Annotated in this window: 368 protein-coding genes, 9 tRNA genes, 1 rRNA gene, 1 other RNA gene and 1 pseudogene; 146 read left to right on the forward strand and 234 right to left on the reverse strand. The window is 68.1% G+C overall.

Annotated features, from left to right (window positions below):
* Window positions 1-362: 362 nt before the first annotated feature.
* The 3 genes from ACLD0U_RS09995 to ACLD0U_RS10005 form a co-directional block, all read right to left on the reverse strand.
* Window positions 363-435: transfer RNA gene (locus ACLD0U_RS09995), tRNA-Ala, on the reverse strand.
* Window positions 436-461: 26 nt separating this feature from the next.
* Window positions 462-1,322 carry a hypothetical protein gene (locus ACLD0U_RS10000; protein WP_410340549.1) on the reverse strand — a complete coding sequence of 287 codons (861 nt, stop codon included), beginning with the start codon at window positions 1,320-1,322 and terminating at the stop codon, window positions 462-464.
* Between the two features lie 66 nt (window positions 1,323-1,388).
* On the reverse strand, window positions 1,389-2,030 hold the full coding sequence (locus tag ACLD0U_RS10005; RefSeq protein WP_410340550.1) for a GNAT family N-acetyltransferase: 642 nt from the start codon (window positions 2,028-2,030) through the stop codon (window positions 1,389-1,391).
* A gap of 143 nt (window positions 2,031-2,173) precedes the next feature.
* Between ACLD0U_RS10005 and ACLD0U_RS10010 the strand changes: the two genes are divergently transcribed.
* Genes ACLD0U_RS10010 through mscL form a run of 3 tightly spaced genes read left to right on the forward strand, consistent with a single transcriptional unit; the run spans window position 2,174 to window position 3,500 of the window.
* Window positions 2,174-2,770, forward strand: a complete 597-nt coding sequence (locus ACLD0U_RS10010; RefSeq protein ID WP_179411795.1) for a 5-formyltetrahydrofolate cyclo-ligase — start codon at window positions 2,174-2,176, stop codon at window positions 2,768-2,770.
* 11 nt (window positions 2,771-2,781) lie between these two features.
* Window positions 2,782-3,048, forward strand: coding sequence for an FmdB family zinc ribbon protein (locus ACLD0U_RS10015; protein ID WP_179410232.1), 267 nt, complete (start codon window positions 2,782-2,784; stop codon window positions 3,046-3,048).
* Window positions 3,049-3,089: 41 nt separating this feature from the next.
* The gene (gene mscL / locus ACLD0U_RS10020; RefSeq protein ID WP_410340551.1) at window positions 3,090-3,500 is read left to right on the forward strand and encodes a large conductance mechanosensitive channel protein MscL; all 411 of its coding nucleotides are present in this window, start codon (window positions 3,090-3,092) and stop codon (window positions 3,498-3,500) included.
* Window positions 3,501-3,597: 97 nt separating this feature from the next.
* Here mscL and ACLD0U_RS10025 read toward each other — a convergent pair whose 3' ends face one another.
* Window positions 3,598-3,777: a hypothetical protein gene (locus tag ACLD0U_RS10025; protein WP_179410230.1), complete on the reverse strand. Its 180-nt coding sequence runs from the start codon at window positions 3,775-3,777 to the stop codon at window positions 3,598-3,600.
* Window positions 3,770-7,477 (reverse strand): AAA family ATPase, encoded by a 3,708-nt coding sequence (locus ACLD0U_RS10030; protein ID WP_410340552.1) that lies wholly within the window; start codon window positions 7,475-7,477, stop codon window positions 3,770-3,772. The genes ACLD0U_RS10025 and ACLD0U_RS10030 overlap by 8 nt, the downstream gene beginning before the upstream one ends.
* Window positions 7,478-7,645: 168 nt before the next feature.
* Between ACLD0U_RS10030 and ACLD0U_RS10035 the strand changes: the two genes are divergently transcribed.
* Window positions 7,646-8,173, forward strand: a complete 528-nt coding sequence (locus ACLD0U_RS10035; RefSeq protein ID WP_410340553.1) for a methylated-DNA--[protein]-cysteine S-methyltransferase — start codon at window positions 7,646-7,648, stop codon at window positions 8,171-8,173.
* A gap of 74 nt (window positions 8,174-8,247) precedes the next feature.
* Here ACLD0U_RS10035 and ACLD0U_RS10040 read toward each other — a convergent pair whose 3' ends face one another.
* Window positions 8,248-9,867 carry a cation acetate symporter gene (locus tag ACLD0U_RS10040; protein ID WP_410340554.1) on the reverse strand — a complete coding sequence of 540 codons (1,620 nt, stop codon included), beginning with the start codon at window positions 9,865-9,867 and terminating at the stop codon, window positions 8,248-8,250.
* Entirely contained in the window at window positions 9,864-10,211 is a 348-nt protein-coding gene (locus tag ACLD0U_RS10045; protein ID WP_179410227.1) for a DUF485 domain-containing protein, read from the reverse strand. The genes ACLD0U_RS10040 and ACLD0U_RS10045 overlap by 4 nt, the downstream gene beginning before the upstream one ends.
* 110 nt (window positions 10,212-10,321) lie before the next feature.
* On the opposite strand from ACLD0U_RS10045, the gene ACLD0U_RS10050 reads away from it, so the two are divergent.
* The 3 genes from ACLD0U_RS10050 (at window position 10,322) to ACLD0U_RS10060 (ending at window position 11,788) form a co-directional block, all read left to right on the forward strand.
* On the forward strand, window positions 10,322-11,176 hold the full coding sequence (locus tag ACLD0U_RS10050) for a LuxR C-terminal-related transcriptional regulator (RefSeq protein ID WP_206551608.1): 855 nt from the start codon (window positions 10,322-10,324) through the stop codon (window positions 11,174-11,176).
* A gap of 112 nt (window positions 11,177-11,288) precedes the next feature.
* The gene (locus ACLD0U_RS10055; RefSeq protein ID WP_179410225.1) at window positions 11,289-11,630 is read left to right on the forward strand and encodes a histone-like nucleoid-structuring protein Lsr2; all 342 of its coding nucleotides are present in this window, start codon (window positions 11,289-11,291) and stop codon (window positions 11,628-11,630) included.
* A gap of 81 nt (window positions 11,631-11,711) precedes the next feature.
* Window positions 11,712-11,788 (forward strand) — tRNA-Arg (locus tag ACLD0U_RS10060).
* 20 nt (window positions 11,789-11,808) lie between these two features.
* On the opposite strand, the gene ACLD0U_RS10065 is transcribed toward ACLD0U_RS10060, so the two are convergent.
* The 3 genes from ACLD0U_RS10065 to ACLD0U_RS10075 form a co-directional block, all read right to left on the reverse strand.
* Window positions 11,809-12,306, reverse strand: coding sequence for an HNH endonuclease (locus tag ACLD0U_RS10065; protein ID WP_179410224.1), 498 nt, complete (start codon window positions 12,304-12,306; stop codon window positions 11,809-11,811).
* A 304-nt stretch (window positions 12,307-12,610) separates the two neighbouring features.
* Window positions 12,611-13,429, reverse strand: a complete 819-nt coding sequence (locus ACLD0U_RS10070; protein ID WP_224818779.1) for a M23 family metallopeptidase — start codon at window positions 13,427-13,429, stop codon at window positions 12,611-12,613.
* Between the two features lie 248 nt (window positions 13,430-13,677).
* Window positions 13,678-14,379, reverse strand: a complete 702-nt coding sequence (locus ACLD0U_RS10075; RefSeq protein ID WP_179410223.1) for a metal-dependent transcriptional regulator — start codon at window positions 14,377-14,379, stop codon at window positions 13,678-13,680.
* Window positions 14,380-14,481: 102 nt separating this feature from the next.
* Here ACLD0U_RS10075 and serC point away from each other — a divergent pair, with 102 nt between their 5' ends.
* Complete coding sequence (serC, locus tag ACLD0U_RS10080) at window positions 14,482-15,591, forward strand: phosphoserine transaminase (protein WP_410340555.1); 1,110 nt, start codon at window positions 14,482-14,484, stop codon at window positions 15,589-15,591.
* 153 nt (window positions 15,592-15,744) lie between these two features.
* On the opposite strand, the gene ACLD0U_RS10085 is transcribed toward serC, so the two are convergent.
* A complete protein-coding gene (locus ACLD0U_RS10085) occupies window positions 15,745-16,263 on the reverse strand; it encodes a DUF3027 domain-containing protein (RefSeq protein ID WP_410340556.1) in 519 nt (172 codons plus the stop codon).
* Window positions 16,247-16,627: a cold-shock protein gene (locus ACLD0U_RS10090; protein ID WP_179410220.1), complete on the reverse strand. Its 381-nt coding sequence runs from the start codon at window positions 16,625-16,627 to the stop codon at window positions 16,247-16,249. The genes ACLD0U_RS10085 and ACLD0U_RS10090 overlap by 17 nt, the downstream gene beginning before the upstream one ends.
* Before the next feature lie 98 nt (window positions 16,628-16,725).
* Here ACLD0U_RS10090 and ACLD0U_RS10095 point away from each other — a divergent pair, with 98 nt between their 5' ends.
* The 6 genes from ACLD0U_RS10095 (at window position 16,726) to ACLD0U_RS10120 (ending at window position 23,302) form a co-directional block, all read left to right on the forward strand.
* Window positions 16,726-17,001, forward strand: a complete 276-nt coding sequence (locus tag ACLD0U_RS10095; protein WP_179410219.1) for a multidrug ABC transporter ATPase — start codon at window positions 16,726-16,728, stop codon at window positions 16,999-17,001.
* Between the two features lie 15 nt (window positions 17,002-17,016).
* A complete protein-coding gene (locus ACLD0U_RS10100) occupies window positions 17,017-18,702 on the forward strand; it encodes a helicase-associated domain-containing protein (RefSeq protein ID WP_410340557.1) in 1,686 nt (561 codons plus the stop codon).
* Between the two features lie 30 nt (window positions 18,703-18,732).
* Window positions 18,733-20,376: a DNA repair helicase XPB gene (locus ACLD0U_RS10105; protein WP_179410217.1), complete on the forward strand. Its 1,644-nt coding sequence runs from the start codon at window positions 18,733-18,735 to the stop codon at window positions 20,374-20,376.
* 96 nt (window positions 20,377-20,472) lie between these two features.
* Complete coding sequence (locus tag ACLD0U_RS10110; RefSeq protein ID WP_179410216.1) at window positions 20,473-21,165, forward strand: response regulator transcription factor; 693 nt, start codon at window positions 20,473-20,475, stop codon at window positions 21,163-21,165.
* A gap of 19 nt (window positions 21,166-21,184) precedes the next feature.
* Window positions 21,185-22,900, forward strand: coding sequence for an ATP-binding protein (locus ACLD0U_RS10115; RefSeq protein ID WP_410340558.1), 1,716 nt, complete (start codon window positions 21,185-21,187; stop codon window positions 22,898-22,900).
* A gap of 114 nt (window positions 22,901-23,014) precedes the next feature.
* Window positions 23,015-23,302, forward strand: a complete 288-nt coding sequence (locus ACLD0U_RS10120; RefSeq protein WP_179410214.1) for a WXG100 family type VII secretion target — start codon at window positions 23,015-23,017, stop codon at window positions 23,300-23,302.
* Window positions 23,303-23,410: 108 nt separating this feature from the next.
* Here ACLD0U_RS10120 and groL read toward each other — a convergent pair whose 3' ends face one another.
* The 4 genes from groL to ACLD0U_RS10140 all read right to left on the reverse strand — a co-directional run bounded on the left by groL (window position 23,411) and on the right by ACLD0U_RS10140 (window position 27,069).
* The gene (gene groL / locus ACLD0U_RS10125) at window positions 23,411-25,027 is read right to left on the reverse strand and encodes a chaperonin GroEL (protein WP_206821985.1); all 1,617 of its coding nucleotides are present in this window, start codon (window positions 25,025-25,027) and stop codon (window positions 23,411-23,413) included.
* Between the two features lie 127 nt (window positions 25,028-25,154).
* Window positions 25,155-25,748: a LytR C-terminal domain-containing protein gene (locus tag ACLD0U_RS10130; protein ID WP_410340559.1), complete on the reverse strand. Its 594-nt coding sequence runs from the start codon at window positions 25,746-25,748 to the stop codon at window positions 25,155-25,157.
* Window positions 25,749-25,809: 61 nt separating this feature from the next.
* Window positions 25,810-26,067 carry a DUF3263 domain-containing protein gene (locus ACLD0U_RS10135; protein WP_179410212.1) on the reverse strand — a complete coding sequence of 86 codons (258 nt, stop codon included), beginning with the start codon at window positions 26,065-26,067 and terminating at the stop codon, window positions 25,810-25,812.
* Window positions 26,068-26,076: 9 nt separating this feature from the next.
* Entirely contained in the window at window positions 26,077-27,069 is a 993-nt protein-coding gene (locus ACLD0U_RS10140) for a DUF2332 family protein (protein ID WP_410340560.1), read from the reverse strand.
* Between the two features lie 84 nt (window positions 27,070-27,153).
* Here ACLD0U_RS10140 and msrB point away from each other — a divergent pair, with 84 nt between their 5' ends.
* Both msrB and ACLD0U_RS10150 read left to right on the forward strand, forming a co-directional pair.
* Complete coding sequence (msrB, locus tag ACLD0U_RS10145; protein WP_206551598.1) at window positions 27,154-27,555, forward strand: peptide-methionine (R)-S-oxide reductase MsrB; 402 nt, start codon at window positions 27,154-27,156, stop codon at window positions 27,553-27,555.
* Complete coding sequence (locus ACLD0U_RS10150; protein ID WP_410340561.1) at window positions 27,552-28,184, forward strand: nitroreductase family protein; 633 nt, start codon at window positions 27,552-27,554, stop codon at window positions 28,182-28,184. The genes msrB and ACLD0U_RS10150 overlap by 4 nt, the downstream gene beginning before the upstream one ends.
* A gap of 9 nt (window positions 28,185-28,193) precedes the next feature.
* On the opposite strand, the gene ACLD0U_RS10155 is transcribed toward ACLD0U_RS10150, so the two are convergent.
* A complete protein-coding gene (locus ACLD0U_RS10155; RefSeq protein WP_410340562.1) occupies window positions 28,194-29,129 on the reverse strand; it encodes a DMT family transporter in 936 nt (311 codons plus the stop codon).
* 61 nt (window positions 29,130-29,190) lie between these two features.
* Here ACLD0U_RS10155 and ACLD0U_RS10160 point away from each other — a divergent pair, with 61 nt between their 5' ends.
* Window positions 29,191-29,817 carry an SOS response-associated peptidase family protein gene (locus ACLD0U_RS10160; RefSeq protein ID WP_410340563.1) on the forward strand — a complete coding sequence of 209 codons (627 nt, stop codon included), beginning with the start codon at window positions 29,191-29,193 and terminating at the stop codon, window positions 29,815-29,817.
* A gap of 58 nt (window positions 29,818-29,875) precedes the next feature.
* Entirely contained in the window at window positions 29,876-31,018 is a 1,143-nt protein-coding gene (locus ACLD0U_RS10165; protein WP_410340564.1) for a M14 family zinc carboxypeptidase, read from the forward strand.
* A gap of 721 nt (window positions 31,019-31,739) precedes the next feature.
* Here ACLD0U_RS10165 and ACLD0U_RS10170 read toward each other — a convergent pair.
* From ACLD0U_RS10170 to ACLD0U_RS10180, 3 genes are all read right to left on the reverse strand, one after another.
* The gene (locus ACLD0U_RS10170; RefSeq protein ID WP_410340565.1) at window positions 31,740-32,375 is read right to left on the reverse strand and encodes a hypothetical protein; all 636 of its coding nucleotides are present in this window, start codon (window positions 32,373-32,375) and stop codon (window positions 31,740-31,742) included.
* Between the two features lie 1,091 nt (window positions 32,376-33,466).
* Window positions 33,467-33,539: transfer RNA gene (locus tag ACLD0U_RS10175), tRNA-Thr, on the reverse strand.
* A 55-nt stretch (window positions 33,540-33,594) separates the two neighbouring features.
* The gene (locus ACLD0U_RS10180; protein WP_410340566.1) at window positions 33,595-34,554 is read right to left on the reverse strand and encodes a DsbA family protein; all 960 of its coding nucleotides are present in this window, start codon (window positions 34,552-34,554) and stop codon (window positions 33,595-33,597) included.
* Window positions 34,555-34,770: 216 nt separating this feature from the next.
* Between ACLD0U_RS10180 and ACLD0U_RS10185 the strand changes: the two genes are divergently transcribed.
* Together ACLD0U_RS10185 and ACLD0U_RS10190 are read left to right on the forward strand one after the other, a co-directional pair.
* The gene (locus tag ACLD0U_RS10185; protein WP_206551592.1) at window positions 34,771-35,874 is read left to right on the forward strand and encodes an ABC transporter ATP-binding protein; all 1,104 of its coding nucleotides are present in this window, start codon (window positions 34,771-34,773) and stop codon (window positions 35,872-35,874) included.
* Window positions 35,875-35,966: 92 nt separating this feature from the next.
* Entirely contained in the window at window positions 35,967-37,277 is a 1,311-nt protein-coding gene (locus ACLD0U_RS10190; RefSeq protein ID WP_179410203.1) for a DUF4032 domain-containing protein, read from the forward strand.
* A 12-nt stretch (window positions 37,278-37,289) separates the two neighbouring features.
* Here ACLD0U_RS10190 and ACLD0U_RS10195 read toward each other — a convergent pair whose 3' ends face one another.
* From ACLD0U_RS10195 to ACLD0U_RS10215, 5 genes are all read right to left on the reverse strand, one after another.
* Window positions 37,290-37,931: an NAD(P)-dependent oxidoreductase gene (locus tag ACLD0U_RS10195; RefSeq protein WP_410340567.1), complete on the reverse strand. Its 642-nt coding sequence runs from the start codon at window positions 37,929-37,931 to the stop codon at window positions 37,290-37,292.
* A 79-nt stretch (window positions 37,932-38,010) separates the two neighbouring features.
* Complete coding sequence (gene rlmB, locus ACLD0U_RS10200; RefSeq protein ID WP_410340568.1) at window positions 38,011-39,009, reverse strand: 23S rRNA (guanosine(2251)-2'-O)-methyltransferase RlmB; 999 nt, start codon at window positions 39,007-39,009, stop codon at window positions 38,011-38,013.
* Window positions 39,002-40,438, reverse strand: coding sequence for a cysteine--tRNA ligase (gene cysS, locus ACLD0U_RS10205; protein ID WP_410340569.1), 1,437 nt, complete (start codon window positions 40,436-40,438; stop codon window positions 39,002-39,004). The genes rlmB and cysS overlap by 8 nt, the downstream gene beginning before the upstream one ends.
* 117 nt (window positions 40,439-40,555) lie before the next feature.
* Entirely contained in the window at window positions 40,556-41,740 is a 1,185-nt protein-coding gene (ispD, locus tag ACLD0U_RS10210) for a 2-C-methyl-D-erythritol 4-phosphate cytidylyltransferase (RefSeq protein WP_410340570.1), read from the reverse strand.
* Window positions 41,741-41,834: 94 nt separating this feature from the next.
* Window positions 41,835-42,317: a CarD family transcriptional regulator gene (locus ACLD0U_RS10215; protein WP_179410198.1), complete on the reverse strand. Its 483-nt coding sequence runs from the start codon at window positions 42,315-42,317 to the stop codon at window positions 41,835-41,837.
* Between the two features lie 156 nt (window positions 42,318-42,473).
* Between ACLD0U_RS10215 and ACLD0U_RS10220 the strand changes: the two genes are divergently transcribed.
* Window positions 42,474-42,971: a DNA modification methylase gene (locus ACLD0U_RS10220; protein ID WP_410340571.1), complete on the forward strand. Its 498-nt coding sequence runs from the start codon at window positions 42,474-42,476 to the stop codon at window positions 42,969-42,971.
* Window positions 42,972-43,052: 81 nt separating this feature from the next.
* Here the strand turns inward: ACLD0U_RS10220 and ACLD0U_RS10225 are convergent, their stop codons facing one another.
* Window positions 43,053-43,745 (reverse strand): response regulator transcription factor, encoded by a 693-nt coding sequence (locus tag ACLD0U_RS10225; protein ID WP_206551586.1) that lies wholly within the window; start codon window positions 43,743-43,745, stop codon window positions 43,053-43,055.
* Entirely contained in the window at window positions 43,742-44,959 is a 1,218-nt protein-coding gene (locus tag ACLD0U_RS10230; protein ID WP_206551585.1) for a sensor histidine kinase, read from the reverse strand. The genes ACLD0U_RS10225 and ACLD0U_RS10230 overlap by 4 nt, the downstream gene beginning before the upstream one ends.
* 200 nt (window positions 44,960-45,159) lie before the next feature.
* On the opposite strand from ACLD0U_RS10230, the gene phoU reads away from it, so the two are divergent.
* Window positions 45,160-45,873, forward strand: a complete 714-nt coding sequence (gene phoU, locus ACLD0U_RS10235; RefSeq protein ID WP_410340572.1) for a phosphate signaling complex protein PhoU — start codon at window positions 45,160-45,162, stop codon at window positions 45,871-45,873.
* A gap of 78 nt (window positions 45,874-45,951) precedes the next feature.
* On the opposite strand, the gene ACLD0U_RS10240 is transcribed toward phoU, so the two are convergent.
* The 4 genes from ACLD0U_RS10240 to ACLD0U_RS10255 form a co-directional block, all read right to left on the reverse strand.
* Complete coding sequence (locus ACLD0U_RS10240; RefSeq protein WP_179410194.1) at window positions 45,952-46,695, reverse strand: phosphoglyceromutase; 744 nt, start codon at window positions 46,693-46,695, stop codon at window positions 45,952-45,954.
* A 31-nt stretch (window positions 46,696-46,726) separates the two neighbouring features.
* Window positions 46,727-47,815, reverse strand: a complete 1,089-nt coding sequence (locus ACLD0U_RS10245; RefSeq protein ID WP_206821965.1) for a folate-binding protein YgfZ — start codon at window positions 47,813-47,815, stop codon at window positions 46,727-46,729.
* Window positions 47,816-47,822: 7 nt separating this feature from the next.
* Window positions 47,823-48,425, reverse strand: coding sequence for an FABP family protein (locus tag ACLD0U_RS10250; RefSeq protein WP_410340573.1), 603 nt, complete (start codon window positions 48,423-48,425; stop codon window positions 47,823-47,825).
* Window positions 48,426-48,591: 166 nt separating this feature from the next.
* Window positions 48,592-48,885 (reverse strand): hypothetical protein, encoded by a 294-nt coding sequence (locus tag ACLD0U_RS10255; protein WP_179410191.1) that lies wholly within the window; start codon window positions 48,883-48,885, stop codon window positions 48,592-48,594.
* A gap of 81 nt (window positions 48,886-48,966) precedes the next feature.
* On the opposite strand from ACLD0U_RS10255, the gene ACLD0U_RS10260 reads away from it, so the two are divergent.
* The 8 genes from ACLD0U_RS10260 (at window position 48,967) to ACLD0U_RS10295 (ending at window position 58,111) form a co-directional block, all read left to right on the forward strand.
* Window positions 48,967-49,644: a response regulator transcription factor gene (locus ACLD0U_RS10260; protein WP_224818761.1), complete on the forward strand. Its 678-nt coding sequence runs from the start codon at window positions 48,967-48,969 to the stop codon at window positions 49,642-49,644.
* Between the two features lie 40 nt (window positions 49,645-49,684).
* On the forward strand, window positions 49,685-51,850 hold the full coding sequence (locus tag ACLD0U_RS10265) for an RNA degradosome polyphosphate kinase (RefSeq protein ID WP_206551580.1): 2,166 nt from the start codon (window positions 49,685-49,687) through the stop codon (window positions 51,848-51,850).
* Window positions 51,847-52,785 carry an NUDIX hydrolase gene (locus ACLD0U_RS10270; protein ID WP_410340574.1) on the forward strand — a complete coding sequence of 313 codons (939 nt, stop codon included), beginning with the start codon at window positions 51,847-51,849 and terminating at the stop codon, window positions 52,783-52,785. The genes ACLD0U_RS10265 and ACLD0U_RS10270 overlap by 4 nt, the downstream gene beginning before the upstream one ends.
* A gap of 121 nt (window positions 52,786-52,906) precedes the next feature.
* Entirely contained in the window at window positions 52,907-54,010 is a 1,104-nt protein-coding gene (locus ACLD0U_RS10275) for a phosphate ABC transporter substrate-binding protein PstS (protein WP_206551578.1), read from the forward strand.
* Between the two features lie 119 nt (window positions 54,011-54,129).
* A complete protein-coding gene (gene pstC / locus ACLD0U_RS10280) occupies window positions 54,130-55,089 on the forward strand; it encodes a phosphate ABC transporter permease subunit PstC (RefSeq protein ID WP_179410187.1) in 960 nt (319 codons plus the stop codon).
* 1 nt (window position 55,090) lies between these two features.
* Window positions 55,091-56,167, forward strand: a complete 1,077-nt coding sequence (pstA, locus tag ACLD0U_RS10285; protein ID WP_410340575.1) for a phosphate ABC transporter permease PstA — start codon at window positions 55,091-55,093, stop codon at window positions 56,165-56,167.
* Window positions 56,168-56,202: 35 nt separating this feature from the next.
* On the forward strand, window positions 56,203-56,982 hold the full coding sequence (gene pstB / locus ACLD0U_RS10290) for a phosphate ABC transporter ATP-binding protein PstB (RefSeq protein ID WP_179410185.1): 780 nt from the start codon (window positions 56,203-56,205) through the stop codon (window positions 56,980-56,982).
* A 202-nt stretch (window positions 56,983-57,184) separates the two neighbouring features.
* Window positions 57,185-58,111: a type IV toxin-antitoxin system AbiEi family antitoxin domain-containing protein gene (locus ACLD0U_RS10295; protein ID WP_410340576.1), complete on the forward strand. Its 927-nt coding sequence runs from the start codon at window positions 57,185-57,187 to the stop codon at window positions 58,109-58,111.
* Window positions 58,112-58,161: 50 nt separating this feature from the next.
* On the opposite strand, the gene ACLD0U_RS10300 is transcribed toward ACLD0U_RS10295, so the two are convergent.
* The 5 genes from ACLD0U_RS10300 to ACLD0U_RS10320 form a co-directional block, all read right to left on the reverse strand.
* Window positions 58,162-59,043 (reverse strand): aminodeoxychorismate lyase, encoded by an 882-nt coding sequence (locus ACLD0U_RS10300; RefSeq protein WP_410340577.1) that lies wholly within the window; start codon window positions 59,041-59,043, stop codon window positions 58,162-58,164.
* Between the two features lie 227 nt (window positions 59,044-59,270).
* Complete coding sequence (locus ACLD0U_RS10305; RefSeq protein ID WP_179410182.1) at window positions 59,271-59,900, reverse strand: DNA-directed RNA polymerase subunit beta; 630 nt, start codon at window positions 59,898-59,900, stop codon at window positions 59,271-59,273.
* Between the two features lie 89 nt (window positions 59,901-59,989).
* Window positions 59,990-60,733, reverse strand: a complete 744-nt coding sequence (locus tag ACLD0U_RS10310) for an anti-sigma factor domain-containing protein (protein ID WP_410340578.1) — start codon at window positions 60,731-60,733, stop codon at window positions 59,990-59,992.
* A complete protein-coding gene (gene sigK, locus ACLD0U_RS10315) occupies window positions 60,730-61,329 on the reverse strand; it encodes an ECF RNA polymerase sigma factor SigK (RefSeq protein ID WP_410340579.1) in 600 nt (199 codons plus the stop codon). The genes ACLD0U_RS10310 and sigK overlap by 4 nt, the downstream gene beginning before the upstream one ends.
* A 37-nt stretch (window positions 61,330-61,366) precedes the next feature.
* Entirely contained in the window at window positions 61,367-63,067 is a 1,701-nt protein-coding gene (locus ACLD0U_RS10320) for a cytochrome c biogenesis protein DipZ (protein ID WP_410340580.1), read from the reverse strand.
* Window positions 63,068-63,239: 172 nt separating this feature from the next.
* Between ACLD0U_RS10320 and ACLD0U_RS10325 the strand changes: the two genes are divergently transcribed.
* The 9 genes from ACLD0U_RS10325 (at window position 63,240) to ACLD0U_RS10365 (ending at window position 71,447) form a co-directional block, all read left to right on the forward strand.
* Window positions 63,240-63,896 (forward strand): fasciclin domain-containing protein, encoded by a 657-nt coding sequence (locus tag ACLD0U_RS10325; RefSeq protein ID WP_274367448.1) that lies wholly within the window; start codon window positions 63,240-63,242, stop codon window positions 63,894-63,896.
* A 147-nt stretch (window positions 63,897-64,043) separates the two neighbouring features.
* A tRNA-Lys gene (locus ACLD0U_RS10330) sits at window positions 64,044-64,116 on the forward strand.
* Window positions 64,117-64,294: 178 nt separating this feature from the next.
* Window positions 64,295-65,212, forward strand: coding sequence for a MurR/RpiR family transcriptional regulator (locus ACLD0U_RS10335; protein WP_179410177.1), 918 nt, complete (start codon window positions 64,295-64,297; stop codon window positions 65,210-65,212).
* Window positions 65,213-65,314: 102 nt separating this feature from the next.
* On the forward strand, window positions 65,315-66,448 hold the full coding sequence (locus ACLD0U_RS10340) for an ABC transporter ATP-binding protein (RefSeq protein ID WP_410340581.1): 1,134 nt from the start codon (window positions 65,315-65,317) through the stop codon (window positions 66,446-66,448).
* A gap of 52 nt (window positions 66,449-66,500) precedes the next feature.
* Window positions 66,501-67,850: an extracellular solute-binding protein gene (locus ACLD0U_RS10345; RefSeq protein ID WP_410340582.1), complete on the forward strand. Its 1,350-nt coding sequence runs from the start codon at window positions 66,501-66,503 to the stop codon at window positions 67,848-67,850.
* Window positions 67,847-68,635, forward strand: coding sequence for a tyrosine-protein phosphatase (locus ACLD0U_RS10350; RefSeq protein ID WP_206824572.1), 789 nt, complete (start codon window positions 67,847-67,849; stop codon window positions 68,633-68,635). Before ACLD0U_RS10345 ends, ACLD0U_RS10350 begins: the two co-directional genes overlap by 4 nt.
* Window positions 68,636-68,659: 24 nt before the next feature.
* On the forward strand, window positions 68,660-69,565 hold the full coding sequence (locus tag ACLD0U_RS10355; RefSeq protein WP_410340583.1) for a phosphodiesterase: 906 nt from the start codon (window positions 68,660-68,662) through the stop codon (window positions 69,563-69,565).
* A 6-nt stretch (window positions 69,566-69,571) separates the two neighbouring features.
* Window positions 69,572-70,537, forward strand: coding sequence for a carbohydrate ABC transporter permease (locus ACLD0U_RS10360; RefSeq protein WP_410340584.1), 966 nt, complete (start codon window positions 69,572-69,574; stop codon window positions 70,535-70,537).
* A 7-nt stretch (window positions 70,538-70,544) separates the two neighbouring features.
* Window positions 70,545-71,447, forward strand: a complete 903-nt coding sequence (locus ACLD0U_RS10365) for a carbohydrate ABC transporter permease (protein WP_410340585.1) — start codon at window positions 70,545-70,547, stop codon at window positions 71,445-71,447.
* A gap of 58 nt (window positions 71,448-71,505) precedes the next feature.
* Here ACLD0U_RS10365 and ACLD0U_RS10370 read toward each other — a convergent pair whose 3' ends face one another.
* Window positions 71,506-72,123: a TetR/AcrR family transcriptional regulator gene (locus ACLD0U_RS10370; protein ID WP_410340586.1), complete on the reverse strand. Its 618-nt coding sequence runs from the start codon at window positions 72,121-72,123 to the stop codon at window positions 71,506-71,508.
* Between the two features lie 69 nt (window positions 72,124-72,192).
* Between ACLD0U_RS10370 and ACLD0U_RS10375 the strand changes: the two genes are divergently transcribed.
* Genes ACLD0U_RS10375 through ACLD0U_RS10390 form a run of 4 tightly spaced genes read left to right on the forward strand, consistent with a single transcriptional unit; the run spans window position 72,193 to window position 76,099 of the window.
* Window positions 72,193-72,969, forward strand: coding sequence for an ATP-binding cassette domain-containing protein (locus ACLD0U_RS10375; RefSeq protein ID WP_206821938.1), 777 nt, complete (start codon window positions 72,193-72,195; stop codon window positions 72,967-72,969).
* 9 nt (window positions 72,970-72,978) lie between these two features.
* The gene (locus ACLD0U_RS10380; RefSeq protein WP_410340587.1) at window positions 72,979-74,112 is read left to right on the forward strand and encodes an ABC transporter permease; all 1,134 of its coding nucleotides are present in this window, start codon (window positions 72,979-72,981) and stop codon (window positions 74,110-74,112) included.
* A gap of 1 nt (window position 74,113) precedes the next feature.
* Window positions 74,114-75,217, forward strand: coding sequence for an ABC transporter permease (locus tag ACLD0U_RS10385; RefSeq protein WP_410340588.1), 1,104 nt, complete (start codon window positions 74,114-74,116; stop codon window positions 75,215-75,217).
* A 54-nt stretch (window positions 75,218-75,271) separates the two neighbouring features.
* A complete protein-coding gene (locus tag ACLD0U_RS10390) occupies window positions 75,272-76,099 on the forward strand; it encodes a serine hydrolase domain-containing protein (RefSeq protein WP_410340589.1) in 828 nt (275 codons plus the stop codon).
* Window positions 76,100-76,109: 10 nt separating this feature from the next.
* Here ACLD0U_RS10390 and ACLD0U_RS10395 read toward each other — a convergent pair whose 3' ends face one another.
* The 3 genes from ACLD0U_RS10395 to ACLD0U_RS10405 are packed head-to-tail and all read right to left on the reverse strand — an operon-like array spanning window position 76,110 to window position 77,901.
* Window positions 76,110-76,760 carry a YigZ family protein gene (locus tag ACLD0U_RS10395; RefSeq protein WP_206824561.1) on the reverse strand — a complete coding sequence of 217 codons (651 nt, stop codon included), beginning with the start codon at window positions 76,758-76,760 and terminating at the stop codon, window positions 76,110-76,112.
* A complete protein-coding gene (locus ACLD0U_RS10400; RefSeq protein ID WP_410340590.1) occupies window positions 76,757-77,317 on the reverse strand; it encodes a DUF1697 domain-containing protein in 561 nt (186 codons plus the stop codon). Before ACLD0U_RS10400 ends, ACLD0U_RS10395 begins: the two co-directional genes overlap by 4 nt.
* A 2-nt stretch (window positions 77,318-77,319) precedes the next feature.
* A complete protein-coding gene (locus ACLD0U_RS10405) occupies window positions 77,320-77,901 on the reverse strand; it encodes an isochorismatase family protein (RefSeq protein ID WP_410340591.1) in 582 nt (193 codons plus the stop codon).
* Between the two features lie 489 nt (window positions 77,902-78,390).
* On the opposite strand from ACLD0U_RS10405, the gene ACLD0U_RS10410 reads away from it, so the two are divergent.
* Both ACLD0U_RS10410 and ACLD0U_RS10415 read left to right on the forward strand, forming a co-directional pair.
* Window positions 78,391-80,058 (forward strand): sodium:solute symporter family protein, encoded by a 1,668-nt coding sequence (locus tag ACLD0U_RS10410; protein WP_410340592.1) that lies wholly within the window; start codon window positions 78,391-78,393, stop codon window positions 80,056-80,058.
* Window position 80,059: 1 nt separating this feature from the next.
* Window positions 80,060-80,197: a putative transporter small subunit gene (locus ACLD0U_RS10415; protein WP_179410162.1), complete on the forward strand. Its 138-nt coding sequence runs from the start codon at window positions 80,060-80,062 to the stop codon at window positions 80,195-80,197.
* A 53-nt stretch (window positions 80,198-80,250) separates the two neighbouring features.
* Here the strand turns inward: ACLD0U_RS10415 and ACLD0U_RS10420 are convergent.
* From ACLD0U_RS10420 to ACLD0U_RS10490, 15 genes are all read right to left on the reverse strand, one after another.
* A tRNA-Thr gene (locus tag ACLD0U_RS10420) sits at window positions 80,251-80,322 on the reverse strand.
* A gap of 84 nt (window positions 80,323-80,406) precedes the next feature.
* Entirely contained in the window at window positions 80,407-82,026 is a 1,620-nt protein-coding gene (locus tag ACLD0U_RS10425; protein ID WP_410340593.1) for an acyl-CoA dehydrogenase family protein, read from the reverse strand.
* On the reverse strand, window positions 82,023-82,670 hold the full coding sequence (locus tag ACLD0U_RS10430; protein WP_410340594.1) for a TetR/AcrR family transcriptional regulator: 648 nt from the start codon (window positions 82,668-82,670) through the stop codon (window positions 82,023-82,025). Before ACLD0U_RS10430 ends, ACLD0U_RS10425 begins: the two co-directional genes overlap by 4 nt.
* Before the next feature lie 52 nt (window positions 82,671-82,722).
* Window positions 82,723-84,249, reverse strand: a complete 1,527-nt coding sequence (locus ACLD0U_RS10435; RefSeq protein WP_410340595.1) for an alpha/beta hydrolase — start codon at window positions 84,247-84,249, stop codon at window positions 82,723-82,725.
* A 38-nt stretch (window positions 84,250-84,287) separates the two neighbouring features.
* Window positions 84,288-85,445, reverse strand: coding sequence for a DNA polymerase III subunit delta' (locus tag ACLD0U_RS10440; protein ID WP_206821917.1), 1,158 nt, complete (start codon window positions 85,443-85,445; stop codon window positions 84,288-84,290).
* Between the two features lie 47 nt (window positions 85,446-85,492).
* Window positions 85,493-86,116, reverse strand: a complete 624-nt coding sequence (gene tmk, locus ACLD0U_RS10445; protein WP_179410158.1) for a dTMP kinase — start codon at window positions 86,114-86,116, stop codon at window positions 85,493-85,495.
* Window positions 86,113-88,941: a type I DNA topoisomerase gene (gene topA / locus ACLD0U_RS10450; protein WP_410340596.1), complete on the reverse strand. Its 2,829-nt coding sequence runs from the start codon at window positions 88,939-88,941 to the stop codon at window positions 86,113-86,115. Before topA ends, tmk begins: the two co-directional genes overlap by 4 nt.
* A 247-nt stretch (window positions 88,942-89,188) precedes the next feature.
* Complete coding sequence (locus tag ACLD0U_RS10455; RefSeq protein ID WP_179410156.1) at window positions 89,189-90,202, reverse strand: CNNM domain-containing protein; 1,014 nt, start codon at window positions 90,200-90,202, stop codon at window positions 89,189-89,191.
* Window positions 90,199-91,614: a hemolysin family protein gene (locus tag ACLD0U_RS10460; RefSeq protein ID WP_179410155.1), complete on the reverse strand. Its 1,416-nt coding sequence runs from the start codon at window positions 91,612-91,614 to the stop codon at window positions 90,199-90,201. Before ACLD0U_RS10460 ends, ACLD0U_RS10455 begins: the two co-directional genes overlap by 4 nt.
* A 180-nt stretch (window positions 91,615-91,794) precedes the next feature.
* Entirely contained in the window at window positions 91,795-92,649 is an 855-nt protein-coding gene (locus ACLD0U_RS10465; RefSeq protein WP_410340597.1) for a siderophore-interacting protein, read from the reverse strand.
* The gene (locus tag ACLD0U_RS10470; protein ID WP_410340598.1) at window positions 92,646-93,485 is read right to left on the reverse strand and encodes an ABC transporter ATP-binding protein; all 840 of its coding nucleotides are present in this window, start codon (window positions 93,483-93,485) and stop codon (window positions 92,646-92,648) included. Before ACLD0U_RS10470 ends, ACLD0U_RS10465 begins: the two co-directional genes overlap by 4 nt.
* Complete coding sequence (locus tag ACLD0U_RS10475) at window positions 93,478-94,530, reverse strand: FecCD family ABC transporter permease (RefSeq protein ID WP_410340599.1); 1,053 nt, start codon at window positions 94,528-94,530, stop codon at window positions 93,478-93,480. The genes ACLD0U_RS10470 and ACLD0U_RS10475 overlap by 8 nt, the downstream gene beginning before the upstream one ends.
* Window positions 94,527-95,570: a FecCD family ABC transporter permease gene (locus tag ACLD0U_RS10480; RefSeq protein ID WP_410340600.1), complete on the reverse strand. Its 1,044-nt coding sequence runs from the start codon at window positions 95,568-95,570 to the stop codon at window positions 94,527-94,529. The genes ACLD0U_RS10475 and ACLD0U_RS10480 overlap by 4 nt, the downstream gene beginning before the upstream one ends.
* Window positions 95,567-96,502, reverse strand: a complete 936-nt coding sequence (locus tag ACLD0U_RS10485) for an ABC transporter substrate-binding protein (protein WP_410340601.1) — start codon at window positions 96,500-96,502, stop codon at window positions 95,567-95,569. Before ACLD0U_RS10485 ends, ACLD0U_RS10480 begins: the two co-directional genes overlap by 4 nt.
* Before the next feature lie 200 nt (window positions 96,503-96,702).
* On the reverse strand, window positions 96,703-97,461 hold the full coding sequence (locus tag ACLD0U_RS10490) for a GntR family transcriptional regulator (protein WP_410340602.1): 759 nt from the start codon (window positions 97,459-97,461) through the stop codon (window positions 96,703-96,705).
* Between the two features lie 153 nt (window positions 97,462-97,614).
* Between ACLD0U_RS10490 and ACLD0U_RS10495 the strand changes: the two genes are divergently transcribed.
* From ACLD0U_RS10495 to phnE, 4 genes are all read left to right on the forward strand, one after another.
* The gene (locus ACLD0U_RS10495) at window positions 97,615-98,352 is read left to right on the forward strand and encodes an HAD-IA family hydrolase (protein WP_206821903.1); all 738 of its coding nucleotides are present in this window, start codon (window positions 97,615-97,617) and stop codon (window positions 98,350-98,352) included.
* 54 nt (window positions 98,353-98,406) lie between these two features.
* Window positions 98,407-99,336, forward strand: a complete 930-nt coding sequence (locus ACLD0U_RS10500) for a phosphate/phosphite/phosphonate ABC transporter substrate-binding protein (protein WP_206551546.1) — start codon at window positions 98,407-98,409, stop codon at window positions 99,334-99,336.
* 111 nt (window positions 99,337-99,447) lie between these two features.
* The gene (phnC, locus tag ACLD0U_RS10505; protein WP_206551545.1) at window positions 99,448-100,302 is read left to right on the forward strand and encodes a phosphonate ABC transporter ATP-binding protein; all 855 of its coding nucleotides are present in this window, start codon (window positions 99,448-99,450) and stop codon (window positions 100,300-100,302) included.
* A 50-nt stretch (window positions 100,303-100,352) separates the two neighbouring features.
* Entirely contained in the window at window positions 100,353-102,062 is a 1,710-nt protein-coding gene (phnE, locus tag ACLD0U_RS10510) for a phosphonate ABC transporter, permease protein PhnE (protein WP_206821901.1), read from the forward strand.
* Between the two features lie 315 nt (window positions 102,063-102,377).
* Here the strand turns inward: phnE and ACLD0U_RS10515 are convergent, their stop codons facing one another.
* Complete coding sequence (locus tag ACLD0U_RS10515) at window positions 102,378-104,840, reverse strand: DUF4073 domain-containing protein (RefSeq protein WP_410340603.1); 2,463 nt, start codon at window positions 104,838-104,840, stop codon at window positions 102,378-102,380.
* Between the two features lie 277 nt (window positions 104,841-105,117).
* Here ACLD0U_RS10515 and ACLD0U_RS10520 point away from each other — a divergent pair, with 277 nt between their 5' ends.
* Together ACLD0U_RS10520 and ACLD0U_RS10525 are read left to right on the forward strand one after the other, a co-directional pair.
* Window positions 105,118-105,387, forward strand: coding sequence for a hypothetical protein (locus ACLD0U_RS10520; protein ID WP_224818730.1), 270 nt, complete (start codon window positions 105,118-105,120; stop codon window positions 105,385-105,387).
* Window positions 105,388-105,528: 141 nt separating this feature from the next.
* Window positions 105,529-105,885 carry a hypothetical protein gene (locus tag ACLD0U_RS10525; protein WP_410340604.1) on the forward strand — a complete coding sequence of 119 codons (357 nt, stop codon included), beginning with the start codon at window positions 105,529-105,531 and terminating at the stop codon, window positions 105,883-105,885.
* A gap of 81 nt (window positions 105,886-105,966) precedes the next feature.
* Here the strand turns inward: ACLD0U_RS10525 and ACLD0U_RS10530 are convergent, their stop codons facing one another.
* From ACLD0U_RS10530 to ACLD0U_RS10560, 7 genes are all read right to left on the reverse strand, one after another.
* The gene (locus ACLD0U_RS10530; protein ID WP_206551540.1) at window positions 105,967-106,644 is read right to left on the reverse strand and encodes a TIGR00266 family protein; all 678 of its coding nucleotides are present in this window, start codon (window positions 106,642-106,644) and stop codon (window positions 105,967-105,969) included.
* A 94-nt stretch (window positions 106,645-106,738) separates the two neighbouring features.
* A complete protein-coding gene (locus ACLD0U_RS10535) occupies window positions 106,739-107,494 on the reverse strand; it encodes a CPBP family intramembrane glutamic endopeptidase (protein ID WP_410340605.1) in 756 nt (251 codons plus the stop codon).
* A 73-nt stretch (window positions 107,495-107,567) separates the two neighbouring features.
* Window positions 107,568-107,897 (reverse strand): Rv3654c family TadE-like protein, encoded by a 330-nt coding sequence (locus tag ACLD0U_RS10540; protein ID WP_179410142.1) that lies wholly within the window; start codon window positions 107,895-107,897, stop codon window positions 107,568-107,570.
* Between the two features lie 28 nt (window positions 107,898-107,925).
* Window positions 107,926-108,297, reverse strand: coding sequence for a TadE family type IV pilus minor pilin (locus ACLD0U_RS10545; RefSeq protein WP_347401275.1), 372 nt, complete (start codon window positions 108,295-108,297; stop codon window positions 107,926-107,928).
* Complete coding sequence (locus ACLD0U_RS10550; protein ID WP_179410141.1) at window positions 108,294-108,497, reverse strand: DUF4244 domain-containing protein; 204 nt, start codon at window positions 108,495-108,497, stop codon at window positions 108,294-108,296. The genes ACLD0U_RS10545 and ACLD0U_RS10550 overlap by 4 nt, the downstream gene beginning before the upstream one ends.
* A 55-nt stretch (window positions 108,498-108,552) precedes the next feature.
* On the reverse strand, window positions 108,553-109,482 hold the full coding sequence (locus ACLD0U_RS10555) for a type II secretion system F family protein (protein ID WP_410340606.1): 930 nt from the start codon (window positions 109,480-109,482) through the stop codon (window positions 108,553-108,555).
* On the reverse strand, window positions 109,476-110,489 hold the full coding sequence (locus tag ACLD0U_RS10560; RefSeq protein ID WP_179410140.1) for a TadA family conjugal transfer-associated ATPase: 1,014 nt from the start codon (window positions 110,487-110,489) through the stop codon (window positions 109,476-109,478). Before ACLD0U_RS10560 ends, ACLD0U_RS10555 begins: the two co-directional genes overlap by 7 nt.
* 365 nt (window positions 110,490-110,854) lie before the next feature.
* Here ACLD0U_RS10560 and acs point away from each other — a divergent pair, with 365 nt between their 5' ends.
* Complete coding sequence (gene acs, locus ACLD0U_RS10565) at window positions 110,855-112,822, forward strand: acetate--CoA ligase (RefSeq protein ID WP_206551524.1); 1,968 nt, start codon at window positions 110,855-110,857, stop codon at window positions 112,820-112,822.
* 108 nt (window positions 112,823-112,930) lie between these two features.
* On the opposite strand, the gene ACLD0U_RS10570 is transcribed toward acs, so the two are convergent.
* Together ACLD0U_RS10570 and ACLD0U_RS10575 are read right to left on the reverse strand one after the other, a co-directional pair.
* On the reverse strand, window positions 112,931-113,389 hold the full coding sequence (locus ACLD0U_RS10570; RefSeq protein ID WP_206821890.1) for a RidA family protein: 459 nt from the start codon (window positions 113,387-113,389) through the stop codon (window positions 112,931-112,933).
* Complete coding sequence (locus ACLD0U_RS10575; protein ID WP_179410137.1) at window positions 113,386-113,610, reverse strand: DUF4177 domain-containing protein; 225 nt, start codon at window positions 113,608-113,610, stop codon at window positions 113,386-113,388. Before ACLD0U_RS10575 ends, ACLD0U_RS10570 begins: the two co-directional genes overlap by 4 nt.
* 83 nt (window positions 113,611-113,693) lie before the next feature.
* Between ACLD0U_RS10575 and ACLD0U_RS10580 the strand changes: the two genes are divergently transcribed.
* The 4 genes from ACLD0U_RS10580 to ACLD0U_RS10595 all read left to right on the forward strand — a co-directional run bounded on the left by ACLD0U_RS10580 (window position 113,694) and on the right by ACLD0U_RS10595 (window position 118,327).
* A complete protein-coding gene (locus tag ACLD0U_RS10580; RefSeq protein WP_410340607.1) occupies window positions 113,694-116,360 on the forward strand; it encodes a transglycosylase domain-containing protein in 2,667 nt (888 codons plus the stop codon).
* The gene (locus tag ACLD0U_RS10585) at window positions 116,357-117,295 is read left to right on the forward strand and encodes a metallophosphoesterase (protein ID WP_224818722.1); all 939 of its coding nucleotides are present in this window, start codon (window positions 116,357-116,359) and stop codon (window positions 117,293-117,295) included. The genes ACLD0U_RS10580 and ACLD0U_RS10585 overlap by 4 nt, the downstream gene beginning before the upstream one ends.
* A 75-nt stretch (window positions 117,296-117,370) precedes the next feature.
* Window positions 117,371-117,444, forward strand: a tRNA-Pro gene (locus ACLD0U_RS10590).
* Window positions 117,445-117,553: 109 nt separating this feature from the next.
* On the forward strand, window positions 117,554-118,327 hold the full coding sequence (locus tag ACLD0U_RS10595; RefSeq protein ID WP_410340608.1) for an HAD-IIB family hydrolase: 774 nt from the start codon (window positions 117,554-117,556) through the stop codon (window positions 118,325-118,327).
* Window positions 118,328-118,502: 175 nt separating this feature from the next.
* Here ACLD0U_RS10595 and ACLD0U_RS10600 read toward each other — a convergent pair whose 3' ends face one another.
* The 15 genes from ACLD0U_RS10600 to ACLD0U_RS10670 all read right to left on the reverse strand — a co-directional run bounded on the left by ACLD0U_RS10600 (window position 118,503) and on the right by ACLD0U_RS10670 (window position 138,390).
* Window positions 118,503-119,762: an alpha-hydroxy acid oxidase gene (locus tag ACLD0U_RS10600; RefSeq protein ID WP_179410133.1), complete on the reverse strand. Its 1,260-nt coding sequence runs from the start codon at window positions 119,760-119,762 to the stop codon at window positions 118,503-118,505.
* A 25-nt stretch (window positions 119,763-119,787) separates the two neighbouring features.
* Window positions 119,788-120,528: a FadR/GntR family transcriptional regulator gene (locus ACLD0U_RS10605; RefSeq protein WP_410340609.1), complete on the reverse strand. Its 741-nt coding sequence runs from the start codon at window positions 120,526-120,528 to the stop codon at window positions 119,788-119,790.
* A gap of 306 nt (window positions 120,529-120,834) precedes the next feature.
* Window positions 120,835-121,464 (reverse strand): thymidine kinase, encoded by a 630-nt coding sequence (locus tag ACLD0U_RS10610; RefSeq protein ID WP_179410131.1) that lies wholly within the window; start codon window positions 121,462-121,464, stop codon window positions 120,835-120,837.
* 10 nt (window positions 121,465-121,474) lie between these two features.
* A complete protein-coding gene (gene mqo / locus ACLD0U_RS10615; RefSeq protein WP_241263883.1) occupies window positions 121,475-122,905 on the reverse strand; it encodes a malate dehydrogenase (quinone) in 1,431 nt (476 codons plus the stop codon).
* A gap of 169 nt (window positions 122,906-123,074) precedes the next feature.
* Window positions 123,075-124,148, reverse strand: coding sequence for an aspartate-semialdehyde dehydrogenase (locus ACLD0U_RS10620; RefSeq protein ID WP_179410129.1), 1,074 nt, complete (start codon window positions 124,146-124,148; stop codon window positions 123,075-123,077).
* 308 nt (window positions 124,149-124,456) lie between these two features.
* A complete protein-coding gene (locus tag ACLD0U_RS10625; RefSeq protein WP_179411785.1) occupies window positions 124,457-125,743 on the reverse strand; it encodes an aspartate kinase in 1,287 nt (428 codons plus the stop codon).
* 89 nt (window positions 125,744-125,832) lie between these two features.
* Entirely contained in the window at window positions 125,833-126,741 is a 909-nt protein-coding gene (locus tag ACLD0U_RS10630) for a DMT family transporter (protein ID WP_224818718.1), read from the reverse strand.
* Window positions 126,738-127,331: a recombination mediator RecR gene (recR, locus tag ACLD0U_RS10635; RefSeq protein WP_179410128.1), complete on the reverse strand. Its 594-nt coding sequence runs from the start codon at window positions 127,329-127,331 to the stop codon at window positions 126,738-126,740. Before recR ends, ACLD0U_RS10630 begins: the two co-directional genes overlap by 4 nt.
* Window positions 127,331-130,144, reverse strand: coding sequence for a DNA polymerase III subunit gamma and tau (locus tag ACLD0U_RS10640; RefSeq protein ID WP_410340610.1), 2,814 nt, complete (start codon window positions 130,142-130,144; stop codon window positions 127,331-127,333). The genes recR and ACLD0U_RS10640 overlap by 1 nt, the downstream gene beginning before the upstream one ends.
* Before the next feature lie 222 nt (window positions 130,145-130,366).
* On the reverse strand, window positions 130,367-132,856 hold the full coding sequence (locus tag ACLD0U_RS10645) for a glycoside hydrolase family 65 protein (protein WP_410340611.1): 2,490 nt from the start codon (window positions 132,854-132,856) through the stop codon (window positions 130,367-130,369).
* Window positions 132,849-133,616: an HAD family hydrolase gene (locus ACLD0U_RS10650; RefSeq protein ID WP_410340612.1), complete on the reverse strand. Its 768-nt coding sequence runs from the start codon at window positions 133,614-133,616 to the stop codon at window positions 132,849-132,851. The genes ACLD0U_RS10645 and ACLD0U_RS10650 overlap by 8 nt, the downstream gene beginning before the upstream one ends.
* A 211-nt stretch (window positions 133,617-133,827) precedes the next feature.
* Window positions 133,828-135,051: an acetate/propionate family kinase gene (locus ACLD0U_RS10655; RefSeq protein WP_206551512.1), complete on the reverse strand. Its 1,224-nt coding sequence runs from the start codon at window positions 135,049-135,051 to the stop codon at window positions 133,828-133,830.
* The gene (gene pta / locus ACLD0U_RS10660; RefSeq protein WP_410340613.1) at window positions 135,048-137,153 is read right to left on the reverse strand and encodes a phosphate acetyltransferase; all 2,106 of its coding nucleotides are present in this window, start codon (window positions 137,151-137,153) and stop codon (window positions 135,048-135,050) included. Before pta ends, ACLD0U_RS10655 begins: the two co-directional genes overlap by 4 nt.
* Before the next feature lie 9 nt (window positions 137,154-137,162).
* Window positions 137,163-137,729, reverse strand: coding sequence for a hypothetical protein (locus tag ACLD0U_RS10665; RefSeq protein ID WP_224818713.1), 567 nt, complete (start codon window positions 137,727-137,729; stop codon window positions 137,163-137,165).
* A 61-nt stretch (window positions 137,730-137,790) separates the two neighbouring features.
* Window positions 137,791-138,390 carry a rhomboid family intramembrane serine protease gene (locus ACLD0U_RS10670; RefSeq protein WP_274367548.1) on the reverse strand — a complete coding sequence of 200 codons (600 nt, stop codon included), beginning with the start codon at window positions 138,388-138,390 and terminating at the stop codon, window positions 137,791-137,793.
* A 107-nt stretch (window positions 138,391-138,497) separates the two neighbouring features.
* Between ACLD0U_RS10670 and ACLD0U_RS10675 the strand changes: the two genes are divergently transcribed.
* From ACLD0U_RS10675 to ACLD0U_RS10685, 3 genes are read left to right on the forward strand one after another with little or no spacing between them, the layout of a single operon-like run.
* Window positions 138,498-139,037, forward strand: a complete 540-nt coding sequence (locus ACLD0U_RS10675) for an RNA polymerase sigma factor (protein WP_206551510.1) — start codon at window positions 138,498-138,500, stop codon at window positions 139,035-139,037.
* Window positions 139,021-140,007 carry a hypothetical protein gene (locus ACLD0U_RS10680; protein WP_410340614.1) on the forward strand — a complete coding sequence of 329 codons (987 nt, stop codon included), beginning with the start codon at window positions 139,021-139,023 and terminating at the stop codon, window positions 140,005-140,007. Before ACLD0U_RS10675 ends, ACLD0U_RS10680 begins: the two co-directional genes overlap by 17 nt.
* Before the next feature lie 2 nt (window positions 140,008-140,009).
* On the forward strand, window positions 140,010-140,519 hold the full coding sequence (locus ACLD0U_RS10685; RefSeq protein ID WP_410340615.1) for a peptidase inhibitor family I36 protein: 510 nt from the start codon (window positions 140,010-140,012) through the stop codon (window positions 140,517-140,519).
* 13 nt (window positions 140,520-140,532) lie between these two features.
* Here the strand turns inward: ACLD0U_RS10685 and ffs are convergent.
* An RNA gene (ffs, locus tag ACLD0U_RS10690) (signal recognition particle sRNA small type) lies at window positions 140,533-140,629 on the reverse strand.
* A 112-nt stretch (window positions 140,630-140,741) separates the two neighbouring features.
* Between ffs and ACLD0U_RS10695 the strand changes: the two genes are divergently transcribed.
* Genes ACLD0U_RS10695 through ACLD0U_RS10705 form a run of 3 tightly spaced genes read left to right on the forward strand, consistent with a single transcriptional unit; the run spans window position 140,742 to window position 145,192 of the window.
* Window positions 140,742-141,722 (forward strand): AAA family ATPase, encoded by a 981-nt coding sequence (locus tag ACLD0U_RS10695; protein WP_179410119.1) that lies wholly within the window; start codon window positions 140,742-140,744, stop codon window positions 141,720-141,722.
* 46 nt (window positions 141,723-141,768) lie between these two features.
* On the forward strand, window positions 141,769-142,938 hold the full coding sequence (locus ACLD0U_RS10700) for a DUF58 domain-containing protein (protein WP_410340616.1): 1,170 nt from the start codon (window positions 141,769-141,771) through the stop codon (window positions 142,936-142,938).
* Complete coding sequence (locus tag ACLD0U_RS10705) at window positions 142,931-145,192, forward strand: DUF3488 and DUF4129 domain-containing transglutaminase family protein (RefSeq protein WP_410340617.1); 2,262 nt, start codon at window positions 142,931-142,933, stop codon at window positions 145,190-145,192. The genes ACLD0U_RS10700 and ACLD0U_RS10705 overlap by 8 nt, the downstream gene beginning before the upstream one ends.
* On the opposite strand, the gene ACLD0U_RS10710 is transcribed toward ACLD0U_RS10705, so the two are convergent.
* Together ACLD0U_RS10710 and ACLD0U_RS10715 are read right to left on the reverse strand one after the other, a co-directional pair.
* Window positions 145,180-146,079, reverse strand: coding sequence for a rhodanese-related sulfurtransferase (locus tag ACLD0U_RS10710; protein ID WP_410340618.1), 900 nt, complete (start codon window positions 146,077-146,079; stop codon window positions 145,180-145,182). The genes ACLD0U_RS10705 and ACLD0U_RS10710 overlap by 13 nt on opposite strands.
* Before the next feature lie 267 nt (window positions 146,080-146,346).
* Entirely contained in the window at window positions 146,347-147,132 is a 786-nt protein-coding gene (locus ACLD0U_RS10715) for a hypothetical protein (protein WP_410340619.1), read from the reverse strand.
* Window positions 147,133-147,425: 293 nt separating this feature from the next.
* On the opposite strand from ACLD0U_RS10715, the gene ACLD0U_RS10720 reads away from it, so the two are divergent.
* Window positions 147,426-147,926 carry a Fic family protein gene (locus ACLD0U_RS10720; protein ID WP_410340738.1) on the forward strand — a complete coding sequence of 167 codons (501 nt, stop codon included), beginning with the start codon at window positions 147,426-147,428 and terminating at the stop codon, window positions 147,924-147,926.
* Window positions 147,927-148,036: 110 nt separating this feature from the next.
* On the opposite strand, the gene ACLD0U_RS10725 is transcribed toward ACLD0U_RS10720, so the two are convergent.
* The 3 genes from ACLD0U_RS10725 to ACLD0U_RS10735 form a co-directional block, all read right to left on the reverse strand.
* Window positions 148,037-148,124 (reverse strand) — tRNA-Ser (locus ACLD0U_RS10725).
* A 54-nt stretch (window positions 148,125-148,178) separates the two neighbouring features.
* On the reverse strand, window positions 148,179-148,784 hold the full coding sequence (locus ACLD0U_RS10730) for a GNAT family N-acetyltransferase (protein ID WP_224818704.1): 606 nt from the start codon (window positions 148,782-148,784) through the stop codon (window positions 148,179-148,181).
* The gene (locus tag ACLD0U_RS10735; RefSeq protein ID WP_410340620.1) at window positions 148,759-149,424 is read right to left on the reverse strand and encodes a phosphatase PAP2 family protein; all 666 of its coding nucleotides are present in this window, start codon (window positions 149,422-149,424) and stop codon (window positions 148,759-148,761) included. Before ACLD0U_RS10735 ends, ACLD0U_RS10730 begins: the two co-directional genes overlap by 26 nt.
* Window positions 149,425-149,480: 56 nt before the next feature.
* Between ACLD0U_RS10735 and ACLD0U_RS10740 the strand changes: the two genes are divergently transcribed.
* Window positions 149,481-149,813, forward strand: coding sequence for a cupin domain-containing protein (locus tag ACLD0U_RS10740; RefSeq protein ID WP_224818702.1), 333 nt, complete (start codon window positions 149,481-149,483; stop codon window positions 149,811-149,813).
* On the opposite strand, the gene ACLD0U_RS10745 is transcribed toward ACLD0U_RS10740, so the two are convergent.
* The 3 genes from ACLD0U_RS10745 to ACLD0U_RS10755 form a co-directional block, all read right to left on the reverse strand.
* The gene (locus ACLD0U_RS10745; RefSeq protein ID WP_410340621.1) at window positions 149,814-150,788 is read right to left on the reverse strand and encodes a carbohydrate ABC transporter permease; all 975 of its coding nucleotides are present in this window, start codon (window positions 150,786-150,788) and stop codon (window positions 149,814-149,816) included.
* Between the two features lie 8 nt (window positions 150,789-150,796).
* Window positions 150,797-151,936, reverse strand: coding sequence for a carbohydrate ABC transporter permease (locus tag ACLD0U_RS10750; protein WP_224818701.1), 1,140 nt, complete (start codon window positions 151,934-151,936; stop codon window positions 150,797-150,799).
* 97 nt (window positions 151,937-152,033) lie between these two features.
* Window positions 152,034-153,359: an ABC transporter substrate-binding protein gene (locus tag ACLD0U_RS10755; protein ID WP_179410112.1), complete on the reverse strand. Its 1,326-nt coding sequence runs from the start codon at window positions 153,357-153,359 to the stop codon at window positions 152,034-152,036.
* A gap of 242 nt (window positions 153,360-153,601) precedes the next feature.
* Between ACLD0U_RS10755 and ACLD0U_RS10760 the strand changes: the two genes are divergently transcribed.
* Window positions 153,602-154,606, forward strand: a complete 1,005-nt coding sequence (locus ACLD0U_RS10760) for a LacI family DNA-binding transcriptional regulator (protein WP_224818700.1) — start codon at window positions 153,602-153,604, stop codon at window positions 154,604-154,606.
* Between the two features lie 57 nt (window positions 154,607-154,663).
* On the opposite strand, the gene rplL is transcribed toward ACLD0U_RS10760, so the two are convergent.
* Entirely contained in the window at window positions 154,664-155,047 is a 384-nt protein-coding gene (rplL, locus tag ACLD0U_RS10765; RefSeq protein ID WP_179410110.1) for a 50S ribosomal protein L7/L12, read from the reverse strand.
* A gap of 48 nt (window positions 155,048-155,095) precedes the next feature.
* Window positions 155,096-155,584: a 50S ribosomal protein L10 gene (gene rplJ, locus ACLD0U_RS10770; protein ID WP_179410109.1), complete on the reverse strand. Its 489-nt coding sequence runs from the start codon at window positions 155,582-155,584 to the stop codon at window positions 155,096-155,098.
* Window positions 155,585-155,864: 280 nt separating this feature from the next.
* Between rplJ and ACLD0U_RS10775 the strand changes: the two genes are divergently transcribed.
* Window positions 155,865-156,542: a YqaJ viral recombinase family protein gene (locus tag ACLD0U_RS10775; RefSeq protein ID WP_410340622.1), complete on the forward strand. Its 678-nt coding sequence runs from the start codon at window positions 155,865-155,867 to the stop codon at window positions 156,540-156,542.
* Between the two features lie 2 nt (window positions 156,543-156,544).
* Here the strand turns inward: ACLD0U_RS10775 and ACLD0U_RS10780 are convergent, their stop codons facing one another.
* A complete protein-coding gene (locus ACLD0U_RS10780; protein WP_224818699.1) occupies window positions 156,545-157,447 on the reverse strand; it encodes a LysR family transcriptional regulator ArgP in 903 nt (300 codons plus the stop codon).
* Between the two features lie 71 nt (window positions 157,448-157,518).
* On the opposite strand from ACLD0U_RS10780, the gene ACLD0U_RS10785 reads away from it, so the two are divergent.
* Window positions 157,519-158,184 carry a LysE/ArgO family amino acid transporter gene (locus tag ACLD0U_RS10785; protein ID WP_224818698.1) on the forward strand — a complete coding sequence of 222 codons (666 nt, stop codon included), beginning with the start codon at window positions 157,519-157,521 and terminating at the stop codon, window positions 158,182-158,184.
* 62 nt (window positions 158,185-158,246) lie between these two features.
* Here ACLD0U_RS10785 and rplA read toward each other — a convergent pair whose 3' ends face one another.
* From rplA to gabT, 14 genes are all read right to left on the reverse strand, one after another.
* Complete coding sequence (gene rplA, locus ACLD0U_RS10790) at window positions 158,247-158,933, reverse strand: 50S ribosomal protein L1 (RefSeq protein ID WP_206551497.1); 687 nt, start codon at window positions 158,931-158,933, stop codon at window positions 158,247-158,249.
* 12 nt (window positions 158,934-158,945) lie between these two features.
* Window positions 158,946-159,377, reverse strand: coding sequence for a 50S ribosomal protein L11 (gene rplK / locus ACLD0U_RS10795; RefSeq protein ID WP_179410104.1), 432 nt, complete (start codon window positions 159,375-159,377; stop codon window positions 158,946-158,948).
* 176 nt (window positions 159,378-159,553) lie between these two features.
* Window positions 159,554-160,570, reverse strand: coding sequence for a transcription termination/antitermination protein NusG (gene nusG, locus ACLD0U_RS10800; protein ID WP_206551496.1), 1,017 nt, complete (start codon window positions 160,568-160,570; stop codon window positions 159,554-159,556).
* Window positions 160,571-160,629: 59 nt separating this feature from the next.
* Complete coding sequence (gene secE / locus ACLD0U_RS10805) at window positions 160,630-160,899, reverse strand: preprotein translocase subunit SecE (RefSeq protein ID WP_179410102.1); 270 nt, start codon at window positions 160,897-160,899, stop codon at window positions 160,630-160,632.
* Between the two features lie 41 nt (window positions 160,900-160,940).
* Window positions 160,941-161,013, reverse strand: a tRNA-Trp gene (locus ACLD0U_RS10810).
* 150 nt (window positions 161,014-161,163) lie between these two features.
* Window positions 161,164-161,601 (reverse strand): pyridoxamine 5'-phosphate oxidase family protein, encoded by a 438-nt coding sequence (locus ACLD0U_RS10815; RefSeq protein WP_224818697.1) that lies wholly within the window; start codon window positions 161,599-161,601, stop codon window positions 161,164-161,166.
* Complete coding sequence (locus tag ACLD0U_RS10820) at window positions 161,598-162,110, reverse strand: DUF2165 family protein (protein WP_179410100.1); 513 nt, start codon at window positions 162,108-162,110, stop codon at window positions 161,598-161,600. The genes ACLD0U_RS10815 and ACLD0U_RS10820 overlap by 4 nt, the downstream gene beginning before the upstream one ends.
* Complete coding sequence (locus ACLD0U_RS10825; protein ID WP_179410099.1) at window positions 162,107-162,304, reverse strand: DUF4177 domain-containing protein; 198 nt, start codon at window positions 162,302-162,304, stop codon at window positions 162,107-162,109. The genes ACLD0U_RS10820 and ACLD0U_RS10825 overlap by 4 nt, the downstream gene beginning before the upstream one ends.
* A 119-nt stretch (window positions 162,305-162,423) precedes the next feature.
* The gene (locus ACLD0U_RS10830) at window positions 162,424-163,785 is read right to left on the reverse strand and encodes an aldehyde dehydrogenase family protein (protein WP_206551494.1); all 1,362 of its coding nucleotides are present in this window, start codon (window positions 163,783-163,785) and stop codon (window positions 162,424-162,426) included.
* Between the two features lie 28 nt (window positions 163,786-163,813).
* Window positions 163,814-165,286 (reverse strand): NAD-dependent succinate-semialdehyde dehydrogenase, encoded by a 1,473-nt coding sequence (locus tag ACLD0U_RS10835; RefSeq protein ID WP_410340623.1) that lies wholly within the window; start codon window positions 165,284-165,286, stop codon window positions 163,814-163,816.
* Window positions 165,287-165,319: 33 nt separating this feature from the next.
* Window positions 165,320-166,861 (reverse strand): APC family permease, encoded by a 1,542-nt coding sequence (locus ACLD0U_RS10840; RefSeq protein ID WP_179410096.1) that lies wholly within the window; start codon window positions 166,859-166,861, stop codon window positions 165,320-165,322.
* Window positions 166,862-166,870: 9 nt separating this feature from the next.
* Window positions 166,871-167,761, reverse strand: coding sequence for a universal stress protein (locus tag ACLD0U_RS10845; RefSeq protein ID WP_224818694.1), 891 nt, complete (start codon window positions 167,759-167,761; stop codon window positions 166,871-166,873).
* Window positions 167,758-169,116: a flavin monoamine oxidase family protein gene (locus tag ACLD0U_RS10850; protein WP_410340624.1), complete on the reverse strand. Its 1,359-nt coding sequence runs from the start codon at window positions 169,114-169,116 to the stop codon at window positions 167,758-167,760. The genes ACLD0U_RS10845 and ACLD0U_RS10850 overlap by 4 nt, the downstream gene beginning before the upstream one ends.
* A 97-nt stretch (window positions 169,117-169,213) precedes the next feature.
* The gene (gene gabT, locus ACLD0U_RS10855; protein ID WP_410340625.1) at window positions 169,214-170,575 is read right to left on the reverse strand and encodes a 4-aminobutyrate--2-oxoglutarate transaminase; all 1,362 of its coding nucleotides are present in this window, start codon (window positions 170,573-170,575) and stop codon (window positions 169,214-169,216) included.
* 99 nt (window positions 170,576-170,674) lie between these two features.
* Here gabT and ACLD0U_RS10860 point away from each other — a divergent pair, with 99 nt between their 5' ends.
* The gene (locus ACLD0U_RS10860; RefSeq protein WP_410340626.1) at window positions 170,675-172,180 is read left to right on the forward strand and encodes a PucR family transcriptional regulator ligand-binding domain-containing protein; all 1,506 of its coding nucleotides are present in this window, start codon (window positions 170,675-170,677) and stop codon (window positions 172,178-172,180) included.
* A 39-nt stretch (window positions 172,181-172,219) separates the two neighbouring features.
* On the opposite strand, the gene ACLD0U_RS10865 is transcribed toward ACLD0U_RS10860, so the two are convergent.
* A complete protein-coding gene (locus tag ACLD0U_RS10865) occupies window positions 172,220-173,671 on the reverse strand; it encodes an XRE family transcriptional regulator (RefSeq protein ID WP_206551489.1) in 1,452 nt (483 codons plus the stop codon).
* 144 nt (window positions 173,672-173,815) lie between these two features.
* Between ACLD0U_RS10865 and aceB the strand changes: the two genes are divergently transcribed.
* The 3 genes from aceB (at window position 173,816) to rraA (ending at window position 177,680) form a co-directional block, all read left to right on the forward strand.
* Window positions 173,816-175,480: a malate synthase A gene (gene aceB, locus ACLD0U_RS10870; RefSeq protein WP_179410090.1), complete on the forward strand. Its 1,665-nt coding sequence runs from the start codon at window positions 173,816-173,818 to the stop codon at window positions 175,478-175,480.
* 49 nt (window positions 175,481-175,529) lie between these two features.
* Entirely contained in the window at window positions 175,530-177,125 is a 1,596-nt protein-coding gene (locus ACLD0U_RS10875) for an isocitrate lyase (protein ID WP_179410089.1), read from the forward strand.
* A 90-nt stretch (window positions 177,126-177,215) separates the two neighbouring features.
* Window positions 177,216-177,680 (forward strand): ribonuclease E activity regulator RraA, encoded by a 465-nt coding sequence (gene rraA / locus ACLD0U_RS10880; protein ID WP_179410088.1) that lies wholly within the window; start codon window positions 177,216-177,218, stop codon window positions 177,678-177,680.
* Between the two features lie 25 nt (window positions 177,681-177,705).
* On the opposite strand, the gene ACLD0U_RS10885 is transcribed toward rraA, so the two are convergent.
* Window positions 177,706-180,114, reverse strand: a complete 2,409-nt coding sequence (locus tag ACLD0U_RS10885; RefSeq protein WP_179410087.1) for a polysaccharide lyase 8 family protein — start codon at window positions 180,112-180,114, stop codon at window positions 177,706-177,708.
* A gap of 103 nt (window positions 180,115-180,217) precedes the next feature.
* Between ACLD0U_RS10885 and ACLD0U_RS10890 the strand changes: the two genes are divergently transcribed.
* A complete protein-coding gene (locus ACLD0U_RS10890; RefSeq protein ID WP_410340627.1) occupies window positions 180,218-181,420 on the forward strand; it encodes a pyridoxal phosphate-dependent aminotransferase in 1,203 nt (400 codons plus the stop codon).
* A gap of 102 nt (window positions 181,421-181,522) precedes the next feature.
* Here ACLD0U_RS10890 and ACLD0U_RS10895 read toward each other — a convergent pair.
* Window positions 181,523-181,618, reverse strand: a pseudogene (locus ACLD0U_RS10895) (VOC family protein); the annotation flags it as partial.
* A gap of 229 nt (window positions 181,619-181,847) precedes the next feature.
* On the opposite strand from ACLD0U_RS10895, the gene ACLD0U_RS10900 reads away from it, so the two are divergent.
* On the forward strand, window positions 181,848-182,837 hold the full coding sequence (locus ACLD0U_RS10900; RefSeq protein WP_410340628.1) for a LacI family DNA-binding transcriptional regulator: 990 nt from the start codon (window positions 181,848-181,850) through the stop codon (window positions 182,835-182,837).
* A 2-nt stretch (window positions 182,838-182,839) separates the two neighbouring features.
* Here ACLD0U_RS10900 and ACLD0U_RS10905 read toward each other — a convergent pair whose 3' ends face one another.
* Both ACLD0U_RS10905 and ACLD0U_RS10910 read right to left on the reverse strand, forming a co-directional pair.
* Window positions 182,840-184,237 carry a hypothetical protein gene (locus ACLD0U_RS10905; RefSeq protein ID WP_410340629.1) on the reverse strand — a complete coding sequence of 466 codons (1,398 nt, stop codon included), beginning with the start codon at window positions 184,235-184,237 and terminating at the stop codon, window positions 182,840-182,842.
* A complete protein-coding gene (locus ACLD0U_RS10910; protein ID WP_410340630.1) occupies window positions 184,237-186,366 on the reverse strand; it encodes an alpha-galactosidase in 2,130 nt (709 codons plus the stop codon). The genes ACLD0U_RS10905 and ACLD0U_RS10910 overlap by 1 nt, the downstream gene beginning before the upstream one ends.
* Window positions 186,367-186,478: 112 nt before the next feature.
* On the opposite strand from ACLD0U_RS10910, the gene ACLD0U_RS10915 reads away from it, so the two are divergent.
* The 4 genes from ACLD0U_RS10915 (at window position 186,479) to ACLD0U_RS10930 (ending at window position 191,349) form a co-directional block, all read left to right on the forward strand.
* Window positions 186,479-187,816: an ABC transporter substrate-binding protein gene (locus tag ACLD0U_RS10915; protein WP_410340631.1), complete on the forward strand. Its 1,338-nt coding sequence runs from the start codon at window positions 186,479-186,481 to the stop codon at window positions 187,814-187,816.
* A gap of 61 nt (window positions 187,817-187,877) precedes the next feature.
* Window positions 187,878-188,771 carry a carbohydrate ABC transporter permease gene (locus tag ACLD0U_RS10920; RefSeq protein WP_410340632.1) on the forward strand — a complete coding sequence of 298 codons (894 nt, stop codon included), beginning with the start codon at window positions 187,878-187,880 and terminating at the stop codon, window positions 188,769-188,771.
* Window positions 188,768-189,616 carry a carbohydrate ABC transporter permease gene (locus ACLD0U_RS10925; RefSeq protein ID WP_410340633.1) on the forward strand — a complete coding sequence of 283 codons (849 nt, stop codon included), beginning with the start codon at window positions 188,768-188,770 and terminating at the stop codon, window positions 189,614-189,616. The genes ACLD0U_RS10920 and ACLD0U_RS10925 overlap by 4 nt, the downstream gene beginning before the upstream one ends.
* 8 nt (window positions 189,617-189,624) lie before the next feature.
* On the forward strand, window positions 189,625-191,349 hold the full coding sequence (locus tag ACLD0U_RS10930) for a glycoside hydrolase family 36 protein (protein ID WP_410340634.1): 1,725 nt from the start codon (window positions 189,625-189,627) through the stop codon (window positions 191,347-191,349).
* 93 nt (window positions 191,350-191,442) lie between these two features.
* Here the strand turns inward: ACLD0U_RS10930 and ACLD0U_RS10935 are convergent, their stop codons facing one another.
* From ACLD0U_RS10935 to ACLD0U_RS10950, 4 genes are all read right to left on the reverse strand, one after another.
* The gene (locus ACLD0U_RS10935) at window positions 191,443-192,579 is read right to left on the reverse strand and encodes a UDP-N-acetylmuramate dehydrogenase (protein WP_206551486.1); all 1,137 of its coding nucleotides are present in this window, start codon (window positions 192,577-192,579) and stop codon (window positions 191,443-191,445) included.
* A gap of 16 nt (window positions 192,580-192,595) precedes the next feature.
* The gene (locus ACLD0U_RS10940; protein ID WP_410340635.1) at window positions 192,596-192,997 is read right to left on the reverse strand and encodes a MaoC/PaaZ C-terminal domain-containing protein; all 402 of its coding nucleotides are present in this window, start codon (window positions 192,995-192,997) and stop codon (window positions 192,596-192,598) included.
* Window positions 192,997-193,461 carry a MaoC family dehydratase N-terminal domain-containing protein gene (locus tag ACLD0U_RS10945; protein ID WP_410340636.1) on the reverse strand — a complete coding sequence of 155 codons (465 nt, stop codon included), beginning with the start codon at window positions 193,459-193,461 and terminating at the stop codon, window positions 192,997-192,999. Before ACLD0U_RS10945 ends, ACLD0U_RS10940 begins: the two co-directional genes overlap by 1 nt.
* 73 nt (window positions 193,462-193,534) lie before the next feature.
* The gene (locus ACLD0U_RS10950) at window positions 193,535-194,332 is read right to left on the reverse strand and encodes a sulfite exporter TauE/SafE family protein (RefSeq protein ID WP_274367563.1); all 798 of its coding nucleotides are present in this window, start codon (window positions 194,330-194,332) and stop codon (window positions 193,535-193,537) included.
* Between the two features lie 127 nt (window positions 194,333-194,459).
* On the opposite strand from ACLD0U_RS10950, the gene ACLD0U_RS10955 reads away from it, so the two are divergent.
* The gene (locus tag ACLD0U_RS10955; RefSeq protein WP_224818685.1) at window positions 194,460-196,031 is read left to right on the forward strand and encodes an AMP-binding protein; all 1,572 of its coding nucleotides are present in this window, start codon (window positions 194,460-194,462) and stop codon (window positions 196,029-196,031) included.
* Window positions 196,032-196,108: 77 nt separating this feature from the next.
* On the opposite strand, the gene rplQ is transcribed toward ACLD0U_RS10955, so the two are convergent.
* The 44 genes from rplQ to ACLD0U_RS11175 all read right to left on the reverse strand — a co-directional run bounded on the left by rplQ (window position 196,109) and on the right by ACLD0U_RS11175 (window position 228,034).
* Window positions 196,109-196,603 carry a 50S ribosomal protein L17 gene (rplQ, locus tag ACLD0U_RS10960; RefSeq protein ID WP_410340637.1) on the reverse strand — a complete coding sequence of 165 codons (495 nt, stop codon included), beginning with the start codon at window positions 196,601-196,603 and terminating at the stop codon, window positions 196,109-196,111.
* Between the two features lie 35 nt (window positions 196,604-196,638).
* Window positions 196,639-197,628, reverse strand: a complete 990-nt coding sequence (locus ACLD0U_RS10965) for a DNA-directed RNA polymerase subunit alpha (RefSeq protein WP_206551481.1) — start codon at window positions 197,626-197,628, stop codon at window positions 196,639-196,641.
* Between the two features lie 110 nt (window positions 197,629-197,738).
* Window positions 197,739-198,137, reverse strand: coding sequence for a 30S ribosomal protein S11 (gene rpsK / locus ACLD0U_RS10970; protein WP_071644012.1), 399 nt, complete (start codon window positions 198,135-198,137; stop codon window positions 197,739-197,741).
* Between the two features lie 27 nt (window positions 198,138-198,164).
* On the reverse strand, window positions 198,165-198,539 hold the full coding sequence (gene rpsM, locus ACLD0U_RS10975) for a 30S ribosomal protein S13 (RefSeq protein WP_179410079.1): 375 nt from the start codon (window positions 198,537-198,539) through the stop codon (window positions 198,165-198,167).
* A gap of 165 nt (window positions 198,540-198,704) precedes the next feature.
* The gene (gene rpmJ, locus ACLD0U_RS10980; RefSeq protein WP_071644008.1) at window positions 198,705-198,821 is read right to left on the reverse strand and encodes a 50S ribosomal protein L36; all 117 of its coding nucleotides are present in this window, start codon (window positions 198,819-198,821) and stop codon (window positions 198,705-198,707) included.
* Window positions 198,822-198,909: 88 nt separating this feature from the next.
* Window positions 198,910-199,131 (reverse strand): translation initiation factor IF-1, encoded by a 222-nt coding sequence (gene infA / locus ACLD0U_RS10985; RefSeq protein ID WP_017201569.1) that lies wholly within the window; start codon window positions 199,129-199,131, stop codon window positions 198,910-198,912.
* A 165-nt stretch (window positions 199,132-199,296) separates the two neighbouring features.
* Window positions 199,297-200,988 (reverse strand): choice-of-anchor A family protein, encoded by a 1,692-nt coding sequence (locus ACLD0U_RS10990; protein ID WP_410340638.1) that lies wholly within the window; start codon window positions 200,986-200,988, stop codon window positions 199,297-199,299.
* A gap of 127 nt (window positions 200,989-201,115) precedes the next feature.
* Window positions 201,116-201,775, reverse strand: coding sequence for a DsbA family protein (locus tag ACLD0U_RS10995; protein ID WP_410340639.1), 660 nt, complete (start codon window positions 201,773-201,775; stop codon window positions 201,116-201,118).
* Window positions 201,776-201,869: 94 nt separating this feature from the next.
* Window positions 201,870-202,718: a type I methionyl aminopeptidase gene (gene map / locus ACLD0U_RS11000; RefSeq protein ID WP_410340640.1), complete on the reverse strand. Its 849-nt coding sequence runs from the start codon at window positions 202,716-202,718 to the stop codon at window positions 201,870-201,872.
* Between the two features lie 9 nt (window positions 202,719-202,727).
* The gene (locus ACLD0U_RS11005) at window positions 202,728-203,324 is read right to left on the reverse strand and encodes an adenylate kinase (protein WP_179410075.1); all 597 of its coding nucleotides are present in this window, start codon (window positions 203,322-203,324) and stop codon (window positions 202,728-202,730) included.
* Window positions 203,321-204,643 carry a preprotein translocase subunit SecY gene (secY, locus tag ACLD0U_RS11010; protein ID WP_179410074.1) on the reverse strand — a complete coding sequence of 441 codons (1,323 nt, stop codon included), beginning with the start codon at window positions 204,641-204,643 and terminating at the stop codon, window positions 203,321-203,323. Before secY ends, ACLD0U_RS11005 begins: the two co-directional genes overlap by 4 nt.
* Window positions 204,644-204,756: 113 nt before the next feature.
* Window positions 204,757-205,305, reverse strand: coding sequence for a 50S ribosomal protein L15 (gene rplO, locus ACLD0U_RS11015; protein ID WP_218847916.1), 549 nt, complete (start codon window positions 205,303-205,305; stop codon window positions 204,757-204,759).
* Window positions 205,305-205,490, reverse strand: coding sequence for a 50S ribosomal protein L30 (rpmD, locus tag ACLD0U_RS11020; protein WP_018171461.1), 186 nt, complete (start codon window positions 205,488-205,490; stop codon window positions 205,305-205,307). Before rpmD ends, rplO begins: the two co-directional genes overlap by 1 nt.
* The gene (rpsE, locus tag ACLD0U_RS11025; protein ID WP_179410073.1) at window positions 205,490-206,173 is read right to left on the reverse strand and encodes a 30S ribosomal protein S5; all 684 of its coding nucleotides are present in this window, start codon (window positions 206,171-206,173) and stop codon (window positions 205,490-205,492) included. The genes rpmD and rpsE overlap by 1 nt, the downstream gene beginning before the upstream one ends.
* Window positions 206,170-206,529, reverse strand: coding sequence for a 50S ribosomal protein L18 (gene rplR, locus ACLD0U_RS11030; protein ID WP_206551478.1), 360 nt, complete (start codon window positions 206,527-206,529; stop codon window positions 206,170-206,172). The genes rpsE and rplR overlap by 4 nt, the downstream gene beginning before the upstream one ends.
* A 2-nt stretch (window positions 206,530-206,531) precedes the next feature.
* Window positions 206,532-207,068 carry a 50S ribosomal protein L6 gene (rplF, locus tag ACLD0U_RS11035; protein WP_206551477.1) on the reverse strand — a complete coding sequence of 179 codons (537 nt, stop codon included), beginning with the start codon at window positions 207,066-207,068 and terminating at the stop codon, window positions 206,532-206,534.
* Between the two features lie 6 nt (window positions 207,069-207,074).
* Window positions 207,075-207,473: a 30S ribosomal protein S8 gene (rpsH, locus tag ACLD0U_RS11040; protein ID WP_179410070.1), complete on the reverse strand. Its 399-nt coding sequence runs from the start codon at window positions 207,471-207,473 to the stop codon at window positions 207,075-207,077.
* A 145-nt stretch (window positions 207,474-207,618) separates the two neighbouring features.
* On the reverse strand, window positions 207,619-208,185 hold the full coding sequence (gene rplE / locus ACLD0U_RS11045) for a 50S ribosomal protein L5 (RefSeq protein ID WP_179410069.1): 567 nt from the start codon (window positions 208,183-208,185) through the stop codon (window positions 207,619-207,621).
* Window positions 208,185-208,544 (reverse strand): 50S ribosomal protein L24, encoded by a 360-nt coding sequence (rplX, locus tag ACLD0U_RS11050; protein ID WP_179410068.1) that lies wholly within the window; start codon window positions 208,542-208,544, stop codon window positions 208,185-208,187. The genes rplE and rplX overlap by 1 nt, the downstream gene beginning before the upstream one ends.
* Before the next feature lie 2 nt (window positions 208,545-208,546).
* Entirely contained in the window at window positions 208,547-208,915 is a 369-nt protein-coding gene (gene rplN / locus ACLD0U_RS11055) for a 50S ribosomal protein L14 (protein WP_206551475.1), read from the reverse strand.
* Complete coding sequence (gene rpsQ, locus ACLD0U_RS11060) at window positions 208,912-209,217, reverse strand: 30S ribosomal protein S17 (RefSeq protein ID WP_179410066.1); 306 nt, start codon at window positions 209,215-209,217, stop codon at window positions 208,912-208,914. The genes rplN and rpsQ overlap by 4 nt, the downstream gene beginning before the upstream one ends.
* A complete protein-coding gene (gene rpmC, locus ACLD0U_RS11065) occupies window positions 209,217-209,534 on the reverse strand; it encodes a 50S ribosomal protein L29 (RefSeq protein ID WP_179410065.1) in 318 nt (105 codons plus the stop codon). The genes rpsQ and rpmC overlap by 1 nt, the downstream gene beginning before the upstream one ends.
* Window positions 209,534-209,953 (reverse strand): 50S ribosomal protein L16, encoded by a 420-nt coding sequence (gene rplP / locus ACLD0U_RS11070; RefSeq protein WP_179410064.1) that lies wholly within the window; start codon window positions 209,951-209,953, stop codon window positions 209,534-209,536. The genes rpmC and rplP overlap by 1 nt, the downstream gene beginning before the upstream one ends.
* Window positions 209,953-210,699: a 30S ribosomal protein S3 gene (rpsC, locus tag ACLD0U_RS11075; RefSeq protein WP_179410063.1), complete on the reverse strand. Its 747-nt coding sequence runs from the start codon at window positions 210,697-210,699 to the stop codon at window positions 209,953-209,955. Before rpsC ends, rplP begins: the two co-directional genes overlap by 1 nt.
* A complete protein-coding gene (gene rplV / locus ACLD0U_RS11080) occupies window positions 210,699-211,100 on the reverse strand; it encodes a 50S ribosomal protein L22 (RefSeq protein WP_179410062.1) in 402 nt (133 codons plus the stop codon). Before rplV ends, rpsC begins: the two co-directional genes overlap by 1 nt.
* A gap of 25 nt (window positions 211,101-211,125) precedes the next feature.
* A complete protein-coding gene (rpsS, locus tag ACLD0U_RS11085; protein WP_179410061.1) occupies window positions 211,126-211,407 on the reverse strand; it encodes a 30S ribosomal protein S19 in 282 nt (93 codons plus the stop codon).
* A 12-nt stretch (window positions 211,408-211,419) separates the two neighbouring features.
* Complete coding sequence (rplB, locus tag ACLD0U_RS11090) at window positions 211,420-212,259, reverse strand: 50S ribosomal protein L2 (RefSeq protein ID WP_179410060.1); 840 nt, start codon at window positions 212,257-212,259, stop codon at window positions 211,420-211,422.
* 20 nt (window positions 212,260-212,279) lie between these two features.
* Complete coding sequence (gene rplW, locus ACLD0U_RS11095; protein WP_179410059.1) at window positions 212,280-212,600, reverse strand: 50S ribosomal protein L23; 321 nt, start codon at window positions 212,598-212,600, stop codon at window positions 212,280-212,282.
* Complete coding sequence (gene rplD, locus ACLD0U_RS11100; RefSeq protein ID WP_179410058.1) at window positions 212,597-213,259, reverse strand: 50S ribosomal protein L4; 663 nt, start codon at window positions 213,257-213,259, stop codon at window positions 212,597-212,599. Before rplD ends, rplW begins: the two co-directional genes overlap by 4 nt.
* A 4-nt stretch (window positions 213,260-213,263) precedes the next feature.
* Window positions 213,264-213,923: a 50S ribosomal protein L3 gene (rplC, locus tag ACLD0U_RS11105; RefSeq protein ID WP_179410057.1), complete on the reverse strand. Its 660-nt coding sequence runs from the start codon at window positions 213,921-213,923 to the stop codon at window positions 213,264-213,266.
* 8 nt (window positions 213,924-213,931) lie between these two features.
* Window positions 213,932-214,240 (reverse strand): 30S ribosomal protein S10, encoded by a 309-nt coding sequence (rpsJ, locus tag ACLD0U_RS11110; protein ID WP_017201594.1) that lies wholly within the window; start codon window positions 214,238-214,240, stop codon window positions 213,932-213,934.
* A gap of 379 nt (window positions 214,241-214,619) precedes the next feature.
* Window positions 214,620-214,832: a hypothetical protein gene (locus ACLD0U_RS11115; protein WP_206551473.1), complete on the reverse strand. Its 213-nt coding sequence runs from the start codon at window positions 214,830-214,832 to the stop codon at window positions 214,620-214,622.
* A 109-nt stretch (window positions 214,833-214,941) separates the two neighbouring features.
* Entirely contained in the window at window positions 214,942-216,135 is a 1,194-nt protein-coding gene (tuf, locus tag ACLD0U_RS11120) for an elongation factor Tu (RefSeq protein WP_206551472.1), read from the reverse strand.
* A gap of 167 nt (window positions 216,136-216,302) precedes the next feature.
* On the reverse strand, window positions 216,303-218,417 hold the full coding sequence (fusA, locus tag ACLD0U_RS11125; RefSeq protein WP_206551471.1) for an elongation factor G: 2,115 nt from the start codon (window positions 218,415-218,417) through the stop codon (window positions 216,303-216,305).
* Between the two features lie 77 nt (window positions 218,418-218,494).
* Window positions 218,495-218,965: a 30S ribosomal protein S7 gene (gene rpsG / locus ACLD0U_RS11130; RefSeq protein WP_179410053.1), complete on the reverse strand. Its 471-nt coding sequence runs from the start codon at window positions 218,963-218,965 to the stop codon at window positions 218,495-218,497.
* 5 nt (window positions 218,966-218,970) lie between these two features.
* Entirely contained in the window at window positions 218,971-219,339 is a 369-nt protein-coding gene (rpsL, locus tag ACLD0U_RS11135; protein WP_179410052.1) for a 30S ribosomal protein S12, read from the reverse strand.
* 214 nt (window positions 219,340-219,553) lie between these two features.
* Window positions 219,554-220,201 carry a spermidine/putrescine ABC transporter substrate-binding protein gene (locus tag ACLD0U_RS11140; protein ID WP_206551470.1) on the reverse strand — a complete coding sequence of 216 codons (648 nt, stop codon included), beginning with the start codon at window positions 220,199-220,201 and terminating at the stop codon, window positions 219,554-219,556.
* A 70-nt stretch (window positions 220,202-220,271) separates the two neighbouring features.
* Window positions 220,272-220,763: a hypothetical protein gene (locus tag ACLD0U_RS11145; protein WP_410340641.1), complete on the reverse strand. Its 492-nt coding sequence runs from the start codon at window positions 220,761-220,763 to the stop codon at window positions 220,272-220,274.
* 34 nt (window positions 220,764-220,797) lie between these two features.
* Window positions 220,798-221,799, reverse strand: coding sequence for an ABC transporter (locus ACLD0U_RS11150; RefSeq protein WP_410340642.1), 1,002 nt, complete (start codon window positions 221,797-221,799; stop codon window positions 220,798-220,800).
* A 94-nt stretch (window positions 221,800-221,893) separates the two neighbouring features.
* Complete coding sequence (locus ACLD0U_RS11155) at window positions 221,894-222,067, reverse strand: hypothetical protein (protein WP_410340643.1); 174 nt, start codon at window positions 222,065-222,067, stop codon at window positions 221,894-221,896.
* Between the two features lie 162 nt (window positions 222,068-222,229).
* Entirely contained in the window at window positions 222,230-224,122 is a 1,893-nt protein-coding gene (locus ACLD0U_RS11160; RefSeq protein ID WP_410340739.1) for a glycoside hydrolase family 13 protein, read from the reverse strand.
* A gap of 5 nt (window positions 224,123-224,127) precedes the next feature.
* Window positions 224,128-225,066: a sugar ABC transporter permease gene (locus tag ACLD0U_RS11165; protein ID WP_179410047.1), complete on the reverse strand. Its 939-nt coding sequence runs from the start codon at window positions 225,064-225,066 to the stop codon at window positions 224,128-224,130.
* Window position 225,067: 1 nt separating this feature from the next.
* Window positions 225,068-226,675 carry an ABC transporter permease subunit gene (locus ACLD0U_RS11170; protein ID WP_410340644.1) on the reverse strand — a complete coding sequence of 536 codons (1,608 nt, stop codon included), beginning with the start codon at window positions 226,673-226,675 and terminating at the stop codon, window positions 225,068-225,070.
* A gap of 105 nt (window positions 226,676-226,780) precedes the next feature.
* Window positions 226,781-228,034 carry a maltose ABC transporter substrate-binding protein gene (locus tag ACLD0U_RS11175; RefSeq protein ID WP_224818675.1) on the reverse strand — a complete coding sequence of 418 codons (1,254 nt, stop codon included), beginning with the start codon at window positions 228,032-228,034 and terminating at the stop codon, window positions 226,781-226,783.
* Window positions 228,035-228,208: 174 nt separating this feature from the next.
* Here ACLD0U_RS11175 and ACLD0U_RS11180 point away from each other — a divergent pair, with 174 nt between their 5' ends.
* Complete coding sequence (locus tag ACLD0U_RS11180; protein WP_179410044.1) at window positions 228,209-228,697, forward strand: YajQ family cyclic di-GMP-binding protein; 489 nt, start codon at window positions 228,209-228,211, stop codon at window positions 228,695-228,697.
* A 73-nt stretch (window positions 228,698-228,770) separates the two neighbouring features.
* Here ACLD0U_RS11180 and ACLD0U_RS11185 read toward each other — a convergent pair whose 3' ends face one another.
* On the reverse strand, window positions 228,771-229,820 hold the full coding sequence (locus tag ACLD0U_RS11185; RefSeq protein WP_206824467.1) for a 2,3-butanediol dehydrogenase: 1,050 nt from the start codon (window positions 229,818-229,820) through the stop codon (window positions 228,771-228,773).
* Window positions 229,817-230,383 (reverse strand): TetR/AcrR family transcriptional regulator, encoded by a 567-nt coding sequence (locus ACLD0U_RS11190; protein WP_410340645.1) that lies wholly within the window; start codon window positions 230,381-230,383, stop codon window positions 229,817-229,819. Before ACLD0U_RS11190 ends, ACLD0U_RS11185 begins: the two co-directional genes overlap by 4 nt.
* Before the next feature lie 178 nt (window positions 230,384-230,561).
* Between ACLD0U_RS11190 and ACLD0U_RS11195 the strand changes: the two genes are divergently transcribed.
* Window positions 230,562-231,203 (forward strand): GntR family transcriptional regulator, encoded by a 642-nt coding sequence (locus ACLD0U_RS11195; protein ID WP_206551453.1) that lies wholly within the window; start codon window positions 230,562-230,564, stop codon window positions 231,201-231,203.
* Here the strand turns inward: ACLD0U_RS11195 and ACLD0U_RS11200 are convergent.
* From ACLD0U_RS11200 to ACLD0U_RS11220, 5 genes are read right to left on the reverse strand one after another with little or no spacing between them, the layout of a single operon-like run.
* Window positions 231,191-232,192, reverse strand: a complete 1,002-nt coding sequence (locus tag ACLD0U_RS11200; protein WP_206551452.1) for an alpha/beta hydrolase — start codon at window positions 232,190-232,192, stop codon at window positions 231,191-231,193. The genes ACLD0U_RS11195 and ACLD0U_RS11200 overlap by 13 nt on opposite strands.
* Before the next feature lie 59 nt (window positions 232,193-232,251).
* Window positions 232,252-233,625 carry an FAD-dependent oxidoreductase gene (locus ACLD0U_RS11205; RefSeq protein WP_206824460.1) on the reverse strand — a complete coding sequence of 458 codons (1,374 nt, stop codon included), beginning with the start codon at window positions 233,623-233,625 and terminating at the stop codon, window positions 232,252-232,254.
* A gap of 14 nt (window positions 233,626-233,639) precedes the next feature.
* A complete protein-coding gene (locus ACLD0U_RS11210) occupies window positions 233,640-234,701 on the reverse strand; it encodes a polyprenyl synthetase family protein (RefSeq protein ID WP_410340646.1) in 1,062 nt (353 codons plus the stop codon).
* Window positions 234,702-234,761: 60 nt separating this feature from the next.
* On the reverse strand, window positions 234,762-236,027 hold the full coding sequence (locus ACLD0U_RS11215; RefSeq protein ID WP_410340647.1) for an isochorismate synthase MenF: 1,266 nt from the start codon (window positions 236,025-236,027) through the stop codon (window positions 234,762-234,764).
* 35 nt (window positions 236,028-236,062) lie between these two features.
* Window positions 236,063-236,629 (reverse strand): DUF402 domain-containing protein, encoded by a 567-nt coding sequence (locus ACLD0U_RS11220; RefSeq protein ID WP_410340648.1) that lies wholly within the window; start codon window positions 236,627-236,629, stop codon window positions 236,063-236,065.
* Between the two features lie 60 nt (window positions 236,630-236,689).
* Here ACLD0U_RS11220 and ubiE point away from each other — a divergent pair, with 60 nt between their 5' ends.
* Window positions 236,690-237,403 carry a bifunctional demethylmenaquinone methyltransferase/2-methoxy-6-polyprenyl-1,4-benzoquinol methylase UbiE gene (gene ubiE / locus ACLD0U_RS11225; protein ID WP_179410036.1) on the forward strand — a complete coding sequence of 238 codons (714 nt, stop codon included), beginning with the start codon at window positions 236,690-236,692 and terminating at the stop codon, window positions 237,401-237,403.
* Between the two features lie 27 nt (window positions 237,404-237,430).
* Here the strand turns inward: ubiE and ACLD0U_RS11230 are convergent, their stop codons facing one another.
* Entirely contained in the window at window positions 237,431-238,279 is an 849-nt protein-coding gene (locus tag ACLD0U_RS11230) for a polyphosphate kinase 2 family protein (protein WP_410340649.1), read from the reverse strand.
* A gap of 79 nt (window positions 238,280-238,358) precedes the next feature.
* Between ACLD0U_RS11230 and rmuC the strand changes: the two genes are divergently transcribed.
* The gene (rmuC, locus tag ACLD0U_RS11235; protein ID WP_410340650.1) at window positions 238,359-239,858 is read left to right on the forward strand and encodes a DNA recombination protein RmuC; all 1,500 of its coding nucleotides are present in this window, start codon (window positions 238,359-238,361) and stop codon (window positions 239,856-239,858) included.
* Window positions 239,859-239,868: 10 nt separating this feature from the next.
* Here rmuC and ACLD0U_RS11240 read toward each other — a convergent pair whose 3' ends face one another.
* Both ACLD0U_RS11240 and ACLD0U_RS11245 read right to left on the reverse strand, forming a co-directional pair.
* Window positions 239,869-241,656: a thiamine pyrophosphate-binding protein gene (locus ACLD0U_RS11240; RefSeq protein ID WP_410340651.1), complete on the reverse strand. Its 1,788-nt coding sequence runs from the start codon at window positions 241,654-241,656 to the stop codon at window positions 239,869-239,871.
* Complete coding sequence (locus ACLD0U_RS11245; RefSeq protein WP_179410032.1) at window positions 241,653-242,021, reverse strand: PLDc N-terminal domain-containing protein; 369 nt, start codon at window positions 242,019-242,021, stop codon at window positions 241,653-241,655. Before ACLD0U_RS11245 ends, ACLD0U_RS11240 begins: the two co-directional genes overlap by 4 nt.
* An 87-nt stretch (window positions 242,022-242,108) precedes the next feature.
* Between ACLD0U_RS11245 and ACLD0U_RS11250 the strand changes: the two genes are divergently transcribed.
* Window positions 242,109-242,363 carry a DUF4229 domain-containing protein gene (locus tag ACLD0U_RS11250; protein WP_179410031.1) on the forward strand — a complete coding sequence of 85 codons (255 nt, stop codon included), beginning with the start codon at window positions 242,109-242,111 and terminating at the stop codon, window positions 242,361-242,363.
* Window positions 242,364-242,380: 17 nt separating this feature from the next.
* On the opposite strand, the gene ACLD0U_RS11255 is transcribed toward ACLD0U_RS11250, so the two are convergent.
* From ACLD0U_RS11255 to ACLD0U_RS11265, 3 genes are read right to left on the reverse strand one after another with little or no spacing between them, the layout of a single operon-like run.
* Window positions 242,381-243,178 carry a protein phosphatase 2C domain-containing protein gene (locus ACLD0U_RS11255; RefSeq protein ID WP_410340652.1) on the reverse strand — a complete coding sequence of 266 codons (798 nt, stop codon included), beginning with the start codon at window positions 243,176-243,178 and terminating at the stop codon, window positions 242,381-242,383.
* A gap of 5 nt (window positions 243,179-243,183) precedes the next feature.
* Window positions 243,184-244,161, reverse strand: a complete 978-nt coding sequence (locus tag ACLD0U_RS11260) for a 1,4-dihydroxy-2-naphthoate polyprenyltransferase (protein ID WP_410340653.1) — start codon at window positions 244,159-244,161, stop codon at window positions 243,184-243,186.
* A gap of 36 nt (window positions 244,162-244,197) precedes the next feature.
* A complete protein-coding gene (locus tag ACLD0U_RS11265) occupies window positions 244,198-244,650 on the reverse strand; it encodes an Lrp/AsnC family transcriptional regulator (protein WP_179410028.1) in 453 nt (150 codons plus the stop codon).
* Between the two features lie 71 nt (window positions 244,651-244,721).
* Between ACLD0U_RS11265 and ACLD0U_RS11270 the strand changes: the two genes are divergently transcribed.
* Entirely contained in the window at window positions 244,722-246,125 is a 1,404-nt protein-coding gene (locus ACLD0U_RS11270) for a DUF6421 family protein (RefSeq protein WP_410340654.1), read from the forward strand.
* A gap of 23 nt (window positions 246,126-246,148) precedes the next feature.
* Window positions 246,149-246,793, forward strand: a complete 645-nt coding sequence (locus ACLD0U_RS11275; protein WP_410340655.1) for an SDR family oxidoreductase — start codon at window positions 246,149-246,151, stop codon at window positions 246,791-246,793.
* Window positions 246,794-246,830: 37 nt separating this feature from the next.
* On the opposite strand, the gene ACLD0U_RS11280 is transcribed toward ACLD0U_RS11275, so the two are convergent.
* The gene (locus ACLD0U_RS11280; RefSeq protein WP_410340656.1) at window positions 246,831-248,318 is read right to left on the reverse strand and encodes an MFS transporter; all 1,488 of its coding nucleotides are present in this window, start codon (window positions 248,316-248,318) and stop codon (window positions 246,831-246,833) included.
* 63 nt (window positions 248,319-248,381) lie between these two features.
* Between ACLD0U_RS11280 and ACLD0U_RS11285 the strand changes: the two genes are divergently transcribed.
* A complete protein-coding gene (locus ACLD0U_RS11285) occupies window positions 248,382-249,464 on the forward strand; it encodes a threonine aldolase family protein (protein WP_410340657.1) in 1,083 nt (360 codons plus the stop codon).
* A 153-nt stretch (window positions 249,465-249,617) separates the two neighbouring features.
* On the opposite strand, the gene ACLD0U_RS11290 is transcribed toward ACLD0U_RS11285, so the two are convergent.
* A complete protein-coding gene (locus tag ACLD0U_RS11290; protein WP_179410024.1) occupies window positions 249,618-250,205 on the reverse strand; it encodes an NUDIX hydrolase family protein in 588 nt (195 codons plus the stop codon).
* Between the two features lie 44 nt (window positions 250,206-250,249).
* Between ACLD0U_RS11290 and ACLD0U_RS11295 the strand changes: the two genes are divergently transcribed.
* Window positions 250,250-250,900 (forward strand): alpha/beta hydrolase, encoded by a 651-nt coding sequence (locus ACLD0U_RS11295; protein ID WP_410340658.1) that lies wholly within the window; start codon window positions 250,250-250,252, stop codon window positions 250,898-250,900.
* A gap of 41 nt (window positions 250,901-250,941) precedes the next feature.
* Here ACLD0U_RS11295 and ACLD0U_RS11300 read toward each other — a convergent pair whose 3' ends face one another.
* Entirely contained in the window at window positions 250,942-251,238 is a 297-nt protein-coding gene (locus ACLD0U_RS11300; RefSeq protein ID WP_410340659.1) for a hypothetical protein, read from the reverse strand.
* A 293-nt stretch (window positions 251,239-251,531) separates the two neighbouring features.
* Between ACLD0U_RS11300 and ACLD0U_RS11305 the strand changes: the two genes are divergently transcribed.
* The gene (locus ACLD0U_RS11305; RefSeq protein WP_410340660.1) at window positions 251,532-253,202 is read left to right on the forward strand and encodes an ABC-F family ATP-binding cassette domain-containing protein; all 1,671 of its coding nucleotides are present in this window, start codon (window positions 251,532-251,534) and stop codon (window positions 253,200-253,202) included.
* A 40-nt stretch (window positions 253,203-253,242) separates the two neighbouring features.
* On the opposite strand, the gene ACLD0U_RS11310 is transcribed toward ACLD0U_RS11305, so the two are convergent.
* Window positions 253,243-254,967: a SulP family inorganic anion transporter gene (locus ACLD0U_RS11310; protein ID WP_179410021.1), complete on the reverse strand. Its 1,725-nt coding sequence runs from the start codon at window positions 254,965-254,967 to the stop codon at window positions 253,243-253,245.
* Between the two features lie 12 nt (window positions 254,968-254,979).
* Window positions 254,980-256,065 (reverse strand): ATP-binding protein, encoded by a 1,086-nt coding sequence (locus ACLD0U_RS11315; protein WP_206551438.1) that lies wholly within the window; start codon window positions 256,063-256,065, stop codon window positions 254,980-254,982.
* A 129-nt stretch (window positions 256,066-256,194) separates the two neighbouring features.
* Here ACLD0U_RS11315 and ACLD0U_RS11320 point away from each other — a divergent pair, with 129 nt between their 5' ends.
* A complete protein-coding gene (locus ACLD0U_RS11320; protein ID WP_410340661.1) occupies window positions 256,195-256,869 on the forward strand; it encodes a GAP family protein in 675 nt (224 codons plus the stop codon).
* A 5-nt stretch (window positions 256,870-256,874) separates the two neighbouring features.
* Here the strand turns inward: ACLD0U_RS11320 and ACLD0U_RS11325 are convergent, their stop codons facing one another.
* Genes ACLD0U_RS11325 through ACLD0U_RS11340 form a run of 4 tightly spaced genes read right to left on the reverse strand, consistent with a single transcriptional unit; the run spans window position 256,875 to window position 261,563 of the window.
* Window positions 256,875-257,405, reverse strand: a complete 531-nt coding sequence (locus tag ACLD0U_RS11325; RefSeq protein ID WP_206821841.1) for an AAA family ATPase — start codon at window positions 257,403-257,405, stop codon at window positions 256,875-256,877.
* A 15-nt stretch (window positions 257,406-257,420) separates the two neighbouring features.
* Window positions 257,421-259,040, reverse strand: a complete 1,620-nt coding sequence (locus ACLD0U_RS11330; protein ID WP_410340662.1) for a serine hydrolase domain-containing protein — start codon at window positions 259,038-259,040, stop codon at window positions 257,421-257,423.
* A gap of 41 nt (window positions 259,041-259,081) precedes the next feature.
* Window positions 259,082-259,795, reverse strand: a complete 714-nt coding sequence (locus tag ACLD0U_RS11335) for a response regulator transcription factor (protein ID WP_410340740.1) — start codon at window positions 259,793-259,795, stop codon at window positions 259,082-259,084.
* A gap of 7 nt (window positions 259,796-259,802) precedes the next feature.
* Entirely contained in the window at window positions 259,803-261,563 is a 1,761-nt protein-coding gene (locus ACLD0U_RS11340; RefSeq protein ID WP_410340663.1) for a sensor histidine kinase, read from the reverse strand.
* A gap of 74 nt (window positions 261,564-261,637) precedes the next feature.
* On the opposite strand from ACLD0U_RS11340, the gene ACLD0U_RS11345 reads away from it, so the two are divergent.
* From ACLD0U_RS11345 to ACLD0U_RS11380, 8 genes are all read left to right on the forward strand, one after another.
* The gene (locus ACLD0U_RS11345) at window positions 261,638-266,347 is read left to right on the forward strand and encodes an ATP-dependent helicase (protein WP_410340664.1); all 4,710 of its coding nucleotides are present in this window, start codon (window positions 261,638-261,640) and stop codon (window positions 266,345-266,347) included.
* A gap of 105 nt (window positions 266,348-266,452) precedes the next feature.
* Entirely contained in the window at window positions 266,453-267,214 is a 762-nt protein-coding gene (locus tag ACLD0U_RS11350; RefSeq protein ID WP_410340665.1) for an EI24 domain-containing protein, read from the forward strand.
* Window positions 267,207-267,989, forward strand: a complete 783-nt coding sequence (locus ACLD0U_RS11355; protein ID WP_410340666.1) for a DNA-formamidopyrimidine glycosylase family protein — start codon at window positions 267,207-267,209, stop codon at window positions 267,987-267,989. Before ACLD0U_RS11350 ends, ACLD0U_RS11355 begins: the two co-directional genes overlap by 8 nt.
* A gap of 104 nt (window positions 267,990-268,093) precedes the next feature.
* Window positions 268,094-268,501 carry a transferase gene (locus tag ACLD0U_RS11360; protein WP_179410013.1) on the forward strand — a complete coding sequence of 136 codons (408 nt, stop codon included), beginning with the start codon at window positions 268,094-268,096 and terminating at the stop codon, window positions 268,499-268,501.
* A gap of 259 nt (window positions 268,502-268,760) precedes the next feature.
* Window positions 268,761-269,507: a LysR family substrate-binding domain-containing protein gene (locus ACLD0U_RS11365; protein ID WP_410340667.1), complete on the forward strand. Its 747-nt coding sequence runs from the start codon at window positions 268,761-268,763 to the stop codon at window positions 269,505-269,507.
* 161 nt (window positions 269,508-269,668) lie between these two features.
* Window positions 269,669-270,127 (forward strand): GyrI-like domain-containing protein, encoded by a 459-nt coding sequence (locus ACLD0U_RS11370; protein ID WP_410340668.1) that lies wholly within the window; start codon window positions 269,669-269,671, stop codon window positions 270,125-270,127.
* A gap of 185 nt (window positions 270,128-270,312) precedes the next feature.
* Window positions 270,313-271,089, forward strand: a complete 777-nt coding sequence (locus tag ACLD0U_RS11375; protein WP_224818908.1) for a GyrI-like domain-containing protein — start codon at window positions 270,313-270,315, stop codon at window positions 271,087-271,089.
* A gap of 178 nt (window positions 271,090-271,267) precedes the next feature.
* Window positions 271,268-271,984: a glutamine amidotransferase-related protein gene (locus ACLD0U_RS11380; RefSeq protein ID WP_410340669.1), complete on the forward strand. Its 717-nt coding sequence runs from the start codon at window positions 271,268-271,270 to the stop codon at window positions 271,982-271,984.
* A gap of 37 nt (window positions 271,985-272,021) precedes the next feature.
* On the opposite strand, the gene ACLD0U_RS11385 is transcribed toward ACLD0U_RS11380, so the two are convergent.
* The 3 genes from ACLD0U_RS11385 to ACLD0U_RS11395 are packed head-to-tail and all read right to left on the reverse strand — an operon-like array spanning window position 272,022 to window position 273,872.
* Complete coding sequence (locus tag ACLD0U_RS11385) at window positions 272,022-272,480, reverse strand: glutaminase (protein WP_206821834.1); 459 nt, start codon at window positions 272,478-272,480, stop codon at window positions 272,022-272,024.
* The gene (locus tag ACLD0U_RS11390; protein ID WP_410340670.1) at window positions 272,477-273,685 is read right to left on the reverse strand and encodes a cation:proton antiporter; all 1,209 of its coding nucleotides are present in this window, start codon (window positions 273,683-273,685) and stop codon (window positions 272,477-272,479) included. The genes ACLD0U_RS11385 and ACLD0U_RS11390 overlap by 4 nt, the downstream gene beginning before the upstream one ends.
* A 19-nt stretch (window positions 273,686-273,704) precedes the next feature.
* Window positions 273,705-273,872 carry a hypothetical protein gene (locus ACLD0U_RS11395; protein WP_206551426.1) on the reverse strand — a complete coding sequence of 56 codons (168 nt, stop codon included), beginning with the start codon at window positions 273,870-273,872 and terminating at the stop codon, window positions 273,705-273,707.
* A gap of 207 nt (window positions 273,873-274,079) precedes the next feature.
* Between ACLD0U_RS11395 and purU the strand changes: the two genes are divergently transcribed.
* Window positions 274,080-274,943, forward strand: a complete 864-nt coding sequence (purU, locus tag ACLD0U_RS11400; RefSeq protein WP_179410005.1) for a formyltetrahydrofolate deformylase — start codon at window positions 274,080-274,082, stop codon at window positions 274,941-274,943.
* 65 nt (window positions 274,944-275,008) lie between these two features.
* Here purU and ACLD0U_RS11405 read toward each other — a convergent pair whose 3' ends face one another.
* Entirely contained in the window at window positions 275,009-276,049 is a 1,041-nt protein-coding gene (locus ACLD0U_RS11405; protein ID WP_410340671.1) for an NAD(P)H-dependent flavin oxidoreductase, read from the reverse strand.
* 36 nt (window positions 276,050-276,085) lie between these two features.
* Window positions 276,086-276,409, reverse strand: coding sequence for an ATP-dependent DNA ligase (locus ACLD0U_RS11410; protein ID WP_179410003.1), 324 nt, complete (start codon window positions 276,407-276,409; stop codon window positions 276,086-276,088).
* A 90-nt stretch (window positions 276,410-276,499) separates the two neighbouring features.
* On the opposite strand from ACLD0U_RS11410, the gene ACLD0U_RS11415 reads away from it, so the two are divergent.
* The 5 genes from ACLD0U_RS11415 to ACLD0U_RS11435 all read left to right on the forward strand — a co-directional run bounded on the left by ACLD0U_RS11415 (window position 276,500) and on the right by ACLD0U_RS11435 (window position 279,021).
* Entirely contained in the window at window positions 276,500-276,808 is a 309-nt protein-coding gene (locus tag ACLD0U_RS11415) for a hypothetical protein (RefSeq protein ID WP_206551423.1), read from the forward strand.
* A 134-nt stretch (window positions 276,809-276,942) separates the two neighbouring features.
* Window positions 276,943-277,356, forward strand: coding sequence for a CBS domain-containing protein (locus ACLD0U_RS11420; protein WP_179410001.1), 414 nt, complete (start codon window positions 276,943-276,945; stop codon window positions 277,354-277,356).
* A 17-nt stretch (window positions 277,357-277,373) separates the two neighbouring features.
* Complete coding sequence (locus tag ACLD0U_RS11425; protein ID WP_179410000.1) at window positions 277,374-277,856, forward strand: FHA domain-containing protein; 483 nt, start codon at window positions 277,374-277,376, stop codon at window positions 277,854-277,856.
* Between the two features lie 70 nt (window positions 277,857-277,926).
* A complete protein-coding gene (locus ACLD0U_RS11430) occupies window positions 277,927-278,187 on the forward strand; it encodes a DUF6412 domain-containing protein (protein ID WP_410340672.1) in 261 nt (86 codons plus the stop codon).
* 93 nt (window positions 278,188-278,280) lie between these two features.
* Complete coding sequence (locus ACLD0U_RS11435) at window positions 278,281-279,021, forward strand: YidC/Oxa1 family membrane protein insertase (protein ID WP_410340673.1); 741 nt, start codon at window positions 278,281-278,283, stop codon at window positions 279,019-279,021.
* A gap of 21 nt (window positions 279,022-279,042) precedes the next feature.
* On the opposite strand, the gene ACLD0U_RS11440 is transcribed toward ACLD0U_RS11435, so the two are convergent.
* From ACLD0U_RS11440 to ACLD0U_RS11465, 6 genes are read right to left on the reverse strand one after another with little or no spacing between them, the layout of a single operon-like run.
* Window positions 279,043-280,167 carry an alcohol dehydrogenase catalytic domain-containing protein gene (locus ACLD0U_RS11440; RefSeq protein ID WP_410340674.1) on the reverse strand — a complete coding sequence of 375 codons (1,125 nt, stop codon included), beginning with the start codon at window positions 280,165-280,167 and terminating at the stop codon, window positions 279,043-279,045.
* A gap of 1 nt (window position 280,168) precedes the next feature.
* The gene (locus ACLD0U_RS11445) at window positions 280,169-280,897 is read right to left on the reverse strand and encodes a phosphonatase-like hydrolase (protein WP_410340675.1); all 729 of its coding nucleotides are present in this window, start codon (window positions 280,895-280,897) and stop codon (window positions 280,169-280,171) included.
* Window positions 280,894-282,012, reverse strand: a complete 1,119-nt coding sequence (locus tag ACLD0U_RS11450) for a TIGR03364 family FAD-dependent oxidoreductase (protein WP_410340676.1) — start codon at window positions 282,010-282,012, stop codon at window positions 280,894-280,896. The genes ACLD0U_RS11445 and ACLD0U_RS11450 overlap by 4 nt, the downstream gene beginning before the upstream one ends.
* Window positions 282,009-283,733: a PhnE/PtxC family ABC transporter permease gene (locus tag ACLD0U_RS11455; RefSeq protein ID WP_410340677.1), complete on the reverse strand. Its 1,725-nt coding sequence runs from the start codon at window positions 283,731-283,733 to the stop codon at window positions 282,009-282,011. The genes ACLD0U_RS11450 and ACLD0U_RS11455 overlap by 4 nt, the downstream gene beginning before the upstream one ends.
* A complete protein-coding gene (phnC, locus tag ACLD0U_RS11460; RefSeq protein WP_410340678.1) occupies window positions 283,730-284,548 on the reverse strand; it encodes a phosphonate ABC transporter ATP-binding protein in 819 nt (272 codons plus the stop codon). The genes ACLD0U_RS11455 and phnC (ACLD0U_RS11460) overlap by 4 nt, the downstream gene beginning before the upstream one ends.
* A 36-nt stretch (window positions 284,549-284,584) precedes the next feature.
* Window positions 284,585-285,505 carry a phosphate/phosphite/phosphonate ABC transporter substrate-binding protein gene (locus ACLD0U_RS11465; protein ID WP_179409993.1) on the reverse strand — a complete coding sequence of 307 codons (921 nt, stop codon included), beginning with the start codon at window positions 285,503-285,505 and terminating at the stop codon, window positions 284,585-284,587.
* Window positions 285,506-285,678: 173 nt separating this feature from the next.
* On the opposite strand from ACLD0U_RS11465, the gene ACLD0U_RS11470 reads away from it, so the two are divergent.
* Window positions 285,679-286,425 (forward strand): GntR family transcriptional regulator, encoded by a 747-nt coding sequence (locus ACLD0U_RS11470; RefSeq protein ID WP_206821827.1) that lies wholly within the window; start codon window positions 285,679-285,681, stop codon window positions 286,423-286,425.
* Window positions 286,426-286,457: 32 nt separating this feature from the next.
* On the opposite strand, the gene ACLD0U_RS11475 is transcribed toward ACLD0U_RS11470, so the two are convergent.
* Complete coding sequence (locus tag ACLD0U_RS11475; RefSeq protein ID WP_206821826.1) at window positions 286,458-287,321, reverse strand: EamA family transporter; 864 nt, start codon at window positions 287,319-287,321, stop codon at window positions 286,458-286,460.
* A gap of 115 nt (window positions 287,322-287,436) precedes the next feature.
* On the opposite strand from ACLD0U_RS11475, the gene ACLD0U_RS11480 reads away from it, so the two are divergent.
* The 8 genes from ACLD0U_RS11480 to ACLD0U_RS11515 all read left to right on the forward strand — a co-directional run bounded on the left by ACLD0U_RS11480 (window position 287,437) and on the right by ACLD0U_RS11515 (window position 296,106).
* A complete protein-coding gene (locus ACLD0U_RS11480) occupies window positions 287,437-288,726 on the forward strand; it encodes a M18 family aminopeptidase (RefSeq protein ID WP_410340679.1) in 1,290 nt (429 codons plus the stop codon).
* Between the two features lie 58 nt (window positions 288,727-288,784).
* Window positions 288,785-290,254, forward strand: coding sequence for a purine-cytosine permease family protein (locus tag ACLD0U_RS11485; protein ID WP_410340680.1), 1,470 nt, complete (start codon window positions 288,785-288,787; stop codon window positions 290,252-290,254).
* 118 nt (window positions 290,255-290,372) lie between these two features.
* Window positions 290,373-290,657, forward strand: coding sequence for a hypothetical protein (locus ACLD0U_RS11490; protein ID WP_206551415.1), 285 nt, complete (start codon window positions 290,373-290,375; stop codon window positions 290,655-290,657).
* A gap of 53 nt (window positions 290,658-290,710) precedes the next feature.
* A complete protein-coding gene (gene kynA, locus ACLD0U_RS11495) occupies window positions 290,711-291,559 on the forward strand; it encodes a tryptophan 2,3-dioxygenase (RefSeq protein ID WP_206821823.1) in 849 nt (282 codons plus the stop codon).
* Window positions 291,556-292,602, forward strand: coding sequence for a hydrolase (locus tag ACLD0U_RS11500; protein ID WP_410340681.1), 1,047 nt, complete (start codon window positions 291,556-291,558; stop codon window positions 292,600-292,602). Before kynA ends, ACLD0U_RS11500 begins: the two co-directional genes overlap by 4 nt.
* 1 nt (window position 292,603) lies before the next feature.
* Window positions 292,604-293,863 (forward strand): kynureninase, encoded by a 1,260-nt coding sequence (locus ACLD0U_RS11505; RefSeq protein ID WP_410340682.1) that lies wholly within the window; start codon window positions 292,604-292,606, stop codon window positions 293,861-293,863.
* The gene (locus tag ACLD0U_RS11510; RefSeq protein ID WP_410340683.1) at window positions 293,860-294,705 is read left to right on the forward strand and encodes a PaaX family transcriptional regulator C-terminal domain-containing protein; all 846 of its coding nucleotides are present in this window, start codon (window positions 293,860-293,862) and stop codon (window positions 294,703-294,705) included. The genes ACLD0U_RS11505 and ACLD0U_RS11510 overlap by 4 nt, the downstream gene beginning before the upstream one ends.
* Before the next feature lie 9 nt (window positions 294,706-294,714).
* Window positions 294,715-296,106 (forward strand): MFS transporter, encoded by a 1,392-nt coding sequence (locus tag ACLD0U_RS11515; RefSeq protein ID WP_410340684.1) that lies wholly within the window; start codon window positions 294,715-294,717, stop codon window positions 296,104-296,106.
* Between the two features lie 7 nt (window positions 296,107-296,113).
* Here ACLD0U_RS11515 and ACLD0U_RS11520 read toward each other — a convergent pair whose 3' ends face one another.
* Window positions 296,114-297,193, reverse strand: coding sequence for a 3-deoxy-7-phosphoheptulonate synthase (locus ACLD0U_RS11520; protein ID WP_179409983.1), 1,080 nt, complete (start codon window positions 297,191-297,193; stop codon window positions 296,114-296,116).
* Window positions 297,194-297,564: 371 nt separating this feature from the next.
* On the opposite strand from ACLD0U_RS11520, the gene ACLD0U_RS11525 reads away from it, so the two are divergent.
* From ACLD0U_RS11525 to ACLD0U_RS11565, 9 genes are all read left to right on the forward strand, one after another.
* The gene (locus ACLD0U_RS11525) at window positions 297,565-298,365 is read left to right on the forward strand and encodes an SDR family oxidoreductase (RefSeq protein WP_206551409.1); all 801 of its coding nucleotides are present in this window, start codon (window positions 297,565-297,567) and stop codon (window positions 298,363-298,365) included.
* Window positions 298,366-298,536: 171 nt separating this feature from the next.
* Window positions 298,537-300,303: an ABC transporter substrate-binding protein gene (locus ACLD0U_RS11530; protein WP_179409981.1), complete on the forward strand. Its 1,767-nt coding sequence runs from the start codon at window positions 298,537-298,539 to the stop codon at window positions 300,301-300,303.
* A gap of 69 nt (window positions 300,304-300,372) precedes the next feature.
* A complete protein-coding gene (locus tag ACLD0U_RS11535) occupies window positions 300,373-302,025 on the forward strand; it encodes an ABC transporter ATP-binding protein (protein WP_410340685.1) in 1,653 nt (550 codons plus the stop codon).
* A complete protein-coding gene (locus ACLD0U_RS11540; protein WP_410340686.1) occupies window positions 302,022-302,981 on the forward strand; it encodes an ABC transporter permease in 960 nt (319 codons plus the stop codon). The genes ACLD0U_RS11535 and ACLD0U_RS11540 overlap by 4 nt, the downstream gene beginning before the upstream one ends.
* The gene (locus ACLD0U_RS11545) at window positions 302,978-303,943 is read left to right on the forward strand and encodes an ABC transporter permease (protein WP_179409978.1); all 966 of its coding nucleotides are present in this window, start codon (window positions 302,978-302,980) and stop codon (window positions 303,941-303,943) included. Before ACLD0U_RS11540 ends, ACLD0U_RS11545 begins: the two co-directional genes overlap by 4 nt.
* Window positions 303,933-305,252, forward strand: a complete 1,320-nt coding sequence (locus tag ACLD0U_RS11550) for an alpha/beta fold hydrolase (RefSeq protein WP_410340687.1) — start codon at window positions 303,933-303,935, stop codon at window positions 305,250-305,252. Before ACLD0U_RS11545 ends, ACLD0U_RS11550 begins: the two co-directional genes overlap by 11 nt.
* A 1-nt stretch (window position 305,253) precedes the next feature.
* Window positions 305,254-306,741, forward strand: coding sequence for an aminopeptidase P family protein (locus tag ACLD0U_RS11555; RefSeq protein ID WP_410340688.1), 1,488 nt, complete (start codon window positions 305,254-305,256; stop codon window positions 306,739-306,741).
* Window positions 306,742-306,795: 54 nt separating this feature from the next.
* Window positions 306,796-307,701 carry a dihydrodipicolinate synthase family protein gene (locus tag ACLD0U_RS11560; RefSeq protein ID WP_179409976.1) on the forward strand — a complete coding sequence of 302 codons (906 nt, stop codon included), beginning with the start codon at window positions 306,796-306,798 and terminating at the stop codon, window positions 307,699-307,701.
* Between the two features lie 69 nt (window positions 307,702-307,770).
* Window positions 307,771-308,448, forward strand: a complete 678-nt coding sequence (locus tag ACLD0U_RS11565; protein WP_274367636.1) for a GntR family transcriptional regulator — start codon at window positions 307,771-307,773, stop codon at window positions 308,446-308,448.
* On the opposite strand, the gene ACLD0U_RS11570 is transcribed toward ACLD0U_RS11565, so the two are convergent.
* The 5 genes from ACLD0U_RS11570 to ACLD0U_RS11590 all read right to left on the reverse strand — a co-directional run bounded on the left by ACLD0U_RS11570 (window position 308,408) and on the right by ACLD0U_RS11590 (window position 314,084).
* Entirely contained in the window at window positions 308,408-309,325 is a 918-nt protein-coding gene (locus ACLD0U_RS11570; RefSeq protein WP_410340689.1) for a phosphotransferase, read from the reverse strand. The two genes, ACLD0U_RS11565 and ACLD0U_RS11570, sit on opposite strands and share 41 nt — an antisense overlap.
* Complete coding sequence (locus ACLD0U_RS11575) at window positions 309,322-310,599, reverse strand: cation:proton antiporter (RefSeq protein ID WP_410340690.1); 1,278 nt, start codon at window positions 310,597-310,599, stop codon at window positions 309,322-309,324. Before ACLD0U_RS11575 ends, ACLD0U_RS11570 begins: the two co-directional genes overlap by 4 nt.
* 10 nt (window positions 310,600-310,609) lie before the next feature.
* Window positions 310,610-311,998, reverse strand: coding sequence for an FAD-dependent oxidoreductase (locus ACLD0U_RS11580; RefSeq protein WP_410340691.1), 1,389 nt, complete (start codon window positions 311,996-311,998; stop codon window positions 310,610-310,612).
* Window positions 311,999-312,096: 98 nt separating this feature from the next.
* Window positions 312,097-313,395, reverse strand: a complete 1,299-nt coding sequence (locus ACLD0U_RS11585) for an ABC transporter permease (RefSeq protein ID WP_410340692.1) — start codon at window positions 313,393-313,395, stop codon at window positions 312,097-312,099.
* Complete coding sequence (locus tag ACLD0U_RS11590) at window positions 313,392-314,084, reverse strand: ABC transporter ATP-binding protein (protein WP_410340693.1); 693 nt, start codon at window positions 314,082-314,084, stop codon at window positions 313,392-313,394. The genes ACLD0U_RS11585 and ACLD0U_RS11590 overlap by 4 nt, the downstream gene beginning before the upstream one ends.
* A 175-nt stretch (window positions 314,085-314,259) precedes the next feature.
* On the opposite strand from ACLD0U_RS11590, the gene ACLD0U_RS11595 reads away from it, so the two are divergent.
* Together ACLD0U_RS11595 and ACLD0U_RS11600 are read left to right on the forward strand one after the other, a co-directional pair.
* A complete protein-coding gene (locus tag ACLD0U_RS11595) occupies window positions 314,260-315,390 on the forward strand; it encodes a sensor histidine kinase (protein ID WP_410340694.1) in 1,131 nt (376 codons plus the stop codon).
* Window positions 315,387-316,058 (forward strand): response regulator, encoded by a 672-nt coding sequence (locus ACLD0U_RS11600; protein ID WP_410340695.1) that lies wholly within the window; start codon window positions 315,387-315,389, stop codon window positions 316,056-316,058. The genes ACLD0U_RS11595 and ACLD0U_RS11600 overlap by 4 nt, the downstream gene beginning before the upstream one ends.
* 36 nt (window positions 316,059-316,094) lie before the next feature.
* Here the strand turns inward: ACLD0U_RS11600 and ykgO are convergent, their stop codons facing one another.
* Window positions 316,095-316,217 carry a type B 50S ribosomal protein L36 gene (gene ykgO / locus ACLD0U_RS11605; RefSeq protein WP_410340696.1) on the reverse strand — a complete coding sequence of 41 codons (123 nt, stop codon included), beginning with the start codon at window positions 316,215-316,217 and terminating at the stop codon, window positions 316,095-316,097.
* Window positions 316,218-316,290: 73 nt separating this feature from the next.
* Here ykgO and ACLD0U_RS11610 point away from each other — a divergent pair, with 73 nt between their 5' ends.
* Entirely contained in the window at window positions 316,291-317,295 is a 1,005-nt protein-coding gene (locus tag ACLD0U_RS11610) for a GTP-binding protein (RefSeq protein WP_410340697.1), read from the forward strand.
* On the opposite strand, the gene ACLD0U_RS11615 is transcribed toward ACLD0U_RS11610, so the two are convergent.
* Genes ACLD0U_RS11615 through ACLD0U_RS11635 form a run of 5 tightly spaced genes read right to left on the reverse strand, consistent with a single transcriptional unit; the run spans window position 317,292 to window position 324,423 of the window.
* Window positions 317,292-318,356, reverse strand: coding sequence for a peptidase C39 family protein (locus ACLD0U_RS11615; RefSeq protein WP_410340698.1), 1,065 nt, complete (start codon window positions 318,354-318,356; stop codon window positions 317,292-317,294). The genes ACLD0U_RS11610 and ACLD0U_RS11615 overlap by 4 nt on opposite strands.
* Window position 318,357: 1 nt before the next feature.
* Window positions 318,358-319,929, reverse strand: coding sequence for an ATP-binding cassette domain-containing protein (locus tag ACLD0U_RS11620; protein WP_410340699.1), 1,572 nt, complete (start codon window positions 319,927-319,929; stop codon window positions 318,358-318,360).
* Window positions 319,926-320,786: an ABC transporter permease gene (locus tag ACLD0U_RS11625; RefSeq protein WP_206824377.1), complete on the reverse strand. Its 861-nt coding sequence runs from the start codon at window positions 320,784-320,786 to the stop codon at window positions 319,926-319,928. The genes ACLD0U_RS11620 and ACLD0U_RS11625 overlap by 4 nt, the downstream gene beginning before the upstream one ends.
* Complete coding sequence (locus ACLD0U_RS11630; RefSeq protein ID WP_410340700.1) at window positions 320,783-321,808, reverse strand: ABC transporter permease; 1,026 nt, start codon at window positions 321,806-321,808, stop codon at window positions 320,783-320,785. The genes ACLD0U_RS11625 and ACLD0U_RS11630 overlap by 4 nt, the downstream gene beginning before the upstream one ends.
* Window positions 321,775-324,423 (reverse strand): ABC transporter substrate-binding protein, encoded by a 2,649-nt coding sequence (locus tag ACLD0U_RS11635; protein WP_410340701.1) that lies wholly within the window; start codon window positions 324,421-324,423, stop codon window positions 321,775-321,777. The genes ACLD0U_RS11630 and ACLD0U_RS11635 overlap by 34 nt, the downstream gene beginning before the upstream one ends.
* Window positions 324,424-324,513: 90 nt before the next feature.
* Here ACLD0U_RS11635 and ACLD0U_RS11640 point away from each other — a divergent pair, with 90 nt between their 5' ends.
* Window positions 324,514-325,221, forward strand: a complete 708-nt coding sequence (locus ACLD0U_RS11640; RefSeq protein ID WP_410340702.1) for a DUF1684 domain-containing protein — start codon at window positions 324,514-324,516, stop codon at window positions 325,219-325,221.
* An 88-nt stretch (window positions 325,222-325,309) separates the two neighbouring features.
* Complete coding sequence (locus ACLD0U_RS11645; RefSeq protein ID WP_179409955.1) at window positions 325,310-326,947, forward strand: response regulator transcription factor; 1,638 nt, start codon at window positions 325,310-325,312, stop codon at window positions 326,945-326,947.
* A 42-nt stretch (window positions 326,948-326,989) separates the two neighbouring features.
* On the opposite strand, the gene ACLD0U_RS11650 is transcribed toward ACLD0U_RS11645, so the two are convergent.
* Entirely contained in the window at window positions 326,990-328,240 is a 1,251-nt protein-coding gene (locus ACLD0U_RS11650; protein WP_410340703.1) for an MFS transporter, read from the reverse strand.
* A gap of 236 nt (window positions 328,241-328,476) precedes the next feature.
* Here ACLD0U_RS11650 and ACLD0U_RS11655 point away from each other — a divergent pair, with 236 nt between their 5' ends.
* Complete coding sequence (locus ACLD0U_RS11655) at window positions 328,477-328,971, forward strand: cupin domain-containing protein (protein WP_410340704.1); 495 nt, start codon at window positions 328,477-328,479, stop codon at window positions 328,969-328,971.
* A 28-nt stretch (window positions 328,972-328,999) separates the two neighbouring features.
* Window positions 329,000-329,368 carry a cupin domain-containing protein gene (locus tag ACLD0U_RS11660; RefSeq protein ID WP_410340705.1) on the forward strand — a complete coding sequence of 123 codons (369 nt, stop codon included), beginning with the start codon at window positions 329,000-329,002 and terminating at the stop codon, window positions 329,366-329,368.
* A 116-nt stretch (window positions 329,369-329,484) separates the two neighbouring features.
* Here ACLD0U_RS11660 and ACLD0U_RS11665 read toward each other — a convergent pair whose 3' ends face one another.
* The 4 genes from ACLD0U_RS11665 to ACLD0U_RS11680 form a co-directional block, all read right to left on the reverse strand.
* Window positions 329,485-330,885, reverse strand: a complete 1,401-nt coding sequence (locus tag ACLD0U_RS11665; RefSeq protein WP_410340706.1) for a nucleobase:cation symporter-2 family protein — start codon at window positions 330,883-330,885, stop codon at window positions 329,485-329,487.
* A gap of 91 nt (window positions 330,886-330,976) precedes the next feature.
* Complete coding sequence (locus ACLD0U_RS11670) at window positions 330,977-331,396, reverse strand: cupin domain-containing protein (protein WP_410340707.1); 420 nt, start codon at window positions 331,394-331,396, stop codon at window positions 330,977-330,979.
* A 32-nt stretch (window positions 331,397-331,428) separates the two neighbouring features.
* On the reverse strand, window positions 331,429-332,256 hold the full coding sequence (locus ACLD0U_RS11675; RefSeq protein ID WP_410340708.1) for a phosphoenolpyruvate hydrolase family protein: 828 nt from the start codon (window positions 332,254-332,256) through the stop codon (window positions 331,429-331,431).
* A 31-nt stretch (window positions 332,257-332,287) separates the two neighbouring features.
* Window positions 332,288-333,523 carry a Tm-1-like ATP-binding domain-containing protein gene (locus ACLD0U_RS11680; RefSeq protein WP_410340709.1) on the reverse strand — a complete coding sequence of 412 codons (1,236 nt, stop codon included), beginning with the start codon at window positions 333,521-333,523 and terminating at the stop codon, window positions 332,288-332,290.
* Window positions 333,524-333,649: 126 nt separating this feature from the next.
* Between ACLD0U_RS11680 and ACLD0U_RS11685 the strand changes: the two genes are divergently transcribed.
* Window positions 333,650-335,062, forward strand: a complete 1,413-nt coding sequence (locus ACLD0U_RS11685) for a PLP-dependent aminotransferase family protein (protein WP_410340710.1) — start codon at window positions 333,650-333,652, stop codon at window positions 335,060-335,062.
* A gap of 124 nt (window positions 335,063-335,186) precedes the next feature.
* On the opposite strand, the gene ACLD0U_RS11690 is transcribed toward ACLD0U_RS11685, so the two are convergent.
* Together ACLD0U_RS11690 and ACLD0U_RS11695 are read right to left on the reverse strand one after the other, a co-directional pair.
* Window positions 335,187-335,275: transfer RNA gene (locus ACLD0U_RS11690), tRNA-Ser, on the reverse strand.
* A 45-nt stretch (window positions 335,276-335,320) separates the two neighbouring features.
* Complete coding sequence (locus ACLD0U_RS11695) at window positions 335,321-336,511, reverse strand: FAD-binding domain (RefSeq protein WP_410340711.1); 1,191 nt, start codon at window positions 336,509-336,511, stop codon at window positions 335,321-335,323.
* A gap of 129 nt (window positions 336,512-336,640) precedes the next feature.
* On the opposite strand from ACLD0U_RS11695, the gene ACLD0U_RS11700 reads away from it, so the two are divergent.
* The 3 genes from ACLD0U_RS11700 to ACLD0U_RS11710 are packed head-to-tail and all read left to right on the forward strand — an operon-like array spanning window position 336,641 to window position 339,823.
* Window positions 336,641-337,570, forward strand: a complete 930-nt coding sequence (locus ACLD0U_RS11700; RefSeq protein ID WP_410340712.1) for an ornithine cyclodeaminase family protein — start codon at window positions 336,641-336,643, stop codon at window positions 337,568-337,570.
* A gap of 29 nt (window positions 337,571-337,599) precedes the next feature.
* On the forward strand, window positions 337,600-338,583 hold the full coding sequence (locus ACLD0U_RS11705; RefSeq protein WP_410340713.1) for a proline racemase family protein: 984 nt from the start codon (window positions 337,600-337,602) through the stop codon (window positions 338,581-338,583).
* A gap of 46 nt (window positions 338,584-338,629) precedes the next feature.
* Window positions 338,630-339,823, forward strand: coding sequence for an amidohydrolase family protein (locus ACLD0U_RS11710; protein ID WP_410340714.1), 1,194 nt, complete (start codon window positions 338,630-338,632; stop codon window positions 339,821-339,823).
* Between the two features lie 209 nt (window positions 339,824-340,032).
* Here the strand turns inward: ACLD0U_RS11710 and ACLD0U_RS11715 are convergent, their stop codons facing one another.
* The 5 genes from ACLD0U_RS11715 to ACLD0U_RS11735 are packed head-to-tail and all read right to left on the reverse strand — an operon-like array spanning window position 340,033 to window position 345,359.
* Complete coding sequence (locus ACLD0U_RS11715) at window positions 340,033-341,505, reverse strand: aldehyde dehydrogenase (NADP(+)) (RefSeq protein ID WP_410340715.1); 1,473 nt, start codon at window positions 341,503-341,505, stop codon at window positions 340,033-340,035.
* An 18-nt stretch (window positions 341,506-341,523) separates the two neighbouring features.
* Window positions 341,524-342,525 carry a proline racemase family protein gene (locus ACLD0U_RS11720; protein ID WP_410340716.1) on the reverse strand — a complete coding sequence of 334 codons (1,002 nt, stop codon included), beginning with the start codon at window positions 342,523-342,525 and terminating at the stop codon, window positions 341,524-341,526.
* Window positions 342,525-343,916: an FAD-dependent oxidoreductase gene (locus tag ACLD0U_RS11725; RefSeq protein ID WP_410340717.1), complete on the reverse strand. Its 1,392-nt coding sequence runs from the start codon at window positions 343,914-343,916 to the stop codon at window positions 342,525-342,527. Before ACLD0U_RS11725 ends, ACLD0U_RS11720 begins: the two co-directional genes overlap by 1 nt.
* Window positions 343,913-344,158, reverse strand: a complete 246-nt coding sequence (locus ACLD0U_RS11730) for a (2Fe-2S)-binding protein (RefSeq protein ID WP_206821792.1) — start codon at window positions 344,156-344,158, stop codon at window positions 343,913-343,915. Before ACLD0U_RS11730 ends, ACLD0U_RS11725 begins: the two co-directional genes overlap by 4 nt.
* A gap of 40 nt (window positions 344,159-344,198) precedes the next feature.
* Window positions 344,199-345,359, reverse strand: coding sequence for an NAD(P)/FAD-dependent oxidoreductase (locus ACLD0U_RS11735; RefSeq protein WP_410340718.1), 1,161 nt, complete (start codon window positions 345,357-345,359; stop codon window positions 344,199-344,201).
* 118 nt (window positions 345,360-345,477) lie between these two features.
* Here ACLD0U_RS11735 and ACLD0U_RS11740 point away from each other — a divergent pair, with 118 nt between their 5' ends.
* Window positions 345,478-346,254: a hypothetical protein gene (locus ACLD0U_RS11740; RefSeq protein WP_410340719.1), complete on the forward strand. Its 777-nt coding sequence runs from the start codon at window positions 345,478-345,480 to the stop codon at window positions 346,252-346,254.
* Window positions 346,255-346,257: 3 nt separating this feature from the next.
* On the opposite strand, the gene ACLD0U_RS11745 is transcribed toward ACLD0U_RS11740, so the two are convergent.
* Window positions 346,258-346,905 (reverse strand): ArsR family transcriptional regulator, encoded by a 648-nt coding sequence (locus ACLD0U_RS11745; RefSeq protein WP_206824898.1) that lies wholly within the window; start codon window positions 346,903-346,905, stop codon window positions 346,258-346,260.
* Window positions 346,906-346,999: 94 nt separating this feature from the next.
* Between ACLD0U_RS11745 and ACLD0U_RS11750 the strand changes: the two genes are divergently transcribed.
* Both ACLD0U_RS11750 and ACLD0U_RS11755 read left to right on the forward strand, forming a co-directional pair.
* Entirely contained in the window at window positions 347,000-347,476 is a 477-nt protein-coding gene (locus tag ACLD0U_RS11750; RefSeq protein WP_410340720.1) for a molybdenum cofactor biosynthesis protein B, read from the forward strand.
* Complete coding sequence (locus ACLD0U_RS11755; RefSeq protein ID WP_410340721.1) at window positions 347,473-347,898, forward strand: molybdenum cofactor biosynthesis protein MoaE; 426 nt, start codon at window positions 347,473-347,475, stop codon at window positions 347,896-347,898. Before ACLD0U_RS11750 ends, ACLD0U_RS11755 begins: the two co-directional genes overlap by 4 nt.
* A 5-nt stretch (window positions 347,899-347,903) precedes the next feature.
* On the opposite strand, the gene ACLD0U_RS11760 is transcribed toward ACLD0U_RS11755, so the two are convergent.
* The 4 genes from ACLD0U_RS11760 to ACLD0U_RS11775 are packed head-to-tail and all read right to left on the reverse strand — an operon-like array spanning window position 347,904 to window position 350,662.
* Window positions 347,904-348,137 (reverse strand): MoaD/ThiS family protein, encoded by a 234-nt coding sequence (locus tag ACLD0U_RS11760; RefSeq protein ID WP_410340722.1) that lies wholly within the window; start codon window positions 348,135-348,137, stop codon window positions 347,904-347,906.
* A gap of 4 nt (window positions 348,138-348,141) precedes the next feature.
* Window positions 348,142-348,642 carry a cyclic pyranopterin monophosphate synthase MoaC gene (moaC, locus tag ACLD0U_RS11765; RefSeq protein ID WP_179409932.1) on the reverse strand — a complete coding sequence of 167 codons (501 nt, stop codon included), beginning with the start codon at window positions 348,640-348,642 and terminating at the stop codon, window positions 348,142-348,144.
* Complete coding sequence (gene glp / locus ACLD0U_RS11770) at window positions 348,639-349,874, reverse strand: gephyrin-like molybdotransferase Glp (RefSeq protein WP_410340723.1); 1,236 nt, start codon at window positions 349,872-349,874, stop codon at window positions 348,639-348,641. The genes moaC and glp overlap by 4 nt, the downstream gene beginning before the upstream one ends.
* A complete protein-coding gene (locus ACLD0U_RS11775) occupies window positions 349,871-350,662 on the reverse strand; it encodes a HesA/MoeB/ThiF family protein (protein ID WP_179409930.1) in 792 nt (263 codons plus the stop codon). Before ACLD0U_RS11775 ends, glp begins: the two co-directional genes overlap by 4 nt.
* Before the next feature lie 82 nt (window positions 350,663-350,744).
* On the opposite strand from ACLD0U_RS11775, the gene modA reads away from it, so the two are divergent.
* The 5 genes from modA to radA all read left to right on the forward strand — a co-directional run bounded on the left by modA (window position 350,745) and on the right by radA (window position 355,682).
* A complete protein-coding gene (modA, locus tag ACLD0U_RS11780; protein ID WP_410340724.1) occupies window positions 350,745-351,563 on the forward strand; it encodes a molybdate ABC transporter substrate-binding protein in 819 nt (272 codons plus the stop codon).
* Between the two features lie 74 nt (window positions 351,564-351,637).
* Window positions 351,638-352,405 carry an ABC transporter permease gene (locus tag ACLD0U_RS11785; RefSeq protein ID WP_410340741.1) on the forward strand — a complete coding sequence of 256 codons (768 nt, stop codon included), beginning with the start codon at window positions 351,638-351,640 and terminating at the stop codon, window positions 352,403-352,405.
* A complete protein-coding gene (locus tag ACLD0U_RS11790; RefSeq protein ID WP_410340725.1) occupies window positions 352,402-353,160 on the forward strand; it encodes an ATP-binding cassette domain-containing protein in 759 nt (252 codons plus the stop codon). Before ACLD0U_RS11785 ends, ACLD0U_RS11790 begins: the two co-directional genes overlap by 4 nt.
* Before the next feature lie 77 nt (window positions 353,161-353,237).
* Window positions 353,238-354,251 (forward strand): GTP 3',8-cyclase MoaA, encoded by a 1,014-nt coding sequence (gene moaA, locus ACLD0U_RS11795; protein WP_410340726.1) that lies wholly within the window; start codon window positions 353,238-353,240, stop codon window positions 354,249-354,251.
* Window positions 354,252-354,293: 42 nt separating this feature from the next.
* A complete protein-coding gene (radA, locus tag ACLD0U_RS11800) occupies window positions 354,294-355,682 on the forward strand; it encodes a DNA repair protein RadA (protein WP_410340727.1) in 1,389 nt (462 codons plus the stop codon).
* Window positions 355,683-355,704: 22 nt separating this feature from the next.
* On the opposite strand, the gene ACLD0U_RS11805 is transcribed toward radA, so the two are convergent.
* The 4 genes from ACLD0U_RS11805 to ACLD0U_RS11820 all read right to left on the reverse strand — a co-directional run bounded on the left by ACLD0U_RS11805 (window position 355,705) and on the right by ACLD0U_RS11820 (window position 358,146).
* Entirely contained in the window at window positions 355,705-356,118 is a 414-nt protein-coding gene (locus ACLD0U_RS11805; RefSeq protein WP_410340728.1) for a dehydrogenase, read from the reverse strand.
* A 292-nt stretch (window positions 356,119-356,410) separates the two neighbouring features.
* The gene (locus ACLD0U_RS11810) at window positions 356,411-357,055 is read right to left on the reverse strand and encodes a hypothetical protein (RefSeq protein ID WP_410340729.1); all 645 of its coding nucleotides are present in this window, start codon (window positions 357,053-357,055) and stop codon (window positions 356,411-356,413) included.
* Between the two features lie 9 nt (window positions 357,056-357,064).
* A complete protein-coding gene (locus tag ACLD0U_RS11815) occupies window positions 357,065-357,568 on the reverse strand; it encodes an amino-acid N-acetyltransferase (RefSeq protein WP_206551362.1) in 504 nt (167 codons plus the stop codon).
* A 68-nt stretch (window positions 357,569-357,636) separates the two neighbouring features.
* Window positions 357,637-358,146 carry a DUF3995 domain-containing protein gene (locus tag ACLD0U_RS11820; protein WP_410340730.1) on the reverse strand — a complete coding sequence of 170 codons (510 nt, stop codon included), beginning with the start codon at window positions 358,144-358,146 and terminating at the stop codon, window positions 357,637-357,639.
* A gap of 64 nt (window positions 358,147-358,210) precedes the next feature.
* On the opposite strand from ACLD0U_RS11820, the gene ACLD0U_RS11825 reads away from it, so the two are divergent.
* A complete protein-coding gene (locus ACLD0U_RS11825) occupies window positions 358,211-358,750 on the forward strand; it encodes a TetR/AcrR family transcriptional regulator (protein WP_206551360.1) in 540 nt (179 codons plus the stop codon).
* 85 nt (window positions 358,751-358,835) lie between these two features.
* On the opposite strand, the gene ACLD0U_RS11830 is transcribed toward ACLD0U_RS11825, so the two are convergent.
* Window positions 358,836-361,367, reverse strand: coding sequence for an ATP-dependent Clp protease ATP-binding subunit (locus ACLD0U_RS11830; protein ID WP_179409919.1), 2,532 nt, complete (start codon window positions 361,365-361,367; stop codon window positions 358,836-358,838).
* A gap of 335 nt (window positions 361,368-361,702) precedes the next feature.
* Here ACLD0U_RS11830 and ACLD0U_RS11835 point away from each other — a divergent pair, with 335 nt between their 5' ends.
* From ACLD0U_RS11835 to ACLD0U_RS11850, 4 genes are read left to right on the forward strand one after another with little or no spacing between them, the layout of a single operon-like run.
* Window positions 361,703-362,305 (forward strand): hypothetical protein, encoded by a 603-nt coding sequence (locus tag ACLD0U_RS11835; protein WP_410340731.1) that lies wholly within the window; start codon window positions 361,703-361,705, stop codon window positions 362,303-362,305.
* Entirely contained in the window at window positions 362,305-363,003 is a 699-nt protein-coding gene (locus ACLD0U_RS11840) for a hypothetical protein (protein ID WP_410340732.1), read from the forward strand. Before ACLD0U_RS11835 ends, ACLD0U_RS11840 begins: the two co-directional genes overlap by 1 nt.
* The gene (locus ACLD0U_RS11845) at window positions 363,000-363,230 is read left to right on the forward strand and encodes a helix-turn-helix domain-containing protein (RefSeq protein ID WP_179409916.1); all 231 of its coding nucleotides are present in this window, start codon (window positions 363,000-363,002) and stop codon (window positions 363,228-363,230) included. Before ACLD0U_RS11840 ends, ACLD0U_RS11845 begins: the two co-directional genes overlap by 4 nt.
* A gap of 53 nt (window positions 363,231-363,283) precedes the next feature.
* The gene (locus ACLD0U_RS11850) at window positions 363,284-364,162 is read left to right on the forward strand and encodes a MurR/RpiR family transcriptional regulator (protein ID WP_179409915.1); all 879 of its coding nucleotides are present in this window, start codon (window positions 363,284-363,286) and stop codon (window positions 364,160-364,162) included.
* A gap of 6 nt (window positions 364,163-364,168) precedes the next feature.
* Here ACLD0U_RS11850 and ACLD0U_RS11855 read toward each other — a convergent pair whose 3' ends face one another.
* The 5 genes from ACLD0U_RS11855 to ACLD0U_RS11875 are packed head-to-tail and all read right to left on the reverse strand — an operon-like array spanning window position 364,169 to window position 370,703.
* The gene (locus tag ACLD0U_RS11855; protein ID WP_410340733.1) at window positions 364,169-365,503 is read right to left on the reverse strand and encodes an aspartate aminotransferase family protein; all 1,335 of its coding nucleotides are present in this window, start codon (window positions 365,501-365,503) and stop codon (window positions 364,169-364,171) included.
* Window positions 365,500-366,735, reverse strand: coding sequence for an amidohydrolase (locus tag ACLD0U_RS11860; protein WP_218847914.1), 1,236 nt, complete (start codon window positions 366,733-366,735; stop codon window positions 365,500-365,502). Before ACLD0U_RS11860 ends, ACLD0U_RS11855 begins: the two co-directional genes overlap by 4 nt.
* Window positions 366,732-367,904, reverse strand: a complete 1,173-nt coding sequence (locus tag ACLD0U_RS11865) for an amidohydrolase family protein (RefSeq protein ID WP_410340734.1) — start codon at window positions 367,902-367,904, stop codon at window positions 366,732-366,734. The genes ACLD0U_RS11860 and ACLD0U_RS11865 overlap by 4 nt, the downstream gene beginning before the upstream one ends.
* Entirely contained in the window at window positions 367,894-369,252 is a 1,359-nt protein-coding gene (locus tag ACLD0U_RS11870) for a glutamine synthetase (RefSeq protein ID WP_410340735.1), read from the reverse strand. Before ACLD0U_RS11870 ends, ACLD0U_RS11865 begins: the two co-directional genes overlap by 11 nt.
* Window positions 369,252-370,703 (reverse strand): APC family permease, encoded by a 1,452-nt coding sequence (locus ACLD0U_RS11875; protein ID WP_179409912.1) that lies wholly within the window; start codon window positions 370,701-370,703, stop codon window positions 369,252-369,254. The genes ACLD0U_RS11870 and ACLD0U_RS11875 overlap by 1 nt, the downstream gene beginning before the upstream one ends.
* Window positions 370,704-370,947: 244 nt before the next feature.
* Here ACLD0U_RS11875 and ACLD0U_RS11880 point away from each other — a divergent pair, with 244 nt between their 5' ends.
* Complete coding sequence (locus tag ACLD0U_RS11880) at window positions 370,948-372,393, forward strand: dicarboxylate/amino acid:cation symporter (RefSeq protein ID WP_410340736.1); 1,446 nt, start codon at window positions 370,948-370,950, stop codon at window positions 372,391-372,393.
* Window positions 372,394-372,488: 95 nt separating this feature from the next.
* Here ACLD0U_RS11880 and ACLD0U_RS11885 read toward each other — a convergent pair whose 3' ends face one another.
* On the reverse strand, window positions 372,489-373,133 hold the full coding sequence (locus tag ACLD0U_RS11885; protein WP_410340737.1) for a phosphoribosyltransferase: 645 nt from the start codon (window positions 373,131-373,133) through the stop codon (window positions 372,489-372,491).
* Window positions 373,134-373,257: 124 nt separating this feature from the next.
* Window positions 373,258-373,333, reverse strand: a 5S ribosomal RNA gene (gene rrf, locus ACLD0U_RS11890); the annotation flags it as partial.

Raw genomic sequence — 373,333 nt, forward strand, 5'->3', positions numbered from 1 at the left:
ACACACCAACCAACAAAGGCCAGACGCGCAAGGCAACTTCACAATCATAATCATCCCGACCCGACTGTCAAATCGACTCCGGGCGGAACCGTCACGCTCTCCGACACGGGGCCGTTCATCCGAGGATGAAGTGGAGGTGACTTGTTCGCTACTTGGAGGGGAGCTGAGCCCGGAGGCTTTCCGCTCAACCGCTTGGGGCGAACAAGTAATAATTTACGTGGATCCGGGCATCCCGGCAAATCACCCCCGCACCCGGGCGTGTCGCGCGCTCCCCCGTGAGCCGGCGCTCTGCAGCCAGGCGCTCCGATACAACGAAGAGGGCCCTCCCCACGCTGAGCGTGGGGAGGGCCCTCTGTGTCCTGTGGACCTAAGGGGATTCGAACCCCTGACCTCCTCGATGCGAACGAGGCGCGCTACCAACTGCGCCATAGGCCCGTGAACTCAGTCAGAATATCACGCGTTCAGCCTGCGGATCGACGAGCGAGCAGTTCGCGCACGTGCGCCTCGATCTCAGCGTCATCGATCACACCCATGCGCGCGTACGGCGACTCCGCCTCAACACGTGCCGCGGGTAGCTCGGCCGGTGCCGGCGGTGCGATCTCCTCCGCCCGGCGGCGCAGCTCCTCGCGCTGAGCCGAACGACGGCGTTCATCCTGGGCATCCGCCTCGGCCCGAGCGCTCTGCGCACGTGAGCCGGCGACGGTGACCATCGGCTGCGGCAGCGGGCGCGGCGTCCAGTAGGCGGGGCCCTGGTCGTGAAGCGGCGGCGACACGCGTTCCGCATCGGCGGCGACGATGTGCGGGCGCGCGCGGCGCGCCGCACGGCGGGCGACGCGCGCCATGCGGGCCAGCACGGTGACACCGAGAACCATGAGGGCCAGTCCGCTGGCTGCCGCCAGCCAAGAGCCGTTCGCCATGAGCGGCCAGATCCCCAGGGCCAGAAGCGTCAGTCCGAGCACCAGCATGCTGCTCGCCGCCAGACGTACACGTCGGCGCGCACGCGCCTGCCGGACGAGTGGATCCTGTCGCGCCGCCGCGAGCTCCTGACGAAGCATCTCCAGACGCGCGTTCTCTTTCTCTGCCTGCACGCGCTTGGCCAGCTTCTGCTGTGCGTGGGCGGTGCGGGCGGTCAGCTCGAGGCGGACTTCTTCGGGAGTCTCGCTGGTCTCGGCGAGCACCCGCAGCGCCTGATTGAGACGCACCGCATTGCGCTCGGCCGCGTAGTACTGATGACGGCCCCGCCAACTCGGCAGGAAGTACAGCGCCCAGAGCAGCACCGCGACCAGTACGATCACGCCCCCACTCAGCACCGGCCCGTCCATACAGACCACGGTAGGCGACCAGCCGCAGGCCAGCCCAACTTTCGATCGCGTGTCGTCACGACATGCTCAGACGTGCGGGAGATCCCCAGGTGCGATCATCGCGGCCGACTCCGGAGCGTCACCTGCCAGCCAGCGCGCCAGCACGCCACGGGGCACGTCCTCGCGCGTCAACGCGAACGCATAGTGGTCACGCCAATCGCCGTCGATGTGGATGTACCGGCGCCGCAGACCCTCGTATCGGAAGCCGAGTTTCTGCACGACCCGCAGGCTCGCCACATTCTCCGGTCGGATGCAGATCTCCATGCGGTGCAGGCCGTACTGCTCGAACGCGGCGTCCGTCGCCAGGGCGACCGCTGTCGGCGTGATGCCGCGGCCCGCGAAGCGCTCGCTCACCCAGTACCCGATCGTCGCCGAGGCCAACGAGCCGCGCGCAACGCCCCAGATGTTGAGCTGCCCGGCGATCTCACCGTCGTACTCCATCACGAACGGATAGCCCCCACCGTCGCGGTACTGCTGGAGCAGGCGGCGGATGCTGACGCGCATGTCGAAAGTGGCGACGCCACCGGGGATCGTCGCCTCCCACGGCTGCAGCCAGGAGCGATTGGCGAGCAATTCCCGCTGCAGCGTGCGGGCGTCGCGGACGCGCACCAGGCGCAACGCCACGCGATCGTACTGCAGGGCGGGCAGCGGTTCCGAGGGGAGGATCATCGTCGGACGCCTACCGCGTTCCCGATCCCGACGTGGGAACGACCGCCGTCATCTTCGCCATGCGGCTCAGCATAGCCGCGCTGTTGCGCGGATCCTCGGAGAAGGCGGATGCCCGCGACGCACGTGCCCGTATGCTCGATGCCATGTCGAGCGAAGCAGAACAGCACAAGAGGGCCCTGCGCGCCGAACTGCGCGAGCGCCGCCAGCTCCTCTCCGACGCGCAACGCGAGGACGCCGCTACCGGCCTGGCCGCGCAACTGGATGCGCTGCTGGCCGTGCACGATGCGCAGTCCGTCTCGTGCTACCTCTCCACCGTCAGCGAGCCCAGCACGGCGGTGTTCCTGCAGGGGGCGCTCGAAAGAGGCATCCGTGTGCTGCTCCCCATCACCCGGGCCGACGGCCTGCTGGACTGGGCCGTCGCCGGCGATGCCGACGACGTCGCCGAGGGGCTCTTCGGGCTGCTCGAGCCGACCGGCGAGGTGCTCGGCCCGATCGCCGTCGGCGACGTGGACCTGATGCTCATCCCCGCAGCCGCCGTCGACCGCGACGGCACCCGGTTGGGCTGGGGGCGCGGCTACTTCGACAAGACGCTCGGGTCGATGGAGAAATGCCCACCCGTCTACGCGGTCATCTATGATTCGGAAGTACTCGATTCGCTGCCGCGCGAGATGCACGATCAGCCGGTGGACGGCGTCGTCACCCCGACGCAGACCATCACGTTCTCCCCTGCGCGCAACTGACAGGGAGCCCCATGCCCACCTATGCCTACGCCTGCACCGCATGCGAGCACCGTTTCGACGCGGTGCAGAGCTTCTCGGATGACGCGCTCACTATCTGCCCCGAGTGCGGTGGTGCCTTGCGCAAGCAGTACGGCTCGATCGGCGTGACCTTCAACGGTGCGGGGTTCTACCGCACCGACTCGCGGGGAAATGCTCCCGCTGCGAAGGCCGATCAGGCATCATCGAAGTCGGCCTCTTCGAGCAGTGCCGCTCCTGCGGCCTCGAAGAGCCCGGCATAGGCCTCGCGCACCCGGCCCAGGTCTCACACACAGGGGGAATCATGATCCAGGGTTTCAAAGAGTTCATCACCAAGGGCAACGTCATCGACCTGGCCGTCGCGGTGGTCATCGGTGGCGCCTTCACCGCGATCGTCAACGCCGTCGTCTCGGCGATCATCACGCCGCTGGTCGAGCTGTTCTTCCAGGCGGATGAGGCCGGCAACGTCGGTTGGACCGTCACCGGGCTCTACGGCCAGCCGGTCACGTTCCCGATCGGTGAGCTCATCTCGGCGGTCATCAGCTTCTTCGCCGTCGCGATCGTGGTGTACTTCGTCTTCGTCGTGCCGATGAACAAGTACAAGGAGCGCCAGGCGGCGAAGAACCCCGCCGTTGAGGAAGAGACCCTCCCAACCGAGCAGGAGCTGCTCATCGAGATCCGCGACGCCCTGCGCCGCCACAACGCCGACGACTGAACGAACCGTCCGCGAAAGCCCCGCTCCTTCTCGATGCGGGGCTTTCGTCGTTCCGGCACACGATCTCGCGGCAGGTCCGCCCCGCGAGACAGCCTGCTCAGTAGTGCGGAGGGACGTCGCGCAGCATCCGCTCGTCATTGGGTCCGCTCGCGCCCTTCGGCGCGGCGGTGCGCTCGCTCGGGGTGTGAGGCTCGCTCGTCGCCCCCTCGACCGCGGTCAGTTTCGCGCGACGCGCGCCCGCGACGCGCACGATGCGCTGGCGCGGCTGGTCAGTCATCGATATCCAGGGGCTGCGTGTCGTTGTCGGCACGCACCGTGTCTTCGCCGATGCCGAGCACGGTCGCCACGCGCCGTGCGACGGTCACCGGGTCGCTGTACAGGTCGAAGGCGTGCACGCGCACGTAGTGCCATCCCAGTCGGCGCAGCACCTGCGGGCGCAGCCGCAGGCTCTCACGCAGCGACTCGCCGCCCAACTCGGTATCGGACTCGATGATCACGGCACGACCGTCGTGCTGCGCGACCAGCGGCAGGAGCCCGCGGTAGTCGACGTCGACGGCGGCGCCGAGCCGGCGCAATTCGCGTGCCAGAGCCAGCGTGAGCGGATCCGCGAGGTCCTCCAGGCGCGCGTCGCGGCTACGCGACGCGAGCCCGCCGAGGATCGACATGAGCGTGGCCGCGCCGTGCGCGAGGCGCCCCTCATCGAAGGACGACGGGCGGATGCACGAGACGATCACCATGGAGCGCCGGGCCCGCGTCATACCGACCGTGAGCAGACGGTCGCCGTCCTCCTGCGACAAGTCACCGAAGTCGCTGAGCACACGGCCATGACGAGTCAGCCCGTAGCCCAGAGAGAACACCACACGGTCACGGCTCTCGGCGACCGACTCCTCCAGCGTCAACACGGCGAATGGCTCGGCCGTGTCGCGTCCGACGAAGTCCGAGACGTCAGATCGCCCGGCGAGCGCCGCGGCGACGGCGGTGCGCACGCGCTCGGCGTGACGCCGGCTCGCCGTGACCACCATCAGTGTCTCTGTGGGCCGGTGCACCGCGTGCTCGACCACCAGGGTGACGACCCGGGCGACCTCAGCATCGGGGCTCTCGACCGCGCCGGTGCGCGGGTCGGGCATCCCCACTCCGCCTTCGACGTAGTCGACGGTGAGGCTTCCCCGACCCAGATATGACCCCGCCCACGGCAGCGAGACGATCTCACCGCCGTAGAAGGCATCGTTGATCAGCTCGGCCAAGTCCTCGCCACCCGCGCGGTAGCTGCGGGTGAGCGTGACGACCGGGAACAGATCGGCGAGACGTTCGAAGGCCGAGACATCGTCGAAGTCCACCTCGCGTTCCCAATCCGCCGCCGGCAGCGTCGCGACGTCGAACGGCGTCGGACGCTGCGTGACCGGGTCACCGAGCGCGACGATCTGACGGGCACGACGGATGGCCGGTGCCGCCTCGGCGAGGTTGACGGCCGCGGCGTCCACCAGCAGGACCGCGTCGAAATCCACGGAGTCGGGGATCTCGGGAACCTCGTAGGGCGAAGCTATCCAGACCGGGGCGAGCACCCGCACCAGGTCGGGCGCGGCCGACACGATCTCGGCGGGTGTGGCCTCACCGCCCTTCAGCGCACGACGCAGGTTCGCGGCCTGCGCGGGCTCGTCGACGATGGCGATCCGCCACTGGTTCGCGAGGTTCCAGGCCAGCAACGGACCGGCCATCGCCGTGTGCGCCTCATCCACCAGACGAAAATCGCGCTCGAGCCGATCGACGACCGCAGTGTTGGCGCCGAGCAGTGAACGGTCATCCTGCAGGGCGCGTTCGAGCAGCGACTGCCACCAGCAGAACTCCAGTTCGTCCGCCACGCGCTCTTCGGGAACGTGCCGCACCGATAGGTCGGCCAGCAACGGGCGCAGACCGAGATCGGTGAGCGCGTCGCGGATCTCGGTGCGCTCGATCAGGTTGTCGAACACCGCCGAACGCGCGGCGAGCCCCGACAGCGTGCGCACCAGACGTGCCACCGGCAGCGCCGATAGCGGTTCCTTGCGCCCCAGGGCGGTGTCGAGTTCAGCGAGTTCAGCCGACACCCGCTGCCATGCGGCGTGCACATCCGACAGTCCGAGCGGTACCTGCGGTGCGACGCCGGCCTCTACGTAGCGCTGCCACTGCGTGCGCTGCTGCTGGATGCGCAGCAGCGCCTCGTGCATCTCGGTGACGTGAGCGCCCGGACGCACGTACTCGCGAGCGAGCTTCTTCAGCCGTCGCCGGTTCGCCGCCGACATCCCGGGAGCGTCACGCCGCGAGCCGTAGGCACGGATGAGCTCGCCCAGCGGGCGTTCGAAGACGGTCGGGCTGAAGTGATCGAGGGAGTCCCGAACGCCCTGCAGCAGACGCACGTACTCGCCGAGCTCGTCGATCGTCGAGAACGGACGCATGCTCGTCTGGGCGATGAGCTCGTACCCCTGCTCGAGCACGGCAGGAACGGCCGCGGTGTGTAACCGCCCGGCAAGCTCGTGCGCGTGCTGCGCCTTCTCGGCGCTGTCGAAGCTGACGCCGTACCAGGGTGAATCATCGGGTCCGAACCGGAACTCGCCCAGTCGTGCGGCGCGGGTCAGCGCCTGCGCTGCATCACTGCGATCGCCGGAGAGGCGCTCCAGCGCGTCCATCGACAGGCGCGCGCCGGTCGACGGCGGGACCGCGTGCAGGGCGAGTCGGGTCAGCTGTCGTGTGGCATCGAGGACGGATGCCCCCGTGCGCCCCACCGGTTGGGTGACGGCGGCACGGTAGTCGCGAAGCACGGCGCGCAGGCGCACGAGCGCCTCGTCGATCTCGGTGGCCTTCGGCCTGGTCGCCTTCTCGTTGCGTCCGATGGCCTTGATGAGGTCGCGGCGCACGGCTCCCGGCGAGACAGCGAGCCCCTCCAGTCCGACACCGGCGAGCCGGTGTGCCACCCCGTCGAGCGTGGATCGGCGCGCCGAGACCACGAGCACACGCTTGCCTGCACGCACGAAGGCGCCCAGCGCGTTGATCACGGTCTGGGTACCGCCTGTTCCCGGCAGCGTCGACACCACCAGCGAATGCCCGGCCGCGATGCGCGCGAGCACCGCCTCCTGTTCGGCGTCGGCATCGAGCAGGAGGGTCTCGGATGCCGGTGCCCGGTCGTCCGGATCGGTGACGGCGGGCGCCTCGCGGCGAGCCCTCGCCTGCTCACGATCATCGGCGTGGCCGCCGAGCGCGTTGAGTACCGGGTGGTCGAGGTCGACCATGTCGCGCACCATCGGTCCGGCGACGTCGGCGAACGTCGAGACAATCAGGCGCGGGTGCACCGCGAAGGTATCGATGGACTGGGTCAACGTGCGCAGCCGGTCGATCACCGGCTGCGGCTTGAAGATCCCGCCGTCGTACGCGAGACGGGCGAGCCCGGCCGGATCCAGATCGATACCGAAGTGCTCACGTGCGACCCGCACGAGCTCTGGGTTGACTTCGAACGCACCGTACAGTTTGAGTTCGAAGTCGGCGTGGTGCCGCCGGATGGCAAGGGGGCGTAGCAGCACCGGAGCCGCGAAGTCGACGCCACCGAGCCTCCAACGCGCGATCCCGACGGCCAGTCGCACCGCGTCGATGCCGCGCACTGCGCGCAGTTCCGCACCGCGAGTGGTGATGCGCTCGGCGGCGAGGCGCGCGGTGCGCAACCCCACCTCATCACGGAAGAGGTTCGACAGCAGCGTCGAGCGCCCCGTGATGAACTGCGGCAGGCTTCCGGGGTGCGCTGTGGAGATGTCGATGCCGGCGTCGGGCGCTTCGACGAAGGTCACGAGCGGCGAGGACCCGCCGAGGTCGGCGGCTTGGGCGCGCAGACTCGCGCGCAACGTCTCGGCAGCGTGCGCGATCTCGACGCCGGTTGCGGAGTCGCTCAGATCGCCGAGTCTCACCGTGGGTTCAGCTCCGGCATCCTCGGCGCCTTTCGTATCTCGTCGCCACACATGGCCAGCCTAAGCGGCGCACGCGCCGTGCCTCGTATTTCTGGCCGGTACACGGCGTTTCCCGGCCCCCGCGCCCACTTCTCCTCCACAATCGGCACTCTCGTGCGGTTCTCCACCGACAGCGGCACTCGGGACCACGCCGTCCGTGCCCGACGCGATGATGGGGTCATGACCTTCCGACACGACTACGTTCCGACACCGTTCGGCGATGCGCTGGCGGTGTTCTCCGATACCGGCGTCGTCGGCTTCGATCTCTCCGAGACGGACGACCCCAGCGTGCCGTGGCTGATCGAGAGCTTCGGCCGCCGCCTGGGTGTACCGCTGCGGCACGACCCGGGCGCCGCCGACGAGCTCGCACATCTGGTCGCCGACTACTTCGAGGGCGAGCCGATTCGGTTCGACGAACGCATCGCGTTCGATTGGCGGCTGATCGACGGGTTCGCCCGCGCGGCGTTGCAGACGATCTGCACGATTCCGTGGGGCGAGACGATGAGCTACGGCGAGGTGGCCGTGACCGCCGGCAGCCCGGGTGCGGCGCGGGCCGTGGGCACCGCGTGCCGACTCACCCCGTTCTCGGTGATCGTGCCGGTGCATCGCGTGATCCGCTCCGACGGGTCGCCGGGCCAGTACGGCTCCCACCCCGAGCGCAAGCGCTTCCTCCTCGACCTCGAACGTGAGACGGGTTCGGGATCGTGAACGCAGCGGACCCCGGCGAGTAGGCCGCCGGGGTCCGCTGGTCGGTGGGCGCTGGTCGCGCCACGCGCGGTCGTCTAGTGATCGACCGCCTTCTCCGCACCGAAGCCGGTGAGCGAACGCACCTCCATCTCGGCGGCGAGCGCACGCGACTCCTTCGTCCTGGCGGTCACGGTACCGAGCCAGCCGAGGAAGAATCCGAGCGGAATCGAGATGATCCCCGGGTTGCTCAGCGGGAAGATCGCGATGTCGATACCGGGGACCATCGAGGTCTCCGAACCCGAGAACACCGGCGAGATGACGATGAGACCGATCGCTCCCAGCAGACCTCCGTACATGCTCCACACCGCGCCACGGGTGTTGAACTTCTTCCAGAACAGCGAGTAGAGGATGGTCGGCAGATTCGCACTGGCGGCCACCGCGAAGGCCAGCGCGACGAGGAAGGCGATGTTCTGCCCCTGGGCGCCGATGCCGCCGAGGATCGCCAGCACGCCGATCACGATGACGGTGCGCCGAGCGACCTTGACCTCGCCGTTCGGGTCGGCCGTCACCTTTCCGTTCTTGTCGCGCTTGATGACGTTCGCATAGATGTCATGGGCGAACGATGCCGCCGCCGTGATGGTGAGGCCGGCCACGACCGCCAGGATCGTGGCAAAAGCCACCGCCGAGATGAAGCCCATCAGCACGGGGCCGCCCAGCGCCTGTGCCAGCAGGGGTGCGGCCGAGTTGACGCCTCCGGGAGCGCTGAGGATCGTCTCGCCACCCACCAGTGCACCGGCGCCGTAGCCGAGCACCAGCGTCAGCAGATAGAACAGGCCGATCAGCCAGATCGCCCACACGACCGATCGGCGCGCCTCCTTGGCCGTCGGCACGGTGTAGAAGCGCATCAGCACGTGCGGCAGCCCGGCCGTGCCGAGCACCAGCGCCATGCCCAGCGAGATGAAGTCGATCGGGTTCGCACCGTACTTGAGGCCCGGGCCGAGCACCTTCTCACCGTCAGGCGACTGCGCCACCGCGGCCTCCAACAGCGTGTTCAAGCTGAACCCGTTCAGGGCGAGCACCCACAGCGCCATCCCGACGGCGCCCGCGATGAGCAGGCCCGCCTTGACGATCTGCACCCACGTGGTGCCCTTCATACCTCCGATGAGCACGTACACGATCATCAGCACACCGACGATCGCGATCACGACCGATTGCCCGACGCGACTGTCGATGCCGAGCAGCAGTGAGACCAACCCGCCGGCGCCGGCCATCTGCGCGAGCAGGTAGAAGAAACACACGGCGAGGGTTGTCACCGCAGCCGCCATCCGCACGGGACGCTGCTTGAGCCGGAACGCGAGCACGTCGGCCATGGTGAACTTGCCGGTGTTGCGCATCAGCTCTGCGACGAGCAACAGGGCCACCAACCATGCGACGAGGAACCCGATCGAGTACAGGAACCCGTCGTAGCCGTTCACGGCGATCGCCCCGACGATTCCGAGGAAGGACGCGGCCGACAGATAGTCGCCCGCGATCGCGAATCCGTTCTGCGTGCCGCTGAACGAGCGGCCGGCCGCGTAGTAGTCAGCCGCCGTCTTGTTGTTGCGGCTGGCGCGGATCACGATGAAGAGTGTGACGGCGACGAATGCGCCGAAGATGGCGATGTTGAGAACGGGATCGTTCTGCGAACTCGCGGCGGCATACGTAATCTCGGTCATTTCGCGACCTCCGCCCGCTCCAGGTCCTCACGGATTTCTTTCGCCACCGGATCGAGCTTGCGGTTCGCGAAGGAAACGTACGCCATCGTGATCGCGAATGTCGTGACGAACTGTCCGAGTCCGAGAATCAGTCCGACCGTGATGTCGCCCCAGACGCGCTGGCTCATGAAGTCCGCAGCGAATGCGGCGAGCAGTACATAGGCGAAGTACCACAGCAGGAAGAACGCCGCGAGCGGGAAGATGAATGACCGTTGCATGCGCTTGAGTCCCTGGAACCTCTCGGATTCCTCCACCGCGATGTAGTCGATTCCGCCACCGGATTCATCGATGATTCGATCTGTCATGAGGCCTCCTTGCCGCATGTCCATTGCCACGCGGCAGTGCCGCGCGAGTGATAGGGTCGACGCTACGAAATGGGTGGACGGGGTCGTCACCCCCGAAAGTTGGTAGTCGTTTGAGCACGATCGCACGGTGCGAACCGGTCGAGCAGCTCGTCGCCGAGGGGGTGCGCGAGCTGGCTCGCTGTACCCGTTTCCCGGTCGCATTCGGCGGACTCATCGATCACGGCACCGTGTCGGTGACCAACATCATCGGAAACCGCACGCGCAGCTTGGACGGACTGAGCGTCCGGCCCGAGCGCGGATTGGGCGGACGAGCGATGATCGAGTTGCGTCCGCGGATGACCAATGACTACCGCACCTCCCGACAGATCACTCACGACTACGACGTGTACGTGCTGGGCGAAGGCCTGCGCACTCTGCTGGCGCTGCCGATCATCGTCGATGGCCGCCCCCGAGGCGTCCTCTACGCCGGCGCGTGGGAGGAGTCTCAGATCGGCGGAGTCACGACGGCTCCCGCCATGGGCGTCGTGCAACGGATCGGCACCGAGCTGCGGGTGCGCGACGAGGTAGAGCGACGCGTGCGCGAGATGGCACCGGCCCCGGTGCTGGACGCCACGCAGCGCGAGGACCTGCGCGAGAGCTTCGCCGAGTTGCGCAGCATCGCCGCGCTGCTCACCGATGACGCGCTACGCGGTCGGATCGCGTCCGTCGAACGGCGGCTGCTGGGACTTGCCGCGACCCAGGCAGAGCCCGTGACCGAACCGGTGCAGACCGTGCACCTCTCGCGACGCGAACTTGATGTGCTCTCGTGTGCCGCGATGGGATCGACGAACGCACAGATCGCTGCCCAGCTCAGCCTGCGCGAGGGCACTGTCAAGGCGTACCTTGGTGCGGCGATGTCGAAGCTCGATGCGTCAACGCGCCACGCGGCTGTGACCCGAGCCCGCCGTCTCGGCCTATTGCCCTGAATCGATCGGCTGAATTGATTCGTCGAATTCGAGATCGTCGGCGACGCAATTCTCTGACATCAATGCGCGTGGCGTATTGCCACCTCCGAGATGTCGGAATAGTGTGACCTGCATGGCTCGACGAATTGTGCATCAACTGGTTGACGACATCGACGGAACACTGCTCGAGGTCGGCGAGGGCGAGACCATTCATTTCTCTCTGAATGGAACCGCCTACGAGATCGATCTGACGGCTGCTCACGCCGAGGAGCTGCGTGTCGCGCTCGCGCCGTACATCGAAGCGGGACGCCGGTCGTCGGCGTCTGGAGCCCGCGCATCGACCCCCCGCCGCCGTGCGGCACGCAACTCCGATTCCGCCGCGATCCGCGCGTGGGCGAAGGAGCAGGGCCACGAGGTCTCCGAGCGCGGGCGCATTCCCGCCGAGATCGTGGACGCCTACAACGCCGCTCACTGACGACGCCGAGAGGGTGCCGGGTTGTTCCCGGCGCCCTCTCGCGCTCTCGTCGCCGATCCGACACGGTTAGACTTGCCGTGCGCCTTCGTAGCTCAGTTGGATAGAGCAGCCCTCTCCTAAAGGGCAGGTCGCAGGTTCGAATCCTGTCGAGGGCACCAGCAATGCGTCGGCCGAACGGCTAGGCCGCAAGCGCCAGATACGGCTCCCACCGCGGGTCTCCTCGCTCCGCGCCCCGCAGCGTCCACGACGTACCACGCGGTTGCCGCGGCGTCACTCGCAGCGCCCAGCCCATCTCCTGCGGCGTGCGATCGCTCTTGGCGTTGTTGCACCTCAGGCAGCAGGCGACGAGGTTCTCCCAGCTGTTCCCTCCCCCACGGGAACGGGGAAGCACATGGTCGATGGTCGCCGCAGACTTGCCGCAATAGCCGCACCGGTGCTCATCGCGACGCAGCACGCCGCGACGCGTCACCGGCACTCTGCGCGTCGACGGCACGCGCACATAGCGGGTGAGCAGGATCACGACGGGTCTGTCGTAGGCGTTGCGTCCGGCCACAACGGGGTCGTTCTCCACGTGCTCGATCACGCTCGCCTTGTCATTCATGACCAGGACCAGGGCTCTCTTGAACGAGACCACCGTGAGCGGTTCATATCCGGCGTTCAGTACCAGTGTGCGCATCGTCGTCATCCCTTCGATCCGCCGGGATGGCTTCCCGGCACTCTCGACTCACACGACGTCGCACGGGCGGCAGATGAGGGCAGAGACGAAAAAGGCGCTGTCTAGCGACAGCGCCATTCGCGCTCGGCGGAACCGAACCGTCCCTGCGGACGGTGCAGATGGCTCCGATGGCCGTGCGCATCCATGGTTCGGATGCCCGGTATCGGTTCCATCTGCTTCTCCTGCCTGTACGACGACGCGTACAGGCTAGCCCATCGCCCTGACCAGAAGGCGAACCGCAGATGAACCGCGGCAACGTGTCGGGTCAGGAAGCGTTGGCGCGCAGCCAGCTGATCGGCTCGACGAGCGAACCGTTGACCTTGACCTCGTAGTGCAGGTGAGCGCCGTAGGAGCGACCGGTGTTACCGACCTTGCCGATGAACTGGCCGGCCTCGACGGTCTGCCCCGCCTGCACGGCGCGGCTTCCGTTGATCATGTGCGCGTAGAGCGTCGACACGCGCTGGCCGCCGACGACCGAGTCGATCACGATGGCCACGCCGTAGCCGTAGTAGCCCTCGGACGAGATGCGCACGACTCCGCTGGCCGTCGCGAAGATCGGCGTACCCGCAGGGGCGACCATGTCGGCGCCGTTGTGACCGTTGCCGAGGGTGCGGCTGACGTAGTACGAGCCCTGCGGAACCGGATAGCGGACCGCACCCGAGCCGGCAGCTGCCAGCCGGAGGTCGGCATCGCTGATCGCAGCGCCGCTGTTGTTGGCCGCGGCGACACGAGCGGCGGCTGCGGCACGGGCCTTGGCTGCCTCTTCGGCCTTCTTCTTCGCGATCTCGTCCGGCGTGGTCGCCGAGTACTCACCGCGCTCCAGGGGCGCTGCGGTGGCCTCTGAGGCGACAACGAGCGACTGCGCATCGCTCACAGCCATCTGCTGCAGGGTGGTTGCCTGGTCTGTGACCGGGTTAGTCGCCGCGTAGGCGGGAAGTGCGACAGCGGCGACCAGCGCGCTCACGGCCGCGAAGATCGCGACCGTTCGCATCGGCTTGACGCTCGCGCGGCGTGCGTCGGATACGCGCGCCCGTACGGACTTCTTGTCTTCAGCTGTCTCGGTCGTGACGATATCTGCGGCCAAAAGGGTGTCCTCCTGCGCCTCCGCGCTCGGGTAAAGCGCCGGTTCATCAGCAATGTCGATTCTCGGGCACGTATGACACGGCACGTTGTGCGAACTGCTCGCGAGGACGATGAACCGGGGAGGCGATCCTCGCGATCGTCACCGGCGGGCTTCTGCGCCGACGACTTCACCGAGGCTACCGGACGATAACGTTTCTGTCACCCTCAGAACCTGGCAATCCGCTCCACCGACCGAAAAACAAGTCCTGATCAGGCCTTTGACTGCACCAGGAAGATGTGCGATGCGAGCTCGACCGGAAGCTCCAGCCCCTCTTCCCGACCCTCCATACGGATCAGGACGTACCCCTCGCTGTAGCGGTAGTCGCCTGTTGCGCCGGGCACGACACCGGCCTCGCGCAACTGCTCGAGAAGCTCGGGGTCGACCTGCGCGGGCTCGGCGAGACGGCGCACGGTGCCCTGAATGGGGCCACCCTCGGCGTCGAGCTTCTTGACCAAGCCGATGACGCCCTCGTCGAACGCCGGCGTGGCGACGTCACCGAGCTGGTCGAGACCGGGGATCGGGTTGCCGTAGGGAGATTCGGTCGGATGCCCGAGCAGTTCGACCAAGCGGCGCTCGACCTGCTCGCTCATCACGTGCTCCCACCGGCACGCCTCGTCGTGCACGTACGCCCAGTCCAGACCGATGACATCCGACAGCAGGCGCTCGGCGAGACGGTGCTTGCGCATCACGTCGACGGCCTTGCGGCGACCGTCCTCGGTGAGTTCGAGGCGCCGATCCTCGGACACGACGACCAGGCCGTCGCGCTCCATGCGCCCCACCGTCTGCGAGACGGTCGGACCGGAGTGCCCGAGGCGCTCCGAGATGCGTGCGCGCAGCGGCACGATGTTCTCCTCCTCGAGTTCGAGGATGGTGCGCAGATACATCTCTGTGGTGTCGATCAAATCGGTCATGCGGGCCCTCCGAAGCGTGTTAGGCAAGCCTACCTTCCCGGCGGTCGTCAGCGGCTCGTCACACGACGGATGGCACTTCCCATGCGGCATACAATCAACAGCATGGCGATCGAGATCCCCCGTGAACTCCTGCCCGTCGACGGACGCTTCGGCTGTGGTCCGTCCAAAGTGCGCCCCGCGCAGATCGAGGCGCTGTCCTCGGTGGGCATGAGCCTGCTGGGCACCTCGCACCGCCAGGCGGGCGTCAAGAACCTCGTCGGCAGCGTCCGAGAGCGTCTCACGAGCCTGTTCCGCCTGCCGGACGGGTACGAGATCGTGCTCGGCAACGGTGGCTCCACGGCGTTCTGGGATGCCGCGGCATTCGGCCTCATCGAGCGCCGCAGCCAGAACCTCGTGTTCGGCGAGTTCGGCGGCAAGTTCGCCAAGGCCGCCGCCGCCCCGTGGCTGGAGGCACCCGACGTCCGCCAGGCAGAGCCGGGCACCGCGACGACGCCCGAGCTCGTCGACGGCGTCGACGTGTATGCCTGGCCACACAACGAGACCTCCACCGGCGTCGCCGCCCCTGTACAGCGCGTCGCCGCCGACGGGGCACTGACGGTCATCGATGCGACCAGCGCGGCCGGCGGCATCGACTTCGACGCCACGCAGGCAGACGTGTACTACTTCGCACCGCAGAAGAACCTCGGCTCGGACGGCGGCATCTGGTTCGCCGCGATGTCTCCGGCTGCCATCGAACGCATCGAACGCATCGCCGCCTCGGACCGATACATCCCCGAGTTCCTCAGCCTGAAGAACGCGGTCGACAACTCGCGCCTGAACCAGACGCTGAACACACCGGCGCTCACCACCCTGCACCTGCTCGACTCGCAGCTGGAGTGGATGCTGGGCAACGGAGGCCTCAGTTGGGCCGCTGACCGCACCGCGGAGTCCTCCGGCCTGCTGTACGACTGGGCAAGCGCATCCGACGTCGCGACGCCGTTCGTCGCCAACCCGGCCGACCGCTCCCCCGTCGTCGTCACGATCGACTTCGACGACAGCATCGACGCCGCAGCCATCGCCAAGACGTTGCGCGCGAACGGGGTCGTCGACACCGAGCCGTACCGCAAGCTCGGCCGCAACCAGCTGCGGGTGGCGACGTTCGTGGCGATCGAGCCCGATGACGTGCGGCAGCTGATCCGCTCGATCGACTACGTGCTTGCGCAGCAGGGCTGATCCAGACCTGACTTCAACACAGAGCCCCGCCCGCAGACCATCGATCCGCGGGCGGGGCTCTTTCGTCGTGAGTGCGCGAGTTCGTCAGTGAGCGAGCGGTTCAGTCGTCAGAGAGCGCGAGGCTCAGAGCGCGGGGCTCGGCAGACGCACGGCTCAGGACTCGTCGTCCGCCTCATCAGCGTCATCCTCATCGAGCTCGTCGATGTCGACGCCGTCGAGATCTCCGCCGTGCAGGTGCGGCGAGCCGTCTTCGTCGAAGTCCGACGCGTCGAGGTCGTCGACGTCGTCGAGGTCGGCGTCATCGTCGTCGGCGTCTTCTTCGTCAGCATCCGACTCTGCGCCCTGCGCGGCGAGTTCCGCCTGATGTGCACGGTACTCGGCCAGGCGCTCAGCCCACGGCACCCAGTCCGGTGCCAGTAGCGCACCCTCGCCCGGCATGAGCTCGACCTCGAGCACGGTGGGCTCCGCGTCGTCGACCTGGGCGACACTGACCGTCCAGTACCACCCCGGATACCCGGAGAGACGGTTCTCGAAGCGCAGTGAGACGGCGCCCGAGTCGTCGACGCTGTACCCGGCGGGCGGGCCGACAGTCGCTGCAGGAGTGATCTCGTGCAGCGCGGCCAGGGCGAGCTCTCGCGTCGCCGCGGCGAGTTCGTCAGGCGTCGAGGTCATCGGCGACCTTGCGCAGCACGGCAGCGATCTTGCGACCCTGGGCCGGGGAGGGGTAGCGCCCGTGGCGCAGTGCTCCGCCCATCTCGTCGAGCAGACGCACCAGGTCCTCGACGATGACGGCCATGTCGTCGGCGTTCTTGCGTGCGGCCTTCGCCAGGCTCGGCGGGGCGTCCAGCACGCGCACGGACAGCGCCTGCGGCCCCTTGCGACCATCGGCGAGACCGAACTCGACGCGCGAGTTCTTCTTGACCGCGACGCCTTCGGGAAGGGCCGAGGCGTGCAGGAAGACGTCCTGACCGTCATCGCCTGCGATGAAGCCGAACCCCTTCTCGTCGTCGTAGAACCTGACCTTGCCGGTGGGCATGCGAGAACCTCACTGAAGAATGATGAAAAGCCGCGCGGCGCGCGACTGCCTCCAGCCTACCCGTCTGCCGGTGAGCCGCAGGCGATACGCTGAGAAGGATGAGCACGCATGAGCAGAGCCCCGAACCACGCACCGGCAGCCTGGAACGATTCCTGGCGTACGGGGCGCTCGGCCTCGCCGCCGCCTCCATCATCAGCTTCTTCGCGATCATCATCGGAACGTCCACCGGCATGGATCAGGAGTCGTTCGGCAGCGGCGTCTGGCCGTTCGTCGCGGCGCTCCCCCTGTTCGGTCTGCCGCTGGCGTTCGTGATGATCATCGCGCTGCTGACGATCAGTTTCGTGCGCAAGGGACGCGCGAACAAGCGGTCCTGAGAACAAGCGGCCCCGATGAGCACCCACGCACGCCCGCTGGCCGACCGGCTCGCCGCGGCGAGCGATGCGCAGCTGGAACGGCTGCTGCGCATCAGGGGGGTGCGCCCGGACGTCGCGTGGGAGGACTTCTTCGACGCGGCCGAGGCGTTGCTCGAGTCCGCGTCGATCGATCGCGGTCTCGAAGCACTCACTCTGCCTGAGGCACAGACGGTGCACGCGGCGGTCGCCGGATCATCGGATGCCACAGCTCCGGCCGCCCTGGACGATCTCGCGCTTCTGGACGCCGACGGCCGCGCACCGGCACCGGTCACCGCCGCCGTGACGGCCCGCGGCCCGGTGCCGCACCCCGCGCAGACCACCGTGGAGAGGGCATCCGACGCCGTCGCCGCACGCGCCGCGGAACGCGCCTTCACGACCATCGGCGCGGTGGCCGATCTGCTGCTTGCGACGCGTTCCGCACCGCTGTCGTTGGTGGCGACCGGCGCGCTGAGTGCCTCGGAGCGGCGACAGTTCGCCGGTGCCGGCAACGTCGAGGATCTTCGGATGCTCGCCGAGATGGCCGGGCTCGTGCGTCCGGTCGACCGCGAACTGCGCCTCACCGCCGGCGCCGAGGAGTGGCTGACTGCCTCGTTCGGACCGCGATGGGCGCAGGTCGCCGACGCTTTCCGGGCGGCTCTGCCGCGCGGCATCCGCTCCGCGAACGGGTGGCTTCCGGCGGCGCACTGGCCGCAGGCGCATCCTTGGGACCCGGCCTGGCCGGCGCGGGCCGCGCAGCTGCAGCGGCTCGCCGAGCACCTGGGCTTACTCGCCGAGGACGGCACCGAACCCGAGTGGGCTGAGCCGCTGCGCACCGGCGCAGCCGTTGACACGAGCGCGCTCGAAGCACTCCTGCCGACCGAGGTGGACCGGCTGTTCCTGCAGAACGACCTCACCGCGATCGCGCCGGGCCCCCTGGTGCCGGCACTCGACAACCGGCTGCGGGCGATGACCGAACACGAGTCGGCGGCGCAGGCGTCGTCGTACCGTTTCACGGCGGATGCCCTCGCTCGTGCACTGGCCGAAGGTGAGACCGAGCAGAGGATCCTCGAGTTCCTGCGCGAGGTGTCGCTGACCGGCGTCCCGCAACCCCTGGAGTACCTGCTCGCCCAGACGGCGGCGCGTCATGGCCTGGTGCGAGTCGGCCCCGACGCGACCGGCGGCACGGTGGTGTCGAGCGCTGACGACCATCTACTGGAAGCGATCGAGATCGATCGCAACCTGCGCCCGATGGGCCTGGTGCGCGATGGCGACGTGCTCGTGTCGCGGGTCGGTGCGCAGACCGTGACCTGGGCGCTGACCGACGCCCGCTACCCGGCGACGTTGGTGGATCGAGACGGGATCCCGGTGGCCGCCTCGCGCACCCGGCTGGCACCGGCCGAGGGCCCGCACGAGCCGTCGTACGCGCCGCTGATCGCACGGCTGCGCGCCCGGCAGGGGCCGGATGCGGATGCCGCCTGGCTCGACCGCGAGTTGGATGCAGCAGTCCGCGCTCGCGCACTCGTGGTCGTCGAGGTGGCGATGCCCGACGGTTCAAGCCGGGAGCTCACGCTGGAGGCATCCGGGCTCGGCGGCGGCCGCCTGCGCGGTCGCGACCGCGCCGCCGACGTGGAGCGAACGCTGCCGGTGCGCAGCATCCGCTCGGTGCGGATGCTGGAGAGCTGACCACATGGGCGGCGGGTAGACTGATCCGCTATGTCTGATGGCCCCCTGATCGTCCAGAGCGACCGCACCGTGCTGCTGGAGGTCGCGCACGCCGATGCCGAGTCGGCCCGGCACGAACTGGCGATCTTCGCCGAGCTTGAGCGCGCACCGGAGCACATCCACACCTACCGCATCACGCGATTGGGTCTGTGGAACGCTCGCGCGGCGGGCCACACCGCTGAGGACATGCTCGAGACGCTCGACCGGTGGTCGCGCTTCCCCGTGCCGCCATCGGTGGCCGTCGACCTGCGCGAGACGGTGAACCGGTACGGCCGCCTGGTGATCGAGCGCGACGACGAGGGTGCGCTCATCCTGCGCTCCAGCGATCCGGCGGTGCTGACACAGGTGGCGGGGAACAAGCGCATCCAGCCGCTGCTCATCGGGCATCCGAGTCCCGACACTTACGTCGTCGACGCCTGGGCGCGCGGGCAGGTCAAGCAGGAGCTGCTCAAGATCGGGTGGCCGGCCGAGGATCTCGCCGGGTACACCCCCGGCACTCCGCACGAGATCGATCTCGCCGAGGACGGCTGGACGATGCGCCCCTACCAGCGTGAGGCCGTCGACGCGTTCGCGAAGGACGGTTCCGGGGTGGTCGTGCTCCCCTGCGGCGCCGGAAAGACGATCGTCGGCGCGGGAGCCATGGCGGCAACCGGGACGACGACCCTGATCCTGGTGACCAACACCGTCTCGGCCCGCCAGTGGCGCGACGAGTTGCTCAAGCGCACCTCGCTGACTCCCGAGGAGATTGGCGAGTACTCCGGGCAGGCCAAGGAGGTCAAGCCGGTCACGATCGCCACCTACCAGATTCTGACGGCGAAGCGGAAGGGCCAGTACGCCCACCTGTCGCTGCTCGACGAGATGGACTGGGGGTTGATCGTGTACGACGAGGTGCACCTGCTGCCGGCGCCGGTGTTCAAGCTGACCGCTGATCTGCAGGCGCGCCGCCGGATCGGGCTGACCGCCACGCTGGTGCGCGAGGACGGCCGCGAAGGCGACGTGTTCAGCCTGATCGGACCGAAGCGCTTCGACGCACCGTGGAAGCAGATCGAGGCACAGGGATTCATCTCGCCCGCGGCATGCTTCGAGGTGCGGGTGGATCTGCCGCCGAGCGACCGGCTGGAGTACGCCGCCGCGACCGACGACGAGCGCTACCGCCTCGCGGCATCGGCACCGGCGAAGATCACCGCCGTACGCGAGCTGATCGACAAACACCCCGGTGAGCGAATCCTCGTCATCGGCCAGTACCTCGACCAGCTCGAGGCGCTTTCGGATGCCCTCGGTGCGCCGCAGATCACCGGTGCGACACCGGTCGACGAACGTGAGGAGCTGTACCGGCAGTTCCGCGAAGGCGAGATCTCGCTTCTCGTGGTCTCGAAGGTCGCGAACTTCTCAATCGACCTGCCCGAGGCATCCGTCGCCATCCAGGTGTCGGGTTCGTTCGGTTCCCGCCAGGAGGAGGCCCAGCGTCTGGGCCGGTTGCTGCGCCCCAAGCAGTCGAACCATACCGCGAGCTTCTACACGCTGATCGCCCGCGACACCGTCGACCAGGACTACGCGCAGAACCGGCAGCGGTTCCTCGCCGAGCAGGGGTACAGCTACACGATCCTCGACGCCCACGACCTGACCGCCGCGTAGCGGGCATCCGACTCACACTCACTCCATGAACGGGTGAAGCGCCGCACCTCCGAAGACAATCAGCCGACACCATGGCGAAGTCACCATAATGGGGTCATGACTGATGCGCGCATTCTGGTCGTCGACGACGAACCGAACATCCGCGACCTGCTCTCCCGGGGTCTCAGCTTCGCCGGCTTCAAGGTGAAGACGGTCGCCAACGGCGCGGCCACCATCTCGGCCGTCCTCGAAGAGGAGCCTGACCTCATCATCCTCGACGTGATGCTGCCCGATATGAACGGCTTCAGCGTCACCAAGCGCCTCCGCGGTGCCGGATTCACCGCGCCGATCCTGTTCCTCACCGCGAAGGATGATACCCAGGACAAGATCGAGGGCCTCAACTCGGGCGGCGACGACTACGTCACCAAGCCGTTCGCACTCGACGAGATCGTCGCCCGCGCGCAGGCGATCCTGCGACGCACCATGCAGGCCGATGAGGAGTCGCTGATCCGTGCCGGCGAGCTCTCGATGGACCAGGACACACACGACGTCTTCGTCGGCAAGATCCCGATCGAGCTCAGCCCGACCGAGTTCAAGCTGCTCAAGTACCTCATGCTCAACCCCAACCGCGTGCTGTCGAAGGCCCAGATCCTCGATCACGTCTGGGAGTACGACTTCAACGGCGATGCCGGCATCGTCGAGAGCTACATCTCGTATCTGCGACGCAAGATCGACCCGCACACCGAGGAGTCCGTGATCCAGACCAAGCGCGGTTTCGGATACATGCTGAAGGTCGGCAAGTCCGCCTGACGCCCAGCGGAAGACGGTCATGGCAAACGGATCCGATGCCGTCACCCAGTGGTGGCGGCGCATCAGCCTGCGCGCGAAGGTCACCGGCGTCACCGTCGCGGTACTCGCCCTGGGCCTGGTGATCGCCGGAATCGGCACCGTTCCCATCCTGCGCACGGCGATGATCGACAACATCGACGCGCAGTTGCCCGCGCTGGCGACCACCGGGCAGGCCGAGCGCTTCTTCGACGTGTCGGCGGGCGACGGCGGCTTGATCTTCGATCCCGCGGCGGACGCGCCGCGGGCCACGGACTTCGTGGTCGCGTTTTACCAGACCGATGGCACGATGATCGCCGAGGCCGGCGGTCACTCCGCAGAACGCCGCCCCGTCTTTCCCGAGACTCTCACCCTTCAGCAGGCGAAGGCCCGAGAAGACAAGGTCATCCCCCTGAGCGGGCCCGACGGGCTGCAGTTCCATGCCGCGGTCTCGCCGCAGCCCGCGCAGAGCGCACCGAACAACCTGTATGTGCAGGTCGTCGCGCTGCCCTTGGAAGAGGCCGACCGGATCGTCGGCACCTACTCAGCCGTGTACACGACCGTCGCGCTCGTCACGATCCTGCTGGCGGCATTGCTCACGCGCGTGCTGGTGACGCTGACCTTCCGGCGCCTGGGCCACGTCGAGTCCACGGCCATGGCCATCGCCGCCGGGGACTTCAGCCAACGACTCACCGACCTCGAGCCGACCACCGAGGTCGGACGCCTCAATGCGGCCATCAACACCATGCTCGACCGCGTCGACAGGTCGATCGCCCAGCGCGATCGCACCGTGCAGAACATGCGCCGCTTCATCGGCGATGCGAGCCATGAACTGCGCACTCCGCTCGTGAGCGTGCGCGGGTACGCCGAGCTGTACCGCATGGGCGCCATCCACGGCGATGAGGACACCGCGCGGGCGATGGAGCGCATTGAGAAAGAGGCGATCCGCATGGGCGTCCTGGTCGAGGACCTCCTCGCCCTGGCACGTCTCGACGAGGAACGCTCGCGGGAGCTGCAGATCGAACCGCTCGATCTGCGTCCGATCGCTCGTGACGCTGCTCTCGACGTGCGCGTCGCCGCCCCCGGTCGCACGGTCACGGTGATCGACACCACCGCCGACGGCCCCGTCGAACCGCACCTGCACGCACCGGTGAGCCCCGCTCCGACCAAGCCGACCCCCGCGCCGGGGCGCGCCGGCGGGCCGCTGTCTCGGCTGCGACGCCGCCCCAAGCCCACCCCGACCGAGCAGGTGCCGTCGATCGACTTCACCGAAGCGACCGATGCCCCCGTGCGCACGCCTCCGATCGTGATGGGCGAGGACAACAAGGTGCGGCAGGTCGTGACGAACCTGCTCGGCAACGCGCGCCGCTTCTCGCCGGAAGACGCGCCGATCGAGATCGTCGTCGGTGCTGACCGGCGCCGCGGCGTCGGTACGATCGCGATCGTCGATCACGGCGATGGCATCCCCCCGCAGATTCGTGAGCACATCTTCGAACGGTTCTGGCGCGCCGACACCTCGCGAGCCCGTGAGACCGGCGGTGCCGGTCTGGGACTCGCGATCGTGGCGTCCATCATCGAATCGCTGCACGGCTCGGTGCGGGTGGATGAGACCCCCGGTGGCGGCGCGACCTTCGTGGTATCGCTTCCGCTGGCCTCGCCCCAGGCGACGCCGGCGCACCTGCTCGAAGAGACGCAGCCGATTCAGCGCCTCGACCTCTGACGGTTCGCCGTGCACATTCGGCGGATGCCGGAAGTTGTGCACAGCTCCCGCGAACGGCACCTCTCGGCCCTGCCGCGCGCTTCTAGAGTCAGAAGCCCGTTGAGAGGAGAACCCATGTCCGTCTTCACCGTCGACACCGATGCGGTCAACGCCGCACACGGAGCCGCCCGCGCCACCATGGAGCGTCTGCAGAGCGAGTCCACCGCGCTGATGGCGCAACTGACTCAGCTGCAGTCCACCTGGACCGGCACCGCGGCCAACGCCTTCCAGCAGTGCGGCGAGCAGTGGCGCGGCGCACAGATGCACGTCGAGCAAGTGCTCGCGTCGATCAGCACCGCGCTCGGGTCGGCCGCCAGCCAGTACGCCGAGGCGGACCAGTACTCGGCGAGCCTGTTCCGCTGAGGCCCGTTTCAGCGGCCGGCGGGCGCGACACGCAGAACGCCCCCTGCACAAGCAGGGGGCGTTCTGTGTGTGAGCCGATGGGCCCTGATCAGATCAGATCAGATCAGATCAGAAGTCCATGCCACCGGTCGGGTCAGCCGGAGCGGCCGGAGCCTTCTCGGGCTTGTCAGCGACGACGACCTCGGTGGTGAGGAACAGACCGGCGATCGAGGCCGCGTTCTGCAGCGCCGAGCGGGTGACCTTCGCCGGGTCGATGATTCCCTGTGCGAACATGTCGCCGTACTCGCCGGTGGCCGCGTTCAGGCCCTGGCCCGCGGGGAGCTCCGAGACCTTGTGCGACACGACACCGGGCTCGAGGCCGGCGTTGATGGCGATCTGCTTCAGCGGTGCCTCGGTGGCGACGCGCACGATGTTCGCGCCCGTTGCCTCGTCACCGGTGAGCTGCAGGTTGTCGAGAACCTTGGCCGACTGCAGCAGCGCGACGCCACCGCCGGGGACGATGCCCTCTTCAACCGCAGCCTTGGCGTTGCGGACGGCGTCCTCGATGCGGTGCTTGCGCTCCTTGAGCTCGACCTCGGTGGCCGCGCCCGCCTTGATGACGGCGACGCCACCGGCGAGCTTGGCGAGGCGCTCCTGCAGCTTCTCGCGGTCGTAGTCGCTGTCGGTGTTCTCGATCTCGCGACGGATCTGGGTCACGCGACCCTCGATCACGGATGCCTCACCGGCACCCTCGACGATCGTGGTCTCGTCCTTGGTGACGATGACCTTGCGCGCGCGGCCGAGCAGGTCGAGCGTGGTGTTCTCGAGCTTGAGGCCGACCTCTTCGGTGATGACCTGACCACCGGTGAGGATCGCGATGTCCTGCAGCTGCGCCTTGCGACGGTCGCCGAAGCCGGGAGCCTTGACGGCGACCGACTTGAAGATGCCGCGGATCTTGTTCAGCACGAGCGTCGCGAGAGCCTCGCCCTCGACGTCCTCGGCGATGATGACGAGCTCCTTGCCGTCCTGGATCACCTTGTCGACGACCGGCAGCAGGTCCTTGATGTTGCCGATCTTCTGGTTGGCGATGAGGATGTAGGGGTCCTCGAAGACCGCTTCCTGACGCTCGGGGTCCGTGACGAAGTAGGGGTTCAGGTAGCCCTTGTCGAAGCGCATGCCCTCGGTGAGCTCGAGCTCGGTGCCGAAGGTCTGCGACTCCTCGACGGTGACCACACCCTCCTTGCCGACCTTGTCGATCGCCTCGGCGATCAGCGCGCCGATCTCGTTGTCGGCGGCGGAGATCGACGCGGTGGCGGCGATCTGCTCCTTCGACTCGATCTCCTTGGCGCTGCTCAGCAGGTCTTCGGTGATGGCCGCGACGGCCTTCTCGATGCCGCGCTTGAGCGAGATGGGGTCCGCGCCGGCTGCGACGTTGCGCAGGCCCTCGCGCACCAGTGCCTGGGCGAGAACGGTTGCGGTGGTGGTTCCGTCACCGGCGACGTCGTCGGTCTTCTTGGCGACCTCCTTGACGAGCTCCGCACCGATCTTCTCGTACGGGTCGTCGAGCTCGATCTCCTTGGCGATCGACACACCGTCGTTCGTGATCGTGGGGGCGCCCCACTTCTTCTCGAGCACGACGTTGCGACCACGCGGGCCGAGGGTCACCTTGACGGCGTCGGCCAGGGTGTTCAGGCCGCGCTCGAGGCCGCGGCGGGCCTCCTCATCGAAAGCGATGATCTTTGCCATGAGTCTTTCGTCCCTCCCGGACGTAGGCGATGGGTGTTAGCACTCAGAGTACGCGAGTGCTAACACCCAGTTTGGCACTCGACCCATGAGAGTGCAAGCCGCGTGGTGCCGGTGCGTCCGGCACGGATCATTCGGCGGGAGAGTCTTCGGATTCGTCGGTCGACGGGGCCCCGCCGCTCACGCGGTCCGTTCCCAACACGACCGTCAGCTGTGGGTGTTCGCTGTCGTTGAAGTCCGCGTAGAAGTCGCTCTGCTGCACGGCAGCACCGCCGATCACCTCGGCCACGCCGAGCGCGGCCGCCTCGTCGGCGTCGTCGACGTAGAACACCGTCGTGGTCTCGAACTCTTCGCTGGCCCTGTCGCTGCCGAACACGTCGCCCTGCGACCAACCCTGCGCCAGCAGCGCCTCCTCGGCCTCGGCGACGAGCCCATCCTGCGAGGTCGCGTTGAGGATCAGCACACGGTACGACGTGTCGATCTCAGCTGGCGACCCTTCCTCGCTCTGCGACGCGGAAGGCGAGGAATCCCCCGGCCCGAACGAGATGCGATCCATCATGACGAGGGCTGCGAAGATACCGGCGACGATGAGCACGAGAGCGACGGCCGCTGACCAGAGCAGCACGACCAGCGCATTCATACCGGGCTGCTCGGCGCGGTGGGCGCCGACGCGCCCCGAGCCGCGGGGGATGTCGTCGAAACGATCGTGGGGCTGCTGTGACACCCCTTGATGCTAGCGGGCGGTTGCCGTGAATCCCCAGCGAGCGCCGGGCTCGACGTCGGTGTCAGCCGACGAAGCCCCGCATCCGAGACGAGCGCTGCGCGCCGCGGGCGTCCCGTAGCCGACGGAGCCGCCGCACCAGCAGCGGGTCGAACTGCAGCGCCTGCTCGGTCTCGATGAGCCGGCCGAGCAGTTGGTAATAGCGTGCGGGGCTCATCCCCAGCTGCGTACGGATCGTCTCCTCTTTCATGCCGCCGTGCCGCGGCCAGGCCGCTTCCAGCGTCAGGATCGCGCGGTCGCGATCAGAGAGGTCTCCGAGCATGGTTTCAGGCTACGTCGCATCCGTCCCGCCCTCGGCACGCCACTCCCACCAGCGCCCGAGTGGATCGGCATCGGCACACACCCGCCCGTCAAGGGCGACCGCGAACCCGCGGAAGTCCTCCACCCTGATCGGCGGTTCCCAACCGTCGTGCAGACCGGGCTGGTCGATCGTGATCCATCGGGCATCCATCCCGCCGATGCGATCGATCAGCGTCTCCCGCTCGGCGCGGGGAAGGTAGACCAGCATGCCCGGGGTGCTGATGACGAGCGTCGCGTCGGGCGGCGCGGCGGATGCCAGTTGCTCAAGCCGCTCGATCGCGTCGCCAGCCACGAGCAGCGGCGGGTCGGCTGCGACGATGTCGATGGCCGCCGCGATACGGGCAGCGCGCTCGTGCTCCCCCGGCCAGATCAGGGCATCCATCCACGCCCGGTCCTCGGGGTCGCGCACGTCGATCGGGGCGAGATCGATGCCCGCGCGCCAGACGATGCGTGGCATCCGCAGCGGCGGGAGCGGTCCGCGCACGACGCTGGTCAGTACGACCGATGACGGGCCGCCGTCGGGGTCGAGGCGCATGCGTTGCGCGCCGTCGCCATCCACGTACCGGTAGGAGTACCGATCGGGGTAGAGGCACAGCCCGGCCGCAGCACCCAGCTCGAGCAGGGCGATGGGGCCCTCGATCGCGCTGAGCGCGGGCAGCAGCGCGGCCAGACGCAAGGGCTCGTTCGCCTGCACCGTACGGCATTCGCATTCGGCGACCACGTCGTCGGCGTGCGCGAGCACGAACTCGCGCCAGGCCACGTAGCCCCCGAGGGGCGCGCCGAGCAGGCGGGTGACGGCGAACACCAGAGGTGGCTGCCGATGCTGCGGATCGATCCGGGTGAGAAGCCGCTGCATCTGCGCATCCGACGCGATCCCTGTTGCCCACTCGGCGTACATCTCGCTACGGCCCGGGGCCTCGGCCTGGGCGAATCGGTCAAAGCGTTCACGCACAGCATCCGTCACCCCTTCATTCTCACCGGGAGCGGGCCGCCAATGCGACACGTAGAACACGACCCCGCGCCGCCAGGAACGCGCGAGAATGGAGACATGTCGTACAGCGTGAACAAGACCGATGCCGAATGGCGGGCCGAGCTCGGCGAGGAGCAGTACGCGGTGCTGCGCAACGCCGCCACGGAACGCCCCTGGACGGGTGAGCTGCTCGATGAGAGTCGCAGCGGCCTGTACACCTGCGGTGCGTGCGATGCGGAGCTGTTCCGCAGCGGCACCAAGTTCGACTCAGGATGCGGGTGGCCGAGCTTCTACGAGTCGGTGCGTCCCGAGGCCGTCGAACTCATCGAGGACCGCACGCTGGGCATGGTGCGCACCGAGGTGCGCTGCGCTGCCTGCGGATCGCACCTCGGGCATGTGTTCCCGGACGGGTTCGGCACACCGACCGGCGACCGGTACTGCATGAACTCGGTCGCGCTGTCGTTCACGCCCGACGCATGAGCGCGCGCGAAGCGGCGCTGGCACGCACGTCCTGGTCGAAGGTCACCGAGGCGGCGCCCACGCGCGATGAGCTGGTTCCGCTGATCGAGGCCGCCGGCCGGGTCGCCGATCACTCGTCGTTGCGCCCGTGGCGGCTGATCGAGCTGCGCGGAGACGATCGTTTGACACTCGGAGCGGCGCTGGCCGAGGCAGCCGGCGACGACAAGCCGTCGACGAAACCGCTGCGCGCGTCGCTCTTGATCGCGATCGTCGCCTCATACCGCAAGACCGACAAGGTGCCTCGGTGGGAGCAAGAGGCCGTCGCCTCGGGCGTCGCACACACCCTCAGCCTGCTTCTCGATGAGGCCGGCTGGGGTGTGATCTGGCGCACGGGTGGGCTCACACGGGCCGAGGCCGTCGCGCGGGCGCACGGACTGCACGAGAACGAGGAGCTGCTGGGCTGGCTCTACGTCGGCGGGAAGCCGGAGGGCAAGAGCGCGGGACGGCGCAAGCCCGTCGACGTCGACACCGTGCTCACGCGGATGCCCGACGCTGGCCACGAAGGCGACGAGCAGCCGCCCACCCCGACGGACAAGAAGAAGTCGAAGAAGAAGACGAAGAAGCAAAAGAAGAAGTCGAAGAAGGACTGACCGAGTCGCTCAGCGCCGGCGGGGCAGCGCGACCACGACGGATGCCACCGCGACGACCACCATCGCGATGAGCTGCCACAGTGCGGGCGCGCCCGTGACCGGCCAGACGAGGTCGATCACGACCGATGCGACGAGCTGCCCGAGCACGCTGCCGAGTCCGAGCAGCAGCACGCCGGTGTGCGCCACGAGCCAGGCCCCGAGCAGGATGTAGACGAAGCCGAGCAGACCGCCGACGTACAACCAGGGTTCTGCGGGGAGCGCCGCGGGCATGCCCGTGACGGCGACACTGAGCCCCGCGGCGAGCGCCAGCACGACGGTTCCTGCGGTGAAGCTCATCAGCGTGGCCGTGATCGGCGACGCGGTCGCACGCGCGAGCCGCCCGTTCGCCCCCGCCTGCCAGGCAATGCCGGCCCCCGCGGCGAACGGCAGCAGCAGGAGCCACAGCGGGGCGCTGGCGAGCACATCGCCGCCCAGCGAAATGGCGACGGCGGCGAGCGCGAGTGCTCCTCCCAAGACCCGACCCGGCGTGACGGCGACAACACCGGACGGCCCAAAGCCGATGCGGTCGAGCACCAGACCGTGAATGGTCTGCCCGGCCACGACGCCGACGGTGAACAGTGACACACCAAGCACACCGGCGACAAGGCCCTGCGTCGAGACCGTGAGGGCGCCGCACGTGCCTCCGAGCAGCATCCAGAACGGGATGGTTCGTGAGCGGATGCCCTGCCACAGGCGTCGCACGCCCGCGCGGGCCGATGGGATCAGCGGCACGACGATCAGCAGGGCGGTGAGCCCGACCGCGAACGACACCAACCCGGCGACGATGCCATCGTCGAGCCGCACGCCGAGCACCCCGTTGATGCGCGCCTGCACAGCGGTCATGACGCCGATCGCCACGGCCCCGCCGAGGGCGATCCAGGCGGGCATGCGTCGGGTCTCGGTCATCCTGGCAACCTTATCCGAGCCGGACGACCGGGATGTCGGATGCCCGGTCTACGCTGAGGCCATGTGCGCGAGCTACGGGCTGGATCCGAGATTCGACGACAGCGAGTACCGGGCTGCGGTCGACGCGGCGGTGCTCGACGGGCTGCGTTCGTGGGCGGCGGGCAATGCAGATGAGGTGCTGCGCCCCACCGGCAAGAACCTGCGCAATCTGAACCCGATCCTCACCGGTCCCGACACAATGGAGCTGGCCTGGTGGGGATACCTGGTGAACGGCGCTCCGGCGAGCTTCGCGTCGATCAACAACCGCTCCGAGCGTCTCGCGGGTACCCGCGGTGCGCTCCCTGCGCGCGCGATCGTCCCTGTCTCGTACTGGCGCGAGATGGCCAAACCGTCACGCGTCTGGCAGCACTTCGCCACGGCTGGAGGGGATCTTCTGGGGCTGGCCGCGGTGACCCGCCCCGGCCGCACGGCCGACGGCACCGACTACACCTGCTACAGCATCATCACCCAACCCGCCGCGGCGCATTTGCAGCATGTCCACGATCGCATGCCGCTCCTGATCGCCCCGGGCTTCGCCGAGGAGTGGCTGCTGACGCCGCACCCGGGCGGCGAGATCGTCGAGGGCGCGGTCGCCGCTGCGATGACTGTCAGCGAGCGGATCGAGATCACTCCCGACCCTTGCCTGTGATGACAGGCTGCTGCCACACTGGCCCCATCCCCCGTCAATGACGACATAGGAGCAAGTGATGCAGGATCGACGCCCCCCGTTCTCTCTCACCCGACGCCAATTGCTGGCAGCCGCGCCGCTGGCGGCAGCACTCCCCCTGCTGGCCACCCAGCCGGCCATCGCCGCCGGATCATTCCCCGAGCCCGGCTCCTTCCCGCCCCGCGACGCCCTGATGACCTATGACGATGTCGTCCAGGCCCTCAGCAGCATCCAGAAGACATCGAAGGGTGCCGTGCAGGTGCACACGCTCTCCGGGCTCGGCATCTCGCCCGGGCTCAGCGAGGCCGGGCGCGAACTCTACGTCGCGACGGTCGGTACCGGACCGACTTCCGTGTGGTTGCAGGGACGCATCCACGGCAACGAACCGTACGGCCCCGACACACTGCTCGCCATCCTCAAGGCGGCGGGGTCCAGCGGCTCCCCGCTGTGGAAGGCCGTGCGAGAGAACCTCACTCTGCATGTGATCCCGATGTACAACCCCGACGGTTCGGAGCTGTACATTCGGCACACGGTGCTGCAGGACGGCAGCGAGCGGCGTATCGACCTCAACCGGGACTGGTCTCCGACCGGCTTCGCCGCCAAGGAATCGCTCGCCTGGTACACGTACTGGACTCAGGTCAAGCCCGACGTCGGCCTCGACATCCACCACCAGGGACTCAAGTACGACGACTCCGACGAACCGATCACGATGTCGCTCGGGATCTCGCTGGCGCCCAGCGGCCCCACGCTTCCCGGCATCCTCGGAGGAGAGTACGACATCTCGACGCGCCGACTGCAGGGGCATGTGTATGACGCGCTGCAGCAGTACGGCTACATCAATATCGACCGCTACAGCGTCGGGTCATACGAGATCGACATCAAGGGCGGTGTCGCTTCGGCCGTGATGCTGGGGCTGGACTACAACGGTCTCAACCCCACGGGCCACAGCCACCCGATGGTGTTCTTCGAGACCTACGGCGGCTCCATCGGGCAGAAGAGTCGAGGCAAGGCGATCAAACAGAACGTCCAGGGCGTCGAGGCGCTGCTCGCGGGCCTGGCGGACGGCAGCATCTGGAACACCGACCCGATGATCTGGCACAACATCCCGCACGTCGATTACACCGGGTACTTCACCGATTCCGGCGCGGTAGGCGGCTGGCCGACGCAACCGCCGGTGGTCTGACCCCCGCGGACTCGACTGCGAGCTCAACGGAACACCGAACAGAGCCCCGGAAACACCGAGAGTCCGCACGAACCGGCAGTGCCGGTTCGTGCGGACTCTTTTTCGTGGAGCCGACTACGGGACTCGAACCCGTAACCCCCGTCTCATTTCGACAGAGGGCGACTGACCACCGGGGAGGCAGGACTAGATCGTTCTACCGCGGAATCTCGCGACAACACGTCTCCCGTCAGATCGTCCGAGGTCGACTCAGATTGGCGGTGTTCTGCGAGTAATCATGACTGAAGCATGACTGCCGACTCAGTGGCACCGTCAGCACTCCCCGATGCCGCCGCGCTTTCGTGAGCGCGGGAGTGACATCCCGCAGCTGGGTTTTCGATCGTGTGTTTTCGAGGGATCACGGGGGGGCATTCTGGCGGTGACGGTGGGATTTGAACTCGCGTGGTAGCCGCACGGTGGTCGTGCAAGAACTCAGATCCTTGTGTTTACCTGGTCTTCTGGTTTCCAGAATGATCCGGAAATGGCGTCGGTTTCGCGAGGTGTTAGCACCGTGTTATCACGAACCGCCCTGCGCTACGAGGCGTGCACGCGCTCTGCGCCGCTTCTGAAGCACGCAGCCTCGACGGTGCCAGCGAGCGGCACCGATCGAGCTGCCGGCGACGCTCGACATCGCCGATGTGGAGCTCTCCCCTCGATATGGCGCGCTTGACCGCCGCTCGATGTTCTATGAGAAGAGTTCGCCGAGAGCATCAGCCGGATCGGGCGGTAATGGGAGTTCGAGGCTCTCGCGTATGCCCTCGGGGGTTGCACCAGTCTGCTGAATCTCAGCGATCGCGCACGCCCACTTGTACGAGTCGAGCTTGCCGGAATGTTCAGCCTCGTAGCGCATCCGCTGGATTACGCCCCCCAGCCCTATTGCCAAGACCAAGAAGAGCGCCATCAACATGTCAGAGACAGTCGGACTCTGCACGTGTACTGGGGAGGGTTGGCGCCGAAGCCCAACCACGTCTTCTACGCCCGCGCGAATCCGCGCGGGTAGCTTTTGAACGAGCACCGATACTCGATCAAGCGTCATGACTGCATCTAACCGATGCGCCAGGCGGTTCCGTTCTTGATTCACGAGCCGGATTGCGGTCACTAGCTCTGCCTCTAGCAACTCGAAAGCATCACAGACACTCAGCTTCGTTGAGAACGACGCGCGATCCAAGAAGGCCCCGGCACGCTCCCCGCGAAGTTCAATGATGGTGGCTAGCGCCTGCTCAACCAGGAGATGCCCCCTAAGGAAGGTCATTCCAGCCTCGGCATCCCGGTCAAACAGTAGGTCTCTGAACTCCTTCGTTCCTGCATACGTCGACGACATGGTTGGTAGTCAAGCACGTCGAGCGCAGATCCCACGAGAAGTGGAACGTCAGCGAGACCTTCACCGATTCCCGCCTCGAGATATTTCGAGCCTACAAGCGGGGAGAGAAGAGTCGACTCCCCGGCGGTACCCGGCGAAGAGGGCGAGGGGGTCTACCCCCATGCCCTCGTGAGTGCGCGCGGTTGTCGCTCCCCGGGTGCTGTGCTGGCGCGTGTGGGCTTCGCTTGGTCGCGTTGGTGGTTCGCTATGCTGTAGGCGTTTCCGGCCGTCCTGCGTGCGTGTGAGCGTTTCGCTCTGGGGGTGGGTTCGTGTGCTCGGCGGCGGCGTGCGCGGCGTGCTGGTGTTGCGCCTGCCGCTGTGCGCGGTGCGTGTGGTCAGTACCTCGGCGATCAGTGATCGATGTTGGTCGACTTCTTCCGTTCGCTGTTGAGCATGAGGTGGGGGTGCTGGTGTGTGTGCTCTGCTGCTCCTGCTGAGCGGCATACCCCCTCCCCCTGCACGCTGCCGCCTGTTGGTGTGGATGCAATCGGTGTGAGGTGGTGGCAGCACCGGCCAGCCGTAGCCTGTGAGTGTGGCGTGGGCTGGTCGGCGCTGCCGGGGCCGGGGTTAGCCGGCGTGCTCGATCATCTCCCGCTTGGTGTGCTCCAGGGTGAGCCCGTGCCCGGGGTGATGGGCGTCGAGGAACTCGTACCACTCGGCCTTGCTTGCGGTAGTTGCGGGCTTGCCGGCGGGTGGCTGGGTGGCTGCACTGACAGGCAGCTGTGCGAGGTGCAGGCCGCTCGTCGGGTTCTGTGCGGTCGCCTCGGGCTGGGTGCTCGTGGTCGCTGCCGGGGGGCGACGGCTCGGCCAGCGTCGGCGTCGGCACCGGCACGGCTTCCTCGGTGATCGTGTATCCGGCGCGTCGGAAGTAGCGCAGGGCGTTGGGGTCGTCGGTGTCGCCTGTGGCCGGATCGACTCGACGAGGTGACGAAACGGCTCGAAAAGGCTCGACGGAAGGCACTCAAGCCGAAGGCATCATGACAGGATCATGACTGTCACCCGAAACGAGAATAGCCCCTCACCAGATATTCCTGGTGAGGGGCTATTTCTTGAGCCGACTACGGGACTCGAACCCGTAACCCCCGTATTACAAGTACGGTGCGCTACCAATTGCGCCAAGTCGGCGGACAGGTGACCGTGACAAGCATAGTCACCACGCGGCGAGTAGCCGCATCCGGCGTCAGGACTTGGGAGTGGAGGTCGGCACCGGCGTGGGTGTCGGGGTGGGCTGAGTCGCCCCGAAGTACTCGTCGCTGGCCGTGGTCAGCACGAACTGCGAGAACTCGGCCGGATCCCCCATCGCGCCCACGTACGCCTTGCCCTCGACGACGACGAGCGCCTCGTTGGTGAGCTTGAGATCCTTCGAGCCGGGAAGCGGGCCTTCCAACGCACGCGTGGTCGCGCCCTTCGCCCACTTCACGAAGTCCTGTTGCTCGATGCACTCGCGCACCTGCTTGGGGTTCTGCACGCCGACGGCGACGGCCAGGTCGGCCAGTTGCACATCCGTGCGCCCGTCGGTGTCGATCTCAGGCTGGTCGGTGAGCAGTTCGTGGTTGTAGTCGTAGAACTGATCCTGCGAGTAGGTGGCGACACACGCGGCCGCCGAGGCAGCGCGCAACGAGTACTTGGTGCCGTTCGAGCTCGCCGTCAGCATCGCCACCGGGTGGTAGGTGACAGTCACCGCGCCCTGCTCGATCCAGGTGGCGAGCTGCCGTGCGTTGGCCCCCTCGAACTCGGATGCTGCGGCGGAGAGGTAGTCCACATACACGTGGATCTCGGTCGGACCGGTGGCGGTCTCGGTCGGGTCCGGTGTCGGCGTGGCCGTGGTCCCCGCCTCGGAGGCAGTCGCCTCCGGTGTCGGCGTGGCGCCGTCGCCCTCGGCCAGGGTGACATCACTGACCGTCACGCCGTCAGCATCCATTCCGAGCGGGCTCAGCTCCGGCTTCGAGATCGAAGAGCCGACGGTGTACGCGACAGCAGTGCCGATCGAGCCCACCGCGACGATCGCGACGACTCCGATGATGATTCGTCGCATCACCCGGGCTCGGGATTGCTGCGCTCGCACCTGCTGTGCTTTGTTCCGCACCGCGTCGCGCGAGTTGCGAGTGGTGGGGACGTTCGGCGTTTCGTCGCTCGACATCGTTCCTCTTGAAGATCGGGTGGGACGGGTGATCCCGCGGCCGCGAAGAAATGCGGCGTCGGGTTCGATGTTAACCAGGCAGCCTGAGAAATACCCAGATGCGCCACCGCATGCCATACTGATCTCGACCCGATGACGGGTCACGGCGGGCAGGTGCCCACCGCTTCCATCACGACGGATCGTCCGGCACGTACCTGCCGGTGAAGGAGAAACGCAATGGCAACTGTGACCTTTGACAACGCCACCCGCCTCTACCCGGGCGGCACGCGCCCCGCGGTCGACAAGCTGAACATCGAGATCGCCGATGGCGAGTTCCTCGTTCTTGTCGGCCCCTCCGGTTGCGGAAAGTCCACGTCGCTGCGCATGCTCGCCGGCCTCGAAGAGGTCAACGGCGGCCGCATCCTGATCGGCGACCGTGACGTCACCGATGTGCCGCCGAAGGACCGCGACATCGCCATGGTCTTCCAGAACTACGCACTGTACCCGCACATGACGGTCGCCGAGAACATGGGCTTCGCGCTCAAGATCGCCGGCGTCGGCAAGGAAGAGCGTGCTGCTCGCGTTCTCGAAGCAGCCAAGCTGCTCGACCTCGAGGAGTACCTCAACCGCAAGCCGAAGGCACTCTCGGGTGGCCAGCGTCAGCGCGTCGCCATGGGCCGCGCCATCGTCCGCCAGCCGCAGGTGTTCCTCATGGACGAGCCGCTGTCGAACCTCGACGCGAAGCTGCGTGTGCAGACCCGCACCCAGATCGCATCGCTCCAGCGCCGCCTGGGCGTCACCACCGTCTACGTGACGCACGACCAGACCGAGGCGCTCACGATGGGTGACCGCATCGCCGTGCTGAAGGACGGCCTCCTGCAGCAGGTCGGCACGCCGCGCGACCTGTACGAGACCCCGAGCAACGTCTTCGTCGCCGGCTTCATCGGCTCGCCCGCCATGAACCTCTTCGAGGTCCCCCTCACCGAGGGCGGCGTGCAGTTCGGCACCAAGTCGGTCGCCACCGAGACGGCAGCCGTCACCAAGGCGCACGGTTCCAGCGTCACGGTCGGCATCCGCCCCGAAGACATCATCGTCGCTCCCGAGGACGGCCTCGGCCTGACCGTCACGGTCGACCTCGTCGAGGAGCTCGGCGCCGACGGATACCTCTACGGCCACACCGAGATCAACGGCAAGCGCACCGACCTGGTCGCACGCGTCGACGGCCGTCGTCACCCGATGGCCGGCGACACCGTGGTGCTCGCCCCCATCCCGGGTCACGTGCACTTGTTCGACATCGAGACGGGTGAGCGTCTCAACGAGCAGCCGGTCCTCTCGGCCTGACATCCCACATCCGACGGCGCGGGCCGACCTCCGGGTCGCCCGCGCCGTCGTCGTCCCGGCGGCCACGTCGAGAGATCGGCATCGGAGGATGCATGAACACGACCGAATCCTTGCGCATCACCGCCAGCACGGTCGACCCCGGCCTGCTGTCGCTACCGTGGTCGACGCCGCTCGGGAAGTGGCCGTCCGAGCACATCGTCTCGCTCCCCAAGGGTCTCTCACGCCATCTGGTGCGCTTCGCCGACCTTTCGGGCAAAGTCGTGGCGGTCAAGGAGACCACCGACGAGATGGCGCGTCGCGAGTACGAGATGCTGGGCAGCCTCGCCAAGCTCGATGTGCCGTGCGTGAGTCGCGTCGCCGTGATCGCGGGACGCACGGATGCCGATGGCAAGCCGCTCCCCGCCGCGCTGGTCACGTCGCACCTGCGGTTCTCGATGCCGTACCGTTCGCTGTTCACGCAGCTGCTGCGTCCCGACACGGCCACGCGTCTGGTCGATGCGCTCGCGCTGCTTCTGGTGCGCCTGCACAACGTGGGCTTCTACTGGGGCGATGTCTCGCTCTCGAACACCCTGTTCCGCCGCGATGCCGGCGCGTTCGCCGCCTATCTGGTGGATGCCGAAACCGGAGAGCTGCACGAAGAGGGCCTTACCGACGGTCAGCGTGCGTACGACCTGGATCTCGCCCGCACGAACATCGCGGGCGAGATCATGGATCTCGCCGCGGGCGGTCGACTCGAGCACGGCATGGATGCGCTCGAGATCGCCGACGGCATCGTCTCGTCGTACCGATCGCTGTGGGCGGCGTTGACCGACGAGGAGTCGTTCTCGGTCGGAGAGACCTGGCGGATCACAGAGCGGGTCGAGAAGCTGAACGCCCTCGGCTTCGACATCGACGAGATGTCGATGGTGGCCACTCCCGACGGTACGTCGGTGCGGATCCAGCCGAAGGTGGTGGATGCCGGTCACCACCAGCGTCGCCTGCTGCGCCTGACCGGGCTGGACGTCGAGGAGAACCAGGCGCGCCGACTGCTCAATGACCTCGATGAGTTCCGGGTGCGGTCGAAGAAGCACCTCGCAGACGAGGAGATGTACGCCCACGAGTGGCTCACGCGAGTCTTCGAGCCGGTGGTGCGCGCGATCCCCTACGACCTGCGTGCCAAGCTCGAGCCCGCTGAGGTGTATCACCAGGTGCTCGAACACCGCTGGTACCTGTCGCAGGCGCAGGGACGGTCCGTGCCCCTCGCCGAGGTGCTGACCAGCTACATCAACGAGGTGCTGCGGCACCGCCGCGACGAGGCCACGATCATGGGCCCACCCACCGAGACCATGGGACTCCCGGTGGTGACCGGCGCTGTCGCCGTCTCACCCGAGACCGCGGCGATCAACTGGCGCGACCTGGTCTAGGCGGGCTCTGCGCTAGTACCCGACGGTGAACCGCCCCCGGTGGTGCTTCGGCGTCTCGATCTCGTCGATGACGGCGATCGCGAAGTCGGCGCCCGAGACCGTGGACGTGCCGTCCTCGGCGCGCACGACGACGTCGCCGCCGTCGCGGTAGCGTCCGGTGCGCTCACCTTCTGCCCACGGCCCGAACACCTCAGCGGGGTGGATGAAGAACCAGTCCAGATTCTCGTCCGAGCGCTGCAGCAGGTCGAGCGAGTCGATGCCGACCTGCGCCTCGTGCTTGTACTCGTCCGGGAAACCCTGATCGAAGAGCCGCGGCCCGCCAGGAGCGACCAGGCTGCCGCCCGCTCCACCGACGACGCCCAGGCGCGTACCTGTGCCGGTCAGGCTGGCGGAGAGCCCCTCGAGCGCGTCGAGCACGGCATCCTGCATGTCGCCCCGCGGCGAGAGCGCCGAGACCACGGCATCCGCTCCGTCGAAGACGTTGCCCAGCGCGGCCGGGTCAAGCACGGAGCCCCGCGCATAGCGGACGCCGTCGACAGGGGCATCCGGTATCGATCGCGAGACCGACACGATCTCGTGTCCTCGACGCACCCCCTCACGGACGATGTGCGATCCGGCGTAGCCGGTTCCTCCGATGACGACGATGCGAGCCATGTGGGGCCTCTCCGATGCGGTGCGTATTGAGTGCCGCCCGCTGCGGGCGGCACTCAATACAAGCGTCGAACGGTCTCCGTCATTCCGCGGCGCGGATGGTCGACACCTGGTACAGGGCGACGGATGCGGCGATGCCGGCGTTCAACGACTCGGTCGCGGCCGAGATCGGGATCGACACGATCTGATCGCACGTCTCGGTGACCAGGCGCGAAAGGCCCTTGCCCTCGGAGCCGACGACGATGACGACCGGACGGTCGGCGAGCTCGAGCGCGGGCAGCGCCACGTCTCCCCCGCCGTCCAGGCCCAGCACGAACACGCCCTGCTTCTTGAACTCCTTGAGCTGCGTGGTCAGGTTCGCGGCGAGAGCGACGGGCAGACGCGCGGCCGCACCGGCGCTGGTCTTCCACGCAGCCGAGTTGACGCTCGCCGAGCGACGCTGCGGCAGGATGATGCCGTGGCCGCCGAACGCCGCGGTCGAACGGATGATCGCGCCGAGGTTGCGGGGGTCGGTGATGCCGTCCAGCGCGATGAACAGCGGCGTCTGACCGCGATCGATGACCTGCTCGAGCAGGTCCTGCGGGTGCGCATACTCGTACGGCGGCACCTTCAGTGCGACGCCCTGGTGCACGCCGTCGAACCCTGCCATGCGGTCGAGCTCCTGCCGGGTGACCTCGAGGACGGGGATCTCTCGGTGACGGGCGATCGCGAGCATCTCTTTGACCCGGTCGTCCATCTCGACGCGCTGGGCGATGTAGAGCGTGGTCGCGGGAATCTTGGTGCGCAGCGCCTCGAGCACCGAGTTGCGGCCGGTGACCGTCTCGGTGTCATCGGAGGACTTCGCGCGCGCCTGACGGTTCACGTCGCTGCGCTGCGGCTTGCCTCCGGGTCGCCCCTTACCGCCGGCAGCGGCGAAACGCTCCTGAGCCGCCTTGCGCTTTCCGGCGACGTGCCAGGCGCGGTCCTCGGCCTTGGGCGTGGGCCCGCGGCCCTCGAGCGCCTTGCGGCTGTGCCCTCCGGTGCCCTTGGTGGCACCCTTCTTCTTGCTGTTGCCCGCTCCGGGGCGCTGAGGCTTAGCCATCGATACTCCAATGTGTTCCGTCCGGAGTGTCCTCCAGAGTGATTCCTGCCGCCGCAATCGCATCGCGGATGCGATCGGCTGCGGCCCAGTCCTTGTCTGCGCGCGCCTGCGCGCGCTGCGTGATCATCGTCTGCACCAGTGTGTCGAGCGCGGATGCCGTCGCGCCGTCGTCGCCGGTGGTGGATGCCGTTGGCGCCAGGCCCAGCACGTCGGTCATCCCTGAGACGGCCGCGAATGCCCGCGCCGCGGCATCGCGGTCGCCGACGTCGAGCGCGGAGTTGCCGGCTCGCACTGTCTCGTGCAGCACGGCGAGCGCTTGCGGTACGCCGAGGTCGTCATCCATCGCGGCTACGAACTGCGCCGGGATCTTCGGCGCAACGGCGAAGAAACCTCCGCCTGCGAAGATCGGCCCCTGCTCACCCGCACCGCTGACGGCACGTGCGTACCGCTCGCGGAAGCCTTCGACGCGCCCGAGTGCGGCCTCGGCTTCCGCAAAAGATGATTCCGACAGGTCGAGGCTCGAGCGGTAGTGCGCGGCGGCGAGTGCGTAGCGGACGACCAGCGGATCGTGCTTCGCGAGCACGTCGGATGCCAGGGTGAAGTTGCCGAGCGACTTCGACATCTTCTGGCCGTCGACGTTTACCAGGCCGTTGTGCACCCAGTAGCGGGCGAATCCGTCACCGGCCGCGGTCGACTGGGCGAGCTCGTTCTCGTGGTGAGGGAAGCGCAGGTCGAGTCCGCCGCCATGGATGTCGAACTCGGCGCCGAGGTACCGGCGCGCCATCGCCGAGCACTCGATGTGCCATCCGGGGCGTCCGGCGCCCCAGGGCGATGCCCAGGTGGCATCCGACTGCTCATCGGCTTTGGCGCCCTTCCAGAGGGCGAAATCCTGAGGGTTGCGCTTGCCGCGCGGGTCGGCGTCGGCAGCTGCCTCCATGTCGTCGATGCGCTGACGTGTGAGCTCGCCGTAGGCGGGCCAGGAGCGCACGTCGAAGTACACGTCGCCTGATCCGTCGGATGCCGGGTACGCGTGACCGCGCTCGATGAGCGTCGCGATCAGCTCGTGCATCTGCGGGATGAAACCGGTCGCGCGCGGTTCGTAGGTCGGCGGCAGGATGCCGATCGCGGCGTACGCGTCCGAGAACTCCTGCTCCATGCGGTAGGCCAGCGCCCACCACGGCTCGTCATCGGTAGCGTTCGCGAGCACCTTGTCGTCGATGTCGGTGACGTTGCGCACGAAGGTCACCCGGCCGTACCGGTACTCCAGCCAGCGGCGCAGCAGATCGAAGCTGAGAGCTGCGCGGACGTGACCGATGTGGGGGCCGGACTGCACGGTGGGTCCACACACGTAGATCGTCACGTTCGAGGCATCGAGCGGAACGAAATCGCGCAGCTGCTGCGCGCGGGTGTCATGGAGCCGGAGAGTCACCTCCCTAGCGTACCGGGGCGCACCTGGAGCACAGCCGTCGATCGGACTTCTGCAGCTCTTCGGACACTTTGGTCGGAGGCGTCCGACGTTGCGCAGAACTCCGCAGAACGGATGCTGTCAGCGGGTCGGCACGACCAGCGCGACGGCCGTCACCGCGATGCCCTCGCCACGGCCCGTGAACCCCAGGCCGTCGGTGGTGGTGGCCGCGACACTCACCGGCGCCCCGCCGAGCGCGGTCGACAGCGTGGCTTCCGCCTCGGGGCGTCGTGCGCTGAAGCGGGGGCGGTTGCCCTGGAACTGCACGGACACGTTGCCGATCGCGAAGCCCGCCTCAGCGAGCATCTCGGCGGTACGGGCGAGGAACACGTCGGCGTGCGCGCCGGCGTACTCGGGGTGCGCGGTGCCGAAGTGCTGGCCGATGTCACCGAGTCCCGCGGCGCCGAGCAGCGCATCGACGATGGCGTGCGCCACGGCGTCGCCGTCGGAGTGCCCGGACAACGGCTGTTCTCCCGGCCACTCCAGACCGGCCAGCCAGAGGTTGCCGTCACCACCGAAGGCGTGCACATCGGTGCCGACGCCCACCCGGGGCAACGAGGGGTTCGCGGGGGTGTCGGCGAGCAGCATTCGTGCCCTCTCCAGATCGGCGGGTGTGGTGATCTTGAAAGCGCGTGCCGAGCCGGCGATGCGCTGCACAGCGCCCCCGGCCGCGGCGAACAATGCGGCATCGTCGGTGTAGTCGATGCCATCCGCCTCGGCGTGCGCATAGGCGGATTCGAGGGCCGCGCGCGGAAAACCCTGAGGAGTCTGAGCGGCCGCGAGCACCGACCGATCGACTCCACCCACGATGACATCGCCGTCGACCTGTTTGAGCGTGTCGATCACTGCCAGTGCCGGGATGATCCCCGCATCCGACACCGCGGCCACGACCGCGTCGATCTGAGCGGCGGGCGTGAGAGCGCGGGCAGCGTCGTGCACGAGCACCGTCTCAACCGTACGGTCAAGGGCCGCGATCCCGGCGGCGACCGACTGCTGGCGCGTCTCACCGCCCGTCACGACAGTCGCCCGCCAGCCTCGATCGCGATTGGCATCCGCCAGTGCGTCCGCCGCGGTCTGCTCGTGACCGGCCGGTGCGACGACGATCACCTGTGCCGGCTGCGCCGCAAACACGCCATCGAGTGCGTGCCGCAAGATCGAGCGTCCATCGAGCGCGACCAGCGCCTTCGGCGCGCCGGCGTCGAGTCGCGTGCCGGAGCCTGCTGCGACGACGATGATCGCGGTGCGAGGAGAGCTGTGCACAGTCACGCTCACACGTTACCCGCCCCGCCGCAGGCCACAGACGCGAAGAGGACGGATGCCCATGGCATCCGTCCTCTTTCCGACTCCGGTCGGTCTCACATCACGAGGCGAGCACCTCGTCGAGCAGAGCGCCCGCCTTGTCCTCGTCGATCTTCTCGGCGAGGGCCAGCTCCGAGACGAGGATCTGGCGAGCCTTCGCCAGCATCCGCTTCTCGCCGGCCGACAGGCCGCGGTCCTGATCGCGGCGCCACAGGTCGCGCACGACCTCGCTGACCTTGATGACGTCCCCCGACGCCAGCTTCTCGAGGTTCGCCTTGTAGCGGCGGGACCAGTTCGTGGGCTCTTCAGTGAACGGGGCACGCAGCACCTCGAACACGTGGTCGAGGCCCTCCTGGCCGATCACGTCACGCACGCCGACGAGGTCGACGTTCTCAGCGGGAACCTCGATGATCAGGTCACCCTGAGTGACATTGAGCTTCAGGTACTTCTTCGTCTCGCCCTTGATCACGCGGTCCTTGACCTCGATGATCGTTGCGGCTCCGTGGTGCGGATAGACGACGGTTTCGCCAACCTCAAAAAGCATAAAAACGTGTCCTTTCGGCAATCTCCAGGATACCACAGCGACTATGTACTAGAGTTCGCGCCGACGTGCGCAAACCGATCCGGCGGTCAGGTCCTGAACCGCGGCGCACGACCCACTAGACTGATCCTCGACACCCGTCGCATCTCAGGAGGATCCGTGAACTCGCGCTCTGCTGCGTCCATCGCCTCGCGTCTCGTCGCCGCTGTCGCTTTGGGCGCCGTCGTCGCGCTCGGCACCACTGGCTGCACGTTCATGACGAACCAGGCCACGACCATCGACTACTCGCCGTCCGACGGCGTCAACGTGGACGCGACCGGCGGCGACATCGTCGTCCGCAACGCAATGGTCATCGCCACCGAAGACGGCTCGACCGGCAACCTCGTCGCCGCGTTCGTGAACACCGGCGACAAGAGCGGACGGGTGAACATCGACATCGCCGGCACCATGCTGACTGTGCGGGTTCCCGCGGGCGACTCCGTCAGCCTCGGCGCTGACAAAGACCCGCTGCCGATCGACGGCCTGAACGTCATGCCCGGTTCCAACGTCGAGGCGCTCTTCGTCTCTGGAAACGGCGAGGCCGCAGCCACCGAGATTCCGGTGCTCGACGGCACCCTGGCCGAGTACTCCGACCTGGTGCCCAGCGCCGGCGAGTGACTTCCGCGCTCCGCGCGAACCACAGAAGAGGCCGATCCCGAAGGGATCGGCCTCTTCTGCATGAGTGCCAGGGCGACGTACTCAGCCGGCTGTGCCCTCGAAGCGGTAGCCGAGACCGCGCACCGTCACCAGCATCACCGGGTCACCCGGGTTCTTCTCGATGCGGGAGCGGATGCGCTTGATGTGCACATCAAGAGTCTTGGTGTCGCCGAAGTAGTCACTCCCCCAGACCCGGTCGATGAGCTGCCCGCGGGTGAGCACACGACCAGAGTTGCGCATCAGCACCTCGAGCAGCTCGAACTCCTTCAGCGGCATGCTGATCTCGTCGCCGTCCACGGCGACCGTGTGCCGGTCGATGTCGAGCACGACGCGTCCGCCTTCGAGCACGCGCTCGTCGAGCTCCGCCTCCGGCTGCACCACGCGGCGCAGCACGGCACGCATGCGGGCCAGCAGCTCGCGCGATGAGTACGGCTTGGTGATGTAGTCGTCAGCCCCGAGCTCGAGCCCGACGACGATGTCGACCTCCGAATCCTTGGCCGTGAGCATGATGATCGGCACCGACGAACTCTGCCGCACCTGGCGGCACACCTCTGTACCCGGCATTCCCGGCAACATCAGATCGAGCAGGATCACGTCGGCACCCCGCTCGCGGAACGCATTCAGCGCGCCGGGACCGTCCTCGCAGATCTCGACCTCGTAGCCCTCTCTGCGCAGCAGGTAGGCGAGCGGGTCAGCCAGGTCGGGTTCGTCCTCGACCAGCAGGATCCGGGTCATGCGTTCTCTCCGTTTCGTGCCGCAACAGCCTTCGCGGCGCTCTTGTCCGTGCGCTTCTTCTTGCTCTTCTTGGTCTTCTTCTTGCCGGTGTCCGGCGCCTCGATCCGCGGCAGGCGGATCGTGAAGGTCGATCCCCGGCCCGGCCGCGACCACAGCCGCACCTCGCCTCCGTGCCGCTGTGTCGCGTGCTTGACGATCGACAGCCCGAGCCCGGTGCCCCCGGTGCGTCGCGAGCGGGCTTCGTCGGCGCGGTAGAAGCGCTCGAAGATGCGCTCAGCATCCGCTTCCGCGATACCGATTCCCTGATCTGCGACGGCGATCTCGACGATGTCGTCGACGACCTTGACGCCGATTCCGACGCTCGAGCCCTTGGGCGAGTAGACGATGGCGTTCGCGATCAGGTTGCCGACGGCCTCGACGAGCACCTGTGCGTCACCACGCACCCATGCGCCCCGCTCGCCGCCACGAGTCAGCGTCACCCCCGCCGAATCGGCCTGCACCAGGTGTGCCTCGACCGAGGCCGCGACAACCTCATCGATCGAGATCGGCCGGACCTGCGCCAGAGTCTCGGCGGCCTGCAGTCTGGCCAGGCTCAGGATGCGACCGGTGAGCTGACCGAGGCGACCGGCTTCGGCTGCGATCCGCTTGGCGAACACACGCACCTGGTGCGGGTCGTCGGCCGCCGACTCGATGGCTTCGGCAAGAAGGCTGACCGAAGCGACCGGCGTCTTGAGCTCATGGCTGGTGTTGGCGACGAAATCGGTGCGCATCTGCTCGAGGCGCTCCCGCTCGGTGACATCGCGGATGATCAAGAGGGTCAGCTGCGCGCCGATGCGACTCGACCGCGCCGACACCAGGCGCGGGTCGAGGCTTCCGCCCACGGCGAGACGCAACGTGTCGGCCACGGTGTCCCCGTCATCACGCGCATTGCGCACGAGCCGGCGCAGATCGGCGTTGTCGAGCACGGCCCCCGGACGGATCCCGAACCGCTCGGCGGCATGGGACATCGCGACAACCACACCCGAAGCGTTGAGCACGCAGGCCGGATCATCCATGCCCCGCAGAACCTCGGCCACGCCAGCGGGCACCGCGGTGGAGGTCTCTTGTGCGGCCAGTGCCCGGACGCGGTAGGCCCAGACGACCAGCAGCACGGTACCGGCCCCGATGATCGCGCCGATGGCGAGTGCGAACAGCGCGAGCTGGGGCGAATCCATGGCTCCAGCGTACGGGGATCGCGCGGCTTTGCCTGCCGTTCAGCGCGCCGTCATGCGGCGGGAAGGCTAGTATTCACATTCCGGGCACCGTTCGTTAACCTTCGGCGAACACAATCGTGTCGACCTCGCGCGAGCGTGCCCCTCAGGCACCCGTGCCCGCGCACTCACCGTGCCGAGTCCCCGACGAAAGGTTGCGCGACATGCGCCAAGTGTTCCACCAGTCCCTCGAGGACCTGCAGGCGAAGCTCACCGAGATCGCCGACCTCGTCACGATCGCCATCGAGAAGGCGACCACCTCGTTCGCCGAGAGCGACGTCGCACTGGCTGATGAGGTCATCGCCGACGACGCCAAGATCGACGAACTCGCCGTCGCGCTCGACGAGCAAGCCATCGAGATCCTGGCGCGCCAGCAGCCGGTCGCCCGCGACCTGCGCATCGTGATAACCGCGCTGCGCGTGAGCGCATCGCTCGAGCGCATGGGCGACATGGCCGAGCACATCGCTCAGCTCGCCCGCCTGCGCTTCCCCGAGCGCGCCGTGCCGAAGGGCCTCAAGGGCACCTTCCGCCGCATGGGAGAGCTCGATGTCGAAATCGCTCGCACGCTCGCCGACCTGCTGCGCACGCAGGACCTGCGCTTCGCCGACGCGATCCGCAACGCCGACGATGACGTGGACGAGCTGCACGCACACGTCTTCGACAAGGTGCTCAGCGACAACTGGAAGGGTGAGGCCGAGGCCACCGTCGACGCCACCCTCGCGAGCCGTTACCACGAGCGCTTCGCCGACCACGCGGTCGCCGTGGCCAAGAAGGTCGTCTACCTCGCAACCGGCGACTGGGCGGTCGAAGAAGAGGACATCGCTCTCGCCGTCGAGGCGCAGCTCTCGGCCCCTGACGAGGACGCACCGGAGGCCTGATCCGCGGCATCCGCTGTTCGATACGACGAAGCCCCTCTGAATCCGCCCAGGACTCAGAGGGGCTTCGACGTATCGGGATTACTTCTTGCCCTGCGCGGCGACAGCCGCGGCACCGGCCGCAGCGGCCTCAGGGTCGAGGTAGCGAGCCGGTCCGGTCGGCACGTTGTTCTCATCGAGTTCGTACACCAGCGGGATGCCGGTGGGAATGTTCAGCTCGGCGATGTCGTCGTCGCTGATTCCGTCGAGGTGCTTGACCAGACCGCGCAGCGAGTTGCCATGCGCGGTGACGAGCACCGTCTTGCCGGCTTCGAGGTCGGGGACGATCGCGTCCTCCCAGTACGGCAGCAGGCGGTCGATGACGAGCTTGAGCGACTCGGTGCGCGGCACGTCGCCGTCGATGCCCGCGTAGCGCGCGTCGTGCACCTGGCTGAACTCGCTGTCGTCGTCGAGCAGCGGCGGCGGCACGTCGAACGAGCGGCGCCAGAGCTGGAACTGCTCGGGGCCGAACTCTTCGAGCGTCTGCGCCTTGTCCTTGCCCTGCAGCGCGCCGTAGTGACGCTCGTTGAGGCGCCACGAGCGGGTCACCGGAATCCACAGCCGATCGGCGGCATCCAGGGCGATGTTCGCGGTCTGGATCGCGCGGCTCAGCAGCGACGTGTGCAGCACGTCGGGCAGCAGCCCGGCTTCGGCCAGCAGCTCGCCACCACGGCGGGCCTCTTCTTTGCCCTGCTCGGTCAGGCGAACGTCCACCCATCCGGTGAACAGGTTAAGCTTGTTCCATTCGCTCTGGCCGTGCCGGAGCAGAATCAGGGTGCGCGTCATGCACCCAGCCTATCGGCCGGGCACGACCGGCTCAGCGGCTGTTGCGAGGATCCTCGCCCAGCGGTCGCCGCGAAAGGCGCGTCAGACGCGGCACCTCGGCCGTGGCCCCGGCGTCGGCCGGCACGATGACCTGCTGCGCCGCCGCGATGTCGACGCCGTCAGCGCGCACGACCAGGTCGCCGATCGGCGCGCGTCGTGAGAGCATCGCCAACGCGATCGGCCCGTCCTCGTAGTGCAGCGCGGCGGACGTCACCTGACCGACCTCGGCGTCACCGGCCAGCACGGGCGATCCCGGCTGCGGCAGGGTCACCTCGCTGCCATCGAGGTGCAGGGCCGCGAGTCGTCGCGGCGGATGCCCGAGATTGTGCACCTTCGCGACGGTTTCCTGGCCGCGGTAGCACCCCTTGTCGAGGTGCACGGCGGAGCGGATCCAATCGGCCTCGTGCGGAATCGTGCGCTCATCGACCTCGTGCGACCAACGGGGGCGCCACGCGGCGATACGAAGAGCCTCGGCCGCCAGTGCCCCCGCGAACGGCCCCGTGAGCGCGTCCGCGTCATCGAGCACGGCGATCGTCCAGGCGTAGTCCGCGCCGGGATGCCCATCGACGGCGGCGTACTGGTGCCCGCCCGGCTGCACGCTCTGCCACGGGTCGTTCCAGACGAGCGCGTGGCCATTCGGAGCCGCCACGGCGACGCGGGCCTGCGCACCGCCTCCTGCGAAGAAACCCGCCAGGACAGCATCCGACTTCACCGTGACGGTGACGCGGGAGCGGAAGACCATGCGCTGCAACCAGGTGGCCAGCGCATCGGCATCCGCGCTGTCGGCGATCAGCCACGTCGCCGTGCCGTCCTCGAAGACGGCGGCGGCGTGCTCGACGCGACCCTGCGGGTCGAGCACGAGGAGCTCAGTGCTGGCACCCGCGGGCAGGCCCTTCAACGCCTGCGAGGTGAACGAGTCGAGCCAGGTGAGGCGGTCTGCGCCGGCGACCTCGATCAGGGTGCGATCGGTCAGCGGCACCAGAGCCTCGCCCGCGGCCAGCTGTCGCTGCTCGATGAGCGGGTTGCCGAAGTGGGCGATCACGTCGCCTTCACGGACGGCACCGGGGATGCTGTCGAACACCGCCGACTCAGACCTTGGCCAGGCGGGCGGATGCGTGCGATTTCAGCGTCTCGCCCATCGCCGCGATGTCCCAGGCCCAGAGCAGGTGTCCATCGACCAGGCCGTACATGCGGCTGGCTGCGGTGTACTGTTTTGCACCCGCTGGACGCACGACGGCATCCGTGGCGATGTCGATACGGGGGCCGGCGATGCGCCCGAGGTAGAGCTCGAGCGTGCCGTCCGAATGCGCGACCGAGACCTCGAGCGGGAAACCGTCGTCGGTACGCAGCACCTCGACGTCGTCGACCGTGCGCTCGGTCGCGGCCTCGGCGGGAGGCAGGAGTGCGGGGCCGGGATCGGATGCGGTGCGCGGCCGTGCGAGGTGCCAGAAGCCGGTCTCGGACAGCAAGGCGATCGGCTCGTCCTGACCCTCAGCGCCGCGGAACGAGGCCGTGGCGGCGTAATTCAGGAACGGCCCGCCATCGTGGCTGAAGCTCACGCGATGGGTGAACTCGCCCTCGAAGCGCTGGTCGCCCGCGCTGTACTCGATGACGCCGGTGCCCTCCCAGACGCCGAGCAACCACGACAACGGTGCCAGATCGGCAGGCAGATCCGTGGGCAGTTCGATCATGATCGGCTCTGGATCAGCGCTGACCGCGGAACAGGTTCACCAGCACGACGCCGGCGACGAAGGCGATCGCGAGGCCCGCAAGGCCCAGCAGACCGAGGAAGAAGAGTTCGAGCGCGACGATGTCCATGCCCGACAGTCTAGTCACCTGTCACGCAACCCGGTCGCGTCAGAACGCCGAGACGAGTGTCGCGACGCCGAAGGCCGCCGACACCATCCCCATCAGCACCAGCGATCCCACGATGCTGGCCGATACCCGCACGACGAACCCCTGGGGACGGGCATACGCCAGCTGCACGGCGAACGACAGCAACACGACACCACCGAAGGCGATCAGCAACCAGCCGATCCGGGTGTCGGCCGGTAGCAGGAATCCCAGCAGGATCGCCGTCACCGCTGCCACGCCCCAGACGGCGATCACGCCGTGGAACGCGTTGCGCGGAGCGAGTGCCACTTCTTGCATGACGCCATCGTACCCGTCACATACCCGGACCCGTCTGACGCATTCCTCCGGCGGCGGGACGCACCCGACTAACATGTGTGCGTGGCCGTGTTGGTGGTACTCACCCCGGCTCCCGATGCGGAGCCGGTGCTGCCAGCGCTCGGGTTGCTCGCCCACAGCATCCGCCATCACCCGATCGAGCCGTCCCGTCTGCTGTCGCTCCCCGAGTGCGCGGCGATCGTCGTGGACGGCCGCGAAGACCTCGTCGCGGCCCGAGCCGCCTGTCGTCTGTTGCAGACCGCGGGCGGCGAGGCGCCGGTGCTGCTCGTGGTCACCGAGGGCGGCATGAGCGCGATCTCCACCGAATGGGGCTTCGCCGATGTCGTGCTGGCCACCGCGGGCCCCGCCGAGGTCGATGCCCGTCTGCGCCTCGCACTGACCCGGCCCGACGCCGAGACACCCGTCAGCGTTCAGGCATCCGGGATCACGATCGACGAGCAGTCGTACTCTGCCAAGTTGCACGGACGTCCGCTGGACCTGACGTACAAGGAGTTCCAGCTGCTGCACTTCCTGGCGACACACCCTTCCCGTGTCTTCACCCGAGAACAGCTGCTCAGCGACGTCTGGGGCTACGACTACTTCGGTGGCACCCGTACCGTCGACGTGCACGTGCGTCGCCTGCGCGCCAAGCTCGGCGACGCCGAGCAGGTCATCGGCACCGTGCGCAACGTCGGCTACCGCTTCAATCTGAACGACGAACCGGGACAGGCGGCGGGCTGAGTTCTCCTGCTCGTAACCGACGGATGCAAGGATGTACCCCATGATCGATCACGTACTTGTCGACGCCGGACTCGAGGACGCCGAAGACGACGACTTCGACGCGCATGAGACCCCGGACTCGGTTCTGCCCGATCATCGCTACCACGACCGGGAACTGAGCTGGTTGGCGTTCAACCAGCGTGTGCTCGAACTGGCCGAGGACCCCACGGTCCCCGAACTCGAACGGGCGAACTTCCTGGCGATCTTCGCCAGCAACCTCGACGAGTTCTTCATGGTGCGCGTCGCCGGACTCAAGCGGCGCATCCTCACGGGGCTGGCTGTGCCCACCAATGTCGGCCGCGCGCCCTCCGACGTGCTCAGCGACATCTCCCGCGAGGCTCACGCGCTGCAGCTGCGGCACGCCGCCGTCTGGAGCGAACAGGTCAAGCCCGCACTGGCTGACGCCGGCATCGAGATCACCGACTGGGACGAGCTGACCGACGCTGAGCGCGCCGCGCTGGGCGAGTACTTCCAGGCGCAGGTCTTTCCCGTGCTCATGCCGCTGGCCGTCGACCCCGCGCACCCGTTCCCCTACATCTCCGGGCTCTCGCTGAACCTCGCCATCCGCATCCGCAACGCCCGCACCGGTCGCCAGGAGTTCGCGCGCCTCAAGGTGCCCTCGATGCTGCCGCGCCTCATCGCCGTCCCCGGCGGCGGGCAGATCGTGCGCTACATCCGCCTCGAAGACCTCATCGCCAACCACCTGGATGATCTGTTCCCGGGGATGGAGGTGCTCGACCACCACGCGTTCCGGCTGACCCGCAACGAGGACGTCGAGATTGAAGAGGATGAGAGCGAGAACCTGATCCAGGCGCTCGAAGCCGAGCTGCTCAGGCGCCGGTTCGGTCCGCCGATCCGCCTCGAGATCACCGACGACATGGACGATGTGACGCTCGAGCTGCTCATCACCGAGCTCGACATCACCGACCAGGAGGTCTACCGCCTACCTGGGCCGCTGGACCTGCGCGGCCTGTTCGGCCTGTCGCGGATCGACCGCCCCGACCTGCGCTACCCGCCGCACCTGCCGACCACGGCCGTGGCGTTCCAGCCCGGCGACAGCAATGAGCGGCCCGACATCTTCCGGGCCATCGGCAAGTCCGATGTGCTCGTGCACCACCCCTACGAATCGTTCGCGACGAGCGTGCAGGCGTTCCTCGAGCAAGCCGCTCGCGACCCGCACGTCCTGGCCATCAAGCAGACGCTGTACCGCACCTCGGGCGACAGCCCGATCGTGCAGGCCCTCATCGACGCCGCCGAGGCCGGCAAGTCGGTGCTGGCACTCGTCGAGGTGAAGGCCCGCTTCGACGAGGCCGCCAACATCGTCTGGGCACGCAAGCTCGAGAAGGCCGGTGTGCACGTCGTGTACGGACTGGTGGGTCTGAAGACGCACTGCAAGCTGGCACTCGTGATCCGCGAGGAGGACGGCGTACTGCGCCACTACTCGCACGTCGGCACCGGCAACTACAACCCCAAGACCAGCCGCATCTACGAGGACTTCGGTCTGTTCACCGCCGACCCGCTCGTCGGACGCGACCTCACCCGCCTGTTCAACGAACTCAGCGGCTACGCGATCGAGAAGAAGTTCAAGCGTCTGCTCGTGGCGCCCCTGCACCTGCGCAAGGGGCTGCTGCGTCACATCGACAACGAGCGCAAGCACGCCGAGGCCGGCCGCCCGGCACGCATCCGCATCAAGGTCAACTCGATGGTCGACGAGCAGATCGTGGACGCCCTGTACCGCGCCAGCATCGCCGGCGTGAAGGTCGAGGTGTGGGTGCGCGGCATCTGCGGCCTGCGCGTGGACCTGCCCGGCGTCAGCGACAACATCACGGTGCGCAGCATCCTGGGGCGCTACCTCGAGCATTCGCGACTGTTCATGTTCGACAACGACGGCGACCCCATCGTCTACATCGGCAGCGCCGACATGATGCACCGCAACCTCGACCGGCGCGTCGAGGCGCTGGTGCGCCTGGAGGACCCGGCGCACACCAAGGAACTGCACGCGCTGTTCGATCTCGCCATGGACCCGCGTACCAGTTCGTGGCATCTGGGTGAGGGCGGGGTGTGGACGCGCGCCGAGTCGACAGAGGAGGCACCGCTGATCGACCTGCAGGACCGCATGATGGCGGCTGTGCAGGGACGCCGCCGTCGCAAGCAGACCCGTCGATGACCGACACCGCCGTCTACGCCGCCGGCGCCGTCGTCTGGCGGATGCTGGAGGGCAAGCTGCGCGTGCTGCTGATCCACCGCACGAAGTACCGTGACGTGACGCTGCCCAAGGGCAAGGTCGACCCGGGCGAGATGCTCGCCGAGACCGCGGTGCGTGAGGTTCGTGAAGAGACCGGCATCCGCGTCTGCCTGGGCGTCCCGGTCGGCGTGAGCAAGTACTGGATGCGCCCCAAGCGCCAGAAGGTCGTGCACTACTGGGCCGCCGAGGCGACCGATGACGCGATCCGCGCCTCATCCTTCGTCCCCAACGGTGAGATCGCCGCCATCGAATGGGTCAGCGTGAAGCAGGCGCGCCAGCGCCTGAGCTATCCCGTCGACATCGAGATCCTCGAGAACTTCGCACGGCTGGTCGAGGACGGCGTGCTGCACACGTTCCCGTTGATCGCGCTGCGCCACGCCAAGGCGGTTGCGCGATCGGACTGGGACGGGCCGGACGCTGCGCGGCCGCTCACCGGCAAGGGCGCGCGCCAGGCGAAGGCGATCGTCGCGCCACTGCGGGCCTTCGGGGTGCGGCGCATCGTCACCAGCGACGCCGAACGGTGCCGGCAGACCGTGGCTCCGCTGGAACGCAAACTCGGGCGGGCCGCGCGCGTCACCGACAAGATCAGTCAGGACGCCTGGGAACACGGCACCGCCGATGTCCGCTCCGTCATCGGGCGCCGCGTGCGCTCGCGCAAGCCCGCTGTGCTGTGCAGTCACGGCCCCGTTCTGCCGGAACTGCTCTCAGAGATGGCACTGGCGACCGGCACCATGCGCGGGTCGTATGTCAACAGCGCAAGCGCACTGGCCATGTCCGCGTTCTCGGTTGTTCACCTCTCGGCAACCAATCCGGGGTCGGGGATCATCTCGATCGAGACCCATGAGCCGAAGGTCTAGCCGACAGCAGTCGTTCACCTTCCGTTCACCATCGTGGGAGAGTCTCGTTAACCGTCGCTCGTAGCGTCACTGTGTGCCCCGCACCAGGGCATCCACAAGTCCCCGATCGAACGGATCCACAGTGAAGATCTCCAGCATCGCTCGAATCGGCGCCATCGGCGCCGTGGCCGCACTCGCCCTCACCGGTTGCGCCGCGAACGAAGCCCCGGCTACCGAGGGCTCGACCTCTGACTCGACTTCGACGCTCGAGGGCACCCTGCGCGCCACGGGCGCTTCCTCGCAGGGCGCCGCCCAGGAGGCATGGGTCGCCGGCTTCCAGACCGCCAACGCCGGCGTCACCGTCAACTACGAGCCCACCGGTTCGGGCACCGGCCGCGAGAACTTCCTCGCCGGCGCCAGCGACTTCATCGGCTCGGACCGCGCGTTCAAGCTCGACGAGTTCACCGAGGGCGGCTTCGGCATGTGCTCCAGCGACGCCATCGTCGAGGTGCCGCTGTACATCTCGCCCGTCGCCGTGGCGTTCAACCTCGAGGGCATCGACTCGCTCAACCTCGACGCCGCCACCATCGCGGGCATCTTCGCGGGCACCATCACCAACTGGAACGACGCGGCTATCGCCGAGCAGAACGAGGGCGTCGAGCTGCCCGACCTGGTGATCTCGCCCGTCCACCGCTCGGACGACTCGGGCACCACCGAGACGTTCACCACCTACCTCGCAGCGACCGCTGCCGATGTCTGGACCCACGAGCCCGACGGCGAGTGGCCCATCAACGGTGGCGAGGCCGCTCAGGGCACCTCGGGTGTCGTGCAGGCGATCACCGCGGGCAACGGCGCGATCGGCTACGCCGACGCATCGCAGACCGCAGAGCTCGGCCAGGTGCACGTCGGTGTCGACGGCGAGTACGTCGCGTACTCGGCAGACGCCGCCGCGGCGCTCGTCGAGGCCTCGCCGCTGGAGGAGGGCCGCGGCGCCGGTGACCTCGTCTTCGCCATCGACCCGGCCGCCGCTCCGGCAGGTTCGTACCCGATCGCCCTGGTCAGCTACCTGATCGCATGCGAGCAGTACGAGGACGCCAACACCGCTGCCCTGGTCAAGTCGTACTTCGAGTACATGGCCAGCGAAGAGGGCCAGCAGGCTGCCGCCGACAACGCAGGTAGCGCTCCCATCTCGGCCGGACTGCGCGACAAGGTCCTCGCCGCGATCGACACCATCAAGGTCGACTGATCCACGAGTTGAGCTGAATCCGATGCCCTCACGCCCCGCATAGGGCGTGGGGGCATCGGGCGGTCGACACCCCGACTCCGACACCACAGCATCCGATTCCACCCGAACAGCAGGAGAACATGACCACGACGACCAGGCCGGCACAAGCCGCGCCCCCGATCAAGGCCAAGCAGCGTCTCGGCGACCGGGTCTTCTCGGGCACCGCGCTCGGCGCCGGCATCACAATCCTCGTCGTCCTCGTGGCGGTCGCGGCGTTCCTGATCATTCAGAGCCTGCCCGCGTTCGCTCCCGACACGACCGACAACCACATCCTCGAAGGTGACTCGTTCTGGCAGTACGTCGGACCGCTCGCGTTCGGCACGGTCTGGGTGTCCTTCATCGCGCTGCTGATCGCCGCCCCGATCTCGATCGGCATCGCACTGTTCATCTCGCACTACGCCCCGCGCCGCCTCGCCGGCGTGCTGGGCTACATCATCGACCTGCTGGCTGCTGTGCCGTCGGTCGTGTTCGGCCTGTGGGGCGGTCTGGTACTCGCCCCGCTGCTGCAGCCGATCTACGCCTGGATGAACGAGAACATGGCCTGGGTGCCGTTCTTCGGCGGACAGGTCTCGTCGACGGGAAAGACGATCCTGACCGCCGCACTCGTGCTTGCCGTGATGGTCATCCCGATCATGACCGCGATCTGCCGCGAGGTCTTCCTGCAGACGCCGAAGCTGCACGAAGAGGCCGCGCTTGCGCTCGGCGCCACCCGTTGGGAGATGGTGCGCATGGCCGTGCTGCCCTTCGCTCGCGGCGGCATGGTCTCGGCGACGATGCTCGCTCTCGGTCGCGCCCTCGGTGAGACCATGGCCGTGACCATGGTGCTCTCCCCCGCTGCCGTCTACAGCTTCCTCGTGCTGACGGCGACCAACCCGACGCCGATCCCGGCTAACATCGCCCTCGCCTTCCCCGAGGCGCACGACACGGGTGTGAACACCCTGATCGCCACGGGCCTCATCCTGTTCATCGTGACCTTCGCGGTCAACGCGCTGGCGCGCTGGATCGTCGCCCGCCGCGCCGAGTTCTCGGGAGCGAACTGACATGACCATGCAGACCTCCGCCTCCACCTCGCTCACCTCGGGCCGCCTGGCATCGTGGGCCCCGTGGGCCCTGCTGGCCGCGTCGCTCGTGCTGTCGGCCGCCGCGTTCGCGGTGACCGCTCCCAACGGCGACCTCGCCGACTTCAACATCGCCGGCGCCGTGATCACCGGTGTGCTGCTGTACATGGTGCTCATCACGGCCATGTCGGCCATCGCCGAGAGCCGCCGCAAGGCTGTCGATCGGCTGATGACCGCGCTGGTCGCGACCGCGTTCACCGTCGCGCTGCTGCCGCTGATCTCGCTGCTGTGGACCGTCATCAGCAATGGCATCGCGCGGTTCGATGCCGAGTTCTTCAGCTACTCGATGCGCAACGTCGTCGGTGAGGGCGGCGGTATCGTGCACGCCATCTGGGGCACGGTGCTGATCACCCTGATGGCGGCTCTGATCGCCGTCCCCGTCGGCCTCATGACGTCGATCTACCTCGTCGAGTACGGTCGCGGGCGCATCGCCAAGGGCATCACGTTCTTCGTCGACGTCATGACGGGCATCCCGTCGATCGTGGCCGGTCTGTTCATCTACTCGGTGTTCGCCCTGCTGATCCGCCCCGGCATCTCGATGGGCTTCATGGGTTCGCTCGCGCTGGCTGTGTTGATGGTCCCGGTGGTCGTGCGAGGCAGCGAAGAGCTGCTGCGGATCGTGCCCAACGAGCTGCGTGAGGCCTCGTACGCGCTCGGCGTGCCGAAGTGGCTGACGATCCTCAAGGTCGTGCTGCCCACCTCGATCGCCGGTATCACCACCTCGGTGATGCTCGCCATCGCCCGTGTGATCGGCGAGACCGCTCCGCTGCTGCTGACCGCCGGGTTCACCGCCAGCCTGAACACCAACCTGTTCAGCGGGCAGATGATGACCCTGCCGGTCTTCGCCTACAACTCGTACATGAACCAGGGCACCAGCCCCGACGCCTCACTGGCTCGGGCGTGGGCCGCCGCGCTCACGCTGATCCTGATCGTCATGTTGCTGAACCTGCTCGGTCGCCTGATCGCGAAGTGGTTCGCCCCCAAGACCGCCGGCCGCTGAGCCGCATCCCGATTCCACCCGATAGAAGGAACCTCGTGTCCAAGAGCATCGAAGTCAACGACCTCAACGTCTACTACGGCGATTTCCTCGCCGTCGAGGGCGTGTCCCTCGAGATCCAGCCCCGCAGCGTCACCGCGTTCATCGGCCCGTCGGGCTGCGGCAAGTCCACGTTCCTGCGCACGCTGAACCGCATGCACGAAGTGATCCCCGGCGCGCGCGTCGAGGGTGAGGTGCTGCTCGACGGCAAGGATCTCTACGGCCCGGGTGTCGACCCCGTGCTGGTGCGTCGCCAGGTGGGCATGGTCTTCCAGCGTCCGAACCCGTTCCCCACGATGTCGATCAAGGAGAACGTGCTGGCGGGCGTCAAGCTCAACAACGGCAAGATGTCCAAGAGCGACCAGGAGGCCCTGGTCGAGAAGTCGCTGCGTGGCGCCAACCTCTGGAACGAGGTCAAGGACCGCCTGGACAAGCCCGGTTCGGGTCTGTCGGGTGGTCAGCAGCAGCGTCTGTGCATCGCCCGCGCGATCGCCGTCTCGCCCGAGGTCATCCTGATGGACGAGCCCTGCTCGGCCCTCGACCCGATCTCGACCTACGCGATCGAGGAGCTGATCGGCGAGCTGAAGAACGACTACACGGTGGTCATCGTCACGCACAACATGCAGCAGGCCAGCCGCGTCTCCGACAAGACGGCCTTCTTCAACATCGCCGGCACCGGCAAGCCGGGCAAGCTGATCGAGTTCGACGAGACCTCGACCATCTTCACCACGCCCAGCGTGCAGGCCACCGAGGACTACGTCTCGGGTCGCTTCGGGTGATTCCCGGGCGCGCTGAGCGCCCGCACCGTCGGAAATCCCAGACGATCGTCTGCAGCCCCGGCGTGTCACATGCTGACACGCCGACCGGGTTGCTGATCGTCTGGGATTTCCGTTTTTCCCCAGGCGCCGTGCCGAGGCACGTTGTGCACAGGGCTCGGGAATCGGGCATCCGCGGTCCCTGCCCGGCAGGCATTCTCGACGGATGCTGGTGCGCCTCGCCCTCTCCGAACTCGGCCGCCCCGCGCGCACGAGTGAGCTGAAAGCGCGCGGGGTTCCCGAGCGCGAACTCACCCGCGCCGTGCGCGACGGTGAGGTCGTGCGCGTGCGTCAGGGGGTGTATGCGCTCCCCGATGTGCCGGCGACATTCCGCCACGCGACAGAGCACGGCGGCGTTCCCGCCTGCGCCGAGGCGGCCCGCCTGCATGGACTGTGGGTGCTCGACGGCGCGGCCGACCACGTCTGGCTGGGCACCGCAGGCGTGCCGCACGGCCCATGCACCCGGTGCACACTGCACTGGGATGACGGAACCGCCATGGTCGGCGAGCTGCCTCCGGTGCACAACGTGCTGCTGCAACTGGCCACGTGCGAGAGTGAAGACACCTTCTTCGCGGCGTTGGAGTCCGCCCTGCGGCAGGCGAAGATCTCACCGGCGGGTATCGCCTGGCTGTGGCACCGTCTGCCGCTCGGCATGCGCTGGCTGGTCGGCTTCGCCCGCTCGGATGCCGACAGCGGCCTCGAATCACTCATGAGGCTACGGCTGCACAGGCTCGGGATCACCGTGCGCTCGCAGGTCAGCATCCGCGGTGTCGGCGAGGTCGACTTCGTCGTCGGCGACCGGCTTCTGATCGAATGCGACGGACGCGAGAACCACGCCCACGAGCAGAATCGGCACAAGGACCTGCTGCGCGACGCTCGTGCCGCAGCCCGGGGCTATGAGACGTTGCGCTTCGACTACGCGATGATCGTGCACGACTGGTCGAGTGTGCAGGCGGCGATCCTGGCGAAGGTCGAGGCCGGCGCGCACTTGCGGGCGCAGGATGCCCCGGACGGCCGTCGGAAATCCCAGACGAAGATCGCTCGGCGCGGCGCGTCGCGCCCCGACACGCCGCCCGCGGCGGCATCCGTCTGAGATTTCCGACACTGCGCACAGGGCACGGAGCCGAGTGCGCTGGGCGCGGCTCAGCGCGGGGAGAGCAGGAAGGTATTCAGTTCGGCGGTCAGAGCGGCGTCGGATGCCAGTGGCTCACCGTCGATGGCGGTGATCGCCACTGCCAGTCGGATGCTGGAGACCAGCCATGCGGCATCCGCCCCCCTCAGATCGGCGGTCGACAACGTCGCATAGCGCGTACGAAGACCCTGTGCCTCGAGGTACTCGAACACGGCCAGCTGCGTGGTGCCGTGCAGAATGCCGGCCGACGGCGCCGTGGTGATGAACTCGCCGCCGGAGCGGATGATGAGCGACGCGGTCGGTGCTTCGAGCACGTCACCGTCGCGCGTGACGAAGATCGCGTCGTCGGCGCCGCGCCGGTGCGCCTCGCGCAGCGCCGCCATGTTCACGGCGTACGACAGCGTCTTGGCGCCGAGCAGCAGCCAGGGTGCCCGCTCCCCTGCCCCGAGGTCGTAGCCCCGGTCGAGCGTGACCACACGCACGCCTTCTCGGCGCACGCGCGTGTAGTCGGGTGCGGTGGATGCCGTGACCCATGCCGTCGGCGCTGGCCCATTCTCGACGCCACGGCTCAGGATGAGTTTGACCACGCCCTCGCCCTCGGGCGCCTGGGCAGCGGCAGTGGCGACGGCCTGTCGCCACTGCGCGAGGTTCGGGGCGGGAAGATCGCACACCCGCGCGGAGTGCGCCAGGCGCTGCACGTGCGCCTCGACCTCGTTCGGATGCCCGTCGATGACGCCGATCGATTCGAAGACGCCGTCGCCGCGCTGGGTGCTGAGCTCGCCGACGCTCAGTGCGGGTGCGGCGACATCGACCGGGGTGAAGGTCTCGGAGTAGTCCGTGCGGGTGTCGGTCGCATCCGCGGGCGTGATCATGAGGGCGTAGCGCTGAGCCATGCGCTCAGCCTATTGCCCGGCAGCTTGTGCCCGGCAGAAGTGCCGCCCGTGAATCACCACGGCCGCGTACGCGTTAGACTGGAATCGGCCGGGCCGCATAACCCCGGGCTCCAACTTCTGCCGCTGCGAGCGGCCTTCCGCCGAGAGGCGTTCTTGCGGTCCGGTCTTTTTCATGCCCGCTCCCGCGCCCATCCGGGGCACCGAGCGCCACGCGCCGCGCCGCGTTCTCAGACGAGGGTTCCGCGCCGCCAGGCCGTTGCCGACGCGGCGAGATCCTCGGCGTAGGTGCTCAGGCGCAGTGCCCGGCGGGTCAGGGCGCCGGCGCGCTCGGGCTCGGTCGCCTCGTAGTCGTCGGCGACGTGGGTTGCCCCGGATGCCTGCACCCGGCAGTACGCGGCTGCCCTCTCGAGGGCGAGGGCGAAGTCGCCGCGGAAGACCCCGCGCAGGATCGCGTCGACCAGGGCGACGATCTCTTGCGGGTCGGCGGGTGCGGGTGCACCGGCGATGGCGGCGTCTGGCGAGCGCAGTTCGACGCGCCCCCGCTCGTACAGCAGCGCGGTCTGCTCGGCGTCGTTCCGCGTCGCGAGCTGCAGCAGGTACAGCCGCCAGAGAGCGCCGGGCAGTGAGCGCGCCGGCGCATGAGACCACAGTTCGGCGATCTCGTCGATGCCGTGTTCAGCGGCGAACCCGATCAGACGGTCGGTGACGGCACCGCTGTCATCGGTGCGAGCACGGTCGAGGAGTGCGGATGCTGTCGCGTGAGCCATGCGCGACTGCTCGGCCGGATCCTCGTGGCCGACCAGGTTGTCGAAGGCGGCCGTGGGGCGGCGGACGGGGCGGTGGAACTGCTCGGGCATCCCTCCAGGGTACGCGCGCTGCGCGCGATCGGCACCGGCCCGGCACCGGCACCTGACACCCGGCACCGGCACCCGACACCGCGTGGCGGTCAGCTGGTCGGGATGACGATGACCGGGTCGGTCGTGGGTTGCCCTGTCGGTGACCCGCCGGCGGCCTCGATCGTGACGGCGATGGCGTCACCGGGTTGCATGGGTTGATCCAGCAGGGCGGTCGCCTCGCCCTGCGACGTGTCGAACACTCCCGCGGCAATGGGCTGATCGCCGCGCACGAACCACAGCTCGTAGCTCGCATCGGCCGGCAGATCGTCGAGTCCGTGGGTCACGAGCACCGCTGTGCCCAGGGTTTCGGACCAGTGCGCCGTCGCGGTACCGCCGGCGACGGTCTGCACCGTCGCCTCATCGGCATCCTCGGCACCGAGGATCTGCTCCAGCGCGACGACCGCCTCGGGACGCTGCAGTTGCGCCAGCACGACAGCGGTGCCGATGCCGGCGCCGACGAGCAGCACCAGGCAGGCGGCGAGCGCGAACAGCATCCGATTCCAGCGTCGACCGCCGGGCCCGCTCGTGCCGGGAGCGGGGACCTGCTCGGATGCCACCGGCGCTGCCTGCGGTGTCGTCGCGATCTGGGCGAGAAGGTTTTCGCGCAGAGCGGCGGGCGGAGCGATCGGCGTGAGCATCGCTCCCAGCGCGGACGCGGTCTCGAGCTCGGCGTCAAGGGTCGCCTGCCATTCGGGGTGGGCGGCCAGTGCGGCGGTGAGGCGCTGCTGGTCAGCATCCGACAGCGCGTGCAGGGCATGGCCCGCCGCGAGCTCGGAGAACTCCTGCTCGTTCATGTCGTCACCCCCAGTTCGCCGCGCAACCGCGACATCCCATCTCTCATCCTCGTCTTGACCGTCCCCAGGGGGATACCCACCAGGGCCGAGATCTCACTCTGGCTGTAGCCGCCGTAGTAGGCGAGAATCAGCGCCTCCTGCTGGGCCTCCGGCAGGATCTTGAGCGCACGTACCAGCCGGTGGCTCTCCAGCCGCGACTCCACTTCATCAGAAACCACGTCCCGCGCGGGGTCGAGGTCACGCGCACCGACCCGAACGTCGCGGTCAGCGCTGGACTGCGAGGCCCTCACGCGATCGACCGCACGTCGGTGGGCGATCGTGAGAACCCACGATCTTCCCTGCCCCTTGTTCGGAGCGAAACGCCCGGCGGATTGCCAGATCTCCAGGAAAACCTCCTGCAGCACTTCTTCGGCCTGCGAACGGTTGACGATGACGCGCAGGATCAGCGCGAACACGCGGGGCGAAAGCAGGTCGTAGAGCTCAGCGAACGCCTGCTGATCGCCGTCAGCGATGCGCAACAGGAGCACGGTGGCGTTGTCTCCCGCCGAGCCGTCCTCCGGCACCTCTACGCCGTCGATGACCATATCGACCAGCATGCCGCATCCTCTCTCGCTGCCCCTGTACGCCACTCCGTCACCCGAAGGTGAACGAGTACACCTCGACACCCTCGGAGACGTCGACGGTGAGCACACCCGTGTGCGGGTCGTCGTCGACGACCTGATACGAGCGCGGGGTCCCGTCGACGCGCAGTGTGCGCGTCGAGCCGTCATCACCACGCACCGTGACGTCGCCTGCGCCGGCGAGGACCATACGGACCTCGGATGCCCGATAGTTGAGTCGAATGCCGCTCTCCCCCGCCACAGGTGTGGCGTACTGCGTCTCGATCTGCCAGTCACCATCGAGAGCGAAGGAATCATCCGGTTGCTGCTGTGGCAGCGTGTAGCTGCCACGTCCGGCCCGGTAGGCGCCCGGCCCGCCGTAGTTGACGTCCTTCGCCGAACCGAGGAAGGTCTCTCGAGTGGTCGCCCCCACCTCGGGGGTGACATCGGCGATCTCGGTGGCCTCGGGCAGGGACGCATTCGGATCTGCGTCCTGCAGCAGCTCGCGGATCATCTTCTCGGTGGCGGCGTAGTTGCCCTCACCGAACGAGATGTGGCGCACCGTTCCCTCGGCATCGATCAAGTAGTGAGCGGGCCAGTAGCGGTTGCGATACGCCGTCCACGTCGAGAGGGTGTTGTCGAGCGCCACCGGGTAGTCGATGCCGAAGTCGTCGATCCCGGCGCGGACGTTGCCGGCGTCCTTCTCGAAGGCGTATTCCGGGGAATGGATGCCGATGACGTTCAGCCCCGCATCGCGGTACGCGTCATCCCAGGCGACGACATGCGGGATCGAACGCTGGCAGTTGATGCACGAGTACGCCCAGAAGTCGATCAGCACCACCTCGCCACGCAGTTGCTCGAGGTCAACGCCTTCGCCGTCGGGGGTGTTCAGCCACTGCTCGATACCGCGGATCGCGGGAGCGGTGCCGCACTCCTCCAACACCGTCGCGCCGTTCGTGCAGTTGTCGAGCTCGCGGTTCTCATCGGTGACGAGCCCGCCCAGGTCAAGCGCATCTCCACGTTCTGCCAGATCCTGCTGGAGTCCGGCGGTGTAGTCGGGAACCAGCCGCTGCAGCATCTGCGGCACGTTGAAGACCAGGCCGACCGCCAGAGCGATCATCGCCGCACCCGCGGTGATCCGCAGCATCCGCTCGCGCGAACGGAACGCACGGATGCGCTCGACCAACCCGCGGCCGGCGAGCGCGAACGCCAACAGCGGAGCAGCGACACCCACCGCGAACGAGGCGGTCAGCAGCACGGTGTCGAGCCCGATGCGTCCGGTGGATCCTGCCACGATGATCGCGGCCAGCACCGGGCCCGCGCAGGGGACGAACACGGCGCCGAGCGCCAACCCCACCCCGAACCCGCTGCCCCGGTTCTCGACCTGCTTGCGCGGGATCCACTGGAACGGCTTCTCGAGCAGGTGCTCCAGCCGCGGAATGATCAGCGCCAGTCCGAGAAGCAGCAGCACGATGATGCCCGCCCACCGCAGCACATCCTGTGGCAGGTTGAGCAGGCCCAGCAGCAGCGAACCGAGCAGAGTCACGAGCGTGAAGCTGAGCATGAGCCCGGCGATCACAAGAAACGGCCGGCTGCGTCGCGCCGGCAGAGCCTCTCCCTCGAACCGCGCGGACTGCGCGCCGCCCGTGAGGAAGATGACCGGCAGCACCGGCAGGATGCACGGCGAGATGCCGGTGATGAGGCCGCCCAGCAGCCCGATGATGATCAGTTCCATGATCCGCCTTCCGTTGCTGGTGCTTCGGCCCGGCACCCCGGATCGGATTGCTTCAGCCCGGAAATCCGCGGCGCAGAGAAAAATCTCGAGATTCTCCGATCCGATCTGGCGAGGCCTCCGAACAACCGTCAACGCCGCGGGAAGTCCGCGGCCCCGAACCCCGGAGGTTGAAATGCTCAGCACCAAGAAGAAGACCACCGCAGCTCTCGCCCTCGGCTTCGCCGGCGTTCTCCTGCTCGCCGGATGTTCGGCTGGGTCGGACACTGAGTCGGCATCGACCGAGCCCGAGGCCCCTGCGACGTCGGAAGAGGCAACCGACGACATGATGGACCCGGCCGCGAACCTCGTCGGACCCGGCTGCGCCGCCTACGCCGAGCAGGTGCCGGACGGCGACGGCTCGATCCAGGGCATGTCGCAGGACCCGGTCGCGGTCGCCGCGTCGAACAACCCGCTGCTGACGACGCTCGTCTCGGCGGTGAGCGGTCAGCTCAACCCCGACGTGAACCTGGTCGACACGCTCAACGGTGATGAGTTCACCGTGTTCGCCCCCGTCGACGACGCGTTCGCGAAGATCGACCCCGCCACCATCGAGGCGCTGAAGACCGACGCCGACACGCTGTCGTCGATCCTCACGTACCACGTGGTGCCCGGTCAGATCGAGCCCGCCGACATCGCCGGCATGCACACCACCGTGCAGGGCTCCGACCTCGAGGTGACCGGCTCGGGCGAGGAGTGGATGGTCAACGACGCAGGCGTCATCTGCGGTGGCGTGCAGACCGCCAACGCCACCGTGTACCTCATCGACTCGGTGCTGCTGCCGACCGAATGAGTGCAGTCGCGCCAGTGGTGGGGACCGCTCGGCGCGAGAACTGAGAGGGAGTGCGGCTTCGGGGGATGCCGCACTCCCTCTTGTGCGTCTACTCGTCGGACCGCTCGTTTCGCCCTGGATGATCACGTCGCCCTAGACTGGAGCCACGGGCCTCTAGCTCAGTCGGCAGAGCATCGGACTTTTAATCCGCGGGTCGTGGGTTCGAGCCCCACGGGGCCCACCGCACAGGTTTGTTCCGCACGCCCGCATCTCGATACGCGGCACGCATCGTTCACCGGCCGTTGTCCACACGGCCGCCCAGAATCACTACGGTTCGGAGCGTTCAACCGGAGGAGAGCAATGCACATGGTCGGCGTACGACGGGTATCCGCACCCGTGTGCATGGCATCCTCGTTGGCATGAACGCGTCGCTTGGCGAGCCGCCCCTGGGCGGCACGATCGAACAGATCCTGTCGTTGTTGCCGTCCCTGGTGCCGAGCGCGCAGCGCGTGGCACGGCTGTGTGCTGAGCGGCCGCAGGATGTCGTCGAGATGTCAGGAGCTGAGCTCGCAGAAGCTGCCGAGACCTCCCCCGCCACGGTCAGCCGTGCGAGCCGCGGGCTGGGATTTCGAGGGTTCCAGCACCTGCGCATGATGCTGTTGCGCGACCTCGCGGCCGAGGGAGCACAGCGACAGGAATGTCCGACGGGCACAGAAGGGTATCTGCGCAGCCTCGCCGAATCGGCAGGGACGATGCTGCAGACCTCATTGGCTTCCGTCGACCCCGACGCGTTCGATGCGGCGGTCGCGGCCATCGCCCGCGCGCGGCGAGTGCTTCTGGTCGGCACGGGCGGTTCCCACGCGGCCGCGCAGGCCGCCGCCATGGCGTTCACGATCAACGGGCGCCCCTGCGAGGCACCGAGCGATGGCGTCGTCGCGCAACTGACGGCACGCGTGCTGAGCCACGACGACGTGTGCCTGGTGGTGAGCGCCAGCGGCGCAAACTCGCTGTCGCTGGCTGTCGCGGATGCTGCCATCGAGGCCGGTGCAACGGTCATCGGGCTGAGCAGTTTCGCTCGTCCTCCGCTCGCCTCCCGCGCCGCGCACATGCTGGTGACTGGCGCCCGTTTTCAGAGCTGGGACCAGGGCACGATGGCGAGCGGATTGGTGCAGTTGCTCGCACTCAACGCCTTGCAGATCGCCGTCGCTGAACGAATGGCCGATGCGTCCGAGCGCGCCCGCACCGCCGTACGCGAGGAAGTGCTCGACCTCGTCGCCGACGATGCCACAGACACGGATGAAGATGAAGATGTTACCGCCGAGGGCTATCGTCGTTGACCCCTCGTTAGTAGGAAATTAACTTTCCCAGATTCGAATGTAACCGCAAGCGAATTTCACGGGAGGGTCCCGGCATCATAGGTCGCTTGCGGAAAGCGACTCATGGGAACCATCCAGCTCTCGGGCATCGGTCGCAGCTTCAGGAGCACCGTAGCTGTCGGCGACATCGATCTGACGATCGAGGACGGCGGGTTCGTCGTTCTGCTCGGTCCCTCGGGGTGCGGCAAGACGACACTGCTGCGCATGATCGCCGGCTTGCTGGAGCCCACCGCCGGTCGCATTCTGCTCGACGGCGATGACATCACCGAGCTGCCCTCGAAGAAGCGTGACCTCGCGATGGTCTTCCAGAGCTACGCCCTGTACCCGCACCTGAGCGTCCGCAAGAACCTCGCCTTCCCTCTCAAGGTGCAACGACTGAGCGCCACAGAGATCGAGCGGCGCGTCGAGGAGGTCGCAGAAAGCCTCGAGATCGGCCATCTGCTGGAGCGCAAGCCCAAGGAGCTGTCCGGCGGGCAGCGTCAGCGCGTCGCCGTCGGGCGCGCGCTCGTGCGGAACCCGAAGGCGTTCCTGATGGACGAGCCGCTGTCCAATCTCGACGCGAAGCTGCGCACCCAGACCCGACACGAGCTGACCGCGCTGCACCGGCGGCTGGGCGCGACCTTCGTCTACGTCACCCACGACCAGGTCGAGGCGATGACGATGGCGACGAAGATCGTCGTACTCAACGCCGGCCGCATCGAGCAGTACGGCACTCCCGAAGAGGTCTACGATCGCCCCGAATCGGTCTTCGTCGCGGGGTTCCTCGGCAGCCCGGCGATGAACCTGATCGACGCGCGCATCACCACGAGCGACGGCGAGGTCGCCATCGAGGCAGACGGCGTCACCGGCCGGCTGTGGGCGGGACGCAGTGACGACCTCGACATCGTGCTCGGGGTACGCCCCGAACAGGTCGCCGTCGCGACGGCACCGCTGACCGGCCCCGGAGTGCGACTCGCCGGCCGTGTCGAGATCGTCGAGAATCTCGGCGGTGAACAGATCGTGACAAGTCTCGTCGCCGGAAGCCGGGTCTTCGCGCGCACATCACGCGATCTGATCGTCACGCCCGGCCAGGACGTGACGCTGTGCGTCGCCGCCGAAAACGTGCACCTCTTCGATCGTGACTCCGGGCGACGACTCGTCTGGGTCGACGACGCCGAACCTGCCGCCGTGGCGGACACCGAACTCGCTGCCGTCTGAGCATCGCCCTTCCTTCTCCCTTCTCTACCCACCCCTCATCAAAAGGAACATCATGAAACTCCGTGCCCGTCGCGCCGGACTCGCCGCCACGGCGATCCTCGGCGTCGCCGCCCTTGCAGGGTGCAGCTCTGCCACCGGCTCCGCTGCGGATGCCTCCGGAACGCTTGTCGAGCTGTCGGACGACCAGCAGGTCGAGATCGTCTTCGAGTCGTACAACCTCGCCAACGTCGGCACCTGGTCGGATGCCATCAACCAGTTGCTCGACGAGTTCATGGTCGAGCACCCGAACATCTCTGTCGTCGGTCAGCCGAGCTCCTCCGCAGGCACGGCGGCGAGCGTGCAGCAGCAGCTGCTCGCCGGCGCCGCCCCCGACATCGCACAGCTCACGTTCAACGAACTCGACTTCGCGGCGACCACGCTGGGCGCTCAGAACCTCACCGCGCTGGTGGGACAGGAAGGCCTCGACGCGCAGTTCGGCGGCGAGTACCCGTACCACGAGCGCGCCGCTGTGCTCGCGGACTGGGACGACGCCGCCTACGGCCTCCCGTACGTGTTCTCGACTCCCGTGCTCTGGACCAACGCCGAGGCGTTCGCCACCGCGGGCCTGGACGCCGAGACGGTCGACCTGTCGACGTGGGAAGCCGTCTCGGAGGCCGCGGCGACGATCACGGCCGCAACCGACGCGCCGTCGCTGAGCATCTCGTGCGTGATCACCGGAGGAAGCTGGTGCATGCAGGGCCTCTTCCGCTCCAACGGCGCGGATGTGCTCAGCGCGGATCGCGCATCGATCGAGTTCGGCTCCGACGCCGCGATCGAGACCGTCCAGACGTTCACCGACATGTTCGAGTCCGGCATCCTCACCAACGAGGACTCCACCAGCCAGTACGAGGCGTTCGCCCAGGGCAAGACGGCCATTCATGTGAACACCTCTGCCCTGCAGGGGGCGTTCATGATGGGTGCCGAGGCCGGTGGCTGGCAGCTGGGCGCTCGCACGCTCCCCGCCTTCGACGACCAGGCTGTCGTTCCGACGAACTCGGGCTCGTTCCTGGCGATGTTCGCCACCGACCCCGCCAAGCAGGCCGCGGCATGGGAGCTCATGCAGTGGATGACGAGTGAGCGCGCGTACGAGATCATCTCCACGCAGATCGGCTACCTGCCGCTGCGCAGCAGCATGACCGAAGAGGGTGGCCCGCTTCACGAATGGGTCGCGCAGAACCCGCTCGTGAAGCCGAACCTGGAACAGCTCGACGCACTCGAGCCCTGGGTGTCGTACCCGGGCGACAGCTACGCGCAGGTCGATCAGGTCCTGGCCACAGCGATCGAAGAGTCGATCTACTACGGCGCTGACCCGACCGCGACCATGCGCGAGGCGGCAGACCGCGCCCAGGGGCTGATCGAGTGACCGGCCACCCTCTGCTCGACGCGGAACACGCGGCATCCGCGCGCCGCAACCAGCCGCTCCGCGGGCTCTACAACCTGCGTGACACCGGCGGTTACCCGGCAGCATCCGGCGCCAGCCGCTGGGGCAAGCTGTTCCGGTCCGACGCCCTGCACCGGATCGACGATGCCGGACGCGACCGTCTCAGTGAGCTGGGCATCACCCGGGTGATCGACCTGCGGGGCACTGAGGAACGCCAATCGTCGCCAAGCGCACTGGACGGCATGGATCTCACGGTCTATCACCTGCCGGTGTTCGATGACGCCGCTCCCGCCGCGCAGGCCGCAGGCGGTGTGGCCCTCGCCCCGGTATACGACCACATGGTGGACCGACGCGGACGCCAGCTGGCCGCTGCCATCAAGACCATCGCAGACGCCCCGCAGGACGAGGCCGTGCTGGTGCACTGCACGGCGGGCAAAGACCGCACCGGCATCGTCGTCGCGTTCGCGCTGAGCGCGGCCGGCGTCGAACGCCGCGCTGTCGTCGACGACTACGCCGCCAGCGAGGAGAACCTGCGCGGCGAATGGGTCGATGCCATGGTCTCGTCGTTCGAGCAGCGTGGGTTCACCCTCACCCCCGACGTCCTCGGGCTCATCGCCGAGAGCCCGGCCCCCGTGATCGACGCGCTGATCGACCGTGTTGAGAAGCAGCACGGGTCGGTCGCCGACTACCTGCTCGCGCACGGCCTCACCGGTGATGACCTCACGCGGCTCACCGCCGCGCTGGTCGACACCCGTACATCCGCCTGACCCCCGACTCCAGAAACGAGACACATGTCCACTCTCATCGGACAGCACCCTGCTCCCGAACACTTCATCCTCCACGTCTCCGACACGCACTTCGTCGGCGACGGCGACCTGCTTCACGAGAAGATCGACTCGGACAAGAACCTCGCCGAGCTCTTCTCCGGCTTCGAGAAGGCCAACGCCCGCCCCGAAGCGATTGTCTTCACCGGAGACCTCGCCGACACCGGCCGCCCCGACGCCTACCAGCGACTGCGCGCCATCGTCGAGCCCGCCGCTGCCGCGCTCGGCGCCCAGATCATCTGGGTGATGGGCAACCACGACGAGCGCGTCGCGTTCCGCCGCGGTCTGCTCGACGAAGACGCCGAGCAGTCCGAACCGGTCGACCGCGTCTACGACATCAACGGCTTGCGGATCATCGCCCTCGATTCGACACGGCCCGGTCAGCACTACGGTGAGATCACTGACGCGCAGCTCGAGTGGCTTGCGAACGAGCTCGCCACCCCGGCGCAGGACGGCACGCTGCTCGCGCTGCACCACCCGCCCGTGCCGAGCCCCCTGGGCCTGATGGGTCTCGTCGAACTGCGCGACCAGGAGCGCCTTGCGGACGTGCTGCGGGGCTCAGACGTCCGTGGCATCCTCGGGGGCCATCTGCACTACTCGACGACCAGCACGTTCGCCGGCATCCCGGTATCGGTGGCCTCTGCCACGTGCTACACCCAGGACCTCGCGGTGGCGAACCCGGGGGCACGCGGGCAGGACGGCGGCCAGTCCTACAATCTGGTGCACGTGTACGGCGACCGGGTGCTGCACTCGGTCGTGCCGATCGGGCAGTTCCCGACGGTGTACGAGATGACCCCCGAGATGCTCGAGGCGTTCATGAAGATGAGCGCCGACGAGCAGCTCGCGGCCGTCAACGGATCGGCGCAGGAGTAACTCCGGATGTTCGTCACCGTCACCGCACCTTCGCCGGCCCGCCCGGTCGGCGAAGGTGCGGGCGCACCCGCGGCGCCGGCACGCCGTCGCCGTCTGCGCCCGCAGTCGCTGCAGCCCTACCTCTACGTGCTGCCGGGCATCCTGTTCCTCATCCTGTGGACGTACAGCCCGCTCGCGCAGACCTTCGGCCTGTCGTTCTACGACTGGAACCTGCTTCCGACCAGCCCCAAGACCTTCGTCGGCACCGACAACTACGCCGAGGTCCTCGCTCTTCCTGAACTGCACACGGCACTGCTCAACACCGTCGTCTACATTGCGGCGTTCTTCGTGTTCTCTCTCGTGTTGCCGATCGCGATCGCCATGATGTCGCGCCAGGTCACGGGGCGCGCACGCACGTTCTACCAGGCGCTCATCTTCGTGCCGTTCCTGATCACGCCGGTCGCGACAAGCGCTGTGTGGCGCTGGCTGCTCGCCGAACAGGGCGCCTTCGCCACGGTGCTCGCGCACTTCGGTGTCGACATGCCGAATGTGTTCCGCGACCCGAATCTGGCGATCTGGAGCATCATCGTGATCGTCGGCTGGCAGATGTTGGGGTTCGGCGTCCTCGTCGTCGCTGCGGGCTTCGCCGGGATCGCCCCGGAGTACGCGCAGGCGGCTTCGCTGGACGGTGCCGGTTCCGGTCGCATCTTCCGGAGGATCACCCTGCCGCTGCTCTCGCCGACGCTCGTATTCCTCTCGCTGATGACGATCCTGCTCGCGGCGCAGTGGACGTATCCGATCATCGACCTGCTCACCCAGGGTGGCCCGACCAACTCGACCACGAACATCTACTACCTGCTCTACCAGTTCGGGTTCCAGAACTTCGACGTCGGCATCTCGTCGGCCGCAGGCGTGCTCTTCTTCGTCGGATTCGGAGTCATCGCGTTCATCTTCCTCGAGCTGCAGGAGCGGCTCAGCTTCTACGACAACTAGGACCGACATGTCTTTCGTCACCGTCACCACTCCTGCGCTGGCAGCAGCGCCACGGCCGTCCGCCGCGCGCCGGCAGGGCGAAGAGGACGTCGCCGTCGCTTCACGGAGCCGCGTCGGCACGGTCGTCGGGCACCTCGTGCTCGTGCTGCTGGCCGTGTTCAGCGTCTTCCCCGTCTACTGGATGTTCGCCACCGCGTTGCGCGCCCCTGAGAACGCCCTCGACCAGACGCTGCTGCCGTGGCCACTGAGCCTGGAGAACTTTGCGTACGTCTGGGACACGATCCCGATCGGTTCGATGCTGGTGAACACGTTCGTCATGGCGCTCACCCTGGCAACAGCCCAGCTGCTGATCGCCGTGCTCGCCGCCTACGGGTTCGCGGTGTGGAACTTCGCGGGCCGAAAACTGCTGATGTTCCTCTTCATCGGGTCCTGGCTCGTGCCGTTCCAGGTGACCATGATCCCCAACTACGTGCTGGTGTCGCAGATGGGGCTGCTCGGAACGATCGGCGGCGTCGTCGTACCGCAGCTCGCGGGCGCGTTCGCGGTGTTGCTCATGGTGCAGCACATGCGCGCGTTCCCGCGTGAGCTGATCGAGGCTGCGCACCTCGACGGCCGCTCGAGCTGGGCCACTCTGTGGTCGGTCGTTGTCCCGAACATGCGGCCGGCACTGGCGGCGCTGGGCATCATGGCATTCATCTCGGCGTGGAACGAGTACCTGTGGCCCACGCTGATCATGCGGCAGAGCGATGCACTGCTGCAGGTGGGCGTCCGCAGCTTCCTCAGCGCCGAGGGCAACAACTGGGGCGCCACGATGGCCGCCGCCGGACTCGCCTGCGTACCGGTGCTGCTGATCTACATCTTCCTGCAGCGCTACGTCGTCGACGCGTTCGTGCGCTCCGGCTTGAAGTAGGCCGCGCCTGCGGCATCCGCGAAGTGGGTGCGGGCCGGGAATCCGGTCCGCGCCCGCATCATGTCTGCTCCCCCGTGCGCACCCGATGGACGCGACGCGTCGTCGCCACACGCGCGCTCGGGGCCAGCGAGTCGAGGAACTGCTGCGCATCCTGCCCGGCCAATGACGGCACCCGCAGCACGTATCGACCGAAGATGACACCGATCACCAGTGTCAGTGCTGCCGTCGCTCGTGCGCGCGCATCGGGGCCGCCGAAGTATTCAACAATGCGGGTCATGACCTCTCGATCGAGGTATTCGAGGAACGGCTGGCGCACCTCTTCATCGGTCATCGCCATCTGCACGAGGTGCGTCAGCGAGCCGGACACCTCGGGACGCTCCCATGCCGTCGTGACGAGCACGAGCAATCGGATGCCGAGCGTGTCCGGATCGCCGGGGAATGCCCGCTCGAGAACTTCCGCCGGGGCCAGCTCTAGCGCCATCGCCTGCGCGAACAGCCCTTTCTTGGAGCCGAAGTGGTAGGAGATGAGCGCCACGTCGCACCCCGCTCTCTCGGCAATGGAACGCAGTGTGGTGCGCTGATATCCGCCACCGACGAACAGCTCACCCGCGGCCGCGAGAATCCGCGCCCGCCCGTCGTCGGCCCCCCTCTTCGGACGGCCTCGCTGCTTATTCATCACGCTTGATCCTACTGGCGCCTCGACAGCAGGCTCGTCTCATCCGACCACGAGATGAGGAGAGCGAACGTGACCGCAGCGATCGACCTGGTAGGCGTCGACGTCGAGTTCAAACGGCGTGGACGGGCCCCGTTCCACGCCCTCAGTGATCTGACGCTGCGCGCCGAGCGCGGTCAGGTGACCTGTTTGCTCGGACCGAACGGTTCCGGCAAGACGACACTGATCAACGTGCTGACGGGATTGCTCACCCCGACAGTCGGAGAGGTGAAGGTGCTGGGACTGATCCCTCGTCAGAACCGCAGGGAGCTCCTGAGCCGCGTGGCAGTGGTCCCTCAGGAGACGGCACTGTACCCCGAACTCACCGCCCGGGAGAACCTGACCTTCCACGCCGGCTACTACGGGGTGCCGCGCGACCAACAGAAACGTCGGGTGGCCGAGGCGCTCGACCTGGTGCAGCTTCAGCAACGCGCTGACGATCGCGCGGGCACGTTCTCCGGCGGGATGCAGCGTCGGCTGGCGTTGGGCAAGGCTCTCATGATGGCCCCGGACCTGTTGGTGCTGGACGAGCCCACGCTCGGGGTCGACGTGCAATCGCGAGAGGCGATCTGGGCGCGCATCCGCGAGACCGCCGCCGAAGGACGCGGCGTACTCCTGACGACGAACTACATGGAGGAGGCGCAGCGTCTGGGCGACCGGGTCATCATCATCGACCGTGGTCGGAACGTCGCGGCCGGCACGATCGACGAGCTCACCGCGGTCGTGCCCGAGCCCGAGCAGGTGCTGCGGCCGCAGGCGAGCCTGCAGGACGTGTTCCTGCACTACACCGGTCGAGACCTGAGGGATTGAGAGGACGTAATGCGATCCATCACGGCTCTGCTGTTCAAGGATCTGAAGGTAGCGTGGCGGGCTCCGCTGTTCGCATCGATCAGCATCCTCGTGCCCGTCGCGTTCACCTTTCTCTACGCGATTGTGATCCACGTGTCGACGACCGCGACCATCGCTGTTGCCGATGAGGACGACTCTTTCCGATCGCACCAGTTCGTCCAGGTCATGGAAGACATGCGAAACGACGACGGGCAGTACTACGAGATCCTCACGACGGATCCCGAGCGGGCACGAGAGATGTACTCCTCCGGCGAGGTCGGCGCGGTGCTGACGATCCCCGACGGCTTCGACGACGACCTCGCCTCCGGACTCGCTCCGCAGGTCGAGCTCGCGCTGTTCAACATCAACTCCGACGGCACGAAGAACCAGCATCTGCGCCTGGAGCAGGCGCTGCGCACGTTCAACGCCGAGGTTGTCCCGGCCTCTTCACCGCGTCTTCAGATCGTCGAGACAACGGCGATGGAAGATGACATCCCGATCACGATCTACCTGGGTTCGGCACTCATCCTGTTCGCCGCCCTGTATTCGGGCATCGTCAATGCCGGCGTCTCTCTCACCCGGGAGTGGGAGGAGCGCACCGCCAAGGCACTGATCCTCTCTCCTGCGGGCCCGGGCGCGCTCGTCGCGGGCAAGTGGCTCGCCAGCCTGGTGCTCTCTCTCGTGACGATCGGCTGCGCGACTGTCGGAATCGGCTGGGTGCTGGGCTTTCCGCTCGGTCGGTTGGGACCGTTGGCTCTCGTGTCGGTGATCGTCATCTGGGCATACGGTGCGGCCCTGGGAACGCTTCTGGCCGTGACGCTGCGCCGCAGCCTCCCGCTGATCCCGATTGCGGTGATCCTCGCGGTCGGGCACTTTCTGGTCTCGGGGTACGAGTCGTACATCCGCGGTTTCGCTCACGGCGGGATCGCCGAAGTGCTGTGGCGGTTGACCGAGTGGATCCCCCTGCACCATCTCTTCGACGCCGTCCGGTTCGAGGCGGCCGGTCTTTCCCAACCGCCCGGGCTGGCCTGGGGGCTGGTGAGCAGCATGCTGATCGCCGCAGCTCTCGCCGCCTTCGCGATCGTTCGACTGACCCGCACCGCGACATTCACCCAAGGACAATGACATGACGCAGCTGAACGCCCTGTTCGCCCTCATCGGCAGGAACCTGCGCCTCGCCCGCCGCCGGATCGACCTGCTGATCCAGACGATGGCCGTTCCGGTCGTGGTGCTGGGACTCGCCTCGATCATCTTCGGTGCGAGCGATGCCTGGCCGATCGCCGTCATCGACGAGAGCGATTCCGCCGATTCGCGCAGCCTCATCCGCACTCTCGATGACACACACGGCGCCACGGGCCCGTACTTCGACACGGTCACCACGGACGCCGATGTGGCCGAGGGGATGCTGCGCGATGGCCGGCTGCACGCGATCGTGACCATTCCGCCCGACTTCGCAGAGACGCAGCGCGTCTCAACGAGCACGTACAACATCAATACCGATGCGATGAAGAACGTGCGGTTGCGTCTGACGACCACCGCGAACCTCTACGACGACCTCTCACACCTGACGGGGGTCTCTGCCAGCACCATCAAGGAGCAGCGAACGGACGTCACGCGGACGGCGTTCATGGGCGGCTCAGCGGTCATCCTCGCCCTGCTCCTCGGAGCCGCCCTGATCTCGGCGAACCTGTACGCCGTCGAGACAGAGCACCGCACGCGCAAGGAGATCGCGCTGACGCCGGTGGGCACGCATCTCGCGGCGGCAGGCGCCGCGATCGCGGGATGGATGCTGTCGCTCGTGGCAGCGATCCCGACGGTGCTGCTGGCGTTGGCTTTCGGTACGCGCATCGCCCCACTCGACCTGATGCAGGCCGCACTCATCGTGGTTCCGGCCGGTGTCGCTTGCGCGGGTCTGGGCGTGCTGGCGGCCGTCGGGCTCCACACGCACCGCCTGATCCAGCCGGTCATGATCATGCTCGCCCTCGGCAGCTATTTCGCCAGCGGAGGGTTCATCCCCGTCTCAGGCCTGCCCCCGCTGGCGCGCACGGTCGCGGAGTGGTGGCCGCCGACCTACGTCTTCGAGTGGGCCAATCCCGTGCTGCATGGCTTCGCGGCTGGGCCCTCCGCGCTCTCTGTCGCGGCCGTGCTGACGGCAGCGGCGGTCACGGTGGGTGCGGCCATGTGGGCCGCGCGTCAGGACTACCGGCGCTCACACGCACAAGGCCAGTAGGGCGCAGCCACCCGGCACGGCGCGCGCCCGAACCATGCGTGGGAGGATCGAGGCATGAACACTCTCGACGCCGCTCTCGCCCGCATCGAGGACTGGCCGGCGCAGAACACCGCAGCCGCGGTGATCTCGGCCGACGGCCGCGTGCTCGCCTCGCACGGTGACATCGAGCAGCCTTACCGACTGGCATCGGTCACGAAGCCGCTGACCGCCTATGCAACGCTGATCGCGATCGAAGAGGGGGTCTTCGCGCTCGATGACCCGGCGGGCCCCGAGGGGTCGACGGTGCGCCATCTGCTCGCGCACACGTCGGGACTCGACTTCTCCGAGAACAAGGTGCGCTCGGCCCCGGGTACCCGACGCATCTACTCGAACCGGGGCTTCGACGTGCTCGCCGAGACGCTGACCGACCGGTCTGGTATCCCCTTCGACACCTATCTCGATGAGGCGGTGTTCGCACCTCTCGGCATGGACACCGCTCGGTTGGATGGGTCGGCGGGCGCCGGCGCGGCGGCATCCGTCGCCGATCTCTCACGCTTCGCCGCCGAACTGCAGCATCCGACGCTCCTGGCGCCGCAGACGCTCTCCGAGGCGACCTCCGTCGCCTTCCCCGACCTGGACGGCGTCCTGCCCGGCTTCGGCGCGCAGCGCCCGAACGACTGGGGGCTCGGCTTCGAACTGCGCGGCCAGAAGAGTCCGCACTGGACCGGATCTGGCAACTCCGCCCAGACCTTCGGTCATTTCGGTCAGACGGGCACGTTCCTGTGGGTTGACCCGCAGGCCCGCGTCGCATGCGTCGCCCTGGGCGATCGCGACTTCGGCCCGTGGGCGGCCGAGGTCTGGCCGCCGTTCTCGGATGCCGTCCTGACCGCTCTGCGCAGCTGAGCGCGGGCACCTAACCGCGCGGCACGTCGATCACGCGTCGTTCGCCGGTCTGCACCGCCGCCACGGCACCGCCCGAGGCCTCGGCGACCTCGGCGGCGAGCGCGGGCAGCGCATCCGCCGGGGCCCACACCTCGAACCGGGCTTCTGCCGCGTAGACGGTCTCACCCAGCACCGCACCGTGTGCGGCCACCCAGGTGCGGACGAGATTGTCGAACCTCCCCGCATCGGCGTGCGGCACCGCCAGCGTGGCCTGCGCCAACGGCAGCCGGTCGACGAGAGCCGCCCCGTCGAGCGCCTCGGACACCGCCGTCGAGTAGGCACGTACCAGGCCCCCGGCACCGAGCTTGATGCCCCCGAAGTACCGCGTGACCACCGCGACGACGTCGGTCAGCTCACGCCGACGCAGCACTTCGAGCATCGGCATGCCGGCAGTGCCCGACGGCTCGCCATCGTCGGACGAACGCGCCCGGTCTCCGCTCAGCCCCGTGACCTGCGCGCTGCAGTTGTGCCGGGCGTCCCAGTACGTCTTCTTGAGCGCGGCGATGATCTCGTCGGCGTGCTCGGGCGACTCAACCGGTGCGACCGTGGTGAGGAACCGCGACTTCTTGATGACGAGTTCGTGTTCGACGGGGGCCGCGATCGTGGCGGGGAAGGCGCTCACGTGCTCGTCAGCTCGATCAGGCGGCGCAACGTGTTGAGATTCCGCGCCGTCCCCGTGGTTGTGAGCGCCCGGTCGAGCACGCCCTTGGAGAGCTTCGTCGCTCCCGCCCCGCCGGGCCCGTAGTCGATCCAGAGGTCGCGTCCGACCAGCGCGATCCGCTCCCCCGGCAGCAATCGCGGTGTGAGGGCAGCAACGGCATCCGGTGCGGGATCGGACGCGAGGAACATCACGTGCAGCGTCTTATCGAGCGGCGCATCCGGGAAAGGGTTGTCGCGCAGAGCGGCGACGAGCTGCGCATGCGTGCGCACGATCACCGGCGTATCAACACCGAAGTGCTCGGCGATCAGCGCCCGGACCTCAGCGCTCACGTCGGCGGCATCACCGGCCAGATCGCACAGGATGTTGCCGCTGGCGATGTACGTCGACACGCCCGTCAGCGCGGTGTGCTGCGCAAGCACCGCTCGGAGCTCTGCCATCGGAACCCTGTTGCGGCCCGAGACGTTGACGGCGCGCAACAGCAGCGCGCACCGCGGCGCGCCGGCGACCGGTTCGGTCACGTTCAGACGTCCGCGCTGACCGCGAGTTCAGCACCGGCGTGAGCGAGCTCGGCCAGCGCCACTTCGCTCGTCTCCTCCCCGACGCCCGCAGTCAGATCGGTCAGCACACGCACGTGAACGCCATGGGCGATAGCATCCAACGCCGATGCGCGCACGCAGTGATCCGTCGCGATGCCGACCACGTCGGCGTCGGTCACGCCGTGGGACGACAGCACCTCGGCAACACTCCGCCCCTCCTCGGTGACGCCCTCGAACATCGAGTAGGCGGGGATGCCCTGCCCCTTGCGCACATGGTGCGTGACGGCGTCGGTCACCAGCAGCGGATCGTACTCGGCGCCGTCGGTGCCGGCGACGCAGTGCACCGGCCACGTGTCGACGAAATCGGGAGCGTCGGCGAAGTGCCCGCCGTTATCGCCGTCGGCGTCATGCCAGTCGCGGGACGCCACGATGACGGCGTAGTCGCCCGCGCGGTCGGCGAGCAGCTGCGATACGGCGGATGCCACGGCATCACCACCCGCGACGGCGAGCGCCCCGCCCTCGGTGAAGTCGTTCTGCACGTCGACGATCAGCAAAGCCCGGCTCATGCCTCGAGAGTACGCCGAGATACCGACATCGCGAACACCGTGCGCATTTGACTTGACCAGGCGGATTGCTACGTTGGAGAAGCGGGCCCAGTGCGCTCGCTGCGCTGCCGCCGTTCGCGAGCGCCCGCCTTTTCGGGGCACGAGATGCCCCGCCTCAGGCGCGCCACGACTGCGCCTCGTCGTGAGCAGCGCGGCGCTCTCGCCGGTCTCGTGCGGGTGGAATCTCCGTCCGCGCACGCGTGCAGCACCCCGCAGGGCGACGGATGCTGTGGCGCGCGTGCTCACCGACGAAAGGACCTGTATGCCGGCCCGCGTGACGCCCGCCTCCCGCTACGACTCCGCCCGCACCTCCGGACCCCTCAAGGCCACGCTCCCCTCCCGTTAGCGCTCTCTCGCTCCCGTGATCCGGCACCGACGCCGACCTTCGATACGAGAGAGAGAAACGTGGAAAACCTTCAAGTGCTTTCCGGACCCATCACGGTCCTTCTGATGCTGCTGTTCTTCGGCGGCAGTCTGTACATGTCCCTGCGCATCCGCAAGCGCACCGAGAACGCCGATGGCTACATGACCGGCGGCGGCAAGATCGGGTTCGGCATCTCGGCCGCATCGATGACCGCCACCTGGATCTGGGCCGCTTCGATGTACGCCTCAGCCACCTCGGGATACACCTACGGCATCTCGGGCCCCATCCACTACGGCCTGTGGGGCGCGCTGATGATCCTGCTGATCTACCCCTTCGGTCGGCGCATCCGCCAGGTGGCCCCGAAGGCGCACACGATCGCCGAGGTGATGTTCGCCCGCCACGGCCGCTCCAGCCAGCTCATGCTCGCCGGATCGAACGTGCTCGGCAGCGTCATCAGCCTGACCTCGAACCTGATCGCCGGTGGCGCGCTGATCTCGCTGCTGTCGCCGTTCACGTTCAGCCAGGGCATCCTCGCCATCGGCGCCGGAGTGCTGCTGTACACCCTGTGGTCGGGATTCCGTTCCTCGGTGCTGACCGACTTCGCCCAGGTGTGCGCCATGCTCGGCGCGGTGATCGTGATCATCCCCGTCGTGTTCTTCGCGGCCGGCGGCCCGAGCCTGTTCGAGACGGGCGCATCGAACCTCACGCCGCAACAGGCGGACTTCTTCTCGTCGGACGCGTTCTTCAACCAGGGCGCACCCTACATCGCCGCCGTGCTGGCCTATGCGATCGGCAACCAGACCATCGCACAGCGCCTGTTCGCGGTGCGCGAGGACCTCATCAAGAAGACGTTCGTGACGGCGACGTTCGGCTACGGCGCCACGATCATCGGCGTCGGCATGCTCGGGGTCATCGCGCTGTACGCGGGCATCACACCCGAGGGCGGCGACGTCAACAACCTGATCCCACAGATGGCCGCGACCTACCTGTCGCCACTGCTGCTGTGCATCTTCTTCGTGATGATCATCGGGTCGCTGTCGTCGACGGCCGACTCCGATCTGACCGCGCTGTCGTCGATCGTGATGGCCGACATCTACGGCCAGAACATCGCCGGCAAGAAGAAGGCCAACCCGCGCACCATGGTGCTCATCGGCCGCATCACCATGGTCATCGCGATGGTGGCAGGACTCTACTTCGCCGGCAGCCAGTTCAACATCCTCGACCTGCTGGTGTTCGTCGGTGCGCTCTGGGGTGCACTGGTGTTCCCGGTGATCGCGAGCTTCTACTGGAACCGGGTGACCAACCTCGCCTTTTCGGTGTCGGTGGTCGTTGCTCTGGCGGCGTTCCTGCCGGTGCGGTTCGAGTGGGTCGACCTGAGCGGCCCGATCGGCATCGCCGCAGACGTCCTCTCGACGATCGGCATCGGCGTCGTACTGGGCCTGATGGCCTTCGGCTTCTTCGGCACGCGGGTGGCGCTGATCGTGGGCGTCGTCTCGACCCTCGCCGCGGCACCGTTCGCCATCGGCTTCCTGCACACCTACCCGGTGCTGTCGGGCTCGCTGATCGCCTACTCGGTCTCGACGATGGTGTGCGTCGCCCTGACGCTGCCGAGCCGCAAGCCCGACTTCGACTTCGACGTCATCAAGCAGCGCACCGGTGACTTCGACACCGTCGACACCGACGCGCTGAACGTCGAACTGGCGCAGCTCACCGACACCGAGAAGCCCCTGCGGGCCGAGAACGAGAGGAACTGACATGGAACTGTCGACCGTCGCACTCACCGTGTACGTGCTGATGTGGCCTGTGATCGTGGCCGGCACGCTGACCGTCATCGTCCGTGCCTTCATCAAGGAAGCCCGCAAGGCCAAGGCCGAGGGCCGCTCGGTCATCTGATCCGACGCGAGTACGCAGAAGGCCCGGGATGCTGGCATCCCGGGCCTTTCTCGAGCCACCTGTCAGGATCGAACTGACGGCCTTCCCATTACGAGTGGGATGCTCTACCACTGAGCTAAGGTGGCGTGCGCGGTGAACCGCGGCACGATCAAGAATCCTACTACGCCAGAGCCGTCATCGCGAAACCGGCCGTGTCACCACGGGCGTGTTCACGCCCGTGCGGCGATCGCGACAGCATCCGCTCCCGTCGGCAACGCGCCGAACAGGAACCCTCCCGCGTCATCGCCGAGGCGAGAGCCGACGAAGCCGTCCGCCACGGCGGACGGCGCGTGCTGCACCAGCAGGGCCCCCTGCAGGGCCAGCGCCAGAGCGCTCGTGAGTGCGCGTGCCCGCCGTTGGGGAGCATCATCCGCGCCGACCGCGCGCACCAGCGTGCGTGTTCGGTCCAGGTGCGCGTCGAGGCGGGCATCCGCTCCGCGCGCGTTCGAAACCTCCGCATCGAACGCGTCGAAGGCCTCAGGCTCGCGACCGAGCGCCCGCAGCACGTCGAGCGCGATCACGTTGCCGGACCCCTCCCACACGGCCAGCACGGGCTGCTCGCGGTAGCGCATCGCCAGCGGGAAATCCTCGGTGTAGCCGTTGCCGCCCAGGCACTCGAGCGCCTCGGCCGTATGCGCGGGACCGCGCTTGCAGGCCCAGTACTTCATCACCGCCGTACCCAGACGCGCGAAGGCGGAATCCTGCGCGGTCGCGTCCCGGTCGTACGCACGCGCCAGGCGCAGCACCGCCGCTGTCGCCCCCTCGGTCTCCAGCTGCAGGTCGGCGATCACTGCCGTCATGGCCGGCTGATCGATCAGCGTGCGGTCGAAAGCCAGGCGGTGTCTGGCGTGCCAAGCCGCCTCGGCGACGGACTGGCGCATGCCGGCGACCGACCCGAGAATGCAGTCCAGCCGCGTGTGGGTGACCATCTCGATGATGGTCGAGACTCCCCGCCCCTCCCCACCGATCAGGTGAGCGATCGCACCGTCGTACTCGACCTCGCTGGAGGCGTTGGCGGCATTGCCGAGCTTGTCCTTCAACCGCATGATGCGCATGGCGTTGCGCGTGTCGTCGTCGAGCAACCGCGGGACGAGAAAGCATGACAGCCCGCCGGGCGCCTGCGCGAGCACCAGGAAGGCGTCCGACATCGGCGCCGAGCAGAACCACTTGTGCCCGGTCAGCTCATACCGGCCGTCACCGATCGGGCGCGCGACCGTGGTGTTGGCCCGAACATCGGACCCGCCCTGCTTCTCGGTCATCGCCATACCGAACAGCGCGCTCTGCTTGCCCGGCACGAGCCGGCCGTCATACGACCGCGACAGCAGTCGTGGCATCCACTCCGCGGCGACATGCGGATGCTGCTCGATCACAGGCACGGCGGAGTGCGTCATCGACACGGGGCATGCGTGTCCGGGTTCGATCTGCGCGTAGAGCATGAAGGTCGCAGCCCTGGCGACGTTGGCACCGGGGCGCGGGTCGGCGAACGCGCTGGTGTGCGCGCCATCGGCCACAGCCGCCGAGATGATCCGATGGTAGGCGGGGTCGTAGTCGACCTCGTCGATGCGATGACCCCAGCGGTCGTGGGTGCGCAGTTCGGGCTTGTGCCGGTTCGCGCGTCGCGCGTCGTCCTGAAACTGTGCGGTTCCGACGCGGAGCCCGGTGGCGCGTAGCGCCTCTTCGGCCCAACCCGCGTCGTACCGCGCGACGCCCTCGCCCAGGGCGACGTTGGCGGTGTACTCGTCGAGGTCGACGCGGGGCGGCGCCTGGTTGAAGACCTGGTGCGTGCTCATGGCCCCGGTTCCTCGCCCGAGAGACCGTGCGCTGATGAGGGAGGATCGCACCGCGCACCGACGGCGCGCAGGCACAGCGCGGTGATCGCCTCGACGACGGCATCGGAATCGTCATGCTCGGCGCTCACCGGAGCAAGTGGCCCGGCCAGTGCTTCGCCGATGGCGCCGACGAGTCCGGCCGCGGTCAGTCGCGCGTTCTGCAGCGCGAACTCACCGCTGCGCACGCCGTCCGTGACGATCTCGGTGAGGATGCCGACATAGCCGCGACGATAGATGAGCCGTTCGTCGTCGACGATGCGGTCGACGGGTTCGGCCAGCAGCGCCCACGCGAGTCTGCCGCCGCGCAGCGCCCGATCGGCGAACGTCTCGATGAGCGCGACCAGTCTGCTGGTCGCGTCGGCGCTCGCGACCGCGGTCACGGCCTGGTCGACTGCGGCCATCTCGACACCGGCACAGCGACGGAACACCTCGGCGAGCACATCGTCGAGTCCATCCGCATATCGGTAGAGCAGACCGGTGCTCATCCCCGCACGCGCCGTCACCGCTTTGACGGATGCGGCGCCGAAGCCGGAGTCGCGCACGATCGCGGTCGCCGCTTCGACGAGGTCCTCGCGCCGGCCCGTGCCCCGACGTTGGAATGTCATGCGGGTATTGAACCACGGTTCACCGCGCTCTGACAGCCCTATGACCTCCGGGCTACTCGCAGCGCAGACCGTCCTCGGGCACGATGCCATCGATCAGGAAGCCCTCGACCGCGGCGTCGACGCACGCGTTGCCCTTGTTGTAGCCCGTGTGCCCCTCGCCGACGCGGGTGACGAGAACGCCGTTCTCGAGCTGGTCGGCGAGCGACTCGGACCACTCGTAAGGAGTGGCCGGGTCGTTGGTGGTGCCGACCACGACGATCGGCCCCGAACCGGATGCCGCGATCTCGCCGCGCGTACCGGTCGGCGGGTACGGCCAGACCGCACACGGGTCAGGCCCCTCCCAGTACGGTGCGAAGGTCGGCGCCTGCTCGCGGATCCGCTTCATCGCCGCCTCTTCGGCGACGGGATCATCCTCGACCGGATAGTCCATGCAGTTGTACGCGCGGAACGCCTCAGACGAGTTGTCGAGGTAGACACCATCGACGTCGCGACTGTTGTAGCTGTCGGCGAGCAGCATCATCACCGACGGGTCGCCCTGCAGCGCCAGGGTGAGCCCCTGTGTGAGATACGGCCAGCTCTGCTCGCTGTAGAGCGCCGTGATGACGCCGGTGATCATGGTGTCGGCCGTCAGCATCCGCCCATCACCGTTGGGCAGGGGCGAGCGCTCGACGCTCGCCAGCAGCGCCTGCAGGTCGGCGGTCGCCTCGTCGACCGTGCCGTTGAACGGGCACTCGGCCGTGTCGAGGCAGTCCTGCAGGTACGCCCGCAGCGCCGACTCGAATCCGACAGCCTGAGTGGTTCCCACCTGCAGGCCCGGCACCGCCGGGTCGATGGCGCCGTCCAGCACGAGGCGCTGAGCCCGCTCGGGGTAGAGCTTGGCGTACGTCGCTCCGAGGAACGTCCCGTACGAGAATCCGAGGTAGTTCAGGTGGTCGTCGCCGAGCACTCCTCGGATGAGGTCCATATCGCGGGCGGAGTTGACCGTGGTGATGTGGGGCAGGATGCCGTCGCTGTTCGCCTCGCACGCGTCGGCGAACTCGGCGTTGCGGGCCGTGACCTCGTCCTCCCACTCCGGTGTTCCGCGCTCGGCGGTCAGGACACCGTAGTTGTACTCGTCCATCTCGGCATCGTCCAGGCACTGCACGGCCGTCGAGCGACCGACGCCGCGCGGGTCGAAGCCGATCACGTCGAAGCTCTCGATCAACTCGGGGCCCACCGCGTACTCGAGCGAGTCGGCGACGAAGTCGTAGCCGCTGCCGCCGGGGCCACCGGGGTTGATCAGCAGCGAGCCCTGGAACTCGCCCGTCGCCTGATGACGCACCAGCGCGAGCGAGATCTCACCGTCGCCCGGATTGTCCCAGTCCAGCGGCGCGGTGACCTCGGTGCAGTCGAAGCGCGCACCGCACGATTCCCACACGATCTCCTGCGAATAGAACGGCACCAGTTCGGGCGCGATGCCCGCGGTGTCGGGTGCGCGCGTCTCAGAGGCCTGCATCTCGGGGATCTGCGCGTAGAGGCATCCGGAGAGGGCGAGGGAGGCCACCGCGAGCCCGGAGACGACAGCGACAAGACGACGCACGCGACCCGATCGGGGTGCGCGGGGTTCGGTTGAGTGGTTCACGGGGTCCTTCCGCTGGCGACGGTGACGAACAGGCTCTCCAGGGCGAGCAACGGGGCGACATTGCGCTCCAACGACTCCCGCGTTTCGGCGATCGCGTCGAGCACCACGAGAGTGCGCTGCACCGGCCAGGCAGCAGCGACGGCTTCGAGCTCGGCGAGCAGTTCGGCGTTGATCAGCCCCTCGCGACGCCCGAACTGCAGCATGACGACGTCGCGGTACATCGACTGCAGGTCGGTGAGCACCCGGTCGATACCGTCGCGCAGGCTGCGCGTGGCCCGCTTCTTCTGCTCGTCTTCCAGCGCCGAGATCTGCGATCGCAACGCGGGCGGTACGGCCTGCCCCTCGGCGACACCGACCATGCGCAGCAGTGCGGCGCGTTCGGCAGCATCCCGCTCGGCGGTGAGCGACTTCGCGTCCTCGGTGGCCGCCTGAATGATGCGCCCGGCCACCTCGACGGCGGTGCCAACGCCCCGCACGCCGAGCACGGCGCGCAGGCTCTCGTCGCGTCGACGTCGGGCGTCGTCGTTGCCGGCCAGCCGCTGCGCCATGCCGATGTGACGCTGGGCATGCCGAGCCGCCTGTTCAGCGACGACGTCATCGGCCCCCGTGCGCGCCGAGATCAGACGCGCGACGTCCGCCACATCGGGCTCGCGCAACCGCAGTGCACGCACGCGCGAGCGGATCGTGGGCAGCAGGTCTGCCTCGCTGGGCGCACACAGCACCCACACGGTCTGCTCGGGCGGCTCTTCCAGGGCTTTCAGCAGCACGTTCGAGGTGCGTTCGACCATACGGTCGGCGTCTTCGACGACGATCACGCGATATCGCCCGGCCGATGGCGCGAAGTACGACCGTTCCACGAGCGCGCGGGCCTCTTTGATCGTGATGATCACCTTGTCGGTGCGCAGCGCGGTGACATCGGGATGCGTTCCGGCGAGCACTTGCCGCATCGTGGCCTGATCTTCAGGGCCCGCGGCGATCAGCGCCGCGGCGAAGGCATAGGCGAGCGTCGAGCGTCCCGACCCCGGCGGACCGGTGATCAGCCACGCGTGCGACAGCGCGGCCGGGTCGGCTGCTGCCTGACGCAGCGTCTGCACCGCAGCTTCCTGCCCCCAGACATCCGACCACGGAAACGGGGCGGTCGAGACGGCGGTCATGCTCTCCAGCCTAACGGCGTGACCGACATCGGCTGCTGTACCCGACGTCAGAGCAGGCGCGCGAGGCGCGCACGCACGACGACGGCGATGTCGTCGGGATCGGCCGTCGCGTCGACCACCAGGAACCGCTGAGGCTCGGCGGCGGCAAGAGCGAGGAACGCGTCGCGGACACGCGTGTGGAACTCCTCCTTCTCCGCCTCCAGACGGTCGAAGGGCTTGTCGTCGGCATCCAATCGCTTCCGCGCCAGCGACGGATCGATATCGAGCAGAACGGTCAGGTCGGGCAGCGCGCCTTCGGTGGCCCACAGCGAAAGCTCGCGCACCTCGCCCGCATCGAGCACTCGGCCCGCTCCCTGATAGGCGACGGACGAGTCGAGGTAGCGGTCCTGCACGACCACGTCGCCCCGCTGCAGCGCCGGCCGGACGACTGTCGCGACGTGGTGCGCCCGGTCAGCCGCATAGAGCAGCGCCTCGGCCCGCGGCGCGATGTCGCCGCGGTGATGCAGGACGATGTCGCGAATGAGCACCCCGACCTCGGAGCCGCCGGGTTCCCGCGTGCGCAACACGGTTCGCCCCTGCGCCTCGAGCCACGAACCCAGCAGCGCGGCCTGCGTCGACTTGCCGGAACCGTCGCCGCCCTCGAAGGTGACCCAGACGCCCGCTGAGCTCACGAACTCGCCTTGGCCTGCGCGGCCTTGATGCGGTTCGCCGCACGCGTGGCGGCTGCCTTTTTGGCGGCGGCGGAGCGAGCCGCAGCCTTCTCCTCGTCCGTCTTGGCCGCTGCCTTCTTGGCCGGCGCCTTCTTGGCAGGAGCCTTCTTGGCCGGCGCCTTCTTGGCCGGCGCCTTCTTACCGCGCTTGGGCGCGGGGCCCTTTGCGCGCTTGTCGGCGAGCATCTGCACGGCGATCTCGAAGGTGATGTCGTCCGGAGTCTGACCGCGCGGGATGGTGACGTTCGTCTCGCCGTCGGTCACGTACGGGCCGAAGCGCCCGTCGCGCACGCGGATCGGCTTACCGCTGACGGGGTCGGCGTCGAACTCGGCGAGCGCGCTCGACGCCTTGCGGGCGCCGTACTTCGGCTGCGCATACAGCTCGAGCGCCTGCTCCAGGGTGACGTCGAAGATCTGCGCCTCGCTCTCGAGCGAGCGCGAATCCGTGCCCTTCTTCAAGTACGGGCCGAAGCGACCGTTCTGGGCCGTGATCTCGTCGCCCGACTCGGGATCGACGCCCACGACGCGCGGCAGGCTCAGCAGCTTCAGCGCGGCATCGAGGTCGATGGTCTCGACCGACATCGAGCGGAACAGCGATGCCGTGCGCGGCTTGGGCGCATCCTTCTTGGCCTTCTTCGCCTTGGGCGCCTCGACGACCTCGCCCGTGGCCGCGTCAACGGCGTCCTCGTCGGAGACCGGGTCGTTCTCCTGCACGTAGGGCCCGAACCGACCGTCCTTGACGACAATGACCTTGCCGTTCTCGGGGTTCTCGCCCAGCACGCGGTCGCCCGCGACCGGCGCGTCGATCAGCTCCTGAGCCTTCTCGGCGGTCAGCTCATCGGGCGCGAGATCCTCGGGCACGTTGACGATACGGGGCTTCGCCTCGGGGTCGGCGGGGTCGGTCACCTCGAGGTACGGGCCGTACTTGCCGAAGCGCAACGTCGCGGTTTCGGTGATCCGGGTGGAGTTCAGTGCCCGCGCATCGATCTCGCCGAGGTTGTCGACGACCTGCCGCAGTCCGACCTGCGAATCCGATCCGTAGTAGAACGAGCGCAGCCACTCGACGCGGTTCTGCTCGCCACGGGCGATCGCATCGAGATCGTCTTCGAGTGCCGCCGTGAAGTCGTAGTCGATCAGGTCGGCGAAGTGCTGCTCGAGCAGACGCACGACGCTGAAGGCGAGCCACGTCGGCACCAGCGCCTGACCGCGCTTCGAGGCATAGCCGCGATCGATGACCGTACCGATGGTGCTGGCGAACGTCGACGGACGGCCGATGCCGTGCTCTTCGAGTGCCTTCACCAGCGACGCCTCGGTGTAGCGGGGCTTCGGCGTGGTGCGGTGGCCCTTGGCGGTAGCATCCGACATCGCCACCTCGTCGCCGACGGCGACGGCGGGCAGCGACTGCTCATCGGCCTTGTCCTGGGCGTTGCGCTTCTCGTCGAGTCCCTCTTCGTACGCCTCGAGGAACCCACGGAACGTGTACACGGTGCCCGAGGCGGTGAACTCGGCGGTCTGCCCGTCGGCGTCGACCTCGAGCGTGACCGTGGTCGTCTCGTACTTGGCATCCGACATCTGGCTGGCGACGGTGCGCTTCCAGATCAGGTCGTACAGCTTCTGCTCGTCGCGGTCGAGTCCGGATGCCACGGACGAGGGCGTACGGAAGGTGTCGCCCGAGGGGCGGATCGCCTCGTGCGCCTCCTGCGCGTTCTTGCTCTTGGACTTGTACACGCGGGGCTTCAGCGGCACGGCCGCGTCGCCGTACAGGGCGACGGCCTGGCTGCGGGCGGCCTGCGTCGCCTGCGCGCTCAGCGCCACCGAGTCGGTACGCATATAGGTGATGTACCCCTTCTCGTACAGACGCTGCGCGACGCCCATGGCGTGCTTGGCGCTCATCGAGAGCTTGCGACCGGCCTCCTGCTGCATCGTCGAGGTGGTGAACGGGGCGTAGGGGCTGCGGGTTCCGGGCTTGGCCTCGACCTTGCTGACGGTCGCCGACGCGGCGGCGTCGACCGCCGCTGCGAGCGCGGTCGCCTGCTGCTCGGTGAGCACGACGACGGCCTTCTTGAGCTTGCCGGTGTCGTCGAAGTCGGTACCGCGTGCCAGCTGTCCGCCGTCGACGCGCACCAGGCGCGTGCGGAACGACTTGCCGGTTGCGGCAGCGTCGGCCTCGACGTCCCAGTACTCGGCCGACACGAACGCCATGCGCTCACGTTCGCGCTCGACGATCATGCGGGTGGCGGCGGACTGCACGCGGCCGGCCGAGAGACCGGACTTGACCTTGTACCAGAGCACCGGCGAGACGTCCCAGCCGTACAGACGGTCGAGGATGCGGCGGGTCTCTTGCGCATCGACCAGCGCGATGTCGAGCTCACGGGTGTTGCCGACGGCCGCCTGGATGGCGTCCTTGGTGATCTCGTGGAACACCATGCGCTTGACGGGCACCTTGGGCTTGAGCGTCTCGAGCAGGTGCCAGGCGATCGCCTCACCCTCACGGTCTTCATCTGTGGCGAGCAGCACCTCGTCGGCGCCCTTGAGCGCGCGGCGCAGTTCGGCGACCGTCTTCGTCTTGCGGTCAGAGACCACGTAGAAGGGGTCGAAGTCGTTCTCGACGTCGATCGAGTACTTCCCGTACGCCTTCTTCTGGTCGGCGGGGATGTCCTTCTTGTCGGCCAGGTCACGGATGTGGCCGACCGAGCTGAGCACCTCGTAACCATCACCGAGGTAGCCCTGGATCGATCGCATCTTCGTCGGGGACTCGACGATGACGAGCTTCTTGCCTTCAGCCAAGGGTGCGTCCTTTCTTCGAAGCACACCATACACACCGCATTCCCGGCGTGAGCCGAGAGTACCGATGACCGGATTCATCGGAAAGGGGTATGCGTTAAGAGGGGTTCGTCGTCACGTTCTCCGCGTGTGCCCGCACGGGCTCGCGAGACGGCGACGACACCAGCGTACGCGGAACCGGCCCTGTCCGTCGCCGGACGACGGCGCCGATCGTCACCGGGAGCGGCCGAGACCGCGCCCGGTGACGGTCTCAACCCGCCATCTGGTCCGCCGTCGGAAGGATCTGCCGCAGCAGGTCGTCGACGGTCACCACACCGATGAGCTCGGCCTGGGAGACGACGACCGCGAACTGCGCACGAGCGGCGCGCATGCGGGTCAGAGCGTCGTATGCGGAGTCATCGGGCGCGAGCACCAGGGGCACACGGGCGATCTGCGCCACCGGCGTGTCGGAGGCGACCCCAAGGGTGTCGCGCACGTGCGCGACACGGCAGTCCGCGCCCGTTCCGACGAGGATGCGCAGATGCGTGGATGCTTCAGCCGCGGCCTGCACGTCGGCGGCCGTGGCATTCTCAGCCACCGCCGTCGGTCGTCGATCGGTGCGCACGATATCTCCCACCGTCGACGACCCCAGGGTGATGGCGCGCACGATCGGGCGCGAATACTGCTCCTCGAGAGCGCCGGCGGCGCGCGAGTGCGCGACGAGTTCGCGGATGGTGTCGGCGTCCTGCCCGCCCACCGCGGCCTTCTCAACCGGTTCGACGCCGGATGCCCGCACGAGCCGGTTCGCGATGCGGTTGATCCACAGCAGGAAGGGGCGCAGCGGCCACGTCATCGCGCGGGCGGCGAGCGCGGTCGACTTCGCTGCGGTCTCGGGGTGCGCGATCGCCCACGACTTCGGCGCCATCTCACCGATGACGAGATGCAGGAAGGTGACGATCACCAGGGCGATCATGAACGCGATGATGTCGGCGGCGACCGCCGGCACGTTCCACTGCACCAGCACCGGCGCCAACGCGTAGTCGATAGCCGGCTTGGTGATCGCGCCGAGCAGGAACGTACAAGCGGTGATGCCCAGCTGGGCAAACGCGAGCATGACGGTCAGCTCGTTGACGCTGCGCAGCGCAGCACGGGCCGAGGCGCTGTGCTCGGCCTCCTCTTCGAGCCGATGACGGCGCGCGGCGAGCAGCGCGAACTCGACGATGACGAAGAACGCACTCGCCACGATCAGAGCGATCGTGATGATCGTGACCATCCACCAACTCATCGTGCCGCCTCCTCGTCGCGTCGATCCTCTGTGGGCGCGTCAGCGGTAGCATCCGCGTCGTCGTCGGTCTCGTGCAGACGCACGGCGACCCGTGACGGCACCAGCCGCGCCACCTCGATGACCTCGACCTCCAGGCTCCGGTGGATCCGCAGGCCCTGCACCGTCTCGCTCGGCCGGTCGGCCAGGCTGATCGTGACGATGGCGCCGACCGGGGGCAGGTCTCCGTACTCGCGGATGATCAGGCCCGCGATCGTCTCATCCTCATCGTCGTCCTCGTCGAAGTCGTATCCGACCAGACGCTCGACCTCGTCGAGGTGCACGTCGCCGTCGATCCACCAGCGGTCGTCGTGCATGCGCAGGGGGTCGGGGGCGTCGTCGTGCTCGTCCGAGAGTTCTCCGGCGACCTCCTCGGTGAGATCCTCGATGGTGAGGATGCCGTCGAAGTTGCCGTACTCGTCGACGACGCAGGCCATCTCGTTGCGCGCCAGGCGCATGCGATCGAGCGCCACGGGCAGACGCATCGCGGTGGGCAGGATGACGGGTTCGCGCATGATCGTGCTCACCGGAGCATCGCCGGAGCCGCCGGAGCGCAGCAGGTCGATCAGCTCGACCACGCCGACCGGCACGTCCTCATCGCCGACCACCGGGTAGCGGGTGTGACCGACGGCCATCATCGCGCGCACCTCGGCGATCGTCGTATCGGGCTGGACGGAGTCGACCCGCGAGCGCGGAACCATCGCGTGCTCGACGTCGCGCTGCGGAAAGTCGAGGATGCGATCGATCATGATCGACAGGTCATCGGGCAGGTCACCGCTGGCGCGGGAGTCCTCGATGATCGCTTCGAGATCGCGAGCGGTCGCACTGGCGTCGACGTCTTCGAGGGGTTCGATGCGCAGCAGGCGCAGCAGGGCGTTCGCGGCGAGATCGAACACGGCGATCAGCCAACCGAACAGCAGCAGGTAGATGCGCGTCGGCACGGCCAGAGCACGGGCAAGCGGTTCGGGGCTCGCGATGGCGAGATTCTTCGGGTACAGCTCGCCGAAGATCATCGTCACGACGGTGGCCAGCAACAGCGCCCCGGTCGTTCCGATCAGCACCGAGACGGCGGGATCGAGGCCCACGCCACCGAGCAGCGTGCCGATCGACTGACCGATCAACGGCTCGGCGACGTAACCGATCAGCAGACCCGTCACGGTGATGCCGAGCTGCGCGCCCGAGAGCATGAACGAGGTGCGCTTGGTGATCGCCAGCACGCGCTTCGCCTGAAGGTCGCCCTTCTCGGCTTGAGCGGCCATTCGCGACCGGTCGACCGACATGTACGCGAACTCCTGCGCGACGAAGAACCCGCAGGCCGCGATGATCGCCAGCGTCAGCAGCACGCCCAGCAACAGTGTGAGCGCCGCGATCAGCATCCGATCTCACCCCCTCTCATCAGATCGAGAGGGCTCGGATATCCGCCCTCCTGGTCGGTGGAGGTTCGAGGAATGCTCACGGGTGTTCTTTCTTGTACGGTCCGCACGGCACGGGTGGGCACTGCCAGCGTAGCGAGAACTGGCGAGGAGCGCGCTGTGAGGCCGTGGCCGCCGCGCGGATCACCCCACGAGGGGCCCGCCGACCTTCCAGTAACCGAGGAACGCCACCCGGGACTTGGGCACACCGAGGCTCGCCGTGAGATGGCGACGCACCCGCGCCGTGGTGCCGGACTCCCCCGCCAGCCAGGCGTAGAACCCCGGGTCCGCGTGCATCCCCTCGCCGCGTTCCCGGCCCCATTCGACGACCGCGCGCTCGGCGCCGGTGCAGTCGGGGTCATCGCCGCGCGATACGCGCGTGATGTGCGCATGCGCCGGGGCATGCGCTGTCACGATGTCATCGGCCGGGTCGGTGCATTCGAGGATCACGTCCACCCGCTCGGCGTCGGGCACCGCGCGCAGGATCGCGGCGACGGCCGGGAACGCCGTCTCGTCGGCCACCAGCAGCATCCGCTTGGCATCGCCCGGCGCCCAGTGCAGCCCGTAACCGGTCCAGCCGTTGCGGCTGTCCGGACCGGTGATCACCACACGGTCACCGGGAACGGCCTGTGCTGCCCAGGCGGATGCCGGGCCGGCTGGATCGTGCAGGTAGATGTCCACGTCGATCTCGCGCGACTCCGGACGAATGCCGGACGGCGTATACGTGCGCATCACGTTGCGCGCACCGTCAGGCAGTTCCTTCCATCGCGTGTACCAGTGCGACGGGTGCGGCGTGGGTTCGTCGAGCAGTCCGACATCCGGAAAGGACCCGTCGGCCAGCGACAGAACGATCTTGATGCGCTGATCGGTTCCCCAGGTCGCGAAGTGCTCGAGTGCCTCACCCCCGAACGTCAGCCGCACGAATCCGGGGCTGATCTGCCGCCGGGCGGTCACCACGACCGGAAAGGCGCTGTACTCCCATGGCCGCGGGCTGCTCATACGTTCTCCTTCATCTTCGTGTTCCGTGCCGCGCCGCCGAGAGGGACGACGAGCGGGCCGCCGGTGACCGGATCGTCGATCACCACGTTCGCGAGGCCGAACACCTCTTCGACCCGCTCGCTCGTGATCACCTCGGCGGGCGGCCCCTCGGCGAGGATCCGTCCCCCGCGCATCGCGATGATGTGCGAGGCATAGCGGGCGGCATGGTTGAGGTCGTGCAGCACAGCGACGATCGTGCGCCCCTGCGCGTTCAGCTCGGCGAACAGCTCCATCAGCTCGATCTGGTGAGCGACGTCGAGATAGGTCGTCGGTTCGTCGAGCAGCAACAGGTCCGTCTCCTGTGCGAGCACCATCGCCACCCACACACGTTGACGCTGTCCTCCCGAGAGCTCATCGACCGCACGTTCGGCCAGTTCGCTCGTGCCGGTCGCTGCCAGGGCACGGCGCACCGCGTCCTCATCGGCGACCGACCACTGTCGCAGCAGGTTCTGATGCGGGTACCGGCCACGGGCCACAAGATCACCGACCGTGATCCCGTCCGGCGCGAGTGCGCTCTGCGGCAGCAGCCCGAGCCGTCGGGCGACCTCTTTCGCGGGGTACGTCGAGATCGATCTGCCGTCGAGCACCACCTCTCCACTCGCCGGAGCCAGCAGCCGCGAGAGTCCGCGCAACAGTGTGGACTTGCCGCAGGCGTTCGCGCCGATAATCACGGTGAACGACCCGTCGGGGATCACGACGGTGGTGTCGTGCACGATCATGGTGCGGTCGTACGACAGGGTGATCCCCTCGGCGCGCAAGCGGGCGGAGGGGTCGTTGCGGGGTGCGTGATCAGGCACGGCGGCGTATCTCCCAGATGATCATCAGAACGAGGTAGGCGCCGCCGACCGAGACGGTCACGACCCCCACAGGAAGGGGCACCGGCAGCACGTGCTGCGCGATGAGATCCGAGGCGAGCAGCAGCACCGCACCCAGCAGCGCCGAGAGCCCGAGAGACAGGGTGGGCGTCCGCGCGATCCGGCGAGCGATCTGCGGGGCGGCGAGCGCGATGAACGCGACGGGGCCGGCGACCGTGGTGGCGGCGGCGACCAGCACGACGCCGATCAGCAGAGCCGCGGTACGCACGAAAGCGGGGCGTGCACCGGTAGCCGCGGCCATGTCGTCTCCGAGGTCGATCTGCCGCAGTCGCGGTGCGAGCATCGCGGCGGCCACGGCGAACGGCGCCGCGCACAACAGAGCGATTCCGAGAGCATCCGCCGTCACACCGTTGAGCGACCCTGTGCCCCAGGCCGACGCGAACATCGCCGTCTCGAGTTCGATCTGCAACAGCATCCACGTGTTGACCGAGGCCAGCATCGCCGAGATGCCGATGCCGATGATGATCAATCGGAACCCCTGCACCCCGCCCCGCGCGGCGAGCAACCAGATCAGCGCGGCGGTACCGAGCCCACCGATCAGCGCACCGGCCGTACGCGCGGGGGCGCTGGCCGACACGAACACCAGGGTCAGCAGCATCCCGGTGAACGCGCCGTTCGACAGTCCGAGGATGTCCGGGCTGGCCAGCGGGTTGCGCGTCACCGTTTGGAACAGAGCGCCCGCGATGGCCAGTAGAGCGCCGAGCGAGATCGCGGCCAGCGCCCGTGGCATCCGCCAGTCGAGGACGACGGTGCGGTCGATCGCCTCTCCCCCGCCGAGAAGGACGCGCACGACCTCGGTGGGCGCGAGGGGATACGAGCCGAGGCCGAGCGATACTACGAGCAGAACCACCAGGGTCACGATGGCCGCCGCGCCGACCCACAGACTGCGCACGCGCACCGGCATCCGCAGCGGCCCCGCGGCGAGGACGACCCGGCGCGGTGCGGCGACGAGCGATGAGGCGGTCATAGCGTGCTGGCCTTTCTGCGACGTGCGAGCACGATGAGAACCGGGGCGCCGACCAGCGCTGTGACAATGCCGACAGGTACCTCGGCGGGCGCGATGATCACCCGGCCGACCACATCGGAGAGCAGGACGACAATGGGTGCGAGCACCGCCGACAGCGGGATGATGAGGCGCTGATCGACACCGAACGTCCAGCGGATCACATGGGGCACCATGAGTCCGACGAAGGCGATCGGTCCGGCCAGCGCTGTCGCGCCGCCCGCCAGCAGGGTGACGGCGACGATGACGCCGATGCGGATGCCCGCGACATTCGCCCCTTGTGCCCGAGCGACGTCCTCACCGAGGCCCACCGCGTTCAGTCCGGACGACGATGCGATCGCGATCAGCATCCCGACGGCGAGGAACGGAAGTACCGAGAGCAGATCATCGGTGGTGCGTCCGAGCAACGAACCGGCGTTCCAGCTGCGCATCGAATCGAACGCGTCGGGGTTGCTGAGAATGAGTCCCGTGGTGATGCCCGAGAGCACAGCGCCGAGCGCCACGCCGGCAAGCGTGAGCCGGATCGGGTCGGCAGGGCCCCGCCCCGCCGACCCGACGAGGTACACGGCCACGGTGACGACGAGCGCGCCGAAAAATGCCAACCAGATCGTGTGCGAGGCGCCGCGAACACCGAGGAACGCGACGCCGAGGGCGACGGCCATGGCGGCCCCCGCGTTGACGCCGAGGATGCCGGGGTCGGCCAACGGGTTGCGGGTGAACGCCTGAATCAGCGCACCTGCCACTCCGAGCGCGGCACCCGCAGCGAGGCCGACAAGGGTGCGGGGAACGCGCAGGTCGAAGAGCACAAAGGAGGTCTCGGGTGTGCCTGCCCCGTTCAGCGCGGCGAGCAGCGCGGACGGCGAGAGAGGGTTGGCGCCGATCAGCAGGGACAGCAGCACGGCGACGGCCAGTCCGGCAACGAGCGCGGCGGCCCCGGCCGTGGCGCGACGGAACCGCCGGCGAGGCGGGACCGCACGCGGCCCCGCCTCGATGGCCGGCCTCACCGGTTCGCTTCGAGGTACGCCTCGATGTCGTCGAGCACGGTGTGGGCTCCCTTCGGTCCGACGCCCGACACCCAGTAGCTGGTGTCGACAAGCGTCGCGGCGGCGAAAGCATCGGCGTTCTGACGGAGCGCGGCGGGCATGGTCGAGGCGTCGTCGACATCGATGGTGGTGACGAAGACGTGATCGGCCTGCGCGTCGAGGATGTTCTCGGGTGAGAGGTCTGCCTGCAGGCCGTCGGCCCAGTCGCGCTCGGGGATCGTGTAGCCGACGCACTCGAGCAGGCTGCCGGCGAACGAGACCGGCCCGTAGAGGCTGAGGGTGGTCTCGTCGCGGGGACGGATCAGTTGCGCGGTCTGGCCGTCGACGGCGTACTCGTCGGCGAGGGTGTCACAACGCTCATCGACCGAGGCCAGCAGCGCGGCGACCTCGTCCTCTCGGTTCAGGGCCTGGCCGATGAGCGCGGCGTTGTCGCGCCACGGGTCGGCCTGCGTCGCGATGAACACCGTGGGCGCGATGGCCGACAGCTGCTCGTACAGCGCGGAGTGGCGCGTCTCGGTGCCGAGGATCAGGTCGGGCTTGAGCGCTGCGATGGCCTCGAGATCGGGCTCGGGGACGGTACCCACGCTCTGCACACCCTCCACCCCGAGGTAGGCGGGCGCTCCGGTGATGTTCGAGGCGATCGCCGCGCCGACCGGCGTGATACCCAGGGCGACCGCCGTGTCGAGCTCCAGCGGCTCCAGCGTGACAACGCGTTGCGCCCGCTCGGGCACGTCCGTCGTGCCGCGTGCGTGCTCGACCTGGCGCAGACCGGCGTCGGTCGCGGAGGTGTCGTCAGCGGCGGTCTCGGCGACGGCGCATCCGGTGAGCAGAAGAGCTGCGGCAGCGGTGAGCGCGAGGAGCGCCGTTGCGGGACGGCGGAGGCGTGCGGGCACAGTGAGGCCTTTCATCGGGTGGGATTCGCAGGTCGAGCACCTACTTAGGTAAGGCTAACATTAGTAGACGCCTCGTCTGTGCGCGCTCCAGCAGTCAAACGCGTCGCGAGGCGTCCTTTGACCAGCTGCCCAAAGCCGGGGATCCCTTTGGACCGCAGGCCTGCATGTGACGAACGTGCGCCCTTCCCCAGGCAGCCCGGCTAACTAGCGCAGAACTCGCTGCGGGTGAGCGTGTTCGACACGCTGGACGCCTGCACCTGAAATGTGACCGTGTCGGGCAGATACCGGTCTTCCCCGAACTCGATGGGACGACCGCCGCTCGTGAAGCTTGTGCGCCGCACGCGCAACAGCGGGCTGGATCTGCGGACGTCGAGAAACACAGCGTCCGCGCTCGAGGCGGGCACAGTATCGATGGCGTAGTCCGCGTGCGCGGTGGTGATCCCGAACCGTCGCTGCATTGCGTCCACCACCGATGCCTCATCGGCCGGGATCGCGACGATATGGTTCGTCATCCACTCAGGGTAGGTCGTGCGCTCCAGCATCACGATGCGCCCGTCCAAGGTGCGGGTGCGCGTGACCCGCACCACCGGGCTGCGCAAGGCGACTCGTAGTTTGCGGGCTTCCAGAGCGCTTGCCTGACCAGCATCCGTTGCGTGGACGAGCCCGCCGGGAGTTACGCCTTTGCTCCGCGCCCACTGCGCGAAGGAGCGCAGCTCGACGAAGCTCTGGGTATGCAGCGTGGACTGCACAATCCACCCCGTCCCCTGCACGGGCATCACCATGCCGCGATCCGCGAGACCGGAGAGCGCGTTTCGTACCGTTCCACGCGCTACGCCGTAATGTTCCGCGAGCTTCGTCTCGGACGGGAGCGCGGTGCCAGCGGCAAACTCGGCGTCCACGATCCGCGCGAGTAGGTCGCGCAGAACGTGTCGATACGAGGAGGTGGATGGAGGAGTCACCGGGCCAGCGTACGGGGCCGGTGACCTCCCCCGTGCCGAGGGCGGACAGCCGTTCGCAGTTGTCCGCCCTATCCGCCACAACCCTCCAGAGGGTTCACCAGACGTTCATGGATTCGTTCGGCCGTGCTCATCCGCGGCCGCCGGAATGTTCGGGTGAACATCGCTCCCGCCTCACTGATCGCGGATACCCCTCAACGCCCCGCGCCCGGAGTCCTCTCCTCGCGCCTGGCCGTGCTGTGCGACATGGACGGCACACTGCTCGACACCGAGGCGACATGGCTCGACACGGTGCGCGCGGTGTTCTACGCGTTCGGCGTGACCCCCGCTGAGGATGCAGTAGCAAGCCTCGAAGGAGCCACAACCGAGCAGGCGAGCACCCGAATCGCCGCCTTGATCGGCGAAGAGGTTGCCAAGCCCTCCGCGGTCGCAGCGCAGCTCGAGACGCGCTCGCTCACCGCCATGGAAGGCAACATCCGGTGGCGCCCGGGAGCGGAAGAGCTCCTGCGGTCGTTGCACGATGCGGGCGTTCCGCTCGTGCTGGTGACGAGTTCCACGCGGCGCTGGGTCGATGCCGTTGCCAGCCAGGTCGACTTCTCGCTCTTCACCCACACGATCAGCGCCGACGACGTGGCCCTGGCGAAGCCACACCCCGAGCCGTATCTTCGGGCGGCCGAGCTACTCGGTCGCGCGCCGTCGGAGTGCGTCGTGTTCGAGGACTCCGCTGTCGGTCTGCAGGCTGCCCTCGCGGCCGGATGCACGAGCGTGCTCGTCCGCGCGGACAGCGCGAGCTGGACAGCGGACGCGCACGAGTCCGTGCCGGACTTGCGCGGTGCTGACGCGGCCTGGGTCCGCGCGGTCGCCCAACGGAACACGCATGCCTCCACACCCTGATCTCCGACTTCACTCACGTCATTTGTTCCGCACCCACCACTGAAAGGTATCCCCGTGAATTCACCACTCCGCCGCGGCCTCGCGCTCGTCGCTGGCCTCTCCCTCGTCGGCACGCTCGTCGCCTGCTCTGCGCCCGCTGAGTCCGCAGACACCGATGGCTTTGCCAAGGACGAGAACACCCTGGTCATGGGCATGGTCCCTGATCAGCAGTCGGTCGAGAGCAACTTCCAGCCTCTCGTCGACTACATCGCCGCGAAAACGGGCAAAGAGGTCGAGCTGGTGCAGTCCACCGACTACGCCGCGCTCGTCGAGGCCTCGATCGCCGGCCGGATCGACATCGGCAACTTCTCGGGCTTCACCTATGTAGCCGCCACGAACGGTGGCGCGCCGCTGACGCCGATCGGCGTGACCGTCACGAGTGAGGGCGCCGAGCCCGGCTACGAGTCGCTCACGGTCGTGCCCGCCGGTTCCGACATCACGAAGATCGAAGATCTCAAGGGAAAGAAGGTCTGCTTCGTCGATCCTGGCTCCACCTCCGGCTACCTCTACCCGAGCGCGGAACTGCTCGGCGCGGGGATCGATCCCGAGACTGACGTGACGCCGGTCTTCGCGGGCGGTCACGACGCGTCCGCACAGAAGACGGCTCAGGGCGTCGAGTGCGATGCGGGCTTCGTAGAGGACGCCGTCGTGGAGGTGACGGGGATCGCAGACGGGCTCTTCGCCGAAGGCGACCTGGAGGTGATCAACCGGGTCACTGTGCCGGGTGCGCCTCTCGTCGTTTCCACGAACCTTCCGGATGACGTGCAGCAGTCCCTCAAGGACTCGCTCCAGAACATCACGATCGACCAGATCGCTGCTGAAGGGATCGAGATCACCGACGCATTCAGAGCCTTCTTCACTGAGCTCGTCCCCGTCGAGGACTCCTACTACGACAGCGTGCGCAAGGTCTGCGAAGAGACCGGCGCCGCGCAGTGCCAGCCGTAGCCCACGGATAAGCCCCGGAGGCCCGACGCCGCACGCCGGCTCGGGCCTCCGGAACCGTCCGCGGGGCGCCCCGCACCACGACATCCATCCCGACCTGAGGAGCACCGCCCCATGTCTGACACACCAGCTATCCAGCTCACCGACGTCTCGAAGCAGTACGGTTCCACACGGGCCCTCGACGGGGTATCGCTCAGCGTGGCCACCGGCGAGATCGTGGTCCTCCTGGGGCTCTCCGGATCCGGCAAGTCCACCTTGTTGCGGCATCTCAACGGACTGGAGATGGCGAGTTCCGGCGAGGTACGGGTCTTCGGATCTCCCGTCGGAGACGCACGGGGCAGACTGCTGCGAGCAATCCGCAGCCGTCTCGGCTTCATCTTTCAGCAGTTCGAACTTGTAGGCCCAATCTCAGTGCTCGAGAATGTGCTGACCGGCGCACTGGCCACGCTCCGCGGCCCGCGACTCGGGCTCCTCAGCTACCCGCGCAGACTGCGGATCCGCGCACTCGAGTTGCTCGCGGAGGTAGGACTCGAGCACGTCGCGTTCCAGCGCGCTGACACGCTCTCGGGCGGCCAGCAACAGCGCGTCGCGATCGCACGGGCGTTGATGCAGGAGCCCGAGATCCTTCTCGCGGATGAGCCCGTAGCCTCCCTCGACCCCGAGTCCTCACAGCAGGTGATGACGCTGATCCGCGAGATCGCCGAACGGCGCGGCCTCACGGTCGTGTGCAGCCTCCATCAGGTAGATCTGGCTCTCGCCTGGGCCGATCGTATCGTCGGTTTGCGGCATGGCGGAGTGGTACTCGACCTTCCCGCCGGCGGGCTCGACGCGCAGACCGTGATGCAGGTGTACCGACAGGTCTCCGTGGATGCTGACTCGGCGGCACTCGACCAGCCGGGTCCGCCCGTCGTTCTCGCGGGTACCCCCGCATCCCACGACGCGCGCGAGCTGAGCGAGGTGCTCGCGTGAGCGGCGTGACGACAGAACCGGTCACGCGACAGGCGCCGTCGGGGCCGCCGGTGCCATCCCCGCGATCGGGGCGCAATCGCGCCACGCTCCCGCCACCGAGTCGCAACGCGATCATCGCGACCACTCTGCTGCTCGCACTGCTCGCCGCAGGCCTGTGGTCGTTCCGTGGCGTCGGGCTCTCCTGGGATCAACTGCTGAGGGGAACCGAGTACGCAGGGCAGTTTCTCGGTCGCACCGTACCGTTCGTCTGGCCCACGGTGGGAGAGACGGTCTGGCTCAGTGCGCTGACGCTTGCCATTGTGTTCTGCGGGACCGCACTCGCGGCCGCGCTCTCGATTCCGGTTGCGTATCTCGCCGCCCGCAACACGACCCCGGGCCGCGGTAGCGGGGTACTCGGGCGCTTTCTCGGCGTCACCACACGAGCGGCACCAGATGCGATCATGGCGATGATCTTCGCCCTTGTGATCGGGCAGGGTGCACTCGCCGGGGTACTCGCTCTCGGCATCCATTCCGTTGGCATGATCAGCAAGCTCACCGCCGACGCGATCGAGCAGATCGATGAGGGCCCTGTCCGCGCGCTGCGCGCAGCGGGGGCGAGCCGGGCGCAGCAGTTCTGGGGCGGCGTCTGGCCGCAAGTGCTGCCCGCGTACATCGCAATCGTGTTGCACCGAGCCGATATCAATCTCCGCGTCTCGGTGATTCTCGGCTTCGTTGGTGTGGCAGGTCTCGGTCAGCAGCTCAGCCACGCCATGCAAACGCTGAACTACCGCGAGGCCATCCCCTACGCGATCATCATCTTCGTACTGTGCGTCGTCTTCGAGGTCGTCTCGGCATTGATCCGGCGTTCCCTGCTCGGAACACAGCCCGCGGGCCGCAGCATCGCTCACCGACTGGTGCGACGTTTCACCTCGGCGCCAGCTTCGAAGAACGCCGCGGCACGTATCGCTGCCAGCCAGGATGCCGAGCTGCGGAAGGGGCGGGAGGGGCGCATTCCCTGGACACCGGATCGGCGACGCCAGGCGGGCCTCTTCTGGGGAGCCGCCCTCATCCTCTGCGTGTCCGTGGTCATCGCCGCGACGCAGGGCAGCAGCTTCGCATACTTCTGGAAGAACCTCGGGATCGCATCCGCACGGCTGTGGCCACCGTCGCTCGCGCACGCGAAGTGGGGCGATGTGGCACTCGCGCTCCTCGAGACAGTGCAGATCGCCTTCGCCGCGACTCTGTTCGCCGTGGTGTTCTCTCTGCTGATCGGCGCACTTGCCGCGCGCAACGTGGCTCCGAACCCGATCATGCGCGCCGGTGCTCGGCTCACGCTGATCGCGATTCGCGGCCTGCCCGAGCTGCTTCTCGCTTTGTTCTTCATCATCCTGACAGGGCTCGGCCCCGGTGCCGCGGTGCTCGCACTAGGGATCGGGGGCGTCGGGCTGCTCGGCAAACTTGTCGCGGACTCGCTCGAGGAGGTGAAGCCAGGCCCGGAACGCGCACTCACCGCGGTGGGTGCAACCCGAATGCAGGTCTTCGCGGGGGCGACGTTCCCGCAGGCGGTGCCGGCGTTCGTGGGGCACACGTTGTACCTCCTCGACACCAACATTCGTTCGGCTACGGTCCTCGGCATCGTCGGCGGTGGGGGCATCGGCTACATGCTCGCGAGTGCGGCACGAATAAACCAGCATGAGATGCTGTTCCTGCTTCTGAGCGTTCTCGTGATCGTCTTTCTGGTGGAGGGTCTCTCCTCCTGGCTGCGCCGCCTTCTCGCGTAGGCCGCGAGCATCGAACTTCGCGATGTCACGCGACATCGCTCACTGAAGACGGTGGCTTCTCCTAGGGGAAGCCACCGTCTTCCTCTGTCGGTGAGCGTCACCGCTGGGCTCTGAGTCCGGCTTCTGCTGCTGGAGACCGACCGTACGGATAACTCGCGAGGCGGTTGGCCTCACGATCCCCCGCATAATCGCGGAGGGACAGCCGCGTGGTTACTGCGCCCGTCATGTCCTTCAGCCTCCAAACATCTGTGAACAGAAAAGCACTCCTCGTGCTGAGGTTGAGACCTCAGCACGAGGAGTGCGGCTTTTCTCGGGTTACTCGGTGACGTGTTCCCGTGTTCTGCGCCCACGGCGCGCGAGCACGAGTGCCGCGCCTGCCGAGAGCAGCGCAAGGGCACCAGCCCAGAGCCCTACGGCGCTGCCCGAACCGGTCGTCGCAAGCGCGGATGCGTCAGATCCGGATGCTGCCTCACCCGGCTTCGCCGTGTCAGGAGTGGGCTCCGGCGTGCTCGTACCCGGCTCCGTGCTGACGGGCACGAGCCCCGCGACGGCGGCGACGATCGCGTCGGCCATCGCGGCCACCTCGGCCTGGCGGTCGGCACCAAGACCGCGCTCGACGGCGGCAACGGCTGCGGCAACGACAGCGGCAGACTCCGGGGTGTACCCCTCAAGTTCGGCGGGTACGGTGCCGAGAGCAGTGTCCACAGCCGAGTAGTCCGCGTCCCGCTCGCTGTCCGGCGCGAGCTGTGCAGCGAACTCAACAAGCGGGTTCGGAATTGTGATCTGCCGCAGCTGCGTGTCGGTGGCGAAGTCGTGCGCGGTGATCACGATGCGGTCCCCATAGGAGTCCAGCGTGAGCCCGCGATTGACGTCGCGCGTGGTCACCTCGGTCGCTCCAGCGGTGTTCTCGCCCCGCGCATCCCATTCGATGTGCATCGCGAGCGTGTTCACAGCCCAGAACCCGTCCGCGTGGCCATCCGCGGTGCGGCGCTGCATCGCCCAGTCGCCGAGCTCGGCGGGGTAGTGCGTGTGGCCGCTCAGCACCACCGCGTTGGGGTAGTTGCCGAGAATGCTCGTGAGGCGCTGATTGTGCTGGTGGTGGGCGCTGTACCACGGCAGCCACGAGGCGGAGACGGTGTTCCCGAGCGGGAAGTGCGTCATGACAATGACCTGCGCGTTCTGAGCCGTCCAGTGTGCGAGCCGGTCTTCGAGGAACTCGACCTGCGCGTCCGTCATCGGCACATCAGACGGTCCTGCCATCTCCTGCCCGAGCACGATCACGGGGAGGTCGCCCGCCGGCCCTTCGAGCACGTACTCGTCCCACGCGCGATCCCTGTCAGCGAACGTCAGGAACCGCTGGAAGTTGGCGTCGAAACCGCCGTTGGCGTACCGCTCGTGATTGCCCATGCCCGCTACGGTCTTCGGGGGGCGGATAGCTGCAGAGGCCTCCATTACGTCGGCTACCTCCTGCCATTCACGGGTTGTGCCGGACGCCACGATGTCCCCCACCATCAGCAGCCCGTCAGCATCGGGAGAGAGCCGCGCGAAATCCTCGATTCCGTGAGCGAGGTCCTTGGGATGCCCCTGGATGTCCGAAACGACCCAGGCCTGCGTCGGCTCCGTATCGGTCGCGGCCTGTGCCTGATGCACCGTGATGGAGTCGATTCCCCAGTACTGCGCCTCGGCGCCACCGGTGAACTCCCACGAGAACACCACGGACTTCGCTCGCGCCGGGGTGTCAATGGTGACGTCCTGGGCAGCGTTCAACTGCATGCCGTCGTAGCCGTCTGTCACGCTCGTCGAATCGAGCCGCAGCACCTCGATCGGGGCCGCCCCGTCGAAGCTGGCCAGGACGACGCCGCTCTGCCCGGGCGCCCCGCGGTAGTGGCTGTCGAAAGTGAGACGCACTGCATCGAGCTCAGCGACGCCGACCGGCGCGCTGGCAAGCGCGGCGGTGAACGGAGCCCCGCCGAACTGCGCGGCGTCGGCGACCAGGAATCCGCGGTCAGTGCGTCCGAAGCGGTCCCGCATCCGGTCACTCGTTGCAGACCAGGCGGCGCGCGTTGTGGGTTGCCAACCGGCGTACCGGTCGTCGCCCGTGACGGACGCTTCGAACGTCGTCGACCACCCCTCCGGCAAGGAACCGTCCGTGAAGCCGGCCCGCAGCAGCACACCGTCCGTACTGACATCTGTTGCGACCGGGTCGATGTTCACGGGGGCCTCCGGGTCGCCCGGCTCAAGCGGTTCCGGCGCGTTTGGATCAGCCGTGACGGTGAGCGGCAGAGGCTCAGAGAGCGGGGTGTAGCCGCCATCTGCGAGGAACCACACCTCGTATGCGCCGGGCTCAAGATCCAAGGTGAAGGCCGCCTCGCCGCTGGCGTTCGGCGTGTACTTCCAGATCACCGAGGGCGAATCCCCGGGGGTCACGTTCTCGCGGTAGATGCCGATCCAGTTCTGTGCGTCCGGCTGATCGGTCGCGTAGGTGACCACAAGTGGCGCGCCTGCGATCGCGTCGCTGGTGGAGAGCGAGATCGTGGAGCCCTCCGCGGCGTCGACAGCCGCGTCGGCGCTGGGTGCCCCGCTCGCGGGATCCGCGGGCGTGTTGGACGAACGCGCCGAGTCGTCGGTCTCAGTCGTCGCTGGAGAAGTCGGCGGTAGAGCCACTTCCGTGGCGGTGGCGGACGCCGCAGCAGTTGGCGGCAGCACGAGGGCCGCAGAGAGCAGCACGCCCGCGACGGCACAGGTCCGACGCGAGAACGCGGAAGAGGACGATGTCATGAAGTTCCTTTCTGAGGTGCCCACTCGATCGGGCCACTCGGAAGCGTCCTCAGCACAGGCGAACATGGGCTGGCAGCTGGGTGAACGCTTCATGACACACCCGCCCCAACCGGGCCGTGGCCACAGACATCTGTGCAAACCTGTCCACGCAGCGTGCTCGGGTGGGAGTACTCTGCGAACCAAGTCGATTCATAGGCGAATCGCAGCTTGAGATCCAGTCAAGTTTTCCTCGGTGCACGCATCGACGCGTGCGCCCCACGTGAAAGGAAAGAAGAGCATGGACAAAGAGACACTGAACCGCCGGGCGGGAACCGTCGGTGGCATCTACGGCGCGATCGGTGCGGCCATCCTGATCCTCGGCGCGATCGCTGCCGTGATCGGGTTCATCCAGGCGATCGTCATCGCCGACGACGTGCTCGTCGGCATCCTCGCCGGGCTGTTCACCGCGCTGGTGATCGCGGTTTCCGCGGTCGTCTCGTGGGCCGGCGTGCAGATGTTCGCGCTCGTCGCGCGGTACATCGAGTGGCGCTCCGGTGAAGGATTCTGATCGGCACGGTGGGCGGGTCATCCACCACCCGCCCACCGACAGGCACTCCCCGGCGGCGGGCTACCGCACGGTGTACAGGGTGAGTGTGCGGCGCGGCCGCGGCGACCATCGCGGCATCACTGATACAAGGAGCGCATCATCATGGCAGGTCAACGTCCCGGCGGCGTCACTCTCGTCGCCGTTCTCGCATGGCTCAACGGTGCCATCGCGATCATCAGCGGTACCTTCCATCTCTTCGGCGATGGCTTCGGCTCCTTGGCCGCTTGGCTGACGATCGCGATCGGCGCCATCACCATCGCGGTCAGCCTCGGGCTGTTCCGCGGCAGCAACACATCGCGGATCATCATGACGGTCGTGTTCTTGCTGAACGCCACGATCGCCGTCTACGGCGTGCTCACCTTCGGGAACGGGTTCTGGGGCCCGCTCATCCAAGGCATCATCGCGCTCATCGGACTCGGTCTCCTCTGGACCAGCAAGGCAAACGCGTTCTTCGACTGACACGCGGCGCACGACGAGTGCCCTCAGCGCTGGCTAGTGCTGAGGGCACTCTCGATCAATGCGCGACGCGGTGTGCGACGGCTAGCGCGAATCGCGCTGGGGATTGACCCGCTTGATCCAGTCGATGAGACTCGCGCTCGAGCGAGTCTGCAACCACACTCGGCCGGGACCGATGAAGTCGGTGACGAGCCCCTCACCGCCGAGGATCGTGGACTTCCAGTTGCCCGCCTTGCGAACCGAGTACTCCACCGTCTCGTCAAAGGCGACGACGTGTCCGGTGTCGAGAGTCAGTCTCTCGCCGGGCGCGAGTTCGGAAGGGAGGATTGCACCGTACGAGGAGATGAGCAGGTCTCCCGCGCCGGTGCAGCGCAGCAGCACGAGCCCCTCACCGCTGAAGAAGGTCTTGCCGCCACCCCATTTCGAGTCGACGTCGACGGTCGCATCGGAGGCGATCCACGAGCCGGACTGCACGAGTAGCGCCGTCCCGCTGTCGAGCGTCACCTTCGTCATGTCGCCGGGGAGCGTCGCCGCGACTCCGACTTGACCACCGCTCTCGGAGGTGAAGTCGTTGACGAAGAAGCTCTCGCCGCCGAGCGCGCGTTTGAACCCTTTGAAGAAGCCACCGCTCGCTGAGGTGGCGATCTCGATGTCGCCGCGAGTCATCGCCATCGCGCCTGCCTCGACTCGCACGGACCCTCCCGCGGGGAGGGCGACAACGCCCATCGCGAAGGCCGGGCCTGCGGTGATGTCTACATCCATGGTGGTCCTTTCTGTCTGTCTGTCTCGCTTGCGGAATGTTCCGGAGCCGCGCCGGCTACGGGGCGAGTGTCTCGTGCTTGTCGAGCAGTGCGGATCAGGCTCCGAACTGCGCCATCTTCGCGCCGCGCTCCTTGCGCAGAGTGATGAGCACGACGATGAGCGCGAAGATCCCCAGCAGGATGTTCAAGTAGACGCCGATGCTCGACGACGCCGTGGTGTGCACCCCGATGAACGTGGAGAAGTCCCACAGTCCGTGAATGAGCATCGGCACGAGCAGCGTTCCCGTTGAGCGTCGGGCGAGGTAGAGGATCGTGCCGGCCCCGAAGGTGAGTGGAAGCTGGATGAGAACACCGAGCCCCGCCCCGAAGAATCCGTTGGGGATATGGAGGGCCATGAACAGCGCCGTCGAGATGAGCCAGACGAGGGGCTCGGTAAAGCGGGCGCGTAGCCCGACAACGAGAACACCACGGGTGGCCATCTCCTCACCGAACCCGACGCCGATGCTGCCGACGATCGCCAGAATCCACACGATCGGTGCGAGTCCACTCGTGTCTTTGACGAAGAGCACTGCGATGGCGACCACAGCGAGCAGAGCACCGGGAATGATCGCCCAGCGCGCGCCGGGCTGTTTGTCGAACAGTGCCGGTTTCCACCACCCGAGTACTGAAGTCGCGACAACGAGCACGATTGCACCGGCAGCAAGCGGGGCGACGTACCACTTGAGCAAAGTCTCCGCGGAGTCACCGATATGCAGGTAGTCGATGCCCAGTGCTATCCACACGCCATAGAAGACGACCAGGTAGCTGAGATAGACGACAATGCCGATCCACGGCTTGGGCTGAACACGCATGGACACTCCCTCAGTCGAAGGGTACTGGTGCCCATGAGGCTAGTGATTGACGGGCTGCTTGCGCTAGATGCCCTCACCCGCCCGCCGGCGGCCCCGCGCGTGCCCGTGAGAGCGCGACCAGTCCGGCATACCCCGCCCGCACCTCGACGGTGGCGGTGAGCGCGTCGATCTGGCAGGCCGACAGGCGGGCACCGGATGCCGCCGCCACGCGTGCTGCGAGTGCACACGGGTCCTCACCGGTCATGACCGCCCCCGATGCGGCATCCGCGGCGGCCAGCGCGGCAGCATCCGCCGCCCCCGCCACACGCTGGGCGGTGACCGCGGCACCGCCCACGGCCGCCAGACCGAGCGACAGCGTCGCAGCCACCGTCAGCACGCCGGCCGCAAGAGCCGTTCCTGCCATCGTCCCGTCCTTTCCGTCCGCCGCTCGCTCACAGTCCGCCCGCGAGAGCGCAGCTCGATGCACGTAGCGGTACCGAGATGATCCGGCCCACCCGAAGGTCGGCCGAGGCCGTGACGCAGACCAGATCACCCGCACCCTGCGACGACGAACGCGCCCCGCTGACTGCCGCCGAGACGACACCCGCTGCTCGGGCGGCGCTCTCGCCCCGCCCGAGCAGCCTGGCCGCGTCCGCCGCAGCATCCTGCAACGCCACCTGCGTCGCGGCAGCGTTCAGCGCACCCACGCCGAACAGCACAGCCACCAGCGCCGCAGGAAGCGCCACAGCGAGTTCGGCCGCGACCGAACCGCGCTCACCGCGCAACCCGCCGCGCACCGACACCCGACCTCGGCGACCGATCACGACACCGTCAACGCCCGCCGCACCAGATCAGTGAGGATGCCACGCACCTCATCCGACCGCATGATCACCACCAACAAGCCCGCAAAGGCCACCGCCGCCATCGTGGTAATCGCGTACTCGGCCGTGGCGGCGCCCGTCTCATCGGCGAACAACTCGGCAGCACGTCGCCGGGTCAGTGGAGGCAGTTTCTCGTCATTCATTCTCTTCTCCTTCTCTCGGTGCAGAGCGCGTGTCGCCCTGCGGGTCAACGTCGTGTCAGATCGGTAGTGGCGTCGAGCCGAGCACGCTGAGCATCAGTGGTGCGACCCCCAGCAGCAGAAACGCCGGCAGGGTGCACGCGCCTAACGGCAGCAGCAGCTTCGATGCGAGCCGTGAGGCCCGCACGCGACCCTGCACACGGGCATCGTGACGTTGCTGCGCGGCCGAGGCGCGCAGCAGTTCTGCTGCGGGAACGCCCGCGGCACGCGACAGCTCGAGCACCGCATCCGTCGCGCCGCGACCAGCGCGCAGGTCTGCCGTGCTGTGCTCGACCAGGCGCAGCGCCCGCGGAATGCCGACGCCTCCTGCGAGCGCGACCGCGACGAGTTCGGCGTGCATCCCCGGGGTGCCGGGGGCGGGCCGAGCAGCGCGCACCATGCGGGCCGTCCACCACCGCGCCAGCAGCACCAGTCCGAGGCCGAGCACGACGCACGCCACCCCGAACGGGTTGGTGAACAGCACACCGATGGTGTCGAACCCGAGCGCGAGACCCAGCAGCAGCCCGGCGAACGGCAACCAGAGCAGCAGCCGTGCCGTTCCGGTGGGCTCGGCCAGGGCGATGCGCACATCATCCGCGGCTGACGCGGCGTCCTGCAGCGACTCGGCGAGCGCCCGCAGCACGTCGGCGAGCGGGGCCCCGACCGTCGTCGCGATCTCCCATGCCGCGGCGACGTCCGACCAGGCGCCGCCCTCGGCATCGATCGCGCCGACGAGTTCGGCTCCCTCACCGCAGCGGCCCACGACACGTTCCGCGACAGGATGCCCAGAGTCTGCCAGGTGCCGCCACGCCGTCATCGGACGCGCGCCAGCCTGCAGCAGCACGGCGAGCGTGCGCACGGCAGTCGCCGCGCGGCCCGCCTCGTCTCCGGCATCCGCTGCTCTCCCCCGCGCGCCGCCCCGGATGCGAGCTCCGACACCTCTCACCACGGTGTGACCTCCTCGATTCCGAGGCGGTCACCGGTGAGCGCGAAGCGCCCTGCCTGCGCGATATGACGCCGCCCGGCGGCGTCGCGTTGCAGGTGCAGCACGACCGTGAAGGCGCTGACCACCTGCCGCGCCAACGCGATGGCGTCCATCCCCGCGAGAGCACCGAGCGCTTCCATTCGCGCCGGCACGTCGGGGAGGCCGCTGGCGTGGAGGGTACCGGCGCCGCCGTCGTGACCGGTGTTCAACGCCGTGAGCAGTTCCCGCACCTCCTCACCGCGGCACTCACCGACGACGAGGCGATCGGGTCGCATCCGCAGCGATTCCCGCACGAGCATGGCCAGGCTGATCCGACCCGCGCCCTCCAGGTTCGCCTGCCGCGACTCCAACGACACGTGGTGGGGGTGGCGGGGGCGCAGCTCGGCGACGTCCTCGATGGTGACGATGCGCTCGGCAGGGCTGACCTCCGACAGCAGGGCCGACAGCAGAGTGGTCTTGCCCGTGCCCGTTCCGCCCGTGATGAGCACATTCGCGCGCTGCGCGACGAGACCCGCCAACCAGGTGCGTTGCGCGGGGGTGAAGGTGCCCGACGCGGCGAGCGCGTCAAGGCCGGCTCCGAGCACTCTCGGCACACGGATCGACAGTGCCGTGCCCGCCGTCGAGACCGGCGCGAGCACGGCGTGCACTCGGATGCCCGAGTCGAGCCGCACGTCCACACACGGCGACTGGTCGTCGAGGTGACGACCTCCCGCCGCGACGAGTGCGACGGCGAGGTCGCGCACCTCGCGTTCGGATGCCCGCCACTGCGGCACTGGTTCGGCTCCCTCACCCCGGTCGACGAAGAGGCCGTGTGCACCGTTGACGAAGAGGTCGGTGACCTGGGGGTCGTGCACATGCTCGGCGAGCGCGCCGAACGCCGGGTCGAGAATCGGCCGATCGATATCGGCGGGTTCCGTCGACGCCGTCGTACGGGTGTGTGTGCGTGGACGGAGCACGAAGGGATCGGTCATGGCAACGACGCTAGAAGCGCGCCGATGCCTGCCCCCGTCCGAAACCCATGGGCTGTGCATAAGAGGCGAGCCGCGCCGTCCTGTGCAGAACGCGGCACACCCGCTCAGAAAAGCGTGAGGCGGCACCTCACGGGGGGAATGAGGTGCCGCCTGAGCGCAAGCCCGCATAAGGGGGTATCGGGCGCGCTGAAGCCAGATGTCGAAATCGGCTGAGGTCAGTGTATGCGTGCGGGAGTGCGCTTGCCAACTGCCGCGCCAGTACCGACTTTCGGCAGTAGGCTTCCGCGCGTCGGCTCGAGTAGATTCGCCGGATCACGGTCGCGCCCGACACGACCCTTCTACCCCGCGCAAAGGAGCGAGTGCCCATGAGCAGTCAGATCGATCATCTCCTCGACGAATCTCGGAGCTTCCCGCCCTCGGCGGAGTTCGCCGCCCAGTCCATCGATGACCCCGCGCTTTATGAGCGTGCCGCCGCCGACCGCGAAGCCTTCTGGGGTGAGCAGGCCCGCGAGAACGTGCACTGGCACAAGCCGTTCACGCAGGTGCTCGACTGGTCGAATCCGCCGTTCGCGAAGTGGTTCGACGACGGCGAGCTCAACGTCGCCTACAACTGCCTCGACCGTCACGTCGAAGCCGGGCTGGGCGACCGTGTCGCGATCCTGTGGGAGGGCGAGCCCGGCGACGAGCGCCGCATCACTTACGCCGAGCTGACCGCAGAGGTCAAGCGCGCCGCGAACGTGCTCGCCGACCTCGGCATCGGTCAGGGCGACCGCGTGGCGATCTACCTGCCGATGATCCCCGAGGCGATCGTCTCGATGCTCGCCGTGGCCCGCCTCGGCGCCATCCACTCGGTCGTCTTCGGCGGCTTCAGCGCCGACAGCCTGCGCTCGCGCATCGACGATGCCGGCGCGAAGGTGGTCATCACCGCTGACGGCGGTTTCCGCAAGGGCAAGGTCTCGGCGCTCAAGCCCGCTGTCGACCAGGCGCTGAGCGACCGCAACGGCGAAGGCGAGCAGCAGACCGTCGAGCACGTGCTCGTCGTCAAGCGCGGCGGCAACGACGTGGACTGGAACGAGCGCGACATCTGGTGGCACGACGTCGTGCCGGCGGCGTCGGCCGAGCACGAGGCGCAGGCCTTCCCCGCCGAGAACCCGCTGTTCATCCTCTACACCTCGGGCACGACCGGAAAGCCCAAGGGCATCCTGCACACCTCGGGCGGCTACCTGGTGCAGGCGTCGTACACGCACAAGTACGTCTTCGACCTGCACGCCGAGACCGATGTGTTCTGGTGCACGGCCGACATCGGCTGGATCACTGGGCACAGCTACGTGGCCTACGGCCCCCTCGCCAACGGTGCGACCCAGGTGCTCTTCGAGGGCACGCCGGACTCGCCGCACCCCGGACGCTGGTGGGAGCTGGTGCAGAAGTACGGCGTGACGACCCTCTACACGGCGCCCACCGCCATCCGCTCGTTCATGAAGCTCGGACGCCAGATCCCGCAGCAGTTCGATCTGTCGAGCCTGCGTCTGCTCGGTTCGGTGGGTGAGCCCATCAACCCCGAGGCGTGGATGTGGTACCGCGAGGTGATCGGTGCCGACAAGGCTCCCATCGTCGACACGTGGTGGCAGACCGAGACCGGCGCGATCATGGTCTCGCCGCTGCCGGGCATCACGGCGACGAAGCCGGGGTCGGCTCAGGTGCCGATTCCGGGCATCTCGATCGATGTAACCGACGATGACGGCCAGGAGGTCGGCAACGGCAACGGCGGCCTGCTGGTGATCACCGAGCCGTGGCCGAGCATGCTGCGCGGCATCTGGGGCGACCCCGAGCGTTTCAAGGAGACGTACTGGGAGAAGTTCGAGAAGCAGGGCTACTACTTCGCCGGCGACGGCGCCCGCCTCGACGAGGACGGCGACCTGTGGCTGCTCGGCCGCGTCGACGACGTGATGAACGTGTCGGGTCACCGGCTGTCGACCACCGAGATCGAGTCGTCGATCGTCGCGCACGAGGCCACGGCCGAGGCCGCCGTCGTCGGTGCCGCTGACGAGACCACCGGTCAGGCCGTCGTGGCGTTCGTGATCATCAAGCAGAGCTACCTCGAGTCGCACTCCCCCGAGGGCCTGACCGCTCTGATTCGCGCCTGGGTGGGCGAGCAGATCGGCCCGATCGCGCGCCCGCGCGACGTGTACATCGTGCCGGAGCTGCCCAAGACGCGCTCGGGCAAGATCATGCGACGCCTGCTGCGCGATGTGGCCGAGGGTCGCGAGGTCGGCGACGTCACGACGCTCGCCGACACCATGGTGATGAGCACGATCTCGAGCCAGGTCAAGTAACGCGTTCGCGTCGAGACCCCCAGTAATCGCCGAGACCCCCAGTTGCAGTCATCTGCAACTGGGGGTCTCGGCGAGAAGGCGGGGTGTCGGCGGGCAGCGCCGACACGGTCACGCGAGCGTGAAGGTCACCTCAACCTCGACGGGTGCGTCGAGCGGCAGCACCGCCACGCCAACGGCGGCGCGCGCGTGGGCGCCCGCCTCGCCGAAGATCTCGCCGAGCACTTCGCTGGCACCGTTGATGACGCCGGGCTGACCGCTGAACGCGGGATCGGATGCGACGAATCCGCCCACCCGCAGCACGCCGGCAATCCGGTCGACGCCGCCTGCCGCGGCAGCCGCCGCGGCCAGGGCGTTCAGCGCGCAGGTGCGCGCGTAGGACTTCGCGTCGTCAGCATCCACTTCCGCTCCGACCTTGCCGGTCGCGAGCAGTCCACCGCCGGCGATCGGCAGCTGGCCCGAGGTGTAGACGAGGCCGCCGTGCACGACGGCGGGCACGTAAGCCGCAACCGGAGCGACGACCGCGGGCAGCTCGATGCCGAGCTCTTCCAGGCGGGCGGTGAGGTTCATCGATGATCTCCTTCGAACTGACGGGATGCCTCGGCCGCAGCCGCGAGGCCAGAATTGGCCGTCGCGTCCTGCGTCACGGGACGCTTGAAGTAGGCGACCAGGCCGCCCTCAGGGCCCTGGATGACCTGCACGAGCTCCCAGCCCTGCTTGCCCCAGTTGTTGAGGATCGCCGCTGTGTTGTGGATCAGCAGCGGTGTGGTCAGATACTCCCACGTGGTCATGGCACTCCTGCGCGTCGGCGACCTCCGGCAACGGATGCCGGCGTCGAGGCTTCTATTCAGGGAACTCCCCTACCATCAAGCGTATGCCTCAAACGAAACGCACGGTGAAGGGTGTGCTCGGCGGCCTGCTGGGCCTGGTCGGCCTCAGTGTCGTCGCCGGAGTGCTGGCCACGGCCGCTGTCACCCCCGCCATCGCCGTCGCCGGAGTCAGCGGCTCCCAGGCGCTGACCTTGTTCGACAATCTGCCGAGCTATCTGAAGCCGACCGCGCCGATGGCGCCGACGACGATCTACGGCAATGACCGCGACGGCGAGCCGTTCGTGATGGCGACCTTCTACGAGCAAAACCGCGTACCGGTCACGTTCGATCAGGTTTCGCCACTGCTCTATGACGCGGTTCTCTCGAGTGAGGACAAGAACTTCTACTCGCACGGCGGTGTGAACCTGCTGCAGACGGCGAAGGCCGCCGTCGAGAACCTCACCGGCGCCTCATCGCGCGGTGCCTCGACGATCACACAGCAATACGTCAAGAACGCGCTCATCCAGCAGTGCGAGCAGGGCGTGCCACCCAACGATGCCGAGTACGACACCAAGATGCAGCAGTGCTTCATCGACGCCGCGCAGGCGAAGGGTGCTGAGGGCATCGAGCGCAAGCTGCAAGAGATGCGGTACGCCGTGCAGATCGAGAAGGACTACTCGAAGAACGAGATCCTGCTCGGGTACCTGAACGTGTCGAACTTCGGCGGAACGACCTACGGCGTCGAGGCCGCCGCGAACCGTTACTTCGGCACCACGGCCGCGAAGCTCAACCTGGTGCAGGCCGCGACGCTTGCCGGCATGGTGCAGGAACCGAACCTGCTGCGCATCGACCGACCGACCGCGGGCACCTGGACCGACGCAGAGGGCGTCGCGCGCAACACTGAGGCAGACGGCTACGCGACCACGAAGGATCGCCGAGACTACGTGCTGCTCGAGATGCGCGAGAACGGCGAGATCACGCAAGAGGAGTACGACACCGCTGTCGAGACACCGGTCGAGCCGAAAATCAAGCAGACCACCCAGGGCTGCGGCGCGGCGAAGGACAACGCCTACTTCTGCCAGTACGTGAAGTCCGTCGTCGAGAACGACGAGGCCTTCGGCGCTACCGCCGAGGAGCGCCTGGAGAACATGCGCCGCGGCGGTATGAAGATCTACACGTCGCTCGATCTGCGGGTACAGGCTCCCGCGGTACAGTCCGTGCACGACCGCGTGCCGGCGTCGATGCCCGACATCAACATCGGTGGCGCCGGCGTCTCGATCGAGGCGAGCACCGGCCGCATCCTGGCGATCGCCCAGAACACGCGGTTCAGTGAAGCAGCAGATGCCAGCCTGGCCAACGGCGAATCATCCCAGGTCTTCGCCGCGGACTCCGACCACGCGGGCGGCAAGGGCTTCGGGCCCGGCTCGACCTACAAGCTCTTCACCCTGCTGCAGTGGCTTGAGGACGGACGCTCCATCAACGAGGTGCTCGATGGACGCGCCCGGATTTTCGGAAACTTCCCGCAGTGCGGCGGAACGTACACGCAGACCGAAGAGGTCGGCAACTTCGGACAGGGTGGGGGCTCCGTCAACACGGTGGGTCGATTCACGGCGGTCTCGCTGAACACCGGTTTCCTCGCGATGGCACAGCAGTTGGATCTCTGCGACATCAACAAGATGGCGAAGCGCCTCGGAGTGCACTGGGGCGACGGCGGCGACGTGACGACGCACGGCCTGTACTGGTCGCAGGAGGACGGCAAGTCCGTGCAGAAGCTCGGCGATGCCGACCCCAGCCAGGGTATTCACACTGACGCGAACGACCCGTTCCCGACGGTGCTGGGTTCCAAGTCGATCGCGCCGATCCAGATGGCGGGTGCCTATGCCACCGTTGCGAACGGTGGCAAGTACTGCGAGCCTCGTGTGATCGACAAGGTGATCGGCCAGGACGGCGAGGAGATCGCCCCGCCCAAGACCACCTGCACCCAGGCGATCTCACCCGAGGTCGCGGCCACCGCAGCCTTCGCCCTGCGCAGCGTGATGGAGGGCGGCACCGGCACCGGCGCCAACCCCTGGGATGGCATTCCTGTGATCGGAAAGACGGGTACCGCAGAGGCCGAGCACACCATGCTTGTCGAGTCGAGCACGGAGGTCGCGACGGCAGTCTGGGTCGGCAACGTCACCGGCACAAAGGATCTGAAGAACTACTCGGCTCACGGCGTCCGCCTGGACAACATCCGCTACGCACTCGCGAAGGATCTCCAGCGGGCAGCCAACATCGCCTACGGTGGCGATCGCTTCCCCGCACCGGACGCCAACCTCACGCGCCGTGTCGTGAAGGACTTGCCCAGTGTTGTGGGGCTGTCCGTCGATGAGGCCACGCAGACCCTCCAGAAGGCCGGGTTCACCGTCCGCGTCGGCGATCCCGTCGACAGCACGGTCGATGAGGGCCTGATCGCTGAGCAGGATCCCGGTGCCGGTTCGGCGCCCGGCGGCACCACGGTCACGATTCGACCCAGTTCGGGGACGCCACCCGAGTCAGAGATCCCGAATGTTGTCGGGTCCAAGTTCGGTCAGGCCAAGAAGGCTCTTGAGGACGCCGGCTTCTCGGTGGACGAGGAAGGCTGCAACGGCGGAGCGACCGTGGTCGCGCAGGATCCTGGCGCCGGGTCGAATGCAGCTCCTGGATCGACCGTCACGCTCAGCTGTCTGAGCGAGGAGGAAGACGAGGAATGACCTCGCGTTTCACAGCGCATCCGGCCCTCACCGCGCTCGGCGCGGTGGGGGCCGTTGGCCTCGGTGCGGCGATCTGGGGCATCGGCATCGAACGGTATCTCTTCACCGTTCGCGAGGCGACCGCCCCAGCGCTAGCGCCCGGCAGCGCACCGATCCGCGTATTGCACGTGTCCGATGCGCACATGGCGCCGTGGCAGCACCGAAAACAGGACTGGCTCGCCTCGCTAGTGGCGCTTGAGCCGGACCTCATCGTGAATACCGGTGACAACCTGGGCCACCAAGAGGGCCTTGCGGGCATCCGACGCGCCTTCGCGCCCTTCGCCGGCATCCCCGGCGTGTTCGTGCACGGCTCGAACGATGTGCAGGCCCCCGCCCCGCGCAACCCGCTGAAGTACTTCACGGGACCGTCGAAGACGGCATCCGAGCCGAAGCTCCTCGACACCGCAGCTCTTGACGCGTTCTTCACTGACGAGCTCGGCTGGCACGATCTGAACAACACGGCGATGCGCCAGGTCGTCGCGGGGAACACCATCGACTTCTTCGGCGTCGACGACGCGCACCGCGAGTGGGACGAGCTCGATGTCATCCCCGGGGCGCTCGGTTCGCTGGGCCCCGCCCCGGCGGGCGCATCGCGAATCGGAGTGACGCACGCGCCGTACCAGCGCGTGCTGAACGACTTTGTCGGCCTCGGGGCGGATGCCCTCTTCGCGGGCCACACGCACGGCGGGCAAGTCTGCCTGCCCGGCTACGGCACACTCGTCGCCAACTGCGATATCCCGCTGAAACAGGCCAAGGGGCTCAGCACCTGGTCGCACGACGGCCGCACTGTTCCCCTGAATGTCAGCGCCGGTTGCGGCCACTCGATCTACGCACCGGTGCGATTCGCGTGCCGCCCCGAAGCCACGTTGCTGACGTTGACGGCACGCTCGGCATGACAGCTGGGCGCGCCCGGGGGCTCACCCGATTCGGTACTCGCGCGGTCGGCATGTAGACTTGAACGGTTGCAATCACGGGGTGTGGCGCAGCTTGGTAGCGCGCTTCGTTCGGGACGAAGAGGCCGCAGGTTCAAATCCTGTCACCCCGACAGCACATGAAAAGGGACTCGCCTGGAGCGGGTCCCTTTTCGCATACCCCTGGCAGAACGGCGCGCACCACCGACAGCCCCCGGCCCGTTCTCCTACACTGGAGTCATCATGAACACCCCTCGCCTGGTCGCGTTCGACCTCGACGACACGCTCGCTCCGTCCAAGGGGCAGATCGACGACCGGATCGCAGACCTGCTGCGCTCCCTGTTGCTGCGGGTCGAGGTCGCCATCATCTCGGGTGGCAACGAAGACCAGTTCCGCTCCCAGGTCATCGCACGACTCGACGACCTCGATGCCGCCGCACACCAGCGCATGCATTTGCTGCCGACATGCGGAACGCGCTACCTGCGGCACGACGGCGCCGACTATACCGCGGTGTACGCGCACGACCTTTCCGAGGCCGAGAAGACCTCGGCACTCACGGCGCTGCGTGAAGAGGCCGAACGTCTCGGACTCTGGGAAGCGACGCCCTGGGGTGAGATCCTCGAAGACCGCGGATCGCAGATCACGTTCTCGGCGCTCGGCCAGCAGGCTCCGCGCGATGCGAAGCACGCCTGGGATCCCACGGGGACGAAGCGCGCCGCCCTGCGGGATGCCGTCGCACCGCGGCTGCCCGGCCTCGAAGTGCGCTCAGGCGGCTCGACGTCGATCGACATCACCCGCGCGGGCATCGACAAGGCCTACGGCATGCAGAAGCTCGCCGAGCTCACCGGCATCGCCCTGACCGACATGCTCTTCTACGGTGACCGCTTGGACGAGGGCGGCAACGACTACCCGGTGCTCGCGCTCGGTGTGCACTCCATCGCTGTGGACGGCTGGGAGCACACCGCCGACGAGCTCGACGCACTGCTGCAGACGCTTCCCGTTCCCGCCGTGCGCTGACGAGCATCCGCCGCTGCGTGACAGTGCTCTCCCGCAGCGCGCAGGAGAACAGGCTGAAACACGAGAACAGGACGGATCTGCAGCATCCGCCCTGTTCTCGGTATTCGTCCTGTTCTCGGTGACCACGCGCGAGCCCGGGGCCGCGCGGCGCCGTCTCGGCAGCGCGGAGCCCTGCTCAGCGCGCCAGCGCCCCCGCGGCGTCCGCGGCGACCGGCACGAGACGTGCCAGCTGCGTGACGTGCTTGGGTTCGAGTTCTGCGAGCGTCGAGACCCCCAGCAGGCGCATCGTGCGCTCGATCTCGGTGCGCAGGATCTCGATCGTGCGATCAACGCCCTGACGTCCGCCGGCCATCAGGCCGTACAGGTACGCGCGTCCGATGAGTGTGAAGTCCGCGCCCAGCGCGACGGATGCCACGATGTCGGCGCCGTTCATGATGCCCGTGTCGACCATGACGGTGAAATCATCGCCGACCGCCTTGCGCACGTGCGGCAGCAGACGGAAGGGAATCGGCGCCCGGTCGAGCTGACGGCCGCCATGGTTCGACAGCACGATGCCGTCGACGCCCGCATCGCGCAACCGCACGGAGTCCTCGACGTTCTGCACGCCCTTGATCACGATCTTGCCAGGCCACAGGTCGCGGATCACGGCCAGATCGTCGTAGCTGATAGTCGGGTCCATGGCGGCATCAAGCAGCTCGCCAACCGTGCCGCCGGTAGTGCTCAGCGACGCGAACTCGAGCTTCGGCGTGGTCAGGAAGTCGAACCACCACCAGGGACGCGGGATGGCGTTGATGATCGTGCCGAGCGTGAGCTGCGGGGGGATGCTGAAACCGTTGCGCTTATCACGCAACCGGGCACCGGCCACCGGGGTGTCAACGGTGAACTGCAGCGTGTCGAAGCCGGCCGCCGCAGCCCGACGCGTGAGCTCGTACGAGATCTCACGGTCGCGCATGACGTACAGCTGGAACCAGTTGCGCCCCTCGGGGTTGGCAGCCTTGACGCCCTCGATCGAGGTGGTGCCCAGCGTCGACAGCGTGAACGGAATACCCGCCGCGGCGGCGGCACCGGCCCCGGCCGTCTCACCCTCCGTCTGCATCAGACGGGTGAAGCCGGTCGGCGCGATACCGAACGGCAGCGCCGAAGGACCGCCAAGGATCTCGACCGACGTGTCGACAGTCGGCGCAGGCTTGAGGATGCCGGGGTGGAACTCGACGTCCTCGAAGGCCTGACGTGCCCGAGACAGCGACAGCTCACCCTCGGCAGCGCCGTCGGTGTAGTCGAAGGCGGCCTTCGGCGTGCGCCGCTTGGCGATGTCGCGCAGGTCGTAGATCGTGAGCGCGGAGTCGAGCCTGCGCTTCTTGCCGTTGAGCTCGGGCTTCTTGAACTTCATCAGCTCGAGAAGCTCAACGGGGTTCGGCACCTGGCGCGTGACCATGGGCGCTCCTTTCCGGGTGGGGATGTCAGTCGTTCTCGGTCAGAACGCGACGATTGTCGGGCACGAGACCGGCCGCGGTGTAGTAGCCGGTGATGTGGTCGCGAACGCGCGCGCGGGCAGCATCCGCCTCGCCTGCCTCGATGGCGGCGACGATTTCACGATGCTCTCGGCGCAGATGCGCGACCATCGCGTCCCAGTCCTCGATGCGGGCCGAGCCTTCGAGCACGTACGACTCGATCGAGGTGCGCAGGCCGGCCATCATCGCCGTGATCACGGTGTTGCCCGAGGCCTCGGCCAGCGCGTAATGCAGCTGGGCATCAAGGGCGAGGAACTCCGGCGCCGAGAGGTGCTCGTCGTCCATCGCGTCGAGAAGCGCGTGGGCGGCCTCCAGGGCACGTTCAGGTGCCGTCGCGAGCGCCGAGACGACGGCATCCTCCAGCACGAGGCGGGTCTGCACGACATCGGCCAGGGGAAAGCCCTGCGCGGCCACTTGCAGCCGCAGTAGCGCGGACATCCCCCCGGAAGGCGTGGCGATCACGATCGCGCCCGCCTGGGGCCCGGACCCGGTCGCGGTGCGGATGAGCCCCATCACCTCAAGGACACGGAGCGCCTCCCGCACGCTGGAACGCCCCACACCGAGATCGGCGGCGAGGTCGCGCTCCGAAGGCAACCGGTCGCCCGGACCGAGCACGCCCATGAGCAGATCGCTCTCGATGCGCTCGAGCACGGTGCGCCAAGCGCGCTGGGTGGCGGGGATCTCCGGCATCCGTCCTCCTGTGGTCTGACCACAGCGTAACCGGTGTGGTCAGACCACGCAACACGCCAGGTTCTCCCCCGCGCACTTCCGCCCACTCCCGCGCGCCAACACCCCACCACGAGGGGTCAGAAAATGTCGGGTCGACGGGCGCGGACACGACGAATACTGACCCCTCGTCGGGCGGACGCGTGCGCGAATGGCGCGGGGCGCGAGGCACGGGACCCAGGCGGCGCGGGGCGCAAGGCCCACGCGAGGTGCGAGGCGCGAGGCTCACGCAAGACGCGAGGCGAGAGGGCTACGCGAGGTGCGGCTGAGTCAGCCGAGGATGCCGCCGGACTCCTCCAGGTAGCAGTTGCCGCACAGCGATTCGTACGTCACCGCGACCCCATCGATGGCCACCTGGTCACCGTCGAACACAAAGCGCCCACCGGCGCGACGCCCGTTGAAGACGGCCTTGCGTCCGCAACGGCAGATCGTCTTGAGCTCCTCCAGCGCGTGCGCGATCGCCAGCAGGCGCGCCGATCCCGGGAAGGCGTGAGTACGGAAGTCGTTTCGGATGCCATATGCCATCACCGGAATACCATCGAGCACCGCGATGCGGAACAGGTCATCCACCTGCTCCGCAGAGAGGAACTGCGCCTCGTCGATCAGCAGGCATGCGACATCTTCGGGGTCCGAGGGCAGCAGCTCATCAGCCACCTCATTGCGCACCCGCTCGCGCTCCGCGTAGAACAGCGCCCGGGCATCCGCGCCCTCTCCGATCAGGAAGTCGACCTCACGCGTGACGCCCAACCGACTCTCGATCTGCGAGGCACCCTTGGTGTCGATCTCGGGTTTGGCCAGCAGCACGCGCTGCCCGCGTTCCTCGTAGTTGTACGCGGCCTGCAGGAGGGCCGTCGACTTGCCGGAGTTCATCGCGCCGTAGCGGAAGTACAGCTTCGCCACGGTCGGCTACTCAGGCCGTGAGCGAGAGCGTGGATGCGGTGGCATCCATCGACTTCTCGGCGGCGGCCGCGTCGTCGTTGAGCGTCTCGCCGACCGTCGGGATCAGCTCGCGCAGCGTCGGCTCCCAGCCGGCGTACTGCTCGGGGAAGCACCGCTTCAGCAGGCCGAGCATGATCGGTACCGCCGTCGATGCACCCGGCGAGGCACCGAGCAGACCGGCGATCGTGCCGTCTTCGGCGGCGACGACCTCAGTGCCGAACTGCAGAATGCCGCCCTTCTCGGGGTCCTTCTTCATGACCTGGGCGCGCTGGCCGGCCTGGATCAGCGTCCAGTCGCCGTCCTGCGCCGTCGGCATGAACGTGCGCAGGCTGTCGACCTTCTTGCGGTGGTTCTTCATCAGTTCGCCGACCAGGTACGTGATCAGATCGGGGTTCGCGAACGCGACGCGCAGCATCGGCCAGAGGTTGTGCGGCCGCACCTGCGAGACGATGTCGAACATCGACCCCTGCTTGAGGAACTTCGGGCTGAACGTCGCGAACGGACCGAACATCAGCGACGCCTCGCCGTCGACAACTCGCGTGTCGAGGTGCGGCACCGACATCGGCGGTGCGCCGACGGATGCCTGCGAGTACACCTTCGCCTGGTGCTGGGCGACGATCTTCGGGTCGGACGTCTTCAGGAACTGACCGCCGATCGGGAAGACACCGTAGCCCTTGATCTCGGGGATGCCCGAACGCTGCAGCAGCTTGAGGGCCCAACCGCCCGCCCCGACGAACACGAAGCGCGCCTTGACCTGGCCGGGCGTGCGACCGATCACGTGCCGGTACTTGACCAGCCACGTGCCGTCGGACTGGCGCTTGAGGCTGCGGACCTCGTGGTCGGTGCGCACCTGGACGCCGGCGTCAGAGAGGTGATCGAAGAGCTGGTGCGTGAGTGCACCGAAGTCGACGTCGGTGCCCGAGGGCACGCGCGTGGCGGCGAAGGGCTCACCCTTGCGGCGCTTCTGCATCAGCAGCGGCGCCCACGAGTTGATGACCCGGGAGTCCTCGCTGTACTCGATGCCGGCGAACAGCGGCTGCTCCTTGAGCACCTCGTAGCGCGCCTTCAGGAACGCAACATCCTTCTCACCGCGCACGAACGTCATGTGCGGGGTCGAGTTGATGAACGTCGACGGCCCATCGAGCACGCCGCGGTCGACGAGTGTCGACCAGAACTGCCGGCTCTGCTGGAACTGCTCGTTGATCGAGATCGCCTTGGCGGGGTCGAGCGAGCCGTCCTTGCCCTGGGGCATGTAGTTCAGCTCGCACAGTGCCGCGTGTCCCGTACCGGCGTTGTTCCAGGGGTTGGAGCTCTCCTGGCCGACGTCGCTGAGTCGCTCGTAGGCGACGATCTTCCAGTCCGGCTGCAGTTCGCGCAGCAGGGTACCCAGTGTGGCGGACATGATGCCCCCACCGATCAGAACGACATCGACGGTTTCGGTCACCCGACCAGTCTAGCCGTCAGCATCCACCCTCATTTCGACGCCCCACTCCCCCGTCTATTCGTCACAAACCCGCGCTATTCGGCCTGAATAGCGCGGGTTTGTGACAGATAGAGGGTGGGCGCGTGCGTCAGCGGGGCGCGGGGACCAAGCGGCGGGTGAGCTCCTCGGCGATCTGCACGGCGTTCAGCGCCGCGCCCTTGCGCAGGTTGTCATTGCTGATGAACAGCACCAGCCCCTTGCCCTCAGGAGCCGACTGGTCGGCGCGAATGCGCCCGACGAAGCTCGGGTCCTTGCCGGCGGCCTGCAGAGGCGTGGGCACCTCATCGACGATGACGCCCGGAGCGGATGCGAGCACCTCATACGCCCGGGCCGGCGTGATGTCCGACGCGAACTCTGCGTTGATCGACAGCGAATGGCCGGTGAACACCGGAACGCGCACGCACGTGCCGGCGACCCGCAGGTCGGGAAGACCGAGGATCTTGCGGCTCTCGTTGCGCAGCTTCTTCTCTTCGTCGGTCTCGTTGTCACCATCGTCGACGACGGATCCCGCCATCGGGATGACATCGAACGCGATGGGAGCGACGTACTTCTCGGGCTGCGGGAAGTCGACGGCCGAGCCGTCGTGCACCAGACGCAGGGTGTCACCCTGGGCGAGCACGCCCTCGACCTGCCCGAGCAGCTCCTGTGCCCCTGCCAGCCCCGAGCCCGAGACGGCCTGGTACGTCGATACGATCAGGCGCTCGAGGCCGGCCTCGGCGTGCAGCGCCTTGAGCACCGGCATGGCCGCCATCGTGGTGCAGTTCGGGTTGGCGATGATGCCCTTGGGGCGCTCATCCATGGCATCCGGGTTCACCTCGCTGACGACCAGCGGGACCTCCGGGTCCATGCGCCAGGCGCTGGAGTTGTCGACGACGACGGCACCCGCAGCGGCGAACTTCGGCGCGTAGGCGCGGCTCGCGGTCGCACCCGCTGAGAACAGCGCGATGTCGATGCCCGAGGCATCCGCCTTCTCGACATCTTCGACGATCACCGTCTCGCCGCCGTACTCGATCGCCGTACCCGCGGAGCGGGCCGACGAGAACAGGCGCAGCTCGCGGATCGGGAAGGCCCGCTCGGCGAGGATGTCGCGCATCACGGTGCCGACCTGGCCGGTGGCGCCGACGATCGCGATCGAGAATCCGGAATCGGAGATACGAGTCATGGGAATGGAGTCCTTGGCGTGGAGACGGTTACGCCAGGCTCAGCTCCAGGGTGCGGATGCTGCGCCTGGCGCCGATGTCAGGGTTGCGGCGAGTCTACCCCGTCGCCTCTGCGGCCGACCCGCGCGTGACGCCCGCGCTCCCGCGCGGGGCGGCCTCATTGAGAAACCACCTCCCGTCTGAGAAACCGCCTGCGGCGTGGTTTCTCGAACGGGAGGTGGTTTCTCAGCGGGAGTGGGCGCGAAAAGCGCTCGCGAGCGCGGGAGCGCGAAGAGCGCGAAGAGCGGATGCTGGAGGGCTGGGGTCTCGGTCAGCGACCGGTGCCGGCGTGGACGACAGCCTCGATCTCGCTGTCGAGCCCGTAGGCGGTGTGCACGGTGCGGGCAGCTTCGGCGAGGTCCGAGCCACGCAGCACGACCGAGATGCGGATCTCGGACGTGGAGATCATCTCGATGTTGATCCCGCCGGCACTGAGAGCCTCGAACAGGATCTCGGACACACCGGAGTGCGTGCGCATGCCCGCGCCGACCACCGAGAGCTTGCCGATCTGGTCGTCGTGCAGCAGGTTCTCGAACCCGACCTCGCCCTGCTCGGCCGCGAGCGCCTTGATGGTTGCAGGCGCGTCGGCCTTGGGCAGCGTGAACGAGATGTCCGTGCGCCCCGTGGAGGCCGCCGAGACGTTCTGCACGATCATGTCGACGTTGGCGCCCGCCTTGGAGACGATCTTGAAGATCTCGGCGGCCTTGCCCGGAACGTCGGGCACACCGGCGACGGTGATCTTCGCCTGGCTCAGGTCGGTGGCGACGCCGGCGACGATGGGTTCTTCCATGGCTTCTCCCTGGGATGCGCGCGGGGCCTGCATGCCCTCGCCGAGAACGTAGGTGCCCTCTGCCGACGAGAAGGTCGAGCGGGCGTGGATCAGAACTCCGTGGCGGCGGGCGTACTCGACGGCACGGATGTAGAGCACCTTCGCGCCGTTGGCAGCGAGTTCGAGCATCTCTTCGCTCGAGATGGTGTCGAGCTTGCGGGCGCGCGGGATGACGCGCGGGTCGGCGGTGTAGATACCGTCGACGTCGCTGTAGATCTCGCACACGTCGGCGTTCAGCGCGGCGGCGAGGGCGACCGCGGTGGTGTCGGATCCGCCGCGGCCGAGCGTGGTGATGTCGCGCGTATCGCGGTTGAAGCCCTGGAAGCCGGCGACGATCACGATCGCCCCCTCGTCGAGCGCTTCGCGCAGACGCACCGGCGTGACATCGACGATGCGGGCCTTGCCGTGGTGGGAGTCGGTGATCATGCCGGCCTGGCTGCCGGTGAACGAGCGCGCCTCGAAGCCCATCGAGTGGATGGTCATGGCCAGCAGCGCCATCGAGATGCGCTCACCGCTGCTGAGCAGCATGTCGAGCTCGCGCGGGGCGGGAATCGGGGCGACCTGGTTGGCCAGGTCGAGCAGTTCGTCGGTGGTGTCGCCCATCGCGCTGACGGCCACGACCACATCGTGTCCGGCGCGACGGGTGTCGACGATGCGCTTGGCGACGCGCTTGATGCTCTCTGCGTCGGCGACGGACGAGCCGCCGTACTTCTGCACGATCAGTGCCACGATCACTCCCGGGTGCTGCGGGCGGATTCGCCCATACGACATTCTACGGACGGCATCCATGCGCCTTCACGCATGTGACGGGTCGGATGCTACGTTCCGGTCACCCGGGGGCGCAGGCGCCCTCCGGTGGCGGCGAACCAGCATCCGACGAGAACGACCGGAAGTCCGATCACCAGTCCGGGCGTGACGGGCTCGGCCAGGAGCACTGTGCCGAGAACGAGCGCGACGATCGGGTTGACGTAGGTGAACAGCGGCGCGCGCACCGGCCCGACCTCACGGATGAGCGCGAAGAAGGCGACGAAAGCAACCGCCGTGCAGATCACGCCGAGCAGCACCAGCGAGACCGTCGAGCGCAGCGTCGGAACCTCGGTCTGGGTCAGCAGCGCGGCCGGCAGGTACCCGAGCCCGATGCCAAGCAGCGCGAGCGTGATCGTTCCGATCGAGGGGACGTCGCTGAGCTTGTAGGCGATGACGAAGGGGGCGATGGCGTACAGCAGCGCGGTGAGCAGCACCTCGCCGATCGCGAAGGCGCTGGCACCGTCGCGTGGGAACAGGCCGGGTCCGGCGACGACGATCGCGACACCGGCGAAGCCGAGCAGCAGCCCGCCGAGACGTATCGGCGCGAGCACCGAACGATCACCCCGCACGAGCGCGATGAGCACTGCGAACAGCGGGACGGTCGCGACGAGCAGTCCGGTGAGCCCCGAGGGAAGCTGCGTCTCGGCGTGGCTGAGCAGCAGGAACGGACCGGCCATCTCGATGAGACCGAAGGCCAGCACCCAGGGCCAGTGCTTCCATGCCGCCTTGAGCGCCCCCGCGCGGATCGCGAACGGCAGCAGTACGGCGGCGCCGAGCAAGGTACGCGCCGAAACCACCGCCGGAGGTGAGTACGACGCGACAGCCTCTTTGATGAACAGGTAGGTGATGCCCCAGACGAATGCCATGACGGCGAACAGCGCCCAGCCCTTGCGTGTGAATCCCGGATGCTGAGCATTCACAGCCGGCGACGGCCCTCGAAGGCGCGTCCCAGGGTGACCTCGTCGGCGTACTCCAGATCGCCACCGACGGGGAGTCCCGATGCCAGGCGCGATACGGCGATGTCCATGCTCGTCAGCAGGCGGCTCAGATAGCTTGCGGTCGCCTCGCCCTCGAGGTTGGGGTTGGTCGCGAGGATGACCTCTTGCACAGTGCCGTCGGCGAGCCTGCTCATCAGCTGGGCGATACGCAGGTCGTCGGGTCCGACACCGGCGATGGGGCTGATCGCTCCACCGAGCACGTGATAGAGGCCTCGGAACTCACGGGTGCGCTCGATCGCCGCGACGTCCTTCGCATCCTCGACGACGCAGATCAGCTCGGGGTTGCGGCGCGGGTCACGGCAGATGCTGCAGCGCTCCTGCTCGGCGACGTTTCCGCAGATGTCGCAGAACCGCACCCGCGTGCGCACCTCAGTGAGCAGTTCCGACAGACGGGCGACGTCGAAGGACGGCGTCTGCAGAATGTGGAACGCGATCCGCTGGGCGGACTTGGGTCCGATACCCGGCAGCCGACCGAACTCGTCGATCAGCTCCTGAACGATGCCGTCGTACATCAGTTGAACCTCGTCGGGGCTTCGAAGGGCTCTTCACGAAGGAACTTCGCTCCGAGCACCTGGCGGATCACGGCCTCGCCGCGACGCTCGACGCCGTCGTGCACCGGACGCGAGGCGGCGGACGCAGTAACGCGGGAAGCGGTGGGGGTGGATGCTGCGGGTGGGGCGGCCGCCTGCCCTGAAGCGACGGCGGATGCGGCGGTCGGCGCGGTTGGAAGGGCGCCGGACTCCGCGGGAGCCGCCGGCCCTGCGGATGCCGGGGCTGCGACTGCCCGGGGCGCGGCTGCCTGCGGCGCGGAAGCCCGTGCGGGGCCGGATGCCTGGCGTCCCGGAGTTTCCCGTGGCGGCGGACCGTCGTACATCGGGTCGTACGGCGGTTCGTCGTCGAACGGCGGGTACTCGTCGTACGGAGGCTGATCGTCGTACGGAGGCTGGTCGTCGTAGGGCTGTTGCGGCGCTTGTTGCTGCGGATTCGGCTGCTGGGGAGCCGAGTGCTGCGCGGGCTTCGCCGCCACAGGTGCTGCCGCCGTGGACGCCCCGTCGGCCGGACCTGCCGGCGCGGGCGCGGATACCGTCGCGGCCGATGCCGCCGAGGGCGCCGAGGGCCTCGGGGGCGTCGAAGTCGTGGATGCTCCCGACGCTATGCCCGGCGCGGGCACAGCGGGCGTTTGTGGTGACGCTTCCGCGGGCGCCGGCGCGACGGGGGCATCCGAGGACGGGATGGGAGCGACCGCCCACTCGGTGACCGCCGCGTTCGATGGTCGCACGGTCGCCGCGGAAGGCTCGGACGCCTGACGCGCCTTCCCCTTCGAGACGCCCGGCCCTGAGGACTCGGACGCACCTGTCGGCTTTGCCCAGCCTGCGGCGGGGGCATCGTCACCGGCACTGGGCGCGATGGGCGTCGTTCGTGACTGCGCGGCGCCGTTCTGTGCCGCGGATGCCGGGTTCGACGGTGCAGGGTTCGACGGTGCAGGTCCACCGGTTCCCCCAGAACCGCCGGAGCTCCCGGGGCCCGCAGGGCCGGTCGAGCCGCCGGGGCCTCCCGAGCCGTCAGGTCCACCCACACCAGTGGAAGCGCCATCTGCCGGTGGCAGCGGAGCCGGACGGTACTTCACGGTGATGCCAAGTTCTTGCTCGATGGCCGTGCGCAGGTGGTCGGAGGTGCCCTTGCCTGGTGTCGCGCCCTTGAACCGCGACACGTCGCTGGGGCTGGAGAACCCGAGCGTCAGCACCTCGCTGTCGACGTCGTAGCCAAGCGGCTGGATCGCAGTGACCATCAGCCAAGAGGAACGACTGATCGATTCGAGGCGCTTGAGCACGCCGGCCCAGGACTCCCGGATCCGTTCGAAGGTCACCGGGCCCGAGGGCACAGCGGTCGGCGTCTCAGCGGTCGGCGTCTCAGCGGCCGGCGTCTCCGCGGCCGGCGTCTCCGCGGCCGGCGTCTCCGCGGCCGGAGCAGGCGCGGGCGCCGTCGGCCCCGCAGCAGCGGCAACGGACGGGGCAGGTTCGGCGGATGGCGCGGGTGACGAGGCCGGAGCGTTCAGCGTGGCATCCGACGTCGTAGGCATCGCCGGGACCGCAGGCGCGGACGCGGGCGCAGCCGCACTCGGCGCCGCCGCAGCGCCCGTTGCCGAGGTGGGCGCCGTCGGAGCCGCGGGGCGCTGTGGAACGGCACCGGACGACGCGGGAGCCGCAGCGTGCTCGCCGTCGGCGGCGGCCCCGGCGAGCACGCGCGCGACCATCAGCTCGAGGTGGAGCCGCGGCGAGGTCGCTCCGGTCATATCATCGAGCGCCTGGCTGACCAGGTCTGCGGTGCGCGAGAGACGCAGAGCCCCGAACGCGCGCGCCTGTGCGTGCATGCGCTGCAGTTCGTCGGCAGGCAGGCCGCGGAGCACAGCGGATGCACCCTCGCCCACCGCCTCGATCACGATCAGGTCGCGCAGCCGCTCGAGCAGGTCGTCGACGAACCGGCGCGGATCTTGCCCGGTCTGCACGATGCGGTCCACCGCGGGGAAGGCGGATGCCGCATCACCTGCGGCGAGCGCATCGACGATCTCGTCAAGCAGCGCAGCGTGGGTGTAGCCGAGCAGCGCGACGGCACGCTCGTAGGTCACGTTGCCCGCCTCGGAACCGGCGATCAGCTGGTCGAGCAATGAGAGCGTGTCTCGCGGCGAACCACCACCGGCGCGCACCACGAGCGCGAGTACGCCGTCGGCGACCTGCACGCCCTCTTCGGCGCACAGCTTCTCGACGTACTCGAGCATCGCCGCGGGCGGCACCAACCGGAACGGATAGTGGTGCGTGCGCGAACGGATCGTGCCGAGCACCTTCTCTGGCTCGGTCGTCGCGAAGATGAACTTGACGTGCGCCGGCGGCTCCTCGACCAGTTTCAGCAGGGCGTTGAAGCCCTGCGGTGTGACCATGTGCGCCTCATCGAGGATGAAGATCTTGAACCGATCACGGCTCGGTGCGAAGGTCGCACGCTCGCGCAGGTCGCGAGCGTCGTCGACACCGTTGTGGCTGGCCGCGTCGATCTCGACGACATCGAGCGAGCCGCCGCCGGCGCGCGACAGTTCGATGCAGCTCGGGCACACACCGCACGGGGTGTCGGTGGGCCCTTCGGCACAGTTGAGGCAACGCGCGAGAATGCGCGCTGACGTGGTCTTTCCACATCCGCGGGGGCCGGAGAACAGGTACGCGTGCCCGATCCGGTCGCCGCGCAGCGCGGTCATGAGCGGATCGGTCACCTGGGACTGCCCGATCATCTCCGCGAAGGTCTCGGGCCGGTAGCGGCGGTAGAGGGCTGTCGTCACCCATCCAGCCTACGGCGTGCGACCGACGTCCGCCGAGACCCCTAGCTTCCGCCGAGACCCCCAGCTACGGGCATCCGTACCTGGGGGTCTCGACGACACGTGGGGGTGTCGGCGGCGCACGCAACGCGAGCAACACGCACGACACGCGACGCACGACACACGACACGCGACACGCGACACGCGACACGCGACACGCGACACGCGACACGCAACCGCGCCGGGTCAGTCGTCGTATGCGCCGAGCACCGGGAGCGCGCTGGTGGTGACGGGCACCGACGCCGACAGGCGCGTTCCGTCATCGCGACGGGCATCCTCGAACTTGCGCAGCGTCGGGCGCCCGGGGCGCACCGGGCCCTGATCGACCAGCCGCACGACGGCCGGTTCGTCGACGGCTGCGCGGTGCACTGCGCCGCGCACCGCGAACTCCACCGCGTCGCCCGAACGCACCTCGACACGCAGCGCATCGCGCGTCACGGTGACGTGCAGCGCCGACCCCTGCCACTGCAGGGGGAACGACAGCTCGGGCCAGTCCACCGGCAGCCGCGGGTCGAAGCTCAGTTCTCCAGCGTGGTCGCGCATTCCGCCGAAGCCGCTCACCAACGCGGTCCACACGCCACCCGCCGACGCGACGTGCACGCCGTCCGAGGCATTGTGATGCAGGTCTGAGAGGTCGACGTACAGGGCGTGCTCGAAGTACTCGCGCGCGAGGTCCTGATACCCGACCTCGGCCGCCATGATCGACTGCACGACCGCCGAAAGCGTGGAATCCCCCGTCGTCAGCGGGTCGTAGTAGTCGAAGTCGGCGAGCTTCTCGTCGTCGGTGAAGTGGTTGCCCTGCAGGAACAGCGCGAGCACGACGTCGGCCTGCTTGAGCACCTGGAAGCGGTAGATCACCAGCGGGTGATAGTGCAGCAGCAGCGGGCGCTTCTCGGCGGGCGTGCCCTCCAGATCCCACACCTCGCGTTCCAAGAAGAACGTGTCCTGCGGGTGGATGCCCAGTCCTTCGCTGTACGGGATGTGAATGGCCTCGGCCGCGCGCTCCCACGCCTCGGCCTCACCGAAGTCGAGACCGACCCGCTCGACCAGGGCTGCATACGCGGCGGGATCGGCAGCGCGCATCTCGCGCACGACACGGGCGGCGAAGCGCAGGTTGTACCGCGCCATCACGTTCGTGAACAGGTTGTCGTTGACGACCGTGGTGTACTCATCGGGCCCGGTCACACCGTGGATGTGGAACGAGCTCTCACCGTTGATGCCCCGCCAGAAGCCCAGCGTCGCCCACAGACGCGCCGTCTCGACCGCGATGTCGGCGCCCTCCCTGCGAAGGAAGTCCTCATCCCCCGTGGCGCGCACGTACTTGCCGAGCGCGAAGCTCACGTCGGCGTTGATGTGGTACTGCGCCGTGCCGGCCGCATAGTAGGCGGACGCCTCTTCACCGTTGATCGTGCGCCACGGGAACAGTGCGCCCGCCTCGTTCAGCTGCGCCGCGCGCCGGCGAGCCGCCGGCAGCATCAGCACCCGTGCGCGCAGGGCGTTCTTCGCCCACTGCGGCGACGTGTATGTCAAGAACGGCAGCACATAGACCTCGGTGTCCCAGAAGTAGTGCCCGCTGTAGCCCGACCCGGTCAGGCCCTTCGCCGGCACACCGCTGCCGTCGGCGCGCGATGCGGCCTGGGCGAGCTGGAACAGGCACCAGCGCGTCGCCTGCTGCAGATCGTCGTGACCGGCGATGCGCACATCCGAGCGCTCCCAGAAGTCGCTCAACCACCGCGACTGGGCCTGGAAGAGGGCATCCACCCCCTCGACACCCGCCCGGTCGAGCGAACGGCGGCACCGGTCGACGAGCTCACGCGGCGGCACGCCGCGTGAGCTGTGGTAGCTGACGATCTTGCTGATGCGGATCGGCACACCCGCCTTCGCCTGCACCCGGAAGACGTTCTTGGCGATGTCGGGTTCGATCAGCGATCGCGCGCTGTAATCGTTCTCGGTCTCGACGATGTGGTCGGCGACGACCGCCACGGTCATCCCCGACTCGGTGACGCGGTACGACAGCGCCGAGCGCAGCCCGTCCTGCCAGTACTCGACCGGCTGCAGCACCCGCTCGGTGATCTTCTCGGCCTTGCGCGGGTCGAATCCCTTGCGCTCGGATTTGGAGGCCATCGGGTCGCCGGCGTAGATACCGGCACCGTCCTGCCTGTTCAGCAGCTGACAGCTCACCGTCACCGGAGCATCGGCGTTCTCGACGACGATCTCCAGGCGCAGCACCGCCAGATGACGCTCATCGAAACTCACCAGGCGCTCATCGCGCATGCGCACGCGTTTGCCCGACGGGGTCACCCACAACACATCGCGCGAGAGCACACCGGTGCGCATATCGAGCACACGCGAGTACTCGTGCATCTCGGTCGCGTCGAACGACAGCGGCTCGTCATCGATGTAGACGCGCATCACCTTGGCGTCGGGGGCGTTGACGATCGTCTGCCCCACCTCGGCGAAGCCGTACGCCTGTTCGGCGTGCCGGATCGGCCAGGTCTCGTGCAGACCGTTGATGAACGTGCCGTGCTCGTGGGCACCGCGCCCTTCGATGTGATTTCCGCGCAGGCCGAGGTAGCCGTTGGCGACCGTGAAGACGGTCTCAGACACCCCGCTGGCGTCGTAGGTGTTCTCGATGAGCCGCCACGGGTCGACGGGGTGACGTTCGCGGTCAATCATTCGTCTCGCTCCGCTCGCTCAGCAGCTGGGAAAGATCGTCGACGACAACCGTCGCGCCGGCAGCGCGCAGCACCTCGGGTCCCGCGCCACGGTCAACTCCGACCACGATGCCAAAGCCCGCCGCGGCCGCCGATCCTACGCCCGCGACGGCATCCTCGACGGCGACCGCCGAGGCCGGGTCGACCTGTAGCATCCGCGCCCCTTCGAGGAACATGTCGGGCGCTGGCTTCGAGGCGAGGTGGTCGCGTTCAGCGACGACACCGTCGACGACGATGCGGAAGAAGTCTCGGATGCCCGCTGTGCTGAGCACCTCTTCGGCGTTCTTCGAACTCGACACGACACCCATCGGCACACCGGCGTCGCGCAGGCTCACCAGTACCGCGAGCGACCCCGGATACGGGGCGATGCCGCCCGCGCGCAGGGCGGCCGCGAACGCAGCGTTCTTGCGGTTCCCGACGCCGCACACCGTCTCGGCCTCGGGCGGATCGGTGACCTCGCCCCACGGGATCTCGATGTTGCGGCTGCGCAACAGACTCGCCACGCCGTCGTACCGCTTCTTGCCATCGACGTAGGCGAAGTAATCGGCATCCGTATACGGCTCGACGACCCCCCAGCGGGCGAGGACATCATCGAACACGCTCTGCCAGGCGCGCATGTGCACCTCGGCGGTCGGCGTGAGCACACCATCCAGGTCGAACAGCACGCCGGGGGCGCTGCTGAGGTCGAGGATGTGGTGCGGATCGGGAAGTTCGTGAACCATGGGACCTCCGGAATCGGACGTGCGCGTCAAGCCTAATGAACGCGGGGCCCTGTTCCGAAGCGCGCGCCCGAATCGTGCATCCGGAAATCACAGACCCATCCCACCCACCGAGGCGTGTCATGTCGCCCTGCGCGGCGACACGCCGCGCAGGTCTGGGATTTCCGACGGGAACGTCGCGCACCGATGAACGTCGGATGCCGGCATCCGACGCTCAGATCACACTGAGCGTCTGCCGCGCGATCTCGAGCTCCTCGTCGGTGGGCACGACCAGCACATCGACCGCCGAGTCGTCGGCCGAAATGCGTCGGATGCCGGGCGCGCGCTCGGCGTTGCGGTGGGGATCGATCCGCACGCCGACGAACCCCAGGGTCGCGAGCGCATCGGCACGTACCTTCACGGCGTTCTCGCCGACCCCGGCGGTGAACGAGATCACGTCGACGCCGCCGAGCTGCGCGATGTACGCGCCGGCGTACGCACGCAGCCGGTGGATGTAGACGTCATAGGCCAGCCGAGAGGCCTCGTCACCGGCATCCGCTCCCGCGAGGATGTCGCGCATGTCGTTGTGCCCGGCAAGCCCCAGCAGACCGCTGCGTTTGTTCAGCAGGTCGTCGAGTTCGTCGATACCGAGCCCGGCGCGACGGGAGAGGTGCAGCAGTGCGGCCGGATCGATATCGCCCGAGCGGGTGCCCATGACCAGACCCTCCAACGGGGTGAGCCCCATCGACGTCTCCACCGAGCGTCCGCGGTCGACGGCGGTGACGGATGCCCCGTTGCCGAGATGGAAGACGAGCTGTCGGATGCTGTCGTTCGCCCGCCCCAGGAACTCCGCGGCATGCTCGCTGACGTACTTGTGGCTGGTGCCGTGGAACCCGTAGCGGCGCACCCGGTGCTCACGGGCGATCTGGGCGTCGATGGCGTAGGTGTAGGCGGCCGGCGGGAGCGTCTGGTGGAACGCCGTGTCGAACACGACCACGTGGGGCACGTCGTCGAAGACGGCCCTCGCGGCGACGATGCCGGCGAGGTTGGCCGGGTTGTGCAGCGGGGCGAGCACGCTGAGCTCGCCGATCTGGCGTTCGACGTCGGGCGTGACGACGGTCGGTGCGTAGAAGCGTGCGCCGCCGTGCACCACGCGGTGGCCGACGGCGACGGGCCGATGCTCGGTCAGGACGGGGCCGTGCTCGGCGAACAGCGCAAGCATCGCCGCGAAGGCCTCATCGTGGTCGGCGATGGGGCGGTCGTCTTCGTATCGAGCCTCGAGGATGGTCGGTGCGGGCTCGCCGGGAGAGGCCACCGTGTGGACGGTGTGCGCGACGGTGCTGACGGGCTGGCCGATGCGCTCGATGAGTCCGCCGGCGAGCTCGACCTCGCGGGTCATGTCGAGCAGGCTGTACTTCAGCGACGACGAGCCGCTGTTGATGACGAGTACGTGACTCATTCGTCCGTCCCCTGCGCCTGGATGGCCGTGATCGCCACCGTGTTGACGATGTCGTCGACCAGCGCGCCCCGGCTGAGATCGTTGATCGGCTTGTTCAGCCCCTGCAGTACCGGCCCGATCGCCACGGCGCCGGCCGAGCGCTGCACCGCCTTGTAGGTGTTGTTGCCCGTGTTCAGGTCGGGAAAGACGAACACGGTCGCACGGCCCGCCACGGCCGATTCCGGCAGCTTGGCCTTCGCGACGGCCGCATCCGCCGCGGCGTCGTACTGGATCGGTCCCTCGACCGGCAGCTGCGGGTCGCGAGCGCGCACGAGAGCGGTCGCTTCACGCACCTTGTCGACGTCGGCGCCGCTGCCCGACTCGCCGGTGGAGTACGACAGCATCGCCACCCGCGGATCGATGCCGAACTGCCTCGCTGTGCCCGCCGACGACAGCGCGATGTCGGCGAGCTGCGTGCTGGTGGGGTCGGGGATCACGGCGCAGTCTCCGTACACGAGCACGCGGTCAGAGAGTGCCATGAGGAACACGCTGGAGACGACATCGACGCCCGGCTTGGTCTTGATGATCTCGAACGAGGGGCGGATGGTGTGCGCGGTGGTGTGCGCGGCGCCCGACACCATGCCGTCGGCGAGCCCGAGGTGCACCATCATCGTGCCGAAGTACGACACATCGGTGACGGTGTCGGCCGCCTGCTGCACGGTGATGCCCTTGTGCGCGCGCAGCCGCGCGTACTCGGCGGCGAACCGCTCGACCATGACCGGATCCGTGGGGCTGAGGATCTGCGCCTCGCTGATGTCGAGCCCGAGGGCGACAGCGCGGGCCCGGATCTCGGTCTCGTCGCCGAGGATCGTCAGGTCGGCGACCTGACGGGCCAGCAGCACGGCGGCGGCCCGCAGGATGCGGTCATCGCCGCCCTCGGGCAACACGATGCGCTTGCGGTCGTTGCGTGCGCGTTCGATGAGCCCGTACTCGAACATCAGCGGAGTGACGACGGTCGATTCGGCCAGTCCCATCTCGATCGTCAGCTCGGAGATGTCGACGTGGGTCTGGAACAGCGCCAGTGCGCTCTCGTAGCGGCGGCTGCTCTCGGCGCTGACGCGGCCACGGGTGTTCATGATGCGCACCGCGGTGTCGTAGGTGCCCAGATCGGTGGCCACGATCGGCACGGTCAACTCGATGCCGTCGATCAGCTGCAGCACCGGATCGGGCAGCGGGAAGGGGCCGTTGAGAACGATGCCCGCGAGGTCGGGGAACGTCCCCGATGCTGCGGCGAGCAGCGTCGCCAGCAACGTCTCGGTGCGGTCGGCGGCGATCACGACGACGGCGCTCTCGGTGAGGCGCGGCAGCACATTGACCATCGACATGCCGGCGATGACGATGTTGTACGCCTCGCGTTCGAGCAACTCGTCCTCGCCGCGCACCAGCGTGCCGTCGACGGCCCGCAGGATGCCCCGCATCGAGGGCGCGACCAGCGCCCGGTCCTCGGGCACGGCCCACACCGGGGTGCGCAGGTCATCGATGCGCTCGACGATCTCACCGAGCATGTCGGGTTCGGCGCGGTTGACGATGATCGCGAACAGTTCGGCCCGCTCGGTGGCGAGCTCGCTGCGCGCGAGCGCCGCCATCTGCTGAATCTGATCGGGTGTGCGGGCCGTGGTGGTGCCGAGCTGCTCGGCCTGGTTCTGGCTGTCGCGCCCCGAGAGCACGAGCAGCACCGGAACGCCGAGGTTCGCGGCGATGCGCGCGTTGTAGCTGAGCTCTGCGGGGCTGGCGACATCGGTGTAGTCGCTGCCGAGCACGACGACGGCGTCGCACTGCGCTTCGACCGCCTTGAAGCGGGCCACGATCGTGCCGAGCGCACCTTCGGGGTCCTGCCGGACGTCGTCGTAGCTCACGCCGATGCACTCGTCATAGTCGAGGTGCACGCCGTCGTGGGCGAGCAGCAGCTCGACGACGAAGTCGCGTTCGTCGGTCGAACGGGCGACGGGGCGGAACACCCCGACGCGCTCCGACACGCGCATCAGTGCGTCGAGCACGCCCAGCGCGATGGTCGATTTGCCCGTGTGCCCCTCGGCCGAGGTGATGTAGATGCTGCGTGCCACGGCTCCAGCCTACGGCGACGGGCACTCCGCAGACAGCGCCACGACGACGCGGGTGGCGTCGTCCTCGAAGCGCGCGTAGTGGTCGCGGTCGCTGTTGATCTGGACGCGATGGATGGCGTGTGAGGGTTCGAGCGTCTGCCACTGCGGCACGCGTTCGAGGCGGGTGAAGAACAGACGAGCGGCGGTGGCCGGGTCCATCCGGTCCTCGACGCTCCCCCACCAGTCCTGCTGTTGGAACAGGCCGATGCTCGAGGTTCGGGTGCCATCGGGGTTGGTGACGCCCGAGGTCTCCCAGTCGCCGTAGTCGATGTTGCGCAGCGAGCTCTCGCCCATCGCCGCCATCACACCGAGGATCTGTCCGTCCCTTTCGAGGCCGAACTCGTCGGCGGTGCGGATGATGATCGCCGCGTTCTCGAGCTGCTCGCCCTGCCACCCGTCGACCCCCGCGTCGGGGAACGTCCGCGGCTCATCGACGCAGTAGGCGTCGGATCGCGTGGCCGTCAGCACCCCGACCACGGCGAGCGCGCCCGTGATCACGATGGCGGCGGATGCTGTGATGCCGGCGATCTTCAGCATCCGCCGTCGTTGTCGACGGTGCCGGGCGCGGCGCCGCATCCGCGCGGCGCGTGTGCGCCGCTCACTCACGGCTGCCGACCTCTCTGCGGCGGACGAACACGGTCAGGCCGCCGCCGATGGCCCCGAACAGATGCGCCTGCCACGACACACCGCTGTGCACGCCGAAGATGCCGGTGAACATCGTCGTGCCGTACATCACCACGACGATCACGGCGATCCCGGCGTACGCGAACCGGTGAGCGAGGCGACCGGGGGCGAGCACCCGCACGACGACGTACCCGAAGTAGCCGAAGACGAGCACGGACGATCCGACAGTGAGGGTGCCCGGTGCGTTCACCAGCCAGGTGCCCGCGCCTCCGATGAGCGCGACCATGGCGGTCACCGCCCAGAAGCGCTTCGCCCCTTCGACGGCGACGAGGCAGCCGAGCACCAGGAACGGCACGGAGTTCGCGATGAGGTGCGCCCAGCCGGCGTGCAAGAGCGGGCCGAGCACAACGCCCTGCAGACTCCCCAGATCCCACGACCGCAGGCCCCATCCGACGAAGCTGCCCGGGAGGACGGCATCCGCGAGCTGGATCACCCACATCAGCGCGAGCAGCCCCACCGGGGCGAGGAAGCGCGTGAAGTAGGGAGAGGCCGGGGCTGGAGCGGATGCGGTCACACGACGATCTTCGCAGGACAGGGCGGGAGGAGGCTGGGCGTCGACGCCTCGCCGCTGTGGGAGGATCGGGCCATGCAGTATGACGGTGTTCCGCGGGTGGTCTGGCGATGAGGCGGCGACGCATCGTCCTCGAGGAGAACCGCCGAACGTTCGATGCGCTGGTGGATCGCTTCGGCGCGGCCGCGCTGCGTCATGCGCAACGCGTCTTCATGACGTTGGAGGATGCCCAGGACGCGGTCGAGGATGCGTTCGAGCGCGCCTGGGTCGTTGTGCGCGATGGCGGGTCGGTGAACCTGAGCTGGCTGCTGCGCGTCATCGACACCTCCAGCGGAGACGGCAGGGCCCCGGCGCCTGTTCGGCAGGCCCCGGCGCTCCTCGGCGAGGTGCTGCGCGCTGCCGCATCGCCGGAGGGCGATCTGCGGATCGATCTGGAGTGGGTGTTCTCAGACCTGTCCATCGGGGAGCGCCATCTCATCGAACTGGTCGACATGGACGGCTGGACCGTCGCCACGGCAGCCAAGATGCTGGGGCTTCGCCAGGCCGTGGCGCGCAAACGCCTTCAGCGCGCACGGCAGAAGCTCCATGCGCTGCTGTTCGCCGCCGAGGTCGGCCTCCGAGCGGGAGGTGAGCATGTCCGATCTGCGTGACGATGAGCGACTGCGTTCGCTGCTGCGGCGCATCGATCCGGCCCAGGCGGCATCCGACGCCGGTCCGCCGGCATTTCTGCGCGCACTGCGCGACCGTCTCGCCGCCGAGCAGGCTGCGGCCCGCAGTCGCGAGCGCCGCCGCGCATCGCGGCGCTTCGGCTGGACTCTGGCTGTCGCATCCCTGGTGGTGGTGGCCACCGTGTCGGTGTCGGTGGCGTTGGGTGGTCAGCGTGCCGAGGCCGTCAGCCCCGTTCCGCTGTCGTTCACGGCTCCGGCGCCGGTGCCGCAGGTGGTCGCCGAGGCGACGGATGCTCTGAGCGGACCCGCCGGAGTCGAGAACCCGGCTCGGCGGGTGCACACGATCTCATGGGCGATCTCGATCGATGACGGGGAGTTGCAGGCAGCGGTGACCCCGCAGATCGTCGAGCTGGAGTGGAACCCCGATCTCTCGGGCCACTCGCTCGTCGTCGAAGGCCGTGTGCAGCCCGGGAGCGATGGCGGGCCGGGACGCGTCAGCGCCACCGACACCGTGGTGTCGCAAGTGACATTCGCCCCGGGTGAGTTCGGTGTGCCGAGTCCGGAGGGTCCCCCAGCGACCGTGGCCGGCATGACAGAGCTGCTGACGATGTACGGCATGCCCGAACGCCCGAGCGCGGGAGATCTGGTGCAGTCGATGGTCACGGTGATGGACTACTGGACGCTCAGCGATACGCAGCATGCAGTGCTGTTGGAGATGCTCGTGAGCACCGGTGGGGCGGCCTCGTTGGGGCAGTCCGTGGATCGCCTCGGCCGGGACGTTGCGGGAGTGCAGATCGCTTCGACCATCGATGGCTTGACCGACACCGTGCTGCTCTCGTCGGACTCGGGACGGATCGTCGGAGTGGAGACGATGCGCACCGTGGCGGATGAGACGGTACCCGCGGGCACCGTTGTCGAGTACCGGATGTGGGATTCACAAGAGGAGCAATGACCATGAAGCGCAGCAGCACGATACTCGCGGCCCTGACCGCCGCGGTCGCCCTCGTACTGTCGGGACCGGCGGCACTCGCCACGGATTCCCCGCCGGAGCCGAGCGCCGATATCGCCGCGGTGATGGCAGCGGTGCCCGGCGGCGTGCTGCTGGATGCGCACCATGCGACGTGGCCGGCGCTCGGGCTGGAGATGACCTCGGCGAGTGGTGTTTCGACACGCACTCTCTCGTCATCCGCGGTCGGGTCGTCCGCCGTCGGCACGGCTTCGGTCGGTTCCTGCACCAGCGGGAGGGTGTGCGCCTTCTCAGGGAGCAACCTCAGCGGCAGCCGACTCAGCTGGTCGACGTGCGGCACGTTCTCGATCAGCGCGTTCACCGTGCGCTCCATCGCCAACGCGCGCTCGACCGGCTACCTCCAGGCCCGCAGCGGCACGACGGTCCGGGCCACGGCGAAGGCGGGCGCATCGGCGAACGTGTTCGGCAGTGTGACGAACGTGCGCTGCGTGAGCTGAGCACCCCGGCAAAAGAAAAGACCCTCCGCGCACCCGACAGAGCCCGGTTACCCTTGCTACGTTTCCGTCCTGGGGGAGTTGGCCTGGGTGTCGTCACGCGGAGAGCCGTCGATCAGTCTACCCGACGCTGCGCGCGGCGCTGACCGCCGGCATCTCGGGGAACCCCTCGCTTCACACCGGGTTACGATCGAGGCACGCACCGTCGCGCACGAAGGGCATCGCATGCACGAGAACGTTCCGCAGATCACCGCCGAGCAGTTCGCCGAGCAGACCGCGCGCATCACGGCCTCGGTCACGTCGGTGATCGACGGCAAGCCGGATGCCGTGCGCAGCGCGCTGATCTGCCTGCTCGCTGAGGGGCACCTGCTGATCGAGGACGTGCCGGGAGTCGGAAAGACGATGCTCGCTCGCGCGCTGGCGGCGAGTGTGGATGCCACGGTGCGGCGCATCCAGTTCACGCCGGACCTGTTGCCGAGCGATGTCACCGGTGTCGCCGTGTACGACCCGGTGGGGCGGGAGTTCGAGTTCAAGCGCGGCGCTGTGTTCGCGCACATCGTCATCGCCGACGAGATCAACCGGGCCTCCCCCAAGACGCAGTCGGCACTGCTGGAGGCGATGGAAGAGCAGCAGGTGACTGTCGACGGCGCCACGCACCGTCTGCCCGAGCCGTTCCTGGTGGTCGCGACGCAGAACCCGCTCGAGATGGAGGGCACGTATCCGTTGCCGGAGGCCCAGCGCGACCGGTTCATGATGCGGATCTCGATGGGATACCCGGATGCCGCGTCCGAGACTCTCATGCTGCGCCAGCGTGAGACGTCCAACCCGCTGTCGGCGATCGTGCCGGTGACCGACGCGGCGACCGTGGAGCAGTTGATCGCCTGGGCACGGCGCGTGCACGTCGCCGAGTCGCTGGAGGAGTATGCCGTCGCGCTCGCACAGGCGACCCGCATGGACCCGAGCCTTCACCTGGGGGCGAGCCCGCGCGCGACCCTGCAGCTCGTGCGCGCGGCGAAGGTCGCGGCCGCGCTCGATGGTCGCGACTTCGTCGTTCCCGACGATCTCGCCGACCTCGTGATCCCGGTGTTCGCTCACCGGTTGCTCGCGGCGCGTGGCGTGCACCGTGCCGGGGCACAGCCCGTCGAGAGCGCCCTGAAGCAGATCGTCTCGCGCGTGCCCGTGCCGTTCGCCGGGGCACGCGTCTGAACCACGCAGACCAGATTCGACCACAGAGACCATGAGACGTCGTAGGTTGACCGCCCGCGGATGGGGATGCCTGATCATGGGCATCCTGCTGGCGATCGCGGCCAACGTCGCCGGCGCTCGCCCGCTGCTGTACTTGGGCGTGCTGTTGGTGCTGCTGCCGCTGGTCTCGATGCTCGTGGCGTACGCGCCGCGGCGCCGCGGCGCCGTGTCACGGCAGATCTCGACCGATCTGCTCACCGTGGGCGAGTCCTCGCGCGTCGCCCTGCGGTTCGATCTGTACGCCCCGGGCGTCCCCCGTGGTATCTGGCGCGACACCTTGCCGGATGCCGTGCGCGGCGATGCGCAGGGCGAGTATCCCGGTGACTCCGCGCTGCTGCGCTATGAGCTTGAGGGCGTGCAGCGCGGCATCTCGACCCTCGGCCCGCTGGTGCTGCGCACCGTCGACCCGTTCGGTCTCGCGCAGCGCGAACAGGAGTTCGGTGACACGCGCACGATCACGGTCGTCCCTCAGGTCGTGGCGCTGCCGTCGCTCCCCTCGAAGGTGGGCGCCGCGGGCGGTGCTGCTCAGACCCGGTCCACGCGCCTCGGGCAGGGTGCCGACAACCTCATTCCTCGGCCGTACGCGTCCGGCGACTCCCGCCGACGCATCCATTGGCGTGCGACGGCGCATCACGGCGAGCTCATGGTGCGCCAGGAGGAGGAAGAGGCCAGTCCCGACGCCGTCGTCGTGCTCGACCGTTCCGCCGCACGCTGGGACCGGCCCGCCGACGGGCCCGATCTGGAGTTCGAGACAGCGGTGACGCTGTGCGCGTCGGCGGCCCTGCGGTTCGTGCAGGACGGCTACAGCGTCGACGTCATCGACAGCGCGGGCGGCCTGCTCGGCGCGCTGCGCGGACACGAGGACGACCGCGAAGACCTCATGGTCGCTCTGGCCACCGTGACACCCCGCGGTGAGGCGCGCGATCTGCGCGCGATCGTCGGCAGCACTCCCCCGGGACCGCTCGTCGTGATCACGGGGCGGATCTCGGTGGCGGATGCTGACCGCTTGAGCACCGCGGGGGCGGCAGCACCCCTGCTGTTCGCCGCCGGCGCAGAGCGCGGCGCGCTGAGCGCGGCGGCCGCGCACGGCTGGAACACCGCCGCGGTCACGTCCGGCGATGAGCTGGATCAGACGTGGGCGGATGCCCTCCCTCAGGCGCAGGTGTCCGGTGTTTGATTCAGTGACGGCGGACTCCGCGGCCACCCGCGCCACGGAGCGCAGGGGAACCGCCGATCTGCGTCCCATCAGCCCCATCGTCCCGGGATTCCTCGCGGGAGCGGCGATGCTCGTCGCGCTCTGGCCGTACACCGGGGCGATCATGCCGGGCACGTGGACGTTCGTGGCCTTCCTGGCGATCATCGTCGCCAGCGGCGCGGGTTCGCTCGGGCGTGTGATCTTCCGGCGGCTGCGCGCGGGCATCCGCGATCTGCTCGCCCTCGCGGTGCAGGTCATCATCACGATCATGGCGTGCACCGCCCTGCTGGCGAGCGATACCGCCTTTCTCGGGCTGATCCCGACGCGACTTTCGGGGCAGCTGATCGCCGTGCGGATGCAGCAGGCGATCGATGAGATCGCCGGCGGTGTCGCACCGATCGCGGCATCCGCCGGGCTCGCGACAGCAGTCGGGGTGCTCTTCGCCGGCGTGACGATCCTCGTCGACCAGCTGCTGGCGCACCGGCAGATCCTGCTCACCGTGCTGCTCACCTCGGTGATCGGGGTGCTGCCGATGCTGGTCTCGTTCGGCTCCCTGAACATCGCGTGGTTCCTGATGCAGGCTGTCATGATCCTGATCATGCTGCGCTTCGGTGCCCGGCACGATGCGTCCGCGCCGCGACGCACCTCGGCGCTGGCCGCCACGATCGCCGGTGCCACCGCGATCGCCGTGACTCTGCTGGTGACGCCGATGCTGCCGATGGGCGCGGCACTGTCGGGCACCGGCCCGACGTTGACGGTTCGAGCCGACCTGCGCCTGGGCGATGATCTTCGCCGCCCCGAAAGTGTCGAGGCTCTGACGCTGGTCACCTCGGGCACCGCTCCCCCGTACCTGAGGTTGGCCACACTGTCACGGTTCGACGGCGAGATCTGGCGACCTGACCGCACCGATCTGCAACCGCTCGGCGAGGGCTTCGGCGAGCGCGACTGGGGCGAAGCGATCGAGACGACCGAACGTCGGGTCTCGATCCGGGTGCTCAACGTGTCCAGTGACCGCCTGCCGGTTCCCTATGCTCCCGAACGCGTCACCGGCATCGACGGCGACTGGCAGGCGATGCCCGCGGGACGCACAGTCATCAGTGAGACCGAGAACGCGGCGGGCGCCGACTACACGGTGCGCACGGCGACCGCGGCGCCGACGCTCGAGCAGATCCGCCGGGCGCCGGCATCCGACCTCGGACGCGCCCTCCCGCGCACGGTGAACCTGCCACCGGTCATTGCCGACACGGCCCGCTCGGTGACGGCTGAGGCCGACACCGATTACGACCGTCTGATCGCTCTGCAGGACTGGTTCCGCGGCGAGTTCACCTACTCACTCGATGCGCCGGTCGACGAGGGATTCGACGGTACCGGAGCTGACGCCGTCGCCACCTTCCTCGACAAGCGCACCGGGTACTGTGTGCACTTCGCGGGCGCTTTCGCGCTCATGGCGCAGGCCCTCGACATGCCGGTGCGCATCGTCGTCGGATATCTGCCCGGCACCGCGACCGACCAGAGACGCGACGACGACATCGTCTACTCCGTCTCGAGCGACCAGCTGCATTCGTGGCCCGAGGTGCACTTCGACGGCATCGGATGGGTGCCTTTCGAGCCGACGGCCACACTCGGTGTGCCCACCGCTTTTCTGTCGGAGACCTCCGCAGGTGGGAGCGGCGACGGGCCCGACGCACCGACACCCACCACGGCGCCGACGACAGCACCGTCCGACGTGCCGACCGGCGGACCCGACCGTCTCGATGAGCAGTCCATCGGTGATCAGCAGCTGCAGACGCTCAATCCGCTGCCCGTCGTGCTGGTCGCCCTCGGAGCGCTCCTGCTCGCGCTGCTGCCCGCCCTGGTGCGTGGAGGCACGCGGATGCTGCGCATCAGCCGGGCCCGTCGAGGAGACGCCATGGCGGCGTGGCAGGAAGTGCGCGACACGATGGCCGACCTCGGCCTACCGTTGCACGCGGCCGACACGGCTCGCGTCCGCGCTCGCTATGTGGTCGCCGAACGCGGCGCGGACGCCGACGCGATGCAGCAACTGGTGGAAGCTGTCGAACACCGCAGCTATGCGCCGACGGCATCCGCCGATGATGATCTGTCCGTGCCGCTGCGCGGTGTGCTCACGGCACTCGAACGAAGTGTCGACGGCCACCGCCGCGTGACGGCACGATTGCTGCCGGCGTCGCTGTGGCGCCGCGCAGCTTCGCTTCGGGGACGTGTTCAGGAGGCGTGAGCGCGGTGCTCGTCGCAGAGCACGACGTCGCAGTTCTCGCAGACGACGAACTGGCGCCGGCACGAGAGGTCGGGGCAGTTCGCGGTGCGCTTGGTCGCACCCCCGCACCCGATGCACTCGCCGATCACCGCGGCATGGTCTGAGAAGTCGATCGACCCGCGCCCGTCGAACACGTACAGCGATCCCTCCCACAGGCCGTCGTCACCGTACTTCTCGCCGTACCGGACGATGCCGCCCTCAAGCTGGTACACCTCGCCGAACCCGCGCGCGATCATCAGACTCGACAGCACTTCGCAGCGAATACCGCCGGTACAGTACGTCACGATGGGCTTGCCCTTGAGATCGTCGTACGCTCCGGATTCGAGCAGCCCCACGAAATCGCGGGTCGTGTCGGTGTCGGGCACCACGGCGTTCCGGAACCGGCCGATGTCGGCCTCCAGCGCATTGCGTCCGTCGAAGAACACCACCTCATCGCCGCGCTCGTCCATCAGCTCGTGCAGCTGCTCGGGGCTCAGGCGCGCCCCACCGCCGACGACGCCGTGATCATTTACCGCCAACTCGCCGGGGGCACCGAACGAGACGATCTCATCACGCACCTTGACGCTGAGCTTCGGGAAGTCGGTGCTGAATCCGTCGGCGTCGAGGCCGCTGCCCTCGCTCCACTTGATATCCGCGTCCTTGAACGCCGGATAGTCGCGGAACCGCCGCAGCCACTTCTTCACCGCCGGCAGGTCACCCCCGAGCGTGCCATTGATGCCGTGCTCCGAGATCAGGATGCGCCCGCGCAACTGCAACGACGCACAGAGGTCGCGCTGCCACAGCCGAATCGCATCGGGATCGGCCAACGGGGCGAACGCGTAGAACAGCACGATCTTCGGAGTGGGCATCAGCCGATTCTACGTCGCGTGGCTCGGAGTCCGCCGTCGCCGACGGATGCAGAAAGGGCCCCTAGCTGTTGTGTCTCGTCACCCGCGGTGCACCATGGTCGGGCCCCACTCCATCGCGGGCGCACTTCCAGAAGACATCGGAAGTGACTTCGAGCTGCTCCCGCCGGATGAGCGGAATGACGTCCTGCGCGTACGAATGGGACGCCGGAGCTACCTACATGCCCGGCGTCCCACCCATCGACACAGCTAGCACTGCGCCCAGAGCTCCTATCTGCGCGTCAGAATACGATTGACGACCTCATCCGTGATCCCTGCGTAGCCAATGAGAATAGGCTGCAAGGGCTCTATACCCTTCTTCCCCTCCGAAGTCACATCGATAAGTGGAGTGAACGCGTAGAGGTCGAACTGTGGATCGCATGCGAGATCAAGCACGACAGTTCGAGAAGTGCCCTTCGCGACCCCGATATCCACGTCAAGAATGTCCACCCCAGCACCACGGGAACTGACGCCGTCAATCTCAAACGGGAGATCGCCCTGCACATCAAACGATACGGAATTGCACTCACTAACACTGGCGGGATACTCACCAGAGATCTCAACAATGCCGTCTGCCCTTATTCGCTCGAAGTTCCACTCGCCAACATTGTAGTTTTCGGGCCCATGATCTCCAGCTAGCGTTATGACGATCTCGCTCATGCTGAAGTTATCGACACTCAGCGGCATTTCTACGACAATCGCCCCAAGACGGGTACCATCCTGCTCCCCGCCCGGGATTAGTCGGACCGCACCCTCACCAAAAACCAGATCACCACCATCTGTGTGATCATTCTTGGCGACAAGCTCGCTTATGCCCGACCAGATCGGATCGTCCGACGGTGCCGCAACAACCAGATTGGCTGAAGCGGCGCCATCGCCCGCCACGACCACGTCAGCCGAAATCCGCGCAAAGTGAAGCTGCGAAGACTCAGCTTCGGTCGCGCATGACGACAGGAAGAACAGCCCCACGGCCATCGTCGCCAGGGCCGCAGTTCGTCTAGAAATAATGCTGATCACTGATACTTCACGTAGATTTCTTGCGTGTTCTTGATCGGTGCATAGAGATCGGTCTTCTTGTCTTTCACCGTGATACCTTGCACTTTCGTCACCACTCGAACGTGACCGCGAAAGGTTGAAACTTTGCGATGCACAGCAAGGCTATCCAGTGATCGGTACACTGTCTGTCCCCTGTTTGGGGGACAGACAGTGTACGCAACACATCGGAATCCGATCTCGACACCCCCGAACTTCGGGAGATGACAACCGGGATGTGAATTGGGCGAAGCGCCCTGTCACCGGCGCGTTCAACCCTGAGTTGTACCGCTCACGGGGGACGCACCGCAGCGTCCCCTGAGGCATCTGAGGAGCACTCTGCTTCCGAATGGCCTCTCACCGCACACGGCGCCCTTCGTGCACCGCACCATGAGGGCGTGCCCGCACTGATGGCTGATCTGGTCGACTTCAGCCAGCGCACCGACGTGCCGTTGCTCGCTCATGCGGCGACCACTCACGCACAGTTCGAGACGATCCACTCATTCTCCGACGGCAATGGCCGAACCGGCCGAGCAAACCCCGAGGCGATCGTCTCGGCAGTGACGACTGCCGCCTTCGCCGCCGTGGCCAATGGCCAATGGCTCGTCGACGAGCTGAGCGTCTCCGACGTCGCCGCCGGCGCCGCCATAGACCGGATCGTCAACGGCGGCGCGCTCGTCAAAACGAACAACTACAAGCGCAACCGCATCTGGCACGCCCCCGACGTCCTCGCCGCGCTCGATCGCTTCGGAGCACGCGCCAGGCGCCGAGTGCTCTGAATCACGCGCCTGAGTCCCGACACAAGGTACGACGCCATACGTCCGCACCCCCGACAGCAAAAAGTCCTGAGCCGCGACTAGTTCGTAAACTCTGTCGCGACTCAGGACACTGGCGGTGACGGAGGGATTCGAACCCTCGGTTGCTTGCACAACACACGCTTTCCAAGCGTGCTCCTTCGGCCGCTCGGACACGTCACCAGGAACAACCTGTCCATCCTATCCGATGACGAGGGCGGGTTCGGACCAGCCCGCTCAGTCGACCAGGTGCACCCCGTACACGACGGTGTCGGCATCGGCCTGCAGACGATGCATGCCCAAGCGATCGTAGAACGCGCCCGCCCCCGTGTTTGTGGCGTTCATACCCAGGTGCAGACCGGGAACGCCGCGCCGCTTCAGCTCGGTGAACAGCGTCTCGATCAGCTGTCGCCCCAGCCCCATCCCCTGGGTCTCTGGCAGCAGGTCGATGTGCAGGTGTGCCGGGTACTCGGCGGCGTGCGCGTTCGTTCCCGGCGCCCGCCGACTGGCGTAGCCGATGATGCCGTCCTGTCGGGTCGGCTCCGCCGCACCCGACAGCGGGTACGCGCCCATGCGCGTCGGCCACCACTCCTCGCGGAACCACTGTTCGAAAGCCTCGGTGTCATCCGTCGCGACGACGTAGCCGATCGTGCGCCCGTCGTCGGATTCGACGACCCAGGTCAGGCCCGCGTCGCGCACCGCGTACGGCACCGCGAAGATGTCGCCCCACAGGCGGTCGTCGGTGAACATCCCGGTCGCATCGCCACCGGCATCCGCGGTCTTCACGCAGATGTCGTAGAGGGCGTCCCGGTCGGCGTCACGGTAGGGTCGGATCTTCGGCACGGGGGCTCCTCGCTGATGCGGCTGGCGGACCCGACCAGCCTAGCGAGGCCCAGCCCCACAGCATCCCCGCCACGAGCAGAGCCGCCGACGCGCCGACCAGCACTCCCCCGATCGTGTCGGTGATCCAGTGCACCGCGAGGATCGTGCGCGACAGCGCCATGACGAGCACCCACAGCACACCGACCACCGCGACCCAGACACGGGGGAACACCAGCCACAGCACGACGGCGATGGTCGCCGCGTTCGCGGTGTGCCCCGAGGGGAACGATCCGAAGTCCGATGCGACCAGCATGTCATCAGGGCGCGCACGCGCGAACAGGTTCTTGAGCAGCTGGGTCAGCCCCGCACTCACGATGAAAGCCGAGGCCGCGAACACCGCCGATCGCCACCGTCGCACCGCGACCAACGACGCCACGATCAGCAACGGCACCAGCAGCACCGCGATCCACCCTCCGCCGACGCGGTTCATGAACAGCGCACCCCACAGCACCCACGGTTCGCGCAGCTGCGACGCCGCGCCGTTCCAGAACTCGTCCAGGGCGTTCGTCGCCCCGGCGGGCACCGTCACCACGAGGATGCCCAACGCGATCGCTGCGGCGAGCAGCGCCCCTCCGGTGATCAGTAGCGCCCGTCTCGTCATCACCCCATTGTGCCCGGTTCGGGCATCCGCACCAGAGCGCGGGCTATCCTCGGGGCATGAGCGCAGACCAGCCGTTCCTGCTCGCGGCTTCGGCCGCCGACTTCGTCGCCGCCCACCCGGTCGAGGGCGGCCGGGTCACGCCGCACCGCACCCTCGACGGCGACGGATTCAAGATCCGCACCCTCGTCATGGATGCCCGAGCGATCATGCGGGAGCACCGCGCCCCCGTGCCGATCCTGGTGCAGGTCGTGTCGGGGCGCATCCTGTTCCGGGTCGGCGGAGCCGAGCACAATCTCACCGCGGGTGGCGCGATCCAGGTCCCCGCCGGCATGCTGCACGAACTGGAGGCTGTCGACGCCTCGCACGTGCTGCTGGTGTTGCTCGGCTGATCACCCCTTGGTAGAGCCGGCGAGCAGGCCGCGGACGAAGTACCGTTGCAACGCGAAGAAGACGATCAACGGAACGATGATCGAGACAAACGCTCCGGCGGTGAGCAGGTGCCAGTCGTTTCCACGGGTACCCGTGATCTCGGCCAGCAGCTTGGTGATCGGCGCGGCGCCGCCGTCGGCGAAGACGAGGGCGACGAGCAGGTCGTTCCAGACCCAGAGGAACTGGAAGATGGCGACCGAGGCGATCGCCGGCATCGTCAGCGGCAGAACGATACGGAAGAAGATCTGGCCTCGCGAAGCGCCATCCACACGCGCCGCCTCGATGATCTCGCTCGGGATCTCGGACATGAAGTTGTGCAACAGGTAGATCGCCAGCGGCAGCGCGAACATCGTGTGCGCGAACCACACCTGCGCGTAACCGCCGGATGCCCCCAGCGGCAGGGTCACCTGCAGGCCGAACAGGTTCAACCCCCTCGAGAATGTGCTCAGCAACGGCACCAACGCCATCTGGATCGGCACGATCTGCAACGCGAAGATGAAGATGAACAGGAAGTTGCGCCCCTTGAAGTCGATCCAGGCGAACGCGTACGCCGCCATCGACGCGATCATCAGCGGCACGATGGTCGCGGGGATGGTGATGGCGATCGAGTTCACGAACGACTCGAGCATCGTCAGCTGCGTCGTACCGGACGAGAGGACATCCACGTAGTTCTCGCCGGTGACCTCGGGGTTCAGGAAGAACTCCCACCACCCGCTCGTGAGAATCTGATCCCGCGGCCGGAACGACGAGATGAACAGCCCGAGCGTGGGGATCGTCCACAGCACCGCGATGATGATCGATGCCGCCGAGGCCCACGGCCGACTCAGTCGCTTGCGGGCCCGTCCTGCCGAGGCGTTCAGCCCACCCCCGGTCGTGATCGCGCGGGTGCTCATCGCTACGTCGGCCTGCGGGGTCGCCGCCGTCCCTGGGTTCATCGCGCTGCTCATCGGATCTCCCGCTGCTTCTGGATCTGACGTGCGTTGTAGACGACGATCGGCACAACAAGCACGAAGAGGATGACGGCGAGCGCTGCACTGCGCCCTGCCTCGAATTTCGAGAACTGGGTGTACATCTCGTTGGCGAGCACGCTCGTCTCGTAGTTTCCGGCAGTCATCGTGCGCACGATGTCGAACACCTTCAGCGAGGCGATCGAGATGGTCGTCAACACGACGATGAGAGCGGGACGGATGGAAGGGACGGTCACGGAGCGGAATCGCTGCCAGGCGTTCGCACCGTCAAGCTCGGCGGCTTCGAGAAGCTCGGTCGCCACGCCCTTGATGGATGCTGACAGGATGACCATCGCGAACCCGGTCTGCACCCAGATGAGGACGACGATCAAGAAGAAGGTGTTCCACGGCGGGTTCAGCAGGAACTGCTGCGGTTCTCCCCCGAACCACACGAGGATCTGGTTGAGCAGGCCGATCTGGTCATACTGCGGCCCGCGGTACTCGTACATGAACCGCCAGATGATGCCGGCGCCGACGAACGAGATCGCCATCGGCATGAAGACCAGTACCTTGTAGACCTTCTCGCCGCGCGTGCGGTCGATGAACACCGCGTACGCCAACCCCACGATGGTCGAGACGGTCGGGACGACCAGCACCCACACGATCGTGTTGACCACGACGCGGATGCCGTCGGGCTGACCGAAGATCCACAGATAGTTGTCGAGGCCGATGAAGCTCTTACCCGACGAGTTCATGAACGATGCGACGAACGTCTGGATCGACGGGAGCACGAGGCCCACCGTCAGCAGCAGGAACGCCGGCGCCATGAACGCCACGAGTTGGATGAGGTAGCCCTTCCCCGCGCGCGATCGATAGTCGAGCAGGAAGAACACGCCCCCGACGACGACTGCCACGCCGATCGCCCAGTAGTAAGAGCGGAAGAACCACATCACGGCGAAGGGGACGAGCAGGCACATCGCCAGTCGCGCGGCGGTGTACCAGGGCCCGGAACGCGGCGCGACGTCGACGAGGAACAGAATGACGGCCACGACGATCGCGAAGGCGATGACGACGATCACCGCCTGCACGACAGGTGGCATCGTGCCCACCCATTGGAAGAAGTCAGTCGCGGTCACATCGATTCCCTTGCACGAGTGGCGATGATCCGTGCACCGTTGCCCGGATCAGGTCAGAGGTGGAGTGGGCCGCCCGAAGGCGGCCCACCCGAGTCGGTCAGCCCGCGGGCCAGCCCGTCTCGATCTGCTGGAGCACCTCATCGGTGGACGTGCCGTTGACCCAGGCGACCATTCCCTTCCAGAACGTGCCCGCGCCGACTGCACCGGGCATCAGGTCACTGGCGTCGAACCGGAACGTGGTGTCGGGATCCTGCAGGATCTTGATGGTCTCCTGAAGGATCGGGTCCTGCGCGTTGGCCGGGTCCAGTCCGTTGTTGGCCGAGGTGACGCCGCCCAGGCTCACGCGGCTGTTCGCCCACTCGGGGCTGGAGAGGTAGGCGAGCACCTGCTGCGTTGCGGCGGAGTCGCTGAACGCTCCCACGATCTCACCTGCGCCCGTGACCGCGCTGGCGTCTGCACTCTCGCCCGGGAGCATGAACGCCCAGACGTCGCCGTCCTCGGCGATCGTCGTTCCATCGGGGAAGAAGCCCGACAGGAACGATGCCTGGTGCGTGAGTGCGCACGATCCGTCCGCGACCTTCGGGGCGACATCACCGAACGCGGTCGAGTTGATCGAGCGGACGTCACCGAATCCGGCGTTCACGTTGGCCGGGTCGAGCAGGATCTCGCCGACGGAGTCGAAGGCGGCCTTGATCTGCGGATCGGTGAACGGCACGTCGTTGGTGACCCACTGGTCGTACACATCGGGGCCCGCCTGACGCAGCACATAGTCCTCGACCCAGTCCGTGCCTGGCCATCCGGTCGCCGTGCCGGACTCGAAGCCTGCACACCACGCCGGTTCGCCGGTCGCCGCTTGGATGGACTCGGTGAGCGTCTGCATCTCATCGAGCGTCGTCGGCACCTCCACGCCCCACTCGGCGAACTTCGTCGGCGAATACCAGATCCAGCCCTTGACGTTCGCCATCAGGGGCGCGCCGTAGAACGTGCCGTCCACCGTTCCGTAGTTGACCCAGTCCTCGGTCCAGTACTCGTTCGCGTTCTGCTCGACCTCGGCAGGTGCGGGCAGAAGGAAGTCACGGGTGGCGAAGTCGGCGAAGAGTCCCGGCTGCGGGAAGATCGCGATGTCGGGCGGGTTCCCGCCCTGTGCACGGGTTCCGAGCTGCGTCTCGAAGTCCTGACTGCCCTCGTACTTGATCTCGATCCCGGTCTCTTCCTCGAAACCGGCCCAGGATTCCTGGAGCAGCTCTGCCTCGCTGTCGACGATCGTGCCGTAGATCGTGACGGTCTCGCCGGCCACGTCTTCACTGCCGGCGTCGCTGCCGCCGTCCGGTGCACCAGGAGCTCCGCACCCTGCCAGTGCGACGCCCGCCGCACCGAGCAGTGCCAGCGGCGCGAGGCGCCGATAGCGCTGTGACTGTGCCATGTCATTTCTCCTCTTCGAGTGGGTCTCTGCTCCCCGACGCGGCGTGTCCCGCAACAATGAGGAACCGATTCCAGAACAACCTACTTGTCTTGGACGCCCCGACACAATGCCCGCACGAGCCGTTCTCGACAACCGTTGTCCAGCCGTGACCCGTTGCGTGGGAGCGCTCCCACAGCATAGCGTGTGGAACCGGTTCCGCGACACGGTGTTCGGAATCCCGACTTTCCCCCAGAGGACGAACGATGAGCACGCTTGCCGATGTCGCAGCCCGCGCCGGCGTCTCGAAAGCGACCGCCAGCCGCGCTCTGAGCGGCAGCGGCTACGTCGCCGACGACACCAGTGAACGCGTACACGCCGCGGCCCGCGAGCTCGCGTACGTCGTGCACTCCTCGGCGCAGAGCCTGGCGACGGGCCGTACGCTGTCGGTGGGCGTGATCGTCCCCACCCTCGACCGCTGGTTCTTCTCTGAACTGCTCAGCGGCATCCAGCAGGAGCTGCTCACGTCCGGGCACGACCTGGTGCTCTACGGCAGCCGAGAGGGGTCAGCGGAACGCACCCGACTGTTCGAAGAGATCCTGCCGCAGCGTCGCCTCGACGGCATCATCGCCGTCGGCATCCAACCCAGCGCCCGCGAGCTCGAACGGCTCATGCTCGTCGGCTCGCCCTTGGTGAGCGTCGGCTCTTACGCCGAGGGCACCAGCGCGATCTCGATCGATGACACGGCCGCTGGGCGACTCGCGACCGAGCACCTCATCGACCTCGGACACCGCGACATCACGTTCCTCGGCGGCAGAGCGGATGCCGCGACGCACGCCTTCGGTGACGAGCTGCGGCTCGCCGGCTACCGCGCGGCCATGAGTACCGCAGGTCTCGAAGCCGGCATCCGCCACGCTTCGGGCGAGGCGACGATGCCCGGCGGGTACGAAGCGGCGGTGCGGATGCTGGGAGACCGGCGCTCCCGCCCGACGGCGGTGGTCGCCGTCTGCGACGAAGTGGCCATCGGAGGCATCATCGCCGCGCGACGACTGGGGGTGTCCTCCCCCGCCGATCTCAGCGTGGTCGGCATCGATGACCATGCGCACGCGGAGATGTTCTCGCTGACGACCGTCCTGCAGCATCCGAAAGGGCAGGGCCGTGAGGCGGTCCGCATGCTGCGCGACCGCATGGACTCACCCGGCGCGGAAACCGTGCACCGGGTGCTGCCCTCGGAGTTGATCATGCGCGCGTCGACGACGGTGCCGCGCTGATCCGGGTACGCAGAAGGCCCCGGGCGAACCCGGGGCCTTCTGTGTCAGTAAGAAGTCTTACTTGAGGGTAACCGTGGCGCCGGCGCCCTCCAGGGCCTCCTTGGCCTTCTCAGCGGTCTCCTTGTTGGCGCCCTCGAGGACGGCCTTCGGAGCGCCGTCGACGACAGCCTTGGCCTCGCCGAGACCCAGCGAGGTGAGCTCGCGGACGGCCTTGATGACCTGGATCTTCTTGTCGCCAGCAGCCTCGAGGATGACGTCGAACGAGTCCTTCTCCTCCTCGGCAGCGGCATCGCCAGCGCCACCGGCTGCGCCGGCAACGGCGACCGGAGCGGCCGCGGTGACGTCGAACTTCTCCTCGAACGCCTTCACGAACTCGCTGAGCTCGATGAGGGTCAGGTCCGCAAACTGCTCCAGCAGCTCCTCAGTGGTGAGCTTCGCCATGATGTATCTCCTAATAAATGGGGTTTGTGTGAGGAAGACGCCGGACGCTTACGCGGCCTCGGCGGTCTCCAGCTTTTCGCGAAGCGCGTCGACGGTGGCAGCAGCCTTGCCCATCGTCGCCTTCATCATGCCCGCTGCCTTCGCCAGCAGAACCTCACGGCTCTCGAGCGAGGCGTACTTGTTGACCTCGTCGGCGTCGAGAGCGTTGCCCTCGAAGACGCCGCCCTTGATCACGAGAAGCGGGTTGGCCTTGGCGAAGTCACGCAGAGCCTTGGCGGTGGTGACGAAGTCACCGTGCACGAACGCGACGGCCGACGGGCCCTTGAGGCCCTCGTCCAGCGTCGTGATCCCCGCGTTGTTCGCGGCGATCTTGGTCAGCGTGTTCTTCACCACGGCGTATTCCGCGTCCTGACGGATAGCGTTGCGCAGCTCCTTGAGCTGGGCAACCGTCAGACCGCGGTACTCGGTCAGCAGGACGGCGTTCGAGCTCTCGAAAGACTTCGTGAGCTCGGCAACCGTTGCATCCTTCTGCGCCATGGTCACTCCTTCTGTGTACGGACGCCACACGGATGCGGGGCGTCGACCTTGACTGCCCACCACATGAGAAAAGCTCCGGCGCAAGCGCACGGAGCTTCAGAAAGAAATCGCACACCTGCGCGGGCCCCTGCGATGCAGTGCTTCGATCGACGCGTGCTTGCGCACATGACGATGACCGGCGGTCTTCGGTTACGTGAAGTCTACGGCATCCGACCGCCCACCCCAAATCACGCGGCGTGGGAGGGTCAAGGACCCCCACGGCTCGGGGTAGCCTCGTGGAGTGACCCCCGAACTCGAAGCCCGGATCGTCGCGGACTCCCGCGACCGGGTCGCGTGGCTTCGCGCTCGGGCACGGGGGATCACCGCAACAGATGTCGCCGGGCTCTCGGGAGACGCCTCGATCATTCGCGCCGCGGACTCCAAGCTCGGCGGTGGGCCGCGGTTCGGCGGCAACGCGTACACAGATCACGGCCGCCGTCGCGAGCCCGAGATCGCCGCGTGGGTCGCCTCGACTCACGGCATCCTGCCTTCGTCGGCGCTGTTCCACGCCGCGGTCGAGAAACGCCATCTCGCGACGCCGGACGGCGTCTGTGTCAACGGCGAGGGCCGAGTACTGCTCGCCGAGATCAAGACGACCAACAAGTCCTGGCGCACCATCCCCCGCAACTACCTACGGCAGGTGTGGTGGCAGCAGCACGTGTTGGGCGCCGAGCGCACGTTGTTCGTGTGGGAAGAGCACGACGACTTCCGACCGCTGCACGACGAGCCCCGTTCGGTGTGGATCGACCGTGACGAGAAAGAGATCGGCCGCCTCGTCGACCTCGCGACCCGTCTGATCGACGAGTTGTATCACCGCACGACAGGACAACGTCCCCCCACCGGCGCCGCGCCCGCCGCGAGTCGCCGCGACTCACTCCGCGAGCGCGACATGTTCCGCGCCCTCGCCCTCAGCGACTAATCTCAGCGCAACGGCACCAGCACGCGCGACGCCTCGGCGGCGACCTCTGCAGCGATCGCATCGAGCAGCGGTGAGCGCAGGTTCCACTGCTGCCAGTACAAGGGCACGCGAATGCGCGGCTCCCCCAGCTCGATCAGGTCTTCGGTCGCCTGCGGCATCGGGATCAGTCCCCATCCGAGCCCCAGCCGCACGGCGTGAGAGAAGTCGTGCGACGCCGGCACGTAGTGCCTCGGCACCGACCACGGATCGACTCCCCGCGCCCGCAGCCACCCCTGCTGCAGCGCGTCGCGCCGATCGAAATCGACGAAGGGCGCCTTGCGCAGCGCGTCGTTCGAGACACCGTCGGCGAACCAGCGCTCGAAGTAGTCGGTCGTCGCCATGGCTCGGTACTCGAGCACGCCCAAGGGCGTCACCGCGCTGCCGCCCACCGGCTCTGCCTCGCTCGTGACGGCTGCCATGACCTCGCCCGACTCGAGCATCCGCGCGGTGTAGTCCTGATCGTCGCGGTGCAGATCGACATCGATCGGATGCTGTCGCGCGATTCGCGCGATCGGAGACAGGAACCACGTTGCCATGGAGTCAGCATTCACGGCGAGCGGGATCCGCACGCGCGCCGCGGTCTCTACAGCGGCTTCGGGTTCGGCATCTCCGAGACCGAAGGCCACCATCACATCGTGCTCCAGCAGCTCGACCTGACGCGCAAGGCGCACGAGCGCTTCGCCCGCCTCGGTCGCGCGCACAGGGCGGGAACGCACGAGCGCCGCCCGCCCGATCTGCTGCTCGACAACCCGCACCCGCTGACTCACCGCCGACTGGGTGATGTGCAGTCTGCGCGCGGCCGCTTCGAAGCTGCCCTCGTCGATCACCGCGGCGATGGTCGTGGCAAGCTGCGCATCGATCTTCACATAAGCAATGCTAATAGCTAAGCAAGTTTCTTTGTTGGCGCTAATGATCTATACCTCGATACCGTGAGGGAATGCTCACCGTGCTCGCCGGCCTCGGCCTCGGCCTCTCCTTGATCATCGCCATCGGCGCACAGAACGTCTTCGTGCTGCGGCAGGGCTTACGGCGTGAGCACGTTCTCCCGGTCGTGCTGGTGTGCGCTCTCTCTGATGCGGTGCTCATCGTCGGCGGCGTCGCCGGCCTCGGACTGCTGATCGAGACCGCACCCTGGCTCGTGGTCGTCGCGCGCTGGGCGGGCGCAGCCTTCCTCGTCGGATACGGACTGGTCGCTGCCCGACGGGCCTGGCGGGGAGGGGGCGAGCTGATCGCATCCGACGACACCGCATCCCCGGGGCCGAGCCACCCGGCATCCGGGTCCGCGAGCACGACGCTGGCCCGCACGCGTCTGGCACCCACCCTGGCGACGGTGCTCGCGCTGACCTGGCTGAACCCGCACGTGTACCTCGACACGGTGCTCATGCTGGGCTCGGTCGCCGCGACACATGGCGACGACCGCTGGTTGTTCGCGACGGGCGCCGTGATCGCCAGCTTCGTGTGGTTCACCGCGCTGGGATTCGGCGCACGTCACCTCGGTAGATGGCTGCGTACACCTCGCGCGTGGCGGATGCTCGATGCCGGTATCGCCGTCGTGATGATCGCGCTCGGTGTGAACCTGGTGCTGCCCGTGCTCTTCGGCTGAGCCGCAACGCAGAAGACCCTCACCCCGAGCGGGGTGAGGGTCTTCGAAAGCGAGTCTCAGACTCAGATGGCGTTGACGTCCAGCGGGATGCCGGGGCCGAACGTGGTCGACACGGCGCCCTTCTGGATGTAGCGGCCCTTCGCGCTCGACGGCTTCAGACGCACGATCTCTTCGAGAGCGGCGTCGATGTTCTCGTTCAGCTGCTCAGTGCTGAACGAGGCCTTGCCGACGATGAAGTGCACGTTGGCGTGCTTGTCGACGCGGAACTCGATCTTTCCGCCCTTGATCTCCTCAACAGCCTTGGCCGGGTTCGGAGTCACGGTGCCGGTCTTGGGGTTGGGCATGAGGCCACGGGGACCCAGCACCTTACCCAGACGACCGACCTGACCCATCAGCTCGGGGGTCGAGACCGCGGCGTCGAAGTCGGTCCAGCCGCCGGCGACCTTCTCGATCAGCTCGGCGCCACCGACCTCGTCCGCACCAGCGGCGATCGCAGCCTCAGCGGCCGGGCCGTTGGCGAAAACGATGACGCGGGCGGTCTTACCGGTGCCGTGCGGCAGCATGACGGTGCCGCGCACCATCTGGTCTGCCTTGCGGGGGTCAACAGCGAGCTTCAGCGCGACCTCGACGGTCGAGTCGAACTTCGCCGAACCGGTCTCCTTGGCCAGGGCGACAGCCTCAGCGGGAGTGTAGAAACGGTCTGCCTCGATCTTGGCGAGGGCAGCCTGGTATGCCTTGGACTTAGCCATGATTTATCCCCCTCAGTCCTCGACCGTGATGCCCATGGAACGGGCGGTACCGGCGATGATCTTCGACGCAGCGTCGATGTCGTTCGCGTTCAGGTCGGGCTGCTTGGTCTCGGCGATCTGGCGGACCTGCTCCTTGGTGAGCTTTCCGACCTTGACCGTGTGCGGCGTGGGCGAGGCCTTCGCAACGCCAGCGGCCTTCTTGATCAGCTCAGCTGCCGGCGGGGTCTTCAGGATGAACGTGAAGCTGCGGTCCTCGTAGACGGTGATCTCCACGGGGATGACGTTGCCGCGCTGCGACTCGGTCGCGGCGTTGTACGCCTTGCAGAACTCCATGATGTTGACGCCATGCTGACCGAGCGCGGGGCCGATCGGCGGCGCCGGGTTGGCTGCACCGGCGTTGATCTGAAGCTTGATCAGGCCGGTCACCTTCTTCTTCGGTGCCATTCTCTTTCCTTTCATCGAGCGGATGCGGCACGCATCCGTTCTCCCGCGAACCCGGCGGTTCCGGGCTGCGGTTGCTCGCGCGCACGAGAAACGGGCGCACAAACCATCCAAGTATACCCGAGAACGCACGAACGGCCGCCCCGTTCCGGGGCGGCCGTTCGTGAATGCTGTGCGGGTCAGGCCATCTTGGTGACCTGGTCGAACGACAGTTCGACCGGAGTCTCGCGCTCGAAGAGCGAGACGAGAACCGTGAGCTTGCCACTCTCGGGCTTGATCTCGCTGATCGAACCGGGAAGGCCCGCGAACGACCCTTCCTTGATCGTGATCGTCTCGCCGATCTCGAAGTCGACCTCAGCGGCCACCGGGCGGGCGACGGCGACGCCACCCTTGGCGGCAATGGACTTCGCGGTCGGCACATCCTTGACCTCGACGAGCGACTTCAGCATGTTGAAGGCCTCTTCGAAGCGGAGCGGCGTGGGGTTGTGGGCGTTGCCCACGAAGCCCGTGACGCCGGGCGTGTGACGCACGACCGACCAGGTGTCCTCGTTGAGCTCCATGCGCACCAGCACGTAGCCGGGGATGCGCACGCGCGTGACCATCTTGCGCTGGCCGTTCTTGATCTCGACGACGTCCTCCATCGGGACCTCGATCTGGTAGATGTCGTCCTCTACCTCGAGCGTCGACTTGCGCTGCTCGATGTTGGCCTTCACCTTGCGCTCGAAGCCGGCGTAGGAGTGGATGACGTACCACTTGCCGGGCAGCATCCGCAGATCCATGCGGAAGGCCTCGTAGGGGTCTTCCTCCGCAGGCTCATCGGCGCTGTCGCCGTCGATCTCGGGGCCGTCGTAGGGTGCCACTTCTTCAGCGGCTGCGGCCTCTGCGTCGGCGGTGTCTTCCGCCACGGCGTCGTTGAGGACCTCTGCGGCTGCTTCTGACTCAGCTGCTTCGTCCAGGTTGAGAGCGTCGTTCACGATCGCGTCTGCCTCCGGGTCTTCGATCTCGATGTCATCCGTGTCGCCGCCGAAGTTCTCGGCGTCATCCCCGTCGCCCTCGACGTGCAAAGCCACGTGCTCGGCGGCCGTGGCCGACTGCTCCTGCTCGGCGAGGACGTTGCCCTCCTGGGACTCGTCCTCTTCACTCGACTGCTCTGCGGCTGTCGCCCAGTCCGCATCGTCGGAATATCGTTCAGACACGTTGCTTCTTTCCGTTCACTGCGACGTTCCCAGGGGTTCCTGCGGACGTCGAGGGTGCGTCAGCCGAGCGGGACTCCGAACACGACGTGCGTCAGGCTCCCGAAGATCCAGTCGAGGCCGTACACCATGCCCATCACGATCAGCACGAACACGAAGACCACGGCGGTGTACTTGACCAGCTCTTTGCGAGTCGGGGTGACGACCTTGCTCAGTTCGCCGATCACCTGGCGGAAGAACAGAGCGATGCGCCCGAAGAAGCCCAGCTTCTTCTCGCGCAGTGCGTACGGGCCTGCTGCGACGATGTCGCCGCGAACGTCGTCCTGTTCCATCCGGTACGTACCTTTCGTGAGCCAGCATGTGCGCTGACGCGCAGGGCGGACAGGAATCGAACCTGCAACCTGCGGTTTTGGAGACCGCTGCTCTGCCAATTGAGCTACCGCCCTAGAGACCTTGCGACCTCTGGGTCTACCTCCTCCGCGTGCCGTGTGGGGCACGGTGAAGGATGCAGACAACTGCTAGATCAGTGTACGGCATCCGCGGCATCCGACCGAACCGAACCGAAATCCCGGGTGATTCGCGCGGTGCACAGCCGATCAGTACTCCGCGACGCCGGTGCGCTCGGGCTCGGGGTCTCGACGGAATCCCCGGCCGCTGATGCGCGTCGGCTCGATGCGCACGAAGACGCGCTTGAGCGTGGGGATCCACGGGCGCAGGCCGGTGTTCTCGGCCCGCTCGATGTCGGCTTCGCTCTCCAAAGCCGTCGCGCGGCCACGCATGATGACGCTCCACGCCTCGGTGTCGGTGTGATCATCGACCTCGAAGATCACATCGGCGTTGACCGTCAGCTCAAGCAGCTTGGTTCCGGGTGCCGTGCGGAAGATGATGCCCTCATCGTCGACCGCGTAGTTCACGGGGAAGACGTCGACGACGTCGCCGACGTGCGTGACGAGCCTTCCGAGTTCCTGAGTGCGCACCAGCTCCCAACACCGCTGCTCCGGAAGAACGGTGACCGGGTCGTCGTAGAGGCTCATGCTGCGCTCCCCTCACGCGCAGGCTCGTTCATCGCGAGCAGCACCGCGAACGCGGCCCACAGCGTGACGATGCCCATCGCGGTGTCCTTGCCGTTCCAGATGCCCGACTGCCACATCGCGAACCATTCCGAGCCGACCACGATGAAGCCGAGGAACCAGATCGCGAAGCCCAGGGCGAAGGCGGCGTAGCCCCAGCCCCTGGCCCGGTCGTAGGCGGCGATGTCGGCATTGCGCCGCAAGAACAGCAGCACACCGCCGTAGAGCGCGAGACCCGCGAAGACGCCCTCGGCGATGATGATGCCGATGTAGCCGATCGTGTGGATCACCGGGCTGTCGATCGCGCGCCACATCAACGCGTTGCCCTCGAAAGTGGTGTCCATCGACAGCACGTGCACGACGAACTGATAGTTCGAGTCGTAGTCCATCAGGTTGCCCGCGAACACGAACAACCCGAACAGTCCCGCGATGAACACGACGAATGACTGCAGCAGACGCAACGGATGCTTCATTGCTCTTGACCCTTTCGCACGAAGACGAGGTCGGCACGCGGTTCGGTGTGGTGCTCGAGCAGGATCAACTGCACGAAGCCCCACCCGTCGGCGGCACGCTCGGTGATGACGGTCTGATAGTCGAAGGCGAACTCCCACCCCGCACGGTCTCGGCGCAACGGAACGCTGACGAAGGAGTACTCGGGTGCGGACACGCTGTGCCTCCCTTCGCGGTGGACGTCCCTTGGGCCGATCGTAACGAGATTCGCGGACGGATGCGAGAGACCCTCCGGATGCCACGGAACGGGCATCCGGAGGGTCATGGTCGCACGGATCAGGCGGTGCGGATGAGCTTCTTGTTGACGAACTCGTCGGCGGCCAGCAGGCCCATCTCGCGCGAGGTACCGCTGCGCTTGACGCCACCGAAGGGCAGCTCGGGGCTGTCGGCGAGCACCAGGTTGATGTAGACCATGCCGGCCTCGATGGCATCCGCCACGCGCTCGGCCTGCGCCGGGTCGGTGGTGAACACGTACGAGCCGAGACCGAACGAGGTGTCGTTGGCGAGCGCGACCGCGGCGGCCTCGTCGGCCACGCGGTACACGACCGCGGCGGGCCCGAACAGCTCCTCGCGATACACGTTCATGTCGGCGGTGACGTCGGCGAGGACGGTCGGTGCGAAGAACGTGCCGTTGCGGGTGCCGCCGGTCAGCAGCGTCGCGCCCTGTGCGAGTGCCTCGTCGACCTGCTGCTGCAGGCGCTCGGCGGCCGCCGTCGACGACAGCGGTCCCAGCACGGTGTCCTGCTGCGTCGGATCCTCGGCCGAGACCGCGGCGAGGCCCGCGACGAACTTCTCGGTGAAGGCGTCGTAGAGCTCGTCGACCACGATGAAGCGCTTGGCGCCGTTGCAGGACTGGCCGTTGTTGTCGAGGCGTGCATCGACCGCGGCCTGAGCGACAGCATCCATGTCATCCGTCGAGAGCACGATGAACGGGTCGGACCCACCGAGTTCCAGCGCCACCTTCTTGAGGTTGCGCCCGGCGACCTCCGCGACGGCCGCGCCGGCGCGCTCGGAACCGGTCACCGAAACCCCCTGCACGCGCGGGTCGGCGATGATCGTCGCAGCCTGCTCGTTGGTGGCGTAGACGTTGACGTACGCGCCGTCGGGCAGGCCCGCATCGCGGTAGATGCGCTCGAGCAGCGCGGCCGACTCGGGGCACTGCGGGGCGTGCTTGAGGATGATCGTGTTTCCCACCGCCAGGTTGGGGGCCGCGAAGCGTGCCACCTGGTACGCGGGGAAGTTCCACGGCATGATGCCCAGCAGGGCGCCCAGGGGCGCGCGGCGCACGACGGCGCTGCCCTCGCCCAGGATGTCGAGCGGGGTGTCGCCGGTGATCTTGTCGATGTTGTCGGCGTTGTACTCGATGATGTCGGCGGCGAAGTCGACCTCGCCCTCGGCCGCGGCGATCGGCTTGCCCATCTCGCGCACGATGATCGCGGCGAACTCGTCGCGACGTTCGCGGTGCAGCTGCGCGATGCGACGGATCACTTCCGCACGTTCGGCGGGCGGGGTCGCCGCCCACGTGACGGCGGCGCTCGCGGCACGAGCGACGGCATCCTCGATCTGGGCGTCGGTGAACGTCTCGAATGCGGCTTCGGTCTCGCCGGTGGCCGGGTTGACGACGGCGTAGTCGGTCATGTCGGTTCCTCGCTTCGTGTGTGGTGGCTCACGCCGGGATGAGCGTGTACTTGGTGGACAGGTACTCGTGGATGCCCTCGAAACCGCCTTCGCGACCGATGCCGGACTGCTTGACGCCACCGAAGGGTGCCGCGGCGTTCGAGACGACGCCCACGTTCAGCCCCATCATGCCCGTCTCAAGCGCCTCGATCATGCGGTGTCCGCGCGCGAGGTCCTGAGTGAAGACGTACGAGACCAGGCCGTACTCGGTGTCGTTGGCCAGGCGCACGGCCTCGGCCTCGTCGGCGAAGGTGGCGATGGCCAGCACGGGTCCGAAGATCTCCTCGCGCAGGATGTCGCTGCCGGCGACCACGTCGGTGAGCACGGTCGGCTGGTAGAACGTTCCGGTGCCCTCGATGGCCGCGCCGCCGGCGAGCACACGGGCCCCGCGCTCGACAGCATCGCCGACGAGCTCGGCAGCCTTGCCGACGGCATCCGCGTCGATCAGCGGGCCGATGGTGACGCCCTCTTCGGTGCCGCGTCCGATCTTCATCGCCTGCACGCGCTCGGTGACCCGGCGCGCGAACTCCTCGGCGATGTCCTCGTGCACGATGAACCGGTTCGCGGCCGTGCATGCCTGGCCGATGTTGCGGAACTTCGCGGCCATCGCACCGTCGACCGCCTTGTCGAGGTCAGCATCCTCGAAGACGACGAACGGCGCGTTGCCGCCGAGCTCCATCGACACGCGCAGCACGCCCTGAGCGGCCTGCTCGATGAGCTTCTGGCCGACGCCGGTCGATCCGGTGAACGAGAGCTTGCGCAGGCGCGGGTCGGCGATGATCGGCGCCGACAGCTTGGACGACGACGAGGTCTGCACCACGTTGACGACACCGGCCGGCAGGCCCGCCTCTTCGAGCAGACGCGTGAAGAAGATCGTCGTCAGCGGGGTCAGTGCCGGCGGCTTGATGACCACGGTGCAGCCCGCGGCGAGCGCGGGGGCGATCTTGCGGGTCGCCATCGCGAACGGGAAGTTCCACGGCGTGATGAAGAACGACGGTCCGACGGGACGCTGCGAGACGATCATGCGTCCGGTGCCCTCAGGGCTGGTGCCGTAGCGACCCGTGATGCGCACGGCCTCCTCGCTGAACCAGCGCAGGAACTCACCGCCGTAGACGACCTCGCCACGGGCCTCGGCCAGCGGCTTGCCCATCTCGAGGGTCATCAGCAGCGCGAGGTCCTCCTTGTGCTCCTGTACGAGGTCGAAGGCGCGGCGCAGGATGTCGCTGCGCGTACGGGGCGGGGTCGCCGCCCACGACTCCTGCGCGGCGACGGCCGCGTCGAGCGCGCGGATGCCGTCGGCCGGCGTCGCATCGGCGATCGAGGCGATGACCTCACCGGTCGCGGGGTCGCGCACGTCGAAGGTGCGCCCCTCTTCGGCGTCGATCCACTCGCCGCCGATGAAGAGACCGGTGGGTACCCGGCCGAGCAGTTCCTGCTCGTTGGATGCGAGTGCTGTGCTCATGGGTGGTTCTCGATTCTGTGTGGGGAGGGTGGGTCAGCGGCGGCGCAGGCTCGGCGGGGCGTCGATACCCAGCGTCTCACCTCGGAAGAAGGCGGGGCGGCGGATCGCGTTGATGATCATCACCACGATCCCGACCCCGATGATGAGCATGCCGAGGATGAAGACGATGCCGACTCCGCCGATCTCGGTGCCCGAGCCGTAGGCCGGGTCCATCGAGTCGATCAGCGTGGTGAAGAACAGCACCGCGAGCAGGATGCCGCCGATGAGCGGGAACAGGAAGGTGAAGAACACGTTGCGCGCCGAGTCGAACCACTGCTTGCGGAAGTACCACACGCACGCGAACGCCGTGATGCCGTAGTAGAAGCAGATCATCATGCCCAGCGTCAGGATGGTGTCCCACAGGGTGTCCTCGCTGACGACGCGCATGATCGCGTAGAACGCCGAGGCGACGATGGCCGACACGATCGTGGCGTAGCCGGGGGTGAAGAAGCGCGGGCTGACCTTGGCGTACGCCGAGGGCAGTGCCCCGTAGTGCCCCATCGCCAGCAGCGTGCGCGCGGGACCCACGAATGTGGACTGCAGCGAAGATGCCGAGCTGGTGAGCACGGCCAGCGATACCAGGAACGCCAGCGGGCCGAGGATCGGTCCCGACAGGTGGAAGAAGACGTTCTCCTGGATGCCCTCGTTACCCAGGCCCAGCTCACCGGTGCCGACGCCGGCGTACATGATCATCGCGACCGACAGCAGCAGGTACAGCGACACGATGGTCAGCACGGTCACGGTCGCCGCGCGTCCCGGCGTGCGCTCGGGGTCCTTGGTCTCCTCGTTCATCGTCAGGGTGACGTCCCAGCCCCAGAAGATGAAGATCGACAGCGACAGGCCCGCCGCGAACGCGCTGAACGACGAGACCTCGAACGGGTTGAACCAGGACGGATCGAACGGCTGGAAGTCGAAGCCGTTGCCCGAGACGGCCTGGCTGATCGCGGCGACGGCGAAGAACACCAGCACGAGCAGCTGGAACCCGACCAGCCAGTACTGCAGCTTCTGCGTGGTCTTCATGTCGCGGTACGAGATGAAGGTGGCGCCGAGCATGAACAGCAGGCAGACGGCGATATTGATCCAGGTGATACCGGCGAGGTCGGCGATGGCGGGATCGCGGGTGATCTGCGACAGCAGCAGGAACAGGAAGTCGACGGCGACGCCGGCGAGGTTCGAGAGCACGAGAATGGTCGCGACGACCAGTCCCCATCCGGCCATCCACCCCACCCAGGGGCCGAAGGCGCGGGCCGCCCACGTGAACGAGGTGCCGGCATCCGGCATCTGGCGGTTCAGCTCGCGGTACCCGAAGGCGACCAGCAGCATCGGGATGAAGCCGACGAGGATGATCGCGGGGATCTGCGATCCGACCTCGGATGCCGTCGGTCCGACGGCCGCGGTGAAGGTGTACGCGGGCGCGATGCACGAGATACCGATCACGACGGCTCCGAGCAGACCGACGGTGCCGCTGCTCAGACCCTTGCGGGAGATACCGGTGGTGACCGGGTCCGGCACGACGCTGTGCGATTTCTGGGACATGCTGTGGCCTCAGGCCTTTCCGGTGCCGCGGGTGCGGGGAACGACGATCATGGGGACGGGCAGCTCGTGCAGCATCTTGGCCGCGGTCGAGCCGAGGAACAGCCGGCGCGGTTGCGCGAGCCGACTGGAGCCGACGAGAACGATCTCGCCCGGCTCCCACGGCAGGTGTGCGACAGCATCCTCGACGCTGTCTCCGGTCGCGCGCTCGACGGTCGCCTCGACGCCCGCGGGCAGCGCCTCGCGCGCCTGCGCGAGCACATCGCCGCCGTGCGAGTTGCGCACGAGGGTGATGGCGGCGGTGTCGAGTCCGGCCGGGGTGTCGAACGGGACGAGCGAGATCAGCCGCAGTGATCCGCCGCTGGCTCGGGTAAAGGCGACGGCCTCCTCCAGGAGGACTTCCGAGCCCTCCCTGGTGCCGATCGCCGCGCTCACGCGCGTGATGGGCAGGGCGAGATCGACGTCCTCTGCCGAGCCGGCCGTCGCCAGCGCGACGGGGATCGGCGACGAGTGCACGAGGTCGGATGCCACCGAACCGAGCCGGTGCCGACCGAAGGCGCTGGTGCCGGCGGCACCCACGACGATCAGTCGCGCGTCGAACTCCTCGGCGGCGGCGATGAGTCCCGCCGCGAAGGAGTCGCCGAAGCGCACATGCCCCATGCGCTCAACGTCGTCGGGGATCGTGGCGGATGCCGTCCGCAGCCACTCCTGCGCCTGGCGGCGGATGTGGTCGACGTAGGCGCGCTCGGGCGGCACGGCGGCGTTGCGGGTGCCCTCGGCGGGCAGCACGACGACCAGGTCGAGGCGCATGCCGAGGCCGCGGGCCAGGCGCACGCCCAGAGCCAGGGCGTCGGCGCCGGCCGGCGTCGCGGTGTATCCGATGACGATCGACGAAGGGCTCATGCGCGGCTCTGCTCGATGATGCGGGTGGCCGCCAGACGACCCATCCGGATGGCGCCGTCGACGTGCTGGTAACCGGCACCGGCCATGTCGGAGCAGGCGAAGTGGATCGGCCCGACGGGCGTGCGCAGGTCGCTTCCGTAGCGGTGGAGCCCGCCCATGTCGAAGCTGGCGGCGTACGCGCCGCGGGTCCATTCCTCGCTGCCCCAGTCGCTCTCGTAGTACACGACCGGGTTCTTCGCCTCGGGACCGTAGTAGTGCGACAGCGACTCCAGGATGCGCTCCTTGCGCTCCTCGGCCGACAGGGTGAACAGGTCGTCGGCGTTCTGGTCGCTGACGAAGCCGACGAGGGTGCCGCGCTCGTCGCCGTGGTTGGTGTTGTCGTAGGCCTCGTGCGAGAGCTCGTACGGGCTGAAGGCGGTGCCGCTGAGCCCCTGCTCGCGCCAGAACGGACGATCGTAGACGGCGTGCACCTTGATGACGAAGCCCATCGACAGGTGCTGGTGCAGCTGGTGCTGCCGGCGCGGCAGTGCGGGCACGAACGAGATGCGGTCGTACAGCACCGGCGCGTGGGCCAGGATCGCGAAGCGGGCACGGACGGTGGTGTCGTCGGTGGTGGCGGTCACGCCGGCATCGCCCCACTCGAGCGAGCGCACCGGCTGGTTCAGCAGCACGTCGTCGGCGAGGCGCTCGGCCAGCAGCAGCGGGACCTGCTGGAGTCCGCCGACCACACGCTTGTCGAGGATGAAGTCGGCGTCGACGAGGTTCGAGTACGACCCGGCGGATGCGGCCATCAGCAACGACTGCAGGAGCGAGAACGTGTGCGTCGGCTTGGTGAGCATGGCCGATCCGGTGGCGAAGGCGAGGTTGCGAACGGCCTCGTCGTCGTCGGTCTGCGAGCGCAGCCAGGCGTCCCATGTGACGGCATCCCACTCGGCGGCGTTCGGGTGCTCCCACGGGCTGTCGGGGTCGATCTCGGCGACCATCCGGTCGAGGCGCTCGGTGATCTCGTCGATCACGCGCTCGGTCTCGGGTGCGACTGGGAACATCTCACCGGTGAACCGGCTGACGGTGCCGTCCGGTCCGATGTACACGCTGTCGCCCTCGCGGTAGCGACTGTACGTCTCCAGTCCGAGCTCGTCGATCGTCTCGATGAGGGCATCCTGATCGGGCGAGACCCACTGTCCGCCGATCTCGAGCATCGCGCCGTCGATGACGTCGGTCCACAGGCGGCCGCCGACGCGGTCACGCGCCTCGAGGACGGCCACCGACAGGCCGGCCTTGCGCAGTTCGTTGGCCGCGGTGAGCCCGGCTGCGCCGGCGCCCACGATCAGCACGTCGCGGTTGATCTCGGTCATGTGCACTTTCCTTCGTTCTCGAGGCCGTTCTCGGAGCATGTTGTGTGTGCCGGCCGCGGCCCGATATCCCCCGATACGGGCCGCGGTCGGCAGTCTGTTAGGCCGAAGCCAGGGCGTCGGCGACGACGTCGATGCCTTCGCCCAGCAGCTCGTCGCTGATCGACAGCGGCGGCAGGAACCGGATGACGTTGCCGTAGGTGCCACAGGTGAGCACGATCACGCCAGCGGCGATGCAGGCCTTGGCGACGGCAGCGGTCAGTGCGGCGTCCGGCGCGTTGGTCTCGGGGTCGACGAACTCAGCGGCGATCATTGCGCCGTGGCCGCGGATGTCACCGATGCGGGCGTCGGATGCCTGCATCCGGGAGAGCCGGTCGGTGAGCAGCGCGCCGATCTGCTGGGCGCGCTCGATCAGTCCTTCGTTCTCGAAGGCGTCGATGGCGGCGAGCGCGGCGGCGCACGCGATCGGGTTGCCGCCGTAGGTGCCGCCGAGGCCGCCCGCGTGCGAGGCATCCATGATCTCGGCGCGTCCGGTGACGGCCGCCAGCGGTAGGCCCGCGGCGATGCCCTTGGCGGTGGTGATCAGGTCGGGCTCGATGCCGAAGATCTCGCTGGCGAACATCGCTCCGGTGCGGGCGAAGCCGGTCTGCACCTCGTCGGCGATGAACACCACGCCGTTGGCGCGGCACCACTCGGCGATTGCGGGCAGGAACCCGTCGGCGGGGACGATGAAGCCACCCTCACCCTGGATGGGCTCGATGATGACAGCGGCGAGGTTGTCGGCGCCGATCTGCTTCTCGAGCTGCAGGATGGCGCGGGCCGCGGCCTCCTGGCCGCTGAGGCCGTCGCGGAACGGGTACGACATCGGTGCGCGGTACACCTCGGGGGCGAAGGGACCGAAGCCGCTCTTGTAAGGCATCGACTTGGCGGTCAGCGCCATGGTGAGGTTGGTGCGGCCGTGGTAGCCGTGATCGAAGGCGACGACGGCCTGGCGGCCGGTGTGCTTGCGGGCGATCTTGATGGCGTTCTCGACGGCCTCGGCGCCCGAGTTGAACAGCGCGGTCTTCTTGGCGAAGTCGCCGGGGGTGACGCGGTTGAGTGCTTCGGCGACGTCGATGTACGACTCGTAGGGCGAGACCATGAAGCAGGTGTGCGTGAACTGCGCGGCCTGCGCCGCGACGGCCTCGACGACCTTCGGGTGTGCATTGCCGACCGAGGTCACTGCGATGCCCGATCCGAGGTCGATCAACGAGTTGCCGTCGGCGTCGACGATGACTCCGCCGCCGGCGGCGACGGCCGCGATCGGGGCGGTGTGTCCGACGCCCGCGGGAACGGCCTGCGCCTTGCGGGCGAGGATCGCCGCCGAGCGCGGACCGGGAAGAGCGGTGACGACGCGGCGCTCCTGGGGAAGGCCGGGGCCGCCGACGGGAAGGGCTGCGGAATCTGCGTCGGAACGAGTCATGATGGCGACTGTACGAGCCGCAGACGCTCGATGCACTCGCCGAAGCGTACAATTCTGCCAAGGCGTTCGCCCTGACGTACACAAACTGGAGAGGTGTCCGTGGACGATCCCACTCTGCGCACCCTGTTGCGCCGACGTGACCTCGAGCTGACGCTCCTGTCGCCCACGGAGGCCATGGTTGGCGATCGCCTCGATCGTCCCCTGCGGTGGGTGCACAGCTCGGATCTCCTCGACCCGACCCCGTTCCTCGCCGATGACCTGCTGCTGCTGACCACGGGCACCCAGCTCACCGACGGCGACGCGGCACAGGCGCAGGCCTACGTGACCCGACTCGCCGATCGTGGGGTCGCCGGCCTCGGGTTTGGCGCCGACGTGCACCACGCCGGTGCTCCCCGCGAGCTCATCGCCGCATGCGCCGCACTGGGGATGCCCCTGTTCGAGGTGCCCTACCGCACACCGTTCATCGCCGTGGCCAGGGCGCACGCCGAGGCGATCGCCGCTCAGGCGTACGCTCGGCGCTCCTGGGCACTCGATGCTCAGCGGGCACTCGCGATCGCCGCGCTGCGACCCCGCGGACTCGAGTCGACGCTGAGCGAACTAGCCCGCCGGATCGACGTCTGGGTCGGGATGTTCGATGCGGGCGGAGCGCTCACGCACGAGCATCCGCCGCGCTCTCTCGCCGAGCCCGCTGCTGCCGACCTGTCGGCACACGTGGGCGAGCTCCTTGCCCGGGGTGCACAGGCCGCCCAATCGGTCACCGCCGACGGTCAGCCTTTTCTGCTGTTCACCCTGGGGCGCGGCGGCCACCTGCGCGGCGTGATCGCGCTGGCCACCGACGCCCTCGACCCCGAGGCGCGCACGGTGGTCACCTCGGTGATCGCGATGGCGGGCCTGTCCAGGGAGCAGAGCGAGCAGCTCAACCGCAGCCGGGCGCGATTGCACAGCCAGGTGCTCCAGTCGCTCCTACGGGACGACCCGGCGCTGGCGCGCCGCGTGCTCGGCTCACTGCCCGTCGCGCCCGTCCTGGTCGGTGTCGCCTCGACGGATGCCCCGGCCGAGGCGATCGTGGAATGGTGCGAACGCCGCCGCTTGGAAGACGGCCTGGCATACTTCGGCGCGGCCGCCCCCAGTGGCATGGTGCTGGTCGTCTCCGCCGCGCAGGAACAGGTCTACGCTCAGATCGCCGATCGCTTCTCGGTGCAGTGGGGGGTTTCGGCGGCGGACGGATACGGATCGTTCGCGCGCATGCACGAACAGGCGGTGTTCGCGCTGGGCCGCAGCGGCGATGCGGTCACCCGCTATGCGGACACGGCGAGCGCGAGCATGATCGGCGCGCTCAGCACCGACGAGGCACGCCTGGTCGCCGAGTCGCGTCTGGCCCCCATCCGGCAGGTCGACGCCGCGTCGGGCAGTGACCTGGAACGCACCCTGCGCGTCTGGCTGGAGCACGACGCCGTGCTCGATGCGTCCGCGAACGCGCTCGGCGTGCACCGGCACACGCTGCGCAGTCGCATCGCACAGGCATCCGCGCTGCTCGGCGTTGATCTGGCGACCTTCCCGGCCCGCGCCGAGCTGTGGATCGCCCTGCACGCCGCCGGCGAGTGAGCGGCATCCGCCCCGCCTGAGCGAGCGTGCCGCGGCCGCTCAGGCCGGCGCGTGCGCCTCGAGGAACTCGTACACGTCGGTGCTGTCGACGCCGGGGAACGCGCCGGTCGGCAGGGTGGCCAGCAGCGTGCGCGGCGTGCGGACGTTCGGCCAGGAGTGCTGCCGCCAGCGCTCCTCGAGTTCGGCGGGAGCACGGCGACAGCAGGTCTCGACCGAGTGCTTCGACACGCCGCGATTGTTCGTGTCGCGCCCGACGAACCAGCGGGTGTCGTCGAAACGCACCCCCACGCTCACCGAATGCAGGCCTTCGCTGGAGGGCTCGACGCGGGCCGTGCACCAGTACGTGCCGTTGCCGGTGTCGGTGTACTGGTAGTACGGGTTGAAGCGGTCTTCGACGTCGAACACCACCCGGCTCGTCCAGCGACGGCAGCACATCTGGCCCTCGATGGATCCGAGACGGTCGGTCGGAAAGTTCACGTCGTCGTTCTCATACGCCTTGGTGATCGTTCCCGACTCGTGCACCTTCAAGAAGTGCACCGGGATGTCGAGGTGCCGCGTGGCGAGGTTCGTGAACCGGTGCGCCGCCGTCTCGTACGACACCGAGTAGGCGTCGCGCACGTCTTCGATCGAGATGGCGCGACGTGACTTCGCCTCCTGCAGCACCGGCACCACGTGCGCCTCGGGCACCAGCAGCGCGCCGGTGAGGTAGTTCGTCTCGACCCGCTGACGCAGGAACTCGGCGTAGCTGCGCGGTTCCCCGTGGCCGAGGATGCGACTGGACAGGGCCTGCAGCACCGCGGTACGGGCGTCGCCCTTGGCGGGGATGCTGCTGGAGAGGTACAGCCGCCCGTGCGCGAGATCGGCGACGCTGCGCGTCGTCTGCGGCAGGTCGGGCGCGTAGTGCAGGGTGAAACCCAGGTGCGCGGCGATCTCGGATGCCGTCCGCTGGGTGATCGGACCACCGGGGTGCCCGACGGCGGCCAGGATCTGCGCGGCGTGCTGCTCGAGCTCGACGAAGTAGTTGTCCTGCGTGCGCATCAGATGACGCAACTCGACGTTGGCCCGCCGCGCCTCTTCGGGAGTCGCCGACCGTTCATCGCGCAACCGTTCGATCTCGCCGTGCAGCGCGAGCATCGCCTCGAGCGCCTCATCGGGGATCGTCTTGGCGATGCGGAACGCCGGGATGCCCAGCGCCTGGAAGGTCTGCCCCTTCATAGCGCGTTCCAACGCGATCTCGCGAGTGCTGCGCTCGTCGAGCGGCTCACCCTCGAGCAGACCATCGAGGCCCGTGCCCAGCGCACGGGCGATCGACTGCAGCAGGGTCAGCTTCGGCTCGCGCTTGCCGGTCTCGAACATCGACACCTGGCTGGGTGCACGATCGATCCGCGCCGCGAGGTCTTCGAGCGTCATCCCCTGCGCGGTGCGCAGCTGTCGGATGCGGCGCCCGATCGTGAGGGCGTCCGGTTCTTCTACCGTTTCGGGCTGACTCATGCCGAGCATTCTGTCACAAAAACAGAAATTCCATCAAACTTCTCTCCTGATTTGGTCGGCGCTGGGGCCATTCCTCTCCCAGAGTGGATGTGAAGCCACCCCGGCCGAACACCAGCGACCGACATCTCACGGAGGAGACAGATCATGACCGCTCCCACTGCGTCACAGACCACGCCGATCCAGGATGCCGGCGTCGCCGTCGGCGCACACCAGGGACCGGCGATCCACATCACCGGACCGATCCACGAGCGGTTCGACGAGATCCTCACCCCGGCGGCTCTGGCCTTCATCACCGAGCTGCACCACCGCTTCTCGAACCGCCGCCACGACCGGCTCGCCGACCGCATGCGCCGCCGGTTCGAGATCGGCAACGGTCACGACCCGCGGTTCCGCGAAGACACCCGCCACATCCGCGAGGACGCCGACTGGCGCGTCGCTGGCCCCGGCCCCGGCCTGGAGGACCGCCGCGTCGAGATCACCGGCCCCACCGACCCGAAGATGACCATCAACGCCCTCAACTCGGGCGCGCGGGTGTGGCTCGCCGACCAGGAGGATGCCACCAGCCCGACCTGGCAGAACGTCATCGGCGGTCAGCTGTCGCTGCGCGACGCGATCCGCGGCGAGCTCTCGTACACCTCTCCCGACGGCAAGGAATACCACGTCACCGCCGAGCGCACGCCCACTATCGTGATGCGTCCCCGCGGCTGGCACCTCACCGAGAAGCACGTCGACTTCACCGACCGCACCGGTCGCACGATGGCGGCCTCGGGCTCTCTGGTCGACTTCGGTCTGTACTTCTTCCACAACGCGCAGGCCCTGATCGACGCCGGCCGCGGCCCGTACTTCTACATCGCCAAGCTGGAGTCCAGCGAAGAAGCCCGCCTGTGGGACGACGTGTTCACCTTCGCCGAGGAGTACATCGGCATCCCGCACGGCACGATCCGCGCCACCGTCCTGATCGAGACGCTGCCGGCCGCATTCGAGATGGACGAGATCCTCTACGTGCTGCGCGACCACTGCGCCGGACTCAACGCCGGCCGTTGGGACTACATCTTCTCGATCATCAAGACCTACCGCGGCCGCGGCGCACGGTTCGTGCTGCCCGACCGCAGTGAGGTCACCATGACGGTGCCCTTCATGCGCGCCTACACCGACCTGCTCGTGCAGACCTGCCACAAGCGCGGCGCCCACGCGATCGGCGGCATGAGCGCGTTCATCCCGAACCGCCGCGACCCCGAGATGACCCAGCAGGCACTGCAGAAGGTCGCCGCCGACAAGCGCCGCGAAGCCGGCGACGGATTCGACGGCACCTGGGTCGCCCACCCCGACCTGATCCCCGCGGCACGCGCCGAGTTCGACGCCGTGCTCGGCGACCGTCCCCACCAGGTCGACCGCCAGCGCGACGATGTGAACGTCACCGCCGCTCAGCTGCTCGACCTGCGCATCGGTCGCCCGATCACCGCGCGCGGTGTCTACGACAACGTGTCGGTGGGCATCCGCTACATCGAGGCCTGGCTGCGCGGACTGGGCGCCGTCGCCATCGACGGGCTGATGGAGGACGCCGCCACCGCCGAGATCTCGCGCTCGCAGGTGTGGCAGTGGATCCAGCAGGACCGCACCACCGAGGACGGCACGCCGATCACCGCCGCGTACGTCGAGGACATCATCACCGACGTGCTGGCCACCGTTCCCCGCGGTGACGAGGACCGGTACGACGACGCGGCAGAGATCTTCCGCGAGGTGGCGCTGCAGGAGACCTTCCCGGCCTTCCTGACCCTGCCCGCCTACTCCCGCCACCTGACCGACTGACCACCGCTGAACGCACCGGAACACCAGCATCCCAACGAAGGAAGACGACATGACCCGCTACCAGGATGACATCGCCGCCGTCCAGGCGCTGAAGGACGAGCAGGGCTCCCCGTGGAGCGCGATCGACCCCGAGTCGGTTGCCCGCATGCGCGCACAGAACCGGTTCCGCACCGGACTCGAGATCGCCCAGTACACCGCCGACATCATGCGCCGCGACATGGCCGAGTACGACGCCGACTCGTCGCTGTACACCCAGTCGCTGGGCGTCTGGCACGGCTTCATCGGGCAGCAGAAGCTGATCTCGATCAAGAAGCACCTGAAGTCGACGAACAAGCGCTACCTGTACCTGTCCGGCTGGATGGTCGCGGCGCTGCGGTCCGAGTTCGGCCCGCTCCCCGACCAGTCGATGCACGAGAAGACCGCGGTACCGGCGCTGATCGAAGAGCTCTACACCTTCTTGCGCCAGGCCGACGCCCGTGAGCTGGACCTGCTGTTCACCCAGCTCGACGCCGCGCGCGCCGCCGGCGACGAGACCGCCGCCGAGTTCATCCAGTCACAGATCGACGAGTACGAGACCCACGTCGTGCCGATCATCGCCGACATCGACGCCGGCTTCGGCAACCCCGAGGCGACCTACCTGCTCGCCAAGAAGATGATCGAGGCGGGTGCCTGCGCGATCCAGATCGAGAACCAGGTCTCGGACGAGAAGCAGTGCGGCCACCAGGACGGCAAGGTCACCGTGCCGCACGAGGACTTCATCGCCAAGCTCAACGCGGTGCGCTACGCCTTCCTCGAGCTCGGCATCGACAACGGCATCATCGTCGCACGCACCGACTCTCTCGGCGCCGGGTTGACGCAGAAGCTCGCCGTGACGACCGAGGTCGGCGACCTCGGCGACCAGTACAACTCCTTCCTCGACGTCGAGGAGATCGCCGACGGAGACCTCGGCAACGGCGATGTCGTCATCAAGCGCGACGGCAAGCTCATGCGGCCGCGTCGCCTGGCCAGCAACCTGTACCGGTTCCGCGCCGGCACCGGTGAGGAGCGCTGCGTGCTCGATTGCATCACGTCGCTGCGTAATGGTGCCGATCTGCTGTGGATCGAGACCGAGAAGCCGCACGTCGAGCAGATCGCGGGCATGGTCGACGCGATCCGCGAGGTCATCCCGAACGCCAAGCTGGTCTACAACAACAGCCCGTCGTTCAACTGGACGCTGAACTTCCGTCAGCAGGCCTACGACGCACTCGCCGAGCAGGGCGAGGACGTCTCGGCCTACGACCGCAGCGCCCTGATGAGCGTCGAGTACGACGACACCGAGCTGGCCCGCCTGGCCGACGAGAAGATCCGCACGTTCCAGCGCGACGGTTCGGCGCGCGCCGGCATCTTCCACCACCTCATCACCCTGCCGACCTACCACACGGCCGCCCTGTCGACCGACGACCTCGCGAAGGGCTACTTCGGCGACGAGGGCATGCTCGCCTACGTCAAGGACGTGCAGCGCCGCGAGATCCGCGGGGGCATCGCCACCGTGAAGCACCAGAACATGGCCGGTTCCGACATCGGCGACAACCACAAGGAGTACTTCGCCGGCGACGCCGCTCTCAAGGCCGGCGGCCAGCACAACACCATGAACCAGTTCAGCTGACACGGCTGACCTGACCCACCGAGAGGTCGGATGCGACGGCATCCGACCTCTCGTCTCTTTCCGCCACCACCCCGCAGACAGGACGCCTCGATGACTTCCACCGCAGACCTCTACGACGAGCACGGCGACGCCCTGCAGTCGCTCCCGCTTCAACTGCGCTCCTTCGGCGGGGTGACCGCGTTCGAGGGTCCGATCCGCACGGTGCGCTGCTTTCAGGACAATGCGCTCGTGAAGACGCTGCTCTCCTCCCCCGGTGACGGTGCCGTGCTCGTCGTCGACGGCGCCGGCTCGCTCGGCACCGCACTGATGGGTGACATGATCGCGCAGCTCGCGGTGGATGCCGGCTGGGCCGGCGTCGTCATCCACGGCTGCGTGCGCGACAGCGCCGCAATCGCGGGGATGCCGCTCGGAGTGAAGGCGCTGGGCACCAACCCGCGCAAGAGCGCCAAGGACGGCGTCGGCGAGGTCGATGTCACTGTCGAGTTCGGCGACGTCGTCTTCCGCCCCGGCGCCCGGCTCTATGCCGACGAGGACGGCATCCTCGTCGAGCGCTGAGATCGCACCGGCATCCGTGGCGTGCTCAGCGTCGATGCACCGAGAAGCGCAGCGACCTGCCCGCGGTGCCGCGGGTATCGACGCGCAGTCGCACCTCGGATCGGACGCGAGTGAGCGAGACGCGGTCCGCGTCCGGCCCGGACACGCGGTCACCGGCGATGCCGACCAGCACGACGTCCAGGGCGTCCTGAGTCTGGGTGGGGTCGGCGAGAGACACCTCCAGACCGGTCGGGATCTTCTTGAGGATGAGCGTCGCGCTCGATGAGATCCGCACCCTGTCGAACGCGGCGCCTGCCCACACCGCGGCGCAGATCGCGCCGGAGGGCAACCGCACCGCCTGCACCGCCGAGTCGTTGCGCAGCACCCGCACGCCGAGGTCGCCGGCGCGGGCGGCGGTCTGCGCCGCGTCAGCACCCGGCAGCAGTGCATAGGCGTACGTCGACGCATCGGTGGCATCCGGTCCGTGCGTGTACGCCAGCGTCGCGTACTGACGGCGACGCACCTGCTGTGTCTCGGGCACCGAACGTGTCGCGTTGTCGGTCCATCGACCCTGCCGCTCGACCAGCTCGGCGCGCAGGGCGGGCGAGCCGGGGAGGAACACATAGCCGCCGACGTCGGCGAGGTGCGCCCAGCGCGCGCCGCGCAGAGTGCGCGGGGCGGTGATCGCCTCGCCGTCGACCGTGAGTGTGCGCGGAGTGCCACCGAGGTTTCGGTGTTCGACGACCGTGCGCACCTCGGCCCCGCTGCGCGAGGAGATGTCGCTGCCGAGCGCGACGACGAGATCGTCCTGGAAGAACCACGCCTTGCGGGCGACGAGTCCGGTTCCGCCCGGCGCGACCAGGTGCATGGCCGAGACCGCGAACTCGTCGAGCGTCGCGCCGCCCGTCCACTCGTTCGCCGGGGTCGTCTCACCCCATTGCCCTTCCGGATTGTCCGGCAGCGGAGTGAGATCCACGGTGGCACCGACAGGCGCCTCGAGGTCGGATGTCGCCCAGAAGTGATCGTCGAAGTGCGTGTCGTCGTCAGCGAGGTAGAGATAGGTCATCCCCTGGCTGGTCTTGACACCCCGCATGTTCTCGGCGCCCGTTCCTTCGTGCCACGCGATCCGGTTCGAGCACATCGCGACGCATAGTGCCCAGGAGCCGTCGGTCGAACGGTACACAAGACGGTCCATCGCGGGAAAGAACCGCGGGCCGGTGGCATCCGGTCTGGCTACGACCTCGGCGTCGAGTAGCTCCGCGACCAGTGCACGGCGGCCGATCTTCGTCGATTCGGCGATGTCGGCGGCAGCGTTCGACTCGATCCACTGCCGACACAGACCCCGCCATCGTGCCGCGGTATCGGGGTCGGCGGCCTTAGCCAGGCGCAGCGTGTGCTCGATGAGCTCGTCACCATTGTCCTTGCTGCGCAGGGCATAGCGTGCGACCGCACGCCCTCGCACCGCGTCCATCATCTGCCCGTTGAACATGAAGGGCGCGAACGATCCCTCGATCACACCGGTGAGATTACTGCGCGTGGGGTCGACGATGGGGAAGTCCGAATCGGCGAGCAGGGCGAACAGCTTCGACAGGCCGCCCAGCAGTACAAGACCGTAGGTGCCGGTGTAGCCAATGGTGGAATGCTGTACGAACGAGCCGTCGGCGAAGAAGCCGTTGCCCTCGGTCACGTACTGCCAGGTGGGGCTGAGCGCGTCGACCGCCGCGCGCAGCAGCGGCTCGTCGGGCTGGACGACGGCGCGCACGATGACGGCCTGGCAGATATCGACGCGGTTGGCGCCGTTGGACTCCTGCACGCCGCTCGGATGCTGCTGGAGTCGGGGGTCGCGCTCGGGCAGGAAATGATCGAACGCCACGCAGTAGCGGTCGATGTCGGCCTGATCGAGCTCGTCGCGGATCAGCGCCATGACATTGGCCAGGGGTTGCGCGGCACCGATGTTCCACGACCACCAGTTGCCCCACCACGCGGTGCCGGGGTGGTAGATCTGTTCGTGCATGTGCGCAAGCCCCGTGCGCACCGCATCGAGCACCTCGGACGACCCCTCGTGCGTCGAGCCGGGGGTGGCCCACGCCGTGGCGAGTTTCTCAAGGTTGACGTAGTTCAGCCGCATCTGGTTCGAACGCAGCAGATCCGTGGCGCCAACCGTCCAGTCGGTCGAGGTGAAGTACCGGGTGCCGGTGGGGGCGATCTGCTGCATCAGCGCAGTGGTCCCCCGGTCGAGCGCGGCGATGGCGTCGTCGAACCCTGTCGGATCGGCGGTGATGATCGATCGGCTGGTGAGCGCGTCGACCCAGCGCGCACGCAGCGCTTCCGTCCCTCCCGCGATGGACAGCGGCGGGGGCGCCGCGCCGGCGCTGCTCGGCAGCAGTCCGGGGATCAGCGACGCGGCGAGCGCCGTGCCTCCGAGCTGCAGGAATCCGCGTCTGGTCGTGTGCATTCGAGCTCCTTCGGTCGCGCCGGCCACAGCCGATCGCCGCCGACGCTACGAGCAGCGCGGGAGAGGATTCAATGAGTAGCGCCACCCGAGTACGATCAAGATCGTGACCGAACGCGCCCCTCTCTCCCGCAAGCTGTCCGCCATCGCCGAGTCCGCCACGCTGAAGGTGGATGCTAAGGCCAAGGCCCTCAAGGCCGAAGGCCGCCCCGTGATCTCGTACGCGGCCGGCGAACCCGATTTCGCGACGCCGCAATTCATCGTGGATGCCGCCGCCGAGGCCCTCGCCGACCCGGCCAACTACCGGTACACGCCGGCGGCCGGACTTCCCGCGCTGCGCGAAGCCGTCGCCGCGAAGACGCTGCGCGACTCGGGCCTTGAGGTCTCGCCCTCGCAGGTGCTGATCACCAACGGCGGCAAGCAGTCGGTGTACCAGGCCTTCCAGACCGTGGTGAACCCCGGCGACGAGGTGCTGCTGCCCGCGCCGTACTGGACCACGTACCCCGAGGCGATCCGCCTGGCGGACGGCGTGCCCGTCGAGGTGTTCGCCGGCGCCGACCAGGACTACAAGGTCACCGTCGAGCAGCTCGAAGCCGCGCGCACCGACCGCACCACAGTGCTGGTGTTCGTTTCGCCGTCGAACCCGACCGGTTCGGTGTACTCGGCCGACGAGACCGCCGCGATCGCCGCCTGGGCCGTCGAGCACGGCATCTGGGTGATCTCGGATGAGATCTACCAGAACCTCACCTACGACGGCGTCAAGGCCACCTCGATCGTCGAGGCGCTGCCCGAGGTCGCCGGTCAGACGATCCTGGTCAACGGCGTCGCCAAGACGTATGCGATGACCGGTTGGCGTGTGGGCTGGATGGTGGGGTCGGCGGATGCCATCAAGATCGCCGCCAACCTGCAGTCGCACCTGTCGAGCAACGTCAACAACGTCGCGCAGCGCGGAGCCATCGCTGCCTTGACCGGGCCTCAGACCGAGGCGGAGCAGATGCGCGAGGCGTTCGACCGCCGTCGCCGTCTGATCGTGTCGGAGCTGTCGAAGATCGACGGGCTGGTGGTGCCCAACCCGCAGGGCGCTTTCTACGTGTACCCCGATGTGCAGGGCCTCCTCGGCCGAACCTGGGGCGGTGTGACTCCCACGACGTCGCTCGAGCTGGCCGATCTGATCCTCGAACAGGCCGAGGTCGCCGTCGTCCCCGGCGAGGCCTTCGGCCCGTCCGGCTACCTGCGCCTGTCGTACGCGCTCGGCGACGACCAGCTGCTGGAGGGCGTGCAGCGCCTGCAGCGCCTGTTCGCCTCCTGACCCGCGCGTCGACACCCCGTTCTACCGCCGAGACCCCTACGTAGCTGCGCAGCTACGTAGGGGTCTCGGCGTGAAGTGGGGGTGTCGGCGGTGTCAGGTCGATCAGCCCTGATACCCGATCAGCCAGGGAACACCGAACCGGTCGACAAGCGTGCCGTCGTGGTCGCCCCATGGCCGCTTCTGCAGCGGATCGATGACCGGGAGCAGCATTAGCTCTCCCCTGATTCGCGAAGCGCAGACCCGTCAGCATCTCTGCCGCGTTCCCCGGCGCGGGACTGCCTACTCATGCCGAGAGTGTGCGACGTCCAGGCATCTGCTGTTCGTGCAAGATTGGAGCATGGACCTGGACAGGCGCAAGACCGAGGGAGCAGAGGAAGTAGACGCGAGAACGTCTACGTCGCGCAAGACAAGATCGCCGGCTGGATCAATGCGACTCTCCGAGATCGCCGCTCTCGCCGGGGTCAGCGAAGCGACCGTCAGTCGTGTACTCAACCGAAAGTACGGCGTCGCGCAGAAGACCCGTGATCAAGTGGAAGCTGCGCTTCGCGAAGTCGGGTACGAGCGGAGCGTGAAGGGTGAGATCGTCTTGATCCTCACACCGAGCTTGAAGGGAATCATCTTCTCCGAGATGTCGGATGAGATTGAGACACGCTTGAGCCCGCACGGGCTGCGGGCGGTGGTCTGTCCTGTGTACCCCGGCACGATAGCCGAGCAGGACTACGTCGAGATGCTGATCGACAAGGGCATCGCCGGCGCAATCTTCCTCTCCTCCAGCAATACTCTGCGCACCTCTGACCCGGTCGCGCACCAGCTCCTCGAGTCACGCGGCGTCCCCTTCCTCACCATCAACGGCCCGTTCTCGGCTGTCGATGCGCCCGCGATATCCACTGATGACTGGCAGGCCGCGGAGCTGTCCGTTGCACACCTATACGAACTCGGACACCGCCGAATCGGAATGATGGCCGGCCCAGCGGGGAACATCCCCGCAGATCGACGTGTCGAAGGGTACCTCTCGTCGATGGACTCGCGCGGTTTGACCGACGCCGAAGACCTCGTGGTGCGCGTGCACTACTCAATCGACGGAGGCCGCAGCGCTGCAGACGAACTGCTCAACGCCGGCGCGACGGCGATCATCGCATCCAGCGACGATATGGCGTTGGGTGCCTACCGGGCGATCCGCAGACGTGGCCTGGAGGTTCCCGGAGACGTCTCAGTTATTGGGTACAACGACACATACATGCTCGAGTTCACCGACCCGCCGCTGACAAGCGTCCGCCAACCCATCGAGACGATTGCAGAACTGTGCACGCGCACGCTAGTGACCATGGTGCATGATCGCCCTGTGCGCACCGAAGAGACTCTGGTAGAACCCGAGTTGCGAGTACGGAGGTCGACCGGCCCGGCCCACACGCACTGAAGTTAGATCAGCGTTGGCAGTGCAAGAGCCTCGCCCGATCGGATCGTCACGGCGGTCCCGGGCCGCTCAGCACCACTCAGGTGAGGGTCCCGAAAGCCCGCTTCACCAATCGCAACCCTCAGTGATCGCGAGGTCTCATTCACGACACGGCATCGCCCTTGTGCGACGCACAGGTCGAGCTGCCCATCCGCAAAGGGGATACCCGTCATCTCGACATCTCTCACCCCTGTCGGCAATCCGGGCCGCAACGTAAGGCGACTTCGCCTGGCATCCACTTCCATCCCCAGGATTCCAAGCGCCACCTGGGAAAGGAGGGTGAATGAGACTTCCGGGTAGGAACCGTTGCGGCCTTGCAGCGACACCTCATGTGGCTCGTCACGTTGCGCGAACACTCGCTGCATCCAGTTCCAGGCCGTATCGGCACGCCCGTGACGAAAGTACAGATCGGGCAGGTAGGTGAGAGCCTCGACGTTCTTCGGCGCGGTTTCGGAGTCGCGGCAAAGCCGATCGACTCGGTCGAGCTCGGCACCCGCCCGATCATCAGTGAGAAGCCCCTTCAGCAATGGGAACCAGGTCGACTCCCTCGACCACGCGCGGATCGGATGCCCCGTCGGGGTCCATCCGCAGACCACCCCCTCCCCTGCGCCGCGGCTCCACGTGTTCCTGTACAGCGCCAGCAGGGCATCCGCACGAGCGACGAGCAACGCAGGGTCGCCGCCATTGCCCGACACCAGCGCCGCCACATGCCGTGTCGCCGCGTACTGCGAGCCGAACCCGTCGCCCGCCTCGCGCAAGATCACACCGGGAAGCTCGTTGTAGCTTGCCGTGCCGTCGAAGATGCCGGGTCCGTCAATGCCGGCGACGCCGTTGCCCGGTGGCAGGTCGTGGTCATCAACGAACGATTCAACGAAGCGGGTCACGGTACTGAGCGCATCGCGCGAGATCGGATTCCCGGTCCAGCGCTGAAGCACATGCGCCGTTTCGGCCAGTTCGAACACGGCTGGCAGTTCGCGCACGAATCGATCCGGCCCACGGTAGTCGATCTGCAGGGGCGTGTGGCGGTCGAAGTTGAGTGCCCACAGCGGCCAGTCACCACGCTCAGCGGTCGCCGAGCGCAGGAACGAACCCAGCATGGCATCGTTGCGATCCGCCATTCCGAGCAGCTGCGCCCCCACGGCCTGGTGGACGAAGTCGCGTAAGTAGTAGCCTGACCGATGCGAGTACCCTGCCCAGTAGGCATCCGCGTACGGCACCTCGCCGAGGCCTTCGGGAGTGTGCTCCGACACGTCCCGCAGTCCACTGACGCCGCCGTCGACGCGGTGCCCGAGTGCGGTGATCCGTGCCCAGTCGAAGATTTCCTCCAGGCGCGTGCAGCTGCTGCGCAGTCCGATGCCGCGCATCAGGAGACCACGGTGAACTCGACGAGTCCGGCTTCCTGCGGGCGCAGCGTCGGCAGACCGAGTCCGATCTCAGCGAGCACTCTCCCAGAGAACTCCAAGGTGTCTGACCACCACAGCGGCTGGCGCCGGCTCGCGGTGGGATCCGCCGCGCCGTCGATCAGCACCCGCTCGATGCGGTAGGTACGCTCGGGATCCAGACCGGTGATGCGCAGGTGGCCGCCCGGGAGATGATGCGGGGAGTCGATCGCCGCGATGGTGGCCACCGCGTGTCCACCATCGGCCGCGACGATCGCCTGCGCGACCAGCTGCGGTTCCGTCTGCAGACGGTGCTGCCGCCCTCGTTCGATCAGCGGGCGCAAACGTTTGACGACGGTGATCCATCCGGCCAGTTCGTCGCGCTCCGCCGGCGTCGCCTCGCGAAGATCCCATTCGATGCCGAAGCTGCCGACGAGTGCGGTCACGGCCCGGAACGTCATGGACGCGGCGCGCCCCGTGACGTGCGCAACGTGCGCGCCGACGTGCGCGCCGAGCATCTCCACCGGCATCAGCAAACTGGTGCCGCGCTGAATGCGCTGACGTTCTAGGGGGTCATTGGAATCGCTGCTCCAGAAGCGGTCGACGACATCGACGATACCGAGGTCGATGCGACCGCCACCCGCGGAGCACGACTCGATCTCCAGCCAGGGGCACGCCTCGCGCACCGTCCGCATAAGGCGGTAGGTGGCGTGCGTCTGCCGGTGCACGCCGGCCCGGCCGGTGAGCCGGTCCACCGGCTCGACCAGGTCGCGGTTGTGGTCCCATTTCACGTAGTCGATGCGGTGGCCCGTGATGATGTCGATCAGGCGCTCGGCGATGTAGGCGAAGGCCTCCGGGTGGGCGATGTTCACCACCAGCTGCTGACGCGCCAGCGGTGCATCGCGGTCGATCGGCGAGAGGATCCAGTCCGGATGCTGCCGCGCGAGCTCCGAGTCGGGGTTGGTCATCTCGGGTTCGAACCAGAGGCCGAACTGCATGCCGCGGCTGCGGACGTGATCGACCAGTGGCCCGAGACCGTGCGGCCAGACGTCGGCGTCCTCGAACCAGTCGCCGAGGCCGGCGCGGTCGTGACGTCGCCCGGAGAACCATCCGTCATCGAGCACGAAGCGCTCGACGCCAATCTCGGATGCCGCGTCGGCAAGCTCGATCAGCGGCGCGATCGCGTGGTCGAAGTAGACGGCCTCCCAGGTGTTCAGCGTGATCGGGCGCCCGATCGGCGGGTGGCCGGGTCGTGCGCGGAGCATGTCATGAATGCGGGCGGATGCCGCGTCGAGGCCGTCACCGTAGGTGAAGTACACCCATGGCGAGGTGTACTCCTCGCCGGCGAGCAGCGGTACTTCACCTTCGGCGAGCAGCTCCCCGCCGCCGAGGTGGGCGGTTCCGCTGTTGCCGCGGTGCAGCCAGGAACGCTGATTCCCCGACCAGCCGACGTGTGAGGCCCACACCTCACCGCGTTCCTCGGTGAATCCCGGCTCGCCGGCGGCGAGCAGCGTGACGGCGTCCGGGCCGGTGCGTCCTCGGCGGTTCTCGCGCAAGTGGGTGCCGTCCACGACGACGGCGCGCTGCGGGCGCCGCTCGCCGTTGTGGCGGCCGCTGAAGTCGAGGATCTCGGTCGCGCGCGGCGGCACCGGCATCGTGACGTCGATCCCGCCGACGGTGTATTCGTCGACGCCGTCGTTGCGCAACGAGGCTCGGGTGCGCAGCAGACCGCTGTCGAACAACTCCAGATGGAGGGTGACCTCGAGCGCCGCGGCCGTGTCGATGCCGGTGACCTCGAGGCTGCGCCCGGAGGCAAGTAGCGGCGTGACGCGCGCGAAGGCGGCGAAGGGAACGGCGCCGTGGCGGTGCCCCGCGACTCCGGGGATGCTGAACCAGCCCTGACGCGCCTCCGGAAGCACGCCGACGGGCACGGGCAGGTCGGGCGTGCTGACAGCCCACTGCCGGTGTGCGTCCTGCGCGATCTGCTGCAGTTCGGCGTCGCTAAGCTCGCCCAGGCCCCTGCCCCAGTACGCGACGTACGGCATCGTCCCGGCATCCGCCGCGATGATCACGCTGACGCCGCCGGCGGTGAGGTGGACTGCATCCGTGCTCATGGCTCTCCTTCGAGTTTTGCAAACTTGCGACTAATTCTTGCATAAATGCTATTTGCGTTGCTACAGTCTGGTCAGCGAAGTTGCACCCCCTGCCCTGAAAGGACATCGAACGATGAAGTTCTCACGCCGTTCCACAGCGCTGCTCGCGATGGCCGGCATCGCCGCGCTGTCGTTGACCGCCTGCTCTCCCGCCGCCGAGTCGAGTTCCGGCCCGGATGGCGAGATCGGCGGCAAGATCACCGTCTGGAGCTGGAATGCTCCCGGCGCGGGCCTCAAGGCCGCGATCCCCGCATTCCAGAAGCTGCACCCCGACGTCGAGATCGAGGTCCAGGATGTCGGCAACCCCGCCATCTGGGACAAGATCACCACCGGCATGGCCGCAGGCGGCGCAGGTCTCGCCGACGTGCTCAACATCGGCATCGACTACATGGGCAACTACGTCGAGAAGTTCCCCGGTCAGCTCGTCGACCTGCGCGACTACGGCATGGGCGACCTGGAGAAGGACTTCCCCGCCGGCGCATGGAAGAGCGGCTCGGGCGCCGACGGCGCCCTCTACGGCATCCCCTACGAGGTCAACGCGACCGGCTTCTTCTACCGCACGGACCTCTTCGAAGAGGCCGGTGTCGACTTCGAGTCGATCAAGACCTGGGACGACCTCCTCGAGGCGGGCGTCGCCATCAAGGAGAGTACCGGCGCCGACCTGTACACGCAGGACAAGGCAGCCACGGTCGCGGACTCCGCGGGCCTCTGGCAGTTGCTGACCGCGCTGCAGGGTTCGTTCTACTTCAATGAGGAGGGCGACATCGTGATGTCCAGCAAGGAGGGCATCCATTCGCTCGAGCTCATCAAGGAGGCGAACGACCTCGGCATCGTCGGCGACGTGCCCGGCGGCTGGGACGCTCTGCTGGCCACCATCCGCGGCGAGCGCGAGGTCGCCACGCTGGCTGCCGGCGGCTGGCTGGCCGGTGTGATCGAGAACGAGGCACCGGACATGGCCGGCAAGTGGGCCGTCGCACAGCCTCCGGCAGTCACGCCCGGCGGTCTCACCGCAGCGGTCAACGGCGGCACCTACCTATCGATCCCGACCTCCAGCAAGAACCAGGCCACCGCGGCCGCGTTCGTCGAGTTTGCCCTCGGCACCCTCGATGGCCAGGAGCTCATGTACGACGGGGGCGGCATGTTCCCGGGATACAAGCCGCTGCTGGAGTCGCCGAACTTCTCTGCTCCGAGCGAGTTCTACAACGGTCAGCGCGTGAACGACGTCTTCATCGCCCAGCTCGCGCAGGATACGCCGGCCATCAACTACACCAGCGACTACGCCCGAGCACTGAAGGCGTACACCGATGCACAGAGCAAGGTGCTGCTGGAGGACGCTGATCCGCAGGAGGCGCTGGACGCCGCGGCCGAGCAGGTCGCATCGCAGACCGGTCGCAAGATCGCGAAGGACTGACGCCGTCGGGGTGCTGCCGTCGCCATCGGCGGTAGCACCCCTCTCCCCGAGGAATCACACCGTGACCAACGCAACCACCCGGCGCAGACGATCATCGATCGGCCACCCGCGCTACGTTCCCTACCTGTTCCTGGCGCCGATGATCCTGCTGTTCGCGACGTTCAAGCTGTACCCATACGCCAGCGCCCTGTGGCTGAGCCTGACGGCAAACATCGGCGGCCAGACGACCTTCGTCGGCATGCAGAACTACGTGCGCCTACTCGCCGACCCGCTGTTCTACAAGGCGCTGGGGAACACCGCCATCATCCTCATCGTGCAGGTGCCCATCATGCTGGCTCTTGCCGTGCTGCTGGCTGTGGCCTTCAACTCGCTACTGCTAAAGACGCGCACCTTGTTCCGGGCTCTGTACTTCGTCCCGATCGTGATGGGGCTCGTCGCCTACGGCATCCTGTTCCGCGCCCTGCTGAACACGCAGGACGGCTTCGTGAACTACCTGCTCGGGCTGGTAGGCGTCGATCCGATCCCCTGGCTCGGCGACCCGTTCTGGGCGCGGATCGCCATCGTCATCGCGATGACCTGGCACTACACCGGGCAGAGCGCGATCATCTACCTGGCGCAATTGCAGTCCATCCCTGGTGAGCTGTATGAGGCGGCATCGGTCGACGGCGCGAACGCACGACGCCGCTTTTGGCACGTCACCCTTCCCGGGCTCCGTCCGGCACTGGCACTGACCGTGATCCTCTCCACAATCGGCACGCTCCAGCTCTTCGACGAGCCGTACGTCCTCACCAACGGCGGCCCCAACAACGCCACTCTCACCGTGGGCATGTACCTGTATCAGAACGGCTTCCAGTACTTCGACTTCGGCTACGCGTCGGCGATCGGGTACGCACTGACCATCATCATCGCCGTGATCTCGTTGATCCAGCTGCGGTTCTTCAAGGAGAAGCCATGACCGACACCGCACTCGCGACCACCCCGCACCGCCGTACGAAGTCGCTCGTGCTCACCACGACGATCACCGCCGGTGCCGTGCTGATGGCACTGCCGTTCTACTGGCTCATCATCGCGACGACGTATCCCTCATCCGAGATCTTCTCGACGCCGCCGAACTTCCTTCCGGGCGACCACTTCATCCAGAATTTCGTGGGTGTGCTCACCGACACCCTGTTCGGCCGAGCCATGCTGAACTCGTTGTTCGTATCACTGACCTACACCGTGCTGGGTCTGATCGTCTGTACAGCAGCCGGGTACGCGTTCGCGAAGTTCACTTTCCCCGGCAACTCGCTGCTGTTCGGCGTCGTGCTCGTCACGCTCGCACTGCCCTCACAGGTCACGCTGGTACCGCTGTTCCAGCTGATGGTCAGCATCGGCTGGCTCGACACTTATCAGGCGCTGATCTTGCCGAACCTCGCACTGCCGTTCGGCATCTTCCTGATCAAGCAGACGATGACGGCTGTGCCGGACGAGCTGATCCAGGCGGCGCGGATCGACGGCGCGGGTGAATTCCGCATCTTCATGGGCATCGTTGTGCCGACCGTACGACCGGCGATCGCCGCCCTGGCAATCTTCCTCTTCCTCGCGCAGTGGAACGACTTCGTCTACCCGCTCGTCGTGCTCCGCACACCAGAGGCGTACACCGCTCCGGTCGCCCTCGCCACGCTGCAGGGCATCGGCACGACCGATTACGGCCAGCTGCTGATGGGCACGTTCCTGTCGATGCTCCCCGTACTCATCCTCTTCCTCTTCCTCCAGCGTCAGTTCGTCGCCGGCATCCTCGCCGGTGCAGTAAAGCAGTAAGGATCACCGTGCTCCTCGAAGACCATCACCTGGACGCCGTCCAGTGGACCCCCGTCGCCCGCGATATCACTGTCGGTGTCGGCGGCGGATGCCGAATCCTGTCGGTGACCGGCGACGGCGCCGTCACCACGGTCGCCATCGCGCCGGATTCCGAAGGACAAGTCGTCCTCGAAGCGCCGCTCGGCAACGCCTCTGGCGTGTGGCACGGCGGATTCGATGCCGTCCGCGGGCTGCCGGCTGACTGGGCCGGTCGCCAGAAGTTCAGCGCAGTGTGGTCGCTGCCGCTCGCGGTGCTGTGCGACACGGACGAGAGTTCCCACGTCGCCTTCGCCTACGACTGCATGACGGCGAGCGGCCTCCTGGAGTACGGCGTCTCCGAGGAGTCGAAGACGTTCGTCTCGCGCCTCGGCGTCGGCGCGGAGATCGTGGCGAGCGGGCAGCCGTTCCACCTGCACATCGTCACGGAGCCGCTCGCGTACGGTCGCGCGATCGAGGCCCTGTCGCAGGTGCTGCGACGCGGCCTCCCGGAACGCCCTGTGTCGCCGCTGGCCATCGAGCCCGTGTACTCGACCTGGTACGCGTGCTCGCAGCGGATCTCGGATGAGATCCTGCGCACGCAGGCGCCGATCGCCCGTCGCCTGGGCGCCAAGTCGCTGTTCATCGACGACGGTTGGCAGGCGTTCGGCGACGGACGCTGGTACGCCGGCTGCGGCGACTGGGTGCCGGACACCGCGAAGTTTCCAGACTTCCGACAAACGATCGAGGCGCTGCGCGCCGAGGGACTGGGCGCTGTCGCGTGGATCGCCCCGCTGCTGCTCGGCGAGCGCAGCCAGGCGTTCGCCGCCCTGCAGCGGTTCGCCCCGCACCGCTCCGACGGGTTGCGCGCGCACGTGCTCGATCCCCGGCATCCCCTGGTGCGTCGCCACATCGTCGACACGTGCGTCCGGCTCGTTCAGGAGTACGGTCTCGAAGGGCTGAAGATCGACTTCCTCAACGATGCAATGGTGTACGCCGGAACCCCCTCGCACGGGGACATCGGCGATGTCGGCCGAGCTATGAAGGTACTTCTCGGCGAGGTGTCAGATGCGGTCAGCGCCGCCCGCCCGGGATCTGTCATCGAGTACCGCCAGCCGTATGTCTCCCCCGAGATCGCCGGATTCGCCGATGTCGTGCGCGCGAACGACTGTCCCGCCGATGCCGACCAGAACCGGCGTTCGACGGTGGATTTGCGGCTGCTCACGACCGCGCAGATCGTGCACTCCGACCCGCTGATGTGGTCGCCGGACGCGGGAGTGGACGCCGTATCGCGGCAGTTCTTCGGCGCGTTCTTCTCGGTGCCGCAGATCTCGATGCCGCTGGACACGCTTCCCGACGAGCAGGTCACCCGACTCACCGAGCTGATCGCCCTCTGGCGCGACCTGCGCGACGTGCTCATCCGCGGAGAGGTGTGCGCCTCGCTACCGGCTGAGGGCTATCCGGTCGTGAGCTCTCGCCTGGGCGGAACGCGCGTGGTCGCGGCCTATCAGCCGCGCACGCTCGAGTTGGATCTGACCGGCATCGAGCGTCTGGTCATCATCAACGCGACCTCCGACCCGGCCCTGCCCTACCGCATTACCGGAGGCACCGGCGCCAGCATCCGCACAGCGACGGGTGAGCCCGTCGCAGTGTCCCCGGAGGGCTTTCTGACCGTCCCGACAATGAACACGATCGATCTGCGCCTGTTCGCCTCCTGACCCGCGCGTCGACACCCCGTTCTACCGCCGAGACCCCTACGTAGCTGCGCAGCTACGTAGGGGTCTCGGCGTGAAGTGGGGGTGGCGGCGGTGTCAGAGCTCGACGCCCACCAGAACCGGCTCGGGCTGCAGCAGCAGACCGTACTCGGCGTGCACGCGACTCTGCACGAAGCGGGCGAGCTCGCTCACCTCAGCGGCGGTCGCACCGCCGCGGTTGGTCACCGCGAGGGCGTGCTTCGTCGAGATGCCCGCGCGCGAACGCGGCAGTTTGAAGCCCTTGCGGATGCCCGAGTTCTCGATCAGCCATGCGGCGCTGACCTTCACCATGCTCGCGGGCCGCTCGGCGCGCGGGCTGAGCCCGTAGTAGTCATCCAACGGAATCACCGTCATCGCGTCGAGGTCGGGCTCGACCTTCCACCGCGGGCATTCCGCCGGCAGCGTGCGCGCCACGGCCTCGGACACAATCGCGTTCTGGAAGAACGACCCCGCGCTACGGGTATCGGGATCGGCCTCGTCGAGCAGCATCCCCTTCATCGCACGGGTCTCGAGGATCCGCGCGCGCACCCAGCTCAGCGGCACAGGCTCGTAGTCCTCCAGGCCCAGGGCCCGGCGCAGCTGGTCACCGCGCACGACGCGTCCGCCATCGCCCGTCACAGCCAGGTCGAGAGTCACCGAGAGGATGACGGCGCGGCGCTCCTGCACCTCGCCGTAATGGTGCTTGAGTACCGAGGTACGGAACCCCAATCCGAGTTCGGCGGCCGGAACCACGACGGCGGCGTCGGCGTGCTCGTCGATCAGCTCGACCTCGACGAGGGTCTCCTGGATCTCCTGCCCGTAGGCGCCCACGTTCTGCACGGGAGCCGCGCCGACGGTACCGGGGATGCCACTCATCGCCTCGATGCCCGCGTACCCGCGCTCGACCGCGTAGGCGACCAGGTCGTCCCACGAATGCCCCGCCTGCACACGCAACCGGATGCGACCCTCGTGCGGCGACGGCAGCTCCTCGATACCTGTGGTGAGGATGCGGATGACCGTGCCGTCGAACGGCTCGTCACCGACGAAGAGATTGGATCCCCCGCCCAGCACGAACCACTCGCCTCCCTCCTGCCACACCTCGCGGAGAGCGGAGATGAGCTCGGGGGTCGTGGTGGCATCCAGCATCCGATGCGGGGCGGCGCCCGTCCGCAGGGTGGTCAGCTCGCGCAGGGCGATGGGTTCGATCTCTGTCATCTCAGCCGACGCCCCTTCAGAGCGCGACGCGCAGCTGGGCCTTGGCGAGCACCGTGGTCTCGGCGGCCTTCACCGTGAGATCGATGCGTGCCGAGGTCTCATCGACAGCGCCGACCTTGGCGAGCACGTGCACATCGGCGCCGTGCTCGGGATCGACGACGACCGGCTTGGTGAAGCGCACCCCGTAGTCGATCACACGGACGTCGGCGGGAAGCGCGGCCAGCACCGTCGATGAGGCCAGCCCCATCGTGAGCATGCCATGCGCGAGCACGCCGGGAAGGCCGACGGCCTCGGCCACATCGTCGCGGTAGTGGATCGGGTTGAAATCGCCGGATGCCCCGGCGTAACGCACCAGCGACTCACGTGTCAGGTACACGGTGCGCTCGGCGACGATGTCGCCAACGGTGTACTCGGCCATCACTTCGCCTCCTCGTCGGTAGCTTCCGAGCCCACCAGCAGAACGCTGGTGGCGGTGACGACGTGCGCGCCGTCGCCATCGGTGATCGTCGCGTCGCTCGTGATCATCGCGTTGCCTCCGAGAGTGCGGATGCCCGTGACCGCCAGCTGCGCGGTCAGCTCATCGCCCGCGACGATCGGACGCGTGTAGGCGAACCGCTGCTCGGCGTGGATCGTACGGGCGAGCACGATCCCCGAGTCGGGCTCGGCGAGCAGCTGCTGAAGAGTGAGGTCCTGCACGACCATCGCGAAGGTCGGCGGCGCAGCGACGTCGGCATAGCCGGCCGCGCGGGCCGCCTCGACGTCGGTGTGCTGAGGAGCATCCGCGAAGACTGCGCGGGCGAATTCGCGCACCTTCTCTCGTCCGACCAGATACGGGGCCGTCGGCGGGAACTCCCGGCCGACCAGTTCGTTGTTCACAGGCACCCCTCGATCCTACCGAGCGTGCCTCAGAAGCGCCGGTGCCCACGACCGGACAAACCCTCCAGCGCGGGCGAGATCAGCGCCGGCGTCCGCGGATGGCCTTCACGCTCATCTGCACCGCAATGAACAGCAGGTAGCCCGCGAAGAGCATGTTGCCGACGAACGGATCCACGATCGTCGCCAACCAGGCGCCCAGCGCCGTCGTCGTGCAAGCGGCGAGTCCGATGATGCCGGCCGCCAGCAGGTCGACATTGCCGTGACGCAGGTTGCCGATGGTCCCCGAGATCGCGGTGGGGATCATCATCAGCAGCGACGTGCCCTTGGCGACCAGGTCACTGGTGCCGAAGACGAGCATCAGCACGGGCACGACGACGACGCCTCCACCGACGCCGATGAGCCCGGCGATGATGCCGGTGCCGACGCCGACACCCGCAAGGCCGATGCCGTTGCCCCACCCGAGCACGAGCTCAGCCTCGCGCGAGGGGATCACGACGAACAGGCTGACGATGACCGCGACGAGGAACGCCACGAAGCCCCAGCGCAATGCCGACTGCGACACCTTCGGCAGCAACCAGGTGCCGATCTGCGCCCCCACGACAGCGCCTCCGGCGAGGATGAGCGCCGGGATCCAGGCCACCGCATCGGCCAGGGCGTACGAGATGACACCGATGCTCGCCGTCGGCACGATCGCGGCGAGCGACGTGCCGGCACCGCGGCGCTGACCATAGTGCAGCATCAGCACGAGCAGGGGCACGATCACCGTTCCGCCGCCGACGCCGAACAGCCCCGACAGGAGGCCTGCCAGCAGTCCGATGAAGACGAAAGTGAAGTACGCGCGAGGCTCCCGGGTGATGGACAGATCCTCTTCAGTCACACGGTCAACACTAAACCCGTGAGCTGTGTCTGTTGCGCACGGGGTCGGCGCCCCGCAGGTTCGGCATTGCGTGTCACAGCATGAGAGACTGAGTCCCACATCGGACGCGCGATCGAAGGAGATCCCCATGCGCAGCACACTTCCCGACATCGAGATCCCGAACACGTCGATCTACGAGTACCTGTTCGCCGATCTCGACGAGTCTCAGCTGGATGCCGTCGCGATCGTCGACGGCACGAGCGGCGCCGAGACGACGTACCGACAGCTCGTCGCCCAGATCGATCTGTTCGCGGGCGCTCTCGCCGCCCGTCGCATCGGGGTCGGCTCACGCATCGGCATCCTCTGCCCCAACATCCCGGCGTTCGCGACGGTCTTCCACGGCATTCTGCGTGCCGGCGCCACCGCGACGACCATCAACTCCCTGTACACGGCCGACGAGATCGCGAACCAGCTTGAAGACGCTGGTGCGGAGTGGCTGATCACCGTCACACCGCTGCTCGCGGGCGCGAAGGCAGCCGCCGCGCAGCGCGGTATTCCCGACGACCGGCTCATCGTGCTCGACGGAGCAGAGGGCCACCCCGACCTGCGCTCCCTGCTGGCAGAGGGCCACGCCGCACCGGACGTCGTCTTCGACCCGGCGACGCATCTCGCTGTGCTGCCCTATTCATCGGGGACGACGGGTCGCCCGAAGGGCGTGATGCTCACACACCGCAACCTGGTCGCGAACGTTGCCCAGTGCCGCTCCATGCTCACCGTCGGCGAGCAGGACCGCATCCTCGCAATCCTGCCGTTCTTCCACATTTACGGAATGACGGTGCTGCTGAACTTCGCGATCCGTCAGCGCGCCGGACTGGTCACCATGCCGAAGTTCGACCTACCCGAGTTCCTGCGCATCATCCAGGAGCACCGCACGTCTTGGGTGTTCATCGCTCCGCCGGTCGCGGTGGCGCTCGCGAAGCACCCCATCGTCGACCAGTACGATCTGTCGTCGGTGCGCGTGATCTTCTCGGGGGCGGCGCCGCTGGACGGTGCACTGGCGGCCGCGGTCGAGCAGCGCCTGGGCTGCAGCGTGGTGCAGGGTTACGGCATGACCGAGACGAGCCCGGCGGCCAACCTCATCCCGGCCGAGCGCACTGACATCGACAAGTCGTCGATCGGCCCGCTGGTCCCCAACACCGAGGCCCGTATCGTCGACCCCGAGACCGGCATCGACGTCGACGTTCCCGCCGAAGGCCCCAGCGCCGCCGGCGAACTCTGGTTGCGCGGCCCGCAGATCATGAGCGGCTACCTGAACCGTCCTGAGGCGACCGCCGAGATGCTCGACGCCGACGGTTGGCTGCACACCGGTGACATCGCGACCGTCACCTCCGACGGCATCTTCCGGATCGTCGACCGTCTGAAGGAACTCATCAAGTACAAGGGCTACCAGGTAGCGCCCGCCGTGCTCGAAGCGCTCCTGCTCGAGCATCCGCTCATCGCCGACAGCGCCGTGATCGGTGCCTACGACGAGGATGGCCAGGAGATCCCGAAGGCTTTCGTGGTGCGTCAGGCGGATGCTGATCTCAGCGCCCAGGATGTGATGGACTTCGTCGCAGCGCGCGTCGCCCCGCACGAGAAGGTGCGCCAGGTCGAGTTCATCGAGGCCATCCCGAAGTCGAGCGCGGGCAAGATCCTGCGCAAGGAGCTTCGCGCCGCGTAACGCTTCACTACGCCAGCGGATGCGAAGAAGCCCGCCACCCCAGAGGGTGGCGGGCTTCTTACAACGCGTGGAGGGCCTTACTCGGCCTTCTCCTCCGCGGGTGCCTCAGCAGCGGCATCCTCGACGGTCTCCTCGGCGGGTGCCTCTTCGACCTTCTCAGCCTTGGGCGCTGCGGCCTTAGCGGCGGGCTTGGCCTTCTTCTTCGGCGCGACGGGCTCGAGAACGAGCTCGATCACGGCCATGGGCGCGTTGTCGCCCTTGCGGTTGCCGACCTTCGTGATACGGGTGTAGCCACCCTCACGCTCGGCGACCAGCGGGGCGATCTCGGCGAACAGAACGTGCAGGGCGTCCTTGTTCGAGCGCAGCACGGTCGCTGCACGGCGGCGTGCGTGCAGGTCGCCACGCTTGCCGAGCGTGATCAGACGCTCCGCGAGCGGACGCAGGCGCTTGGCCTTCGTCTCGGTCGTGCGGATCGACTTGTTGGTGAAGAGCGCTGCCGCGAGGTTCGCGAGAAGAAGGCGCTCGTGTGCGGGGCCGCCTCCGAGGCGGGGACCCTTGGTGGGCTTGGGCATGTTCGTCTAGCTCCTGATCAGGAAGAGGTCGGGTTTCAGAAGGACTCGTCTTCGCCTGCGCTGTAGAAGTGGGCGCCGTCGAAACCGGGCACCGAATCCTTCAGCGACAGACCGAGCGAGACGAGCTTGTCGCGCACCTCGTCGACCGACTTCTGTCCGAAATTGCGGATGTTCATCAGCTGCGTCTCCGAAAGGGCGACCAGCTCCGAAACGGTGTTGATGCCCTCACGCTTGAGGCAGTTGTACGAGCGCACCGACAGATCGAGGTCCTCGATCGGCATGGAGAGCTCGCTGGAGAGCACGGCCTCGACCGGCGCGGGGCCGATCTCGATGCCCTCTGCTTCGGTGTTCAGCTCGCGAGCGAGACCGAACAGCTCGGTGAGGGTCTTCGCGGCCGATGCGACGGCGTCGCGCGCGCTGATCGCCGACTTCGTCTCGACATCGAGCACCAGCTTGTCGAAGTCGGTGCGCTCACCGGCACGGGTGGCGTCGACGCGGTAGCTGACCTTGAGCACCGGCGAGTAGATCGAGTCGACCGGGATCTGGCCGGCCTCGGCGTACTCGCTGCGGTTCTGCGCAGCCGAGACGTAGCCGCGGCCACGCTCGATGGTGAGTTCGAGCTCGAAACGAGCGGTGTCGTTGAGCGTCGCGATGACCAGCTCGGGGTTGTGCACCTCGACACCCGCCGGAGCGGAGATGTCAGCGGCGGTGACCTCGCCGGCGCCCGTCTTGCGCAGGTACGCGGTGATGGGCTCGTCGCGCTCGCTGGAAACGACCAGCTGCTTGATGTTCAGGATGATCTCGGTGACATCCTCCTTCACACCGGGGATCGTGCTGAACTCGTGCAGCACGCCGTCGATGCGAATGGTGGTGACCGATGCGCCGGGGATCGACGACAGCAGACTGCGGCGCAGCGCGTTGCCGATCGTGTATCCGAACCCGGGCTCCAGCGGCTCGATGACGAACCGGCTGCGGTTCTCGGAGATCTTTTCCTCGGTGAGAGTGGGACGCTGTGCGATGAGCACTATGTGTTCCTTTCGATCACATGCCCGCTATATGACATGTGTGGGTGAGGTCTTGAGTTGTGGACCTGCCCGCCCGGCGCCTGAGCGGCGCCGGGCGGGCAGGGACGAGATCAGACGCGGCGGCGCTTCGGCGGACGGCAGCCGTTGTGAGCCTGCGGCGTCACGTCCTGGATCGAACCGACCTCGAGGCCAGCGGCCTGCAGCGAGCGGATCGCGGTCTCACGACCCGAGCCCGGGCCCTTGACGAAGACGTCGACCTTCTTGACACCGTGCTCGGCGGCCTGGCGGGCAGCCGACTCGGCGGCCATGCCGGCCGCGTACGGGGTCGACTTGCGCGAGCCCTTGAAGCCCACGCCACCCGACGAGGCCCAGCTGATGACAGCGCCGGACGGGTCGGTGATCGAAACGATGGTGTTGTTGAACGTCGACTTGATGTGGGCCTGGCCCAGCGCGATGTTCTTCTTCTCCTTGCGGCGCGGCTTGCGCGCGGCGGCCTTGGGTGCAGCCATGAAAGTGTTCTCCTATTCCCTGGCCGCTTAGCGGGCCTTCTTCTTGCCGGCGACGGTGCGCTTCGGGCCCTTGCGGGTACGCGCGTTGGTCTTGGTGCGCTGACCGCGCACCGGAAGGCCACGGCGGTGACGCAGACCCTCGTAGGAGCCGATCTCGACCTTGCGGCGGATGTCGGCGGCGACCTCGCGGCGCAGGTCACCCTCCACCTTGTAGTTGCCTTCGATGTGGTCGCGCAGTGCGACAAGCTGCTCGTCGGAGAGGTCCTTGACGCGGATCGACTCGTCGATCTCGGTCGCCTGAAGGATCTCGACGGAGCGGGTACGGCCGATGCCGTAGATGTAGGTGAGGGCGATCACCACGCGCTTGTCGCGCGGGATGTCAACGCCGGCAAGACGTGCCATGCGGTATCTCCTGGAGTGAGGTGGAGGTGTGGAGCAGAGTCCGTTCCCGGGCCTCCAACCCGGGGTGTCCCCCGCCTGCGCGGGATCCGACCTGCCTGTTCATTTCCCGGTCGTGGAGTGATGCACTCACTCGACGACCGGAGTATTCAGTTGTGGAGCTGGTGCTCAGCCCTGGCGCTGCTTGTGGCGCGGGTTGCTCTTGCAGATCACCATGACGCGACCGTGACGACGGATCACGCGGCAGTGGTCGCAGATGGGCTTGACGCTGGGGTTGACCTTCATAGTGCTTCCTGTTCGCTGTCTTCGTGCTCTCTCGTGCCGAGCCCCGTCACAGGGACTCGCCAGTCGACAGCCGTTACTTCTCGACCGATCAGCGGTAGCGGTAAACGATGCGCCCGCGGGTCAGGTCGTAGGGCGAAAGCTCCACGACCACGCGGTCTTCGGGGATGATGCGGATGTAGTTCTGCCGCATCTTTCCGGAGATCGTGGCGAGCACCTTGTGTCCGTTGCTGAGCTCAACGCGGAACATCGCGTTGGGCAGCGCCTCGGAAATGACGCCCTCGATCTCGATGACACCGTCTTTCTTAGCCATAGCCTCGCTGACGCTTCTGCAGATCGGTCGATCTGCGGTGGATGGGTGATGATAGCGGTGCTGCGCCGCCGAGTTGGGACACGCCAGAACAAGGCGCACGGCACCAAAGATCTATGATAGACCGTCGATGCCCGTGCGGCAAATGCGCGACGACGCAGCTACCGATTACTGCTGCGCGCGGTGACGCAGTCGAAGAAGCAGTCCGGCGACCAACAGCAGCGCTCCGAGAGCCACGGTCGTGATCGCGATCGTGCCACCCGTGGTCGCAAGTTCACCCTCGGGCGTCTCAGCCTGCGTGGTCGGAGCCGGCGTCGGCTCGACCGTGGGCTCCGAGGTCGGCGTCGGCTCCGGGGTCGGCGCGGGCTCCGGGTCCGGCGTGGGCTCGGGGGTCGGCGTGGGCTCGGGGCCCGGGCCGGGCGCGGGCACGAACGTGTTCAGCACCGAGATGCGGACGGGCTCCTGCGCGGATGCCTTCGTGATGACAGCCGGCGAACCGGACACCACCGGGGCACCCCAGGTGCCGGCCTCGGTGTCAGCGGGAAGATCCTCGCTCACCACGCAGGATGCTCCGACGGGTGCGACGATGGGGTCTGTCGTCTCACCGGCGGCGAGCTCCCACATTCCCGTGCTGACCTGCGCGTCGTTGATCGAGCAGCTGTACGCACCGCTGAAGGCAACCTGCGGAGCGTTCTCGCCCTGCACCGTCTTGGTGATGGTGAAGGCGCCCTCGACCTCAGGCTGCGGTTCCGGCTCCGGCCCCGGCGTGGAGCCGCAGGGATACTCGATCCACGGGTAGAAGTGCTGCTCGTTGCCCTGGCCGTCCATGATGATCGAGCCTGCGGTGTAGATGACGCCGTTGGTCGATGCCGTGATGCGCATCGCCGGAGCGTCGGTGGGGTCCGTCGCGGGCACCACGAGCGAACCGAGCACCTGGCTGCTGCCGTCGATGTGCACCGAGTCGGCATCTGCGAAGTTCCACAGCGTGCGCCCGGCCACCTGGCCGAACCGCGGAGCGTCCAGTCCGTCGACTCGGTCGCCGTTGTCGGTGAAGTAGGTCGGGGCCCAGACGACATCGCCGGAGCCGGTCACGTTCACGACCACGCTGGCGTGCTCGGGGATCTCCAGGAAGTGAATCGCAGGGTTCCCGCCGGTGAGCTCGTCAGCGGACACGGTGAACACCTGTCGCAAGCTAGCGCCGTCACCCGTGAACGTCAGGTTCCACTGGTCACCTGTCACCTCGCCGGTGTCGTCCCGCCCGGAGAACGCTTGCGACATGGCCGCGACGTCGGTCTCGGCCCAAGCGCTGACGGCATCCGCACCCATCCCCTCGGTGAGGGTTCCCTCGTTCAGGCGATACGCGGGTGCCGGGTAGGCGGGAGTCGTGTTGCCCCCGACCTGCACCGAGCCTCCGACGAGCTCGTCATCCGCGTTGGTCGCGTTGGCACCCACATCGAGCACCGTGTTCGCACCTTCGACACGGATGTCGCCGCCGACCGCGAGCATAACCTCACCGGGCGTGGGCGAGACGCCCGAGCCGACACCCACGGTGCCGACATTGAACCCCTTGCCGTTGCGGAAGGTCGCGTCGCCGAGAACAACAAGCAGCCCCTCGGACTCAGCCGATGCCGATTCGGCGATGAAGTCACCACCCGCGAACACGCCGATCTGGTCGTCGTGCCACACCTGGTTGTCGTTGGCGGGCGGTGGGAGCAGTTCGGGCGGGCACAGTGCGGTACTGAGACCTGCCGTCGCGCCGGGTGCCGACGTGGCGGCGACTGCCGGGCTGACAGCGATCAGGCCGGAGCCCAGGGCAACGCCCAGGGTTCCGAGCACGGCAAAAGAGCGGCGAAGAGACATGGTGGTGGGTCCTTCAGAAAGACGACAGGCGGTGTCGGTCCCGGGTCGGGACATCAACCAACCAGTCTACCCACTCACCGATCGTCTCTCCGCCGCTCCGCCGGAGTGTGCCGTCAGCGGTTGGAGATCAGGGCAGCACCTTGGGCAGCTCGGTGTTGATCTCGCTGTGGTCCAGGCGCGTGCCGTTGATGTCGACCGTCGGAGTACCGCGCACATCGTGCTTCTTGGCCTGGGCGGCACCGAACTTCTCGTAGGTGCCGTCGGCGATGCAGCTGACGGCGGCATCCGCACCGACCTGCTCCGCGATCTGCGCGAGCTGCTCATCGGTCAGACCGGGACCCGACTCCTGCGGCTGGTTCGCGAACAGCGCGTTCATGTAGTCCAGCGCCTTGTCTGGGGCGGCGTCGGCGACGCAGTACATCGCTCCCGCGGCACGGGACGAGTAGTTCGTCCCCTGCGAGAGGTGGTCGAGGATCGCGACCGGATAGATCTCCAGCGTGATGTCGTCGTTGGCCGCCGCCGACTGCAGGCTCTGCCCGTACGACTGTTCGAAGGCGTTGCACGCGGGGCACATGAAGTCCAGGTACGTGGCGACGACATCGTCGCCTTCGCCGAAGGTGATCGCGCCCGACTCCGCGTTGATGATGTCGCCGGTGGGCGCGGCCCCCGGGTCGTTCGCACGGTTGTTCATCCACACCACGAGCGCACCGAGTGCGACGAGCACCACCACGACCGCGGTCGAGATACCGATGACGAACCAGTTGTTCCTGCCCTGCGCAGCAGCCATAGACTTCCGATCTGTGTACGGCTCGCCGCGTCGGCGAACCTGTTGCCTCAACGAATATTCTGCCCGGACGTCGCTATGCCTGGCGTGTGAGACCTCAGGCGATCGGGGTCGGAGTCACGCCGAACGGAGCAAGACCGGCCGCTCCCCCATCCGGCGCAGTGAGCACCCAGATGCCGTTCTCGTGGCGGGCGACGCTGTGCTCCCAGTGGCAGCCGTCAGAACCGTCTACCGTCGATACCGTCCAGTCGTCGTCCTCGACGAACGTCGCCTCGCCACCGGCGGTGAGCATCGGCTCGATCGCAAGGGCCAGGCCCGGGCGGATCTCTGCACCAGGATCCGGCGTGCGGTAGTTGAACACGCTGGGTGCCTCGTGCATCTTGCGTCCGATGCCGTGACCGACGTACTCACGCAGGATGCCGTAGCTCTCCCCCGAAACCACGGACGGCCCCTGCGCCTCGACGTAGTCCTGAATCGCCGCGCCGATGTCGCCGATATGCGAGGCGGATGCCATCGCCGCGATTCCCGCCCACATCGACCCGTTCGTGACGCGGGAGAGCTCTTCTCGTCGCGCGAGAACATCAGCGGGCGCATCGCCGGGGACGATGAAGGTCACGGCGCTGTCTCCGTTCCACCCCTGGAACTGTGCGCCGCAGTCGACCGAGACGATGTCACCGGGCCGCAGCACACGGTCGCCGGGGATCCCGTGGACGACCTCTTCGTTCACCGAGATGCACGTCGTGTGCCGGTACCCGCGCACGAGTTTGAAGTTCGACTCCGCTCCACGCGCGATGATCACCCGCGACGCCTCGGCGTCAAGCTCAGCGGTGCTCACGCCCGCTCGCACCAGCGGGCGGAGCGCTTCGAGTGCCGCTGCCGTGATCCGGCCGGGCTCGACCATCGACCTCAGCTGCGCCGGGCTCTTGTAGATCGACTTACGAAACATCAGAACAGATCAGACCAGCTGTGCGATGCCGCGCGCGGCGAGGGCATCCGAAATCCGCGCGGTGATGTCGTCAAGAGAGCCGACGCCGTCGATACGGTCGACGATGCCACGCTCGGCGTACACCGAGATGATCGGAGCAGTCTCGTTCTCGTAGATGTCCAGGCGGTGCGCGATGGCCTCTTCCGTGTCATCCGAGCGCCCCTGCTCGACGGCACGCAGGCTCAGACGCGCGATGCTCTCGTCACGCGGCACATCCAGCAGCAGCACGGCGTCGAGCGAGGCACCCTGATCTGCGAGGAAGGCGTCGAGGTGCGCGACCTGAGCGGTGTTGCGCGGGTAGCCGTCGAGCAGGAAGCCCGTGGCGGCGTCCTCCTGCGAGAGCCGGTCACGAACGATCTCGCTGGTCAGTTCGTCGGGCACCAGGTCACCGGCATCCAGGATCGCGGTGACCTTCTGGCCGAGTTCGGTTCCCTGCTTGATGTTGGCGCGGAAGATGTCTCCGGTCGAGACGACGGGAATGCCCAGCGCCTCGGCGATACGGACACCCTGGGTGCCCTTTCCGGAGCCCTGCGGGCCGACGATCAGCAGTCGTGCGGTGGCGGTCATCTCAGGAGCCCTTCGTAGTGGCGCTGCTGCAGCTGCGCGTCGATCTGCTTCACCGTCTCAAGGCCGACACCCACGATGATGAGGATCGAGGCGCCGCCGAACGGGAAGTTCTGGTTCGCCTGCACCGTCGCCAGCGCGATCAGCGGGATCAGCGCGACGAAGCCGAGGTAGAGGGAACCGGGGAACGTAATCCTCGTGATCACGTAGTCGAGGTATTCCGCGGTCGGTCGTCCCGCGCGAATGCCGGGGATGAACCCGCCGTACTTCTTCATGTTGTCGGCGACCTCGACCGGGTTGAACGTGATCGCGACGTAGAAGTAGGTGAAGCCGATGATCAGCAGGAAGTACACGGCCATGTACAGCGGCTGGTCGCCCGAGGCGAGGTATTGGTTGACCCAGACCACCCACGCGGCCGGCTCGCTGCCATCGGTGGGGGTGTTGAACTGCGCGACCAGCATCGGCAGGTACAGCAGCGACGAGGCGAAGATGATCGGGATAACACCCGCCATGTTGACCTTGATCGGGATGTAGGTGTTCGTCCCGCCGTAGGTGCGGCGTCCGACCATGCGCTTCGCGTACTGCACGGGCACGCGGCGCTGCGACTGCTCGACGAACACGACCATGCCCATCACGACGATGCCGATCAGCAGCACAAGCAGGAAGACCTCGAAGCCCTTGGCCTCCCAGATGCCCCACATGGCGGCCGGGAAGGTCGCGGCGATCGAGGTGAAGATCAGCAGCGACATGCCGTTGCCGATACCGCGCTCGGTGACCAGCTCGGCGAACCACATGATCAGACCCGTGCCTGCGGTCATCGCCATGATGATGAGCAGCTGCGCCCACCACACGTCATTGGTCAGCAGGTTGTTGCAGGCCGCGACGTCGGTCGTGCCGAACAGCTGACCGCTGCGCGCCACCGTCACCAGGGTCGCCGACTGCAGCAGTGCGAGGGCGATGGTCAGGTAGCGGGTGTACTGCGTCAGCTTGCTCTGGCCGGCCTGGCCCTCTTTGTGCAGTGCTTCGAAGTGCGGGATGACCACACGCAGCAGCTGCGTGATGATCGTCGCGGTGATGTATGGCATCACACCGAGCGCGAAGATCGACAGCTGCAGCAGCGCGCCGCCGGAGAACAGGTTCACGAGGCCCAGCAGGCCGTCAGTGCCGGCGTTCGCCGCGAGGCACTGCTCGACGTTCGGGAAGTTCACGAACGGAGCAGGCACATTCGAGCCGAGACGGTACAGCGCGATGATGCCGATGGTGAAAAGGATCTTCCGCCGCAGATCAGGTGTGCGGAAGATTCGCGCGATGGCGCTAAACAAGGGCGTTCCTCCTGAAGGGATTGCCGAACGTCGAAGGACGGCCGAATGTCCAGAGTAACGCAAAGGAGGGGCCGGAGAATCTCCGACCCCTCCTCGCGTTCACGACGGGACTATCAGTTGACCGAACCGCCGGCGGCGACGATCTTCTGCTCGGCGCTGCCCGAGACCTTGTCGACCGACACCGTGAGCTTGACCGAGATGTCGCCGTCGCCGAGGACCTTGACCTTCTCGTTCTTGCGGACGGCGCCCTTTGCGACCAGGTCGCTGACGGTGACATCGCCACCGGCCGGGTAGAGCTCGGCGAGCTTGGCCAGGTTCACGACCTGGTACTCGACGCGGAACGGGTTCTTGAACCCGCGCAGCTTCGGGGTGCGCATGTGCAGCGGCATCTGCCCACCCTCGAAGCCGACCCGCACGGTGTTGCGGGCCTTGGTGCCCTTGGTTCCGCGACCGGCCGTCTTACCCTTCGAGCCCTCACCGCGACCCACGCGGGTCTTGGCGGTGTTGGCACCCGGGACGGGACGGAGGTGGTGCACCTTCAGAACGGCGGGACGCGCTGCCGGAGCAGCCTTCGTCTCAGCCTTCTTGGATGCAGCAGCCTTCTTGGCGGCGGGCTTCTTCGTGGCCTTCTCGGCCTCGACGGCCTCGTTCTTCTCAGCCATTAGTCGATCTCCTCAACCTTGACGAGGTGAGCGACGGTGCGGACGTAGCCGCGCGTCTGGGCGTCGTCGGGACGGACGACCGAGTCGCCGATCCGCTTGAGGCCGAGCGAACGCAGCGTGTCGCGCTGGTTCTGCTTCTCACTCACCTTGGACTTCACCTGCGTGACCTTGAGGCGCGCGGCCATCAGGCACCTACCTTCTGCGCAGCGGCGGCGGCAGCGGCCTTCGCCTCGTTGCGGATGATGATCTCGGGCACGACCGCGTCGTAGTCGAGACCACGACGGGCGGCCACGGCGCGCGGCTCCTCGAGGCCCTGCAGGGCCTCGACGGTCGCGTGCACGATGTTGATCGTGTTCGACGAACCGAGCGACTTCGACAGGACGTCGTGGATGCCAGCGCACTCGAGCACGGCGCGGACCGGACCACCGGCGATAACACCGGTACCGGCAGCGGCCGGACGCAGCAGCACAACACCGGCTGCGGCCTCACCCTGCACGGGGTGCGGGATGGTCGAACCGACGCGCGGGACGCGGAAGAAGTTGCGCTTGGCCTCTTCGACACCCTTAGAGATAGCCAGGGGCACCTCGCGGGCCTTGCCGTAGCCGACGCCCACCAGACCGTTGCCGTCACCGACGACCACGAGAGCGGTGAAGCTGAAGCGACGTCCACCCTTCACGACCTTCGAGACGCGGTTGATGGTGACGACGCGCTCGAGGAACTGGTTGTCCCCACGGTCGCGCGAGTTGCGGTCGCGGCTCTGACCACGGTCGCGGCCTCCGCGACGGCCGTCACGCTGCTCGCGCTGCGGCTCGGCCTGAGCCTCGGCAGGAGCGGTTTCGGTCACTTCGTTCTCCTTGTTGTCACTCACAGTGCCAGCCCCCCTTCGCGGGCGCCATCGGCGATGGCTGCGACACGACCGGCGTAGCGGTTGCCGCCACGGTCGAACACTGCCTCGGAAACGCCGGCGGCCTTCGCACGCTCAGCGACGAGCTCGCCCACCTTGCGTGCCTTGGCGGTCTTGTCACCGTCGAAGGAGCGCAGGTCGGTCTCGAGCGTGGAAGCGGATGCCACGGTGTGACCCTTGGCGTCGTCGACCAGCTGCACGAAGACGTGACGAGCAGAGCGGTTGACGACCAGACGCGGGCGCAGCTCGGTGCCGACGATCTTCTTGCGAAGACGGGCGTGGCGACGCGCGCGGGCGGCGGACTTGGACTTCACAGCCATGGTTACTTACCAGCCTTTCCGGCCTTGCGACGCACGACCTCGCCGGCGTAGCGCACGCCCTTGCCCTTGTACGGCTCGGGCTTGCGGATCTTGCGGATGTTCGCAGCTGCCTCGCCGACAGCCTGCTTGTCGATGCCACTGACCGTCAGCTTGTTGGTGCCCTCGACCGTCAGCGTGATGCCCGCGGGCGGCTCGATGACGACCGGGTGCGAGAAGCCGAGGGCGAACTCGACCGAGCTGCCCTTCTGCTGCACGCGGTAACCGGTGCCGACGACCTCAAGGCCCTTGGTGTAGCCCTGGGTGACGCCGATGATGTTGTTGTTGATGAGCGTACGAGTCAGGCCGTGCAGTGCACGCGACTCACGCTCGTCGTCCGGGCGGGTGACCAGAACCTGGTTCTCCTCGACCGTGATCTCGATGGGACGGGCCAGTTCGAGCGTCAGCTCGCCCTTGGGGCCCTTGACTGCGACCTCACGGCCGTCGACCGAAACGGTGACGCCCGCGGGAATGTCGATGGGAAGTCGTCCGATACGCGACATGTCAGATCACCACACGTAGGCGAGAACTTCTCCGCCCACGCCCTTCTGCTCAGCCTGACGGTCGGTGAGAAGACCGGAGGAGGTGGACAGGATGGCAACGCCCAGGCCGCCGAGAACCGAAGGCAGTTCGGTCGACTTCGCGTAGACGCGCAGACCGGGCTTCGACACGCGCTTGATGCCGGCGATGGAGCGCTCACGGTTGGGGCCGTACTTGAGCGACAGGGTGAGGTTGCTGCCGACGCGCGCGTCGGTGACCTCGAAGCCAGAGATGTAGCCCTCCTGCTGGAGGATCTCGGCGATGTTCGTCTTGAGCTTGCTCGACGGCATGGTCACGGAGTCGTGGTGCGCCGAGTTCGCGTTGCGCAGACGGGTCAGCATGTCTGCGACCGGGTCTGTCATCGTCATAATGATTTTCCTTTGTTCATGAGGTTCCGGCTGCCGTTACACGACAGACGGCCTGCTATGAGCCTTGCCCTGCTGGGCACGCAATCTTCAATTGTACGGGGTGTGGGGAGGGGCGCCGTACAGCTCCCCTCCCCACACCGCCGGATCACGCTGCGGCGTCAGCGGCCTTGAACGGGAAGCCGAGCGCACGCAGCAGAGCGCGGCCCTCGTCGTCCGTCTTGGCCGTGGTGACCACGGTGATGTCGAAGCCGCGGACGCGGTCGATCTTGTCCTGATCGATCTCGTGGAACACGCTCTGCTCCTGGAGACCGAAGGTGTAGTTGCCGTTGCCGTCAAACTGGTCACCCGACAGACCGCGGAAGTCGCGGATGCGGGGCAGAGCCAGGTTCACCAGGCGGTCGACGAACTCCCACGCGCGGTCGCCACGCAGGGTGACGTGCGCGCCGATGGCCTGACCCTCACGCAGCTTGAACTGCGCGATGGACTTGCGGGCCTTCGTGACGACCGGCTTCTGACCGGTGATCTTGGTGAGGTCGGCGATGGCGCCCTCGATCACCTTGCTGTCGCGAGCTGCCTCGCCGACACCGGTGTTGACGACAACCTTGACCAGGCCGGGGATCTGCATGACGTTGGCGTAGCCGAACTGCTCCTGCAGAGCCTTCTTGATCTCGGTGTTGTACTTCTGCTTCAGGCGGGGCTGCGTAGCTGCCATCAGAGGTCCTTACCTGACTTCTTCGCGAAACGCACGCGAACCGTGCGCTTCACGCCGTCCTTGACCTGCTCCTCAACCCGGTGGCCGACGCGAGTCGGCTCCTTGGTCGAGGGGTCGACGACGGCGACGTTGGAGATGTGGATCGGGGCCTCGACGGTCTCGATGCCACCGGTCTTGGTGCCGCGCTGCGTCTGGCCCACACGGGTGTGGCGGGTGACGAAGTTCACGCCCTCCACGACGACGCGGTTCTGCTCGACGAGGACCTCGAGGACCTTGCCCTGCTTACCGCGGTCGCCGCCCTTGTCCTGCTTGCGGCCGGTGATGACCTGAACGAGGTCACCCTTCTTGATGTTCGCCATGATCAGATGACCTCCGGGGCGAGCGAGACGATCTTCATGAACTTCTTGTCACGAAGCTCGCGACCGACCGGTCCGAAGATACGGGTGCCGCGGGGCTCCCCGTCGTTCTTCAGGATGACGGCGGCGTTCTCGTCGAACTTGATGTACGAGCCGTCGGGACGGCGCGTGGACTTTGCGGTACGGACGATGACGGCCTTGACCACATCGCCCTTCTTGACGTTGCCGCCGGGGATCGCGTCCTTGACCGTGGCAACGATGGTGTCGCCCAGACCCGCGTAGCGGCGGCGCGAGCCACCGAGGATGCGGATCGTGAGCAGTTCCTTCGCGCCGGAGTTGTCGGCGACCTTGAGGCGGGACTCCTGCTGAATCACTTGGCCTTCTCCAGAATCTCAACCAGACGCCAGCGCTTGGTGGCGCTCAGCGGCCGGGTCTCGTTGATGAGGACCAGGTCGCCGATACCGGCGGTGTTGTTCTCGTCGTGCGCCTTGACCTTCTCGGTGCGGCGGATGACCTTGCCGTAGAGCGGGTGCTTCACGCGGTCTTCGACCTCGACGACGATGGTCTTGTCCATCTTGTCGCTGACGACGTAGCCACGACGGGCCTTGCGGTACCCGCGGGCGTCGGCGTCGCGCACGTCGTGCTCGGCGTGCTCTGCTGCCTTCTTCTCAGCCATTACTCGGCCTCCTCCTTCGGCGCGTCGTCAGCCGCAGCTTCCTTCTTCGCCTTCGCCTTGGACGCCTTCTTCGCCGGAGCCTCGACGGGAGCGGGCGTCGCGCGGATGCCCAGCTCTCGCTCGCGGATCACGGTGTAGAGGCGCGCGATGTCGCGCTTGACGGCGCGGATGCGGCCGTGGCTCTCCAGCTGGCCGGTGGCCGACTGGAAACGGAGGTTGAACAGCTCCTCCTTGGCCTTGCGCAGCTCCTCGACGAGGCGCTGGTCTTCGAACGTGTCGAGCTCGGCAGGTGCGAGCTCCTTGGTGCCGATCGCCATTACGCGTCGCCCTCCTCGCGCTTGATGATGCGTGCCTTGAGCGGCAGCTTGTGAATGGCCCGGGTGAGGGCTTCGCGTGCGAGCTCCTCATTCACGCCCGCGACCTCGAAGAGGACACGGCCCGGCTTGACGTTGGCGACCCACCACTCGGGCGAACCCTTACCGGAACCCATGCGGGTTTCGGCGGGCTTCTTCGTGAGCGGACGGTCGGGGTAGATGTTGATCCACACCTTTCCACCACGCTTGATGTGACGGGTCATCGCGATACGAGCGGACTCGATCTGACGGTTGGTCACGTAGGCGGGGGTCAGAGCCTGGATGCCGAACTCACCGAAGGACACCTTGGTGCCGCCGGTCGCCTGGCCCGAACGCTTCGGGTGGTGCTGCTTGCGGTACTTGACCTTGCGAGGGATGAGCATTATGCCGACGCTCCTTCTGCGACCGGTGCCTCGTTGCGCGGGGCACGACGGCGGTCGCCACGGTCACGAGCCGGCTTCTGGTTGGCCTGCTCGCGTGCGAGTTCCTTGTTGGTGAGATCGCCCTTGTAGATCCAGACCTTCACGCCGATGCGGCCGAAGGTGGTCTTGGCCTCGTAGAAGCCGTAGTCGATGTTCGCGCGCAGCGTGTGCAGCGGCACACGACCCTCGCGGTAGAACTCCGAACGGCTCATCTCTGCGCCGCCGAGACGGCCGGAGACCTGGATACGAATACCCTTGGCGCCGGCGCGCTGAGCACCCTGCAGGCCCTTGCGCATCGCGCGACGGAACGCCACACGTGCGGAGAGCTGCTCGGCGATGCCCTGGGCGACGAGCTGAGCGTCAGCCTCGGGGTTCTTGACCTCGAGGATGTTCAGCTGGATCTGCTTGCCGGTGAGCTTCTCGAGGTCGCCGCGGATGCGCTCGGCCTCGGCGCCACGGCGACCGATGACGATACCGGGACGCGCGGTGTGGATGTCCACACGCACGCGGTCACGGGTGCGCTCGATCTCGATGTTCGAGACGCCGGCACGGTCGAGCTGCGTCTGCAGCAGGTTGCGGATCTTGATGTCCTCGGCGACGTAGTCGGCGTAACGCTGACCGGGCTTCGTCGAGTCCGAGAACCAACGAGACACGTGGTCGGTCGTGATGCCGAGACGGAAGCCGTACGGGTTGACCTTCTGGCCCATTACTTGCTCGCCTTCTTCGTCGTGGCCGCCTCGGCGGGCGCGTCAGCGACCTCCGGAGTGGCCAGCACGACCGTGATGTGGCTCGTGCGCTTCTTGATCTGGAATGCACGACCCTGAGCGCGCGGCTGGAACCGCTTGAGCGTCGTGCCCTCGTCGACGTACGCGTTCTTCACGTACAGGTCCTGCTCGTCGAGGTACTCGCCGTCGCGATCGGCCTTGACCGATGCGTTCGCGATTGCAGCGTGCACGAGCTTGTAGATCGGCTCGCTGGCACCCTGAGGCGCGAACTTCAGGATGGCCAGGGCCTCCTGAGCCTGCTTGCCCTTGATGAGCGCGACGACACGACGAGCCTTCTGAGGGGTCACGCGGATGTGTCGCACGCGTGCGATGGACTCCACCATTTCTCTCTCCTCTATCGCCCCCGCGTCAGCGGCGGCGGCCCTTCTTGTCGTCCTTCACGTGGCCGCGGAAGGTGCGGGTGGGCGCGAACTCGCCCAGCTTGTGGCCGACCATGGTCTCGGTCACGAACACGGGGATGTGCTTGCGACCGTCATGCACGGCGATGGTGTGACCCAGCATGGCCGGGATGATCATCGAACGGCGCGACCAGGTCTTGATGACGTTCTTGGAACCGGCTTCGTTCTGACCGACCACCTTGCGAAGCAGGTGCTCGTCGACGAAGGGGCCCTTCTTGAGACTGCGTGGCATCTTCCTCTACTCCTACTTGCGCTTCTTGCCAGCGTTGCGGCGGCGGACGATGTACTGGTCACTTTCCTTGTTGGCGTGACGGGTACGACCCTCAGCCTGACCCCACGGGGAAACGGGGTGACGACCACCGGAGGTCTTACCCTCACCACCACCGTGCGGGTGGTCGACCGGGTTCATCGCGACACCACGGACGGTCGGGCGGACGCCCTTCCAGCGCTTGCGGCCGGCCTTACCCCAGTTGATGTTCGACTGCTCGGCGTTGCCGACCTCGCCGATGGTCGCGCGGCAGCGCGCATCGACGTTGCGGATCTCGCCCGAGGGCAGACGCAGCTGAGCGAACGGGCCGTCCTTCGCGACCAGACGCACCGAGGCGCCGGCCGAGCGTGCCATCTTGGCGCCGCCGCCGGGGCGGAGCTCGATGGCGTGGATGACCGTACCGGTCGGGATGTTCTTCAGCGGCAGGTTGTTGCCGGGCTTGATGTCAGCCGAAGGACCCGACTCGACGATGTCACCCTGCTTCAGCTTGTTCGGGGCGATGATGTAGCGCTTCTCGCCGTCGAAGTAGTGCAGCAGTGCGATGCGTGCGGTGCGGTTGGGGTCGTACTCGATGTGAGCGACCTTGGCGTTGATGCCGTCCTTGTCGTTACGACGGAAGTCGATGACGCGGTACTGGCGCTTGTGTCCACCGCCGATGTGGCGGGTGGTGATGCGGCCCTGGTTGTTACGACCACCGGTCTTCGAAAGGGGACGCAGCAGCGACTTCTCAGGCGTCGATCGGGTGATCTCGGCGAAGTCCGCTACCGACGAACCGCGACGGCCCGGGGTCGTGGGCTTGTACTTGCGAATAGCCATGTTCTGTCCTTATCCCCCGGTCAGCCGACTGCCGTGAAGATGTCGATGGAACCCGACTTCAGCGAGACGATGGCGCGCTTGGTGTCCTTGCGCTTACCGGTGCCGAAGCGGGTGCGACGGGCCTTGCCGACGCGGTTGATCGTGTTGACCGACGCCACCTTGACACCGAAGATCTTCTCGATGGCGAGCTTGATCTCGGTCTTCGAAGCGCGGGGGTCGACGAGGAAGGTGTACTTGCCCTCGTCGATCAGGCCGTAGCTCTTTTCAGAGACGACCGGTCCCAGGATGATGTCGCGCGGGTCCTTGTTCAGAGCCGCTGCGAGAGGGTTCTGCTCGCTCATGCCGAGACCTCCTCGGTTGCGCCGGTCTTCGAGGCGATGAAGCCCTCGAGCGCGGCCTTGGTGAAGACGATGTCGTCGGAGACGATGACGTCGTAGGCGTTCAGCTGGTCGAAGCTGAGGATGTGCACGTTCGCGAGGTTGCGGACGCTCTTCAGCGTCAGCTCGTCGTTGCGCTCGATGACGACCAGCACGTTCTTCGACGGAGCCACGGCGGCGATCAGGCCGGCTGCGGTCTTGGTCGAAGGGGTGCTGTCAGCGACGAACGCCTCAACGGCGTGCAGGCGCTCACCGCGGAAGCGGTCGCTCAGCGCGCCACGGAGGGCAGCGGCGATCATCTTCTTGGGGGTGCGCTGCGAGTAGTCGCGCGGCTGCGGGCCGTGGACCGTGCCACCGCCGCGGTGCTGCGGCATGCGGATCGAGCCCTGGCGCGCGTTACCGGTGCCCTTCTGCTTGAAGGGCTTGGTGCCGGAGCCGGACACGTCGCCACGAGTCTTCGTAGCGTGCGTTCCCTGGCGTGCAGCAGCCTGCTGCGCGACGACGACCTGGTGGATCAGCGGGACGTTGGTCTCGACGTTGAAGATCGCGGCGGGCAGCTCGACCGAGCCTGCCTTCTTGCCGTCGACCGTCAGGACGTCGATTGCGAGAGTCGAGTCAGCCATAAGATCAGGCACCCTTCACTGCGTTGCGGACGTACACGATACGACCACGCGCGCCGGGGACTGCGCCCTTGACGAGCATGAGTCCCTTCTCGACGTCGATGGCGTGCACCTTGAGGTTGAGGACGGTCACACGCTCGCCACCCATACGGCCGGCCATGCGCATGCCCTTGAAGACGCGGCTGGGCGTCGACGAGGCACCGATGGAACCGGGCTTGCGGTGGTTGCGGTGTGCACCGTGCGACGCCGAGACACCGGCGAAGTTGTGGCGCTTCATGACACCGGCGGTGCCCTTACCCTTGCTGGTACCGACCACGTCGACCAGCTGGCCCGCCTCGAACACGCCGTCAACGGTGAGCTCCTGGCCCAGCGAGTAGTCAGCGGCATCCGCGGTGCGGATCTCGGTGACGTGACGACGCGGCGTGACGCCGGCTGCCTCGAAGTGAGCGGTCAGGGGCTTGTTCACCTTGCGCGGGTCGATCTGGCCATACGCGATCTGAACAGCCTTGTAGCCGTCCTTCTCGGGCGTACGGACCTGGGTGACCACGTTGGGAGCCAGCTCGATGACGGTGACGGGAACGAGCTTGCCGTTCGCGTCCCAGACCTGGGTCATGCCGAGCTTCGTGCCGAGCATGCCCTTGGAAACCTTGGAGTTGATGTCAACCATGGCGGACCTCAGAGCTTGATCTCGATGTTGACGTCGGCCGGGAGGTCGAGACGCATCAGCGAGTCGACAGCCTTCGGCGTCGGGTCGACGATGTCGATCAGACGCTTGTGGGTGCGCATCTCGAAGTGCTCGCGGCTGTCCTTGTACTTGTGGGGCGACCGGATGACGCACACGACGTTCTTCTCGGTCGGAAGCGGCACGGGGCCGACGACGGTCGCGCCCGCGCGGGTCACGGTGTCGACGATCTTACGTGCCGACGTGTCGATGACCTCGTGGTCATACGACTTCAGGCGAATGCGGATCTTCTGTCCCGCCATTTGTCTGCTCTCTCTCTATAGGCGTCGTACCGACCGGGACCGGGTGGCCCTGGGGCATTGGACGCACGGTGGCGCTGTTCGCGCCTCTGCATCACTGTTCTGATGTCAGCCCGACCTTCACCGCGCACGCACGGCGAAGCCCTCGACAAGAGGAATCGGATTGTCTGTTCTGCTGCCCGCGGCCTAGAACCCTGCGCACGCCCCGAAGGGCCCGCCGTCTATGCACTGCCATGACAGTGATTCCGCGCATCACGAAGAGCGCAGAAATGTGGAACCTGTCTATTCTGCCATGCCCGATTCGACTACTGCAAACCCGGGCGTGTCGCGCACGAAGAAGGCGGCGCACCCGAGGGTGCGCCGCCTTCAGATCAGACTGCCGTCACTCGTTGCCGACGGCCTTGTCCACGTTGTCGCGAACGTCGTCGATAGCATCCGCAGCACCCGGTGCTACCTTCTTAGCGAAGTCGGCGACGCCGTCGAGAAGCTTGTCGCTGATGTCCTCGGCCTGGTCACTCTTGACCGCGTCCTCAATCGTCTCCTTGTGCTCCTCGTAGAGAGCCTTGCCCTTGTCCACGATGTCGTCGAAACCCATCGCCTACCTCCCGCGCGGTATGTGAGGACAGACCCTCTGTCCTCCTGCTCTTTTCTACACGAAAGAGGGGCCGGACCCTCAGGTCCGACCCCTCTTCTGAAGCAGATGCTTACGCGATGACCTTCGTCACCGTGCCGGCGCCAACGGTGCGGCCACCCTCACGGATAGCGAAGCCGAGGCCCTCCTCCATAGCGATCGGCTGGATCAGCTCGACCGTCATGTCGGTGGTGTCGCCGGGCATGACCATCTCGGTGCCCTCGGGCAGCGAGATGACGCCGGTGACGTCGGTGGTGCGGAAGTAGAACTGCGGGCGGTAGTTCGTGTAGAACGGGTTGTGACGGCCACCCTCGTCCTTCGAGAGGATGTAGGCAGTGCCCTCGAAGTTGGTGTGCGGGGTGATCGAGCCCGGCTTCACGACGACCTGGCCGCGCTCGACGTCCTCGCGCTTGGTGCCGCGGAGCAGCAGACCACAGTTCTCGCCGGCCCATGCCTCGTCGAGCTGCTTGTGGAACATCTCGATACCGGTGACGGTCGTCTTCTGCGTCGGGCGCAGACCCACGATCTCGACCTCGGAGTTGATGGCCAGCGTGCCACGCTCGGCGCGGCCCGTGACGACGGTTCCACGACCGGTGATCGTGAAGACGTCCTCGATCGGCATCAGGAAGGGCTTGTCGCGGTCACGCTCGGGGTCGGGGATGTTGTCATCCGCGGCCTGCATGAGGTCGAGGATCGCCTGGACCCACTTCTCTTCACCCTCGAGTGCCTTGAGAGCGGAAACCTGGATGACCGGAGCGTCGTCGCCGGGGAAGCCCTGCGACGAGAGCAGCTCGCGGACCTCGAGCTCGACGAGCTCCAGGATCTCCTCGTCGTCGACCATGTCGCTCTTGTTCAGCGCGACCATCAGGTACGGCACGCCGACCTGCTTGGCGAGCAGCACGTGCTCGCGGGTCTGAGCCATCGGGCCGTCGGTGGCGGCGACGACGAGGATCGCGCCGTCCATCTGTGCGGCACCGGTGATCATGTTCTTGACGTAGTCGGCGTGACCGGGTGCGTCAACGTGCGCGTAGTGGCGCTTCGGGGTCTCGTACTCGATGTGCGAGATGTTGATCGTGATACCGCGCTGACGCTCCTCGGGAGCGGAGTCGATGGTGTTGAAGTCACGCTGGACGTTCGTGTCGGACGGGTACTTGTCAGCAAGCACCTTCGAGATCGCGGCAGACAGGGTGGTCTTGCCGTGGTCGACGTGACCGATCGTTCCGATGTTGACGTGCGGCTTGGTCCGCTCGAACTTGGCCTTGGCCACTGGGTCCTCCTCAGGACGTTCGTGTAGAGATCGCCGGGCACTGGATTGTGACCGGCTCCCTACTGGTTTCGGTTTCTCAGTTTAGTAGAGAGTGAATGTGAAGTTGTGGGGTACCCGGGCCCCTGCCCTGCGCTCTCGCGAACGAGGCAGGAGCCCGAGTGAAGGGCTTACTCGCCCTTGGTCTTCTGGATGATCTCGTCGGCGACGACGCGGGGAACCTCAGCGTAGCTGTCGAATTCCATCGCGTACACCGCGCGGCCCGAGGTCTTCGAGCGCAGGTCACCGATGTAGCCGAACATCTCGGACAGCGGCACCGAAGCGCGCACCACCTTGACGCCCTGGGCATCCTCCATCGACTGGATCTGGCCACGACGCGAGTTCAGGTCACCGATGACGTCACCCATGTACTCCTCGGGAGTACGCACCTCGACCGCCATCAGCGGCTCGAGCAGCACGGGGTTGGCCCGGCGCAGGGCCTCCTTGAAGCCCATGGAACCCGCGATCTTGAACGCCATCTCCGAGGAGTCGACGTCGTGCGCGGCACCATCGACCAGCGTCGCCTTGACACCGACCATCGGGTAGCCGGCGAGCACGCCGACGTTCATCGCGTCCTGGAAGCCCGCGTCCACCGAAGGGATGTACTCGCGCGGAACGCGACCACCGGTGACCGAGTTCACGAACTCGTAGGTCTTCTCGGAGTCCAGCTCGAGCGGCTCGATGTTGAACTGGATCTTCGCGAACTGACCCGAACCACCGGTCTGCTTCTTGTGGGTGTAGTCGTGCTTCTCGACGGCCTTCTTGATCGTCTCGCGGTAGGCCACCTGCGGCTTTCCGACGTTCGCCTCGACGCGGAACTCGCGCTTCATGCGGTCGACGAGGATGTCGAGGTGCAGCTCGCCCATGCCCTTGATGGTCGTCTGACCGGTCTCGGGGTTCAGCTCCGTGCGGAACGTCGGGTCCTCTTCTGCGAGCTTCTGGATCGCGAGACCCAGCTTCTCCTGGTCGGCCTTGGTCTTCGGCTCGATCGCGACCTCGATGACCGGCTCCGGGAACGTCATCGACTCGAGGACGACCGGGGCGGCCGGGTCGGCGAGGGTGTCACCGGTGGTGGTGTCCTTCAGACCGATGACGGCGTAGATGTTACCCGCGGTGAGCGAGTCGACCGGGTTCTCCTTGTTGGCGTGCATCTGGAAGATCTTCCCGATGCGCTCCTTCTTGCCCTTGGTCGAGTTGATCACGGCCGAGCCCGAGTCGAGGTGACCCGAGTACACGCGGACGTAGGTGAGACGACCGAAGAACGGGTGCACGGCGACCTTGAATGCCAGCGCCGAGAACGGGTCGTTGGCGTCGGGGTGACGCTCGATGACCTTCTCTTCGTCCTTCGGGTCGTGCGCCTCGATGGCACCCACGTCGAGCGGGTTGGGCAGGAAGTCGACGACGGCGTCCAGCATGGGCTGCACACCGCGGTTCTTGAACGCCGAACCGCACAGCACCGGGTAGATCTCGTTGGCGACGACCATCTTGCGGATGGCGCCCTTGATCTCGGCGATCGAGAGCTCCTCGCCACCGAAGAACTTCTCCAGCAGCGCGTCGTCGGACTCGGCGACGGTCTCCAGCAGCTGCTGGCGGTACTCCTCGGCCTTCTCCTTGAGGTCGGCCGGGATCTCCTGCACCTCGTACGAGGCGCCCATCGTCACGTCACCCTTGGCGTCGCCGGGCCACACCAGTGCGCGCATCTCGAGCAGGTCGACGACGCCGATGAAGTCGCTCTCGGAGCCGATCGGGAGCTGCAGCACGAGCGGCTTGGCACCCAGACGGTTCACGATCGTGTCGACGGTGTAGTAGAAGTCGGCGCCCAGCTTGTCCATCTTGTTGACGAAGCAGATACGCGGAACGTTGTACTTGTCGGCCTGACGCCACACGGTCTCGGACTGGGGCTCAACGCCCTCCTTGCCGTCGAAGACCGCGACAGCGCCGTCGAGCACGCGCAGCGAGCGCTCGACCTCGACCGTGAAGTCGACGTGGCCGGGGGTGTCGATGATGTTGATCTGGTTCTTGTTCCAGAAGCAGGTCACGGCGGCCGACGTGATCGTGATGCCGCGCTCCTTCTCCTGCTCCATCCAGTCGGTGGTCGCGCCACCATCGTGGGTCTCGCCGAGCTTGTGGTTGACACCCGTGTAGAACAGGATGCGCTCGGTCGTGGTGGTCTTGCCGGCATCGATGTGCGCCATGATGCCGATGTTGCGGACCTTGCTCAGGTCGGTGAGCACTTCTTGTGCCACGGGGGTTCCTCCGGGATGGTTCAGGAACGAACAGAGAGTGCGAGCGGATGCCGCGGGTGCGGCATCCGCTCAGCCCTTTACCAGCGGTAGTGGGCGAAGGCGCGGTTCGACTCGGCCATCTTGTGGGTGTCCTCGCGGCGCTTGACCGCTGCACCCAGACCGTTCGAGGCGTCGAGGATCTCGTTCTGCAGGCGCTCGGTCATCGTCTTCTCACGACGACCCTTCGCGTAGCTGACCAGCCAGCGCAGTGCGAGGGTGTTCGCACGGTGCGGCTTGACCTCGACGGGGACCTGGTAGGTCGAGCCACCGACGCGGCGGCTGCGGACCTCAAGGGTGGGGCGCACGTTGTCGAGCGCCTTCTTCAGGGTGGCGACGGCGTCCTGGCCGCTCTTGGCCTCGACGCCGCGGAGGGCGCCGTAGACGATCGACTCGGCGAGCGACTTCTTGCCGTCGACGAGGATCTTGTTCACGAGCGAGGTGACGATCGGTGCACCGTATACGGGGTCGTTGACGACCGGGCGCTTGGGGGCGGGACCCTTACGAGGCATCTAACTCAACCCTTCTTTGCGCCGTAGCGAGAGCGACTCTGCTTACGGTTCTTGACTGCCTGGGTGTCGAGTGCACCACGGACGATCTTGTAGCGGACACCGGGAAGGTCCTTGACACGACCACCGCGCACGAGCACCAGCGAGTGCTCCTGCAGGTTGTGGCCCTCACCGGGGATGTAGGCGGTGACCTCGGTGCCGTTGCGGAGCTTCACACGAGCGACCTTACGCATCGCCGAGTTCGGCTTCTTCGGGGTGGTGGTGTAGACGCGGGTGCACACCCCGGCCTGCTGCGGGTTCGACTTCAGGGCGGGCGCCTTGGTCTTGGTGACCTTCGGCGAACGTCCCTTGCGAACCAACTGCTGAATAGTTGGCACGTTCTCTCCTCTTAGTGCTGCACGGTGACAGCGTGATGGGTTTCACATCATGACCCACCGGCGCTGCGGATCCGCAGCGCTTTTGGTGTGGTGGGTATGCCGTGGGGGCGGCCCGACGGTGTCGGCGCCCAGCGTGCACGCACAGGCGTGCGCACACGCGATCAAGTGTAATCCGCCACGCGCGTGGCGGTCAAATGGCAGGGCGGATGCTGTGCTACGGAGCATCCGGGTCGAACGGCGAGTCCAAGGCCTCGCTCAGCTCGGCGAGCATCGCCTCGATCTGCGGCTCGACGTACCGCGAGATCGCGGCCTGCACGTCGAGGCGGTGTGCCAGGAGCATCCCGCAGATCTCGCGACCCACCATGTTCGCGTACTCGTCGGCGAGGGCGACCTCCTGCCGCAGCGCCGCCTTCGCCTCGTCGCTCAACGGCGGCAGGGGCGGCAGCTCGGCCGCCGCCTCGTCGGCAAGCCCCGCGACGGTGAACAGGAAAGGCGCGCCCGGTACGGGATCGGGGTCCAGCGGCATCCCCTCGTACTCGGGGTCGAGCCCCTCGGACGGCCGGTACCCCCGCGATCGGTTCCGATCGGCCTGCTGATCGAGCTCGGCCTGCAGCATCGGCAGATTGCGCACCGTGTACTCCGCGACGGCCTGATCGATGATCGCCTTGATCCGCGTGGACAACCCGTGCTGCACTCCGTGCGGCACGCCTGCGCCGATGCCGGCCGCCGACAGAATGGGCGACCCGAGGCAACGACGGCACGGTGCCACGCGGCCACGGTGCGTGGCCGGAGCCCAGCGCGGCACCCAGCGCAACCAGGCCTCGACGGCCTGGCTCACCTGGGCATCCAGAGATCGCTCCACGCACCCAGCGTACGACCCAAGCCCGCGCAGCGGCGCTGTCATCGCCGTCGGCGCGGCGTGGGTGTGACGCTCAGAACTCGTCGTCGCGCTCCCACGGCCACTTCGGGGTGCCACCGCGGGCGCGCCGGAGCGCGACGGCGATACCGGCCGCCAGCGCCGCAACGGCGAACAGCACGAGACTCGAACCGCGCACGATGAGCTGCGATCCGGCGACGCTGGCGTGGGCGAGACCGGCTCCGCCGATCACCGCACTCACCCAGACCGCCGCGACATGGGCGACGACGGTGACGAGCCCGACCGCGAGGATCGACGCCAGACGCGACGAACGCCTGCGCAGCACTGCGATCAGCATGCCGGCGAAGACGGCGATCGCCACGAGCATCCCGATGATCCCTGGCCACAGCGTCAGCCCCTCGACGGCGAGGATGTCGGTGTCGCTGAAGTACGACAGCATCCCGAGTCCGAGAAGTCCGAACGCTCCGAAACAGGCGATGCCGACGACCGCGGCCAGAGCGACGGAGACCCCCTCCGGCGCGGTGCCGTGGGGGTCTCCTGAACTCATGCTGACACCGTATCGGATGCCGCTGCGCGCGGGGTCAACGCAGGGCCGAAGGGCCCGCCTCGAGCGTGCGCTCGTACTCGGCCTGAGCCTCGGCGTTGAGCTCCTTCTTGCGTGCGCCGCTGCGAGCCACCCAGGCACCGAACCAGATCGTGAGCTCGCGGGCGAACAGGAAAGCCGCGATCGCGAGCGGAGCGAAGGCCTGCTGCTCGAGGAGCTCGACGGCCTCGGTCGGTGTCAGACGCCAGAACGGCGCCTGGAACAGCTGGCCGAGAAGGTGGCCACCGTAGGCGGCGGCGCCGACGAACAGGCCGAAGATGACCCAGTGCCCCCAGCGGCCGCGGTTGATGATCGCGCCGAGCAACCAGAACGCGATGTAGAAGATGACGACGGGCACCCAGAAGGACCAGGTCGACAGCGGCGCGACCGCAGCCGTACCCACGTTCTCGACGGTCACGGTTCCCTCGGCGGCCCCGATGCCCAGGATCGCACCGAGATACAGGATCGCGAACGAGACCATCGCGAGCAGACCGATCGCGCCGGCCGTCGCGCGGTTGCCGAGCTCACGCGGGGGCTCGGGCGCCTGCACGAAGATCGGCTGCGGTGCGACCACGGGCGGGGGCGCCACGGGCTCGGCGGGGACGACCTGGGTCTCGGCTGCCGAGTCGACCGCCGGAGCGGCGTACGCCGTGTCAGCGACAGAGGTCGTGTGCACGGAGGTGTCGACGCTGTCGGCGGGCACCGGTCCCGTCGAGTCGACGTACTCCTCGGCAGGCCCCACGGCATCCGTCGCCGCAACGGGCTCGGTGCCGGCATCCGCCGCAGCCGCGGCCTGCTCGGTCGTCAGGAACGTGCCGGGGTGGTCGCGCTCTGCAGCGGCGAACGCCTCCAGATCGGGATCGACAGCATCCGCTGCACCATCGGCAGGGGGAACGTCGGCGCGTGCCGCCGCGGCGGCATCGAGCCCTTCGTTCGCACTGCCGACGACGTCATCGACGCTGTCAGCCGACTTGTTCTCGGGAACGTCGGGGTCGCTCATGGTGTCGCCTCTCGTGGATTGATCCAGTGCGAGAGTAACGCTCGCGCGAACCCGCGTGCGGCAGGCGTGCCGACGTGTCGTCAGGCGGGATGTCTCACTGCCCCGCGGCTCCCGGGGGTACCGGCGCACCCAGCATGTGCATCAGCACCGTCACGACCCCGGGACCAGCCGGTAGCGATAGCCACAGCAACGCCGCGATGACGCCGACGCAGAGCAGACCGACGACCCAGCTGATCACCGGGTTGCGCCCTCCGACATGTGCGGACATGACCACACCGTACGCCCCCGGCGACGTGGCGGCGCGCCCGACACGCGCCACACGTCCGCCGTTCGCAACTCCGGAAGAACGGCCCCGCATCGGCCAGAATCCGACGTGGGCGCCAGTCCGCGGCAGTTTCTCCGGAGTTGTGAACAGAAAACGACGGTGCGGTCAGAAGCCGGACGGAGCTTCGACCCCGGGGAGCACCCAGACGGCGAAGGCCGGGCCGTCGGCCGCGAGCGCGACGGCGCCATCGGCCGCGACGGCCAGTGTCGCGTCGCCGAAGAGCGCCTCCGCGTCGGATGCCCGCGGCAACGCCCCCGCGGGAAGTGCGGCGTCCGCTCCCCCGCGCGTCGCCAGCACCAGGATGCACTCCTGTGCGCTCTCGCGGACGAAGACGACCGTGTCGTCGTCGACGTGCAGCCAGCGCAGTCCGCCGATCCCCAGCACGGGATGCGCGCGACGCAGGCCGATCAGGTCGCGGTACAGCGCCAGGCGGGCGGCGACGTCGACGTCGGCCTCGCTCCCCCACGGGATCGGAGTGCGGCTGGCCTCGCCGTCCGCGCCGACGAGCCCGAACTCGTCACCGGCGAACACCACCGGCAGCCCGGGGAGCGTCATCGAGAGGCCGACGGCGACGGGGATCGTCCGGGCCGCGGCGTTGGTCGCGAAGCGGCCGGTGTCATGGGTGTCGAGCGGCTGCATGTTCCCCAGGCGCACCCGCCACGGGATGCTCGCGGTGAAGCGCACGACCGCATCCGCGAAGTCCTGTGCCGTATAGCGCGGGATGCCCCCGATCGGCTGCCCGAAGAACCACGGTTCGGTGCGCTCGTCACCCTCACCGGTGAGATACGGCTCACCGGTCGGCTCGCTCAGCCATCCCCACAGCGGACGAGTGAATGACGGGTACGTCATGGCGCCGTGCCAACCGTCGCCCTGCAGGTCGCTCGCGGCGTCGTTCGTCGACTCGCCGAGCAGGATCGCCTCGGGATTGATGCGCAGCATCGTCTCGCGCAGCAGCTGGCGCACTTCGGCGTTGACATCCACGGCGCCGAGACGGCCGGTCATGTTCGCCACGTCGATACGCCAGCCATCGATCGAGTAGGGCGGCTTGAGCCACTTCGCGACGATCGAGTCGTCGTCCGACACGAAGCGCTGCCGAAGCCTCTGGGACGCCCAATCGAACTTCGGCAGCGTCGGCGTTCCGAGCCACGACTCGTAGGTCGTGTTGCCCTCGTCCGTGAAGTAGTAGAACTCCTCCGTATCGGCGCCGGGGTTGCCAAGCGCCTGTTGGAACCACTCGTGCCGGTCGCCGGAGTGGTTGCTGGTCAGGTCACCGATGACGCGGATGCCGCGGGCGTGAGCTTCTTCGATCAGTCGGACGTAGGCCTCGTCGCCGCCGAGCAGCGGGTCGACCGAGTCGAAGCTCGAGGCGTCGTAGCGGTGGTTCGATGCGGCGGGGAAGACCGGCGTGAGGTACAGCAGGTTCACGCCCAGGTCGACGAGGTGGTCGAGTCGTTCGATGATGCCCGGCAGGTCACCGCCATAGAACTGCTGGGAGCGCCCCGGCATGACGGGGTCGACCGGGTCGCCCCACGTCGCGGGGATCGCCCATTCGGGCGTCGGATGCCCGTCAGCCTCGGCCGAGCGTGCGAAGCGGTCCGGGAACACCTGGTACATGACCGCGTCGTTCAGCCAGGCCGGGGGCGCCGGGTTGGCGACGAGCGCGAAGTCCTCGGCGTCGAGCGTCTCGCCGCGGTGCAGCCCGCTCTGGTTGAGCCACTCGACCGTGCCATCATCGTGAACCAGCACGAACCGGTAGCCGTGCCGGGGGTTGCGCACGGTGATCGGCGCCTGCCACCACTCCCAGCCGTCGACCGACCCGATGCGCTCGGCGTCGGTCCACTCGGGCTCATGGTCGGGATTGGAGCGGGTGCGCACGGCACGCAGCGGGCCGTAGCCGGCGGGCACGCGCAGCCGGACGGTAACGACTTCGCCGATGGTGGGCGCATCGTTCGAGACGTGCAGAGGGGAGCCGTCGTGGTGCGGGGTGCGCGGGTGCATCGCGGTCACTTCACGCTCCCCGCCGTCAGGCCACCGACGATGTACTTCTGCAGCGCGAGGAACAGCGCCACGGGCAGGATGGCGGCGAGCACGGCGCCCGCGGCGAACACGCTCCAATTCTTCGAGAACTCGTCTGCGACGAACTTGTACAGCCCGACGGCGAGCGTCTGCTTGTCGGGATCGATCAGGATGACGCTGGCGAGCACGAACTCGCTGCTCGTTCCGATGAAGCTGAGCAGGCCGACGACAGCGAGGATGGGGGCCACCAACCGCAGGATGATCGTGAAGAAGATCCTGGCGTGTCCGGCGCCGTCGATCTTCGCGGCCTCGTCGATGGAGGCCGGCACGGTGTTGAAGAAGCCGTACATCAGGTAGGTGTTCGCGCCGAGCGCACCGCCCAGGTAGACCATGATCAGACCGATCTGCGTGTTCAGGCCGATCGCCGGGAAGATGTCACTGATCGTCACCATGATCAAGAAGATCGCGACCATGGCCAGCATCTGCGGGAACATCTGCACCACCAGCAGCGCCGTGAGGCTGAACCGCCGGCCGGTGAACCGCATCCGTGAGAAGGAGTACGCGGCGAGCGCGCCCAGCAGCACGGTGAACACTGACGTGATCAGCCCGATCACCAGGGTGTTCATGAACCATGCGCCGTACGGGTGCCGGGGGTTCTGGAACAGTTGCAGGTAGCTCTCGCCGCTGACGTCGCTGAACAGCGAGTTGGCGGTGAGCAGGGTCCCCCCGGGGTTCAGCGAAGCGCTCAACACGTACAGCAGGGGGAACAGCGCGAACACGGTGGCGGCGATGCCGACGAGATGACGCCAGCCGGTCTCACGGAAGTACTTGCGGAAGGGGCGACGGTTCTCCGGGGCCTCGCCGCGCACACCGGAGGAGGACACGATCGCAGCCGTGTCGGGGGCGGTGACTGGTGCGGTGCTCATGTCAGTTCAGATCCTCCAGTGCCTTGGTGCGCCGGAACGCGATCACCGAGATGGTCGCGACCAGGATGAAGATGATGATCGAGAACGCGCTCGCGAGTCCGTAGTCGGAGCTCGAACCGACGAAAGCGACCTTGTAGACCATCGTGATGAGGATGTCGGTCGCACCGACGTTCACTCCGGCGGTGACGTCGCGAGGGCCACCACCGGTGAGCATGTAGATCAGGCTGAAGTTGTTGAAGTTGAAGGCGAACGACGAGATCAGCAGCGGCGCGACCGCGACGAACAGCAGCGGCAGCTTGATCGAGCGGAAGATCTGCCAGGCGCTGGCCCCGTCCACGCGCGCGGCCTCCTGCACGTCATCCGGGATGGACTGCAGCGCACCCGTGCAGATCAGGAACATGTACGGGAACCCGAGCCAGAGGTTCACCAGGATGATGCTGAACTTCGCCAGCCACTCATTGGTGAGCCAGGGTATGTCTGCACCGCCGAACAGTACGACGTTGATGAATCCGAACTCCTGGTTCATCATGCCCGCCCACACCAGCGCCGAGAGGAAGCCGGGGAAGGCGTACGGCAGGATCATGATCACGCGGTAGTACTTCTTCGACTTCATGCGCGGATCGTTGAACACGATCGCCAGGAACAGTCCGAGCGCGAAGCAGGTGAACACCGAGAGGAATGCGAAGACGAACGTCCAGATCAGCACCGAGATGAACGGGCCGCGGATGGATTCCTCGGTGAATGCGCGGGTGAAGTTGTCGAACCCCACGTTGATCTTCCAGCCCGGCTTGAGCTCGGTGCCGTCGGATGCCGTGAACGCGCCGGTTCCGATGTCGGAGTAGACGACGCCGCTGCGAGTGTCGGTCATCGTGCTGGCGTCTTCGTCGTACACGAGTGCGGAGGTGTAGACGTAGGCGCTGGAACCGTCGGGCGTGCGCAGGGCGCCGTCGTTGGGGTCCTCGCTCAACGGCACCGTCATGTCTGCGATCCGCTGCTGGTCGGCGACGATCTGACCGAAGCCGAGGGAGTTGTATCCGTCGAGGCCGACGGCTTTGTCGCCGTCCATCTGCGCCCCGTCGACCTCTTCGAGGGGCCGTTCGACTCCACCGACCGAGACGGTTCCGTCGGGCGCGGTGACCAGGAATGAGAGCTCACCGAGGCGCTCGACCACGGTGAGGTCGTACGCCGGAGAGTCCGGCACGCGTTCCTGCGCCGATAGCATGAGCGAGTTCACGGCGCTCTGCTTGTCGCTGTTGTGCCCCGTGCCGTAGTTCGTGAAGGCGACGTAGCCGGTGTAGACGGCTGCGAAGACCTGGAAGACGAAGAGGAACACCAGACCCGGCATGAGGTACTTCGCCGGAAGCTTGCCGCGGCCGAAGTAGATCCAGACGGCGAGCGCCGAGACAGCCATGACGATGACCGCCACCACCCACTGTCCGGTGCGCGCGAGCACCAGCGCGGCGTACAGGCCCAGCGCCAGGATCAGTCCCAGCACCACGACCTTGAACAGCATCAGGCCCCAACCGCCGCTGGCCGCATCCGCGATGCGGGAGGCGCGCCGTTGGCGCGCTGTCGGTGGCGTAGGTGGCTGCGGATCGGTGATCGTCATCGGCGTTCCTCGTCGAGGTGGGTTGCTATCACGGCAGGTCGGCGATGGCATCCGTCGGGATGCCGGGTGGGGAGGCGCCTTGCGGCGCTTCCCCACCCGTCCGCGTCACTCGCTGATCGCGCCCTGGATGTCTGCGGTCATCTTCTCCCACAGCGCAGCCGGATCGCCACCGCTTCCGTTGATGATGGCTGCCTCGGTCACGCCCCAGTACTGCCACACGGCGCCCATCTCGGGGATGCTGGGCATCGGAACCGCGTTGACCCCGACCTCACCGAAGCCGGCGGTGATCGGGTCGCCCGCGACGGCGGCTTCGAAAGCGCTGGTCAGCGCGGGGGCACGGCCACCGACCTCGTACAGAGCGGTCTGCACCTCTTCGGAACCGACGTAGTTCAGCAGGAACTCATTGGCTGCGAGCTTGTTCTCGCTCTCAGCGCTGAGGAAGAAGCCCTGCACACCGGCGAACGGCTGTGCGTCCTGACCACCTGCCGACGGGATCATGTCGACGGCCACGTTCAGGCCCGCTTCGACGGCCGACGGCGCGTTCCACGGTCCGGTGAGGAAGAACGGCGCCTTGCCCGAGTTGAAGTTCTCCTTGGCGAGGTCACCGGTGATGTTGGTGTTGAAGACACCGGCCTCGCCCTGCTCGGCGAGCCATCCGGCGAACTCCTTGCCGCCGTCGTTGCCGATCTGCAGGTCGTCCGGGTTGTAGCTGCCGTCGGCGTTCTGGCCGAAGACGGGGGCGCCGAAAGAGGTCTGGAAGGGGTACAGGTGGTACGGGTCGGCGGCCTCGGGGTCGAGTCCGACGAGGAAGGCGTACTCGGTGCCTGCCGCTTCGCCCTTGGCGATCATGTCGTCGAAGTCGGTGGGCGCTTCGGCGACCAGGTCGGTGTTGCGCAGCAGTCCGATGTTCTCGATGGCGTAGGGAACGCCGTAGACCTGACCGTTGTAGCTGAATGCATCGAGCGCCACCTGCTCGAACTCCCCGGCGCGGTCGCCGAGCTCGACCGGTGCGGCAACACCGTTCTCGACGAGAACGCCGAGCCAGTCGTGTGCGCCCACGATCACGTCAGGGCCCTTGCCCGTGGGGACCTGCTGCACGAACTGGTCGCGGATCTCGCCGAACTCCTTCTGCACGAGAGACACCTTCACGCCGGTGTCCGCGGTGAAGTCGGCGGCGGCGTCTTCCATCACACCGGCGCGGTCGGCGTCGACCCAGACGGTGATCTGGCCCGAGAAGTCGGTCGTGTTGCCCGAATCACCCTCGCCCGCAGGCGAGTCGGATGCGCAGCCGGTCAGGACGATTGCGGACGTGGCGGCGATGGCGCCGAACGCGAGGATGCCCCTCTTGTTCACCTTCATTGGTGTGCCTCTCTCGATGCGTGGGCCTGCAGACCTGCAAGCGCTTACAGTATGCCTGGCGAGTACGCTATTCCGCAATGCCTCCGCGGACTGATACCGAGCCGTGATAGCGCCGCGAACCGCATATCGGGATGGAAACGCTTCCATACCGGCGCTCTTGGATACACTGCGTGTATGGCTGACAGCTCTTTCGACATCGTCTCCAAGGTCGACCACCAGGAGGCCGAGAACGCTCTGAACCAGGCCCGCAAGGAGGTCGAGCAGCGCTACGACTTCAAGGGCACCGACGCGTCCATCGCTTGGAGCGGCGAGCAGATCCTCATCAAGGCCAATTCCGAGGAGCGCGCGAAGGCCGTCCTGGACGTGTTCCAGACCAAACTCATCAAGCGGGGCATCTCGCTGAAGAGCCTCGACACCGGCGAGCCCTTCGCGAGCGGCAAGGAGTTCCGGATCGTCTCCTCGCTCAAGGACGGCATCTCCAGCGAGAACGCGAAGAAGATCAGCAAGATCATCCGCGACGAGGGCCCCAAGGGCGTCAAGAGCCAGATCCAGGGCGATGAGCTGCGCGTGCAGTCCAAGAGCCGCGACGACCTCCAGCAGGTGATCGCTCTGCTCAAGGGCTCCGACCTCGAGGTCGACCTGCAGTTCGTGAACTACCGCTGACCGACAGCACTCAGACACAGAGGCGGGCCCGTGCGATCGCACGGGCCCGCCTCTGTGTCTCTGCGGACGGGGATCAGCCGGCCTTCACCAGCATCTTCGCGCCGGCGCCGCCGCGCAGTGCCGTCATGGCATCCACCACACCGTCGAGCTCGACCTCCTGCACCCAGCCGGTGGTGTCGTACACACCACGGGCCATGGCGGCGATCACGTCTTCGTAGTCCTCGGGAAGCTGCCCGAGCGTACCGAAGATGCCGATCTCGGTCGCGACGAGCTGCGTCGGCAGCAGGTCGATGGGGCGCTCGTGGATCGCGACGACCACGACCTTGCCGCCCGGGGTCAGCTGCGGCAGCGCCGACGTGATCGCCGGCCCCGCACCCGCGGCGTCGAACGCGGCATCCACGCCGTCACCGTCGGTCAGCTCGGCCACGGCCGCGGCGAGGTCGCCATTGACCGGATCGATAACCGTCGCACCGAGCGCTGCGATGATCTCGCGGCGCTCTGCACTGGGCTCCGAGACGAGCACCCGGTCGATCCCGCGGGCCTTGAGTGCGAACCACACACCGATGCCGATGGGCCCGGCGCCGGCGATCAGCGCCGTGCCGTTCTCGGGCATCTCGGCGCGGTTGACGGCGTGCCAGGCGACAGCCATCGGCTCGACCAGCGCGCCCATGCGCAGGTCAACGTTCTCGGGCAGCACGTGGACGTTACCCGCGGGCACCGTGGTGAACTCGGACATGCCGCCGCCGTGCGACGTGAGCCCGTGGAAGCCGATCGTGCGGCAGGCGTTGAACATGCCACGACGGCACGCGACGCACTCGCCGCACGAGTAGATCGGCCACACGGCGACGCGGTCACCGACGGCGACGTCGGTGACGCCCTCGCCGAGTTCGACGACCGTGCCCGAGAACTCGTGCCCGAGGATCTGCGGAAGCGTTGCACCGGTGAGGGGGTGCGGCTTGGAGAGATCCAGGCCGGATGCCTCGGGCGCGTAGTACACGTGCAGGTCGGATCCGCAGATGCCCGCGAACGCGTTGCGCAGCTTGACCTGCCCAGGGCCCACGACCGGCTCGTCGACCTGCTCGATGCGCAGGTCCTCCTTCGCGTGGAACACCGCTGCCTTCATGATTGTTTCCTTTCCTCGATGGCGGATGTCGCCCGCCACCATTGGGGTGAAGCCGCGAGGATCATCTCTGCGGCGCGATCCGGGTCACCACCATCCGGCAGCCACTCCTCGATGGCACCCACGGTGCCGGCGGCCGAATAGGCGATGGCGATGCGCAGCGCCGCCGGGTCGGCGGCGATCGCATCAGGAACGATGTCGGGGTGCAACTGCAACCACAGCCGAAGACCGCGGCGCAGGGCCGCGTCGAGCGCGAACCGGATCGGGGCCGCCAGCAGGGGCTGCATGGCGCCGCGGTACACGGCGGCGCGCTGCTGGATGTGCGTCAGCAGTGCGCGCTCGCTCTCGTCAAGCACTCGGGTGGCCGGCATGTCGGCGAGAATCGGCTCCAGCTCGGCCTCGAGGGCATCGGCGAGCAGTTCCGCCGGCGCTGCCGCGTGCCGGTAGAAGGTGTCACGAGTGACCCCGGCCGACTGGCAGATCTGCGACACCGTCAGCTGGGCGATCGGGGTCACGGCCGCCGCTTCGAGCACCGCTGCCCGAAGCGCGTCTCGCGAACGTCGCACGCGCGCATCCATATCTGCAGTTTATACGACAACTGTCAGATATCTACCGGCCCGAGAATCTCTCCACAGCCCACGGATGTCCGCCGAATCCACGCGGGTAGACTACGGAGTCACGACTGTATGGGGCAGTCGAGAACTCCGACGCGGGAGACCGCATCGAGGCTCATGGGGAGAGAAGATGGTCGACGTCGAGCGACGGCACGAGCCCACAATCACCGGGCACAAGAAACTGCTGGCGGAGGGTCTGTTCCGGTTGATCGGCGGACGCATAGTCGAAGGGGAACTGGCGCCCGGAATGCGAATCCGCGACGCGGACCTGGCCGCAGAGCTCGCGGTGTCGCGCACGCCGGTGCGCGAGGCCCTGCAGCGGCTGGAGCGCATCGGGCTGGTCACGATGTACCCGAGTCGCTACACCGAGGTCAGCACGGTCACGCCGGAGTCGATCCAGGTGGCCCGGGAGTTCGCCGGACTGCAGGCCGGGATCATCGTCCGCCTGTCATGTCCTCGGCTCGCAGAGGATGAACTCGCGACAGCGACGGCACTCATCGCCGATGTCGCCGACTCGGTCGACGACCCGTTCGCGTGCTCTCACGCTCGCCGGCAGCTGATGGGATTCCTCTCGTCGCGCACCGGAAACCCATTGCAGCAGTCGCTGATCGAAGAAGTGAGCTTGGCCCTCGCGCGGTCCCTGCGCGACTTCGTGATCGCCCCCGAGCACCGTCGTCGCATGGTCGAGGGGTGCGCCCAGATGATCGACGCGTTGCACCGCCGTGACGCCGACGCCGCCGAACAGGCGTGCCGTCGTCTCTACGCCGTCTGAACCGACCAGCCGTCCACCCACCGCGCTAACCGCGCGTAGGACTCGTCTCTGGCATCCTTCTGCGAGATGAAGACGTCGTGCAGCGCGCCGTCGATCCGCTCGACCGTGACCGACGATCCGAGCTTCACGGCGGCGGCGGCGATGTCGTCGACGACCAGGACGCTGTCGGCGCGCGTGAGTTCCGGCGACCAGCGGGTGGGCAAGGCCGTGCGTTGCGACAGCAGCACGCACACCGGCGCAGTGATCCCCAGGCCCCGCGAGACCGCATCGTGCCCGGCGAAGACCGCGCGCAACCACGCCGCGTGCACGGTCATCGCCTTCTCGGGGCGCCACTCGGGATTCGTCTCGAGGGGATCATCGGGGTCGGCGACCTCGCGCTGGGCGCGACTGTAGAACCCGAGATCGACCTGGGGCGCCGCATCCATCGGCCAGAATCGCGCCTGCAGTTCGACCACGGGCGTGATCGCGGCGCGCGCCGCGCTGAGTTGGAACTCGAGCCAGGGTGCGTTCAGCACCACCGCCGCGACGTCGCCGGCATGACGTGCAGCCCACAGGCTAAGCGTGAGCCCGCCTGTCGAATGGCCGAGCAGCACCAACCGGCGCCCGGTGGCATCCCCTCGCGCGGCCAGCGCCGCACCGATGTCGGCGTCGTACTCGGCGAGATCGGTGATGAAGCCCGGGGTCTGACCCGGACGCAGACTGCGTCCGTATTTGCGCAGGTCGAGTGCGTAGAAGCGCGCACCACGGTCGGTCCAGAAGCGGGCGAGGCGGCGGTTGAAGAAGTAGTCCGACCAGCCGTGCACGTACAGTACATCGACGTCGGCCAGCGGCCGACGATCACGATGTCCGATCAGCGGATGCCACCAGCGCGGCGCTTCCGGTAGCGACCGCACCACGGTCGCGACCAGTTCACCCTCGGAGTCCTCCCCCAGCGGTAGCGTCTGCTGCTCGAACCCGTCGCCGAGGATGTCCGGTATCCACTCCCCCATGTCGACACCCTATCCGGCGCGCCGAGGAGGAGCGGGCAGGGCGGTTCAGCGCGGCGCGCTCACTCTCCGCGTGAGACCCGCACCATCTCGTCGCGCGGAACGAGCTTGACCCGCTCGCGTTCCTGCGCGGTGCCCAGGGCGATCTCGTGCGCATCCAGGCGATGCCATCCTTCGAGGTCGGTCCACTCCACACCGCGCTGAGCCAGCAGCGCCGGGATCGCCTCGTCGGAGGGGTCCTCGGGCTGCCACCACGAGCCCTGGTCGTTGATGAGGTGACGCACGGTCTCCATGGCATCCGACTTGGTGTGCCCGATGAGCCCGACTGGGCCACGCTTGATCCAGCCGGTGGCGTAGATGCCGGGAACCCGCTGGTTCGACTTCGCCTCGAGCACCTGACCCTCGCGGTTGGGGATCACGCCGTGCTTCTTGTCGAACGGCACATCGGGCAGCGGCGAACCGAAGTAGCCCACGGCCCGGTACAGGCTCTGCATGGGCACCTCGCGCAGCTCCCCGGTACCGACCGCGCCGCCGGCGCCGTCGGATGTCGTGCGCTCGTAGACGAGGGCCGCGACCCGGCCGTTCTCGTCCGTGCGCACCTCGACGGGGCGGGCCCAGAAGTGCAGGTGCAGGCGGCGGGATGCCGTTCCGCCGGCGTTGTTGACCGAGTCGAGCTTGCGCCAGGACTGCAGGATGCGGTCCATCACCATGACCTGTTTGTTGCTGGCGACCGCCTGCTGGGAGGCCTCGTCGTAGTCGAAGTCCTCGTCGTAGACCACCATGTCGACGTCGCGCAGTTCGCCGAGCTCGCGCAGTTCGAGCGGGGTGAACTTCACCTGCGCGGGTCCGCGACGGCCGAACACGTGCACGTCGGTGACCCGGCTGGCCTTGAGGCCCTGGTAGACGTTGTCGGGCACTTCGGTGACCAACAGATCATCGGCGTGCTTCGCGAGCATCCGCGCTACGTCTAGCGCAACGTTGCCGTTGCCGATGACGCCGACCGATTCGGCATCCAGGTTCCAGTCGCGCGGCACGTCGGGGTGTCCGTCGAACCAGCTGACGTAGTCGGCCGCACCGTACGACCCCTCGGCGTCGATGCCGGGGATGTCGAGGCCCGAGTCGCGCACCGCACCGGTGGCGAAGATCACCGCGTTGTAGTGGCGCTTGAGATCGTCGAGGGTGATGTCCTCACCGAAGCGCACGTTGCCGAAGATGCGGATGTCACCGCGGTCGAGCACGTTGCGCAGCGCGGTGATGATCCCCTTGATACGGGGGTGATCGGGCGCAACACCATAACGGACCAGCCCGTACGGGGCCGGAAGCTGCTCGAACAGGTCGATGGACACATCGAACTTGCGCTCGGCCTTGAGCAGGATGTCAGCGGCGTAGATACCCGCCGGTCCTGCCCCGACGATGGCCAGCTTGAGCTTCGTCATGGGGGTTCCTTCCGTCAGCTGCTGCGATCAGCGAGAGTCTCTGCGAACCGGGTCAGCGCTTCGCGCACGGCGCCCTTCGGCAGCGGTGCGAGCGCGGCGATCGCGTCGTATGTCCAGGTACGGGCCAGGTCCATCGTGCGGGCCGTGGCCTCATGGTCACGCAACTCGGCGAGCGGTCCGTCCAGCAGCGCGGGGTCGGCACCCTCGGCGATACGGGCGACGCCGTCGTCGATACGACGGGCGAGTTCGATGTCGGCGTCGGAGGTGCCGGTCTTCAGCAGCAGCGACGGCATGGTCGGCACGCCTGCGCGCAGGTCGGTGCCGGGAACCTTGCCGGTCTCCTCGGCATCGGCCGACAGGTCGATGACATCGTCGAGCAATTGGAACGCGACGCCGACCTTCTCGCCGTACACACGCAACGGCTCTTCATACTCGGCGGGCGCGTTCGAGAAGATCGCACCGCCCTGAGTGGCCGCGGCGATGAGCGATCCGGTCTTGTCCGCCAAGACCTGCAGGTAGAACTCGATCGGATCGTCGTCGGGCTGCGCACCGACGGTCTCGTGCATCTGCCCCATGACCAGGCGCTCGAACGTGTCAGCCTGCAGGCGCATGGCCCGGTCGCCATAACGCGACATGATCTGACTGGCACGCGAGAAGAGGATGTCACCGGTGAGGATCGCGACGTTGTTGCCCCACACGGCATGCGCCGCGGGTACACCGCGTCGAGTGTCGGCCCCGTCCATGACGTCGTCGTGGTAGAGCGAACCGAGGTGGGTCAGTTCGAGCGCTGCGGCGATCTCGATGACCGGCGTGATGTTGCCGTCGCCGAGTTGGGCCGTCAGCAGCGCGAGCACGGGACGGATGCGCTTGCCACCGGCCTCGTACAGGTAACGCGTGGCCGCATCGGTGACCGGGTCGGCGACCTTCACCTCGCTGGCAAGAGTGGACTCGACGAGGTCGAGGCCCTCGTCGATGCGTGCCGCGATGCGGCGGGCCGCAGGGCCGAGGAAGACGCGGTCGCTGAAGCCGAGTCGGCTCGCAAGGCGCGTGCCCGAGGAGGCGGGGCTCGAAGTCACGTGTTCCACCCTACCCGCGCCGGGACGCCCACCTGCTCTCGGCGGTGCGATCGCACCGTCTCACGCGAGCGCATCGACCAACGGACGGAACTTCACGCGCGTCTCCAGCAGTTCGGATTCTGGGTCGCTGCCGGTGACGATCCCTGCCCCTGCGTAGGCGGTGACCCGGCGCGCACCGGATGCGTCATCGGGGGCATCCGCGAACTGCGCGCAACGCAGGGCGATCGCCCACTCGCCGTCGCCGTTGCCGTCGATCCAGCCCACCGGTCCCGCGTACCGGCCGCGATCGAACGGCTCGATGCGGCGGATGGCGGCGAGCGCGACGTCGGTCGGCGTGCCGGCGACCGCCGCGGTCGGATGCAGAGCGCCGACGAGGTCGAGTGAGGAAGCCCCGTCATCGAGCACGCCTTCGACATCGGTGGCGAGGTGGAACAGATTGGGCAGCTCGAGCGTGAACGGGTTCTCGTCAGCGTTCAGCGAGCGGGTGTGCGGCCGCAGGGTGTCGAGCACGCTCTGCACGGCATAGGCATGCTCGGCGCGGTCCTTGGCGCTGCGGGCGAGCGCCTGCGAGGCAGCGGCGTCTTCTGCGGGGTCGGCGCCGCGCGCGGCGGTGCCTGCCAGCACGCGCGCCGTCACCGTGCGCTCATGCGCGGTGACGAGCGTCTCGGGACTGGCACCGATCAAGCCATCGACCGCGAAGGTCCACGTATCGGGGTATCCGCTGGCCAGTGCGCGCACGAGGCGTCGCAGGTCGGCGTCCCCGGGTACGGTTCCGGTCAGATCACGGGCGAGGACGATCTTGCCGTAGTCGCCGCGTTCGATCTCATCGAGCGCCGTGCGCACCGACTGCTGATACCCCTGCGGTGGTTGCGCGCCGGGTCCGACGCGACCGGCCCAGTGCGGACCGTACGGCACCGATGGCGGCACATCGGCGAAGTCCTCATCGACGGCGCGGATGCGGGTGATCCAGCTGCGATCGCCCCGTCGTCCGATCAGAGTGCGCGGCACCTCGAGCACACTGTCGGCCTGCGAGTGCTCATCGAAGATCAGCGCCCCGAAGGCGACCAGGCCGGTGCCGGCGAGTCCGACGGGGTCGTCGATGTCAGCATCCGATGCGATCTCGCGCCATGCGTCGGCGAGGAGGTCGCTGCGCTTGCGCGACTGCCCGGCGGAGATGCGGATGACCGCCGCCGGCGCGTCGCCGACGGCGACGATCCCGTCGCCGCGACGCAACCAGGCCATCGGCCGTGCGGCAGAGGTATGTGCCAGCAGGTCGTCGACGGGTGGGATCTCGCGGGTCTGCGCGACCAGACGGATGCTGCTCACGCGACCCAGTTTAGTCGCAGCCGCGGCAGGACGACTCAGCGCGGGTCGACCGGGTCGACCGGGCCGAGCGAGACGAGGCGGTCGAGCCATGCGTCTGCGGTGGCATCGTCGAAGGGCGCACGCTGCGCACGCACCCGCTGCTCGAGATCGAGCGCGACGGCCTCGAGATGTGCCATCACCGCCGCCGGGTAGCCGAAACGCACACTGTGCTCCGCCCATTCGTCGCGATCGTCGACATAGGTCCCGCGGGCGTCCACACGCCGCACCACATCGAGATCCATATCGATGCCAGTCACGCTGCCGGCATCCGTCCAGCGCAGATCCCACGCGAGGTCGATGTAGATGCGCAGCGCGCGAGGGTGACCGCGATGCACGGTGACGGCGTGGTCGGTGCTGCCTGCTGGGATCAACGTGACGTTGGGGCTCTCGGCGACGAACCGATAGCCCGGCCGCGCGCTCTCCCACCCGGTGGGCTGACCGAGCCAGTCGCCCCACATGTCGCTGCCGAGGTACACGCAATCGCTGCGCCAGTGCGGCGAGTCATCCCATTTGCGCCACTGCTGGATCATCGAGGTTCCGGGCTCAGGCCGCTGGCTGTTCACCCGCCGTAGCCTACGGGCCTGCGCGCGAAGCGCACAGCATCCGCCGCCTAGGATCGAAGTATGACCTCGTCGAATCGCGCCGACCTCGGCAAGGACCCCTCGCACGTCAGCGGCATGTTCGATCAGGTCGCCAAGGGCTACGACCGCACGAACACGGCCATGACGCTCGGCAACGACGCGCTGTGGCGCGCCGCGGCGACGCGTGCGGTGGCACCGCAGCGCGGCGAGCGCATCCTCGACCTCGCCGCGGGGACGGCGTCCTCGTCGGCGTCGCTGGCCGCCAGCGGCGCACAGGTCGTCGCGGCCGATTTCTCGCCGGGGATGCTCGCCGAGGGCCGCCGCCGGCACGGTCACCTGCCCAACATCACCTTCGTCGAGGCGGATGCCACCGACCTGCCGTTCGGCGACGACGAGTTCGATGCGGTGACCATGTCATACGGACTGCGCAACGTGCAGCAGCCGAAGAAGGCGCTGGCCGAGCTGCTGCGGGTCACCAAGCCCGGCGGACGCCTGGTGATCAACGAGTTCTCGACCCCGCCGAGCCGGTTCTTCCGCGGGTTCTACACGTTCTACAACGCGCAGGTCCTGCCGAAGGTGGCGCGCCTGGCGGGCACCAACGGCGACGCGTACGACTACCTGAACGAGTCGATCCGTGACTGGCCGGATCAGCGCACCCTGGCGGCCTGGATCCGCGAGGCGGGCTGGACGCACGTCGAGTACCGCAACCTGTCGTTCGGCATCGTCGCACTGCACCGGGCACGCAAGCCGCGCTGAGCCCGAAGGCGCTCAGCTCACCGGCGCTCAGCTCGCTTCGAGGCGCCTCTTCTCGGCCTCGATGTCATAGTCGGCCGCGGGCCACCGCGGGTCGATGCGCTCCAGGGCGTCCAGCAGCAGTTCCTGCACGGCGAGGCGCGCGTACCACTTGCGGTTCGCCGGCACGACGTACCAGGGCGCCTCGGGTGTCGTGGTGCGCTCGAACACCGTCTGGTATGCGGCCATGTAGTCGTCCCAGCGCAGGCGCTCGTCGACGTCGCCCGGGTTGTACTTCCAGTACTTGTCGGGGCGGTCGAGGCGTTCAGCCAGCCGCTGCTTCTGCTCATCCCGCGAGATGTTCAGCATGACCTTCACGATCCGGGTGCCGGTGGCCGTGATGCGCTGTTCGAAGTCGTTGATCGCCTCATAACGGCGCTCGATCTCGGCGGCGTCGGCGAGCGCGTGCACCTTGCCGATCAGCACATCCTCGTAGTGGGAGCGATCGAAGACACCGATGAACCCAGGGGCGGGCAGGTGCTTTTCAATGCGCCACAGGAAGTCGTGCTCGAGCTCTTCGGGGGTCGGCTTCTTGAAGGCCGCCAGCTCGACGCCCTGCGGGTCGACACCGCCGACGACGTGGCGCACGATGCCGCCCTTGCCGGCGGTGTCCATCGCCTGCAGCACGAGCAGCACGGATGCCGTGCCGTCGCCGCGGCTGGCGAAGAGGCGCTCCTGCAGATTGCCGAGCACCTGCCTGCGCCCCTCGAGCGCCTGCTCGCCGTCGGCTTTGTCCCCCGTGAAGCCGGGGGTAGAGGCGCTGTCCACATCGGAGAGCGAGAACTCCTCGTCCACGCGCAGCAGGTCGACCGGGTCGTGCGTCCATCCATGCGTCTTCATGCAGACATCATGCCCGCTCCGTGGGCCCGGCGCACGAGACGGGATCACGATGTCGGTGGTCTCGGACACAATCGGAACCATGGACACGTTGCTTCTGATCATCGTCGTCGCGCTGCTGGCAACGGCTCTCGCGGGCGCGCTGGGATTCCTGCTGGGAACGCAGCGCGGGCGCTCCTCCGATGCCGCGCAGCACGCCGAAGCGGCAGCGGCCGGCCTGCGGATCGAGTCCCTGGAGCGGGACGCCGTGGCGCTGCGCGCCGAGACCGCATCACGTGTGCACGAAGAGCGCGGTCTGGCGGAGCGCCGGGTGGCCGAGGCGCGGGCGCTCGGCGAGAAGGCGGTGGCGGATGCCCGTGCCGAGGCCCACGCGCGGCTCGAGCACGAACGCGCCGAGCACGCCCGGCGCCTGGACGAGCTGCGATCGGATCAGAAGCGTCTCGCCTACGAGTTCGACGCCCTCAGCCGCCGCGCGCTGGAGCAGAACACGAAGGTATTCCTGCAGCAGGCCGAGGAGCGCCTCAAGCGCAGCCAGAGCGAGGGCGCGGCCGAACTGCAGAAGCGGCAGGATGCCGTGCAGCAGCTGATCGAGCCGATTCAGAAGACCCTCGATACGGTCAAGACCGAGATGACGACGGCCGAGAAGTCGCGTCTCGAGGCGAACGCCGCCCTGGCCGAACAGCTGCAGTTCATGCGTCAGTCGTCCGAGACGCTGGGCTCCGAGACGCGCAAGCTGGTCAGCGCGCTGCGCGCCCCGCAGGTGCGCGGCCGCTGGGGCGAGCTGCAGTTGCGGCGGGTGGTCGAGGCATCGGGCATGGTCAACCACGTCGACTTCGACGAGCAGCCCCATCACAGTACCGATGAGGGCGCGCTGCGGCCCGACCTGGTCGTGCACCTCGCCGGCGACAAGCGCGTCGTGGTCGATTCGAAGGTGGCCTTCAACGGCTATCTCGAGGCGATGGAGGCCACCGACGACACCATTCGCACGCAGCGACTGCAGGCGCACGCGCGACACCTGAAGAAGCACATCGACGATCTGGGCACCAAGGAGTACTGGGATGTGGTGGCCGGCTCACCCGAGTTCGTGGTGATGTTCGTACCGGCCGAGCCGTTCCTCGCCGCCGCACTGGATCAGGACGCAACGCTCTACGAGTACGCGTTCGAGCGCAACGTCGTCATCGCGACCCCGTCGACTCTGATCGCGCTGCTGCGCACGGTCGGCCACGCATGGCGCCAGGATCAGCTGGCGCAGGAGGCGCAGCAGATCTTCACCGTCGGCAAGGAACTGCACAAGCGGCTGGGCACGCTGGGCGGGCACCTCGCCAAGCTGGGCCGCAGCTTGAACTCGACCGTCGATGCGTACAACCGGTTCGCCGGTTCGCTCGACCGCAACGTGGTCACCCAGGCGCGCCGGTTCAGCGCCCTGCAAGGGCTCGATGATGTGCTCGCCGACGCCTCGCCCGTCGAGGCCCTCGCGATCGCACCACAGAAGAGCGACCTCTACGAGCTCGAAGAAGCAGCACCCGACGCCGAGCGCTACGCCAGCGCTGATGTGGGCGAGGTCACCCAGCGGCTGGAGTGAGCGTCAGACGTCAGCGTTCCAGAGGGATCTCGATGATCTGCGGACCGTCGATCGGAGAGGTCAGCACCTGGTCCAGCGACGACCGGGTGTCGATCCGCGAGAACTGCCAGCCATAGGCGTCGGCGAGCGCCGCCAGGTTCGCGGCGTGCGGCGTATAGAACGCTCGGTCCAGGTCGGCCGCTGGTGCGGTGCCGGCGACCTCGAGGGCGTCGAAGATCGTTCCGCCGCCGTCATTGCCGACGATCACCTGAATGCGCGGCGCCGGTTCGTCCTGAGGCAGCAGCAGTGCGCCGACGTCGTGCAAGAACGACAGGTCGCCCAGCAGCACGCGGGTCGTCCCCGGCGATCCCTCGGCCTGGCTCGCCAGCGCGATTCCGATCCCCGTTGCGATGGTCCCGTCGATACCCGCCAGGCCACGGTTGGCGTGCACCGGCACTTTCTTGCCGCCCAGCACCCGGTCGGCGACCCGCACCAGGCGCGACGACCCGAACACCAGCCGGTCATGCGGCCAGGTCGCCCGCCAGACGGCATCCACCAGCATCTCGCGATCGACCCGGGCGCGTACGGCGTCCAACTCCGCGCGCACGGCTCCCAGCCGCGTGGCCTTGTCGTCGGACGACAGCCCGTCGTGATCCGGTGCGGGCGCGCTGAGGTCGACCATGCGCGCCTGCGAGGCCGTCATCCATGCCCCCAACCACTCTCGATCGACCGCGCCGGGTGCCACATCGACGGCATCCAGCGCTCTTGTGTGCCCGTTCAGATCGAGCGCCTCTCCCCCGCACCGCACCGCGAGCACCTCGACGTCCTCACGCGCCAGCAGCGCCGCGACCTCGCGGCTCAGCGTCGGATGCCCGAGCACCACGGCCCGTTCGATGCGGCCGCCGAGTGCGGCCTCGCCGAGCAGTTCGCGATAGCCGTGCACGAGCAGGCGTCCGAATCGTGCACCGCTCACGATCTCGGCGATGAGCGGCCAGCCGCCGTTGTGGGCGAGCTCTTCAGCATCCGCCCCGGCATCCGCCCCCGCGATCACGACCGTGCGCGGGCCGCGCGGCAGCACGAGAGGTTCCGCACGCGGCGGGGTCGGTGCGTCCGCGGGCGTGACGGCCGGAAGTTCGATCGTCGCCGACAGAGGCTCCCTCGTCGGCAGGTTCAGTTGCACCGGGCCACGGACGCCGGGCAGTCCTTCGCCGTCGCGTCCGAGAGCCGCGCGCACGGCACGGACGCCAAGCCCCGTCCATGCGGTGGGAACCCCCAGGCCGATCGTGCTCTGCTCGGCGTGCCGGGGCTCAACACGCCGGTCTGCATCGGTTTCGTCTGAGATATCCGACACAGAACCGGTGATCTCCGACACAGAATCGGCGGTCGCCGTGTCCGCCGGCACGGGCGCGTCGATCAGCAGACGCGTGAACGCTCCGAAGATCCCGGGCTGCATGGTCGCCTGGTTGGCACCGATACCCCGCAACTCGGGCGGACGGTCGGCGGTCAGCAGCAGCAGCGGCACGCCGGCATGGAAGGCCTCCATCACCGCGGGAAGCAGGTTGCCCGCGGCCGTACCCGAGGTGCACAGCACCGCCGCGGGCACGCCCGTCTCGCGAGCCATGCCGAGCGCTGTGAACCCGGCGGCGCGCTCGTCGATGCGCACGTGCACCCGCAGAACGCCCGCTCGGGCGTAGCCGACCGCCGCGAGAGCGATCGATTGAGAACGCGAGCCGGGCGCGAGCACCAGATCGCGCACGCCATGACGGATCAGCTCGGCGAGCAGATCGGCCGCGGCATCACTCGCCGGCGACGCGGTCACGACCGCGGATCCGCACCGTCGGTCTCGTCATCGAGGCGCGCGAGCTCTTCCTCGAGCTGGCGGATGCGCTCGTCCTGTTCCATCTGGCGGATGCGCTCATCTTGCTCGGCCGTGCTCATGCGCCGCAGCGCCTCGGGATCGTCGTCGGGGTGCAGCGAGAGAGTGGTGCGGGTGTCGCCCTGACGGCGACGTCCGAGCGCGAACCACAGGATGCCGCCGAGCACCGGCAGCAGCACCACGATCAGTACCCAGATGCCCTTGGAGACGCCGCGGTGACGGTCGGCCGGTTGCACGGACACGTCGACGATGCTGAACACCCAGAAGATGACAGCAAGGAAACCGCCGACGATCAGAGCACGAGCCATATCCCCAGTGTAGGTCGCCTACGCGGCGGCGGCACGGCGGATGCCCGCGCTCAGCCACCACCTAAGCCCGAATCGTAGACTGGGGCGGTGAAGTTGCCACCTCTCCTCGTTTACACCGTGCTGCGGCTGCTGGCGTTCATCGTGCCGCTCGCGATCATGTGGCTCTTCTTCCCGATCTTCCGGGAGTTCTGGTGGCTGGCCGCGCTGTTCTCGGCGCTGATCGGCATGAGCATCTCATTGCTGTTCCTGCGCGCGCCGCTGTCGAACGCGTCCCGCCAGATCTATGAGAAGCGCAATCGCGCGACGTCTGACGAAGACGTAGAGGACGCCGCCTCGGAGTGACCCGAGCCGCAAGCTGGTCACCGCGTCAGCGCGACCAGCGTGATGTCGTCGTGCGGCTTGGTGAACACTCGCACGGGCGCGCCCGCCTCTGCCGCGCGGATCTCGTCGGCGATCTCGCCCAACCGCTCCTGCACCGCCAGCTCGGCGAAGCGCTCGATCGAGTGCGCCGCCAGCCATTGATAGCCGCGGGTGCCGCCGTCGGATGCCGCCACGATCGCACGCAGATCCGCCACGGGCGTCCGCCCGGTGAGGGCGTGTCGGGCGGCGCCGGGATCAGTGTGCGCGCACCAGAACCCGCCGTCGACGTTGCGCATCTGATCGAGCGCCCGGAAGCGCATCTCGGCGGGCGCCTCGGCGATTCCGGCCTGGGCCGCCAGCTGCGCGGCGCGTCTGCCCACTGCGCCGTCGATGCGGGCATCCGTGATCTCGCGCACGCCGCCGTCGGCGGTGACCACGACGATCGACGCATCGCACAGCACCAGGTGTTCGATCTGATCGCCGGTGATCCGCCAGGCGGCGACGGTGGCGCTCGGCGACCCCAGGGCGAGGTCACACGTGTCGGCATGCGCCGCCGTCACCTCACCGATCGCGCCGGCGAGGGCATCCGTCATGCGCGTCGTGCGGTTCTCCAGTCGCACGCGGAACGCTTCGGCGAGCATCCTCGCGTACCACGCCACCGAATGCCCGCATCCGCGGCGGGACGACTTCGGCAGACCGGCACCGTCGACAACGACCGCGATCCCCTCGCCGAGCGCGCAGGCGTCCTCACTCTCCCGCCCGGGCCGCGCGGGAAGCGCGAACAGGACGGGATCCATGAGGATCAGCCCACGAACGCCCAGTAGAGGAACCCGGCGTACGCGAGCGCCGTGAGCGAGGTCAGACCCAAGGCGATGACCAGTTCGCGCGGCTGCCGGTACCACCAGACGATGACGATGGCCGGCACCCCGGCCAACAGAGCGAGCAGCGACAGCCAGGCGATCGGGTAGATCAGGGCGATCATCGCCGCGATCCCGAAGGGCACCAGCACGAACAGCGTGAACAGCACCTGGGTGGCGCGCTTGCCGATCAGCACGGTGAGGGTGCGCTTGCCGACCCGACCGTCCTGCACGATGTCGCGCAGGTTGTTGGCCAGCAGCACGGCGCAGGCGAACAGTCCGGCGGCGATGGCTCCCAGCCAGGCCGGCAACGGCAGAGCGAAGGCCTGCACCCACGTGGTCCCCAGCGTGGCGACGAGGCCGAAGAAGACGAAGACGAACACCTCGCCCAGCGCGTTGTAGCCGTAGGGGCGTTTGCCGCCCGTGTAGAACCAGGCCGCGACGATACAGACGGCGCCGACGGCGAGCATCCACCACTGCTGCGTGCGGATGACGATGGCGAGCCCGGCGAGGGCGGCGAGCGCGAAGAACACCAGCGCGACGGTGAGCACCCGTTTGGCGGGCACACGCCCCGAGGCGGTGAGGCGGGCGGGACCGACGCGTTCGCTGTCGGTGCCGCGGATGCCGTCGCTGTAGTCGTTGGCGAAGTTGACGCCGATCTGCAGCAGGAGGGCGACGGCGAGGCAGAACAGCGCGATCACCCAGTGCAGGTTGTGATCGATGGTCTGCGCGGCTCCGGTGCCGATGATGACGGGCGCGGCCGCGAGGGGCAGCGTGCGCAACCGTGCGGCGCCGATCCAGTCCTTCACCGTCACCGGCGGGAGCTCCAGTACGGGCTGCTTGGCCGGGTTGCCGCTGGTGCGCGGCCGGTGCTGAGCGCGCTTCTTGCTGTTCTTCTTGGACTTTCCTGCCACGTTGGGCATCCTACTGGCCGTCGCGATGCCGGCCGGGGAATCACGTCAGGTCGTGGCGGTCACGATCGGACGCCGCTCGTAGAAGGTCTGCAGCACGACCGTGGTGCGTGTGCTCACATTCGCCGCCAGACGGATGTCGCGCACGAGCTGTTCCAGTGCGCGCGGCGAGGCGACGCGCACGAAGAGCATGTAGGCGGCGTCGCCGGCGATGGAGTGGCACGCCTCGATCGCCGCGAGGTGTTCGAGCAGTTCCGGGGCGTTGTCGGGTTGGGCGGGGTCGAGAGGGGTGATCTCGATGAACGCCGACAGGGGCGCGCCGACCTGTTCGGGGTCGAGCACGGCCTGGTAGCCGGCGATCGCGCCCCGCGCTTCGAGTCGCTTCAGCCGCGACTGCACGGCTGAGGTCGACAGCCCGACCTCCTGGGAGAGCTGCGCGAGCGTCGCGCGCCCGTCGAGTGAGACGGCGGCGAGAAGTGCGTGGTCGACAGCATCATCCATGAGTGGAATAATAGCGAACGAAACACGCAATCACCGGAAAATTTCCGTTGTCTACGCGATCGGAGGTTCACATGTCCATCATCACGCCGCACACGCAGGCCGTCATCGGAGAACCCGAGGTCGTCGAGGACACCGCAGCGTGGCAGCAGCTCAAGGCCGCCGCGATCGCTCTGCGCACCCACCAGGTCAAGGACGGTTCGATCCCCGAGACCGGTGCGCACGACGAGGCGCGCGCGCTCGTCGGAACCATCATCGGCAGCATCCGCACGCTCGCCCCGTCCTTCCCGCACGACGCGGCCTACCTCGAGGCGGCCGTGGTCGACTTCCAGCGCTGGGCCGATGAGGACTTCGGCGTGCCCGACTTCCTCGACTCGCTCGTGGCGTTCCAGCCCCAGCAGAACCGGGTCGACGGCATCCGCCACCTCGTGATCTTCCCGATGTACACGCAGAACGGCTCCAGCGACCGCCTCGTCGAGGCGCTCATCGTCGAGACCATCTGGCCCGAGTTCATCGCCGAGCTCGAAGCAGGTGACTACGGCAACAAGCTGTTCGTGTCGCTGCGCCTGATCGACTTCACCCCCGGGTACGACACCAACTCGGCCGTGCTCTTCCCCGAGACGGTCGCGATGCGCGAGATCCCGCCGTTCACATGGGGCGCGATCTTCCAGGACCGCGAGGCGGCGCGGTACCGCCGCGTCGTGCGCGCGGCATCGCAGATCACCAAGCTCGAGCTGCCCGAGGCCGCGGCGCGGATGCTGGATGACCAGCAGCTCACCGAGAAGACGTTCGTGATGTGGGACATCATCCACGACCGCACCCACATGCGCGGCGACCTGCCGTTCGACCCGTTCATGATCAAGCAGCGCATGCCGTACTTCCTGTACTCGCTCGAAGAGCTGCGGTGCGATCTGACCGCGTTCCGCGAGTCGGTGAAGATCCAGAAGTCGCTCGCCGAGCGCACCGATGCCCTGTCGGACGCCGAGCAGGAGATGCTCGAGCACGCCGGCCTCGTGCAGTACGCCGTGATCTTCGACCGCATCTTCCGCTTCGCGATCACCGGTTCGCGCCTGCGCAACTATGACGGCCTCGGCGGACAGCTGCTGTTCGCCTGGCTGCACCAGCGCGGTGTGCTGCACTGGACCGACACCCAGCTCGCCTTCGACTGGGAGCGCGTGCCCGAGGCCGTCGTCGCGCTCGGAGACGCGATCGACGACCTGTACTGGCGCTCGATCGACCGGCCGAAGACCGCTCACTGGCTGGCCGCGTACGAGCTGGTGCGCTCCACGCTCGAACCGCACCCGGCCTCGGTGTGGGCGCGCGGGCTCTCGGATGAGGTGCTCGCCGGGCCGCCGAAGGGGTTCACCGACGCAGTGCTGGACGACGAGTTCCCGCTGTCGATGTTCTTCGAGGCGCTCGACAAGAAGATGAAGCCGGTCATCGAATCGACCGTCGGCATCCGCGGCACCGACAACTGATCCAGAGAGACCCGAGGGCCGCCATGAGCATCGCTGGACGCACGATCGTCCTGGCCGGCGCGACCAGCGCCGCCGGACAGACGGTCGCTGAGGCACTGATCGCGGCCGGCGCGCGCGTGGTGGCCACGGGCCGCTCGGTCGAGCGCCTGGCACCGCTGGCCGCGGCCGGTGCGCAGGTGGAGGTGTCGGATGCCACCGATCTGAGCGACATGGCCGCACTCGCCGCGCGTCTCGGTCGCGTCGACGGGGTCATCCCGTTGGTCGGCGGGTGGCGCGGCGGCGGTGGTCTTGCGGGGCAGAGCGACGAGGACTTCGCCGCTCTGCTCCCCGCTCTGCACGCGGTGCGGGCGACCAGCCGCGCGTTCGACACGGCACTGCAGGCGTCGGATGCCGGACGCTTCGCCGTCGTGTCGTCGACGGCCGTGGAGCGACCGCTGGCGGGCGGCGCGAACTACGCCGCCGTGAAGTCGGCGACCGAGGCCTGGACGCGCGCTGTGGCGCACGGCTTCGCGAAGGCCGCCCGCGACGGCGAGCGACCTCTGGCTGCCGCCTCGGTCGTGTTCCGCGCCAAGGGGGCGCTTGATCCGGACGCGCTGGCGCGCGCCGCGGTCGAGTTGTGGGCGTCGGATGCCACCGACCTGAACGACCGGGTGCTCCCCCTGGGGTGAGCGCGGCGCCGGGTCGGCAGCGCTCCGGTCGCGGACGTCATTCGGCCGTCTTCGCCGGGGGTTCCTCGTCGCTCGACTCGTCACGGAGGACGGGTTCTTCGACCAATCCGCCGCGTGCGGCGATCGGGTCGAAGGCGGCTTCGGGCGGCGGCAGCTGTTGTTCAGGAGCGTTCTCGTAGAGCGCGCTGAGCGTGCGGTAGGACCGGGTGAAGAAGGCCAGCACCGCCACGACCACGATGATCAGGCCAGCGAACAGGCAGATCAGCGCGATCCCGCGGGTCTCGCCGTCGCCGAGCAACCACCCCCATTGCTGCTGCCCTTCGTCCGCACGCATGTACGGGATGATCAGGAACTCGGCGATCGGGGCGATCAGGAACGCGGTGATCGGCGCTGCCCCTGCCTCCATCGCAGCGGCCATACCGAACACCCGACCCTGGCGGGTGAACGGCACGACCTTCTGGATAACGGTCTGCTCGGCAGCCTCGGCGGGCGGGATGAGCATCATGTACAACCACATGCCGATGACGAACAGCGGCCACCATTCGCGCAGCATGAACAGCGCGCCGAGCGCGCCCATCGCGATCACGACCAGCAGCAGCGTGCGCACGGGCCGCTTGCCGAGCCCGAACTTCGCCACCAGTGCACCGCCGATCAGAAACCCGGTCGAGGCGAAGGCCAGGGCGAACCCCCAGGTCTGGGCATTGAACAGCGTCAGCCCGTAGGGGTCCATCAGCGCCATGTAGACACCGCCGATGAGGTTGTTGAACGTCGAGAAAACGATGAGCGCGAACAGCCCCGGCGCGGCACGGATCGCCGCGACACTGCCGCGGAAGTCGAACGCGCCCGGTGCGCTCGGATCGCGCTCGGGCTCGCCCTCAGGTATCCGCACGAACAGCAGGTGCACGAACGTCAGCCCCATCGCGGTGATGGCGATGATCAGCGTCCACCCCATGCCGAGAAAACCGATGGCCAACCCCGAGAACACGCTCGTGATGAGAAACGCGATGCCCTGCACGGTTCCCACGAGCCCGTTGGCGTTGGCCCGACGCTCTTCGGGGATCAGCAGGGTCACGGTCGTGGACAGCGCGATGTTGCGCAGCTGCTCGATCACGCCGCCGAACAGGATGACGCCCGAGAACAGCCAGAACCACGGACCGCCCAGGTCGAGCAACGCAGCCTCGGGATGGACCGCGTAGATGAGGCCGGCAACGATGAACGCCGCCGCCGAGACCACGCTCGACACGAGCATGACCGCATGTTTGCGATGCCGATCGACGAGCGTGCCGAAGATCATCGAGAAGAAGGCGATGAACAGCATGTAGGCGCCGCCGATGATGCCCGTGGCCAGCACCGACCGCGTCTCGAGGTAGACCCAGAAGGTCAGCGCGAACCACAGGAAGCTCGTCGTCACATTGGCGATGAGCGTGTTGACCAGGACGTTCGCGAACGCCCGCCTCGCTGCGGTATCGATCACGGTACGAGAGTAATCACGGCCACCGACATCGGATAGGGGCACCTCGGGCATCCGATCTGGATATCTTTTCTCGCGCGCGCACGCGCGAGGACCGTGCGCCCGTAGGCTGGTGCGGTGAGCCTTCTGCATGACGCCCCGCTGCACGACACCACCGTGCGCGGCTTCGCATCCGACAACTACTCCGGCATCCACCCCGAGGTGCTCGCCGCGATCGCGGCGGCCAACGGCGGTCACCAGGTCGCCTACGGCGAAGATCAGTACACCGCGCGCCTGAACGAGGTCTTCGTTCAGCACTTCGGCGAGGGCGTCGAGGCCTTCCCGGTCTTCAACGGCACCGGCGCGAACGTCGTCGGTCTGCAGTCGATGCTGCCGCGGTGGGGCGCGGTGATCTCAGCATCCACCGCGCACATCAACGTCGACGAGGGCGGGGCGCCCGAGAAGGTCGGCGGGCTCAAGCTGCTGACGGTGCCCACCGACGACGGCAAGCTCACGCCCGAGTTGGTCGACCGCGAGGCGTGGGGCTGGGGCGACGAGCACCGCGCACAGCCTCTCGTCGTGTCGATCACCCAGTCGACCGAACTGGGCACCCTGTACACCACCGACGAGATCCGCGCGCTGGCCGACCACGCACACGAGCGCGGCATGAAGCTGCATCTCGATGGCGCACGCCTGTCGAACGCCGCCGCCGCCCTCGACCTGCCATTGCGCGCCTTCACGCGCGACGTCGGCGTCGACGTGCTCAGCTTCGGCGGCACGAAGAACGGCGCGATGCTCGGCGAGGCGGTCGTGGTGCTGAACCCCCAGGCCACCGCCGGCCTGCTGTACGGCCGCAAGCTCAACATGCAGCTGGCGTCGAAGATGCGCTTCGTATCGGCGCAGCTGATCGCCCTGCTCGAGGGCGACCTGTGGCTGCGCAATGCCCGCCACGCCAACGCCATGGCGGCCCGCCTGCGGGCCGAGGTCGAACAGGGGCTCGCCGATGGCAGCATCCGCGGTGTCGGCTTCTCTCAGCCCACCCAGGCCAATGGCGTCTTCGCGACGCTGCCCGACGGCGTCGCGGACCAGCTGCGCGAGAAGTTCCGGTTCTACGACTGGGATGCCGCACGCAACGAGGTGCGCTGGATGTGCAGCTTCGACACCCAGGAGTCCGACGTCGACGCCTTCGTCGCCGAGCTGGCCCGCCTCACCACGGCCTGACCCGGCCCGTCGCTCTTTCGTCGAGACCCCCACCTGGCGTCGAGACCCCCACGTATGGACGTCCATACGTAGGGGTCTCGACGAGAAGTGGGGGTCTCGGCGTTGTGGGCAGGGCGGGGCGAGATGGGGCAGAGCAGAGCGGGGCGGATGCTGTCAGCGCAGCAGGCCCAGGTGCGACAGCGCCTGGCGCAGCAGTGTTCCCCGGCCGCCCTCCATGTCGGCGGCCAGCGCGTCGGACGCGGCCTCCTGCGGGGTGAACCAGGTGACTTCCAGTGCATCCTGGCGCGGCTCACACGTGCCCGTGACCGGCACCACGAACGCCAGCGAGACGGCGTGCTGACGGTCGTCATGGAAAGCGCTGATCCCCGGCAGCGGGAAGTACTCGGCGACCGTGAACGGGTCGGGCGACGGGGGCAGCAACGGGAAGGCCATCGGCCCGAGATCGTTCTCGACGTGCCGGAACAGGGCGTCGCGGATGCTCTCGCCGTACCGCACGCGGCCCGAGACGATCGTGCGCGTCATCTCACCGAGGGGCGTCGAACGCAGCAGTACGCCGATCGAGGTCACCTGACCGGAGCCATCGGTGCGCACGGGGATCGCCTCGACGTACAGCATCGGCAGGCGGCGGCGGGCCTCGGCGAGCTCGATGTCGGTCAACCACCCCGGGTTGCTGTCGCGCGGCGGCGCGGCGTCGAGCCCGAAGTCGTCGTCGGGATCTGGGTCGGGTGTGCGCACCGTCATGGCTCATTTCTACCAGCGTCGGACGCTGCTGGCAGGATGGACCCGTGACCGTCTCGATCGATCCGACCGCCACGCTCTGGTCTGCCGGCCCCCGCGAGGGCAAGCCGTTGCTCGTGCTGCTGCACGGGTACGGCGCCGATGAGAACGACCTGTTCGGTCTGGTGCCCTATCTGCCCGATGACATCGCCGTCGCCGCCGTCGCGGCACCGCTGACGCCGCCGTGGCCGATGCCGGGGCGCTCCTGGTACCCGATCGACTCGCTCGACACCCGGGACGCCGCGGGCATCACAACCGCGGCCGAGGCCCTGCTGGCATGGCTCGATGAGGTCACCGAACCCACGACCCCCGTCGCACTGCTCGGCTTCTCGCAGGGCGCGGCCGTCTCGCTGCAGGCGCTGCGACTCGCACCGTCGCGCATCGCCTCGGTCGTGGCGCTGAGCGGCTATGCAGCGATGGGCGAGCTCCCCCACGACGCACGGTTGCGCGATGAGCGCCCGCCGGTGTTCTGGGGGCGGGGCAGCCACGACGACGTGATCCCGGCATCCCTCGTCGCCCACACGGCGCAATGGCTGCCCGATCACGCCGAGCTCTCCGGCCGCGTGTACGCGGGACTGACGCACAGCATCTCCGAACAGGAGCTCGCCGACGTGCGCGTGTTCCTCACGAAGTGGCGGGACGCCGCGACGGCAGAGTGACGGCGCTGTGAACACCGACGACTGAGCGCCCGTGTCCCGACTCAGGGGCGCGGTTCGTCGTCGACGTCGTCGGAACCGTCATCGTGATCCGCGTCTGGTACGACCTCGGATGCATCGTCGGGCTCCGGGTCCTCCGGTGCGCTGCGGCGCCGCTGCAGGGAGCCCAGCCACTCTGGGGCGGCGCTGATGACGACGCCGATCGCGAGACCGAGGCCGATCCCCAGGCCCATGTTGTCGAGGGCCACACCGAGGGCGACGCCGACGCCCATGCCGATGGCGATGCCCGCCCCCAGTGCGAGGCGCCGGCTGGTCTCATGGCCGCTCGGATGATCGTGCATTCCTCGACGATACGCGTCCGCCCGGGCTGGCACCTCCCCCGCGCGACGGATAGGGCCCGGGGATCGACCGCTCCGGGGTTGCGAAGTGCGACACGCCCGGGATACAGTCTTCGAGCCCCTGTCCGCCGTGTTGGGAAGTCCATTGATCTGAATCGTCGCCTCCGCGTCATCATCCACGCGCCGATCCGACGATCCTGTTCTTCCCCGGCATCCGGGTTCATCTCGCAGACCGCCTCGCCCTCTGACGGCGAGCCGTCGGCATCCGCGCACCCGCACACATCCGGGAGTCGCCCATGTCATCACTCACCTCCACCGCGCCCGTCGCCTTCGACGGGCTCACCCACACCTGGCCCGACGGGACCGTCGCGCTCGACCAGCTGACCGGCGCAATCGGCCCTGGCCGCACCGGCTTGGTCGGCCGCAACGGGTCGGGCAAGACGACGCTGCTGCGTCTGCTCGCCGGCGATCTGCAGCCGACATCGGGTCACGTCACTATGAGCGGCGAGGCCGCGTACCTGCCGCAGCGGCTCACCCTCGACACCGGTCGTCGGGTCGCAGAACTGCTCGGCGTCGCCGTAACGCTGGACGCGGTACGCGCGATCGCCGCGGGCGACGTCGACCCGGCGCACTTCGATGCGGTCGGCGACGACTGGGACATCGAAGCGCGCGCCGAAGCAGCGCTCGCCGAGGCGGGCCTCGATCCGTCGTTCCTCGACCGCACGGTCGGTGAGCTCTCGGGCGGTGAAGCGGTGCTCGTGGCGGTGGCGGGCATTCGTCTCCGCCGCGCCCCGATCGCCCTGCTCGACGAGCCCACCAACAATCTCGACCGCGGGGCGCGAGCACGCCTGGCCGATATGGTGCATGCCTGGAGGGGCGTACTCATCGTGGTCAGTCACGACGTCTCGCTGCTGGAGCTGATGGATGCCACGGCCGAGCTTTACCAGAACCGTCTCACGGTGTTCGGCGGCCCGTACTCGCAGTGGCGGGCCTGGTTGGATGCCGAGCAGGCCGCGGCCGAGCAGGCCGAACGCGACGCCAAGCAGGCGCTGAAGAGAGAGAAGCGTCAACGGATCGAGGCTGAGCTGAAGCTCGCCACACGCGCGCAGACGGCCCGCAAGGCCGAGGTCGAGAAGCGGGTTCCGAAGATCATCGCCGGCGGGCGCAAGAGCGCTGCGCAGGTGTCGGCCGGTCGGCTGCGCACCGAGATGGCCGGAAGGGAGGAGGCCGCCCGGCAGGCACTGGATGACGCCGGGCACCGTGTGCGCGATGACGAGACGATGAAGATCGAGTTGCCCGACCCGCAGGTGCCCGCGAGCAGGCGGATCGCGACGCTCGGCGACGGCGAACGGTCGTGGGTGATCCAGGGGCCCGAGCGGGTCGCTCTCATCGGCGCGAACGGGGCGGGCAAGACCACACTGCTGCGCCGGCTGATGGCATCCGCTGTTCACAACTCCGGAGAAACGGGCCGGATCGGCCCGGATTCTGCTGTTCCGGATGGTTTCGGGCAGATTTTCCGGAGTTGCGCCCCACACGTCGACCGCATCGGGTACCTCTCGCAGCGCGTCGATGGGCTCGACGACCGCGCCTCGGTGATCGCGAACGTGGCGGCGTCGGCACCGCACGTGCCCGACAAGCAGCTGCGCAACCGGCTGGCGCGCTTCCTCATCCGTGGGGCGGCCGTCGACCGGCCCGTGGCGGCACTGTCGGGCGGCGAGCGATTCCGGGTTGCCCTGGCGACGTTGCTGCTCGCCGATCCGGCTCCGCAGCTCGTGGTGCTCGATGAGCCGACGAACAACCTCGATCTCGATACGGTCGAGCAGCTGGTGCGGGCGCTGCGCGCCTACCGGGGTGCCGTGCTGGTCGTCAGTCACGACGACGCGTTCCTCGCGCGTCTCGACATCGACCTGACGCTGGAAGTGTCGGTCGACGACGACGGAGAGCGGATGCTGCGCGAGGTGCCGTGATCACGACTCGGGCGGTGCGGACCGCGCCGCCCGAGTCACGTCAGTCGTCGGCGCCTCCCCGCTCATCGATCAGTCGCTGCGCGGCGTCTCGCGCTTGCTGCAACGATTCCCCGACGCGGGCGTGTGCGCGGAAGACCTGCCGTTCACCGATCCGGCGGATGATCCCGGTATCGCGCAGCTGCCGGTGCACGGCCTCGCTGACGCCCGAGATCATCAGCGTCCCGCCGGCAGCGCGGATCCGCTCGGCGTAGGTCGCGATGACCCGCAGGAAGGTGCTGCCGAGCGCTTCTTTGCCACGCAGTCTCACAATCACGACGGCACCCTCGAGACGCGCCGGTACGGCGGGGAGCTGCTTCTCGAACACCGGCGCCGCAGCGAAGAACAGGCTTCCATACGGGGCGAGCACCACCACCTCACCCGGCGGGATCGTGGCCGGCGGAGCGGACTCGATCGGCAGCGCGCTGAGATCGTCGAACTCCCATTGCCGCAGCACGACCCGGTTCGACTGCTGCACCACGATCAGGATGACCGCGAGTCCGACGCCGGTGAGCACGGCGTACTGCAGCGGGATCAGCAGGGTGAGCACGAATGTCACCGTCAGCACCGTCGCCTGCACGATACCGGTACGCCACACCATGTAGATGTCGTGCACCTTGAAGGTGCGAACGCCCACGATGATGAGCAGGGCCGCCAGTGCAGACATGGCGATGTAGCCGATCAGCGAGGCGAAGGCCAGCACCGTGATGCCCATCACCACTCCGGCGAAGAGGTTTGCCAGGGCGGTCCTGGCACCTGCCGCGCGCACGAGGGCCGTCGCCGACATCGACCCGCCGACGGGGATGCCCTGGAAGAACCCGGATGCCAGATTCGCGATCCCCTGGCCACGGAAGTCCGCCGACGCATCGGGGTAGCGGCCGTCGGGGTTCGCGATCGACCCGCTGATCGCCGCACCCTGCACGAGCCCCACCAGCGCCAGCGAGAGCGCCGGCACGATCAGGGCGAGCACCACCGACAGGTCGGGCATCTGCATGCCGGGCAGCGTCTGCGGAACCTCGGCGATGTCGCCGATCGTGGCGACCCGATCGATGCCGTCGAGCAGCGCCAGCGCGGCGGCCAGACCGGACCCGACGATCACCGCGACGACCAGCGCCAGTGCTCCGAGCCGGGTGCGTTCCAGCAGCAGGATCAGCGTGACGGTCACGACGCCGACGAGGATCGTCGGCCAGCTCCACTGCCAGAAGTGCAGGAGCGAGTCCAGGGTCCTGGCGATGCGGTTGGCGCCCTCGGCGGCGAAGCCGGTGGCGTTGTCGATCTGGCCGAGCACGATGTTCACGGCGACGGCGTTGACGAAACCGACCAGCACGGCGGTCGGGATGAACCTCACGAGCGAACCGAGGCGTGCGATCCCCAGCACGAGCATGATCACGCCGACCATGAGCCCGAGAGTGGTCAACGCGGCCGGTGTCAGGCCGCCGGGGGTCTCGGCCGAGACATCCGAGATGATCACCGCCATCGCACCGGTGGCCTGCACCGTCATGAACGCCGACCCGGTGGCAAGCGCCCCGCCGATCGCGCCGAACATGTACGCGTACAGGCCGTGCAGTGGGTTCACACCGGCGAGGACGCCGGCGGCGAGCCCGTCGGGGACGCTCTCGACGCCCAGCACGAGTCCGGCTTTGAGATCGGATGCCACGGTCTTGCGCCCGCCGAAGCGGCGCAGGTAGCCGCGCAGGTTCCGCTTGACCGCTGCGAACGTGTCTGCCATGGCGCGTCCTGCTCAGCCCTCGCGCAGCGGCACACGCACGTCGCCGCCGGATTCCTCGGTCAACCGCTGCCCCATCTGCACGTAGGTGGGCTGAGCGATGAAACCGCCCGCGAACAGCGCCTGCCCCTGCGTGAACCGCTGTGATCGGCTGACCTTGTCGCCGGCGAAGCCGAAGACGTCGGCGAGTTCGGCGAGGTCCCGCGGCGCGTTCACCCGCATCAGACCGAGGTTGTCGCACTGCGAGAGCACGTTGGGGTGGATCTTCGTCGGCCGCTGCGTCGACAGCAGAAGCCACAGGCCGAACTTGCGGCCCTCTGCCGCGATCTGCACCAGCTGCTCGGTCAGTGCGCGTTCGACGTCGGTGCGGGGATTCGGCGGGCACAGGTTGTGCGCCTCGTCGATCACGATGAGGATGGGTCGGCGTTCCTCGCGGTTGCGCCAGAGGTGTTCGAGGACGGCGAGCGCGGCGATCTTGGGTTCGGCCTGGTGTGCGAACCCGCCGAGGTCCATCACGGTCGCACGCGGCCGCTCATCGATGGCATCCGTGACGGTGGTCGAGCCCCGCGACCACAGGTCCCAGTGGAGCACCTCGAGGTTGTCGACGCGGTTGGCGAGACGCCGCATTCCCGGGTCGTCGGATGCCCGCAGCCGGGCGACCATGTTGTCGGTGTCGATCACCTCGGTGTGCTCTTCGATGTGCAGCAGCAGGTTGTACTCCTCGGGGTCGGCGATGGGATCGAGCTGCAGCAGCGCCGCCTTGGACGGCGTCGAGAGGTCGACGTAGCGCACGTGCAGGCGTTCGCCGTCGGAGCGTGAGGAGTGGAACACCCGGATGTCAGTCTCGGCGATCCGGGTCGCAACGTCGTCACCGGCGCTCTCTCGCGCTTCGTTCAGTCGGACGAAGTCGGAGTTGGGGTCGAGGATGAGCATGGGCAGTTCGGTGTGCAGCAGCAGCTGCTCGAGCACGACCCCGAGCGCGTAGGTCTTTCCGCTGCCGCTCTGGCCGCACCAGAACGTGTGGCGGTTGAATCGGCGCGCGTCCAGCTGAACCGGCGCGTTCGGGGTGTCGAGTTCGGTACCGATCGTCAGCTGCGTCATCTTCCACCTTCGTTGTGCGTGACGGGGCCATGCGTACCACTGAACGTAGAGGATGATCCGGCGCGTGACGAGAGCGGATCGCCCTGCCATGATGAGCAGGGTCCCCATCATTCGCGCACGGAGGTTGCCATGCTCGAGGTTCTCGGTAGTGTTCTACCCACCGCCGTGGGTATCGCGATCAGTCCGATCCCGCTCATCGCGGTGATCCTCATGCTGATGTCTCCGCGTCCGCGGCAGCTCGGACTCGGGTTCCTGGTCGGCTGGTTGCTGGGCGTGCTGGTGGCGACGACGGCCTTCACCCTTCTGGCGGGGGTGATCCCCGAGCCCGAGGAATCCGACGGCGCGCAGCCCGTGATCGCGGTGATCCAGCTCGTGCTGGGGGCGTTGCTGCTGCTGTTGGCCGCACGTCAGTGGCGTTCTCGCCCTGCGCCGGGCGAAGAGGCCGAACTGCCGGCGTGGATGGCGAAGATCGACTCGATGAACCCGTTCGCCGCTACCGGGCTGGCGTTCGTGCTGGCCGCGATCAACCCCAAGAACTTGTTGCTGGCCGTTGCCGCGGGCAGCGTGATCGGACGCGCCGAGCTCGACGTGCCCGAGCGGTTGACCGTGGTGCTCGTCTTCGGTCTCATCGCGGCGCTGACCGTCGTGATCCCGGTGATCGCCGTGATCGTGGCGCCACACAAGGCCGCGACGCTGCTCTCGGGCATCCGCACCTGGCTCACCGCGCACAACGCGGTGATCATGATGACGCTCTTCCTCGTGCTCGGTGCGCAGATCATCGGCAAGGCGCTCGGCAACTTCTGAAGCGGTCAATCGCTCTCGGCGAGCAGGCGGCGCAGCCGTTCGCTGCGCGAGCCGGTGATCTCGATCACGCGGGTGTGCCTGGCGAGGTCGGCCGCATCCACGAGCTCGAGCAGCGCATCGTTCATGGCGCGTCGCAGGGGCAGGTCCTCGTCGGGGCCGGGTGCCGTGGGGTCGCGGTGCTCGATCGGCAGCACGACCCACAGGTCCAGATGCGCCAGCGCATCCTCCGCAACAGCCACGAGCTCATCCGGCGCCGGGTGCGCGGTGCGACCCAGGTCGTGCAGGGCGTTGAGGTAGGCGACGAAATCGAGCGGGGTGCGTTCGATGATACGAGCGGCGCCGGGTGTCGATGCCGACAGCGTCCGCGCCGAGACGAGGAGTTGTTGGGCGAACTCCTCGAACCCGGGAGCGGATGCCGCGTGCTCGACCAGCTCGAAGGGGTCGGGGACGTGCTCGACCCCCGGCCTCTCGTCGAGATAGTCGCCGATCAGCGTGGTCTTGCCGGTGGCGTGTGCCCCTGAGACCGCGATCCTCACGTCCGTCCCCGTCCGCTACGACGTCTTCGTCCAGGTTCCGAGCCCGCGCGTATCGAAGGTATCGAGCCGCAGCTGCACGCCTCCGTCTTCGTGGGTGACCCACGCGCTGGCCAAGGAACCGTACGGGGCATTCTCGTTCTCGGGCGCGTACGCCATGCGCTCCTCGTCCCACGGCTGCAATGCCATCTCGGTGACACCGCCGGGTCCGATGCGCGCCACCAGCCCGTCTCCGACGGCGACGATCTCCATGTCGCCGAAGTAGTCGTTGGTGTAGCGCCCGGTCAGGGCATCCGCCTCATCCGGCAGTGCGGCACCACCGGGCGCCTCGCTGCCCGCCAGGTCTCCGATGGGAGTCAAGTACCCCGCGAAGACGCCACCGAAGTCTGCCGTCCAGTCGCGCGTGACGAATCCGAACTGCACGAGGTCGGTGAACTCGGCGATCACCGACTCGGCCGCTCCCACGGGGGCGCCGTTGGTGAGCACGACGATGCCGAGGTCGAGATCGGGGACCACCTGGAAGGCGGTGCCCGCCCCGAGCACGAACGCCCCGGAGTGCGAGTACGCCATCCGCCCCGATAGCAACGGCGAGGCGTTGAACCCGAACCCGTAGTGCGAGGGACGCACAGCGAGGTCGTTGCCCCCGCCCGAGATCACCTGCGGTGACATCGCTTCGCGCAGTGCATCCGCGTCGATGCTCATCTGGTCGCTCTCGCCCTCGGCCAGCAGCACCCGCATCCACAGCGCGAGGTCGTTGGCGGTCGACGAGACGCCGCCCGCCGGTGCCTGGGCGTCGGGGTCGCGGTCGTACCGGGGCGTGAACTCGCCATCGATCTTGGCGTGCAGCACGGCACGGTCGGTCCGGCTCAGGTAGTCGTCATGCCGGGCCGACGACGAGTCCATACCCAGGGGCTCGAACACCAGCTCGTCCATGAGCTCTTCCCACGTCTGCCCGCGCGAGACGGCCACGGCCTCGGCCCCCACCGTGAGTCCGAAGTTCGAGTAGTGGTAGCTGTCCCGGAACACATCGAGCGGGTTCAGCTGCAGGCGCTGCAGGATCTCGTCCCGGTCGTAGCCGATGTCTTCGAGGTCGTCGCCGGTGCCCGTGAACATGCCGGTGCGATGGCTGAAGGCATCGCCGACCGTCGCGCTCTGCGCGGCGACCGGGTCCGAGAAGAAGACGCCCGGCATGAGGTCACGGATCGGTGTCTGCCAATCGAGATAGCTCTCGGATTCGGCGATCGCGGCGGCGACGCCGGTCGCCGACAGCGGCTTCGACAATGAGGCGATCTGAAAGACCGTGTCGGGGGTGACAGACTCGTCGGCTCCGATCTCACGCACACCGAACCCCTGCGAATAGACGGTGTCGTCCCCGTGCACCACCGCGATCGACATGCCGGGCACGTCGGTCTCGGCCAGAACCCGCTCCGCGATGTCGGGCAGTTCCTCCAGTGCCTCGGCTATCCGTTGCTCGCTCGTCTCGCCCTGCGGCAGGGCGAGAACGTCGGCGTTGGGCTGTGTCCCGAGGACGACACCGTCGACCGGTGACGAAGTCTCACCCGAGCACGCGGAGAGCACGAGCATCCCCAGTGCCACTGCTCCCGCTGCCCCGGCCCGCACGCTTTTTCTTCGCACCATGCCTCCCAGCATTTCCCACCGGGCCGCGCAGCGCTATAGACCTAGGTCGCCAATCGCTGCGGGTCCTGGCTCAGGTAGTGCAGCACCGCGAGCACACGACGATGCGCGTCGGCGGCGAGCGGTAGCCCCAGCGCGTCGTAGATGCGTGAGATGTGCTGCACGACGGCTTTGTCGGTGATCGAGAGACGCGCCGCGATGGCCGCATTGCTGCGCCCCTGGGCGACCAGTGCGAGCACCTCGCGCTGTCGGACGGTGAGCTCGGCGACAGCCGCGTCGGCGCGCGTCGCGCGCGCCACCATGATCGCGACGACGTCGGGGTCGATCGCCGTTCCCCCGGCCGCGACGGCGCGCACGTCGTCGACGAACAGGTCGACATCGGTGATGCGCTGCTTGAGCAGGTACCCCGTCCCCCCGCGGATGCCCGTGCCGGGCCACGCATCACGATCGGCCCCCGCATCATCGTCCATGCCCAGCAGCTCCATCGCGTAGCGCCGCTGAACATGCTGCGAGAGCACCATGATGGCGGTGTCCGGCGCGAGCTCGCGGATGCGGGCGGCCGCACGGAGCCCCTCGTCGGTGTAGGTCGGAGGCATCCGGATGTCGGTGATGACCAGCTCAGGCCGGGCCGCACTGACCGCGTCGATCAGTTCGTCCACGTCCGAGACCGAGCCGACGATCCGCATGCCGGCGTCCGTCAGCATCAGCTCGAGCCCTCGTCGCAGCAGAGCCTCGTCCTCGGCGATCACCACACGCAGGGATTCGTCATTCATCGTCCACCTCCACACGCACCAGCGTGCCACCGCCTCGCGGGCTGTCCACACGCAGCATCCCCCCGAGCACATCGACGCGCTCGCGCATGCCGGTCAGCCCTGCTCCCGCGCCGGCGACCGCACCGCCGCAGCCGTCATCGCGGATCTCGATGCGCAGGCGGTCGCCGTCGCGGACGACGGTGACATCGACCGCCGTCGCGCCGGAGTGCTTGACCACGTTGGCGAGAGCCTCGGCGATGACGAAGTAGACGGTGCTCTCGGTCGCGGGGCGCGGTCGGCGGTCACCGAGGGTCATGCGCAGCTCGACCGGCACCGGCATCCGATCGGCGAGATCCTCGACCGCTTCTGCGAGTCCGCGTTGCATCAGCGCGGCCGGCATCACATCCTGCACGATCTGCCGCAACCCCGCCGCAGACCCATCGATGCCTCGCCGCAGCGCGACGGCGTGCTCCGCGGCGACGGTGCCGGCGCCGGCTGCCTGGGCCAGCTCCTGCGCCTGCAAGCCGAGCAGCACGAGCTCGACCTGCAGACCGTCATGCAGATCCTGGGCGATTCGTCGTCGTTCCGTATCGGCGACATCGACCAACCGCTCCCGCGAGCGCTGCAGATCGGCCCGGCTCGCGCGCAGCAGAGCGATCAACCGGTCGCGATCGAGCGCGATGGCGATCGCGCGCCCCACGCTCTGCACCGACTCGGGTTCGGCGATCAGAGCCCGGTCGTAGACGAGCGCGCCGATGCGTCGCCCGTCGAGTGCGATCGGTTCGAGCGCGCGCCGCGGGTCGACGTGTTCGGTCCCGACGGCGCGTCCGTCGGCGTCCAGGTACCGTTCGGCGTCCGCATCCCAGAACCAGACGTCCAGCGACGGATCGCCCAGGACGCCGCCGAGCACCGCCGAGATACTCGTGCGCTCGGCGGTGAGATGCGCGAGCAGCACCCCTGCCTCTTCGACCCGGGTGGCGCGGGCGACCCCGCCACGCAGCGCCGCGATCACCACGGCAATGGGCACGAGCGTCAGGACGGTGATCTGCAACGAACCGGTCTGCTCGGGCGTCCAGCCGGCCAGGGCCGGCAGCACCTGCGACGCCGTCAGCAAAGTGATCAGCGCGACGAAACCGAACGCGTACAGCGGTGCCAGCACCCGCCGTTCGGCAGCTGTCGCCCGCACGATGCGCAGAACCAGCAGCACGGCCGTCGCCGTGAAGGTCATGACCCCGGCGATCGCCTGCACCTGGCCGGTGGCCGTCACGAACGCTGGGGATGGGGCGAGGCCGAAGACAGCAGGGTAGGCGGCGAGCGCCGCGGGCAGTTGCAGGACGGTGGAGATCAGATAGCCCGAGGCGACCGTCGCCCGCTCGGGCCAGGCTCTGAGGCGACCGGTCGGGAACGACAGCAGCAGGTGGATCAGGGTGGCCAGGGGCATTGTCGCGCACAGGGCGCCGAGGGCGGCGAGCGTCGTGTTCTGGGCGTTGACCAGTCCCGACAGCGTCATAGCCGCCGCGGCGCACAGGATCAGCGGCCCCATCAGGCTGGTCGGACGTGCCGACCACGCGAGCAGGCCGACGGCCACGTGCAGCAGCACGGCCACGGGGAACAGCAGCAGCCCGTAGACGCTGTCACCGTTCGGTGCGATCGCGACCACCAGCATTCCGATGGTCAGCAGCGCACCCCAGAACACGGCGAGCAGCGCGCGGTTCAACGATCGGCGCAGCGGAGACGGCCCGTACTGCGGGGTCGTACCGCCTCGTCTGCGCATCGCCCCCAGCTAAGCACACGCCTTCGACGGAGGACATCGGCGACGATGTCGGCGGACCGCGCGATGATGGAGGCATGAGCAGCGTGCTCGATCGCTTCACGCCCGCGACCCAGGAGTGGTTCCGCGGGGCGTTCGACGCGCCCACGCCCGCCCAACAGGGCGCGTGGGAGGCCGTGTCCGCCGACCGCAGCGCACTGGTGGTGGCGCCGACCGGTTCCGGCAAGACACTGTCCGCCTTCCTGTGGGCGATCGACAGCGTCTTCCGTGAGCGGATGGCGGAGTCGGATGCCACCGATGCGGCCGCACGCACGCGCATCCTCTACATCTCACCGCTGAAGGCGCTCGGCGTCGACGTCGAGCGCAATCTGCGCTCGCCGCTCGTCGGCATCGGCCAGTCGGCCCGCCGGCTGGGTCTCGATGTGCCCGAGATCTCGGTCGGCGTGCGCTCCGGAGACACGACGACGGCGGATCGTCGCCGGCTCGTGAGCGCACCGCCCGACATCCTCATCACCACCCCCGAGTCGCTGTACCTGATGCTCACCAGCCGCGCCGGCGAGACGCTGCGCGGCGTGCACACCGTGATCATCGATGAGGTGCACGCGGTCGCCTCGACCAAACGGGGCGCGCACCTCGCGGTGAGCCTCGAGCGCTTGGACGCCCTGCGCGCGGCGCACGGCGCCGACCGCCCTGCACAGCGCATCGGGTTGTCGGCCACCGTGCGGCCGATCGACGAGGTCGCCCGCTTTCTCGGCGGTTCGATACCCGTCGAGATCGTCGCGCCGCCCGCATCGAAGACCTTCGAGCTCGACGTCGTGGTGCCGCTGGACGACATGCGAAACCCTCCCCCGCCGCCGGGTGCCGCCACCGGCGGCGGCGCTGTGTCGGCCGACGGCGCTGTGTCGGCCGACGGCGCTGGCGACGACGCCGTGCTGACCGAGGTCACCGGATCGGTCTGGCCGCACGTCGAAGAAGCGATCGTCGATCGTGTGCTCCAGAACCGCTCGACGATCGTGTTCGCGAACTCCCGTCGACTGGCCGAGCGCCTGACGGGGCGGCTGAACGAGATCTACGCCGAGCGGCACGAGATCGCGCTGGCTGCTCCTGGGGGGCCGCCCGCCGCGATGATCGCGCAGGGCGGGCAGACCGCCGGGGCACCACCGGTGCTCGCCAAGGCGCACCACGGTTCCGTGTCCAAAGAGCAGCGCGCCCAGGTCGAGGACGAACTCAAGTCGGGCGTGCTGCGCTGCGTGGTCGCAACGAGCAGCCTCGAGCTCGGCATCGACATGGGCGCCGTCGACCTGGTGATCCAGGTCGAGGCTCCTCCGTCGGCCGCCTCGGGTCTGCAACGGGTCGGACGCGCAGGGCACCAGGTCGGCGAGATCAGCCGTGCGGCGCTGTTCCCGAAGCACCGCGGCGACGTGCTGCACACGGCCATCGTCACCGAGCAGATGCTGGCGGGCCGGATCGAGGCGATCACCGTACCCCGCAATCCCCTCGACATCCTCGCCCAGCAGACCATCGCCGCGTGCGCACTCGACCCGATCTCGGTCGAGGACTGGTTCGAGACCGTGCGCCGCAGCGCCCCCTTCCAGACGCTGCCGCGCTCGGCGTACGAAGCCACGCTGGACCTGCTCGCAGGACGCTTCCCCTCCGACGAGTTCGCCGAGCTGCGTCCGCGACTGGTCTGGGACCGCGATGCGGGCACGCTCACCGGGCGCCCGGGGGCGCAGCGCATCGCGGTGACCAGCGGCGGCACGATCCCCGACCGCGGGCTGTTCGGAGTGTTCGTCGCGGGCGAGTCGACCGGCGCCCGGGTCGGCGAACTCGACGAGGAGATGGTCTACGAGTCACGCGTCGGTGACGTCTTCACCCTGGGTACGACCAGTTGGCGGATCGCCGAGATCACCCACGACCGGGTCAACGTGCTGCCTGCGTACGGTCAACCGGGCCGGGTGCCGTTCTGGCACGGCGACGGCATCGGTCGGCCGTTCGAGCTCGGCCAGGCACTCGGGCGCTTCTCGCGCGAGGTCTCGACGGCACCACCCGACGACGCCGAACGGCGGCTTGTCGCCGCCGGACTCGACGCGAGCGCACGCGCCAATCTGCTGGGTCATCTCGCCGAGCAGCGCGAGGCCACCGGAACGTTGCCCACCGACCGCGCCCTCACCGTCGAGCGCGGCCACGACGAGGTCGGCGACTGGCGGCTGATCCTGCATTCCCCGTACGGCATGAAGGTGCATGCGCCCTGGGCGCTGGCGGTGAACGCGCGGGTACGGGAACGTCTCGGAGTAGAGGGATCGGCCGTGGCGAGCGACGACGGGATCATCGTGCGCATCCCGGATGCCGAGTCCGAGCCGCCCGGTGCCGACCTGTTCGTCTTCGACCCCGACGAACTGGAGCAGCTCGTCACCGCCGAGGTCGGGGGTTCCGCGCTGTTCGCCTCGCGGTTCCGGGAGTGCGCTGCACGCGCGCTGCTCATGCCGCGCATGAACCCGAACAAGCGCACGCCGCTGTGGCAGCAGCGTCAGCGCTCGGCGCAGCTGCTCGAAGTGGCGCGCCGCCACCCGACGTTCCCGATCATCCTCGAGACGCTCCGCGAAGTGCTGCAGGACGTCTACGACCTGCCAGCGTTGCGCGGGCTGATCAGTGACATCGCCGAGCGGCGGATCCGTCTGGTCGAGACCGAGCCCGCGATGCCGTCGCCGTTCGCGCGCGACCTGCTGTTCGGGTACGTGGGCGCGTTCATGTACGAGGGCGATTCGCCGCTCGCCGAGCGCAGGGCCGCCGCCCTCGCCGTCGATCCCGCACTGCTGGCCGAGTTGCTCGGCACCATCGAGATGCGTGAGCTGCTCGACCCCGACGTGATCGCGCAGCACGAGCGCGAGCTGCAGCGCCTCGATCCTCAGCGCCGTGCGCGCGGCATCGAGGGCGTCGCCGACCTGCTGCGACAGCTCGGGCCGCTCGATGCCGACGAGGTCGGTGCGCGCCTTGAGCCGCCCCCGATCGATGAGCGGGCGCAGCGAGAGGGAGCGCCGGCTGCGGCATTGGCGCCGACCTCACGGGCATCCGCATTCCTGTCCGAGCTCGTCGCGGCGCGACGGGCGATCCCGGTCACCATCGCCGGCCGCGCCCGGTTCGCCGTCATCGAGGACGCCGGTCGGTTGCGCGACGCGCTGGGCGCGGCGCTGCCCACCGGCATCCCCGTCGCGTTTCTCGAGCCGGTGGCCGATCCCCTCGGCGACCTCGTGTCGCGTCATGCCCGCACGCATGGCCCCTTCGCGACCGTCGCGGTCGCCGAGCGATTCGGTATCGGCACCGCGGTCGCCCGTCAGACGCTGCAGCGGTTGGAATCGACGGGACGGCTCACGAGCGGCTACTTCCTGCCGGCGTCCGACGCCGAGGCGACCGGCGAGAAGGAGTGGTGCGACGCCGAGGTGCTGCGGCGTCTTCGGATGCGGTCGCTGGCCGCCATCCGCGGCAGCGTCGAACCGGTGAGCCCCGAGACGTACGCCCGGTTCCTGCCCGACTGGCAGCATCTGACACGCCCCCTCGAAGGGGTCGACGGCGTGCTGAACGTCATCGAGCAACTCGCCGGTGTGCCGATTCCTGCCAGCGCCTGGGAATCGCTGGTCCTGCCGGGCCGGGTGCGCGACTACGCGCCCGCCATGCTCGATGAGCTGACCACGGCCGGCGAGGTCATCTGGACGGGTCACGGCGCGCTGCCGGGGCGCGATGGGTGGGTGTCTCTGCACCCGATCGACCTTGCACCGTTCACCATGCCGGTGCCCGAGGATGCGCCGGCGCCGGGAACGCTCGAAGACCGGGTTCTCGCTGCGCTGCGCGAACAAGGGGCGTCGTTCTCGGGCGCGCTGCGGGTGTTGACTGATGCCGACAACGACCAGTCGGTGCTGGACGCATTGTGGTCGCTCACCTGGCTGGGGCGCATCACCAACGACACCTTCGCGCCGGTGCGCGCCCTGCTGACCGGTGGTGCGCAGGCGCACAAGACCGTCCGCCGCGCTCCGCGCACCCGCACGTACCGCGGCGTCTCATTGGCGCGTCCGACGCCGCGTCCGTCGTCGGCGGGGTTGGGTGGCCGGTGGGCGGTGCTTCCCGAGATCACTTCCGTCTCTGGGCAGGCGGAGCCCGCGGAACCTGCGGATGCCGCTCGCCGGGCCACCGTGACAGCTGGTCTGCTACTCGACCGGTACGGAGTCGTCACTCGCGGCGCGGCACAGGCCGAGGGTGTTCCGGGCGGCTTCGCGCAGACATACCGGGTACTGGCCGGGTTTGAGCAGGCCGGGCACTGCCGCCGCGGGTACGTGATCGAGAAGTTGGGCGCTGCCCAGTTCGCCGCGTCGACCACGGTCGACAGGCTGCGCACGTTCGCCGGGCTATCCGACCCGCCACCCCGCCGTGCGTTCACTCTCGCCGCCACCGACCCCGCCAATCCCTACGGCGCGGCCCTGCCGTGGCCGCGGATCGACGCGGTCTCGCACCGGCCCGGCCGCAAAGCGGGCGGATTGGTCGTGCTGGTCGATGGTCGACTCGTGCTCTACTTCGAACGCGGTGGGCGTACGGGGCTCGCCTTCGACGACGACCCCGAGGTGTTGCGCGCCGCGACCGCCGACCTGGTCGCCACGGCCCGCGCACGCCGGCTCGACACCCTCACCGTCGAGAAGATCAACGGCGCAGGCATCTACGGCACGCCGTTCGCGAACGCACTGCAAGAGGCCGGGTTCGTCACGACCCCGCGCGGGTTCACATTGCGCAAGGCCATCTGACCCATCTGCCAGAGCGCGGCCTCCTCTGAGACCGCCGGGCACAGCACAATCAACATCGAAGGCGAATAGCATGGGCCATCCGCACCGCTTCAGATTGGCCCACCCGTGATCAGTGAGTTCATCACCGGCATCCGATTCCTCGGACGCGGCTTCGCCTACTGGCGCACGCGCCCAGGGCTGATGGCGTTGGGTCTTATTCCCGGGCTGATCTCGCTCATCGTGCTCGCCGCGGCGCTCGTGCCGTTGCTGGCGTCGCTGGGAGTCATCACCGACTGGGCGACACCCTTCGCCGACGGATGGAACCCGTTCTGGCGCAACGCGCTGCGCGTGGCGTTCGGCATCGTGATCACCATCGCCGCGCTCGTCCTGGCGGGCATGACGTTCACCGCCCTCACCCTGCTGATCGGCGATCCGTTCTACCAGCGCATCTGGCGCGCCGTCGAGAACGACCTCGGTGGTGATGTTCCCGAAGGCGACGGCGGTTTCCTCGTCGCTCTCGGCGAGAGCATCCGACTGGTCGTGCTCGGCGTGCTCGTCGCCCTGCTCGCACTCGCGCTCGGGTTCATCCCGCTGATCGGCGCGCCCGCCGCGGCGGTGACCAGTGTGCTGCTCACCGGGCGCATCCTCGCCCGCGAACTCACCGGCCGCGCGCTCAACGCCCGCGATATGGCCAGCTTCGACCGTTCCCAGCTCTTCGCCGCCAACCGGGGGCGCCTGCTCGGCTTCGGCGCCGCGACACAGCTGTGCTTCATGGTGCCGCTGGGGGCCGTCTTCATCATGCCCACCGCCGTCGTGGGCGCGACTCTGCTGGCCCGACAGGTGCTCGACACCCCTGCTGTTCGTCCGACGAGCCCGCCGCATGCCTGAGGGCGACACGGTCTTCCGCGCCACGCGGCGCCTCGATGCCGCTCTGGCCGGGCACACGATCACGCGTTTCGATCTGCGTGTCCCCGGCGCGGCGACCGTCGATCTCACCGGTCAGAGCGTGCGCAGTGTCGTGCCGCGCGGCAAGCGTCTGCTGATGCGCATCGGCGAGCTGACGCTGCATTCCCATCTACGCATGGACGGCGCCTGGCTGCTGTACCGCCCCGGCGAGCGCTGGCGACATCCCGCCCACCGGGTTCGGGCGATCATCACCACCGACGACCACGAGGCGGTCGGGGTCGACATCGCCGACGTGCGCATCGTCGTCACCCGAGACGAGCACGAACTCGTCGGTCACCTCGGCCCCGATCCACTCTCGAACGACTGGGATGCCGCCGAGGCGGTGCGCCGCATCAGCGGCGATGCGCGTAGCATCCACGTCGCCCTGCTCGATCAGCGCAACATCGCGGGCTTCGGCAACGAGTACGCCGCCGAACTGCTCTTCCTTCGCGGAATCCTGCCCGAGACACCCGCCGGCGACGTGGATGTGACGGCCCTCATCGATCTCGGTGTGCGCACGATCCGCGCCAACCGCGACCGCGCAGACCGCACCTTCACCGGTCAGACCGGCCGGGGCCGCACGAACTGGGTTTACGGTCGCGCCGGCAGGCCGTGCCGTCGATGCGGGACTCCGATCCGCACCGGCCGTCTCGGCGCCGATCCCACCCGCGAGCGGGTCACGTTCTGGTGCCCGAACTGCCAAATCGGCTCGTCGTGAGCAAGCGGTAGTCCATCGAGCTGTGGATCATCCCGATGCGGGAATGAAACCGAACCGGTGCTGGTTGTAGCTGTATCGGGACTACCCCGGGAACGGGAGGAATCGTGGGTAAGAACTACATCGATATCGAAGACGACCACGGCGAGACGCTGCGCTACCGCAAGCACGTCAACGGACGCGGTCTCGTCGCGCACGGCGCGAAGGTGAATCCGAAAGCCTTCGTCGAGGTCGGCGCCTATATCGAACCCGGCGCGCGCGTGGGTGCAGGAGCGCGGATCGCGCGCGGTGCCTGGATCGAACCGGATGCCGTCATCGGCGAGAACGCGCGGATCGACGCGCACGCCCACATCGGCCCCGGCGCCGCCGTCGGCGACAGCGCCTGGATCGGCGTGCGCACCGAGATCGGCGCGGGCGTACGCGTCGCCCGGGGCACCCGCATCGGCCACGATGAGAGCGTCGCCCCCGGCCTGACCGTCATCCCCGATCAGAAGGGGCTGTGGCTGGCCGCCTGAGCTCAGAGTGAACAGCCCGCCGCTCTCCAAGCGCGCGGGCTGTTGCTTTGCCACCCGCCGTTCACAACTCCGGAGAAACGTGCGCCTGCACAGACCAAAGCCGCCAAATGCGGCTCCGGCAGGGTGAATCTCCGGAGTTGTGAACGCTACCGTCCGCGCACCGCAGCCGCGCTCACAGCGACCGGCGTTCGGAGAGCTGCAGCAGTCGTCGCGCCGTGGCCCCGTACGCCTCGACCGCCGTGATCGATACGCTGAACTTATGAAGAACGACCGGCGCCGCCCCGCCCGCGGGGGTCGCCCTGCCCGGCCGGGCGCGGGCAAGCAGACCCCGCAGAAGGGTAAGCCCGCGCAGAAGAAGAGCCCCGCGAAGAAGGCTCCGTCGGTGCGCTTCGACGAACCGTCACAGCTCCCCGAAGAGCCTCGCGTCTTCCGCCTGGGTGTGATTCCCGGAGCAACGCCGGGCAAGTGGGTCGACCTGTGGAAGCAGCGGATGCCGCACGTCGAGATCGAGCTGGTGCCCATCTCGGTCTCCGCTCAGCGGAGGCATCTCGACGAGCTCGACGCCGGGATCGTGCGGATGCCCGTCGAGCACCCCGATGCGCTGCACGTCATTCCGTTGTATGACGAGCTGCCGGTCGTGGTGGCATCCGCCGAATCGCATCTCATGGCCGGCGATGAACTGCAGGCCGATGATCTCGCGGGCGAGGTGCTGATCACGCCCGCCGACGACGTGCTCGGCGATCTCGGCCTGCCCACGGTCGCACCGCGCTTCGCGCAACTGGCGAGCACCGAAGACGCGATCGCCACCGCGGCAACGGGCACCGGCATCGTCGTGGTGCCGATGTCGCTGGCGCGCCTTCACCACCGCAAGGACGCCGACTACCGGCTGCTCGCGGGCGGGCCGACCTCGACCGTCGGGTTGGCCTGGCGGCGCGAGGCAACCACCCCCGATGTCGAGGCGTTCGTCGGTATTGTGCGGGGCCGCACCGCGAACTCGTCGCGCTGACGGCATCCGCTCTTCCCCCTCCCCCCTCACGAGGGGTCAAGAAACGCTGGGTGCACGGGCCTCGACCCGACAGATATTGACCCCTCGTGGGGGTGGGCTGGTGCGGGGCGAGCAGCGCCGGTGGCACGTATTGCACAGCGGCGCGTCTCTAGCGTCGAGGCATGGACACTCCCACGTACTTCACCAATCCCCCGTTCACTGTTCTCGGATTCGCCATCCGCACTGACGGCGCCGGGTCTCAGACGTCGATCCCCGCGCTCTGGGAACACATCCACAGCGAAGGTCTCCTCGAATCGATCCCTGGTCGCCGCACCGACAGCGTCTATGCCGTGTACACCCACCTCGAGAACGCCGGCGTCAACCGCGATGGGTGGTTCACCTTCCTCATCGGCGCAGAGGTCGATCCCGCCACTCCTGTACCCAACGGGATGACTTTGGTCACCGTGCCGCAATCCGCCCGGGCGACATTCAACGTGCCCGGCGCAGACCCGACACGCGTGATCGAGGCGTGGAGCGAGGCGTGGGGGTTCGACGACGGGCGAAAGACCTTCCTGTGCGAGTACGAGGAGTACGGCGCCAACGGCGTCTTCGTCGCACTCGGGGTGAGCGAACAGGGCTGATACGACGCCGTGGCATGCTGGATCGACCCTGCGCTGGTGCGCGACCCGACAAGGTTGCGCACCAGCGCCCAGCACGGCGAGGAGATGTCTTGGGGCCACGAGAGGTGTTGTCGTACGAGGAGCGCTTTGATCTCGTACTCTCGCACGTCTACGAGAACCTGGATCAGCCGCTGGATCTCGTGAGGATGGCAGAGGTAGCCGGTATGTCTGCAAGGCACTGGCACCGTATCTTCACCGCCGCCTTCGGGGAGACACTGCCGGCGCTCGTGAAACGAGTCAGGATGCAACAGGCGGTCGCCCTGCTGACTGAGGGCATCCCGATCCACGAAGTCGCCGGGCGATGCGGCTACCCGAACGTCTCCTCGTTCACCCGAGCGTTCCGGCACATGGTCGGCGTCACGCCTGCCGAGTACCGAACCGGTGGCGCGCACGTCGATCTGAACGTCGCACGCATCACCGACGACCCCCGGCGGTATCTCGTCCGCGACGTCGAGCGCGAGACAACGCGTTGCATCGCGATCCGCCATCGTGGCTCGTTCTTCACCATCGACCGGACGTTCCACGATCTGCGGGTCTGGCTTCTGGCGCACGGTCTGGCTCTCGATACCTGCGAGATGTACGGCGTGTACCTCTCGGACCCGTCTCGTACGGACACGGCGGACCTCGAGTCACTGGCCTGCGTCAGCGTGCCGGATGACTTCTCACCCGAGCTACGTCCGCTCTCGCCGGATGCCCCGACTCCGCAGTGGTACTTCCTGCGGGCGGGGCGCTACGCGGCGCTCACGCACGAGGGTGCCTACGCCGACATGCCGTCGAGCTACGCATGGCTGTTCGGCTGCTGGCTCCCCGCCTCCGGACGGACCCTGACCGACGATCCGGTGGTCGAGCATTATCTGAGCCCGACCCAGAGCGCACCGACGGCCGTGCGGACCGACCTGCTGCTGCCGCTGGCCGCGGCCTGACGTCAGCATCCCGCATCCCGCATCCCGCGCCCCGCACCCCACGAGGGGGTCTCCCCACGAGGGGTCAACGAACGCTGGGTGCGCGAGCCTCGACCCGACAGATATTGACCCCTCGTGGGGAGGGGTCGTGGGGTGGGCTCGTGGGGAGGGCACCGGGGGCGCCGAATAGAATCGCTCCATGTCTTCGGTGCTCTACGTGTGCGTCCGCCCCGAGCGCAGCGCGGCCGACGCCGAGCACCGCTCGTTCAGCCGCGGACTCGGCATCGGCCCCCTCGATCGCATCGACCTGATGCACACCCCTCTGCGCGCGATCGACTGGCAGAGCTACGACGGCTTCGTCATCGGCGGATCGCCGCTCAACGTCACCGACACCGACAAGAGCGCCGCGCAGCTCAGCGTCGAAGACGATCTGCGTCGTATCGCGCAGCGCGCGCTCGACGCCTCAGCCCTGGCGATGTTCACCTGCTACGGCATCGGCGTGGTCACGCAGATGCTCGGCGGAGAAGTACACACCGGTCAGCCCGAGCGCGCCAGCGCGACACGCGTCACCCTCACCGCCGCCGGCACCGACGACCCACTGTTCGGCCCGAGCGGAGACAGCCTCTCGGTCTTCACCGCGCACAAGGAGTCGGCCCGCGAGACGCCGCCGACGGCCGTGCTGCTCGCCACCAACGATGCCTGCACGGTGCAGGCCTACCGCGTCGGCGATCACCTGTACGCCACGCAGTTCCACCCCGAGGCGTCGCCGCAGGACTTCGCCGACCGCATGGCCGTGTATCGGGCATCCGGTTACTTCGACCCGGCGCAGTACGACGCGACAGAGCGCGCGATCCTCGCCGCGACCGTCGAGGGCGACGAGCTGCTCAACAGGTTCTCGCGGCTGGTCGGCGTCTGACGCCTCCCCGGCTGGCGCCGCCTGACGTGCGGCATCTTCAGCCGACAGCGAGCGAGATCTGCTCGTCGAGATATCCCGCCAAGGGCACGAACGGCGCTCGCGGCGCCCAGCGCACGTGCGGCTCACCGTCGACCAGTGCGAGCGGACCGGAGACGCCACCGGCATCCACCGTCGCGAGGTCGATGGTCACCCATCCGACGTGCACGACCTCACCTTCCGCGAACCCGCCCCGGTAGGCCTGCGCGCGCCGGTCTGCGCGGGCACGCGCCGACTCGGCGGCGTACCCACGGCGCACCGGCGCGGCAGCGCGCAGCACCTCGTTCGTCGCCAGCACGCCGTCATCGGTCAGCAGCAACACCCCGAGGTGCCATGCCTGCCCGGCGCGGACGATACGGGTCCCTCGCCACCGCGACGAGCGCTCACGTCCGAGACTCTCGCGTGGGACGGATGCCAGGCGCTCACGCGCGTCGTGCAACAGGGCGCTCGTGCTCGTCACAGTTCCCCCTGCGATTCGGATCCGGCGCGGGCCTGGACGGCGGCCCGGTCGCCGCGCAGCGTCATGCCGATCAGCGGGTACAGCAGCACCGACAGCATCCCCGCACCGATCAACGCCGCGGCGATGTGCGACCCGATCAGGTCGCGATCGACGCCGATCGCCGCGACCGCGACGATGATGGGCAACCCCGTCGCCGCGAGGAATGCGAGAGCGCTCCGATCGCGCATCCCCATGCCGTCGGAGGCTGAGAACTGGGCTGCCGTGCCGCGGATGATCAGCATCGCCAGCAGCAGCACCGGCACGAGCGCGGTCGCCAGCGGAGACTCCAGAAGTGCTTCCAGGTCGAACGTCACTCCGGTGTAGATGAAGAAGATCGGCACCAGGAACCCGAACGCGATCCCCTCGATCTTGCTGTCGACCTGGGCGGCATCCTCTTCATCGGCGCTGGAGATGACGATGCGCCATACGGTTCCGGCGACGAACGCCCCGAGCAGGATGTCGAGGTCGAGCCACAGGCTGAGCGCGACCAGCGCGGCGATCAACAGCAGCAGGAAGCGCACACCGAACTGCGCCGACGTGTGCAGGGTCGCACTCACGAAGGCGTGCAGCCTGCCGTGCGGAATGCGGCGCGCGGCGAAGACGGCCAGCAGCGCCAGCACGACGAACAGCAGCAGCACGACCGTGTCCACCGACGCCGAGCGCACGCCGAGAAAGATCGAGATCGCGATCAGCGGCAGGAACTCGCCCACGGTACCGATCACTGTGACGGCCCGTCCGAAGGGCGTCGTCAGCTCGCCGGCGTCGCGCAGGATCGGCATCAGGGTTCCCAGCGCCGTCGAGCTGAGGGCGATCGCGATGACGATCATGCCCTCGCCGGGGACGAGCAGGAATCCGACACCGAGTCCGAGCACGATGCTCAGCGCCCACCCGAGCGACGCACGGGCGAGCGGTCTGCGGCCGATCGTGGCGAAGTCGATCTCGGATCCGGCGAGGAAGAAGAGCATCGCGAGCCCGAACTCCGAGAACATGCCGATGAACTCGTTCGGATGCACCCATCCGAATACCGCCGGGCCGACCAGAATCCCGAGCAGCAGCTCGAAGACGACGACGGGCACGCGCATGATCGGCCCGATCGCCCGCCCGAGAAGCGGTGCCAGCACCGCGAGCAGCGGGATCAGGACCAGACCGAGTGCGCTCTCTTCCACCCGCTCAGCGTATAGCGCCTCAGACGCCGGTCTTGCGTCCGCCGATCACCCTGATCAGGAATGCGATCAACGCGATGACGCCGACGATCAGCGCCACCCACAGCAACCAGTTCAGAGCGGCGTTGAGCCCCGAGAAGATCGCGACGATGATCGCGATGATGATGATGATCACGAGCAGGCTGTTCATGATGAGCTCCTCTGCGTTGACGTGATGCGCGGATGCTCCGCACATCACGTCAGACTTTGCCCGGTTCGGCGCGGCCGGTCGCGGGGGTTGACGACGTCGGATGCCGGTGCTATCCCCCGCGCCGATGCGGCGGCCCTGTCGTCACCTGGTTCGCACCCGCGTGCGCATGCGGGCAGAATCGACAGATACCCCAGTTCAGGAGCATCCATGCCGCACACCGACACCGCACGCCTTCTTATCGCCTGCGACGACCAGCCGGGCATCGTCGCCGCCGTCGCGGGAACGCTGGCCGAGCACGGTGCGAACATCATCTCGCTCGATCAGCATTCGACCGATGATGAGGGCGGGCGCTTCTTCCAGCGCACGGTGATCCACCTCGACGGCCTTGCCGCGAAGCGCCCTGCTCTGGAGGCCTCACTCGCCGGTGTCGCCGAGCGCTTCGGCATGGACTGGTCGTTGCACGACACGGCAAAGCGCAAGCGCGTGGCGATCTTCGTGTCGAAATACGACCACTGCTTGCTGGAGCTGCTGTGGCGCACGCAGCGCGGCGAGCTCGACATCGACGTGACGATGGTGGTCTCGAACCACCCCGACCTGGCGGCGTCGGTTCGCTCGTTCGGAGTGCCGTTCGTGCACATCCCCTCCGGGTCGGATGCTGAGGCGAAGGCCGCGATGGAGGCCCGCCAGCTGGAGCTGCTGCAGGGCAACGTCGACCTGGTGGTTCTGGCGCGGTACATGCAGATCCTCAGCGACGACTTCATCGAGCGCGTCGGTGCGCCGGTGATCAACATCCACCACTCGTTCCTGCCGGCGTTCATCGGGGCGAACCCCTATGCGCGGGCCAAGGAGCGGGGCGTGAAGCTGATCGGCGCGACGGCGCACTACGCCACGGCCGACCTCGACGAGGGGCCGATCATCGAGCAGGACGTCACCCGCGTCACGCACGCCGAGTCGTCGGCCGAGTTGCAGCGCCGCGGCGCCGATGTCGAACGGTACGTGCTCGCCCGCGCCGTGAAGTGGCACGCCGAGGACCGCGTGATCGTGCACGGCCGTTCCACGGTCATCCTCTGAGCCGTTGCCCCTCACCGATGAGAGGGGCGTTTCCTCCTGAAGGGTGCGTTCGCCGAAGCGGCGGGTCAGGCGGGCAGGCCGGCCGCCAGCTCGGCGAACACCTCACGGGCGGTCTCGCCGCGCGCGAGCGGCGCCGACTGCCCCAGCCACAGCGACTGCAGCTCTCCGATGCCTCTCTCGCCGGCGACAGCACGGAAGCGCCCCGTGAGCCAGTTCTGCGCGGGGAAGGGCGCGATGGCATCGGATGCCTCGATCTCGGCGACCACGCGGTTTCGCGCCCCGCGGGCGAGCCGCCCGCTCATGGCACGGGTGAGCACACTGGCATCCGCACTCGTCGTGCGGATCGCCGCGCGGTGCGCGTCGTTCGCCGCCGACTCGGCGGTCGCGAGGAACGACGTCCCCACCTGCACGCCCGCCGCGCCGAGCGCGAACGCCGCGGCCACGCCGCGCCGGTCGGCGACGCCTCCGGCCGCGATGACCGGCACGCTGACAGCATCCGCCACTTGCGGCAGCAGCGCGAACAGCCCCACCAACGATTCCTCCGCGGGACGCAGGAACGACACCCGGTGCCCTGCGGCCTCGGCGCCGGTCGCGACGATGGCATCCGCCCCGCCCGCTTCGAGCGCGCGGGCCTCGGCGACCGTCGTCGCCGTTCCGATCACGCGGATGCCACGGCGATGCGCCTCCTCGACGAGCGCGCGCGGAGGCACACCGAAGACGACGCTCAGGGCGGCCGGCGCGGCATCCCAGATGGCGTCGAGCTGCTCGTCGAGCGAGGGCAGATACCGCTCGGGGCGCGGCGGAAGCTCCAGCCCCACCTCGTCGAAGTACGGCCGCAGGGCCATCGCGTACGCATCGTGCGCCGTGGTGGGCGCGACCTCGTCGCCGGTCGGCAGCCAGATGTTCAGCGCGAAGGGTGCGTCGGTCGCCGCGCGCAGCGCCGCGGCCGTCTCGCGAATGCGCTTGCCGTCATAACCGTAGAGACCGTACGAGCCGAGACCACCGGCCGCGCTGACGGCGGCCGTGAGCGGCACCGAGGAGAGCCCGCCGAACGGCGCCAGGACGATCGGATGCCGGATGCCGAGCAGGTCGCGCAGATCAGTCACCCTCCGAGGCTACGCCCGCCCGGGCACTCGTCGCGCTCACTCCTCGACGTGTACGGTCGGCTCCTCCGGCGGTTCGGGCACGACGCGCAGGCCGGTGGGCGAGTTGGCGGTGAACGCCAGCGCCTCGATCCACGCGCGGTTGATCTCGGGCTGCCTGCTGCCGTAGTACTTGAACACCAGCGAGCTGCTCGGCTGCACCCACACGGTCGTGCGTCCTCCGCCGACGCTGGCGTCTTCACGCCAGCTGAACGGGAACGGCTCCCCGCGCCGCAGTTTGGCCGTCATGACCATCTGCACGTGGGTGAGAGCCCGGTCCTCGATCTCGGTCTTGACGCTGCTCTCGTACACGAACTTGCCCATCTTCGTGCGCCTTTCTGCTGAGCGGTGTGTCCTGATCGAGAGCGGTGCGGCACCTGGAACCCTCCGCGTCAGTGGGGCAAGCTTAGCCCCATGGGATTGCTCTTCTACGGCGGCAACACAGAGCCGATCGAGATCGAAGATCGGGCGCTGGCGCACCTCAAGGTGGTCATCTCGACGAAGCTGCGTCGCAATGAGAGCTTCACCCTGTCGTGGCAGCATCCGGCCGACGGCCCGACGGGTCGGTCGACCATCTGGTTGCACCCGTCGATCCCGCTGCGGTTCGTGTTCAGCGAACCGGAGACCCCGCCGCTGAGCCCCGAGTGGATGAACGCGCTGGCCAACTCGGCCAACGCGCACGGTGGCATCACTCTGCTGCCCGAGCACCTCGACGGCAACTGACCTGCCGTGCGTCACGCCCTGACGTGACGCACGCTCTCTGTCAACCCCTTTCTGCTCACGACCGGGTGGTCGTTACGGTCGTGGCACACGAGCACCGCCCACGGGGACATCGCACGGACAGGGAGGACAGGGCCATGACCCTGACGCGAGAGATCATGACACCGAACGCCCAGTGCATCGGCGAGAACGACGCGCTGTCGATCGCCGCCGAACGGATGAGCGCGCATGACATCGGGGCCCTGCCGATCTGCGGTGAGGACGGCCGCCTCAAGGGCATGCTGACCGATCGGGACATCGTCGTGAAGGCGGTCGCGATCGGCCTGGACCCCGAGACGACGAACGCCGGCCGGTTGGCCGGCGGTCGCCCCGTCGTGGTCGACGCCGACAGCGAGGTCGAACACGCCCTGACCCTGATGCAGGAGAACCGGGTGCGCCGGCTTCCGGTGATCTCCCACCGCCGTCTGGTCGGCATCATCAGTCAGGCCGATATCGCCCGCCACCTGGCGGCGGTCACCACCGGCCGCACCGTGGAAGCGATCTCGCGCTGAGAAGAGGAGGAGACGACATGGACGAGCGACAGCCCGGATACCATCCGACGACGACGCACGCGGGCTGGGGAGCAGGACGGCCGCATCTGCGCATCACCGGAGCGGACGATGAGCGCAGCACCTTCGACATCACCGTCGACCAGGTGACGATCGGTTCGGGTGCCGGAAGCACGCTGCTGCTGCCGGGCGCCGACGCGTTGCACGCCACCATCGTCCACGACGATCGTGACGAGTACGTGTTGACCATGCACGGTGCGGGCGCGATGAACGCCAACCGCGAGGAGGATGCCGAACCGCACTCCGAGATCCTGCGCACGGGCGCCCACTTCACCATCGGCGAGTGGTTGCTCGTCTTCGCCCGGGAGGAGTTCGCCGACCACGGCCGCCCCTTCGGCGGACGCGAGGGCGGTGAACTGTCGGATCAGGACTCGCAGCCGGCGCGCCCCGACTATCGCGGGGACGACGAGCGCCCGCGAGGGCACGAGGTGCGGGACGGTTGAGCGGCGCCGCGACCGAAACGGCGGATGCTACGCTCAGACCTCCTGACCGGAGGCGCGCATGATCGAGACGATGAGCACCCTGCTGCAGCTGTTGCTGTCGGCGCTCGGCGCCGTGCCCGTTCCCGGCCCCGGGATGCTGGGCATGGCCGCTGTGCTCGTCGCCCTGGCCGTCGTCGCGGTGACGCTCGCCGTCTTGGCGCCGCAGACGAGCATCCGCACCACGACACGTGCGCTCCGCTGGATCGATCTGTCGACGCGGCTCGCGCAGAGTCACCCCGATGCCGACGGGCATCCGCGTCCGCGAGCGCCGGGGGCGACGTTCGCCGCGTGACCCCCGGCTGAGGAAGCGCCGTCCGGCGCCCGACGCAGAACGTGGGATACGCGGCTTTCGCCGACCCTTCCCGCACTCGCGATCGGACGCATCTTGGACATCTTCGCCCTGCCCCCTCTGACTCTTCTGCTCGACGGCGCGTATCGCGCCCTGCTCGCCCTCTCGTATCTGTTCGAACCGGTGGCGAGCACGAATGCGGCCGCGCTCGCCGTCGTGGCCGTGACCGTTGTCGTGCGCATCCTGCTGATCCCGGTCGGTATCTCTCAGGCCAAGGCCGAGCAGATGCGCGCACGGTTGGCCCCGAAACTGCGCGACCTGCAGAAGCGGCACGCCAAAGACCGGGAGCGGCTGCAGCGCGAGACGTTCGCGCTGTACAAGGACGAGAACGCCTCACCGCTGGCCGGTTGCCTGCCGCTGATCGTGCAGGCCGCGGTCGTGGGTGTGCTGTACACCCTGTTCTTGCGGCCCGAGATCGCCGGGCACCCGAACGAGCTCCTCGCCCAGGATCTGTTCGGCGCTCCGCTCGGTGACTCGCTGCTGACGGCGGTCGGCGGCGGACTGACCGTGTCGACCGGCATCGTCTGGGCGGTCGTGCTGGTCGTGATCCTGATCGTGGCTGAGATCACGCGGCGGGTGTTCCGCCCGCAGGTTCCCGATGAGGGTCCGCTGGCGGCTCCCGGGATGCTGGGTGTGCTCAACGCCCTGCACTATCTGACGGCGGTGTTCGCGGTGTTCGTGCCGCTCGCCGCGGCGCTGTACCTGGTCGTCACGGTCTCGTGGACTCTGGCGCAGCGCGCGGTGCTGCGCCGGCGCTACCCGTTGCCGTCGCAGTAGCCGGCGGCCGGCGCATCGGCATCAGCGGGGTGCGATGCCGATGCGCAACGGCGCATCGGGGGCCGCGGCGGCAGCCAGTGCGGCGTCGAGATGGGTGAGCGGATGCACCGCACCGACCACCTCGTCGAACGGGTAGGCCGCACCGTGGCGTTCGAGGAACGTCACCGCGTCGGCGAGGTGACCCGCCGCGTAGTTGTGCACGCCGGTCACCGTCAGCATCCGCCGCACGATCGACTCGGCATCCATCGGCACAGGATCGGCGGGAAAGACACTGCCGACCAGCACGACGGTTCCGCCGACCGCCACATCGGTGAGGGCGGTCGAGACGGCATGGCCAGAGGCCTCGACCACGATGTCGGGTTCTGCGGTCGGATCGGATGCCCGCGCTCCGAACCTCTCGGCGAGCGCAGCGCGCTTCGGGTTCGGGTCGCGCACCTCGACCTGCGCACCGCGCGAGGCGGCGATCGCCGCGGCCGAGAGGCCGACCAGGCCGGCGCCGTGGATGCGCACCCGCACGCCGTGTAGCGCGCGCCCCTGGGCCGCGCGGTCGATCGCCGCCATCGCGGTCGCCGTCGCACACGAGGCCGGCGCCAGCACGCCCGCCGGCAGCGCCTCGGGAACGCGCACGAGGGCCGTCCCGCGACGCAGCTGGGCGTGACTGGCGAAACCACCGGTGAGTTCGCGTCTCGGTGCGATGCGCTCGTGGCCGTACTTGCCGAGGTCGCGGCACTTCTGCGTCATGCCTGCCTCACAGCGATCGCACGCACCGCACGACACCGTCACCGACCAGACCACGCGGTCACCGACCCGCAGCGGGGTGCCGCCGACGGCCTGGGCGCCGGCGGCGCCGATGGCGATCACGCGCCCGACGCTCTCGTGCCCGAGCACGAGCGGAGTCGGAGCGGGGCGCCGTCCCTGCACGGTGTGCACATCCGAACCGCACACGGTCGACAGCTCGATCGCGACAAGGACGTCTTCGGGGGCGAGGGTCACACCGGGAACGGCGACCGGTTCGTGGGGGTGGTCGACTCCGATGAAGGCCATCGTCGCGGCCGCCGGACGCAGTACGACGTCGCCGGACCTGCCGTCGGCGTCGGCGTCTCTCGTGCGCGGCGGCCTCGACGCCGCCCGCAGTCCTGCGCGCACGTCAGCGGGCCGCAGAGGCGGGTTCCGACGCCAGCGGCGCTGCCGCCAGCAAGCCCCGCTCGGCGAGCACCGGACGCAGGTCCGCCACGCTGCGCAGCACCGCATCGGGCTGCGCCCCGAGGAGCGCTGCCTCATCGTGGGCACCGGTGAGCACACCGGCGACGAAGCCGGCCCCCGCGCGACGTCCGGTCAGGACGTCGCTGGCCGTGTCACCGACGACCGCGACCGCCTGCACCGATGATGCCCCGGTACGCAGCAGCGCGGCCAACACCAGATCCGGATGCGGACGCCCGCGACCGGCATCCACCGGTGACAGGGCGACATCGACCAGGTCGCGCCACCCCAGCGCCTCGAGCAGTGCATCGCGCGTGACCGGCGCGAACCCGGTGGTCAGCGCGACCTGCACGCCGTCGTTCCGCAACTGTTCGATCGCTGCGCGCGCTCCCGGAATCTCCTCCGCGCCGTGTTCGGCGATGATCTCGTCGTATGCGGTCTCGAACGCCGCCGTGGCACGCTCGGCCGCCACGCGGTCACCCCCGGCCAGGTGCGTGAACACCTCGATCTTGGACTGCCCCATCGTGTCGCGCACGTACTGCAGTGCCTGATCCCATGGCATGCGGTCGGCGACGCCGGTGCGTTCGGCGGCGCGCTGGAAGGCGCGCTCCACCACGCCGTCATCGCGCACCGTGGTTCCGGCCATGTCGAGCACGACGAGTTCGATAGCGGTCATTGGTGGGCCTCCTGAAGATGGGGGAAGAGGGCGGTCTCGGCGAGGCCGAGCCCGCAGGTCATACCGATGCCGGTGGTCGCGGCGAGCACGAGAACACCATCGGCGGGGGTCTCGATGAGGAACTCATCCGGCCCCGATGCGTACACGCCCTGCCAGCGCTCCAACACGCGGATGTCGTCGACGGCCAAGAGCCCCCGTGCCTCCTCGAGCAGTGCCGAGAAGGCGGCCTCGGGCTGGAACGGCGCGGGTTGCACCGCCTTGGCATGGGTGTCTCCGACGATGAGCGAACCGTCCGGGAGCTGGGTGTACATCTGGTTCAGATCGAGCGCGGCCAGGTCGGGCCGCTCGGTGTGCAGCCGCGCGCGCAGCACGTCGGCCTCGGGCAGTGCTGCGAAGCGTCCGTACCGCACGAGCGACCAGCCGGTCAGCAGCGGCGCCGCCAGTGGCGTGGGCAGATCGACCGCCACGCGCATCATGTCGAGGGCGCACCGCTGCACGCCCGCGCGCTCGGCGAGCTCGGGCAGCAACTGATCGAGGTCGTGGTTGACCGCCACCACAATGCGATCGGCATCGATCGCACCGCGCGAGGTCTGCACACGACCGGCAGCGATGGACGTCACCGCGGTGCGGAAGAGGAACTCGACACCGGCGGCTGCGAGATGACGGATGATCGCGGCGGGCGCCTCGCGCGGGTTCACCTGCAGGTCACCGTCGACGATCGCGCCGCCGATCACACCCTCGTGCCGCACAGGTGCCTGCTCACGGAGCTCGTCCGCCGTCAGCAGGCGCATGCCGCCCTCACGTGCTGCCGATGCCAGCAGCGCCTGCTCGTCGTCGTGTCGAGCGGCGATGAGGGTGCCCGACTCGCGCACCCGGAACCCGGCGTCGTGCCCGAGACGCAGCCAGATGTCGCGGCTGACTTCGCCGTACTGCCGCGCCTCGCCGATCTGCGCTCCGATGCAGATGTGCCCGAAGTTGCGCACGGTGGCTCCGACCGGCCCTTCTGTCCGGTCGATCACGATCACACGGTGGCCACGTCGCACGGCGGCGTACGCGGCACCGAGACCGACGATTCCCGATCCGACGATCACCACGTCGGCCTGTGTCGCGTTCATCGGAACACCTTTCTCATCCACATCGCCAGCCCCTCCACGGCGAGCACGGTGACCAGGATCATGATCACGATGCTGCCGACGAGCTGGTAGTTCGACCCCTGCCCGGCATTGAGCAGGTAGTAGCCCACACCGCCGCCGCCGACGATGCCGAGCAGGGTGGCCGCGCGCACGTTCGTGTCGAGCATGTAGAACGTTTGGCCGATCAGCGCCCGCGCCCCCTGTGGCACGGTCGCCCCGGCATACACCTGGAGTCGGGTGGCTCCGGCGGCCATGAGCGCGCGTTCCGGACCGCGATCGACCTCTTCGAAGGAGTCCGCGATGAGCTTGCCGAGCAACCCGATGCCCCCGATCGCGAGCGCGATGGTTCCCGCCTGCGGTCCGAGTCCGGTGATGATGATCAGCACGATCGCGAGGATCAGTTCGGGAACCCCGCGGATGATCACCAACAGCAGTCGGAATCCGCCCCGCGTGGTGGGCCCGGGTGCGACGTTGCGTGCGGCCAGCGAGCCGACGATGAGCGAGAGCACGAAGGTGATGAGCGTCGCCGCCAACGCGATGCGGATCGTGTCGAGCATGGCCGCGGCGATGGTCTCGAATCCGTAGCTGCCGAAGTTCGGGGGCCAGAACGACGCGAGCACCGTCGGCACCTTGCTCCAGAAGGTGGCGAAGTCGCTCCAGACGATGTCGCTGACGATGATCGATCCCACCACGACCGCCACGGCGATCCATGCGGCGATGGTGTTGCGCACGCGGATGGCCGTCCACGGGCGGCGCGCGGCGTCATCGATGCTCGCGAATCCCCGGCTGTGAGCCGCGGCAGGGCGCGCAGCTGCCCTGCGTCGGAACAGACGGATGAACACGCCTCGGCCGGCGTCCTTCTCGCCGAGCATGGCGACGCGCACCGCGCTGGAGATGATCTCCATCACGACGCACAGCAGGAAGATCACGAGGGCGATGCCAAGACCCAGCCCGTAGTTCAGCGATTTGAAGGCGTACGACATCTCCAGCCCGAGTCCGGCCACACCGACGTAGCCGAGCACCACCGAGCCTCGGAGGTTGATGTCGTTTCGATGCAGCACGGTGGCGACCCAGCTCGGCAGCACCTGAGGCAGGATGCCCGCGGTGAACTCCTGCAGGCGGGTGCCGCCGCCGGCGCGGATCGCCAGGCGGGGTCCTTCGTCGATCTGCTCGATCGCATCGGCGAACATCTTCGAGATCATGCCGATCGAGTGGATGCCGATGGCGAGGATGCCCGGGAGCGTGCCCAGCGAGAACATCAGCACGAACACCATCGCGAGCACGACGTCGGGCAGCGCCCGGGTGAACACACCGATGAACCGGGCGATGGCGCGTGCGCCGGCACTGGGGCTCGTGTTCGCCGCAGCCAAGTAGGCGATCGGCACGGACAACGCTGCGGCGAGCAGAGTGCCGGTGAGCACGAGACCCACCGTCAGTACAGTCAGGTGCAGCAGCTCGGCCGGCTCGGGAAAGCGCAGGCCCCCGACGCGGGCGAAGAAGTTCTGCGCGTTCGTCATGCTGTCGGCGACGCCCGCGAAGGTGATGTTCAGGTCGATCAGCGCACCCACCGCGAGTCCCGCGATGACCACGAGGGTCAGCCCCGCGCTGATCCGTTCCGGGCTGAGCCGTCGGCGCGGGGCGCGAGCGATCAGCTCATCTGCCGCAGAACCGGGGGCGGCGGTCGACGGTGCGAGCAGGGTCATGCCACCGGCTCCGCGACGCGCAGCTCGTCCTCCAGCATCCGCATCTCGGCGGTGGTGGTGGCCACGCGGCCGTAGATCTCCATCACCTGGGCCTTGTCGAGGCCCGAGGTCGCGGTATCGAGCACCACCTCGCCGTGCCTGAGCCCGACAATACGATCGGCCCAGTCGATGGCGAGGTCCACCTGATGCAGGCTGCAGACCACGGTGAGTCCCTCGTCGGCGGCGATCTGTCGGATCAGCGACATCACCTGCGAGCTCGACTCGGGGTCGAGCGAGGCGACCGGTTCGTCGGCGAGCAGCACCTCGGGGTTCTGCATGAGGGCGCGGGCGATGGCGACGCGTTGCTGCTGACCGCCCGACAGGGTATCGGCACGCTGGTAGGCGCGGTCGAGCAGTCCGACGCGGTCGAGGTGCCCGAGCGCACGCAGCCGGTCGGCGCGCGAGTAGGACCACAGCCCCAACCGGGGACCGCGCAGCGCCGACAGCGCCCCGGTCAGCACGTTCTCGAGCACGGTGAGCGATCCGACCAGCTCGAACTGCTGAAAGATGAAACCGACCCGGCTGCGCAGTTGGCGCAGCCGGCGGCCGCGCAGCGCGGGTACGTTCTCGCTGAGCACGCCGACCGTGCCGGCGGTGGGCAGTTCCAGTGCATCGATGTGCCGCAGCAGGGTGGACTTGCCCGATCCCGAGAGGCCGAGCAGGACGACGATCTCGCCGCGCGCGACAGTGAGGTCGACATCGGTGAGCGCCCGGGTCGCGCCGAAGTGCTTCGTGAGCCCCTCGATGCGGATGACCGGCTCTGTGTTCGTGTTCATGCTCGTCTCTCTCGGGATCGTCGGTTCACCGGCGGATCACGCCTGGCACTGGCTGGCGTTGGTCTTCTTGCAGATGTCGCGGATCAGGTCGTAGTAGGCGTCATCGACGGGCTTGGTCTCGAAGAACACCGAGCGGAAGCCCTCGGAGTCGGCGCTGGTGATTCCGGCGCCGACGATCTCGTCGATGCTGACCTCGGCGAGCAGGTCGACCAGTTCGCTCTTGAGCTCCTCGGGCAGGTTGTCGGAGTAGACCAGGGGCGCGCCCGGAACCATCGTCTCGGCGATGACCTTGACCTTGTCGGACTTGGCGACCTCGGAGTCCTCGGCGAAGCCGACCTCGCACTCCTTGCCCTCACCGGTCTTGGTGACGCTGACGTCGTGCTTTCCGGCGAAGACGGGAGTCACGTCGTTCTGCGGGTCGATGCCGGCGTCGAGCAGGTTGTAGCTCGGGAACAGGTAGCCCGAGGTCGACGACGGGTCGACGAAGCAGACCTTCTTGCCGGCGAAGTCGTCGATGGTCTCGACGTCACTGTCGACGGGCGCGATCGCCATCGAGTAGTAGCCGGGCTCCTGCCCCTCCTTGGTGACGATCGACGAGATCGGGGTGAGCTTGGCGCCGTTGTTGGTGGCCGTGATGTAGGTGAATCCCGAGAACGAGGCGACGTCGACCTTGCCGGCGATGGCGGCCTCGATCAGCGCGGCGTAGTCGGTCGACTCGTGGTACTCGACCTTCTTGCCGGTCTCCTGGGCGATGTACTCCATGAGGGGGCTGTAGTTGGTCTCGGTGTCGACCGAGTCCGGGACCACACCGAAGACGAGCGTGTTCTCATCGACGGCGAAGCCCGCCGAGGATGCGGCGCCATCGGCGGGCGCCGCGTCGGCGGTGCCGGAGCAGGCGGACAGGCCGAGGGCGAGAGCTGCTGCACCGGCCAGGACGGGAAGAGCACGAAGCTTCATGAGGACCTTTCGGAGATCGAGGGGGAAGGCGTCCGTCAGAGACTCTTGCAGGCCACAGCGCGAGAAAGGTACCTAACTCGGGAAAGTTCAGCGGTCGTTCACCCGTGATTCCGGCAGATGACGAGTTGGGAAACAGCACAACCCGAGCGGACTGCGCCAAGTAGTATGCCGATGTGGCCGAACTTGTCTACACGCGTATTGCCGATGACCTCCGGGCTCGGATCGCCGACGGCGACCTGCGCCCCGGCGACGACGTGCCCACCGAGGCCGAACTCGCCGAGCGCTGGAACACCTCGCGCGGCCCGATCCGCAACGCCCTCGGCGTACTGCGCGCCGAAGGGCTGATCGAGACGCACCGCGGGCGCCCCGCACGCGTGGTCTCACGCAAGGCGAATCAACCGGTCGACACGTCTGTGCCGTTCACCCGCTGGGCGCGCGATCTCGGAGTGACTCCCGGCGCCGTCACGCAAGAGCTGAGCCTTCGCCGCGCCGATGCCGAGACGGCCGCCGCACTGCAGGTCGCCCCGGGCGAGACGATCATGAGTGTCGTGCGCCTACGGCTGCTCGATGGTCGCCCCACCATGCTCGAGCGGCTGCGCTACCGCGAAGACGTGGGCAGGCTGCTTCTGGACGTCGACACCGATGCCATCTCGATCACCGAGTACCTCGCGTCGCGGGGCCACGGAATCGTCGGGCTGCAGCACGAGATCGACGCGGTGGCTGCCGATGCGCAGGATGCTGCTCTGCTGCGCGTCGCCCCGGGATCCCCGATCCTCCGCCTGAGCCGCATCTCTCGAGACGCCGACGGCCGTGTCTTCGAGGCCTCGGAGGATCGCTACCTCAGCGAAGTGGTGCGGTTCACCGTCGCCGCGTCCGGCATCTCGGATCACGGACAGTACCTACGCGCCGTGGGCGGCTGAGTCACCGGCATCCGACTCCGCACCGCCACCGCTCAGAACGCGAGCAGCACGACCCCGGCGACGACCACCAGCGACGCGGCGATCCTGAGCCCCGGTCGAGACTCCTTCAGCACGAACGCGCCGAACAGGCTGATCAGCACGACGCTGACCTCGCGCAGCGGCGCGATCAGCGCCACAGGCGCGATCGTGATCGCCTGCAGCACGAGGATGTACGACAGCGGCGAGAGGATGCCGAAGGCGATGATCCTGCGCCACTGGAGCCGCCCCAGTTGCCACACCGCCCTCCAACGGCGTCCCACCGCGGCGCTGTAGACCGGCACCTGCAACAGCGTCGCACCGACCATGAAGGCCACCGGCGACAGGCTCCATTCGCGCACGGCGTGGGCATCCCAGATCGTGTACGTCGCGATCATCACCCCGGTAAGGACGCCGAACAGCACCGCGGGGTCGAGACCGCGGCGGGGAGCCGACGCGCTGCGGTCGATGAGGCCGACGGCGATGACGCCGACGAGCACCAGGGCGACACCGCCCAGGGCGATCGCCGAGGGGCGCTCGCCGAGAAGCACTACGGCGATGATCACGGCCAGGAACGGGCCGCTCCCCCGCGCGGTCGCGTAGACGGTCGAGAGATCGCCGAGCTGGTAGCCGCGTTGCAGCACCGCCATGTAGAGCACGTGCAGCACCGCCGAGACTCCGATGCCCAGCAGGAAGCCGTGCACGTCGTCGGTTCCGAGACCGCCGGTGAACGGGATGACGCCCACCCAGATGATCGAACTCGCCACGGCTCCCCACCACAGGAACGGCACCCCGGCGCGGCTGACGTTGTGGGCGATGACGTTCCAGGCGGCATGAGCGACGGCGGCGCTGAGCGCGAGCGCGATGGCGACGACCGGCATCCGATCCCTTCTGCCCGAGGGCGCGACGGACTGAAGACACCGTCGCCTCACACTATCCCGCCGCGTCGAGCGGGCTCTTCCGCCGCCGTGACCCACGGCGGCTAGGCTCGGTGTCATGCCTGCTGCCTCTGCCGCCCACTCGCACGCCGCCGACCTCGCCGATTTCGTCGCCGCATCACCGTCGAGCTACCACGCCGCCGAAGAGGTCGCCCGCAGGCTCGAAGACGCCGGTTTCACCCGCCTCGACGAGGCCGACGCCTGGCCCGCCCAGGCCGGTGGCCGCTACGTGATCGTGCGCGACGGCGCTGCCATCGCCTGGGCCGTTCCCGCGGACGCCACCCCGACCACCCCCGTCCACGTGCTGGGTGCCCACACCGACTCCCCCGGGTTCAAGCTCAAGCCCAAGCCCACCACGGGCGCCAAGGGCTGGCTGCAGGCCGCCGTCGAGGTGTACGGCGGCCCCCTGCTGAACTCCTGGCTTGACCGCGAGCTGCGCCTCGCCGGCCGCCTGGCACTCGCCGACGGCCGCGTCGTGCTCGCCGCCACGGGTCCCCTGCTGCGCCTTCCGCAGCTGGCCATCCACCTCGACCGCGGGGTGAACGACGGCCTCGCGCTCGACAAGCAGACCGGCACCCAGCCGGTGTGGGGCCTCGGCGAGCCCGAGTCGGCCGACATCCTCGCCGAGCTCGCGGCGGCCGCGAACGTCGACCCCGCCGAGATCCGCGGCTTCGACGCGGTCGTGGCGGATGCCGCCCACGGCACGATCTTCGGCAAGGACGACGCGTTCTTCGCCTCGGGGCGCCTGGACGACCTCGCCTCGGTGCACGCCGGTGTCGTCGCACTCATCGAGGCCGTCGGCTCCGGGGCATCTGGCACCGTCATCCCCATGCTCGCCGCGTTCGACCACGAAGAACTCGGCTCGGCATCGCGCTCGGGCGCAGCGGGGCCGATCCTCGAGGACGTCCTCGAGCGCATCTACGCCTCTCTCGGGTCGGATGCCGAAGACCTGCGCCGCGCGTACACGTCGTCGTGGTGTCTGTCGAGCGATGTCGGCCACTCGGTGCACCCGAACTTCGTGCAGCGCCACGACCCGGTCGTGCAGCCGGTGCTCGGCTCGGGACCCATCCTCAAGATCAACGCCAACCAGCGCTACGCCACCGACGCCGTCGGAGCGGCCGCCTGGGCATCGTGGTGTGAGTCGGCCGGCGTGGGGTCGCAGGAGTTCGTGTCGAACAACGCCGTGCCATGCGGTTCGACGATCGGACCGATCACCGCGACCCGCCTGGGCATCCGCACGGTCGACGTCGGCATCCCGATCCTGTCGATGCACTCGGCGCGCGAACTGGCCGGCGTCAGCGACCTGTACGACCTCTCCCGCGTGGCGCGGGCGTTCTTCGCCGTCTGATCTCACCCCAGGAGGGCGAGTACTCGCCTCGGACCAGCGGCAGTGCCAGGATGAGACCATGACCGCCACACCTCCGGCATCCGCTTCGCCCTCCGCGCGCCCGGCGCTCATCGAGCGCGCCGGCATCGAGATCATCCCCGAATCCGAGCGGACGGCGAAGCCGCGCGACCTGTTCTGGCCGTGGTTCGCCGCGAACGTGTCGGTGTTCGGCCTGAGCTACGGAGCCTTTGTTCTTCAGTTCGGCATCTCGTTCTGGCAGGCGACGCTGGTGTCGGTCATCGGCGTCGTCGTGTCGTTCTTCCTGTGCGGACTGATCGCGATCGCCGGCAAGCGCGGTTCGGCACCGACCATGGTGCTCTCGCGCGCCGCGTTCGGCGTGCACGGTCAGAAGGTTCCCGGCATCGTCTCGTGGCTGACCTCGATCGGCTGGGAGACGTTCCTGGCGATCATGGCCGTCCTCGCAACGGCGACGGTGATCACCCAACTCGGCGGTGACGGCGACAGTGTCGCCCTGAAGATCGCCGCGACGATCGTGGTCGCCGCGCTCATCGTCGCTGCCTCGGTGCTCGGCTACCACACGATCATGAAGCTGCAGTCGGTGCTCACCTGGCTGACCGGCATCGTCACGATCCTCTACATCATCCTCGCCAGCAGCAGCATCGATCTGGCCGCCGTGATGTCTATCCCCGACGGCAGCACCGGCGCCGTGATCGGCGCACTCGTGATGGTCATGACCGGCTTCGGTCTTGGGTGGATCAACATCGCGGCCGACTGGTCGCGGTATCAGAAGCGCACGGCATCCGACGGCGCCATCGTGCTGTGGAACACCGTCGGCGGCGCCATCGCCCCCGTGGTCCTGGTGGTCTTCGGTCTGCTGCTCGCCGGCTCCGACCCGGCGCTCATGGACGCCGTGGCCACCGACCCGATCGGCGCACTCGCGACCATCCTGCCGATCTGGGTGCTCGTGCCGTTCCTGCTCACCGCGGTGCTCGCCCTGGTCTCGGGTGCGGTGCTCGGCATCTACTCGTCGGGTCTGACGCTGATCAGCCTCGGCATCCGCATCCCGCGCCCCACGGCGGCAGCGGTCGACGGCATCATCCTCACCCTCGGCACGATCTGGGTGGTCTTCTTCGCGACCGACTTCCTGGGCCCCTTCCAGTCGTTCCTCATCACGCTCGGCGTGCCCCTGGCGTCGTGGGCCGGCATCCTCATCGCCGACATCCTGCGCCGCCACAAGGACTACGACGAGGACGCTCTGTTCGACGCCCGCGGTCGGTACGGCGCGTGGGACTGGACCTCAGTGGGCACCATGGTCGGCGCGAGCGCGATCGGGTGGGGGCTGGTCATCAACCTCTTCGCCGCCGAGGCCGCCTGGAACAACTGGCAGGGCTACCTGCTGTTCCTCATCGGCGGCCGCGATGGCGAATGGGCGTACGCGAACCTGGGCGTATTCGTCGCCCTCGTGCTGTCGTTCGCGATCACCTGGTTCGCCCGGGCGGGACGCATCCGCCGCCAGGAACAGGCCTGATCCGCCGCCGGATCTCCTCCCCCGCGCACGGTCTGGCCGCACTACACTGACCAGCAACCGGGGCGGCGACCTCTTCTCGCGACGGCGGGTGCGGGCCCCGACGAAGGGACGCAGAACGATGGGATACGACGACTACGGCTGGGCCGCGGGGCTCGGGATCGGCATGTTCATCCTGGGTGCCGTGGTGTACCTCGGGGTCCTGGCGCTGACGATCTGGGTGGGCTACCTGATCATGCGCACGGCGGTGAAGAACGGCATCTTGAAGGCCGATGAAGAGCGAGCGCGGCGCGGCTACGCGGCCACCAGCGCGCCTCCGATGAGCGCGCAGGCGCCCGGATCGCAGACACCGCCCGCGCCGGGAACGTACCCGCCCTCACCGGGGAACCACCCGCCGCAGGGCTGACACCACACATCTCACACCTGTGACGGCCGCCACGAAAGTGATACATTCGGGGCATGGCCGACAATGAGCGCTCCCTCGAAGACGGAATCGTCACCGACCTGAAGGATCGGATGACCTACGGGTCGTACCTCGACCTCGACCGACTGCTCGGCGCACAGCATCCGGTGTCGCAGCCCGAGCACCACGACGAGATGCTGTTCATCATCCAGCACCAGACGACCGAGCTCTGGCTCAAGCTGGTGCTGCACGAGCTCGGCACCGCGCGCGATCGCCTCGCCGAAGACGACCTGCGCGCGGCCCTCAAGCACATCGCCCGCGTCAAGCACATCCAAGAGGTCCTGACACAGCAGTGGTCGGTGCTGGCGACCCTGACCCCCACCGAGTATGCGCAGTTCCGCGGCGACCTCGGCAACTCGTCCGGGTTCCAGTCGGTGCAGTACCGGTGCGTCGAGTTCGCGCTCGGCAACAAGAACGAGCGGATGCTGAGCGTGTTCGCCGACCACCCGGCCAACCTCGCGCTGCTGACCGCCGAGTGGGAGCGCCCCACACTGTACGACGAGTTCCTGCGCTACGTCGCACGCCGCGGGCTCGCCGTGCCACACGAGATCCTCGACCGCGATGTGCGCCAGCCGTACCGTGAGAACACCGAGCTGGTCGCCGCGATCCGTGAGATCTACGAGCACCCGAACGAGCATTGGGACCTGTACGAGGCGTGCGAGGAGCTCGTCGACGTCGAGGACAACTTCCAGTTCTGGCGCTTCCGCCACCTGCGCACGGTCTCACGCACGATCGGCCACAAGGTCGGCACCGGCGGATCCAGCGGCGTCGGCTTCCTGCAGCGCGCGCTCGATCTGACCTTCTTCCCCGAGCTGTACAGCGTGCGCACCGAGATCGGCAGATGACCCCCTCGGACGCGGTGGTGCACGCCGCGCGCTTCTTCGACGGCGTGTCCGTGCGCGACGGAATGCTGACGTCGACCGGCGGCGGGATGACGCTCGTCGCCGGCGCAGCGCCGGCCGGCACGCCGCGACTCGATGGCCTGGTCACGGGACGGTTCACCGATCATCACGTGCACCTGCAGCTGGTGGATCACACGCTCCTGGCGGGCTCACGGCTCGGCACGGTCGTCGATCTAGGGGCCGAGCCCGGCTGGATCCGGGCCCTGACAGACAACCTCCCTGCACACAACTCCGGAGATTCTGTCTCTGCACGGCCCGATAGGGCCCCGGCAGCCCCGAACCGGGCAGTTTCTCCGGAGTTGCGTCCGCGCATCCGCTACGCCGGCCCCTTCCTCACCGCCGTCGGCGGTTACCCGTCCGACCGCGCGTGGGCGCCGGCCGGGTCTGTGCGCGAGATCGCGGATGCTGACGACGCCGCGCGCGCGGTCGAAGAGGCCGCAGCGGCCGGCGCCTCGATCATCAAAGTCGTCGCACACAGCGAGGCGGGCGCCGTGCTCGACGATGACGCGATCCGGGCGATCGTGCACCGGGCGGCGGAGCACCGGCTTCCCGTCGTCGCGCACGCCGAAGGCCGCGGGCAGGCCCAGCGCGTCGTGCGCCTCGGCGTCACCGTGCTGGCCCACGCACCGTTCTCGGAGCGTCTGACCGACGACGAGATCGCCGCGCAGGCGGCATCCGCCACGTGGATCTCGACCATGGCGATCCATGATGACGAGGCGCGCGTGATCGTCACCGACAACATGAGCCGCTTCGCCGCCGCCGGCGGCGTGGTCGTCTACGGCAGCGACATGGGCAACGGCCCGATGCCGGTCGACCTGCGCGAGGCCGAGATCAACGCACTGCGCGACGCCGGGGTCGACGGCATCGCCCTGCTCACGGCGCTGGCACCCGCCGATCCGCTGATCGTGGGCGCTCCCCTGCTGCTTCTTCCCGATGACGACCCGAACCGGGCGCACCACCTCACCACCACTGATCTGGAGCACTGACATGACCAGTACCGACACGACCGACAACGCCGTCGCCCCCGTCGACCCCGCCGACGCCCTGCTCGCCGAAGCCCGTCGCCTCGACGCCGCCGACCTGCTGGCCCACCACCTGCAGGCGTTCGCCGACGCACCGGGTGTGCAGGCCTACCTGGACGGCAACTCGCTCGGCCGCCCACTGCGCGACACCGCCGACAAGGCGGCGGCGTTCATCCGCGACGACTGGGGCACGCGACTCATCCGCTCGTGGGATGAGCAGTGGATGGAGCTGCCGATGCAGCTCGGCGATCGCATCGCCCGTGTGACCCTCGGCGCCGCCGCGGGCCAGACCGTCGTCGCCGACTCGACGAGTGTGATGCTGTACAAGCTCATGCGCGCCGCTGTCGCCGCACGGCCCGGTCGCGATGAGATCGTCATCGAGGCCGGCAACTTCCCCACCGACCGCTTCATCGCCGCCGGCATCGCCCAGGAGACCGGGTCGACGCTGCGCTGGGTTGAGCCCGACGCCGTCCGCGGTGTGACGGCCGATGATGTGGCATCCGTCGTCGGTGAGCGCACCGCGCTCGTCGTGCTCAGCCACGTCGACTACCGGTCGGGGGCCCTGGCCGACATGCCGTCCATCACCCGCGTCGTCAAGGATGCCGGAGCACTGATGCTCTGGGACCTGTGCCACTCGGTGGGCGCGGTGCCGATGAAGCTCGATGAGTGGGGTGTCGACATGGCGGTCGGCTGCACCTACAAGTACCTCAACGGCGGACCGGGGTCGCCGGCCTTCGGTTACCTGCGCGCCGAGCTGCAGGGCACGGTGCTCCAGCCGATCCACGGCTGGTGGGGCGCCGCCGACATCTTCGCCATGGGACCCGAGTACCGCCCCGAGGGCGGCATCCGTCAGCTGCTCAGCGGCACTCCGCCGGTGCTGTCGATGCTGGCCATGCAGGGCATGCTCGACCTCATCGAGGCCGAGGGCATGGCCGCGGTGCGGGCGAAGTCGATCACGTTGACCGACTTCGCCGTGCGCGCATACGACGCGCTGCTCGCCCCGCTGGGCGTGACACTGCAGTCGCCGCGCGAGGCCGCGCACCGCGGTGGTCACATCACGGTCGGACACGAGAACTTCCGCGAGGTCACCCAGAAGCTCTGGGCCGACGGAGTGATCCCCGACTTCCGCTTCCCCGATGGCATCCGCCTGGGACTGTCACCGCTGAGCACGTCTCATGAGGAGACACTGCGCGGCGTGCTCGCCGTGCGCGACGCCCTGGCATGATCACTTCTGCGGTGGGGGTAGCCGTGCTCGACGACATCGATGCGCGGCCCGGCAGCACGACGTCGCTGCTGCGGACGCTGATCGGCGTGCATCTGCGTCCGCTGGGCGGCGTGATCTCATCGGCCGCGCTGGTGCGCCTTGCGGGTGACCTCGGCATACCGCCGGCGCGCGCACGCACGGCGATCACGCGGCTCAAGCAGCGCGGTCTTCTGCTCAGCACATCAGGGGGCTACGCGATCACCCCTGCCGCCCTGCCGATGCTGCGGCGCGGCGACCGCCGCATCTTCGACGTGCGCACCATGGGCGAGGACGATGGGTGGATGCTGGTGTCGGCGACCGTCCCCGAGTCGCGCCGGGACCTGCGCCACCAGCTGCGGCGCCGCCTGCTGTACCTCGGTGCGGGGTCGGTCGCGCCGAGTCTGTGGATCCTGCCCGGGCATCTGTTCGACGAAGCGCACGAGCTGCTGCACGAGATCGGAGCGCGCGAGTACGCCACGCTGTTCCTCGCGACAGATCCGCAACCGTCGCGCCCTCTGCCCGAGGCCGTCGCCGACTGGTGGGACCTCGTGGCGCTGCGCGCCGAGCACGACCGATTCCTGGCATCCGTCGACGCGCTCGACCTGACGCGCCCCTTCGCCGCGCACTTGGGTCTGATCGACAGCTGGCGCGTGCTGCCGTACATCGATCCGGGTTTGCCGACCGCGCTGCTTCCGGCGGACTGGCCGGGTGCGCGCAGCGTCGAGACGTTCCAGCGTCTCCACGCCGAGCTCGCCGCACGCGCCGCCGACCACGTGCGCGCGGTAGCCGCAGATGACCGCCCGGCGACTCCCCCGGCTCGGTAGCCTCAGAGCGTGTCATCGTTCGCCCCGCTGCAACGGCTGGTCCTCACCGTCGCGATCATCGCCTCGTTCGTCACGTTCCTCGACGGCACTGTGGTCACCGTCGCGCTTCCGGCGATCAGCTCCGAGTTGGGCGGAGGCATCACCACGCAGCAGTGGACCGTCGACGCGTATCTCATCACCCTGAGCGCGTTGATCCTGCTCGCGGGCTCGCTCTCGGACGCCTACGGCCGCGTGCTGATCATGCGTACCGGGCTGATCGCCTTCGGGATCTCGTCGGTCGCTGTCGCCGCGTCGGTCGACCCGCTCATGCTCGTCGTCTCTCGTGCCGCGCAGGGTGCGGCGGGCGCACTGCTGGTGCCCAGTTCGCTGGCACTGATCACGGCGACGATGCGCGGCGAACTGCAGGCACGCGCGATCGGTGTCTGGACGGCGTTCACCACGGGGGCGATGGTCGTGGGTCCGCTGATGGGCGGATTGTTCGTCGATCTGCTGTCGTGGCGGCTCGTCTTTCTCATCAACGTCGTGCCGATCGCGGTGACCCTGGTGCTGCTGGGCCGACTGCACCTTCCCGAGCACCCGCGCGGCGCACGCGTGGACTGGCTCAGCGGAGCACTGTGCGCCGTCGGTCTCGGCGCCGTCGTCTTCGCGCTGATCGAGCAGCCGTCGCTGGGCTGGGACTCACCCGCGATCTGGATGCCGGCTGTCGGTGGTGCGGCGCTGTTCGGCTGGTTCCTGTTACGGCAGCAGCGGTCGGATGCCCCGATGATGCCGCTGTCGCTGTTCCGTGTGCGCAACTTCGGCTGGGGCAACCTCGCGACGTTGTTCGTCTACGCCGCCCTCGCGCTCAACGGCTTCGTCGTCAGCGTCTACCTGCAGCAGGGCGCGGGCCTGACAGCCACCGCGGCCGGGCTCGCGAGCCTGCCGATCACGCTGCTGATGATCGTGCTCAGCTCGCGCGTCGGCACGTGGGCGGGCCGGCTGGGTCCTCGCCTGTTCATGACGGTGGGGCCGCTGACGATGGCCGCGGGCGCCCTGCTGCTGCTCTCGGTCACAGAGCAGTTCAGTTACTGGTGGCAGGTGCTGCCGGCGATGCTGCTGCTCGGCGTCGGGTTGTCGCTGACGGTCGCTCCGCTGACGTCGGCGATCCTCGGGGCGATCGACGCCGAGCACTCGGGGATCGCCTCGGCGGTCAACAACGCGATCTCGCGCGTCGCGGGTCTGATCGTCGTGGCCATGCTGTCGACGATCGTGGGCGGCGCGCTCGATCTCGACGGCTTCCACAGTGCGGCGCTCGTCACCGCGGCGTTGTTCGCCCTCGGCGGGGTGGTGTCGTGGATCGGCATCCGCCGAAACCCTGCGGATGCCGCCGACGTCGCACACACCACCACCGCCGACCACTGAGAGTCACTCAGCCGCGCCGACGCACAGCCCCCGCCAGCAGATCGAGTGCCTCGGCCGTGGCGCCCCACCCCATGCAGGCATCGGTGACGCTCTGCCCGCGCACGAGCCCGGCGGGTCCCTGCGCCACATCGAGCTTCTGCGCCCCGGCAACGAGGTTGCTCTCCAGCATCACACCGGCGATCGCGTCGCCTCCCGCCGCGATCTGCTCGGCGATCTCGGCGACCACCTCTGCCTGACGCACGTGGTCCTTGCCGCTGTTGGCGTGACTGGCATCCACGATGACGCGCGAGGTCAGCCCCGCCGCCGAGAGCCGCTCGGAAGCGCGGCGCACGTGGTCGGCCCCGTAGTTGGGGCCATCGGCGCCGCCGCGCAGGATCACCGAGGTGTCGGGGTTGCCCGTGGTCGAGACGAGGCTCGCGCGCCCATCGGCTCCGATGCCGAGGAAGGCCTGCGGAGCGGATGCCGCGGATGCCGCGTCCAGTGCGACCTGCAGTCCGCCGTCGGTGCCGTTCTTGAACCCGATCGGCATCGACAGCCCCGACGCGAGCTGCCGGTGGATCTGGCTCTCGGTGGTGCGCGCCCCGATCGCACCCCAGGTGACGAGGTCGGCCGTGTACTGCGGGCTGATCGGCTCGAGGAACTCCGTTCCGCACGGCATCCCCAGCGCCGTGACGTCGCGCAGGAAGCCGCGCGCCAGGCGAAGTCCGGTCTCGATGTCGTGGCTGCCGTCGAGGTGCGGGTCGTTGATGAGGCCCTTCCACCCGACCGTCGTGCGGGGCTTCTCGAAGTACGCGCGCATCACGATGAGCAGTTCGTCGCGGTGGCGGTCCGCCTCGCGCACCAGCCGGCCGGCGTACTCGAGCCCCGCCTCGGGGTCATGGATCGAGCAGGGGCCGACGACCACCAGCATCCGATCATCGCGACCGTCCATGATCGCGCGCACCTCGTCGCGGGTGCGCGCGACGAGGGCGCCGCGTTCCGCGCCGAGCGGCAACGTCGCGGCGACGGACTCCGGTGAGGGAAGTGCGGTGAAGCCGGTGACGTGCAGATCTGCGGTCTGGTCGGGGGCGGTGCGGATGCTGTGCATGGGTCCTGTCCTGTTCGTGATGGTTCACGACGGACCCGCGCAGAGCCCGCCGAAACGGCGAAAGCCAGAGCAAAATGCTCTGGCTTGTCGGCTCTGAAGGTTGTCGGTGCGCGCTACTTCGGCGCCGGCCCCTCCAGAGCCGACTCAAAATACGCATACCAACAGTTGGTCATGCAGATACCGTAGCGCATTCCTGCGTCGCCGCGTGCACGCGCGTCGTCGAAACGGTGTAGCTGGTCAGTGCGACTCCCGCCACCGCGGCGGGCACGCGGTCGTGTCGGCGGTCTTGTGCGGATCGCGACTGCCGAACGATGACCGGCCGGGAAAGGATGGAAGGGGCGGCGCATGGCCGCCCGGATGGAGGAGAAGTCATGTCACGCACCTACGTCGTCACCGGGTCCGCCTCGGGCATCGGGGCCACGACCACGAGAATCCTGCGAGAGCGCGGCGAGCGCGTGATCGGGATCGACCTGCGCGACGCCGAGGTCGAAGCCGATCTCTCGGGCGCCACGGGGCGGGTGGAAGCGGCCGCGAAAGCCCTCGAGCTGGCGGGCGGCACGATCGATGCCGTGATCGCGTGCGCGGGGATCTCGGCGCCGATCCCGGCCACGATCTCGATCAACTACTTCGGCGTGACCGAGTTGCTCGAGCACCTGCGACCGGGCTTGGTCGCTTCGGATGCCCCGCGCGTCGCCGTGGTGTCGTCGATGGCCTCGCTGCAGCCCAACTCGCGCGAGATGGTCGAGGCTGCATTGGCCGGTGACGAGGCGAAGGCGATGCAGATCGCAGCAGACCTGGCCGCGCAAGGACCCGAGGTCGGCTACCTCGTGTACCCGTCGTCCAAGCGCGCCCTCGCTCGCTGGGTGCGCCGCAGCTCGATCACCCCCGAGTGGGCAGGCCACGGCATCCCGGTCAACGGTGTCGCCCCCGGCACCGTGCTGACCCCGATGACCGAGAAGCTGCTGTCGACGCCCGAGGGTCGGGCGATGGTCGACGCCGCCGTGCCGATGCCGCTGAACCACCACCAGCCGCCCGAGTCGATCGCGCACCTGCTCATCTGGTTGACCAGCGTCGAGAACTCCCACATGGCGGGGCAGATCATCTACGACGATGGCGGAGCCGATGCCTCGCTGCGCGGCGATGACATCTGGTCGTGGAACGACCCGGCCTGATCCCGGTTCTCACACGAAGGCGGTCCCGATGACGGGGCCGCCTTCGTGCGTTCTGGCGTAACCTCGCAGTGCCGTGCCGTATCTGACATGTGCTATGTTACAGACGGGCCGAAGAGCTCATGCCCGTCGATGCCGCGGGCGCCACCCGATTCAAGGATTCAAGGACGATCTATGACTCGTAAGAAGACCCTGCTGACGCCTCTGCTCATGGCTTCGGCGGCCGCGCTCGTTCTCAGCGGATGCTCCGCCGCAGACGGCTCGCCGTCAACCGGCTCGGGCGAGCCCCAGACCGGCGGCACGCTCAAAGTGCTCTCCAACGGAGACATCGACCACCTCGACCCGCAGCTGATCGCGTACGTCCCCACGAACAGTCTGATCCGATCGATCTCGCGCTCGATCCTCGGGTACGAGGCATCCAATGACGAGACCGAGCGCTCGCAGCTCGTGGGCGACCTCGCAACCGCCGTGCCCGAGCCCGAGGACGACGGCCTCACCTACACGATCACCCTGCGCGACGGCGCCAGCTGGGACGCACCCGACGGCGCCCGCGAGATGGTCTCGGGCGATGTCGCGCGCGGAATCGAACGCATCTGCAACCCGTACATCGGCGCCGCACTCGGCGGCTACTTCACCTCACTGATCAAGGGCATGGCCGAGTACTGCGACGGCTTCTCGGCCGTCGCCCCCGAGGTCGAGCCGATGAAGGAGTACATCGAGTCGAACGACATCAGCGGCATCGAGACGCCCGACGACAAGACCGTGATCTTCCGCCTCGTCGAGCCGGCATCCGACTTCACCTCGATGCTCAGCCTCGCCACCGCGAACCCAGCCCCGATCGAGGCGCTCGACCACCTGCCCGACTCCCCCGAGTTCCGCAACAGCTTCGTGTCCTCGGGCCCGTACCGCGTGGCCGAGCACAAGCCCGACGTCAAGCTCACCCTGGAGCGCAACCCGTCGTGGAATGCCGACAGCGACCCACTGCGCAAGGCCTACGTCGACGCGATCGAGATGACGATGGGCAGCGAGGTGGATGCCGCAATGCAGCAGCTGCAGGCCGGATCGGCCGACATGCTGTTCGACCTGCAGCCGAGCCCGGCGAACATCCAGCAGCTGACGGCGATGGGCGACGAGAAGTTCTCGACGCTCGAGAACGGCGGCATCGACCAGTTCTTGTGGTTCAACACCAAGACCGACAACAATGACAGCGCCCTGCAGAAGGTCGAGGTGCGCCAGGCCCTGCAGTACGCGATCGACAAGTCGGCGGTCGTGCAGGTGATGGGCGGTGAGGAGATCGCCACCGTGACCAACGGCATCTTCGGCCCCGGCATCAACGGCCACAAGGCGTACTCGCTCTACGGTGACGGCGATGGAAAGGCCGACCCCGAGAAGGCGAAGGAGCTGCTGGCCGAGGCGGGCGTCGAGAACCTCACGCTGAAGTTCCCCTACCGAAACCTCGGCTCGCAGCCCGACATCGCGCAGACCGTGCAGGCGAGCCTGGAAGCGGCCGGTATCACCGTCGAGCTGTTCCCGGTGCCACCCACCGACTACTACGCGAACTTCATGACCAACCGCGAGAACGCCAGCGGAGGCGCCTGGGACATCGCGCTGGTCGGCTGGTCGCCGGACTGGGTCGGCGGCGCCGCGCGCAGCGTCTTCCAGCCGCAGTTCAGCTTCGACGGAACCCCGCAGGCCTACAACTACGTCGACTACAACAACGACGAGGCCAACGACCTGGCCGCCCAGGCGCTGGCCGCGGGCTCACCGGAAGAGGCCGCAGGGCTGTGGCACGAGGTCGACCAGACCGTTATGAACGACTCACCGATCGTGAGCATCGCCGCCAAGAAGAAGGCGAACTACCACTCCGAGCGGGTGCAGAACTTCGCCATCTACGCCCTGTCGCAGAACGGCGACTGGACCAACGTCTGGCTGAACAAGTAGTCGCACCTGACGGATGCCGCTGCGGCGCCACTCCCGGCGCCGCAGCGGCCGCATTCTGAGGAGGATCGCATGTCGATTCTGGAAGTGTCCGGGCTGCACGTCGACATCCCGACCGAGAACGGCACCGTGCACGCCGTCAAAGACGTGTCGTTCGACGTCGCCGAGGGCGAGTTCTTCGGCATCGTCGGCGAGTCCGGGTCGGGCAAGTCGGTGCTGGTGCAGTCAGTGATGGGACTGATCCCGAAAGCCGTCACCACGGGGAGCGTCCGATTTCAAGGCGACGATCTGCTGACGCTGCCCTCCGAGCGGTTGCGCCGCCTGCGGGGCAAGGAGATCAGCATGATCTTCCAGGACCCGCTCTCCAGCCTGCATCCGCAGTACACGGTCGGCTGGCAGATCGTCGAGCAGATCCGGGCCCACGAGAAGGTCTCGAGGCAGGCCGCGAAGGCGCGGGCGATCGAGCTGCTCCGGAAAGTGCACATCGCCGACGCCGCCTCGCGCTTCGACGCGTATCCCCACCAGTTCTCGGGCGGTATGCGCCAGCGCGTCATGATCGCAATGAGCCTGTCGCTGGATCCGAAGCTCATCATCGCCGATGAGCCGACCACGGCGCTCGACTCGACGGTGCAGGCGCAGATCCTGCAGCTGCTGGGCGAGATGAAGGACGACTTCGGGGCGACGGTGCTCATGATCAGCCACGATCTGGGTGTGATGGCGAGCGTCGCCGACCGCGTGATGGTCATGTACCACGGCGAGCAGGTCGAGCTCGGCCGCAGCGCGCAGGTGCTGCGCACACCCCGTGAGCAGTACACGATCTCGCTCATCGAGTCGTCGTCGTTCACGCAGAGCGAGCGACAGGCACCGCTCGGTCGCACGGCCGCGGCGACCGATGCGCCGGCCGATGACCCGGCACCGATCGCGCAGGTCTCCGAGGTGAGCCTGTCGTTCGCGCAGCGACGGGGCGCGGAGCGGACGGTCCTGGACCGCATCAGCCTCGACGTGCGCCGTGGCGAGACCCTCGGGCTGGTCGGTGAGAGCGGATGCGGCAAGACCACGCTCGCCCGCACCATCGCCGGCCTTGTGCGCCCCTCGGAGGGGACGGTGCGCTTCGACGGCAGGGACCTCGCCGAGGTACGCGGAGCCGACTGGCGCAGGCTGCGCCAGCGCGTGCAGGTGGTTTTCCAGGACCCGTTCTCATCTCTGAACCCCAAACGCCGGATCGGTTCGATCGTCGAGGACCCTCTGCGGATCCACCGCGTCGGCAACGCCCGTCAGCGCCGGGAGCGCGTGCTCGAACTGCTCGAGCAGGTCGGTCTCGACCCGGCCCACTACAACCGTTTTCCCGCACAGTTCTCCGGCGGCCAACGGCAGCGCATCGGCATCGCGCGGGCCATCGCCCTGAACCCCGACCTCGTGATCCTCGACGAGCCCGTCTCAGCGCTCGACGTGACCGTTCAAGCTCAGGTCCTGCAACTGCTCGACGACCTGCAGCGCGACCTGGGCCTGACCTACCTGTTCATCTCGCACGACCTCGCCGTCGTCCGACACATGTGCGACCGCATCGCCGTGATGGAGAACGGGCGGATCATTGAACTCGACGACGCCGACACCATCTACGGCACACCGCGCGAACCCTTCACCAAGAAGCTGCTCGCCGCATCGTTCCTCGAAGCCGTGGGTACGAGCGGACAGGGTACGACGTTGCAGGAGGTCAGCGCATGAGCGTCTTCTCCAAAGAGACACTGACTCTGCTCGTGCCGTCCCGCGGCGCCGAGCAGGCCGCCAATGAGGCCAAGAACTCATGGCAGCTGACCATGAGGCGCCTGCGTCGCGACCCCGCGAGCATCGCCTCGGCGGTTGTGATCGTGCTGATCGTGCTCTTCGCCCTCCTCGCGCCGTTGATCGCGCAGTGGACCGGACACGGACCGACCGAGCAGTTCCGCGAGACCGGGTTGTCTCCCTCCGGCATGCCGGTGGCCCCGAATGGCGAGTTCCTCCTGGGCACCGACCAGCTCGGTCGCGACGTGCTGGTGCGGCTCGCCTACGGCGCGCAGGTGTCACTTCTCGTCGGCGTGGCCGCCTCACTCGCCGCATCGGCCATCGGCATCCTCGTCGGCATGACGGCGGGCTTCGCCGGCGGTGTCGTCGACACCGTGCTCAGCCGCCTGATCGACCTCGTGATGAGCGTGCCGTTCCTGCTGGTCGCGATCGCGACGGTCTCGGTGCTCGGTCCGAGTCTTCAACTCTCGATCGCCGTAATCGTGTTCTTCAGCTGGGCAGGACTCGCCCGCGTCATCCGGGGTCAGGTGCTCGCGCTGCGTGAGCGGGAGTTCATCGAGACGGCCCGCTCAATGGGTCAGTCCGGCGTGGCGACGATGTTCCGCGACGTGCTGCCGAACCTGGTGGTCCCGATCGTCGTGTACACGACCCTGATGATCCCCGCGGCGATCGTGTTCGAGGCGACGCTGTCGTTCCTGGGTCTGGGAATCGTGCCGCCGACCCCCAGCTGGGGCAACATGCTCGCGGATGCCGCGAACGGGTCCATGTACATGGTCGCACCCTGGATGGTGCTCGTCCCCGGACTGGCCCTGCTGACTCTCACCCTCACGTTCAACCTGCTGGGCGACGGTCTGCGCGACGCGCTCGACCCGTCATCGACGAAGGGAGCCCGGGCATGATCCGCTACATCCTCTCGCGCATCGGCTTCGGCCTGCTGGTGCTGTTCCTGCTGAGCATCTTCGTCTTCGTGCTCTTCTACGTCACGCCGTCCGACCCGGCCCGCATCATCGCCGGCGACAAGGCCACCGAAGAGCTGATGGCGCAGATCCGAGTGAACCTCGGGCTCGACAAGCCGATCTGGGAGCAGTATCTGATCTTCCTCGGCAGCCTGCTGCAGGGCGATCTCGGGTACTCGTACCGCTCGAGCCTGCCGGTGGCCGAGCTGGTGATGTCCCGCATTCCGGTGACGATGTCGCTGGTGTTCGGCGGGGTCGTGGTCTGGCTCGCGATCGGCATCCCGATCGGTCTCGCCTCGGCCAAGCGCCCCGGCAGCGTGCGAGACCGGCTCGGACAGGCGTTCGCGCTCGTCGGCATCAGCTTTCCGACATTCGTGCTCGGCATGCTCGCGCTGTACACGCTGTACTTCCTGCCCACTCGCTTCGGGATCACGCTGTTCCCCCCGTCCGGCTACGTGCCCTTCACGACCGACCCGCTGCAGTGGGCCTGGCATCTGATGCTCCCGTGGCTGACGCTGGCGCTCGTGACGGCGGCCGTCTACGCGCGGCTGACCCGCGGGCAGATGCTCGATGTGCTCGGCGAGGACTACGTGCGCACCGCGCGCGCGAAGGGCCTCACGGAACGCCGCGTGATCTATGTGCACGCGTTCCGCAGCGCGATGCCGCCGCTGGTGACGCAGCTGGGGATCGACATCGGCCTCATGCTCGGTGGCGTGATCGTCATCGAGCAGGTCTTCGGTCTGCAGGGTGTGGGAGCGCTCGCGATCTCGAGCGTCTCGATGCAGGACCGTCCTGTGGTGATCGCCATCGTGCTGCTGGGCGGCGTCTTCGTGGCGGTGTCGAACCTCGTGGTCGACCTGTTCTACGCGCTGCTCGACTCCCGGGTGAGAACTCGTGCACACTGACGCCTGGTACTTCATCGGCGACGACATCGTCGCCCGCGACGTGTGGACGACCGTCCCGCTCGACTGGAACGATCCCGACGGCGAGACGATCGAGATCTTCGCCCGCGAGTTCGTCGCGGCCGAGCGTCGGAACGACGACCTGCCGTTGCTGCTGCATCTGCAGGGCGGGCCGGGCGGCAAAGGCACGCGCCCGCTGGGCCGCGATGCCTGGATGGATGCTGCGCTCTCGCGATTCCGGCTGATCATGCCCGATCAGCGCGGCACGGGGCGCTCGACGCCGCTGTCGGGTGCGCAGTTCGCGAGCATGCCGGCCGGCGAGGCGGCTCGACGGCTCTCGTTGCATCGGGCGGATGCCATCGTGCGCGACTTCGAGGCGCTGCGCGCCACCCACTACGAGGGTCGGCAATGGTGGACGATCGGGCAGAGCTACGGCGGCTTTCTCACCCTGCACTACCTGTCGACGGCACCGCAGGCGATCGTCGCCTCGGCCGTGGCGGGCGGGCTGCCCTCGCTGCATCCGGACGCCGCCGAGGTCTACCGTCGCACGTTCCCGCGCGTGGCGGGCAAGAACCGGCTGTTCCGCGAGCGCGCACCGCACCTGGTCGATCGCATCGGGCGTGTGGCCGACCTGCTGGCCGACGACGAGGTGCTGCTGCCCGACGGTGACCGGCTCACCGTGCGACGCTTGCAGACGCTGGGCTTCGACTTCGGCATGGCCCCGGGGCCCGACCGGGTGCACTGGCTGTTCGACGAAGCGTTCGCCGATCGCGCCGAGACGCGGTTGAGTGACACGTTCCTCGCCACGGTCGGTCCGGCGACGGCGTTCGCGACGAACCCGCTGTTCATCGCGCTGCAGGAGAGTATCTACGGCACTGGCCCCACCGCGTGGGCGGCTCAGGCCGAGCGCGAGAAGCACGAAGAGTTCTCGGATACAGCCCGCCCGCTGCTGTTCACGGGGGAGATGGTCTTTCCGTGGATGTTCGACGAGATCAGAGCGCTGCGCGGGTTCCGCGCGGGCGTCGAAGAACTCGTGACGCGGGAGTGGCCCATCGAGCTGTACGACCACGCGCGTCTGGGTGCGAACGAGGTGCCCGTCGAAGCAGTCGTCTACTTCGACGACATGTACGTCGATGCCGGACTCTCGCTCGACACGGCAGCACACGTGGGCGGTCTGCACGCCTGGGTGACCAACGAGCACGAACACGACGGCATCGCGCGCGCCGGCGTTGCCGACCGTCTCTTCACCGCACTCGAGCGACGACTCGGGGGCACGGCGCGCACACGCTCGACCGACGATCAGGAGGGATGAATTGACCGGCACGCACGCTCACGGCGCCCGCTACGACGACACCGTCCATGTCGTGGACTGGGAGGGGAGCATCCCCAATCCGCGCTCGGCCACGACCGACCCTCGCATGCCGTCTCTGGCGAAGACTCCTGGCTTCGCCGAGTGGATGCGCACCGGCTGGGGTGACGCCGACCGCACGGCGCGGGTCGAGCCCGGCGCGGCCGACGCCGCCCGCCGGCACCGCGAGCGGCTGTCGCACGCGATGCCCGGGCAGTCGCTGGTCGTGCTGGCCGGACGCGCCCAGGCGCGGGTGCACGACAACTTCTTCGAGTTCCGGGCACACAGCGACTTCCTCTGGCTGACCGGATTCGCGGTCCAGGATGGCGTTCTGGTGATGACGCCCGCCGCGGGCGGTCACGATGCGACGCTGTACATCACTCCCCCGGCCCGTCCGGGCGCTGCGGCGTTCCACGCGGATGCTGCGCATGGCGAGTTGTGGGTCGGCCCACTTCCGGGTGCGGCAGAGCTGGCATCCGCTCTCGATCTGAAGGTGCGTACGATCGACGAGCTGAGCGTCCCCACCGACGCACTGATCGCGGGTCACGCCGTCGTCGGCGCCGGCACCGGCGCGCGTCTGGGCGGCCGCCACCGCTCACCGCTGCTCGCACGCACTCTGGCCGAACTGCGCATCGAGAAGGATGCCTGGGAGCTGGCCGAACTGCGCTCAGCGGTGACACACACGATCGATGGATTCGCCGCTGTGCGACGGGAGATCCCGCGCGCCGTTGAGTCCGGCGGCGAGCGCTGGCTGCAGGGCACCTTCGACCGGCATGCGCGGACGGTCGGTCAGGCGCCGGGGTACGCGTCGATCGTCGGATCGGGGGCGAACGCCCCGATCCTGCACTGGGTCCGCGCGGACGGCCACGTCGATCCGGATGCCCTGCTGCTGCTGGATATGGGAGTGGAGAACCGCAGCGGGTACACCGCGGATGTGACGCGCACGATCCCCGCGAGCGGCCGCTTCAGCACGGCGCAGCGCGAGGTGCACGACCTCGTGGAACGCTCTCACCGGGCTGGGCTCGCCGCCGTGGCACCGGGTCGGGACTGGCGTGATTTCCACACGGCCTGCATGGAAGTGCTGGCGCAGGGATTGCATGACTGGGGCATGCTCCCGGTCTCGGTCGATGAGGCGTTGCACCCCGAGGGGCAGCACCATCGGCGGTACATCGTGTGCGGGGTCGGGCATCACCTCGGGCTCGACGTGCACGATTGCGGCGCCGCGTCGTACGCGCAGTACTTCGAAGCGCGGATGCGGCCGGGGATGGCACTGACCGTCGAACCGGGGCTGTACTTCCACGCCTGGGATGAGACTGTACCGCCCGAGCTTCGCGGCATCGGGGTCCGCATCGAGGACGATGTCGTCGTGACTCCCGAGGGCCACGAGGTGCTCAGTGCCGCTTTGCCGTTCGATGCGGCGGGACTGGAGCACTGGATGGATTCCGTCCTGTAGTATGTTACATGGCATAGGCGGCGCAGGTGCCGCCCCTGCCGGAAAGGAACAAGGATGTCTCAGAAGGCTCCCTGGCACGGCGTGATCGTCGCGTCGGCACTCCCGTTCACCGAGGATCTCTCCGTCGACTACGACCGGTTCGCAGAGCACGTGCGGTTCCTGGCCGACAACGGCTGCGACGGCATCGCTCCCAACGGCTCTCTCGGCGAGTACCAGAACCTGAGCGAGCAGGAGCGCGCGCAGGTCATCCGCACGGCGGTCGATGCCGCACCGGAGGGCTTCTCGGTGATGGCGGGAGTCGGAGCCTACGGCGCTCTGCAGTCCGCGCACTGGGCCGAGCAGGCGGCCGAGGCCGGCGCCGACTGCGTCATGCTGCTGCCCCCGAACACGTACCGGGCCAACCGCGAACAGGTCAAGCACCACTACGCGACGGTGGCCGCGGCCGGGCTCCCGATCGTCGGGTACAACAACCCGATCGACACCAAGGTCGACCTCGTACCCGACCTGATCGCCGAGATTCACGCGGCGGGCCACATGGTGGGCGTCAAGGAGTTCACCGGTGATCCGCGCCGCATCTACGAGATCAAGGAGCTCGCACCGAGCATCGACATCCTGATCGGCACCGACGACAGCGTGCTCGAAGTCGGCATCGCCGGCGCCGTGGGGTGGGTCGCGGGGTACCCGAACGCCATCCCGCGCGCGACGGTCGAGCTGTACCGCCTCTCCACCTCGGGCGATGTCCGCGATCTGGAGCGGGCGAAGGTGATCTACCGCGACCTGCACAAGCTGCTGCGCTGGGACACGAAGACCGAGTTCGTCGAGTCGATCAAGCTGTCGATGGACGTTCTGGGCCTGTACGGCGGCCCCAGCCGTCCGCCGCGCCTGCCCCTGCCGAAGGACGTCGCCGATCGAATCATCGCCGACACCGAAGAGGCTGCCGCAAAGGGCTACGGCGCCTGACCGGTGCTAGTTTCGTAGGCAGTGCCATACCAAATGGCACTGCCTACGTCTCTCTGATCGGCCAAACACATGTCGCAGTTCTCCGTCGTCACCCCGCTCCCGCCGGTGCAGAATCTCAGAGAGCGCGTGGAAGTCGCCCTCGAGGCCGCCATCCGCTCGGGAGAGATGCCCGCCGGTGAGCTGTTCTCGGCCCCGGCGCTGGCCGCACGGTTCAACGTGTCGGCGACTCCGGTGCGCGAGGCGATGCTCAACCTCGAGAAGCTCGGCTTCGTCGAGGCCGTGCGCAACAAGGGGTTCCGTGTCACCACGGTTCGCGACGAGGACGTCGCCAACATCGTCGCGGTGCGCCGCCTGCTCGAGCCGCCGCTGATGCGTCAACTCGCCGGCGAGATCCCCACCCAGGCATTCGCCGAGCTGCGCGAGACGGCCGATGCCATCGTCGCCGGCGCCGCGCAGGGCGACCTCACGAGCTATCTCGAAGCCGATCGCGCCTTCCACGAAGCGGTCAATGCGCACAGCGACAACCCACGGCTGACGAGCCTGATCTCGCAGCTGCGCAAAGAGACGCGTCTGCCCGGCCTGGCCGGCATGCTGGCGACGGAAGAGCTGTCGATCTCGGCGGCCGAGCACCACGAGCTGCTCGATCTTCTCGAAGCCGGTGACGGTGAACAGGCAGAGGCTGTCATGCATCGCCACATCGGCCACGTCATCGGCTGGTGGGCAGGCCGCGACGAGTCGGAGTCCTGAGCGCGCCGTCGAAGGCGTCGAGCTTGCGGCGGAACCAGTCGTCGTCGCGCCATCCGGCGAGGCGCGCGTGCGAGACGTCGTCCCACAGGCTGAACAGCAGTCGTCGCGCCTCACCACCCGCGGGGAGCGGATGCCGCGCCGCCGCGCGGTTCCACAGTTCGAGCTGCGGGGCCGCGTCGGCGAGGTGGAACAGGTCCATCTCGCGGTGGCTGAACCGCGCCGCGCCGGGGTCGATGACACCACACAGCGCTCCGTCGTCGTCGACGAGGAAGTTGCCCGCGTGGCAGTCGTCGTGGACGAACACGGGCGGATCGCCCTCGAGCGGGGCGAGGAGGTCGTCGATCAGCGTCACCGTGGCGTACAAACCTTCCCGCACGTCCGCGGCGATCTCCTCTCCCCCGGCGGTGCCCAGCCACGCCGACAGCACGGCGACGTCGGCGCGGAAGCTGTCGGCGAACCGCTCATGCGCACGCCCCTGCCTGTCGTCGAACGCCTCTCCCCGGTGAGCGGACCAGGCCTCGACGAGGTCGATGATCTGCTCGGCGAGCGCGTCACGGGCATCCGACGCCTCGATCTCGACGTCGGCGACCGCGGTGCCGTCCACGTATGTCTGCACGATCGTCTCGGACTCACCGCCCAGTTCCACCTGCAGCACCCGCGGCACCGCGACCCCGCTGGGTGTCGCCGACGCGAGCCGCGCGAGCGCTCGTGCCTCGCCTTCGGCGATGCCACGGCGGTGGAAGCACTTCACGACCCGTCGTGAACCGTCGCCCAGCTCAACGACGTGCACCTTCGCGTAGAACCCCTCGAAGGTGCGCTCGATGCGTGCGTGCGGGCCACAGAGGCGCTGGACGAGGGTGCGTGCGTCAACGGTCATCCCGCTATCGAACCACGGGACTCGTGCCGTCGGCGCGGTACGTCCGTCGGCACGGCCTCGGCCGCGAGCGGGTCGGCGGATGCCCGCGACTGCGCCCACCGGTGATAGCGGCCGATCAACGGGACCGACGTGAGCGCGTGCAATAGAATGCTGAGCGCCACGGTCGTGACGATCGTGGGGACGACGACGTCGCCGCCGGGCACCCCCTCACCGATCGCGATGAGCAGGAACACCAGCGATGCCAGTCCCCGCGGACCGAACCAGCCGATGAAGGCGACCGTCGGCGCTCCCACGCGGCGGCCGCTCAAGGCCAGCGCGACCGGCAGCATCCGCACCAGGGTCAGGCTCAGCACGGCGTACAACAGCACCTGCCATGTGATCAACGGCACCGCCAGCGTGACGGCCACGGCACCGAAGATCACCCACGTCACCGCGGCGAGCAGGTCGCCGGCGCTCTCGGTGAACACGCCGGCGTGCGTGCGCGATGGGCCGGCCGCACGGCCGAACGCGAGTCCGCCGACGAACGCGGCGATGAAGCCGCTGCCGCCGAGTATCTCGGCGACCGCGAGCGCGCTCAGAGCGGCGATGAGCGGAAAGATCAGGCGCCAGCGCCCATCGAACCATCCCTTCGATTCGGCCAGGCGGAACAGCATCCCGCCGGCGACGCCCGCGACCACCCCGGCGACGAGACCCCACCCGATCTGAGCGGCGACGTTCGCCGCCACGGCAGACGGGATGCTCGCCTCGAGCTCGGCGTTCGCGATCGACAGCGCAACGAGGAACAGCGGCACCACGATGCCGTCGTTCAGTCCGCTCTCGACGTCGAGGGCCTGGCGCACGCGCGGAGGCACGGCCTGGTCTTCGACGACCCGCTGCCCGAGCGCGGCATCGGTCGGCGCCAGCATGACGGCGATCAGGATCACCGAGATCACGGCGATATCGGGAAACACGAGCAGCCCCACACCGATGCCCGCCGCAATCGTCAGCGGCAGGCCGATGAGCAGCAGCCGACTGGGCCACATCACCTGTCGGCGCAGGGCCCGCAAGTCGATGCGCATCGCGTCGCTGAACAGCAGCAGCACGAGCGCCACCTCGGCGATGCGCTCGGCGACGGAGGGCTCGATGTCGAAGTCGAACGCCTCGGGCAGCACGACGGCGGCGAGCACGCCGACGACGGCGAGGAACAGCGCCGCGGTGACGCCCGCACGCTGCAGGCGTCCCGACAGCGCACTCCACACGCCGAGGGCGAGCAGCACGGTGAGCACGGCGGTCATGCTTCGGACGTTAGCGGAGTCCCGGTGGCTCGGCCAGCACCAGTGGGGGTGACACCGCGGCTCTGTGCTCGGCTCGCGCGATGCGCACCATCTCGTCGCGTTCGACGACCTTGATCCGCGCGCGCTGCGCCTGATCACCGAGCGTGCGTTCGTGTGCGTCGAGTCGGGCCCACCCGGCGCCGTCGGTGTGCACGATGCCCTTGCCCGAGAGGAAGGCCAGCACGGCATCCGGGTTGGGCGAGGGCGCGGGGGTGAGCCGGTCACGGTCGGCGAGCAGGTTGGCGATCGTCTCGGCCGCGTCGGACTTGGTGTGACCGATCAACCCCACCGGGCCGCGCTTGATCCAGCCGGTGACATAGGTGGCCGGCACGACAGCACCGTCGTCACCGACGACGCGCCCCGCACGATTCGGGATCACCCCGGCCTCGGCGTCGAAGGGCACTTCCGGCACTGCCGATGACAGGTACCCGACGGCGCGGTAGACCGCCTGCACCGGCCAGTCAGTGTGCTGTTCGGTCAGGTGCGCCGTGCCGTCGGCGCGCAGCTCGGTGCGCGCCGTGCGCAGCCCCTCGACCCGCTCGTCGCCGAGTATCGCCACCGGCGCTTCGCAGAAGTGAAGGTGGATGCGATGCGGCTTGTCGCCCGCAGGCTCGCCCAGCCACTGCATGAGCGTGTTGAGCACCTGTTTGGTCTGACGGTTCTGCTGGGCGGCACGCTCGCCGGACTCGTCGATCTCGAAGCCCTCCGGGTGCACGACGACGTCGACGGTCGGCGAGTGCGCGAGCTCGCGCAGTTCGAGCGGAGTGAACTTCAACTGCGCGGGACCACGGCGCGCGAAGACATGGATGTCCGTGCCGCGGTTGGCCGCGAGCCCCGCATAGACGTTGTCGGGGATCTCTGTGACGAGCTGCTCATGCGCGGTCTTGGCGAGCATCCGCGCCACGTCGAGCGCGACGTTCCCCGCCCCGATGACGGCGACCTGCCGGGCATCCAGCGGCCAGTCCCGCGCCACGTCGGGATGCCCGTCGTACCACGAGACGAAATCGGCGGCGCCGAAGCTGCCGGGCAGGTGGATGCCGGGGATGTCGAGCGAACGGTCGGCCGCGGCACCCGTGGCGAAGATGACGGCGTCGTAGAACATCCGCAGCTCATCCAGGGTGATGTCGCGCCCGTACTCGACGTTGCCGACGAAGCGGATGCCGGGTTTGGCCAGAATGAGCGACAGCGCGCGGATGATCTCCTTGATGCGCGGGTGATCGGGGGCGACTCCGTAGCGCACGAGCCCGTAGGGGGCGGGCAACCGGTCGAAGACGTCGACGCTGGCGCCGTCGTGCTCGGCGGTCAGGATGTTGGCGGCATAGATGCCGGCCGGGCCGGCTCCGATCACTGCGACGCGCATAGCTGTCTCCTCAGGTGAAAGGGTGGTGGGCGCATCGCACCCACCACCCCATGAACGCTCTAATTAGGCAAGGCTAACCTAATAGCATCGGCGTGTCGTCATTCGTACCGCAACGACGTCACCGGATCCTGCCGCGCGGCGCGGACCGCGGGAAGCGTTCCGGCGAGGAACGCCAGCAGCAGGATCGTCGCCACGGTCGCCGCGATGGCGACCGGCTCGAAGCGGAACAGCTGCAGCCCATCGAAGTCGGCCAGGAACGACCCGGCCATTCCCGCACTCACGCCGAGCGCTGCGAGCACGGCGAGCAGCACGCCGATCGTGCTGCCCAGCAGCCCGATGAACACCGCCTCGATCGAGAACAGGCCGAACACGTGACCGGAGCCCAACCCGATCGCCTTCATCAGACCGATCTCACGGGTGCGCTCCTGCACCGACATGTACAGCGTGTTGACGATGCCGAAGGCGGCGGCGAGCAGCGCGATGATGGCGAAGGCGTTCAGCACGAACACGATGCCGTCGACCACTGAGGTGATCATGCCCAGCTGCTGCTGTACGGTCGACGACGCGAAGCCCGCGTCTGCCAGGCGATCCTGCAGTGCCTCGATCTCGGCATCCGTCGCCGCGGCATCGAAGTGCACGAACGCGTTCGTGTACAGGTCGGTGAGTTCATCGGCCATACCCAGCTGGTTCAGCGCCGAGATCGTCACCGCCGCCGAGCGGTTGAGTGAGAGCACGTTGGTCGGCATGCCCATCGCGAACCCGTCGCCGATGACACCCGTGATGCGGGCGTCGAAGGCATGCGGGTCACCATCGGCATCCGACACTCCGAGCGTGAGCATCTCACCCACCGCACTCGACGCGTCGTCGAAGCCGAGGGCGTCGACGAACGCGGCCGGGATGGCGACCTCGGCGCGGCCGGACTCGTACGCGGGGGTCTCACCCTCGTCGAGCTGCAGGTTCTGGCCGGGCACGAGCTGCACGGCCATGATCGAGTACGGCGTCCCGCCATCGCGCGCGATGGAGTCGACGGTGGTCGACAGCGTGGGCTCGACCGACTCGACGCCCTCGATGTCAGCGATATCGTCGAGGTCGTCCTGCGTCAGGTAGCTCGCGGCCACCTGCGCACCACGTCCGTCTGCACCCGCCCGGTCGGCGGGCTCGTACTCCTGCGGCTCGTCCGACGGGGCCGCGTTCTGCTCCTTGTACGCGCTCATCACATCGCGCACGCCGAACCTATCGACCGTCTCGGTGATGTCGCCGTTGATGCCCGCGCCGAGCGCGCTGGTCAGGGTGAGGGTGAAGGCTCCGACGAAGATGGCGAGCACCGTGAGCAGGGTGCGGGTCTTCGAACGGAACGTATTGCCGATCGCCGTGCCGATCGTGTCGTTGATTCTCATCGGGTGACCTCCGGAGTGACGATCGCGCCGTCGTGGATCTGGATCTGTCGGCCGCACCGTGCGGCCAGTTCGTCATCGTGCGTGACGACGACGAGGGTGATGCCGTGCTCGCGGTTGAGTCCGAACAGGATGTCTTCGACCACCCGCCCCGTACGCGAGTCGAGGTTGCCGGTGGGCTCGTCGGCCAGCAGGATGCGCGGCCGGTTGACCAGCGCCCTCGCGATCGCCACCCGCTGCTTCTGGCCGCCCGAAAGATCGACGGCCCGGTTGCGCGCCTTGTCGGCCAGCTGCACCTGCCGCAGCACCTCCATGCCGCGCTGCGCGCGCTCCCGCGCCGGCACACCCGCGATCTTCAGCGGCATCGTGACGTTGTCGAGCACGGACTGCTTGGGCGTGAGGAAGAACTGCTGGAACACGAATCCGAAGAGCCGGTTGCGTGCCCGGTTCAGCTGACGCGCGCTCATGCGTCCGGCATCCGCACCGTCGAGCATCACGGTTCCCTCGGTGGGGGCATCCATGAGCGCGAGAATGTGCGTGAGCGTCGACTTGCCCGAGCCGCTCTTGCCGACGAGGGCGACGCTCTCCCCCTCGGCGATGTCGAGCGAGACGCCCTTCAGCGCCTCGAAACGGGTGGGTCCGCGGCCGTACGTCTTTCGCACGTCTCGCACGGACAGGACGGGTGTCGTCATTGCTGCTCCTCGGTATCGCGTCGGCGGTTTCGCCGACGTATTCCACCCTCGCCGCGGCCGCCGAAGCGCACATCGCCCGAACGCGGGCATCGGTGTACCACGATCGCAGTAGGCGGGAATGCCGCGTTGGGGGCATGAGCGCCGCGGCCAGGACCGGCATGCTGGAATGGTGAGTGTGACCCGCGAACCAGGACTGCGCGTGCCCGCCTGGGTGCACGATGTCGTTGCATCCGCGCTGATCGTGGCGTTCAACGCAGCGGTCGTCGCCTTCCGCCCGGGCGAGATCAGCCCCGCCTGGGTCGTAGCGACGAGTGCGCCCGCGGCACTGATGTTCGTGCGCCGACGCTATCCGCGCACCGTGCTCGCCGCGGTGATCGTGTGCAGCGTCGTGGCGACTCTGCTTCCGCCCTCCGGCGCGGGGACGATCGTCGCTCCCGCGTTCGCCCTGTTCTCGACGGCGTCGGTGGTGCCGCGATGGCGCGGATGGATGCTGACGGCCGGCTGCGCAGTCGTGCTCGCCGTCGCCGTATCGGTGGGCCAGGATGTCTCGTTCGGTGCGGCACTGGCACAGTCCGGCCTGGTGTGCGGCATCGCGACGGCGCTGGCGGATGCCGCGCGCACGAGGCGCGCATACACCGACGAGCTCAGGCTGCGGGCCCTGCGGGCGGAGCAGACCCGAGAGGCCGAGGCCGCGCGTGCCGTCGCCGAGGACCGACTGCGCATCGCGCGGGACCTGCACGATTCGGTGGCGCACCGCATCTCGGTGATGAGCCTGAGCGCCGGCGTGGCCAGCAGCACGCTGGAGAGCAATCCTCAGGCCGCACAGGAGGCACTGTCGACGATCCGTTCCGCTTCGCGGGCCGTGCTGACCGACATCGGCGCCCTGCTCGGCTCGCTGCGCGAGCAGACGGTCGTCGGACTGGCATCGCTCGATGAGCTCGTCGGCGACTTCGCCACGGCGGGTCTCGAGGTCGACGTGCGCGTTGACGGTGATGTCGCGGCGTTGCCCGCACCGGTCGACGTGCTGGCGTACCGGGTGGCGCAGGAGGGGCTCACGAACGCGATGAAGCACGGCGATGGCGACGCGCGGCTGGGCATCACGGTCACTCCTGAGCAGGTGCGCGTCGAGGTGCGGAACCGGGCGGGCCGCACAGCCCCGACACACACCTCCGTGGGCGCGAGCTACGGCCTGCTCGGCATGCGCGAGCGCGTGGAGGAGGCAGGCGGGATGCTCGAGGCCGATCGGGTTGGCGACGAGCACGCGTTGAGTGTGCGCGTTCCGCTGGCTGCGCAGGTGCGCGCATGATCCGGGTGCTCGTGGTGGACGACCAGCCGTTGATCCGCGGCGCGGTGGCGCAGATCCTCGGGGCGGCGACCGACCTCGATGTGGTCGGTGAGGCCGCCGAGGGCGGCACCGCGATCAGGATGGCACGCAGCATGCGTCCCGACGTGGTGCTGATGGACGTGCGGATGCCCGGTGTCGACGGCATCGCCGCGACCAGTGCCATCTGCGCCGAGCCCGACTTGTGCTCGACGCGGGTGCTCATGCTCACCACGTTCGAGGACGAGGAGAACGTCGCCGCCGCACTCCGAGCCGGAGCGAGCGGCTTTCTCGGCAAGGGCGCCGACCCCGACGAGATCGCCGACGCGGTGCGCACCGTCCATGCTGGCGAGGCGCTGCTGTCACCAGCCGCCACCCGCAGCCTGATCTCGCGCTACCTCGCCGGGCCCGTCACTCACGAACCCGGCGAGCAGCAGGTGCTCGATGAGCCGCTCACACCGCGCGAGCACGAGATCCTGCGACTGGTCGCTCGCGGCATGTCGAACGCCGAGATCGCCGCCGATCTGGTGATCTCGCCGCACACCGCCAAGACGCATGTGAACCGCATCATGGCAAAGCTCGGCGCGCACGATCGCGCCCAGGTCGTCGTGTGGGCGTACGAGAACGGTGTCGTGCGCGCCCGAGCGCGGTAGACGCAGCAACGCCGCGGTACTGACGGCGACAGGCGGTCAGCCTTGGCGCCCCTTGAAACGGGGATTGAGCTTGTTGATCACGTACACCCGCCCCCTGCGCCGCACTACCTGCGCGCCCGGCTGACTCTTGAGCGACTTGATCGATGCGTGAACCTTCATATCCACCTCACTATTGAGAACCGTTATCATTCTCAATAGACGTTACCGCAGTCGAGCCAGAAGCGAGCATCCCTTGTCACCCATCGAGATCACACTGATCACCGGCCACCGCGATCAGAGCAGAGCCACCGTCGCCAGGCGTCGAGCGCGCGAGCAGCGGTGCACGCACGTCTCTGCGACGGCACGGGGCCGCACATCCTCGATCGAGGATGTGCTCGACGTCGCCCACGCGACGCCCGACGCAGGGCGGCTGGTCGCAGAGATCCCCGCCGACTCTCGCGTCGAGGCGGCCATCGGAGCGCTCGCGGGTGATGCGACGACGACACTGGTCGAGCTCGTATGCGTCGTCGACGCCAAGACGTTCACGCAAGACCTCATGGCAGACGACTACATCACGGCATCCGATGCAGACGTCACCGTCTTCGTCGCACGAGCCCTGCGTCTCGTTCAGCACATCGAGCACGCGAGCACGGTACTGGTCTTCGACTGGGAGGCCGTCGCCACCCGAGACCTGTCGATGCTGCTCGCGGTGCTCAGCCACCTTGCACCGGCGGCGCGCATCGGACTCGATCGCGCAGGCGCTCCTGCCGGATTCCCCGCATACTCCGAGTCGACCCATCAACCGGGATGGGTGCATCTGCTCAACGACGAACACGACCCCCACATGCAGGATGCCAGGGTCAGCGCGTTTCGCTACGAACGACTGCGCCCGTTCCATCCAGAACGCTTGAACCGGCTACTCGAAGAGGATCTCGGCGAAGGACGCTGCGGAGCGATCCTCCGTTCGGCGGGCTTCTGCCGGCTGGCGACGCGACCCGGCATCGTCGGCAGTTGGGATCAGGTCGGCCAGATGATCTCGCTCGCGCCGCTGGTTCGCGACAACGACTCTCCCACTCCTCCCCTCGCCCTCGGACAGGACCTTGGCTTCATCGGCATCGACATGGACATCCCCCGCCTCACTGCCGGCTTGGACTCCGCGTTGCTCGATGATGACGAGCTTCTCTCAGACGCACGGACGTGGACCACATTCGGCGACCCGTTCCCCCGATGGGCGATCCACGCGCACTCCGACGACTAAACCGCCTTGGCGAAGACGACGCCCCGGTAGGCCTCGTCGCTCCAGCGCACCAGACGGTCGAGGTCGTCGGGGCGCACGGGGAGCTCATGCGTATCCACCCAGGTCTCCCCCGTGTCGACGTTGATCCAGGGGTCCTCCACGACCAGCGCGTCGCCGACGCGCGCATGCGCGACGATCCAGTGCGGGCCCGTCTCGCCGTGCATCGGCTCTTCGTCGATCAGCAGCAGCGCCTGTTCACCGCCCTCGACGCGTTCGACGATCTCGGCGATGGCCACCCTGTCGCGGCGCACGGGAATGCCGCTCTCCCCCGCTTGCCGCAGCGAGTCCGCCTGCAGCTCGGCGCGGAAGGAGTGATCGAATCCTTCGAAGCCCTCCAGCAGTGCCGGGCCCTCGGTGTCGAGCGCGACCTCGATGCGGGCATCCCGCAGGTGCTCGTGCAGCGCGACCGCGAGACCGATCGGCTCGCATGCCGGATAGTTGCTCGCGCGGCGCCAGAAGCCGACCTCGACGTCCCGGTGGGACTGGTCGGCCGCGAAGCCGCCGGCGGCGCTTCCTTCGGCAGCGATCAGCGCGGCGACGGCGCCACACGTGAACAGCGTGGTCTGGGCGTAGTAGCCCCGTTCCTGATGCGTCGTCGGCACGAGCCAGCGGACGTACCCGTCGAACTGCTCGGTGCCGACCGCCGCCCACGGGCGACGCATCGCGATGAAGCCCAGCTCGTCGGCGAACGCGGGAAGCCCCTCCCCCGCCGGCACCTCCCATTTGACGGCGACGTCGCCGTCCGTCGCACTCTGCGCGCAGACGCCCTCTATCAGCGTGCGCGCGGCGTCGTCGTCCGTCCACCACACATCACGGATCTTGATCGCCGAAGTGGCGGGACGACCGCTGGTGAGCGCGGCGGCCTGGATCGTCCCGGCCTCGTCGCGGACGATCCAGGCGCACGGCCGGTACGCGGCGGGCGCGTGCCGCCAGCGCTCCAGGCGGTCGGGATCCACGAGGTCGACGAGCTCGGCGGCCACGTCGATCGGTGCGACGGCGCAGGCGCGGAGTGCTGTGGGCATTTCAGTCCTTCTTCATGGGGGTGGATGCGATGTTCTCCTGCGTCGCCGCGGCGACCAGGAGCCGGGTGTACTCATGGCGGGGTTCGGTGAGCACCTGGGCGCACGGCCCGGATTCGACGACCCGTCCCGCCCAGAGCACCGTCGCCGTATCGGCGAGCATGCGCACGACGGCGAGATCGTGCGAGATGAACAGGATCGCGATGCCCAGATCGTCGCGCAGTGAGCGGAGCAGCGCGAGGATCTGCGCCTGCACCGACACATCGAGCGCCGAAACCGACTCGTCGCAGATGAGAAGACGCGGCCGCGGCGCCAGAGCGCGGGCGATGGCGATGCGCTGACGCTGACCGCCCGACAGCTCGGCCGGGCGTTTCCGTGCGAAATCGGCGGGCAGTCCCACGGTCTGCAGCAGAGCACCGACCTCGGTCGGTGCTCTCCCGGCCACACGCAGTGCCTCTCGCAGGATCTGTCCGATCGTCATCATCGGGTTCAGCGACGAGTACGGGTCCTGGAACACGATCTGCATCTGGTCGGGTGTGCGCGACCGCCGCCCGGGGGCGAGAGGTGCGCCGTCGAAGACGATCGACCCGGAGTCCTCGGTCTCGAGACCCGCGATGCAGCGCGCGAACGTCGATTTGCCCGACCCGGACTCGCCGACCACACCGACGATCTGGCCGGGGTCGATGTCGATTCCGACACCGTCGAGCACACGCCGGTCGCCGAAGTGCTTGACCACGTCGGTTGCCCGCAGCAACGGCTCGCCGTCGTCGGCGCGCGCCGTCGGCGCGGGCGCGGATGCCGCGGCGGACATGCTCGGGTCGGCGTCGATGAGCGCACGCGTGTATGGATGCTGAGGATCGGCCAGCACGGTCGCGGTCGCACCGCGCTCGACGACCTCGCCCTGCCGCATCACCAGCACATCGTCCGTTCGGCCGCGCACCAGCCCCAGATCGTGCGAGATGAGGATGACGCACAGGTTTCGGGACCTCTGCACGGCGCGCAGCAGGTCGAGGATCTCGGCCTGGTTCGACGCGTCCAGCGCCGTGGTGGGCTCGTCGGCGATGATCAGCTGCGGGCCGGCGGCGAGCGCGGCGGCGATCGCCACTCTCTGGCGCATGCCGCCCGACAGCTGGTGGGGGAAGGCGCGGGCCACGTGCTCGGGCAGCTTCACTTCGGCGAGGCGCTCGGCGACGATGCGCTCCCGTTCGGCGCGGGGCAGGCGACGCCCCGCGGCGGCATCCAGGGTCCAACCGATCTGATCCCCGCAGGTGTGCACCGGCGAGAGGCTCGTGAACGGGTCCTGCAGCAGTAGCGTGACCGTCCCCCCTCTCACCGACCGCCACTGCTGCTGTGCCGCGTCCAGAGAAACGTGCCGGTCGCCGATGCGCACCGTTCCCTCGGCGCGGAAGCCGCGGGGAAGCAGCCCGACCAGGGACTTCGCGGTGAGGGTCTTGCCCGACCCCGACTCGCCGATGATCGCGAGCGTGCGTCCCGGTTCGATGACGGCGTCGATCGGCTGCACGGCCGTGCCGTTGTGGCCGGTGACGGTGAGTGCGACGATCTCCACCCCGCTCACAGCGCGTCTCCGACCTGTGAGAGCCGCTGGCCCGCCCAGTCCCCGACGAGATTGACGGCAGACGCGACGAGGATGATCAGCAGCGCGGGCACGATGACGGCGGCGGGGTTGTCGAACATGATCGCGCGGTTGTCGGTGAGCTGTCGCCCCCAGTCGGCGATCCCCGGCGGCACCCCCACCCCGAGGAAGGACAGTGAGGAGAAGGCGACGAGCGCGAAGGCGACATTGAGCATGGCGTTGGTGAGGACCAGAGTGGAGACATTGGGCAGGATGTGGCGGAACATGATGCGCCATCGCGAGAGGGAGAGCATCCGGGCGGCCTCGATGTAGGGCCGTGCCGTCTGCTCGAGCACGCCGGCGCGCACGATTCTGATGTCCGATGGCGAGAACAGCAGGATCAGCAGGGCGACGGTGATCCAGTAGCCGCCGCCGAAGACGCCCGAGACGACGATCGCGGCGAGCAGCACCGGCAGGGCGAGCAGCAGGTCGGTCCAGCGGCTGATGACGACGTCGAGCCAGCCGCGCTCGAACCCGGCGATCGTGCCGAGAAAGATGCCCAGCAGCATCGAGCCCACGGCCACGCAGATCGGGCCGATCAGTGCCGACGCGGCACCCGCGACCGTCATCGCCCAGACGTCGCGTCCGAGTTCGTCGGTGCCGAGCGGATACCCGGGGGTTCCAGCGGGCAGCAGGCCCGAGAGGATGTCCTGGCGCATCGCGTCGGGGTACAGCAAGCCACCGAATGCCGCGGCGAAGGCGGTGACGGCGAGGATCGCGAACGCGAACGCGACGGTGGCGGACGGATACCTCCGTCGCTTGCGGGCGCGGATGCCGCTCAGGTCGAGTGTCGTTGTCATGCGGGCGTCCCTCCTCGACGGATGCGGGGGTCGAGCAGCAGGTAGATCAGGTCGGCGAGCAGCGCGATCACCGCGATCACGACGGCGACCAGCAGGGTGAGCGACTGCACGACGGCGATGTCCTTGAACAGCACCGAATCCTGCAGCAGGGTTCCCAGTCCGGGTAGCGCGTAGGTGGTCTCGGCCAGAACCGTGCCGCCGACGAGAAAGGTGAGCACCAGGCTCGCACCGGTGACGATCGGGATGGCCGCGTTGCGCAGGGCGATGCGCATCACCTGCGCCTCGGGGATGCCGCGGGCGCGGGCGGAGGTGACGTAGTCGGACTCGAGTTCGCGGATCATGGCGGTGCGCGTCAGCTTGACGATGATCGCCCCCAGCCCGAGTGCGAGGGTGATCGCCGGGAGCACCAGGTGCCACAGCGTGTCGAGCCCACCGGAACCCGCGCCGTACACCGGGAACAGCCGCACGTAGTAGGCGAACAGATACAGCAGTAGAAGGCCGACGGCGAAGGTGGGGGCGCTGAGGCCGACCACCGCGAGCGTGTTCGCGGTGCGATCCAGCCAGCTTCCCGCGTGGGCCGCACTGCGCACCCCGAGCGGCACGGCCACTGCCAGGGCGATCACGAAGGCGAGCGCGCAGAGGGCGAGCGTGATGCCGACGCGCTGAGCGATGGCATCCGCCACGGGGATCTGCAGCCGGATCGACTGCCCGAGGTCGCCGGCGAGCAGGCCACCGAGCCACTTGAGGTACTGCAGCCACATCGGGTCATCGAGGTTGTACTGCTCGCGGATCGCGGCGACGGCCTCGGGCGAGGACGGACGGTTGCCGAGCAGGTTCTTGACGATGTCGCCGGGCGCCAGGTGCATGAGCGCGAAGATGACCATCGACAGCACCAGCAGCACGGCGAGCACGCCGAGCACGCGCACGGCGAGCAGTCGACCGACTGATCGGAACCGCCGTGCGCGTGCTCGGATGAGAAGCGGCTGGCTCACTGTCCTGCCCGGTACAGCTGAGTCGGCCACGACGAGATGAAGGCGAACGCGCTGTAGTCGTTCATCCCGAGATCCTTGGCGAACGCGGTCGCCGACTGGCCCCACCACAGCGGAACGTTGATCGCATCAGCGGCCTGCAGCGCCTCGGCCTCGATCAGCAGGTCGGCGCGCGCGGCGGGATCCGACTCGGCACCGGCCTGCGCGAGCAGGTCGACGATGGCGGGGTTGTCATAGCCGGCGGGGTTGCCGGCGCCGAGCAGGTAGCTGGGCACCTCGGCCGGGTCGCCGAGCGTCGAGAAGTACCACATGAGGTTCACACCGTGGTCGGACGAGGCATCGAGGCTGGCGAGCCACTCCTCGATCGGAACCTCGCGCACGTTGACCGTGACGCCGATCTCGACGAGGTTCTGGGCCAGCGCCTGTGCGGCGGTGCCGAGCTGCGGCCCGGTGTTCGGCGTGAGCAGCTCGGTCTCGAAGCCCTCGGGCACCGACGATGCCGCGAGCGCGGCCTTGGCGGCGTCCAGATCGAACTCCCACTGCGGGATCCCCGCCAGGGCGTCCCTGGCGTCATCGGCGTCGTGGACCTGGCCCAGTGACTCGGGTGTCATGATCGCCGTCGCGGCCTCACCGTGCCCGCGCAGCAGCTTCTCGACGTACGCGTCGCGATCGACCGCGTGCGCGAAGGCCTCACGCACCTTCGGGTCATCGAACGGGGCGACGCCGATGTTGAAGTACAAGCCGACGTACGACAGGTCGTTGACGTACTCGACGCGCATGGTGTCGAGCTTCTCCCACTGCTGGGACTGCGCGAGCGGCACATTGAATGCGACGTCGACATCGCCGGACTGCGCCGCGAGCAGACGCGTCGACTCGTCCGAGACGAAGTTGACCGTGATCTCCTTGACCTTGGGCAGTTCTCCCCACCACGAGTCGACGCGTTCGAAGGTCACGTGGGAGTCCGGCGAGAACTCGGTCACCTCGTAGGGCCCGGATCCCAGCAGCAGCGAGTCGGCGGTTCCGACCTTGCCGTCGTGCTCTTCCCAGAACGCCTTCGAGGTGATGAACGCGGCGCCACCGGTGCTCATGTTCGACGCGAACGCCGCGTCGGGCTCGGTGAGGGTGATGGTGACCTCGTTGTCGCCCGTCTTCGCGATGGTGTCGACGTTCATGAGGTAGTAGGCCAGACCCGGCGAGCTCGTCTCATCACGTGCGCGTTCGAGGCTGAACACGACGTCGTCCGCCGTGACGGGGCTGCCGTCCTGGAAGACGGCGTCGTCGCGGAGCGTGTAGACGTACGTGACGTCGTCGGTCTGCTCCCACGACTCGGCGAGCCCGGGCTGCACACGCCCCTGCGCGTCGATCGAGACGAGGCCCTCCTGTGCGATGGAGGCGATGTAGTAGTTCAGGATGCCGGCCTCCTGGCCGACGTACAGGCTCGACAGCGAGCCGGGCAGCGCGACCGTGATGTGGTCGATCTCGGCGCCGGTGTCGGCGCCGGTGGTCTGTTGCGGCGCCGGAGTGGAGCACGCGGTCAGCAGCAGCGCGCCTGTGGCGGCGACGGTGGCCGCCTTCGCCAGGCGGTTTGTGAGCGGGAACGGCATGGCGGGTATCTCCTCGGGTAGTGGTGCGGTGGTACGGAATCGAGCCCGGTGGCTCTCACTGCGCCGACGCGCGTCGAGGCTGGCCTCGACATCGGCGAAGGTCGGACGGTGGACGGCGAGGGTGCGGACGGCGGCCGCGACGGGCGGGATGCCGGACGCTTCGACGAGCGTCGTCGCCCACGTGCGTCGGGTGAACGCGGGCGAGAGGCCCAGTGCCCGCGCTCCGGGGTCGAGGGCGATCCCCGCCAGGTCGGACTCAGCGAGGAAGGCGACGCCGAGGCCGTTGGCGGCCAATGCCAGGGCGGCATCCGGCCGGCTCGTAGTGATGTCGCCGCGAACCGGCGTGCGTCCGATGGCCTGCGCGATGACGTCGCTGCTGGTGCCGCGCCCGCCGATCCAGGGCAGTTCGGCGAGCACGAGCGGATCGATCCGCCCACCCGGGGCATCCGCGTCGGCGACCGTGACGGCGACGATCTCTTCGGCGAACAGGAACGTCGAGCGCGCGCCCTGACGCCGTGGCGCCGCCTGGCGCCGCGAGCTGGAGGCGGCGACGTCGACCGTGACGGCGATGTCGGCGCGGCCGCTGCGCACGCGGTCGAGTGCATCGACGGTATCGGCGGCTTCGGTGACCGAGACCTCGACGCCGGGGCTGTCCGCCGCGAGCCGGGCCGCGGTGGGCGCGATCACCGGGCCGATGCTCTCGACGGGGCCGGTGAGGCGCACCGTGCCCGCGCGGCGTCCCAGCGCGCGGGCGAGTTCGGTGGCCGCGGCCGTCAGGCTGGCGTCGATGCGGGGAGCGTGCTGCGCGAGGATCGCGCCGACGGGGGTGAGGGCGGCCGAGCGGGCGGTGCGGGCGATCAGGGTGGCGCCGAGGCGCGCCTCAAGCCGCTGCACGTGCTGGGTGATGGTCGGCTGGGTGAAGCCCAGCGAGCGAGCGGCAGCGCTGATCGACCCCTCCTGGTCGATGGCGACCAGGATGCGCAGGGAATGCACATCGAGCGTTCGCGTCAGTGCGTCGATGTCTGGAGCTTCTTCGCTATCCATAGGAGGATGCTATTCATATTTCAGTTTCGATTGTGTAACAAGATGTGACAATCTGACACAGAACCGCATCGATGCGAAGGACTGCCCGCCATGACCGCAGCACACCGACAGTGGATCGCCGACCGCGATCACCTCACCTGGAGCCCGTTCGGGACCGCTTCACTGGCCGCGACGCACTGGCTCACGCCCCACGAGCAGGAGTTCGACGATGTGGACGGACGATGGAGCACAGACGGCGAAGCGGCCGTCGGCACCGCCTCAGCCGCCGGCCTGCGTCTGGCACCGGGCGAGAAGGTCCGGGTGGGCGAGCGGATGCTGGGCGGCTTCGCCCGCGATGGTGCTGTCGCGCTGCGCGTGTGGGATCCCGAAGCGCCGAGGCGCCGGGGCATCTCCGCCATCGAGAGGGCCGCGTTCGATCCGTCATGGAGCGTGACGGGGCTGTTCACCGCAACCGCGGTGGGCGCCTCGACCGAAGCCGTCGACGGACATCGTGCTGAGACGGTCTACGACGGAGCTGTCACCTTCGAGCACGACGGCACCCCGCTGACGCTCCTGGTCAGACAGCTCGACGACGGCGGGTTGTTCGCTCCGCTCGCCGACGCCACCAGCGGCACCGCAAGCTACCCGTTCCGTTTCCTGCGCCTCGAGCGTCCCGACGCCGATGGCCGCGTCGTCGTCGACCTCAACCGCGCCCACCTGCCGCCATGCGCGTTCTCAGACCACTACGTGTGCGTGTTCCCGCCGCCCGAGAACCGTCTGCCCGTGGCCGTCACCGCCGGAGAACTGCGCGTGGTCTGACCGCGCTGCGCGTCCGACCCCACCGATATACTGCCTTTCGATTCAGTCCCGCGGGCCCCATCCCCCGGCGAAAAGGGGAGTCGCATTCGTGAGCCAGGTCCATCCCGCCGTGCATCGTCTCGCGCCCGCGCCGAGCGAGCCAGACGGCACCGCGAGGCCGGTCGTCGCGACGGATCCCGTCGAAGAGATGCTGTTCGAGCGCTGGTACGACATCGACAAGCACCACGCCCGAGAGATCCTGGCCCGGGTGGGCTCCCTGTCTGACGAAGAACTGTGGCAACGACCGCATCTGATGACCGGCGCCGTCATCGCCAGCGATCTGGTCAGCAGCCGGGCTCACCCCGCGGGAGGGGATCGTGCCGAGATTCTCGAGCACCTGCGTCACCTCGGGTCCGCAGCCACCGCACGCGGCGGTGCCGACGATGGCCCGCGGTCGTCGCACTGGGTGGTGATGTCGATGATCGGCGCACGCTGGGAGGGCCGGTTCGACGAAGCACTCCGTCTGTGCGACGAACTCGAACAGGTGGAGCGGCACGGCAGCATCCGCCAGTCGATCTTTCGCGACCCTCGACATGAAGGGGATCGCCCGGGGTACGTCGCGCTCCAGCGCGGACTGACGATGCTGTTGGCCGGCCGGACCGATACCGCGATGCAGCTGTTCACTGCGGCCTATCGAGATGGCGGGGAGCCCCCTTTCCGGCACTTCGCGCGGGTCAACGCCGCCGCCAATGCGGCGATGCTCTCGGCGATCGATGGGCACGACGAGACGGCGAGAAAGTGGCTGAGTCGCGTCGGCGACGTTGACGCCCTGCCCGCATGGTGCCGGGATCTGCTCACCGTGGGCGCGACGATCGGCTCGACGCTGCTCGCGACCGATGCCGGGGACGTGGAATCGGCAGAGCCGCACGCCGCGCGGCTGTCACAGGCCGGGGACCGTCTGGAGCTGTGGCCCCACCAGCTGTACGCGCTCACGCAGTACGACCTGGCCCGGCATGATCCCGTCACCGCCTACCAGCGGTTTCGGCAGATCGGGTTCGAACGCGGCATCAACATCGCCGTCGAGCCGATTGCCGACCACATCGTGTTCCGCGCGTATCTCGACACACTGGTCGCCGCAGGTGAGGGCGGACTCGTCGTCCGCCTGGCGAAGGATCTGGGGCATCCGCTCCGGTCACTCGTTCCGCTCGCGCGTACGCATCTGATGGCCGGCGACGACATCGCCGCGGCGCGCGTCGCCGCTCGTGCGATGCGTCGAGTGCTCATGCCGATACGCGACGTGTGGGAGGCGACGATCGTCCACGCGATCGCCCGGATGCGACTCGGTGAGACCGAGTCCGCTCGGCGATCGCTCCACCTCGTGCTGGCGGGGCGCCCGGCCGCGCTTCCGACAGTTCTCGCCCGTCAGCGCAGGCAGGACGTCGAGGACCTGTACGCCCTCGCGGGTCTCGAGTACGTGACCGACAGCTCGCGCACCGAGCCCGCCGCGATCGAGGTGGCCTCGCTCACGGAACGCGAGCGCACGGTGCTGCAGCACCTGGTCGACGGTCTGAATGCCGCCCAGATCGCGAAGGCGGACTTCACGTCGGAGAACACCGTCAAGACTCACATCAAACGGATCTATCGCAAGCTCGGGGCCAGCAATCGGGCTCAGGCTGTGGCTCTCGCCAACCAGCAGGGTGTGGTGCACTGGCACCATACCGACGGGTCAGCCGACATCCCGGTGTGATGCCGGGCCGCGCCCCGCTCCACCGCGGATGCCGCGTGCCGCTCAGGCGACGCGTCGAATCATCAACACCAGGATCGCCGACGACCCGATGAGGGCGGCGCCCACGAGGAACAGTGCCGGGTACCCCAGCCCCGAGGCGATGAGTGACGACGCGATCACCGGCCCGAGCACATGCGCGGCGGTGTTCGAGATGTTGAGGATTCCCATGTCCTTGGCAGCGTTGTCGGGGTTCGGAAGCACTTCGGTCATCAGCGCGGTGTCCACGGCCTGATACGCCCCGTAGGCGACGCTCGCGGCGGCGACGAATCCCAGCAGCACGGGCACCTGGGCGACGAACGCCATCGGGATCATGGCCGCCGCGAGCAGCACCGATGCCCCCGCCACGATGATCCGCCGCCTTCCCAGGCGATCCGAGATCGGGCCGGCCAGCGCGGCGCTGGTCGCGCCGAGCGCCAGTTGGATGAGCCCGAAGGTCGCGATCAGCGCCCCCGCGGTGACCGGGTCGGCGCCGATGTAGTCGGTGAGGATGTACAGCTGGTACATCGTGACGGCGTACATTCCCGTCATCATCATCAGTCGCGATGTCAGCGCGAGCAGGAAGTCGCGGTCGCGCGGGATCGTCAACGAACGGGCGAAGGCCCAAGCGCGGCGCAGCCCCGAGGATGCCCGAGGCGAGGATTCGGAACGGGTGTCGCGCGTCATCAGTGCGATGACCAGCGCTGCCAGTACCCAGATCCACGGCACCGCAGCCAGCGCGGTGCGCGCATGCTCGATGAGCAGGCCACCCACGACAGCCCCCAACCCCTGGCCCGCCAGCGCACCGAAGGCGACCGCCGACGATGCCGCTCCCCGGCGTTTCGCAGGCACGCGGTCAGGGACGATCGCGACCAGTGGCGCCAGGAACGCGTTCAGTGCCGCTTGGAACACCAGATACCCCGCCGCGATCGACGGGAGATCTGTGCTCGACGCCGCGATTCCGAGCCCCAGCGCTCCTATGATGGCCCCACCGATGATCCACGGGCGCCGGCGCCCCCACCGCCACCGGGTGCGGTCCGAGGCCGCGCCGAAGACGATGTTGGACAGCAGTGCGACCACAGCGGCGATCGCTGTGATCAGGCCGTACGCAGCGACCTTCTGGCTCTCATCGATGTCGGCGATGATCGCCGGCACGAGCACGCCGGAGACGCCCGCGGTGAGCATCCACGTCGCATGTGTCACGGCGAGCAACGGCAAGAGCCGGCGTTGCATCGTCTCGGGGGCTCGTGCGTCACGCGGCTGCTCGATCGTAGTCATGGCGTTGTCCAGTAGTACTGCACTTCGGCAACGCCCGGGTAACGGATGACGGGTCGGGCCGACATCCGCCGGCATCGTCACGCCCCGAGAAGAGCGAGAGCCTCCGTCGCCCGTCACCCGCGACAGTCCCGCGAGCCAGTTCGCACGATCTGGCACAGATCCCGCGGGGCGCGAAACCTATCGTTGGCAGGATCAACAGTCGACGAGTCGCGTCGGCAGGAAGGAACGTCATAGGAATGAGCGTTCATTCGATTTCAACGGAGAGTTCAGTGCTGACAGCGGATGGCATTGGCGAGATGCTTGGCATGGCGCCGGTGCCCATCGAAGGCGGACGATACGCCCAGACATGGCGGGATGAGCTATCGACGGGGATCTACTACCTCATGACGCCGGACGATTGTTCTGGGCTTCACGCCCTTCCCGGCGTTGAGCTGTGGTCGTACCACGCCGGTGCCCCCGCGAAGATGCTGTTGCTCTACCCGGATGGACGCATCGAGGAACCGATCCTTGGTCCCGACCTGGCCGCGGGCCAGAGGCCGCAGATCCCGGTCCACCCCGGCATCATCATGGCTGCCGAGCCGCTCGGTGATTGGTCGCTGCTCGGGACCTTCATGGCACCTCCGTTCGACAACCAAGACGAGAAATTCGTCGACTTCTGCTCGAAAGCAGACCTGCTTCGCCGGTTTCCTGCAGCTCAAGAACGCATCAATCGGCTCGGACGCGCAGAGTGAACGTCGCAACTGCAGGGGAGGTCGGACCATGCACAAGGTACTGAACTGGGAGGATCTCCGGTCTGGCTCTGGGGACAAGATCGTCCCCGTGGGCCTAGCCGGCCCCATCAACTCCGATGAGCTCAGTCTCGCCCTGGTGGAGCTCACAAGCGACGGGCCTGGCGTAGAGCCGCACTTCCACCGGTCCAGCACCGAGGTCTTCCTCATCGTCGAAGGCACCGGTTTCGCCACCGTCAACGGCGAGTCGGTGCCGATCGCGGCCGGATCGATCCTTCTGATGGAACGCGACGACGTCCATTCCGTCGAAGCGACGAGCGAGAAGCTGTCTTTCTGGGCGATCAGCAGCCCGCCCTGGACTCCGGAGGACCATCACTCTGCGGAGGTCATTCCTATCTGAATAGTGCCCGCCTTCGACAGGTTGGGGGAACAAGATGACCTTCACGAAGCGTCTGACGCTCGCGAAGGTCATCTTCGCCTCCGGCGAATTTGCTTGCGACGAGAGGGAGTGATCGATCACTCCATCCGGTTCGGTTCGTCGACCTGGACCTGATCCGCGTCCTGGGCAGGACGCCCGACGCCGTTGAATACAAGGTTGAGCACGACCGCCACGATCGCGGTGATGACAACCCCGCTGTCGAAGACGAGCCTGAGAGCCTCGGGGAGAAGATCGAAGAAGCCAGGGACGGCAGGGATGAATCCCACTCCGATGCTGATCGCGACCACGATCATATTCCGGTCCTTGGTGAGATCGACCCGGGAGAGGATCTGGATTCCGAGCGCAGTGATGATCCCGAACAGCGCAAGTAGAGCGGCACCTACCGCCGGGGCAGGCAGCACGGCGGCCAGAGCGCCAATCTTGGGGAAGAAGCTCGCGATGATCATCAGCCCACCGGCGACGGCGACGACCCAACGGCTCTTCACGTTGCTTGCGCGCACCAGCCCGATGTTTCCGTTGAAGGTCGTCGGCGGCACGGAGTTGAAGACGCCGCCCAGCACCGATGCCAGCCCCTCCGCGAGAATGCCACCGCGTACTTCCTTGTCTGTCGGAGGGCGGCCGAGGACCTCGCCGATCGCGAAGTAGCTGGACACGCACTCCACGCCGATGACAATCACAGCGACGGTCATTGCGAGGATCGCGCTGAGGTTGAACGTCGGCCACCCGAAATGGAACGGCAGGGTCACACCGAACCAGCTCGCTTCTGCCACGCTGCTGAAATCAACAGCGCCGAGCAGCACTCCGACGAATCCTCCAACGAGAAGGCCGACCAGGATCACCATGCTCTTGAGCAGACCCTTGCCGAAGCGGTAGATCAGCAGGATCGTCAGGATCGTCGCGCCCGCGATGGCCATGTTCGTTGCGCTGCCGAACGTCTCGGCGCCCGGATCACCGCCGCCCATGAGGCGGATCGTAATCGGCAGCAGCGAGAGCCCGACCATCGCGATGACAGAACCGGTGACGACGGGAGGGAAGATCCGCAGCATCTTCCCGTACAGAGGTGCGAGGGCCATCAGTACCAGGCCAGCGACGATGGCCGCACCGAAGACGGCGAGCAGTCCGGTCGTCCCGCCACCGCCGGTGGTGCCGATGGCGATGGTGGGCCCGATCACCACTGCGGATCCTCCGAGGACGAGGGGCTTGCGGATTCCGATCTTCCACACCCCAGCGGACTGGACGATGGTGGCGATGCCGCCGACAAGGACCGTTGCCCCGATGAACACGATGGTGTCCTCCGAGCTGAGCCCGATGCCGGTGGCAATGATGACGGGGAGCACGACAGCCGTCGCATAGAACGTCAGCAGGTGCTGCAGACCGAGGAGGGTCAATCTCCCTGCGGACAGGATTTCGTTGACCTCCGCGTCGATGTCGGTGGTTGTCGGGTGTGCGGCATCGCGCACCGTGGAACGCAGAATCATGATCGTCTCTGACCTTTGATGGAGGGGCGGGTGGACGCCGTCACGGCGCGACAACGTCCACCATGTGTCGATGTGTGGATGCTGCCCGTTGCTACGCCTGAACCCAGCGGGGAGCCTCCCCGGCCGGGATCTCGTGGAAGTCGGGCAGGCCACGCAGGGCATTCTCTGCACCACCAGGGGTGTAGACCGCAAGGATGCGGAGTGGCCTCCAGCCTCGATTGAAGGTGGAGTGCACCGTACCCCGGGGTACGTTCACGGCGTCGCCGGCGACGACCCGGAAGCTCGGGTGGTCGCCGACTGTCTGCTCTCCCACGCCGTCGATGATGTAGAGGATCTCGTCGGCATCGTCGTGAGTGTGTGCCGCGTGCCCGTGACCGGGGTTGATTATCACTTCGCCGACGGTGCTGGCGGCGCCGGGGACACTGTCGGGCGTCACATGCCAGGTGATGGCACCCCAATCGAACTGCCAAGTGGGGAGGGTGTCAGGGTCACGATGGTCGATCACAGACATCGGTGTCTCCGTTTCTTTCATGGATCGGACTACTAGCGGGAGAAGGTGAGGTTCTTGAAGCTCTCGGTCTGAGCAGCAATGGCACGCTCGGTGGGAAGCCGCTCGATCGACGAGGCTCCGAAGAAGCCGACGACGCCATGCGTGCGCTCAAGTACGTACTGCACATCGTCAGGCTCGGCGATGGGTCCGCCATGACAGAGCACCAGGATGTCCGGGTTGATCTTCACCGCGGCATCCCGCATCTGCTGGATGCGGTCGACGCAATCGTCGAGGGTGAGGGCCGTGTGAGCCCCGATCGATCCGCTGGTGGTGAGGCCCATGTGCGGGACCAGGATGTCTGCGCCCGCTTCGGTCATCGCTCTCGCCTGGTCCACATCGAACACGTAGGGTGCAGTGAGGAGCCCGCGGCGGCTGGCGGCAGCGATCATCTCGACTTCGAGGTCGTACCCCATGCCGGTCTCCTCGAGGTTCTGCCGGAAGACCCCGTCGATAAGCCCGACCGTGGGGAAGTTCTGAACACCGACGAACCCCGCCTCCGCGAGCTGGTCGAGGAATGGACCCATGAGCCGAAACGGGTCAGTGCCGTTGACACCCGCGAGGACGGGGGTTCGCTCCACGACGGGGAGGACTTCTCGTCCCATTTCCTGGACGATGGAGTTCGCATCGCCATAGGCCAGCATCCCGGCGAGGGAACCGCGGCCGGCCATCCGGTAGCGCCCGGAGTTGTAGATGATGAGCAGGTCGATGCCGCCCTGCTCTGCTGCCTTGGCCGACAGCCCGGTTCCGGCGCCGCCCCCGACGATCGGTCTGCCGGACTCGATCGAGTTGCGTAGGCGGGTGAGTGCTTCGTGCTTGTTCATGAGTTCCTCTGATGACGTACTGTGGTTCGGGTCACGAGCTCTGGATGAGCCGGTGAAGGGCATCGGCGGCTGCCCGACCGAAGCCGGGATCGTTGATCGCGGATTCCCTCTCGATGACGACGACGTCCGTGCCGCCAAGGGCTGTTTTCAGCGCGGTGATGCAGGCGGCGTCGGCAACGGGGTCGTCGAACTTCTGCCCTGCGACATCGAGAGCGGAGAACCCCCGCAGCGGAACATGCACCTCGACCGGAGCCTTGGCGCTCGCGAGCTTGGTGCCGATACGGCGACCGAGGTCGGTGTTCTCCTCCGCGGTGGTCCGCATGAGGGTGATCGTCGGGTTGTGCAGAACGAAGCTTCGCTGACCGTACTTCTCCGGCACTGTGTCGAAGGGCCCGAAATTGCACATGTCCAGTGCTCCCAGACTCACGATCTGAGGCACTCCCGCTCGCCCCGTCGCCTCGAGACGATCCGGGCCGGCACTGAGGACCCCGCCGAGGAGATCATCGACGAGCTCGGTCGTGGTCAGGTCCAGCACACCGTCGATGAGCCCATCCGTCACCAGCGCTTCCATTGCTCTTCCTCCGGCGCCTGTGGCGTGGAACACGAGAACCTCGTAGCCGAGCTCCAAGAGTCGCGCGCGGGCTTCATCCACCGCGGGGGTCGTGACACCGAACATGGTCGCTGCGACGACCGGCGCGTCCGCACTCGCCTCCTCCGCTACCACGGACCTCTGCGTGGCATAGCTGGACGCCATCCCGCCGATGGCCGCCACAGCATTGCGCAGCACACCGCGGGACACGCGATTGATCCCTGCGACGTCAACCACCGACGGCATCAGCGTGACGTCCTTCACACCGACGTAAGGCGTCACATCACCGGACACCATCGTCGAGACGAGAAGCTTCGGGAAGCCCACCGGAAGAGCCTGCATCGCAGTGGCGGCAACCGATGATCCCGACGACCCGCCGATCCCGAGGATGCCGTGAATCGAGCCCTCGCGATACAGCTCGCGAAGGATCTTCGCGGCGCCGGTGCCCATCGTGCCCATGGCGTCACCGCGGTCTGCGGCTGCGCGCAGCGCGGCCAGCGTTGAGCCTCCTGCGCGCGCGACGCTCTCCGATCGGACCTGGACACGTGGCGGTGAATCCGAGAATGTTCCGACGTCGACGAGGACGACGTCATGTCCGAGATGCTCCAGATTCGTGCGCACCCACTCGCACTCCTCGAGCTTGGTGTCGAGCGTTCCCACCAGGACTACTGTGGCCATTATGCTGATCCTTCACGTGACAGGCTTGATCGCTATAAGCAGTTGATTCATTGTTCAGCCACTGGTCCGTCTGAAACGGACCAGTTTGAAGCAACTGGCCCGCTTGCGTTGCCTGATGGAGGATCGATGAGCTCGTCATCGTTGACACCGGCCGAGCTCACTCGCCTCCTTGGCGACTGGTCTGCCTACACCGGAACGCTGTCCCAGCAGGTCGCCGCCGCGATCTCTGAGGTCATCTTGAGCGCCGCGATCCCTACCGGTGCACGACTTCCGTCACAACGTTCCCTGGCTGAGACTTTGGGGGTCGCCCGCGGTACTGTCAGCGACGCGTTCGACCAACTGGCGCTGTCCGGACTGGTGGACCTGAATCCAGGCGCCCGTGCGCGCGTTCGCGGCAGTGCGACAGCAGCGCGGACAACGGCCCGACTGGACTCATTCTCCGATCGCACAAACCTCATCGACCTGTCCTCTGGCGCGCTGCCAGGGCTCGACGAGGTCACAACGGCCTTCCAAACCCTCGATCCTGACTCGTTGCGCAGCCTCGTGCGCGGTGACGGGTACGAGCCTCACGGACTGCTCGCGCTACGAGAAGCCATCGCCGCTGATCTCAGCGCCAGAGGGACGACAACAGCCCCTGACGACCTCCTCATCACCTCAGGCGCCCAGCAAGCCGTTTGGCTTTGCGCACAGATGCTCACCGCGGCCGGCGACGTCGCGGTAATGGAGGAACCCACCTACCGCGGAGCCATAGAGGCCTTCGGAAACCTCGGCGCACGACTGATCGGCGTACCCGTGACCTCCGCCGGCGTTGATGTCGATCACCTCATCCACCTCGTGAAACGGATGCGTCCGCGCGTCGTCTACCTACAACCAACTGCCCACAACCCCACTGGGGTCACGATGTCACTGGCGTCGCGGAGAGCTCTGGTTGCTGCGCTCCAAGACGCTGAGACAACCGTCATCGAAGACACGAGCACAGCCGACCTTCTCTTCGAGGCATCTGCTCCGCCCACACTCACCAGGCTCCTCCATGGTTCCACCCGCGTCCTCATGATCGGAACAGTCTCGAAACTGTGGTGGGGCGGGCTTCGTGTCGGCTGGATCAAGGGCGAGCGGGGACTGCTGCGCCACCTCGCGGAGTTGCGTAAAGGCATCGATCTCTCGGGCTCTCCGGTCGATCAAATGGTGGCGTCGCGACTCATACCGTTGTCAAGTGAAGCCCGAGCAAAGCGGCGGGAGTCACTGGCCGCGGGGCGTGATGCGTTGCTGAGGGCCTTGCGCGCTGAATTGCCCACCTGGAGCTACTTCACCCCATCTGGAGGAACCGGGCTTTGGGTTGACACGCATGTCGACTCGGTCCGACTCACCCGGGTGGCTCGTGATCTCGGAGTCCGCGTGGTTCCCGGCCCGTCGTTCTCTGTGACGAGCGGGATGCGCACCTACGTCCGACTGCCGTTCGGCGGTTCAGAAGAGACGATCTGGTCCGCGACGGAGGCCCTTGCCACGGCGTTCAACGCCGTACAGCGGAACGACGCCTGATCTCCCCCGACGCCCCTCAACGATGGCCCAGCGCACAGTTGCCGCGTCACACGTCAACACCCCAGACAACAAAAAAGTCCTGAGCCGCGACTAGTTCGTAAACTATGTCGCGACTCAGGACAAGTGGCGGTGACGGTGGGATTTGAACCCACGGTAGGGGTTACCTACACAACATTTCGAGTGTTGCACCTTCGGCCGCTCGGACACGTCACCGTCGACCAGCTTACGACATCACATCCCCAACGCGAAATCGGCGCCTCAGAGCGGCGCGACCGGCAGTTCGACGGGGTCCCGCAGACTTCTTCCCATCACGAGATCGGCCACGAAGGGGATCCCCATCAGGCCGAGCACCGTGTTGCGCGTGTACAGCTGCATCCGATTGCGCGGCGCGAACGCCGCCCCCAGCCCGAGCGCGGCATCCTGCTTCTTGCGCACCAGCCCGGCAAGACTCGCCTGCATCGCCGCGAACGCATCGCCGCGCTCCCCCGGAGACGTGTGAAGGCCGGCCCGGCGCAGCTCGACGGCCAGCACGTACGCCTCGACCATCGCCAGAGCCGCGCCCTGCCCGGCGAGCAACGATGGACACGCGGCGGCGTCGCCGATCAGCCCGATCCGACCACGCGACCAGGACGGCATCCTGATCTGGCTCGCGCGATCCATGTAGAACGTTCGCGCCTGTGGCATCCGATCCAATACCGCCCGGGCTTCTCCGCGCATGCCGCCGATCCGCGACCGCAGCAGTTCCTGCTGAGCATCGACCTCGCCGGGCAGATCGCCGTCGTGCCGGAACATGAAGCAGAACATCGTCGAACCATCACGCAACGCAATCCGCAGCATCTGCGCACCCACCTCGGTGTGCGTGACCGCGACGAGCTCATCCCGCGGCAGATAGCCATCGACGTCGAACGCGGCAACCACGATCCCGAGGTACCGTTCGTAGTCACTCTCCGGCCCGAAGGTGAGCGCGCGCACCCTCGAATGCAATCCGTCCGCACCGATCACGAGATCGAAGCTCCGCGTCGCACCGCCGTTGAACCGCACGTGCACGCGATCACCGTCATCGTCGAGCGTCTCCACCGTGTCATCGAAGATCGTCTCGACGTCGCCGTTCAGGGCGTCGAAAACCGCCCGCGACAGATCGGAGCGTCCGATCGTGACGTACCGTCCGCGCGCCGCGTCGATCAACCGGATCGGGTCGAGATGCGAGATGCGCCGGCCCCGGGCATCCACCTCCCGCAACTCCCGAAAACGGTACCCCTCCGCCAGCAGCCGCGGCACGATGCCCATCCGCTCGGCGACATCGTAGCCCGCACCCCAGAAGTCGACCACGTAGCCGCCTTCTCGCAGCCGCGGAGCGCGCTCGACGAGCGTCGGAACGAAGCCGAAGCGCTTCAACCAGTAAGCGAGCGTCGGCCCCGCGATGCCCGCGCCAACGATGAGAACGTCCATGGCCCCTCTCGATTCGGCTCTCGCCGCCCACGCTACTGCGCCGCCGACCCGTGCGGCACCCCCGTTGTCCACACGGATCCGCGGCGATAGAACGTGACATACCACTGCATCTCGCCTAGATTTGAGGGCATGCCCGATGTCATCGCCGATCTCTCCCTGGTGAGCGCCCGCCTGCTCGAAGACCGCGTCAGCATGGCCGACGCGGTCGCCGCGATCCAGCAGACGCTGCGCGACGGTTTCGACCCGGAGGATGACCTCGCCCGGCAGATCCTCGACGTGCCGAACGGCCAACTGCTGCTCATGCCCGCCGCCGCGGGCGGCGCCGTCGGCCAGAAGTTCGCCACGGTCGCCCCCGGCAACCCCGCCCGAGGGCTGGAGCGCATCCAAGCCCTCTACATCCTCGTCGACGGCACCACCCTCGCGCCCACCGCCATCATCGACGGCACCGCCCTGACCAGCCTGCGCACCCCCGCCGTCTCGGCTGCCTGCGCCGACGTCGTCGCGACGGCCGAGGCCGCCGACGCCGTCATCATCGGCACCGGCCCCCAGGCGATCCGACACGTCGAGGCGCTCGCGACCATACGGCCGCTGAGATCGGTACGTATCGTCGGCCGCGACGACGCACGCACAGCATCCGCCGTCGATGCCTCCCGCGCGTACGCACCGAGCGCCGACATGCGCGCCGGCACACTCGACGACATCGCCAGCGCCGACCTCATCGTGTGCGCCACGTCGGCACCGACGCCCCTGTTCGACGCCGACCTCGTCCGCGACGACGCCACGGTCATCGCGATCGGGTCGCACGAACCCGACCGCGCCGAACTCGCTCCCGCGCTGATGGCCCGCGCGCAGGTGATCGTCGAGAGCCGCCGCGTCGCGCGAAGCGAGGCGGGCGACGTGATCGTCGCTGTCGACGCCGGGATGCTGCATCACGACGACCTGGTGACGATGCACGAGCTGTTCACCGGCGCCGTCGCACCGGCCACCGACCGCCCGCGCGTCATCAAGACATGCGGCATGGGCTGGCAGGACCTCGCGGTCGCCCGCCTGGCCGTCTGAACGCCCTCCACTTGCACAGGAGCTCCACCATGCACTGGACCACCGACGATTGGCACACCGCCGGCGAGCCGTTCCGCATCGTCGAAGACGTACCGACGCACGGCACCACCGTCGCCGAGCGCCGCATCGCGGCGATCGACGGCGACGCCGATCAGGTGCGCCGTTTCCTGTGCCTGGAGCCCCGTGGCCACGACGACATGTACGGAGGCTTCATCACCCCGCCCGATGACGACGGCGCCGACTTCGGTGTGCTGTTCTGGCACAAGGACGGCTTCTCAACGGCGTGCGGCCACGGAACCATCGCACTGGGAGCCTGGGCCGTGCGCACCGGGCGGGTGGCCTCCGACCCCGACGGCGTCACCGCCGTGACGATCGACGTGCCCAGCGGGCGCGTGCAGGCGCTCGTCCGGCAGACCGGCGGACGCATCGACGACATCGTCTTCCGCAACGTCGAGTCGCGAGTCCTGACCCGCGGGATCGCACTGACGACCTCCCGTGGAGACGTCGAGGTAGACCTCGTCTTCGTCGGCGCGGTCTACGCGACCCTCCCCGCCGCAGCGGTCGGGCTCGACGTCACCCCGGCGCACACGACCGACCTCATCGCCATCGGCCGTGAGATCAAATGGGCGCTCAACGAGCATCCCGCCGCGGAGCTCTCCGATTCCCGCCTCTCGGGCGTGTACGGCACCATCCTGTTCGACGATCTCGGGCGCACCGAGCACGGCCCCCACCAGCGCAACGTCACCGTCTTCGCCGACGGCGAGGTCGACCGCAGCCCGTGCGGTTCCGGCACCGCGTCGCGCGTGGCGCTGCTGGCTGCCACCGGCGAGCTGCGCGAGGGCGAGACCCTGACCCACGACTCGATCATCGGCACACGGTTCCACGCCCGCATCGCCGAACGCACTCCGAACGGTGTCATCCCCGAAGTGCGCGGAAACGCCTCCCGCATCGGCTCGTGCCGCTTCGAACTCGACGCCGACGATCCCCTTCCCTCCGGCTTCAGCCTGCGCTGACCGCCAAGGCCGACCCCCACGGTCGACACTCACGACAGGAGCACCCATGCCCGCAGCATCCCTCTCGATCTTCGGCGCCCACGTCTGGCACGGCGACGGCTTCACACTCCGCGATGTGCACATCGTCGACGGCCGCATCTCTGAGACCGGTACGCCGGATGCGACACGCATCGATGCCACCGGGCAGTGGCTCATCCCCGGCCTCATCGACGCCCACTTCCACGCCTACGCCACGAGCATGGACGGCCTCGAGAACGAGCGCGGCCCCCTCAGCTACACCGCGATCAACGGTGCCCGGCGCCTCACCCGCGCACTGCAGCGCGGCTTCACCACGGTCCGCGATGTCGCAGGCGGCGACATCGGACTGGCGCAGGCGATCGACGCCGAGCTGTTCCCGTCACCGCGCTATCACTTCACCGGCCCCGCCCTCAGTCAGACCGGCGGCCACGGCGACCCACGATCGGCGCACATCGACGTCTGCTTCTCGCACGGCCACATGTGCGAGGTCGTCGACGGGGTCGACAACCTGCGCGTCGCCGTGCGCGAGCGTCTGCGCACCGGCGCGCACGCGATCAAGGTGATGGCCTCGGGCGGCGTGTTCTCGCTCACCGATCCCATCCGCATCCCGCAGTACTCCGAGGACGAACTGCGTGCGGTGGTCGACGAGGCCACCCGGCGCGGCAGCTACGTCTGCGCGCACGCCTACTCGTCCGAGGCCGTCCAGCACGCGATCACCGCCGGTGTCCGATCGATCGAGCACGGCAACCTCATCGACGAGCAGACCGCCAAGCTGATGGCGCAGGCGGGAGCCTTCCTCGTGCCGACCCTCGCCGCCTACGACGCCATGGACCGCCGTGGCGCCGACATCGGGCTCAACGCCATCTCGTTGCAGAAGAACTCCGAGGTGCTCGCCAAGGGGCAGCACGCCGTGCGACTGGCCCATGCCGCCGGTGTGCGCGTCGGCTTCGGAACCGACCTCATGGGCGACCTCGAAGACGACCAGCTCGCGGGCATCCGCCTGCAGGTCGAGGCCGGCTCCGCCGCAGACACCCTGCGTTCGATGACGACCGTCAACGCTGAGCTCATCGGCGATCCGGCGCTCGGTCACCTCGGTGCCGGGGCATACGGAGACGCGGTGCTGCTGGCATCCGATCCCCTCACCGACCCGTCTGCGCTGTGGCGTCAAGACTCGCGCGTCGCGGTGATCCGGGCCGGCACCCCGGCAGACCTCTCGGCCTGATCGAATCCCCCCTGCTCGAAGCACCCTGATCGGACCGCCGACACCCCGACCTATCGCCGAGACCCCGTGCTGCAGACGTCTGCAGCACGGGGTCTCGGCGCGATGTGGGGGTCTCGGCGAAAGGCGACGTGGGGATCTCGCGAAGGAGCACGCGCGGGGCACGCGCGGAGCCCGCACGCGCGGAGCACGCACGCGCGGGCCGTCGGGGCTCAGCCGGCGAACGATCCCCAGGTCGTCGACAGTCCGGCTGCGCTGCGCTGCTGCGGCACACCCCACGGGTTGTCGTCGCGCAGCGGCGCCGGCAGCAGCGCCTGCGGGGCGTTCTGATAGGCGACGCCACGAAGGAAACGCCCGATAGCGGCCGTACCGACGCTGGTGGCGTCGGTGGTGGTCGCAGGGTAGGGGCCGCCGTGCTGCATCGCCGGCGTCACCGACACACCGGTGGGCCAGCCGCCGAACAGCACGCGACCGCTGGTCTCGACGAGCGCGTCGACGAGGGCCGACAGCGAGCCGTCCTCGAGCTCGTCCGTACGGGCGTGCACGGTCGAGGTGAGGTTGCCGGGGAACAGTCCGGCATGCAGTGCGGGCAGCGTCGACAGGTCGGAGTAGCGCACGATCACCGACAGCGGGCCGAATGACTCCTCCAGCAGCGCATCGCCGGCCGCGACGAGAGCATCGACGTCGACGGTCACGACGGTCGGGGTCGCGTAGGTCTGTCCGTCGTCGTCGGTGCGGGTCTCGCCCGCCGAGAGCACGGTCACGCCGTCGGCTTCGAGCACATCCGCCCGCCGCTGCGCGAACGTGCGGCCGATGCCCGGGTTGAGCAGGCGGTGCTCGTCGACGGATGCCGCTGACTCGGTCACCGCACTCAGATCGGCCCCCTCGGGCACGAACAGGAAGCCCGGCTTGGTGCACAACTGCCCGGCCGACCCCGACACCGAGGCGACGAAGGCCTGCAGCAGCTCATCATCGGCGTAGGTGGCGTACACGGGGTTGACGCTGCCGAGCTCGCCGTAGAACGGGATCGGCACAGTACGCGAGGCGGCGATGTCGGCGAGCATCCTTCCGACACCCGTCGACCCCGTGAACGCGCCGGCACGGATGCGCTCATCCCGAAGCAGCGCGACGCCGTTCTCTTGCCCCGCGATCAGCTGGAACACCCCGTCGGGCATCCCAGCCCCGCGCAGTGCGTCGGCGACGACCTCTGCGGTGCGGCGGGAGAGCTCCGGATGCCCGGAGTGCGCCTTGACCACGACGGGGCATCCCGCGGCGAGCGCGGCCGCCGTGTCTCCCCCGGCGACGGAGAACGCGAACGGGAAGTTCGAGGCGGCGAAGTTCAGCACCGGGCCGAGCGGTTCCCGCATGCGCCGCACGTCGGGCCGCGGGCCGATCACGTAGTCCGGGTCGGCCTCATCGATGCGCACGTCGAGATACCCGCCGTCGACGACCGTGTCGGCGAACAGCCGCAGCTGCCAGGAGGTGCGGCGCAGCTCGCCGGTGAGGCGGGCCTGCGCCAGGCCGGTCTCGCGCATCGCGATGGCGATGAGTTCCGGGCCGGCCGCGTCGAGGGCATCCGCCACCGCGACGAGCGCGCCGCCGCGCTCACGAGGAGTGGTGCGGGCAAACGGGCGGGCGGCGGCCGCCGCCGCCGCGGCGACCTGTTCGATACCGGTCTCGGTCATGGATTCCTCCGTCATGTCTCAGAACACGAACCCCTCGGGGAACGGATCGTTCTCGTCGAGCAGATACTGGCCGAGCCCGGTGACCCAGGCGCGTCCGGTGATGGTGGGCACGATCGCGGCACGGTCGCCGACCGTGGTCTCGCCGACGATCCGGCCGGTGAACGCGGTACCGATGAACGATTCGTTCACGAACGGCGCGCCCGGTGCCAGCTCGCCACGGGCATGCAGTTCGGCCATGCGCGCGCTCGTGCCGGTGCCGCAGGGCGAACGGTCGAACCACCCGGGGTGGATCGCCATGGCATGACGCGAGCGGACGGCATCCGACCCCGGGGCGATGAACTCGACGTGATGCACGTGATCCGCTCCCTCCAGCACCGGGTGCACCGGGGGTGCCTGGGTGTTGATGGCGTCCATGATCTTCAGTCCGGCCTGCAGGATCTCGTCCTGCTGGGCACGGTCGAACCGCAACCCCACCTCGTCGAGGTCGACCAGGGCGTAGTAGTTGCCGCCGAAGGCGACCGAGTAGGTGATCTCTCCGATGCCGGGCACCGTGAGGCGCTCATCGAGTCGGTCGACGAAGCTCGGCACGTTCTCGATGGTCACATCGACCGCGCGTCCGTTCTCGACGCGCACACGCGCGATGACCAGTCCGGCCGGGACGTCCAGTCGGATCTCGGTGACCGGCTCGGTCACCTCGACCATGCCGGTCTCGACGAGCACCGTGGCCGCACCGATCGTGCCGTGACCGCACATCGGCAGAAAACCCGACGCCTCGATGAAGACGATCCCCCAGTCGGCGTCCTCGCGGGCGGGCGGCTGCAGCAGCACGCCCGACATCGCGGCATGTCCACGGGGCTCGTTCATGAGAAACCCGCGCAACCCGTCGAGATGCTCCATGGCGTACAGACGCCGGTCGTTCATCGTCGCGCCGGGAATACGCCCGACCCCGCCGGTGACGACCCGTGTCGGCATCCCCTCGGTGTGGGAGTCGACGGCCTGGATGGTGCGGCGTGCGCGCATCAGTTTCCTCCTGACGGTTCTGTGTCGAGGGTGCCGGCGCCGTTCGACAGGCCGGCGAGTTCACCGATCCGCACGGACGACAGCACGGGGCGATGTTCGAATCCCGCGCCGACGGTGCTTCCCGCCGCTCCGGTGATGTCGTCGACGTTGCGGCCGCAGGTGCGGGCCTGGCAGGCGCCGAGCCCGGCACGCGTCGCGAGCCGCATGCCGCGTGACGATGTTGCGGCGTACTCGTCGATGACGTTCCGGCGCACCGATTCGCAGCGGCAGATGATCGTGTCGTCGTCGAGCCAGGCCGTCCACCCGGCGCGGATGCCGTGCACCTCGAGCCGCGCGGCGAACGCGTGCATCCGCCGACGGGCCGCGACCGCACCTTTCAGACGCGGATCGTCCGATGCGGCGCCTGCGGCCGCGAGCCCCGCGATCTCCCCCTCGGCGAGCGCCGCATCCGCTCCGCCGATACCGGTGACCTCACCGGCCGCGAAGACACCGGGCACGGTCGTGCGCTGCTCGGCATCGACGGTGACGAAACGATCCGGGCTGATCGCGCAGCCGAACTGGATCGCCGTCTCCAGACGGGGCGTGAAGCCGTGGCCGAGACCCACCGAGTCGCACTCGACCGTGCGCTCGGTGCCCGCGATCGGCCGCCACTGCGTGTCGATGCGCTGCACGGTGACGGCTTCGACAGCATCCGCCCCATGAATGCGCGTGACCGCGCTTCCGAACCGGTACGGCGTGCGATGACGGGCGAGGGATGCCACATAGCCGCCGAGTTCGCCGGCCTTGCCGGCTGCGGCGGTGAGTTGCCAGGCCTTCGTACCCCAGCCCCGCAGGATCGCTCCGAACCCCGCCGCCTCGACGACCTCGGCGACCCGCCCGCCCTGCAGCGCGACGCTCTGCGCGACCGGCAACAGGAACGGACCGGCACCGGCGACGACGGTGCTCTCCCCCGGTGCCAGTGCGTCACGTTTCGCCAGCGCCTGGATGGCACCGGCCGACGTCACACCGGGCAGCGTCCAACCCGGCACGGGCAGCACGCGGTCGTGCGCGCCGGTGGCGACGACGACGGCATCCGCCGCCAGGGTCTCCGCTGTGCGGCCCGTGGCATCCGCCGGTCCGACGAGCACATGCACGCGCAGCGGATCGTCCTCGACGCGCCAGACGCTCGCAGACGACACCGTGCGTACCGTCGAGAGAGACTCGCGCAGACGACCGAACCGACCCAGCTGGTGCTGCAGACGGGGGTCGGTGAGATCAGGGTGATGCCGCCAGAACTGACCACCGACGCGCTCGCCCTCATCGACCAGCACGACGTCCGCGCCGGCCGTGGCGGCGGATGCGGCCGCCGCGAGGCCCGCGGGCCCGGCACCGATCACGACGACACGATTCATGCCCTGCCCTCTCGTTCGATCACGTCGCCGTCCACCGCCGTGCGCTGGCAGGCACGCACGCCCTCGACACCGTTGACGGTGAGCACACAGTCCTGGCACACACCGATCCCGCAGAAGATGCCGCGCCGGCCGTCGTGCGCGTCGCGCCACGTGCGCTGTCCGTTGCCGAGCAGCACACCGGCGATCGTCTGTCCGTCGCGTCCCGACAGCTCAACTCCGTCGACTCGGATGCTGATGCTCATCACGCGTCCCTCCCCGGGCATTCAGATCGGATGCCGGTGCTCATGCGGCCGCTCCCCGCAGTGCACTCCGCGAGGGCAGGAACGGAGCGGGATCCAACGGCGCCGCCACACCGAGCACGGCGTGAGCGATCAGGGCGCCGGTGGTCGGGGCGAGACCGATGCCTGCCCCCTCGTGTCCCGCCGCGTGGAACAGGCCCGACACCTGCGCATCGGCTCCGATCGCCGGCAGATGATCGGGCGTGTACGGTCGGAACCCGTAGTACGTGCGCAGCAGCATCGTGTCGCGCAGGAACGGGAACAGCCGTGATGCCTTCGCGGCGATCTCGGCCAGCGGGGCCAGCAGTCCCGCGCCGGAGAAACCGACCCGTTCGCGACTCGAACCGATCAGCACCGTACCCGCCGGAGTGGACTCGACGACGGTGGAGGTCTGCAGAGCCGCGTCGGCCGACCCGACGGCTCCGACGTAGTCGGCGTCGTACACCTTGTGGAAGACGCGCTGCGGCATCGGCGTCGTCACGAGGATCGTCCCGCGTCGCGGTCTGATGTCGAGGTCGGCGCCGAACAGCGCGGCGACCTCGCCCGCCCACGGTCCGGCGCAGTTCACCACCGCGTCCGCGTCGATGCGACCCTCGGTGGTGAGCACGCCGTGCGCGCGCCCGGCGTGCATGACGGCGCCGGTGACCTCGGCGATCCGCAGGTGCGCGCCGAGATGCCGCGCACGCGCCAGCATCGCCTGGGTTGCGAGACTGGGTTGCACTTGCGCGTCGTCGGCGTAGTGCACGCCGACGGCGAGATCCGGGGCAAGGTGCGGTTCGGCGGCCCGCAGCGCACTCCGGTCGAGCACCTCGGCCCGGATGCCGATACCGTGCTGCGCCTCGGCGAAGCTCCCGAGTGCCTCTACCCCACCGGCGAATGCGACGACCACGCCGCCCTTCGCCTCGAACTCGGTCGGCGGCTGGCCGGGCAGCCGGTCGGCGTCGAGGCGCTCGGCGAGGGCCCGCCAGGCACGGTTCGCCTCGATGGCCATCAGCGCCTCGGGGCCGGGACCCTTGTCGGAGACCAGGATGTTGCCCTCGCACCTGCTGGAGGTCTCGCCGGCCACGCCGGTGCGGTCGATCACGATGACGTCGGCGCCCGCCTCCGCGAGCGCCAGGGCGCATGCCGCGCCGATGGCGCCGGCACCGATCACGATGACGCGCATGTTCACCTCTCTCCACCTCGAGTCAGTAGTGACATGTGAAATGCTACTGCATCGCGAACCTTGGCCGCGCCGTCGGCCTACGATGGAGGGCGGATCGGATGCCGGAACGGAGAACGCGATGGGATTCCTCACCTCGCCCGCCTTGGACGCGACAGGACTGGTGGTGCTCGACCGCCTCGAGCTGTCGATCGACCCCACCGAGTGGCAGGGCCTGGAATATACGGGGTGGCGGTCGTCGGGCATCACCCGCTTCGCCCCACTGGCCAGCTATTCCGGCGATCTCGAGTGCAACGGGTTCTGGAACCACACCCCGCCGCGCACCGACAAGGACGGCGTGTGGATCGCCCCGCAGGTCGCGAAGGCCCCGACGCTACAGCGCATGGCCCTCGAGCCCGGTGCGAACGTCGGCCGCTGCCGGGTGATCGAGCTGCAGCCGAACACCTACGCCGACGCGATCTACAACCTGCATCAGGATGACAACAACCGGCTGAACGCCGAGGGCACCGGCTGGGTCGTGCGCAGCTGGCTCAACCTCACCGACGACGCCGACTCGCTGTTGATCCTGCGCTCGGACCGCTTCGACCCGGCCACCGAGATCCGCCTGCCGCTATCGGCCGGGTCGCGCATCATCGTCGACACCCAGCGTTTCTGGCACGCGGTCTGGCATCAGGGCCCCGAGCCACGCTACGCGCTGATCACCTCGTGGACGTCCGGTCCTGAGCTCGACGCCTACATCGCCGCCGGCAACGGCGACCCCGCCCCGACCTCGGTCGAGCTGCCCGCCGCACTCGTGGCGGACGCGCAGACCGAGATGCACCGCCGCATCGAAGAGCGCCGCCGCGCCTTCGAGGCGCAGGGCATCGTCATGGAGCCGGTCGCCTCGCTCTACGAGTAGCGCTCAGGCCGCCGCGGCCTGAGCGCTGAGCCTCAGCTGCACGGTGCATTCCTCAGGGCGCTGCGGCGCCTGCACGCACTCCGCCTTGAGCGGTCCGCCCGCCTGGGCGAGCACGCCCTGCATGAGCCCCAGATGCACCTGGCACAGCATGGGACGGTGTTCGGGCGCGCCGGCGGCGTGCGGGCAGGGCGTGAGTTCCACCGTCAGGCGCTCCTCGTCGATGATCGGCTCGAAGCCGCTCTCTTCGAGGTGCTCAGTGAGAGCGTCGAGCTGGTACGTCGCCTCGCGGCCCAGCTCGGATCCTTCCTCGGCGAGCATCCGACGCAGCAGGTCTCCGCGCCTGGCCGCCTCGGCGACCTTCTCGCGGGCGACGGGGCTCGACGCCTCGGGCAGTCCGGTCACCGCGGTGTACAGCGTTCGCGGGCGTCCGCGGGTGGTGCGGCGCTCGATCGATTGAATGACGTAGCCGCCCTCCATCAGGCGCTGCAGGTGCTCGCGCACCGTGTTCGCGTGCAGCCCCGTGGCCTCGCACAGCTCGCCGATCGTGCGTTCCGGACGCCCCTGTTCGGAGGCGGCGACGAAGAGCAGGTGCAGAATGCGCACCCGCGAATAGCTCGAAATCGGCCCGTATGCGAGCCCCCCGTTGGCCATCTGCCCATCATTCCAGACGGCCCTGACGGTGCCCTCGCCACTGGCCGTGAATAATCACGGCCGCGCCGGGTGCGCGGCTCGCTAGGCTGGCCGCATGTCGACTGCGGCCGTCCTCACCGTCTCGGACCGCTCGGCCGCGGGCATCCGCGCCGACACGGCGGGGCCGGTCGCCGTCGCCGCGCTCCGTGAAGCCGGTTTCGACTGTGCCGACGCCTGCGTCGTCTCCGATGGGGCGGATGCCGTCGAGCAGGCCCTGCGCGGGTTCCTGGCCACGGGCATCCGATTGGTGGTGACCACGGGTGGCACCGGCGTTGCCCCGCGTGATGAGACCCCCGAGGGCACGTCACGGGTGATCGAGCGGATGCTGCCCGGTGTCGCCGAACAGCTGCGCCGCGCGGGCACCGCGGTGACACCGACCGCGATGCTGTCCCGCGGGGTCGCGGGAGTCTCGGGTCGTACGTTCATCGTCAACCTGCCGGGATCGCCGAAGGCGGTCGCCGAGGGCATGCCGATCGTGCTTTCGATCGCGCAGCACGTGCTCGATCAACTCGACGGCGAGGACCACCGATGACTGTCCGCCTCGCTCGCATGTCAGAGACGCCGCTGTCGCTCGACGAGCACGTCACCGCCGTCGAGAGCACGACAGCCGGTGCCGTCACCACCTTCGTCGGCCGGGTGCGGGACCATGACCCGGATGCCACCGATCTCGTCGTCGCGCTGGAGTACAGCGCGCACCCCGATGCTGAACAGACGCTGGCGCGCATCGCGACGGATGCAGCGAAGGGCACGGATGCCCTCGTCGCCGTCAGCCACCGCACGGGTCGCCTGGTCGTCGGCGACGCCGCCGTGGTGATCGCCGTAGCCTCGGCCCATCGAGATGAGGCGTTCGTCGTGTGCCGCGAGGTGCTCGAGGCGATCAAGCGCGACCTGCCGGTGTGGAAGAGGCAGATCGAGGCCGACGGCACGTCGGCGTGGAAGGGGCTCGGCGGGTAGCGTGCTCAGCCGCCGGCGAACGGCGGCAGCACGTCGACCATTCGCGCCCCGTCGAGCCGGTGCGCCTCCCCCACCCGCGCGCCGTCGACGAGCACGGCGCAGCGCGGCAGCAGGTCTCGCAGCGCCGGGTGGTCGGCCACCAGACGCTCCTTCAGCTCGCCGAGTGTGCGCGCATCCGTCGGCAGCGATTCGTGTCCGACCGCGTCCTGCGCGGCGGCGAACAGGCGCACGATGGTCATGCTGTCACGCCCCCTCGTCCACGGACCGGGCGTCGTCATCGGGTCGACTCCAGGCGCCGCTGCGCCCGCCCTCCTTGGCGGTGATGCGCACGTGCTCGATCGATGCCGAGCGGTCGAGCCCCTTGATCATGTCGACGACGGCGAGCGCGGCGACCGTGACGGCGGTGAGCGCCTCCATCTCGACGCCGGTGCGGTCGGCGGTTCGCACGGTGGCCTCGATCGACACGCCGTCGTCATCGACCGCCAGGTCGACCACCGCACCGTGCACGCCGATCACGTGCGCGAGCGGCAGCAGCTCGGGGGTGCGCTTGGCGGCCTGGATGCCGGCGATGCGGGCCACGGCGAGCACGTCGCCCTTGGGCACCGCGCCATCGCGCAGCAGATCGACGGTGTGCGCGGCACAGCGCACGAAGCCCCGCGCCGTCGCCGAACGCGCGGTGGGGGTCTTGTCGGTGACGTCGACCATGCGGGCGTGGCCGTGTGCGTCGAGATGGGTGAAGGTCATCGCAGCTCCATGACGTCTATGAGGTCGCCGGCGCGGACGCGCTCGGTGTCGGCGGGCACGATCGCGTACGCCTCGGCGACACCGAGGCCCACGCTGAGATGCGACCCGGATCCGCCCGCACTCGCCGGTCGCACGAGGGGCCGTGCGGGGTCGGTGCGGTCGATGACCGCGGGCAGGTACTGCCGCCGTCCGGGCGGGGTGCGCCAGGCGGCACCGGCGGGCAGACGCAGGCGCGGGCGGTGCAGGGCGGTGCGGCGCTGCATGTGCAACAGCGCGGGTCGCACGAACACCTCGAACGACACCGCTGCGCTGACCGGATTGCCGGGCAGGCCGAACAGCAGCATCCCCTGCTCGGTCGTGCCGAACCCCTGTGGCTTGCCGGGCTGCATGCCCACGCTGGTGAACTCCATCCGGTGCGCGAGGCTCTGCTTGACGATCTCGTATGCACCGGCGCTGACTCCGCCCGAGAAGACCACGGCGTCGACGCCGTGCCGCTGCGCGTCGGCGATCACATCAGCCACACCGTCGTGGTCGTCGTCAGAGATCACTCTGCGCAGTGCGACCTCTGCCCCGGCCTCGGCGGCGAGCGCGGCGAGCAGAATACCGTTCGACTCGGGGATCTGGCCGCGGTGGAGCAGTCGCCCCGGCGCGACGAGTTCGGAGCCCGTCGAGACGATGGCCAGGCGCGGGCGCGGCGACACCTCGACCGTGGCCACACCGGCGCCCGCCAACGCCCCGAGTTGTCGGGCACCCAGGTGGGCGCCCGCGGCGAGCGCGACGTCGCCCGCGGCGATGTCATCGGCGATCGATCTGATGTACGCTCCGGCCACCGGCGCTCGCAGCACCGCGGCGTGCCGCTGCGAGTCGGCGAGCCCGCCGACGGTGTCCTCGAACGGCACGATGGCATCGGCGCTGCTGGGCACCGCGGCGCCGGTCATGATCCGTGCGCATTCCCCGGCGCGCAGCTTCGGATCGTGCGCGCTTCCGGCGGGAACGTCGGCGACGACGCGGAGCGTGACGGGGTGGTCGGGTGCGGCCGCGACCACGTCGTCCCGGCGCACGGCGAAGCCGTCCATGGCCGAGTTGTCGAAGGCGGGCACGGCGCTGGCGGCGCGCGCATCGACCGCCAGCGTGAATCCGTGCGCCTGGTCGACGGCGATGCGCTGCGGCGGATGCTGCCGCACGGCCGCCAACACGAGCGCAAGCTGTTCCTCCACAGCGCGGTAGATCATGATGCCGCTCCCGATGGCGGTTGCGCAGCGCGCAGCGGTACTTCGCGCAGGGTCGCCCGCAACGCGTCGATCACCGCCACGCGTCCGATCAGCGGATCGCCGATGCCGGCGATGAGCTTGATGGCCTCCATCGCCTGAACGGCGCCGACCTGAAGACACAGCGCACCGAACACCCCGACGTCGGCACAGGCGAGCACCTCGCTGAGGTCGCCGCGCGGATGCAGGTCACCGAGGACGACCGGAGGCGTTCCCGGCGGCGGAGAGGCCCAGAAGACCGTCACCTGCGCGGTGAACTGCTGAATGGCTCCCCACACCAGCGGCACACCCAGCGTCTCGGTGGCGTCGGCGACGTCCCAGCGCGAGGCGAAGGTGTCGGTGCCGTCGACCACCACATCCGCTCCGGCCAGCAGTGCCGCACCGTTGTCGTGGGTGAGCCGTGTGCGCACGGGACGCACGACCGTCTCGGGGCAGAGGTCCGCCGCCGTCCGCACCGCGCTGTCGACCTTGGCGGCTCCGAGGTCGGCGTGTCGATGCATGACCTGGCGCTGCAGGTTCGACAGCTCGACCATGTCATCGTCGATGACCGTGAGGGTGCCGATGCCGGCGGCGGCGAGCGCGAGCACGACGGCTCCGCCCAGCCCACCCGCGCCGACGACGGCGACGTGCGCGGCCCGCAGTCGGCGCTGGCCGAGTTCGCCGAGCCCGGTGAGCACCTGATGGCGGGCGGTGCGCACGGCCTCGGCACTGCTCAGGGCGTCGACGGGTTCGACGAGAGGGGGCAGCGCCATGTTCCGAGGCTACGGTCCGGCGCCGCACCGCGCCAGTGCGCAAGACCTGGATCTGCGCGCACACGCTCCCTATGCTCGGGGCATGCCCTGCCGCCGCCTTCCCGAGCCGCTGCGGGCGGCGCGCGTGACGGGCCGCGCGCCGGTGGGCATCACCGTGCTGGCCGCTCTGCTGCTGGCGGGCTGTGCTCCGGCATCCGACACCGCGCCTCTCGACGCCGCGCCGCCGACGGCCGGCGATGCGCTCACCGGCACGGTGACCGTGTTCGCGGCGGCGTCGTTGCGCACCGCCTTCGACGAGATCGCGACCGCGTTCGAGACCCGTCACCCGCGCGTCGACGTCGTGGCCGTCTACGACGGTTCGAGCACGCTGGCGGTGCAGGTGCAGGAGGGCGCGCATGCCGATGTCTTCGCCGCGGCCGATGAGAACAGCATGCAGGTGGTCGTCGACGCCGGGCTGGCGAGTGACCCCGTGGTGTTCGCGACGAACACGCTTGTCGTGGCCGTGCCGGTCGGCAACCCGGCCGACGTGACCGCCCTGGCCGATCTCTCGCGTGCGGTCACGGTGCTGTGCGCCCCGGAGGTGCCGTGCGGAGTCGCGGCGACACGACTCCTCGACGATGCCGGAGTGTCGGTGACCCCCGCCAGCTTGGAGCAGAACGTCACCGCGGTGCTGCAGAAGGTCGCGGCCGGCGAGGCGGACGCCGGGCTGGTGTACGCCACGGATGTGCTCGGCGATGCCGCGGTCGAGAGCTTCGTTCCGGTCGGCGCGGGCGATGTCGTGAACCGCTACCCCGTCGTCGCGCTCGATGGGGCGAACACGGCCGGCGTCGCGTTCGCCGCCTTCGTGCTGGGCGACGAAGCCCAGCAGCTGCTGCAGGCCCGAGGATTCGGTGCGCCGTGAGCGCGAACACAGCACGGACCCCACAGATCGCCGGGCCCCGCGCGGATACCGGCACTGGCACGCCGTTCCTGCTCATGGCACCTGCGGCGCTCGGAATCGGTCTGCTGGTGTTCCCGTTGGTCGCGTTGACCACGCGGGCGTCCTGGTCGACGCTGTGGCACGATGTCACGTCGCCGGCCGCGCTCGACGCCCTGCGGCTGTCACTGCTGAGCGGGCTGGCTGCCACAGCACTGTGCCTGATCCTGGGGCTGCCACTCGCCCTGCTGATCGCCCGGTCGGGGCCGCGCGTCTCTGCGCTGCTGCGTGCGGTGGTCGCGGTACCGCTCGTTCTGCCGCCGATGGTGGGCGGCGTGGCGCTGCTGTTCCTGTTCGGACGCACCAGTCCACTCGGACAGGTGCTGTCGGCCTGGTTCGATCTGACGCTGCCGTTCTCGTTCGCCGCGGTCGTACTCGCGCAGGCGTTCGTCGCGCTGCCGTTCCTCGTGCTCGCCGTCGAGGGCACGCTGCGCGGTGTCGGTGGCCGCTATGAACGCGCCGCTGCGACGCTCGGGGCCGGCCCGTGGCGCGTGCTGTGGCGTGTGACCTTGCCGTTGGCCGCACCGGGAATCCTCGTCGGGGTGATCCTGTGTTTCGCTCGCGCGATCGGTGAGTTCGGCGCTACCGCGCTCTTCGCCGGCAACGCCCCGGGGGTGACACAGACGATGCCCCTGGCGATCTACACCGCGTTCAACGGGGCGGGCACCGGCCGTGAGACGGCGGTGGCACTGTCGCTGCTGCTGCTGGCGACCGCGGTGGTCGTGCTGCTGCTCGTGCGCGCCTGGCGTCCGGGGACGCTGCGGTGACCGGGGACGCTGCGGTGACCGGAGACGCTGCGGTGACCGGGTCGCGCGGGGCTCTCGACGCGCATATCGTCGTGGCGCACGCCGACGTCGACGCGAGACTGAAGGTCGCCCCCGGCGGCGTGCTGGCGGTGATGGGGCCGAGCGGCGCGGGCAAGACGACCCTGCTCGAAGCCATCGCCGGCCTCACGCGCCTCGATGCCGGCCAGGTGTCGATCGACGGGGTGCGCCTGGCCGACCGTCGCCGACACACGGCGCCGTCTCGGCGGGCCATCGGCCTGCTCGGGCAGGACGCCCTGCTCTTCCCGCACATGACCGCCGTCGAGAACATCGCGTTCGCGGCCCGGTCGACGGGGGCGTCGCGCGCCGGTTCGGTCACCGTCGCCGAGGAGTGGATGCCGCGGATCGGCCTGCCCGAGCACGGACGGCACCGCCCGGAGCACCTGTCGGGAGGTCAGCGCCAACGCGTCGCACTGGCCAGGGCGCTGGCGGCGCGCCCGCGCCTGCTGCTGCTCGACGAACCGTTCTCCTCGCTCGATGTGCAGGCCGCCGCCGAGCTGCGCGGTGTCGTGCGCGACCAGTTGCGCGGTACGACGACGATCGTCGTCTCTCATACGCTGGCTGACGCCCAGGCTCTCGCCGATGAACTGCTGATCCTCGAGAACGGCCGCATCACCCAACGGGGCCCGCTCGACGAGGTGCTCGGGTCGCCGGCATCCGCCTTCGCCGAGGCCGTCGCAGAGACGGCGGCGCACTGACGCTCCGAGCCGCGCGGCACCTGCTCTGGCCCTTGCGCGGCGCACGGGCTACTGTCGCCATATCGAAGAGAGGACCGATGGCGGCGCTACCCCTGCTCGACACGCACGGTCGCGTGCACCGAGATCTGCGCATCTCACTGACCGACCGCTGTTCGCTGCGCTGCACGTACTGCATGCCCGAGCAGGGCATGGAGTGGTTGGCCAAGGCGTCCATCCTCTCTGCCGACGAGATCGTGCGCGTCGCGCGCGTGGCGGCGGATGCCGGCATCACGACATTCCGGTTGACCGGGGGTGAGCCGCTGCTGCGCCGGGACGTGGTCGATGTGGTGCGTCGGCTGGCAACGCTGGAGTCGCCGTATGGCCCGGTGCAGGTGGCGATGACGACGAACGGCATCGCACTGGCGCCGATGCTCGACGACCTGATCGGCGCGGGCCTGTCGCGACTGAACATCTCGCTCGACACACTGCGGCGAGACCGGTTCACGGCGTTGACCCGTCGCGACCGCCTCGATGACGTCCTGACCGGGATCACGGCGGCGGCGGGATCCGGGCTGCGCCCGCTCAAGCTGAACACCGTCGCGATGCGCGGCGTCAACGATGACGAGATGGTTGACCTGGTGCGCTTCGCGCTTGATCACGGGGCCGAGCTGCGCTTCATCGAGCAGATGCCGCTCGACGTCGGTCATACGTGGAGCCGTGAAGCGATGGTCACGCGCGATGAGATCCTGGCCGCGCTCGGCGCGCAGTGGCGTCTCGAAGCCGTGCCGGGTCGCGGCGGTGCACCGGCCGAACGCTGGCGCCTGCACGGGCCGGGCACCGCCGATGGCGCGACGGTCGGCGTGATCGCCTCGGTGACCGCACCGTTCTGCGGTGCCTGCGACCGGCTGCGGCTTACCGCCGATGGTCAATTGCGCAACTGTCTGTTCTCGATGCACGAGTTCGATCTGCTTCCGTCCCTGCGGGGCGACGCACCGGACGACGTCATCGACGACGTGCTGCGCCGCTGCATCTGGGCGAAACTGCCCGGGCACGCGATCAACGACCCGTCGTTCCTGCAGCCCGTCCGCGGGATGAACGCGATCGGCGGCTGAGCAGGGCCGCTCGACGTCGGTGGGCGCCGGTAGCCTGGCGTGATGGCCACCCGTCGACCCGCTCCGCCCGCCTTTGTCTGCACCGAATGCGGGTGGACGACCGCGAAATGGGTCGGCCGGTGCGGCGAGTGCCAGCAATGGGGCACGGTGCAAGAGCAGGGCACCAAGGCCGGATTCGTGCGTCAGACGGATGCCATCGCCCCGGCCGCGCACCGGGCAGCGCGACCGATCACCCAGATCACCACGACCGATGCTCCGCGGCGCACCAGCGGAGTCGGCGAGTTCGACCGGGTGCTGGGCGGTGGCATCGTGCCGGGTGCAGCGATCCTGCTCAGCGGCGAACCCGGTGTCGGCAAGTCCACTCTGCTGCTCGAGGTCGCGGCCTCGACGGCGAAGGCGGGCCGGCGGGTGCTGTACGCCAGCGCCGAGGAGTCCCCCGCGCAGGTACGACTGCGCGCCGAGCGCACCGGAGCCCTGCACGACGACCTCTATCTGGCCAGCGAGACCGACCTGGCGACGATCCTCGGCCACATCGACGAGGTGCAGCCCGAGCTCGTGATCGTCGACTCGGTGCAGACCGTGGCATCCGGGCTGATCGACGGCGCGGCCGGGCAGCCGAGCCAGGTGCGCGAGGTCGCCGCGACGCTGATCCGCGTCGCCAAAGACCGCGGGCTGCCGGTGATCCTCGTCGGGCACGTGACGAAGGACGGCCAGGTCGCCGGGCCGCGCGTGCTGGAGCATCTTGTCGACGTCGTGTGCCATTTCGAGGGTGATCGGCAGACGGCGCTGCGGTTCGTGCGCGCGCTGAAGAACCGGTTCGGGCCGACCGATGAGGTCGGATGTTTTGAGATGACCGGTGTCGGCATCGCCGAGGTGCCCGACCCGAGTGGCCTGTTCCTCTCGCAGGGCGACGCCGAGCCGGGCACCTGCGTCGCGATCGCCATGGAGGGTCGGCGTGCACTGCCCGTCGAGGTGCAGGCGCTGACGATCACCTCGAACGCGCCGAACCCGCGCCGAGTGGTGCACGGTCTCGACTCGTCGCGCGTGGCGATGGTGCTGGCGATCCTCGAACGCCGCGCCGGCATCGAGACCTCGAAGCTCGACGTGTACGTCTCGACCGTCGGCGGCGTGCGATTCACCGAACCGGCAGCAGACCTTGCGATCGCCGTCGCCGTGGCGGGGTCGATCCGGCATCTCTCGGTGCCCCGCACGCTGGCCGTGGTGGGCGAGCTGTCGCTGGCCGGTGAGATCCGTCCGGTGACGCAGGCCGCGCAGCGGCGCAGCGAAGCGGCACGATTGGGGTATCAGCAGGTGATCGATGACCGATCGTCGAGTCTGCGCACGGCGCTGGGCGATATCCGGTCACGGGCGAAGAGCAGCGCGCCGAGCGCCAATCGGCGGACCCACGACGCCGGCGTGCCGCCGTTCTGATCGCGCCGCGCCGTGCGGCGGTTCAGACGTCGAGCGCCTTGAGCAGTTCGGAGGGCGGCGCCTGCATCGGGTGAGGGCCCGCGATGTCGAGGAACACGGTCGTAATGGTGTCGCTGTGCGTGGTCAGGAACGACTTCAGCCACGCGGGCGAATAGATGCCGACGCCCGGGGGCAGGTTGGCGGGCTTGTGCGTGGCATCGCTGAACAGCAGCAGCGCCACGTCACCGGACTTCGGGTCGCGGTAGGTCCACACCTCGCCACCGTCGAGCGGGTTGTCGCGAGCACCGGGCTTGATCAGGGGTACGACCGTGTTGCCGTTGCGCAGTGCGAGGGCGACGGCCGCCATGTCCTGCTTCTCGAGCGCCTGCGCCAGTGCCTCGGAACGGAACTCCTCCGGTGCGGGACGCTTCTTGGCCCCTGCCCTCTTCTTCGCCATGCATCCAGCCTATGAGAGCGCGAAGGATCGCACCGAACCACAGAGGGAAGAAGCGGGGCCCTCTCGAATCCTCCATTGGGGACTGGGGTACTCGAGAGGGCCCTCCAGGTTCTTGCGGCGGTGATGTCGAAGCGCTGGGGACGCTGAAGTCGACAACCACTGGGGATGGTTTTCACCGCACTAGTTCGAAGAACCAGTTCCCATGGTATCCCAAAATATCGGTGATGTCAGCCGAACATCGGAGCGCTTTCGCGTCTTTCCCTGTGCGTTTCGTACAACGACGCCGCGGGGATCAGCGCAGGATGATCTGCTTGGTGCTCGCGCCCTCGAATCCGCCGATCTCCACGCTCACGTGGTACGACGAACCGCCTCCGGGCGCCTGCGGTCGGTGCTCTGCATCGCAGGTGTCGACCGATGAACGGCTGCGGTCCCACACCACCGGGGTCGCACTCGTGACGGTCGTCCCCGCTTCGAGCGTGACGATCATGTCACTGGGTTCGGTCTGGCAGTCTGTCGAGCGCCACCACGTGTCCGAACCGCTCGTGACGACGAACTTCTGCGTACTCGACCCGACGTTCATCGTGCAGTCCCGTGCACCGTTGTTGGTCAGGCTGATCGACAGTTGGGGCAACTCACCGGCGCCATAGGTGTCAGCATCCGTCTGGGCGACGACCACGATGTCGCCGGCTTCGCAGGCGACGACCCCGGGGGTCTCGGTGTCGTCCGGACTCGGCGACGGACTCGCGGACGCCGGATCGGTCGGCGCCGAGGCGGTCGCCTCAGGCGTCGCAGAGGCGGCCGGAGCGTCGGATGCCGAAGACCAGGGCTGTGCGAGCGCCAGCCAGACTCCTCCGGAGATGGCCGCGACCGCCACGAACGCCACGACGATCACCAGGAGTCGCCGGCGACGATAGACGGCGGCAGACGGACGGGACATGTTCCCAGGCTAGTTGAGGTGCTTGATCATCCTGGTGTTGCCGAGCGTGTTCGGCTTGACGTGCGCCAGGTCGAGGAATTCCTCGACGCCCGCGTCGCCACTGCGCAGCAGTTGCGAGTACACGTCGGCGTCCACGACCTGCTCACCGATCGGGGCGAAGCCGCGGCGGGTGAAGAACGCGGTCTCGAACGTGAGACAGAACAGACGCTGCAGGCCCAGGTCACGAGCACGTCGCTCCAGGTCCTCGACGATGGTGCGGCCGACGCCGTGGCGCAGGTAGTCGTCGTGCACAAGCAGGGTGCGCACCTCGCCGATGTCCTCCCACATGACGTGTAGGGCTCCGCAGCCGATCAGTCGGCCGTCGTGTTCGGCGACGACGAACTCCTGCACCGCCCCGTAGAGCACCGCGAGGTCCTTGCCGAGCAGGATTCGCTTCTCGACCATCGGCTCCAACAGCGAGTGGATGCCGACGATGTCGGTGCTGCGCGCTGCGCGGACGGTGTAGTCGCTCACGGTTCCAGCCTAGAGCGGCCCGCCGTGTGGAACTCACAGACGAAACGGGCCGCCGTCGGCGTGTCGGGCTACGACACGCCGACCTGAACCAGTTCGGTCTGAGATTTCCGACGCACGACGAAGACGGCGACCGCGAGAGCGAGGCACAGCGGCGAGTAGACCCACAGGTCCAGCGTCCGGTACGGCTCAACCACCAGGTGCGGCAGCAACCCCGACACGATGAACCCGACGGCGGCGCGCAGCGCGAGGGCGATCCCGATGCCGAGCGTGCCGAGGTGGCCTATCCCCCGCACGACGTCAACGCGCGAGACGCGCATCAGCACCAGCGCTGCTGCGGCCAGGAGGGCGAGCGCGACGAGCATGGTGATCAGCGGACCGGGCATCGGCACCCCACCCGGCGCGCCGAGGAAGGTCGTCACGAACGCCTCGGCATCGGACGCGGGCCAGGGGTTGCCGAGCGCCCAGAGCACGTGCAACAGGCCCAGGGATGCCAGCACGGTCGCTGCGAGCACCGCGAGAGGGCGTCGGGGGCGGGGGTCGCGCGGCGGGCGGATCAGATCGCGAAGGGACTTCTTCATGCGCTTCCTTCCATACGCTTCCGTATGGAAATGACTATACGGCACCGTACAGTACGATGCCGCCATGGCTCGTCCCACTTCTTCGACACCTCGGCCACGCCGCAGCCGCGACGACTGGATCGACATCGCGATCGACTTCGGCAGCCGGGTGGGGTTCGATCAGCTCGCCATCGAACCCCTCGCCGCTTTCGCCGGAGCCACCAAGGGCAGCCTCTACTGGCATTTCGCGGATCGCGCGGCCCTCATCGACGCCGTGCTCGATCGCTGGGAGCAGCGGGCGACCCGCGAGGTGATCGACGCACTCGATCCCACCGCGCCCGATGCCGCGGCAGCACTCCTCGCGCGCACCGTGGGCCATGCACACGATGCCACCGAACTGCGGATGCTGCTGGCCAGCGCCGATGCTCGTGTCGGTCCGGTGGTCGCGCGCGTGCATGCGACCAGGCTGGCCTTCCTGGAGCGCATCCTGACCGGGCGCGGGATGCCGCCCGCTGATGCGTCCGCGCGTGCGCGCCTCGTCTACGCGGCATACCTGGGCGGACTGCTGCTGAACGACGACCCTGATGCTCTGCGCGAGACGATGCTCCGCGCGCTCGAAGCCTGAGCCGGGGCGCCGACGCCGGCTCCTGGGCGGGAACGCAGAAAGGGGGCGGATGCCGTAGCATCCGCCCCCTTTCTGGGAACGCGTGTCAGTCGTTGCCGCTGGCGGCGAGGTCCGGCGTGGCCGAGATACCGGCGCCACCGGTGTTGATCCCCACGGCCACCTTCTCGCCACGCGGTGCGTGCTCGAAGGTGAACTTGCCGTCGACGACGTCGACCTTCACGTGGTCGCCGGTGTCGAGCTGACCGTGCAGGATGCGCTCCGAGAGCTGGTCCTCGATCTCGCGCTGCATGGCGCGGCGCAGCGGCCGAGCACCGAGCGAGGGGTCGAATCCGATCTCGATGAGCTTGTCCTTGGCGGCGTCCGAGAGCTCGACCGTCATGTCGCGGTCGAGCAGGCGGTCGCCCAGGCGCTTGACGAACAGGCCGACGATCTGACGCAGTTCGTCCTTGTTGAGCTGCGGGAAGACGATGATGTCGTCGAGGCGGTTGAGGAACTCCGGCTTGAAGTGACGCTTGAGTTCTTCGTCGACCTTGCCCTTCATTCGCTCGTAGGTCGTCTGCGAGTTGCCCTCGATCTGGAAGCCGACCGGGCCACCGGCGATCGCCGACGAACCAAGGTTCGTCGTCATGATGATCACGGTGTTCTTGAAGTCGACGATGCGTCCCTGACCGTCGGTCAGGCGACCCTCTTCGAGGATCTGCAGCAGCGAGTTGAAGATGTCGGGGTGGGCCTTCTCGATCTCGTCGAACAGCACGACCGAGAACGGCTTGCGGCGCACCTTCTCAGTGAGCTGGCCGCCCTCTTCGAAGCCGACGAATCCGGGAGGGGCACCGAACAGACGCGAGACGGTGTGCTTCTCACCGAACTCGCTCATGTCGAGCGAGATCAGCGCGGCCTCGTCGTCGAAGAGGAACTCGGCGAGAGCCTTGGCGAGCTCGGTCTTTCCGACGCCGGTGGGGCCGGCGAAAATGAACGAGCCCGAGGGGCGCTTCGGGTCCTTGAGGCCCGCGCGCTGGCGACGGATGGTGCGCGAGAGCGCGGCGATCGCCTCTTCCTGACCGATGACGCGCTGGTGCAGCGCCTTCTCCATGAAGACGAGTCGGCTGGACTCCTCCTCAGTGAGCTTGAAGACGGGGATGCCGGTCGCCTGGGCGAGTACCTCGGCGATCAGTCCCTCGTCGACGATCGCCTGGGTGGCGACGTCGCCGGCACGCCACTGCTTCTCCAGGCGCAGCCGCTCACCGAGCAGCTCCTTCTCCTGGTCGCGCAGCGCGGCGGCCTTCTCGAAGTCCTGCTCCTCGGAAGCTGCCTCCTTGTCCTGACGCACCTTGGCGATGCGCTCGTCGAACTCGCGCAGCTCGGGCGGGGACGAGAGGATGCTCAGGCGCAGACGCGCACCGGCCTCGTCGATCAGGTCGATGGCCTTGTCGGGCAGGAAGCGGTCCTGCACGTAGCGGTCGGCGAGGTTCGCGGCGGCGACGATCGCGCCGTCGGTGATCTGCACCTTGTGGTGCGCCTCGTAGCGGTCGCGCAGTCCCTTGAGGATGTTGATCGCGTGCGGCAGGGTCGGCTCGTTCACCTGCACGGGCTGGAAGCGGCGCTCCAGCGCAGCATCCTTCTCGAAGTGCTTGCGGTACTCATCGAGCGTGGTCGCGCCGATCGTCTGCAGCTCGCCGCGCGCGAGGAGCGGCTTGAGGATGCTGGCGGCGTCGATCGCGCCCTCGGCAGCGCCCGCGCCGACCAGGGTGTGGATCTCGTCGATGAAGACGATGATGTCGCCGCGCGTGCGGATCTCTTTGGTGACCTTCTTCAGACGCTCTTCGAAGTCACCGCGGTAGCGGGAGCCGGCGATGAGCGAGCCGAGGTCGAGCGAGTAGAGCTGCTTGTCCTTGAGGGTCTCGGGTACGTTGCCCTTGACGATCGCCTGGGCGAGCCCCTCTACGACGGCGGTCTTGCCGACACCGGGCTCACCGATCAGGACGGGGTTGTTCTTCGAGCGGCGCGAGAGGATCTGCATGACCCGCTCGGCCTCCTTCTCGCGGCCGATGACCGGGTCGAGCTTGCCGTCGCGGGCTGCCTGCGTGAGGTTGCGCCCGAACTGGTCGAGCACCTGCGAACCGCCCTGCGCCGAGGCCGGACCGTCGTTGGCCTGTGCGCCGACCGAAGCGGTCTCGCGCCCCGGGGCGCCCGAGAGCAGCTGGATGACCTGCTGGCGCACCTTGTTGAGGTCGGCGCCCAGCTTGACGAGCACCTGGGCGGCGACGCCCTCACCCTCGCGGATGAGACCGAGCAGGATGTGCTCGGTGCCGATGTAGTTGTGGCCGAGCTGCAGCGCTTCGCGCAGGCTCAGCTCGAGCACCTTCTTGGCGCGCGGCGTGAAGGGGATGTGACCGGACGGCTGCTGCTGGCCCTGGCCGATGATGTCTTGCACCTGCTCGCGCACGGCGTCGAGCGAGATGCCGAGGCTCTCGAGTGCCTTTGCCGCGACGCCCTCACCCTCGTGGATGAGGCCGAGCAGAATGTGCTCGGTGCCGATGTAGTTGTGGTTGAGCATCTTCGCCTCTTCTTGGGCGAGGACGACGACCCGACGGGCTCGGTCGGTGAATCTCTCGAACATGCTGTGACTCCTTTTCGCGCGTCGGCGAAGCGGCTTAAGGCCTTGTATATCGAGAGTAACGAGCGCGCGCGTGCTGTATGCCCGTGTTCGCCGTCGGCATATCACCCCGCGCGCTTCCCACCTCACCCCCACCGCCGAGACCCCCAGTTGCCGTCGATACCCCGCCCTATCGACGCCGCCAGGTGGGGGTGTGGGCAACAACAGGGGGTGTCGGCGCAGGCTCCTGGGGCGCACGCTTGACGCACATATCGACTGTCGTTATGTTAACGACAGTCGATAACAACGAATAGCGTTATGCACGGAGGGTGCTCATGACTCGAACAGTGGATTCACCGGTGTCACCAGCTGACAGAATCGGCGCGCGCGTGGTCGCCTCGGGCGCCGTGCTCATCGCCGCGGTTTCGGTCTTCGCGGTGATCCGCGGCGCGCCCGACGTGTTCGGCGCTGAAGTCACAGTGCGGATGCCCGTGCACGACGCTGCCGCGCCGACGCTGTCGGGCATCGACGGCATCCGCTCGGCGGAGTACATTCAGGCGGATGTCGCCTTCGCGACGTTGCCTGCGGCGGCGCGGTGGATGCTACTTCTCGAGGGGGCTCTTCCCGCGCTGGCGATCATCGGGGTGTGCGCCGTGGCCTGGTGGCTCGGCGTCTCGCTGGTTCGCGCACGCCCGTTCCGCCGGACGATGTCGACCACGATCGGACTCGCCGCGTGCCTGGTTGCCGCCGGAGGCATGTTCGGTCAGTTGTGCGGCGGGATCGGTCGCGGGATGGTCGTCGACCACCTGGCGGGCACAGATCCCGGTGTCTACGACGTCTTCCCTGCGTTCGCGATCGATCTGAGCCTTGCCCCGCTCGGGTGGGCCTTCGCTCTCGCCCTCGTGGCGACCGCCTTCGAGGTGGGCCACCGCCTGCAGCGCGACACGGAAGGGCTCGTGTGATGGGCCTGACCTCGGACGACCTCGCGTCGGGGCTGTCGATGCTCGTGCTGTGGCTGTTGATCGCGGGCCTGATCGTCGCGTTCTCGATCGCCCGCGCACGGCGTCATGGCAGCACGACGCTCGCGCTGGATGTCACGCGCAACGCCTCTTACGCCTTCGTGTTGCTCGCCGGCGCGGGAGCGGTGATGTTCGGCATCAGCACCCTCAGCTCGCCCTCGGTGTCGCTCGACGGAACGACATCGAGCTGGGTGGTCGACCAGCAGGACTCTGTCACGACCCTGACCCACGGAGGTGTCGTTGACGATGTGCCTTTCGGTCCTCGGCTGGTGATCTACCTGGGCACGCTGCTCGGCATCGCGGCCTCCGCGGCGATCGCCTGGGCGATCTACAACGCCACTCGTCGCGCCGGGCAGCGTGAACCGTTCCACCGCAGCGTCTCGAAGACGTTCGGTGTCGTCGCGTTCGTCGTGATGGTGGGCGCGGTCGTCGGTGAGCTGTTGAAGCAGATCGGCATGACGCTCGCCGCGCGCTCACTGGAGTGGCCCGCCGGACTGGAGCCTCCTTTCGAGCTCAGCATCCCGCTCTGGCCGTTCGCCGTCGCCGTCGGCCTCTTCGCTCTGTCTGCGATCTTCCGATACGGGGCGCGGCTGCAGATCGAGGCCGAGCAGTTGCGGCATGAGACGGACGGGCTGATATGAGCCCCGCCGAGGCAGAGGCGGATGCCACGGGCATCCACTGCCGTCTTGATGAGCTCCTCGCCGACCGGGGCATGACGCTGACCGAGCTGAGCGCTCGCGTCGGCGTCAGCGTGGTGAACCTGTCGGTGCTCAAGAACGATCGCGCCCGCGCGATCCGCTATTCGACGTTGCGGGCCATCTGCGATGCGCTCGACTGCGAGGTGGGTGAGCTGCTCGTGCTGGCGTGAGACGTGTAACCCCGCGTGTAACGTATGTTTCACAAAGGGGGGGGGCTGCAACCATGGCGGATGCTGTACAGGACACCGGCGTCGACCCGGTCGGCACGCTGATCCGTCAATCCCTCGACGTGCTCAGTTCCGGCGAGCGCAAGGTCGGCAGAGCGATCCTCGCCAACTATCCGATCGCCGGACTCGGTACGGTCGCAGAACTCGCCCAGCGCGCAGGCGTCAGCCCGCCCACGGTGGTGCGCTTCGTGACGAGGCTCGGGTTCAGCGGCTTTCCCGCGTTCCAGAAGCGTCTGGTGCGAGAGCTCCAAGAACGCCTGGGCTCCCCGCTCGAACAGTACGACCGCGCCGACCTCAACTCCGACGACGGTGAGCTCGCTCGAGCCTCGCGGGTGTTCTCGGGGAGCATCGCCGCGACGATCGCCGATCTGCCCGAGAGCGAGTTCGACCGCGTCGTCGCGCTGCTCTCCGACCCGCGGCGTCGGGTGCGCCTCATCGGCGGGCGCTTCAGCCATCTGCTCGCCGACTATCTTGGCGCGCATCTGACCCTGTTGCGTCCGGGAGCCCAGACGATCGGGGCCGATGAGTTCACCCGTCTCACCGCCGTCACCGACACGCGCCGCGACGATGTGCTCGTCGTGTTCGACTACCGGCGCTACGATGCCGAGATCGTGCGGTTCGCCCGTCGTTGCGCCGAGCGCGGCGCCGACGTGGTGCTGTTCACGGACCGCTGGCTCTCTCCGGCCGCCGACGTCGCGTGCGCTGTGCTTCCGGCCGGTGTCGAGGCCCCCTCACCTTTTGACTCACTCGTGCCGGCGATGGCGGTGATCGAGACCGTGATTGCGGGTGTCACCGACCGCCTCGGGGAAGACGGCCGGCGACGGCTGGAGACGATGGAAGACCTGCGGAGCGGCACCACGGATCACCCCGTGTGACGACGGTCACCAGCCCTGATAGGGCGCGATCTCGTCGTCGGAGACGACGCCCAGCGCTGCATCGTCGAGCGCCGTCGTGACGATCGCGACGGCCCTCTCGATCGAGTCGGCAGAGATGCTGAGCGGCGGTGTCAGTTCGATCACGTTGCCACGCACCGGGTAGGCGATCGCACCCAGTTGCCAGGCACGGTAGACGGTCTTGGCGGTGAGGGCATCGCTGTCGGCACGGTCGCCGCTCACGAGTTCAACCCCCACAGAGAGTCCCCATCCGCGCACGTCATCGATGAGCTCCGCACCCGGGCGACGACTGCGCACGTAGTCCGAGAGGAGAGCGGCCAGCTGAGCCCCGCGCTGGGCCGCATTCACCGTCGCGGCGCCTTCGCGCACAATCCGCAGCACGGCTCGCCCGGCGGCGCATGAGATCGGGTTGCCGGTCGTGGTCATCAACGCCGAGGCGACCGGATGATCGAGGACGTCGGCGGGGCCGATCGTCGCCGAAAGCGGCAGGCCGCCGCCCAGTGCCTTTCCGAGGGTGACCACGTCGGGAACGACCCCATCGTGCTCGAACGCGTGCGTGCGGCCGGTGCGGCCGAGCCCCACCTTCACCTCGTCGACGATCAGCAGCGTGCCATGGCGATCGCACAGCGCCCGAAGGCCGGCGAGAAATCCCTTCGGCGGCACGATGAGCCCCCCGTCGGACTGCAGCGGCTCGACGATGACGGCGGCCGTCTCCCCGCGCGCGAGCTCCCGATCCGCGCGGTCGAGCACGTCGCCGAGAACGGTCGACGGATCCCCCGTGTGCGGTCGATGCGGATCCGGGTAGGGCAGGAATGTCACCGCGGCATCCGCGGTGACCCCCGCCGATACGTGCACCCCCGAGACGCGCTGAGCGGTCCCGAGCCCGCCGTGATACCCGTTCTCGAACGCGAGGATGCGCGGCCGCCCCGTGGCTGCTCGGCATCCGCGGATGGCGACGTCGTTCGCATCCGTACCCGCGTGCCCGAGATAGACGCGCCGGTCGGCCGCCCCGAGCCTGCTCGGTATGAGGTCCAGCAGCTCCTCGGCGAGCGCGACGGCGTCGGGATGTGAGCCGGAGAGAACCGAGGAACCGGGTGGGGCGATCGCTGCGTGGGCGATGGCGGCGGCGATGCTCGCCTCGCCATGACCGAAACCGGATGCCGTCCAGCTCGCGCTGAGGTCGATCAGCTCCCGCCCTCCCGGCTCGACGAGCACCGATCCACGGCCCGTCTCAGCCACCAGCGGGAAGAACCGCAGGCGCTGGACTCCTGCGATCACCGATTCATCGCGGGCGGCCAGCCGCGCAGCATCCGTTGTGCTCACCCCAGCGCCCCCTGGTCGCCGCGGTGGTGCTCGATGCCGAGCACGCGCTCGGCTGCGGCGAGATAGCCGGCCATCAGAGCGCGCGCGACCAGGTCGACCGCGTCGTCGTCGGGCAGGAAGCGGGGGTGGTGAAGCGCGGGCTGAGGGTCGCGCCCGGCTGTCTCGACACCGACGAACAGCATGAGCGACGGCACCGCGTCGCAGAAGTACGAGAAGTCGTCCGCGCCGAGGGAACGCATCGGCTCGGCCCCGTCGACGCCGAGCAGCGCCAGCCAGTCATCTGTGCCCGACGCGAGCGAGACGTCGTTGATCAGGGCGGGCTCGCCGTCGATCCGAGTCACCTGCGCGGTGGTCCCGTAGGCCTGCGCCGTACGCTCCGCCATCTCGCGGACGGCCTCGAACAGGGTGACGCGGTCCTCCGGGTCGGTCGTGCGCATCGTCGCGAAGATGCGCGCCTCTGCGGGCAGCACGTTCGCCGCCCCCTCTCCCGCGGTGAGTGTTCCGATGCTGATCAGCGCCGGGCGCAGCGGGCTGACGCTGCGCCGCACCACCTCGGGGATGCCAATCGCGATGTGGGCGACGGCGGCGACCACGTCGTTGGCATCGTGCGGGTATGCCCCGTGTCCGCCACGTCCGCTGACGAGGATCTCGATCTCGTCGGCTGCGGCGTTGATGAAGCCGCCTCCCGAGGCGACCGCGCCGCGACGGACCCCGGGGTGCACATGCGCACCGATGACGTGCGCGATCCCGAACCGGTCGATGACACCCGCCTCGACCATCTCCAACGCACCCGAGGGGTAGCTCTCCTCACGGGGCTGAAGCAGACCGACCAGCCCCAGGGGCAGCTCGACCCGTGCGGCGGCGCGCAGCAGCGCCACGACCGCCGCCTGGTGGACGTCGTGACCACAGGCGTGCATGGCACCATCGGATGCTGCGAACGGCGCCCCGGTCTGCTCGGTCACCGGCAGCGCATCGAGTTCCGCCCGCACCGCGATGCTCGGACCCTCGACGGGTCCGACGCGGCCCACCGCGCCGGCATCCGCGATCTCCTCGAACGGGATGCTGGTGTCGAGTGCCGCGAGCAGACGTGCCCGCGCGGGGTGCTCCTGTCCTGAGACGCACGGTGCCGCGTGCAGTTCTCGGCGCAATTCCCGCGCGGCCGGGAGTTCCTCATCGAGAGCGTCGCCCCAGCGCGTCGCCAGCTCGCTCAGGGGCGTACGGTTCGGGCTCACGGACCCTCCGCCCCGACCAGACCGGTCTCGACCGCGAACAGGCGATCATCGAGCCGGTAAGCGCGCCGAGCGTTTCGCCAGGCGACGAGCTCGGTGATCCGCGCGCACTCACCGGCCGGCCACTGGTCGCGCTCGACGAACACGTCGAGCGCGCGTTGCAGGCCCCGACGGAACAGCAGAGCCCCGAGGTAGTACAGCTCGGCGACACCGAAGGCGTCGGATGAGAACAGGATCTTGTGGAACGGCGCGAGCTCGAGCGTCTCGGCGATGATCTCGTCGGACCGGGATCCGGTGTAGTTGATCGCCAACCCGACGTCGAAGTAGACATGCGGGAACACCTGTGCCAGGTACCCGGCCTCACGGTGGAACGGATAGCAGTGCAGCAGCATCACCCGCGCACCGGTCGGGCGGGTGAGGCGGAGGAACTCGGTCAGCAGCAGCGGATTACAGCGGTGCAAGTCGACATCGGCATCGCCGTAGCCGATGTGGAACTGGATAGCGCATGCCCTGTCGACCGCGGCCCACAGCAGGTGCCGGATGATCACCGGGTCATCCAGGCGGACGACGTCACCCGTCGTATCGATCCAGCGGGCCACCGCCTCATCCACCTCCTCGGAGGAAGGACGCTCCGGGACGAAGTCGAGACCGATGCGGTACGCAGCGATCGACTTCACGCCGATCGCCGACCGCAGCCGTTCGTCGAGAACGCCGTCATACGCCTCTCGGAAGCCGGCGGCGTCACAGCCGGCGATCACCAGCTCCTCCGCGAGACGCTCCAGACGCACAACCTCGAAGGCGCGTGCGCCTGCAGCATCCGCCATCTCCGTCGGATCGAGGATCTCGTCGGCACGATGCCCGATCTCGATGAAGTAGTCGCTGATGCCGGTGGCCCGCAGCAACCGGCGGCTCACCTCATCGCCGCCGAGCTCGCGTCGCCGCGCCAGGTACGCCTCGGCCGACACGAACGGGTCCAGCCCGAGCACGGGTGCGCAGTGGCGACGAATGGCGAAGCCCACCTGCGTGTCGAAGTAGGTCGTCCCCTCCGGGGCGTCCCAATCCGACTCGGTGATCAACGACTCGAACGCGGAGTCGTCGAGGTTGTGCAGGGTGACACCGTGGCAGTGGTGGTCCAGGAGCGGCACGGTGGCGGGCGTGTTCTCAGTAGACACGGGTGTACACCTCGCACTGTTCGGCGAGCGAGCGTGCCTGCACAGAGGCGAACTCATCGCGTTTGATCGCATCGAAGGTGGCGAGGAATGCCGGCGAGAACCATCCGGACACGACCTCGTCGGCCCGCAGCATCTCAAGCGCCTGTTCAAGGTCGCGGGGCAGTTTCGCGAGGTGCGCGTGACGTCCGTCGAGATCCAGCTCGCCCTCGACGACCTCGGGCGCCTCAAGTCCTTCGCGCAGTCCCTGCATGCCGGCGCGCAGGATCATGCCGAGCAGGATCCACGGGTTCGCCCCGATGTCGCCGCCCCGGAACTCGAAGTGCAGCTGACGACTAGGGTCCTTGCCGTCGATCTCGTTCGTCGGGCAGATGCGCAGCAGCGCCTCGCGGTTCTGCAGGCCCAGGAACGCGCGTGCCGTCGACCAGTGGTGCGGTGCAAGTCGCAGATAGCTGGTCGCGAGCGGCGCGAACAGCGCTGCCATCGCGGGGCCGTACTTGATGATCCCGGCGGCGAAGCTGCCGGCGAGCTCCGAGAGCCGGCCCGGGCGCGACGGGTCGTAGACGAGCGTATTGCCGTCGGCGTCGTCCAGGCCGAAGTGCACGTGTACGCCGTTGCCGCTCTCACCGGGGGCGACGACCGGGGCGAACGATGCTTCGCGCCCGTGCGCCTCGAACAGGTCGTACACGATGTCGCGCACGAGGATCGCACGGTCGGCCGCACCCACAGGGTCGGTCGGCGCGACCGTGATCTCGTACTGGTGCCGACCGTACTCGGGAAGCCAGGTCTCGGGCTCCAGTCCGGCGCGGTGCAGCACTGACATGAGCTCGGATCCGAGTGGCTCCGCACGGCGGAAGGCCTGCAACGAAAACGGATGGTGGTCGCCGGACGCACTGACGTCCATGAACTCGTGCTCGAACGAGCACCGCGTCGTGATACCGAAAACCTCGCGCAGCTCGTCAACCGTGTCGCGTAGGAACGTCCGAGGGCAGCTCTCCCACGGCGAGCCGTCGGTGTTCACCAGATCGGCGAAGACGATGTTCAGCGGCGGACGCCCCGGGATGCCGTCGACGCGCGCGTGCGATGACTGATCGGGCTTCAGCCTCAAGTCGCCGCTGGATCCGTACGGGATGTCATCGACGATGTGCCCGAGCGATCCGATGCCCAGGTTCGCGGGGACCCAGCCCAGAGACGTGCGCTCGTCGAAGTCCGCGAGCCGCATGGAACGGCCCTTGGTACGAGCGGCGATATCGGTGGTCGCGATGAAGATGAGTTCATCGCTCTGGGGTGTGGTGTGCATGTCTTCCGTTCGGCTGGGGACGTCGGCGGGGCTGCGAGGAGGTGCGGCCATCAGTCCAGGTCCTCGGTGCTGATGCGCGAGCCGATGCGGGCCGCGAGCGACGGGCGCACCAGCACGATGATGAGACCGATCACGCACCATGCTCCCGCGATCCACGGGAAGTACGAGTACGGCGCCACTTGACCCGAGATCTGGATGAAGTACACGTAGGCGAGGAAGCCGATTCCGAGCACGGGGATGACGACCTCCCACTTCGGGATCTTCGACCCTCGCGAGAAGGTGTGCTTGATGACGCCGACCGAGGTCATGCCGTAGGCGACGACCATGCAGAGCGTGGCGATGGTCGCGAACCAGTAGTAGACGTCCACCGAGCTCGCACCGAACAGGCCGAAGCCGACCGCGAGCACCACGGTGAACGCGATCACGGACACCGTCGCGTGCACGGGCACACCGGTCTTCGGGTTCGTCGCGGCGAACGCCCGCGGACCGAAGCCGTCGCGGGCGAGGGCGAACAGCAGTCGTGCTGCGGCGGCGGTCGAGCTGAGCAACGACGCGAAGGCGACGAGGAAGGCGAAGATGGCGATGAGCACGGCGAACCATTGCCCGATGTAGGTCGAGGCGAGCGTGGTCAGCGTCGACGACGCCCCGGCGAACGCCGCGACGCCCTCGGCATCCGTACCGAACCCGATCGTCTGCGCGAACATGACGAGCACGTAGATCGCTCCGGCCACGACCACGGCCAGCAGCAGCGCCTTCGGGACCACCCGCTTCGGGTTGCGGGTCTCCTCACCGAGCGAGGTGCCCGACTCGAAGCCGGCCCACGAGAGGAAACCGAACACCGCGGCGGTCATCACCGCACTGATCGGCGCTTCGCCGGGCAGGAGCACCGAGAAGTCGACGCCCGTCGACACGGGCGCAGTGCCCGAGGCGACGCGGGCGATGATCACGACCGAGAGCACGACCATCGCGGCGATGCCGACGAAGCCGATGCCGAGCAACGTGCGGGCCGTGACGGTCGATTCACGCACGTTCAGGACGAGCACGAACACCGAGACGACGATCGGGACCAGCACCCACGCCCAGGCGGGCAGCGTGATGCCGAGTTCGGCCATCATGGCCTCGAAGAAAACCGCGCAGGCCCCGGCGATGCACACGGCGAAGAAGAGGTAAGTGCCCAGCAGAGCGAACCCGCCGAAGAACCCGGCACGGGGGCCGAGCGTGGAGCCGGCGAGCGCGTACACCGAACCGGCATGGGTGATGTAGCGGGTGAGGCGGATGAAGGCGTACGCCACGAGCATGGTGCCCGCGAACGACACCAGGAAGGTGAACGGCACACCGGAGCCGACGAGGCCCGCTACGCCGATGCCATTGAGCGACATCGCCATCACCGGGCCCATGAAGCCCACCGATATCGCCACCACCTCCCACAGGCGCAGGGTCTTTCGCGGAGAGGACGCGGCACGGGTCGCACCGTCGTCCAGGGTCTTCGTCGTCGAAGTCATTTCGGGCCTTTCATCCGACGTCAGCTCTGACGCCCAGGGTGGCGAACCGGATCGCGCGGCGGCTGACGGTTCGAGCGGATTCTGAAACAGATATTACACAGCCGGGAGACTGCGGCCAAGAGTGTTTCATTCATTCCATAAGCTCGTTGTCATCTGGCGTCATCTCCCCGCTCGGAATATGCATCGGCTTCTAACGTTGAACCCACGTGGCGCGCACCGTGCGCGCGTAGACATGGAGATCCCCGTGAGCAGCACTACTCGCGCCCAGAAGGCGCCAGACACCCGAGGACCGGTCCGCAAGCTTCTGACCTCGTTCGGGTTCCAGATCATCGCCGCACTCGTGCTCGGCATCGCCGTCGGGCTCATCGCCGTCGCCACTGGTGCCAGCGCCGAGAACAAGACGCCCCTGTTCACGACGCTCGACACCATCGGCAGCTCGTACGTGACGATCCTGCGCGCCGCGGTCGTGCCGCTGATCTTCACCGCGATCGTCGCGAGCATCTCGAACCTGCGCCGCGTGCAGAACGCGGCGCGACTGGCGGGTCAGACCCTGCTTTGGTTCGCGATCACCGCCTTCATCTCGGTGACGATCGGCATCGTACTCGGGCTCGTGATCCAGCCCGGCGCACGCGCGGGCGAAGGCCTCGAGACCGGCGACCCCTACACCGTCGGCACCTGGTGGAACTTCCTGCTCGGGCTGATCCCGCAGAACTTCCTCGGCCTGTCGGTGGGCAGCTCGTTCGACGCCGATGCCCAGATCGTCACCTCGAACGTGAGCTTCAACATCCTGCAGGTGATCGTCGTCGCCGTCGTGATCGGCATCGCCGCGCTCAAGGCCGGCAAGAAGGCCGAGCCCTTCCTGGCGTTCACCGAGTCGCTGCTGAAGGTGATCCAGCGCGTGCTGTGGTGGATCATCCGCATCGCTCCGATCGGCACCTTCGGCCTCATCGGCGCCGCGGTGGTCAAGTACGGCTGGGACAAGCTCACCTCGCTCGCCTGGTTCGCCGGCGCCATCTACCTGGGCCTGGCGATCGTCCTCTTCGTCGTCTACCCGATCCTGGTGAAGGCGCACGGCCTCTCGATCAAGCAGTACTTCTCAGGAGCCTGGCCGGCGATCCAGCTCGCTTTCGTGAGCCGCTCGTCGATCGGAACGCTGCCGCTCACCGAGCGCGTCACCGAGCGCAACCTCGGCGTGCCCCGCGGCTACGCGTCGTTCGCCGTGCCGCTGGGCGCGACGACCAAGATGGACGGCTGCGCCGCCATCTACCCGGCGATCGCCGCGATCTTCGTCGCGCAGTTCTTCGACATCGAGCTCAGCATCATGCAGTACCTGCTGATCGTGATCGTGTCGGTCTTCGGCTCTGCCGCGACCGCGGGCACCACCGGCGCCGTCGTGATGCTGACCCTGACCCTGTCGACGCTGGGTCTGCCGCTCGAGGGCGTTGGACTCCTGCTCGCGATCGACCCGATCCTCGACATGGGACGCACCGCGACGAACGTCGCCGGTCAGGCCCTGGTGCCGACGATCGTCGCCAAGCGCGAGGGCATCCTCGACGAAGAGCTCTACAACGCACCGCGCAACGGCCTCCCCTTCGCCGAGGACCTCGACGACGAAGACGACGAGACCGATGCTCCGACTTCGGATGCCACGGGCTCCGACGCCGCGAAGCAGCCGGCCGCCGCCGGCTAGAAGAGATACCGGCCGTGCCAGGCCGTTAACGCGAAGAGCGCGGGTCCCCGTAGGGGCCCGCGCTCTTTGCGTTGATGGCAGCGAATGTCCGGCGATCACGACAGCAACGCGATCACCTCGCTATCCGCAGTCTGTCGGAAGTCGACGTAGTGCATACCCACCGCCATGAAGTCACGCGGTGAGTGCAGACAGACGACCGCATCGGCATCCACGCGGTCGAGGACGTCAGGAGCAGCGACGGGAACAGCGACGACGATTCGCGCTGCCGCTCTCGCCCGCGCAACAGCACAGGCCGCGCGCATCGTCGCTCCCGTGGCGATGCCGTCGTCGACAATGATCACGGTGCGCCCAGAGAGCCCGACAGGCTGACGGCCGGGTCGGAACATCTCGGCGCGGCGGCGCACCTCGTCACGTTGCGTCTGCTCGCGCCGGGCGAGATCCGACTCCGAGATACCGGATGCCCGAATGAGATCGTCATTGCGCGCGACCGCGTTCTCTTCGCCGACGGCGCCGAGCGCGAGTTCTTCGTGCCCTGGTGCCCCGACCTTGCGCACGATGAGCACGTCGAGCGGCGCATCGAGTTGCCGCGCGACCTCGGCGGCGACGGGCACGCCTCCGCGAGGAAGGCCTACGACGACTGTGCTGTCGGCAGCCACGCGCCCGCCGAGCACCGCATCGTCTTCGCTGAGCGCAGCTGCGAGCTGCCGCCCAGCGTCCTGCCGGTCCGCGAAGATGCGCATACTCTCGGAATACGCGTTGTGGCGGCGTTCGTCAACCCCGCGTCGTGCGCGCGGCGTCGCACGAAACTGTCGTGTTAACGCGAAAGAGCCACCCAGCGTTGGGTGGCTCTTTCGTTTAAAAGGAGTCCGGCGGTGTCCTACTCTCCCACAGGGTCCCCCCTGCAGTACCATCGGCGCTGTGAGGCTTAGCTTCCGGGTTC

This window comes from Microbacterium sp. 2216-1 (assembly GCF_046507855.1).
Taxonomy (GTDB): Bacteria; Actinomycetota; Actinomycetes; order Actinomycetales; family Microbacteriaceae; genus Microbacterium; species Microbacterium esteraromaticum_C.

What these genes read in the sequence shown, in the direction of transcription:
- ACLD0U_RS10000 (WP_410340549.1), bottom strand. Translation starts at nt 1,322, where the DNA reads ATGGACGGGCCGGTGCTGAGTGGGGGCGTGATCGTACTGGTCGCGGTG.
- ACLD0U_RS10005 (WP_410340550.1), bottom strand. Translation starts at nt 2,030, where the DNA reads ATGATCCTCCCCTCGGAACCGCTGCCCGCCCTGCAGTACGATCGCGTG.
- ACLD0U_RS10010 (WP_179411795.1), top strand. Translation starts at nt 2,174, where the DNA reads ATGTCGAGCGAAGCAGAACAGCACAAGAGGGCCCTGCGCGCCGAACTG.
- ACLD0U_RS10015 (WP_179410232.1), top strand. Translation starts at nt 2,782, where the DNA reads ATGCCCACCTATGCCTACGCCTGCACCGCATGCGAGCACCGTTTCGAC.
- mscL (WP_410340551.1), top strand. Translation starts at nt 3,090, where the DNA reads ATGATCCAGGGTTTCAAAGAGTTCATCACCAAGGGCAACGTCATCGAC.
- ACLD0U_RS10025 (WP_179410230.1), bottom strand. Translation starts at nt 3,777, where the DNA reads ATGACTGACCAGCCGCGCCAGCGCATCGTGCGCGTCGCGGGCGCGCGT.
- ACLD0U_RS10035 (WP_410340553.1), top strand. Translation starts at nt 7,646, where the DNA reads ATGACCTTCCGACACGACTACGTTCCGACACCGTTCGGCGATGCGCTG.
- ACLD0U_RS10040 (WP_410340554.1), bottom strand. Translation starts at nt 9,867, where the DNA reads ATGACCGAGATTACGTATGCCGCCGCGAGTTCGCAGAACGATCCCGTT.
- ACLD0U_RS10045 (WP_179410227.1), bottom strand. Translation starts at nt 10,211, where the DNA reads ATGACAGATCGAATCATCGATGAATCCGGTGGCGGAATCGACTACATC.
- ACLD0U_RS10055 (WP_179410225.1), top strand. Translation starts at nt 11,289, where the DNA reads ATGGCTCGACGAATTGTGCATCAACTGGTTGACGACATCGACGGAACA.
- ACLD0U_RS10065 (WP_179410224.1), bottom strand. Translation starts at nt 12,306, where the DNA reads ATGCGCACACTGGTACTGAACGCCGGATATGAACCGCTCACGGTGGTC.
- ACLD0U_RS10075 (WP_179410223.1), bottom strand. Translation starts at nt 14,379, where the DNA reads ATGACCGATTTGATCGACACCACAGAGATGTATCTGCGCACCATCCTC.
- serC (WP_410340555.1), top strand. Translation starts at nt 14,482, where the DNA reads ATGGCGATCGAGATCCCCCGTGAACTCCTGCCCGTCGACGGACGCTTC.
- ACLD0U_RS10085 (WP_410340556.1), bottom strand. Translation starts at nt 16,263, where the DNA reads ATGACCTCGACGCCTGACGAACTCGCCGCGGCGACGCGAGAGCTCGCC.
- ACLD0U_RS10090 (WP_179410220.1), bottom strand. Translation starts at nt 16,627, where the DNA reads ATGCCCACCGGCAAGGTCAGGTTCTACGACGACGAGAAGGGGTTCGGC.
- ACLD0U_RS10095 (WP_179410219.1), top strand. Translation starts at nt 16,726, where the DNA reads ATGAGCACGCATGAGCAGAGCCCCGAACCACGCACCGGCAGCCTGGAA.
- ACLD0U_RS10100 (WP_410340557.1), top strand. Translation starts at nt 17,017, where the DNA reads ATGAGCACCCACGCACGCCCGCTGGCCGACCGGCTCGCCGCGGCGAGC.
- ACLD0U_RS10105 (WP_179410217.1), top strand. Translation starts at nt 18,733, where the DNA reads ATGTCTGATGGCCCCCTGATCGTCCAGAGCGACCGCACCGTGCTGCTG.
- ACLD0U_RS10110 (WP_179410216.1), top strand. Translation starts at nt 20,473, where the DNA reads ATGACTGATGCGCGCATTCTGGTCGTCGACGACGAACCGAACATCCGC.
- ACLD0U_RS10115 (WP_410340558.1), top strand. Translation starts at nt 21,185, where the DNA reads ATGGCAAACGGATCCGATGCCGTCACCCAGTGGTGGCGGCGCATCAGC.
- ACLD0U_RS10120 (WP_179410214.1), top strand. Translation starts at nt 23,015, where the DNA reads ATGTCCGTCTTCACCGTCGACACCGATGCGGTCAACGCCGCACACGGA.
- groL (WP_206821985.1), bottom strand. Translation starts at nt 25,027, where the DNA reads ATGGCAAAGATCATCGCTTTCGATGAGGAGGCCCGCCGCGGCCTCGAG.
- ACLD0U_RS10135 (WP_179410212.1), bottom strand. Translation starts at nt 26,067, where the DNA reads ATGCTCGGAGACCTCTCTGATCGCGACCGCGCGATCCTGACGCTGGAA.
- msrB (WP_206551598.1), top strand. Translation starts at nt 27,154, where the DNA reads ATGTCGTACAGCGTGAACAAGACCGATGCCGAATGGCGGGCCGAGCTC.
- ACLD0U_RS10150 (WP_410340561.1), top strand. Translation starts at nt 27,552, where the DNA reads ATGAGCGCGCGCGAAGCGGCGCTGGCACGCACGTCCTGGTCGAAGGTC.
- ACLD0U_RS10155 (WP_410340562.1), bottom strand. Translation starts at nt 29,129, where the DNA reads ATGACCGAGACCCGACGCATGCCCGCCTGGATCGCCCTCGGCGGGGCC.
- ACLD0U_RS10160 (WP_410340563.1), top strand. Translation starts at nt 29,191, where the DNA reads ATGTGCGCGAGCTACGGGCTGGATCCGAGATTCGACGACAGCGAGTAC.
- ACLD0U_RS10165 (WP_410340564.1), top strand. Translation starts at nt 29,876, where the DNA reads ATGCAGGATCGACGCCCCCCGTTCTCTCTCACCCGACGCCAATTGCTG.
- ACLD0U_RS10170 (WP_410340565.1), bottom strand. Translation starts at nt 32,375, where the DNA reads ATGTCGTCGACGTATGCAGGAACGAAGGAGTTCAGAGACCTACTGTTT.
- ACLD0U_RS10180 (WP_410340566.1), bottom strand. Translation starts at nt 34,554, where the DNA reads ATGTCGAGCGACGAAACGCCGAACGTCCCCACCACTCGCAACTCGCGC.
- ACLD0U_RS10185 (WP_206551592.1), top strand. Translation starts at nt 34,771, where the DNA reads ATGGCAACTGTGACCTTTGACAACGCCACCCGCCTCTACCCGGGCGGC.
- ACLD0U_RS10190 (WP_179410203.1), top strand. Translation starts at nt 35,967, where the DNA reads ATGAACACGACCGAATCCTTGCGCATCACCGCCAGCACGGTCGACCCC.
- ACLD0U_RS10195 (WP_410340567.1), bottom strand. Translation starts at nt 37,931, where the DNA reads ATGGCTCGCATCGTCGTCATCGGAGGAACCGGCTACGCCGGATCGCAC.
- rlmB (WP_410340568.1), bottom strand. Translation starts at nt 39,009, where the DNA reads ATGGCTAAGCCTCAGCGCCCCGGAGCGGGCAACAGCAAGAAGAAGGGT.
- ACLD0U_RS10215 (WP_179410198.1), bottom strand. Translation starts at nt 42,317, where the DNA reads ATGCTTTTTGAGGTTGGCGAAACCGTCGTCTATCCGCACCACGGAGCC.
- ACLD0U_RS10225 (WP_206551586.1), bottom strand. Translation starts at nt 43,745, where the DNA reads ATGACCCGGATCCTGCTGGTCGAGGACGAACCCGACCTGGCTGACCCG.
- ACLD0U_RS10230 (WP_206551585.1), bottom strand. Translation starts at nt 44,959, where the DNA reads ATGGATTCGCCCCAGCTCGCGCTGTTCGCACTCGCCATCGGCGCGATC.
- phoU (WP_410340572.1), top strand. Translation starts at nt 45,160, where the DNA reads ATGCGCCAAGTGTTCCACCAGTCCCTCGAGGACCTGCAGGCGAAGCTC.
- ACLD0U_RS10240 (WP_179410194.1), bottom strand. Translation starts at nt 46,695, where the DNA reads ATGACGCGCACCCTGATTCTGCTCCGGCACGGCCAGAGCGAATGGAAC.
- ACLD0U_RS10250 (WP_410340573.1), bottom strand. Translation starts at nt 48,425, where the DNA reads ATGATCGAACTGCCCACGGATCTGCCTGCCGATCTGGCACCGTTGTCG.
- ACLD0U_RS10255 (WP_179410191.1), bottom strand. Translation starts at nt 48,885, where the DNA reads ATGCAAGAAGTGGCACTCGCTCCGCGCAACGCGTTCCACGGCGTGATC.
- ACLD0U_RS10265 (WP_206551580.1), top strand. Translation starts at nt 49,685, where the DNA reads ATGATCGATCACGTACTTGTCGACGCCGGACTCGAGGACGCCGAAGAC.
- ACLD0U_RS10270 (WP_410340574.1), top strand. Translation starts at nt 51,847, where the DNA reads ATGACCGACACCGCCGTCTACGCCGCCGGCGCCGTCGTCTGGCGGATG.
- pstC (WP_179410187.1), top strand. Translation starts at nt 54,130, where the DNA reads ATGACCACGACGACCAGGCCGGCACAAGCCGCGCCCCCGATCAAGGCC.
- pstA (WP_410340575.1), top strand. Translation starts at nt 55,091, where the DNA reads ATGACCATGCAGACCTCCGCCTCCACCTCGCTCACCTCGGGCCGCCTG.
- ACLD0U_RS10295 (WP_410340576.1), top strand. Translation starts at nt 57,185, where the DNA reads ATGCTGGTGCGCCTCGCCCTCTCCGAACTCGGCCGCCCCGCGCGCACG.
- ACLD0U_RS10300 (WP_410340577.1), bottom strand. Translation starts at nt 59,043, where the DNA reads ATGGCTCAGCGCTACGCCCTCATGATCACGCCCGCGGATGCGACCGAC.
- ACLD0U_RS10305 (WP_179410182.1), bottom strand. Translation starts at nt 59,900, where the DNA reads ATGCCCGAGCAGTTCCACCGCCCCGTCCGCCGCCCCACGGCCGCCTTC.
- ACLD0U_RS10310 (WP_410340578.1), bottom strand. Translation starts at nt 60,733, where the DNA reads ATGAACGAGCAGGAGTTCTCCGAGCTCGCGGCGGGCCATGCCCTGCAC.
- sigK (WP_410340579.1), bottom strand. Translation starts at nt 61,329, where the DNA reads ATGCTGGTCGATATGGTCATCGACGGCGTAGAGGTGCCGGAGGACGGC.
- ACLD0U_RS10320 (WP_410340580.1), bottom strand. Translation starts at nt 63,067, where the DNA reads ATGGAACTGATCATCATCGGGCTGCTGGGCGGCCTCATCACCGGCATC.
- ACLD0U_RS10325 (WP_274367448.1), top strand. Translation starts at nt 63,240, where the DNA reads ATGCTCAGCACCAAGAAGAAGACCACCGCAGCTCTCGCCCTCGGCTTC.
- ACLD0U_RS10335 (WP_179410177.1), top strand. Translation starts at nt 64,295, where the DNA reads ATGAACGCGTCGCTTGGCGAGCCGCCCCTGGGCGGCACGATCGAACAG.
- ACLD0U_RS10340 (WP_410340581.1), top strand. Translation starts at nt 65,315, where the DNA reads ATGGGAACCATCCAGCTCTCGGGCATCGGTCGCAGCTTCAGGAGCACC.
- ACLD0U_RS10345 (WP_410340582.1), top strand. Translation starts at nt 66,501, where the DNA reads ATGAAACTCCGTGCCCGTCGCGCCGGACTCGCCGCCACGGCGATCCTC.
- ACLD0U_RS10355 (WP_410340583.1), top strand. Translation starts at nt 68,660, where the DNA reads ATGTCCACTCTCATCGGACAGCACCCTGCTCCCGAACACTTCATCCTC.
- ACLD0U_RS10360 (WP_410340584.1), top strand. Translation starts at nt 69,572, where the DNA reads ATGTTCGTCACCGTCACCGCACCTTCGCCGGCCCGCCCGGTCGGCGAA.
- ACLD0U_RS10365 (WP_410340585.1), top strand. Translation starts at nt 70,545, where the DNA reads ATGTCTTTCGTCACCGTCACCACTCCTGCGCTGGCAGCAGCGCCACGG.
- ACLD0U_RS10370 (WP_410340586.1), bottom strand. Translation starts at nt 72,123, where the DNA reads ATGAATAAGCAGCGAGGCCGTCCGAAGAGGGGGGCCGACGACGGGCGG.
- ACLD0U_RS10380 (WP_410340587.1), top strand. Translation starts at nt 72,979, where the DNA reads ATGCGATCCATCACGGCTCTGCTGTTCAAGGATCTGAAGGTAGCGTGG.
- ACLD0U_RS10385 (WP_410340588.1), top strand. Translation starts at nt 74,114, where the DNA reads ATGACGCAGCTGAACGCCCTGTTCGCCCTCATCGGCAGGAACCTGCGC.
- ACLD0U_RS10390 (WP_410340589.1), top strand. Translation starts at nt 75,272, where the DNA reads ATGAACACTCTCGACGCCGCTCTCGCCCGCATCGAGGACTGGCCGGCG.
- ACLD0U_RS10405 (WP_410340591.1), bottom strand. Translation starts at nt 77,901, where the DNA reads ATGAGCCGGGCTTTGCTGATCGTCGACGTGCAGAACGACTTCACCGAG.
- ACLD0U_RS10410 (WP_410340592.1), top strand. Translation starts at nt 78,391, where the DNA reads ATGCTGCTGTTCTTCGGCGGCAGTCTGTACATGTCCCTGCGCATCCGC.
- ACLD0U_RS10415 (WP_179410162.1), top strand. Translation starts at nt 80,060, where the DNA reads ATGGAACTGTCGACCGTCGCACTCACCGTGTACGTGCTGATGTGGCCT.
- ACLD0U_RS10425 (WP_410340593.1), bottom strand. Translation starts at nt 82,026, where the DNA reads ATGAGCACGCACCAGGTCTTCAACCAGGCGCCGCCCCGCGTCGACCTC.
- ACLD0U_RS10430 (WP_410340594.1), bottom strand. Translation starts at nt 82,670, where the DNA reads ATGACATTCCAACGTCGGGGCACGGGCCGGCGCGAGGACCTCGTCGAA.
- ACLD0U_RS10440 (WP_206821917.1), bottom strand. Translation starts at nt 85,445, where the DNA reads ATGACCGCCGTCTCGACCGCCCCGTTTCCGTGGTCGGATGTCTGGGGG.
- ACLD0U_RS10455 (WP_179410156.1), bottom strand. Translation starts at nt 90,202, where the DNA reads ATGAGTTGGTGGATGGTCACGATCATCACGATCGCTCTGATCGTGGCG.
- ACLD0U_RS10460 (WP_179410155.1), bottom strand. Translation starts at nt 91,614, where the DNA reads ATGCTGATCGCGGCGCTCACACTGTTGCTGGGCGTGCTGCTGACGCTG.
- ACLD0U_RS10465 (WP_410340597.1), bottom strand. Translation starts at nt 92,649, where the DNA reads ATGAGCAGCCCGCGGCCATGGGAGTACAGCGCCTTTCCGGTCGTGGTG.
- ACLD0U_RS10475 (WP_410340599.1), bottom strand. Translation starts at nt 94,530, where the DNA reads ATGACCGCCTCATCGCTCGTCGCCGCACCGCGCCGGGTCGTCCTCGCC.
- phnC (WP_206551545.1), top strand. Translation starts at nt 99,448, where the DNA reads ATGTCTGACACACCAGCTATCCAGCTCACCGACGTCTCGAAGCAGTAC.
- ACLD0U_RS10515 (WP_410340603.1), bottom strand. Translation starts at nt 104,840, where the DNA reads ATGACATCGTCCTCTTCCGCGTTCTCGCGTCGGACCTGTGCCGTCGCG.
- ACLD0U_RS10520 (WP_224818730.1), top strand. Translation starts at nt 105,118, where the DNA reads ATGGACAAAGAGACACTGAACCGCCGGGCGGGAACCGTCGGTGGCATC.
- ACLD0U_RS10525 (WP_410340604.1), top strand. Translation starts at nt 105,529, where the DNA reads ATGGCAGGTCAACGTCCCGGCGGCGTCACTCTCGTCGCCGTTCTCGCA.
- ACLD0U_RS10530 (WP_206551540.1), bottom strand. Translation starts at nt 106,644, where the DNA reads ATGGATGTAGACATCACCGCAGGCCCGGCCTTCGCGATGGGCGTTGTC.
- ACLD0U_RS10535 (WP_410340605.1), bottom strand. Translation starts at nt 107,494, where the DNA reads ATGCGTGTTCAGCCCAAGCCGTGGATCGGCATTGTCGTCTATCTCAGC.
- ACLD0U_RS10540 (WP_179410142.1), bottom strand. Translation starts at nt 107,897, where the DNA reads ATGGCAGGAACGGCTCTTGCGGCCGGCGTGCTGACGGTGGCTGCGACG.
- ACLD0U_RS10550 (WP_179410141.1), bottom strand. Translation starts at nt 108,497, where the DNA reads ATGAATGACGAGAAACTGCCTCCACTGACCCGGCGACGTGCTGCCGAG.
- ACLD0U_RS10560 (WP_179410140.1), bottom strand. Translation starts at nt 110,489, where the DNA reads ATGACCGATCCCTTCGTGCTCCGTCCACGCACACACACCCGTACGACG.
- acs (WP_206551524.1), top strand. Translation starts at nt 110,855, where the DNA reads ATGAGCAGTCAGATCGATCATCTCCTCGACGAATCTCGGAGCTTCCCG.
- ACLD0U_RS10570 (WP_206821890.1), bottom strand. Translation starts at nt 113,389, where the DNA reads ATGAACCTCACCGCCCGCCTGGAAGAGCTCGGCATCGAGCTGCCCGCG.
- ACLD0U_RS10575 (WP_179410137.1), bottom strand. Translation starts at nt 113,610, where the DNA reads ATGACCACGTGGGAGTATCTGACCACACCGCTGCTGATCCACAACACA.
- ACLD0U_RS10580 (WP_410340607.1), top strand. Translation starts at nt 113,694, where the DNA reads ATGCCTCAAACGAAACGCACGGTGAAGGGTGTGCTCGGCGGCCTGCTG.
- ACLD0U_RS10585 (WP_224818722.1), top strand. Translation starts at nt 116,357, where the DNA reads ATGACCTCGCGTTTCACAGCGCATCCGGCCCTCACCGCGCTCGGCGCG.
- ACLD0U_RS10595 (WP_410340608.1), top strand. Translation starts at nt 117,554, where the DNA reads ATGAACACCCCTCGCCTGGTCGCGTTCGACCTCGACGACACGCTCGCT.
- ACLD0U_RS10600 (WP_179410133.1), bottom strand. Translation starts at nt 119,762, where the DNA reads ATGGTCACGCGCCAGGTGCCGAACCCCGTTGAGCTTCTCGAGCTGATG.
- ACLD0U_RS10605 (WP_410340609.1), bottom strand. Translation starts at nt 120,528, where the DNA reads ATGCCGGAGATCCCCGCCACCCAGCGCGCTTGGCGCACCGTGCTCGAG.
- mqo (WP_241263883.1), bottom strand. Translation starts at nt 122,905, where the DNA reads ATGTCCGCCACACTGGGTACCCTGCTGCGCGAACTGCAGCCGGACTGG.
- ACLD0U_RS10620 (WP_179410129.1), bottom strand. Translation starts at nt 124,148, where the DNA reads ATGACTCGTATCTCCGATTCCGGATTCTCGATCGCGATCGTCGGCGCC.
- recR (WP_179410128.1), bottom strand. Translation starts at nt 127,331, where the DNA reads ATGTACGACGGCATCGTTCAGGAGCTGATCGACGAGTTCGGTCGGCTG.
- ACLD0U_RS10645 (WP_410340611.1), bottom strand. Translation starts at nt 132,856, where the DNA reads ATGATTGACCGCGAACGTCACCCCGTCGACCCGTGGCGGCTCATCGAG.
- ACLD0U_RS10650 (WP_410340612.1), bottom strand. Translation starts at nt 133,616, where the DNA reads ATGGTTCACGAACTTCCCGATCCGCACCACATCCTCGACCTCAGCAGC.
- ACLD0U_RS10655 (WP_206551512.1), bottom strand. Translation starts at nt 135,051, where the DNA reads ATGAGTCACGTACTCGTCATCAACAGCGGCTCGTCGTCGCTGAAGTAC.
- ACLD0U_RS10665 (WP_224818713.1), bottom strand. Translation starts at nt 137,729, where the DNA reads ATGCTGAAGATCGCCGGCATCACAGCATCCGCCGCCATCGTGATCACG.
- ACLD0U_RS10675 (WP_206551510.1), top strand. Translation starts at nt 138,498, where the DNA reads ATGAGGCGGCGACGCATCGTCCTCGAGGAGAACCGCCGAACGTTCGAT.
- ACLD0U_RS10680 (WP_410340614.1), top strand. Translation starts at nt 139,021, where the DNA reads ATGTCCGATCTGCGTGACGATGAGCGACTGCGTTCGCTGCTGCGGCGC.
- ACLD0U_RS10685 (WP_410340615.1), top strand. Translation starts at nt 140,010, where the DNA reads ATGAAGCGCAGCAGCACGATACTCGCGGCCCTGACCGCCGCGGTCGCC.
- ACLD0U_RS10695 (WP_179410119.1), top strand. Translation starts at nt 140,742, where the DNA reads ATGCACGAGAACGTTCCGCAGATCACCGCCGAGCAGTTCGCCGAGCAG.
- ACLD0U_RS10710 (WP_410340618.1), bottom strand. Translation starts at nt 146,079, where the DNA reads ATGCCCACTCCGAAGATCGTGCTGTTCTACGCGTTCGCCCCGTTGGCC.
- ACLD0U_RS10735 (WP_410340620.1), bottom strand. Translation starts at nt 149,424, where the DNA reads ATGACGAGACGGGCGCTACTGATCACCGGAGGGGCGCTGCTCGCCGCA.
- ACLD0U_RS10740 (WP_224818702.1), top strand. Translation starts at nt 149,481, where the DNA reads ATGAGCGCAGACCAGCCGTTCCTGCTCGCGGCTTCGGCCGCCGACTTC.
- ACLD0U_RS10745 (WP_410340621.1), bottom strand. Translation starts at nt 150,788, where the DNA reads ATGAACCCAGGGACGGCGGCGACCCCGCAGGCCGACGTAGCGATGAGC.
- ACLD0U_RS10755 (WP_179410112.1), bottom strand. Translation starts at nt 153,359, where the DNA reads ATGGCACAGTCACAGCGCTATCGGCGCCTCGCGCCGCTGGCACTGCTC.
- ACLD0U_RS10760 (WP_224818700.1), top strand. Translation starts at nt 153,602, where the DNA reads ATGAGCACGCTTGCCGATGTCGCAGCCCGCGCCGGCGTCTCGAAAGCG.
- rplL (WP_179410110.1), bottom strand. Translation starts at nt 155,047, where the DNA reads ATGGCGAAGCTCACCACTGAGGAGCTGCTGGAGCAGTTTGCGGACCTG.
- rplJ (WP_179410109.1), bottom strand. Translation starts at nt 155,584, where the DNA reads ATGGCGCAGAAGGATGCAACGGTTGCCGAGCTCACGAAGTCTTTCGAG.
- ACLD0U_RS10785 (WP_224818698.1), top strand. Translation starts at nt 157,519, where the DNA reads ATGCTCACCGTGCTCGCCGGCCTCGGCCTCGGCCTCTCCTTGATCATC.
- rplA (WP_206551497.1), bottom strand. Translation starts at nt 158,933, where the DNA reads ATGGCTAAGTCCAAGGCATACCAGGCTGCCCTCGCCAAGATCGAGGCA.
- rplK (WP_179410104.1), bottom strand. Translation starts at nt 159,377, where the DNA reads ATGGCACCGAAGAAGAAGGTGACCGGCCTGATCAAGCTTCAGATCAAC.
- secE (WP_179410102.1), bottom strand. Translation starts at nt 160,899, where the DNA reads ATGGAACAGGACGACGTTCGCGGCGACATCGTCGCAGCAGGCCCGTAC.
- ACLD0U_RS10815 (WP_224818697.1), bottom strand. Translation starts at nt 161,601, where the DNA reads ATGAGCCTCTACGACGACCCGGTCACCGTTCTTCCGGAGCAGCGGTGT.
- ACLD0U_RS10820 (WP_179410100.1), bottom strand. Translation starts at nt 162,110, where the DNA reads ATGAAGCATCCGTTGCGTCTGCTGCAGTCATTCGTCGTGTTCATCGCG.
- ACLD0U_RS10830 (WP_206551494.1), bottom strand. Translation starts at nt 163,785, where the DNA reads ATGACCGACTACGCCGTCGTCAACCCGGCCACCGGCGAGACCGAAGCC.
- ACLD0U_RS10835 (WP_410340623.1), bottom strand. Translation starts at nt 165,286, where the DNA reads ATGAGCACAGCACTCGCATCCAACGAGCAGGAACTGCTCGGCCGGGTA.
- ACLD0U_RS10840 (WP_179410096.1), bottom strand. Translation starts at nt 166,861, where the DNA reads ATGTCCCAGAAATCGCACAGCGTCGTGCCGGACCCGGTCACCACCGGT.
- ACLD0U_RS10845 (WP_224818694.1), bottom strand. Translation starts at nt 167,761, where the DNA reads ATGAGCCCTTCGTCGATCGTCATCGGATACACCGCGACGCCGGCCGGC.
- ACLD0U_RS10850 (WP_410340624.1), bottom strand. Translation starts at nt 169,116, where the DNA reads ATGACCGAGATCAACCGCGACGTGCTGATCGTGGGCGCCGGCGCAGCC.
- gabT (WP_410340625.1), bottom strand. Translation starts at nt 170,575, where the DNA reads ATGACTCGTTCCGACGCAGATTCCGCAGCCCTTCCCGTCGGCGGCCCC.
- ACLD0U_RS10865 (WP_206551489.1), bottom strand. Translation starts at nt 173,671, where the DNA reads ATGAGTCAGCCCGAAACGGTAGAAGAACCGGACGCCCTCACGATCGGG.
- aceB (WP_179410090.1), top strand. Translation starts at nt 173,816, where the DNA reads ATGACCGCTCCCACTGCGTCACAGACCACGCCGATCCAGGATGCCGGC.
- ACLD0U_RS10875 (WP_179410089.1), top strand. Translation starts at nt 175,530, where the DNA reads ATGACCCGCTACCAGGATGACATCGCCGCCGTCCAGGCGCTGAAGGAC.
- rraA (WP_179410088.1), top strand. Translation starts at nt 177,216, where the DNA reads ATGACTTCCACCGCAGACCTCTACGACGAGCACGGCGACGCCCTGCAG.
- ACLD0U_RS10885 (WP_179410087.1), bottom strand. Translation starts at nt 180,114, where the DNA reads ATGCACACGACCAGACGCGGATTCCTGCAGCTCGGAGGCACGGCGCTC.
- ACLD0U_RS10900 (WP_410340628.1), top strand. Translation starts at nt 181,848, where the DNA reads ATGCGACTCTCCGAGATCGCCGCTCTCGCCGGGGTCAGCGAAGCGACC.
- ACLD0U_RS10905 (WP_410340629.1), bottom strand. Translation starts at nt 184,237, where the DNA reads ATGCGCGGCATCGGACTGCGCAGCAGCTGCACGCGCCTGGAGGAAATC.
- ACLD0U_RS10910 (WP_410340630.1), bottom strand. Translation starts at nt 186,366, where the DNA reads ATGAGCACGGATGCAGTCCACCTCACCGCCGGCGGCGTCAGCGTGATC.
- ACLD0U_RS10915 (WP_410340631.1), top strand. Translation starts at nt 186,479, where the DNA reads ATGAAGTTCTCACGCCGTTCCACAGCGCTGCTCGCGATGGCCGGCATC.
- ACLD0U_RS10925 (WP_410340633.1), top strand. Translation starts at nt 188,768, where the DNA reads ATGACCGACACCGCACTCGCGACCACCCCGCACCGCCGTACGAAGTCG.
- ACLD0U_RS10935 (WP_206551486.1), bottom strand. Translation starts at nt 192,579, where the DNA reads ATGACAGAGATCGAACCCATCGCCCTGCGCGAGCTGACCACCCTGCGG.
- ACLD0U_RS10940 (WP_410340635.1), bottom strand. Translation starts at nt 192,997, where the DNA reads ATGGCCGAGTACACCGTTGGCGACATCGTCGCCGAGCGCACCGTGTAC.
- ACLD0U_RS10955 (WP_224818685.1), top strand. Translation starts at nt 194,460, where the DNA reads ATGCGCAGCACACTTCCCGACATCGAGATCCCGAACACGTCGATCTAC.
- rplQ (WP_410340637.1), bottom strand. Translation starts at nt 196,603, where the DNA reads ATGCCCAAGCCCACCAAGGGTCCCCGCCTCGGAGGCGGCCCCGCACAC.
- rpsK (WP_071644012.1), bottom strand. Translation starts at nt 198,137, where the DNA reads ATGGCTGCACCCAAGGCCGCCGCGCGCAAGCCGCGCCGCAAGGAGAAG.
- rpsM (WP_179410079.1), bottom strand. Translation starts at nt 198,539, where the DNA reads ATGGCACGTCTTGCCGGCGTTGACATCCCGCGCGACAAGCGCGTGGTG.
- rpmJ (WP_071644008.1), bottom strand. Translation starts at nt 198,821, where the DNA reads ATGAAGGTCAACCCCAGCGTCAAGCCCATCTGCGACCACTGCCGCGTG.
- infA (WP_017201569.1), bottom strand. Translation starts at nt 199,131, where the DNA reads ATGGCTAAGAAAGACGGTGTCATCGAGATCGAGGGCGTCATTTCCGAG.
- ACLD0U_RS10990 (WP_410340638.1), bottom strand. Translation starts at nt 200,988, where the DNA reads ATGTCTCTTCGCCGCTCTTTTGCCGTGCTCGGAACCCTGGGCGTTGCC.
- ACLD0U_RS10995 (WP_410340639.1), bottom strand. Translation starts at nt 201,775, where the DNA reads ATGGCTGCTGCGCAGGGCAGGAACAACTGGTTCGTCATCGGTATCTCG.
- map (WP_410340640.1), bottom strand. Translation starts at nt 202,718, where the DNA reads ATGTTTCGTAAGTCGATCTACAAGAGCCCGGCGCAGCTGAGGTCGATG.
- ACLD0U_RS11005 (WP_179410075.1), bottom strand. Translation starts at nt 203,324, where the DNA reads ATGACCGCCACCGCACGACTGCTGATCGTCGGCCCGCAGGGCTCCGGA.
- rplO (WP_218847916.1), bottom strand. Translation starts at nt 205,305, where the DNA reads ATGGCTGAGAAGAACGAGGCCGTCGAGGCCGAGAAGGCCACGAAGAAG.
- rpmD (WP_018171461.1), bottom strand. Translation starts at nt 205,490, where the DNA reads ATGGCCGCGCGCCTCAAGGTCACGCAGGTGAAGTCCAAGGTGAGTGAG.
- rplR (WP_206551478.1), bottom strand. Translation starts at nt 206,529, where the DNA reads ATGGCTGTGAAGTCCAAGTCCGCCGCCCGCGCGCGTCGCCACGCCCGT.
- rplF (WP_206551477.1), bottom strand. Translation starts at nt 207,068, where the DNA reads ATGTCGCGTATCGGACGACTTCCCATCGACATTCCCGCGGGCGTCACC.
- rpsH (WP_179410070.1), bottom strand. Translation starts at nt 207,473, where the DNA reads ATGACGATGACAGACCCGGTCGCAGACATGCTGACCCGTCTGCGCAAC.
- rplE (WP_179410069.1), bottom strand. Translation starts at nt 208,185, where the DNA reads ATGGCAGCTACGCAGCCCCGCCTGAAGCAGAAGTACAACACCGAGATC.
- rplX (WP_179410068.1), bottom strand. Translation starts at nt 208,544, where the DNA reads ATGGCGAACATCAAGAAGGGTGACCTCGTTCAGGTCATCACCGGCCGC.
- rpsQ (WP_179410066.1), bottom strand. Translation starts at nt 209,217, where the DNA reads ATGGCTGAGAAGAAGGCAGCAGAGCACGCCGAGCACGACGTGCGCGAC.
- rpmC (WP_179410065.1), bottom strand. Translation starts at nt 209,534, where the DNA reads ATGGCGATCGGCACCAAGGAGCTCGCACCTGCCGAGCTCGACACGTTC.
- rplP (WP_179410064.1), bottom strand. Translation starts at nt 209,953, where the DNA reads ATGCTCATCCCTCGCAAGGTCAAGTACCGCAAGCAGCACCACCCGAAG.
- rpsC (WP_179410063.1), bottom strand. Translation starts at nt 210,699, where the DNA reads ATGGGCCAGAAGGTCAACCCGTACGGCTTCCGTCTCGGCATCACGACC.
- rplV (WP_179410062.1), bottom strand. Translation starts at nt 211,100, where the DNA reads ATGGTGGAGTCCATCGCACGCGTGCGACACATCCGCGTGACCCCTCAG.
- rpsS (WP_179410061.1), bottom strand. Translation starts at nt 211,407, where the DNA reads ATGCCACGCAGTCTCAAGAAGGGCCCCTTCGTCGACGAGCACCTGCTT.
- rplB (WP_179410060.1), bottom strand. Translation starts at nt 212,259, where the DNA reads ATGGCTATTCGCAAGTACAAGCCCACGACCCCGGGCCGTCGCGGTTCG.
- rplW (WP_179410059.1), bottom strand. Translation starts at nt 212,600, where the DNA reads ATGAGCGAGCAGAACCCTCTCGCAGCGGCTCTGAACAAGGACCCGCGC.
- rplD (WP_179410058.1), bottom strand. Translation starts at nt 213,259, where the DNA reads ATGGCTGACTCGACTCTCGCAATCGACGTCCTGACGGTCGACGGCAAG.
- rplC (WP_179410057.1), bottom strand. Translation starts at nt 213,923, where the DNA reads ATGGTTGACATCAACTCCAAGGTTTCCAAGGGCATGCTCGGCACGAAG.
- rpsJ (WP_017201594.1), bottom strand. Translation starts at nt 214,240, where the DNA reads ATGGCGGGACAGAAGATCCGCATTCGCCTGAAGTCGTATGACCACGAG.
- ACLD0U_RS11115 (WP_206551473.1), bottom strand. Translation starts at nt 214,832, where the DNA reads ATGGGTTTCGACGACATCGTGGACAAGGGCAAGGCTCTCTACGAGGAG.
- rpsG (WP_179410053.1), bottom strand. Translation starts at nt 218,965, where the DNA reads ATGCCTCGTAAGGGTCCCGCCCCCAAGCGCCCGGTCGTCAACGACCCC.
- ACLD0U_RS11145 (WP_410340641.1), bottom strand. Translation starts at nt 220,763, where the DNA reads ATGAGTTCAGGAGACCCCCACGGCACCGCGCCGGAGGGGGTCTCCGTC.
- ACLD0U_RS11150 (WP_410340642.1), bottom strand. Translation starts at nt 221,799, where the DNA reads ATGAGCGACCCCGACGTTCCCGAGAACAAGTCGGCTGACAGCGTCGAT.
- ACLD0U_RS11155 (WP_410340643.1), bottom strand. Translation starts at nt 222,067, where the DNA reads ATGTCCGCACATGTCGGAGGGCGCAACCCGGTGATCAGCTGGGTCGTC.
- ACLD0U_RS11160 (WP_410340739.1), bottom strand. Translation starts at nt 224,122, where the DNA reads ATGCACCCGCGCACCCCGCACCACGACGGCTCCCCTCTGCACGTCTCG.
- ACLD0U_RS11165 (WP_179410047.1), bottom strand. Translation starts at nt 225,066, where the DNA reads ATGAGCACCGCACCAGTCACCGCCCCCGACACGGCTGCGATCGTGTCC.
- ACLD0U_RS11170 (WP_410340644.1), bottom strand. Translation starts at nt 226,675, where the DNA reads ATGACGATCACCGATCCGCAGCCACCTACGCCACCGACAGCGCGCCAA.
- ACLD0U_RS11175 (WP_224818675.1), bottom strand. Translation starts at nt 228,034, where the DNA reads ATGAAGGTGAACAAGAGGGGCATCCTCGCGTTCGGCGCCATCGCCGCC.
- ACLD0U_RS11180 (WP_179410044.1), top strand. Translation starts at nt 228,209, where the DNA reads ATGGCTGACAGCTCTTTCGACATCGTCTCCAAGGTCGACCACCAGGAG.
- ACLD0U_RS11185 (WP_206824467.1), bottom strand. Translation starts at nt 229,820, where the DNA reads ATGAAGGCAGCGGTGTTCCACGCGAAGGAGGACCTGCGCATCGAGCAG.
- ACLD0U_RS11195 (WP_206551453.1), top strand. Translation starts at nt 230,562, where the DNA reads ATGGTCGACGTCGAGCGACGGCACGAGCCCACAATCACCGGGCACAAG.
- ACLD0U_RS11200 (WP_206551452.1), bottom strand. Translation starts at nt 232,192, where the DNA reads ATGGGGGAGTGGATACCGGACATCCTCGGCGACGGGTTCGAGCAGCAG.
- ACLD0U_RS11205 (WP_206824460.1), bottom strand. Translation starts at nt 233,625, where the DNA reads ATGACGAAGCTCAAGCTGGCCATCGTCGGGGCAGGACCGGCGGGTATC.
- ubiE (WP_179410036.1), top strand. Translation starts at nt 236,690, where the DNA reads ATGACCTCGTCGAATCGCGCCGACCTCGGCAAGGACCCCTCGCACGTC.
- ACLD0U_RS11230 (WP_410340649.1), bottom strand. Translation starts at nt 238,279, where the DNA reads ATGAAGACGCATGGATGGACGCACGACCCGGTCGACCTGCTGCGCGTG.
- rmuC (WP_410340650.1), top strand. Translation starts at nt 238,359, where the DNA reads ATGGACACGTTGCTTCTGATCATCGTCGTCGCGCTGCTGGCAACGGCT.
- ACLD0U_RS11245 (WP_179410032.1), bottom strand. Translation starts at nt 242,021, where the DNA reads ATGGCTCGTGCTCTGATCGTCGGCGGTTTCCTTGCTGTCATCTTCTGG.
- ACLD0U_RS11255 (WP_410340652.1), bottom strand. Translation starts at nt 243,178, where the DNA reads ATGGATCCCGTCCTGTTCGCGCTTCCCGCGCGGCCCGGGCGGGAGAGT.
- ACLD0U_RS11260 (WP_410340653.1), bottom strand. Translation starts at nt 244,161, where the DNA reads ATGCCCAACGTGGCAGGAAAGTCCAAGAAGAACAGCAAGAAGCGCGCT.
- ACLD0U_RS11265 (WP_179410028.1), bottom strand. Translation starts at nt 244,650, where the DNA reads ATGGATGATGCTGTCGACCACGCACTTCTCGCCGCCGTCTCACTCGAC.
- ACLD0U_RS11270 (WP_410340654.1), top strand. Translation starts at nt 244,722, where the DNA reads ATGTCCATCATCACGCCGCACACGCAGGCCGTCATCGGAGAACCCGAG.
- ACLD0U_RS11275 (WP_410340655.1), top strand. Translation starts at nt 246,149, where the DNA reads ATGAGCATCGCTGGACGCACGATCGTCCTGGCCGGCGCGACCAGCGCC.
- ACLD0U_RS11280 (WP_410340656.1), bottom strand. Translation starts at nt 248,318, where the DNA reads ATGCCCGAGGTGCCCCTATCCGATGTCGGTGGCCGTGATTACTCTCGT.
- ACLD0U_RS11290 (WP_179410024.1), bottom strand. Translation starts at nt 250,205, where the DNA reads ATGACGGTGCGCACACCCGACCCAGATCCCGACGACGACTTCGGGCTC.
- ACLD0U_RS11300 (WP_410340659.1), bottom strand. Translation starts at nt 251,238, where the DNA reads ATGCACGATCATCCGAGCGGCCATGAGACCAGCCGGCGCCTCGCACTG.
- ACLD0U_RS11305 (WP_410340660.1), top strand. Translation starts at nt 251,532, where the DNA reads ATGTCATCACTCACCTCCACCGCGCCCGTCGCCTTCGACGGGCTCACC.
- ACLD0U_RS11310 (WP_179410021.1), bottom strand. Translation starts at nt 254,967, where the DNA reads ATGGCAGACACGTTCGCAGCGGTCAAGCGGAACCTGCGCGGCTACCTG.
- ACLD0U_RS11315 (WP_206551438.1), bottom strand. Translation starts at nt 256,065, where the DNA reads ATGACGCAGCTGACGATCGGTACCGAACTCGACACCCCGAACGCGCCG.
- ACLD0U_RS11320 (WP_410340661.1), top strand. Translation starts at nt 256,195, where the DNA reads ATGCTCGAGGTTCTCGGTAGTGTTCTACCCACCGCCGTGGGTATCGCG.
- ACLD0U_RS11330 (WP_410340662.1), bottom strand. Translation starts at nt 259,040, where the DNA reads ATGGTGCGAAGAAAAAGCGTGCGGGCCGGGGCAGCGGGAGCAGTGGCA.
- ACLD0U_RS11340 (WP_410340663.1), bottom strand. Translation starts at nt 261,563, where the DNA reads ATGCGCAGACGAGGCGGTACGACCCCGCAGTACGGGCCGTCTCCGCTG.
- ACLD0U_RS11345 (WP_410340664.1), top strand. Translation starts at nt 261,638, where the DNA reads ATGAGCAGCGTGCTCGATCGCTTCACGCCCGCGACCCAGGAGTGGTTC.
- ACLD0U_RS11355 (WP_410340666.1), top strand. Translation starts at nt 267,207, where the DNA reads ATGCCTGAGGGCGACACGGTCTTCCGCGCCACGCGGCGCCTCGATGCC.
- ACLD0U_RS11365 (WP_410340667.1), top strand. Translation starts at nt 268,761, where the DNA reads ATGAAGAACGACCGGCGCCGCCCCGCCCGCGGGGGTCGCCCTGCCCGG.
- ACLD0U_RS11370 (WP_410340668.1), top strand. Translation starts at nt 269,669, where the DNA reads ATGGACACTCCCACGTACTTCACCAATCCCCCGTTCACTGTTCTCGGA.
- ACLD0U_RS11375 (WP_224818908.1), top strand. Translation starts at nt 270,313, where the DNA reads ATGGCAGAGGTAGCCGGTATGTCTGCAAGGCACTGGCACCGTATCTTC.
- ACLD0U_RS11380 (WP_410340669.1), top strand. Translation starts at nt 271,268, where the DNA reads ATGTCTTCGGTGCTCTACGTGTGCGTCCGCCCCGAGCGCAGCGCGGCC.
- ACLD0U_RS11395 (WP_206551426.1), bottom strand. Translation starts at nt 273,872, where the DNA reads ATGAACAGCCTGCTCGTGATCATCATCATCATCGCGATCATCGTCGCG.
- purU (WP_179410005.1), top strand. Translation starts at nt 274,080, where the DNA reads ATGCCGCACACCGACACCGCACGCCTTCTTATCGCCTGCGACGACCAG.
- ACLD0U_RS11410 (WP_179410003.1), bottom strand. Translation starts at nt 276,409, where the DNA reads ATGGGCAAGTTCGTGTACGAGAGCAGCGTCAAGACCGAGATCGAGGAC.
- ACLD0U_RS11415 (WP_206551423.1), top strand. Translation starts at nt 276,500, where the DNA reads ATGGGATTGCTCTTCTACGGCGGCAACACAGAGCCGATCGAGATCGAA.
- ACLD0U_RS11420 (WP_179410001.1), top strand. Translation starts at nt 276,943, where the DNA reads ATGACCCTGACGCGAGAGATCATGACACCGAACGCCCAGTGCATCGGC.
- ACLD0U_RS11425 (WP_179410000.1), top strand. Translation starts at nt 277,374, where the DNA reads ATGGACGAGCGACAGCCCGGATACCATCCGACGACGACGCACGCGGGC.
- ACLD0U_RS11430 (WP_410340672.1), top strand. Translation starts at nt 277,927, where the DNA reads ATGAGCACCCTGCTGCAGCTGTTGCTGTCGGCGCTCGGCGCCGTGCCC.
- ACLD0U_RS11445 (WP_410340675.1), bottom strand. Translation starts at nt 280,897, where the DNA reads ATGACCGCTATCGAACTCGTCGTGCTCGACATGGCCGGAACCACGGTG.
- ACLD0U_RS11450 (WP_410340676.1), bottom strand. Translation starts at nt 282,012, where the DNA reads ATGAACGCGACACAGGCCGACGTGGTGATCGTCGGATCGGGAATCGTC.
- ACLD0U_RS11455 (WP_410340677.1), bottom strand. Translation starts at nt 283,733, where the DNA reads ATGACCCTGCTCGCACCGTCGACCGCCGCCCCCGGTTCTGCGGCAGAT.
- phnC (WP_410340678.1), bottom strand. Translation starts at nt 284,548, where the DNA reads ATGAACACGAACACAGAGCCGGTCATCCGCATCGAGGGGCTCACGAAG.
- ACLD0U_RS11465 (WP_179409993.1), bottom strand. Translation starts at nt 285,505, where the DNA reads ATGAAGCTTCGTGCTCTTCCCGTCCTGGCCGGTGCAGCAGCTCTCGCC.
- ACLD0U_RS11475 (WP_206821826.1), bottom strand. Translation starts at nt 287,321, where the DNA reads ATGCCGGTCGTCGCCATCGCGCTCGCGCTCAGCGCCGCCGTCGCTCAT.
- ACLD0U_RS11480 (WP_410340679.1), top strand. Translation starts at nt 287,437, where the DNA reads ATGCCTGCTGCCTCTGCCGCCCACTCGCACGCCGCCGACCTCGCCGAT.
- ACLD0U_RS11485 (WP_410340680.1), top strand. Translation starts at nt 288,785, where the DNA reads ATGACCGCCACACCTCCGGCATCCGCTTCGCCCTCCGCGCGCCCGGCG.
- ACLD0U_RS11490 (WP_206551415.1), top strand. Translation starts at nt 290,373, where the DNA reads ATGGGATACGACGACTACGGCTGGGCCGCGGGGCTCGGGATCGGCATG.
- kynA (WP_206821823.1), top strand. Translation starts at nt 290,711, where the DNA reads ATGGCCGACAATGAGCGCTCCCTCGAAGACGGAATCGTCACCGACCTG.
- ACLD0U_RS11500 (WP_410340681.1), top strand. Translation starts at nt 291,556, where the DNA reads ATGACCCCCTCGGACGCGGTGGTGCACGCCGCGCGCTTCTTCGACGGC.
- ACLD0U_RS11505 (WP_410340682.1), top strand. Translation starts at nt 292,604, where the DNA reads ATGACCAGTACCGACACGACCGACAACGCCGTCGCCCCCGTCGACCCC.
- ACLD0U_RS11510 (WP_410340683.1), top strand. Translation starts at nt 293,860, where the DNA reads ATGATCACTTCTGCGGTGGGGGTAGCCGTGCTCGACGACATCGATGCG.
- ACLD0U_RS11520 (WP_179409983.1), bottom strand. Translation starts at nt 297,193, where the DNA reads ATGCACAGCATCCGCACCGCCCCCGACCAGACCGCAGATCTGCACGTC.
- ACLD0U_RS11525 (WP_206551409.1), top strand. Translation starts at nt 297,565, where the DNA reads ATGTCACGCACCTACGTCGTCACCGGGTCCGCCTCGGGCATCGGGGCC.
- ACLD0U_RS11530 (WP_179409981.1), top strand. Translation starts at nt 298,537, where the DNA reads ATGACTCGTAAGAAGACCCTGCTGACGCCTCTGCTCATGGCTTCGGCG.
- ACLD0U_RS11535 (WP_410340685.1), top strand. Translation starts at nt 300,373, where the DNA reads ATGTCGATTCTGGAAGTGTCCGGGCTGCACGTCGACATCCCGACCGAG.
- ACLD0U_RS11540 (WP_410340686.1), top strand. Translation starts at nt 302,022, where the DNA reads ATGAGCGTCTTCTCCAAAGAGACACTGACTCTGCTCGTGCCGTCCCGC.
- ACLD0U_RS11545 (WP_179409978.1), top strand. Translation starts at nt 302,978, where the DNA reads ATGATCCGCTACATCCTCTCGCGCATCGGCTTCGGCCTGCTGGTGCTG.
- ACLD0U_RS11560 (WP_179409976.1), top strand. Translation starts at nt 306,796, where the DNA reads ATGTCTCAGAAGGCTCCCTGGCACGGCGTGATCGTCGCGTCGGCACTC.
- ACLD0U_RS11565 (WP_274367636.1), top strand. Translation starts at nt 307,771, where the DNA reads ATGTCGCAGTTCTCCGTCGTCACCCCGCTCCCGCCGGTGCAGAATCTC.
- ACLD0U_RS11570 (WP_410340689.1), bottom strand. Translation starts at nt 309,325, where the DNA reads ATGACCGTTGACGCACGCACCCTCGTCCAGCGCCTCTGTGGCCCGCAC.
- ACLD0U_RS11575 (WP_410340690.1), bottom strand. Translation starts at nt 310,599, where the DNA reads ATGACCGCCGTGCTCACCGTGCTGCTCGCCCTCGGCGTGTGGAGTGCG.
- ACLD0U_RS11580 (WP_410340691.1), bottom strand. Translation starts at nt 311,998, where the DNA reads ATGCGCGTCGCAGTGATCGGAGCCGGCCCGGCCGGCATCTATGCCGCC.
- ACLD0U_RS11585 (WP_410340692.1), bottom strand. Translation starts at nt 313,395, where the DNA reads ATGAGAATCAACGACACGATCGGCACGGCGATCGGCAATACGTTCCGT.
- ACLD0U_RS11590 (WP_410340693.1), bottom strand. Translation starts at nt 314,084, where the DNA reads ATGACGACACCCGTCCTGTCCGTGCGAGACGTGCGAAAGACGTACGGC.
- ACLD0U_RS11600 (WP_410340695.1), top strand. Translation starts at nt 315,387, where the DNA reads ATGATCCGGGTGCTCGTGGTGGACGACCAGCCGTTGATCCGCGGCGCG.
- ykgO (WP_410340696.1), bottom strand. Translation starts at nt 316,217, where the DNA reads ATGAAGGTTCACGCATCGATCAAGTCGCTCAAGAGTCAGCCGGGCGCG.
- ACLD0U_RS11615 (WP_410340698.1), bottom strand. Translation starts at nt 318,356, where the DNA reads ATGCCCACAGCACTCCGCGCCTGCGCCGTCGCACCGATCGACGTGGCC.
- ACLD0U_RS11625 (WP_206824377.1), bottom strand. Translation starts at nt 320,786, where the DNA reads ATGACAACGACACTCGACCTGAGCGGCATCCGCGCCCGCAAGCGACGG.
- ACLD0U_RS11635 (WP_410340701.1), bottom strand. Translation starts at nt 324,423, where the DNA reads ATGGATAGCGAAGAAGCTCCAGACATCGACGCACTGACGCGAACGCTC.
- ACLD0U_RS11640 (WP_410340702.1), top strand. Translation starts at nt 324,514, where the DNA reads ATGACCGCAGCACACCGACAGTGGATCGCCGACCGCGATCACCTCACC.
- ACLD0U_RS11650 (WP_410340703.1), bottom strand. Translation starts at nt 328,240, where the DNA reads ATGACTACGATCGAGCAGCCGCGTGACGCACGAGCCCCCGAGACGATG.
- ACLD0U_RS11655 (WP_410340704.1), top strand. Translation starts at nt 328,477, where the DNA reads ATGAGCGTTCATTCGATTTCAACGGAGAGTTCAGTGCTGACAGCGGAT.
- ACLD0U_RS11660 (WP_410340705.1), top strand. Translation starts at nt 329,000, where the DNA reads ATGCACAAGGTACTGAACTGGGAGGATCTCCGGTCTGGCTCTGGGGAC.
- ACLD0U_RS11665 (WP_410340706.1), bottom strand. Translation starts at nt 330,885, where the DNA reads ATGATTCTGCGTTCCACGGTGCGCGATGCCGCACACCCGACAACCACC.
- ACLD0U_RS11670 (WP_410340707.1), bottom strand. Translation starts at nt 331,396, where the DNA reads ATGTCTGTGATCGACCATCGTGACCCTGACACCCTCCCCACTTGGCAG.
- ACLD0U_RS11675 (WP_410340708.1), bottom strand. Translation starts at nt 332,256, where the DNA reads ATGAACAAGCACGAAGCACTCACCCGCCTACGCAACTCGATCGAGTCC.
- ACLD0U_RS11680 (WP_410340709.1), bottom strand. Translation starts at nt 333,523, where the DNA reads ATGGCCACAGTAGTCCTGGTGGGAACGCTCGACACCAAGCTCGAGGAG.
- ACLD0U_RS11685 (WP_410340710.1), top strand. Translation starts at nt 333,650, where the DNA reads ATGAGCTCGTCATCGTTGACACCGGCCGAGCTCACTCGCCTCCTTGGC.
- ACLD0U_RS11695 (WP_410340711.1), bottom strand. Translation starts at nt 336,511, where the DNA reads ATGGACGTTCTCATCGTTGGCGCGGGCATCGCGGGGCCGACGCTCGCT.
- ACLD0U_RS11700 (WP_410340712.1), top strand. Translation starts at nt 336,641, where the DNA reads ATGCCCGATGTCATCGCCGATCTCTCCCTGGTGAGCGCCCGCCTGCTC.
- ACLD0U_RS11705 (WP_410340713.1), top strand. Translation starts at nt 337,600, where the DNA reads ATGCACTGGACCACCGACGATTGGCACACCGCCGGCGAGCCGTTCCGC.
- ACLD0U_RS11710 (WP_410340714.1), top strand. Translation starts at nt 338,630, where the DNA reads ATGCCCGCAGCATCCCTCTCGATCTTCGGCGCCCACGTCTGGCACGGC.
- ACLD0U_RS11715 (WP_410340715.1), bottom strand. Translation starts at nt 341,505, where the DNA reads ATGACCGAGACCGGTATCGAACAGGTCGCCGCGGCGGCGGCGGCCGCC.
- ACLD0U_RS11720 (WP_410340716.1), bottom strand. Translation starts at nt 342,525, where the DNA reads ATGCGCGCACGCCGCACCATCCAGGCCGTCGACTCCCACACCGAGGGG.
- ACLD0U_RS11725 (WP_410340717.1), bottom strand. Translation starts at nt 343,916, where the DNA reads ATGAATCGTGTCGTCGTGATCGGTGCCGGGCCCGCGGGCCTCGCGGCG.
- ACLD0U_RS11730 (WP_206821792.1), bottom strand. Translation starts at nt 344,158, where the DNA reads ATGAGCATCAGCATCCGAGTCGACGGAGTTGAGCTGTCGGGACGCGAC.
- ACLD0U_RS11735 (WP_410340718.1), bottom strand. Translation starts at nt 345,359, where the DNA reads ATGCGCGTCATCGTGATCGGTGCCGGCGCCATCGGCGCGGCATGCGCC.
- ACLD0U_RS11740 (WP_410340719.1), top strand. Translation starts at nt 345,478, where the DNA reads ATGGGATTCCTCACCTCGCCCGCCTTGGACGCGACAGGACTGGTGGTG.
- ACLD0U_RS11745 (WP_206824898.1), bottom strand. Translation starts at nt 346,905, where the DNA reads ATGGCCAACGGGGGGCTCGCATACGGGCCGATTTCGAGCTATTCGCGG.
- ACLD0U_RS11750 (WP_410340720.1), top strand. Translation starts at nt 347,000, where the DNA reads ATGTCGACTGCGGCCGTCCTCACCGTCTCGGACCGCTCGGCCGCGGGC.
- ACLD0U_RS11755 (WP_410340721.1), top strand. Translation starts at nt 347,473, where the DNA reads ATGACTGTCCGCCTCGCTCGCATGTCAGAGACGCCGCTGTCGCTCGAC.
- ACLD0U_RS11760 (WP_410340722.1), bottom strand. Translation starts at nt 348,137, where the DNA reads ATGACCATCGTGCGCCTGTTCGCCGCCGCGCAGGACGCGGTCGGACAC.
- moaC (WP_179409932.1), bottom strand. Translation starts at nt 348,642, where the DNA reads ATGACCTTCACCCATCTCGACGCACACGGCCACGCCCGCATGGTCGAC.
- glp (WP_410340723.1), bottom strand. Translation starts at nt 349,874, where the DNA reads ATGATCTACCGCGCTGTGGAGGAACAGCTTGCGCTCGTGTTGGCGGCC.
- ACLD0U_RS11775 (WP_179409930.1), bottom strand. Translation starts at nt 350,662, where the DNA reads ATGGCGCTGCCCCCTCTCGTCGAACCCGTCGACGCCCTGAGCAGTGCC.
- modA (WP_410340724.1), top strand. Translation starts at nt 350,745, where the DNA reads ATGCCCTGCCGCCGCCTTCCCGAGCCGCTGCGGGCGGCGCGCGTGACG.
- ACLD0U_RS11785 (WP_410340741.1), top strand. Translation starts at nt 351,638, where the DNA reads ATGGCACCTGCGGCGCTCGGAATCGGTCTGCTGGTGTTCCCGTTGGTC.
- moaA (WP_410340726.1), top strand. Translation starts at nt 353,238, where the DNA reads ATGGCGGCGCTACCCCTGCTCGACACGCACGGTCGCGTGCACCGAGAT.
- radA (WP_410340727.1), top strand. Translation starts at nt 354,294, where the DNA reads ATGGCCACCCGTCGACCCGCTCCGCCCGCCTTTGTCTGCACCGAATGC.
- ACLD0U_RS11805 (WP_410340728.1), bottom strand. Translation starts at nt 356,118, where the DNA reads ATGGCGAAGAAGAGGGCAGGGGCCAAGAAGCGTCCCGCACCGGAGGAG.
- ACLD0U_RS11810 (WP_410340729.1), bottom strand. Translation starts at nt 357,055, where the DNA reads ATGTCCCGTCCGTCTGCCGCCGTCTATCGTCGCCGGCGACTCCTGGTG.
- ACLD0U_RS11820 (WP_410340730.1), bottom strand. Translation starts at nt 358,146, where the DNA reads ATGAAGAAGTCCCTTCGCGATCTGATCCGCCCGCCGCGCGACCCCCGC.
- ACLD0U_RS11825 (WP_206551360.1), top strand. Translation starts at nt 358,211, where the DNA reads ATGGCTCGTCCCACTTCTTCGACACCTCGGCCACGCCGCAGCCGCGAC.
- ACLD0U_RS11830 (WP_179409919.1), bottom strand. Translation starts at nt 361,367, where the DNA reads ATGTTCGAGAGATTCACCGACCGAGCCCGTCGGGTCGTCGTCCTCGCC.
- ACLD0U_RS11840 (WP_410340732.1), top strand. Translation starts at nt 362,305, where the DNA reads ATGGGCCTGACCTCGGACGACCTCGCGTCGGGGCTGTCGATGCTCGTG.
- ACLD0U_RS11845 (WP_179409916.1), top strand. Translation starts at nt 363,000, where the DNA reads ATGAGCCCCGCCGAGGCAGAGGCGGATGCCACGGGCATCCACTGCCGT.
- ACLD0U_RS11850 (WP_179409915.1), top strand. Translation starts at nt 363,284, where the DNA reads ATGGCGGATGCTGTACAGGACACCGGCGTCGACCCGGTCGGCACGCTG.
- ACLD0U_RS11870 (WP_410340735.1), bottom strand. Translation starts at nt 369,252, where the DNA reads ATGGCCGCACCTCCTCGCAGCCCCGCCGACGTCCCCAGCCGAACGGAA.
- ACLD0U_RS11875 (WP_179409912.1), bottom strand. Translation starts at nt 370,703, where the DNA reads ATGACTTCGACGACGAAGACCCTGGACGACGGTGCGACCCGTGCCGCG.
- ACLD0U_RS11885 (WP_410340737.1), bottom strand. Translation starts at nt 373,133, where the DNA reads ATGCGCATCTTCGCGGACCGGCAGGACGCTGGGCGGCAGCTCGCAGCT.